Origin of the sequence: Acinetobacter sp. FL (genome assembly GCF_040744925.1) — a bacterium.
In the GTDB taxonomy this organism is placed as follows: domain Bacteria; phylum Pseudomonadota; class Gammaproteobacteria; order Pseudomonadales; family Moraxellaceae; genus Acinetobacter; species Acinetobacter radioresistens.
The window spans coordinates 1211100-1672472 of the sequence record NZ_CP160437.1 but is presented as its reverse complement, the minus strand read 5'-3'; the positions used below and the strand labels follow the sequence as shown (position 1 = coordinate 1672472).

At 40.1% G+C, this 461373-nt stretch carries 454 protein-coding genes, 3 tRNA genes, 3 rRNA genes, 1 other RNA gene and 7 pseudogenes (2 of these 468 running past the window's edge); 209 read left to right on the top strand and 259 right to left on the bottom strand.

Going from position 1 to position 461373, the window contains the following annotated elements:
- The 10 genes from ABZP31_RS07855 to ABZP31_RS07810 all read right to left on the bottom strand — a co-directional run.
- Positions 1–113 carry the 5' end (the start) of a 3-oxoacid CoA-transferase subunit B gene (locus ABZP31_RS07855; RefSeq protein ID WP_248134576.1) on the bottom strand. The gene continues 541 nt to the left of window position 1, outside the view, so the window shows 113 of its 654 coding nt (coding positions 1–113); its start codon is at positions 111–113; its stop codon lies beyond the left edge, outside the window.
- A gap of 18 nt (positions 114–131) precedes the next feature.
- Positions 132–818 (bottom strand): 3-oxoacid CoA-transferase subunit A, encoded by a 687-nt coding sequence (locus tag ABZP31_RS07850; RefSeq protein ID WP_248131926.1) that lies wholly within the window; start codon positions 816–818, stop codon positions 132–134.
- Positions 819–848: 30 nt separating this feature from the next.
- Complete coding sequence (benE, locus tag ABZP31_RS07845) at positions 849–2069, bottom strand: benzoate/H(+) symporter BenE (RefSeq protein ID WP_367156777.1); 1221 nt, start codon at positions 2067–2069, stop codon at positions 849–851.
- 65 nt (positions 2070–2134) lie between these two features.
- A complete protein-coding gene (gene benD / locus ABZP31_RS07840; RefSeq protein WP_248134578.1) occupies positions 2135–2917 on the bottom strand; it encodes a benzoate diol dehydrogenase BenD in 783 nt (260 codons plus the stop codon).
- A gap of 17 nt (positions 2918–2934) precedes the next feature.
- Positions 2935–3951, bottom strand: a complete 1017-nt coding sequence (gene benC, locus ABZP31_RS07835) for a benzoate 1,2-dioxygenase electron transfer component BenC (protein ID WP_248134580.1) — start codon at positions 3949–3951, stop codon at positions 2935–2937.
- Between the two features lie 73 nt (positions 3952–4024).
- On the bottom strand, positions 4025–4534 hold the full coding sequence (benB, locus tag ABZP31_RS07830) for a benzoate 1,2-dioxygenase small subunit (RefSeq protein WP_248134582.1): 510 nt from the start codon (positions 4532–4534) through the stop codon (positions 4025–4027).
- On the bottom strand, positions 4531–5913 hold the full coding sequence (gene benA, locus ABZP31_RS07825; RefSeq protein ID WP_248131916.1) for a benzoate 1,2-dioxygenase large subunit: 1383 nt from the start codon (positions 5911–5913) through the stop codon (positions 4531–4533). The genes benB and benA overlap by 4 nt, the downstream gene beginning before the upstream one ends.
- Before the next feature lie 79 nt (positions 5914–5992).
- Positions 5993–6913, bottom strand: coding sequence for a catechol 1,2-dioxygenase (gene catA, locus ABZP31_RS07820; protein WP_005026172.1), 921 nt, complete (start codon positions 6911–6913; stop codon positions 5993–5995).
- Positions 6914–7087: 174 nt separating this feature from the next.
- Positions 7088–7378, bottom strand: coding sequence for a muconolactone Delta-isomerase (catC, locus tag ABZP31_RS07815; RefSeq protein ID WP_119879244.1), 291 nt, complete (start codon positions 7376–7378; stop codon positions 7088–7090).
- A gap of 24 nt (positions 7379–7402) precedes the next feature.
- Entirely contained in the window at positions 7403–8509 is a 1107-nt protein-coding gene (locus ABZP31_RS07810) for a muconate/chloromuconate family cycloisomerase (protein WP_005406456.1), read from the bottom strand.
- 109 nt (positions 8510–8618) lie between these two features.
- Between ABZP31_RS07810 and ABZP31_RS07805 the strand changes: the two genes are divergently transcribed.
- Entirely contained in the window at positions 8619–9533 is a 915-nt protein-coding gene (locus ABZP31_RS07805; RefSeq protein WP_248135225.1) for a LysR family transcriptional regulator, read from the top strand.
- A gap of 18 nt (positions 9534–9551) precedes the next feature.
- On the opposite strand, the gene ABZP31_RS07800 is transcribed toward ABZP31_RS07805, so the two are convergent.
- Positions 9552–10466 (bottom strand): alpha/beta hydrolase, encoded by a 915-nt coding sequence (locus ABZP31_RS07800; protein ID WP_248135223.1) that lies wholly within the window; start codon positions 10464–10466, stop codon positions 9552–9554.
- A gap of 16 nt (positions 10467–10482) precedes the next feature.
- Positions 10483–11016 carry a PadR family transcriptional regulator gene (locus ABZP31_RS07795; protein WP_017400585.1) on the bottom strand — a complete coding sequence of 178 codons (534 nt, stop codon included), beginning with the start codon at positions 11014–11016 and terminating at the stop codon, positions 10483–10485.
- A 130-nt stretch (positions 11017–11146) separates the two neighbouring features.
- On the opposite strand from ABZP31_RS07795, the gene ABZP31_RS07790 reads away from it, so the two are divergent.
- The 4 genes from ABZP31_RS07790 to ABZP31_RS07775 all read left to right on the top strand — a co-directional run bounded on the left by ABZP31_RS07790 (position 11147) and on the right by ABZP31_RS07775 (position 15349).
- Positions 11147–13171 (top strand): NADPH-dependent 2,4-dienoyl-CoA reductase, encoded by a 2025-nt coding sequence (locus ABZP31_RS07790; RefSeq protein ID WP_248135221.1) that lies wholly within the window; start codon positions 11147–11149, stop codon positions 13169–13171.
- 84 nt (positions 13172–13255) lie between these two features.
- Positions 13256–13669, top strand: a complete 414-nt coding sequence (locus ABZP31_RS07785) for a nuclear transport factor 2 family protein (protein ID WP_248135219.1) — start codon at positions 13256–13258, stop codon at positions 13667–13669.
- Between the two features lie 54 nt (positions 13670–13723).
- A complete protein-coding gene (locus ABZP31_RS07780; protein ID WP_248135217.1) occupies positions 13724–14824 on the top strand; it encodes a YheT family hydrolase in 1101 nt (366 codons plus the stop codon).
- Between the two features lie 114 nt (positions 14825–14938).
- Positions 14939–15349 (top strand): GNAT family N-acetyltransferase, encoded by a 411-nt coding sequence (locus ABZP31_RS07775; RefSeq protein ID WP_106438719.1) that lies wholly within the window; start codon positions 14939–14941, stop codon positions 15347–15349.
- Positions 15350–15435: 86 nt separating this feature from the next.
- Here the strand turns inward: ABZP31_RS07775 and ABZP31_RS07770 are convergent, their stop codons facing one another.
- Positions 15436–15867, bottom strand: coding sequence for a hypothetical protein (locus ABZP31_RS07770; protein ID WP_005026148.1), 432 nt, complete (start codon positions 15865–15867; stop codon positions 15436–15438).
- Positions 15868–16093: 226 nt separating this feature from the next.
- Between ABZP31_RS07770 and ABZP31_RS07765 the strand changes: the two genes are divergently transcribed.
- The 6 genes from ABZP31_RS07765 (at position 16094) to ABZP31_RS07740 (ending at position 21615) form a co-directional block, all read left to right on the top strand.
- Entirely contained in the window at positions 16094–17734 is a 1641-nt protein-coding gene (locus ABZP31_RS07765; RefSeq protein WP_005020067.1) for a CTP synthase, read from the top strand.
- A gap of 31 nt (positions 17735–17765) precedes the next feature.
- Positions 17766–18623 carry a 3-deoxy-8-phosphooctulonate synthase gene (gene kdsA / locus ABZP31_RS07760; protein WP_248135214.1) on the top strand — a complete coding sequence of 286 codons (858 nt, stop codon included), beginning with the start codon at positions 17766–17768 and terminating at the stop codon, positions 18621–18623.
- A 45-nt stretch (positions 18624–18668) separates the two neighbouring features.
- Complete coding sequence (gene eno, locus ABZP31_RS07755) at positions 18669–19958, top strand: phosphopyruvate hydratase (protein WP_248135212.1); 1290 nt, start codon at positions 18669–18671, stop codon at positions 19956–19958.
- A 15-nt stretch (positions 19959–19973) separates the two neighbouring features.
- Positions 19974–20366 carry a cell division protein FtsB gene (gene ftsB, locus ABZP31_RS07750; RefSeq protein WP_005404503.1) on the top strand — a complete coding sequence of 131 codons (393 nt, stop codon included), beginning with the start codon at positions 19974–19976 and terminating at the stop codon, positions 20364–20366.
- Positions 20329–21060, top strand: a complete 732-nt coding sequence (ispD, locus tag ABZP31_RS07745; RefSeq protein ID WP_248135209.1) for a 2-C-methyl-D-erythritol 4-phosphate cytidylyltransferase — start codon at positions 20329–20331, stop codon at positions 21058–21060. Before ftsB ends, ispD begins: the two co-directional genes overlap by 38 nt.
- A gap of 207 nt (positions 21061–21267) precedes the next feature.
- Positions 21268–21615 carry a four-helix bundle copper-binding protein gene (locus tag ABZP31_RS07740; RefSeq protein WP_005404505.1) on the top strand — a complete coding sequence of 116 codons (348 nt, stop codon included), beginning with the start codon at positions 21268–21270 and terminating at the stop codon, positions 21613–21615.
- Between the two features lie 76 nt (positions 21616–21691).
- Here the strand turns inward: ABZP31_RS07740 and ABZP31_RS07735 are convergent, their stop codons facing one another.
- Complete coding sequence (locus tag ABZP31_RS07735) at positions 21692–22345, bottom strand: hypothetical protein (protein WP_248135207.1); 654 nt, start codon at positions 22343–22345, stop codon at positions 21692–21694.
- A gap of 98 nt (positions 22346–22443) precedes the next feature.
- Between ABZP31_RS07735 and ispF the strand changes: the two genes are divergently transcribed.
- Positions 22444–22938: a 2-C-methyl-D-erythritol 2,4-cyclodiphosphate synthase gene (gene ispF, locus ABZP31_RS07730; RefSeq protein WP_005020084.1), complete on the top strand. Its 495-nt coding sequence runs from the start codon at positions 22444–22446 to the stop codon at positions 22936–22938.
- Here ispF and ABZP31_RS07725 read toward each other — a convergent pair.
- From ABZP31_RS07725 to ABZP31_RS07705, 5 genes are all read right to left on the bottom strand, one after another.
- Positions 22926–23450, bottom strand: a complete 525-nt coding sequence (locus ABZP31_RS07725) for a hypothetical protein (RefSeq protein ID WP_005020085.1) — start codon at positions 23448–23450, stop codon at positions 22926–22928. The two genes, ispF and ABZP31_RS07725, sit on opposite strands and share 13 nt — an antisense overlap.
- 52 nt (positions 23451–23502) lie before the next feature.
- The gene (locus tag ABZP31_RS07720) at positions 23503–24594 is read right to left on the bottom strand and encodes a 3-deoxy-7-phosphoheptulonate synthase (protein ID WP_248135205.1); all 1092 of its coding nucleotides are present in this window, start codon (positions 24592–24594) and stop codon (positions 23503–23505) included.
- Positions 24595–24720: 126 nt separating this feature from the next.
- Positions 24721–25599, bottom strand: coding sequence for a sulfite exporter TauE/SafE family protein (locus tag ABZP31_RS07715; protein WP_005020087.1), 879 nt, complete (start codon positions 25597–25599; stop codon positions 24721–24723).
- A 436-nt stretch (positions 25600–26035) separates the two neighbouring features.
- A complete protein-coding gene (locus ABZP31_RS07710) occupies positions 26036–27592 on the bottom strand; it encodes a PepSY domain-containing protein (protein ID WP_248135203.1) in 1557 nt (518 codons plus the stop codon).
- A 360-nt stretch (positions 27593–27952) separates the two neighbouring features.
- On the bottom strand, positions 27953–30085 hold the full coding sequence (locus ABZP31_RS07705; RefSeq protein ID WP_367156776.1) for a TonB-dependent siderophore receptor: 2133 nt from the start codon (positions 30083–30085) through the stop codon (positions 27953–27955).
- Positions 30086–30307: 222 nt separating this feature from the next.
- Between ABZP31_RS07705 and lpxB the strand changes: the two genes are divergently transcribed.
- Complete coding sequence (gene lpxB, locus ABZP31_RS07700; RefSeq protein WP_367156774.1) at positions 30308–31483, top strand: lipid-A-disaccharide synthase; 1176 nt, start codon at positions 30308–30310, stop codon at positions 31481–31483.
- Between the two features lie 84 nt (positions 31484–31567).
- On the opposite strand, the gene ABZP31_RS07695 is transcribed toward lpxB, so the two are convergent.
- A complete protein-coding gene (locus ABZP31_RS07695) occupies positions 31568–32437 on the bottom strand; it encodes a DUF2797 domain-containing protein (RefSeq protein WP_005026117.1) in 870 nt (289 codons plus the stop codon).
- 33 nt (positions 32438–32470) lie between these two features.
- Here ABZP31_RS07695 and ABZP31_RS07690 point away from each other — a divergent pair, with 33 nt between their 5' ends.
- Both ABZP31_RS07690 and ABZP31_RS07685 read left to right on the top strand, forming a co-directional pair.
- Positions 32471–32947: a DUF6231 family protein gene (locus ABZP31_RS07690; RefSeq protein ID WP_111281372.1), complete on the top strand. Its 477-nt coding sequence runs from the start codon at positions 32471–32473 to the stop codon at positions 32945–32947.
- Positions 32948–33055: 108 nt separating this feature from the next.
- Positions 33056–33739 carry a YidB family protein gene (locus ABZP31_RS07685; RefSeq protein ID WP_119879258.1) on the top strand — a complete coding sequence of 228 codons (684 nt, stop codon included), beginning with the start codon at positions 33056–33058 and terminating at the stop codon, positions 33737–33739.
- Between the two features lie 41 nt (positions 33740–33780).
- Here the strand turns inward: ABZP31_RS07685 and ABZP31_RS07680 are convergent, their stop codons facing one another.
- From ABZP31_RS07680 to ABZP31_RS07670, 3 genes are all read right to left on the bottom strand, one after another.
- Complete coding sequence (locus tag ABZP31_RS07680) at positions 33781–34884, bottom strand: porin (protein ID WP_005020097.1); 1104 nt, start codon at positions 34882–34884, stop codon at positions 33781–33783.
- 263 nt (positions 34885–35147) lie between these two features.
- Positions 35148–35561 carry an HIT family protein gene (locus ABZP31_RS07675; RefSeq protein WP_005020100.1) on the bottom strand — a complete coding sequence of 138 codons (414 nt, stop codon included), beginning with the start codon at positions 35559–35561 and terminating at the stop codon, positions 35148–35150.
- A gap of 18 nt (positions 35562–35579) precedes the next feature.
- Positions 35580–35849: a YARHG domain-containing protein gene (locus ABZP31_RS07670; protein ID WP_005020103.1), complete on the bottom strand. Its 270-nt coding sequence runs from the start codon at positions 35847–35849 to the stop codon at positions 35580–35582.
- A gap of 740 nt (positions 35850–36589) precedes the next feature.
- On the opposite strand from ABZP31_RS07670, the gene ABZP31_RS07665 reads away from it, so the two are divergent.
- Positions 36590–36835, top strand: coding sequence for a hypothetical protein (locus ABZP31_RS07665; RefSeq protein ID WP_005020106.1), 246 nt, complete (start codon positions 36590–36592; stop codon positions 36833–36835).
- A 593-nt stretch (positions 36836–37428) separates the two neighbouring features.
- Positions 37429–38367: a lauroyl acyltransferase gene (locus ABZP31_RS07660; RefSeq protein ID WP_139880641.1), complete on the top strand. Its 939-nt coding sequence runs from the start codon at positions 37429–37431 to the stop codon at positions 38365–38367.
- 55 nt (positions 38368–38422) lie between these two features.
- On the opposite strand, the gene ABZP31_RS07655 is transcribed toward ABZP31_RS07660, so the two are convergent.
- The gene (locus ABZP31_RS07655; protein WP_005026108.1) at positions 38423–38632 is read right to left on the bottom strand and encodes a cold-shock protein; all 210 of its coding nucleotides are present in this window, start codon (positions 38630–38632) and stop codon (positions 38423–38425) included.
- A 706-nt stretch (positions 38633–39338) separates the two neighbouring features.
- Here ABZP31_RS07655 and ABZP31_RS07650 point away from each other — a divergent pair.
- The 3 genes from ABZP31_RS07650 (at position 39339) to ABZP31_RS07640 (ending at position 41493) form a co-directional block, all read left to right on the top strand.
- Positions 39339–39725 carry a hypothetical protein gene (locus tag ABZP31_RS07650; protein ID WP_005026105.1) on the top strand — a complete coding sequence of 129 codons (387 nt, stop codon included), beginning with the start codon at positions 39339–39341 and terminating at the stop codon, positions 39723–39725.
- 668 nt (positions 39726–40393) lie between these two features.
- Entirely contained in the window at positions 40394–40807 is a 414-nt protein-coding gene (locus ABZP31_RS07645) for a hypothetical protein (protein ID WP_005020112.1), read from the top strand.
- A gap of 287 nt (positions 40808–41094) precedes the next feature.
- Positions 41095–41493, top strand: coding sequence for a hypothetical protein (locus ABZP31_RS07640; RefSeq protein WP_005026101.1), 399 nt, complete (start codon positions 41095–41097; stop codon positions 41491–41493).
- Between the two features lie 142 nt (positions 41494–41635).
- Here ABZP31_RS07640 and ABZP31_RS07635 read toward each other — a convergent pair whose 3' ends face one another.
- The gene (locus ABZP31_RS07635; protein ID WP_005026099.1) at positions 41636–41782 is read right to left on the bottom strand and encodes a hypothetical protein; all 147 of its coding nucleotides are present in this window, start codon (positions 41780–41782) and stop codon (positions 41636–41638) included.
- Between the two features lie 286 nt (positions 41783–42068).
- Between ABZP31_RS07635 and ABZP31_RS07630 the strand changes: the two genes are divergently transcribed.
- Together ABZP31_RS07630 and ABZP31_RS07625 are read left to right on the top strand one after the other, a co-directional pair.
- A complete protein-coding gene (locus ABZP31_RS07630; RefSeq protein ID WP_111281356.1) occupies positions 42069–42392 on the top strand; it encodes a GrlR family regulatory protein in 324 nt (107 codons plus the stop codon).
- A 1158-nt stretch (positions 42393–43550) separates the two neighbouring features.
- Positions 43551–43778: a DUF2171 domain-containing protein gene (locus ABZP31_RS07625; protein WP_005020120.1), complete on the top strand. Its 228-nt coding sequence runs from the start codon at positions 43551–43553 to the stop codon at positions 43776–43778.
- Between the two features lie 1056 nt (positions 43779–44834).
- On the opposite strand, the gene arsC is transcribed toward ABZP31_RS07625, so the two are convergent.
- Positions 44835–45263: an arsenate reductase (glutaredoxin) gene (gene arsC / locus ABZP31_RS07620; protein WP_005026096.1), complete on the bottom strand. Its 429-nt coding sequence runs from the start codon at positions 45261–45263 to the stop codon at positions 44835–44837.
- A gap of 85 nt (positions 45264–45348) precedes the next feature.
- Here arsC and ABZP31_RS07615 point away from each other — a divergent pair, with 85 nt between their 5' ends.
- Positions 45349–45663, top strand: a complete 315-nt coding sequence (locus ABZP31_RS07615) for a metalloregulator ArsR/SmtB family transcription factor (RefSeq protein WP_005026093.1) — start codon at positions 45349–45351, stop codon at positions 45661–45663.
- Positions 45664–45724: 61 nt separating this feature from the next.
- Positions 45725–46705 carry an ACR3 family arsenite efflux transporter gene (gene arsB / locus ABZP31_RS07610; protein ID WP_248135232.1) on the top strand — a complete coding sequence of 327 codons (981 nt, stop codon included), beginning with the start codon at positions 45725–45727 and terminating at the stop codon, positions 46703–46705.
- Positions 46706–46976: 271 nt separating this feature from the next.
- On the opposite strand, the gene ABZP31_RS07605 is transcribed toward arsB, so the two are convergent.
- Complete coding sequence (locus ABZP31_RS07605) at positions 46977–47849, bottom strand: NAD(P)-dependent oxidoreductase (RefSeq protein ID WP_111281354.1); 873 nt, start codon at positions 47847–47849, stop codon at positions 46977–46979.
- Positions 47846–48943: an alpha/beta fold hydrolase gene (locus ABZP31_RS07600; protein WP_248135229.1), complete on the bottom strand. Its 1098-nt coding sequence runs from the start codon at positions 48941–48943 to the stop codon at positions 47846–47848. The genes ABZP31_RS07605 and ABZP31_RS07600 overlap by 4 nt, the downstream gene beginning before the upstream one ends.
- A 140-nt stretch (positions 48944–49083) precedes the next feature.
- On the opposite strand from ABZP31_RS07600, the gene ABZP31_RS07595 reads away from it, so the two are divergent.
- From ABZP31_RS07595 to trpB, 9 genes are all read left to right on the top strand, one after another.
- Entirely contained in the window at positions 49084–50271 is a 1188-nt protein-coding gene (locus ABZP31_RS07595) for an O-succinylhomoserine sulfhydrylase (RefSeq protein WP_248123500.1), read from the top strand.
- Between the two features lie 27 nt (positions 50272–50298).
- Entirely contained in the window at positions 50299–50628 is a 330-nt protein-coding gene (locus ABZP31_RS07590) for a YbaB/EbfC family nucleoid-associated protein (RefSeq protein WP_005020132.1), read from the top strand.
- A gap of 13 nt (positions 50629–50641) precedes the next feature.
- On the top strand, positions 50642–51238 hold the full coding sequence (recR, locus tag ABZP31_RS07585) for a recombination mediator RecR (RefSeq protein WP_005020133.1): 597 nt from the start codon (positions 50642–50644) through the stop codon (positions 51236–51238).
- A 312-nt stretch (positions 51239–51550) separates the two neighbouring features.
- Positions 51551–52693 carry an HRDC domain-containing protein gene (locus ABZP31_RS07580; protein ID WP_248135200.1) on the top strand — a complete coding sequence of 381 codons (1143 nt, stop codon included), beginning with the start codon at positions 51551–51553 and terminating at the stop codon, positions 52691–52693.
- 128 nt (positions 52694–52821) lie between these two features.
- Complete coding sequence (locus ABZP31_RS07575) at positions 52822–53133, top strand: YcgL domain-containing protein (protein WP_005020136.1); 312 nt, start codon at positions 52822–52824, stop codon at positions 53131–53133.
- Positions 53134–53167: 34 nt separating this feature from the next.
- On the top strand, positions 53168–53512 hold the full coding sequence (locus tag ABZP31_RS07570) for a hypothetical protein (protein ID WP_005405118.1): 345 nt from the start codon (positions 53168–53170) through the stop codon (positions 53510–53512).
- Between the two features lie 22 nt (positions 53513–53534).
- Positions 53535–54386 (top strand): MoxR family ATPase, encoded by an 852-nt coding sequence (locus ABZP31_RS07565; RefSeq protein WP_248135199.1) that lies wholly within the window; start codon positions 53535–53537, stop codon positions 54384–54386.
- Positions 54387–54398: 12 nt separating this feature from the next.
- On the top strand, positions 54399–55586 hold the full coding sequence (locus tag ABZP31_RS07560; RefSeq protein ID WP_005020139.1) for a VWA domain-containing protein: 1188 nt from the start codon (positions 54399–54401) through the stop codon (positions 55584–55586).
- Between the two features lie 38 nt (positions 55587–55624).
- Positions 55625–56830: a tryptophan synthase subunit beta gene (gene trpB, locus ABZP31_RS07555; RefSeq protein WP_248135197.1), complete on the top strand. Its 1206-nt coding sequence runs from the start codon at positions 55625–55627 to the stop codon at positions 56828–56830.
- Between the two features lie 76 nt (positions 56831–56906).
- Here the strand turns inward: trpB and ABZP31_RS07550 are convergent, their stop codons facing one another.
- The 3 genes from ABZP31_RS07550 to ABZP31_RS07540 form a co-directional block, all read right to left on the bottom strand.
- A complete protein-coding gene (locus ABZP31_RS07550; protein ID WP_005020147.1) occupies positions 56907–57338 on the bottom strand; it encodes a CBS domain-containing protein in 432 nt (143 codons plus the stop codon).
- A 151-nt stretch (positions 57339–57489) separates the two neighbouring features.
- Complete coding sequence (locus tag ABZP31_RS07545) at positions 57490–57864, bottom strand: DUF2750 domain-containing protein (RefSeq protein WP_005020148.1); 375 nt, start codon at positions 57862–57864, stop codon at positions 57490–57492.
- Between the two features lie 139 nt (positions 57865–58003).
- A complete protein-coding gene (locus tag ABZP31_RS07540; RefSeq protein WP_005020149.1) occupies positions 58004–58237 on the bottom strand; it encodes a hypothetical protein in 234 nt (77 codons plus the stop codon).
- Positions 58238–58458: 221 nt separating this feature from the next.
- Here ABZP31_RS07540 and ABZP31_RS07535 point away from each other — a divergent pair, with 221 nt between their 5' ends.
- Both ABZP31_RS07535 and ABZP31_RS07530 read left to right on the top strand, forming a co-directional pair.
- A complete protein-coding gene (locus ABZP31_RS07535) occupies positions 58459–58863 on the top strand; it encodes a hypothetical protein (RefSeq protein WP_005020150.1) in 405 nt (134 codons plus the stop codon).
- Positions 58864–58981: 118 nt separating this feature from the next.
- Positions 58982–59308 (top strand): hypothetical protein, encoded by a 327-nt coding sequence (locus ABZP31_RS07530; RefSeq protein ID WP_005026072.1) that lies wholly within the window; start codon positions 58982–58984, stop codon positions 59306–59308.
- On the opposite strand, the gene ABZP31_RS07525 is transcribed toward ABZP31_RS07530, so the two are convergent.
- On the bottom strand, positions 59229–60806 hold the full coding sequence (locus ABZP31_RS07525) for a pitrilysin family protein (protein ID WP_005020152.1): 1578 nt from the start codon (positions 60804–60806) through the stop codon (positions 59229–59231). The genes ABZP31_RS07530 and ABZP31_RS07525 overlap by 80 nt on opposite strands.
- Positions 60807–60819: 13 nt before the next feature.
- Entirely contained in the window at positions 60820–62148 is a 1329-nt protein-coding gene (locus ABZP31_RS07520; protein WP_016801307.1) for a pitrilysin family protein, read from the bottom strand.
- Positions 62149–62394: 246 nt separating this feature from the next.
- On the opposite strand from ABZP31_RS07520, the gene ftsY reads away from it, so the two are divergent.
- The 3 genes from ftsY to ABZP31_RS07505 all read left to right on the top strand — a co-directional run bounded on the left by ftsY (position 62395) and on the right by ABZP31_RS07505 (position 65197).
- Positions 62395–63495 carry a signal recognition particle-docking protein FtsY gene (gene ftsY / locus ABZP31_RS07515; RefSeq protein WP_005026067.1) on the top strand — a complete coding sequence of 367 codons (1101 nt, stop codon included), beginning with the start codon at positions 62395–62397 and terminating at the stop codon, positions 63493–63495.
- Between the two features lie 239 nt (positions 63496–63734).
- Positions 63735–64331: a nitroreductase family protein gene (locus ABZP31_RS07510; protein ID WP_248135226.1), complete on the top strand. Its 597-nt coding sequence runs from the start codon at positions 63735–63737 to the stop codon at positions 64329–64331.
- 203 nt (positions 64332–64534) lie between these two features.
- The gene (locus ABZP31_RS07505; protein ID WP_005020159.1) at positions 64535–65197 is read left to right on the top strand and encodes a DUF2057 family protein; all 663 of its coding nucleotides are present in this window, start codon (positions 64535–64537) and stop codon (positions 65195–65197) included.
- A gap of 40 nt (positions 65198–65237) precedes the next feature.
- Here ABZP31_RS07505 and ABZP31_RS07500 read toward each other — a convergent pair whose 3' ends face one another.
- The 5 genes from ABZP31_RS07500 to cydP are packed head-to-tail and all read right to left on the bottom strand — an operon-like array spanning position 65238 to position 68601.
- A complete protein-coding gene (locus ABZP31_RS07500) occupies positions 65238–65534 on the bottom strand; it encodes a cyd operon YbgE family protein (protein ID WP_005020161.1) in 297 nt (98 codons plus the stop codon).
- Between the two features lie 4 nt (positions 65535–65538).
- Positions 65539–65640, bottom strand: coding sequence for a cytochrome bd-I oxidase subunit CydX (gene cydX, locus ABZP31_RS07495; protein ID WP_000270276.1), 102 nt, complete (start codon positions 65638–65640; stop codon positions 65539–65541).
- Positions 65641–65660: 20 nt separating this feature from the next.
- Positions 65661–66806, bottom strand: a complete 1146-nt coding sequence (gene cydB, locus ABZP31_RS07490) for a cytochrome d ubiquinol oxidase subunit II (protein WP_005020162.1) — start codon at positions 66804–66806, stop codon at positions 65661–65663.
- The gene (locus ABZP31_RS07485) at positions 66803–68410 is read right to left on the bottom strand and encodes a cytochrome ubiquinol oxidase subunit I (RefSeq protein ID WP_005020163.1); all 1608 of its coding nucleotides are present in this window, start codon (positions 68408–68410) and stop codon (positions 66803–66805) included. The genes cydB (ABZP31_RS07490) and ABZP31_RS07485 overlap by 4 nt, the downstream gene beginning before the upstream one ends.
- The gene (gene cydP / locus ABZP31_RS07480) at positions 68410–68601 is read right to left on the bottom strand and encodes a cytochrome oxidase putative small subunit CydP (RefSeq protein WP_005020165.1); all 192 of its coding nucleotides are present in this window, start codon (positions 68599–68601) and stop codon (positions 68410–68412) included. The genes ABZP31_RS07485 and cydP overlap by 1 nt, the downstream gene beginning before the upstream one ends.
- 1074 nt (positions 68602–69675) lie before the next feature.
- On the opposite strand from cydP, the gene ABZP31_RS07475 reads away from it, so the two are divergent.
- From ABZP31_RS07475 to rrf, 5 genes are all read left to right on the top strand, one after another.
- Positions 69676–71212: ribosomal RNA gene (locus ABZP31_RS07475) — 16S ribosomal RNA — on the top strand.
- Between the two features lie 61 nt (positions 71213–71273).
- Positions 71274–71350: transfer RNA gene (locus tag ABZP31_RS07470), tRNA-Ile, on the top strand.
- A gap of 55 nt (positions 71351–71405) precedes the next feature.
- Positions 71406–71481 (top strand) — tRNA-Ala (locus ABZP31_RS07465).
- Positions 71482–71842: 361 nt separating this feature from the next.
- A 23S ribosomal RNA gene (locus ABZP31_RS07460) occupies positions 71843–74732 on the top strand.
- Positions 74733–74922: 190 nt separating this feature from the next.
- Positions 74923–75037: ribosomal RNA gene (gene rrf, locus ABZP31_RS07455) — 5S ribosomal RNA — on the top strand.
- Together the 16S, 23S and 5S rRNA genes with 2 tRNA genes alongside form the textbook arrangement of a ribosomal RNA operon.
- A gap of 358 nt (positions 75038–75395) precedes the next feature.
- Here the strand turns inward: rrf and ABZP31_RS07450 are convergent.
- Positions 75396–76064: a lytic transglycosylase domain-containing protein gene (locus tag ABZP31_RS07450; RefSeq protein ID WP_228156647.1), complete on the bottom strand. Its 669-nt coding sequence runs from the start codon at positions 76062–76064 to the stop codon at positions 75396–75398.
- An 87-nt stretch (positions 76065–76151) separates the two neighbouring features.
- Here ABZP31_RS07450 and ybaK point away from each other — a divergent pair, with 87 nt between their 5' ends.
- The 3 genes from ybaK (at position 76152) to ABZP31_RS07435 (ending at position 78433) form a co-directional block, all read left to right on the top strand.
- Positions 76152–76619 carry a Cys-tRNA(Pro) deacylase gene (gene ybaK, locus ABZP31_RS07445; RefSeq protein WP_005014130.1) on the top strand — a complete coding sequence of 156 codons (468 nt, stop codon included), beginning with the start codon at positions 76152–76154 and terminating at the stop codon, positions 76617–76619.
- A gap of 805 nt (positions 76620–77424) precedes the next feature.
- Positions 77425–77610 (top strand): hypothetical protein, encoded by a 186-nt coding sequence (locus ABZP31_RS07440; protein ID WP_111281330.1) that lies wholly within the window; start codon positions 77425–77427, stop codon positions 77608–77610.
- A 463-nt stretch (positions 77611–78073) separates the two neighbouring features.
- Positions 78074–78433 (top strand): hypothetical protein, encoded by a 360-nt coding sequence (locus ABZP31_RS07435; protein ID WP_111281328.1) that lies wholly within the window; start codon positions 78074–78076, stop codon positions 78431–78433.
- A gap of 1011 nt (positions 78434–79444) precedes the next feature.
- Here ABZP31_RS07435 and ABZP31_RS07430 read toward each other — a convergent pair.
- The gene (locus tag ABZP31_RS07430) at positions 79445–79678 is read right to left on the bottom strand and encodes a hypothetical protein (protein ID WP_111281324.1); all 234 of its coding nucleotides are present in this window, start codon (positions 79676–79678) and stop codon (positions 79445–79447) included.
- A 701-nt stretch (positions 79679–80379) separates the two neighbouring features.
- On the opposite strand from ABZP31_RS07430, the gene ABZP31_RS07425 reads away from it, so the two are divergent.
- From ABZP31_RS07425 to ABZP31_RS07405, 5 genes are read left to right on the top strand one after another with little or no spacing between them, the layout of a single operon-like run.
- Complete coding sequence (locus ABZP31_RS07425) at positions 80380–81027, top strand: 2'-5' RNA ligase family protein (protein WP_248135501.1); 648 nt, start codon at positions 80380–80382, stop codon at positions 81025–81027.
- Positions 81009–81527 (top strand): bifunctional adenosylcobinamide kinase/adenosylcobinamide-phosphate guanylyltransferase, encoded by a 519-nt coding sequence (gene cobU, locus ABZP31_RS07420; protein WP_248089111.1) that lies wholly within the window; start codon positions 81009–81011, stop codon positions 81525–81527. The genes ABZP31_RS07425 and cobU overlap by 19 nt, the downstream gene beginning before the upstream one ends.
- Positions 81527–82579, top strand: coding sequence for a nicotinate-nucleotide--dimethylbenzimidazole phosphoribosyltransferase (gene cobT / locus ABZP31_RS07415; protein WP_075041372.1), 1053 nt, complete (start codon positions 81527–81529; stop codon positions 82577–82579). The genes cobU and cobT overlap by 1 nt, the downstream gene beginning before the upstream one ends.
- Complete coding sequence (locus tag ABZP31_RS07410; protein WP_248135503.1) at positions 82580–83188, top strand: histidine phosphatase family protein; 609 nt, start codon at positions 82580–82582, stop codon at positions 83186–83188.
- Positions 83185–83937, top strand: a complete 753-nt coding sequence (locus tag ABZP31_RS07405) for an adenosylcobinamide-GDP ribazoletransferase (RefSeq protein ID WP_248135505.1) — start codon at positions 83185–83187, stop codon at positions 83935–83937. Before ABZP31_RS07410 ends, ABZP31_RS07405 begins: the two co-directional genes overlap by 4 nt.
- Here the strand turns inward: ABZP31_RS07405 and ABZP31_RS07400 are convergent.
- Together ABZP31_RS07400 and ABZP31_RS07395 are read right to left on the bottom strand one after the other, a co-directional pair.
- Positions 83934–84635: an LrgB family protein gene (locus ABZP31_RS07400; RefSeq protein WP_248135507.1), complete on the bottom strand. Its 702-nt coding sequence runs from the start codon at positions 84633–84635 to the stop codon at positions 83934–83936. The two genes, ABZP31_RS07405 and ABZP31_RS07400, sit on opposite strands and share 4 nt — an antisense overlap.
- Complete coding sequence (locus tag ABZP31_RS07395; RefSeq protein ID WP_248133012.1) at positions 84632–85054, bottom strand: CidA/LrgA family protein; 423 nt, start codon at positions 85052–85054, stop codon at positions 84632–84634. Before ABZP31_RS07395 ends, ABZP31_RS07400 begins: the two co-directional genes overlap by 4 nt.
- Before the next feature lie 115 nt (positions 85055–85169).
- Here ABZP31_RS07395 and ABZP31_RS07390 point away from each other — a divergent pair, with 115 nt between their 5' ends.
- The 3 genes from ABZP31_RS07390 to ABZP31_RS07380 all read left to right on the top strand — a co-directional run bounded on the left by ABZP31_RS07390 (position 85170) and on the right by ABZP31_RS07380 (position 87165).
- Entirely contained in the window at positions 85170–86069 is a 900-nt protein-coding gene (locus tag ABZP31_RS07390) for a LysR family transcriptional regulator (RefSeq protein ID WP_248135509.1), read from the top strand.
- A 98-nt stretch (positions 86070–86167) separates the two neighbouring features.
- On the top strand, positions 86168–86428 hold the full coding sequence (locus tag ABZP31_RS07385) for a hypothetical protein (RefSeq protein ID WP_248135511.1): 261 nt from the start codon (positions 86168–86170) through the stop codon (positions 86426–86428).
- 2 nt (positions 86429–86430) lie between these two features.
- Entirely contained in the window at positions 86431–87165 is a 735-nt protein-coding gene (locus ABZP31_RS07380; RefSeq protein ID WP_005014150.1) for a zeta toxin family protein, read from the top strand.
- Between the two features lie 177 nt (positions 87166–87342).
- Here ABZP31_RS07380 and ABZP31_RS07375 read toward each other — a convergent pair whose 3' ends face one another.
- Entirely contained in the window at positions 87343–88029 is a 687-nt protein-coding gene (locus ABZP31_RS07375) for a type 1 glutamine amidotransferase domain-containing protein (RefSeq protein ID WP_248135513.1), read from the bottom strand.
- Between the two features lie 829 nt (positions 88030–88858).
- On the opposite strand from ABZP31_RS07375, the gene ABZP31_RS07370 reads away from it, so the two are divergent.
- Entirely contained in the window at positions 88859–89407 is a 549-nt protein-coding gene (locus tag ABZP31_RS07370) for a cytochrome b (protein WP_005014152.1), read from the top strand.
- Between the two features lie 1173 nt (positions 89408–90580).
- Here ABZP31_RS07370 and ABZP31_RS07365 read toward each other — a convergent pair.
- From ABZP31_RS07365 to ABZP31_RS07355, 3 genes are all read right to left on the bottom strand, one after another.
- Positions 90581–92290: an electron transfer flavoprotein-ubiquinone oxidoreductase gene (locus ABZP31_RS07365; protein ID WP_262475732.1), complete on the bottom strand. Its 1710-nt coding sequence runs from the start codon at positions 92288–92290 to the stop codon at positions 90581–90583.
- A gap of 278 nt (positions 92291–92568) precedes the next feature.
- Entirely contained in the window at positions 92569–93813 is a 1245-nt protein-coding gene (locus tag ABZP31_RS07360) for an MFS transporter (protein WP_248134684.1), read from the bottom strand.
- Positions 93814–93867: 54 nt separating this feature from the next.
- Positions 93868–95022, bottom strand: coding sequence for an acyl-CoA dehydrogenase family protein (locus ABZP31_RS07355; RefSeq protein ID WP_248134682.1), 1155 nt, complete (start codon positions 95020–95022; stop codon positions 93868–93870).
- Positions 95023–95358: 336 nt separating this feature from the next.
- On the opposite strand from ABZP31_RS07355, the gene ABZP31_RS07350 reads away from it, so the two are divergent.
- Together ABZP31_RS07350 and ABZP31_RS07345 are read left to right on the top strand one after the other, a co-directional pair.
- Positions 95359–96576 (top strand): CaiB/BaiF CoA-transferase family protein, encoded by a 1218-nt coding sequence (locus ABZP31_RS07350; RefSeq protein WP_075039820.1) that lies wholly within the window; start codon positions 95359–95361, stop codon positions 96574–96576.
- Between the two features lie 103 nt (positions 96577–96679).
- Positions 96680–97525: an IclR family transcriptional regulator gene (locus tag ABZP31_RS07345; protein ID WP_005014160.1), complete on the top strand. Its 846-nt coding sequence runs from the start codon at positions 96680–96682 to the stop codon at positions 97523–97525.
- A 35-nt stretch (positions 97526–97560) separates the two neighbouring features.
- On the opposite strand, the gene ABZP31_RS07340 is transcribed toward ABZP31_RS07345, so the two are convergent.
- Genes ABZP31_RS07340 through ABZP31_RS07330 form a run of 3 tightly spaced genes read right to left on the bottom strand, consistent with a single transcriptional unit; the run spans position 97561 to position 101243 of the window.
- Positions 97561–98739, bottom strand: a complete 1179-nt coding sequence (locus ABZP31_RS07340; protein WP_367156959.1) for an MFS transporter — start codon at positions 98737–98739, stop codon at positions 97561–97563.
- A gap of 49 nt (positions 98740–98788) precedes the next feature.
- On the bottom strand, positions 98789–100066 hold the full coding sequence (locus tag ABZP31_RS07335) for an MFS transporter (protein ID WP_005407376.1): 1278 nt from the start codon (positions 100064–100066) through the stop codon (positions 98789–98791).
- A gap of 22 nt (positions 100067–100088) precedes the next feature.
- The gene (locus tag ABZP31_RS07330; protein ID WP_005025999.1) at positions 100089–101243 is read right to left on the bottom strand and encodes an acyl-CoA dehydrogenase family protein; all 1155 of its coding nucleotides are present in this window, start codon (positions 101241–101243) and stop codon (positions 100089–100091) included.
- A 245-nt stretch (positions 101244–101488) separates the two neighbouring features.
- Between ABZP31_RS07330 and ABZP31_RS07325 the strand changes: the two genes are divergently transcribed.
- Entirely contained in the window at positions 101489–102706 is a 1218-nt protein-coding gene (locus ABZP31_RS07325) for a CaiB/BaiF CoA-transferase family protein (protein WP_034429247.1), read from the top strand.
- Positions 102707–102749: 43 nt separating this feature from the next.
- Here ABZP31_RS07325 and ABZP31_RS07320 read toward each other — a convergent pair whose 3' ends face one another.
- Together ABZP31_RS07320 and ABZP31_RS07315 are read right to left on the bottom strand one after the other, a co-directional pair.
- The gene (locus ABZP31_RS07320; protein ID WP_005014172.1) at positions 102750–103601 is read right to left on the bottom strand and encodes an IclR family transcriptional regulator; all 852 of its coding nucleotides are present in this window, start codon (positions 103599–103601) and stop codon (positions 102750–102752) included.
- A gap of 108 nt (positions 103602–103709) precedes the next feature.
- The gene (locus ABZP31_RS07315; protein WP_005025990.1) at positions 103710–104915 is read right to left on the bottom strand and encodes a 3-oxoadipyl-CoA thiolase; all 1206 of its coding nucleotides are present in this window, start codon (positions 104913–104915) and stop codon (positions 103710–103712) included.
- Positions 104916–105524: 609 nt separating this feature from the next.
- Here ABZP31_RS07315 and ABZP31_RS07310 point away from each other — a divergent pair.
- From ABZP31_RS07310 to ABZP31_RS07285, 6 genes are all read left to right on the top strand, one after another.
- Positions 105525–106679: an acyl-CoA dehydrogenase family protein gene (locus ABZP31_RS07310; protein ID WP_262475729.1), complete on the top strand. Its 1155-nt coding sequence runs from the start codon at positions 105525–105527 to the stop codon at positions 106677–106679.
- A 61-nt stretch (positions 106680–106740) separates the two neighbouring features.
- Positions 106741–108012 (top strand): MFS transporter, encoded by a 1272-nt coding sequence (locus tag ABZP31_RS07305; RefSeq protein WP_005404933.1) that lies wholly within the window; start codon positions 106741–106743, stop codon positions 108010–108012.
- A 49-nt stretch (positions 108013–108061) separates the two neighbouring features.
- Entirely contained in the window at positions 108062–108736 is a 675-nt protein-coding gene (locus tag ABZP31_RS07300) for a 3-oxoacid CoA-transferase subunit A (RefSeq protein WP_046206206.1), read from the top strand.
- Entirely contained in the window at positions 108733–109383 is a 651-nt protein-coding gene (locus tag ABZP31_RS07295) for a 3-oxoacid CoA-transferase subunit B (protein WP_005014181.1), read from the top strand. The genes ABZP31_RS07300 and ABZP31_RS07295 overlap by 4 nt, the downstream gene beginning before the upstream one ends.
- A 41-nt stretch (positions 109384–109424) precedes the next feature.
- Positions 109425–110690, top strand: coding sequence for a DcaP family trimeric outer membrane transporter (locus tag ABZP31_RS07290; RefSeq protein ID WP_248134675.1), 1266 nt, complete (start codon positions 109425–109427; stop codon positions 110688–110690).
- Positions 110691–110714: 24 nt separating this feature from the next.
- Positions 110715–111917, top strand: coding sequence for an MFS transporter (locus ABZP31_RS07285; protein WP_034671047.1), 1203 nt, complete (start codon positions 110715–110717; stop codon positions 111915–111917).
- Positions 111918–112031: 114 nt separating this feature from the next.
- Here the strand turns inward: ABZP31_RS07285 and ABZP31_RS07280 are convergent, their stop codons facing one another.
- The 5 genes from ABZP31_RS07280 to xseA form a co-directional block, all read right to left on the bottom strand.
- On the bottom strand, positions 112032–112466 hold the full coding sequence (locus ABZP31_RS07280) for a PaaI family thioesterase (protein ID WP_005407350.1): 435 nt from the start codon (positions 112464–112466) through the stop codon (positions 112032–112034).
- A gap of 170 nt (positions 112467–112636) precedes the next feature.
- A complete protein-coding gene (locus ABZP31_RS07275) occupies positions 112637–113287 on the bottom strand; it encodes an SOS response-associated peptidase (RefSeq protein ID WP_248130689.1) in 651 nt (216 codons plus the stop codon).
- A gap of 310 nt (positions 113288–113597) precedes the next feature.
- Entirely contained in the window at positions 113598–113936 is a 339-nt protein-coding gene (locus ABZP31_RS07270; RefSeq protein ID WP_005025972.1) for a hypothetical protein, read from the bottom strand.
- A gap of 145 nt (positions 113937–114081) precedes the next feature.
- Positions 114082–114276: an exodeoxyribonuclease VII small subunit gene (gene xseB / locus ABZP31_RS07265; protein WP_005014193.1), complete on the bottom strand. Its 195-nt coding sequence runs from the start codon at positions 114274–114276 to the stop codon at positions 114082–114084.
- Positions 114269–115534 carry an exodeoxyribonuclease VII large subunit gene (xseA, locus tag ABZP31_RS07260; protein ID WP_111281284.1) on the bottom strand — a complete coding sequence of 422 codons (1266 nt, stop codon included), beginning with the start codon at positions 115532–115534 and terminating at the stop codon, positions 114269–114271. Before xseA ends, xseB begins: the two co-directional genes overlap by 8 nt.
- Positions 115535–115824: 290 nt before the next feature.
- Between xseA and ABZP31_RS07255 the strand changes: the two genes are divergently transcribed.
- Positions 115825–115947: a hypothetical protein gene (locus tag ABZP31_RS07255; RefSeq protein WP_005404932.1), complete on the top strand. Its 123-nt coding sequence runs from the start codon at positions 115825–115827 to the stop codon at positions 115945–115947.
- A 227-nt stretch (positions 115948–116174) separates the two neighbouring features.
- Here the strand turns inward: ABZP31_RS07255 and ABZP31_RS07250 are convergent, their stop codons facing one another.
- Both ABZP31_RS07250 and ABZP31_RS07245 read right to left on the bottom strand, forming a co-directional pair.
- Positions 116175–118568 (bottom strand): glucose/quinate/shikimate family membrane-bound PQQ-dependent dehydrogenase, encoded by a 2394-nt coding sequence (locus ABZP31_RS07250; RefSeq protein WP_250706188.1) that lies wholly within the window; start codon positions 118566–118568, stop codon positions 116175–116177.
- 102 nt (positions 118569–118670) lie between these two features.
- Positions 118671–119915 carry a carbohydrate porin gene (locus ABZP31_RS07245; protein ID WP_248130693.1) on the bottom strand — a complete coding sequence of 415 codons (1245 nt, stop codon included), beginning with the start codon at positions 119913–119915 and terminating at the stop codon, positions 118671–118673.
- Positions 119916–120279: 364 nt separating this feature from the next.
- Between ABZP31_RS07245 and ABZP31_RS07240 the strand changes: the two genes are divergently transcribed.
- Positions 120280–120729, top strand: coding sequence for a hypothetical protein (locus tag ABZP31_RS07240; protein ID WP_005404068.1), 450 nt, complete (start codon positions 120280–120282; stop codon positions 120727–120729).
- 122 nt (positions 120730–120851) lie between these two features.
- Here ABZP31_RS07240 and ABZP31_RS07235 read toward each other — a convergent pair.
- Positions 120852–121846: pseudogene (locus ABZP31_RS07235) on the bottom strand (ABC transporter substrate-binding protein).
- 3 nt (positions 121847–121849) lie between these two features.
- Positions 121850–122437, bottom strand: coding sequence for an ANTAR domain-containing response regulator (locus ABZP31_RS07230; RefSeq protein WP_248134672.1), 588 nt, complete (start codon positions 122435–122437; stop codon positions 121850–121852).
- A gap of 406 nt (positions 122438–122843) precedes the next feature.
- On the opposite strand from ABZP31_RS07230, the gene ABZP31_RS07225 reads away from it, so the two are divergent.
- From ABZP31_RS07225 to ABZP31_RS07165, 13 genes are all read left to right on the top strand, one after another.
- Entirely contained in the window at positions 122844–124184 is a 1341-nt protein-coding gene (locus ABZP31_RS07225) for an MFS transporter (RefSeq protein WP_075039832.1), read from the top strand.
- A 31-nt stretch (positions 124185–124215) separates the two neighbouring features.
- Positions 124216–126762, top strand: a complete 2547-nt coding sequence (gene nirB, locus ABZP31_RS07220) for a nitrite reductase large subunit NirB (RefSeq protein ID WP_248134670.1) — start codon at positions 124216–124218, stop codon at positions 126760–126762.
- Between the two features lie 24 nt (positions 126763–126786).
- A complete protein-coding gene (nirD, locus tag ABZP31_RS07215; protein ID WP_248134669.1) occupies positions 126787–128397 on the top strand; it encodes a nitrite reductase small subunit NirD in 1611 nt (536 codons plus the stop codon).
- Between the two features lie 280 nt (positions 128398–128677).
- On the top strand, positions 128678–131458 hold the full coding sequence (locus ABZP31_RS07210) for a molybdopterin-dependent oxidoreductase (protein ID WP_367156957.1): 2781 nt from the start codon (positions 128678–128680) through the stop codon (positions 131456–131458).
- Positions 131455–132093, top strand: coding sequence for a molybdenum cofactor guanylyltransferase (locus ABZP31_RS07205; protein WP_005014217.1), 639 nt, complete (start codon positions 131455–131457; stop codon positions 132091–132093). Before ABZP31_RS07210 ends, ABZP31_RS07205 begins: the two co-directional genes overlap by 4 nt.
- A gap of 133 nt (positions 132094–132226) precedes the next feature.
- Positions 132227–133279: a GTP 3',8-cyclase MoaA gene (gene moaA, locus ABZP31_RS07200; RefSeq protein ID WP_367156956.1), complete on the top strand. Its 1053-nt coding sequence runs from the start codon at positions 132227–132229 to the stop codon at positions 133277–133279.
- A 1-nt stretch (position 133280) separates the two neighbouring features.
- On the top strand, positions 133281–133532 hold the full coding sequence (locus ABZP31_RS07195) for a MoaD/ThiS family protein (RefSeq protein WP_248134662.1): 252 nt from the start codon (positions 133281–133283) through the stop codon (positions 133530–133532).
- A 1-nt stretch (position 133533) separates the two neighbouring features.
- Entirely contained in the window at positions 133534–134085 is a 552-nt protein-coding gene (locus ABZP31_RS07190; RefSeq protein WP_248134660.1) for a molybdenum cofactor biosynthesis protein MoaE, read from the top strand.
- 54 nt (positions 134086–134139) lie between these two features.
- On the top strand, positions 134140–135063 hold the full coding sequence (gene moaCB, locus ABZP31_RS07185; protein WP_248134658.1) for a bifunctional molybdenum cofactor biosynthesis protein MoaC/MoaB: 924 nt from the start codon (positions 134140–134142) through the stop codon (positions 135061–135063).
- Positions 135060–136301: a molybdopterin molybdotransferase MoeA gene (locus ABZP31_RS07180; protein ID WP_248134657.1), complete on the top strand. Its 1242-nt coding sequence runs from the start codon at positions 135060–135062 to the stop codon at positions 136299–136301. The genes moaCB and ABZP31_RS07180 overlap by 4 nt, the downstream gene beginning before the upstream one ends.
- Before the next feature lie 14 nt (positions 136302–136315).
- A complete protein-coding gene (gene modA, locus ABZP31_RS07175) occupies positions 136316–137077 on the top strand; it encodes a molybdate ABC transporter substrate-binding protein (RefSeq protein WP_248134655.1) in 762 nt (253 codons plus the stop codon).
- Positions 137078–137085: 8 nt separating this feature from the next.
- On the top strand, positions 137086–137769 hold the full coding sequence (gene modB, locus ABZP31_RS07170) for a molybdate ABC transporter permease subunit (RefSeq protein WP_248134653.1): 684 nt from the start codon (positions 137086–137088) through the stop codon (positions 137767–137769).
- Between the two features lies 1 nt (position 137770).
- A complete protein-coding gene (locus tag ABZP31_RS07165; protein ID WP_248134651.1) occupies positions 137771–138430 on the top strand; it encodes an ATP-binding cassette domain-containing protein in 660 nt (219 codons plus the stop codon).
- On the opposite strand, the gene ABZP31_RS07160 is transcribed toward ABZP31_RS07165, so the two are convergent.
- Together ABZP31_RS07160 and paaZ are read right to left on the bottom strand one after the other, a co-directional pair.
- The gene (locus tag ABZP31_RS07160) at positions 138413–139267 is read right to left on the bottom strand and encodes an MBL fold metallo-hydrolase (RefSeq protein ID WP_248134650.1); all 855 of its coding nucleotides are present in this window, start codon (positions 139265–139267) and stop codon (positions 138413–138415) included. The genes ABZP31_RS07165 and ABZP31_RS07160 overlap by 18 nt on opposite strands.
- A gap of 222 nt (positions 139268–139489) precedes the next feature.
- Positions 139490–141604, bottom strand: coding sequence for a phenylacetic acid degradation bifunctional protein PaaZ (gene paaZ, locus ABZP31_RS07155; protein ID WP_248134649.1), 2115 nt, complete (start codon positions 141602–141604; stop codon positions 139490–139492).
- 261 nt (positions 141605–141865) lie between these two features.
- Here paaZ and paaA point away from each other — a divergent pair, with 261 nt between their 5' ends.
- The 9 genes from paaA (at position 141866) to ABZP31_RS07110 (ending at position 149406) form a co-directional block, all read left to right on the top strand.
- Entirely contained in the window at positions 141866–142810 is a 945-nt protein-coding gene (gene paaA, locus ABZP31_RS07150; protein ID WP_248134648.1) for a 1,2-phenylacetyl-CoA epoxidase subunit PaaA, read from the top strand.
- Between the two features lie 42 nt (positions 142811–142852).
- Positions 142853–143143 (top strand): 1,2-phenylacetyl-CoA epoxidase subunit PaaB, encoded by a 291-nt coding sequence (paaB, locus tag ABZP31_RS07145; protein WP_005014243.1) that lies wholly within the window; start codon positions 142853–142855, stop codon positions 143141–143143.
- A gap of 12 nt (positions 143144–143155) precedes the next feature.
- Complete coding sequence (gene paaC, locus ABZP31_RS07140; RefSeq protein ID WP_005407311.1) at positions 143156–143911, top strand: 1,2-phenylacetyl-CoA epoxidase subunit PaaC; 756 nt, start codon at positions 143156–143158, stop codon at positions 143909–143911.
- A 24-nt stretch (positions 143912–143935) separates the two neighbouring features.
- Positions 143936–144436 (top strand): 1,2-phenylacetyl-CoA epoxidase subunit PaaD, encoded by a 501-nt coding sequence (gene paaD / locus ABZP31_RS07135; RefSeq protein ID WP_262475673.1) that lies wholly within the window; start codon positions 143936–143938, stop codon positions 144434–144436.
- Between the two features lie 35 nt (positions 144437–144471).
- Positions 144472–145527, top strand: a complete 1056-nt coding sequence (gene paaE, locus ABZP31_RS07130) for a 1,2-phenylacetyl-CoA epoxidase subunit PaaE (protein WP_262475671.1) — start codon at positions 144472–144474, stop codon at positions 145525–145527.
- A 45-nt stretch (positions 145528–145572) separates the two neighbouring features.
- Complete coding sequence (paaG, locus tag ABZP31_RS07125) at positions 145573–146364, top strand: 2-(1,2-epoxy-1,2-dihydrophenyl)acetyl-CoA isomerase PaaG (RefSeq protein WP_262475670.1); 792 nt, start codon at positions 145573–145575, stop codon at positions 146362–146364.
- 98 nt (positions 146365–146462) lie between these two features.
- Complete coding sequence (gene paaK, locus ABZP31_RS07120; RefSeq protein ID WP_262475669.1) at positions 146463–147755, top strand: phenylacetate--CoA ligase PaaK; 1293 nt, start codon at positions 146463–146465, stop codon at positions 147753–147755.
- Between the two features lie 61 nt (positions 147756–147816).
- Positions 147817–148755 carry a phenylacetic acid degradation operon negative regulatory protein PaaX gene (gene paaX, locus ABZP31_RS07115; RefSeq protein ID WP_262475690.1) on the top strand — a complete coding sequence of 313 codons (939 nt, stop codon included), beginning with the start codon at positions 147817–147819 and terminating at the stop codon, positions 148753–148755.
- Between the two features lie 36 nt (positions 148756–148791).
- The gene (locus ABZP31_RS07110; protein WP_262475667.1) at positions 148792–149406 is read left to right on the top strand and encodes a gamma carbonic anhydrase family protein; all 615 of its coding nucleotides are present in this window, start codon (positions 148792–148794) and stop codon (positions 149404–149406) included.
- 21 nt (positions 149407–149427) lie between these two features.
- On the opposite strand, the gene ABZP31_RS07105 is transcribed toward ABZP31_RS07110, so the two are convergent.
- On the bottom strand, positions 149428–150309 hold the full coding sequence (locus ABZP31_RS07105; protein ID WP_139880713.1) for a LysR family transcriptional regulator: 882 nt from the start codon (positions 150307–150309) through the stop codon (positions 149428–149430).
- Between the two features lie 164 nt (positions 150310–150473).
- Between ABZP31_RS07105 and ABZP31_RS07100 the strand changes: the two genes are divergently transcribed.
- The 7 genes from ABZP31_RS07100 to ABZP31_RS07070 all read left to right on the top strand — a co-directional run bounded on the left by ABZP31_RS07100 (position 150474) and on the right by ABZP31_RS07070 (position 159125).
- Positions 150474–151991, top strand: a complete 1518-nt coding sequence (locus ABZP31_RS07100; protein WP_262475666.1) for a CoA-acylating methylmalonate-semialdehyde dehydrogenase — start codon at positions 150474–150476, stop codon at positions 151989–151991.
- A gap of 15 nt (positions 151992–152006) precedes the next feature.
- Positions 152007–152897 carry a 3-hydroxyisobutyrate dehydrogenase gene (gene mmsB, locus ABZP31_RS07095; RefSeq protein ID WP_046206230.1) on the top strand — a complete coding sequence of 297 codons (891 nt, stop codon included), beginning with the start codon at positions 152007–152009 and terminating at the stop codon, positions 152895–152897.
- Between the two features lie 77 nt (positions 152898–152974).
- Positions 152975–154633 (top strand): AMP-binding protein, encoded by a 1659-nt coding sequence (locus ABZP31_RS07090; RefSeq protein WP_262475663.1) that lies wholly within the window; start codon positions 152975–152977, stop codon positions 154631–154633.
- A gap of 50 nt (positions 154634–154683) precedes the next feature.
- Entirely contained in the window at positions 154684–155811 is a 1128-nt protein-coding gene (locus ABZP31_RS07085; RefSeq protein WP_262475661.1) for an acyl-CoA dehydrogenase family protein, read from the top strand.
- 44 nt (positions 155812–155855) lie between these two features.
- The gene (locus tag ABZP31_RS07080) at positions 155856–156629 is read left to right on the top strand and encodes an enoyl-CoA hydratase (RefSeq protein ID WP_075039854.1); all 774 of its coding nucleotides are present in this window, start codon (positions 155856–155858) and stop codon (positions 156627–156629) included.
- 12 nt (positions 156630–156641) lie between these two features.
- On the top strand, positions 156642–157667 hold the full coding sequence (locus tag ABZP31_RS07075; RefSeq protein WP_262475660.1) for an enoyl-CoA hydratase/isomerase family protein: 1026 nt from the start codon (positions 156642–156644) through the stop codon (positions 157665–157667).
- Between the two features lie 120 nt (positions 157668–157787).
- Positions 157788–159125, top strand: coding sequence for an MFS transporter (locus tag ABZP31_RS07070; protein ID WP_262475658.1), 1338 nt, complete (start codon positions 157788–157790; stop codon positions 159123–159125).
- 335 nt (positions 159126–159460) lie between these two features.
- Here ABZP31_RS07070 and ABZP31_RS07065 read toward each other — a convergent pair whose 3' ends face one another.
- Positions 159461–159661, bottom strand: coding sequence for a hypothetical protein (locus ABZP31_RS07065; protein WP_005014276.1), 201 nt, complete (start codon positions 159659–159661; stop codon positions 159461–159463).
- A 119-nt stretch (positions 159662–159780) separates the two neighbouring features.
- Between ABZP31_RS07065 and ABZP31_RS07060 the strand changes: the two genes are divergently transcribed.
- From ABZP31_RS07060 to ABZP31_RS07020, 9 genes are all read left to right on the top strand, one after another.
- The gene (locus ABZP31_RS07060) at positions 159781–161001 is read left to right on the top strand and encodes a phage/plasmid replication protein, II/X family (protein ID WP_005014279.1); all 1221 of its coding nucleotides are present in this window, start codon (positions 159781–159783) and stop codon (positions 160999–161001) included.
- Positions 161002–161012: 11 nt separating this feature from the next.
- Positions 161013–161348, top strand: coding sequence for a hypothetical protein (locus ABZP31_RS07055; protein ID WP_005014282.1), 336 nt, complete (start codon positions 161013–161015; stop codon positions 161346–161348).
- 184 nt (positions 161349–161532) lie between these two features.
- A complete protein-coding gene (locus tag ABZP31_RS07050) occupies positions 161533–161709 on the top strand; it encodes a hypothetical protein (RefSeq protein WP_367156955.1) in 177 nt (58 codons plus the stop codon).
- 10 nt (positions 161710–161719) lie between these two features.
- Positions 161720–161977, top strand: a complete 258-nt coding sequence (locus tag ABZP31_RS07045) for a hypothetical protein (RefSeq protein ID WP_367156954.1) — start codon at positions 161720–161722, stop codon at positions 161975–161977.
- A 162-nt stretch (positions 161978–162139) separates the two neighbouring features.
- Positions 162140–163588 carry a virulence factor TspB C-terminal domain-related protein gene (locus tag ABZP31_RS07040; RefSeq protein WP_367156953.1) on the top strand — a complete coding sequence of 483 codons (1449 nt, stop codon included), beginning with the start codon at positions 162140–162142 and terminating at the stop codon, positions 163586–163588.
- Positions 163588–163863, top strand: a complete 276-nt coding sequence (locus ABZP31_RS07035) for a DUF2523 family protein (protein WP_367156952.1) — start codon at positions 163588–163590, stop codon at positions 163861–163863. The genes ABZP31_RS07040 and ABZP31_RS07035 overlap by 1 nt, the downstream gene beginning before the upstream one ends.
- 2 nt (positions 163864–163865) lie before the next feature.
- A complete protein-coding gene (locus tag ABZP31_RS07030) occupies positions 163866–165125 on the top strand; it encodes a zonular occludens toxin domain-containing protein (protein ID WP_367156951.1) in 1260 nt (419 codons plus the stop codon).
- Positions 165126–165216: 91 nt separating this feature from the next.
- On the top strand, positions 165217–165417 hold the full coding sequence (locus tag ABZP31_RS07025) for a hypothetical protein (RefSeq protein ID WP_367156950.1): 201 nt from the start codon (positions 165217–165219) through the stop codon (positions 165415–165417).
- Between the two features lie 214 nt (positions 165418–165631).
- A complete protein-coding gene (locus ABZP31_RS07020; protein ID WP_367156949.1) occupies positions 165632–165841 on the top strand; it encodes a hypothetical protein in 210 nt (69 codons plus the stop codon).
- Positions 165842–166156: 315 nt separating this feature from the next.
- Here ABZP31_RS07020 and ABZP31_RS07015 read toward each other — a convergent pair whose 3' ends face one another.
- Positions 166157–166357 (bottom strand): hypothetical protein, encoded by a 201-nt coding sequence (locus tag ABZP31_RS07015; protein WP_005014276.1) that lies wholly within the window; start codon positions 166355–166357, stop codon positions 166157–166159.
- A gap of 119 nt (positions 166358–166476) precedes the next feature.
- Here ABZP31_RS07015 and ABZP31_RS07010 point away from each other — a divergent pair, with 119 nt between their 5' ends.
- Together ABZP31_RS07010 and ABZP31_RS07005 are read left to right on the top strand one after the other, a co-directional pair.
- Positions 166477–167697 (top strand): phage/plasmid replication protein, II/X family, encoded by a 1221-nt coding sequence (locus ABZP31_RS07010; protein ID WP_005014279.1) that lies wholly within the window; start codon positions 166477–166479, stop codon positions 167695–167697.
- Positions 167698–167708: 11 nt separating this feature from the next.
- Positions 167709–168044, top strand: a complete 336-nt coding sequence (locus tag ABZP31_RS07005) for a hypothetical protein (protein WP_005014282.1) — start codon at positions 167709–167711, stop codon at positions 168042–168044.
- A 183-nt stretch (positions 168045–168227) separates the two neighbouring features.
- Here the strand turns inward: ABZP31_RS07005 and ABZP31_RS07000 are convergent, their stop codons facing one another.
- A complete protein-coding gene (locus ABZP31_RS07000) occupies positions 168228–169166 on the bottom strand; it encodes a LysR family transcriptional regulator (RefSeq protein ID WP_248134644.1) in 939 nt (312 codons plus the stop codon).
- A gap of 201 nt (positions 169167–169367) precedes the next feature.
- Here ABZP31_RS07000 and ABZP31_RS06995 point away from each other — a divergent pair, with 201 nt between their 5' ends.
- Positions 169368–172844 (top strand): indolepyruvate ferredoxin oxidoreductase family protein, encoded by a 3477-nt coding sequence (locus ABZP31_RS06995; protein WP_262476041.1) that lies wholly within the window; start codon positions 169368–169370, stop codon positions 172842–172844.
- Positions 172845–173180: 336 nt separating this feature from the next.
- On the opposite strand, the gene ABZP31_RS06990 is transcribed toward ABZP31_RS06995, so the two are convergent.
- The 5 genes and pseudogenes from ABZP31_RS06990 to ABZP31_RS06970 all read right to left on the bottom strand — a co-directional run bounded on the left by ABZP31_RS06990 (position 173181) and on the right by ABZP31_RS06970 (position 180779).
- Entirely contained in the window at positions 173181–176318 is a 3138-nt protein-coding gene (locus tag ABZP31_RS06990) for a CusA/CzcA family heavy metal efflux RND transporter (RefSeq protein ID WP_262476040.1), read from the bottom strand.
- Positions 176308–177546 (bottom strand): efflux RND transporter periplasmic adaptor subunit, encoded by a 1239-nt coding sequence (locus tag ABZP31_RS06985; protein ID WP_248134638.1) that lies wholly within the window; start codon positions 177544–177546, stop codon positions 176308–176310. The genes ABZP31_RS06990 and ABZP31_RS06985 overlap by 11 nt, the downstream gene beginning before the upstream one ends.
- On the bottom strand, positions 177547–178872 hold the full coding sequence (locus tag ABZP31_RS06980; protein WP_248134636.1) for a TolC family protein: 1326 nt from the start codon (positions 178870–178872) through the stop codon (positions 177547–177549). It lies immediately after the preceding gene.
- Positions 178873–178919: 47 nt separating this feature from the next.
- Positions 178920–179338: pseudogene (locus tag ABZP31_RS06975) on the bottom strand (cation efflux protein, CzcI-like).
- A gap of 172 nt (positions 179339–179510) precedes the next feature.
- A complete protein-coding gene (locus tag ABZP31_RS06970) occupies positions 179511–180779 on the bottom strand; it encodes a DUF4010 domain-containing protein (protein WP_034680052.1) in 1269 nt (422 codons plus the stop codon).
- A 612-nt stretch (positions 180780–181391) separates the two neighbouring features.
- On the opposite strand from ABZP31_RS06970, the gene aspT reads away from it, so the two are divergent.
- The gene (gene aspT / locus ABZP31_RS06965; RefSeq protein ID WP_005025873.1) at positions 181392–183077 is read left to right on the top strand and encodes an aspartate-alanine antiporter; all 1686 of its coding nucleotides are present in this window, start codon (positions 181392–181394) and stop codon (positions 183075–183077) included.
- A 48-nt stretch (positions 183078–183125) separates the two neighbouring features.
- A complete protein-coding gene (locus ABZP31_RS06960; RefSeq protein WP_034680051.1) occupies positions 183126–184727 on the top strand; it encodes a bifunctional aspartate transaminase/aspartate 4-decarboxylase in 1602 nt (533 codons plus the stop codon).
- Positions 184728–185001: 274 nt separating this feature from the next.
- Here ABZP31_RS06960 and ABZP31_RS06955 read toward each other — a convergent pair whose 3' ends face one another.
- A complete protein-coding gene (locus tag ABZP31_RS06955) occupies positions 185002–185913 on the bottom strand; it encodes a bestrophin family protein (protein WP_005014327.1) in 912 nt (303 codons plus the stop codon).
- A gap of 195 nt (positions 185914–186108) precedes the next feature.
- On the opposite strand from ABZP31_RS06955, the gene ABZP31_RS06950 reads away from it, so the two are divergent.
- Positions 186109–187413, top strand: a complete 1305-nt coding sequence (locus tag ABZP31_RS06950) for a HipA domain-containing protein (RefSeq protein WP_034680050.1) — start codon at positions 186109–186111, stop codon at positions 187411–187413.
- Complete coding sequence (locus tag ABZP31_RS06945) at positions 187406–187684, top strand: helix-turn-helix transcriptional regulator (RefSeq protein WP_005014332.1); 279 nt, start codon at positions 187406–187408, stop codon at positions 187682–187684. The genes ABZP31_RS06950 and ABZP31_RS06945 overlap by 8 nt, the downstream gene beginning before the upstream one ends.
- Positions 187685–187711: 27 nt before the next feature.
- Here the strand turns inward: ABZP31_RS06945 and ABZP31_RS06940 are convergent, their stop codons facing one another.
- The 6 genes from ABZP31_RS06940 to ABZP31_RS06915 all read right to left on the bottom strand — a co-directional run bounded on the left by ABZP31_RS06940 (position 187712) and on the right by ABZP31_RS06915 (position 194177).
- A complete protein-coding gene (locus ABZP31_RS06940) occupies positions 187712–188698 on the bottom strand; it encodes a nitronate monooxygenase family protein (RefSeq protein WP_248134634.1) in 987 nt (328 codons plus the stop codon).
- A gap of 18 nt (positions 188699–188716) precedes the next feature.
- On the bottom strand, positions 188717–189508 hold the full coding sequence (locus ABZP31_RS06935) for an enoyl-CoA hydratase-related protein (RefSeq protein WP_248134632.1): 792 nt from the start codon (positions 189506–189508) through the stop codon (positions 188717–188719).
- 20 nt (positions 189509–189528) lie between these two features.
- Positions 189529–190452 carry a glyoxylate/hydroxypyruvate reductase A gene (locus ABZP31_RS06930; RefSeq protein ID WP_105919080.1) on the bottom strand — a complete coding sequence of 308 codons (924 nt, stop codon included), beginning with the start codon at positions 190450–190452 and terminating at the stop codon, positions 189529–189531.
- Complete coding sequence (locus ABZP31_RS06925) at positions 190449–191204, bottom strand: class II aldolase/adducin family protein (RefSeq protein WP_367156947.1); 756 nt, start codon at positions 191202–191204, stop codon at positions 190449–190451. Before ABZP31_RS06925 ends, ABZP31_RS06930 begins: the two co-directional genes overlap by 4 nt.
- Before the next feature lie 674 nt (positions 191205–191878).
- Positions 191879–193174 (bottom strand): DcaP family trimeric outer membrane transporter, encoded by a 1296-nt coding sequence (locus tag ABZP31_RS06920; RefSeq protein WP_105919078.1) that lies wholly within the window; start codon positions 193172–193174, stop codon positions 191879–191881.
- 667 nt (positions 193175–193841) lie between these two features.
- Positions 193842–194177, bottom strand: coding sequence for a hypothetical protein (locus tag ABZP31_RS06915; protein ID WP_228155589.1), 336 nt, complete (start codon positions 194175–194177; stop codon positions 193842–193844).
- Positions 194178–194629: 452 nt separating this feature from the next.
- On the opposite strand from ABZP31_RS06915, the gene ABZP31_RS06910 reads away from it, so the two are divergent.
- Together ABZP31_RS06910 and ABZP31_RS06905 are read left to right on the top strand one after the other, a co-directional pair.
- Complete coding sequence (locus ABZP31_RS06910; RefSeq protein ID WP_105919076.1) at positions 194630–195178, top strand: hypothetical protein; 549 nt, start codon at positions 194630–194632, stop codon at positions 195176–195178.
- 241 nt (positions 195179–195419) lie between these two features.
- Entirely contained in the window at positions 195420–197282 is a 1863-nt protein-coding gene (locus ABZP31_RS06905; protein WP_105919075.1) for a phage capsid protein, read from the top strand.
- Positions 197283–197339: 57 nt separating this feature from the next.
- On the opposite strand, the gene ABZP31_RS06900 is transcribed toward ABZP31_RS06905, so the two are convergent.
- On the bottom strand, positions 197340–197831 hold the full coding sequence (locus tag ABZP31_RS06900) for a Dps family protein (protein ID WP_005014349.1): 492 nt from the start codon (positions 197829–197831) through the stop codon (positions 197340–197342).
- A 300-nt stretch (positions 197832–198131) separates the two neighbouring features.
- Here ABZP31_RS06900 and ABZP31_RS06895 point away from each other — a divergent pair, with 300 nt between their 5' ends.
- The 8 genes and pseudogenes from ABZP31_RS06895 to ABZP31_RS06860 all read left to right on the top strand — a co-directional run bounded on the left by ABZP31_RS06895 (position 198132) and on the right by ABZP31_RS06860 (position 207992).
- Positions 198132–198440, top strand: a complete 309-nt coding sequence (locus tag ABZP31_RS06895) for a metalloregulator ArsR/SmtB family transcription factor (protein ID WP_005025845.1) — start codon at positions 198132–198134, stop codon at positions 198438–198440.
- Between the two features lie 120 nt (positions 198441–198560).
- Positions 198561–200303 carry a SulP family inorganic anion transporter gene (locus tag ABZP31_RS06890; protein WP_111282771.1) on the top strand — a complete coding sequence of 581 codons (1743 nt, stop codon included), beginning with the start codon at positions 198561–198563 and terminating at the stop codon, positions 200301–200303.
- A gap of 191 nt (positions 200304–200494) precedes the next feature.
- Positions 200495–201688 (top strand): serine/threonine transporter SstT, encoded by a 1194-nt coding sequence (gene sstT / locus ABZP31_RS06885; protein WP_367156946.1) that lies wholly within the window; start codon positions 200495–200497, stop codon positions 201686–201688.
- 34 nt (positions 201689–201722) lie between these two features.
- Positions 201723–202409: a YoaK family protein gene (locus tag ABZP31_RS06880; RefSeq protein WP_367156945.1), complete on the top strand. Its 687-nt coding sequence runs from the start codon at positions 201723–201725 to the stop codon at positions 202407–202409.
- A gap of 6 nt (positions 202410–202415) precedes the next feature.
- The gene (locus tag ABZP31_RS06875) at positions 202416–202952 is read left to right on the top strand and encodes a DUF2058 domain-containing protein (RefSeq protein ID WP_346812630.1); all 537 of its coding nucleotides are present in this window, start codon (positions 202416–202418) and stop codon (positions 202950–202952) included.
- Between the two features lie 101 nt (positions 202953–203053).
- Complete coding sequence (locus tag ABZP31_RS06870) at positions 203054–204340, top strand: mechanosensitive ion channel domain-containing protein (protein ID WP_005025836.1); 1287 nt, start codon at positions 203054–203056, stop codon at positions 204338–204340.
- Between the two features lie 891 nt (positions 204341–205231).
- Positions 205232–206177, top strand: a pseudogene (locus tag ABZP31_RS06865) (diguanylate cyclase).
- 243 nt (positions 206178–206420) lie between these two features.
- Complete coding sequence (locus ABZP31_RS06860) at positions 206421–207992, top strand: sensor domain-containing diguanylate cyclase (protein ID WP_248134691.1); 1572 nt, start codon at positions 206421–206423, stop codon at positions 207990–207992.
- Positions 207993–208258: 266 nt separating this feature from the next.
- Here ABZP31_RS06860 and ABZP31_RS06855 read toward each other — a convergent pair whose 3' ends face one another.
- Positions 208259–208681: a DUF6438 domain-containing protein gene (locus tag ABZP31_RS06855; protein ID WP_248134623.1), complete on the bottom strand. Its 423-nt coding sequence runs from the start codon at positions 208679–208681 to the stop codon at positions 208259–208261.
- A gap of 451 nt (positions 208682–209132) precedes the next feature.
- Between ABZP31_RS06855 and ABZP31_RS06850 the strand changes: the two genes are divergently transcribed.
- From ABZP31_RS06850 to ABZP31_RS06820, 7 genes are all read left to right on the top strand, one after another.
- A complete protein-coding gene (locus tag ABZP31_RS06850; protein ID WP_248134621.1) occupies positions 209133–209384 on the top strand; it encodes an NADPH-dependent 7-cyano-7-deazaguanine reductase in 252 nt (83 codons plus the stop codon).
- 18 nt (positions 209385–209402) lie between these two features.
- Positions 209403–210338, top strand: a complete 936-nt coding sequence (locus ABZP31_RS06845) for a sensor domain-containing diguanylate cyclase (RefSeq protein ID WP_248134619.1) — start codon at positions 209403–209405, stop codon at positions 210336–210338.
- Positions 210339–210640: 302 nt separating this feature from the next.
- Positions 210641–212497 carry an ABC transporter ATP-binding protein gene (locus ABZP31_RS06840; RefSeq protein WP_248134617.1) on the top strand — a complete coding sequence of 619 codons (1857 nt, stop codon included), beginning with the start codon at positions 210641–210643 and terminating at the stop codon, positions 212495–212497.
- On the top strand, positions 212497–212946 hold the full coding sequence (locus ABZP31_RS06835) for a MaoC family dehydratase (protein ID WP_005405523.1): 450 nt from the start codon (positions 212497–212499) through the stop codon (positions 212944–212946). The genes ABZP31_RS06840 and ABZP31_RS06835 overlap by 1 nt, the downstream gene beginning before the upstream one ends.
- Positions 212947–213042: 96 nt before the next feature.
- Positions 213043–214071, top strand: a complete 1029-nt coding sequence (locus ABZP31_RS06830) for an AraC family transcriptional regulator (protein ID WP_005014389.1) — start codon at positions 213043–213045, stop codon at positions 214069–214071.
- 70 nt (positions 214072–214141) lie between these two features.
- Positions 214142–214516, top strand: a complete 375-nt coding sequence (gcvH, locus tag ABZP31_RS06825; RefSeq protein ID WP_005014391.1) for a glycine cleavage system protein GcvH — start codon at positions 214142–214144, stop codon at positions 214514–214516.
- Between the two features lie 283 nt (positions 214517–214799).
- Positions 214800–215984 carry an MFS transporter gene (locus ABZP31_RS06820; protein ID WP_248134615.1) on the top strand — a complete coding sequence of 395 codons (1185 nt, stop codon included), beginning with the start codon at positions 214800–214802 and terminating at the stop codon, positions 215982–215984.
- Between the two features lie 57 nt (positions 215985–216041).
- Here the strand turns inward: ABZP31_RS06820 and ABZP31_RS06815 are convergent, their stop codons facing one another.
- Positions 216042–217088 carry a 3-deoxy-7-phosphoheptulonate synthase gene (locus ABZP31_RS06815; RefSeq protein ID WP_005404100.1) on the bottom strand — a complete coding sequence of 349 codons (1047 nt, stop codon included), beginning with the start codon at positions 217086–217088 and terminating at the stop codon, positions 216042–216044.
- 821 nt (positions 217089–217909) lie between these two features.
- Here ABZP31_RS06815 and hppD point away from each other — a divergent pair.
- Complete coding sequence (gene hppD, locus ABZP31_RS06810; RefSeq protein ID WP_005014397.1) at positions 217910–218968, top strand: 4-hydroxyphenylpyruvate dioxygenase; 1059 nt, start codon at positions 217910–217912, stop codon at positions 218966–218968.
- 109 nt (positions 218969–219077) lie between these two features.
- Here hppD and ABZP31_RS06805 read toward each other — a convergent pair whose 3' ends face one another.
- Positions 219078–219857, bottom strand: coding sequence for an IclR family transcriptional regulator (locus tag ABZP31_RS06805; protein WP_005014399.1), 780 nt, complete (start codon positions 219855–219857; stop codon positions 219078–219080).
- A gap of 471 nt (positions 219858–220328) precedes the next feature.
- Between ABZP31_RS06805 and ABZP31_RS06800 the strand changes: the two genes are divergently transcribed.
- A complete protein-coding gene (locus tag ABZP31_RS06800) occupies positions 220329–221714 on the top strand; it encodes an amino acid permease (RefSeq protein ID WP_005014401.1) in 1386 nt (461 codons plus the stop codon).
- Between the two features lie 93 nt (positions 221715–221807).
- Complete coding sequence (locus tag ABZP31_RS06795; RefSeq protein ID WP_248134613.1) at positions 221808–223022, top strand: amino acid aminotransferase; 1215 nt, start codon at positions 221808–221810, stop codon at positions 223020–223022.
- 75 nt (positions 223023–223097) lie between these two features.
- On the opposite strand, the gene ABZP31_RS06790 is transcribed toward ABZP31_RS06795, so the two are convergent.
- Positions 223098–224207, bottom strand: a complete 1110-nt coding sequence (locus tag ABZP31_RS06790) for an S-(hydroxymethyl)glutathione dehydrogenase/class III alcohol dehydrogenase (protein WP_005014406.1) — start codon at positions 224205–224207, stop codon at positions 223098–223100.
- Between the two features lie 139 nt (positions 224208–224346).
- Between ABZP31_RS06790 and ABZP31_RS06785 the strand changes: the two genes are divergently transcribed.
- Together ABZP31_RS06785 and ABZP31_RS06780 are read left to right on the top strand one after the other, a co-directional pair.
- Entirely contained in the window at positions 224347–225900 is a 1554-nt protein-coding gene (locus tag ABZP31_RS06785; protein WP_248088926.1) for a phospholipase D family protein, read from the top strand.
- A gap of 97 nt (positions 225901–225997) precedes the next feature.
- Positions 225998–226438 carry a hypothetical protein gene (locus tag ABZP31_RS06780; protein WP_005025807.1) on the top strand — a complete coding sequence of 147 codons (441 nt, stop codon included), beginning with the start codon at positions 225998–226000 and terminating at the stop codon, positions 226436–226438.
- A gap of 74 nt (positions 226439–226512) precedes the next feature.
- On the opposite strand, the gene aspA is transcribed toward ABZP31_RS06780, so the two are convergent.
- Positions 226513–227967, bottom strand: a complete 1455-nt coding sequence (gene aspA / locus ABZP31_RS06775) for an aspartate ammonia-lyase (protein ID WP_248134609.1) — start codon at positions 227965–227967, stop codon at positions 226513–226515.
- A gap of 442 nt (positions 227968–228409) precedes the next feature.
- On the opposite strand from aspA, the gene putP reads away from it, so the two are divergent.
- On the top strand, positions 228410–229900 hold the full coding sequence (gene putP, locus ABZP31_RS06770; RefSeq protein WP_248134606.1) for a sodium/proline symporter PutP: 1491 nt from the start codon (positions 228410–228412) through the stop codon (positions 229898–229900).
- A gap of 32 nt (positions 229901–229932) precedes the next feature.
- Here the strand turns inward: putP and ABZP31_RS06765 are convergent, their stop codons facing one another.
- A complete protein-coding gene (locus tag ABZP31_RS06765) occupies positions 229933–230421 on the bottom strand; it encodes an Lrp/AsnC ligand binding domain-containing protein (RefSeq protein WP_005014418.1) in 489 nt (162 codons plus the stop codon).
- A 136-nt stretch (positions 230422–230557) separates the two neighbouring features.
- On the opposite strand from ABZP31_RS06765, the gene putA reads away from it, so the two are divergent.
- Positions 230558–234310, top strand: coding sequence for a trifunctional transcriptional regulator/proline dehydrogenase/L-glutamate gamma-semialdehyde dehydrogenase (putA, locus tag ABZP31_RS06760; protein ID WP_367156944.1), 3753 nt, complete (start codon positions 230558–230560; stop codon positions 234308–234310).
- A gap of 81 nt (positions 234311–234391) precedes the next feature.
- Here putA and ABZP31_RS06755 read toward each other — a convergent pair whose 3' ends face one another.
- The 5 genes from ABZP31_RS06755 to ABZP31_RS06735 form a co-directional block, all read right to left on the bottom strand.
- Positions 234392–234982: a uracil-DNA glycosylase family protein gene (locus tag ABZP31_RS06755; protein WP_005404106.1), complete on the bottom strand. Its 591-nt coding sequence runs from the start codon at positions 234980–234982 to the stop codon at positions 234392–234394.
- 185 nt (positions 234983–235167) lie between these two features.
- A complete protein-coding gene (locus ABZP31_RS06750) occupies positions 235168–235911 on the bottom strand; it encodes an SDR family oxidoreductase (protein ID WP_005404107.1) in 744 nt (247 codons plus the stop codon).
- A gap of 12 nt (positions 235912–235923) precedes the next feature.
- A complete protein-coding gene (locus ABZP31_RS06745; RefSeq protein ID WP_005404108.1) occupies positions 235924–236622 on the bottom strand; it encodes a histidine phosphatase family protein in 699 nt (232 codons plus the stop codon).
- Positions 236619–237740: a phosphotransferase family protein gene (locus ABZP31_RS06740; RefSeq protein WP_005405447.1), complete on the bottom strand. Its 1122-nt coding sequence runs from the start codon at positions 237738–237740 to the stop codon at positions 236619–236621. Before ABZP31_RS06740 ends, ABZP31_RS06745 begins: the two co-directional genes overlap by 4 nt.
- Before the next feature lie 20 nt (positions 237741–237760).
- Positions 237761–239002, bottom strand: coding sequence for an acyl-CoA dehydrogenase family protein (locus ABZP31_RS06735; RefSeq protein WP_262475402.1), 1242 nt, complete (start codon positions 239000–239002; stop codon positions 237761–237763).
- Positions 239003–239093: 91 nt separating this feature from the next.
- Between ABZP31_RS06735 and ABZP31_RS06730 the strand changes: the two genes are divergently transcribed.
- Complete coding sequence (locus ABZP31_RS06730; RefSeq protein ID WP_262475400.1) at positions 239094–240014, top strand: LysR family transcriptional regulator; 921 nt, start codon at positions 239094–239096, stop codon at positions 240012–240014.
- On the opposite strand, the gene ABZP31_RS06725 is transcribed toward ABZP31_RS06730, so the two are convergent.
- The 7 genes from ABZP31_RS06725 to ABZP31_RS06695 form a co-directional block, all read right to left on the bottom strand.
- Positions 240011–241483, bottom strand: a complete 1473-nt coding sequence (locus ABZP31_RS06725; RefSeq protein WP_262475399.1) for a PLP-dependent aminotransferase family protein — start codon at positions 241481–241483, stop codon at positions 240011–240013. The genes ABZP31_RS06730 and ABZP31_RS06725 overlap by 4 nt on opposite strands.
- 53 nt (positions 241484–241536) lie before the next feature.
- Positions 241537–241686 carry a hypothetical protein gene (locus tag ABZP31_RS06720; protein ID WP_005014443.1) on the bottom strand — a complete coding sequence of 50 codons (150 nt, stop codon included), beginning with the start codon at positions 241684–241686 and terminating at the stop codon, positions 241537–241539.
- A complete protein-coding gene (locus ABZP31_RS06715; RefSeq protein ID WP_005025792.1) occupies positions 241679–242491 on the bottom strand; it encodes a hypothetical protein in 813 nt (270 codons plus the stop codon). Before ABZP31_RS06715 ends, ABZP31_RS06720 begins: the two co-directional genes overlap by 8 nt.
- 138 nt (positions 242492–242629) lie before the next feature.
- The gene (locus ABZP31_RS06710) at positions 242630–242737 is read right to left on the bottom strand and encodes a hypothetical protein (RefSeq protein ID WP_005014449.1); all 108 of its coding nucleotides are present in this window, start codon (positions 242735–242737) and stop codon (positions 242630–242632) included.
- A 16-nt stretch (positions 242738–242753) separates the two neighbouring features.
- On the bottom strand, positions 242754–243758 hold the full coding sequence (gene cydB, locus ABZP31_RS06705; protein ID WP_005405641.1) for a cytochrome d ubiquinol oxidase subunit II: 1005 nt from the start codon (positions 243756–243758) through the stop codon (positions 242754–242756).
- Positions 243751–245196 carry a cytochrome ubiquinol oxidase subunit I gene (locus tag ABZP31_RS06700; RefSeq protein ID WP_262475397.1) on the bottom strand — a complete coding sequence of 482 codons (1446 nt, stop codon included), beginning with the start codon at positions 245194–245196 and terminating at the stop codon, positions 243751–243753. Before ABZP31_RS06700 ends, cydB (ABZP31_RS06705) begins: the two co-directional genes overlap by 8 nt.
- Positions 245197–245479: 283 nt before the next feature.
- Entirely contained in the window at positions 245480–245914 is a 435-nt protein-coding gene (locus tag ABZP31_RS06695) for a DUF2946 domain-containing protein (protein WP_248134598.1), read from the bottom strand.
- Positions 245915–246182: 268 nt separating this feature from the next.
- On the opposite strand from ABZP31_RS06695, the gene ABZP31_RS06690 reads away from it, so the two are divergent.
- Both ABZP31_RS06690 and ABZP31_RS06685 read left to right on the top strand, forming a co-directional pair.
- Complete coding sequence (locus ABZP31_RS06690; protein ID WP_248134596.1) at positions 246183–246620, top strand: winged helix DNA-binding protein; 438 nt, start codon at positions 246183–246185, stop codon at positions 246618–246620.
- Entirely contained in the window at positions 246617–247819 is a 1203-nt protein-coding gene (locus tag ABZP31_RS06685; RefSeq protein WP_248134594.1) for an MFS transporter, read from the top strand. The genes ABZP31_RS06690 and ABZP31_RS06685 overlap by 4 nt, the downstream gene beginning before the upstream one ends.
- Positions 247820–247906: 87 nt before the next feature.
- Here ABZP31_RS06685 and ABZP31_RS06680 read toward each other — a convergent pair whose 3' ends face one another.
- Complete coding sequence (locus tag ABZP31_RS06680) at positions 247907–248398, bottom strand: hypothetical protein (protein WP_248134592.1); 492 nt, start codon at positions 248396–248398, stop codon at positions 247907–247909.
- A gap of 551 nt (positions 248399–248949) precedes the next feature.
- Here ABZP31_RS06680 and ABZP31_RS06675 point away from each other — a divergent pair.
- Together ABZP31_RS06675 and ABZP31_RS06670 are read left to right on the top strand one after the other, a co-directional pair.
- The gene (locus ABZP31_RS06675) at positions 248950–249162 is read left to right on the top strand and encodes a hypothetical protein (RefSeq protein ID WP_005014460.1); all 213 of its coding nucleotides are present in this window, start codon (positions 248950–248952) and stop codon (positions 249160–249162) included.
- A 1083-nt stretch (positions 249163–250245) separates the two neighbouring features.
- Complete coding sequence (locus ABZP31_RS06670) at positions 250246–250602, top strand: hypothetical protein (protein ID WP_248134590.1); 357 nt, start codon at positions 250246–250248, stop codon at positions 250600–250602.
- A 182-nt stretch (positions 250603–250784) separates the two neighbouring features.
- Here the strand turns inward: ABZP31_RS06670 and ABZP31_RS06665 are convergent, their stop codons facing one another.
- Entirely contained in the window at positions 250785–251261 is a 477-nt protein-coding gene (locus ABZP31_RS06665) for a GNAT family N-acetyltransferase (protein ID WP_248134589.1), read from the bottom strand.
- Between the two features lie 392 nt (positions 251262–251653).
- On the opposite strand from ABZP31_RS06665, the pseudogene ABZP31_RS06660 reads away from it, so the two are divergent.
- Positions 251654–251856 (top strand): annotated as a pseudogene (locus ABZP31_RS06660) (multidrug efflux SMR transporter); the annotation flags it as partial.
- Between the two features lie 642 nt (positions 251857–252498).
- Here ABZP31_RS06660 and fumC read toward each other — a convergent pair.
- The 5 genes from fumC to ABZP31_RS06635 all read right to left on the bottom strand — a co-directional run bounded on the left by fumC (position 252499) and on the right by ABZP31_RS06635 (position 258213).
- The gene (gene fumC, locus ABZP31_RS06655) at positions 252499–253893 is read right to left on the bottom strand and encodes a class II fumarate hydratase (protein ID WP_248130801.1); all 1395 of its coding nucleotides are present in this window, start codon (positions 253891–253893) and stop codon (positions 252499–252501) included.
- A 124-nt stretch (positions 253894–254017) separates the two neighbouring features.
- Positions 254018–255025: an NAD-dependent epimerase/dehydratase family protein gene (locus ABZP31_RS06650; RefSeq protein WP_119879409.1), complete on the bottom strand. Its 1008-nt coding sequence runs from the start codon at positions 255023–255025 to the stop codon at positions 254018–254020.
- Between the two features lie 412 nt (positions 255026–255437).
- A complete protein-coding gene (locus ABZP31_RS06645) occupies positions 255438–256853 on the bottom strand; it encodes an ATP-binding protein (RefSeq protein WP_262476051.1) in 1416 nt (471 codons plus the stop codon).
- A gap of 20 nt (positions 256854–256873) precedes the next feature.
- Complete coding sequence (locus ABZP31_RS06640) at positions 256874–257392, bottom strand: PIN domain-containing protein (RefSeq protein WP_262476053.1); 519 nt, start codon at positions 257390–257392, stop codon at positions 256874–256876.
- The gene (locus tag ABZP31_RS06635) at positions 257368–258213 is read right to left on the bottom strand and encodes a hypothetical protein (RefSeq protein ID WP_262476055.1); all 846 of its coding nucleotides are present in this window, start codon (positions 258211–258213) and stop codon (positions 257368–257370) included. Before ABZP31_RS06635 ends, ABZP31_RS06640 begins: the two co-directional genes overlap by 25 nt.
- A 156-nt stretch (positions 258214–258369) precedes the next feature.
- Here ABZP31_RS06635 and ABZP31_RS06630 point away from each other — a divergent pair, with 156 nt between their 5' ends.
- The 3 genes from ABZP31_RS06630 to ABZP31_RS06620 all read left to right on the top strand — a co-directional run bounded on the left by ABZP31_RS06630 (position 258370) and on the right by ABZP31_RS06620 (position 260198).
- Positions 258370–258648, top strand: coding sequence for a hypothetical protein (locus ABZP31_RS06630; protein WP_262475494.1), 279 nt, complete (start codon positions 258370–258372; stop codon positions 258646–258648).
- Positions 258649–258714: 66 nt separating this feature from the next.
- Positions 258715–259557: a PAAR domain-containing protein gene (locus ABZP31_RS06625; RefSeq protein WP_262475495.1), complete on the top strand. Its 843-nt coding sequence runs from the start codon at positions 258715–258717 to the stop codon at positions 259555–259557.
- Entirely contained in the window at positions 259554–260198 is a 645-nt protein-coding gene (locus ABZP31_RS06620; protein ID WP_262475496.1) for a hypothetical protein, read from the top strand. Before ABZP31_RS06625 ends, ABZP31_RS06620 begins: the two co-directional genes overlap by 4 nt.
- Before the next feature lie 119 nt (positions 260199–260317).
- On the opposite strand, the gene ABZP31_RS06615 is transcribed toward ABZP31_RS06620, so the two are convergent.
- The 54 genes and pseudogenes from ABZP31_RS06615 to ABZP31_RS06350 form a co-directional block, all read right to left on the bottom strand.
- Positions 260318–261070, bottom strand: coding sequence for an N-acetylmuramoyl-L-alanine amidase (locus tag ABZP31_RS06615; protein ID WP_034688623.1), 753 nt, complete (start codon positions 261068–261070; stop codon positions 260318–260320).
- A gap of 13 nt (positions 261071–261083) precedes the next feature.
- The gene (locus ABZP31_RS06610) at positions 261084–261482 is read right to left on the bottom strand and encodes a hypothetical protein (protein WP_005404126.1); all 399 of its coding nucleotides are present in this window, start codon (positions 261480–261482) and stop codon (positions 261084–261086) included.
- Between the two features lie 66 nt (positions 261483–261548).
- Positions 261549–261779 carry a hypothetical protein gene (locus ABZP31_RS06605; protein WP_248135577.1) on the bottom strand — a complete coding sequence of 77 codons (231 nt, stop codon included), beginning with the start codon at positions 261777–261779 and terminating at the stop codon, positions 261549–261551.
- The gene (locus tag ABZP31_RS06600) at positions 261772–264096 is read right to left on the bottom strand and encodes a hypothetical protein (protein ID WP_367156943.1); all 2325 of its coding nucleotides are present in this window, start codon (positions 264094–264096) and stop codon (positions 261772–261774) included. The genes ABZP31_RS06605 and ABZP31_RS06600 overlap by 8 nt, the downstream gene beginning before the upstream one ends.
- A gap of 14 nt (positions 264097–264110) precedes the next feature.
- Complete coding sequence (locus ABZP31_RS06595; protein WP_248135594.1) at positions 264111–264497, bottom strand: hypothetical protein; 387 nt, start codon at positions 264495–264497, stop codon at positions 264111–264113.
- On the bottom strand, positions 264494–264805 hold the full coding sequence (locus ABZP31_RS06590; RefSeq protein ID WP_248135597.1) for a hypothetical protein: 312 nt from the start codon (positions 264803–264805) through the stop codon (positions 264494–264496). Before ABZP31_RS06590 ends, ABZP31_RS06595 begins: the two co-directional genes overlap by 4 nt.
- Positions 264802–266049: a hypothetical protein gene (locus tag ABZP31_RS06585; protein ID WP_262475501.1), complete on the bottom strand. Its 1248-nt coding sequence runs from the start codon at positions 266047–266049 to the stop codon at positions 264802–264804. Before ABZP31_RS06585 ends, ABZP31_RS06590 begins: the two co-directional genes overlap by 4 nt.
- Positions 266050–266169: 120 nt before the next feature.
- The gene (locus tag ABZP31_RS06580) at positions 266170–267786 is read right to left on the bottom strand and encodes a hypothetical protein (protein WP_367156942.1); all 1617 of its coding nucleotides are present in this window, start codon (positions 267784–267786) and stop codon (positions 266170–266172) included.
- Positions 267787–267788: 2 nt separating this feature from the next.
- Complete coding sequence (locus ABZP31_RS06575) at positions 267789–269753, bottom strand: hypothetical protein (protein WP_367156941.1); 1965 nt, start codon at positions 269751–269753, stop codon at positions 267789–267791.
- Positions 269743–270168, bottom strand: coding sequence for a hypothetical protein (locus ABZP31_RS06570; RefSeq protein WP_034670945.1), 426 nt, complete (start codon positions 270166–270168; stop codon positions 269743–269745). The genes ABZP31_RS06575 and ABZP31_RS06570 overlap by 11 nt, the downstream gene beginning before the upstream one ends.
- Positions 270168–274079, bottom strand: a complete 3912-nt coding sequence (locus tag ABZP31_RS06565) for a tape measure protein (protein WP_367156940.1) — start codon at positions 274077–274079, stop codon at positions 270168–270170. Before ABZP31_RS06565 ends, ABZP31_RS06570 begins: the two co-directional genes overlap by 1 nt.
- Positions 274080–274173: 94 nt before the next feature.
- Entirely contained in the window at positions 274174–274668 is a 495-nt protein-coding gene (locus tag ABZP31_RS06560) for a hypothetical protein (RefSeq protein WP_248135544.1), read from the bottom strand.
- Positions 274669–274801: 133 nt separating this feature from the next.
- Positions 274802–275383: a hypothetical protein gene (locus ABZP31_RS06555; RefSeq protein WP_248135543.1), complete on the bottom strand. Its 582-nt coding sequence runs from the start codon at positions 275381–275383 to the stop codon at positions 274802–274804.
- Between the two features lie 85 nt (positions 275384–275468).
- Positions 275469–275855 (bottom strand): hypothetical protein, encoded by a 387-nt coding sequence (locus ABZP31_RS06550; RefSeq protein ID WP_248135542.1) that lies wholly within the window; start codon positions 275853–275855, stop codon positions 275469–275471.
- Positions 275856–276229: 374 nt separating this feature from the next.
- Positions 276230–276466, bottom strand: coding sequence for a DUF2158 domain-containing protein (locus ABZP31_RS06545; protein WP_248135541.1), 237 nt, complete (start codon positions 276464–276466; stop codon positions 276230–276232).
- Positions 276467–276616: 150 nt separating this feature from the next.
- A complete protein-coding gene (locus ABZP31_RS06540) occupies positions 276617–277363 on the bottom strand; it encodes a hypothetical protein (RefSeq protein ID WP_119878795.1) in 747 nt (248 codons plus the stop codon).
- Positions 277353–277553, bottom strand: a complete 201-nt coding sequence (locus ABZP31_RS06535) for a hypothetical protein (RefSeq protein ID WP_248135540.1) — start codon at positions 277551–277553, stop codon at positions 277353–277355. The genes ABZP31_RS06540 and ABZP31_RS06535 overlap by 11 nt, the downstream gene beginning before the upstream one ends.
- Before the next feature lie 9 nt (positions 277554–277562).
- Positions 277563–277985 carry a hypothetical protein gene (locus tag ABZP31_RS06530; RefSeq protein WP_262475516.1) on the bottom strand — a complete coding sequence of 141 codons (423 nt, stop codon included), beginning with the start codon at positions 277983–277985 and terminating at the stop codon, positions 277563–277565.
- A complete protein-coding gene (locus ABZP31_RS06525; protein ID WP_248135522.1) occupies positions 277978–278460 on the bottom strand; it encodes a phage virion morphogenesis protein in 483 nt (160 codons plus the stop codon). Before ABZP31_RS06525 ends, ABZP31_RS06530 begins: the two co-directional genes overlap by 8 nt.
- Positions 278461–278469: 9 nt before the next feature.
- Complete coding sequence (locus tag ABZP31_RS06520) at positions 278470–278910, bottom strand: DUF1320 domain-containing protein (protein WP_005026825.1); 441 nt, start codon at positions 278908–278910, stop codon at positions 278470–278472.
- Between the two features lie 8 nt (positions 278911–278918).
- Entirely contained in the window at positions 278919–279269 is a 351-nt protein-coding gene (locus tag ABZP31_RS06515; RefSeq protein ID WP_248135524.1) for a hypothetical protein, read from the bottom strand.
- Positions 279270–279279: 10 nt separating this feature from the next.
- On the bottom strand, positions 279280–280353 hold the full coding sequence (locus tag ABZP31_RS06510; RefSeq protein WP_034675345.1) for a major capsid protein: 1074 nt from the start codon (positions 280351–280353) through the stop codon (positions 279280–279282).
- A gap of 3 nt (positions 280354–280356) precedes the next feature.
- A complete protein-coding gene (locus ABZP31_RS06505) occupies positions 280357–280740 on the bottom strand; it encodes a hypothetical protein (protein ID WP_248135526.1) in 384 nt (127 codons plus the stop codon).
- Complete coding sequence (locus ABZP31_RS06500) at positions 280740–281705, bottom strand: hypothetical protein (protein WP_151828953.1); 966 nt, start codon at positions 281703–281705, stop codon at positions 280740–280742. Before ABZP31_RS06500 ends, ABZP31_RS06505 begins: the two co-directional genes overlap by 1 nt.
- 59 nt (positions 281706–281764) lie before the next feature.
- Positions 281765–282756, bottom strand: a pseudogene (locus tag ABZP31_RS06495) (phage minor head protein); the annotation flags it as partial.
- A gap of 14 nt (positions 282757–282770) precedes the next feature.
- Positions 282771–285848 carry a tape measure protein gene (locus ABZP31_RS06490; RefSeq protein WP_367156939.1) on the bottom strand — a complete coding sequence of 1026 codons (3078 nt, stop codon included), beginning with the start codon at positions 285846–285848 and terminating at the stop codon, positions 282771–282773.
- 94 nt (positions 285849–285942) lie between these two features.
- The gene (locus tag ABZP31_RS06485; RefSeq protein WP_248135544.1) at positions 285943–286437 is read right to left on the bottom strand and encodes a hypothetical protein; all 495 of its coding nucleotides are present in this window, start codon (positions 286435–286437) and stop codon (positions 285943–285945) included.
- Between the two features lie 133 nt (positions 286438–286570).
- Positions 286571–287152, bottom strand: coding sequence for a hypothetical protein (locus ABZP31_RS06480; protein WP_248135543.1), 582 nt, complete (start codon positions 287150–287152; stop codon positions 286571–286573).
- Positions 287153–287237: 85 nt separating this feature from the next.
- Entirely contained in the window at positions 287238–287624 is a 387-nt protein-coding gene (locus ABZP31_RS06475) for a hypothetical protein (RefSeq protein ID WP_248135542.1), read from the bottom strand.
- A gap of 374 nt (positions 287625–287998) precedes the next feature.
- Positions 287999–288235, bottom strand: a complete 237-nt coding sequence (locus ABZP31_RS06470; RefSeq protein ID WP_248135541.1) for a DUF2158 domain-containing protein — start codon at positions 288233–288235, stop codon at positions 287999–288001.
- Positions 288236–288385: 150 nt separating this feature from the next.
- The gene (locus tag ABZP31_RS06465; RefSeq protein WP_119878795.1) at positions 288386–289132 is read right to left on the bottom strand and encodes a hypothetical protein; all 747 of its coding nucleotides are present in this window, start codon (positions 289130–289132) and stop codon (positions 288386–288388) included.
- Positions 289122–289322, bottom strand: coding sequence for a hypothetical protein (locus tag ABZP31_RS06460; protein ID WP_248135540.1), 201 nt, complete (start codon positions 289320–289322; stop codon positions 289122–289124). Before ABZP31_RS06460 ends, ABZP31_RS06465 begins: the two co-directional genes overlap by 11 nt.
- Positions 289323–289331: 9 nt before the next feature.
- Positions 289332–289754, bottom strand: coding sequence for a hypothetical protein (locus ABZP31_RS06455; RefSeq protein ID WP_262475516.1), 423 nt, complete (start codon positions 289752–289754; stop codon positions 289332–289334).
- Positions 289747–290229, bottom strand: coding sequence for a phage virion morphogenesis protein (locus ABZP31_RS06450; protein WP_248135522.1), 483 nt, complete (start codon positions 290227–290229; stop codon positions 289747–289749). The genes ABZP31_RS06455 and ABZP31_RS06450 overlap by 8 nt, the downstream gene beginning before the upstream one ends.
- Positions 290230–290238: 9 nt before the next feature.
- Positions 290239–290679, bottom strand: coding sequence for a DUF1320 domain-containing protein (locus tag ABZP31_RS06445; protein ID WP_005026825.1), 441 nt, complete (start codon positions 290677–290679; stop codon positions 290239–290241).
- A gap of 8 nt (positions 290680–290687) precedes the next feature.
- Positions 290688–291038, bottom strand: coding sequence for a hypothetical protein (locus tag ABZP31_RS06440; RefSeq protein WP_248135524.1), 351 nt, complete (start codon positions 291036–291038; stop codon positions 290688–290690).
- Positions 291039–291048: 10 nt separating this feature from the next.
- Entirely contained in the window at positions 291049–292122 is a 1074-nt protein-coding gene (locus ABZP31_RS06435) for a major capsid protein (RefSeq protein ID WP_034675345.1), read from the bottom strand.
- Between the two features lie 3 nt (positions 292123–292125).
- Positions 292126–292509 (bottom strand): hypothetical protein, encoded by a 384-nt coding sequence (locus ABZP31_RS06430; protein ID WP_248135526.1) that lies wholly within the window; start codon positions 292507–292509, stop codon positions 292126–292128.
- Positions 292509–293474, bottom strand: coding sequence for a hypothetical protein (locus ABZP31_RS06425; RefSeq protein ID WP_151828953.1), 966 nt, complete (start codon positions 293472–293474; stop codon positions 292509–292511). The genes ABZP31_RS06430 and ABZP31_RS06425 overlap by 1 nt, the downstream gene beginning before the upstream one ends.
- 59 nt (positions 293475–293533) lie before the next feature.
- On the bottom strand, positions 293534–294739 hold the full coding sequence (locus ABZP31_RS06420; RefSeq protein WP_248135528.1) for a phage minor head protein: 1206 nt from the start codon (positions 294737–294739) through the stop codon (positions 293534–293536).
- Between the two features lie 68 nt (positions 294740–294807).
- On the bottom strand, positions 294808–295254 hold the full coding sequence (locus ABZP31_RS06415; RefSeq protein WP_248122961.1) for an N-acetyltransferase: 447 nt from the start codon (positions 295252–295254) through the stop codon (positions 294808–294810).
- A 172-nt stretch (positions 295255–295426) separates the two neighbouring features.
- On the bottom strand, positions 295427–296887 hold the full coding sequence (locus ABZP31_RS06410; RefSeq protein WP_262475519.1) for a DUF935 domain-containing protein: 1461 nt from the start codon (positions 296885–296887) through the stop codon (positions 295427–295429).
- A gap of 9 nt (positions 296888–296896) precedes the next feature.
- Positions 296897–298168 (bottom strand): phage terminase large subunit, encoded by a 1272-nt coding sequence (locus ABZP31_RS06405; RefSeq protein WP_262475520.1) that lies wholly within the window; start codon positions 298166–298168, stop codon positions 296897–296899.
- Positions 298149–298598, bottom strand: a complete 450-nt coding sequence (locus ABZP31_RS06400; RefSeq protein WP_051590404.1) for a DUF2280 domain-containing protein — start codon at positions 298596–298598, stop codon at positions 298149–298151. The genes ABZP31_RS06405 and ABZP31_RS06400 overlap by 20 nt, the downstream gene beginning before the upstream one ends.
- A 58-nt stretch (positions 298599–298656) precedes the next feature.
- On the bottom strand, positions 298657–299298 hold the full coding sequence (locus tag ABZP31_RS06395; RefSeq protein WP_262475549.1) for a putative metallopeptidase: 642 nt from the start codon (positions 299296–299298) through the stop codon (positions 298657–298659).
- Complete coding sequence (locus ABZP31_RS06390) at positions 299258–299701, bottom strand: endonuclease domain-containing protein (RefSeq protein WP_262475521.1); 444 nt, start codon at positions 299699–299701, stop codon at positions 299258–299260. Before ABZP31_RS06390 ends, ABZP31_RS06395 begins: the two co-directional genes overlap by 41 nt.
- Positions 299702–300160: 459 nt before the next feature.
- A complete protein-coding gene (locus tag ABZP31_RS06385) occupies positions 300161–300376 on the bottom strand; it encodes a hypothetical protein (RefSeq protein WP_005019487.1) in 216 nt (71 codons plus the stop codon).
- 250 nt (positions 300377–300626) lie between these two features.
- Positions 300627–300869 carry a hypothetical protein gene (locus ABZP31_RS06380; RefSeq protein ID WP_005019484.1) on the bottom strand — a complete coding sequence of 81 codons (243 nt, stop codon included), beginning with the start codon at positions 300867–300869 and terminating at the stop codon, positions 300627–300629.
- Positions 300870–301626: 757 nt separating this feature from the next.
- Positions 301627–302067 (bottom strand): BLUF domain-containing protein, encoded by a 441-nt coding sequence (locus ABZP31_RS06375; RefSeq protein ID WP_005019483.1) that lies wholly within the window; start codon positions 302065–302067, stop codon positions 301627–301629.
- A gap of 358 nt (positions 302068–302425) precedes the next feature.
- Positions 302426–302746: an I78 family peptidase inhibitor gene (locus tag ABZP31_RS06370; RefSeq protein ID WP_034675365.1), complete on the bottom strand. Its 321-nt coding sequence runs from the start codon at positions 302744–302746 to the stop codon at positions 302426–302428.
- A gap of 42 nt (positions 302747–302788) precedes the next feature.
- Positions 302789–303244 carry a hypothetical protein gene (locus ABZP31_RS06365; protein WP_005019479.1) on the bottom strand — a complete coding sequence of 152 codons (456 nt, stop codon included), beginning with the start codon at positions 303242–303244 and terminating at the stop codon, positions 302789–302791.
- Positions 303245–303267: 23 nt separating this feature from the next.
- The gene (locus ABZP31_RS06360) at positions 303268–303534 is read right to left on the bottom strand and encodes a hypothetical protein (RefSeq protein ID WP_262475522.1); all 267 of its coding nucleotides are present in this window, start codon (positions 303532–303534) and stop codon (positions 303268–303270) included.
- A 354-nt stretch (positions 303535–303888) separates the two neighbouring features.
- A complete protein-coding gene (locus tag ABZP31_RS06355) occupies positions 303889–305043 on the bottom strand; it encodes an OmpW family outer membrane protein (protein ID WP_248130867.1) in 1155 nt (384 codons plus the stop codon).
- Between the two features lie 295 nt (positions 305044–305338).
- Positions 305339–305608, bottom strand: a complete 270-nt coding sequence (locus ABZP31_RS06350; RefSeq protein ID WP_248130868.1) for a hypothetical protein — start codon at positions 305606–305608, stop codon at positions 305339–305341.
- Between the two features lie 288 nt (positions 305609–305896).
- Here ABZP31_RS06350 and ABZP31_RS06345 point away from each other — a divergent pair, with 288 nt between their 5' ends.
- Positions 305897–306043 carry a hypothetical protein gene (locus ABZP31_RS06345; protein WP_248130869.1) on the top strand — a complete coding sequence of 49 codons (147 nt, stop codon included), beginning with the start codon at positions 305897–305899 and terminating at the stop codon, positions 306041–306043.
- A gap of 440 nt (positions 306044–306483) precedes the next feature.
- Here the strand turns inward: ABZP31_RS06345 and ABZP31_RS06340 are convergent, their stop codons facing one another.
- The 9 genes from ABZP31_RS06340 to ABZP31_RS06300 are packed head-to-tail and all read right to left on the bottom strand — an operon-like array spanning position 306484 to position 311502.
- Entirely contained in the window at positions 306484–306960 is a 477-nt protein-coding gene (locus ABZP31_RS06340; RefSeq protein ID WP_262475551.1) for a hypothetical protein, read from the bottom strand.
- Positions 306960–307997, bottom strand: coding sequence for a hypothetical protein (locus ABZP31_RS06335; protein WP_262475526.1), 1038 nt, complete (start codon positions 307995–307997; stop codon positions 306960–306962). Before ABZP31_RS06335 ends, ABZP31_RS06340 begins: the two co-directional genes overlap by 1 nt.
- A gap of 1 nt (position 307998) precedes the next feature.
- The gene (locus ABZP31_RS06330) at positions 307999–308409 is read right to left on the bottom strand and encodes a DUF1064 domain-containing protein (protein ID WP_034679942.1); all 411 of its coding nucleotides are present in this window, start codon (positions 308407–308409) and stop codon (positions 307999–308001) included.
- Positions 308406–308618: a hypothetical protein gene (locus ABZP31_RS06325; protein ID WP_146130063.1), complete on the bottom strand. Its 213-nt coding sequence runs from the start codon at positions 308616–308618 to the stop codon at positions 308406–308408. The genes ABZP31_RS06330 and ABZP31_RS06325 overlap by 4 nt, the downstream gene beginning before the upstream one ends.
- A gap of 44 nt (positions 308619–308662) precedes the next feature.
- Positions 308663–309619 carry a helix-turn-helix domain-containing protein gene (locus tag ABZP31_RS06320; RefSeq protein ID WP_262475527.1) on the bottom strand — a complete coding sequence of 319 codons (957 nt, stop codon included), beginning with the start codon at positions 309617–309619 and terminating at the stop codon, positions 308663–308665.
- Positions 309616–310449 (bottom strand): DNA adenine methylase, encoded by an 834-nt coding sequence (locus tag ABZP31_RS06315; protein WP_262475528.1) that lies wholly within the window; start codon positions 310447–310449, stop codon positions 309616–309618. The genes ABZP31_RS06320 and ABZP31_RS06315 overlap by 4 nt, the downstream gene beginning before the upstream one ends.
- Complete coding sequence (locus ABZP31_RS06310) at positions 310446–310718, bottom strand: hypothetical protein (RefSeq protein WP_262475529.1); 273 nt, start codon at positions 310716–310718, stop codon at positions 310446–310448. The genes ABZP31_RS06315 and ABZP31_RS06310 overlap by 4 nt, the downstream gene beginning before the upstream one ends.
- 49 nt (positions 310719–310767) lie before the next feature.
- Positions 310768–311226, bottom strand: coding sequence for a phage regulatory CII family protein (locus ABZP31_RS06305; RefSeq protein ID WP_262475530.1), 459 nt, complete (start codon positions 311224–311226; stop codon positions 310768–310770).
- 24 nt (positions 311227–311250) lie between these two features.
- Complete coding sequence (locus ABZP31_RS06300) at positions 311251–311502, bottom strand: hypothetical protein (RefSeq protein WP_262475531.1); 252 nt, start codon at positions 311500–311502, stop codon at positions 311251–311253.
- A 158-nt stretch (positions 311503–311660) separates the two neighbouring features.
- Here ABZP31_RS06300 and ABZP31_RS06295 point away from each other — a divergent pair, with 158 nt between their 5' ends.
- From ABZP31_RS06295 to ABZP31_RS06285, 3 genes are all read left to right on the top strand, one after another.
- Positions 311661–312332 (top strand): LexA family transcriptional regulator, encoded by a 672-nt coding sequence (locus ABZP31_RS06295; RefSeq protein ID WP_262475532.1) that lies wholly within the window; start codon positions 311661–311663, stop codon positions 312330–312332.
- Between the two features lie 104 nt (positions 312333–312436).
- On the top strand, positions 312437–313597 hold the full coding sequence (locus tag ABZP31_RS06290; protein ID WP_262475534.1) for a hypothetical protein: 1161 nt from the start codon (positions 312437–312439) through the stop codon (positions 313595–313597).
- 8 nt (positions 313598–313605) lie between these two features.
- Positions 313606–314586, top strand: a complete 981-nt coding sequence (locus ABZP31_RS06285) for a none (protein ID WP_262475535.1) — start codon at positions 313606–313608, stop codon at positions 314584–314586.
- Positions 314587–314632: 46 nt separating this feature from the next.
- Here the strand turns inward: ABZP31_RS06285 and ABZP31_RS06280 are convergent, their stop codons facing one another.
- A complete protein-coding gene (locus ABZP31_RS06280) occupies positions 314633–315568 on the bottom strand; it encodes a DNA cytosine methyltransferase (RefSeq protein ID WP_262475536.1) in 936 nt (311 codons plus the stop codon).
- A gap of 439 nt (positions 315569–316007) precedes the next feature.
- Between ABZP31_RS06280 and ABZP31_RS06275 the strand changes: the two genes are divergently transcribed.
- Genes ABZP31_RS06275 through ABZP31_RS06255 form a run of 5 tightly spaced genes read left to right on the top strand, consistent with a single transcriptional unit; the run spans position 316008 to position 319229 of the window.
- Complete coding sequence (locus ABZP31_RS06275) at positions 316008–316268, top strand: hypothetical protein (RefSeq protein ID WP_262475537.1); 261 nt, start codon at positions 316008–316010, stop codon at positions 316266–316268.
- Positions 316268–317086, top strand: a complete 819-nt coding sequence (locus tag ABZP31_RS06270; protein WP_367156938.1) for a RecB family exonuclease — start codon at positions 316268–316270, stop codon at positions 317084–317086. Before ABZP31_RS06275 ends, ABZP31_RS06270 begins: the two co-directional genes overlap by 1 nt.
- Before the next feature lie 20 nt (positions 317087–317106).
- The gene (locus ABZP31_RS06265) at positions 317107–318720 is read left to right on the top strand and encodes a recombinase RecT (protein WP_262475541.1); all 1614 of its coding nucleotides are present in this window, start codon (positions 317107–317109) and stop codon (positions 318718–318720) included.
- Positions 318721–318777: 57 nt separating this feature from the next.
- Complete coding sequence (locus ABZP31_RS06260; RefSeq protein ID WP_262475542.1) at positions 318778–318921, top strand: hypothetical protein; 144 nt, start codon at positions 318778–318780, stop codon at positions 318919–318921.
- A 29-nt stretch (positions 318922–318950) separates the two neighbouring features.
- The gene (locus ABZP31_RS06255; RefSeq protein WP_005404168.1) at positions 318951–319229 is read left to right on the top strand and encodes a hypothetical protein; all 279 of its coding nucleotides are present in this window, start codon (positions 318951–318953) and stop codon (positions 319227–319229) included.
- Here the strand turns inward: ABZP31_RS06255 and ABZP31_RS06250 are convergent.
- Complete coding sequence (locus ABZP31_RS06250) at positions 319226–320245, bottom strand: site-specific integrase (protein ID WP_005404169.1); 1020 nt, start codon at positions 320243–320245, stop codon at positions 319226–319228. The genes ABZP31_RS06255 and ABZP31_RS06250 overlap by 4 nt on opposite strands.
- A 297-nt stretch (positions 320246–320542) precedes the next feature.
- Between ABZP31_RS06250 and tusD the strand changes: the two genes are divergently transcribed.
- From tusD to accC, 7 genes are all read left to right on the top strand, one after another.
- Positions 320543–320911: a sulfurtransferase complex subunit TusD gene (gene tusD, locus ABZP31_RS06245; RefSeq protein WP_005014468.1), complete on the top strand. Its 369-nt coding sequence runs from the start codon at positions 320543–320545 to the stop codon at positions 320909–320911.
- Between the two features lie 43 nt (positions 320912–320954).
- Positions 320955–321305: a hypothetical protein gene (locus ABZP31_RS06240; RefSeq protein WP_005014469.1), complete on the top strand. Its 351-nt coding sequence runs from the start codon at positions 320955–320957 to the stop codon at positions 321303–321305.
- Between the two features lie 18 nt (positions 321306–321323).
- The gene (locus ABZP31_RS06235) at positions 321324–321608 is read left to right on the top strand and encodes a hypothetical protein (RefSeq protein ID WP_005014470.1); all 285 of its coding nucleotides are present in this window, start codon (positions 321324–321326) and stop codon (positions 321606–321608) included.
- Between the two features lie 16 nt (positions 321609–321624).
- Entirely contained in the window at positions 321625–321939 is a 315-nt protein-coding gene (locus ABZP31_RS06230) for a TusE/DsrC/DsvC family sulfur relay protein (RefSeq protein WP_005014471.1), read from the top strand.
- 915 nt (positions 321940–322854) lie between these two features.
- A complete protein-coding gene (aroQ, locus tag ABZP31_RS06225) occupies positions 322855–323313 on the top strand; it encodes a type II 3-dehydroquinate dehydratase (RefSeq protein WP_075039898.1) in 459 nt (152 codons plus the stop codon).
- A gap of 16 nt (positions 323314–323329) precedes the next feature.
- Positions 323330–323749 carry an acetyl-CoA carboxylase biotin carboxyl carrier protein gene (gene accB / locus ABZP31_RS06220; protein WP_005014474.1) on the top strand — a complete coding sequence of 140 codons (420 nt, stop codon included), beginning with the start codon at positions 323330–323332 and terminating at the stop codon, positions 323747–323749.
- Positions 323750–323764: 15 nt separating this feature from the next.
- The gene (gene accC / locus ABZP31_RS06215; protein WP_005025758.1) at positions 323765–325138 is read left to right on the top strand and encodes an acetyl-CoA carboxylase biotin carboxylase subunit; all 1374 of its coding nucleotides are present in this window, start codon (positions 323765–323767) and stop codon (positions 325136–325138) included.
- 98 nt (positions 325139–325236) lie between these two features.
- Here accC and ABZP31_RS06210 read toward each other — a convergent pair whose 3' ends face one another.
- A complete protein-coding gene (locus tag ABZP31_RS06210) occupies positions 325237–325725 on the bottom strand; it encodes a hypothetical protein (RefSeq protein ID WP_005025756.1) in 489 nt (162 codons plus the stop codon).
- A gap of 236 nt (positions 325726–325961) precedes the next feature.
- Between ABZP31_RS06210 and ABZP31_RS06205 the strand changes: the two genes are divergently transcribed.
- Complete coding sequence (locus tag ABZP31_RS06205) at positions 325962–327452, top strand: amidase (RefSeq protein ID WP_367156937.1); 1491 nt, start codon at positions 325962–325964, stop codon at positions 327450–327452.
- A 311-nt stretch (positions 327453–327763) separates the two neighbouring features.
- Here the strand turns inward: ABZP31_RS06205 and ABZP31_RS06200 are convergent, their stop codons facing one another.
- The 3 genes from ABZP31_RS06200 to ABZP31_RS06190 form a co-directional block, all read right to left on the bottom strand.
- Positions 327764–328000 (bottom strand): hypothetical protein, encoded by a 237-nt coding sequence (locus ABZP31_RS06200; protein WP_248135415.1) that lies wholly within the window; start codon positions 327998–328000, stop codon positions 327764–327766.
- 794 nt (positions 328001–328794) lie between these two features.
- Entirely contained in the window at positions 328795–329103 is a 309-nt protein-coding gene (locus ABZP31_RS06195) for an I78 family peptidase inhibitor (RefSeq protein WP_005025747.1), read from the bottom strand.
- 737 nt (positions 329104–329840) lie between these two features.
- Positions 329841–329969, bottom strand: a complete 129-nt coding sequence (locus ABZP31_RS06190) for a hypothetical protein (protein ID WP_005014493.1) — start codon at positions 329967–329969, stop codon at positions 329841–329843.
- A 299-nt stretch (positions 329970–330268) separates the two neighbouring features.
- Here ABZP31_RS06190 and ABZP31_RS06185 point away from each other — a divergent pair.
- Positions 330269–331842: pseudogene (locus ABZP31_RS06185) on the top strand (sensor domain-containing diguanylate cyclase).
- 390 nt (positions 331843–332232) lie between these two features.
- The gene (locus ABZP31_RS06180; RefSeq protein ID WP_005014499.1) at positions 332233–332673 is read left to right on the top strand and encodes a BLUF domain-containing protein; all 441 of its coding nucleotides are present in this window, start codon (positions 332233–332235) and stop codon (positions 332671–332673) included.
- 134 nt (positions 332674–332807) lie between these two features.
- On the opposite strand, the gene ABZP31_RS06175 is transcribed toward ABZP31_RS06180, so the two are convergent.
- The 7 genes and pseudogenes from ABZP31_RS06175 to ABZP31_RS06145 all read right to left on the bottom strand — a co-directional run bounded on the left by ABZP31_RS06175 (position 332808) and on the right by ABZP31_RS06145 (position 339165).
- Positions 332808–333116 carry a hypothetical protein gene (locus ABZP31_RS06175; protein WP_106439086.1) on the bottom strand — a complete coding sequence of 103 codons (309 nt, stop codon included), beginning with the start codon at positions 333114–333116 and terminating at the stop codon, positions 332808–332810.
- 207 nt (positions 333117–333323) lie between these two features.
- Positions 333324–334193 (bottom strand): annotated as a pseudogene (locus tag ABZP31_RS06170) (IS982 family transposase).
- Positions 334194–334302: 109 nt separating this feature from the next.
- Positions 334303–334746 carry a BLUF domain-containing protein gene (locus ABZP31_RS06165; RefSeq protein WP_248135413.1) on the bottom strand — a complete coding sequence of 148 codons (444 nt, stop codon included), beginning with the start codon at positions 334744–334746 and terminating at the stop codon, positions 334303–334305.
- Between the two features lie 992 nt (positions 334747–335738).
- A complete protein-coding gene (locus ABZP31_RS06160) occupies positions 335739–336251 on the bottom strand; it encodes a hypothetical protein (RefSeq protein WP_227548694.1) in 513 nt (170 codons plus the stop codon).
- Positions 336252–336570: 319 nt separating this feature from the next.
- Entirely contained in the window at positions 336571–336798 is a 228-nt protein-coding gene (locus ABZP31_RS06155) for a hypothetical protein (RefSeq protein ID WP_017401138.1), read from the bottom strand.
- 398 nt (positions 336799–337196) lie between these two features.
- Positions 337197–338399, bottom strand: a complete 1203-nt coding sequence (locus tag ABZP31_RS06150) for an alpha/beta fold hydrolase (protein WP_017401139.1) — start codon at positions 338397–338399, stop codon at positions 337197–337199.
- Complete coding sequence (locus ABZP31_RS06145; protein WP_017401140.1) at positions 338392–339165, bottom strand: glucose 1-dehydrogenase; 774 nt, start codon at positions 339163–339165, stop codon at positions 338392–338394. Before ABZP31_RS06145 ends, ABZP31_RS06150 begins: the two co-directional genes overlap by 8 nt.
- Positions 339166–339479: 314 nt before the next feature.
- On the opposite strand from ABZP31_RS06145, the gene ABZP31_RS06140 reads away from it, so the two are divergent.
- Complete coding sequence (locus ABZP31_RS06140; protein ID WP_017401141.1) at positions 339480–339845, top strand: NirD/YgiW/YdeI family stress tolerance protein; 366 nt, start codon at positions 339480–339482, stop codon at positions 339843–339845.
- A gap of 357 nt (positions 339846–340202) precedes the next feature.
- On the opposite strand, the gene ABZP31_RS06135 is transcribed toward ABZP31_RS06140, so the two are convergent.
- The 3 genes from ABZP31_RS06135 to ABZP31_RS06125 form a co-directional block, all read right to left on the bottom strand.
- On the bottom strand, positions 340203–341123 hold the full coding sequence (locus tag ABZP31_RS06135) for an alpha/beta hydrolase-fold protein (protein WP_034670005.1): 921 nt from the start codon (positions 341121–341123) through the stop codon (positions 340203–340205).
- 152 nt (positions 341124–341275) lie between these two features.
- Positions 341276–341752 (bottom strand): BLUF domain-containing protein, encoded by a 477-nt coding sequence (locus tag ABZP31_RS06130; protein ID WP_026056658.1) that lies wholly within the window; start codon positions 341750–341752, stop codon positions 341276–341278.
- A gap of 262 nt (positions 341753–342014) precedes the next feature.
- The gene (locus ABZP31_RS06125) at positions 342015–342611 is read right to left on the bottom strand and encodes a phosphatase PAP2 family protein (protein ID WP_005025717.1); all 597 of its coding nucleotides are present in this window, start codon (positions 342609–342611) and stop codon (positions 342015–342017) included.
- A gap of 235 nt (positions 342612–342846) precedes the next feature.
- Here ABZP31_RS06125 and ABZP31_RS06120 point away from each other — a divergent pair, with 235 nt between their 5' ends.
- The gene (locus ABZP31_RS06120) at positions 342847–343527 is read left to right on the top strand and encodes a DUF421 domain-containing protein (RefSeq protein WP_005025716.1); all 681 of its coding nucleotides are present in this window, start codon (positions 342847–342849) and stop codon (positions 343525–343527) included.
- Positions 343528–343602: 75 nt separating this feature from the next.
- Here ABZP31_RS06120 and ABZP31_RS06115 read toward each other — a convergent pair whose 3' ends face one another.
- The 6 genes from ABZP31_RS06115 to ABZP31_RS06090 form a co-directional block, all read right to left on the bottom strand.
- Positions 343603–343812 carry a cold-shock protein gene (locus ABZP31_RS06115; protein WP_005014527.1) on the bottom strand — a complete coding sequence of 70 codons (210 nt, stop codon included), beginning with the start codon at positions 343810–343812 and terminating at the stop codon, positions 343603–343605.
- A 249-nt stretch (positions 343813–344061) separates the two neighbouring features.
- A tRNA-Met gene (locus ABZP31_RS06110) sits at positions 344062–344138 on the bottom strand.
- Between the two features lie 86 nt (positions 344139–344224).
- On the bottom strand, positions 344225–344419 hold the full coding sequence (locus ABZP31_RS06105; RefSeq protein ID WP_005014529.1) for a hypothetical protein: 195 nt from the start codon (positions 344417–344419) through the stop codon (positions 344225–344227).
- Positions 344420–344517: 98 nt separating this feature from the next.
- The gene (locus tag ABZP31_RS06100; RefSeq protein ID WP_005014531.1) at positions 344518–345069 is read right to left on the bottom strand and encodes a M23 family metallopeptidase; all 552 of its coding nucleotides are present in this window, start codon (positions 345067–345069) and stop codon (positions 344518–344520) included.
- A 14-nt stretch (positions 345070–345083) separates the two neighbouring features.
- A complete protein-coding gene (locus ABZP31_RS06095) occupies positions 345084–345527 on the bottom strand; it encodes a hypothetical protein (protein WP_005025711.1) in 444 nt (147 codons plus the stop codon).
- 234 nt (positions 345528–345761) lie between these two features.
- Complete coding sequence (locus ABZP31_RS06090; protein ID WP_005014533.1) at positions 345762–345995, bottom strand: hypothetical protein; 234 nt, start codon at positions 345993–345995, stop codon at positions 345762–345764.
- A 264-nt stretch (positions 345996–346259) separates the two neighbouring features.
- On the opposite strand from ABZP31_RS06090, the gene ABZP31_RS06085 reads away from it, so the two are divergent.
- Positions 346260–346739, top strand: a complete 480-nt coding sequence (locus ABZP31_RS06085; RefSeq protein WP_005025709.1) for a CinA family protein — start codon at positions 346260–346262, stop codon at positions 346737–346739.
- A gap of 34 nt (positions 346740–346773) precedes the next feature.
- On the opposite strand, the gene aroC is transcribed toward ABZP31_RS06085, so the two are convergent.
- The 3 genes from aroC to ABZP31_RS06070 form a co-directional block, all read right to left on the bottom strand.
- A complete protein-coding gene (gene aroC, locus ABZP31_RS06080) occupies positions 346774–347865 on the bottom strand; it encodes a chorismate synthase (protein ID WP_005025706.1) in 1092 nt (363 codons plus the stop codon).
- 12 nt (positions 347866–347877) lie between these two features.
- Positions 347878–348888: a 50S ribosomal protein L3 N(5)-glutamine methyltransferase gene (gene prmB, locus ABZP31_RS06075; RefSeq protein ID WP_017401065.1), complete on the bottom strand. Its 1011-nt coding sequence runs from the start codon at positions 348886–348888 to the stop codon at positions 347878–347880.
- Positions 348889–349017: 129 nt separating this feature from the next.
- Positions 349018–349392, bottom strand: coding sequence for a hypothetical protein (locus ABZP31_RS06070; protein WP_016801264.1), 375 nt, complete (start codon positions 349390–349392; stop codon positions 349018–349020).
- A 187-nt stretch (positions 349393–349579) separates the two neighbouring features.
- Between ABZP31_RS06070 and ABZP31_RS06065 the strand changes: the two genes are divergently transcribed.
- The 5 genes from ABZP31_RS06065 (at position 349580) to ABZP31_RS06045 (ending at position 354802) form a co-directional block, all read left to right on the top strand.
- Positions 349580–349882: a hypothetical protein gene (locus tag ABZP31_RS06065; protein ID WP_005025703.1), complete on the top strand. Its 303-nt coding sequence runs from the start codon at positions 349580–349582 to the stop codon at positions 349880–349882.
- Between the two features lie 217 nt (positions 349883–350099).
- Complete coding sequence (locus ABZP31_RS06060) at positions 350100–351473, top strand: AarF/ABC1/UbiB kinase family protein (protein ID WP_005025702.1); 1374 nt, start codon at positions 350100–350102, stop codon at positions 351471–351473.
- Between the two features lie 222 nt (positions 351474–351695).
- The gene (locus ABZP31_RS06055; RefSeq protein ID WP_367156936.1) at positions 351696–352988 is read left to right on the top strand and encodes an acyl-CoA dehydrogenase family protein; all 1293 of its coding nucleotides are present in this window, start codon (positions 351696–351698) and stop codon (positions 352986–352988) included.
- Between the two features lie 31 nt (positions 352989–353019).
- A complete protein-coding gene (locus ABZP31_RS06050) occupies positions 353020–354219 on the top strand; it encodes an acyl-CoA dehydrogenase family protein (RefSeq protein ID WP_005025699.1) in 1200 nt (399 codons plus the stop codon).
- A gap of 91 nt (positions 354220–354310) precedes the next feature.
- On the top strand, positions 354311–354802 hold the full coding sequence (locus ABZP31_RS06045) for a GNAT family N-acetyltransferase (RefSeq protein WP_005025698.1): 492 nt from the start codon (positions 354311–354313) through the stop codon (positions 354800–354802).
- Between the two features lie 55 nt (positions 354803–354857).
- On the opposite strand, the gene ABZP31_RS06040 is transcribed toward ABZP31_RS06045, so the two are convergent.
- From ABZP31_RS06040 to ABZP31_RS06030, 3 genes are all read right to left on the bottom strand, one after another.
- A complete protein-coding gene (locus tag ABZP31_RS06040; protein ID WP_248134216.1) occupies positions 354858–356729 on the bottom strand; it encodes a SurA N-terminal domain-containing protein in 1872 nt (623 codons plus the stop codon).
- A 128-nt stretch (positions 356730–356857) separates the two neighbouring features.
- A complete protein-coding gene (locus ABZP31_RS06035; protein WP_005014561.1) occupies positions 356858–357130 on the bottom strand; it encodes an HU family DNA-binding protein in 273 nt (90 codons plus the stop codon).
- 157 nt (positions 357131–357287) lie between these two features.
- Positions 357288–357764: a phasin family protein gene (locus ABZP31_RS06030; protein WP_005405581.1), complete on the bottom strand. Its 477-nt coding sequence runs from the start codon at positions 357762–357764 to the stop codon at positions 357288–357290.
- 202 nt (positions 357765–357966) lie between these two features.
- Here ABZP31_RS06030 and ABZP31_RS06025 point away from each other — a divergent pair, with 202 nt between their 5' ends.
- The 8 genes from ABZP31_RS06025 to fdx all read left to right on the top strand — a co-directional run bounded on the left by ABZP31_RS06025 (position 357967) and on the right by fdx (position 364076).
- Complete coding sequence (locus tag ABZP31_RS06025) at positions 357967–358611, top strand: hypothetical protein (RefSeq protein WP_005025696.1); 645 nt, start codon at positions 357967–357969, stop codon at positions 358609–358611.
- 111 nt (positions 358612–358722) lie between these two features.
- The gene (locus tag ABZP31_RS06020; RefSeq protein WP_005014565.1) at positions 358723–359196 is read left to right on the top strand and encodes an Rrf2 family transcriptional regulator; all 474 of its coding nucleotides are present in this window, start codon (positions 358723–358725) and stop codon (positions 359194–359196) included.
- A 1-nt stretch (position 359197) separates the two neighbouring features.
- Positions 359198–360415 carry an IscS subfamily cysteine desulfurase gene (locus ABZP31_RS06015; protein ID WP_005014567.1) on the top strand — a complete coding sequence of 406 codons (1218 nt, stop codon included), beginning with the start codon at positions 359198–359200 and terminating at the stop codon, positions 360413–360415.
- 68 nt (positions 360416–360483) lie between these two features.
- On the top strand, positions 360484–360870 hold the full coding sequence (gene iscU, locus ABZP31_RS06010) for a Fe-S cluster assembly scaffold IscU (protein ID WP_005014568.1): 387 nt from the start codon (positions 360484–360486) through the stop codon (positions 360868–360870).
- A gap of 34 nt (positions 360871–360904) precedes the next feature.
- Complete coding sequence (gene iscA, locus ABZP31_RS06005) at positions 360905–361225, top strand: iron-sulfur cluster assembly protein IscA (protein WP_005014569.1); 321 nt, start codon at positions 360905–360907, stop codon at positions 361223–361225.
- A gap of 82 nt (positions 361226–361307) precedes the next feature.
- Positions 361308–361823: a Fe-S protein assembly co-chaperone HscB gene (hscB, locus tag ABZP31_RS06000; protein WP_005014570.1), complete on the top strand. Its 516-nt coding sequence runs from the start codon at positions 361308–361310 to the stop codon at positions 361821–361823.
- Between the two features lie 37 nt (positions 361824–361860).
- Positions 361861–363720, top strand: coding sequence for a Fe-S protein assembly chaperone HscA (gene hscA / locus ABZP31_RS05995; protein WP_174498896.1), 1860 nt, complete (start codon positions 361861–361863; stop codon positions 363718–363720).
- A 17-nt stretch (positions 363721–363737) separates the two neighbouring features.
- Entirely contained in the window at positions 363738–364076 is a 339-nt protein-coding gene (gene fdx, locus ABZP31_RS05990) for an ISC system 2Fe-2S type ferredoxin (protein ID WP_005405599.1), read from the top strand.
- Positions 364077–364131: 55 nt separating this feature from the next.
- Here fdx and ABZP31_RS05985 read toward each other — a convergent pair whose 3' ends face one another.
- The 7 genes from ABZP31_RS05985 to ABZP31_RS05955 all read right to left on the bottom strand — a co-directional run bounded on the left by ABZP31_RS05985 (position 364132) and on the right by ABZP31_RS05955 (position 372438).
- Positions 364132–365640 carry an adenylate/guanylate cyclase domain-containing protein gene (locus ABZP31_RS05985; RefSeq protein ID WP_005025692.1) on the bottom strand — a complete coding sequence of 503 codons (1509 nt, stop codon included), beginning with the start codon at positions 365638–365640 and terminating at the stop codon, positions 364132–364134.
- 64 nt (positions 365641–365704) lie between these two features.
- Positions 365705–366139, bottom strand: coding sequence for an HIT domain-containing protein (locus tag ABZP31_RS05980; protein ID WP_005014577.1), 435 nt, complete (start codon positions 366137–366139; stop codon positions 365705–365707).
- Between the two features lie 228 nt (positions 366140–366367).
- A complete protein-coding gene (gene mfd / locus ABZP31_RS05975) occupies positions 366368–369829 on the bottom strand; it encodes a transcription-repair coupling factor (protein WP_174498897.1) in 3462 nt (1153 codons plus the stop codon).
- 96 nt (positions 369830–369925) lie between these two features.
- Positions 369926–370285, bottom strand: a complete 360-nt coding sequence (locus tag ABZP31_RS05970) for a hypothetical protein (protein ID WP_174498898.1) — start codon at positions 370283–370285, stop codon at positions 369926–369928.
- A gap of 175 nt (positions 370286–370460) precedes the next feature.
- Positions 370461–371234, bottom strand: a complete 774-nt coding sequence (locus tag ABZP31_RS05965; protein ID WP_174498899.1) for a glutathione S-transferase N-terminal domain-containing protein — start codon at positions 371232–371234, stop codon at positions 370461–370463.
- Between the two features lie 15 nt (positions 371235–371249).
- Positions 371250–371759 (bottom strand): ribonuclease E activity regulator RraA, encoded by a 510-nt coding sequence (gene rraA / locus ABZP31_RS05960; protein ID WP_248134218.1) that lies wholly within the window; start codon positions 371757–371759, stop codon positions 371250–371252.
- 13 nt (positions 371760–371772) lie between these two features.
- Positions 371773–372438: an NAD(P)H-binding protein gene (locus tag ABZP31_RS05955; protein ID WP_005025688.1), complete on the bottom strand. Its 666-nt coding sequence runs from the start codon at positions 372436–372438 to the stop codon at positions 371773–371775.
- A gap of 213 nt (positions 372439–372651) precedes the next feature.
- Between ABZP31_RS05955 and rpsT the strand changes: the two genes are divergently transcribed.
- Positions 372652–372921 (top strand): 30S ribosomal protein S20, encoded by a 270-nt coding sequence (rpsT, locus tag ABZP31_RS05950; protein ID WP_005014584.1) that lies wholly within the window; start codon positions 372652–372654, stop codon positions 372919–372921.
- Positions 372922–373146: 225 nt separating this feature from the next.
- Here the strand turns inward: rpsT and ABZP31_RS05945 are convergent, their stop codons facing one another.
- Positions 373147–373893, bottom strand: coding sequence for a phosphoglycerate mutase family protein (locus ABZP31_RS05945; RefSeq protein WP_005014586.1), 747 nt, complete (start codon positions 373891–373893; stop codon positions 373147–373149).
- A gap of 61 nt (positions 373894–373954) precedes the next feature.
- The gene (locus ABZP31_RS05940; RefSeq protein ID WP_138000675.1) at positions 373955–374803 is read right to left on the bottom strand and encodes a 3'(2'),5'-bisphosphate nucleotidase CysQ; all 849 of its coding nucleotides are present in this window, start codon (positions 374801–374803) and stop codon (positions 373955–373957) included.
- 757 nt (positions 374804–375560) lie between these two features.
- Here ABZP31_RS05940 and ABZP31_RS05935 point away from each other — a divergent pair.
- The 4 genes from ABZP31_RS05935 to ABZP31_RS05920 all read left to right on the top strand — a co-directional run bounded on the left by ABZP31_RS05935 (position 375561) and on the right by ABZP31_RS05920 (position 378405).
- Positions 375561–376247 (top strand): HAD-IA family hydrolase, encoded by a 687-nt coding sequence (locus ABZP31_RS05935; RefSeq protein WP_248134220.1) that lies wholly within the window; start codon positions 375561–375563, stop codon positions 376245–376247.
- The gene (locus ABZP31_RS05930) at positions 376231–376671 is read left to right on the top strand and encodes a S4 domain-containing protein (protein WP_034679911.1); all 441 of its coding nucleotides are present in this window, start codon (positions 376231–376233) and stop codon (positions 376669–376671) included. Before ABZP31_RS05935 ends, ABZP31_RS05930 begins: the two co-directional genes overlap by 17 nt.
- Positions 376672–376819: 148 nt before the next feature.
- Entirely contained in the window at positions 376820–377866 is a 1047-nt protein-coding gene (gene recA, locus ABZP31_RS05925) for a recombinase RecA (protein ID WP_248134222.1), read from the top strand.
- A gap of 53 nt (positions 377867–377919) precedes the next feature.
- Complete coding sequence (locus ABZP31_RS05920) at positions 377920–378405, top strand: regulatory protein RecX (protein WP_005405657.1); 486 nt, start codon at positions 377920–377922, stop codon at positions 378403–378405.
- Between the two features lie 9 nt (positions 378406–378414).
- Here the strand turns inward: ABZP31_RS05920 and ffs are convergent.
- Positions 378415–378511, bottom strand: an RNA gene (ffs, locus tag ABZP31_RS05915) — signal recognition particle sRNA small type.
- Positions 378512–378846: 335 nt separating this feature from the next.
- Between ffs and ABZP31_RS05910 the strand changes: the two genes are divergently transcribed.
- Entirely contained in the window at positions 378847–379674 is an 828-nt protein-coding gene (locus ABZP31_RS05910) for a YbgF trimerization domain-containing protein (protein ID WP_227499279.1), read from the top strand.
- A gap of 71 nt (positions 379675–379745) precedes the next feature.
- Here the strand turns inward: ABZP31_RS05910 and lpxA are convergent, their stop codons facing one another.
- The 12 genes from lpxA to rimO all read right to left on the bottom strand — a co-directional run bounded on the left by lpxA (position 379746) and on the right by rimO (position 392070).
- Complete coding sequence (gene lpxA, locus ABZP31_RS05905) at positions 379746–380534, bottom strand: acyl-ACP--UDP-N-acetylglucosamine O-acyltransferase (RefSeq protein ID WP_005405550.1); 789 nt, start codon at positions 380532–380534, stop codon at positions 379746–379748.
- Between the two features lie 7 nt (positions 380535–380541).
- Complete coding sequence (gene fabZ, locus ABZP31_RS05900) at positions 380542–381018, bottom strand: 3-hydroxyacyl-ACP dehydratase FabZ (protein WP_005405310.1); 477 nt, start codon at positions 381016–381018, stop codon at positions 380542–380544.
- 6 nt (positions 381019–381024) lie between these two features.
- On the bottom strand, positions 381025–382095 hold the full coding sequence (gene lpxD, locus ABZP31_RS05895; protein WP_248134223.1) for a UDP-3-O-(3-hydroxymyristoyl)glucosamine N-acyltransferase: 1071 nt from the start codon (positions 382093–382095) through the stop codon (positions 381025–381027).
- Between the two features lie 3 nt (positions 382096–382098).
- Positions 382099–382596, bottom strand: a complete 498-nt coding sequence (locus ABZP31_RS05890) for an OmpH family outer membrane protein (protein WP_005025675.1) — start codon at positions 382594–382596, stop codon at positions 382099–382101.
- Between the two features lie 46 nt (positions 382597–382642).
- Positions 382643–385147, bottom strand: coding sequence for an outer membrane protein assembly factor BamA (gene bamA, locus ABZP31_RS05885; RefSeq protein ID WP_034428615.1), 2505 nt, complete (start codon positions 385145–385147; stop codon positions 382643–382645).
- 24 nt (positions 385148–385171) lie between these two features.
- Positions 385172–386527, bottom strand: a complete 1356-nt coding sequence (gene rseP / locus ABZP31_RS05880; RefSeq protein WP_248134326.1) for an RIP metalloprotease RseP — start codon at positions 386525–386527, stop codon at positions 385172–385174.
- Positions 386528–386529: 2 nt separating this feature from the next.
- Positions 386530–387726, bottom strand: coding sequence for a 1-deoxy-D-xylulose-5-phosphate reductoisomerase (gene ispC / locus ABZP31_RS05875; RefSeq protein WP_034679909.1), 1197 nt, complete (start codon positions 387724–387726; stop codon positions 386530–386532).
- Positions 387727–388551 (bottom strand): phosphatidate cytidylyltransferase, encoded by an 825-nt coding sequence (locus ABZP31_RS05870; RefSeq protein WP_248134225.1) that lies wholly within the window; start codon positions 388549–388551, stop codon positions 387727–387729.
- Between the two features lie 3 nt (positions 388552–388554).
- On the bottom strand, positions 388555–389304 hold the full coding sequence (uppS, locus tag ABZP31_RS05865) for a polyprenyl diphosphate synthase (protein ID WP_034686492.1): 750 nt from the start codon (positions 389302–389304) through the stop codon (positions 388555–388557).
- 3 nt (positions 389305–389307) lie between these two features.
- A complete protein-coding gene (gene frr / locus ABZP31_RS05860; protein ID WP_005014619.1) occupies positions 389308–389862 on the bottom strand; it encodes a ribosome recycling factor in 555 nt (184 codons plus the stop codon).
- Between the two features lie 77 nt (positions 389863–389939).
- Positions 389940–390668 carry a UMP kinase gene (gene pyrH, locus ABZP31_RS05855; RefSeq protein ID WP_005014620.1) on the bottom strand — a complete coding sequence of 243 codons (729 nt, stop codon included), beginning with the start codon at positions 390666–390668 and terminating at the stop codon, positions 389940–389942.
- A gap of 58 nt (positions 390669–390726) precedes the next feature.
- Positions 390727–392070, bottom strand: coding sequence for a 30S ribosomal protein S12 methylthiotransferase RimO (gene rimO, locus ABZP31_RS05850; protein ID WP_248134227.1), 1344 nt, complete (start codon positions 392068–392070; stop codon positions 390727–390729).
- Between the two features lie 366 nt (positions 392071–392436).
- On the opposite strand from rimO, the gene glnL reads away from it, so the two are divergent.
- The 3 genes from glnL (at position 392437) to ABZP31_RS05835 (ending at position 395843) form a co-directional block, all read left to right on the top strand.
- A complete protein-coding gene (glnL, locus tag ABZP31_RS05845) occupies positions 392437–393546 on the top strand; it encodes a nitrogen regulation protein NR(II) (RefSeq protein WP_005014623.1) in 1110 nt (369 codons plus the stop codon).
- Positions 393533–395008, top strand: a complete 1476-nt coding sequence (glnG, locus tag ABZP31_RS05840; protein WP_119878703.1) for a nitrogen regulation protein NR(I) — start codon at positions 393533–393535, stop codon at positions 395006–395008. Before glnL ends, glnG begins: the two co-directional genes overlap by 14 nt.
- 199 nt (positions 395009–395207) lie before the next feature.
- A complete protein-coding gene (locus ABZP31_RS05835; protein ID WP_005014625.1) occupies positions 395208–395843 on the top strand; it encodes a hypothetical protein in 636 nt (211 codons plus the stop codon).
- Positions 395844–395905: 62 nt separating this feature from the next.
- On the opposite strand, the gene prpC is transcribed toward ABZP31_RS05835, so the two are convergent.
- Entirely contained in the window at positions 395906–397048 is a 1143-nt protein-coding gene (gene prpC / locus ABZP31_RS05830; RefSeq protein ID WP_005405565.1) for a 2-methylcitrate synthase, read from the bottom strand.
- A 4-nt stretch (positions 397049–397052) separates the two neighbouring features.
- On the bottom strand, positions 397053–397937 hold the full coding sequence (gene prpB / locus ABZP31_RS05825; protein WP_367156935.1) for a methylisocitrate lyase: 885 nt from the start codon (positions 397935–397937) through the stop codon (positions 397053–397055).
- 266 nt (positions 397938–398203) lie between these two features.
- Here prpB and ABZP31_RS05820 point away from each other — a divergent pair, with 266 nt between their 5' ends.
- The 3 genes from ABZP31_RS05820 to ABZP31_RS05810 all read left to right on the top strand — a co-directional run bounded on the left by ABZP31_RS05820 (position 398204) and on the right by ABZP31_RS05810 (position 400432).
- On the top strand, positions 398204–398845 hold the full coding sequence (locus ABZP31_RS05820; protein ID WP_248136968.1) for a TetR/AcrR family transcriptional regulator: 642 nt from the start codon (positions 398204–398206) through the stop codon (positions 398843–398845).
- Between the two features lie 103 nt (positions 398846–398948).
- Positions 398949–399869: an ornithine carbamoyltransferase gene (gene argF, locus ABZP31_RS05815; protein WP_005025666.1), complete on the top strand. Its 921-nt coding sequence runs from the start codon at positions 398949–398951 to the stop codon at positions 399867–399869.
- Positions 399870–399964: 95 nt separating this feature from the next.
- Complete coding sequence (locus tag ABZP31_RS05810; RefSeq protein WP_034670024.1) at positions 399965–400432, top strand: hypothetical protein; 468 nt, start codon at positions 399965–399967, stop codon at positions 400430–400432.
- 35 nt (positions 400433–400467) lie between these two features.
- On the opposite strand, the gene ABZP31_RS05805 is transcribed toward ABZP31_RS05810, so the two are convergent.
- From ABZP31_RS05805 to rpiA, 7 genes are all read right to left on the bottom strand, one after another.
- A complete protein-coding gene (locus ABZP31_RS05805) occupies positions 400468–400821 on the bottom strand; it encodes a YnfA family protein (RefSeq protein WP_005014632.1) in 354 nt (117 codons plus the stop codon).
- 55 nt (positions 400822–400876) lie between these two features.
- Entirely contained in the window at positions 400877–403153 is a 2277-nt protein-coding gene (gene clpA, locus ABZP31_RS05800; protein WP_005025664.1) for an ATP-dependent Clp protease ATP-binding subunit ClpA, read from the bottom strand.
- Between the two features lie 9 nt (positions 403154–403162).
- Entirely contained in the window at positions 403163–403576 is a 414-nt protein-coding gene (clpS, locus tag ABZP31_RS05795) for an ATP-dependent Clp protease adapter ClpS (RefSeq protein WP_005014635.1), read from the bottom strand.
- 16 nt (positions 403577–403592) lie between these two features.
- Positions 403593–404342 (bottom strand): DUF6776 family protein, encoded by a 750-nt coding sequence (locus tag ABZP31_RS05790; RefSeq protein ID WP_119878701.1) that lies wholly within the window; start codon positions 404340–404342, stop codon positions 403593–403595.
- Positions 404343–404418: 76 nt separating this feature from the next.
- On the bottom strand, positions 404419–405474 hold the full coding sequence (gene argC, locus ABZP31_RS05785; RefSeq protein WP_171077260.1) for an N-acetyl-gamma-glutamyl-phosphate reductase: 1056 nt from the start codon (positions 405472–405474) through the stop codon (positions 404419–404421).
- 80 nt (positions 405475–405554) lie between these two features.
- Positions 405555–406229, bottom strand: coding sequence for a SprT family zinc-dependent metalloprotease (locus tag ABZP31_RS05780; protein ID WP_034688233.1), 675 nt, complete (start codon positions 406227–406229; stop codon positions 405555–405557).
- A complete protein-coding gene (gene rpiA, locus ABZP31_RS05775; RefSeq protein WP_005025657.1) occupies positions 406229–406900 on the bottom strand; it encodes a ribose-5-phosphate isomerase RpiA in 672 nt (223 codons plus the stop codon). The genes ABZP31_RS05780 and rpiA overlap by 1 nt, the downstream gene beginning before the upstream one ends.
- Positions 406901–407005: 105 nt before the next feature.
- Here rpiA and ilvA point away from each other — a divergent pair, with 105 nt between their 5' ends.
- The 3 genes from ilvA to ABZP31_RS05760 all read left to right on the top strand — a co-directional run bounded on the left by ilvA (position 407006) and on the right by ABZP31_RS05760 (position 410789).
- Positions 407006–408544, top strand: a complete 1539-nt coding sequence (ilvA, locus tag ABZP31_RS05770; protein ID WP_075039939.1) for a threonine ammonia-lyase, biosynthetic — start codon at positions 407006–407008, stop codon at positions 408542–408544.
- 246 nt (positions 408545–408790) lie between these two features.
- Positions 408791–409441: a TrkA family potassium uptake protein gene (locus tag ABZP31_RS05765; RefSeq protein ID WP_248134231.1), complete on the top strand. Its 651-nt coding sequence runs from the start codon at positions 408791–408793 to the stop codon at positions 409439–409441.
- Between the two features lies 1 nt (position 409442).
- Positions 409443–410789 (top strand): TrkH family potassium uptake protein, encoded by a 1347-nt coding sequence (locus tag ABZP31_RS05760; protein WP_248134233.1) that lies wholly within the window; start codon positions 409443–409445, stop codon positions 410787–410789.
- Between the two features lie 43 nt (positions 410790–410832).
- Here ABZP31_RS05760 and ABZP31_RS05755 read toward each other — a convergent pair whose 3' ends face one another.
- A complete protein-coding gene (locus tag ABZP31_RS05755; protein ID WP_005014644.1) occupies positions 410833–411906 on the bottom strand; it encodes a phospholipase A in 1074 nt (357 codons plus the stop codon).
- 25 nt (positions 411907–411931) lie between these two features.
- Positions 411932–414871 carry an insulinase family protein gene (locus tag ABZP31_RS05750; RefSeq protein ID WP_248134235.1) on the bottom strand — a complete coding sequence of 980 codons (2940 nt, stop codon included), beginning with the start codon at positions 414869–414871 and terminating at the stop codon, positions 411932–411934.
- A gap of 342 nt (positions 414872–415213) precedes the next feature.
- On the opposite strand from ABZP31_RS05750, the gene ABZP31_RS05745 reads away from it, so the two are divergent.
- From ABZP31_RS05745 to ABZP31_RS05735, 3 genes are read left to right on the top strand one after another with little or no spacing between them, the layout of a single operon-like run.
- Positions 415214–416218 (top strand): adenosine kinase, encoded by a 1005-nt coding sequence (locus ABZP31_RS05745; RefSeq protein WP_248134237.1) that lies wholly within the window; start codon positions 415214–415216, stop codon positions 416216–416218.
- 16 nt (positions 416219–416234) lie between these two features.
- A complete protein-coding gene (locus ABZP31_RS05740) occupies positions 416235–416543 on the top strand; it encodes a Rieske (2Fe-2S) protein (protein ID WP_005404182.1) in 309 nt (102 codons plus the stop codon).
- Positions 416544–416557: 14 nt separating this feature from the next.
- Complete coding sequence (locus ABZP31_RS05735; protein ID WP_005014650.1) at positions 416558–417169, top strand: OB-fold-containig protein; 612 nt, start codon at positions 416558–416560, stop codon at positions 417167–417169.
- 65 nt (positions 417170–417234) lie between these two features.
- On the opposite strand, the gene ABZP31_RS05730 is transcribed toward ABZP31_RS05735, so the two are convergent.
- The 3 genes from ABZP31_RS05730 to ABZP31_RS05720 all read right to left on the bottom strand — a co-directional run bounded on the left by ABZP31_RS05730 (position 417235) and on the right by ABZP31_RS05720 (position 421252).
- Positions 417235–418464, bottom strand: a complete 1230-nt coding sequence (locus ABZP31_RS05730; protein WP_262475165.1) for a CaiB/BaiF CoA-transferase family protein — start codon at positions 418462–418464, stop codon at positions 417235–417237.
- Between the two features lie 37 nt (positions 418465–418501).
- Positions 418502–419815, bottom strand: coding sequence for an MFS transporter (locus tag ABZP31_RS05725; RefSeq protein WP_005025647.1), 1314 nt, complete (start codon positions 419813–419815; stop codon positions 418502–418504).
- A 213-nt stretch (positions 419816–420028) separates the two neighbouring features.
- Complete coding sequence (locus ABZP31_RS05720; protein ID WP_262475166.1) at positions 420029–421252, bottom strand: acyl-CoA dehydrogenase; 1224 nt, start codon at positions 421250–421252, stop codon at positions 420029–420031.
- A 228-nt stretch (positions 421253–421480) separates the two neighbouring features.
- Here ABZP31_RS05720 and ABZP31_RS05715 point away from each other — a divergent pair, with 228 nt between their 5' ends.
- Positions 421481–422416: a LysR substrate-binding domain-containing protein gene (locus ABZP31_RS05715; RefSeq protein WP_262475168.1), complete on the top strand. Its 936-nt coding sequence runs from the start codon at positions 421481–421483 to the stop codon at positions 422414–422416.
- 14 nt (positions 422417–422430) lie between these two features.
- Here the strand turns inward: ABZP31_RS05715 and ABZP31_RS05710 are convergent, their stop codons facing one another.
- The gene (locus tag ABZP31_RS05710; RefSeq protein WP_262475169.1) at positions 422431–422757 is read right to left on the bottom strand and encodes a hypothetical protein; all 327 of its coding nucleotides are present in this window, start codon (positions 422755–422757) and stop codon (positions 422431–422433) included.
- A 209-nt stretch (positions 422758–422966) separates the two neighbouring features.
- Here ABZP31_RS05710 and ABZP31_RS05705 point away from each other — a divergent pair, with 209 nt between their 5' ends.
- The gene (locus tag ABZP31_RS05705) at positions 422967–423869 is read left to right on the top strand and encodes a LysR family transcriptional regulator (protein ID WP_005014656.1); all 903 of its coding nucleotides are present in this window, start codon (positions 422967–422969) and stop codon (positions 423867–423869) included.
- 385 nt (positions 423870–424254) lie between these two features.
- Here ABZP31_RS05705 and map read toward each other — a convergent pair whose 3' ends face one another.
- Positions 424255–425049: a type I methionyl aminopeptidase gene (map, locus tag ABZP31_RS05700; RefSeq protein WP_262475170.1), complete on the bottom strand. Its 795-nt coding sequence runs from the start codon at positions 425047–425049 to the stop codon at positions 424255–424257.
- Positions 425050–425438: 389 nt separating this feature from the next.
- Here map and brnQ point away from each other — a divergent pair, with 389 nt between their 5' ends.
- Positions 425439–426740 (top strand): branched-chain amino acid transport system II carrier protein, encoded by a 1302-nt coding sequence (brnQ, locus tag ABZP31_RS05695; protein ID WP_262475172.1) that lies wholly within the window; start codon positions 425439–425441, stop codon positions 426738–426740.
- 339 nt (positions 426741–427079) lie between these two features.
- Here the strand turns inward: brnQ and ABZP31_RS05690 are convergent, their stop codons facing one another.
- Positions 427080–427469, bottom strand: coding sequence for a hypothetical protein (locus tag ABZP31_RS05690; RefSeq protein ID WP_005405446.1), 390 nt, complete (start codon positions 427467–427469; stop codon positions 427080–427082).
- A 635-nt stretch (positions 427470–428104) separates the two neighbouring features.
- On the opposite strand from ABZP31_RS05690, the gene ABZP31_RS05685 reads away from it, so the two are divergent.
- A complete protein-coding gene (locus tag ABZP31_RS05685; protein WP_005014661.1) occupies positions 428105–428344 on the top strand; it encodes a hypothetical protein in 240 nt (79 codons plus the stop codon).
- A 65-nt stretch (positions 428345–428409) separates the two neighbouring features.
- Here the strand turns inward: ABZP31_RS05685 and ABZP31_RS05680 are convergent, their stop codons facing one another.
- A complete protein-coding gene (locus ABZP31_RS05680; protein ID WP_248134328.1) occupies positions 428410–428868 on the bottom strand; it encodes a hypothetical protein in 459 nt (152 codons plus the stop codon).
- A gap of 469 nt (positions 428869–429337) precedes the next feature.
- Between ABZP31_RS05680 and ABZP31_RS05675 the strand changes: the two genes are divergently transcribed.
- The gene (locus ABZP31_RS05675; protein WP_005014663.1) at positions 429338–429805 is read left to right on the top strand and encodes a MarR family winged helix-turn-helix transcriptional regulator; all 468 of its coding nucleotides are present in this window, start codon (positions 429338–429340) and stop codon (positions 429803–429805) included.
- Positions 429806–429811: 6 nt separating this feature from the next.
- Here ABZP31_RS05675 and ABZP31_RS05670 read toward each other — a convergent pair whose 3' ends face one another.
- From ABZP31_RS05670 to ABZP31_RS05640, 7 genes are all read right to left on the bottom strand, one after another.
- A complete protein-coding gene (locus ABZP31_RS05670; RefSeq protein WP_248114893.1) occupies positions 429812–430465 on the bottom strand; it encodes an SOS response-associated peptidase in 654 nt (217 codons plus the stop codon).
- A 256-nt stretch (positions 430466–430721) separates the two neighbouring features.
- Positions 430722–431507: an acetoin reductase gene (locus ABZP31_RS05665; protein WP_248114894.1), complete on the bottom strand. Its 786-nt coding sequence runs from the start codon at positions 431505–431507 to the stop codon at positions 430722–430724.
- 71 nt (positions 431508–431578) lie between these two features.
- The gene (locus tag ABZP31_RS05660; protein WP_248114895.1) at positions 431579–432637 is read right to left on the bottom strand and encodes a 2,3-butanediol dehydrogenase; all 1059 of its coding nucleotides are present in this window, start codon (positions 432635–432637) and stop codon (positions 431579–431581) included.
- Between the two features lie 76 nt (positions 432638–432713).
- Positions 432714–434114, bottom strand: a complete 1401-nt coding sequence (lpdA, locus tag ABZP31_RS05655; RefSeq protein ID WP_005014667.1) for a dihydrolipoyl dehydrogenase — start codon at positions 434112–434114, stop codon at positions 432714–432716.
- Positions 434115–434123: 9 nt separating this feature from the next.
- Positions 434124–435674 carry a 2-oxo acid dehydrogenase subunit E2 gene (locus ABZP31_RS05650; protein ID WP_248114896.1) on the bottom strand — a complete coding sequence of 517 codons (1551 nt, stop codon included), beginning with the start codon at positions 435672–435674 and terminating at the stop codon, positions 434124–434126.
- Position 435675: 1 nt separating this feature from the next.
- The gene (locus ABZP31_RS05645) at positions 435676–436695 is read right to left on the bottom strand and encodes an alpha-ketoacid dehydrogenase subunit beta (RefSeq protein ID WP_075039952.1); all 1020 of its coding nucleotides are present in this window, start codon (positions 436693–436695) and stop codon (positions 435676–435678) included.
- 16 nt (positions 436696–436711) lie between these two features.
- Positions 436712–437674, bottom strand: a complete 963-nt coding sequence (locus ABZP31_RS05640) for a thiamine pyrophosphate-dependent dehydrogenase E1 component subunit alpha (protein ID WP_248114897.1) — start codon at positions 437672–437674, stop codon at positions 436712–436714.
- A 337-nt stretch (positions 437675–438011) separates the two neighbouring features.
- Here ABZP31_RS05640 and lipA point away from each other — a divergent pair, with 337 nt between their 5' ends.
- On the top strand, positions 438012–438995 hold the full coding sequence (lipA, locus tag ABZP31_RS05635; RefSeq protein WP_248114898.1) for a lipoyl synthase: 984 nt from the start codon (positions 438012–438014) through the stop codon (positions 438993–438995).
- Positions 438996–439335: 340 nt separating this feature from the next.
- A complete protein-coding gene (locus ABZP31_RS05630; RefSeq protein WP_316250756.1) occupies positions 439336–440379 on the top strand; it encodes a transcriptional regulator in 1044 nt (347 codons plus the stop codon).
- A 52-nt stretch (positions 440380–440431) separates the two neighbouring features.
- Here the strand turns inward: ABZP31_RS05630 and ABZP31_RS05625 are convergent, their stop codons facing one another.
- Complete coding sequence (locus ABZP31_RS05625; protein WP_248114900.1) at positions 440432–441376, bottom strand: LysR family transcriptional regulator; 945 nt, start codon at positions 441374–441376, stop codon at positions 440432–440434.
- A gap of 253 nt (positions 441377–441629) precedes the next feature.
- Here ABZP31_RS05625 and ABZP31_RS05620 point away from each other — a divergent pair, with 253 nt between their 5' ends.
- Positions 441630–442910, top strand: a complete 1281-nt coding sequence (locus ABZP31_RS05620; RefSeq protein ID WP_248114901.1) for a D-amino acid dehydrogenase — start codon at positions 441630–441632, stop codon at positions 442908–442910.
- A gap of 70 nt (positions 442911–442980) precedes the next feature.
- On the opposite strand, the gene ABZP31_RS05615 is transcribed toward ABZP31_RS05620, so the two are convergent.
- From ABZP31_RS05615 to ABZP31_RS05605, 3 genes are all read right to left on the bottom strand, one after another.
- Complete coding sequence (locus ABZP31_RS05615) at positions 442981–445146, bottom strand: malate synthase G (RefSeq protein WP_367156934.1); 2166 nt, start codon at positions 445144–445146, stop codon at positions 442981–442983.
- Positions 445147–445506: 360 nt separating this feature from the next.
- Positions 445507–446643: a cell division protein ZapE gene (gene zapE / locus ABZP31_RS05610; RefSeq protein ID WP_248134248.1), complete on the bottom strand. Its 1137-nt coding sequence runs from the start codon at positions 446641–446643 to the stop codon at positions 445507–445509.
- Between the two features lie 87 nt (positions 446644–446730).
- Entirely contained in the window at positions 446731–447738 is a 1008-nt protein-coding gene (locus tag ABZP31_RS05605; protein ID WP_248134251.1) for an AraC family transcriptional regulator, read from the bottom strand.
- Between the two features lie 152 nt (positions 447739–447890).
- Here ABZP31_RS05605 and ABZP31_RS05600 point away from each other — a divergent pair, with 152 nt between their 5' ends.
- Together ABZP31_RS05600 and ABZP31_RS05595 are read left to right on the top strand one after the other, a co-directional pair.
- Positions 447891–449402 (top strand): NAD(P)/FAD-dependent oxidoreductase, encoded by a 1512-nt coding sequence (locus ABZP31_RS05600; RefSeq protein ID WP_248134253.1) that lies wholly within the window; start codon positions 447891–447893, stop codon positions 449400–449402.
- Between the two features lie 47 nt (positions 449403–449449).
- On the top strand, positions 449450–450358 hold the full coding sequence (locus ABZP31_RS05595; protein ID WP_248134255.1) for a lysine exporter LysO family protein: 909 nt from the start codon (positions 449450–449452) through the stop codon (positions 450356–450358).
- Positions 450359–450484: 126 nt separating this feature from the next.
- Here the strand turns inward: ABZP31_RS05595 and pyrF are convergent, their stop codons facing one another.
- Complete coding sequence (gene pyrF, locus ABZP31_RS05590) at positions 450485–451165, bottom strand: orotidine-5'-phosphate decarboxylase (protein ID WP_248122224.1); 681 nt, start codon at positions 451163–451165, stop codon at positions 450485–450487.
- A gap of 113 nt (positions 451166–451278) precedes the next feature.
- Positions 451279–451827 (bottom strand): XRE family transcriptional regulator, encoded by a 549-nt coding sequence (locus tag ABZP31_RS05585; RefSeq protein ID WP_248134257.1) that lies wholly within the window; start codon positions 451825–451827, stop codon positions 451279–451281.
- 90 nt (positions 451828–451917) lie between these two features.
- On the opposite strand from ABZP31_RS05585, the gene ABZP31_RS05580 reads away from it, so the two are divergent.
- Both ABZP31_RS05580 and ABZP31_RS05575 read left to right on the top strand, forming a co-directional pair.
- Complete coding sequence (locus ABZP31_RS05580; protein ID WP_005405474.1) at positions 451918–452574, top strand: AzlC family ABC transporter permease; 657 nt, start codon at positions 451918–451920, stop codon at positions 452572–452574.
- A complete protein-coding gene (locus tag ABZP31_RS05575; protein WP_005025594.1) occupies positions 452571–452897 on the top strand; it encodes an AzlD domain-containing protein in 327 nt (108 codons plus the stop codon). Before ABZP31_RS05580 ends, ABZP31_RS05575 begins: the two co-directional genes overlap by 4 nt.
- An 84-nt stretch (positions 452898–452981) precedes the next feature.
- On the opposite strand, the gene ABZP31_RS05570 is transcribed toward ABZP31_RS05575, so the two are convergent.
- The 11 genes from ABZP31_RS05570 to gspJ all read right to left on the bottom strand — a co-directional run.
- Entirely contained in the window at positions 452982–453347 is a 366-nt protein-coding gene (locus ABZP31_RS05570; RefSeq protein ID WP_248134259.1) for a lipopolysaccharide assembly protein LapA domain-containing protein, read from the bottom strand.
- Positions 453348–453368: 21 nt separating this feature from the next.
- Complete coding sequence (locus ABZP31_RS05565) at positions 453369–453674, bottom strand: integration host factor subunit beta (protein WP_005014686.1); 306 nt, start codon at positions 453672–453674, stop codon at positions 453369–453371.
- A gap of 156 nt (positions 453675–453830) precedes the next feature.
- Positions 453831–455504 carry a 30S ribosomal protein S1 gene (rpsA, locus tag ABZP31_RS05560; RefSeq protein ID WP_005014687.1) on the bottom strand — a complete coding sequence of 558 codons (1674 nt, stop codon included), beginning with the start codon at positions 455502–455504 and terminating at the stop codon, positions 453831–453833.
- 105 nt (positions 455505–455609) lie between these two features.
- Entirely contained in the window at positions 455610–456293 is a 684-nt protein-coding gene (cmk, locus tag ABZP31_RS05555) for a (d)CMP kinase (protein WP_005014688.1), read from the bottom strand.
- Between the two features lie 10 nt (positions 456294–456303).
- Positions 456304–456738, bottom strand: coding sequence for an SRPBCC family protein (locus tag ABZP31_RS05550; protein ID WP_248134261.1), 435 nt, complete (start codon positions 456736–456738; stop codon positions 456304–456306).
- Positions 456739–456820: 82 nt separating this feature from the next.
- Entirely contained in the window at positions 456821–457312 is a 492-nt protein-coding gene (tadA, locus tag ABZP31_RS05545) for a tRNA adenosine(34) deaminase TadA (RefSeq protein ID WP_248134263.1), read from the bottom strand.
- A 3-nt stretch (positions 457313–457315) separates the two neighbouring features.
- Positions 457316–458440, bottom strand: coding sequence for an enoyl-CoA hydratase/isomerase family protein (locus tag ABZP31_RS05540; protein WP_111280930.1), 1125 nt, complete (start codon positions 458438–458440; stop codon positions 457316–457318).
- Positions 458437–459150, bottom strand: a complete 714-nt coding sequence (gene ung / locus ABZP31_RS05535) for a uracil-DNA glycosylase (protein WP_101162151.1) — start codon at positions 459148–459150, stop codon at positions 458437–458439. The genes ABZP31_RS05540 and ung overlap by 4 nt, the downstream gene beginning before the upstream one ends.
- A 44-nt stretch (positions 459151–459194) precedes the next feature.
- Complete coding sequence (locus ABZP31_RS05530; protein WP_101162150.1) at positions 459195–459791, bottom strand: 6-carboxytetrahydropterin synthase; 597 nt, start codon at positions 459789–459791, stop codon at positions 459195–459197.
- Between the two features lie 96 nt (positions 459792–459887).
- Entirely contained in the window at positions 459888–460832 is a 945-nt protein-coding gene (gene gspK, locus ABZP31_RS05525; protein ID WP_248134266.1) for a type II secretion system minor pseudopilin GspK, read from the bottom strand.
- A gap of 33 nt (positions 460833–460865) precedes the next feature.
- On the bottom strand, positions 460866–461373 hold the 3' portion of the coding sequence (gene gspJ, locus ABZP31_RS05520) for a type II secretion system minor pseudopilin GspJ (RefSeq protein WP_248134268.1). 116 nt of this gene lie beyond the right edge of the window; the window shows 508 of its 624 coding nt (coding positions 117–624); the start codon falls outside the window, past its right edge — the gene reads right to left on this strand; the stop codon is at positions 460866–460868.

Genomic DNA, 461373 nt, shown 5'->3' with positions numbered 1-461373 from the left:
TAACTGGCAATCCTGGTCGGCAGGCCAATACCCAGGTTGACATAGGCACCATCCGGAATATCCTGGGCAACCCGGGCTGCAATCTGGTCACGGGTCAGTTTGATATAGCTCATCATATTCTCCTTGGCGGCTTATGCGTGGGTATTCGGGCTCGATGGCGTGACCGCCACAACATGTTGGACAAAGATTCCCGGGGTCACGATATGTTCCGGATCCAATGCACCCAGCTCTACCACCTCGGAGACCTGGGCAATGGTGACCTCGGCTGCCATGGCCATAATCGGACCGAAGTTGCGTGCAGATTTACGGTAGACCAGGTTGCCCCAGCGGTCACCCTGATGAGCCTTGATCAGGGCGAAGTCAGCCCTGATCGGGTTTTCCAGCACATAGTCCTTGCCTTCGTGGTGCAGGGTAGGCTTGCCTTCGGCCAGCAGGGTACCGAAGCCGGTAGGTGTATAGATGGGTCCAAGGCCCATACCGGCCGCCTGAATACGGCAGGCCAGATTACCCTGCGGAACCAGTTCCAGTTCGATCTTGCCGGCACGGTAGAGTTCATCGAAAACCCAGGAGTCGGACTGGCGCGGGAAGGAGCAGATGATTTTACGTACAGCGCCTGACTTGAGCAGTTTGGCCAGACCATAATCACCGTTACCGGCGTTGTTATTTACAATGACCAGATCCTGCACGCCAAGCTCGATCAGGCCATCGATGAGTTCAGCTGGCTGGCCGGCTGTACCGAAGCCGCCAATCATGATGGTAGAGCCGTCTTTAATCTGTGAAAGCACTTCGGCTAAGGAAGTCCTGCTTTTATCAATCATAATATGTCCTAGTCAAATAGATAACCTGTTTCAGCTTTTTGAGCTTTGCGTAGAAGCCACAGCAGCCGTAATTGGCTCATGTTTACTCAGTACCAGATGTGCAATTACACCAATACAGATACCCCAGAAAACCGAGCTGAGACCCAGAAAATGCATGCCAGAGGCAGTGGCTAAAAATGTAATCAGCGCTGCATCCCGCTGAGCATCATTTTTCATTGCCATACTAATATTGGTGGCAATCGCTCCTAATAATGCAAGTCCTGCCAATGCAGCTACCAGTTCCTTGGGTAACAAACTAAAAAGCATGACAATACTGCCAGCGAACAGACCGCCCAAAATGTAGAAAATACCGTTGGCGATCCCGGCAATATAACGCTTGTCTTTAAGTTCATGGGCATCTTTACCCATACATAATGCTGCCGTGATTGAAGCCAGTACAATAGTGATACCCCCTACACAGGCCACAGCAAGAGAGGCAATACTGGTAACACTGATAATCGGTTTGGCCGGCGTGTCATAGCCGCTCAGTTTCATAATTGCCATACCCGGTAAAAACTGTCCGGACAGGCTGACCAGAATCAGTGGAATAGTCAGGTTTAATGTGGAATTCCATGACCACTCAGGCATGATGAATTGTGGAATGGCAAGGGAAAAATTCATTTCAACTGGATTCATTTTTCCAAGAATAAGACTTAGACCGATGCCAGACACTAAAACCCAGATCATTGCATAGCGTGGACTTAAATGTTTTGCGACCAGATAAACCCCTAGCATGCCAAATACAATGATGGGCATGCTATCTGTAGCTTTAAACAGTCCCAGACCGAACTGGAATAAAATCCCCGCCATCATGCCAGCTGCTACATCCTGAGGAATCCATTTCAATAATTTATCAAAATAGCCGGTGGCACCGATGGCAAAAATTACTAATGCAGAAGTGATATAGGCGCCTACTGCCTCATTTAGGGAAATATGAGGGAATAACGTGACCAGCAGGGCAGTTCCCGGAGCAGACCAGGCAGTAATTACCGGAGTTTTATAACGTATGGACAGGTAAATTCCTGCAACTGCTGCGCCGATCGAAATTCCCCAGATCCATGAAATCATCATGGCACTAGAAACATTAGCCTGTTGTGCCGCCTGGAAAAAAATAATTAAAGGACCTGAATAAGAAATCAGCACTGCCAGAAATCCTGCGACAGTTGCTGAAATTGACCAGTCTGCTTTTAATGTCCTGAACAGGGTTGCCATTGCGCATTCGCCTCCATGCAATTAAATTCAATGATCCTGTTGAATCTTTTTATATAAGATCAGGTTTAACCCTGATCACCTCCACCTACCGGTATGACACTGCCGGTAATATACGATGACTCATCAGAAGCCAGAAAAACAATGGCATTTACTTGTTCCTGAATAGTTCCATAGCGGTGCATTAAAGACCGGTCAATCGTCTGGTCAACCACTTCCTGCATCCAGTGTTTTTCAGCGTCTGAAAGTGGGCTGTCATTCCGAGGCACTTTCCGTGGCGGTGCCTCAGTTCCGCCTGTCGCTACAGCATTGACCCGGATTCCATCTTTGGCATGTTCAAATGCTAAAGATGCCGTCATGGCATTTACACCACCTTTAGAAGCGGAGTAGGGAATACGATTAATACCACGGGTAGCGATAGAAGAGACATTAACAATAACACCGGACTGATTTTTAATCATTTCTGGTAAAACTGCACGACAGCACCATAAAGTCGGGAAAAGTGAACGGTTTACTTCCTTGATAATTTCCTCTTCAGAAAATTCCTGAAAAGGTTTCATCCAGATGGCACCACCCACATTATTGATCAGTACATCAACACGACCATAAGTTTCCACTGCCTTACTCACAACTGCCTGAGCACCGGCAAAAGTTTCCAGGTCTGCCTGAATGGTGATAACGTCACCACCCGCAGCCTTAATTTCGGCTGATACTTCTTCTACATAGTCAGAGCGGTCTGCCATCACTACCTGAGCACCTTCTGCCGCTACACGCAAAGCTACTCCACGACCAATGCCTTGAGCTGCACCAGTAACAATGACTACTTTATTATTAAATCTTTGCATATTCATAAGCTTCTCCACAGAGATTAATTTGCAGAGAATTTTTCAAACAGGAAGTTTGCAGGTTTGACACCTTCAGCGTCCAGCCAGCCGCGTACTGCCTCGACCATTGGCACCGGTCCGCAAAGATAAATATCTACATCACCGTTATTTAACCAGCCATGATCAATATGATTGGTCACATATCCCTTACGTTCATGCAGGCTTTCGGGGTTAGCCACAACTGTGCAGTATTCAAACCACGGAAATTTTTCCTGAAGCTCATCAAGTTTTTCAAGAGCCACCAGATCAAAGTCGTTGGTTACACCAAAAACCAGACGTACAGGCTGTTCACAGCCCTTTTCTTCCAGTACCTGTAGCATTGACATGAACGGTGCTATACCTGTACCACCTGCCAACATGAGGACCGGGCGGTTAATATTACGCAGGTAAAAACTGCCAAATGGACCGGTAAAACTCATCTTGTCGCCCGGTTTTACAGTTTTGCTTAGAAACTCACTCATTTTGCCATTGGGTACATTACGCACGACAAAACCAGTCAGGCGATTGCCCGGTTTTGAGCTAAAAGAATAGGAACGGGTTTCCGTAGTTCCCGGAATCTCAACATTAACATACTGCCCAGCCAGAAAATGAATATCCGGCTGGCCTTCATCAAGTTCAATATCAAATGTAATTGTCGAGTCAGACAGGTTTTCAACCCGTGATAGAGTACCCTGAAATTTATGGATTTCAGTTTTACATACATCTGAAGATGCCTGGATCTGGAATACGGCATCTGAAGTAGGGCGGCACTGACAGGCCAGAATATAACCTTCTTCAGCTTCTTCCGGTGTAAGTGCATCTTCAATATAGTTTTCTTCTGGCATGTCATAGCTGCCAGATTCACAGAACGCACGACATGTACCACAGGCGCCATCACGGCAATCCAGAGGAATATTGATTTTTTGGCGATAAGCTGCATCTGACAGAGTTTCACCCTGAGCAACACTGATGAATCGGGTAACGCCATCTTCAAATTGAAGTGCTACATTGTGGTTTGACATGGCTTGAATCCTGCAAAAATATTAAAACTGGAGCGCTCAGCCAACATTCCGTTTGGCTGAGATTTGATACATGTTAGATATGGTAGATATCAATGACTTGATTGATATAGTCGTTCTTAAGCACTACATATTTGCTCAGGATTTTTGCTTCATTACCTGAAAAATCAATCACATAACGTGACATACCAAAATAGCTGTAGCTGGTTTTATAACGGTAACTCAAAGTATTCCAGTTAAAACGTACTGTGACCTTGCTACCTTCACGTTCAACTATTTCAATATTTGAAATATTGTGACTGGTACGGGTGTCAGGCATGGTGGCACTTGAACGTTCTGTTTTAATTCGGAAAATCCGGTCTTCAAGCCCTTGACGGTCAGGATAGTAAATCAGGGAGATTTCAGACTGCGGGTTTTCAGTGAGTTTGTCATCATCATCCCAGGCAGGCATCCAGAAAGAAGCTTCCGGCGCATAGCAGGCCAGCCATTCATCCCACTGTTCATCATCCAGAAAACGGGCTTCTTTAAAAAGAAACTGGCTGACCTGTTCCAGTGTTACGGTTTCGAGGTTCGCTGTTGCATTCATGCGTTCTCTCCTTGATCAGCCAGTGCCTTTTCTGCTGCAATCGCTTTTTTCATCTCATGTAACCAGTGCTGATGCTGGGCCAGATACAACCCTTCATCTTCAGTTTTAATACCGGAAAGTTTCGGTTTTAAACCAATTTCATTAGCTGCATCATCTGGTCCTTGTACCCAGTGCTTAGATCCACGGCACATATCGTTCCATTCCAGTTCAATGCCGGCATATCCTGCCTGGCAGGCACGGAATTCTTCCAGGTCATCCGGAGTTGCCATGCCAGAAGCATTGAAGAAATCTTCATACTGGCGAATGCGGCGTGTACGGGCTTCAGGTGTTTCACCTTTAGGGGCGATACAGTAAATGGTTACTTCAGTTTTATTTACTGCCAGGGGACGTAATACCCGGATTTGTGAACCAAACTGATCCATCAGGTAGACATTTGGATACAGACATAAATTTCGTGAGCGTTCAATCATCCATTTGGACATCGCGGCGCCATAACGCTCGGTGTATTCTTCAGCCTTGCTGTAGTTGGGACGGTCTTCCGGATTGGCCCATTGGGTCCAGAGCAGCATATGGCCATTTTCAAAACCATAAGAACCCCCACCTTGCTTGCCCCATGCGCCTGCACTCATGGCCCGAACATTATCACCAGCCTGTTTTTCCTTGCGTTGCTGGGTTGTCGCGGCATAGTTCCAGTGCACGGCAGAAACGTGGTAGCCATCGGCTCCGTTTTCTGCAGTAAGCTTCCAGTTCCCTTCATAGGTGTAAGTCGATGCACCACGCAGAATTTCCAGTCCTTCATCAGACTGGCCAACAATCATATCAATAATTTTGGTAGCTTCACCCAGAAATTCTTCAAGAGGGGGTACATCAGCATTTAAACTGCCAAACAGGAAACCCTTATAGTTTTCGAAACGTGCCACTTTCTTTAGGTCATGTGAACCGTCTTTATTGAAACAGTCAGAATAACCTGCATCTGCCGGATCTTTTACTTTAAGCAGCTTACCAGAGTTATTAAAGGTCCAGCCGTGGAATGGACAGGTATAAGTGGCCTTGTTGCCGCGCTTGTAACGGCAAAGCTGTGCACCGCGGTGCGAACAGGCATTGATCATAGCATTCAGTTCACCGGTACGGTTACGTGCAATGATGATCGGCTGACGGCCAATATGGGTAGTGTAATAGTCGTTATTGTTCGGAATCTGGCTCTCATGTGCCAAGTATACCCAGTTGCCTTCAAAGATATATTTCATCTCCAGATCAAACAGCGCCTGATCTGTAAAGACTGAGCGGTGAAGTTTAAATTCACCAGTTTCAAAATTGTCTACAAGTAATTCATCAATACGGTCAAGGTGGCTGGTATTGATTACAGGAATACGTGGCATGTCCGTTCTCCGACTTTCCAAATTTGTGGAAGCCACCGGGTTTAGCTAAAAAGAGCTGAACCCGGTATCTCTATAACGCTTAAGCGCTTGCGCGGCGTCGTTCAACTTCGCTAGAAGGAGCAGCTTCTGCTTCTTTCACGAGCTCAACATTAAAAGTGATGTGCTTGAATGGCTTGTCCAGTTCACGACGGGCTATTTCAGCTTCATCAGTCACATCTGTTGCTGTCGCAACCAGTCCGTCACGGGTAGCAAAGGCAAAGTCATCCCACAGATACTCGTCACCTTCGATATTGAACTGGGTGGTGAGCTTGCGGTAACCCGGTGCCGATACAAAATAATGCACATGAGAAGGGCGGTTACCATGACGGCCGAGCTTGTTTAAAAGCGCCTGGGTGGTGCCTTCTGGCGGGCAGCCATAACCTACCGGCATGGTGGTCAGGGCAACATATTTACCATTCACATCTGTGAGGATGGTACGGCGCAGGTTAAAGTCGGACTGGGACTTGTCAAAGAATGAATAGTTCCCCAGGCTGTTGGCATGCCAGACTTCTACCTTGGCTCCTTCAATAATATTGCCCTCTGTATCAGTAACTGTTCCTTCAATGATCAGGGTGTCGACCTTGTCGGACTCGGAGCCGTCATCCATACGGGCAAAGCCGACAGACTCAGGGGCACCGGCCACATAGAGCGGGCCTTCGATGGTACGGGGAGTGCCGCCAGTGATACCGGCCTTGGCATCTGCCTCATCGGCACGCAGGTCGAGGTAGTGTTCAAGACCGAGCCCGGCAGCGAGCAGGCCGAGTTCATTGGCCTGACCTGCATCGGTCAGGTATTCGAGGCCTTTCCAGACTTCAGAGGGCTGGATGTCGAGGTCTTCGATGGCCTGGAACAGATCCCCGAGCAGGCGGACGACGACCTGCTGAATGCGCTCATCGACCGGGCCTTTGGCGGTATCGACATTCATTTGTTTTACGAGCGCATCAATTTGTTGACGGTTCATACTATCACTCCTTAAGTATGTATAAGACGCTAACGGGGCTGGCGACAAGCGAGAAAGGTTCCCTGATGTGCTGGCCATCACTGGCTGGCCTCGTTCCGTCTGTTGTTATTACCCTTCGTTTAAAGGAAAGTACGGATGCAACTGTAGAACTGCATCTTTTTTTCTGCATCAATTTTATGAATCGTTTTCACGTACAGAAGACGGATGGCGATTCAGAGCCATGATCTCAATATTCATATAAGGGTAAAGCGGTAGACCCTGCAAAATGTTGTGCAGTTCTTCATTGTTTTCCACATCGAAAATACTGATGTTGGAATACTGGCCGGTAATACGCCAGATATGACGCCATTTACCCAGGCGTTGCAGCTCTTGGGAGTAAGCTTTTTCAACAGCCTTAATTTCGTTCGCTTTCTCGCTTGGCATATCTAGTGGAATATGCACATCCATACGCACATGAAATAACATGTTAAAACTCCTTATCCGCTTGCCTTAACGACGTAATTGTTCAATCTTGTTTTCATCCACTTCAATTCCTAAACCTGGTGCATTGGGCACAACCAGTTCAAAGTTCTCGTATTGCAGTGGTGTTGTTAAAATTTCTTGAGTCAGAAGAAGTGGGCCAAAGAGTTCTGTGCCGAATGCCAGATTTTCAAAGGTAGAAAAGGCATGAGCAGAGGCAATGGTACCAACCGGGCCTTCAAGCATAGTGCCACCGTACAGGTCGATTCCTGCAAGACAGGCAATCTTGGCCACGTCACAAGCTTCAATTAGTCCACCAGACTGTTCGACTTTGACTGCGAATACATCGGCGCCATGCTTTTGTGCAATACGGAAAGCACTGTCCGGCCCGGTTAAGGCTTCATCAGCCATGATTGCTACTTCGAAACGCTGGGTCAGACGGGCAAGAGCATCGGTATTCTGGATGGCGCAAGGCTGTTCAATCAGGTCAATTCCACCGTCCTGTAGCTGCTGGATTCCGCGAATACATTCCAGTTCTGTCCAGGCACGGTTGATATCTACACGAATACTGACCTCAGGCCCCAGAGCTTTCTTGATGGCAATAACATGATCAACATCTTCCTGTAATGGACGTGCGCCAATTTTCAGTTTGAAAGTATTATGGCGCTTCAGCTCAATCATTTTTTTAGCTTCGGCAATATCTTTGTCTGTATCACCAGAAGCCAGTGTCCAGAGTACTGGCAAACGGTCACGTAAACGACCGCCCAGAATTTCACTTAATGGTAGGCCCAGACGTTTGGCCTGTATGTCCAGCAGTGCAGTCTGAATTGCACATTTGGCAAAACGGTTACCATTAATGGTCTTGCGGATCAGTTTTGAGATCTGTGCAATATTCTGGTTCTGAACGGAGGAGAGCAGAGGCGCGAAGTAAGTGTCAATGTTGGCTTTAACACTTTCTGGGCTTTCTTCACCATAGCTGAGTCCACCAATAGTAGTGGCTTCACCCCAACCTACAGTTCCATCTGTTGCAGTAATTTTCACCAGAACCAGGGTCTGAGTCTGCATGGTTGCCACAGAAAGTTTATGTGGACGTATGGTCGGAATATCGACGAGTAATGTTTCTACAGATTTATACATTATTGAAAATCTATGCTGACTTATCTCTTGTGCATACCTTAAAAGAATGATTAAAATGTGTCTAAGACTGAATTTGCATTTTAATATATCTTAAAGGTATGGAAGACTCATGGAACTGAGACATTTACGCTATTTTGTGGCAGTGGTAGAAGAACAGAGTTTTACCAAGGCTGCAGAAAAACTATTTATTGCCCAGCCTCCGCTGAGCCGGCAAATACAAAACCTTGAAAGTGAACTGGGTATCCAGTTGTTTGAACGGGGCAGTCGGCCATTACAGACTACCCCAGCCGGTCAATTTTTTTACCAGCATGCCGTTAAACTTTTGTCGAATGCTGAAGAAGTTAAATCGATGACCAAGCGTATAGGTCTGGTTGAGCGCAGTATTACCATGGGGTTTGTAGGCTCACTTTTATTCGGTTTATTACCGCGGATTATTTATTTATATCGTCAGCAGCATCCCCATTTAAATATTCAACTGGTAGAGATGAGCACCAGAGACCAGATCCAGGCACTAAAAGAAGGTCGGATTGATGTCGGCTTTGGACGGCTGAGAATCAGTGATCCGGCAGTTCACCGGATTTTACTGCGTGAAGAACGTCTAATGGTGGCTGCACATTCAAGCCATCCGATTGCACAGCATATTGAAGGTATATATCTGGCAGATATTGTTGATGAAGACCTGTTTTGCTATCCAAACACGGCTAAACCTAATTTTTCTACACAGATCACCACGTTATTTTCTGAGCATGGTCTGGAACCTGGAAACATTAAGGAAGTTCGTGAAATTCAGCTAGCTTTAGGACTGGTTGCTGCGGGTGAGGGCATTTGTATTATTCCTGAGAGTGCCAATACTATCCGTTTTCCACATTTAAATTATGTGCCTTTACTGGATGAGGCAGCAAAAAGCCCGATTTTTCTGACTATTCGAAATATGGACGAAACGGAAAACATCCGGTCACTCTTCGACTGTATCTATCAGGTTTACGATCTGGAAGCGATCAAATATGACCGTGCCTTATTTTAATTCTAAAAACCAAACAGGTTAAGGAACCTGAGCCAATAAAAATTGTCGCAGCTCATGAGTGAATTTAACCGGTTCACTTAAAAGCGGCGTATGGCCCGAATGCTCAAAATAAACAGGGTGAGCATTTTTCAGGCTTTTAGCAATGATCGTTTGTCCTTCTGCTGCATATAAGCTGGAATTCTGCCCAATAAAAAAAGTTACTGGACATTCAAGTTGTGATAGTGCTTCGCGATAATCTTCAGTATGGTACAAATAACTTTCCAGATACCAGCGCAGGTAGTCCAGTCGTTGAAGAGGTAACAGATATTTTTGCAGTTTCGGTTTTTTAAGTGCGGTATAAAAAAGCAGGGAAGAAAATCTGCTATTCCCCTGTAAAGATACAAACCTGTACCAAAGCTGAAACAGTTCAGTACGTGTATGTGTTTCCAGCTGACTGGTGCTGTGTATATTGGGTTGCCCAGAGAGAGTGTCAAGCAGCTGGCGCAATAACAGCTTACATTCTGTATGCTTTTCACCCAGCAGGCCATATTTCCAGTTCTCATCTGCCAGAATTTTTGGCGTCTGGTCAATATGTAAATAGGCCTTTAACTTGTCGCCCAGGTTTGCATAGTGCATACCATGCATCGCTGTAGTGGCACCCATTGAATAGGCAATCAGAATAAAATTATCCAGCTGCAACTGGTTAATCAGTCTGGAAACATCCTGCCAGTGACTGGAAATTGCATCTAAGGATTGAGGAATGGCGCAGTTTCGAGAACTCCCAAAACCGCGCCAGTCTGGAATAATAAACTCAAAGCGGTTCAGGCTGCGTGCAATAAAAGGTAACCATTGCCAGCTTTGCATTCCAAGACCAGATAATACCAGTACAGGCTGACCGCGACCAATCCGGCGCACATACAGGTTTTCTCCATCAGGCATGCGGTAAAGTGGCATGATTAACTCCTCAGTGCTAGAACTTTTCCAATGCAGGAATGACTTCTTCAAGCCATTTGATCCAGTGAATTTCCAGATCAATACCCAGCTGCAAAATCATTTTATGAATGTATAAAGTACGGTCAGTAGACTCACTTCCAGCAAAGTCCTTCGCATAAATATTCTGGTAGAGTTTTAGATTATTCTGGTGTAATTCCAGATGTCGCTGCAATTCGGGTAGTACAATATTTCCACCCAACTGGGCTTCTGCACGCAGACGTACCATCAACTCTTCCCGTAACTGGGCGGGCGGACTTTGTTCCATCATCCATTTGGCCAGTTCAATACGGCCTGCCTGTTCAACCTGATAGGTTTTCTTTCTGCTTTGGCTGGGTGCTTCTTCAACTGTAGAAATCCAGCCCTTTTTCAGCATACCGCTTAGTTCACGGTAAATCTGCTGGTGTGTTGCATTCCAGAAAAAGCCCATAGAACGGTCAAAACGGCGTGCCAGTTCAAACCCGGTACTCGGTCTTTCCAGTAAACTGGTCAATAATACATGGGCAAGAGACATCGGTGAATTCCGCAACTTTAAAAATGACGCTTCAGATATTATGCAACATGTTGCATAAAAAAAGAATATCTATTATAAGTTATGCAATAAGTTGCATAAGCTAGCAAAGATAGCGAGCCAAGGAGAAAAAATGTCGTACTATCCACACTTACTTGCCCCTTTAGACCTCGGGTTTACTACATTAAAAAACCGTGTATTGATGGGTTCAATGCACGTGGGCCTAGAAGAAGCTCCAAAAGGATACGAGCGGATGGCAGCATTTTATGCCGAACGCGCGCGTGGTGAGGTAGGGCTGATTGTGACTGGCGGTATTGCACCTAATGATGCAGGTGTAACCTTTGCTGGCGGTTCTAAACTTGACTCTATTGCTGAAGCAGAAAAGCACAAGATTATTACTCAGGCTGTTCATGATGCTGGCGGTAAGATAGCCATGCAGATTTTACATACCGGACGTTATTCCTATCAGGCTGATCCGGTTGCACCTTCTGCGATTCAGGCCCCGATTAATCCGAGTAAGCCCAAAGAATTAAGCTCGGCTGAAGTCTGGCAGACTGTCAGTGACTTTGTAAATTGTGCACAGATGGCACAATATGCCGGTTATGACGGTGTGGAAATCATGGGCTCAGAAGGCTATCTGATCAATGAATTTATTGCTGCCCGCACCAACCATCGTGATGATGAATGGGGCGGAAGTTATGAGCAGCGTATCCGTTTTCCGATTGAAATCGTCAAGCGTACCCGTGAAGCAGTCGGAGAGAATTTTATTATTATTTACCGTCTATCGATGCTGGATCTGGTAGAAGGCGGTTCTACACTGGACGAAGTTGTTTATCTGGCTAAAGAAATTGAAAAAGCCGGCGCGACAATTATTAATACCGGTATCGGCTGGCATGAGGCACGTATTCCAACCATCGCCACTAAGGTTCCACGTGCTGCATTTACCTGGGTGACTGAAAAGCTGAAAGGTGAAGTGAAGTTGCCACTGATCACATCTAACCGTATTAATACCCCGGAAATGGCAGAATATGTCCTGTCTTCCGGACAGGCAGATATGATTTCGATGGCACGTCCAATGCTGGCCGATGCCGAGTTTGTTTTAAAAGCCCGTGAAGGCCGCAGTGACGAGATTAATACCTGTATTGCGTGTAATCAGGCATGTCTTGACCATATTTTCTCAATGAAAATTGCATCCTGTCTGGTTAATCCGCGCGCATGCCATGAAACTGAACTGATTTTTAAAGAATCTGGATCACCGAAACAGATTGCTGTGATAGGTGCAGGGCCGGCAGGTTTAAGTTTTGCAATTTATGCAGCCAGCCGTGGTCATCAGGTCAAGATTTTTGAAAGCAGTAACCAGATTGGTGGACAATTCAATATTGCCAAGACTATTCCGGGCAAGGAAGAGTTTTATGAAACTATTCGCTACTTTCAGCGCCAGATTGAATTACAGCCAAATATCCAGCTACATTTGAATCATTTGGCGACTTATGAAGAGCTAAGCCAGGCCAATTTTGATGATATTGTGATTGCAACAGGTGTAACACCACGCCACTTGGAAATTGAAGGTGCGAATCATCCTAAAGCGTTAAGCTATCTGGAAGTGCTTAAAGAGCGCCTGCCTGTTGGAAAGCGGGTTGCAATTATCGGAGCAGGCGGTATTGGTTTTGATACAGCAGAGTACCTTACACATGAAGGGGAAAGTGCCAGCTTGAATCCTGAAAAATTTTATGATGAGTGGGGAATCGATACGACCTATCATCATACGGGGGGCTTGAAACAGCCTAAAATTGAACCTTCACTGCGTGAAGTCTACCTGTTACAGCGCAAGCAAAAGGCTGTAGGTGCAAATCTGGGTAAAACCACAGGCTGGATACATCGCACTGGCCTAAAACATAAGCATGTGCAAATGATGTCTGGTGTAAATTATGAAAAAATTGATGATCAGGGTTTGCATATTACGGTGGACGGCAAACCTATGCTACTGGAAGTGGATAACGTTGTAATCTGCGCCGGACAGGAATCTTATACTGCCATGTTCGAACAGCTGCAAGCTGACGGAAAACGTGTGCATCTAATAGGAGGCGCAAGAGAAGCCGGTGAGCTGGATGCTAAACGCGCCATCCGTCAGGGCGCTGAACTGGCAGCCATTATTTAGGTTTTTATATAGGGCAGGCGGCCTGTTAATGCTGTCTGTCCACTTTCAACTTTAAAACAATAAATAGTTAAAGAGATAAAACTGATGATCCCGACCACTACTCAACAAGCCATACAGGCTTGGCACCAAATGCTTTGCAGCCGTGATATGTCTGTTCTAGACGAACTTCTAGATGAACAGGTGATTTTTCGGTCACCTGTTGCGTTCAACCCATATGAAGGTAAAACAGTCGTTCGTTTTATATTAACTAATGTCATTGAAATATTTGAGGACTTTACTTATCACCGTGAGTTCTACACAGAAGACGGTCACAATGTAGTGTTAGAGTTTTCTGCTCATGTCGGAGAAAAACAGTTAAAAGGAATCGATATGATCCGTTTTAATGAGCAGGGTAAAATTGTTGATTTTGAAGTCATGATCCGGCCAAAAAGTGGTCTCGAAGCGTTAGCTGCACAAATGGGACAACGCATGGCAGCATTTATGCCTCCAGCCCATTAAGTCTACTTAAAGTTCATTCTTCATACTTTAGAAATATACCGAGAGTTAAATCAAATGATGGTAAAAAAGCTGACTGCCCTGACACGAGAACTATTGGATCAGGTTACAGGCGCTGAACAGCCTAAACTCTACTTTGACCCGAATGGTAAAGTCCAGCAGGTACTGGAGCACTTGCCACAGCTTAAGGAAAAATATCGGCCAACACCGTGGTTAGCGAACCAGCATGCACACTTGCTATATTTTGACCTGTTCAAGAAAAGACGTATTAAGCTCAAGTATGACAGAATTGAGCCATTAACCATGCAGGATGGTGGGACTACCGGTATTGCCTGGTATGGCGAACAACTTCCGGCTGATGTACCCACTATTGTATTAATGCATACGATTACCGGCTCACCACAAAGTATGAGCGAGCTGGTACGTGATTTACATCACTATACAGGCTGGCGTATTGCGCTATGTTTGCGCCGTGGCCATGCCAAATTGCCAATGACTGTACCGAAAATCTGTCTGTTTGGTTCAACTGATGACCTGCGTGAACAGCTCATTCATATACAGAGCAAATTTCCTGAATCTGTATTGTATGGCGTAGGCTCTTCTGCAGGAACTGGCCTGTTGGTACGCTATCTGGGAGAGGAGGGGCATCATACTCCATTTAAGGCTGCCTTCGCCTTTTGTCCGGGCTATAATACCGAAATTGGTTTTCAGAAGGTGCACCCGTTTTATAGTAAGGCCATGACAAAGAAACTGTTTAAATCATTCATTCATCCTTATCAGGAAGCCTGGAAAAATACAGGGTCATTGCCGAAAGTACTTGCTGTTAAAAGTCTGGCTGACTTTCAGAGCTGTTACTTTGAACTGGCAGGTTATAAGGACTTTGAAAGTTATAATCAGGCAACCAATCCTGTTTATGTCATGGACAATATCCAGATTCCTCTAATGATTTTAAATGCTGAAGATGATCCGGTTTGCCATATTGATAATTTTGAGCCATATAAAGAAATGATTATGCAGATGCCAAATATTATGGTGATTACAACCCGTAAAGGCAGCCACTGCGGATTTTATGAAGGCATTACCCGTACACGTTCATGGGCGGCACGTTTAATGGCAGACTATCTGATTGCACAACACAAACTGGCTTCAGTAAACTAAAAATAGTCTGCTTAAAACAGATAACATGATAAAAACCTGAAATAGCTGGCCTCTTCCATAACCATAAAACAGAAGGGGCTTTAAAATATAGGAATATAAAAGAGATAAAATATCATGTCTGAACCGATTCATTACCTGATAAATGAACCTGTTAGTACGCAGCAGTATATTGACCTTTTACAGAAAACTTCATTAGGTCCAAGACGACCCATCCAGAATGCAGACCTGATCACAGGCATGCTACAGCATTCAAATCTGGTCATCTCAGCATGGTATAAACAAGAATTAGTAGGTATAGCAAGATCGGTTACAGATTTTTATTTTTGCTGTTATCTCGCTGATCTGGCAGTGACAGTAAGATTTCAAAAAGAGGGTATTGGAAAAAAGCTCATTGAAATAACAGAACAGCAATTACAACCGGAATGTACATTGACTTTACTTGCAGCTCCACAGGCTGTTACTTACTACCCCAAAATTGGTTTCTCTCAGCATCCTAGTGCTTGGGTGAAAAAGCCATCTATTTAAGTCAAAGTCTTCAACTCATTATTCATAAAAAACCCGGTAAATATACCGGGTTTTTACTGTTCTGACTGAACAGAAGAACGGATTGTTTAGTTTTCAAGAGCAGGTGAAGCAGCCGCAATAGCAGCTGCAACGGCATCATCTTCGCTCTGTGAATCTGAACTGGATTTCTGCTGGCTGGCGGTACTGTCTGCTTTTGGTGCTGGAGCTGGCTTAGGCTCTGGCTTTTGTGGCTCAGGTTTAGGCTCGGGTCTCGGTTCAACTGGTGCAGGTTCACGATATTCGCGGCGAATTTCGGTTGTGGTATTTGGCGTTTCTTCACGAACAATTTCAACTGTCTCGGGAATTTCAGGTTCAGCTTCAACCGGTTCTAGAGGTTCAATTTGTGCAGGTGCTACAGATTGTTGTTCAACTACTTCAACCTGTTCTTGCTCCTCTTCCTTTGGCGCTTCTTTTTTTACACACGCGGTGAGGAACAAACCTGTTGCGATCGCACCACAAATCAAAAGTTTCTTATTCATAATTGCATAAATCAGGACTTAAAAGAGACCAAGCTATTATAACAGTAAAAGCTGTCAGAAAAATCATGCACATTACGCCTAATTTTTTATCGAAAATGCTGATAGAATAACCAGTTGTTTATTGTTCTATGAATTGATGCGGAATGACTTTGCTTTATAGGTGCCGAGTAAAGTAAAATTGCGCAACATTGCAGGCCGAATTCGGCTCGATTGTACGAGAAACTCAATGACCCATTTTATTTTCGTGACTGGTGGTGTGGTTTCATCACTAGGTAAAGGTATTTCAGCAGCTTCAGTAGCAGCACTTTTAGAGGCTCGTGGTTTAAAAGTCACCATGGTCAAAATGGATCCATACATCAATGTCGATCCAGGCACTATGAGCCCATTCCAGCATGGTGAAGTTTTTGTTACAGAGGATGGGGCTGAAACTGACCTTGATCTGGGCTATTACGAGCGTTTCCTGCGTCGTGCAAAAATGACCAAACTGAATAACTTCACTTCAGGACGTGTTTATCAGGATGTTCTAAATAAAGAACGCCGTGGTGACTACCTGGGTGGTACGGTTCAGGTAATTCCGCATATTACTGACAATATTAAAGAACGTGTACTCCGTGCAGGTGAAGGTTATGACGTAGCAATTGTTGAGATTGGCGGTACGGTGGGTGATATCGAATCACTACCATTTATGGAGTCAGTGCGTCAATTAATGGTCGAGCTTGGTCATAAGCGTACCATGCTCATGCATCTGACACTGCTGCCTTATATTAAGTCTGCAGCAGAGCTTAAAACCAAACCGACCCAGCATTCTGTAAAAGAATTGCTGTCTATCGGCATTCAGCCCGATATTCTGATCTGTCGTACCGAACATGATGTAGATGCTGACACCAAACGTAAAATTGCACTCTTCACTAACGTTGAAGCACGTGCAGTTGTAGTGTGCAAAGATGCACGTTCTATCTATCAGATTCCACGTAACTTCTATGAACAGAATGTAGATGACCTGATCTGTGAACGTTTCGGTTATAACGATCTTCCAGAAGCAGACCTGACTGACTGGGATAACGTAGTTGAAGCTTTACTGAATCCGGAATTTACTGTTCGTGTTGCCATGGTTGGTAAATATGTTGAACTTCCAGATGCCTATAAATCTGTGAATGAAGCATTACTTCATGCGGGTATCCAAAATCGCGTTAAAGTACAGATTGACTATGTAGATGCTGAAAAGCTTGAAGCTGAAGATGTGAATGAAGTGCTTGCCACCGCTGATGCCATTTTAGTTCCGGGCGGTTTTGGTGAGCGTGGTACTGAAGGAAAAATGAAAGCCATTCAGTATGCCCGTGAAAACCAGATTCCATTCTTCGGTATCTGCCTGGGGATGCAGCTTGCAGTGATCGAGTTTGCGCGTCACGTTGCCAATATTGCTGATGCAACTTCTACAGAATTTAACCGTTCAACTAAAGCCCCGCTTATTGGCCTGATTACTGAATGGTTAGATGAACGTGGTGAACTTCAGCAGCGTAGTCTTGAATCTGATCTTGGTGGCACCATGCGTTTAGGTGCTCAAAAGTCTGAACTGGTTGCAGGAACTAAAATCCGTGATATTTATGCTGCAGCTGAAATTAGCGAGCGTCATCGTCATCGCTATGAAGTGAACGATCACTTTATTGCTCAGATTGAAGCGGCGGGTATGAAAATCTCAGGCTATTCTGCACTACAGCATTTAGTAGAAACTGTTGAAATCCCTGAGCATCCTTGGTTTATTGCAGTACAATTCCATCCGGAATTTACAAGTTCACCACGTGATGGTCATCCATTATTTGCTAGCTTTATCGGGGCTGCGAAACAGCAGTATCAGAAGCGTAAATAAGACTGTTCAGGAAATAAACTAGGAAGTTTAAATGTCACTACTAAAACCACAAGAAATTGTACGTTTAGGCGATATACAAATGGCAAATCATTTGCCTTTTGTATTATTCGGCGGTATGAATGTACTTGAATCCAAAGATCTTGCTTTCGAAATTGCCGAAACCTATGTCGATATCTGTAAACGTCTGGATATCCCGTATGTCTTTAAAGCCAGTTTTGATAAGGCGAATCGTTCAAGCCTGAATTCTTTTCGTGGACCGGGCCTGGAAAAAGGAATCGAGTGGTTAGGTGAAATTAAAAAACACTTTAATGTTCCGATCATCACTGATGTGCATGAGCCGTATCAGGCGGCTCCTGTTGCAGAAGTTGCCGACATTATCCAGCTGCCGGCTTTCCTGAGCCGTCAGACGGATCTGGTTGAAGCTATGGCAAAAACCCAGGCTATTATCAATATTAAAAAAGCCCAGTTTCTTGCACCCCATGAAATGCATCATATTCTGCATAAATGTCTGGAAGCCGGCAATGACAAACTGATCTTGTGCGAACGTGGTTCAGCTTTTGGTTATAACAACCTTGTGGTTGATATGCTGGGCTTCGACATTATGAAAGAAATGAATGTTCCAGTATTTTTTGATGTAACCCATGCCTTGCAAACGCCAGGGGGCCGTGCCGATTCTGCGGGCGGCCGTCGTGCCCAGATTGCCACATTGGCACGTGCTGGTATGGCTACAGGACTTGCGGGTTTATTCCTGGAAGCACATCCTGACCCGGAACTGGCCAAATGTGATGGGCCATGTGCGTTGCGTCTGAACCAGCTAGAGCCATTTTTAGCACAATTAAAAGAATTGGATACTTTGGTTAAAGGATTCAAAAAATTAGATACCCATTGATGCTGCTGCTTGCATCTTGTTATTCATTCAACTGAGGAATTGTTCATGAGCCAAATCGTTGACATCCGTGCACGTGAAATTTTGGACTCTCGTGGTAACCCAACCATCGAAGCTGATGTAATCTTGGAATCCGGCGTAGTTGGCCGTGCATGTGCACCATCTGGTGCTTCAACTGGTTCTCGTGAAGCTTTAGAACTGCGTGATGGCGATAAAGCACGCTATTTGGGCAAAGGCGTTCAAACTGCGGTTAATAATGTTAATACTTTAATCCGTGATGCTTTATTGGGTAAATCAGTATTCGAACAAAAAGACATTGATAATACAATGATCGCTTTAGATGGTACTGAAAATAAAGAAAAACTAGGTGCTAACGCAACTTTGGCTGTATCTTTAGCCGCTGCCCGTGCTGCTGCTGATGAAAAGAAAATTCCTCTTTTCCAATACATTGCAGGCCTGCGTGGCCAGAAAACTTTGACTATGCCTGTTCCAATGATGAATATCTTAAATGGTGGCGCTCATGCAGATAACACTGTTGATATTCAGGAATTTATGATTGAACCTGTGGGCTTTACCTCATTCGCTGAGAGCCTGCGTGCTGGTGCAGAAATTTTTCATTCTTTAAAATCAGTTTTAAAGAAACAAGGCTTAAATACTGCAGTAGGTGATGAAGGTGGTTTTGCACCAAACCTTCGTTCAAATGAAGAAGCAATCACTGTAATTCTTTCAGCAATTGAGCAAACTGGCTATAAAGCTGGTTCTGATATTATGCTGGCGCTGGACTGCGCATCTTCAGAATTCTATAAAGATGGTCAATATATCCTTGCGGGTGAGGGCAATAAGGCATTCACCAGCAACCAGTTTGCTGACTATCTTGCAGGTCTGGTAAATCAGTATCCAATCATCTCGATTGAAGATGGCCTGGACGAGTCTGACTGGGAAGGCTGGTCTTACCTGACTTCTATTCTTGGTGACAAGATTCAGTTAGTAGGTGATGACCTGTTTGTAACCAATCCGAAGATACTACAGCGTGGTATTAATGAGAAGGTTGCTAACTCTATCCTTATCAAATATAACCAGATCGGTACTTTGACCGAAACACTCGACGCAATCTATCTTGCTAAAGCAAATGGTTACTCGACTGTAATTTCTCACCGTTCAGGTGAAACTGAAGATTCTACTATTGCAGATCTTGCCGTAGGTACAGCAGCGGGCCAGATTAAAACCGGTTCACTTTGCCGTTCTGACCGCGTAGCAAAATATAATCAATTACTACGTATTGAAGAAATTACTAAAGCAGTTTACCGCGGTAAAGCTGAATTTAAAGGATTGAACTAACTTTTCATGGCTTTTATGAAAGAAGTTTTCGGTTCAATTTCGAGCAAGGTATTGCTAGCACTGGCAATCATTATGATTGTCGTGCTGCAGTACCGCTTCTGGTTTGGTGAGGGGGGCTATTTCCCTCATCAGACTCTGACTCAGCAAATCCAACAACAAGCTGATATTAATCAAGAATTAAAAGAGCGAAATCGCATTTTAGCGGCGGAAGTGTATGACCTCAAACATGGTATTGAAGCCATTGAGGAACATGCACGTTTAGACCTCGGTCTGATCAAGCCCCATGAAACTTTTGTACAGATGAGTACAATCAGTACTCAATATAAACCCATTTATATTGATCCTAATGCCAAGGTTGATTTAAGAACCAATGAGTCAGAACCAGACCCTGTTACCGAAACACCCTAAACTCTGGGCGGTAATTCCTGCTGCTGGCTCAGGCAGCCGTTTTTCTAAACATGAACTTAAACAATATCAGTTAATTGGGCAGCAGACTGTACTCGAGCACACGGTTAGCCGGTTAAATCAGCTAGATCTAGCCGGATATGTACTTGCAGTTAGTGCACATGATGATGTTGCTCGAACTTTACCTTTAGTAAGGGCTGATAAAGCTCACTTTTGTCTGGGTGGGCAAGAAAGGGTGTATTCGGTACTCAATGCTCTCCATTATCTAAGTAGTATTGCTGATGAAGATGATCTGATACTGGTACATGATGCAGCGCGTCCCTGTGTCCAGTTCAGCAGCTTGCAAAATCTGGTTGAGAACGCTATCGAACAAAACTGTAGCGCTATTCTTGCTATAGCTGTACGGGATACTTTAAAACTGATATCTGATAAACAGCAAATTACCAAAACAGTAAGCCGTGAATGCTTGTGGCAAGCCCAGACTCCACAGCTTGCCAGACTGGGATTGCTTAAAGCTGCGATTGAAAAAGCATTGGCCGACCAGATCACAATTACTGACGAAGCTAGTGCAATTGAACATGCCGGATATCCTGTTCAAGTAGTAATGGGGCGTTCGGACAATATAAAAATTACTTATCCCGATGATCTTGAGCTGGCCAAGCTGATTATTGAATCTCAAAATACAACTTCTTCTTAGTATTATTATATTTATATTCAATGGATTAATTTTTATTCTTAAATTTTGATACTACAGCTGAATATTTCATAAGCTTACCCATTGTTTAAAAAAAGGCACAATTCATTACCTGTAGATGGTTCTACCTTTTCTGCATTCCTGAAATACTTAAAAGGCTCATAAATACAGTGAATGAGGTGGAAAGTGCCAATACAACAAGATGAAACAATGACTAATCCGGTTTATTCACAGGCCTCTGCTTCAATCCGGGCCTGTACTGAATGTATTATCGCTTGTCAAACCTGTGCAGCAGAATGCTTGCAGGAAGAAATGGTAGGCATGATGCGCGAATGTATCCGTCGCTGTTTAGATTGTGTGGAGCTATGCCGTCTTTGTATCAGCTATGAAATCAGAGGCTCGGCACTTTTAGACAATGTGATGGCGCTATGTGCTCAGGCATGTGAACGTTGTGCTGAAGAATGTGGTGCACATGAAGATCAGCATTGCCAGCATTGTGCTAAGGCCTGCGAGCAGTGTGCAGAAATCTGTCGCGCTTCAGAAATGCCTATTGATTAATAAGTTTTAGAAATATAAAGTCCGGTCTCAGCAGTCCGGGCTTTTTTATTTAAGTATTAATCTGAAATTACAAAATTTAGTCGTATAAACGGTAAATGCCGTTGAATCGCTCACAACCTTTCTGCTGTGAACTTACTGTAAGCAAGGCTTTCTGAAAGTTAAAACTATATTTACAGTCATGTTCATTATCGATAATTTCCTGCTTGTTCTCGGGGGGGGTGTAAGCGAGAAAAGCAATGTTTTGGGTCTCTTTACGATTATTCGGGTTGCGGTATGCAATTCCCTCAATCTTGATTCTGTCTTTAGAGAGTTGATGTACCTGTAAATGTACAGGCTGTTTCGCAATTAAGCCATTTTCATATTTTAAATAATGCTGGGTTAAACTCTGATTCATTGAAGTATAAATATCCAGATCATCCATACGCAGTTCGAACTGCTGTTTAAAACAGTCATTACTCTTACACTGTTGCATACGATTTAGCCAAGTCAGATGTGTATCTTGGAGTAAACGGACCGGAGCATCAGTAATCAGGTAAGCTGTAAGATATTTATTATTTAGCATTTGACGTTCGGTGTCGAACTTATCTGAGCAAATACGCTTTAAAGCAGGCGCAGTAATGTCAGATGTACACTGTAACGCTTGAGCTACGGCCATTGATGACCATAAACAGGTCGCTACAAATAATGATCCTATTATTTTAATGTGAGGAAACTCGGTATTCAATAACATGATCGCTTATACTTTTGCTATAGAGTTTGCTTACGTAATATAGCGAAATCACAAGCTAAAATACAACTGATCTAAGATTTATTTATAAGGAAACAGTCATGTTAAGACCGCAGTTCCGTATCGGCCAAGGCATTGATGTGCATGCATTTGAAGAGGGTGAATTTGTTCATCTGGCAGGTGTCAGGATTCCACATACTCATGGTTTAAAAGCTCATTCAGATGGCGATGTAGTTTTACATGCACTAGCTGATGCTCTACTGGGGGCACTGGCACTAGGAGATATTGGACAGCACTTTCCGGATACTGACGATGAATTCAAAGGTGCGGATAGCCGGATATTGCTCAAGCATGTATACGATTTAATTTTAAAAGAAGGTTATATGCTGGGTAATGCCGATATTACTGTAGCCTGTGAACGCCCGAAACTGGCCAAACATAATCTCGAAATGCGGCAGAGCATTGCTGAAGTACTCAATGCAGATATTTCACAAATTAGTGTAAAAGCTACAACTACTGAGAAGCTGGGGTTTACTGGCCGTCAGGAAGGCATTTTGGCGACTGCTACAGTTTTACTTGTACTTCACTCAAACTGACGAACCTGCATTAGTGACTGTTCCAGTTCGCGTGTTGCTTTGCGGCCTTGAAGTTGTAAGGCAACCGCATGAATCAGTCCGGTCCAGGTATCATCGGGTTCCCAGATTCTGTGCAAATACTCTTGTGCTGTAGGCATATCTATATTCATAAAGTATTGTCGATATAAGTACATCAGCACACTACATTGCCGGTTATCAGCACAGTGCAGCCACACTGTCTGCTCACAGACCAAGTGATTAATCAGCTCTAAAACCAGAATAGCCTGATTGGCTGAAGGGCGTTCATTATCTAAAGGAATGTGAATATAGTTGAGGTCAAGGTCCAGGCACAACTGATCTTCATTTCTAAGAGCCATTTCAGCTTTACTGGAGGCAAGATTAATAATGGTCGAGCAACCATAGGCCTTGATTTGTTCGAGATTTTCTGTAGTCAACTGCCCTGAGCAAAACAGGCGCTCATGAACATAATCAAAATATGGAATCTGGCTTAAAGCATATTCTAGTTCATTCATATGGTACAAATCCTATATAAAAAACGCCATCATGATGATGGCGTCTCAATGTTTAACGATTTGGTAAAACGTCTTTTAATGCTTCATGCATGGCAAGTAAGGTCTTTTCGGTAGTTTCCCAGTCTATACAGCCGTCTGTGACTGACTTGCCATATTCAAGGTCATCCAGTTTCGCAGGAATATCTTGGCGGCCACCCTTGAGATGACTCTCGACCATAACACCGACAATTGACTTGTTCCCATCAATAATCTGCTCAGTCACATTTTTTAAAACCAAGGGTTGCAAATACGGATCTTTGTTCGAGTTGGCATGACTGGCATCAATCATAATCTTGTTACTAACCTTGGCTTTAGCCAAAGTCATTTCCGCATCGGCCACAGCACCAGCATCATAGTTCGGCTTGCCATTACCACCTCGCAGTACTACATGTGCATAAGCATTACCTGCAGTACGGATAATAGAAACCTGGCCATTCTCATTTAGGCCCAGAAAGCTATGTCCATGTTTAACTGACTGCATGGCATTGGTAGCTACTGTCAGGCCGCCGTCGGTACCATTTTTAAAGCCTACAGGTGAAGACAAGCCGGAAGACATTTCACGATGGGTCTGGCTTTCTGTAGTACGTGCACCGATAGCAGACCACGAAATCAGGTCTTGATAGTATTGTGGTGAGTTCGGATCAAGAGCTTCTGTTGCACAAGGTAAACCTTTTTCATTGAGTTCAAGTAACAGCTGGCGGCCAATACGAAGACCCTTTTCAATATTAAAGGAGTCATCCATGTCCGGGTCATTAATCAGACCTTTCCAGCCTACAGTAGTACGTGGTTTCTCAAAATAAACACGCATAACGATATAAAGAGTATCCTGAACTTTTTCACTCAAGATTTTTAAGCGATCAGCATATTCATGTGCAGCTACCGTATCATGAATTGAACAAGGCCCAATCACGACAAACAGGCGTTTATCAATACCATCTAAAATATTACGTATAGTTTCACGGCCTTTCATGACGGTTTGATAAGCCGTTTCACTTAAAGGAAGTTCTTCTTTCAGTGTTGCAGGAGTTACAAGTGGTTGAATGCTTTTCACATTTACATCACTGATATCTGAAGGGGATACTGTTTTAAACTGTAGTGTATTCATTGCCGTCACTGGTGATTGTTCATACAGAAGTGGTTATAGTTACTTGAATATAACATGATTTAAGTGATGAATTGCTATACAAAAACTCTGTTAAAGTCTGAAAAAGCAATTCATTTTACGAATTAATTATATCTTGTGTGTTTTTTCAACAGTACTAATGACTGCGCTTTCTGAAGTAGTTACTGGTTTGGCTTTAACCGGATGCAACATAAAGTTGATACCTAAAGCAAACAGGGTAATTCCCAGAATCTTGCGAATAATACGTTCAGGTAACCGTGAGCTGATTAATGTACCAACGATAATGGCTGGAATGGAACCTACCAGTAACCACATTAATAGAGTGAAATCGACATTTCCCGAACTCATGTGGCCTAAGCCTGCAACCAGTGTTAGCAATACTGCATGAACTACATCGGAACCAATAATCCGGATCATTGGCAAATTAGGGAACATAAGAATCAATGCCATAATGCCAAAAGCACCGGCACCTACCGAAGAGAGGGTAACAAATATACCCAGTACGATACCCATAAATAAAATATAGAAGCGGCGGCGCGGATTAGCAAACAGCGCTTGTTCCTGATCAGAAACTTCAGGTTTACGAAAACGGCTAAAAAATTTTTCAATCTGCGCACGGAAAATAATTGAAATACCGGTCAGGGTCAGCATAAACCCTAAAACTGTGGTAAGAACAGCTTTATAGTGAGTGGACTGGCTCAGATAGTGCTCAAGCACCCAGTGGGTCGCAAAAGACGCTGGAATACTCCCCAATGCCAGCCAGAGAACTATGGGCCAGACAATATTTAATTTTCTGGCATGGACCAGTGAGCCGCAGAATTTTGAAATTGCTGCGTAGAGCAAGTCGGTACCAATCGCAATATGGGGTTCGATCCTGAACAAGCTGATTAAAATAGGTGTCATTAATGAACCACCACCTACACCTGTTATACCTACACAAAAACCAACCAGTACACCAGCCAAAATGAATTCTAGAGGACCAACCATTAACTCATGCCAATATAATAAAACATGTCTATGTTATGACTTTTTCATATAAGCAGTTGTGACGATTAATGATTTACTTATGCAAAAAAACGCTAAGCTCGGTGATGACTTTGTTGTATAGATACGCCAATAAAGCATTTTCATGATCTTCTTTGATATTTCCTATTCGGCTTTAATTCATTTATTGTCAAGATCATGAAAAATAAAATAGGGGTAGCGAAAATCCAGACACTAATAAATCCAATGGATAGATGATAGCTACGGGTAATGAAATAGGTTGCTGATATAAATAGAAGGCTGCAAAATAACCTGAGCAATAAGGGGTATTTTACAAGAAAAGCCTTATTAGAACTAAGAGTCTTGGCAAGCTGCTTTGAACTGCTAAGATAAAATCCATAAAAGCAGGCAAGTAGCATAAAAAAAGCTAATAACAATGTCATGAATTAACCTCTTGGGTATTCCTTATAATTTTGGCAGAAAGCTTCTGGCTGCTTTTAAGTTGTATCGGTTCAATATTGCGATAAATAAAGAAGGCTAAAAAAGCAAATAGCCATAGCATCAGGTCAATTCTGAGAAAGTTCCAATAGTGCGATAATCCTGAAATATAATTTTGCTGACTCAAGTAATAAAGATCATAAATTGGCAGACTAAAAGCGAGACATATGAAAATAGCAAGCTGTATTTTCCATAACCATTGTTTTTTAGTCATTATCGCTAAAATAAACAGGATCAGCCAGCTGATAAAGAAGCTATAAATTTCATAATTTGTGCCACCTGGCTGGACGCTTACAAGACGGTTGGCATAGAGATAACACAGCATAGCTGTAGGAAGACCTATAAAAGTAGCTACATTTAAACGGTCTACCAAATAAAAGCCCAAATGAAAGGCTTGAGTCTTGTTTTGTAGATGCCGCTTTAAACTCCATAACAATAAACCAGAGGCAATCATCAAACAGCCCAGTATGCCTGAAAAAAATAAAGCGAACCGTAGTAAAGGCTGGGCAAAAGTTGCCATATGCAAACCATAGACACCTGAGTTAAGTGTGGCTATTGCGCTACGGTTTTTTGTATCACTTATAATCTGGCCACTTATACCGTTTACTGTTAATTGTGGTGCATCACGGGTGATCGAATAATCAGTAGACTGAACCAGAGTTATTTTTGCAGAAGTAGTATTCGGGTTCTTAACCTCTAGTCGTGCATAATCTGTAATACCCCATTGCTGCTGGCTAATAGCCAGGACTTGTTGGATCGGAAGCATCGCAGCAGGTTTTGGGTGATCTTCCTTTGTTAAAATTTTCTGATTGATTTCTTCAAAGTACTGGTATTTGTTTTCAGGATAAAATTTTTCAAGGCTCCATGGCAGATATAAATAAAACAAAATAGCCAGACCAGTAAAAGTAATGGTTAAAAAAAAGGGGAGTGCAATGACTGAGCAGATATTATGAAAATCAAGCCAGGAACGCTGGCCTTTAAAAGTACGGAAAGTAAAGAAATCAGCCAGTATTTTTTTATGAGTGATAATACCGGAAATAAGGGCAATCAACATGATCAGGGCAGCAAAACACGCAATCAGACGTCCAATGAGTACCGGAATACCAAACAGCTGAAAATGAAAAAGATAGAAAAACTCACCGCCTTGGGTTCCGGAGAGTTTTAATTCCTGACCAGTGGCCGGATTTAATAAAGCACTGCCATAACTGCCATCCTGTTTCTGCCAGTACATTTTGTTAAACGGCTTTTCTTGAGTTGCTATTTCCAGATACCAGGTTTTAGCATCGGATGCTTCGTTCTGTAAATATTGATATGCAGTATTTAATGCTGTTTCCTGGTTTACCTGAATCTGAGCCAGTGCAGGCTGCATCCATAAATTTAAATTATGGCGGTAATAGGCGGTAGAACCCATCAGGAAAATAGCAAACAATAGCCAGCCTAGTAAAAGACCGGTCCAAGAATGCAAAGATGCCATCGATTGCCGGATAGATTTTTGCATAATTTAACCTGTATAAAGCGAAATAAAATAGAAAAAGCCGCAGCTGATGAGACTCAGCAGGGTTAACTTCCAAAGGCAATTAATGCAAAAACTCGAAATAACGAAGACCAAATACAGTAAAATCGCAGTGATTGCCGCCAAGTAAATTGATTCGGCTTTTGGAAAATAAAAACTTAATAAGTGAGCTAGATCATAAGCTAGATAGGCCATAAATATATAACCCGCTATAAAGGCTAGCAGGGTTCGATAAAAAGCTGCACAGTATGGATAAGTCTTCTGTAAAAAATTCAATCTGCTTCTCATCATTTTCTATATATAAAATAAACAGTTCAGCTCTTTAGAGAGCTGAACTGTCTACTATTAATATTTGAAGTTTACCGCGACTGTATAGTTAGCGGGCGCACCGTAATAAGTCTGGCCATATTCTAGAGAATTAAAATATTTTTCATTGGTAATATTTTTTGCATTGGCCTGAAAACTGACATGGTCATTTAAAGCATAGCTGGCCATTAGATCAAGTAAAGCATAACTGTCCTGTATCAGATTACTTTTATCTGTCTGGCTAATTTTATCTTGCCAGACCAGATTTGCGCCTACTTTTAATTGGGGAAATTGCGGAACCGTGTAACTGGTAAGTACATTAAAGGTGCGTTCAGGTACAAAAGTACGGGTTCTTGCTCCAGTATCACGATCTTTCATGTTCTGCTGTACATAACCGGCTGATATATTCAGCTGGTCGGTTAGCTGACCGGCAATATTAAATTCATAACCTTGTGATTTAATATTTTGTTGACTGTATAAGTTAGCCTGATCCCATTTTTCATAAACTGGAAACTTGTCATATTCGTTGCGGAACACAGCACTAGAGACAATGAGCTGATCATCGAACCATGAACCTTTAATACCAAGTTCATAGGAGCTTCCTTCTGTAGGTTTTAAAATCTGCTTGTCTAGGCCAAGTTTTGAAGTCGGTTTAAAAATCGTACTGTAACTTACGTATGCTGTATAAGTTGGGTCAATATCATAAGTGATCCCTGCATAAGGCAACACCTTCGAATCTCTATAATTGGTTGAGTCACCGTAATTTTGGCCTTTTGAAGTAGCATCAGTATAATTAGCACCCGCCAAGACTTTTAACTTATCTCCCAAATGTAAACGTGTCGCTGCATAAACACGTTTCTGTTCCTGCGTATAATCTGCCTGATTAGCCGGATTGTTTGTATCGTCAATAAAGTCTGGATAAGTATTGTTGTAATAATTGAACCAGTCAGGAATTGGTCTGCTACGGTTTGCAATATATCTTGAGTTCTGTTTTACATCATTTTTGGACCAGCTGCTGCCGGCCATCAGGTCATGAGTTTGACCAAATAACGAATATTTTCCTAATATACTGATATCAATATCATGATTCTGGTTTTTTTCTATGAAAGCTGAGGGATATTCACTGACCCCTTGTCCTGTTTCCCGATCTGGAACGCCGGTAAAATACAGCATGGCTCCATCTTCTTTTTGTTCGGCATAGTTATAAGTGGCTTTTATACTCCAGTTATCATTAAACTGATGTTTAAGTTCTATAAAAGCATTCTGTTTTTCCATATCCCAGTGTACCCAGTCCGGCATCGGATTATAATTACGGCTATAGTTTAATAATTTCCCCTCACTATCCAGCATAGGAAGAGCGCCCCAGTTGTTTCCATTAGGCCGGTCTTTCTGAAAGTTATACCCTGTGCTTAAGAGTGTCTGATCTGTCAGGTCAGCTTCAATAATTAGCCCGGCAACAGTTTTTTCCTGGCTGTAATGATCCAGATAGGAGTTTCCGGCTTCCTGTGCCAGCATTACTCGTCCGCGTATACGATCATCAGCAGTTAAACTGCCTGAGATATCTGCTTCACCCCGAACTGTGTCCCAAGATCCATAACTGATAGAGCCTTGTGTCCGGGTGTCTATAGTTGGCCGTTTGCGAATGTAATTTACAGTTGCAGAGGGATTACCCGTAGAAGAAGTTAAGCCATTTGAGCCTTTCACGACTTCAATCCGGTCATATAAAAATGTATCTATATCTCCATTCTGATAATCACTACCAGTTAACTGAAGGTTTGTTCCATCAATCTGGTAATTACTGATATCAAAGCCGCGTACTGTGTAAGTAGTACGGTTAGTTTCCTGACTGGACACGACTACACCTGGTACTGCTGCTAAAACATCACGTGCGTCGGTCAGATTGAAATCTTTAATTTGCTGATGGGTTACCACATTCACTGTTTGTGGAGTTTCTTTAATACTCAGATTCAACCCGGTAGCACTGTTTGAATCCTTGACTATATAGGCTTGCGTTTGTTCAGAAGATTGGCTACTCATAGTATTGGCTTGCAGCTGAATAACAGGAAGTGCCTGGGTATCTGAAGCCTCTGCTGCAAGAGCAGCTTGTACATTTAATAGTGCCAGAGTAAGGAGAGAAAGTTTAAAACAACTGGCAGGGAAATGAGAATTCATAATATTGGTTAATGAAAATTATTATCATTTATATTATTATTTGTTTTGGTAATTTACAATTGGTAAACAATAGATTATTTAGATAATTTTTGAATTTATAAAAGGAAGTTTAAATTTTTTAAAGAGTGTAATCGGATTAAATTAGATGCGGATACAGTGAGCCTGATTAAATCTAAAAGGGTTATGTTAAAATAGCTTGATCTTATAGTGGAGATAAAACTCTTGGAAAATCGGAAACTTAAAATTGGTATAGTGGTAGGTGAAGTTTCTGGTGATACTTTAGGTGCCAAGCTGATTCGTAGTTTTCGCGAGCAGAGGATAGAAGCTGAATTTGAAGGGATTGGTGGGCCACAAATGATGGCAGAAGGCTTTAAGAGCTATTATCCAATGGATATTCTGTCAGTTATGGGAATTGTTGAGGTCTTAAAAGATCTGAAAAAGCTGTTTGTTGTACGTGATGGACTTGTTGAACGCTGGAGCCAGAAACCTGTAGATATTTTTATTGGAATTGATGCTCCAGATTTCAATTTGCGGCTTTCTAAAAGTCTGAAACAGAAACAACTTAAAATAAAAACGGTACAGTATGTAAGCCCATCAGTGTGGGCATGGCGTCAGGGCCGTGTGCACGGAATCAAGCAGTCTATTGATTTGGTACTTTGCCTGTTCCCGTTCGAAAAAGCTTTTTATGAGCGTTATCAGGTTCCTGCTGCATTTGTAGGACATCCTTTGGCAAGTCAGTTACCTTTAGATAATCCTCTAGTTGCAGCCAAACAGCAGTTAGGACTCGACCCGGCCAGACAGCATATTGCACTATTACCCGGCAGCCGTCGTGGAGAAGTCGAGCGTCTAGGTCCTTTGGTGCTTGATGCTGCACAGATTATTTATCAGAAATATCCTGAAATTGAATTTTTATTACCTGCTATAAATGAAGCAAGAAAAGTTCAGATTGAAGAACAATTAAAAAATTATCCTGCTGAGTTTAAGGCACAGGTTAAGGTGCTAGAAAACACCGGCACTGACTCCAAAATTGGCCGTATGGTAATGAATGCCAGTGATATTTTGGCCTTGGCTTCAGGTACAGCAACACTAGAGGCCATGCTATTACATCGGCCAATGGTGACTTTTTATAAGCTGAACTGGCTCACTTATATTATTGCCAAGTTATTGGTCAAGATTCCCTATTATTCACTGCCAAATATTATTGCAGGTAAGAAAGTTATAGCCGAGCTAATCCAGACCGATGCCACTCCACAAAAGTTAGCTACAGAAATTGAAAATTTAATGAATAGAGAAGTCGCACAAACTCAGGTGATGCAACATATTGCGATGCATAAGCGACTACTTGCCGGTAACAGTGAAAATCCTGTAGAGGCCATTCTGAAAGTACTGTCTTATTAACTTTTATCCATCAACAGATCAGACGCTCTCTTGAATAAACAGTACCGTACTCAAATTATGGTACTGTTTATTTTTATGAAAGACTTACGCTCTCAGAATTAATTCATAACCCGTATATTTTCTGATATTAATAACACCCGTGTCTAAAATAAGATATTGGCCTTTTATACCCTGTAACACTCCTCGAATTTTCAGTGTTTTATCAAGGTTATGTGACTTGATCTTTTCAGGATATTGCTCAACCGGATAAATAAACTCACGTGGTAGTTCCTGATCAAGCAACTCTATTGACTCGTTAAAGTGTAAATTCTGACTGAACTCATCCTGAATCTGGGCAATTTTAGGTGCAAATTCTTCAATTAACTGATCACGTTTTTCAATTAGGTTAACGGGTTCCGCTTCGCCTTTAAGCAATTTGCGCCAGTCTGTTTTATCAGAAATCTGGCTACCAAACATTACCTCAATATGCCCAGACAAACGCCGTGAACCGACTCTAAAAATTGGTAAGGCCTGAGTCGCTCCCTGATCCAGCCATCGGGTAGGCATATGACCAGTACGGGTAATGCCGACTTTAAGACCACTTGAATTAGCCAGATATACAATGTGAGGCTGAAAACAGACTTCTTTGGCAAATGAGTCTTCCCGGCAGGTCCCTAAATGGTAATGACAGGTTTCTGGTTTTAAAACACACATGTCACAGGATGCTTTGGTTTTAAAACATTTAAAACAATGCCCTTGTGAAAATGATTTCTTGGTTTTTGCACCGCAAGATACGCAATAGATATTACCAGTCCATTCAATTTCAATTTCTTGCCCTAACGTAAAAGGAAGATCAATTTCTGAACGGTCCAGAGTAAATTTGTACTCAACATTTGCCTTTAACGTTTGTTGATCAGTTACACTTGGCTTGCTAAGACCGGCATGCATTTTATGGCAAATGCCTTGTAATTCCATATAATTCTCACTCACGTAATTCAGGATGCAGTTATGGCCAAGCTCAACGTCATCACTTCTATGCTAGACGATCTATTTGCCGAACAGCCCATCCATACTGCACTGGCGATTGGTCAGCAGCTTGAAACAGTTCAAGATACTTCACATCTGGCTATACAATGGCATTATTTTAACGCAACTGAGTTTTTAAATCTGCCCTTTACTGAACGTTATGATCTAGCAATGGTCATTTTAACCGGTCCAGAATTCACAGAATTAAAACTGCCTGATATTTCTAGACTTCTGGTGAAATTACGTGATCTTATGGCGAAGCGTATTATTGTGGTTGGCCGTCTTCAGGATGAGCAGTTACTTCGCTCTTTAGGTTTTACCCAACTGGTTGAGAGAACAGAAAACAGCAGTGATTTCGCATTATGGCAATTCAATATTCTAACCTATAAGCACGTACCGGACTGGTTTAACTCTAAATATTGGGCCAATCCGGAAAATTGGGACAAATATCGCTGGTAAGGGCCAATATACTTATAAAATCTTGCAAAAATATACAAATCAGACTTTGTTTCACCCGGTCGGGTACACTTATGCTTTAAGGAAGATAACACTTTCAAGGAGTAAGTGATGACCAACTTGACCAATATAGTGGAAATGCTGGCGAAGCAGGCATTAGGAAACCAGCAACCACAAAATAATCAGCAGCAGAACACGCAGCAGCCAAGTGGTCTCGGCGGAATTCTTGGAGCAGTTCTAGGTCAGCTCGGTGGCCAGAATACGCAGGCTAACCATCAGAATACCCAGAATCAGGGCCGTCAATCCGGTTTAGGTGGCGTTTTAGGTTCAGTACTTGAGCAATTTAGTCATGGTAACCAACGTCAACAGCAACCACGCCAGACTCAAAATGAAGTACCACATAACAGTGGAAATAACAGTACCAAAACTTTATTGATCGCCGTGTTGCCACTAGTTCTAGCCTGGATTCAGAAGCAGGGCGGTCTTCAAGGTGCATTAGACAAATTGCGTAATGCCGGTCTTGGGAATCAGGTACAGAACTGGGTCGACCCAAACCAGAGTAATAAAGAAAATGCGCCGCAGCAAAATATACAAAATTTATTTGATGATCAGGAAGTCGAGAAAGTTGCTGAACAGACACATGCACCTAAACAGGATGTATACAGTGCTATTTCTTCAGTACTACCACAAATCATTGATGCGCTGACTCCACAAGGTGAGAAGACCAACAAACAGGAAGCCAACAATGATATTCAAAATGTTTTAAATATGGTTTCCGGTTTTCTAAAACGTTAAATTAAAAAAGGGCATATAGCCCTTTTTTTAAATTGCCAGAATTAGAATTTTATTTCCATACCTAAACCGTATACGCTTTCATCAGCATTACCTTTAGCAGGAGAGTTATCCCATTCACGCTGAACAGCACTGGCAAAGAGCTTAGTCTGGCTATTGAGTTTGTAATCTGCGCCAATTCCCCACTGGTCAACTGAGCTGTCACCTGACGCACCTGCAAGAACTGCATAGTCAGTGTCTGCTGATTGATACTGTGCCTTGAATGTCCAAGGCGTGTTTGCAAGTTTATAAGTCGCAGAAATTAACCATGCTTTTTCTTCTACGTTGCTATAATCTCCAGCATAGGTAACAACACCATCAGTTACTACACGGGGCTTGATATTATTATAATCCGAAATTTCAGCAGTCTGCCACATTGCCCCTAAATACAGGCCTGGCACACCGATTTTACCCAAGTCAAAAGAGGCACCTAGGCGGAATGCATCAGCAGGAATATCCTTAAGACCAACCGCAGCAAAATCGCCAATTGATTTAAAGTTTCCAGCAATCACACCTTCAAAACCATAATCTTTATTAGCATAAGATAGTGAAGTTGAAAGGCCATCTCCTAGGCTGTCACGAGCACCGTCTGTATATTTGTTGGTTTCAGTATTTGACTCGCCTTGCTGAGCCTGTAGGGCAAATACTACACCGGCGAGTAATTTCGGATCTGTCTCAAGACTGATCACATTTTCAACCCGCTCTTCACCATACATCATTTCTTTAATATCAGCGTGTGCATAATCATTAAATACATCACGATAACCGCCTGCTGCATCTTTAAATGGTGTATCTATAATACCGGCTCTTAAAGTACCGATTTCTGCCCATTTTAAGCCGGCAAAAATGTTACGTTTCTTGAATACATCATCGCCACCATCTACATCAATTTCCCATTCAGCCTGATACACTGCAGATAACTGATCTGTCAGTTTTTCTTCGCCTTTAATCCCCAGACGAGAAGCATTCGAGTTAACTTCAATTTTGTCATCTTTGCCATTATCGTAACTGTCAACGCTGACATTTACTTTACCGTACAAAGTTGGCGCTGCTTGCGCTGCGTTTAAGCTTAAAGTTGCTACTGTAGCAGCGAGAAGCAATTTTTTCATTGAGATTTCTCCAAAAACAATTCTTTAAAATGGCTATTTGCCTTGCTAACTCTTTTTTATAGTTTGCCTGTGTACAAAAAATTACATAAGCTCACCAACTTGCTAAGCAGTATCTGCAAACTGTGTGACAGAGAAGTGAAAGAAAAATGACAGTTTAATGAAGGATAAAAAGAGGAAAGAAGAATTAGATTATTTTTTATACTTTTGAAATTTAAACAAAAATGGAGCCGAAGCTCCATTAGGTTTTAATTGAAAATAAGGCTTTAAAGAGCAGCACGGATTCTCTCTGCAATAGCCTTAATTTTCTCCTGATCTCCTATTTCAGCCGCATGGCGACCTAGCTGGTGCACTGAACTTGGAATCAGATGAAAATGAACGTGCGGAACAGTTTGTCCAGCAGCAGCGCCTGAAAGCTGCATTAAAACAATTCCCTCGGCATTCAATGCTTTCTCTATTGCTTTTGCAATTTTCTGTACTATCTGAATACTATAAGCAGCTGCTTCTGCTGGCAGGTCAAGTAATGTAACTGCCGGTGTTTTAGGAATGACCAATGTATGACCTTCGGCTTGCGGCATAATATCCATAAAAGCAAGAACCTGATCATCTTCATAAACTTTAATTGCAGGTAATTCACCACGAATAATTCTTGCAAAGATATTTTGGTCATCGTAAGCCATAGCTCTTCCTTTCAGTAGTTATTTACAGTTCAGCTCTTTCTGGCGCTCTTTAATTTCATCAAGACGTTGCTGCTCTTTTTCAGAGAATTTAGGTTTTGAAGTATAGCAGTTTTCATTACCGAACTTCTCTTTTGCATCTTTATCTTTAAAACAGAAGCCTTTAGAAGCATAAATAACATTATAGTCATTTTTGAGCTTTTGACACTCCTGTTCCGGAGTGGCAGCCTGTGCACTTATACCTGCCAAGCTAATCAGACCAGCAAATAATGCAACAGTAAAATTTTTCATAAGAGTTTCCTCTAGACCTGCAGTGTATATCAATATACTCACAATATCGGGTCTACTTGTGTTTATTCAATGACTAAAAATTACTCGAGTGTAATTCTAGTCCATAATTACTCCATATAGTATAAAAACTTCATATCCTAATAATTTTAAAAAAATATAAAAAACATTAACTTAAGTTGTTTTATATCCTTTTTTATTTTACTAGGTTTTGCTACTCGTCGCTTTTTGTGTGTTTATTTACTTGCTACTTTGCACCACTATTATCTGATGATGTTGAGGCGGACAAGCAAAAAGGTTTATATTTCTCTTTTCTTATCAGGCAATACAACCAAATCAATATAACGTTTAGAAAATAAATTTAATCAAATAGAGTAGAAGTATTGAGTTGAGCAAAAGGAAAGGTAATACCATATATCGCTGAAAACGGCTCGCCCTGCTTTTCATTGGCAGACTGAGCTGGCGAAGACTATTGGATTTACTCCAGCGGCCACTTTAAACAAGACACCGACATTGAATACAAGGCCATACTTAAGATAGCCAGAAAGATTAGTACTAAACGGGTTGAGGCCTAACATTTGAAGGGTATCAATAGACGAAAATATATACCAAAATATTTCTATTACAGAAAATCTGATATACAGATAAAAATTTTTGGCTTACAAAACTAATTTTTATCGCCAAGTAAGTTAGATAGAAAAGTGTTAATACTGGTTTATATCTTTAAGAATTGAGAATGAACCATGTTAATTAAACAATTGATCGCAAGATTACAGACCTTTGATCCGGATCTTAAAGTTCTAATCGCTAATGAGGAAGATGGAATTACTGCTGAAGGTGAAGCCCTTAGAATATTTGATATTAGTGGAATGAATATTGTAGAAACTGAAATGAGTAAGAAATATGAGGAAGAAATTAATTTTAAATTTGAAGGCCCCACTGAAAAATCTCAGAAAATTCTATTCATTAAAACCTTAGCTCAAGGTTAATATAAAGAACTTGATATATCTTTAAAAAGGCACTTTAGAGTGCTTTTTTCATTTAACTTTTCTAATTTACTTGTGTATTTTAGTGATGAATACACCCTAGATATAATTCTCGCCATTCGAGCCAGTAGGGCAATACAAAATACACTTTTACGATGGGATGAGTATCGAATTGGATAAGCTTAACTTCGATAGTTTGAATCTTTTGATCTAGCTTTGAAAAAGTTTATTTATATAGTTATCCGAATAATTTAAATAGATAATCAGGATCTTCTTCCATCGCCTTGTACAGGTAAAAAACCGCTATTAAAACCGCCAAAATTGCTAAAATTAATATCCAAGATAATTTATTCATTAAGACTGATATTATCACTAATAATTATAAGAGTACCCATCAATACAGGACTCATGTAATAAAGACAACCATTGTTCGGTAAGGTCTTAAACAAGTAGCTATATGTTAGGTTGAAGAGGGCTATTATGTTCATGCCTTGGCGAGCTTTGACCTATAAAACTTTACTAATCATGCACGGGATAGGTCTACTGTTAATCTGTTGAACAGGTATCATATGGTTCAGCTTTAATAATATATTTACATGAATATAAAAACGTCACATAAACCGACTGATTTTCAGTGGTCCTTTCTTCTTCCCAAGTATTGGGCAATTTGGTTAATAGTTTTTATATTTTCCTTTTTAGCTGTCTTGCCCTGGTGCATTCAATGGAGGATAGCTCGACTGCTCACTAATCCTGCATGGAGATTTTTATCTAGCCGTCGGCAAACGACTATCCGGAATCTGGAGATCTGTTTTCCTGAAAAGAGTCCAGACGAAGTCGAGCTGGCTGCAAAAGAAGTATTTTTTAATGCCTTGATTGGCCTGTTTGAGGCATTAAATGCTTGGTACGCTTCCAAATGGTTTAAATCTCGTGTATACATTCAGGGACTTGAACATATAGAAAATGCAAAGGGTCAGGGTATTCTGCTTTTAAGCTCTCACACTACTTTATTAGATGCAGGGGGATATATGTGCAGCTTGTTCTTTGAACTGGATGTTGTATATCGACCTCAAAATAATCCTTTATTAGACATGCTGATTTATCGGGGCAGAGCAAAGGTATACAAGAACCAGATTTCAAAAAATGATATGCGAGGTTTAATTAAGGAGTTAAAACAAGGCCGGGCAGTCTGGTATAGTCCTGATCAGGACTTTGGCCTCAAGCAGGGCGTAATGGCCCCTTTCTTTGGAGTTCAAGCCGCCACAGTAATTGCCCATAGGCGTATAATGCAAATATCAAATGCCTTAGCTATCCCTCTGTACTTTTACAGAACAGGAGATATTAGAAATCCTCAATATCATATTTTGCTGGAGCCACAGCTTGAGGACTTTCCGGGTAAGGATGAAATTACTGATGCCACTAGAGTAAACAAAATATTAGAACGTCAGATACGTATGGCGCCTACACAATATATGTGGTTTCACCGGCGCTTCAAAACCCGTCCTGATGGCTATGATAAGATTTATGGAAGTAAATAATCTCAAACAATAAAAAAAGCACTCTAGGGTGCTTTTTTTAATTACTTGCTATGTGTTATAGAGCAACAATATTTACAGCATTAGGGCCTTTTTGACCTTGAGCAACACTGAAAGATACCTGCTGACCTTCGAATAAAGTTTTAAAACCAGAGCTGGCAATTTCACTAAAGTGAGCAAAAACATCTGGTCCAGATTCTTGTTGAATAAAACCGAATCCTTTAGCTTCGTTAAACCACTTTACTGTACCATTGATAGTATTAGACATAATAAATCCTATTGAATTTTAATAATTTTTAGTCGTTTTTAATGACTGAGTATAACTTTGAAAATAATAAAGAATGGAACTTAAAATCTGAAAAAAACGAAGAATTATGACTAAAACTGCGATACTTAAGAAGATTTACCGGACAAGACTTTTTTCTAGTTAAGGCAATAATACATGAAAATAATTAATATTCAAGTTTTTTATATTATATATTTATTTTTTTGATAAATAGTGTTAATTAACAGCTACTTCTTAAGAAGTTAATTTTTATATCAGATTTAAACAATGAAAATGATATGTGGAAACTTATCACCTCCCTTGGTATGACAACTATAAATGCTAAGGCCTAAGTCTATGAATTTCAGGTATGGGGCTTTTCTCTGATCTTAAGGTATAGCATAAATATCTGTATTGAGGATGATCTGGGCAAGCAAGTTGTGTAACATTCAAGTCCAAGACTCAGAAACAATCGAAGATATGAATAAGATGAGTGACGTAAAATGCCATAAATAAAGTTTTATTATAGGAAGTGAGCATTACATGGTTTGAGCTATATTCTGTTTTGTGTACATGAGATGGGATTACAAATACAGGAAAGAATTACGCTTTATAAAACTGCTATTGGGTCTTATCATTACATATTTACCTCAATGAAGTTGATTAAACAGCTCATACTAAGTCTCTTATATAGATAGAAGTAAAAAAGATGGATACATGTTTACGTATAGCTGAAGAAATTTATAGAAAGATTGAAAATAGAAATGGTTTCTTGGGTAATAACTCTAAAGACATGAGCCTTTTCCTAATAGAGTTTAAAAGGGAAATCAGAAATACAGATATCAAATGTAAGTATGAATTTAATAGTTTAAAGGAACTCATTGAGCAAATTGAAAAACACAATGGTAAAACACTTGATTTAAGTCTTATCCCTAGTCGACATCAAAAAGATGAATTTATACTATGGTTAGCAGTAATATTTGAAAGCTTGACCGATAAAATTGTGGTGGATTCATTTCAAGAGAAGCCTACTTTAGAACCAAAATCTCTACTTTTAGATAATAGCGAAGCTACAACAACCTATCTTCGAATCTAGCAAAAATAAGCAAGCTAATTAATCAATATTATTGCAATCACTATAAATATCTTTCAAATGATGAAACAGGTACTTAACAAACGCATTTTTATCATCTATCTCTGACATTTCTACACTCCAAAACGTATATCGCCGTGAATTAAATTTAAAGATAACAGTTACTGCCTTTATCATAATAGAGCATTTCACCACTTCAATTTCAGAAAATAATTTTACAGCTTCAGCCAGAAAATTTAACTTATCCGTAGCACTATTTGCTCTGGAATGGTGTGTGCTCAATTTCTCTGTATAAAGACGATAACAGAGATCTTGAAGGACCTCACTATTATTAACCATGAGTGTTCATACATTCTTTTTAAAGAGATAGAGTAAAATAAAGGTAGGGTGCATATTTGCACTCCTGTAAGCTAAGCCGAGAATCAATAAACTTATAGAATTTTAGAAAATTCAGTTCATTAAAATTTTATAAATGTCTAGCCTCACTTACTTTAAATGAGAATAGTACAATTTAATATACATGCGTATAAAAAATTAATTTTTATTTTATAAGAACTTTTGACCTTAAAACGGTTTAGTAAGTTAGTGTTTACAATAAGTTTTCGGATTATTTGATTTTCATTAAGCATAAAAGGGTATCATATGGCCCATCTAAATAATGAGAGTGTGGTATGCAACAAAGCTTTTTTGGTGAGCTCTTTGGCGTAAAAATTCATTTACCTGTCTCACGCAATGAAGTAAAACAACTAATCTATGCTAAATCTGATTTCGCGGGATATCTGGTTCAAGAAAAGTCCATTCCACTCCATCGAGCCCAAACAGAACTTGATCAAGATATACATAAGTTTGTCCGGAATATGGAAAAATCGCAGGCAAATCGCTTTTATGAATATCTTATAGAAGAGAGTGCAGTTTCTGCTGAAGAGTTCAGAAACCAGATTCATAATCCGATGACCTTGAATTATCCAAAACTTAGAATCTCTGGTGACAATACAGTTAGAAGAAAACATTCTGTCTGGAGTTATATGAGTTGGTTCTTGCTGATAGGTTGTGTATTTTTAGGTACATATTGGTTCGACCTATAAGCAACTATTTTCTGCTAAAGTCTCATTTTTTATTTCCGTTAAAAGTCCCTCCTGTCCTTGATCAGGTAAATAGTGGTTCCCTGAGTAATGATTCCGGCGTAGGTCGAAAACACAATACGATTTTAAGAAGCTTTCCAAATGGTGAGCTTTTTTTAATTTTTTGAGCTCATTCCTTGTCATAAGGCTTAATTTTCCAAAAAAATTAAAAAAATAAACAATTTGATTATACCTTTCTTGATTTAGATTTAATATAAATGATACTCCACGTGCCATTAAAAGGTATAAGAATGAAGGAATGTATTCAAATAGCAGAAACGGTTTATGACCGAGTCTATAAAAAAAATGGATTTCAAGGCGACAGCTATAAGGATATTGATATTCTTTTAATAGAAATTAAAAAGGAAATTAAAGATAGTGGAATTGGATTTAAATACAATTTTAATAACTTTGATGAGCTATGTAAGGAGATAAATAAGAACAAAGGTAAAATGATTGATATGAGCCTGATGCCAAACCGCAATGTAAAAGATGAGTTTGTACTATGGCTAGCCACTGTATTTGCGACAATAACCGATAAAGTTATTGTTGAGATCCCAAAAGTTTCGCCTCTGAGCCCCAAGCTTGAAAATAATGGTGAAGCTATCTCTGCTTACTTACGGTCTAAAGAATTTAATCAGACCACTTAAGCAATACTTGTAATTCAATTTCGTAGTTCTAAAAATAATACAAAATTTTCATTAGAGCTTATTAAGTTAATAAAAATGGGACCTTGTTTAGTAACAGGTCCCAATAAAGTTTAGAAGTATTATTCAGCTTTTAGGATATCACTTAACTTTTATTTTGTGGTTCATGAGGGGTAGGAGACTTTTCATCTTGCTTTACTTCATCGGGAGTTTGTGTAGAGATCTCTGGAGTAGGCTCGGCTGATTCATTGTCTTTGGTAGCTTTTTCGGAAAAATCTTTAAAATTAGACATTTCAATCTTCTTTATTATGTGAAGGAAAGTCATCATGCTCTTTTATGTCTACTTACACTAAGATAGTTGTGAGAGTGATGTGTGAGCTATGTGTCTTTTACTACAAAATTTCTGATTGGCTAATTACTTAAAGACTTTTTACTTTGAGAATAGACTAATTGAAATTTGTGGTGCTTTATTATACGAATATACAATTGAATAATGAGATATTTATCACTATATTGTTAAGATATGATGACATAATTGGGATTTTTAATTTGCGTATTTTTATTGATAGGATTTCTTTATGAAGGATGGAATATTTTATGTTGTATTTAGAAATAGTGGCCATGGCTTTGGAGAGGGTACTGTCGTTATAAACAATAATAAGATTAATGGTGGAGATCCTAACCATACATATTCAGGCCACATCGAAGATAATCTTGTCAAGCTAACTGTCCATAAGCACAGAAAGTCGGCGCTATCTATCTTTGATCAAGAATCTAATTACAGAATTAACCTAACTTTTCAGGAGTCAGGATTTGGTTTCTCGCTTAAAGGCCATGTTGAAGATAACCAGAATATTACTATAGAAGCCGACGCCAAATTTATTGGTGAACTTGCAATCTGATTATTTAAAAAACCTATTTTTGTTTTCTTCTATTATCTTTTAAATTATATAACGGCCTTGTTCTTATCAAAGACAACTCTATAGCATAATTTCTTGCTCATCATTTTTATATCAATAACGTATTGTTAATACATGTTTTTGGATTAATGCGACTTTTAAATCGTTTAATAACTCTGTTGAATCTTCTTTTTACTCAATCTTCTAAAACTGAAAATAGTAATTAAATAAGTACTTAAACTATTTATTGAGCTACTTCTTTATCTTTATTGAATATAGAAATCAATTAGTCATAGTCTAGTCTTACAGTCTTTGCAGTTTATAACTGATGAGGTTTCTTCTATAGTCTTCATAACATGATAACTAACTACTAACAGTCAGTTTTTCCAAATATATACTTGCCTGGCAAACAAAACACAGAAGAATAGAGACTATATGTACTTCATAATGGAAGGTGATCAGAAAGTGGAAAACAGATTTATTAAGGTAATCACCCATTAAGAAGGAAATATTATTACTATATGTCATTTCTGGGAGAGTTAAGATGCAGATAATTTAAGCTTAATCTTCTTCAGTTTATAACCCTTAACTATGCAGCCTTCAAAAGCTACAAAGGTAGTCTTCAAGCTAAAAAATCTTTTAATAGTAAGTTTATTAATGTATAAGCTCACTATATTTTCCTAAAATTTTCTAAATATTTGAGTATTGTTTAGTGTACATGAGATTTCTGGTAACGACTTCTATAGTGTCGAGTGTATTATTCTTTTGTTTGTATTCTCATACTGCTCCTGCATTTACCCATCATAAAAATTTGGATAGTGCTGCTATTGCTTCTTTTTATCCACGTAAAAGGAATGCTTTCAAGAGTTTTAAATTTGCCAGAATTGATCATAAAAAAAGATTAGCGGTAAAAAATAGTGTTTAAAAACGACTAGGAGACTTAACGTAGCCGGTCAACACAAATTTTAAAACTGATATTAAGGTCCATAATCTATTTAAACCGGACCCCATATTTCATAGTTTGTAGCTTTTGTCCCTCTAAATTACCTAATTTAAAAATCTACTATATTTGATCAACATACAAACATTATTAATTTACACTTCAAATTTTGCCAGTTGCTATAGTGGTTTTTCCCTTGAATTAAATAATAAGGCTTAACAATGCAAAATATTAATGAACATGACGTAGTAATAGCTTCTTGTGGAACTCAAGTTGGAAAGGTAGATCATTTAGAAGGCCAAGATTCAATTAAATTGACTCGTAGTGATGATGAAAATAATGAGCACCATGTCATCCCGTTAAGCTGGGTTGCCAAAGCAGAAAATGGTGAAGTTCATCTCAATAAAAATGCTGAAGAGGTTCACCAGCAGTGGAAGACTCTTCAGTAAAGGGTTGATTCTTAGTAAGTCAAACATAGTATTGCATAGGCAATACTATGTTTTTTTAAATTTATTTATTCAAAATTTGTAGATCCAGCCCGAAATCTACTTTTCTACTTTGACGTGCGGTATTTACTATCTGGTAAATCTGTACTGACCATTTGCTGGCAGTTTACTGTATTACTTATAAGTATAGCTTCTGATTCTTCTGGTTTATTGCCCGGCGCAAAAATATTGATATAAGCTAAATCACTTGTACTCGAGATCCTAAATTTTAATCACTGACCAGCTTTGGCCCGGAAGGTATATTAACTATTATAGTATCTTGTAAAGCTACCTCTATCTAACAGTTGCGTTGTTAATATCTTTTTTGAACGATAAAGATAATCTGGTTTTCAGCAGCTTTGAAACTACAGGCAAACTGCAAAAAGAAATAAAAAAGCTAGGAAAGCAGAACCTAAGTATTTATTAATAAATATCGAAAGTCATTCTTATAGTGATGTATGTGAATATTATATCGCCAGAAAAATTACTGATCTTTATAGGTACATGGGCTATAACTGATAAATATGTATTTATAGTCCGGCACTAAAGTTAAGAATAAAGGGAAATATTATTTAAAAACCGATAAAGGAAATAGAAATTGTAAAACAGAATTATTTATATATCAGTGATATAAATTTCTTTTACTCTTTATATTTTTAACGTATAAGTATAAAAGCAAATTACTTAATAAAGTCACTGCGAATTACTACTATATAAGGCTCATTCGGATGCATATAAGGATTTTAATAACTTTATTTATAGGTATGAGCTGTTTTTTCTACTGGACATACAATACCCGGAATAATTTTTTCGGCAAAAACGATGATATAAAAAGAATTGCAAAAGCCTCTTTTTATCCTGATAAAATGAGCACAGGCAAGAATTTTACCTTTGTAAAAGTGGGACCGGATGACAAAATTATTCTTGAGAAAGTGGAATTCGCTCAATAACATTTTCCTCTGAAGAGCCCCTTGTGAAAAATTAAGTATTCACTTTGGTTTATTATATTGAACTTGAATTTTATCTCACTCTTTTGCCATTTTGATCAATTATTAATTCACCATCTTCTTTACTAAATGCCTTACGTTGAGGTGCGGACAGTATATCTAGCACTATTTCTGAAGGCCTACATAGTCTGGTTCCAAGTTCTGTGACGACAAAAGGCCGGTTAATTAAAATAGGATATTCAAGCATCAAGGTGATTAATTGCTCATCTGTCCAATGTAATTTATCTAAGTCTAGCTCTTTGTAGGGTGCTACATTCTTGCGTATGGCTTCACGTACAGTTAGCCCGGAATTCTTGATTAATTGAATTAACTCTGCTTTTAAAGGTGGAGTCTTTAAGTACTCAATAATTACAGGCTCTTGCCCTGTATTACGGATTAGGGCTAATGTATTTCTAGAAGTTCCACATTCCGGATTATGATAAATTTTGATTGATTGAGACATAGGTTACTCGATCTCTTTAGTATTGTTTGCCTTTATATATGGATATACGTATATTCGCAATAGTAAATATTTGAGATTTCAAAAGATGGAACAGACAGATTTTTTTAAATGCCTTGCTGATTCAACACGTTTAAATATTTTAAAATTAGTTATGAACAGAGAAAACGTATGTGTATGTGAATTTACGGCACAATTAAAATTAAGTCAGCCAAAAATCTCTCGTCATTTAGCCCTGCTTAGAAACTTGGGAATACTACTGGATCAGCGTAAAGGGCAGTGGGTATATTATCGCCTGAACCCTGATTTACCAAATTGGGCACATGATATTTTAAAAATAATAGCATTAAACCCGATACTTAATCCCTTAACTTCAAATATTCCGGACTATTGTGAAGAGTAATATTGTGCCTGCTAAAATATCATTTCTGGATCGTAATCTTACACTTTGGATTTTTATTGCTATGGCGCTAGGCATAGCTATAGGAGTGTTTTTTCCGCAAGTCTCTGTGAACTTAGATAAGTTAAGTATAGATTCAATCAATATTCCAATAGCTATTGGTTTAATTCTGATGATGTATCCACCTTTAGCCAAAGTCGATTATGCAGCTTTGCCAGAGGTATTTAAAGACAAGAAAACGCTAATTTTATCTCTAGTTCAGAACTGGGTTATTGCACCAGTTTTAATGTTTGCTTTAGCGGTTATCTTTTTACCTCACTATCCTGAATATATGACAGGATTGATTCTGATTGGTCTGGCACGATGTATTGCAATGGTTTTGGTGTGGAACGGACTAGCTTGTGGCGATAATCAATACGTTGCGGTCTTAGTCGCATTTAATAGCATCTTTCAAATCCTATTCTTCAGTACTTATGCCTGGTTGTTTTTGACTTTTTTGCCACCTTATTTTGGTGTTGCGGGGCAAGTGATCAATGTTGATTTTTGGACTATCACACATGCGGTACTCGTGTATTTAGGTATTCCATTTTTTCTTGGTTTTATAACTCGCTTTCTTCTGGTTCGGGCCAAAGGTTTAGCTTGGTATCGAAATATCTTTTTGCCAAAGATCAGCCCACTGAGCTTACTGGCTCTATTGTTCACAATTGTGGCAATGTTTAGTTTGAAAGGAAATGATGTAGTAAGCTTGCCGCTGGATGTTTTGCGGATTGCAATTCCTCTGATCATTTATTTTATATTGATGTTCTTTATCAGCTTCTTTATGAGCAAATGGATGGGAAATGATTATCCAAAAACCGCAGCCATTTCTTTTACAGCTGCGGGAAATAACTTCGAATTAGCATTAGCTGTTGCAATTGCAACTTTCGGCTTGGCGTCACCCGTGGCGTTTACTACCGTAATTGGTCCTCTGGTTGAAGTACCAGTGCTAATTATACTGGTGAGTGTTTCACTATGGCTGAAGAAAACCTGCTTTAAAGAAAAATAATTATTCTGAATTTCTTAATCTGAAATTAGCTTTACTTGATATTAAGTAAGTAAGGATTACTGTGAGATACAAAGTATTATTCTCGATTTGTGGAAAATAATGAAGAACCATTAGATATATAAATCTAAAAAATTTTTAAAAATGAACAAAAATTAAAGACAATAAAAAGCCCCGAAAAAGGGGCTTTTTATCACGTTATATTTATAAGTTATGCCTTATTTATACCAAAAGTTATATCAATTTTATGAAGCTTTGCTTTAGGAAAATAAAATTATTCTAAAATAATCTTAGTCCAGGCTTCATACATTTTTATAGCAGCGGAAAAATCACTATCGGGCTCTGCTGTCAGATTTGCTGCCTGAATCAGACTTTGTGTGAGCGCAAGAAGTGGGGCAGGTAACTTTGCTTCATTAACCAGATCTAGTGCTATTCCTGTATCCTTTGCAAGCAAAGGTAAAGCAAAGGTTAACGGGAAACTGCGGTTTAATATTCGTGCGGGCAGTGCCGTTTCAGTGACGCCACTTTTACCACTTGAGGCATTAATACATTCAAGGGCCTGATTCAGATTGACACCATGGGCTTTTAAAGTCGTAAAACCTTCAGCTACTGACCATAAGTTCACTGCAAGTAACATATTATTCACTGCTTTCACGGCAAACCCAGCTCCTGAGTCACCTACATGTTTAATGAGCTTGCCAAAGGTCTGCATAGCTGGCAGGGCACGTTCAAATACTGCAGCATCGCCTCCAACCATTATGGTTAAAGTGGCATTTTCGGCACCAACAGTTTGACCACTGACAGGTGCATCTAAAAATTCGATGTCCTTTTGTTTTAAACTCATTGCCAGCTCTTTTGCTGCTGCAGGAACACCACTTGTACAGTCTATCCATATAGCGCCAGCTTTAATATTTAATGAGTCAATAAGCTGCTTCACATCCTGGCTGGTAGGTAAACAGGAAAAGATAATATCTGCCTGTACTGCCTGATGTAGATCTACTGCCTGTGTACCGTACTCAGCTGCATGCTGTTCAGCCTTTTCAAAGCTGCGATTCCAGACATAAACAGTATCAAAATGTTTGGGTAGATGTGCAGCCATGCGGTAGCCCATTGCTCCAAGACCAATAAATGCCACAGTTTGAATCATAATGTATCCTTTATTCTTGATGAGCGTTGTACCAGCCATTCGGTCAATTTTGGCCAGAATTCATTGGCACTTGCCTGGCTTGACATTAAACCGATGTGCCCTCCAGGAATAGCAGTAAACGAAACATCTGCACTATTTGTCAATTGGCTAAGGGGTTGAATAGCTGCTTCTGTCACAATCTGATCTGTGGTGCCGGCACCTAATAGTAATGAGCATTCAATATTTTTTAAGTCAATTAACCGATCTTTTAAATGAATACTTCCTGTTTTTAGTGGATTTTTAAGCCAGACTTTAAAAACCATATCTTTATTAATTGCGCCAGGATAATCATTCATATGATTTAAAAACGTCTGCACCGTAGTGTGTTCTCGCAGAAATTTTTCATTGTCTATATATTTAAATAACTGAATACAGCTATTTAACCAGCCTGCCGGATCAATTATTTTAAACCCCAAGGCATTAATAAAACCTGGTGTATGGATCAGCCCTTCAGGAATATTTTCAATTGTGTGCCTGATTTTTGCATGTCTGGTAAGTAACTGATTTATTGTTTCAAATAGCCTGCCAATCCGACCCGAAGCGTAACTGTCAATTGGGCTACCTAAAATAATCAGATTTTTAACATGACTCTGTTTCGCCAAGGCACTGTAGAGTAAAGCAAAAATACCCCCCATACTCCAGCCATGCAGGGAAATTTTTTCACTCTGCGAATGTTCACAGACAGTTTTAATATAGTGCGGCAAGCAATCATCAATAAAAAATAGAAAATCGCGATATCGGTCCTGAAATGTGAAGCTTCCCCAATCAACCAGATAAACATCAAAACCTTGCAGCTGAAAATGCTGTACTAAAGAACGGTAAGGATATAGATCATAAATCGCCATATTGACTGCCAGCGGTGCTACAAAAACTAATGGCTCCTTGTAGCGTTTATGAGCGGCAGCATAATAACGCAGCTGGCTGCCATGATACTTGCTGATTACCTGAAAGAGTGTAGATTGGGAAAGAACCAATGACTCGGGGTTAAGTACACGGCGTGAAAGATGAAAAAATCTGGTCTTCTGCTGTCGAATTCTGGCTTTTAAGGTAAACATTTTTGGCATTCATTTCTCATTTCAAAAGATTTGTATGAAGACTAAGCGATAATTATGCATTTTACCTTGACCAGAAATACTCTGGACGCTCAAAATGTTGGCAATTTCTATCAAGGGCAGTCTTGCGGACTGAGTCAGACATGAACCAACCAGACGAACCAGATTATCAAATTGACACTTTAGCTATTCGCACTGGCCATACACGCAGTTTTGAAGGCGAACATGGCGAACCAATCTTCCTGACCTCTTCATTTGTTTATGCCAATGCTGAGGAAGCAGCAGCAAAATTCTCGGGTCAGATTCCAGGTAATATCTACTCGCGCTTCACTAACCCGACAGTTTCTATGTTTGAAAAACGTCTTGCTGCATTAGAGGGCGCAGAACGTGCCGTTGCTACTAGTTCGGGTATGGCGGCAATACTGGCTGTAGTCATGTCTTATCTAAAGGCAGGTGATCATGTCATCTGTTCACGTGCGGTATTTGGTTCTACTGTATCGCTGTTTGAAAAATATGTTGCCAAGTTTGGTGTAACGGTAGACTTCGTTGATTTAACAGATACAAGTGCCTGGAAAGCTGCATTACGTCCTGAAACACGACTGCTTTTTGTAGAATCACCTTCTAACCCACTGGCCGAGATCGCTGATATTCAGTCTCTGGCAGATATTGCGCATAGCAATGGTGCTCTACTGGCGATTGATAACAGTTTTTGTACTCCGGTTTTACAACAGCCTTTAAAATTCGGTGCTGACCTGGTGATTTATTCTGCTACCAAGTATCTTGATGGTCAGGGACGTGCTTTAGGTGGTGCAGTGGTTGGCGGTCATCAACTACTTGAAGACGTTTTCGGTATGGTGCGTACTTTAGGGCCATCAATGAGTCCTTTTAATGCCTGGATCTTTTTAAAGGGCCTTGAGACATTAAACCTGCGTATGAAAGCTCATACGGCCAGTGCTCAAAAACTGGCTGAATGGTTAAAACAGCATCCAAAAGTTGAAAAAGTCTATTATGCCGGCCTGCCTGAACATATAGGCCATGAACTGGCAGCCAAGCAGCAAAGTGGTTTTGGTGGGATTGTTTCTTTTGAGGTAAAAAAAGGACGAGAGGGGGCTTGGAAAGTTATTGATCAGACCCAATTTATTTCTATTACCGGTAATCTGGGCGATACCAAGTCTACTATTACTCATCCGGCGACTACCACGCATGGTAAATTGTCAGCAGAGGCGAAAGAAGCAGCAGGTATCCGCGAAGGCTTGATCCGGGTTTCTGTCGGCCTTGAAGACATTGATGATATTATTCGCGATTTATCGCGCGGTTTAGATTTAATTTAGCCATTTAAATTTTTTTGGAGAGTAATAATGAATATTAATATGTTGATGCAGCAAGCCCAGCGTATGCAGAAGGATGTAGAAAGTAATCTGAAAAAGGCCAAAGAAGAGCTAGCCCAGATGGAAGTACATGCAGAAGCGGGTGGTGGGCTGGTAAAAGTAACCATGACATGCCGTAATGTGGTAAAGCGTATTGAAATTAATCCGGACCTTTTACAGGATGAACCGGATATGATCGAAGACCTGATTGCTGCTGCGATTAATGACGCTGCCCGTCAGGCAGAAGCAATTTCTGAAGAAAAAATGAAGAGTGCCAATAGTGGTATGGGCTTGCCACCAGGCCTGGCCGGATTATTTTAAGGAATAATATTACGTGTTCAGTGAACGCTTTGATCAGCTTGTACAGGCATTGCGAATTTTACCTAGCGTTGGGCCGAAATCGGCTCAGCGTATGGCATTGCATCTGCTTATGAAAAATCGGGAAGGTGCATCAGGACTGGCTCATGCTCTAAATGAGGCAACTTCCTATATTCATGAATGTAAAGTCTGTCATTCACTGACAGAAAATGAAGTGTGTGATATATGTGCATCTTCTGAACGTGACGAGCAGCAGCTCTGTGTAGTGGAATCACCAGCCGATGTCATGGCAATAGAGCAAAGTGGCAGTTTTAAAGGTAAATATCATGTCCTTGGTGGTCACTTATCTCCACTTGATGGGATTGGTCCAGAAGAGATTGGTATACCTTATCTAGTCCGGCGTTTGAGTGAAGGTCATATTACAGAAGTTATTCTGGCGACCAACGCTACAGTAGAAGGCCAGGCGACAGCTCATTATTTGGCTGAAGCTACCAAACATTTGCCTTTGCATCTAACTCGAATTGCCCAAGGGGTACCTCAGGGTGGTGAGCTCGAATATGTAGATAGCCATACGTTAAGCCAAGCTTTACACAATCGGATGCGAATAAAATAAGCACTTATAAGTGCTTATTTTATTTGTAATGGTAAAAAAACTGCATTTTGTCGTACATTCTGTCACTGGAAAATAGATATAACTATGACAATATAAAAAAAACTCACTGCTAAATAAGGCTAATTCCAAAGTAAATATAAGAAATCATCTAAAATATAACCAATCAAATTGATTAGAAAATAGTTAATACGTATTAATTCTATTTAAAAACATTGAATTAATAAAGATTTAGACAAAAGACTAATAGTAGAAACCTATATATAAAATAACCCTAACTTGTTAATATGAACAAAAAATTACTGTTGAGCTCCCATGTTTCAGTTTATCGAACAGCAAACTGATCTAGAAAAAGTGCTCTACCTCATGGATCAACATCCGGTTTATGCACTTGATACTGAATTTATTAAAGTCGATACCTTTTGGCCTAAACTCGGTGTTTTCCAGATTAATATTGCAGAGCAGATATTTTTACTGGATGGTACAACTTTAGACCTTACAGCTTTCTGGAAAAAAGTTTATCGGGCCCAGCAAAATATTTTTCATGCCTGTAGTGAAGATATTGATCTGATTTATCATTATGCTGGCCCTTATAGCCTAAGCAATGTATTTGATACTCAAGTTGGCTTGTCTTTTTTAGGCCAAGGTTTACAGGTAAGTTATCAGAATGCTTTAAAACTTGTACTTGATATTGATATTGAAAAAGATCAAACCCGTTCTGACTGGCTGGCTCGACCACTGACAGATGAACAGCTACATTATGCAGCAAATGATGTGTTGTACTTGGGACAGTTAGCCGAACAGATTAAAACTGAACTTAAGCAGAAAAACCTATATGAGTGTGTACTTGAAGACTGTAAGCACCTGACCCAAGAAATTGCTGAGGAAACACCCCTACATTTACTGTATCAGGATGTGGGCAATTACCGGCATACACGTCGCCAGCTTATGCAGCTTCAACATTTAAGTGTGTGGCGTGAGCAAATGGTTAAGGCACTTAACCAGCCTCGTAGCTTTATTCTGCGCAACTCAACCATGATTGATCTGGTCGAGAAAAATCCACGTAATAATTTCCAGCTGGCAGGTATTAAAGATATTCGTGCCGGTGTAGTACGTGAATATGGAAAAGTTATTCTGGACTTGCTGAAATTTTTGCCTAAAGCAGAAGAGTGGCCATTACGTATGGCCCGTCCCATCAAACAGGCCTCAAAAACTACTGCCGAGCAGGTAGATAACCTGATTCAAACAGTTGTCGAAGAGACTAAAGTACCCAAAGAGGTTCTACTCCGTAAAAAATGGATGAATTCTTTATATCAACATGTGGTCTTTCATGGAGATGAGCAGGATTTGCCAGACTATCTGCTGGGTTGGCGCTATGAAATATTAACCAAGCCGCTTATCCAGATTTTACAACAGGATGAAAGTTATTTATCGACCCAGATGAAAGTAACAAATTAACTAAATATGAATTGACGAAGAGCGGCATATTTAAGTAAAAACACGACTGATGCGTTAATGATGGCTAATGTAACCGTCGTCTTTTTCATGTATGCTTTGATTTGAGTTTTATGAGTTCTGTTTCAAAAATGCATTGTGATATTTATAGATCTAGTAAGAAAGATGAGATGTATCTCTATATTGCACGTCCTGATTATTCAGCCGAGTCTGACTCTTCGGAACTTGATCCGCTTGAGATAGTGCCTGAAGTATTACGCCATGCTTTTGGGCGGGCTACTTTTGTAATGCATCTTGAACTATCTGAAACGCGCCGTCTGGCTCGGGTAAATGTATTACATGTACTCGATTCCCTACAAACCAAAGGCTTCTTTATTCAAATGCCTCCAGAAGGTTTAATTAACCCTAATGCAGTAGAACCAGAGGGCTTACGTGGTGCTTGATCAATTTTCAGGAGTTTGGAACAGTTTACTTTCGATGCTCGATTCAATTCCTGAAGATAGCATCGCTGTAACAGTTTATGGTCTTGGTACATTAATTATTTTATGGTGCTGGACTAATATCGCAAGACGTATTCCAGCGCCAGTTGGAGCAATTAGCTGGATTATTGTTTTTGCAATTCTGGTCACCCCGACTGTTTCAGAAGGGCCAAATGCTTCCATTGCGCCAGCAACCTTTGGGCTGATCTTTGGTGTACTCACTAAAGAGTACCCGCTTGTCTGGTCCAATCTGGCGGCTATTTTGTTTGTAATTGCGCTTGGCCTGCTAATCGGGTATCTGTGGACACGTTATACGGCACCCAAAAAGACTTCACCACTTTAAGTAATAAAAATAAGGTTTAATTATGTCTTTGGATTCTCAAAAATTTTCTGGTACAGAGCAATATATTGCCACTGAAAGCCTTAAACTTGCAGTAAATGCGGCCCGTATTCTGCAAAAGCCGTTACTGGTTAAAGGAGAGCCAGGAACAGGCAAAACCTTGCTTGCAGAGCAGGTAGCAGCGAGTCTGGGTTTAAAGTTGATCACCTGGCACATCAAGTCGACCACCAAAGCGCAGCAGGGATTATATGAATATGATGCGGTATCGCGTCTGCGTGACAGTCAGCTTGGTGATGACCGGGTATACGATATTGCAAATTATATTAAGCCTGGAAAACTGTGGGAAGCATTTACCAGTGAAGAACGCTGTGTACTGCTGATTGATGAGATTGATAAAGCAGATATCGAATTTCCAAATGACCTGTTGCATGAAATTGATAAAATGTCCTTTTTCGTATATGAAACGGGTGAGACAGTCACAGCAATTCAGCGTCCGATTGTGATTATTACTTCAAATAATGAAAAAGAATTACCAGATGCATTTTTGCGTCGATGCTTTTTTCACTATATTGAGTTCCCGGATGAAGCTATCATGCGGGCTATCATCAATGTCCATTTTCCAAATATTTCGGCCACTCTGGTCAGTGAAGCCTTGCAGATATTCTTTAAGCTACGCCAGATACCAAGCTTGAAAAAACCACCTTCAACTTCTGAGCTGATTGACTGGTTGAGCCTACTGATGGCTGATGAAATGCCAGAAGATATTTTGCGACATCATGATAAGTCTAAGGCAATTCCACCTTTATACGGTGCCCTGATCAAAAATGAACAGGATGTGCAGCTTCTTGAGCGTCTTGCTTTTATGTCACGACGTTAAGAGGCTCCTGCTATGTTCGTGCGGCTGTTTTATACATTACGCAAATATGGAATACCGGTGACTACCCGGGAGCTGATCGATTTAAATCAGGCGGTTGCACAAGGGTTAGTCTTTGCTGATGAAGAAGGTTTTTATCAGCTGGCACGGATGATCTTGGTCAAGGATGAACGATTCTTTGACAAGTTTGACCGTGCCATGAAGGACTATTTTGATGGGATCGAAAGTATTGATCTGGATGAGTTGTTAAAACAGGTTCATAAACTGCCAAAAGACTGGTTTGATCTGGAGCTGCTTGAAAAACATCTTACTCCTGAACAGCGCGAAGAACTCAAGAAAGCAGGCTCACTTGAGGAGCTGATGAAAATGCTTGAAGAGCGCTTGCGTGAACAGCATAAAAAACATCAGGGTGGCAACCGGATGATTGGTACAGGGGGTACTTCTCCGTTTGGTGCTTACGGTGATCATCCTGAGGGAGTCCGTATCGGAGGGCCGGGGCGAAAGCGCTCAGCAGTTAAAGTGTGGGAACAGCGCAAATACAAGAACCTTGATGATGAGCAGATCCTTGGTTCGCGGCAGATGCAGCTGGCATTACGTCGGTTACGTAAGTTCGCCCGTACCGGTGCTGCCGAAGAGTTGGATATTGATGGTACTATTCGTGAGACAGCCAAGCAGGGGATTCTGGATGTACAGATGGTGCCAGAGCGTCGTAACCGGGTTAAAGTATTGATGCTGTTCGACGTGGGTGGTTCTATGGATGCCCATATCAGTGAATGTGAAAAACTGTTCAGTGCTGCACGTACCGAATTTAAAACATTGGAATATTTTTATTTCCATAACTGCCTGTATGACTATGTCTGGAAAGATAACTATCGGCGTTCCTCAACCCGTATGGAAACGCAAGAGCTGTTTAATACGTATGCCAGAGATTATCGTGTAATTGTAGTTGGCGATGCCAGCATGGCACCCTACGAACTTAGATCGGTTGGCGGATCAGTTGAATACATGAATGATGAAGCGGGAGAAGTGTGGCTAAGACGCCTGCGTCAGCACTTCGATAAAACAGCTTGGCTGAACCCGGAGCAGGAAAGTTATTGGCATTATACTCAGACTATAGCCATGATTAAGGAAATTTTTGAAGATCACATGTATCCAATGACGCTTAAAGGAATTGAAGAGATGACCCGCTATCTGGCACGTTAATCTCCCTGTTTAAAAATGTATACAAGCTGGAACTTATTATGAATCATCAAATCAATGGCGTAGCTTTACCGGATGAACAGGGGTTCTTTGGTGAATATGGGGGCCAGTTTATTCCACCACATTTAAAACAGGCTATGGATCAGATTAATCTGGCTTATGAAGAAATACGCCATACTCCAGAGTTTCAGCAAGAGCTGGCTGATCTTTTTGCACATTATGTTGGCCGTCCAAGTCCATTATTTCATGCGAAGCGACTGTCTGATCAATTAGGCGGGGCACAAATCTATCTGAAACGTGAAGATCTGAACCATACTGGTGCCCATAAAATTAATCATTGTCTGGGTGAGGCATTACTGGCCAAATATATGGGTAAGACCAAAGTTATTGCCGAGACTGGAGCCGGGCAACATGGCGTGGCCTTGGCAACTGCCTGTGCATTGGTAGGTATTCCTTGTGAAATTCACATGGGGCAGGTGGATATTGAAAAAGAACATCCAAATGTTGTAAAAATGAAAATTCTGGGAGCAAAACTGGTCTCGGTAACGCGTGGTACTGCTACTCTTAAAGATGCAGTGGATAGTGCTTTTGAAGAATATTTAAAAGACCCTGATCATTTTATTTATGCGATTGGTTCTGTTGTCGGTCCCCATCCATTTCCTAAAATGGTCCGTGATTTTCAGTCTGTTATTGGAAAGGAAATTAAAGAGCAAACCCATGAGCGTTTTGGAAGTAATCCGGATTATATTGTTGCCTGTGTAGGCGGCGGCTCTAATGCAATTGGTGCATTTAGTGCATTCTTAAATGACCGGGATGTTAAATTAGTCGGAGTTGAGCCGGCTGGTCAAGGTTTAGATACTCCTATGCATTCAGCATCTCTAACACTTGGTAAACCCAGCAAGTTACATGGTATGGCCTGTTATGTGCTGGAAGATGAGCATGGTGAGCCACTACCTGTTCACTCTATAGCCTCAGGGCTGGATTATCCTGGAGTAGGGCCACAGCATAGTTACCTCAAGGATATTGGTCGAGTAGAGTACGCTACCGCCAGTGATGAGGAGTGTCTGGCTGCCTTTATGACGTTATCGCGCGTGGAAGGGATTGTACCTGCACTTGAAAGCTCTCATGCAGTTGCATGGGCAATTCGTGAGGCACCTAAAATGCCTAAAGAGATTCGGATTATTGTAAACCTTTCTGGCCGGGGTGATAAAGATTCAGATTATGTGGCAGCAAAACTGGGCCTCTGATCTTTACATTTTTAGATAATTAAACAGGTATCTTCATGTATACCTGTTTAATTAAGGGTTGTTAAAAGTTCTGAATTTAACCTGAAATGTATTGCTGTAACTGATCAATCATCAGGCGCTGGTCTTCCATTGCAGCTTTGACCAGATCACCGATTGAAATCAGTCCTACCAGCCGCTCGTCTTCAAGCACGGGTAAATGTCGCAAATGGCGGTCAGTCATCAGTTGAAGACAATCTTCTACAGTATTATTAAGACCCACGGTTAAAACCTTATTGGTCATAATTTCACTCACTGTGGTGTTATAGGAAGAGCGTTCCATTAATGCAACTTTACGGGTGTAATCGCGCTCAGACAAAATTCCAACGACACGCTGTTCATCAGTTACGATTAATGCACCGATTCCCTTGTTGGCCATAAGTGAAATCGCTTCAAGTACAGTAGCTTCTGGTGAAATAGTAAAAATGGCTTTTTCTGTTTTATTGTGAAGAACCTGAGAGACAGTAGTCATATAATGATTCCTTGGTATTACTTATCGTTTTAATTTAACTTAGCCTGATTTTTAGAAAATGCAAAGAGTTTAAAATAATCTTATTAAAAAATGCTGAAATGTATATCGAGATATACAGGTTTCAGCAAGCTTATCTTATGACTTCACTTTTTTAAAGTGCATCACAGTTTAATTCACTAAAGAAAAAATGACACATCTGATTGGCAGAAAGTTTAAACTTACGGTTAGATGAGTTAAATAGTGCTGGCGTAACATTCAGACGAGTTAATGTCGGTAATAGTGATTTCTGAAAGTCTTTCGGAGTAATACGGCGTGGCGTATAGTTTGGCCAATGTACCTGAGCATAACGGTGTGCCTGCACACCATTAAGCCAGAAAGGAAAGACATAGTCTTCCTGGTCTGATTTGATTGCCCAGCCATCATTATAAAGGCCCCAAACCACACCACAATACATCATTGTTTTTAAAATAGAGAGTTTAATTATAAGTTCTTTAGAAGCAGGTTGAAGTTGGCTATAAGTATTCATGATCATTCATGGCTATAAGAATTTCGAAGTCAGGCCTATTGTAAGGTTTAATTATGAAAGTACAGTTTAAGCTTTAGGTATATTCGGTAAGAAATTATTATTTTAAGGTATTAAAAAACGCCACCTAGGTGACGTTTTGTTAAGCCTGCATCGTGGCCATCTTTTGCCAGTACTGAGCTTTTAAGGAATCCCGTTCTACACGGAAACCCTGGTAATAAAGCTCGGCAAGGAAAAGGGCCGCTTTACCATGACCTGCACGAGCAACTTCTTCTAGCTGCTGTACAGCCTCGCTAAAATTCATTTGAGACTGTATTGTATTTACAGCATTAGCGTACACATGTTCTAAGTCATGATGAGAGATATTTTGAATCATAGTAAACTCCTTATTGTAATTATGATTGCGAATATAAAAGACAAATTGTCTTAATATTAAAATAACAAATCTATGTGAAACTAATATTACATTAGTCTTAACTTGTCAATGTACATATTGGGTAAAGATTCTGTTTTTCAAGCTTACATGTTTAAACATTAAACAAAAAATGTTTTTATTAGAATGAAAAAGAAAATTAGATAAATAAGAGGACAATAATTATGGCTTCCACAATAATAGCGGATACTTCAACTGTCAGTAATGAAAGATATAATACCCTTGATGGTTTGCATTTTGACTATCCTCCAACTGAGCAGCAAATTGTCGCACTGGCACATGCTCATCGGCGTAATCTGGATGCGGCATCATTAGATCAGAACGTACATTTGGGGAATTTTTGTTTGAAACAGCGCAAGCATGTTTATGATTTTACTCGGCAGTATGAATATGATGACCGTGTACGCTTTTACTCAATTTATAATGGAGAACTTTTACGTATTGCAGATGAAGACGACCTGCATCCGGCAGATTCAGAACGTGGAGTCGGTATTTTTGCAATATTTGTAGTAATGGCGATTGTTGCTGCTGTGCTCTACTACACGGTAATCCGGGTAGTCTTTTACTGAGCATTGATATGCAAATAGTGAACCGGTCTAATAATATACAGCTTGCGCTATTATTAGACCACTTTACTTGTACTTTTACCTGCGAGCACTTTAAACTACCTGTTATTCGAGGTAGGTTATGCTCATATTCCCACATAGTTTCCAGAAAATTAAAGCAGTTCTAACACTAGATCGTATCTATGATATTTTTGTACTGCTTGTTATGGGCCTAATTTTTTTAATGGTTTGTATTGGTCTATCTCGACCTGTTGCCACCAACCAATATCAAAATATTTTAATACTTTCAAAACAGGCTGTTCATCCCAAAACTCAGAAAATGGCTCTTGAACTATTACAAACTAAAAAGATTCAGCGCATCTATTATCTTAAATTGATGCGGGCGTATCAGTTTGAACAGACACAGGTGAAGCATTATCCGGCACAGGCGGCAGAGGATTTGCGCTAGGTATAGGTTTAGAAGCCGCAGGCGATGTTATCTGTGAATTCAGGTTTTGCTCTAAAATGCTCTGTATAGCCTGTTTGTCCAAGGTTTCACTCACAATAACTAAAGTCAGATTTTCAGGATTTAAATGTAATTTTACGGCCTTTTCTACATCCTTGGTGGTCAGATTAGCCAGCTGTTTGGAATATTGAGTCAGATAATTGGCAGGTAGACCATAAAACCCGATAGCACCTAACTGTGCATTCATGCTGGCATTACTGCTGAAATTCATTGGAAATGCGCGTAATATGCCTGCTTTAGTTTCTTCTAGCTGTTTCTGGTCAAGTGGCTGTTGAACAAAATCAAGCAGCGTTTTGTGCGCAACCCGGATACTGTCTAGCAGCTGGTCTTGACGGGTGGAGTAGCTAATATTAAAGACACCACGGGCTTGAGTTGAGTTTATTGTGCTATAAGCGCCATAGGTATAACCACGTTTTACCCTTAACTCACGCATCAGTAGCGAGTTAAAGCCGCTTCCTCCCAGCATCTGGTTAGCAACTTCTAGGGCGAGTCTGTCTGGATCAAAACGGGTAATGCCCAGTTGGCCCATGCTGACATGAGCCTGTGATGAATTAAATGGAATATGTTGAATATTAAAACCGTTGTGCTCTTCCGGAACAGGAAGTGTTGGAGCTCTTTGACCTTGTGGTAAATTTCCTGCAATACGTTCAGAAAGTTTAAGCGCTTCCCGCTGATTGAGTTTACCCGTAATAGCAATATTCATATTCTGTGCTACTAAAAAAGTGTCTCTAAAAGCTCTCAGGTGTTTAGTGGTGATTTTACTAATACTACGCTGGGTACCTGGAGTGGGTTCTGCATAAGGATGAGTCCCATACAAACTCCGATAGAAACGTACATCCCGCATTCTGCCTGGATTCTCTTGAACCTGTTTCTGACCTGCCTGGGTATTGTTTAAAATCAGCTTAATGCCTGAATTATTAAAACTGGAGTGATTCAATAGATGAATCATCATTGCTAAAGCTGGTTCAAGCTTTTTTGGATCTGATAAAACCCGCAAGCGTACAATAAACATATCGCGATAGGCATTTATACTGAACTGCGCACCAAGACGCTCAAAAGTATTTGCAACCTCTTGCGCAGTATAAAACTCTGTGCCTTCATCTAGCAGATTAGCTGTCATATTTGCTAATCCGTATAATCCTTTTTCTATACTTTCATCTCTTGCCGAACCTGCATTAAAGGTGAGTTGTATATCTATGATAGGTAAATCTTGTGATTCGACGAACAGACTACGGACCTTATAGCGATTTGTCAGATCATGTACATAAGGTGCCTGATATTCCTGCTTCTTAGAAATGCTGCGTAAGCTTTGTAAGGTAGAAAGAGAATATAGTTTACTATTATCCTGCTCAAAGTCAGCTTCCTGTAAATTGACTTCAGCAATTGCCGACAAACTTAGAGAAAGGCTGGCCATTAATAAAGGCATACGTAGATGAATCATAGCAATCCTTTCTTTATTTTGAATCTTGAGGAAGCGGAGATAAATAAAGCGTACTCAGATTTTCACGGACAAAATAGGCATTTGCAACTCGCTGTATATCTTGTGGCGTCACTGTTTCATAGTGCTGTGGCAGTTTATCCAGTAAGCGATAACTTAAGCCATTAATCTCCAGATTCCCGATCATTTTAGCTTGCCCAGCGATATCATCTTGACTGTAAATTAAACTAGATACGAATTGTGTAATTACACGTTCCAGTTCATTGGAATTCACCGCCTCAGTTTTGAGCTGATCCAGTTCTTTCTGTATGGCTTCTTGTGCCTCTTGGAAACTGACTCCATCTGCAGGTAAGGCTGTAATATTAAAAAGAGTATCTCCGCGGTTATAAGGATCATAACTTGCACTGACAGCAGTCAGTATTTTTTTATCCCTTACCAGCCGGTTCTGTAAACGTGAAGAAATACTGCCATCAAGTAGGGACTGAATAATGGTAAGGGCATAGGCATCCTGAGGATTTTTGGCAGTTTTTAATGAACGGACATTCCAAGCCATATACAGGTTATTAATTTGGACCGGAAGAGAAAGCTCCATATGTCGATAACCTGGGCGGTCAAATTCGATGACATCATTACGTTCTGGTGTTTTACGTGCAGGAATTGACCCAAAATATTTTTCTACCTGCTTTAAAGTTGCTTCCACATTTACATCGCCCACTATAATTAAAATAGCATTGTTAGGGGTATACCAGTTGTGATACCAGTTCTTCAGGTCATTTAACTGAATATTCTGCAGATTTTTCATATAGCCAATTACGGGCTGGCGATAATGACTTGTAGGATAGGTAATCCATTTAAATCGTTCAAAAGCCAAAGTTCGTGGATTATCATCAGTACGTAACCGGCGCTCTTCCATGATGACTTTAATTTCTGGCTCAAAGTCTTCCTGTTTAAGCACCAGGTTAGTCATACGGTCAGCTTCAAGTTCCAGTGCGAGTGGTAAATAGCTTTTCGGATAAAGCTGATAATAGTTGGTATAATTGGTAAAGGTTGAGGCATTAACACTACCGCCATAAATGCGGCTTAAACGGGTAAACTCATTATGAGGTACTTTGGTTGTTCCCTTAAACATCATATGTTCTAAAGCATGTGATATACCTAGCAGATTACCAGACTCATCACTACTGCCGACCCCATACCAGATTTGGGTCATTACTACAGGTGAACGATGGTCCTCTCGAATAATAACTTTTAAACCGTTGCTTAATGAGGTTTCTACAGTTGTTCTGGAAAGTTCAGTCGTGGTTTGAGCCTGTAGGGTTGTAGATATCACCACTGTACCAGCCATAATGCTTAAAGATATAAAAAGAAAAGGAGAGATAGATTTAAGATGTTTTTTGAACTGTCGTGTAACTTGAGACACTATTATTTCCGGTCAAGTATGTATAATTTTGTTCTATTGTTCAAAAAACAGGGCTTTAACGCAAGCCATAGTTGTTGAGTTTTGGTTGAGACTTAGCCTAAGCATCATGCGCGGTCAGGAATCTATGCTAAACTCTTTCTTTTTTAACGCGATGCTTTTCAAGGAATCGGCATGCAACAGCAATCTAATGTGCAAAATAAATTCTTGATTGATTCTGATATCGGGGATGACGATGTCACTTTACCTAGCTTACCTGCTGTTGACGTTCCCATTATTGATACTCCAAAACAAGAACAACCTGTCACTGCCAGTATTCAGAGTGTAGAGGCAGATGAAGAGAAATCTAAAGGCAGTTTTTTTAGCCGGATGAAACAGGGGCTGACTAAAACCCGTAAGAACTTGGCAGATGGAATGGTCAATATCCTGATCGGGGGTAAGGAAATTGATGATGAGTTGCTTGAAGAGGTTGAAGAGCAATTACTGGTTGCCGATATTGGTGTAGAAGCAACCAAGACAATTATTAATAATTTGACTGAGCGGACTGCTCGGGGTGATTTGATTTACTCACATTCACTTTATAAAGCTTTACAAGAAGAACTGGTTGCCTTGCTTGCGCCGCGTGTTAAACCCTTACATATTGACCCGAATAAAAATCCTTATGTGATTTTAGTGGTAGGTGTAAATGGTGTAGGTAAAACCACCACGATTGGTAAGCTGGCTAAGCGCTTACAGGGAGAAGGCAAGAAAGTTATGCTGGCTGCGGGCGATACTTTCCGTGCGGCTGCAACTGAACAGTTGCAAATCTGGGGGGAGCGTAATGATGTTCAGGTGGTTGCGCAGGGACACGGTGCCGATAGTGCATCAGTTATTTTTGATGCTTTCGAAAGTGCTCGTGCTAAAGGAATTGATGTGCTAATCGCCGATACTGCAGGACGTTTGCACAATAAAAGTAATTTGATGGAAGAGCTTAAAAAAGTTAAGCGTGTTATGCAGAAAATTGATGCGACAGCTCCACATGAAATTATGCTGGTTGTTGATGCTGGTACAGGCCAGAATGCTATTAATCAGGTGCAAATGTTTGATGAAGCTGTTGGTTTAACCGGTTTAACTATTACCAAACTTGATGGTACTGCTAAAGGTGGTGTGCTGTTTAATATTGCAAGTCGTACTCATGTACCAATCCGATTTATCGGGGTAGGCGAAAAAATTGATGACTTGCGTCCATTCTCTGCCAAAGCTTTTGTTGCTGCTTTATTTGAAACTGATAAGTGATCTGGCTTATATCTTAAAGAACTCCGCTAAATGCGGAGTTCTTCATTTTTTAAAGTATAAAATAATAAATCTGCTTTATTTTAGAGTCAGAAATAAAGAAATTTAAGAAATTTTTAAAGTATTGTTCCAAAAATAAAACACTATGTTATTGATTTAAGGCTGACGTTATTCCTAGATTCTTATAAACTGATTTTAACAAACAACAGATTATCTGTCTTTAAAGTACAGAAAGGACTAAAATTATGTCATTTATGAATCACGTTAAAAATCGTCGTACAATTTATGCAATTGGTAATAATGTCAACGTAAACCAGGCAAAAATCGAAGAAACAATTCGTGAGGCAATCAAGCACAGTCCATCTTCATTCAACTCACAGTCTTCCCGTGCTGCGATTCTGTTTGGCGAATCTCATACCAAATTCTGGGAAATTGTACGCGAGACTTTACGTAAAATCGTACCGGCTGAAGCATTTGCAGCAACTGATGGGAAAATCAGCAGTTTTGCAGCAGGTTATGGCACAGTTTTATTTTATGAAGATCAGGATGTAGTTAAAGGCTTGCAGGAACAATTTGCCGCCTATGCAGATAATTTTCCAGTGTGGTCAGAACATTCTACTGCAATTGCGCAGTTTGCTGTCTGGACGGCTTTATCTGAACAGGGTATTGGAGCTTCACTACAGCATTATAATCCAATTGTAGATGAAGAAGTCGCCCAAACTTTTGGTATTCCGGCAAGCTGGAAATTACGCGCTCAACTGGTATTTGGTTCAATTGAGGCTCCGGCAGGTGAAAAAACTTTTATGGATGACACAGCACGCTTTAAGACATTTAACTAAACTTTCTAAAATTGAAAAAGAGTACTTGTAGGTACTCTTTTTTTATTTTAAACATATAGATCATTCTTAATAAATTAAAAGAAAAACTTAGCATTTAATAATTTAATCAAAATTAAAATCTAAGGTTCAAGATGTCATAAAATAGTCATAAATGCATAGCATAGTGCAGCTAGAATTTAGATATAACATGTAGAGTACCTATTATGCTTTCAAGGTTGTCCATTGCAGCTTTAATATTTTCACTAGGAAATGTCGCATATGCTGCAGTAACTATTGCAGCGCCAGAAGTTATTGATGTATTGGCAGTAAATGATCAGGAAGTAAAAAATAACTTTCTACGTTCACAAGAAAGTACGTATAAAATTGATGCAGGCAAGGCAAGTTTAAGTATACGCTATAGGCAGTTCTTTCAACATTTAAATGGCGAACATGACATACTGAAATCAGGTGTGGTAACCGTTCAGACACCAGATCTAAAAGATAGTGAAACTTATACTTTGGCACTGGTAAATCCACCTCAGTCTTTTGAAGCAGCAAAAATATATGCAGCTCAGCCAACAGTGGCTTTATATAACAGCAAAAATGAACTGGTTGTGCAACAGACCGGTGCAAATACTGAAGCTAAACCTTGGTTAGGTAGCGGTTTGCTAGGGCGCAGTTTTGATTTGACCCAAAAGCAGATAAAGCCATCAGTTCATCAGCCTGAGCCTACTTATACCGCTTCAAGTTCAACAGCAAGTACAGCAAAAACTGCTATGACCAGTAGAAACATTCAAACAGATCAGCAGTTAATTGAACTCTGGAAAAAAGCTTCTAAAGCAGAGCGGCAAAGTTTTATGAATTGGATAGCCGAACAGGCGCAATAAAAAAGACCTCAAGATGAGGCCTTTTTAAAATAAGAATTTACTACTGAAGCAGCCAGATATAATAGCCTAGTAGCATAAGGGGCCAAGCGATAACTGGGCTAAACAACCATTTCCATAACCAGAAACGAGGCACAAACCCTACGCCATAAATAAACCCCCCTGAAATTCCTAGCATAATCAGCATGATCATACGATGGTTATACTGACCATGCTGATCCAGCATAAGTGCAGGATGGATCAGCATAATGGCTGCAAGTGGCAATGCCAACAGGAAAGAAACAGCCATAATCAAACGATGAACGGTAAGCCTCATTGATGTTGTCATTACTACAGCCATGCTATTACTCCTCATCCAGATTTTGATGATGTTCGATATAGAGCGCGCTGAGCACACCTGCAAAACAGGCCATCAAGATTCCTAAAATCCACGCGAAATACCACATAAGCATTCTCCTGATAAAACTTAGTACAAGCTGTGTGAATTGGCTTTGATGTGTTTGTTGGTAATCACGCCCCACATTTTGTAATAACACCAGGTGGTGTAACACAAAATAATTGGAACAAAAATACAGGCTGCAACAGTCATTACAGTGAGTGTATTTTTACTTGATACGGCATCCCACATGGTCAAGCTAGCGACAGGGTTGATGCTTGAAGGCATAAGGAATGGGAACAACGCAAAACCAGCTGTTAAAATTGCACCAATCACCATCAAAGATGTGCCCAGGAAGCTTAAACCGGCTTTGGCTTTCGCAGCAGCTGCAATCACAATCAGGCTTCCCAGAATTGCCATGATCGGTGCCATCATGGTGATTGGATAAGTTGAGTAGTTATTCATCCAGCCATGGTTGCTATTGGTAATTACTTCTTTGGCAAGAGGATTTGCTACAGCGTTAGTGTTAAATGGTTGAGCTAAAGTATAGCCTTCAATATTACCGAAATATAACCATGCTCCAGCGCCCAAGAAGCAGACTAAGAATACCACGCCCATCAATTGAGTTGCTTTAGCAGAGCGTGCATGCAAGTCGCCATCGGTACGAAGCATTAACCAGGCACCGCCATGCGCACTTAGCATAGATAAGCTGACGATACCGCAAACCAGTGCAAATGGGTTAAGTAGTGCAAAGAAGCTACCAGTATAAGTTGAACGTACGGTTTCATCTAAAGTAAATGGTACGCCCAGAAACATATTACCGAAGGCAACACCGAAAACTAAAGCAGGAACTGCACCACCAACAGCCAAACCCCAGTCCCAAGAGTTACGCCATTTTTTATTCTCAAGTTTAGAGCGATAGTCAAAACCAACAGGTCTTAAGAAAAGAGCGAACAGTACGAGTAATAATGCCCAGTACATGCCGGAGAAGGCTGTTGCATATACCATTGGCCATGCAGCAAAGAGTGCACCGCCAGCTGTAATGAACCAGACCTGATTGCCGTCCCAGTGAGGAGCAATGGTATTGATTGCTGCACGACGTTCTTCATCATTTTTGCCTACAAATGGCATAATTGCCATGGAGCCCATATCAAAGCCATCGGTGAGGGCAAAGCCAATCAGCAGCACACCAACCAAAACCCACCAGATTATTTTGAGGAGTTCGTATTCAATCATGATTGGACCTCTCCAGATGCGTGTTGTGGAAGAACAATATCATCTTGCTCGGCATTTGATTTTTCAAAATAGTATTTGCCAGTATGTAAAGAACTTGGGCCTAAGCGAGCAAATTTAATCATCAAGTACATTTCGATAATTAAAAGTACGGTATAGAATGCTGCAAGTGCCAGGATTGAACCCCATATGTCTCCAGTGCTTAAGCTTGAAGCAGAGAGGTGTGTAGGTAGAACTTCACCAATTGTCCATGGTTGACGGCCACCTTCAGCCACATACCAGCCAGTTTGTGTAGCAATCCAAGGCAATGGCAGGCCGTAAAGAGCAAATTTAAGCAACCAAGGTTTGTTTTCTGCATTGCGTTTAGCCACTGCATAAGTTGCAAGAATAAATAGAAGTAGCATGAGGAAACCTGATGCAACCATGGCACGGAACGAGAAGAACAGGGCAGTAACGTTGGGAATGGTATCCTTGGTTGCTGCTTTGATGTGCTCTTCAGAAGCATCTACAATATTGGGTGAATATTTTTTCAGAAGCAGTCCATAACCCAAGTCTTTCTGGTTTTCTGTGAATGAAGCCATAAGTTCTGGAGAACGGTCACCTGCACGAAGTTTTTCAAGTTCGGCATATGCAGTCATACCATTACGGATACGAAGCTCATGTTGAACCATAAGATCCTTCAGACCTGTTACTTCTTTATCAAGAGAACGTGTTGCAATAATACCCATCACATATGGAATTTTGATGGCATAGTCAGTACGCTCTTCTTCCTGATTTGGAATACCAAATAGTGTAAATGGAGCAGGTGCCGGATGAGTTTCCCATTCTGCTTCAATTGCAGCTAATTTGGTTTTTTGTACATCGCCAAGTTCATAACCTGACTCATCGCCAAGCAGAATCACTGAAAGTGTTGAGGCAAGACCAAAGATTGCAGCGATGGCGAAAGAGCGCCGTGCAAAAGGCAGATCACGTTTTTTGAGCAAGTAGTAGCTTGAAATGGCTAAAACGAAAACGGCACCAGTCACATAACCTGACGATACGGTATGAACAAACTTAACCTGGGCTACGGGGTTGAAAATTAGTGCGCCGAAATCAACCAGCTCCATACGCATGGTTTCAAAGTTGAACGCTGCGCCTACCGGGTTCTGCATCCAGCCATTGGCGACTAAAATCCAAAGTGCCGACATGTTGGAACCGAGCGCCACCAGCCAGGTCACGCTCAAATGCTGAACTTTGGAAAGTCGGTCCCAGCCGAAGAAAAACAGACCGATAAACGTCGATTCAAGAAAAAACGCCATCAGACCTTCAATAGCAAGTGGCGCACCAAAAATATCACCGACATAATGTGAATAGTACGCCCAGTTTGTACCAAACTGGAACTCCATGGTTAAGCCTGTCGTTACACCTAAGGCAAAGTTAATACCAAAAAGTTTTCCCCAGAATTTGGTCATATCCTTATAAATTTCTTTGCCAGAAATCACATAGGTGGTTTCCATAATGGCAAGAATAAAAGCTAAACCAAGAGTAAGAGGTACAAATATAAAGTGATACAACGCGGTCATGGCAAACTGAAACCGCGAGAGATCGACCACGCTTTCTGAAATCATCAACGTGTCTCCTTAAATTGAGAGGGAGTACCGGCAATATGCTCGGCAACTTGAGTGTCAAAGTTCTTGGGAATTGTTGGAGAATCGAACCAGATATTCTTAATAGTAATTAAAATTACAACCTTGATTATTAAAATGAGTGTAATTTCTCTAACTATACGCTGGTTAAAATTTTTGGGAGTTAAGCTCATAGAAATAAGCCTATTTAAATACCTGTTTATATTATTAACCAAATAAAAACAAAAAATAAATACTTAAAACAATTAAAATAAAAATATATTATTAAATAATTATAAATCAATAACTTGAAAATAAAAAATAATTTTTTTTTAATAGAAATAAAGTTTACTAAAATGGTTAGATTAAGAATTTTATAATTCCGACTAATTTGGTTTAATCAATAATTAAATCAGATTAAAACAGTTGTATTTATAAATTAAAGTAGATTAAAAAACTTGGGATTAAAAATAAAATTTATTAATTATTTAGTTTGGGTTAACAGTATCCTGTAAGTAAGGAAGTCAAAACTAATAAATAACCAATATACTAGATATGTGTAAGTCAACACTTATACAAAAGCTACTGGTATATCCATAGAATAAAACTCAGGCGATAAAGGAGATAAAAAATTAAATACTCATAACAATTAAAAGATCCTATATAAAAGCATAAGGCGGCTACATACTTTCATGTATATTGGCGAGAGAGAAATGTAAAACTATGACAAAAATCAGCTGTAAAAAGCTATTTCCTAATGACTATTAGCTATAATTAAGTAAGAAATTAAGAAAATAGTTTTTTAATAATAAGGAAACGGTCACTACTCACTAAATTGATTGCTACTTTATTTTGAGTTGAAAGAAATCTGGTTAAGAGCTATTTAAGGTGAGTTAGATTTAAAAGTTTAAAATTACTTTTTAGTTTAAAAAATAGACACTCGTTAAGAGGGTGATGAAATAGGGGTTGCAAGGTTTTAAAAACTGTATAGAATACGCTGCATCCCGACGCGATTAAGACAAAGATCTTCACTAAAGGGTGAAGGTGGTGGTTCTTATTTGCGTTAATTCTGCCTCTGACGAAGAGCAGAAAGATCATTAAGAGAATATGAAGAACAACTTGTGTGGATTTTTACTGGTTGATCGATCGAAATAATTTTCATTGATTGAATGGTAGAAATTTCTCGAAGTTTATTTGAGTAAATTTTTAGTCAGAAGATTAATGAGCCAGAATTGGTACCTTGTCTATAAATAAGGTACAAATGATTTTAACTGAAGAGTTTGATCATGGCTCAGATTGAACGCTGGCGGCAGGCTTAACACATGCAAGTCGAGCGGATGAAGGTAGCTTGCTACCGGATTCAGCGGCGGACGGGTGAGTAATGCTTAGGAATCTGCCTATTAGTGGGGGACAACGTTCCGAAAGGAGCGCTAATACCGCATACGTCCTACGGGAGAAAGCAGGGGACCTTCGGGCCTTGCGCTAATAGATGAGCCTAAGTCGGATTAGCTAGTTGGTAGGGTAAAGGCCTACCAAGGCGACGATCTGTAGCGGGTCTGAGAGGATGATCCGCCACACTGGGACTGAGACACGGCCCAGACTCCTACGGGAGGCAGCAGTGGGGAATATTGGACAATGGGGGGAACCCTGATCCAGCCATGCCGCGTGTGTGAAGAAGGCCTTTTGGTTGTAAAGCACTTTAAGCGAGGAGGAGGCTACCTGGATTAATACTTTAGGATAGTGGACGTTACTCGCAGAATAAGCACCGGCTAACTCTGTGCCAGCAGCCGCGGTAATACAGAGGGTGCGAGCGTTAATCGGATTTACTGGGCGTAAAGCGTGCGTAGGCGGCCAATTAAGTCAAATGTGAAATCCCCGAGCTTAACTTGGGAATTGCATTCGATACTGGTTGGCTAGAGTATGGGAGAGGATGGTAGAATTCCAGGTGTAGCGGTGAAATGCGTAGAGATCTGGAGGAATACCGATGGCGAAGGCAGCCATCTGGCCTAATACTGACGCTGAGGTACGAAAGCATGGGGAGCAAACAGGATTAGATACCCTGGTAGTCCATGCCGTAAACGATGTCTACTAGCCGTTGGGGCCCTTGAGGCTTTAGTGGCGCAGCTAACGCGATAAGTAGACCGCCTGGGGAGTACGGTCGCAAGACTAAAACTCAAATGAATTGACGGGGGCCCGCACAAGCGGTGGAGCATGTGGTTTAATTCGATGCAACGCGAAGAACCTTACCTGGCCTTGACATACAGAGAACTTTCCAGAGATGGATTGGTGCCTTCGGGAACTCTGATACAGGTGCTGCATGGCTGTCGTCAGCTCGTGTCGTGAGATGTTGGGTTAAGTCCCGCAACGAGCGCAACCCTTTTCCTTATTTGCCAGCACTTCGGGTGGGAACTTTAAGGATACTGCCAGTGACAAACTGGAGGAAGGCGGGGACGACGTCAAGTCATCATGGCCCTTACGGCCAGGGCTACACACGTGCTACAATGGTCGGTACAAAGGGTTGCTACACAGCGATGTGATGCTAATCTCAAAAAGCCGATCGTAGTCCGGATTGGAGTCTGCAACTCGACTCCATGAAGTCGGAATCGCTAGTAATCGCGGATCAGAATGCCGCGGTGAATACGTTCCCGGGCCTTGTACACACCGCCCGTCACACCATGGGAGTTTGTTGCACCAGAAGTAGGTAGTCTAACCGCAAGGAGGACGCTTACCACGGTGTGGCCGATGACTGGGGTGAAGTCGTAACAAGGTAGCCGTAGGGGAACCTGCGGCTGGATCACCTCCTTAACGAAAGATTGACGATTGGTAAGAATCCACAACAAGTTGTTCTTCATGACGATGTATCTGAGGGTCTGTAGCTCAGTTGGTTAGAGCACACGCTTGATAAGCGTGGGGTCACAAGTTCAAGTCTTGTCAGACCCACCACTACTGACGAAAGCAGTAATGCAGAAAAACAGATATGTTGACTTATTGATAAGCTGGGGACTTAGCTTAGTTGGTAGAGCGCCTGCTTTGCACGCAGGAGGTCAGGAGTTCGACTCTCCTAGTCTCCACCACGAATCAAACATGATTTGATTCGAAGCTAGAGATTACAGAATTTAATGAGAACTTAGCGTAAAGCACATCTTATTAACTTCTGTGATTTATCACAGTTGACTGCAATCCGACGAGGATGCAGTGAATCATTAACAGATTGGCAAATTTGAGTCTGAAATAAATTGTTCAACTCATTCAATAGACGTTACAGGGCAACCTGTTGACTAACGTAGATTGAACTGAGAACTAGCAAATTAACTGAATCAAGCGTTTTGGTATATGAATTTAGATTGAAGCTGTACAGTGCTTAAATGCACAGTGCTCTAAACTGTAATGTTGAAGTTGCTCCTTGTAGGTAACGTCGACTGTTTGGGGTTGTATAGTCAAGTAATTAAGTGCATGTGGTGGATGCCTTGGCAGTCAGAGGCGATGAAAGACGTGATAGCCTGCGAAAAGCTTCGGGGAGGCGGCAAATATCCTGTGATCCGGAGATGTCTGAATGGGGAAACCCACTTACCATAAGGTAGGTATTGCATGATGAATACATAGTCATGCAAGGCGAACGAGGGGAAGTGAAACATCTCAGTACCCTCAGGAAAAGAAATCAATTGAGATTCCCTCAGTAGCGGCGAGCGAACGGGGATCAGCCCATTAAGTTATGTGTGTTTTAGAGGAATGCTCTGGGAAGTGCAACCGTAGAGGGTGATAGTCCCGTACACGAAAGGGCACACATAATGATGACGAGTAGGGCGAGGCACGTGAAACCTTGTCTGAATATGGGGGGACCATCCTCCAAGGCTAAATACTCCTGACTGACCGATAGTGAACCAGTACCGTGAGGGAAAGGCGAAAAGAACCCCTGTGAGGGGAGTGAAATAGATCCTGAAACCGCATGCATACAAGCAGTGGGAGCACCTTCGTGGTGTGACTGCGTACCTTTTGTATAATGGGTCAGCGACTTATATTCAGTGGCGAGGTTAACCGAATAGGGGAGCCGTAGAGAAATCGAGTCTTAATAGGGCGTCTAGTCGCTGGGTATAGACCCGAAACCGGGTGATCTATCCATGAGCAGGTTGAAGGTTGGGTAACACTAACTGGAGGACCGAACCCACCGTCGTTGAAAAGCCGGGGGATGACTTGTGGATAGGGGTGAAAGGCTAATCAAACTCGGTGATAGCTGGTTCTCCCCGAAAGCTATTTAGGTAGCGCCTCGGACGAATACCATTGGGGGTAGAGCACTGTTTCGGCTAGGGGGTCATCCCGACTTACCAAACCGATGCAAACTCCGAATACCAATGAGTACTATCCGGGAGACAGACTGCGGGTGCTAACGTCCGTAGTCAAGAGGAAAACAATCCAGACCGCCAGCTAAGGCCCCAAAATCATAGTTAAGTGGGAAACGATGTGGGAAGGCATAGACAGCTAGGAGGTTGGCTTAGAAGCAGCCACCCTTTAAAGAAAGCGTAATAGCTCACTAGTCGAGTCGGCCTGCGCGGAAGATGTAACGGGGCTAAAACTATGTGCCGAAGCTGCGGATGCACATTTATGTGCGTGGTAGGGGAGCGTTCTGTAAGCCGATGAAGGTGGATTGAGAAGTCTGCTGGAGGTATCAGAAGTGCGAATGCTGACGTGAGTAACGACAAAACGGGTGAAAAACCCGTTCGCCGAAAGACCAAGGGTTCCAGTCCAACGTTAATCGGGGCTGGGTGAGTCGACCCCTAAGGCGAGGCCGAAAGGCGTAGTCGATGGGAAATTGGTTAATATTCCAATACTTCTGTGTAATGCGATGAGAGGACGGAGAAGGTTAGGTCAGCCTGGCGTTGGTTGTCCAGGTGGAAGACAGTAGGCATGCATCTTAGGCAAATCCGGGGTGCTCTATGCTGAGAGTCGATAGCAAGCCAGTTTACTGGCGAAGTGGCCGATACCATACTTCCAAGAAAAGTCTCTAAGCTTCAGTTACACAGGAATCGTACCCGAAACCGACACAGGTGGTCAGGTCGAGTAGACCAAGGCGCTTGAGAGAACTCTGCTGAAGGAACTAGGCAAAATGGTACCGTAACTTCGGGAGAAGGTACGCTGCTGATGGTGATAGGACTTGCTCCTTGAGCTGTCGGCAGCCGCAGAAACCAGGCCGCTGCAACTGTTTATTAAAAACATAGCACTCTGCAAACACGAAAGTGGACGTATAGGGTGTGATGCCTGCCCGGTGCTGGAAGGTTAATTGATGGGGTTAGCGTAAGCGAAGCTCTTGATCGAAGCCCCAGTAAACGGCGGCCGTAACTATAACGGTCCTAAGGTAGCGAAATTCCTTGTCGGGTAAGTTCCGACCTGCACGAATGGCATAATGATGGCGGCGCTGTCTCCAGCAGAGGCTCAGTGAAATCGAAATCGCTGTGAAGATGCAGTGTACCCGCGGCTAGACGGAAAGACCCCGTGAACCTTTACTGCAGCTTGACACTGAACTTTGACCTTACTTGTGTAGGATAGGTGGGAGGCTTTGAAGTAGGGACGCCAGTTCCTATGGAGCCATCCTTGAAATACCACCCTGGTAATGTTGAGGTTCTAACTCTGACCCATAATCTGGGTCGAGGACCGTGTCTGGTGGGTAGTTTGACTGGGGCGGTCTCCTCCTAAAGAGTAACGGAGGAGTACGAAGGTGCGCTCAGCGTGGTCGGAAATCACGCGTAGAGTATAAAGGCAAAAGCGCGCTTAACTGCGAGACCCACAAGTCGAGCAGGTACGAAAGTAGGTCTTAGTGATCCGGTGGTTCTGTATGGAAGGGCCATCGCTCAACGGATAAAAGGTACTCTGGGGATAACAGGCTGATACCGCCCAAGAGTTCATATCGACGGCGGTGTTTGGCACCTCGATGTCGGCTCATCTCATCCTGGGGCTGAAGCAGGTCCCAAGGGTATGGCTGTTCGCCATTTAAAGAGGTACGCGAGCTGGGTTTAGAACGTCGTGAGACAGTTCGGTCCCTATCTACCGTGGGCGCTGGAAATTTGAGAGGATCTGCTCCTAGTACGAGAGGACCAGAGTGGACGAACCTCTGGTGTACCGGTTGTGACGCCAGTCGCATCGCCGGGTAGCTATGTTCGGAAGGGATAACCGCTGAAAGCATCTAAGCGGGAAGCCTACCTCAAGATAAGATTTCCCCGTGACTTTATGTCACCTAAAGAGCCGTTCAAGACCAGGACGTTGATAGGTTGGATGTGGAAGCATAGTGATATGTGAAGCTGACCAATACTAATTGCTCGTGAGGCTTGACTATACAACACCCAAACAGTTGTATACAAAGCATCAATCGATTCATAAATATGCAATATCCCTTGATTCAGCCTGATGCTGGAACATACAATTCAGACCCAGATCTGCCCTCTGTTAATAACTCATTTGGACCAAAGTACGGCATATACTGCACCGCAGTTAAATCAGACCCGAACAAGTCCATCAACAGTTGTGCTGGCGACCATAGCAAGAGTGAACCACCTGATCCCTTCCCGAACTCAGAAGTGAAACCTCTTAGCGCTGATGGTAGTGTGGGGTTACCCATGTGAGAGTAAGTCATCGCCAGCTCATTATTCTAAAAAGCCCCCTCATATGAGGGGGCTTTTTTTATGCTTTGATTCTGGAATAGAGGGGAAGTTAGCCATCGCGATGCTGCTAGATGTTGATTTGTATATATGATGAAATGCAAGAGCCTTAATAAGGCTTAAAAAGAATTCAAATTTTTGTATTATCGAAGTTGATATTTTTTCTATAGATAAGCAATAACACGATTATTCGGAATAACATAATTTATATAAATAAGAGTATGCAGCTAATATTCGCTTTATCAATTTTCTTAATCCCCTAAAAAGCATCTATACTTTTCAAATATATAATTATTATCAAAACTGTTTAAGTGATTACTTAAATATAGATTAAGCTTCTCTTATAGAGCCTGCTTCAGATTTTTCTGATGTTGCTTTACTTGTTTCGCATACTTTTTTCCTTGACGGCGCGTTTTCCAACTGGAGTTATAACCTGTTGGGCCTACGTTATAATAAGCAAGTGCCTTTTTCCAGCTTCCAGCTGCCTGATTGTAGTTTGCTAGAACATAGCTACCGCAATTGATATTATTATATTCTTCAAAAAGGTCACCAGGGCAACTTTGTTGCCAGTATCTTGGAATAACCTGTGTCAAACCAATTGCACCAGCTGGTGAGATTGCATAATTACGATAGCTTGACTCTTGACGGATCATCGCTGCTAAAAGTAAAGGATCAATTGCATACTTATCTGCACTTTCTACAATAATAGGCGATAACCGGTTGGCTGTTTCAGCTTCAACCGTATAAGCTTTTTGTATGCCCACAGCTAACTTGGCTGAACGTTTAGCAACTGAGCCACCTCCCAAGGAGGAACAGCCACTAATAATTACAATGCTCGTAATTATAATTGAGTTTTTTATAAGAAATTTTTTTTTATTAAAAGATTGCGCATTTGAAGAATTGATCAAAATCAAAATGTATAACCGACTATAGAAAAACTTATAGAAAAATATATTAGGATGCAGTATAAAGACAGTCAAGCATCCTATACTTTTTACTACATTTTTCATATATTATTAGATATTAAAAATAGCCTAAGCTAATCTGGATTTTTAAATATAAAAATATAAAATATACTGATTTAAAGGTAATAAAAAATGACTCCTGCATGTAGACTATTAAAAGTAAATAAAATTGATTTTAGTATTCATGAATATGAGCATGATCCTCATACTAAAAATTTTGGATTAGAAGCAGCACAAAAACTGGGCTTGAAAGTTAAAGAAGTATTTAAAACATTATTAGTCACCGATGATAAAAATTATTATGTCGCAGTTTTACCAGTTGCCCATCAATTAAGCTTAAAGAAAATAGCTACAGCAGTAGGAGCTAAAAAACTACATATGGCAGACCCTAAAGATGCCGAACGCCTAACTGGTTATTTAGTAGGTGGGATTAGTCCCGTTGGTCAGAAAAAAAGATTAAAAACAGTTATTTCTATTAGTGCTACAGAACTTGAATGTATGTATGTAAGTGGTGGGAAAAGAGGGCTGGATATAGGGATTAAACCTAATGACCTAGCGCAGGTTTTGGGTGCTAAATTTGCTGATATTATTGATGAATAATCACATTATTTCAGCTTATTAATTCGAGGATATATTGAAGTGTAACTCACATTGTTACTCACTTATGCAGATCATATAAAAAAGACAAAAGCCGCATTAAGCGGCTTTATGATTTGATTCTACATCAAGAATCACAGATTGAACATAAGAGTAGAGCCAGAACTTTTTCCTTCCATCTTTATAAGGGTTTTTATATCTTCTTGCTCTGATTCGTGCATTTAGTATTTCGGGCCCTATATTTAATAATTTAGAGAACTCTGCACGACCAATATGTCTTTTACTTTGATGCTTGATTGCTTTTTTAAATTCTTGCATCTCATTAAAGATGGCTTGAAGCCAACTATTTTGAGATTCAGTTCACATTATGAGACCTCTTTTATTTTAGTTTGACTTGATTTCCCCATATGGCCTCCTTAAATTTTGCGTTAGTCAGCAGTGCTTCAATTTCAAACAGACTCACATTGGTAAAGATGTGATCCATCTTGCAGCTAAAGACAGCCAGGGGGCGGAGTTGATGTTAGTTCAATCCCCTTGCTATCCTCAAATAGCTGCTTACGTGCTGCATCATCCTGATTTTTAAGTATACATATGCTTACATGAGCAATCAGTTCATTTTTGGCCATAACAGCTTCTTTGGCCTCCAGACCAGTTGCAGCTTCTATAAGTCCGATGAGCTTTTTAGGGCTATAAGGGCCAGTCGCTTTATATATCGGATAGACTTATTGGTCTATTCCATTTGTAGGGTTTTTGATGTAAATATGCTACTTCAAATTTGCAGAAAGCAAATTTTCTCCTGGTGAAGCAAATGAAAGAAAAATTAGGCGTAGTTATTTTTTATGCACTGTCCATTTTTGGAATTATCCTTGAATTGGTGGGGTTATTGAATATTGATGTAATGTTTCTAATTGTTGGGGCTGCATTTTTCATTAGTGCATTATTAATAAAATCTGAGTTCAAGCTATATGTCACTTTCTGGAAAAAAGTTGAATAGCGCTATTTAAGTTGGTAAGAATCAAAATCCGCATTGACTAAAGTTAGTGCGGTTGTTTATAAAATGTGAGAGTGCTTAGTGCTTCTTGAATCAATGGGAGCGTAATACCTTGAAAAGAAAATCAGACGAACCTGTACTAATTGCGAAAAGTATAATTATAAAAAGATATGCACAGTACTCAACAATTCCATTGGTTGGATTATTGAGGAAATAACGATAAATAATATATGCAATAATCATCAAAATAATTGAAACTAAACTAGACATTTTAAACTCTATTTTTTGGGAAATATAACACGGCCTGTAATTGTAAGAATAGCTAAAGACCTCGTTTAGGAGGTTTTGAAATGAGTAAATATAGTGCACTGATAATTTTTTTCTGCTATATCATTATTATTACTAATCTTGAAAAAACTATCTATTGATAAATGAAATCTGAAGAACTTTTTGAACTTCTCTAGAAATGATCGCTGAGCTGCAACATGAAATTATAAAAAGCGATGTATTGAATTGTGGGCCGCGCTTAGAACTTGTTGAGCAGTGTATTTATATCTCTTTCGAGCATGGAGTCGGTGTGAATCGCCTTTTGTCGATGGGGTTGCCTATCCAAGCGATGGTGCTTTTAAGGGCGCAGTATGAAGCGGTAGTGAGAGCTTATTGGTTATTATTTATTGCATCTAATTATCAGATCTCTAAATTAAAGTTTAGCTGGACGTTTGAAGAGCAGTTTGAAAATGATACCTGCCCGATGCTTAGTGAAATGTTGGAAAAGCTCATTAAGGCTGACCTGCTGGCTAAATTAGTTATTCAGCATCTTAGGTGATTTTAAAAAGTATCATCTTAAGCAGCTTAACTCTTTTGTTCATACAGGAAAACAATCCTTTACCCGGGATACACAAATAATGTTAAAACATACAGTACCGGATAAGCAAAAAGTTATTCATTACCTTATTGAAAAATATAGGCAATGCTTCTATCTGGATGTTGATGTGGATCTAGCAGTAAGAGCGCGAGTTGAAAAATATTTCGAGTGATTAGTTTTTTTAAAGAAGAGCTGCTATAGGGCGACTTCTTTAATAAATAAAATATTAAAAAAGCTAATAAATTAACTTGTATGTCTTAAAGCACGATAAATAATTGTGAGTATAGTTGCGATCAGAATATATAAAATATAGTGACCAATACCATCAGAAGGATGATTTCTAAAGTAGAAGGATAAGCCTAATACAATAATAAATATTACTAACACTTCCATATTAATAAAATCATAAGTTTAACTAAATTTTATTGCACCGGTAATAAGTATACAAGTTTAAAGAAAATTCGAAACTATGAGAAAAACTATATTTAGAAGATCACTTCCTCCGAAGGGTTTTTTTAATAGGTGAGAGTTATGAATATAGACCAGTAAAAAGTTCTAACTAAAAAGAAGCCATTAAAAAGGGTATCAAGTGCAAAGTCTTTACCTAAGGTAACTGAAAAATATCTTGAATACCAAGAAAAACTGAGCGGATTCTGAATATTTTAGAAATCAAATTTGAAAATTTTTCACTTTAAATCTATCAAACACTGGCGTTTTGACTTTCATTTGAACGAACACAGTATCTTGATTAAAATAACAGGGAGGCCCTTGATCGATGCCATTGAGGATGTAGTTTTAATGTTGAATTATAGCCCACCGGATTCATAGATTTTATTATGGTTAAAGTAAAAAAGGTGAATCTCAAACAGCTTGAGAGTTAAAAGCCGGTTTCAGTAGGTATGTACTCTCATGAAGCTGAACTTGCTCTCATCAACTAAAAATTAAAAAGCTTTGAGAAATCAGAGCTCTTTTTTACTGAACAACTTCGTTGTCATATACAATTTGCAACTGTGACTTTAATTCTTGGTCTTGAGTATCAGCAATCAGTTTTTGTATTTTCTCTTTGTATTCTGGATACCCACTTCTATATTTTACGAGAAAGTATGAAAATTCAGCTTGTTTATAGTACGGATCCTTCTTGTTCTCAGGCTTATCTAATTCAAATTTTGAAGCTTCAGCCGCTGTATCGTAACACTTACTAATCACGTCGCTGCTTTTATTTTGCAAAGTAAGTAACTAACATCTAAATTTAAGTCTTGCAAGATTGTTTGGCTTTTCGGCTGACTGTTTTTCGTTTAGAGTTTTCTTTTTTTAATTTTATGGGATACCTTAAAAGAACAAGCATCAGAAAGTGCTTGCACAACAATGCCGAATAGATTTGACTTGTCTTGATTGTATGGAGGTAACAAATTCTTGAACTCAACAATTTCAGTCTTTGAATCTTCAATGTAGTAGTTCTCAGATTCATCGTTAACAAAACTATCTGTTGTTGATTGCTGCTGTGACCTTGTAGATGTTGATGATTTAGCAGCAGAAGATGCGGATCCACTACCATTTCCTGAACAACCAAATTTTGTTTAGTTAGTAGTTTCAACTATATAACAAAAAATCATTAAGTCGTGCGGCAGCTTTACTAAAGATTTGTATGTGTGGATCACCAGAGATAATCGTATTCCTTTTTATAGACATAAGTTGATCAAATAATAGCAGACAGAACGGAGGAATCTTTTTGAATTAAGATTCACATGCACAGCCTGAGCTAACTTGAACATTATGGTGACTTTCTTATTTTATATTTAAAAACTGTTGAAATAGTGAGTGAGAAAAGCTTATTTCATAAATTTCACCCAAGCAAAATTGATTATTAAATGCTTTAATAGCAGGGTTGTAATAGATGTGTAACTAACGTGTTTTTGAAGTCTGGTTTATATACGGTTCCTACCATTACACGGGATTATCCCGAGTGGCATCATGGCCGCCAAGAATACGGACTCTGGTATATCGAGATTACTGATCCAGAAGTAGTAGCCAATTTAAAAAATATTCGTGAATCTTTTCGGGATTTGCTGCTTGAGCCTAACCAACGCCAGTTTCATATTACACTGTTTATATGCGGCTTTAAAATGAATGATTCAGTAGCACTTTATGATGATGATTTTAGTGGAGTGCAATTTCGACAACAATTACGACAGTTACAAAGACTTTCACCTCCTGTATTCAGTTTAAAAACAGGTCTATTAAATAGTTTTGAAACAGCTTTATTTATTGATATAGAAGATTCTGGAAAATGGCTTAGCCGGTTAAGACAAACTTTAAATTTAAATTGTCCAGAAATTGCTTCTTTAGAATATTATCCACATATTACATTAGGTTTATATCGTGATGCCTTTCCAGCAAAACAAGTATGGGATCGAATTAGGAAGTTTAAAGTAGATCAGTTTAATTTAAATATATCTAAATTAATATTTGGAGCTTATCAGGCAAAAGTTCTGCAAGGCCCTTTACATCCTCATACTACTTTTAAGTTAGGTCATATATGTTACAGCTCATTTTAGGAGGCGCCCGTTCAGGTAAAAGCAGGCTGGCAGAAAAAATAGCTCTAGAGAGCGGGTTAAATGTTATTTATATTGCTACTGCACAGCCACTTGATGAAGAAATGCAAGAGAGAATCTTGCACCATCAGGAATCACGGCCACGAGAATGGCAAGTAATTGAAGAGCCTTTATATCTTTCAGAAAAATTACAAGAGATTGATGCTCAAAATCAACTTATTCTGATTGACTGCGTGACTCTGTGGATGAGTAATCTGTTGTTACAGGATGCTTCAGAACTGCAGATGAGTCAGTGTCAAAAGCTGTTAACTATTTTACCAAATCTGAAGTCCGAGATTATTTTGGTCAGTAATGAAACAGGTCTTGGTGTGGTGCCGATGGGGAACATCAGCCGTAAATTTATAGATGAATCTGGACGTTTGCACCAGCAGATTGGACAAATCGCACAAAAAGTAGTGTTCTGTGTAGCTGGATTCCCCATAATACTCAAAGAGGAAAAATAATGAACTGGTGGTTAAAACCTTGTAAGCAGCCAAATACAGAAATAAAAATACTGGCTGAACTACGCCAGTCGCAACTGACTAAACCGTCTGGTTCTCTTGGAGAGCTAGAGCAGGTTGCTGTCCGTTTAGCAGCCCTGCAGGGGAATGAACGTCCAGAGATTAACTACCCATGGATTACAATTTTTGCTGGTGATCATGGAGTGATGGAAGAGAATATTTCTGCTTATCCTCAAGCTGTTACCCGCCAAATGCTGCAAAATTTTATGACAGGTGGGGCGTGTATCAGCGTTATTGCCAAAGAATACAATGCCAAGTTGAAAGTAATTGACTGCGGTTCAGTTGGGGAGCCTTATCATTATCCTGGCGTTGAACGTCACCGTATTGCGCCAGGAACTGCTAACTTTACCACACAAACTGCCATGACCGAAGAGCAGTGTAAACAGGCAATGGAACTTGGTGCAAAAAGTGTAGAGAAGGCTGTGGCAGAGCAAGCTTCACTCTTTGTTGCCGGGGAAATGGGGATTGGAAATACTTGTTCTGCTTCAGCTGTAGCATGTCTATTATTGAATGAACCGGCAGAGAAATTAACAGGTGTAGGGACCGGTATTCGGCAAGAGCAGTTATCTCATAAAAAGCAGGTTATTGATCAGGCTATTGAGCTACATAAAAGTTATGCAGGATCAGACGCTTTTAAAATTCTTAGTGCTGTAGGTGGTTTAGAGCTTGCAGCGATGACAGGAGCTTATATACGCTGTGCACAACTTGGCTTACCTATAATAGTTGATGGTTTTATCAGCTCAGTATCTGCATTATGTGCTGTACGTTTGAATTCAGCAGTGCGGCATTGGATGCTATTTGGACATCAGTCTGCCGAGTATGGCCACCAGCGTATACTTGCTGAACTTCAAGCCCAGCCACTTTTAAAATTGAACTTGCGGTTGGGGGAAGCCAGCGGTGCTGGTGCTGCCTTAGGTATAATTAAATTAGCTTGCGCTTTACATAATCAAATGGCGACTTTTGCCGAAGCAGCAGTAATTGGTGAAAAAGTTTAGATGTTACAGCTAGACCTTTTGCGCCATGGTCAGACTGAGTTGGGACATACTTTACGTGGCTATACTGACGATGCACTTACACCTGAAGGTTGGCAACAGATGCAGCTTGCAGTTCTAGAAAAATTACAACAACCGGTTCAGTGGCAGGCTATTTATAGCTCTACACTTATACGTTGTTCACACTTTGCCAGACAGCTCTCACAACAGCTGAAATTACCCTTAATTCTCAATTCTGACCTTAAAGAAATGAATTTTGGACAATGGGAGGGATGCAGTACTGAAGAGATTTATCAACGTGAACCTGAACTCTTAACCAGTTTCTGGGAGAAACCTTCATTTTATACACCGCCTGAAGCCGAGCCATTACATGAATTTCAATATCGTATTCAACGGGCTTTCCAGCTTATTCATCAGCAAATGTTAGAAAATAACTGGCGACAGGTACTGGTTATTTGTCATGGAGGCGTAATTAAATTGATAAAATGTATGGCTTCAGATCAGTCACCAGATCATCTTTTAAAAATACCGGCTGAATTAGGGCAGCTCCATACTTTGTACTTAAACCCGCATAATCCCCAATCATATGCACTGGAAGCATCTGAAAAATGATTCGTTTAATGATTGCTTTACAGTTTTTGACGGTCTTTCCAATTAAATTAAAACAGATGCCCAGCCTAAAGCAGAATGCGGAATCCTTACTGTTTTATCCACTGGTTGGGTTAATGATCGGTGGCCTGCTTTTTACCTTGACTTTGCTTTTACAGGCCTTACCCAGTTTAGTGCTAGCTACTTTTATTCTGGTTATATGGATTTGGCTCACAGGTGGTTTACATCTGGATGGACTCGCAGATACTGCTGATGCCTGGGTTGGTGGTTTTGGTGATCCAGAACGAACTTTAAACATTATGAAAGACCCAAATTGTGGTCCAATTGGAGTGTTAAGCCTGATATTAATCAGTTTATTAAAGCTAGCTGCTTTATATTTGCTGATTGAAATGTATCAATATGATTTGATTATTTTAATCCCACTCTTGGGCCGTTTAGCGCCATTGTTTCTGTTCTTGACAACTCCATATGTGCGTAAGTCCGGTTTGGGTTCAGCTATAACTGAATATTTACCCCGCACTATAGCTTTTAGTATATTGATTATCACTACTTTTCTTTCATGTTATTTAAGTCTTGCCGGATCAATTGGTCTTGCAAGCGGAATCGTCACTCTGCTTTATTTAAGATTTAAATTTATTCAGCGTATCGGGGGTATTACTGGAGATACTGTAGGAGCAGCTATCGAAATAAGTGAAACTACAATTTTATTAACATGTGCATTGTCTGTATTTTATCTGCCAGCTTTGGTTTAACCTGTTAAGCGCAAAATAAGCCGAATTAGAAAGGGTCCGGCGAGCACCATAAATACGCCAGCTAAAACCATAGTCAGACTGGCAACTACACCTTCTTCACGGTGACGCATATAAGCCTTGGTAGTACCAAAACCATGTGCAGCATTACCTAAAGCCGCGCCATGTGCAAAATGGGACTTGAGTTTTAATGCGATCAAAACTAGATCACCGCACAGCATTCCTGCAACGCCTGTCATCATGGTAAATAAAATGACCAGTTCTACTGAACCGCCTACGTGTTCAGTAAGTTCCATGGCAAACGGAGTAGAAATAGAACGTGACATTAAGCTATAAGTGGTAGCATCATCAAACTTGAATAATCTTGCCAGATAGAAAGCACTTAAAATACCAGCTAACATTCCTGCAAATACCCCTAAACTGATTGAAAATAAATGTTCGCGTATAATGTTACGGTATTCATAAATCGGTATGGCAAAAGCAACAGTGGCCGGGCCTAGCATCCATACCAGCCAGTGACTCTCCTGCATATAGGTTGCATAAGGAATATGAAAATAAACCATTCCAGTGACCAGTACGATTGGTACAAAAAAAGCTGGAGATAATAGTAAATAAGGAAACTGCTGATACAGTCTTTTAGCAAAGTAATAACTGACTAAGGTCAGCAATAATAGTAAATAAGCCAGAACTGTAGTACTCATGCTTTTTCTCCAGCATGATCAGTTGGTACCTGTCTTTTAGCTTTTAAATAATGTTCAAATTTAAAGCCTAGGTAAATACTATAGGCGGTAACTATCATAACGCAAATAGTACCTAATATGACGCTTACAATTAACTGCCATCCCTGATTAAGCAAGAGTGTCTTATAATTCATCACACCAATAACACAGGGAATAAAGAACAGGACCAGTTCATTTAAAATAAAATCCGAACCTTTTTTAATCCATTCAAGTTTAAATACTCCACTTGCTAGAGCTAGCAGAGTAATTATCAGCCCGAGCACCGCTGCAGAGATTGGTAAATTTAATAACTTTTGCAGCAAGTATCCTATACCCCAAAATACAAATAACAGTCCAACCTGGATGAGTAATTTTAAGGAATAGAAAAACCGTAACGGCATGATGGTATCCATAATTTAAATAAAAAATAAAAGCCCTACGCTATTTTAAATATAATTTTTATATTAAATTATGAATAATATAAAAATGATTATATCTATTTGGAATAATTTATTTATGGAGTTTAAAGCTTTAAAAATCTTTGTTGAAATTGTGCGTTCTCAAGGGTTTAGTCAGGCAGCTGAACGGCTTTTTCTTACTCAGCCTGCGGTAAGTAAAGCGATTGGCCAACTTGAAAGCGAATTAGGCTGCGAGCTATTCAAGAAGGGTAAAGCCGGCCGCAAACGTGACATCAGACTAACGTATCTTGGAGAGCAGATTTATCAGCATGCTTTAATTATTTTGGATGAACAGAAAAAAATAACTGATACTATTCAGCAGATCCAATCTTTACAGAAAGGTAAACTGACTCTTGGCTTGCCGCCTTTAGGGTCTGTATTGTTCAGCTCACTTATTGCATTATTTCATCAAAAATATCCAGAAATTGAGCTGAATTTTCTAGAAGTAGGTGCAAATGGTATAGAACAGGCAATTTTAGCTAAAACAGTTGATGTCGGTATATTGTTAGGTGAATTGAAACCGGTATTTAATTCAATCCCGGTGGTTAATTCTTCCTTATGCTTACTCTCCGTGAGCAACTCGATATGGAAGGGCAGGACTACAGTCAGTCTTGCAGAGCTTAAAACCGAAGATTTCCTTTTTTACGATGACAGTTTTAGTTTAAATAATATGATTACTGAAGCTGCACATCAGGCAGGTTTCGTACCTCATGTAATCTGTAAAAGTAGCCAGTGGGATTTTATTGCGAAGATGGTCGAGTCAGGTATGGGTGTCGCGTTATTACCTGAGCTTTATTGTAATAAGCTTGATCCTGCTAAATTTAATATATCTATTTTACAAGAGCCTTCTTTAAACTGGACTTTAAGCATGGCTTGGGACTCTACTGTCAGTATGTCAGCTGCCACTCGAGCATGGTTAAATATTATTGGGGATAACCGACAGCTGATTCATCTATAAATAGATAGGATTTAAAATGGTGAGCTGTAAAAATAGACAAAATTCAGCTTTGTGATAAGATGAACTAAATGCGTACAGATTGGCGCAGAGGTGAATCAATGTCAGCACTTACAATGATGAATATGTCCATGCATGAGGAAGCAATGATTCCTAAACTTGCAGTACAGGCATTTCGAAATGCATTTGAACAGGCATGTGCTTCTTCTGAAGTCGTCTATACAGAGCAGCATAAACTGGTTAAACACTTGCCAGATGGTGAAAAAGTTTTTCTAAAAGATACTGGACATGCATATCAGTCTATACAGCCGCAGCAGCGTCAGGTAATGAAACGTCGTAAAAAACAGGAAACGGCTATTTAAATATGCCTCAACCTAGAATCAGAATGTTTGCCGGTCCAAATGGTTCCGGTAAAAGTACGATTAAAGAATATTTATTGCCCCATTATATTGGGGCTTATTTAAATGCAGATGAACTGGAAAAAGAGCTCAAAGAAACCTGTCGATGTAATCTCAAAAGCTATCATCAAGCTTTAAAAGCAGTAGAGCTTATTGAGTTTTTACAGACCAAGAAGCGTAAAAACGGGCCCTTACTTAGTACCTCTCCAATTATAGAGCCAGATGAAAATATTATCTTCCAGCCAGATGAGGTGGACTCTTACTTGGCTGCCCGTATTATCGACTTCATACGTTTAAAGTTTATTGAACTCAAAGTAAGCTTTACTTTTGAAACAGTCATGTCACATATCAGTAAGATCGAGTTCTTGCGTGAAGCTCAAAAACAGGGTTTTCGCACTTATCTTTATTATGTCTCAACAATTGACCCTGATATTAATATTGCCAGAGTTGAATATCGCGTAAGCCAAGGTGGGCATCCAGTGCCTGAAATTAAAATCCGTGAGCGTTACTACCGGAGTATGGATCTGCTGATGCAGGCTATAGAAGCTTCAGACCGCACCTATATTTTTGATAATTCTTCAAATGGACAAAAAGCTGCATTTATTGCAGAAGTAGAAAATGCGGAAAAACTTCGTGTTAACCCAGAATTACTGGAAGTCCCACGGTGGTTTGCAGAAAAAGTTTTAAGTGAATTTGAATAATAATATTATTTATATATAGAATTGCTCAGTTTCTTTCAAGCTTAGCCTGCTTATTAATAAAGCTAATCTAAGAAAATAGCTATGACAACTTTTTTGATTTCGATACTAAATAATATAAATTCTAGCTGATACTTGAACAGCTAGAATTATTTTGATATCTAAATAGCCTAAGTTGTTTTAAGCTTTTTCTAGTTTTAACAACTCTAGTAATTTTACAGCGGCTTCTTCAGAACTACCCGGATTTTGTCCAGTAATGAGTTGCCCCTCAACCAGCACAAAAGATTGCCAGTCTGGACCTTTTTCATATAACGCACCCTGAGCTTTAAACTCATCTTCTATAAGGAAGGGTACGACCTCAGTTAAGCCTACAGCATCTTCTTCACTATTTGAAAACCCTGTCACTTTTTTACCTTTTACAAAGCTTTGACCATTTGAAGTCAAATTTTTAAGCACAGCTGGAGCATGACAGACTAAAGCCATTGGTTTTTGTGCCTCATCAAAATACTGCAGAATATTTAAGGAATTCTGATCATTGCTCAGGTCCCAGAGTGGGCCATGACCACCTGGATAAAAGATTGCATCAAACTGGTCAGGTTGTACTTCCGCCAAAATATGTGAATTTGCCAGAGCCTGTTGTGCTTCCTGATCTGCTTTAAAACGCTGAGTGGCCTCAGTTTGTGCATCTGGCTCGTCACTTTTTGGGTCTAAAGGAGGTTGACCGCCTGCTGGTGAAGCAAGCGTAATGTCTGCTCCAGCATCTTTAAAGACATAATAAGGAGCTGCAAATTCTTCTAACCAGAAACCAGTTTTTTTACCTGTATTACCTAAAGCACTATGAGATGTCAAAACCATAAGAATTTTCATAAATTTATCCTGAGTAAACGCTAGTATTAATTTAAATAGAAAGTTCAGAATTAGCTTGTAAGTGAAAGAGTTAATGTTCAAGTAAGCTTATGCATCTTTTCACATTAAAAGTGTAAGTCAGGTGAATTGATATTTTTATTGTTTTTGATAAGGAACACTAAACTTTATAAAAATAAAATGATCAATTTAGATGAGTTTATAAAAAGTTTAAAATTTTCATTTTAGACCTCTCAATTAAAAAATATCTGATCAGCCCTCTGCATTTGATCCTGCTTTTCTTATTACTTCTTTACTCATAGCTTATTTTTTGTTCAGAGCTGGGAAATTACTGGTTAACTAATTATAGTGAATTTTATAGGTTTTCTAAATGAATAAACAATCTATTACTTTTGATTATTCTCATATACTCAGTTGAACACTGGGCTAAGATTTTTTCTAGAAATGTTTACTGTATAGGTTTAAAGATATTCATTTTATGAAGTGCTGGGTTATTTCATGCATTTCCATATGAGTCGCTAGACTTATAGAAACACTTTCAATGGCTGGTAATTTTGAGTTGGATAATTATAGGAGCAGGTATTCTTAGCTTGTACTATTTAATTTTAATTAAATAAAGATAATTATTTAGAATAATAAATAATATCTCACCATTGGTCATTTTAACTTCATGTAGAGGATAAGCATTTCAATTTCGAAACGATGTGTTTTATTTGCTCTCGTTTAATCCAGCCAAGAATATAATTAAAATTCAATAAAACAGGCTATAGGCAGAAAAAATGCTTCTCTGTCTATTTTTTTATAAGAGCTTAAAATAACTTTAGGAATATTTATGGCGAATTCGTCAGTTTATTATACCCGTACAGCACAAATCCTGCATTGGGTGATGGCATTTATTTTTCTTACAGCTTGGCTTATAGGTTTTTATAGTGGAAATTTTTTAACTTATGAAATTAATGGAGGTTTTAAGGGCGATATTATTACTCTTCATAAAAATATAGCGACCATACTTATTTTCCTTTTAGTAATGCGTATATTATGGCGCTATACGCATCCCGTACCTGAACTTCCAGCAAGTATGTCTCCCATGATGAAAAAAGCGGCTCATGCTGGACATTTAGGTTTATATCTTGTCTTGATTGCTTTGCCTGTTACAGGCTGTTTATTTAGCTGGTCCGCTGGACATCCTGCTCCTGTATTGTATTTATTCAATTTACCGACGCTTATTCAGCCAAATCAGGAGGTACTTGCAGTAGTAAAGTCTTTACATATCTATTTATCTTGGGGAGCAGGTCTATTAGTCGCCGGGCACATACTTGCAGCTTTAAAACATCATTTTATTGATAAAGATCATATTCTGAAAAGTATGATAGGCCATTGAAGTCTTGAGATGAGTTATATCTAAGCTAACAGGCTAAATCTAATAAGCTTTTTTAATATTAAATATATATTTAAATGATTTAAAAGGTAAATAGATTCAAATCTGTTATTTATTTTTAGGTATATAAATAAAACATTATCTATCTTATTATAGAAATGTCTGTTAAATAGGCAAATCTTGTGTAATCAGCGCAATTGAATACACGCCCGCTCAAATGAGCGGGTTTTTAATTTTAAAGATCAAATTTTATCAGGCCACTAAATTAATTTAAAGTTTTCCCTAAAAAGCGTATAATAATCAGTTACTAATCATAAAATTTAATAGTGAAAGCACTGTGCCAAAATAGTTATTTTTATTAGGTCAAGTAGAGCTTCTGCTAACAGAAATTAAAAGCACAATTTGATACCGAATTTATAAACCAAACTAAAACTATCGATTTTTTTGAGAAAAAGCGGCTATAGTAAAGTCTTATTACCTTTATAAATTGAATGATTGTAGTAACTATGCTGCTTGTAGTTTTAAAATTTATCCAGACTATAGAAAGTAAATAAAAGAAAAAAGTAAAAAACGATATAAAATACTGGCTAAACGCTTGTTTACATCTTATGAACTTATAACTTAGCTGCCATTACACATTGCATAGTGCAATTAATACTTATTGTTTAGGTAAGCAGTAAATAGAGAAAGGAAGATAACTGAACCCTGACATTTTTCTTTTATAGATGATAGAAAATAGAATAAGTAAATATCAATCAGAATGACAGTATAAATAACTTTTAATACTACTCGTGGCGATATAGAGTTAAAGCATAATAAATCAGAAAAATTTGTTCTATTCGCATCCCTTGTGCGCTGTATTTAAATAAAATAGTTTTTAGTAAATCAAGTATATGAATTTATTTAATTTAAAAGATAACTTAAATCTTATTTTTCTGCACGGGTACAGCATATAACTCAGAATGAGAAAACTGTAGAGAATCTAAAAGCTGGTTGGTAATTTTAAATTAAGCATTAAACATAAATTAAAGAGCTACAAAGTATAAAGATTGAAAATCTGATATAGCTGGTTAAGCAGAGCTCTGTAAGTAGGCCCTTGCAGATGCTTTAATTTAAATAAGCCCTCTAGAGGGCTTATTTACCTAAAAAATAATAAATGAAGAGCTAAAATAGCTACTACATATTTGGGTAGTTAGGACCACCACCACCTTCCGGTGTTACCCATGTGATGTTTTGTGAAGGGTCCTTGATATCACAGGTCTTGCAGTGCACACAGTTCGCTGCATTGATCTGGAACCGCGGTCCAGTCTCTTCCTGAACAATCTCGTAAACCCCGGCCGGACAGTAACGCTGTGCCGGCTCGTCATATTTCGGCAGGTTGACCTCAACCGGAATAGACGCATCAGCCAGCTTGAGGTGAGACGGCTGGTTTTCCTCATGTACCGTATTGGATACAAAGACAGAAGACAGACGGTCAAAGGTCAGCTTGCCATCCGGTTTTGGATAGTTGGGCTTGAAGCTTTCTGCCTCTACAGTTTGCAGGGCCTTGAAGTCGGGCAGCAGGTCATGCAGGGTAAACGGAACCTTAAACACATTCTGGTCAATAAAGTTAAATGCACCGCCAAGCCACTGGCCAAACTTGTGCATGGCCGGGCCAAAGTTACGGGAGCTGTACAGCTCTTCTTTCAGCCAGCTATGGTTGAACTTGTCGGTATAGGCGGTCAGTTCCTTTTCAAAGAAGTCTTCGCCTTCAGCCGCACGGGCATAGCCCACTTCACCACCTTTTTCTACACCGCGGGCAATCGCTTCAAATACCGCTTCACCGCAGAGCATGCCGGACTTCATGGCAGTGTGTGAACCCTTGATCTTGGCAAAGTTCAGGAAACCGGCATCATCACCGATGAGGCAGCCGCCCGGGAAGGTCAGCTTTGGCAACGAGTTCAGGCCACCTTTGGTGACTGCGCGCGCGCCATAAGAAATCCGCTTGCCGCCTTCGAGGTATTGTCTGATCAGGGGATGAGTCTTCCAGCGCTGCATTTCAGCAAACGGGAACATATGCGGATTCTTGTACGACAGGTCGACAATCATGCCCAGCGTCACCTGGTTATTTTCGGCATGGTATAGCCACCAGCCCCCAGACGAACCGGTCTCTGACAACGGCCAGCCGGCACCGTGCATCACCAGACCCGGCTTGTGCTTGGCAGGATCAATTTCCCATAGCTCTTTAATACCGATGCCGTAGTGCTGCGGATCGGCATCTTTATCCAGGTTAAATTTCTGGATCAGGCGCTTGCCTAAATGGCCACGGCAGCCTTCGGCAAACAGGGTATATTTGGCCAGCAACTCGTAGCCCGGCATAAAGTTATGGGTTGGCTGTCCATCTTTGCCAATGCCCATGTCACCGGTCTGGATTCCGCGGACCGAACCATCTTCATGGTAGAGGATTTCTGATGCAGCAAAGCCCGGGAAGATCGAGACTTCCAGCTCCTCTGCCTTGGCACCCAGCCAGCGTACGACATTGCCCAGCGAGATGACGTAGTTGCCATCATTATGCATGGTTTTTGGCACCATCCAGTGCGGTGCTTCTTTGGAGGTGGTGTCAGAGAGCAGGAAAAAGGTTCTGTCTTCAGTCACCGGGACATTAAGCGGAGCACCGAGCTCTTTCCAGTCGGGGAAGAGTTCATTCATGGCCCGGGGTTCAAGTACAGCACCTGAAAGAATATGCGCACCAACTTCGGAACCTTTTTCGACGACACAAACGGAAAGATCGGGTAGGTTGTTTTCAATCGCCAGTTGACGGATGCGGATCGCAGCTGAAAGACCTGCAGGTCCTGCACCAACGATCACTACGTCAAACTCCATTGATTCTCTTTCTATATTTTCCATAATTAGAAACACCATTTCGCTTAGCGATATATTAATTTGTTATTTGTAAAAAGGCAACTCTCTATTAAATAGCACGTATACTGAGATGCTAAAATAAATTATCTTTTCACTATAAAGGTGAACAGGAAAAATAAATGCAGAGAACTGTATCTAAAACTCTTTTAAAAGGCTGAGTTGAATATATTTAGAAACTATTAAATCTATATATGTTTTAGATTTGGATTTTTATATAAAAAATTCCAATAACTGGTTTTTGGCCAGTTATTGGGGAAAAGAACTCAAGAGTTCTGGGGGTCATATTGTTTCTCTTTGATAAAGAGGGCTGGAATAACTCCACAGATAAAGTAGGCTGCTCCCATGACTACAAAGCCTAAGCCAATTGAACCACCAGAAGCCAGATAACCAATAGTTGCAGGAGCAATCGCTGCGCCCAGACGCCCGACATTATATGCTCCTCCAATTGCTGTACCACGAATTGCAGTTGCAAAACTTTCAGTCATGTAGGTTGCATTTACACCATATGGTACGCCATACAGAAAACCGAAAATTATCAATAAGTACAGGATATTCTCTGGTGAATTATAAAATACAATTAATGGTAGAAATACAGCAGTTCCTATAGCACCAAAAGCATAGGTAAAGCGGCGACCCAGTTTATCCGCCATATAACCTGCAAGAACTTTACCTAGAATCATTGCAGTATAAGTTCCTACCATATAAGCAGTCATTTCTTTGAACTTCATTCCAAGTTCACTTTCCAGATAAGAAGGCATCCAGTTATTTACGCCATAGTAGCCAAACTGAAGGAAGCCGGCAGTAAGTGCCCAGAGTATAAACATATTGCGGTTACATTTATCCTGGAAAATAAGTTTAAAGGCTGACTCTTTTTTCTGGTGATGATTATTTATCGCTTTATTCAAGCGAGATTGTTGCCATGCTTCCGGTTCTGGAACCAGAATGTGCATAAAGATAGCGATAGCAATTGGAATAATTGCAACATAAAACAGCATGCGCCATCCATGATCAGGAATAATCCAGCCGGCTAGCAAAGTTGCTACAATATAGCCCACTGTCCAGCCAGCTTGTAGGGTACCTAATACAGTAGTGCGGTATCGGGTAGGAACATATTCTGCCATTAAAGTATTACAGGCGATGTAAAGAGAACCTAGACCTAATGAAGCAAAAAAACGTAGAATACCAAACTGCATAAAGCTTTGCGTAAAGCCCAAGCCACAGGTCAAAATTGAAAAGGTTAAAATTGAAATTACAACTATTCTGACCCTGCCAAAGCGGTCGCAGGCCCAGCCCCCAAAGATACCGCCAATTGCCATACCAGCTAAAGTAAAACTACCCAGCATGCCAGCTTCAACAGTACTCAGTCCGAAATCTGCCTTAATACTGTTGAGGCTATAAGAAAGCAGCATTAAATCAGCGCCATCGACCAGTAAAGCTAAAAATGCAAATAAGAATGCAATTTTCCAGGTATTCGGGCCAATGCTTGAAGTTATTGTGTTTATAGACATAATCCATTACCTACTATTAAGGGCGCTTTAATTTTCCTTAAAGCGCTTGAGGTTTTATTGAGTCATTTCACGAATCATATTGCGTGCAATAATAATTTGCTGAATCTGTGTGGTTCCTTCATAAAGACGAAACAGGCGTACATCCCGATAGAAACGTTCAATACTGTATTCACTGATATAGCCAGCTCCTCCATGAATCTGTACACAGCGATCTGCAACACGGCCACACATTTCCGTTGCGAACATTTTTGAGCATGAAGCTTCCGTACTGATATTTTCACCCTGGTCACGACGACGTGCAGCATCGAGTACCATACATTTGGCTGCATAGATTTCAGCCTTGGAATCTGCCAGCATGGCCTGGATTAACTGGAAACTGGCAATTGGCTGACCGAACTGTTTACGTTCAACGGCATACCGCAGTGCATCATCCAGCATGCGTACCGCAGCACCTACACTTAAAGCAGCAATATGCAGACGTCCTTTATCGAGGACTTTCATGGCTGTTTTAAAACCGACCCCTTCTACTCCTCCAATCAGGGCAGAGGCAGGTACACGACAGTTTTCAAAGATGACGTCACAGGTATGAGCACCTTTTTGTCCCATTTTTTGGTCACGTTTACCTAGAGATATTCCGGGTGTCTTGCTATCAATAATGAATGCAGAAATGCCCCCTGCACCTTTAATTTCAGAGTTAGTACGTGCCATGACTGTAAATGCACCCGCATGTGGAGCATTAGTAATAAAACGCTTGGTACCATTCAGGATATAAAAATCGTCATCTTTTAATGCAGTCGTTCGTAAAGATGCGGCATCAGAACCAGATTCCGGTTCAGTCAGGCAAAACGAGCCAATAATTTCCCCTTTAGCAAAACGCGGGAGATAATACTGTTTTTGCTCCTCCGTGCCATCAATAATTAAACCGCTAGCTCCAATACCATTATTTGTTCCAATAAGTGAGCGAAAAGCAGGTGAAGTGCGACCTAGTTCAAAGGCAACTCGTACTTCTTCTTCCATGGTTAAACCCAGACCTTCATATTCTTCAGGAATAGTGAGTCCAAATAATCCGAGTTCACGCATTTGCTGAACAATATCTGCTGGAATTTCATCTGTTTCTGCTACTTCATTTTCCCTCGGAATAAGTACGCCTTCAACAAACTGACGTAACATATTAAGTAGTTGATCCAGGGTTTCCTGATCACGAACCATTTCATCTCCTTGGTCGTTATTTTCACCACAGAAGTGGTATAAGCGGACGAGCCGGTATATTTCTTTTTGGGCATACTAAAGAAAATGATTTCACATGACAATATATTTTGGTAATTTATTTTGCAATGCGATATTAATTTCTATTAAAACTAACTTGTTAAACTTTTGATTTTGCTTAAACAGTTCTTATATTCCAGAAAATATCTTATCTCTAGAGTTTTGTTTTACTTAAATTGAGAGTATATTAAATAGATAATATCGCTAGGCGAAACTTAATCTTGAGTAAATAAAGATTAAGATTTGTTATAGCAAACTAAACAGGATAGTGAGATAAAAATGGGAGCACTAACAGGAATTCGTGTACTTGATCTGAGTCGTGTATTGGCAGGCCCTTGGTGTGGGCAAATACTGGCAGATCTGGGGGCTGAAGTAATTAAGGTAGAGCGACCTCAGCATGGTGATGATACCCGTAGCTGGGGGCCACCCTGGATGAAGAATGATGCAGGTGATGACACACGTGAAGCTGCTTATTATCAATCTGCGAACCGTAATAAACTCTCTGTAGCAATTGATATTGCCAGTTTAGAAGGGCAGGAGCTGATCAAAGCTTTAATTCAAGATACCGATGTAGTGATCGAAAACTATAAGACAGGTTCACTGAAAAAATATGGTCTGGACTACCACAGTTTAGCTGCAATCAATCCGAAACTGGTTTACTGTTCTATTACCGGGTTCGGTCAGGATGGGCCACGTGCTGAAGAACCTGGTTATGACTTTATCATCCAGGGGATGGGCGGGTTAATGTCTGTTACCGGGGAAAAAGATGATTTGCCAGGAGGCGGTCCACAAAAGGTTGGTGTAGCATTTTCTGATTTGGCTACAGGCCTTTATTCTACAATTGCCATTCAGGCAGCACTGCTGAACCGGCATGAAACCGGCTTGGGCCAATATATTGATATGGCTTTACTGGATGTACAAATTGCCACGCTGGCAAATCAGGGAATGAACTATCTGGCTTCAGGAAAAGTACCGGGCCGTTATGGCAATGCACATGCTAATATTGTTCCGTACCAGGTATTCAAAGCAGCCGACCGGGATTTTATTATTGCTTGTGGGAATGATAAACAGTTTATCCAGTTGTGTCAGAGTATTGGATTAGCAGAATTACCAAATGACCCACGCTTTAGCCGTAATGCTGACCGAATCAAACATCGTAATGAAATTATTGATATTTTATCAAAGCATTTCTTGCAGAAAACTGCAGATGAATGGGTAACAGCTATTCATGCAGTTAAAGTACCTGTGGGAGTAATTAATAACCTGGAACAGGCTTTTCAGGAACCACAAGTAGTAGCCCGAAAAATGCTGGTTGAGATGCCACATCCATATAACCAAAAACTGACAGTTATTGGTTCGCCAATAAAAATGTCGCGTACACCAGTAGAATACCGTCGGGCACCTCCAACGCTAGGAGAACATACTGAGCAGATTTTAAGTCGCGTTGCCTCTCAGGAACACTTAAAAAAATTAAAAGCCGAAGGTATTATTGAGTAAACTGATAAAAAAGAAGCAATCGGTCAGTTTGCTTCTTTGCTATTTAATATAATTATAGATTATAATTTCGCAATGCGAAACATTAGTAGGTTGAGAAAGAGTCATGGATAATACCAATGATATAGAACAAACAGAAAAAATTTTGGCTCCTTTAAGACATGAGTTACTACATCCAATTGAAGATATGCAGGATGAGAATGACCGGCAGTTTATTACTGCCTTGGCCCGTGGTCTGGAACTGCTACGTTGTTTTACACCTAAGCACCAGCATTTAGGAAATCAGGAACTAGCTCAATTAACCGGTTTACCTAAACCCACTATTACCCGTCTGACTCATACGTTGTCTCGTCTGGGTTATATTAAGCAGGTTCCCAATTCGAGCAAGTTTCAGTTGTCTGTTGGGGTGCTGGCATTCGGTTACTCCATGCTGGCTAATGTATCGATTCGTTCAATTGCCAACCCTTATATGAAAGAACTCGCTGACTATGCAGGTGCAGCAGTAGCCATGGCAACCCGAGACCGGTTAAACATGATTTATCTGGATGTCGTGCAGGGGAAAGGCAATATCACCATGCGAAGACAGGTAGGAACTTATTTACCTATTCATTTAAGTTCTATGGGTCGGGCTTGTCTGGCAGCTATGCCAGAAGATGAACGTGATTTTCTGCTTGATGCTATCCGTTTAAAATATAAGGAAGACTGGTTCAAGATTAACCGTGATCTTGACCGTGCCTTTAAGGATTATCAGGATTTTGGCTACTGTTTCTCGATTGGAGAATGGCATAAGGATGTGAACTCGGTCGCGGTGCCTTTAATTCATGAACAGCATGGTTTACTGGTTTTTAACTGCGGTGGACCAAGTTTCATTATGAAACGTGAAAAACTTGAAGAAGATATTGCACCGCGCCTGCTACATATGGTGAATAATATCCGTACTGAAATCAGTTAAAATATGATGCATTGGTCAGGAAGATCAATGCATTGTTATGATTGAAGCGGTAAAGCAGTTCGTTCTTCCAGAATACAAATCACTAGACAGGTAATTGCAAATATCATGCCTAACGTGCAGGTGCCTGTCCAGCCAAAATGAGTCCAAGCATAGGCTCCGGCGGTAGTCCCTAATGCTCCTCCTGCAAAATAACCTGTCATATAAATAGCATTAAAACGAGATCTGAGGTTTTCACTTAATTTAAATACTATGCTTTGATTGGTTACATGAATTGCAGAGAGTGATGCGTAAAGGATAAGCGTTGCCATCATATAAAACGCTAATTGATAAGGTGTAAGTAAAAATAATAGCCAGCAAATGATAAGACCCAGACTACATAAAATAGAAATCTGGTGAATATACCCCCGGTCAATAAACTTACCCGTGAAATTAGCTATAAATACACCAACGATGCCAACCAGACCAAATAATCCAATACTAAAATCGCTCATATGATGAGGAGCTGGTGCAAGTAGTAGTGACATAGTAGTAAATGTCATACTTACCCCAGCAAAGGTTAATCCGCCAATATAGCTACGCCGGCGTAAGCGTTGATTTGTCACAAAAATAGAGGCTAACGAGCGTAGAGTATAACCATAGCTTTCAGTGCTGGTAGGTGGGAAAACCCCGATATTTCGATGTAATATAAAAGCAATACAGAAAAGTAAGATACCACTGGCCAGATAAATAAAATTCCATGCAAATAAACTTGAGGCCAAACCTGAAAGGGAACGGGCAAGAAGAACCCCCATCATTAAACCGCTAAGCAGGAAACCCACCACTCGACCACTCTGTTGCGCTGGAACCAGACTGGCTGCTAAAGGTAATAATAGCTGCGCAGCTACAGAAAATAGACCGGTAATGAGTGTACCCAGTATAAGCAGAGTTATATGCTCTGAAATACCGCTGATGATCAGACCAAGTGCAGCAAATAGCATGAAACAGAAGAGTAGGCGGCGTTTTTCGAGAATATCCCCAAGAGGCATCAGCAGGAACAGGCCACAGGCATAAGCAATTTGTGCCAAAGTAGGTACCCAGGAAACCATAGTTTCTGGTAATTGCAAATTTTGACTCATAGAATGAATGAGTGGCTGACTAAAATAATTACTACCGGTACAGATACCGGCAGCTATTGCCATTAATATAATTGTTGGAGTATAAAGCGTATTTTTCATATTCTTTTAGTATTAAAAGCCTCTGTAGAGGCTTTACCAAGTTAAGCCTTCAAGCTGTTTTCTGGGGGTCATATTGACGGTCTTTAATAAAGAGACCTGATACTGCACCGCATAAGAAATAAGCTCCGCCCATGATCAAAAAACCAAGACCGATAGAGCCACCACTTGCAGCCGCACCAATAATTGCCGGAGCAAACATGGCACCAATACGGCCAGCATTATAAGCACCACCCACAGCTGTTCCGCGAATATTGGTAGCAAAACTTTCAGTCATGTAAGTGGCATTGATGGCGTAAGGAATTCCATAAAGGAAACCGAAGAAAATCAGCAAATAGGCAATATTATCTGGCGAGTTAAATATTACAATCACAGGTAAAAATATAGCTGTACCAATAGCCCCAAAAGCAAATACAAAGCGTCGGCCCAATCGGTCAGCTGCATAACCGGCAATAATCTTGCCAAAGATCATGGCAATATAGGTTCCAATCATGTAGCCAGTCATGGCTTTAAAATTCATCCCCAGTTCAGATTCGAGATAAGCTGGCATCCAGTTGTTTACACCATAATAGCCAAACTGTAAAAAGCCGGCAGTTAAAATCCACAGCATGAACATTCTGCGATTACGCTTATCTGCGAAAATTATTTTGACTGTACTTTGCTGTTTTACCGGCTGTGCCTGTACAGTAACCCGTGAAGCGGATAGACGCTCCAGACGGGCTCGCTGCCAGGATTCTGGTTCGGGAACCAGTTTCTGAATAAATAATGCCAATACCGAAGGAATAATGGCTATAAAAAATAATACCCGCCAGCCATGTTCAGGAATAATCCAACCCGCTAGCAAAGTTGCTACAATATAGCCGACTGTCCAGCCAGCCTGTAGAGTCCCCAATATTGTAGTTCGATATTCAGTAGGTACGTACTCAGCCATTAACGTATTGGCTGCAATATATAAGGAACCAATGCCGAAAGCTGAAAGAAAGCGGATGATAGCAAACTGCTCAAAACTTTGTGTAAAGCCGAGTGCTGCGGTTAATAATGAAAATACCAGAATCGAAATCACGACTGTCCGAACCCGTCCAAGATAATCACAGGCCCAGCCACCCATGAAACCTCCTAGTGCCATCCCTGCCAGGGTAAAACTGCCTAAAGCACCCGCCTGTAAATTGGTCAGTCCAAATTCGGCTTTTAAACTGGTTAAGCTAAAAGACAGTAGCAGCATATCGGCACCATCAATTAATAATGCCAAGAATGCAAAAACAAAAGCGATTCGCTGTGTAGTTTTAGAAATTGGCCGGATAAGGGTTTCCGGCATCAGTGGTGTGGTCATAATTCATCCTGAAACTCAAAGGTTAATCCTTAACCTGATTAATCATATTTTTAGCAATAATGATCTGCTGGATTTGTGAAGTTCCCTCATAAAGACGGAACAGGCGTACGTCCCGATAAAAACGTTCAATACTGTATTCACTGATATAGCCAGCCCCTCCATGAATCTGTACACAGCGGTCTGCAACACGGCCACACATTTCTGTTGCAAACAGCTTGGCACAAGATGACTCAGTAGAAACATTCAGTCCTTGGTCACGACGCCGGGCAGCATCGAGTACCATACATTTGGCTGCATAGATTTCAGCCTTGGAATCTGCCAGCATGGCCTGGATTAACTGGAAACTGGCAATTGGCTGACCGAACTGTTTACGTTCAACGGCATAACGCAGTGCGTCATCCAGCATACGTTCGGCTGCACCAACACTGACTGCTGAAATATGTAAACGTCCTTTATCGAGGACTTTCATGGCTGTTTTAAAGCCAATACCTTCCACTCCTCCAATTAAGGCAGAGGCAGGTACACGACAGTTTTCAAAGATGACATCACAGGTATAAGTACCTTGCTGCCCCATCTTTTTATCTTTTTTACCTAAGCTAATGCCTGAAGTATTCCGGTCAACTACAAAAGCGGAAATACCGCCTGCGCCTTTAATATCAGGATTGGTTCTGGCCATTACGGTATAGGTGCTTGCTAGCGGCGCATTGGTAATATAGCGTTTAGTACCATTCAGGATATAAAAATCACCATCTTTCACTGCTGTAGTCTTTAAAGATGCAGCATCAGAACCTGATTCCGGTTCAGTCAGGCAAAATGAACCGATGATTTCACCACTGGCATAGCGTGGTAAATACTTCTGTTTTTGCTCCTCAGTCCCGTCAATAATAATACCGCTTGAACCAATTCCATTATTAGTTCCAAAAATAGAGCGGAAAGCAGGTGAGGTACGACCAATTTCAAAGGCTACATAAAGTTCTTCTTCCATGGTCAGTCCTAAACCGCCATATTCCTCAGGAATAGTGAGACCAAACAAGCCTAATGCTTTCATCTGGTCAATAATGTCCTGAGGCATTTCATCTTTTTCGGCCACCTCATGTTCACGTGGCATTAATTCATTTTTAACAAATTGCTGAATCATATGAAGTAACTGATCCAGTGTTTCCTGATTACGAATCATCCTGACTCCTTGGAGTTATATTCTTTACAAAGGAAAAGACTAAAAATCTATATAAATAATTTTTGGTACTAAAATTAATTAATAATAAAAATTAATTTTACTCTGCAAAATTAATTTATCTAAATATAGCTTCATATTTTATTTAAAGTCTATAGTTTTGTGTTATAAATAAAATATTATTTCGTTTGATGAAATAAATATACTTTATTTCTAGGGAAATTAGAACAAGAGTAAGGAGTAGAATGATGGGTGCTTTGACAGGTTTTAGAGTGCTGGATCTAAGCCGTATTCTGGCAGGCCCTTGGTGCAGTCAGATTCTGGCTGACTTGGGTGCTGAAGTCATCAAAATTGAAAAACCCTATAGTGGTGACGATACCCGTCGTTGGGGACCACCCTGGTTAAAAGATGATTCAGGACAAGACACTCAGGAGTCTGCTTACTATCTTTCTGCAAATCGGGGTAAGCATTCAGTCGCTATTGATCTTGCAACTCTGGAAGGGCAGCAGCTTATCCGGACACTTGTACTTGAATCTGATGTATTAATTGAAAATTATAAAGCGGGTTCACTTCAAAAATATGGTCTTGATTATGAAACGTTAGCAGCAATCAATCCGCGACTCGTTTATTGTTCTATTACAGGGTTCGGACAGAAAGGACCTCGTGCAAATGAACCTGGATATGATTTTATTATTCAGGGTATGGGCGGTATGATGAGTGTTACCGGCGAACGGGATGACCTGCCGGGTGGTGGTCCCCAGAAGGCTGGCTTGGCTTTTGCAGATTTAACCACCGGGCTCTATTCAGCTATTGCTATTCAGGCAGCACTGCTTTCCAGAGAAAAAACGGGCGAGGGTCAACATATTGACATGGCCTTGCTAGATACACAGGTTGCTTCCTTATCTGTTCTTGCCATGAATTATTTAACCTCGGGAAAAGTCCCGGGCCGTTTCGGCAATGCTCATGCTAATATTGTACCTTATCAGGTATTTAAAGCTAAAAAAGGCGAGTTTATTATTGCCTGTGGTAATGATAGCCAGTTTAAAATACTGTGTGAAAGTATTGGTCTGGCTGAATTAGCTCTTCATCCACATTACAGGCAAAATTCCGGGCGTGTCACTTATCGGGAAGAATTGACTGCTTTATTACAGCAACACTTTATGACACGACCAGCCGAGGAATGGGTAAAAATCATCCATCAGGTTAAAGTCCCGGTCGGCATGATTAACAATTTAAAGCAGACTTTAGAAGAAGAGCAGGTGATTGCCCGGGAGATGGTAGTTAACATGCCTCATTCTTTGCAGCAGAACTATACATCTATTGGTTCACCTATTAAACTTTCAAAAACACCGGTAGAGTATCAAAAGGCGCCGCCGTGTTTAGCACAAGATACTGAAAATATTCTAAGCCGGTATTTATCAGAAACAGAAATTATAGAACTGAAAGAAAAGAAAATTATTCAGTAAATTTAAAAGTCCCCGTTCTTACAAGTCGGGGACTTTTTATATTTTACATAATTTCATTTAATGAGTCCTGAATATTGTGCACCATATGAATCAGGCGCGGACCGATTTCATCTTCGAGGCGCTCGGGACTGAGTTGAAAGCTGGGTGCTCCACAGTTAAAGACATATAAACCATGCTGACTGCTTACCAAGGGTACCGCCACAGAATTTACTTCCTTATGCCATTCTCCTAAAGATAAACAATAGCCATAGTCCTGATAATCACGAAAAGCACGTTCAAGTGAACGTTTGATTGAAGGCCAGTTCTCCGGATTTTTCTTGGCTAGTGCATCCATCAAGAAATTGCGCTCATGTTCTGGTGTAGCTGCCAGACAGGCCCGTCCCATAGAGCTGCTATAAATGGGTAAAGTCGAACCAATAGGGCGACGCATATTCAGTGAGCTTTCTACTTGTACTACATCAATATAAATCATATTCAACCGGTCACGGGTTGCCATAGCGACCGGTGCCTGAGCATATTTACTCATCTCTTCCATAAGCGGATGAGCAGTATTGCGAATAGAGATATTAGACAAGGCTGAATAGCCTAAGGAAAGTACACCTATATCAAGCATGTACTTTGTAGAATTTGGCAACTGTTTTAAATAGCCTAAGCTTACCAATGTATTAGTAATACGGGCAATTGTCGGCTTCGGTAAACCTGTCATCTTAGCCAGTTCCTGATTACCCAAGACCTGCTTATGAGCAGAAAAGCAGCGCAGTAACTCTAATCCACGTGCCAAAGAGGCAATAAATTGCGGATTATTTTCACGGTGTATATGAGAGATAGGGTCGAGACGAATTTCATCCAGATTGGTTATTTTTTCAGTTTTTTCTACTCTGGTACTTTCAGACATTCAAGCCTCAAATATAATGAAAAATAAATATGTTATTCATTATATTTCGTTAAACAAAATTAATCCATTCACCACTTTTATAGTGAATGGATCTTTAAACTCAAAAAATCAAGAAACGTTTTCAATGACCATAGCCAGACCTTGACCTACACCAATACAAAGACTAACCACTGCATATTTTTTCTGGCGGCGCTGTAATTCACGTGCAACCGTTAGTGTAAGACGGGCGCCAGAAGCACCAAGAGGGTGGCCTACTGCAATTGCTCCTCCATTTGGATTAACACGCGGATCATTAAAATCTACATCTAAACCTTTCAAACAGGACAATACCTGTGAAGCAAAAGCTTCATTGATTTCAATAATGTCCATATCATCAAGAGTCAGACCAGCACGGCTGACTGCTTTTTTAATTGCCTCAATAGGACCTGCACCCATAATACGTGGTTCAATACCTGCCGCTGCCGCTGACAAAATTTTTGCCATTGGCTTTAAGCCGTATTTTTCCTGAACTGTTTCTGAACCAATCAGTAGAGCTGCTGCGCCGTCATTAATACCAGAAGCATTTCCAGCAGTAACTACACCACCTTCAAACAAGGGTTTTAATTTAGATAGGGCTTCAAAGTTAGAAGATGGACGTGGATGTTCATCTTCACTAACCAGTTTAGGCGGTAACTTTTTACCTTGAGAAACTTCAATAGGAGTAATTTCTCCTTCAAAGAAGCCTTCAGTCTTTGCCTGCTGATATTTCGCCTGTGACTGTGCAGCAAAGGTATCCGCCTGTTCACGGGTAATTCCAAATTCGACAGCTACATTATCGCCTGTTTCAGGCATTGAATGGCCACCATACTGCGCAGTAATTTTCTTATTAGGAAAACGTGAACCAATAGTAGTATCAAAGATTTTTGCCTCACGACTAAATGCAGTTTCTGCTTTGCCCATAACAAATGGTGCACGGGTCATGCTTTCTACACCACCAGCAATATACAGTTCACCTTCACCACAGGTAATGGCACGAGCCGAATCGATAACAGCCCCTAAACCACTTGCACATAACCGGTTTACTGTCTGTCCGGGTACAGTAACTGGCAAACCGGCCAATAACACAGCCATACGTGCTACATTACGGCTGTCTTCGCCAGCCTGATTCGTATCACCCAGAATAACATCTTCAATATCTGTCCCTGGTACACCTGTTTTTTCAATGAGCTTTTTAATAACTTCTGCTGCCAGATCATCAGGACGTATAGACGCGAGTACACCCCCATGACGGCCAATCGGACTACGTAAACCATCGTAAATATAGGCATTTAGCATTTGAAAACTCCATTTCAGAGATAGTAAGAGAGTAATTTTTGATTACTCAAAAAATATTTTGGTATCACTACGGCTTAAGGCTTATAAGTCATTCATCATGCTACATTTATTTATCAGTTCAATCTGTGAAGAGCTTAGCAGTCAATGATGAGTACATATAAGGCCTATAAATTTGGGATTTCTTACATTCCATCTTCTTAATTAAGATTCTAGAAAAGCACTGGGTTTTTATGTTTTAGCTTAAAATTTCAGTGCAATGAAAAAGACAAGTATTGCCTTTAACTCTTGATTCCTAGGTCTTAATTATATTGATTACTTTGTTTCGTATAGCAAAACTATATTCTTTTTATCCTGTTATGTCTAAATTTTTTTGCAATTAATTTCGAAGTAGAATTAAAAACATTTTTATTATTTTATTAATTATTTGATTTATATTAATTAAAAAAATTAATTTCGCTCGACGAAATTAATTTTCAAAAAAGCTTGAATTTTGTGCATTTTATCTTTTACTATTCAGAACAGCATAAGTAAAACCAGATTTTTCATTGTGAAATTTAAATGAAGTGAAAAATCTATAGCGTTTAAAATAAATAGGTAGGGAGATCTCTGATGATCCGTGATGAAGGAATGCTTGAACAGCTGCTTTCAACGATTCGAAATTTTGTTAAAAATGAACTTATTCCACGTGAACACGAAGTTGCCGAAGCAGATAAAATTCCTGAAGACCTCATCCAGAAAATGCGTGAACTCGGTTTATTTGGACTCACTATCCCTGAAGAGTATGGCGGTTTAGGAATTACTATGGAGGAAGAGGTACGAGTTGCCTTTGAACTGGGCCAGACTTCACCAGCCTTCCGTTCACTTATTGGAACAAATAATGGTATTGGTTCTAGCGCAATCTTGATTGATGGCACTGAAGAGCAAAAACAGAAGTATTTACCACGCTATGCCAGTGGTGAAATCATTGGTTCGTTTTGCCTGACTGAACCGGAATCAGGTTCTGATGCTGCATCTTTACGCACGACTGCAGTCAAAAATGGCGATTTTTATATCCTGAATGGCACTAAACGCTATATCACCAATGCTCCACATGCTGCAACCTTTACCGTAATGGCCAGAACCAATCCTGAAATTAAAGGCTCAGGCGGTATTTCTGCCTTTCTAGTTGAAGCCGATAATCCAAGTATTACTCTTGGAAAAATTGATCAGAAAATGGGGCAGAAGGGTTCACATACCTGTGACGTCATCTTTGAAAACTGTCGTGTACCCGCCTCTGCCCTGATTGGAGGAGTGGAAGGGGTCGGTTTTAAAACAGCCATGAAAGTCCTTGATAAAGGACGTCTGCATATTGGAGCCTATAGTGTAGGGGTAGCAGAACGTATGCTGGATGACGCACTGCGGTATGCCGTTGAACGTAAACAGTTCGGTCAGCCAATTGCCAGTTTCCAGTTAATCCAGGCCATGCTGGCAGACTCCAAAGCTGAAATCTATGCAGCCAAATGTATGGTGCTCGATGCTGCACGTCGTCGTGACCAGGGTGAAAATATCAGTACGGAAGCTTCATGCTCAAAAATGTTCGCAACGGAAATGTGTGGCCGTGTTGCAGACCGCTGTGTACAGATTCATGGAGGGGCTGGCTATATCAGTGAATACAGTATTGAACGTTTCTATCGGGATGTACGCCTGTTCCGTCTTTATGAGGGAACCACACAGATTCAGCAAATTATTATTGCACGCAACATGATTAAAGAAGTGTCTTCGTAATGAGGACATGATGGGGATAAGGCATCAGAGCTAAGATGCCTTTTATTACAAGGAAATGGACATGATGGATCAGGCTGTTCAAAAAACAGATAACACAACAAATGCAAAAGTCTGGAAATTTGCTTTTATTTTTTCCTTCCTGGCTTTATTGGTTGATGGCGCTGATATTGCTTTTTTATCTTATAGTCTAACCAGTCTGAAAACTGAATTTGGTTTAAGCAGTATACAGGCAGGCGCACTCGGAAGCTGGACACTGGCAGGCATGGCAATTGGTGGCTTCTTTGGTGGCTGGGCCTGTGACCGTTTTGGACGGGTGCGGGTTATTGTTATTGCAATTACCTTATTCTCGTTGCTGACCTGCTGGCTGGGCTTTGCACAAAGTTACCAGCAATTTGTGACACTACGTTTTATTTCAGCGATTGGTTTAGGGGCACTCTACATCGCCTGTAACACCTTAATGGCAGAATATGTTCCTACAAAATATCGCTCGACTGTATTAGCTGCCCTTATGACTGGCTGGACCTTGGGTTCAATTGTGGCTACGGTACTTGCAGGCTGGCTTATTCCTGAATTTGGCTGGCGCATGCTGTTTTATATTTCAATTATTCCTATTGTTCTGGCAGTAGCCATGCACTTTCTGGTGCCTGAACCACAGTCATGGAAAGATGCACGTGCCCAGCGCCTCACCACTACCACTTCAGTAGATCAGAGCCAACCTAAACCTAAAGGTGCTTTCAAGACAATTTTTGCAGATGTTATGAACCGCCGCATGTTCATCCTGTGGTCATTCAGTACTGCTTTTCTACAGTTCGGCTATTATGGGGTAAGTAACTGGTTGCCAGCCTATTTAGAATCCGATCTTGGTATCAAGTTTAAAGAAATGACCATGTATATGATCGGTACATTCTTTATCATGATCTGTACAAAAATTATTGCAGGCTATATTGCAGACCGGATTGGACGCCGTGCTGTATTTGCCTTCGGTACAATGGGCACAGCAATCTTTATTCCCATCATTGTATTTGGTAATACGCCTGACAATATTTTATGGCTAATGCTGTTATTCGGTTTTCTGTACGGTATTCCATACGGAATCAATGCAACTTATATGACAGAGAGCTTTCCAACCAAGGTTCGAGGTACAGCTGTAGGCGGTGCATATAATATTGGCCGTCTGGGTGCAGTACTTGCGCCGGTTACTATTGGCTACTTTGCACAAGGCGGTTCCATCGGTACAGGTCTGTTGATTATGGGTGTAGCCTATTTTCTTTGCGGTTTAATTCCAGCCTTGTTTATTAAAGACCGTTTATATAATCCTCAAAAAGCAGAGTAATGGTATTTACCATTGCTCTTTTTTTATATTTGAGAAGGTAAAAGTTCAGATGATCAATAAAATCACTCCGGATATTGAAACGATTTTAAAGGGTATTCCAGACGGGGCCAGTATCATGACCAGCGGCTTTGGACTAGCTGGACAACCAGTTGAACTCATTGAGGCCCTGATTGACTTTGGCCCACGCGACCTGACCATTATCAATAATAATGCAGCCTCAGGTGACCGTGGTCTGACCAAGCTATTAATGGCTGGACTGGTCAAAAAAATGATCTGTTCTTTCCCAAAAGCTAATAATACCAAAGTATTTGATGAACTTTATAAAGCAGGAAAAATAGAGCTGGAGCTAGTACCACAGGGCAATCTGGCCTGCCGGATTCAGGCAGCTGGTGCTGGACTGGGAGCAGTATTTACTCCGACCGGTTATGGAACCAAGATTGCTGAAGGTAAGGAAACTCGTATTATCAAAGGCAAAGCTTATGTACTTGAATATCCGATTGAAGCTGACTATGCACTGATCTATGCAGACAAAGCAGACCGTTGGGGTAATCTGACTTATCGAAAAGCTGCGCGAAACTTTGGCCCCCTTATGGCTAAAGCTGCAGAGATCACAATTGCTCAGGTTCATGAAATTGTTGAGCTGGGTACATTAAATCCTGAGTGTGTCGTCACACCAGGAATTTTCGTTCAGCATGTATTTCAGTTGCCAGGAGGTGGCGCATGAGTATCCAGAAGCGTACACGTGAGCAAATTGTACAGTTAATTGCACAAGATATCCCCGATGGTTCTTATGTGAATCTAGGTATAGGTCTGCCAACAAAAGTTTCTAAATACCTGCCAACAGACCGGGAAATTATTCTGCATTCAGAAAACGGTATATTGGCTTTTGGTGCACCACCAGAGCCAGGGCAAGAAGACCCTGATCTCATTAATGCAGGAAAAGAATTTGTCACTTTACTGGATGGTGGCTGTTTTATGCATCATGGTGACTCATTTGACATCATGCGCGGCGGGCATCTGGATATTTGTGTGCTTGGGGCTTTTCAGGTTGCAGTAAATGGTGACCTGGCCAACTGGCATACTGGTGAAGCAGATGCAGTACCAGCTGTAGGTGGTGCAATGGATCTTGCAGTCGGCGCAAAAACTATTTTCGTATGTATGGAACATGTGACTAAGCATGGTGAGCCTAAAGTGGTTAATGCGCTGACTTACCCGGTAACAGGGGAGCAATGTGTGAACCGGATTTATACTGATCTCTGCATTATTGAACTCAGCAATGGCAAAGCATTAGTTAAGGAAATAGTTGAAGGCTTAAGTTTTGAAGAATTGCAGTCTATGACTGGATGTGCACTTGCCGACGCCAGAACTTAAAAAGCTTTTTATACGGATTTAATATCTTTAAGGATTAAAGAATGAAAAAAATGATTTTAGCTGCAGCCTGTGCTGCGGCCTCAGGGAGTATTTTCGCCGATTCTACCGAGCAGCGTATTTTACTGTTGGAAAATGAATTACAGCGCTTAAAGACCGAGCTTAAAGAGCAAAAACAGCAACAAAATGTTCTGCAAGCACAGCAGCAGGAAGATCGCGCTTTAACACAGAAAATTAATACTTCCTCATGGAAAGACAATGTCGATTTTTATGGCATCTTGCGTATGGATGGTGCTGTAGACTTTAAAAATACAACAGGCCGTTCAAGCGGAGGGCGTACCAGTAATAAGATTAATAGTGTCCCTTTTGATGGAATTGAGGGAAACCGTTCAGATTTTACCGTAGCCGCCAGCCGCTTTGGAGTAGACATTAATCATCTGGGGGGACGTAAAGATGTTAAAGCCAAGCTGGAAGCTGACTTTTGGGTGGACAGTGGTAAAGGTGACGGTAAACTCAGAATACGTCATGCTTATGTCAGTTTTGATGACTGGTTATTTGGCCAGACATGGTCGCTTATGTCGAATATGGAAACAATTACTGAGTCAGTTGATTTTACCCAGTTACTCGGTGCTTCAATCCTGCGTGATCCGCAAGTCCGCTATCAGTGGCAGTTTAGCCCCGCACATACATTGCAGATGGCTCTTGAGTATTCAGGTGAAAGAACTTCAGAATTTCCAAGCCTGACTAGTAAATACACTTACAAGAATGGACCATTGCATTTGATGGGGCAGGGCTTCATCAACGAGAAGCAGGCACAAGCTACCACTGGTGATATTGAGAAAGTCAGTTGGGGTGTAGGAGCGGGTGCCAAATATAAATTTAATGCTCAGCAATCAGTTCAGGCGAACTATTACCATGTAAAAGGTGACCAGAAGTTTGTATTTTATACCAATCAGGGTTCAACCTCGGATAACGCAAACTGGGGCGGCGACTTCTCTGTAAATACAGATAATAATGAGATACTGTTAAATGAATTTGATAGCCTGAGTATTGGTTACTCTCATAAATTTAATGACCAGTGGCGAGCAAATATTGCAACTTCATTACTGCAATATGATGATAATAGTGCATATGCCAAAGCCAATCCAGAAAGTAATAAACGCCTGACTGACCATGTAGTTAATGCATTTTATACCCCAGTGGAGCACGTAGATCTGGGTGTAGAATATCATCATGGTAAACGTGAAAACTTTGCAGGAAAAGAAGCAGATATTTCACGTGTTAATATGTCAGCACGTTATAAGTTTTAATTTAACCAGACAAGGATGTCATTTATGCAAAATAGCCAGCCAGAACATTATGACCTGTCACGAGGTCTGATTCTGATGCTGGCAATTACCTGCGGTTTATGCGCCGGCTCAAATTATTTTAATCAGCCATTAATATATTCAATTTCAGAAAGCCTTTCAGTGAGTGCAGAACAGGCAGCCTTTACAATTGTGATTAGTCAGCTTTCATATGCTGCCGGTTTATTTGTATTGGTTCCCTTAGGAGACCTTTTTGAGAAACGGGGTTTTATCTGCCTGCTCATGTGTTTAACCGGAATTGCCCAGATTGGGCTTTCCATGAGTCATTCAGTTTCTGTACTTTATGGTTTTACATTTTTAGCCACATTCTTTTCTATAGCAGCTCAGGTACTTATTCCCTTCATTTCCAATCTGGTATGTCCGCGTAAAAGTGCTGAACTTGTCGGTATACTGATGAGTGGTTTACTGATGGGAATACTTTCCGCCCGAACAATAGCCGGGTTAGTCTCTACCATGTGGTCTTGGCACTATATTTATCTGGGTAGTGGTATAACCATACTTTTATTTGCACTGGTGATGTGGAAACGCTTGCCTCAGTCCAATAAAGTATCTGGCTTAACAATATGGAAAATTTACCAGTCTTTATTCAGCTTTGCTGTTCATGAACCCCATCTGATCCGTAGGGGTATTGTAGGAGGACTCGGCTTTGGGATGCTTACTCTTATCTTTACAACGATGACCTTTCTTTTAGCAAATGCTCCTTACCATTTTAACGATTTTCAGATTGGCCTTTTTGGAATTGTAGGTTTAGCAGGGGTTTTTGCTACACCTTGGGCAGGTAAACTCATCAGCCGTGGTCAAGATGACCATGTAGCACGCATATGCATCTGTTTATTAATCATATCTTGGTTACCACTCTATTTTGCTCAGCAATCATTATGGATGTATGGAGTAGGGGTGATTTTAGCCTATTTCGGGCTTTCTGCCTTGCATGTATTAAATCAGAATCTGGTTTACCGGATTTCAGCTACAGCACGTTCAAGGATTAATTCAATTTATATGACGATGTACTTTGGTGGCGCAGCTATAGGTTCATTTTTGGCGGTCTTTTTCTGGAAACATGGAGGCTGGCCAGTATGTGTAATATTAGGAGTCTGCATCGCATTACTCATTTTTTTATTTGATCGCTATGATTACCGAGCAGTGAAGCAATCTACGATCCCTCAGTAAGATTTATCGCTCTACTAAAGTAATAGCCTAAGTAAATTAATTCTCAATTAAATAGCCTAAGTATAGTTTTAAATTTTTAAAGCAAACCTCTCAACATAAACCTCACAAAAAAATTCAAGAACGATTAGTAATCATAAGAGTAGCTGAACCAAAAGCATAAACTTTATCACTCTCATCAACTATACGAGCTTCAGACGTTAAAATATTACGTCCCGTATTAATTACATCCCCAATGGCAATATATGTTTTATCTTTCTGTAAAGGCCGAATCATTTTGACATTCAAATCCAGTGTTGCAAAACTTACTCCATTCTCAACAGTTGTATGAACTGCACCTCCAGTTGCTGTATCTAGTACTGTGGCACAGAAGCCACCATGAATTAAACCCTGTAAATTAAGATGACGCTCATCTGGTGTAACTGCATATTTAATATGACCAGGCTGCACATCAATAATACGCATAGGAATAGTTTGAGCCATAGCAGCAGGACTCTGGATTTTCCCATCCTTTATGGCCATCAGAAATTCAAATCCATTTTTAAATTCCATATATTCTCCAAAATAGTTTATTTAAGTCTTTATTACATTTTGCTAAATAGAAATTAATTTCGCAATAAGAAATTTTTATATTTTATTAATAATAGTTGAGAAAGCTAACTGTTAGAGCCTAAACCAGCTGATCAAGAATATTTTCATGATCTAAGATAGAGCTACTGCGTTTAGAATGAATTGATATTAAAATCGTACTGTGCTGAATAGGGCATATGTTCAGCTATAAAGTCTTCAGCAGGAAAGCTGGTTAAAAAATTTTGAGCTTCTTGATGGGGAGCTTGTAACCAAGCTAGACGTAGCTCGGGTGGAATCACTACAACAGAGCGTTTTTCTTTTCCTGGCTTATGAAACTGTGACATTAATGGATGCTTCTCAGCATTTATAGTGAGCATAGACATAGAATGTATAAACTCTTTTTCAAGTTTCGTGCGCTCATAAATTGCTGCTATCGTAAAAGGTTGCCCATCTTTACGATAAATTCCCCAGCGTTGTGCTTTTCCCTCGATATAGCGAGGCTCAAAAAATACTTCAACTGGAATGAGTGCAAACTGGTCTGATTTCCACGCATGTCTGAAACTTGGTTTCTCGCTTACAGTTTCACTCCGGGCATTAAAAGTTTTTTGTACTATTTTTAAATCCTTTGCCCAAACCGGAACCAGACCAAATATGGCACGGCGCCATTCAGGCTGTTGTTCTGGAGCAATAATGATTGGACTCCGATCACTAGGATAGACTTCAGCCTGATAGTCGAATGTCATTTGTGGTAAATCTAGTAAATGTGCATGTTCAGGTCGGATAGGTAAATAATTAGCACACATAATGCTCTACTATATTCATAATTTCTTATCTACTTTAAAATTACTCGAAATAGAAGAACAGCTAGCTATATAAAAAGTTGCAGTATAGATATATAAAATAAAATTTTTGCTAACCAAGACAGGTTGAGAGAAAATTATTTTTTAAAATAATAGCGAACCAGCAGAAGAAGGATAATAGTAACTATTAGCATGATAGCTGTAGTAGAATCAAAAAATTGCATAGATATTTTCACCTGATGATTATTTTTAAAGAATACCAGATGTCAGAAACTGTCTGGTATTCTACAATATAATAAATTAATTCCAAAAGTTAGCGATGATATTCCTGCTCAATGGCTGCAAGTTCTTGCGCATAATGTTCCAGTTTGTCCGATAAAATTTTTAATTCGTTATCACTGTAGTCATTATCAATAAGAGTGCGATAAATTACTTCCAGATTATCTCTCACAGATTCATTTTTATTAGAAAGTTTGGCATACCATGCTGAATCGACCCCATAGTCCATCCTTTCATCATTGCCTGTGGAATGAATAAACAGGTTGCTCTGATATTCTTTATTCCCTGCATTATTCAATTTTTCCGAAATATTATAGGCACGAACCTGTAAATCTTTAATGCGGTCATGTAGTTGATTTTTAGTTATGCTCATAATTTTATTTCCTGTCATTACTCTATTCTTATTAGTGACTATGAAGACAGCTTTAGACTATTTCAATTATAAGTTGTTAAGTTTTAACAGGTCGTTAACATATCCAAGCTAAGCATATTATACTTTTAATCTCGCTAAACCATCTTCATTCTTTAAAAGTTTCTGTTAATGCTTGCTGAACTGCTTCTACACGACTTTTACAAGCCTTATAGGCTCGCATAGATTCTTCTACAATCTCCATCAGATTATCAATGTCTGGTTCTTCCTGAGTTTCCAGAAACTCGGCATTCTTTTTCAAGATCTCATAACCCTGTTTAAAGCTGAGTTCTTCATTATTCATTTTGACTTCCTTTTACAATTTCTGCCTGAATCGTACCATCCTGCAGCTCGAGCTGTATATTTTGTATAACATTTAATTGCTGCACAGAACGAATGGCCCTACCATTATGCCGGACAATTGCGTAGCCCTTATTCAAAATATGTCGTGGATTTTGTAGTAAGGTCTCTTTTAATAGGCTGTCAATATGTTGTTTAGTCTGACGAACTTGCTGCTGGGCACAGTAATGGACCACATCCTTTAAAACGTCTAGGGTTTTGGCTGACTCAGAAAGCTGGCTATGAGACAAAGTTCGGATTAAACGCATATATTGATCATTTTGGCTCTGATAAACCGTAAGCTGATATTGAGATAAAGTCTTAATACGCTGAAAGGTATTTTGAACCTGCTGTACGTTTTCACTGATAGTATTTCGAATTCCTGCAATAACCTTACTTGGGGTATCAAAAGAGCGATGGGCAATTTCATCCAGAATAGTCCTGTCTTTTTCATGGCCGATACCTACCCATACGGGAACCGAACGTTTGCATAAAAGGGCAGCCAGTTCATAATCATTTAAATAGGCCAAATCATTTACAGCACCGCCACCGCGAATAATTACAATCAGGTCAGGAGGGTAGTTAAAATCATTAGCCCAGTGTTTCATAGCACTACGTAGAGCCTCTATAATACTTTTTGGAGCTGTTTGGCCCTGAAATGTAGCTGTTTGATAGATGAAATTGCAGACACCATATTTTTGTAGTACATCAGCATCTTTTTTAAAGTCACCTAAACCGGCAGCCTGTTGCGGGGCAATAACCAGTACATGCTGGATATCAAACGGCGTAACAAGCTGACGGTTTCGTTCGATCAGTCCTTCCTGAGTTAACCGTTCAACCAGTTGCTGATATTGTCTGGCGATATCACCTAGGGTAAAGCTCGAATCTATATCTTCAATATTGACTGAAAACCCATATTGCGGATCAAAACGAGCCTTGACCTTAATAAGCACATTTAAGTCTTTAGACAGTTCTATTCCACTTTCACGCTCGAATTTAAGCACAATGTTTGCCGCACTAAATTTCCAGATGGTTGCCCGGCAACTAGCAATGACCTTATCGCTCTGCTGTTCTTTTTCAGCAAGCTCCAGATAATAGTGACCACCTTTAATATTTAAATTACGTATTTCTGCCCTGACCCAAACGGACTCATCAAAAGTCAGCTGAATAATTTCCTGTACGCCAGATAAATATTCACTTAAAGAAAGTTGTGGATCAGCCATAGGTCTCTGGTTAGAGTAAAACGTAATTAAAAAATATCAGGAATATTATAAATCGTCTGTTGAATAGTCGTGAGAATGGCTAAAAAATTTAAGCTTAACTATAAAAGGGACTTATATGAACATCACTCTAGTAAAACTTCTCAGATGTAACAATTAAAAGGTTATGTTATCTATGCACAAATATTTTGTTACTTTTTATAGGACAAGAATTCTGTTTCTTTAAGAAAGCTTATAACGCTCTTTGAAAAGAGTATATTGAATTTCATCATTACTGTTTAGGAGTTAAGGACATGCTTAAACAAGTATTGAAATGCTGGTTATGCTTTCATGTCTGGTCATTTACTAAACAAGATGGACATAAGCTCAAGCAATGTCATAAATGCGGAACCATTAAAGACCAGTTCGAATTCTAACTTAATGCTGTCTTTTAAAAATAAAAGCTGAAGTAACTGATAAGGATTACTTCAGCTTTTATTTTTCATATCTATTTAGAGAAAGATTTTTATTTAGGTATTTAATACCTAAAATGCAATTTCTAATTGCAAAAATCTTTTCTATTAATAAGCTGATTTTTTATACAGATGAAAAATTAATAGACCTCCAGGGAGGCCTATTAACTCATTATACTCTAGTGTTAATATCAGTCTGGCAAGGCATAAGCGATTAAATAATCACCCATTTTGGTTCCAAAGGAACCATGCCCACCTGCCATAATAACTACATACTGTTTGCCATTTATTGAGTAGGTCATAGGTGTAGCCTGACCACCTGCCGGTAAACGGGCTTTCCATAGCTCATCACCATTGGAAACATTAAAGGCACGGATATAGTTATCCTGAGTACCTGCAAGGAACATCACATTACCAGCAGTTGAAATTGGCCCACCTAGCATTGGTACACCTAACTTAAATGGCGGTAATGGAATACCTGGCAGACTGTCACGGATCGTACCCACACGTTTCTTCCATGCTATTTGATGGTTATCCAGATCTACACCGGCAATATAACCCCATGCTGGCTGCTTACAAGGTAAACCTAAAGGAGAAAGGAATGCATTAATTTCTACGCCATACGGAACACCGTATTGTGGTTGAATGCCTGACTCTGTGCCTGTACCTTTTACTCCACCTTCAGGCCAGATCGGATTACCCGGACCACGTGGAATGAGTTTAGATACGAATGGCAATGCCATCGGATTCATTACAGCCACCTGACGGTCCGGATTCACAGAGATACCACCCCATTCAAACATACCAAGATTACCTGGGAATACGATGGTTCCATTTTCAGAAGGAGGTGTATAAGGGCCCTTATAGTCCAGGCTATGGAACATTACACGACACATTAGCTGGTCAAACATGGTCGCGCCCCACATATCTTTATCTGTCAGATGATTTTTAGGGCGGAAGGTAAACTCGGAAATCGGTTGAGTCTTAGATACCCAATCACCTTTAGCTGCACCTTGTGGAACCGGTTCTTCATGAACAGGAACTACCGGCTGGCCAGTACGGCGATCCAGTACAAAGATATGACCGGTTTTTGTCGGTGCATAAATTGCAGGCACTATTTGACCATTTTTAGCCTTTACATCAACAAGAGTAGGCTGTGAAGGTACATCCATATCCCACAGGTCATGATGTGTAGTCTGGAATGACCAGACCAGTTTACCTGTACTTGCATTGAGAGCTACTACGGCATTTGCATAGCGTTCCATTTGTGGTGTGCGGTGACCACCCCAAATATCTGGGGTAGAAACACCAGTTGGAATATAAACGATATCCAGTTGAGAGTCATATGCAAGCGGTGCCCAGGCATTTGGCGAGTTATGTACATATGTACCACCAGTCGTTGGCATGGCATTTGGATCGGCTGCGCCTGTATCAAATACCCAGAGCAGTTTACCTGTATTTACGTCATAGCCGCGAATAACTCCTGAAGGCTCTTTAATTGACAGGTTGTCGGTTACAGAACCTGCAATAATGATCGTACTGCCAGTTACAATAGGAGGCGAGGTTGGGTTATAGCCGCCCGGATAAGCATTTGGCATATAGAGCTGAAGGTTAACTTCACCATTTTCACCAAAATCTGTACAGCGCTGACCATTATCTGCATTAATAGCAACAAGGCGCCCATCATTAACAGGCAAGATCACCTTACGTGGACATATCGCAGAGGTAGAGGTACGGCCCTGCAGGCTTGTAGCAAACTCGGCAGTATTGTTCTGATCATAGTAAGAAACACCCCGACAGGTTAGATGCTGAAAACTTGGATCTGTTTTGAGTTTTGGATCAAAACGCCATTTTTCCTTACCTGTAGCGGGATCAAGAGCCACCAGAAACTGGTGGGTAGTACAAATATACATGTTATTGCCAACTTTAATTGGCGTCACCTGATTTGTAGTTTCTCCAGAGTCCTTGTCAGTTTTAAAGTCACGGGTCCGATAGGTCCATGCAACTTTAAGATCTTTAACATTGTCAGCATTAATCTGAGCTAGGGGAGAATAGCGCAAACCTGACTGGGTACGGCCATATGCCGGCCAGTCTTCAGGGGGTATACCAGGAAGCGCTTGCGCTTGAGCTGGCTGCTGTGCTTTTAACTCACCATGAATCTCTTGCGGATCATTAAATATTGAATAAATCATGACTAAAATTGTCAAGGCCAGTACTGCACCCAAAGCCATGATTGCCGGCTTGCGATTTATAAAGTTGTAGGTAACCGCTGGAATTAACAACCAGAGACCAAGCAAGCCTAGAATATCCAGACGTGGTGCAAGGGCCCAAAAGTCGGTTCCAACTTCCCAGATAGCCCAGATTACAGTTCCAAGCACTAAAGCGGCATATACCAGTAATGCTGAAATTCTGCCTTTATATAGCAAGAAGGCAGTAAGTAACATAAGAACGGCAGCAATAATATAATATATCGAGCCGCCAATTGCAGCGAGCCATATACCGCCGATGAGCAATCCGATTCCGATAATTGTAAAAATGAACACGGTAATCAGATTCATTTTTGACCTTGAAGATGCACGATTCATTTTCTGTGATCTCCTCCTAGTTTTAAGTTTTTTAGTGAGTTAAGCATTTTCATCAAGATAGAACAGGGTTCATCAAATCCTTTAATCAGAATCAACATATAATTAAAAAGCAGCCTGTAGTTTTAAACCACCGACCCAGACATTTTCGCCATTCTTATAACCGCCGACGTGACGGATGTACTGAATATTCGGGCGAAGAGTCAGCCAATTTGTAGCGTGAATACCGTAGTAAAGCTCGGCATCATATTCTTCATGTTGACCGGTTTGGACCTTGTCATTCACAGAAATCCGGCCAAATGCTATAGCGAGCTGATCATCTGGGCGTTGTAAGCTAAGACCGGTATAGACCAGACCAATATTTTGCATGTTATCTATAGTATTGGTTGCATCATCATGCAGGGTAAGATTAATAAACCCTTTCAGACCACGATTCGAATCAGGTTCAGGCTGGGTAAGTTTCTGCTGAATTACTGCCCACATTCCCTGTTTATGGCTATTTTTTATAGGGTTTTCAATTTCTTCTACATCTGCGGTACTATAATAATAACCAAGGCGGTATTCACCTGGTAACTGTTGTAAAAACGCTCTAGGCTGCCAGACCAGCTCTACAGGAATAATTGCACCTTTGGAACCATCTGTACTCAAATTAAATCCTTTACTACGTTTCAGATTTTCAGGGTTATATTCATATACTCCTACTTGGCCATAAAGTTCTGGCTGTACCTGGTATTTAACTCGCATGGCCCATTGACTCACAGGCCAGTTATACCACTGGTCACCCACCCAGTTACCTACCTGTGAACCACAAAAAGTAAGATTCTGAAAATCACAGTCAAAACTGTTAAAATCTTCCCCTTCACCGAACCGGCCAACTTTAATATCTAACTTCTGGTCTAAAAACTGTTTTTTTATCCATAAATCAGTCAGACGCCAAGTTTGCCCACGTCCCCAGACTTCCTGTACCGAACTCAAATGTCCCTGTAGGGCCTCATGTGTCTGCGAAAGTGAACGGCCATTCCGGTGAGTAACAGTAATCTGGGCTTCTGTATCCTCCCAACCCATAATTTTTTCCAGATCAAAATGTGCGCCTAGAGCAAACTGGTCGGTGTATTCAGTTTTATGTTTATCATTATTCTTTGCATCTATAAGGCTTGCCATTTCACCTGTATAACCCAAACTAAATTGATAGCCTTGCTGTTCAAGCTGAGTTCTGTTGCTATTCCAGTCGCCCAACATCCAGGGAGATTGCGTAGAAAATGCAGGTACAGCTGCGTAGAGACCGCTTGAAGTTAGCAGACCACCCAATAAGCCAAAAAGACTTACAAAGTATTTACTTTCAGTAGGCATTATGAATATCCTGAACAATATTTGTAATTGTTAATAAAGAGAAGTATGAAACTTTCAAAAAATAAAATGTAGGTATAAGATTTTTCTATGTATTCTTTTTATATATTTAAGTTAATAAATATTAACAATTCTTAAATATTCTATAGTTGTGAGATAATAAAAAGTTTTTTATAAAAAATAAGTAGATAGACGATTTTCTATAAGCATTTTATTTTAAGTAAAAACTCTAATTTAAAATACGAAATTACAGTAAATAATGCTTAATATTCTATACAGAAGCGATATAAATTTAAAAAAAAGCCCGTATAAAATTACTTTACATTTCTTTCAGATTTATGCAAGTTTAAAAACAACTGATTAAAATATGAAGAACAATATGCAAGATATTAATGAGCCGAAAATTAATCTTCCTGAAGAGATAAAATTAGAAGACGGAACAGTTATCCCAGTTGGTGACATCAGCTATGAGGCTTCCTATCTGGATGGAACCCATGATCCGGAAAGTTTTAATGGCTATATTCTTACATTTGAAGTATCAGGAAAGGGAATGGCCGCAATTCGGATTATCCCAAGTATGACTGATCCAGATGACGCCGAGCACGGAGTCAACTATACCGAATTCACTGAAGATGATGAAGCCGGTATCGACCTTTCACCTGAAACCGCCAGCCAGATTCGAATTACACCAGCAGAAGAAGATGATCTGGTTAATGAAGATGACTACGGCGACGGAAATGAACACGATGGGGGTGTAGTACCAGAGGACTATAATAATGAGGATATTGAAGATATAAATGATATTATAGACCGCTAGGTTACTGAATTATAAAATTAATCTTAGTATCTTTAAAAACGTTTCATGAGATAAAAAGTTTTGCTATAAGAACTTTTTATCTCATTTTTAATAGTAATCCAAATAACTTCCCGGAGCCAATATCAGCATTGAAGTTTGTATATACAACTTTGACCAAGTTGGTGGAAATCCGAAGAATAAGAATCAAGCTGTTCCCATTTCAGCATTTTTTCAGTTAACCATATAAAATCGGCTAGTTGGGGCTGAGCAGACTCACCAATAAAGTTCTGTATAATATTTTTTATAAAATAAAATTTGTCTACGTGTATCTCAGCAGAACATTGAAACCGGATAATATTGTAATGAATAAGTAGCTGCCAGATTTGCTGATAATCTTGCATCTGTTTTAATTCATATTGTGCCTTTTGAATAGCCTCGACTAAAGCGGTTAATGTATTTGGATGCTGGCTAGCCCATTCGGCCGTTACTGCCAATACTTTATCGGCGACTTTAGGAATAATGGTTTGGCTTGAAGTAATTATTTTTGAATAACCTTGTAATTCTCCTTGGGTATTCCAAGGTTCACCTGCACAAAAACCATCAATTAAGTGATTAGAAACAGCCTCAACCATATACGGCGGTGGCAGAGTTTTTAATTCAAACTGCTGGGCGACTTGTTCATCGGCCAGAGCCAGCCATTCTCTTAAACAATAATGATGAAGCGAGTATTTAAAAACCTGCGCTAATTGAATTGGACGTCCTGTAAGTAAGCTTGCACTACTTTTTGTGCAGATTGTTGTGCTGTATCACTAGAGTTAATATCCAGTTCAAAACACAGTTTCTGGCTTAAACTGATATAAGCCTGATTGGTACTTAATATTAATGGTGTTTGAAAAGGTATCCCTGACTGATCAAGACCTATTGCAGCAGCAGGTAACATTGCAGAAAGACAATGTGCAGCATCGAGAAAACCAAAAGCTAGCCGATCACGCAGACTGGCCCAGGATGGTTCTTTAACCAGCTGGACATTTAAACCAGTTTCTGTAAAAAAGCCACGATATTTGGCCCATAAAATAGCAATACAGTCCAGTAATGGTATGTAGCCTAGCTGAATATCTGTTTTTTCAAGCTGTTTCATAGCCTAATCCTTTAATCTGGTCTGTAATAATTGCGGTGCGTCAAGAAGCCTTCTGGCCATTTTACCCATGGTCATACGATGGCTCATGGCATTTTTTCTTAACAGGCGAAATGCATCTTCTTCACTGAGATGATGCATTTGCATGAGTAGCACTTTGGCTTTTTCAATATCCTTACGGTCAGCCAGTTTTCCTTCGGTTTCTTTTAAGGCATTAAGCAATTTTCGGTGTTTTTTAAACTGTTCAATAGAGATCTGTAAAATACTGTCAAGTTTGGCCGGATCAATCCCATCAACGATATAGGCGGTTACTCCAGCATCGATAGCACTTTTAATCGTATCCTTGTGGCTATTTTTGGTGAAAAGAACAGTAGGCAAATCAAAATGGCTGACACAGTTTTCAATAATATCTCGATGCGGATTTTGTATATCAAGCAGAATTACATCTGCGTGCAACTGCTGTAAATAAGACATATTAGAGTGGTCAATGACAAGACAGGCCACCACATCAAAATGATGTTCCAGCAGAGAAACTCTAATATATTCTGCTCGCTCCAGGTCATCATCGATTAAAACTATTTTAAGCTTTGACATGCAACACTCGGGTTGTGTCTCTAACAATTGTTAAAGATCTAAAGCAATTAGAATGCCAATCTGATATAAAAATTTAAGACACGATGATTAAAATTCAATAAAGAAATACAGTCTAAATGCTCTTTGCTTTAACTCTCTGCACCTTAATAATGCAATTCTTAGATTCTAACCGGTAAACTTATATAAAATTAAAACTATTAAAATTAGTTTATTGATAAAAATTAAATAAAATCAATAAACTATAAAATAATTTTTAAAATTGGCATATTAACTGCATACTACTGAATGGGTCAAAGAAGACTCTCAAAATTTGTAAGACGGCCAACGACGTCCGCTCTGTTCGAATCTGTAAGGTGGCAACACTAACAGACCAGTCCATGCGTTCAGTTCAGGTAGGAGATGGCTTATGTCTTCAAATTTAAATGCTAAAAAAGCAACAAAAATAAGTCTATTTAACTTTAGTACTGCAGCGATGCGGGCCTTCCATATGAGTTGGCTCGCATTTTTTGTCTGCTTCTTTGCCTGGTTTGCCTGTGCACCGCTAATGCCAGTTATTGCAGGAGAGTTTCATCTGACCAAAGACCAGATAGCCAATATTAATATTGCTGCAGTTGCAATCACCATTCTCGTAAGACTCATCGTTGGTCCTTTATGTGATAAATACGGCCCGCGCAAAACTTATACCGCATTACTCATTATTGGCAGTCTTCCAGTCTTTGGAGTAGCCTCTGCCAACAGTTATGAATCCTTTCTGTTCTTTCGTTTACTGATTGGCGCTATTGGTGCCAGTTTTGTGATTACTCAATATCACACCAGCATCATGTTTGCACCCAATGTAGTAGGTACCGCCAATGCTGCCACAGCTGGCTGGGGAAATGCCGGTGGTGGAGCCACTCAGGCGCTCATGCCGCTGCTTCTTGCTGCATTGGTAATGTTTGGAGTTGAACAGACCTTAGGCTGGAGAATTGCGTTAATTGTTCCAGGGATAATGATGATAATTGTTGGGGCATTGTACTGGAAATTTACCCAGGACTGTCCACAAGGTAATTTCAAGGAACTGCGGGCAGCAGGTGTACAGGTCGGAAGCGAGAAAAAAGGTGGCATGGCGATTCTTCTGCATGCGGCACGTAACTATCGGGTCTGGATTTTATTTGGGGCCTATGCAGCCTGTTTCGGAATTGAAATCTTCATACATAACATCGTGGCGATGTATTACGTCGAACACTTCAGCTTCGGCCTTAAAGAAGCCGGTATGGCAGCAGGCATATTTGGCTTGTTGGCATTATTTGCGCGTGCTTTGGGCGGCATTGTATCTGATAAGGTGGCAATTAAAAAGGGACTGGATGGACGTACTAAAGTGCTGTTCGCCATGATTCTGATGGAAGGCCTGTTTTTAATTTTATTCTCGCAAATGAATAGCGCCATGCTTGCCATTCTGGTTATGACCATTTTTGCACTCTTTACCCATATGGCTTGTGGTGCGACTTATGCACTGGTGCCATTTATTGACCGTGATGCTTTAGGAGGCGTGGCAGGCATTATCGGAGCAGGGGGTAATGTTGGTGCAGTCGCAGCAGGCTTCTTGCTTAAAGGTATGCTGGATATACAAACCTGTTTAATGATGCTGGGCGGACTGGTTGTGATTGCCGCAAGCTTTGTACTGATGATTCGTTTTTCGGTCGAACATAAGGCCAAAGAGCAGAAGCTGTTTGAAGATGCTGTTCTTGAGCGCAACAAAACAGCTTGAATCATACAAAAAAGAATAAAGGAGAAAGAATATGAAACTGGTAATGATTGGCCACGGTATGGTCGGACATAAATTTATTGAATCCATGCTTGAGCAGATAGATGACGAAGTTGAAATTACGATTCTGGCAGAAGAGCCGCATCTGGCGTATGACCGTGTTCATTTAACTGAATATTTTAGCGGTAAATCAGCCAAGGATTTAGCCCTTTGCCGTACAGACTTCGCCGATGCTTATGGAATTGATCTACGTTTAAGCACTAAAGCCACTGCGATTGATACAATTAGTAAAACAGTGATTACCAATCATGGCGATGTGATTGCGTATGACAAACTGGTTTTAGCCACTGGCTCTTATGCTTTTGTTCCACCAATTCCGGGTAATGACCGTGAAAAGTGTTTTGTTTACCGTACGATTGAAGATTTGGACGCGATTCGTGCAGCTAGCCTGAACGCCAAAACGGGTGTGGTGATTGGTGGTGGCCTTTTAGGTCTAGAAGCTGCCAAAGCTCTGCGTGACCTGAACCTAGAAACACATGTTGTAGAGTTTGCACCACGTTTGATGGCAGTTCAAATTGATGATCTGGGCGGCAAAGTTTTACGCTCAAAAATCGAAAATCTGGGTGTTCAAGTTCATACCCAAAAAGCGACTTCAGCCATTGAAGAGGGTGTGAATGCCAAGCATGTAATGAAGTTCGGTGATGGTGCAGAACTGGAAACTGACATTATCCTGTTCTCTGCAGGCATCCGTCCACGTGATGAATTGGCACGTCAAAGCGGGCTGGCCATTGGTGAGCGCGGCGGGATCATGATTAATGATTATTGTCAGACCTCCAATCCAGATATTTACGCGATTGGTGAATGTGCGCTGTGGAATAACAAGATTTTTGGTTTGGTCGCTCCGGGCTATGATATGGCGCGTATCGCGGCAAAACATGTACTGGGCCAAGAAAGCCATGCATTTGCTGGCGCAGACATGAGTACCAAGCTGAAACTGATGGGTGTCGATGTCGCATCTGTAGGTGATGCACATGCCATGACTCCAAATGCACTCAGCTATTTCTATGCTGATGAAGCTGCGATGGTTTATAAAAAAATCGTGGTCAATGCAGAAAAAACCAAGTTGCTTGGTGCGGTACTGGTCGGTTGTGCCAAAGAATATAACGACCTGCTGCAAATGATGCTGAATGGTCTAGACATACCGGAAAATCCAGAAAGTCTGATCATGCCAAGCTTTAATCAAGCCACTGCCAAAGCAGGAGGTAGCGGTGTTGATCTACTCCCAGACAGCGCAACCATCTGTTCATGTAATAACGTGTCTAAAGCGGATATCTGTTCTGCAATTGCTGATGGTTCCACTTCACTCAGTGCGCTAAAAAAATGCACCAAAGCGGCAACGGCATGTGGTGGTTGTGCACCGCTGGTAACACAAGTATTAAAATCTGAGTTACAACGTCAAGGCGTAACCGTGAATAACCATTTGTGTGAACACTTCGCTTATTCACGTCAGGAGCTGTATCACCTGGTGCGTGTCAATGAGATCAAAACTTTTGATGATCTGATCCAGCAACACGGTCACGGTCTGGGCTGTGACATCTGTAAGCCAACAGTAGCAAATATTCTGGCTTCTTGCTGGAATGACTTTGTGCTGAAACCAAACCATGCAGGTCTGCAAGACAGTAATGACTACTACCTCGGTAACATTCAAAAAGATGGTACTTACTCCGTGGTACCGCGTATGGCTGGCGGTGAAGTCACACCGGATGGTCTGATCGTGATTGGCCAGATTGCCAAAGAATATGGTCTGTATACCAAACTGACGGGTGGTCAGCGTGTCGATATGTTTGGTGCACAAGTCCATCAATTGCCTGAAATATGGGAAAAACTGATTAATGCTGGTTTTGAATCGGGTCATGCTTATGGCAAGTCATTGCGTACCGTGAAATCTTGTGTCGGTAGTACCTGGTGCCGTTATGGTGTAGATGATTCTGTCGGCTTGGCTATTTTCCTGGAAAACCGTTACAAGGGCCTACGTTCACCACATAAAACCAAAATGGCAGTATCTGGCTGTACTCGTGAATGTGCAGAAGCACAGAGCAAGGATGTGGGCGTCATTGCGACTGAAAAAGGCTGGAACCTATATGTATGCGGCAATGGCGGCATGAAACCGCGCCATGCTGAACTGCTCGCCTCAGATCTGGATACTTCCACACTGATCAAATATATCGACCGTTTCTTCATGTTTTATATTCAGACAGCCGATCGTCTGCAACGTACTTCAGTATGGCGCGATAATCTGGAAGGTGGTCTGGATTATCTGAAAGATGTCATCGTAAATGATTCACTCGGTTTGGCAGCAGAATTAGAGCGCCGTATGCAGCATGTGGTCGGTACCTATCAGGATGAATGGCGTACTGCAATTGAAGATCCTGAAGTTCGTAAACGTTTCAAAACCTTTATTAATGCCAAAGCTGAACAGCAAAACGACTCACATATCCAGTTTACAGAAGTTCGCGGCCAGATTCGTCCAAAAACAAAAGCTGAACGTGATGCAAACCGTATTGCAGTAGTGGAAGCCTGATTCAAATAACAAAGGAGCAAGAAGATGACTATTTTTAAAGACATGAATGAACTAAATTGGGTAGAAGTGTGTGCACTGGACGACATCACCCCAAATACTGGTGTAGCAGCATTAGTAGAAGATCAATCAATTGCGATCTTCCGTGTAGGATCAGAAAAACGAGTATATGCGCTGAGTAACCAGGACCCATTTAGTAAGGCTTTTGTGATGTCACGCGGCATCATTGGTGATTTACAAGGTGAGCGCGTCGTCGCTTCACCCATTTATAAGCAGCATTTCAGCCTGGCGACGGGCCGCTGTCTGGAAGATAAAGACCAGAAGCTCCTGGTATTTCCAAGCAAAATTGAAAATGGCAAGATATCCATTAGCCCTGTGCCACAAAAAACCTATATTACCAATAACGGTGTTTCACCTGAAAAAATGAAGCTGGTACTGGTCGGTAACGGTCTGGCGGGCATGCGTTGTCTGGAAGACGTGCTGGATATGGCGCCAGACCGTTATGAAGTTACCGTGATTGGCGAAGAACCGTGGGGCAACTACAACCGTATTATGCTATCACCTGTACTTTCGGGTGAGAAAACCATTGATGACATCATGCTGCATCCGCATGCCTGGTATGCCGACAAAGGTATTCGCCTGATTGCCGGTGATCCGGCAGTCCGCATTGACCGTCCGCGTAAGCATGTGTATACCGAAAAAGGTGAAGTAATCAGTTATGACCGCCTGATTCTTGCCACCGGTTCTAAACCATTCGTTCCACCAATTCCAGGTAGTGATTTAAAAGGCGTACTCAGTTTCCGTAATATTTATGACGTCAACCAGATGCTGGCCTATTGCAAGACTAAAAAAAATGCGGTGGTCATAGGCGGTGGTTTGCTTGGTCTAGAAGCAGCATATGGACTTAAACAGCAGGGCATGCATGTTACTGTGCTGCACCTGATGGACCGTATCATGGACCGTCAGTTGGACATCAAAGCCAGCCAAATGCTGAAAACAACGATTGAACGAAAAGGCATTCGTATTCTGACTGAAGCCAATACTGAATGTCTGATCGGTGAAGAGGGTCACGTGACTCAAGTCAAACTCAAAGATGGCACTGTGCTGGATGCTGATCTGGTGGTATTCGCTGTGGGGATTCGTCCAAACATGAGCTTGGCGCAAAGTGCAGGTCTGCGGTGCAACCACGGTGTATTGGTGAATGACACCATGCAGACTTTTGATCCGAGTATTTATGCTGTAGGCGAATGCATCGAGCACCGTGGTCAAACCTTTGGTCTGGTTGAACCATTATGGGGCCAGGCATTTATTTGTGCATCGCATCTGGCCGAGCATGGCAGCCTAATCTTCAAAGCTCCCACTGTTCCGACTCAGCTCAAAGTCAGTGGTTGTGATGTATTCTCGGCAGGTGACTTTGAGCCGAAAGATGATTTTGAAGATATCATATTAAATGATGAAAAACGTCAGATCTACAAGCGCATTATTATTCAAAAGGATAAAGTGATTGGTGCAGTGTTGTTTGGCGACACTGAAGACGGCGCATGGTATGCGGAACTAATTGCAGATCAAACCCCAATTACAAATATTCGCAACAAGCTGCTTTTTGGTCGGGATTTTGCATTAAAGAAAGCAGGTTAAAAAATCAATTTGTCATGGAAAAACAGGATATGCGAAATGTTATCCGCAACTGTTTAAGCCAAGACAACATAAGAAAATGAATGTTTCTGCAAGCTTTTTGATAAATGATGGATTAAGGCGATTTTTACGGATGACAATAGTTTTGCCTATTTCTCCCGAAAGAAAAGTAGGTGGAACCAAAGGTTCATCCAGGAAAATGAGTCGAATTGAAAAGACACCGTTGTAATGAACCCCCTTTTAAAAGAATTAAATAGCCCGTTACAAAACTTAAGGAGCATCCATGAACAGTATTCCCATTGTGGAACTTGAAAGCTCTACAGACTTAAAAACAATAACTACGCAAACGACCTGTCCATACTGCGGCGTGGGCTGTGGAGTAACGGCACATGTGACGCCAACACCATCAGGACTGAAAGTAGCGATAGAAGGCGATGTCAATCATCCTGCTAATTATGGCAAGCTCTGCATTAAAGGCAGTAATCTGGCAGATACTTTGGGACTGGAAACCCGTGTCCTAGAACCGATAATCGGGCGTAAAGATCAGCAAGAAATCACTAGCTGGGATACTGCGACTTCTATTATTTCCAAAAAATTCCAGCAATGTATTGATCAATATGGTCGTGACAGTATTGCCTTCTATGTATCGGGCCAATTACTAACTGAAGACTATTATGTCGTCAATAAATTTGTTAAAGGCTATCTCGGTACAGCCAATATCGATACCAACTCACGACTTTGCATGTCATCGGCAGTTGCCGCACATAAACGCGTTTTTGGTGAGGATATTGTCCCTGCGAGTTATGAGGATTTTGAACATACCGATATGGTAGTACTAGTGGGTTCCAATACTGCATGGTGCCATCCGGTGCTGTACCAGCGCATTATGAAAGCCAAAGAACAGCGTAACCTGTTTGTAGTCGTAGTTGATCCCCGCTTTACCAGCACCTGTGAAGCTGCGGACTTGCATTTGCCGATTTTACCCGGACAAGATGTGGCACTGTTTAATGGTTTATTGCAGTATCTCTGGAAAAATGGTCACACAGACCAGAAATTTATTGCTCAATATACACAAGGCCTAGAACAGACTTTAGTACAGAGTGAAACTGAATCTTCCATTGAAGCAGTGGCTCAGCGTACTGGCATTACTGCTGATAAACTGCGAAACTTTTATGAGAAATTTGCCCAAACTGAAAAAGTTATGACCTTATTTTCAATGGGAGTTAATCAGTCTTCTCAAGGAGTAAACAAGGCTAATAGTATTAGCAACTGCCATTTATTGACGGGGAAAATTGGCAAACTGGGTGCCGCACCATTTTCTATGACCGGACAGCCGAATGCGATGGGCGGGCGTGAAGTGGGTGGACTGGCCAACATGCTGGCAGCCCATCTGGAGCTGGAAAATGAAAGCCATCAGCAACTGGTGCAAAATTTCTGGCAAAGCCCCTATATTGCCAAGCAGGCAGGGCTAAAAGCCGTTGATTTATTTCAGGCAGTTGAAAGCGGCAAGATTAAAGCAATCTGGATCATGGCGACCAATCCAGTTGTGAGCATGCCGGATGCCGATCAGGTCAAACGAGCTCTGGAAAAATGTGACTTTGTGGTGGTGTCGGATATTTGCCAAAATACGGATACCACTCAATATGCCGATGTCTTGTTACCTGCACTTGGTTGGGGAGAAAAAGATGGCACCGTAACCAATTCGGAACGTCGTATTTCCAGACAGCGTGCTTTTTTAGATATACCAGGACAAGCCAAAGCTGACTGGTGGACCATCAGTCAGGTGGCTCAAAAAATGGGATTTAATGGTTTTGATTTTAATAATAGCCATGACATTTTTCTGGAACATGCCCGATTATCTGCCGAACAAAATTCTCATTTAAGTCAGCGATCTGAAACACCATATTTCCGTTATTTCAATTTAAAGGGTTTAACCGATTTAAGCTTGGCTGAGTACAATGAGCTAAAACCAGTGCAGTGGCCAGTGTGGAGCAAAGATCAGGCAGATGATTTAGTCACTCGACTATATAGCCAAGGTCAGTTTAGCCATGCCGATGGCAAAGCTAAATTTATTGCGGTCTCTGCAGTAGATCCATTTTATCCAATCTGTAGTGAATTTCCTTTAATTTTAAATACTGGCCGGATCCGAGATCAATGGCATACCATGAGCCGTACCGGACTCTCTGCCAATTTAAGTACACACCGTGCTGAACCGTATTGTGAAATCCATCCGCATGATGCCTTGAAATACGGGATTAAAGATGACGAGCTGGTAGAAGTTAAATCCAGATGGGGAAATTGTGTTTTACGTGCAATGGTCAGTGACAATATTCGCGGTGGACAGGTCTTTGCACCGATTCACTGGAATGACCAGGTGGCCTCTGACGCCAGGATCGGCAAGATCGTGAATCCGGTAGTCGATGCTATTTCCGGTGAGCCAGAATTTAAACACACACCAGTGCTCATACAACCCTTTCATATTCAGTGGCAAGGCGTATTTTATGTACGTCAGGGTTTTGAAAAAACTGTGCAATCGTCTATTGAAAATATGGTTTGGTGGGTAAAGATCACCACCACCAAAGCTCTCCGTTATGAACTGGCAGATCGTCAAAAATTCGCTCATACTACTGAGCATTTAAAAGAATTATTCCCATTTCAGGATGAAAGTTTTGAATGGCTAAATCTTGAAGATCAAACTGCTCACATCAGCCATACTGTAGTACTGAAAGAAGGTCACTTAATTGCCAGCCTGTATATTGCACCGAAGGCTTTATTACCAGACCGGGACTGGATAGCCAACCTGTTTAAACGTGAACGTTTAAGTGCCATGCATCGTAAAGCCTTACTCGCCGGGCAGCCAATGTCCATGGTGAATAATGAAGGTCCCTTGGTGTGTAGCTGTTTTAAAGTCGGTAAAAACCGCATTATTGAAACCATTAAAACTAAAAATATTATGGATGAAAAACAGATAACTGCATGTTTAAAAGCTGGAGGAAATTGCGGTTCATGTCTGCCTGAAATCCGTGGTCTGATTAAAGCATGCCAAATGGAGGCGGTAGAATGAAAAAAGGGAGCAAGAGAGAAAATAATAAAACAGTTTATCCGCGTACTGATCTGGTGATACTAGCCGGTGGACAGGCCAGACGGATGAATGGCATCAACAAACTGTTGCAGAAATTTGATGAACAGATTCAGCTGATTAAAATTTATCAACAACTGAAACCAAATATTGCACAGGTCTGGATCAATAGTCATCGTGACTATTCCATTTATCAAAAAATTATTCCAAATATTTATTATTATCAGGATGATGAGACCGGTTTTCAGGGGCCATTAATGGGCATGAAAAGTGCCTGGTCGCATGTGCAATCAGACTATGTGCTATTTGTACCCTGCGATGTAACCTATATCCCATCCAAAGTACTGCTCAAGCTACATGTGGCTCTAGCTAAAAATAATCTGGCAGAAGTCGCTTATGTCGAAATCAATGGTAAGCCACTTTATCCATTTTGTCTGGTCAAGCGCAGCAGCTTGGTAACCCTGAATTTACATATTGAACAAGAACAGCGCAGTCTTAAACACTGTTTTAGTGATTTGCACGCTCAAGTCGCATGTTTTAAAAATCATGCCCTATTTTTTCACAGTATTAATTCGCTGGATGAGCTGCAACAGTATCAGCAGCTCAAATTTCTGCACTAAAACTGAATATTTTTCTTTTAGCGCAAAGTTGGAACACTTATTGCAAACCTGATTATTACAAGATTGAGCAATGCAGGTATCAAGCATTGCAGATGCGCATAACCAGCCCGCAGTCTGAAGATGGATATTCAACATGAAGACGATGACACAGCTTGAAAACGTTGCATTATTTATCGACCAGTTTGGCCGCAGCAAGCGCAAGCTACGTATTTCAGTGACTGATCGCTGCAATTTTAAGTGTGTCTACTGTATGCCAGAACATCCTGAATGGCTGAAAAAACAAGACCTGCTCAGTTTTGAAGAGTTATATCAATTCTGTGATTTTATGGTTCGTCATGGTATAGAAGCTATCCGCATTACTGGTGGTGAACCCTTAATGCGGCAGGGAGTAGTGCATTTCGTTGAACAGCTTCAAGCTCTAAGAAAGCTGGGCCTAAAGCGTATTTCGATGACCACTAATGGACACTACCTCAAGCAATATGCAGATAGCTTAAAACAGGCCGGACTGGATGATTTGAATATCAGTCTGGATAGCTTGACTAACAAGCAGTTCAAGCAGCTGACCCAAAAAGATTTAACACCCGTTTTGGAAGGAATTCAGGCAGTCAAAGCTGCTGGCTTACCGATCAAGATCAATTGTGTATTGATGAACGGAATCAATAACCATCAAATTCTGCCTTTGGCACGCTGGTCGGTTCAGCAAAAAATTATGCTGCGTTTTATTGAATTTATGCCCCTGGATGGGGATAGAAAATGGTCTACGGAATATGTGGTCAGTGAAAAATACATTTTAGAAACCTTGGCGACTGAATTTACTCTCACTGAGAAAAACAATGACTCTGCACAGTCAGGTTCGGAACCTGCAAGACAGTATTTGATTGATGGCCATCCGATCGGAATTATCTCGACCATTACCAATTCATTTTGTGGCAGCTGTGACCGGTTACGGTTAACAGCACAAGGTGAATTTTATAACTGCCTGTTTGCACCACAAGGTTTAAATATTAAAAATGAAATCCGCTCTCTGGGCTCTTCTTTACCTTTGGGTGAAGTGAATTTATACAGCATTTTATCTCCATACATCTGGAACAAAGAACAAGGCTTTTACGCTATAGCACAGCGTTTAAAAAGTCAGAATATGAACCAAAACAGCCGCAAGATTAGTATGCATATGATAGGAGGCTAAGATGTCACAGATCAAAATCAGAATTGAAGCCTTCGGTGCGGTAGAACGGCAGTTACCGCAAAATTTCGAAATTATCTGTAAATCTCAAAGTACAGTTTCTCAGGTCTTGGATCAGGTGGGACATAACTATCCTGAAGCCCTTGCCATAATGGAACGCTGTGCCTGTGCAATTGGTGAAGATATTATTTCACGTCAGACTCCACTTACTGCTGACAGCACGCTGGTACTACTTTCACCTGTAGCAGGAGGTTGAAATGGACGAATACAAACAGTTTCCCCGGATTCAGAAGGCTGCTTTAAAGCTGGAATTTTTTGATCTGATTCAGTCTTTTCCTGAATGTGGTGGGATTGGAGTATTTATCGGTACGGTTCGGAATCATCATGAAGGTAAAGCAGTAAAAGCACTAAAATATACTGCCTATACACCCGTTGCAGAAAAAATGATTCGTCAGATTGAACAGGAAATTCAGGTTAAATACGGCGTATCTTATGTACGTGTAATACACCGGATTGGGACACTGGAGATTGGTGAAAAAGCCATTATTGCCATTGCTTATGCAGCACATCGCCGGGAAGCCTTCGCAGCCTGCGAAGAAGCAGTAGAACGGGTCAAACATGAGGTACCGGTCTGGAAAGAAGAGTTCTATATAGATGGCAGTAGCCAATATGTTGAGGGTTGCTGTATCCGTAAAGATGAAACAGACCTTAGTCATGCACATCATCATCCAGAACATTCAGCCGAAAAGCATCAGCATTGCCGTCACACCAAAGAGAACACTCCATTGATTTATCAATGGCCGCTATAAGCTAGAACTGAAAATACGCTTGTTTAAAGAAAGAATGAACCACAGGAATAGGCAATGAAAAATGTCGGGATGAAAGCAGAAAGTTACCGTACTGCAGTGGCCACAGGAATTCTGTATGCTCCGCCACATTGTATTGAATTATTACGCAATGGTAATACTGAAAAAGGTGATGCTCTCAAGACGGCTCGCATTGCAGGAATTCTGGCAGCTAAACGTACCGATGAGCTCATTCCACTATGTCATCCATTACCCATTTACCGGGCTGACGTAGAATATAAACTGTTTGATACGCATGTTGAAATTATTGCGATAGTTGAAACCATAGGCCCAACGGGTGTGGAAATGGAAGCTTTAACGGCAGTCAGTCTGGCCGGTTTAACACTGTATGATATGTTAAAGCCTCATTGTGAACCAGAAGATTTATCACTGGATCAATGCAAGTTACAAAAGAAAAAAGGGGGGAAATCACATTTTACCCGCGTTTTAAAAAACAGCTTGCCTGCTTCTATCATTGTATTGTCAGACACGGTTGCTGCCGGTAAAAAGCCGGATACAGCAGGGCAAAATGTCCTGGAAATATTACAGGAAGCTAATTTCGTAAATATTGCCTATCAGATCATTCCGGACAATCCTGAACAGTTACTGGCACTGGTTGAACAACAGAAAAATGATTATCCACTCATTTTAACGGTAGGCGGAACAGGACTCGGCCCTAAAGATTTAACTGTTGAAACCTTACAGCCTTTATTAAAGCGGGAAATACCCGGCTTGATGGAAGCTTCACGCAATTTTGGTCAGAAACGTACGCCCTATGCTGCTTTAAGTCGTGGTGTCGCTGGTTATATCGAGAATAGTCTGATCATGACTTTACCAGGCAGCCGTCAAGGTGCCAAAGAATCTTTGATTGCAGTTTTACCCGCTTTGATCCATCTGTTTGATGTGCAAAAAAATATTCCACATCAGGGAGGGTATCAATGAATACTATCAGCTCAAGGTGTGGTGCTGAACATGGCCTGATCAGTGTAGATCAGGCATTGGATCGCATTTTGCAACATGTGCAGCCCTTAGATACTGAGAAACTTGAATTACAGAACGCCTTAAATCGCTATCTGGCTGAAAATATCTATTCTTCAATCAATTTACCCTTATTTTCACAAAGTGCAGTCGATGGGTATGCCATCTGTGCCAAAAAAGCGATTGAACCGGAAAGTGAATTCCAGCTCATCGGTGAAATTCGGGCCGGTCAGCAGGTCGAAGTACAACTCCAGGCAGAGCAGGCAGTCCGAATTTTTACTGGGGCCAAAATTCCATCTGGAACTACTACAGTGGCGCGTCAGGAAATAGTTGAGCTAATCAATTCATCCAGAATTAAAATCATCGAAAACCTAAAAGCTAATATTGATATCCGGGATGTAGGCGAAGAAATTGTAGCAGGGCAATTATTGGCAAATGAAGGTCAGCAATTGTCTGTCGGAGTAATTGCTTCCTTAAGCATGGCAGGGATCAATACCGTTGAAGTCTTTCAATATCCTAAAGTTGCCATAGTTATTTCAGGAGATGAAGTTGCTGAAAGTGTAGAGGACTTTGCAGCAGGAAAAATTTTTGATGCCAATGGACCCTTGATTAAGGCATGGTTTCAGCAGGCAGGGCAGCAAGTAGAAATCTTTCATATTGCTGATACCAAAGAGGCTGTACAGGCACTCATCCAGAAATTATCGTCAAGTTATGACCTGATTTTAACCACTGGCGGTGTATCGGTGGGAGATTATGATTTTATTCGTCCCGTTGCTTTAGAGTCAGGTTTTGAACAGATTTTCTGGAAAGTAAAACAGAAGCCGGGTAAACCCATATTCTTTGCGTACTTACAGCGTAATGACAAATCACCTTGTTATCTGCTAGGGCTGCCGGGCAATCCTGCAGCGGTTTATGTAGGTATGCAAGTCTATACTTCCACCTTATTAAACGTTTTACAAGGTCAAAAAAATCAGCCGAGCTGGTTTAATGCGGTACTGAGCCATGATCTGAAAATGGATGCCAGAGAACGTTTTTTAAGAATGTACGCAAGCTTTGATGATTCGGTTTTAACAGTTAAGAGTCTGTCCAGGCAGCAATCACATATGTTGAGTAATTTAATGCAGGCTAATTGTCTGGTACGGGTTCCGGCAGAACGAAACCTGAGTCAAGGCGATATGGTTCAAGGCTTATTTATTCAGTAATAAGGAAAATGTACATGAAAAAAATCCTGTTTTCTTATATGTGCCTGACACTGACATTTTCCTCTACACAGGCCGGTACGGTTAAGATCTATGCAGCGGCCAGCCTAAACAATGCCATGACTGAAATCGCTAAAATTTATCAGGCTCAATATCCACAAACTAAAATTGTCACAGTATTTGGTGGCTCTTCAACTCTGGCTAAACAGATTGAAGCCGGAGCCAGTAGTGATCTATTTTTTTCAGCAGATCAGGAGTGGATGGCTTATCTGGTCAGAAAAAATAAAATTCATGCGGATCAAGTGAGGTCTTTATTGGGTAATCAGCTGGTTATGATTAGCCCCAAATACCTACATATTCCATTCAAGCCGCAACCGGACTTTAAAATAGCTAAAGTTTTTAATGGATATTTGTGTACAGCACAGATGGAGACTGTTCCCGCAGGCAAATACGCTAAACAGGCCTTGACCAGATTACGCTGGCTGAATGATTTGAAAGGGCGCATTGTAGGTACAGATGATGTACGTTCTACGCTGACCTTTGTAGAACGGGGAGAATGTAAACTGGGAATCGTGTACAAGACAGATGCTTTGATCAGTCAAAAGGTAAAAATTCTGGGAGTCTTTCCTGAGCATTTGCATAATCCTGTTATCTATCCGCTTGCCTTGACCAAGGCAGGAAGTAACTGTCCTGAAGCAGTACGATTTCAAAAGTTTATTGTAGAGTCAGTACAGTCAAAAACTATATTTCATCACTACGGCTTTTCGCTTAAACCTTAAGGATAATCATGTTCGGACCAGAAGAGCTGAGTGCACTTTATTTATCAGCCAAAGTTGGCCTGTTTGCAACGCTGGTCTGTTTACCGTTTGCTATTACATTGGCTTGGTACTTGGCTCGTTATGAATTTCGTCTAAAATTTATGGTTGAGGCCTTATTACAGCTCCCGATGGTCTTGCCGCCTGTCGTATTAGGTTATCTGTTACTTATACTATTTGGTCAGCAAGGGCTGATCGGTCAGTACCTGCATATTCTTGGACTGGAACTGGCCTTTAACTGGAAAGGTGCCGTGCTGGCTTCAGTGGTAGTGGCATTTCCATTAATGGTACAGCCAATCCGCCTGTCTTTTCAGTTAATGAACCGGCAGTTAGAACATGTAGCAGGTACACTTGGCGCTACACCTGTCCAGGTCTTTTACAGTATTAGTCTACCTTTGGCCTTACCCGGCATGATCATTGGCAGTATTTTATGTTTTAGCCGGAGTCTCGGAGAGTTTGGCGCGACCATTACTTTTGTAGGCAATATTCCTGGTGAGACCCGTACTGTGCCTATTGCTATATATTCTTTTTTACAGCAGCCCAATGGTGAAGAAATGGCTCTGCGGCTGGTGATGTTATCTCTGGTACTGGCTTTTTCAGCCCTCATCGCCAATTACTTCATTTTACAGAAATACCAGAAAAAACTGGAGGGGTGATATGCTCAAATGCAAATTTCACTATCAACAACCAGGGTTCAGATTAGATGTAAACCTGACCATGCAACAGCAGGTATTGGGGATTGTGGGAGCATCAGGAAGCGGGAAAACAACATTCTTAAAAAACATTATAGGTTTATTATCTCCGGTAGAAGGCCAGATTGTCTTTAAAGAAACTACTTTGCTCGATACAGTAGAGAATGTGAATCTTCCTACTCATCAGAGACATATTGCCCTGATATTTCAACATGCCCTATTATTTCCCCATATGAATGTATTACAAAATCTGCATTACGCGAAAAAATTCTCAAAAACAGTCCATCAAAAATTTAGCCTTGAACATATAGTTGACTTACTTGAATTAAAAAAATTACTCCAGCGTAAATCTCACCAACTTTCGGGCGGTGAAGCACAGCGGGTATCAATAGGTAGGGCTCTGCTTTCATCTCCAGACTTGCTGCTTCTTGATGAACCACTCAGCGGCTTAGATCAGCAGCTAAAACAGCAGGTTTTACCCTTTCTTAAACAATTGCAAAGCCATATTGAACTCCCAATGATCTATGTTACTCATCATCCGGCAGAACTGGATTTTTTAGAGGCAGATACCATAATGCTACAGCAGTACAAACCGAACTGTTCCATGTTAAAAGAACGCAGGTAACTCTGCCGAACGGCCACTCAGGCGTTCAAAATCATGACTATCATGCGAGCAAAATATATCAATTTCATGTGCATGGTGCTTATAAAGCTGGCGTAAACGGGCCTGATTAGAGAGACGCGCTTTACGGTCTTTTTCCAGCATGGTCTGGTAAAAACGCAGGCCAGGGGTACAGCATGGGCTGACGGGATCTATTTCTTTATGATAAAAATAGGCATCAGCAGCATTAAGTAGCCATTTATCTCCAGCCTGAATGGCAATGCCGGCATGACCATGTGTATGACCTGAAAGAGGAACAAATAAAATCTCAGGTGGTAACCCATCCAGATCTCTTACTGAATTAAAACCATACCAGCCTTCTCCTGCATCAGGGTTATATACTTTCCATTTCTCGCGATAAGACCACTGCTGTGGACGAAAACGCTGCCGGTCCAGCCAGGTCTTCTGCGAAAGGGCATAATCCCGTTCTGTTTGCATCATATGAACAGTAGCATGGGGAAAATCATCCAGTCCGCCAGCGTGGTCAAAATCCAGATGCGATAAAATGATATGTCTTACATCACGCGAGTCATAGCCTAAACGTTCAATCTGCCGGATTGCTGTCATTTCTTCACGCCACTCTGGACTGACCAGAAAACGGAAAAACCAGCCGAGGCGGGTACGTGGAGAAGCAATGTCACGTAATCCAAAACCAGTATCAACCAGTACCAGACTATCAGCTGTTTCAATCAGCACACAGGTACAGGTTAAACGCCCCCGCAACTTGGCATAAGAAAAGCCATCCATCAAGGCACCACCTAAAGGACAGGTTGAAATACTGTTCAGGAAATGGATACGCATCAGATCATCTCTTTATCAGCTTATATATTTCACTTCTAACATGGTATAGAGTGAAGTACAGTATCCTAATTTTATGTTTTGTTATAAGTAAATGATTTAGGTAAACTATGATTATTTTCACTTGCTGTATCAAATATTTAGTTTTTTAGACTTGTTCTATAAATAACTATATTTCAGGATAAAAGTCCTTCAATAGCCTTTTATCCCGAACTTTATCTGCATTTATGCAGCGCGTTCGACCAATGTCAGAATGTCATAGGTTGCTACCAGTTCATTACGCTGGTTTTTAACCTTGATATCCCAGACAACCACACCATGTGGTTTCTGCTCTGGCTCACGTTGAGGTTTTGGCGTTTTTTGCTTACAGGTTAATTCAACCTGAATAGTATCACCTATTTTTACCGGCTCAACAAAACGCAGGTTATCCATACCATAATTGGCAATAACCGGTCCTGGTGCTGCCTCAACAAACAGGCCCGCTGCGGCAGATACAACAAAATACCCATGAGCCACGCGTTCACCAAACAATGAATCTGCCGCGGCAATCTTGTCCATATGGGCATAGAAGTGGTCACCACTCAAGCAGGCAAAATTTACGATATCCGCTTCGGTAACTGTCCGACGTGCCGTAAGGAGGCGTTCACCAATTTGCAGCTCGTCAAAGCTTTTCTTAAATGGATGTACACGATCTTCAAACACCCTTGAACCTGCTGTCCAGCTATGTCCAATCTGTGTCATGACGTCAGGTGAACCCTGAATGGCTGTACGCTGCATATAATGTTTTACTGCTCGCAGGCCTCCGAGCTCTTCTCCACCACCTGCACGGCCTGGCCCACCATGAACCAGATGCGGTAAGGGTGAGCCGTGACCGGTACTCTCTTTTGCATTTTCTGTATCCAGAATATGAATACGACCATGCCACGGCGCAATTTTTGCAATCAGACTTTCAATATTTTGCTCTGTATTGCGAACAATTGAAGCAACGAGACTACCTTCACCACGGGCAACCAGCTCAGTCAGCTCAGTTTGGTTTTGATAAGGCATCAAAGTTACAACTGGACCAAAAGCCTCAATCTCGTGCACATATCTTGCAGTGACCGGATTTGAACAGCACAGTAAGGTAGGGGGATAAAATGCACCTTTTTCAGGAGAGTTTGAGTGAAACTGAAAAGTTTGATCATTATGTCCACCAAAGACAATCTTCGCTTCCTGGCTCAGCAGTTCGACTTTTTCAGCGACATCATATTTTTGTTTGAGACTGGCAAGCGCACCCATCGTCACATTTTCATGTTCTGGATCACCGACTACAACTTTTTCCAGTCGAGCCAGCAGTTTTTGTTGCACTGTATCCAGCAGGAAAGCCGGCACGAAAGCCCGACGAATGGCAGTACATTTCTGCCCGGCTTTTGACGTCATCTCCCGATAAACCTCACGGACGAACAGTTCAATAGTTTCTTCGCCGGCTCCTTCGGTTAAAATGGCACTGTTTACTGAGTCTGCTTCCATGCTGAACGGAATCGAGTAGCGGTTAAGATGAGGGTGGGCGCGTAATTTCTGTCCGGTTGTTGCAGAGCCAGTGAAGGTTACGATATCTTGTGGACCTAACTGTTCCAGCAGATCATAAGTTTGACCACATATTAACTGTAAAGTGCCTTCAGGCAGAAAACCGCTGGCATAAATAGCCTGAACCACAGCATGTGTAAGTTCTGCGCCTTCTGTCGCAGGTTTAACAATACAAGGGACACCGGCAAGCAGCGCTGGCGCAATTTTCTCTAGCATCCCCCAAACCGGAAAATTAAAGGCATTAATATGTACGGCAACACCAGCCTTAGGGGTAAGTAGATGCTTTGCCCCGAAGGTGCCCTGTTTGGAAAGTGGAATCCAGTTATCTTCAATCAATACTGTTTCATCACTGAGTTCACGGCGTACCAGACTGGAGTAGGCAAACAGTGTACCTATACCACCTTCAATATCGACCCAAGCATCCTTACGGGTACAGCCGGTTACTTTCGCCAGTTCATAATAGGCCTCCTTACGTTCTAGCAAATATTGTGCTACCTGCTTGAGCGCATGTGCGCGCTGATGAAAACTCCATGTCGCAATAAGTGAACCTTGAGTTTTGGCATAGTTAACCACTGCCTGCATATCAATACCATAACTGCTGACCTGATAAACAGCTTTACCAGTAATGGCGTGATAGACAGTACGTAAATCCTGCGGGGCAATATATTCCTGTCCACAGACAAGCGAGCTTAAGATTTTTACAGGACTTCTTGGATTGCCTGCTTGGGTATGATCATTTTCCGTATAAGGTGTACCTGTTTCCAGTTCGAGCATTACAAACTCCCTTTTATGATACTTATTTAAATAAATTTTAATTATCCTGTTATATAATTTGATTTCTAAAAATGAAATTGTCAATTAAAACTGAGTCAAAAGATAAGTAACAAAAACCAGTTAAATTAAGAATTATATAAAAATCAATTCATTAAAAGTTATAAATAAATTATTTTAAATGATACCTAAAAATTTATATTGATTTAAATTTAGTATCGCTTTAATTTTAAATTATAGCCACTTGGGACAAGTGAGGAAATAATGAAAAATCATGCTGAAGATTTTGAACAAGCCATACAACAAGATATTACCATTGAGCCAAAGAACTGGATGCCAGAAGCGTACCGAAAAACGCTCATTCGCCAGATTGGACAGCATGGCCATTCGGAAATTATAGGTATGCTGCCGGAAGGGAACTGGATTACCCGAGCACCCACCCTGAAACGTAAAGCAGTACTGCTGGCAAAAGTTCAGGACGAAGCAGGTCATGGATTGTATTTATATAGCGCAGCCGAAACACTCGGTGCTGACCGGGACGATATGATGGACAAGCTTATTGCGGGACGCATGAAGTATTCATCTATTTTTAACTATCCAACTTTAAGCTGGGCAGATGTCGCCGCAATTGGCTGGCTGGTCGATGGCGCCGCGATCGTTAATCAGGTAGCCTTGTGCCGTACATCTTACGGGCCATATGCGCGGGCAATGGTACGAATTTGCAAGGAAGAAAGTTTCCATCAGCGGCAGGGATTTGAAGCCATGATGCAGCTTGCAAATGGTACACCTGAACAGAAACAGATGGCACAGGATGCGGTCAACCGTTACTGGTGGCCAGCACTGATGATGTTTGGCCCAAATGATGATAATTCCCCTAACAGTGCACAGAGTATGGCCTGGAAAATTAAACGCTTCAGTAACGACGAGCTGCGCCAGAAATTTGTCGATAACACTGTACCGCAAGTACTACAACTTGGCCTGACTGTACCTGATGAGAAACTGCATTTTAATGAAGAAACTGGCCACTACGAATTTGGCGAGATTAACTGGGATGAATTTTTTGCTGTGATTGCCGGGAAAGGCCCATGTAACCAGGAACGCATTGATGCCCGCCGTAAAGCATGGGAAGGCGGAAAATGGGTCCGTGAATCTGCTGCTGTATATGCCCAAAAACAGCAGGCACAGCAACAATCTAAAAAGGTTGCCTGAAATCTGGTTTTAGCTACTCAATAAAAACAGGAACAAAACGACATGGAACATAAAAATAACTGGTCATTATATGAAGTCTTCATACGAAGCAAGCAGGGTTTAAGCCACCGCCATGTAGGTAGCCTGCGTGCACCTGATGCTGAAATTGCCTTGCAAAATGCCCGTGATGTTTATACCCGCCGTAATGAAGGCATCAGCATTTGGGTGGTGAAGTCAGAGCTGATTACTTCTTCGCAGCCAGATGAGAAACCGGAATTTTTTGATCCCTCTCTGGACAAGGTGTACCGCCATCCAACTTTTTACCATATACCAGATGGCATCGAGCATATGTAAGGAAGGTATTGTATGAATCATCCACTTTTAGCACAGTTTCTTTTACATATTGGCGATAGCCAGCTGATTTTATCGCACCGGCTCTCTGAATGGTGTGGTCATGCACCTGAACTGGAAATTGATATTGCCCTAGCCAATATTGGCCTGGACCTGTTGGGCCAGGCACGGACTGCCTTAAGTCTGGCTGGTGAACTCGAAGGGCTAGGCCGTGATGAAGACAAACTGGCTTATTTTCGTACTGAACGTGAATACCGTAACCTGCTGCTGTGTGAACAGCCAAATGGTGATTTTGCCCAGACGATTGTCCGCCAGTGGCTGATGGATCATTATCATGTACTCCTTTTTACGGCTCTAGCGAAAAGTTCTCAAGCCGAGCTGGCAGCTTTCGCAGCAAAATCATTAAAAGAAGTGAAGTATCACCTGCGGTTTTCTACTGCCTGGATGGAACGCTTGAGTCTGGGAACAGATGAGGCACATGAAAAAACCCAGACAGGATTAAATCAGCTATGGCGCTTTAGCGATGAACTATTTGTTTTAAATGCTGATGAACAGATACTGGTTGAACAACAGGTTCTCATGGACCTTGAACCATTAAAAGCTGAATGGCTTGAACAGACGACTGCTGAAATTGAACGTTTTAAGCTGACTCTTCCGGAAACCGGTGCTTACCGTAGTGGTGGCAGACAGGGTCTACATACTGAACATCTGGGTTATGTACTGGCTGAAATGCAGTATTTGCAGCGTTCATATCCAAATATGAACTGGTAAGCAGGGAACACAGGAGTAACGGGTATGGAGCTAATCAAACACTGTCTGGATGAATGCTGGGAAACTCTGAAACAGGTGGCTGATCCTGAAATTCCGGTTCTTTCAGTCGTTGACCTGGGTATGGTCCGTGGAGTGGAACTAAATGAAGAAGATCAAATTATCGTTCGTTTAACTCCAACCTATAGCGGCTGTCCGGCTACAGATCTGCTTAAGGCAGAAATTACCCAGGCATTTACTGTTCAGGGTTTGGTTCCGGTACAGGTAGTAGTGGATCTGTCCGAAGTCTGGACTACTGACTGGATGAGTGAAAGCGGTAAACAGAAATTACAGCAATATGGTATTGCTCCGCCACAGGGTGAAGCACATAGCTGTGGTACCCATGTTGCTCTGTCCGATGGAATTGAGTGCCCACGCTGTCATAGCCAGCATACTAAACTGTTAAGTGAATTCAGTTCTACTGCCTGTAAAGCACTGTACCGATGCCAGCAATGCCTGGAACCTTTTGACTATTTTAAATGTATTTAAATAACCGAATGGTCAAGATAAAGAAGGATTTTTATATGAACCAATTTATTCCGCTAAAAATTAAATCAGTCAGCCCACAAACTGAACAGGCGATCTGTATTGCTTTTGAAATTGAACCTGAACAGCAACAGCAATTTCAATATCAGCCAGGTCAGCATCTGACTATCCGGCATATAAGTGAAACCGGTGAAATCCGTCGCTGCTATTCAATCTGTAGCGATACTCAGGAAGACATGAGTATCGCAATCAAAAAGATTGAACGGGGACAATTTTCAAACTGGGCCAATAATCGCTTAAAAGCTGGTGATGTGCTGGAGGTCATGCCACCCCAAGGTGTTTTTTTTCAGAAGGCTGCAAAAACTGGTGGCAAGAATTATCTGGCATTCGCAGCAGGTAGCGGTATTACACCTATTCTTTCTATTATTAAATCAGTCTTGTACCGGCAGAAAAATGCAAATTTTACTTTGATTTATGGTAACCGTTCATGGAAACAAACCATGTTTTCAGAACAGATTATGGACTTAAAAGATCGCTTTAAAGAACGCTTTCAGCTTATCAATATCTTTTCACGGGAAATGAACGATAGCCAGCTGCTTAATGGTCATATCGATACTGAAAAACTGCAACAGCTTTATAGTGCCGGTTTGATTAATCAGGACATTGACCACTGTTTTGCCTGTGGACCGCAGGCCATGATGGATGCCGTCGAGCAGACATTACCGCAGTTCGGTATTGAGCACAGTAAAATTCATACCGAGCGTTTTAATACCGGCACCACAAAAGTAACAACGAGAGAAATTGAAGGCCGTAATGAAGAAAAAGTTCAGATTATTCTGGATGGACGTGAGCTGGTGGTAGAGGTTTCCAGACAGGATGACAGCATTCTGGATGCTGCACTGCGCGCCGGAGCCGATTTACCCTATGCTTGCAAGGGTGGAGTCTGTGCAACCTGTAAATGCAAGATAATAGAAGGTAAGGTTGATATGGCTGTTAATTATAGTCTGGAAGAGGATGAAATCGCTCAAGGTTATGTCCTGAGCTGTCAGGCACGACCGGTAACAGCCAATGTACGCTTAAGTTTCGATGAATAATTAATCTATTTTAAAATAAAAATCAGGTTTAAAGGGAAATACTGAATGGACTACCAGACAATTCTTGTTGAAGAAAAAAATGCTGTGGGCTATTTAAAGTTTAATCGTCCAGAGCAGCTCAACAGCTTTAATGAAGTTATGCATAAGGAAGTTGCTCAGGTCCTCAACAAATGGGCTGTGCAGCCCGATATTCGTGCTGTAGTTATTTCAGCACAAGGTCGAGGTTTTTGTGCCGGGCAGGACCTAAATGACCGGGTAGTCGATCCTGATTCAGCAGTACCAGACCTGGGCCTTTCAATTGAAAAATACTATAACCCGCTCATTAAACTGATTACCGAGATGCCAAAACCGGTTATTTGTGCGGTTAATGGTGTTGCGGCTGGAGCAGGGGCCAATATTGCATTGGCTTGTGATCTGGTTCTGGCAGCGAAGTCAGCCTCATTTATCCAGGTTTTCTGCCGTTTGGGGCTAGTTCCAGACTCTGGAGGTACCTGGTTCTTGCCGCGCCTGGTTGGTCGGGCACAAGCCATGGGACTGGCATTACTGGGAGATAAGATACCTGCTGAGCAGGCATTACAGCTCGGTATGATCTGGCGGGTAGTTGAGGATGAGCAGTTACAGGTTGAAGCTGAAAAAATGGCTGAACATCTGGCCAGGCAACCAACTTATGGATTGGCATTAATTAAAAAAGCAATCCATGCTGCTGCGCATAATACTCTGGATGAGCAGTTGCTTCTTGAACGTGACTTACAGCGTCTGGCAGGCCGCTCAGAGGATTACCGTGAAGGTGTACAGGCTTTTATGCAAAAGCGTACACCTGAATACAAAGGCTGCTAGAACAGGCAGGGCTATACAATTCTTAAAGAATATGGATGAAAAGAGCATCGTCTTTTCAGAATCATACAGGCAGGATGACTGTACATGGAGTATAGAATATGAATAATAATACGATGGAATATATTGAAACGGTTTCAACCGATGAGCTGCGCAAGGTACAACTGGAACGCATAAAGAAAACTTTGGTGCATGCCTATCAGAATAGTCCGGTTTACCGGAAAAAGTTTGATGATGCAGGCGCGCATCCCGAGGACTTTCAACATCTGGAAGATCTGGCAAAATTTCCTTTTACCACAAAACAGGATCTGCGTGATAATTATCCGTTCGGCATGTTTGCCGTGCCTCAGGAAAAAATTGTAAGGGTACATGCATCCTCAGGTACAACCGGACAGCCAACGGTAGTAGGTTATACGCAAAATGATATTCATACCTGGGCTGATCTGGTTGCCCGCTCGCTAAGAGCTGCTGGCTTAAGTAATCAGGATATTATTCAGGTCTCGTATGGTTATGGGCTATTTACAGGAGGTCTGGGTGCACACTATGGAGTGGAACGTCTGGGAGCAACCGTTATTCCCATGTCGGGCGGACAGACAGAGCGTCAGGCACAACTGATTCATGACTTTAAACCAACTGCATTAATGGTTACGCCGTCTTACTGCCTCAATATTATCGAATGTCTGGAAAAGAAATTTAATACTGCAAAAAATACCTCAATTAAAACTGGAATTTTTGGTGCAGAGCCGTGGACTAATGAGATGCGCCGTGAAATTGAAGAGCGTCTGAATATTGATGCTCTAGATATCTATGGACTTTCTGAAGTTATGGGTCCCGGCGTAGCAATGGAATGTCTAGAAAGTAAAGATGGCCCTACCATTTGGGAGGACCATTTTTATCCGGAAATTATTGATCCTGAAACTGGTGAGGTATTGCCAGATGGTGAGCTGGGAGAACTGGTATTTACCACAATTACCAAAGAAGGTATGCCAGTCATCCGTTACCGTACCCGGGATTTGACGCGTCTATTACCCGGCACTGTACGACCAATGCGCCGTATGGACAAAATCGTCGGACGTAGCGATGATATGATGATTATCCGAGGAGTCAATGTTTTTCCTTCACAGATTGAAGAGCAGATTCTGCATATCCCGCAGCTCATTCCCAATTACCAGATTCATATCTGTAAACATGGACATTTAGACAGCCTGCACATACGTGCAGAAATGCGTAAAGAAATTAATGATATGATGGCACATCAACTATCCCAGCAGCTTATCAGTCAGATTAAAATAATGGTGGGTATTACGGTGAGTGTAGAGATAGTGACTGAAGGCACCCTCCCGCGTTCAGAAGGTAAGGCTCAACGGGTGTTTGACATACGGCAATCGGCATAAATCGGTCTAGGTGGTTTATCCTGTGATAAATCACTTCGTTTCAAAGGTGAATTTAAACGTGATGAACCCAAAACTCAAACAAGTCATCGATGATTTTATCAGTAATGAGCCTTTAAGCGGCACTTCGCTCATTATGACTGTATTTGGTGACTGTATTTTCCATCGTGGTGGAATCATCAGTCTCGCCAGCCTGATTCAGCTGATGGATGTATTCGGATTCAATGAACGTTCGGTACGTACAGCCGTGTTCCGGCTGGCACAAAACGGCTGGCTGATTTCTGAAAAAATAGGCAGAACCAGTTATTATCGCGTTACAGAAAGCAGTCGCCAGCGCTTTGTGAATGCTGACCAGAAAATTTATAATCTGAGCCATAAAGAATGGGACCAGAAATGGGACCTGGTGCTACTCAGTTCAGTTGAGCTTGAAAACAAGATTATTTTAAAAAAAGAACTGGAATGGCTCGGTTTCGCCAATATTGCGACCAATGTTATGGCATATCCGGGTTGTGATCATCTTAAACTGCAAAGTCTGCTACTTAACCTGAAAATGAGTGATCAGGTGGTTCTTTTCAAGGCGGAGGCTCTGGAACTCTGGCAAGAGTCTTATCCAACTGTAAAACGTATGGTCGAGACTAACTGGCCGGTGCAGGAATTACATCAGCGTTATGAAAAGTTTATTGGTGATTTTAGAGAAGTCCTGAATCTGATTGAAAGTATAGATGACCTGGACCCAATACAAGCCTTCCAGATCCGTATTTTACTGATTCATCAGTACCGCCGTATTTTACTTAAAGATCCAAATCTGCCTTTTGAATTACTGCCTTCTAGCTGGCTTTCACTGACTGCCCGCAATCTTAGCAGTAATGTATATCAAATGGTTTTTCATCCGGCAGAAGATTTTTTTCTGGAGCTGGCCAGAACTGCAGAAGGCTCTATGCTACCAGCACATCCACAGTTTTACAAACGTTTTGGCGGTTTAAAACAGGAAGTTACCATATAGCTTTAGGTAAATAGAATAAATTAAAAGGAAGTAAAAATGCCATGTTATGAGATTGATGGAGTTATTCCGGTAGTAAGCCCCGGAGCCTATATTCACCCAACAGCCGTATTGATTGGTGATGTTATCATTGAAGAGGGAGTATATATTGGTCCATTTGCCAGTCTGCGGGCAGATTTTGGCCGTATACATGTTCGGAAAAATGCGAATATTCAGGACTCATGTACTGTGCATGGCTTCCCGGCCAGTATCACTTTAATTGAAGAGTATGGACATATCGGTCATGGCGCCATTTTACATGGCTGTAAAATTCGTAAAAATGTGCTGGTAGGTATGAATAGTGTCATACTGGATGACGCAGAAATTGGTGAAAATACTATTATTGGTGCTAATAGCACGGTCAAGGCAAAAGCAGTCATTCCTGAAAATGTGCTGGCTTTAGGTAGCCCGGCTAAGGTTATTAGAGTATTAGAAGCCCAAGAAATTGAATGGAAGCGGAAAGGAACTGAAGAGTATATACGTTTGGCTGAGCGTAGCCGGCTTACTTTAAAAGAAGTACAACCTCTGGCTCATGAATATTCTAAACGCAAGACCTATCATGACTTTGAGTCAGAACATGTCATTAAAGCCGCACTGGATAAAGCTCAGATCTAGTCAATACTTCACTTAAAAATTTTAATCCATAAGTAGATGCTGGTATTTATCAGCCTGTGTTCTTAAAAAATCCCATACCAGCTTAATGCGTGGCTCATGCTGTAAATCTACCAGTGTCAGCATCCAGAAAGTATGAATAAAACGGACTTCTTTGTGCAATACCTGTTCAAGTTCTGGTTGTTCATCTGCCAAGAATTTGGGCAGAATCGCCAGACCTGCTCCGGCACTAACAGCGATTTGCTGAGCTAAAATACTGCTACTCCTGAAGCTGGCACTCAGTTGTAGGGGCAAACGTTCCAGACAGTACAGTTCAGGACTATATATCAGGTCATCGATATAGTTGACAAAGCGATGCTGTTTTAAATCTTCAAGCTGGTGGATAGGTGAACTGGCCGCCAGATACTCTTTGCTGCCATATATTTTTAAACAGTAATCACTAAGACGGGTAATGATATAAGGCCCGGATTTTGGACGGTCAATCGAAATGACAATATCGGCTTCGCGGTGAGAAAGCTTGATCATTTTAGGTACAGGGATTAAATCAATGGTAAGCAGAGGATACTGTTTGGATAATTCTGCCAGTAATTTTGCTAAAAATGCAGTACCAAAGCCTTCTGGTGTGCCAATTCGCACACGACCTTGTAAAGGCTGATGAGGCTTTTCTATCTGCAAAAATGCCTGTTCCATCTGTTCCACTCGCGGAACCAGAGCCAGCCCTTCAAGCGTCAATTCATAACCCGTGGCTTCCCGTTTAAATAACGGCGTTCCTAATGCCAGCTCCAGTGCCTGAATCCGTCTAGATACCGTACTATGTTCTACTCCAATAATACGTGCTGTATTGGTCAGGGTTTTGGCTCGTGCCAATACCAGAAAAAACTGTAGATGATCCCAATCCACTTTCATTTTTATTTTATCCCTTGTGCATATTTGCACAGTAATCGTGCGCGAATTTGTATTGGTAGTCAAAACCTTCTTTGTTAGTCTCAAGTGAAACCAAAAAGATGAAAATACGGCTTTAGGATATTTTCTGATTACAGCACAACAAGAATATCGCCCATGGAGAGGCTATGAACACAATGACAAATATTCAGACCACAACAGCCAAATTATTAATTAATGGGCAGTTTGTAGAATCCACTACTTCAGAATGGCAAGATATTGTTAATCCGGCCACACAAGAAGTTGTGGGTCGTGTGCCGATGGCGACGCCAGATGAAGTAGAAGCTGCAATTAATGCTGCACAAGACGCTTTTAAAAGCTGGCGTTTAACCCCGATCCAGGCACGTATGCGTATTATGCTCAAGCTGCAAGATTTAATCCGTGACAACATGAAAGAGATTGCCCATGTGCTGACTACTGAGCAGGGTAAAACCCTGGCAGATGCTGAGGGCGATATTCAGCGTGGTCTGGAAGTAGTCGAACATGCCTGTTCAATTGGCACATTACAAATGGGGGAATATGCCGAAGGGGTAGCACGCGGGGTAGATACTTATACCTTACAACAACCGCTAGGAGTCTGTGCCGGTATTACACCTTTTAACTTTCCAGCCATGATTCCCCTCTGGATGTTCCCGATGGCGATTGTATGTGGTAATACATTTGTTCTCAAGCCATCTGAGCAGGACCCGTTATCTACCATGATGCTGGTTGAGCTTGCGGTTCAGGCCGGTATTCCGGCAGGCATCTTAAATGTTGTGCATGGTGGCAAAGACGTGGTCGACCGCTTGTGTACACATCAATATATCAAGGCAGTTTCTTTCGTAGGGTCAACCGCTGTTGGAACTCATGTCTATAACCTTGCAGGTCAGCATGGTAAGCGTGTTCAGTCGATGATGGGTGCGAAAAATCATGTGGCTGTCATGCCCGATGCCAATAAAGAGCAAACTCTTAATGCTTTAGTAGGCGCCGCATTTGGAGCTGCCGGGCAACGTTGTATGGCACTGTCTGTAGCTGTTATGGTAGGTGAAAGTAAGAACTGGATTCATGATCTGGTAGAAAAAGCCAAAATGCTGAGTGTAAATGCCGGTCATGAGCCAAATACAGATATTGGACCAGTGATTTCAAAACGTGCTAAAGCCCGAGTGGTAGAGCTCATTAATAGCGGTGTAGAAGAGGGCGCCGAACTTTTACTAGATGGCCGTGATGTTGAGGTTAAAGGCTACGAAAATGGCAACTTTGTTGGCGCTACGATTTTCAACCATGTCAGCACAGACATGCGTATTTATAAAGAAGAAATCTTTGGGCCTGTGCTTTCGATTATCTGTGTGGATACTCTTGAAGAAGCAATCGAACTGATCAATGCCAATCCATTTGGTAATGGCGTTGGTTTGTTTACCCAAAGTGGTGCAACAGCACGTACTTTCCAGAACATGATTGATATTGGCCAGGTTGGTATCAATATTCCGATTCCAGTACCAGTACCGTTCTTCAGTTTTACAGGCTCACGTGGCTCAAAACTTGGAGATCTCGGGCCTTATGGGAAACAGGCTGTCCAGTTCTATACACAGACCAAGACCATTACCAGCCGCTGGTTTGAAGATACGCAGGAAGCAGGCGAAGTAAACACAACCATCAGCTTACGCTAATTCAGGAGTTCAAGGATGAATATTGCTTTTATTGGTCTGGGAAATATGGGCGGGAAAATGGCCCAAAATCTCCTCAAAGCAGGTTTAAATGTCTACGGTTTTGATTTAAGTGAAACTGCAGTTACCCACTTTACAGAGGCTGGAGGGATTGCCTGTGACAGCCCTCAGGTCGCGGCGCGAACGGCAGATGTCGTTATTACCATGTTACCTGCGGCAAAGCATGTAAAGGATGTATATCTGGGGGAAAATGGTGTCTTGGCAGTACTTAAGGCGGGTAGTTTATGTATCGACAGTAGCACCATTGACCCACAAACTATTAAAGATATTGCAGCAAGTGCAGCAGAAAGAGAGATTACTATCTGTGATGCACCAGTTTCTGGTGGAACCATAGGTGCACAGGCAGGAACATTGACCTTTATGGTCGGCACAGATGAGGCTACTTTTATACGGGTTAAAACGGTGTTAAGTCCGATGGGCAAAAACATGGTGCACTGTGGTGATGTAGGTGCAGGACAAATTGCTAAAATCTGTAATAACCTGATTTTAGGCATATCTATGGCCGCCGTCGCTGAAGGTATGGCACTTGGAGTCAAGCTAGGGATTGATCCACAGGCACTTGCTGGTGTTATTAACAGCTCAAGTGGCCGCTGCTGGAGCTCTGAGGTCTGCAACCCTTGGCCAGATATCTGTGAAAATGCGCCAGCTTCCAAAGGCTATAAGGATGGTTTTGCCACACAATTAATGCTGAAAGATCTTGGTCTTGCGGTTGAAGCAGCGGGGCAGGTCAAACAGCCCGTAGTATTGGGTGGACTGGTACAGCAGCTTTATCAACAGCTATGCATGCAGGGTAATGCCAACCTCGATTTTTCAAGTATTATTCAGCAGTATCTTCCAAAACAAGCATAATCATTTAGCCAGTGGATGGCATAAAATCAAAACACCCGTGTCATGAATAACAATAAAACCAGACTGAGGTAACAATCATGTTGGATTATCAGGATGCAGTAAAAGAATTTGATTTAAATACGGCGGTAAGAAACCTGTTAGCAGGGTCACCAGAACAACTTAATGCATGCCATGAATGTTGTGATCGCCATGCTGATGTAGATAGCGACCAGATTGCGTTGTATTGGCAGGGCAAGGATGGGAAAAAGGAACAGTATACGTTTGGCCAGTTAAAGCAATGGTCAAGTCAGTTTGCTAATTTTTTAAAATCTCAAGGGGTAAAGCCCGGTGACCGGGTATCCGGTTTATTACCCCGAACGCCTGAATTACTGGTAACCATTTTAGGCGCTTGGCGTATTGGCGCAGTATATCAGCCCCTGTTTACGGCTTTTGGACCTAAAGCTATAGAACATCGCTTACAGCTGGCGAAAAGCAAACTGGTCATTACCGATATTGGCAACCGCAGTAAGCTCGAAGAAGTCGAACAGTGTCCGAAAATTGTGACCGTGGCAGACCGGGAGGGCAATGTACCACAGGGTGATCTAAACTTCTGGAATATGGTTAATGCGCAATCTGACCAATGTGAAATGGTTATGCAAACCGTTCAGGACCCGTTCTTGCTCATGTTTACTTCCGGCACAACTGGTCCTGCAAAACCACTGGAAGTACCATTGAAAGCCTTAATCGCTTTTGGCAACTATATGAAGGATGCTATTGGACTGAAAGCTGAAGATGCCTTCTGGAATATTGCCGATCCGGGCTGGGCGTATGGTTTGTACTATGGAATAACCGGACCATTACTTTTAGGTCATGCCACCTTGTTTTATGAAGGGGGCTTCAGTATCGAAAGCTTATGCCAGATTGTAAATGATTATCAAATTACCAATTTGGCAGGCGCACCTACCGCTTACCGTATGATGATGGCTGCTGACCCTGCACAGATGGGCCAGCTTAAAGGAAAGTTCCGTGTGGTTAGCAGTGCAGGTGAACCCTTAAATCCAGAAGTATTTCGCTGGTTCAGACAGGTTCTGGATGCACCAATTTTTGACCATTATGGCCAGACCGAGGTAGGTATGGTGGTATGTAACCACCATGGACTAAATCATGAGATCCGTGCAGGTGCAGCCGGCTTCGCAAGCCCGGGTTACCGTATTGCTGTCGTAGATGAGCAGGGAAATGAACTTCCTGCAGGTACTCCAGGTATTTTGGCAGTAGACATTAATCAGTCTCCCATGATGTGGTTTGGCGGTTATAAAGAGAGCCGTAAATCTCCTTTCGTAAAGCATTATTACCTTACAGGTGACACTGCCGAACTCCATGAACATGGCAGTATGAGTTTTGTAGGCAGAAGTGATGATGTCATTACAACTTCGGGTTACCGTATTGGACCTTTCGATGTAGAAAGTGCACTTCTCGAGCATGATGCCGTAATTGAAGCAGCTGTGGTTGGAGTACCTGACCCGGAGCGCACTGAAATTGTAAAAGCTTTTGTCGTTCTGGCAGAAGGCAGAGCTCCCTCAGATGAGCTGTCAGAGCAGCTTGGACAATTTGTAAAAAAACGTCTATCTGCCCATGCCTACCCAAGACAGGTTGAATTCGTGACCGAACTCCCTAAAACGCCAAGCGGAAAGATACAGCGCTTTTTGCTACGTAATCAGGAAATCGCAAAACAGCAGGCAAACAGCAAGGCTGTCTGATGAGGCAATACCTCATTCATAAAGAGGATAACTTACTCAAGGATCATGAGATGCAATTTACGGAAGAACAGTTATTAATTCAGGATATGACAAGAAGTTTTGCGCAGGAACAAATCAAGCCCAAAGCAGCCGAGTGGGATAAACACAGTATTTTTCCTAAAGAAGTCTTATCGCAAATGGGCAAGCTGGGTCTTATGGGTATGCTTATTCCAGAGCAGTGGGGTGGTTCAGACACCGGGAATCTGGCCTATGTGTTGGCCCTTGAAGAAATTGCGGCTGCAGATGGTGCGACCTCGACCATTATGAGTGTCCATAATTCTGTTGGGTGTGTACCTATAGCTAAATTTGGCACAGCCGAGCAAAAACAGAAATATCTGATGCCATTGGCTCAAGGCGAGATGATTGGCGCATTTGCACTGACTGAACCTCATACCGGTTCAGATGCAGCTGCTATCAAAACCCGTGCGGTAAAAAATGGAGATGACTGGATTATTAATGGTGCCAAACAGTTCATTACTTCTGGAAATAATGCAGGAGTTATTATTGTGTTTGCCATAACTGATCCGGAAGCAGGTAAAAAAGGAATCAGTGCATTTATTGTGCCTCGTGAAACACAAGGCTATGAAGTCGTTCGTACCGAGGAAAAGCTTGGCTTACATGCTTCAGATACCTGCCAGATTGCCTTAACTGATGTACGTGTACCTAATACTTTAATGTTGGGACAACAAGGTGAAGGGCTGAAAATTGCACTTTCCAATCTGGAGGGTGGCCGTATTGGAATTGCCGCACAAGCTGTTGGACTGGCACGTGCTGCACTTGAAGAAGCGACCCGGTATGCTAAAGAACGCATTACCTTTGGCCAGCCTATTTTTGAACATCAGGCTATTGCATTTCGTTTAGCCAGTATGGCGACAGAAATTGAAGCAGCCCGTCAACTGGTTCATCATGCAGCCCGTCTTAAAGAAGCAGGTAAACCCTGTCTGAATGAAGCGTCTATGGCGAAATTATTTTCTTCGGAAATGGCAGAGCGGGTATGTTCGTCAGCTTTACAAATTTTTGGCGGCTATGGCTATTTAAAAGACTTTCCTATTGAGCGGATTTATCGTGATGCTCGTATTTGTCAGATCTATGAAGGTACAAGCGATATTCAGCGTCTGGTGATTGCGCGTAGCCTATAAGGTTCTAATAGTTTGGAAGGATTATAAAAATATAAGGATGAAGTATGCAGTTTGAAACAATCTTACTAGAAAAACGTAACAGGGTAGGCCTCATTACCTTGAACCGGCCTAAAGCCTTGAATGCATTAAATTCCGAGTTGATCGGTGAAATAAATCTAGCACTTGATGATCTGGAAAAAGATCAAGAAATTGGCTGCATGGTTTTGGCAGGTTCAGAAAAAGCTTTTGCTGCGGGCGCAGATATCAAGGAAATGGCTGAGCTTACCTTTCCCAGAATTTATCTTGATGATTTTTTTAACCTTGCCGACCGAATTGCCCAGCGCCGTAAACCTTTAATTGCAGCAGTAAGCGGTTATGCGCTGGGGGGTGGCTGTGAATTAGCATTAATGTGCGATTTTATTTACTGTGCAGATAATGCCAAGTTTGGCTTGCCAGAATTAACTTTAGGTGTGATACCCGGTATAGGGGGCACACAACGCCTGACACTGGCAGTAGGTAAAGCCAAGGCAATGGAAATGTGCCTGACCGCACGCCAGATGGAGGCTGTTGAAGCAGAGCAGTGCGGTCTGGTTGCCCGCATTTTCAGTAAAGAGCAACTGCTAGAACAGACCATGCAGGCAGCTGAAAAAATTGCATCCAAATCTTTAACTGCAAGCATGATGATTAAAGAGTCGATTAATCGTGCCTTTGAAGTAAATCTGGCTGAAGGTTTACGCTTTGAACGCCGTGCTTTTCATTCTGTATTTGCAACGCTAGATCAGAAAGAGGGTATGCAGGCATTTATTGAAAAGCGCCAAGCTCACTTTAAAAATCAATAGGAGAATGATGAGATGGATATGGAAAAGCATTTAATCATTGAACAGCAGGGCGTTCTGGGAATAATCAGTCTAAACCGTGTCGCAAATCTTAATGCACTTTCAATTGAGATGATTCATCAGATTCATATGCAATTTGAGACATGGCAACAGGATCATTCTATTCAGGCTATATTGATTAAATCAAACAGTCAAAAAGCTTTTTGCGCAGGTGGCGATATTCGTTATCTATATGATAATTATAAAAACCAAACTGAAGCGCATAAAGCATATTTTAGTGCTGAATACGACATGCTTAACAGGATTCGTGATTATCAGAAACCGGTTATAGTCATACTGGATGGCTATGTGCTGGGTGGAGGTTTCGGTCTGGCACAGGCCTGTCATATTATTGTGAGTAGTGAAAAGTCCCGTTTTGCCATGCCGGAAACAGCAATCGGCTTTTTCCCTGATGTTGCAGCAACACACTTTCTATCTCGTCTTGATGATATCGGCGTCTATATGGCGATTACTGGCGAGCAAATCAGCAGTAGTGATGCACTTTATCTTGATCTGATTGACTACCATGTGCCTGGAGAAAAACTTCAGGCTTTACAGAATGAGCTGGCTAATTCATCCAGTTTAAATAAAGAAAAAATACAACAGATGGTTGGAAAGTATATTACCCGTCCTGCTGAGAGTGATCTAAGTTCACGGTCTGAAAATATTCGAAAACATTTTGGTTTTAAAAATTTGCAGGATATCGAACAGAGTCTCGAAAATGAACAAGACGAGCAGTACAAGGCATGGACAAATAAAATACTGATTACCTTGCAGCAGCGTTCCCTGATTGCGAAACAGACCAGCCTGAAACTACAGCACTTAGGACGAAGTTTGTCATTACAACAGTGCATGCAGATTGAGCGTGATTTACAGGATATCTGGTTTGAACATGGTGATTTTATTGAAGGTGTCCGTGCACTTATTGTTGATAAAGACAAACAGCCGCAATGGAAAAAGGAGAATCCAGAACTTGAGCAAATTCTAGAGCGACTCGGCTGAGTCATTCATACATAAGTTAATACATTCAAGGAGACTAGAGAGAAACTGAAAATACTTATGGTCAGGGCTGATTATACGTATAAAAACTCAAAACAAGAAAATCTAAAAAGGAATATGACAATGCAAACAATACATGGAAACGGTTCGCATTCTAAAAAGTCTTCTCACCGCCTGGCAGGTATCTCAAGTATGGTAGGGACGACTATTGAATGGTATGACTTTTTTATTTATGGTGCTGCTGCTGCACTCATTTTTAATAAATTATTTTTTCCAAACCTTGATCCGCTCACCGGTGTACTCGCAGCTTTTGCAACCTACGCTGTCGGATTTATTGGTCGACCATTAGGCGGTATTGTATTTGGCCATTTTGGTGACAAGGTTGGCCGAAAATCCATGTTATTAGTGACTTTAATGTTAATGGGTATCCCGACAGTCATGATCGGACTGTTACCTACATTTGAGTCGATTGGTTACTGGGCTACGGTTTGTCTGATTATTTTAAGATTTATTCAGGGTATGGCGATGGGCGGCGAATGGGGCGGGGCAGTTCTCATGGCTGTTGAACATGCTCCAGAAGGTGGAAAGGGTTTTTGGGGAAGTTTACCACAGGCCAGTACTGGAGGCGGTTTAATGCTGGCTTCGGTGGCTTTGGGTCTAGTGTCTTTACTACCCGAGGAAGCATTGTTTAGCTGGGGCTGGCGCTTACCATTTTTAGCCAGTATAGTGCTGCTGGCGGTAGGTTGGTATATCCGGGTGAAAGTTCCTGAGTCGCCAGACTTTGAAAAAATTAAAGAAAAAGCGAAAGAAGTTAAAGTTCCTGCATTACAGGTGTTTAAAAATCATCCAAAACAGTTAATTACAATTATTCTATCACGCGCTGCTGAAAATGCCTGGTTCTACTTGGCTTCCACCTTTGCTTTAGCCTATACCACCACGCAGTTAAATATTCCTAGACAAGATATTCTATTTGCAACAATTTGTGGCGCTGCTGTCATTATGGTAATGACTCCATTATGCGGACATTTATCCGATAAAGTCGGCCAGCGTAATATGTTCAGATTTGGTCTTTGTATGCTTGCACTATATAGCTATCCATTCTTTGCGATGTTAAATACAAAAGATCCTGTTTTAGTATGGACAGCAATCGTATTGGCAATTGGTGTAATTTTTCCAATTATGTATGCACCGCAGTCACAATTATTTGCTCGGCAATTTCCTGCTGAAATTCGCTATAGCGGTATTTCAATTTCGGTACAATTTGCAGGTGTGTTAGGTGGCGGTTTGGCGCCGTTGATTGCTACAAAGCTATTGAGTATTGGTGAAGGAAGTCCGCACTTAATTATTATATATATTATAAGTTTTGCTATATTAGCAATTATTGCTTCTTCATTCTTAAAGCCTGACCAGAAGCTCAAGCCTACAGAAACGTTTACACAGAAAGAAATTAAAACTTTATAAAAATTTTATAGAGCTTTCTAAAAGCTTTTAACGAGTTTTACTGAAGCTGGACTTTTAAATACCGCTATACAAAGTGTATGGCGGTATTTTTTTATAGGATTTAAATTTACCACAGCATTTCGCATAATGTGTGCAGGATTATGTTACTTACGTCACACTTTCGACAAATACAAATAAAGCTATGTATATCAATTACATAGCTTTTTTGTTTTGTCAAAGTCGCGATAATCGCTAGATGCGCCATGACGTATTTAACATCAATCTGCATTATGCGAAATCGGCGGCTAGGGGAGTCCACGTCTTCTAATGGTGGACTCTAGTCCGGAATTCCGGAATTATTTAATAATTTTCACTTTACCACTGCTGCCTACTTCTAATAATTCTAGGCCTTCATCGATTAGAATATGAACAATTTCACTATCTCTAAGTGGCTGTTGACCTTTTTGAATTAAGACTTTATTTAATTCAACAGCTTTTTTTCTTAATTGCTCTTGTTCCTCATCATTTATCCTGACGCTTTTAACCATCGTTTTCATACCTAATTTCCTAAATGTGGAAAATCATACATGTATTTTTGCATGCATGTATTGTATATGCATGCATACTTGTGTTAATTTCCGCCTATTGCATTCCTGCATGCATGTGGACACATTTAATGAACGATCATATTTGCATAAACATTCCATTCGCTGATCAATACGTTGTATGTGATCAGGAAGGTCGTTATGCATTTATTAATTTTGATCCTTTATGTATGGATATTCCGCTTGCATCACGTTCAGTACATATGAATGTAGATGGTACGCTCAATGCTTCAGCTTTATTTCATCCTTATGAGTCATTGCCAACACATTACACAGGCATGGCTTGTAAGGTTTTTTTTGACTCTGCATATTTTCCTTATGTTCAGATTAAGGCTAGTCCTGCGAAGTTGCTCCAGGGACATAATGTATTCGCTGACATTTCGTTAGAGCAGGGTGCTGCTGAAATGCTAGGCTATTTGCATATGGCTTATCCTGAAATTTGTAAGAAGTTAGATATATCTAAAGCTTGGGTTTCATACATAGATGTTACTTATTCAGCACGTGTCAAAGATCAACATACTGCTAAGCAAGTTCTTGAGTTTTTGAGCCGTGTATCAAATGGCCAAACAAGAATTAGTAATAAACGTTATGACAGTACAACTTACTGGGGCGGGGAGACTTCGCGATTAATTAATCATAAATGCTATCTCAAGCATGATGAATATATTGTCCAGTTTGAGCATCAGAAACAGCTTGCAAAAAAGAACGATAAAGCAGCGATGCGAGTCGTAGAAGTTATGTCTGATATTCGTTTATACAATTGGACTGTCGGTTTATTACGTTTTGAATCACGTATGAAGAAACGTTGGTTAGAACGTAATGGTATACCTACCAACTTGATCGAATTAATTAAATTCGAGCGAGATAATCCTAATCTTTTGCAAACACTTTGGATAAAAGCCACAAGTAGTATTTTTGATGCTCTGAGAGGTCAAACTATGAAATTAACTGATGATTCTAGTGTTTATCGTGCAATTGAAACTTCTCAAGTAGTTTTAACTAAAAACGGTAAACCATCTCCAACACGTATACGCAATTTATTTGCTGCTTTCTGTCTGATCCGAGAGAAAGGTTTAGAAGAAATTAAAACGACTTACGGTAAAACTCAATTTTATAAATTAGTTGCCGACTTATGTGAGTGTGGCTTTTCAAAAGCTTATCTCCAGAACCTTCATGATGAGAAGGCTAAAAACATCATTCCGTTCGTGAAGCTCGTTGAGATCGACTTCAATCAACAACTGCCTGATTGGTATGAAAAGCCACAGAGTAAGTTTAATTATCTAATTGCTTAGGAGCATATAGCATGAGCGCAATTGACCAACCAGTTTTAACAGTTACAGGCATTCGTAAATCCGAAGGTAACTTTAGTTCTGAAGGTAAAAATATTGATTTCAGTAATACGGTGGTAACTGTATTGCAGCCATTTACAGAAGAAGAAATTGCTTCTGGAGCAATTGGTATGAAGTCTACTGAGTACAAGATTAAAGGTGCACAGTTTTATCATGATTATCAGGGACAAAAACTTCCTGCCGATGCTCAATTAATTTTCCGACTTGATGTTAGTCGTAAAGTTCCAGTGGCTCAGTTAGTGGCTCTGGACTTTATAGATTCAAAAAAGGTATTAGAAACAAAGCTTTAACTATATAGTATTTCGCATAATGTATAATATGTTAAAAAACAATAACTTAGGTGAATTTTAATGAGAAATATAACAGCTATAACGGGGGATAATCAAGTCGAATGTCCTAAATGTTTTTCATATTTTCACCGCCAGTTTTTGTACTTTCACATGACTAAATGTCGTGCTTAAGGAATTTTAAAGAATGGCTTATCTGTGCAAAACAGTCGATGAAACCACTAAGGCATGTCTGGAATGGGTTCAATTTGACTTAAGCGGATTGGCTATAACAGGTTGGCAGTCGTCACTGATTATCATGGCAATTACCAGCTATTACCTCGTAATGTGGTTATTAAGACAATCACGTTATTCAATTAAATAGGGTGAATTCAATGAATGAATTACAAGTAATCGAAAAAAATGGTTCCCAGAAACTTATCAATACACGTACTGGACGTGCTGGGGTAGTAGCTGGGCTTTTAACAGTTTTGGCGATGTCTAATGCCAATGCTGCATTAGAACTGGATACACAAGGTTTTATTACTGACATCGGTACAGCAGAGACTTTTGGTATTGCGATTGGTATTGCAATTCTTGGTTTTGTAGCTGTTCTTGCGTTGGTCAAGAAATCTCGTGGTGCGGTGAAATAAAACTGATTGCGGGCGCGCTGAGAGCTCGTTGGAGCGATTGGCGCGCATGCAGGAAGTTTAGGTAAATGCTATGGACGAACCTTCAATTTTCAACTGGATAATAGTTTTTATAGCCATTGTTGGCATACGTATATTGTTAAAATAATCAAAGGAATAAAAATAATGATTCATCGTTTAAATATATTTTTATTGTCTTTGCTTATTTGCTTTTCACAAGTCTACTTAATGTCTAAAGCATTTGCAGCAACTCCAAAGTGGGTTCTTGAATATATAAAAGTTGAAAAACAAGTTGCTGAAAAAAAACGCTTGCAGGCTTTACTTGTTAAACAGATTAATGAATCTGGTTCACTTCTAAAAACAACTGCTGTTGTTGAAACCGTACCAACTGCATCTAAAGTAGGTTCATCAATGATGAAGCGTATAGCGGCTTATGGAAAAGTCCCTGGGGTACAGATGATCGGTGTTGCTCTTGTAACTCAGTTGATTGAAGGCATTGGTTGGGTAATGGAGGACGGTGTTTATGTAAAATATAAAGAGCCTGATCCGAGCAAGTGCGAAGAAACACCCGAGCTTTGCGGTCAATATGTCTGGTTTCGTTCTTCTGATGACGATTTAGGTACTTTTTCTTCCCAAGAAGGTATTTGTTCAGCCGTTGCTTCGAAATACGGACAGACTTTCATTTCTGCTTCTCAAAGATCAGATGGCCAGTATATGTGTAATACAAAAAAATCAAATGGCGAGGCTGATTGGTGGCATGTTGATAAAAAGTTAAATCCGAATCCCTCTCAAGAACCGCAAAAGCCGACAAAAGTTACTTTAACTGCTGCAATGCTTGGTGCTGCAATGCTCGGTAAGGGTTATAAAGACCCTGATCCTAATTTTAACAATGATTCGGTTAATACTGGCAATTGGACTGGTGTTCCAGAAGCTTATACTCCCGATTCTTCAGGCGTTGGTAATGAATTGTATGAATCTTTAGAAGCTAAAGCAGATAAAGCTCCGCCTACACCAGATAACAAACCTGCACCGATCGGCGATAGCAGATATAACAATGATCTTTCAACAAATGATGATGCGAATGACAGATCGTGGGGTGATGAAGGCACGAAAGGCGATTCGACAGGTTCAACGACTACAAACCCCGAAACCGGTGAACAGACAACAAACACTGAATTTCATTTACCGCCTTTTTGCTCGTGGGCCTTTACAGTTTGCGAATGGTATGAAAAATGGCAAAAAACAGATACGAAAGTTAATGAGCATTTAGACAGAACTAGAGAACATCAGGAAGAAGAAAAAGGTTTTTGGCAAGCAGTAAAAGACTGGTTTGACTGGTCTAAAGACGATTCGGATCTGCCTGATCGTGATGATTCTGACTTAGATACTTCTGTTGAATTTGAAGAAAAAAAGGTAAGCCTTAACGTTTCTGCTCAATGTCCTGCGCCTACCTATGAAACAGTCTCATTGCATGGTGTTACTGCTCAGGTAAAGACTTCTGATTACTCATATATTTGTAATCTTGACTGGCTCATTAAGCCATTTGTTTTAGGCTTTTCTATGGTTTCCGCCTGTTTCATTTTATTTGGTTTTCAGCGCGGGGGCGATGATTAATGGGTGGCTTAATTTATAAGGTACTCGATTTATTTTCGAACAATTTTATACGTCAAATACTAACTAGTTTAGGCATTGGGATAGTCACTGGCTTACCGTTCTATCTCATGCTTTCAACCTATATCTATAAAGCTGCTTCACATATTGAATCTACGCCTTACATCGGTCTTATGGCTGTATTCGGCATACCTGAAGGTTTTGGAATTATTTTTACAGCAATTATGACGCGAGCTTATTGGGAATCAATGCGGCCACGTCTAGCTAAGAGGTCTTAACAATGCCTGTTTTACTTGTTACTGGAAAGATGGGCCAAGGAAAGACCCACTTTGTAATGAAAAAATATGTGACTGAAGCTGTAAAAGCTGGTCGTCCTGTTTATACAAATATTGATGGCTGCACATTAGACGTTCAGCCCATTCCTGAAAATGAAAAAGGCGAATTAGATTGGCTTTTAACGCCTGAATCTGATGTAGCCACCGGTCAGAAAGGTGCATTAATTGTTTACGATGAAGCACAACGCCAAGTAGATAAAAAAGGTATTAGATATTTTGCTTGGGCTGCACGTGAGAAAATTTCAAATCGTGATGTTATCCGAGAGCTTGAATATCATCGGCATTCAGGCCGTGACATTATCTTTATTACTCAATCACCTAAACTTTTGCACCTTCATTTGCTTGAGCTGGTCAATGAGCATTACCACTGTACACGGTTAAGAAATGAGAAACGATCACAGATTTCATTGTGGCGATCATGGCAGGAAAAACCTGACTCATTGGCAGCTACAGAACGTGCAGAAGATGTTTTTTTTCAGCCATTCGATGAAGAAACATTTACTAAGTATAAATCTACTGAAGAAGTGACAGACGGTAAGGCTCGTATACCGGGCTATATGTATAAACTTGCTGCAATAGCAATCGTTTGTTTTCTTATAGCAGGTGGACTATTAATAAATCTTTTTGGTCACTTCTCAAACGGTCATAGGATTGGACAGGATTCTATTGATAAGCAGCTTGCTAAAGTTAAAGAAAATGACAAAGTGAATGCAGCGCTCTCTCCAGGGCAAAAAGATTTACCTGATGAACTTCAGAAAAAAATTAATCTTTGTATGAAAGATTTTGGTTGGAATGCTGAACAGTGCAGAGAAGCATATGACAAACCTTACCTTGAAGCTAAGCAGCAACGTTCTGAACAGACTAGCTCAAATACAATGGACAAGATTGTAGCTAATTATAGTCCAAGCAAGCCGTTTGAACCTGTTAATGTACAGTACGAAGTTACTGCAAAACCTGTCTTTAGTGGTTGTATGAAGAAAGGTAATAAGTACGTTGCTTATACGCAGCAAGGCACAATTTTGCATGATGTCTCAAGTGAAGACTGTAGACGTGTCATAGAAGACGGTGAAAGACCCTTTAATTACTTTCAGCAGCCGCAGCAACAACTTCAAGCACAACAACAACCAACACAAGAAAGACTCACATCACTAGATGCAGAGTTTCTTGCAAAATACCAACAAGCCAAAGCAGAGGGTTTAATATGATTTCAACATTAATTGGTCTTTTAGTTTTCGTAATTTCTTGGGGAATGTATTTTGTTTTAGTTCAGCTTATCTTTAAAAGGAGAGAAAGACGATGATTAATTTTACAGTTCAAGAACTAGAAGACATTTATATATTTGCTCTGGAATATGGTGGCGATTCAGGTAATGCAATCTGTTCAAAAATCGCTGAAAAATATACTTTTTGTGGTATGTGCAATAGCTTAATTCAGAATGAGCACTGGCAAGAACATTATGAAAAGGAATTTGAAAGAGAATATCCGTCGAGCCTCTAAGAGGCTCATAAGCTTTTTAACAAAAAAAGCTTATCGATCTGCTACGCAATGAAGAACACTAGAAGAAAAATATTAAGTGAGTGTCTACGAACTGACACAATGACAATATGAATATTTTCCTCTCTGAATTACTAAAATTAAAATATATGTCTATGAGCGATATAATCAGAAGTGCCGGAGTATTCCGGCGCTGAACTAAGGATTATTATTTCTGATGACAAAAACAGCTCTAGAGATTCTTGAAGAACTTGCCGAAAAGGTTATAACTAATCATTTTCACGATATGGGTGGGGCTTATTACGTTGCTTTTTCTGAGGTTCTCAAAGCCTTAGTTTATACAGGTGCTTTTAAAACTACTGAAGAACTTGATAAAGCCTATGAAATGAAAGATCAATTATCACAATTGTTATTAGATGATGCTTAATTCCCCCACTGGAGAGAACAAACTGTATGGATTTTTGAATACTGTTATACAAAGTGTATGGCGGTATTTTTTTATAGGATTTAAATTTACCACAGCATTTCGCATAATGTGTGCAGGATTATGTTACTTACGTCACACTTTCGACAAATACAAATAAAGCTATGTATATCAATTACATAGCTTTTTTGTTTTGTCAAAGTCGCGATAATCGCTAGATGCGCCATGACGTATTTAACATCAATCTGCATTATGCGAAATCGGCGGCTAGGGGAGTCCACGTCTTCTAATGGTGGACTCTAGTCCGGAATTCCGGAATTATTTAATAATTTTCACTTTACCACTGCTGCCTACTTCTAATAATTCTAGGCCTTCATCGATTAGAATATGAACAATTTCACTATCTCTAAGTGGCTGTTGACCTTTTTGAATTAAGACTTTATTTAATTCAACAGCTTTTTTTCTTAATTGCTCTTGTTCCTCATCATTTATCCTGACGCTTTTAACCATCGTTTTCATACCTAATTTCCTAAATGTGGAAAATCATACATGTATTTTTGCATGCATGTATTGTATATGCATGCATACTTGTGTTAATTTCCGCCTATTGCATTCCTGCATGCATGTGGACACATTTAATGAACGATCATATTTGCATAAACATTCCATTCGCTGATCAATACGTTGTATGTGATCAGGAAGGTCGTTATGCATTTATTAATTTTGATCCTTTATGTATGGATATTCCGCTTGCATCACGTTCAGTACATATGAATGTAGATGGTACGCTCAATGCTTCAGCTTTATTTCATCCTTATGAGTCATTGCCAACACATTACACAGGCATGGCTTGTAAGGTTTTTTTTGACTCTGCATATTTTCCTTATGTTCAGATTAAGGCTAGTCCTGCGAAGTTGCTCCAGGGACATAATGTATTCGCTGACATTTCGTTAGAGCAGGGTGCTGCTGAAATGCTAGGCTATTTGCATATGGCTTATCCTGAAATTTGTAAGAAGTTAGATATATCTAAAGCTTGGGTTTCATACATAGATGTTACTTATTCAGCACGTGTCAAAGATCAACATACTGCTAAGCAAGTTCTTGAGTTTTTGAGCCGTGTATCAAATGGCCAAACAAGAATTAGTAATAAACGTTATGACAGTACAACTTACTGGGGCGGGGAGACTTCGCGATTAATTAATCATAAATGCTATCTCAAGCATGATGAATATATTGTCCAGTTTGAGCATCAGAAACAGCTTGCAAAAAAGAACGATAAAGCAGCGATGCGAGTCGTAGAAGTTATGTCTGATATTCGTTTATACAATTGGACTGTCGGTTTATTACGTTTTGAATCACGTATGAAGAAACGTTGGTTAGAACGTAATGGTATACCTACCAACTTGATCGAATTAATTAAATTCGAGCGAGATAATCCTAATCTTTTGCAAACACTTTGGATAAAAGCCACAAGTAGTATTTTTGATGCTCTGAGAGGTCAAACTATGAAATTAACTGATGATTCTAGTGTTTATCGTGCAATTGAAACTTCTCAAGTAGTTTTAACTAAAAACGGTAAACCATCTCCAACACGTATACGCAATTTATTTGCTGCTTTCTGTCTGATCCGAGAGAAAGGTTTAGAAGAAATTAAAACGACTTACGGTAAAACTCAATTTTATAAATTAGTTGCCGACTTATGTGAGTGTGGCTTTTCAAAAGCTTATCTCCAGAACCTTCATGATGAGAAGGCTAAAAACATCATTCCGTTCGTGAAGCTCGTTGAGATCGACTTCAATCAACAACTGCCTGATTGGTATGAAAAGCCACAGAGTAAGTTTAATTATCTAATTGCTTAGGAGCATATAGCATGAGCGCAATTGACCAACCAGTTTTAACAGTTACAGGCATTCGTAAATCCGAAGGTAACTTTAGTTCTGAAGGTAAAAATATTGATTTCAGTAATACGGTGGTAACTGTATTGCAGCCATTTACAGAAGAAGAAATTGCTTCTGGAGCAATTGGTATGAAGTCTACTGAGTACAAGATTAAAGGTGCACAGTTTTATCATGATTATCAGGGACAAAAACTTCCTGCCGATGCTCAATTAATTTTCCGACTTGATGTTAGTCGTAAAGTTCCAGTGGCTCAGTTAGTGGCTCTGGACTTTATAGATTCAAAAAAGGTATTAGAAACAAAGCTTTAACTATATAGTATTTCGCATAATGTATATTATGTTAAATAGAATGTCTGAGACTGTAGCCTGCACATGTTATAGCATGGTCCATAGTATTTCGTACATTTATAAAGATAGCTGACTGTTTTATAAATTGTTTATCACAGAACCCTTCTGATTTTATATCTTAATAATTTTTACAGTGAATCAGAGTTATAAAAAATATTCTGTATCATTTTGAATCTTAGGCGAAATATGCTGATCGACCCACCTTAACCATGCTCTTGTTTTAGCATCAATAAAATGACGTGATGGTAATAAGGTATAAACACCAATATCAGGTGATCTCCAGTCTGCTAAAACGCGACATAATCGTCTAGTACGTACAGCTTCGATAACAGTAAAAGTTGGAAGCAAAGCAATACCCATGTCTTGCTGTACCATATCCAGTAATAATTCTGGCGTGTCTGCAATTAATGGTCCTGTAATATCGACTTGGTACGAACAACTATTTTTACTGATGAGATGCCATTGCGGTGTAATAGATGGGTTCACCAATCTTAAGCAGGCATGCTTTTGCAGGTCATCTAATGATTCTGGTTCACCGTATTTTTTTAAATAGGCTGGTGATGCACAAAGTAATGAAAATATTGTCCCAATTTGACGAGCAACAAATCTTGAGTCAGTCAATGATTCCGTAAGATATAAACTTACATCAATTCCTTTACCTAGCAGGTCTGGCACATTCTGTGAAGTACGGTACTCAACCGTAAGCTTTGGATGGTTTTGACAGAACTCCGCCATTACTGGTGATACATAATGATGTCCGAAGCTTCCCATGCTCAAAACACGTAACCTCCCCTGCGGTTCGGTTGCCATTCCCATTGCCTGAGTTTCAGCTTCTTCTACCATCGCAAGTACTTGCCGGCACTGTTCTGCATAACTTGCACCAATATCGGTTAATGCGTGTTGCCTCGTAGATCTCTGTAGTAATTTTGTGCCTAAACGCCCTTCTAACTCGCTAATAAGTCGGGACACTTGCGCTGTTGTAAGCTCCATCTGCTCTGCAGCAGCCGTAAAACTCCCACTATCAATGACTTTTAGAAAAGCATGCATTGCATGTAGCAATCCACCATCAAGATTTTTGCGCATAACGTAAATATCTTTTTCTTAATTACGCATTGTTGCACCAGTATGGATCAACCACAATGACATTAATGTACATACATTAATCAGTTCCATTGTTTTAATTGAACTGATCAATCCTTTTTTAAGTATGTCATTTACTCCAAATATTCAACCGGATGTTGAACATAAAGTAGCTTGAACTACAAGATTCTAAGGAGACATAAAATGAATATATCTACAAAATTTACTCCAAATAAGATTTTAACTAAGGACGTATCACTTGAAGACAAATATCTAAGTGATAACGGTACTGCTTACATGACAGGTATTCAGGCATTGGTGCGTTTACCACTCGCGCAAACACGGCGGGATACTTTAAACGGTTATCATACTGCTGGTTTTATATCTGGTTATCGTGGTTCCCCTTTAGGGAATTATGACAATTTTCTCTGGCAGGCTGAAAATATACTTAAAGACCATCATGTTGTTTTTCAGCCTGGTGTAAATGAAGATCTAGCTGCTACTGCAATTTGGGGTACGCAACAAGCCAATCTCGCAGGTCAAGGTAAATATGACGGGGTAACCGCCTGGTGGTATGGCAAAGGCCCCGGGGTAGATCGTTCTGGAGATGTACTCCGTCATGCCAATCTTGCAGGAACATCAGAGCAAGGTGGCGTGGTTGCCTTCTTTGGAGATGATCACTCTTGTAAATCTTCTAGTATTCCACACCAGTCAGAACATGTCATGATTGGTTGTGGCATTCCAATTTTTTATCCTACTTCAATACAACATATTCTTGATTTAGGTGCTCATGCGGTAGCAATGTCACGCTTTGCAGGTGTATGGACTTCGATGAAATTAGTCAGTGAAATCGTCGAAACCTCTGCTTCTGTTCATGTTAATTTAGATCGGGTCATTCCTGTATTACCCAAAAATGTTCAGCCTGAAGATGGCGTAAATATTCGTTGGCCAGATCACGGCATTCAGCAAGAAGAACGTCTTTATAAATATCGCTTACCCGCTGTGTTGGCTTATGCGCGTGAAAATGAACTGAATCAGGTGACATGGCATTGTCCTGATGCCCGTATTGGTATTGTAGCAAGTGGTAAAGGTTATTTAGATACAATTGAAGCATTACGTATTCTAGGAATTGAAGGTCAGACAGCCCAACAGCTCGGACTGAGAGTATACCAAGTTGCGCTGATTTGGCCCCTGGAGCCCCAAGGTCTTCGTGAATTTGCCGAAGGTTTAGAGGAACTTATCGTTGTAGAAGAAAAACGCCCTATTCTGGAAGCACAAATTAAAGACGAGCTATATGCACTTTCAGATGCCAAACGCCCTCGTGTCATCGGTAAAGCCTGTGATGGAAAGGGTGAATGGAGTACATCTATTGATGAAGCGCCTTTGATTGGTCATTATGAATTTCAGCCTGAACCTATTGCTAAAATGCTGGCAGCTCGATTCTTGAAACTGGAGATTCCAGAAAGCTTAAAAATACAAATCCAAAACAGAGTTGAGCTGTTAAAAAAAGCAGAACAGGAATCACGCCGTGTTCTTGATATTGCAGAACGCAAACCTTTCTTCTGTAGTGGCTGCCCTCATAATTCATCAACTGCATTACCAGAAGGTAGCCGTGCATTAGGGGGAATTGGTTGTCATTTTATTGCTGTTTCACTGGATCGTGGTACAGAGACCTTCTCGCAGATGGGTGGTGAAGGTGTGAGTTGGGCTGGTGCCTCTCATTTCACCAACGAAAAGCATATTTTTGCTAATCTGGGAGATGGAACTTATTTCCATTCAGGTTATCTTGCAATACGTCAAGCAATTGCTGCAAAACTCAATATTACCTACAAGATTCTCTATAACGATGCAGTAGCAATGACTGGCGGGCAGCATGTCGATGGTCATCTTAGCGTGGCGCAGTTAACACGACAACTTGATGCTGAGGGAATCAAAAAACAAGTGATTGTTACAAATGAACCTGAGCTGATTCATACAGAAGAAGGTATTGCGCCTTACGTAGAGATTTACCACAGAAATGAGTTGGATGATGTTCAACGCAAATTACGTGAAATTTCAGGCGTTACGGCGCTAATTTATGTTCAAACTTGTGCCAGTGAAAAACGCCGCCGCCGTAAACGCAACGCTTATCCGGATATTGCAGAGCGAGTCTTTATCAACACTGATATTTGCGAAGGCTGTGGTGACTGTTCCAGAAAATCTAACTGTTTATCTATTGAACCCGTTGAAACAGCGTTAGGAACGAAACGACAAATCAATCAGAGTAGCTGTAATAAAGACTTCTCCTGTGTAGAAGGTTTCTGTCCAAGTTTTGTGACAGTCCATACTCGCGATATGAAACGCCCGGAAATATTCAAGGGTATAGAAGCTGGCTGGCCCGAAAAGCCAATTCTTCCTGAACTCGATCAACAACCAGTACGTATAATGGTCGGTGGTGTTGGTGGTACAGGTGTGGTTACAGCAGGCGCTTTACTTGGAATGGCTGCTCATTTGGAGAGTAAAGCTGCACGTATTATGGATATGGCTGGACTGGCTCAGAAAGGTGGTACGGTTTATTCTTACGTACAGCTCGCTACAGAAGATGATCAAATCTCTGCTACCAAGATCCCTGCTGGTCAATGTGATCTTTTAATCGGTGCAGATCCTATTGTCGCAGGTAGCAATGCAGCACTTTCTCGCTTAAAGGCCGAGGCTATGGTAATAGTCAATGAAGATGGTTCCCCTACGTCTGATTTCCTTGAGTCTCGTGACTGGTATGCTCCTATTACTGACTTGATTAATCGGCTGCGTAATCGCACTACACAAGGAAAACTCTTATCTTTGCCCGTAACACGTATTGCCACACTAGTGCTGGGTGATGCAATCTTTGCAAATCAGATACTACTTGGAATGGCCTGGCAATCAGGTCAGATCCCGTTAAATCGTGAAAGTATTGAAAAGGCCATCCATCTTAATGCCACTGCAGCTGAAAAAAATCTTGAAGCTTTCCGCATCGGTTGTCATCTAATGAGTGACCCTGACTTAGCAAAACGCATTATTGCAACAATAAAAGTAACGAATAAACCAGCTACATTGGCCGAATTAATTGAAAACCGCTCTTCTCGCCTTGTCGAGTACTGGAATCAGGATTATGCAGCCCAGTATCGAGCACTTGTGGAACAGGCTGCCAAAGTCTTACCAGAAGACCTGGCTGAAACAATAGCGACTCAGCTATATAGAGTCATGGCATATAAAGATGAATACGAAGTTGCGCGCTTACTCACAGGAAAAAGTTTTAAACAGTCTATTGAAGCGCAGTTTGGTCAAGGTCTACGTTTAACTTATCATTTAGCACCTCCAGCTTTGGGGGCTCATGGTACTATACGCAAACGTGCTTTCGGATATTGGATGCGCATTCCAATGATGATTCTTGGACGACTGCAGTGGCTTCGGGAAACGTTCCTTGATCCCTTTGCGTTACAGCAAGAACGACAAAAAGAACAGGCTTGGCGTGATCGTTATATCACATTTGTGAAATCCATTACTTCTGCACCTGAAAATTATGATTTATCTGTTGCTCAGCAAATCGCTAATTTACCTGCAGATGTACGGGGTTTTGGCCCTGTCAAAATGCAAGCAATGGAAACAGCAATACAACGTTGGGATGAGCTTTCATTAAGTCTTCATAGAGCTGATCAATAAATAGGATCAGTGTATATAGTAGCTGAAACAGGATTAAACTCAGACTTGAATCTTGCTGTACCTGTCCAGCTACTTAATTAAGCTATACAGAAATAAATCTCATGGCTTATTTAATACATAGCCCCTATTTCACCATTCAGCATTTTTTTATATATAAGTCTTTTCATGTGAATTCGTTCTACTCTCTGAGGATTATTATTCTGAATAGTAATTAAAGCTTAGACCTACTTCTCCTGAAGTCACTTATTATATATTTACACTTTTGAAATTTTTCTACTATAAAATTACCTTTAAAAGAAAGCCTTTGAACAGTCAAAGGCTTTCATAAGACTCACTTTACCTCTGAGGACTATTCACCCACCTATAGAGAATAGGCAACAGTACAAGTGTGAGCAAGGTAGACGATATAATTCCACCGATGACTACAGTTGCAAGGGGCCTTTGTACTTCAGCACCTGTACCTGTAGCAAGCGCCATAGGAACAAAGCCCAGTGATGCCACGCAAGCCGTCATTAATACAGGACGCAATCGTAAAATCGCCCCCTGCCATACTGCTTCATGCAAGTTGTACTTCAAGCGTAACTCTTTAATAAACGTCAGCATTACCAGACCATTCAGTACAGCCACACCAGATAAAGCAATAAATCCAATCCCTGCTGACATGGATAATGGAATATCTCTCAGCCAGAGAAATAGAACTCCTCCCGTCAATGCAAAAGGAACTCCTGTAAATACCAGAAGACTGTCTTTCATATTATGAAAAACTGCCATCAATAAAATAAAAATCGTAATTAGAGCCAATGGAATAACAATTTGCATACGGGTTTTAGCTGAAGCCAGATTTTCAAACTGGCCACCATATTCTATCCAGTAGCCACTTGGTAAATCATAGGTTTTAAGCTGTGTCTGCAAGTCACTAATAAATGAGCCCAAGTCTCGCCCTTCAACGTTGGCAGTGATAACTATACGGCGTTTACCGTTCTCACGACTTACCTGATTGATACCTTCAATACTGGCAACTTTTGCGACATCAGACAATATAATACTGCCGCCATTTGGGAGTCGTATTGGCAATTGGGACACATCAGCCACATTTCTGTCCTGATCTCTTAAACGAATAACGAAATCAAAACGGCGGTCTCCTTCCAGAATTTCTCCAACCTGCTGTCCGCCAATGGCTGTAGCTACCACATCTTGAATAGATTTAACACTTAAGCCATATTGCGAAGCTAAAAACTTATCAACCTCAACATTGAGTAAAGGCAAACCTGAGGTTTGTTCAACCTTTACCGCACTGCTTCCTGTGACCTGCTGAATAATTTTGGCAATTTTAGCAGCCTCGCCATTAAGAACTTGCATATCATCACCAAAAATCTTGACTCCTACATCGCTACGTACCCCTGAAATTAACTCATTAAAACGCAGCTCAATCGGTTGAGAAAATTCACTGTTATTCCCCGGAATTGTTGCAAGGTAACTTTCCATCCGGGATCGGAGCTCATCAATGCTCTCTTTAGGGTTAGGCCATTTTTCATGTGGTTTAAGCATGATATAGCCATCAGAAATATTAGGTGGCATGACATCTGTTGCGACTTCAGCGGTGCCGGTACGTGCAAATACTGCTTTAATTTCAGGGAAATTCTTTAATAAAAGCTTCTCTGCGTTTTCCTGCATACGTAAAGATTCTTCTAATCCTGTACTAGGAGAACGTAATTGTTGTACGGCGAAATCACCTTCACCAAGCTGTGGCGCAAACTCGCTCCCAAGTTTAGTAGTCAAAATACCTGTAACCACCAGAAGACAAATAGCAAATGTTAAGACTACTGCTTTATATTCATAAGCAACATTTAAAGTCTTTTCATAAGACTTCTTGAGCGAAGTCATCCAGACACTTTCAGTTTCGCGAATATCTCCTTTAACCCATAAAGCGACTGCAGCAGGGACAAAAGTTATAGACAGAATCATTGCAGCAATCAGTGCCAGAACTACAGTCAAAGCCATCGGATGAAACATTTTCGCTTCTATACCACTTAAAGCAAAAATTGGTAAATACACCACTAAAATAATAAGCTGCCCGAAAATCAGGGGACGTCGTGCCTGTCGAGCAGCTAAAAACACCTCTTTAAATCGCTCACTTTGTGTTAATGGACGTTTAAGTAAATGCTGTGCATGGGCCAGACGGCGTATACAGTTTTCAACAATTACTACTGCACCATCAACAATAATTCCAAAATCCAGTGCCCCCAGACTCATCAAATTAGCACTAATATTTTTTTGTGCCATTCCTGTTAAGGTAAATAGCATGGAGAGCGGAATAACGCAGGCGGTAATCAGAGCTGCCCGTATGTTTCCCAAAAATAAGAATAGTATAACGATAACAAGTACCGCTCCCTCAACCAGATTTTTCTGTACAGTTTTAATCGCTTTTTCAACCAGGGTCGTACGGTCATAGACCGTTTCTATAAATACTCCCTTGGGTAAACTGTTTTGAATATCCCGGATTTTGGCATCTACCGCTTTAGAAACAGTCCGGCTATTTTCTCCCATTGCCATCATGGCAATTCCCAGAACAGTTTCTTCACCATTATAGGTTGCACCACCTGTTCTTAAATCATGTCCTATGGAAACTTGCGCAATATCACTGACCCGAATGGCACGACCACTGGAACTGGTGACTAAAGTATTCTCAATATCTGAAATATTGTTGAGTGTGCCAGGAATACGGACTGTAAGTTGCTGTCCATTATCTTCAATAAATCCTGCTCCTCTATTTTCATTATTTTGGTTTAGAGCCTGCTGTAGCTGTTCTAAAGAGATATTAAGCTGTTGCATGTAGTTGAAGTCAGGTGATACCACATAGTTTTTTTCAAAACCACCAATACTGTTCACTTCAGCCACACCTTGTACACGCTGCAACTGAGGCCGAACTACCCAATCCTGAATTTCACGTAAATCCATACCGGTATAAGCAGTTCCATCAGATTTTTTCGCCTTTGGCTCTGCTCTTAGTACCCATTGATAAATTTCTCCAAGCCCTGTAGAAACAGGTGACATGATTGGGCTGGTTTGTGCCGGTAACTCTGCCTGAATCTCTTGTAACCGCTGGTTAATCTGCTGACGTGCCCAATAAATATCGGTACCATCTTCAAATACAATAGTAACTTGAGACAGTCCATAGCGGGAAATAGAACGGGTTAATTCCAGATCAGGAATTCCGGCCATTGCATTTTCAATGGGATAAGTAATACGTTGTTCTACTTCAAGTGCAGTAAACCCATTTGCCTGGGTATTAATCTGTACTTGGGTGTTCGTAATATCTGGTACTGCATCAATAGGTAACTTTTGATAACTGTAAATTCCAACTGCAATCCAGATACAGGCAAACAGCATGACCCATATAGCATGTTGAATAGAGAACTGGATAATACGTTCAAATAGGCCTTCTGCTCTTGGCAGTTCAGAGTTAGTGTTCATGACCGGCCTCATCTTTTTCCAGTTCAGACTTCAGCAGAAAACTACCTTCACTAATATACTTCTTGCCGTTAGCAAGCCCGGAAATTACCTCAAGCCATTCCCCGTTACCTGAGGCTTGGCCCAATTTCACCTGTTGAGCCTTTAGATGAACCTGTCCTTTTTCTTCAGATTGCAAAATAAAAACGGTATCTTCGCCTTCAATACGTTGTACGGCTGCTTTTTTTACCCGAAGAGACGTTTTAGCAGCAGGCTTGGCCATCAAAACACTCACTAATACATTAGGACGTAAACTGGCAGACTGCGTATCAAGCTTGGCACGGACTATTAGCCGCCCTGTCTGACTGTCTGCCTGCGAGGTTAAACTTTGTATTCGTGCGGTATGGGTCTGCTCTGTACCCATTAGTTTAAATAAAACTTTCTGTCCGGCCTGTAGTGGTCCTGCGTATTGAGCGGGTAAAGTAAACTCAAGCCATAAATTATTGAGCTGTTCAATGACAAAAATTTGATCAGCCAATTGCACATTTTCACCTACTACAATATCTTTCTGACTGATGACACCAGAAATCGGTGCCCGAATAACAAAGCGCCCATGAGTATTACTACTTGCCCCCAAGGCATTTAAGCGTGCCTGTGAGGCTTGTACACTAAGCTGTGCCTGACGGTATGCATTTTCAGCACGCTGATAATCCTGTTTGGCTGAAATACCCTGTGTCCAGAGCTGCTGTTCACGTTGATAGTCTTGTTTGGCAAGCTGAAGATTTGCCTGTGCCATACGTAAATTTGCTTGCTGATCAATCAGTTCAGGAACCAAAAGCACTGCTAGAGTTTGTCCTTTTTGAACACTTTGCCCTAAAGACACCTTTACTTGCTCAACATGACCACTGAAACTCGGCGATACATGGGCCTGCTGGTCAGTATTTACGACCAGTTTACCTGGCAACAGAGTAACCTCTTCCACTGGGCCTGTAGTTACTATGGCGACTTTTAGACCCTGTTCAGCCATTTGACGGGCTGTCAGTTTTATCTCGCCTTCCTTTTCCTTAACATGCTCTTCTGTCGCATGAGCCTCATCCTCGCCGTCTCCGGTATGTTCATCCTCATGTCCATGTTCAGCAGTTCTCGTTTCCTGCTTATTTAACCCGATGATCAGGCTGACCAGTGCGGTTAATGCAATCAGAATCGCAATCATGAGAGGCTGGGATAATTTTCCATATTGTTTCAAGTTCATTTATCGTGTCCCCTCATTGATTAAATTCTGTAATGTTTCAGCCGCATTTTGATTTAGTTGTATGTAGGCATCAGAACGGCTGATTTCTTCATAGCTTGTTCCAATACTTAGGGCTTCAGCACCAAGTGCGCTCTGCCAGGCTTGCCGTAATGTCTGTAACATCGCCAAACGTAGACTGTGCAGCTGTGAAGTCGCCTGCTGGACATCTGTAATTGACAATTTACCTGCCTTAAAGCCCTGTAAGGTCCTGCTCTGGACTTTTTCAGCCAAGTCAATTTGACTTGTGATCAGTTCATATTGATTCCGTAAAGCCTTGAGCTGATGCATGCTATTTGCAATATCAAGTATTTGCTGTTTTAGTTCACGCTGCTGCTGTTGATTCAGCAAGATCTGCTGCTGCTGCGCAATAGGAATGGCATATTGCTGACGATTGAAAAGATTAAGGGGAAGATCAACCCCCAGTGTTAACGCCGTCTCATTATTTTCATCAGGAGACCTTGTACGGTTCATCCCTACATTTAAGGCGGGTTGTGGGCGAGCTTGAACTTTTAAACGTTCAATCCGGTAATTGGACTGCCGGATATTTAAAGTATAAAGTTTTTCTAGCCATCCTTCAGAAATATAATGCTGTACTGTCTGATTACTCTGATCTGGCCAAGGAATAGAAGTTTTAGTTAAATCAATTTGTGCATGGGTTTCACCCCATAAATTTGAGAGTTGACGTCCTGCCGACTGCTGATTTAATACAGCCTGCTGATAAAGCCGCTCCATTTCTAGCGCTTCAATCTGAGCTCGCTCATAATCAACTAGGGCAATGCTTCCTGCCTGATAGCGCTTCTGTGCACTCTCTAAATTAGCTTTACTTACTCTAAGCTGCGATGCATAAACAGTACGTTCCGTTTCTGCAATTGTTAACTGTGACCATGCATATCTGACAATTAATTGGCTTTGCGCATTCCATAACTGTTGTTGCAATTGCAACTGCTGACCTGATGTATTGGCTATGGCCTGGCTAAGCTTGCGCTGACCAAAAATATCTAAGGGCTGGCGAATACCGAGGCTGAATTCCTGCTCGTGATCTGAACCGAATCCTGACTGTTCAACCGTTAGGCTCGGATTTTGCCATAATTGGCTTTGGCGAATATTTAAATCAGAAATTTGTGCATAATGCCGAGCTATTTCAGCTTGTACCTGATAGCTCTGTACTTTGGCATACGCAGATTCAAAATTGCTAATATTTTCAGCATAACTATATGATGGCACAACAACTGTAAATAGACAGGCCATCAGAGCATGACGTAATAACGTCCTTGACTGTAAAGACATGATTTTTCCCACTTAATTAAATTTAGAAGTGGTGAGAATGTTTTAGGCTACCCCACCATAAGCGGGGAAAATTCGGGAGGTGGACTTTGCTGAAACAGGTCAGGTGCCTGATAGCTGTTCTTCCAGTGAAACTCTGGAATGACATGAGTTTCAAAAACTGGAATTAAAACCGAGATTTTTTCATTTTGCACAATCAGATGCGTCATGGAAGGCAGATGATCCTGATGATCTTCACCAAGCTTTAAATTATTATTCTTTATGTCTTTATGTCTTTATGATCTGATTGGGTATCATGCTTATGCTGGCGGTCATTACTGATACATAGGGTATTTTGATGATGGCCAAAATGATAACTCTGCTGTACTAAAGTTTGCTCTTCATGGACGCAAAAGGCCGCTGCCACGTTCCAAAGACTTTGGAACATGAATAATCCAACCAAGACTGTAATCCATGTGGTAGACCGCATACGGTACTTTAACGAATTAAATTGCTTGTTATTATAGAGAGTATGTGTTGGCTAGCAAGTTCTATGTAGTTCTTATTGAGAATCGGCTCATTTGAACGATATTTTTAATAAATTTAGCTGTTTTGGTAAAATTGCAAAAATACTTTAGAGATCTGGATTTTGAATTATGCTTTCAGATTAAGATTTGATGAAAGTAAATAATCAGCATTATAACGACCGCCATATGAACAACTTGCACAGGTGCAAAATATAAAAAAAACTTCCAGCCACCGGTTAGAAAGGCATTAATACTTTTTGAAAGTGCATGTGCAGCCAAACCAATGACAACTGCATAAATCAGAGTCAGATTAGCTGGGTTTCCTTGTACTACCACCCCGGCCATAGCAGCATGAACTTCAAATAGTGAAGCTAAAAAAGTGCTCAAGATTAAGCCTTTATCTCCTAATATAAGATTTGCTCCATAAATTCCGGCCTGAATGAGAGTGAGGCTAACTGCAATAATGACGGCTTCCTTGAGACTAAACATGCGGTCATCTGCTTGATCAACTTGATTTACTAAACGGATATCTGAATGATTTGACCGGTACATGAATAAGCCTGTAGCAGCACATAATATGCCTATCCCAGCCAGACTTGGGATAAAAAGCAATTTGAACCACATTAAACTTACACCTGAGACAATCAGCAGTAATTGCAGTAAAGTCGCTACACATGACATCAGAGCAGCACCGGCATTCACTTTGGCAATGGCTTCTCCGGAGCGGACTTGCATGCCAAGACTGGCAATAGTGGCAGTACTAGAGACAAAACCTGAAGCTAGAGCAGATAAAATCAGTGCTTTGTCATTTGATAAAATACGTTTTGCCACATGTGCCATAGATTGCACAATAAGGATTAAAACCAGTAATTTTAAAATGACATATGGGTTTAGCACTGAACCCCATAGGGGTTTATTTGGCATGATCGGTAAAGCGATCAAAATGAGGGCCAGTAAAAGGAGTCCATCCCGGAGTTCATAATCTCGAATGGTTTTTCCAGCAAAGCGATGAAGGCTGGTTTTCCCCATTAAAATAAGGGTAAGCAATACTGCCATACTGGCTGCTAATGGGATATTCCAGACACACGCCGCCCCAATAAGGTAGGTCATTAAAAAAGCCAGTTCAGTGGTGGAACCAATATCTTCTTTTTGTTGAGATAAACTATACAGGCAGAACAGGCTTACGGCTATTGCCCCCACTACTCCAACATACGGGTGTATAACAAAACACAAAGCCCCCAATAAGGCGCTGATCGTAAAAGACCTTAATCCCGCGAAACTTTGTTCATTGCGGGTATTTTTATTACGTTCCCGCTCTAGCCCGATTAAAAGACCACATCCTAATGCAGACAATATAATTGTGAGAAGTTCTTGAAAAGTTAGACTTTGCAAAAGAATATTCAAATGCCTTTCCTTTTACCAGTTCATATTTATCTTTATAAGATATTATTATTAAAAAGCAACCAGTTTAAAATACATAACTAATTTAACCAATAAAAGTATAATATTATCGAATGAAAAAAAATCAGAATCCCCAATAAATAATTAATTTCATTATTCTCGTCTTTATAAAAATTTCAGTTTTTAGTAAAAAGACCAAGTAACTATAAAATATTTTTGGATTATTAAAGATATATTACATTTACCTATTAATTATTTAAGTCTAGCATGAATATTAAATAATCTAATTAAAGTAACTTTAATCAATTAATTATGTTTAATTTTCCCCAAAATTTTATTTAAAATCCAACATAAAATTTTACAATTTATTATTAAATAAAAGTTATTTTAAAAATTTTATAAATTAGAAATAATTAATTATTATCAATATCTTAGTTTTAATTATATAAATTATCTTTATATTATATGATAATTAAACCATTGAAATTAAGATATATTTATACTCAAGTAAAGTAAATTTGTTTTCTCACAATTAGAATAGTAGCTTAATTAAATAGTTTAAAAAACCATGATTCTTTACCTAAAAATATATTAATAATGAAGTGAGAATATAAGATGATTGAATGGTTACAACATGAATTAAGTCATAGTCCAGAAATTTTATTATTTTTATCACTTGCAATTGGTTTCTGGATTGGTCAGTTTCAATTTGGCAGATTCCAGTTTGGTGGCGTTGCTGGTTCGCTTCTTGTTGCAGTGGTTTTAAGCCTGATTGGTGTCTCTGTAGATAATGGTGTAAAAGCGATTCTTTTTGCGTTATTTATTTATGCTGTAGGTTTTGAAAGTGGACCGCAATTTTTTAAATCATTAGGACCACACTCTATTAAAGAGATTCTGCTTGCAGTATTTATGGCAGTGAGTGGCTTAATTACGGTACTGCTCATGGCCAAGCTTTTCCATCTGGACAAAGGGCTGGCAGCAGGACTAGCGGCAGGTGGCATGACGCAGTCAGCTATTATTGGTACTGCTGGAGATGCAATATCACGACTGGATTTACCTCTTGCTGAAATACAAAAGCTACAGGCAAATGTCGCAATTGGCTATGCAGTAACTTATATTTTTGGGTCACTTGGCGCAATTATTATCTGTGTCAATATTCTTCCTAAATTTATGGGAAGAGAAATCCATGATGATGCCCTGAAAGCACAATCTGAACGTTTGAAAGGTGCTTTTGAGCTGGCCCCGGGTCAAGAGCTGGCTATTCCGGAAATAGTCGGACGTATTTATCAAGTCAAACAGGGTAATGGTCTGAAAATAGAAGAACTTGAGGCCAAACAATCTAGCACTACCATCGAACGCTTAAAACGTGATGACCAGTTTATCGATGTATCTCCAGATATCATTTTGCAGACAGATGATATTGTACTGATTGTAGGGCGACGAGCTAGTGTGGTTGCAATTTCTGAGTATATTGGTCCAGAGCTACAGTCTTCTCCTGGTATGGAAATGGTGATGCAGACCACGGATGTAGTACTCAGAAATTCTAAATACCTTAATCACAGCTTGGGCGAGGTAAAGGCCAATACGCCTGCCTATTTGAAACACGGTATATATGTACTTGGTATCAAACGAAATAATGAAACACAGGTTCTAAATGATGATCTGGTTTTGAAACCTGGTGATGTAGTCACAGTATATGGAACAAAAACCGATCTTGAGCGGTTAGTGAAAGAAGCCGGAAAAGCTTTACCTGAGAGTTTAAAAACAGACTGGATGTTTCATGGAGCAGGTCTTGTAGTCGGTTTGGTTATTGGCCTTTTTGTTATTCGTATTGGAGGGGTGCCCCTTACTTTAGGTGCAGGTGGAGGTGCGCTACTTTCTGGCCTGTTATTTGGATGGTTACGTAGCCGTAATCAAGTGCATGGCAATATGCCTTTAGCAGCATCACAGCTACTTAAGGATTTGGGACTTGCAGGATTTGTCGCTGCTGTCGGCCTGCAATCAGGTTTACAGGCGATTCAGACCATCAAGCAAAGTGGTCTATCACTATTTATGATCGGTGTGGTGGTTACAGTTGTTCCTCTCATCCTTTCAATGTTCTTCGCCCGTTACATTCTTCGTTATGACAATGTCGCCATTATGGCAGGTGCATTATCAGGTGCACGCAGTGCCAACCCCGCTTTTGGTGGTGTATTGGATAAAGCCGGTAACTCTATACCTACCGTACCCTTTGCTATTACCTACGCCCTAGCAAACGTTTTTTTAACCTTACTCGGTCCAATTATTGTCGGATTAGCCTAAAAGTTGTTTCAAGCATTTTAAGATCACTATTCACTAAGGAGATTTCCCATGGGGAATGTAGATTATTCTAAATATTCAAAACTTAGCCCATTTGAGTTAAAAGATAGCCTGATTGCTTTGGCACAGAGTAAGCGGGACCGCTTAATGCTCAATGCTGGACGAGGAAACCCTAATTTTCTGGCTACCCTGCCACGTAGGGCTTTTTTTCAATTAGGTTTATTTTCTGCCACAGAATCAGAATTTTCATTTTCTTACATGCCAGAAGGCTTAGGTGGGTTCCCCCGTCCTGTCGGTTTGCAATCACGTTTTGATAATTTTCTCATGCAGAACCGGGATAAACCTGGAGTTTTATTTCTGGGAAAAGCAGTGTCTTATGTGAGAGACCAATTGGGTTTAGATCCAGATATGTTTCTGCTTGAAATGGTCGAAGGGATTCTAGGATGTAACTACCCTGTACCTGATCGCATGCTCCGTGTCAGTGAAACAATTATTAAAGAGTATCTGTTACAGGAAATGGGCGTAAAAAGTATGCCCAAGGAAGGCTTGGACCTGTTTGCGGTTGAAGGCGGAACCGCAGCCATGGCTTATATATTTAACTCCTTAAAAGAAAACAAGATTATTAATACTGGCGACCGAATTGCAATCGGCAGACCGATTTTTACGCCGTATCTGGAAATTCCCAAACTGAATGACTATCAGCTTGAAGAAATTTTTATTGAGGCTGATCCCAATCTGGGCTGGCAATATCCTGAGTCTGAATTAAGAAAGTTAGAAGACCCTTCAATCAAGGCATTCTTTTTAGTCAATCCGAGCAACCCGCCTTCTGTCAAAATAAGTGATGAAGGATTGCTAATACTGGCAGATATTGTAAGAAAACGTCCTGACCTGATTATTTTGACAGATGATGTATATGGAACTTTTGCAGATGACTTTAAGTCACTTTTTGCAATTTGCCCAAATAATACTATTTTAGTTTATTCATTCTCAAAGTACTTTGGGGCTACAGGCTGGAGACTTGGCATTATTGCGCTGTCGAATAACAATATCATTGATCAGAAGATTGCAGCGCTTTCAGATCAGGAAAAGCAGGAACTTGAAGAACGTTATTCATCATTAACTACTGAACCAGAAAAAATCAAGTTTATTGACCGTTTGGTAGCAGATAGCCGTAATGTTGCACTGAATCACACCGCAGGTCTGTCAACACCGCAGCAGGTACAGATGGTTCTTTTTGCCCTGTTTAATATGATGGATTCTCGTCAGGCTTATAAAAAAGCTGTCAAGTCTGTAGTCCGGGAACGCGATGCTGCACTTTATAGACAGCTTGGTGTTGAAGTCCCTGAAGATCTTAACGCTGTTGACTATTACACCTTGGTAGATCTGGAAAGAACAGCCCGCATATTATATGGTGACGATTTTGCCAACTGGGTCATGGTCAATAAAAACCCGACAGAATTATTATTTCGGGTAGCAGATGAAACCGGTGTCGTTCTGTTGCCAGGTTCTGGCTTTGGGGTATCCCATCCATCGGCACGTGCTTCATTAGCCAATCTGAATGCTTACCAATATGCTGCAATCGGTGATTCTCTACGACGCTTTGCCGAAGATGCCTATCAGGAATATCTGGGAACTAAAAAAGATGAGTCCTGAAGTTTCTAAGGAAAAATAGTTTTATATCATCATAGGGGTAATCGGGTATTAAAACTCTATAATTTTAATACCCATTTTTATGATTAATTCAAAATTAACCATATGAATAATAATATTATTTCATGATGTAGAAATAACCATCTGATCATTTTAGATGAATTTTATTCTAAAACGAATAAATGCTAGTGAGGAGATTGAAGATTTTGAGTTAAAGAGTTCAGCCCTATATAAATAGCTTTTTTAATTTGCGAAATATCTGTAGCGCAGCACTTGATTAACTTAAATTGCCCCTAATAGGCAAAATAGTATCGGGCAATTCCTCTCCAAGCGAACTCAACATCTCCCGTTCGACCAAACGTACAATCGAATCAAGTGGCAGATCATTTTCTTCAAGCCCAAAGGGTTCTTCAAGCTGGGCACTTAAAGCATCCAGCCCTAAAAACAGATAAGCAATTAATCCAACTACAATAGGTGTCCATATACCTAAGTCAGCTTCTAGACTAAAAGGTAAAATAAAACAGAAACAATAAACAGTACGGTGTAATAAAACTGAATACGAAAATGGTAAAGGTGTACTTAATATACGGTCACAGCCAGCCTGAATATTACCCAATTCAACAATATGCCGGTTCAATGTACTATAAATGATATCGCTGATCAGGCCCTGTCTCAGGAGTTGAACCAGGTCTTTCTGAATGCATTCAAGCACAAACTGTGCAGCATTAATATGCTGATCCAAATGATTCAGTGCGTGTTGCTCCAGCGCCAGATGATGAGTATCTAACTTGAATGGAGTATTGGTTTTTCTCAGGCGATTTCTTAAAAGATGAGTAAAAAACATTACCCTGTACATGAGAATCCGGCGCTCTCGATCAGGTAATACATGAGAATCACGGGCAATATGCCTGGAATTCGCAATAAGGGCTCCCCATAATTTACGCCCTTCCCACCAGCGGTCATAGCAGGCGTTATTTCGAAAACTTAAAAAAATAGAAAGAATAATGCCGAAAATGGTAAACCCTATAGCAGGCACTTCCGGCACATTCAGCATATGATGAGAGGTCAAATAACCAATTACCGCAGAGATTAAAACAACAAAGGTGAGCGCAGGTAAAACTGTAGGCAGTATTGTTCCTTGCCACGCAAAAAGTAAAGCCAGATTACTAGTTTTATCACGAATAATCATAAGATTTAATTGAAAACATTACTTATGTTGAGTGGACTATCTTAAACCATTCTCTATGATTTTTATAATCTATTATCTCACACGCCTGAGTATCTTTTAATCCGGTTAATTTCTTGGCTCATAAATTCATAATATTTTATTCTAATAAATAACTACCCTCTATTCTACTTATTATTTTTATATTATAATAAAAGAATGAATAATTTTTGCACTATACAGATTTATCAGGACCATCAGTGGCTCGATTGTGCTCTAGTAGAATTACTCAATGCTACACACTTGGGGTGGGAGGCAGGAACCCGTACATCTTATCTGTTTGAATATGCTATTTCTTATATGGACTGCCGTGATGCACGAGCAGTGTCTTTTAATTTGCCCGTAAATGTGCAAAGTAATTATACAGAGACTTGGCCCGCTTTTCTGATGGACCTGTTACCCCAAGGATATGGACGTAAAGAGCTGCTCAAACAGCTGGACTATAATGAAACAGCACAACAAACAGCTGACTGGGCTTTATTAAAGGCCGGTGCCGGTAATCCCATTGGTCATCTTCGTATTAAAGAGGCTCATGAGTGGTTAAATGCAAAGTTTCCTGATCCTGACCTGAAGGGTTTTACCCTACATGAAATTGCTGAACGCCGTGAATATTTTATTGAATCATTAGCATCTTATGGACTGTTTGTGGGCGGTTCCTCCGGAGTGCAGGGAGAATGGCCTAAACTATTGCTGACTCAAGCGAATGATGGACTGTTTTATCTGGATCATACCTTGCCAGATGAGCATGCAGCCAAACACTGGCTGGTCAAGTTTAGCCGGGGTGATCATCCCCGTCTGGAAAAAATCCTGGCTCAAGAAGCCTTATATATGCAATTAGCAGAATATCTTGGCCTGCGAGTGCATGAAAAGCTAGAACTTCATGATCGTACTCTTTTTATTCCCCGCTTTGACCGCCAGACAGTCAATGGGAAGGTCAAACGTATTGCCCAGGAAAGTATTGCGTCACTGAGCAATCAGGCCGGGTTTGGAGTACGCCTTTCTCACAACCAGATCTGTATGCTCATCCTCCAAAGCTGTACGTATGCAGAAACTGAAATAGTTGAATATTTAAAAAGAGACATTGCCAATGTAGCTCTAGGAAATAAAGACAATCATACCCGTAATACAGCGATCCAACGCCATGAAAATGGCTTGATCCAGCTTACGCCACTTTTTGACTTTGCGCCAATGTGGTTACATCCTGATGGAATAGCCAGAACCACCCGCTGGGAAAGAAATGATCAGGGCGGCGCTCCATGCTGGGCATCAGTCATTGAGCAGATTCAAACCATTATGCCTATTGCGCAGGATACTCTTCGCTCAGCACTGGCTGAACAGTTCCTAAAATATCAAGGCCTGCTCAGTTATATGCAACATATCGGTATTGATCCGGAAATTATCGAAAACAGCCAGCCAAGAATAGAAAATATCTGTCAGCAACTTCAGGAGCTGAGTCATGGATAAACGTTTTAAGTCGATGACGCCGATTGAACAGATGCAACGGCGCCAGCAGGTACTTGATACTATAGAACAGCATCCAGAGTGGGAAATTCATCAGGTTGCCAGGTATCTGCGGACTGAATTGCGCCTGACCCTAGAGGATATGGCAAAAATTACAAAAATTGCTCCGCAAACACTACAAAAGCTGGAACAGCCGCATAGTAATCCGACCCTGCATTCTATTTTAAAACTATTTAATGCTTTTGGACTGACTTTAGTCATTAAAAAGTGTTAATACCAACCAAAACCAGAATTACTTTTTTTATTCATTGGCTCGAATAAATTTTGCCAGTCTGCTGTCAATAATCTGGTTTGCTTCCTGAATAATACGCTCTATCAGCTCTTTACAGGTTGGAATATCATGGATCAGGCCCTGCACTTGCCCCGCTGTAATTAGCCCGGCATCGATATCTCCACTTTCTAAAGCCAGTTTACCCTTTAAGCCAGAGACATAAGGCTGAATATCTTCAAATTTCAGGTCAGGCTTTTGACTGATCTCCAGCACACGGTCTGATATACTATTTTTTGCTACGCGTGAAGTATTTCGAAAAGGTCTAAGCAACAGATTAGTATCACGTTCGTCATTGTCTAGATAGAAGTGCTTGATCCGTTCATGTACGGGCGCTTCTTGAGTTGCACAAAAGCGGGTCCCCATATTTATACCTTCAGCCCCCAATGCCAGCGCAGCTACCAGCCCACGCCCATCGGCAAACCCTCCACTGGCGATGATTGGAATGTCAATCTGGTCAGCAGTAGCAGGAATCAAGATAAGTCCAGGAATATCATCTTCACCAGGGTGGCCAGCGCATTCAAAACCATCAATTGAAATTATATCTGCTCCGATTTTCTGGGCAGAGAGTGCATGACGGACTGCCGTACACTTATGAATAATTTTTATACCGTGCTGTTTAAAATGCTGAATATGGTCATGTGGTTTATTTCCCGCCGTCTCTACAATTTTGACTCCACTTTCAATAATGGCCTGACGGTATTCAGCATACGGTGGTGGTTTCACAGCAGGCAATAAAGTGAGATTTACTGCAAAAGGCCTGTCGGTCAGGTTACGGCAACGTGCAATTTCTTTATATAAAGCTTCTGGTGTAGGTTGGGTCAGTGCAGTAATTGTCCCTAAACCACCAGCATTAGAAACTGCACTGGCCAGTTCGGCAGTTCCTACCCACATCATTCCACCCTGAACAATAGGATACTGAATGCCTAAGAGTTCTGTTACACGCGTATTTAAATTCATTTTTGAATTCTCACCTGATTATTTACCCATGAATAGTGGTGTTCTCTTTTCAGTAAATGCTTTTACTCCTTCTTTATAGTCTTGGCTGTTACTCGCTAGATATTGCAAGTTTTTCTCCAGCTCAAGCTGTTCAGTTAAAGTATGATGAGTAGACTGTTGAATAGCCTGTTTAATGAGAGACAAAGCATAGGTTGGCTGTTGTGCCAATCTTTGGGACAGTTGCTGTACTTCAGAATCAAACTGTTCATCTGGTACAACCTGCCAGATCAGTCCCAGTTTTTCCGCCTGTTCAGCGGAAATTTTATCGCCTAGTAAGGCCAGTCCCATTGCTTTAGCATGTCCGGCCAGTCGTGGTAAAAGCCAGGTTCCACCGGCATCTGGAATTAGACCAATTTTGCAGAAGGCCTGAATAAAAGATGCGCTCTGTTTAGCAACGACCAGATCACAGGCCAAGGCAATATTGGCACCCGCGCCAGCAGCCACCCCATTAACTGCTGCAATCACCGGTTTAGGGGCGTGGGTAATCGTTTCAATTAGAGGATTATAATATTTAGCCAGTGTACCTTCATTAGGCAATGCAATCTGGTCAAGCTGACCGGCACGCTCTTTCAAGTCTTGGCCAGCACAAAATGCCCTGCCTGAACCGGTTATAATAATGACCCGGACCTTCTCCAAATCGACCAGTTGGCGTATGGCAATTTGAACTTCCTGATGCATTTTTTCATTAAAACTGTTCATAGCTTCAGGCCGGTCTAGCTGTAGTCTACCAATCTGAGCATCTATACTGACTTTAATCGTCTCAAAATCCATTTTTTACTCCTAAGGTTATTTTAATATCCTCTGGCAGGGTCAATCTGATGGTTTAATGGCTCATATTCTTTATAACGACGGTCATTTTCCAGAATCTGCTCGACGACAATTGACATTGGCGCATGCGAAGCCACATGAGGCGTAATCAGAACTTTTTCATGAGTCCATAACGGATCGGCTTGCTCAAGGGGTTCCCGTTCAAAGACATCAAGAATTGCACCCCTTAAATGACCAGAATCAAGCGCTGCAACAAGATCTGGCAGAACCAGATGTTGACCGCGGCCACAATTAATGACACAGGCCTGTTCTGGCAGCTTTTTTAAAACCTGCGATGATAAAATAGAATGATTCTGTGCAGTTAACGGCAAAAGATTGATCAGGATTTGACTCTTGGCTAAAAAGCCATCTAGCTCTTCATTTCCTGCAAATGATTGAACTCTGTGCAAGTTTTTCTTGGAACGTGCCCAGCCTGAAACCTGATAGCCCATCTGTGCGAAATGGGTTGCTACATATCCCCCCATATGCCCAAGACCCATCACTCCAATCTGGATATCCTGACTGGAAAATTGCCGGTACTGTTTCCATAATTGCTGTTTCTGCTGGTTAACAGCCCGGTCAAACTGACGCTGATAATACAGGACAGCCCATAATAGATATTCAAACATTCCCTTCTGGTGCTGCTCATCAATAACCCGACACACTAGATATGAAGGGTCAATAAGATTTAGATCCAGATGTTCAATTCCTGCCGCAATGGAATGAATGACTTTCAGTTGGGGAAGCTGTTTTAGCTGTTCAATATCCGGAAACCAGCAAGCCGCCGTAGTAGCCTGTTGTGCCTGTTCACTTTCTGGCAGACAATAGGTTCCTTCGGGTGCATATTTTTGAAAGACCTTGAGTAGAATTTTCTCGATTTCAGGTATTTTGCAGGAAATTACTATCATGAACAGTACTCTGCTTTCTGATTTTCAATCAGACTGAGTGCAGCATTCCATGCGTTCAAGATAATTGGCTCTACCGCGGGGCTGTTAAACTGTCTTGCAGTACGTTCACATACTTCGGGCGTAGGATAATGTAACTCAGATCCTCCCGCCAATGCCTTAATCTGTGCCTGACAGGCTCTTTCCAGAAAGTAAATTTCATGGAAGGCACGCTGGATGGTTTCGCCTGCAGATAGTAAGCCGTGATTCCTTAAAATCATGACCCGGTTTTGTCCTAAATCATGAACCAAACGTTCTCGCTCATCGGTAGAGAGTGCCACTCCTTCATATTCATGATAGCTCATCAGGTTATAAAATTTTAAAGCATGCTGGGAAATTGGTAAAAGACCGTGTTTCTGCGCTGAAACGGCAATACCATCGGCTGTATGAGTATGAATTACGCAGTTTATATGTGTATGTGCAGTATGCAAGGCTGAATGAATTACAAAACCTGCCACATTAACTGGTTTTCCCTGATCATAATCAGAAACAATATTTCCATCATGATCGATTTTGACCAGCTGAGAAGCTGTCATTTTATCAAATGTTACGCCGTACTGATTAATCAGAAAGTATTCAGATTGGTCTGGTACTCTCAGGCTGATATGCGTATCAATCAAATCAGTCATGCGATAATAAGCAATCAAGCGATATAGTGCAGCCAGTTGGCAACGTGCTTCCCACTCCGAAGCTGACATCTTGTCTTGTAAACTCATAATCTTGGTCCTTATGACAGAGTTAATTTTATTATTGAGCGAATTAGAACAATTTTTTCTATAATATAGAATTTAATTTCGTTAAGCAAAATCAAATTCTATTATTCAATTAAATCTATATGCATGCCTAATAGTATTAACTATCTAATGTATATTGACTCGCTAGTTTTAATACTATAAGTCTTTGTTTTTTATTTTCTTTCTGCTTTTTCTAACTTATAGCTTTAGTACGAGACATTATTATCTTTACTGCCAGATAATTATTTGTACTGGATTACTGAAGTTAGCCTGCTACAGATGCTTTTCTAGATTCAATCTCTGTTATTGGTTTATTAAGGTATTGGTGCCTTTTTTAGTTTAGTGTTATGAGTATGCTTTCTAGATTTACTTTTTTTAATAAGGTTTCGGTCTATAAAATTAATTTTTTATTTTTTATCTGATTTATATTATTGGGATAGTGCTTTCATTATTTGTGAATTTTTTTAGAAATACTTAGGCTATTTTACTAAAATATAAAAATAATTTTTCTAACTATGAGTAAAATAATTACATTTGATAGAAGTGATCATTTAAATTTTATATCTATATGTTTTTTATAGGTAAAAAAGCCCATAAGATTGATGGGCTTTTTTAAATAAACTAATGCAAACAGCTTTTAAATTGGTTTTATCTATTTAAAAGTCATAAATAGCCATCATATTGAAACGATTATCTACACCGGTCCGATTATTGAAAGTTTCACGCTCTCCATAAACATATTCCACTCCAAAAGTTACCGGCTTATAAGGGTTATACATGGCATTAATCCATCCCTGCCAGAGTTGCTTGTTCTGAGATGCATCGTCATATTTCAAGCGTGAAAATTCATTATCATCTTGAGCTTTCATATAGCCATAGCCCAAAGTTGATCTGATTTTAGGTGTAAAACGATGGGTAATACCGGCAGCAATTACATCGAACTCATTACTATGCATATTATTATTTTCATCAATTGCATATCCACTGTTACTCCATAGTACGAAGCGTCCATCCCCTTTTACATGATAATAATCTGCCTTTAATAGAGTCTCTGGGGTGATCTGGTATTTCCCGCCTAAGCCAATACCCCAAGCCAGCTGTTCATCTTCACCGGTTTTTTTCTCTGCAATAAAGCTACGGCCGGAAATCGTTGAGCCATCAGCAAACTTATGGTTCAAACGTCCGACAAGGGCTGGCATACGCATTCTGTTAGCTGGATCAGTCGCTTCAGTATATTTCGGGTCTTCTATGCTGATGGCATAATTAGTATTTTCAGAAAGCTGATCACTATAACGGATTAATGGAGAACGCTGTAAGGCTCCTCCCACAAATGTTGCTGCATCTACAGTATCTGGTATGTATTCTGGTGCAACAAAGGTCGACCAAGTCTGACCAACTAGCCATTTATCATAAGTTAAGTACGCATGACGTATACGGAACTGGTCTCGGGTTGAACCTCCGAAAAAGTCCATTTCGAGTTTACCGCCAATATCACCAATAGAGGTGGGTGTCTTAAAGTTCAGGCCTAGGCGTGTCACATTAACGGTAGTTCTCAAGCGATCTTTTTGATTAGTTGCTTCTACTGTATCTTTAAGAGGTACTCCACTAATATTGTTATACATGGTTGCCGCGCCTTCCATCTGGTAAGAAGCGTCAGCACGAATATAACCATAAAGATTTACTTCAGCTCCGGAAGGCAATATATTTGTTTTAACAAATTGGGATGTATTTAAAGGGGTAGTTTTGACCTGAGGTGTCACATCACTCTGGGGCTTAAGAGTTACAGCAGGCTGTTGTAGTGAGGCATTTAGTAAAGTTCGCAGCTCTTTTACTTCCTGACGTAATTGTTCTATTTCTGTTGTGTTCTCTCCTGCATGTGGTAGCGACATGACTGCCATGCTACTTACAGCAAGTACCAAATGTTTTGACCGTAAATTAATAAGTTTATCCATAACTTTAATATCCATATTACTAAAGATTTGCTGAGTATTCAGATCTAATTGTTATTGTTCAGCTTTCTAGATAAAATTTTTAAATAACTCTAATAAGATATTTAGAAATTTAAAAAGCTGAAATATAAAAACTATTTTTAATTTTCTACTAAAGCTTGTTTAAATTTTTGGCTGGCATCACTTTGTAGAGCCAAACACTACTCTTCACCTTCATCCTTTTCATGCTATTGTCCCCTTTTCTATTAAATTTTATAAATTATTTGCTTACAGAACTTAACGAAAAAGGAAATTCATTTCAATCTGTATTAGAGAACTGTTTATTCTATATATTTCTTAATGCACCCAAAAATAGAATATATAGTTAATTTTAAATATATTTTTCAATTTTAAAGAAATAAAAATAAAATATTTTGTTACATTTATAGTGGTTTCTAAGATGGAATTTATGAATCTTAATTCATTTTATGCTTGAATTTTAAAATTATTTTTGTTTGTCTGCTATTAAATTTAAATATTGTCTGATGTAGATGATTTAATTTTACTTAGGCTAAATTGTTTAGAAATAAGTTCTATAATATAAAGTGCCTGCTATTTTTCAGCACGTAAATGAAGAAGTACTCCAAATACATCTCTGTAACAAAAGTCATTTTATACAGTTTCAAATTAGTCAGTGCTTCAGCAGGTTTAAATCCTGAAAGCCAAAAGTTTGGGTCTGCTGTATTTTATTAGCAGGAATTTTAAATACTACAATTTTACCGTCTGATGCACCGCAGAGAGAAATCCGTATCTGACCGTCATCAGTAATATAAGAAGAGAGGACTTTAATCTGGTTTTGAACTAACTGCTGCTTCATCGCTACGATATTCTTCGTCCTGTCAATTTGTTCACATTGTCTGGAACCTAAAGATTTATATACTTCAGCTGTTTGGTACTCTGATTCTGGTATTGTTGAGCATGCTCCCAAACTTAACCCAATCCAAATTATGCTTGTCATTCTCTTCATGATTGAATATTCCTTTATTTGATATGTTTCAAAATAACGCAAGTGACTTGATCTATCGTGAAAATCAGTATTAGACTAAATTCAAATCAACAAGTTTTAAAAATCAAAGTTAACTTTGATAAACAGTTAATTATATAAAACATATATATTTAATTTTTAGAACTAGTCATAGATATATCACTTTATTTCTTTATATGCTTATTGTTTTAATTTATAAATGAAAATGAATCCTTGTCCTTAACTTTCTGTATAAGCTCCCTGCCCCTTCTTGTAACAAGTATTAATCTCTGTGAAAAAATAATGACTTAATATTTTTAGCCTTATTATCAAAATGTTAAAAATTTTTATGTATTAGATACACAAAAATTATTCAATTCTCGTGCAAAAAGTATCTTTTTTTACCATAATACAACAGTTTTTTTAATCTGATTTATTTCTAAAGATATATCGCCATGATCCGGACTTATTTTTTACGCTGGGAAAAACATCTCTCAAGTACTGTTACAGGTAACATTACCCGTATTGGTTTGCTGTCTATCGCTTATAGTCTTATGCCAGTTACGCTGGTCAGCATGGGAATGTCTGGAGAAAAAGGTAACCTGACTTATGAGCTTGCATTCTTTTTACTTATGAATGTATGGTTTATTTTTGCTTTAATTACTCTTTTCGATACGCTTTGCCGCTTAAAAGCAAAAGTAAAAGTAAATATGAGCAGCTGGTTCGATTTAGCTTATATGACTTTAACGCCTATAGGTATGTGGCTATTCCTTTTTATATTCAGGGCAGATCAAGTTCCACACATTTATCTGGCCAATACATTTGCTATTTTTGCTATTGCATCATTTTTCATGGATAAATATGCAAAGTATTTTATTAATATAGAAAGACGCGACAGTTTTGTTCCTAAACCGGAAGTGGTTCAAAATATAAGGCATAAGTTTACGGGACTAGCTGTCTTATTTATGATTATTTCTTTGATTATTCAATTTTTTCTAATTTGATATACCTATTGAATTTATTTTAAAGCCCATAATTTAAAAAATTATGGGCTTTTATTATAATTACATGATATATATTCTGATTTATGCTCAATTATGAGTATCAATTACATTCTTATCTTACAAAATCAAAGAATTAAAACGGGTTTTTTTATTATACCTCTTTAGTATCTAAATACGACTTCCAAAAATCTGAAAAATATACTCTGGAAAACCGTCTTAATTTATTAAAAGGCTGCCGGTTATGCAAAATGCTTTTCCCTATCAGAAAATACCCCCTCAACTTTCATGGGCAACTCTAACCCTGCCACGTTTTCATCCTCATTATTGGCGGGTAGAAGGCCCAGATACAGCATCGTTTAGTCTTACCAATTACAGAAACGGTTTTGAAGTACTATTCAAACCCCGCCTCAGTAGTGATCTTATAGGTATTATCTGGGAGTCTGAGGATCATAAAGATCATCAGTTTTTAAGTTATGAAACACTATATGACTACAGTGGTATGGTCTGGGATTTTGATATAGAAATTTCTACACACATGCCTATGATCAATAATGAACAGATGGCACTTACGCTAGCAGTATATTATCTGGAAAATGAAATTGAACAAATAGCATATATTCCGCTTTTCAATTATGCAGATCAGCCTGTGTCCAGACAGGCTCATATCCAGATTGACTGGGATACTGTAAAAGCAGGTTTTAATGCGACTATTCCTTTTCCAGTCAATCATATCCAGCGTATTGTATTGAATGTGGTAGCAAGCAGTTATAATCCTGCGACTTTGCCTTATCCACTGCCTGATCCTGAACTTTGTTATGTCAGAATCACCAACTCTACAGTTCAAGGAACTAACACAGAATTAGAACTTAAACAGATAGTAGTATCTGCACATCATAAAGGTATATGTACCAGTTATGATGATCATTATGATTTAAATCCTCAACGTATAGTCGATAATATTGTGGCGCTTGGTTATCGGGGATTACTTAATCATTATTGCGGAATGTCACGTTATCCAGACATGTACTGGGACACACAAGTAAATAGATGGCAGATTCCTGATACACTTACTACACGTGTAAATGTAGTTAATCCATGTGCGTTAAAATGGCATCAGGTTTATGCTAAAGCATTGCATGAAGCAGCCTTTGCTCCTGTTTTCAGCTTAAGCTTTGAAATGTACTCTCTTGCTGCCAACGAATATTGGGCACAAAGAGACATTCATGACAATCTGGGTAAAACGGCTTATGAGCCACCCAGCTATTTTTTCAGTCCTAGCAATATAAATGCTATGGCATATTTGCAAAAAGGTTTTCTGGAATTCGCTGAAACTATGCAGATAGGTGGCTGCCAAGTCAATATGCAGATTGGAGAACCTTGGTGGTGGTATAATCCTGCAACCAACTTACCCTGCATATATGATTACTCTACCCGATTAGCCTTTAACCAAGATACAGGACTATATGCACCAGATTTAGGAGACATTTTTCAATCAGTCTACCAGACTGGTACACCTTATGAAGAATTCAGACAGTGGCTACGAACAAAGCTAGGCCAGACATGTCAGGATATCCGCACTGTTCTCAAAAAGAATTATCCAGATGCGCAGTTTTGTCCCTTATTATTCTTACCTGCTATACGTACTCAGCAGCCCACTCTGTTAACCGGTATCAACTATCCACAGGAATACTATAGGTATCCTAATTTTGACTACATTATAGTCGAAGCTTATGACTGGATTTTAGAAAATAACCTGGAACAAGCCCACCGTACAATTATGGAAGTTGCCTTAGATGAATTAGCATATCCTAGTGACAAAACAGCTTATCTGGCAGGTTTTGTACCACCAGAGAATTTGGCATATCTTTATGGTTTCAATAATAAGGAACCTTACCATAGGGCTATCTGGCAAAGGATTTTAGGAGATATGCAGAACAATGAAACTTTTGGGTTAATGAAACAGTTAATCTGGGCATATCCACAAGTTATGGCTCATTCCCTTACAATTGATATCAAGAATGCACCAGATGGCTTTTTTTTGGCAGAACAATATTATTCTGCAATAAATGATAATACGCCCTACCCGCCTGAAATTTACTTATAAGTTAAAGCCAGAACCAAACCTGCTCAAATAGAGCAGGTTTGGTTCTAAAAAGCTTTTTTACTGTAGCAGGCTACGCAGCATCCAGGCAGTTTTTTCATGCACATCAATACGCTGGGTTAATACATCAGCAGTTGGCTGGTCATTTACTTCGTCTACGACAGGAAAAAGTTCACGTGCAGTGCGTGCAGTTGCCTCTTGAGCATTGACCAGATAACGGATCATTTCCTCAGCAGTAGGCACACCCTCTACTTCTTTAATTGTAGCCAGGTCATTAAACTGTTTATAGGTGCCGGGCGCAGGAAATCCAAGGGCACGAATACGTTCAGCAATAATATCAAGTGCATTCCACTGTTCTGTATACTGCTCCATAAACATTGCGTGCAGACTACTGAACATTGGGCCCGTAACATTCCAATGAAAGTTGTGCGTCATCAGATATAGAGTATAGCTATCTGCTAAAAGACGGGATAATCCCTCAACAATTTTCTTGCGGCCCTCAGTGGAAATCCCGATATTAATTTCAATTTCATTAGTCTGGTTCTTAGCCATTTTTTACTCCAGATTATAGCTTTTTGAATGGTTTACCATATTTGTTATACCTGAGCAGCTTATGAGGTAGTAGCATTCTTAAGTAAAAAGATTTATTAATATGTTTATTTTTACACGCTGAATTGATTTTAAAAAAGAAAAAGTATATTTTTCAAATTAAAAACTTGAATTTATATATACCATGTATCAGTTTTACTGATTAACTTCTTCATCAAAAGCCATGAATTATTCTTCTTAATTAATCTTTATTTTCTCTTAGTACATTTATACTATGGCGCACTCAATTTAACGGATTTGATTATGCAACCTGCTCTCCAAATCGATGTCATGCGCGATTCTGCTGACACCGTCGTGAGTATACTAAAATCGCTGGCTAATACAGATCGCCTATTAATCTTGTGCCATTTAGCTCAAGAAGAATTAAACGTTTCTGAAATTGAGGAAAAAACTCAAATTACTCAGCCTACCTTATCTCAACAGCTGATGATGTTACGTAAGAGTGATGTAGTTATCACACGGCGTCAGGGAAAGCAGATTTTTTATTCAATTAAAGATCAGAAACTAACCCAAGTTTTACATACACTTTATGACCTCTATTGTCCAAAATAATAATAAAATTCTATATATTTAGTAAATTAATAGCAGTTTATTAAGTAGTACTTTTAAAGGAAGCGACTTTTTATCACTTTTTATGCATAATATATGAAAAAATGTGATTTAGGCTATTATATGGCTATGCGTCGTTTATCTATACCCTCTCTTTTTCCGGCATGGCAATGGCTGAGTAGATATAACGGACCAAAATTTAGATCAGATTTACTGGCAGCATTAATCGTTATTGCAATGCTGGTACCACAAGGTATGGCCTATGCTATGGTCGCCGGTCTGCCTCCTGTAATGGGGTTATACGCCAGTATCCTGCCCATGATTATTTATGCCATGGTCGGTGGCAGTCCAACCCTTTCAATTGGTCCAGTTGCTATTATCTCCATGATGGTCTTTGGCACCCTTGCCCCGCTATACGAAGTAGGTTCGCCAGTTTATGTTGAAGCAGCTTGTCTGCTAGCGCTACTCACCGGCTTTATTTCTTTACTTTTAGGTATATTCCGTTTTGGTTTTCTCATTCAGCTGATTAGTCATCCGGTTATAAAAAGTTTTATTATTGCTTCAGCTCTGCTTATTGCCTTAAGCCAATTTAAATTTCTGTTTGATATCCCCTTACAAACCAATAATGTTCCAGAATTCTTGGTATCTTTTTGGCAGTATGTACGTTATAGCAACTTTGCTACTCTGGCGCTTGGAATCACTGCTATATTATTTCTGGTATATATTCCTGCCTTTTTAAATTCAGCCTTTATAAAGACCAGAGCAGGTTCACTGATTTTTCTGATTCGTGCCTTACCCCTCATTCTGGTTATAGTTTCGATTGGACTGATGTATTTTCTGAACTTGCAGCAGGCAGGCATTAAAACTGTAGGAGAAATTCCTTCAAGTTTCCCCCCTATTGCTCTACCACACTGGAACATGCAAATGGTAATTGATTTGCTTCCTGGTGCTGCTCTTATTGCAATGATCAGCTTTGTAGAGTCTCTTTCAATTGCACAGGCCACTGCATTGCAGCAGCGTAGTAACCTGAACAGTAATCAGGAACTTATTGCACTTGGCTTGGCGAATATTAGTGCTGGAGTCACCTCTGCCTTTCCCGTAACAGGAAGTTTGTCACGTACAGTTGTAAATGCCGATGCTGGTGCACGCACTCCAATGGCTGGCGTACTCTCTTCACTGTTTATTATTGTGGTTAGTATGTATTTTACCGGGTTCCTGCGAGATTTACCGCTGGCTATCCTGGCTGCAACCATTATTGTTTCTATCTGGAAGCTGGTTGAATTTAAACCATTTCTCGAAACTTGGCGTTATTCTAAGGCAGATGGCATCGCAATGTGGATTACATTTTTCAGTGTTATTTGCATTGATATCTCTACCGGTCTGATAATCGGAATTATCTCTACATTTATTTTAATGCTTTGGCGAATTAGCCGTCCTCATATTGCAGTGATTGGGTTGGTTAAAGGAACACAACATTTCCGTAATATTTCACGGCATCAGGTTATAACCAGCCCCAAAATCTTTTCGATCCGTATTGATGAAAACTTGAGCTTTTTAAATGCGAATACCTTAAAAGGCTATATCATTACTGAAGTAAGTAAAAATGCCCAGCTTGAGCATGTCATTATTAACTGCTCAAGCATTAGCGCTATCGACTTAAGTGCACTGGAAATGCTTGAGGAAATAAATGCAGAGCTCGCTAAACTTCATATTCAGCTCCATTTTTCAGAAATCAAAGGCCCTGTTATGGATAAGCTTAAAGCCTCCCCCTTATTGCAGCATTTAAATGGTCAGGTTTTTTTCTCTCACTTTCAGGCAATGCAGAACTTGGCACCAGAGCTTTTTCAGCCTGAAATGCCCCATTAAAATTTAAATATTAACAATGCAAGTGATCTATGGATATTCAAATGTGATAAAAGTATTTAGCTTTTATTATATTTATATCATTCGAAAGACCATGGACGGGTCAGTAAAAATTAATTTCAAGCTTTATGTATTTTATGTATAAAATAGCCGGCTTGTACTTTTGGCCCTTATAGGTCTCATAAGGCTTTCCTATGTTCTCATACTTATTTCGCTTAAGCCTGGTTACTCAAATTGTCATTGCCATTATTCTGGGCATGCTGGTAACCTGGCTTTTTCCTCAAGCAGCTCCCTATCTCAGCTTACTGGGTGATCTTTTTATTAAGGCACTTAAGTCAGTTGCCCCGATTCTGGTTTTTGTTTTAGTTATGGCTTCCATTGCCAATTTCAAACTGGGTCAGACTGCATATATCAAACCTATTTTAATGATGTATATGGTTGGTATGCTTCTAGCTGCATTTAGTGCTGTCTTTGCCAGTCTAATGTTTCCAAGTACATTGTTCCTGGATGTGCCAAGTCAGCTCGAAGTACAAGCTCCAGGGGGGTTGGGAGAAATACTGAAAAACCTGTTATTGAGCTTTATTGCCAATCCAGTTGTGGCGCTGAGTGAAGCGAACTTTATTGGAATTTTAGCGTGGTCTGTCATATTGGGGCTAGCGTTTCGCCACGCGTCTGAGACTTCACGTGTGGTACTGACTGATGTTTCCAATGCCATTAGTAAAGTGATCGCAATTGTAATCCGCTTTGCTCCATTGGGTATATTCGGTTTGGTTGCTGCAACTTTCGCTGATGCTGGCTTAAAAACGCTGGAAAGTTATGCACAGCTTTTAGCAGTGCTGCTTGGCACTATGCTTTTTGTTGCCCTTATCATTAATCCTTTGCTGGTTGCAGTTGTTACCCGCAGTAACCCTTATCCGCTAGTCTTAACATGCTTACGCGAAAGTGCCATTACTGCTTTCTTTACCCGTAGTTCCGCTGCTAATATTCCGGTTAACCTCGACCTGGCACGACGTTTGGGTGTAAATGAAGCAACTGCCAGTGTATCTATTCCCTTGGGTGCTACTATCAATATGGCAGGTGCGGCGGTCACTATTACTGTGCTAACACTCGCGACTGTACATACTTTAGGCATACCGGTCAGCATTTCAACCATGTTAATCCTTTCCGTGGTTGCTACAGTATCGGCCTGTGGAGCTTCTGGGGTTGCTGGCGGTTCATTGCTACTGATTCCTGTGGCCTGCGGCCTGTTCGGTATTTCATCTGAAATTGCTATGCAGGTGGTTGCAATCGGAATGGTGATCAGTGTGCTTCAGGACTCGACTGAAACTGCATTAAATTCATCAACTGATGTACTATTTACTGCTGCTGCTGACCGTGGAATGCGTTAATCTATTGAAAGGACAATAATTCGCGAGTGTAGCGATGCCTTTTCAAAAACTGCCTGCATGGATTCAAATAGGTGCTTTTTTACTGGCAATCAATGCGGGCATGATTAATGTACTTGGACTGGTGACTGTCTTGCATCAGTCTGTCTCACATATGACCGGTAATATTAGTATGCTGGCCATGAGCCTGATTAATTGGGAACCCTCTAGTGTTCTGTACCTGATACTGGTGGTCCTTTGCTATGTTACCGGTTCATTTTATAGTGGCCTGATTCTTGGAAATAGTCACTTTCAGCTTGGACGCCGTTATGGTTTGCCACTTAGTCTGGTTGCGCTATTCATTTTCCTGTGCTGGATATTGTTACCCTATTTCCCACGATATGCTTTATTGTGGGCCTGTGTTGCAATGGGCGTGCAAAATGCAATGGTTAGCCATTATAAAGGTACAATCATTCGCACTACCCACTTATCAGGGGTATTAACTGATCTTGGGTTGGCGCTAGGTTATCGCTTACGTGGCCTGAGCGTTGGAAAGCGTCGTATTATTCTTCATTTACTTATTCTCTTCGGCTTTTTAATCGGTGGTATTGTTGCCAGTCTGATTTATCCTTATCTAAAATTACAGTCATTTCTCGTACCGGCAGTTTTGAGTTTATCGCTCAGCATCATCTACTGGTCTATATACTTTCGTCATAGGTCTACACAGCATTCAAGCTGGGAGTAATCAAATATGGTTAAAAATGCACTACAGGCACAACTTTTAAAAGCTGGCTTGGTAGATAATAAAAAAGCAAAAAAGCTGAGCAAACAGGCACAGCATGAACAGCGTACCGGTCAAAGTGACGAGGCTGCACTCAAGGCAAAAATTGAGCATGAAAAACGGGAAAAGTTAGCTAAAGATCAGGCCCTAAATCAGGAAAAACAGCGTCAGCTTGAAGAAAAAACTTTAAAAGCCAATATTGTCCAAATGATCTCTCATCATAAGATCAAGGAAACTGACGGCGATATAACTTATCAGTTTATCGATGAAGGCAAAATCAAAAAAGTCTATATCTCACAACAGGTTTATAATGCACTGGTTTCAGGCAGTTTAATGATTGCACGAGATAATGGCAGCTATGCCTATTTACCAAAAGCCTTGGCAGAAAAAATTGATGCGCGCATGGAAGGGTTTATTTTACATAATAGTACGCAGGCCAATGATCAATCAACTGATGAAGAAGATCCATATGCAGCATATGTTATTCCTGATGATTTAATGTGGTAAAACACCTCTTCTTGAGGTAATACTATAAAGTTTCAATTTGCTAATAAAACGTATATAAAAAGTTGTTTATAGCCTGTTTCAAGCAATAAACTTTTACAATCATGCAATTAATCATAATTGTAGGGGTAAATGGCTTGGAACAGCTGGCTTTTATACAAAATATTCAGGACTGGTCAGATCAGTTTCCTTGGTTAGAGATGTTGACATCATTAGGCATTCTTATTCTGCTAGCCGCTCTGGCTAACTTTATTGCCAAACAGGTCGTAGTAAGAGGCCTACGTAAACTCATCAGCAAGATGAAGTTTGCCAATAGCAGTATTTTCGCTGAACATAGTGTAATTCGTCGCATAGCTAATATTGTTCCGGCTATCGTCATTATGAATGGCATCACTACGGTTCCACATCTTTCACTCAAGCTTGTAACTTTTGTACAAATGGGAGCACAGGCTTTTATTTTCCTTACATTAGCGCTGGCTTTGAGCGAACTTCTTAATATTTTTAACCTGATTTATCAGCGCAATCCAAAATCAAAAAATAAGCCTATTAAAGGATACTTGCAGCTGGTTAAATTAATGCTGTATATCGTCTGTGCTTTAATGATTTTAGGTACTTTCCTGAAGAAAGATGTGTTTACCCTGCTAGCAGGCTTTGGTGCTATGGCGACTGTGCTGATGCTGGTTTTTCAAAATACTATTCTTTCGCTGGTGGCCAGTGTACAAATTTCTTCTTATGATATGGTACGTATCGGAGACTGGATTGAGATGCCATCATTAAATGCGGATGGCGATGTCATTGATATGTCATTACATACGGTCACAGTACAAAATTTTGACAAGACCTTTACGACTATTCCCACCAATAAACTGATTACTGATACTTTTAAAAACTGGCGTGGTATGAGCAATGCCGGTGTAAGACGTATCAAACGTGCTATTTACATTGACCAAAGCACAGTGCATTTTATGACGAATGAAGAGCAGCAAAAGCTAAAGGACTTTTTGCTTCTTGACCAGTATTTGAATATTAAAGAAAGTGAAATTCAAAAATTTAACCAGCAGCTTGGCAATCAGGCTATTTATAATCAGCGCCGCTTGACCAACCTGGGGACATTCCGTGCTTATATAGAGTTTTATTTAAAACAGCATCCAGGTATTGCTCAGCATCAGACAATTATGGTGCGTCAATTACAACCTACCAGTGAAGGACTTCCCCTTGAGATTTATGCATTTAGTAATACAACTTCATGGGTAGATTATGAAGCCATTCAGTCAGATATTTTTGACCACCTGATTGCCATTATTGGAGAATTTGGACTACAGGTTTATCAAGCCCCTTCTGGGCAAGACTGGAAAGTCTTGTCTAATGCAGAAGTTATTGAACATTCCTGATTTTTTACACACTGTATAACAGGCTTTTACAACGAAGCCTGTTATATAAGTACTTATTTTTTAAATTATAGTATTGTGAGAAGTTCATTCTATTTTACTATCTCAGGCGTTGGCTTATGCATTATTTAAACGGCACTTATTAATATTAAAAATTTAAACACCAGATGAAATACTAAAGAAAATTTTATAATACTAATATTTATAAAGCTCAATTAATATACAGCCCTATTTTACCTATATAAAATTATAGAGTTAATTCAGAAAATACAATGATTAAAATACATACCGCCATTGAGCTCATTCTTCTTTTCTCTTAAAAATGATCTGTCCATTTTGATCAATTTTAGTAAATTTAAAGTTTTTTCCTGAATAAATACGGTCTGGAGAAGTATGGAAAGGTGCTGTAGACATAATATTCGCTCTTCTTTTAAGTACATGTTCATGCTGAGATTTATAAGCATAATAGAATAATCCACCAACAAATAATAAGAAAAGTGCAACTAATCTTATCCTCACAATTTTTACCTTCTCTTTAATAAATTCTGACTAATTTTGTATGATTTAATTTAATATGTATACAAAATAATAAAATATTTTTTTATTTAAATGGATTTTAAACACAATTAACCTCTTGTATTCTTATAAATTTTATATTTCATGATCATCTATTTAATATAATTAATCCTTCTCTTAAAATTAAAAATGAATTTTTACTGAAAAGCTTCTTGTATGATAAGGGCTGATAGCATAATTTTCTCTTAAGGATATAAGCTTTTAAAAGACTAAAGTTTAAGAAAAATAGTTTTCTGCAAGAATAAGTTCAACTTTGAAAGTAAGTAAGCTCTAGCTATTCATTTTGAACAGAAGCTATTAATCAGGTAAATAAAATATATGATAAATGGATTTAATTACAAAAGTTTTGAAGAGGCTGGGCAAGCTGTCTTGCACTACTTGCATGCCCATCTTGGTTTTAACCTGTGGATGATTACCCGAGTAGAAGGTAAAAACTGGATCATCTTACAGTGTGAAGATCATGGATATAATGTCAAACAAGGCCAAGTTCTGAACTGGACCGATACGCTATGCTCCCAGATGGTGACGGAAACAGTACCCAGAATTGTACCTCGCTCTAGAGATATTCCTCTGTATGCTAATGCACCTATAAACAAGCAGGTCAACATAGAAGCTTATTATTGGTCAGCCCCTGCTTAATGAAGATGGCAGCCTGTTCGGTACATTATGCGCAGTTGACCCACAACCACAACCAGAATCAATTTTACAATATGCTGAAATGATTGAGCTTTTTGCACAGTTATTAAGTTATATCTTACAAACTGAGCTACGTGAAAACGAGAAAATTCGACAACATGAAAGACTTGAAGCTGAAGCATTAAGAGATAGCTTAACTGAGCTATATAATCGTAGAGCTTAGAATAATTTGGTCACTGCCGAAGAAGACCGTTGTAAACGGCATGGACACCCTGCTTCAATTCTTATTGTTGATCTCAATAATTTAAAAACTGTTAATGACAGTCTGGGGCATACTTCCGGCGATGAATTAATTCAGAAAACAGCTTCTGTACTTCGTGCCAGTGTAAGGCGTAAAGATATTGTGGCTCGCTTGGGTGGAGACGAATTTGGTATTTTAAGTATAGAAAATGATCAAGAAGGTGCTTTAGCTTTATTTCACCGTATTCAGGAGGCTTTTAAAGAAGCCGGAATAGATGCCGCTATTGGAGTTGCTTCGCGGCGACCTCATCATGGTCTTAACAAAGCAGCAATCGCAGCAGATAAAAATATGTTTGAGCATAAACGGTCAGGTAAAACTAAAACTTAAAAATATAAGTATCTGGTTTAATTAAAAAATTTATAGCCAGATTTCATTTAATAACTTAACTATACTACAGCCTAACTAAATAAATTATGCTCTTATATATGTGTTGGCAATATAATAAAATTTATGAGAACTGTTTTGATCCTGCCTGCCTATGGTCTAACTTATAGAAACAAAGAATAAATATTTAGTAATATTAAATACAGTAGTATGAGAGATGTACTCTACCTTAATGTCAGCTCATCTATGCTCACTTATAATTTAAAAAATTACTTTAAGCTTAATTTAAGGAAATTAATTTTAATTTTAACTATTTTAGCGGTTTCCGCCTTATTTGTTATTTCTCTCCTTATAAGCTATAGCATTCTCAAGCAGGAATTAATAGAAAACTCACTTTCAATTAATTATGAATATGCTTCTAAAATTGCTTTAAACACAGATGGGCAATTTCAGACAGCTTTGGATGAGCTCAAATATAGTGCTGAAGTTATAGGAAAGTCTTTTAACAACGAAACTATAAGAGCATCAGAAGTTGATCGTCTTAGGAGACAATCACATCACTTCAATACTGTAGTTATATGTAACTCTAAAGGAATTATCGTTGAATATACTCCTGATTATCTGAACCTGAGCAAACAACAGGTTCAAATGTCACTAGGAACACAAGAATCTTTAAAAAGTAAGCAACCCTATGTTTCTCCTCCATATTACTCAGTTAAAAATAATTTAATTGTTTTTATCTCTCAGCCTATCTTTGACCATAACCATGTCTACAAAGGCTATGTAGGTGCAGCAATTTATCTGAAAGAAAAAAATATCATCAATGAGCTACTGACCATTCAATACAGTTATAGAAATAGTTATATGTATGTATTAGACCAGAATAATAAAATTATATTTCACCCTGATATGAAAAGAATAGGTCAAACTGTAACCGGGAATACAGGGTTGACTTATATGAATAAAAAGAAGAACGGTAAAATTCAATTAGTAAACAGTATGGGAGTAAAGAATCTGGTCGGTTTCGCGCATATTCCCACCACTAACTGGATTGTAGTCTCACAACAGCCTACAGATGAATTACTTGAACGCGCGAAATCAATTATTTCCAGAGTGTCTGCAGGAATTTTTCTTTTTTATCTCCTAATTTTTTATCTAGTATGGAAGGCCTCTACCTTTATAGCCTCTCCTCTTCATGACCTCGCCAAAATTGCCAGCTCTTTAAACCAGCCAGAAACTGAAGTGAAAATTAAGGCGATCAAACCATGGTACTACGAAGTGCAAAAATTCAAATTTTCCCTACTTTCCAGTGTAGAGAAGTTTACTCATAAAATTGATGAAATGAATTTTCACATTAATTCTGACCCACTTACTGGCCTTTTTAATCGCAGAGGACTAGAAATCTTTATTGAGGAAATGACTCGTACCCAGACTCACTTTGCAGTTTTACTGATAGATATTGATTATTTTAAAAAGATTAATGATTCTTATGGTCATGCTCAAGGTGACAGAATTTTAAAGCAAGTGGCTCAACATATTTTAAATAACTTTAGGAAAAATGATTTATGCTGTCGTTATGGTGGTGAAGAATTTGTTGTGCTTATGCCTCAAGCTGATATAGAAAACGCATATAAAAGTGCTGAACGTTTAAGAAAGAAAATGGAAAATACCTTAACCGATGGTATCGGCCCGATAACAATTTCTATCGGTATCGCATTCTGGCCAGAAACTTCGAGAGAAGTAGCAAGAGTTTTTGAAATAGCTGATGCAAAACTTTATCAGGCTAAAATTGCAGGCCGCAATCAGGTTCATTATTAGAAATAATGCTTAGGCTATTTTTTTATAAAAAGCTTTTTTAAGTCCAAGGTTTCATAACCAAATAAGATTTTTCTATGTACAGTTTTACTGCCCTATAAAACTTGAAAATAAAAATTTTTTTTATTTTAGAGATATCGTTAATATTAAAGTGTATAAACCTAAAATTCATAAAACACTACTTATAGAAATATATATTTATTAATCTTTTATATAAATGGGACCTATATAAAAGATTAATTTTTTATAAATTTAGATTTTTTTTATTTTTAGCGTATTAAATTATTAATTCCAAGCATTTCAGGTAATTGTTCGATAAATTGATTAAAACTTTTATCAGATGAATTCATACACCCCATATAATGGTCTAACTTTGTTTCTACTCCACTTTTATCCGTCCATACAAAACTAACCGTTTGATGATCAGTAGCTTTATTTACACATTTATAATTATTTTCTACTTTTCCTGGTGCGGGCTTATATCTGCTTAATTGACTAGAAAGCTTTTTATAGATCCCGGGGGAAACTATGATATTTTGCTCTCCGATAACTTTTGTAAACCGGTCCCCGTTAAAATGTACAGCTCCACTAGGCTGAATTGTTACAGAATACACCGGACAGACACCAAAACAACGTGACGTAGAATAATTAATTGTTTCTTCTACAATACTATTCTGATCTGGATAAGACACAGAAGCGCACCCTGTTAAGCAGAAAAATACAGTAGACAGAAGAAAGAATTTATTCATCATTTTATTTTTTAAAATATAAAAATATTATTATATACATATTTATATTTTATTCTGTATTTTTTTATTATCTAACATAAAAAAGGAATAAATATCTTTAGATTAATAGTTTTTATTTAAAGTTTAATAATGCTTCATTATATATTTTGTTGAAATCTGTTTACCAAAAAAGTAGTCTTCATAGACAAATATTAAATTTTATGCTTTTTAGTATTTAGAATTTTTGTATATCTTTTATTAAATTTTATATTATTGAGAGAATAAAAGCATGAGATATATAAATGTTATTATAGCATTACTTTTATTAAGTTATATATGGAGTAGATCCTATGCTGTTCAAATCTCTCCAAATCAAATAGTAGCTACCCAGATGACATCTAAGCAGGTTATAAATATGAATGAAGAAGAACAGGTACTCAAATTCATAGATCCTGATAATATAGTAATCATTCTCAAAACCACAAATAATTTCGAAACTGCGGAACTTACTGATCAGAGAGGCATTGTTTATTATCTTAAGCGGGTTAAAACAAAAAATGGTATACGACTGGAAAATGGAAGCACATCAATTCATTTTAACAGTGGCAGTGGAATCTTGAAAATTGGTCAAGGTCACCCTATTAAGGTTATAGAAGTTAAATCTTGAGATATAAAGGCTGGTTATATGGGTATTTCATATTCGAAAAACTTTGAGGAAGCAGGCCAGGCTGGTTTACGTTATCTTCATGACCGGTTCGGTTTTAATCTATGGATGATTACACGGGTTGAAGGCGATGACTGGATCGTGCTGCAGAGTGAAGATCATGGCTATAATGTTCAACCTGGACAAGTTTTTCGCTGGGCAGATTCTTTCTGTTCACATATGGTCACAGGTAATGCACCAAGAATTGCACCACGTTCTGATGATATATCCTTATATCTAAACGCTCCTATCAGGAAACAGGTAGAGATTCAGGCTTATATTGGACAGCCCTTAGTAAGTGAAGATGGTCATTTATTTGGCACACTCTGTGCGATTGACCCTCACCCGCAAGCGCCTGAACTGGTTCAAGAAGCAAAACTGATCGAAGTCTTTGGAGAGCTTTTAAGCCGGATTCTACAGGCTGAACTGCGTGAAATTGAACAGGTTAGACAACGTGAGCGTCTTGAAGTAGAAGCAATGAGTGATGGTTTGACTGGTTTATATAACCGGCGGGCTTGGGATAAATTAATAAATGCAGAAGAAGAACGTTGCAAGCAGTTAGGTCACCCTGCTGCTGTGGTTATGATAGACCTCAACAATCTTAAAACTGTTAATGATCATCTGGGTCATGAGGCTGGTGATGAGTTAATTCGCAAGACAGCTGTCGTATTGCGTGATAATGTACGTAATAATGATATTCTAGCCCGCTTAGGAGGTGACGAGTTCACCATACTAAGTATTGAAAATGATCATTCAGGTGCTGAATCATTGGTTAATCGCATTACACAGGCCTTTGAAAAGGCAAAGATTAGTGCTTCAATCGGGCTGGCTATGCGTCATCCGACTTTTGGTCTATCAGCTGCTATCAGAGAAGCAGATCAACAGATGTATACACATAAGCGGCTCAGCAAGTCCTAATTTTATTAATCCGGTAAAGTTACAAGCAGATTTTTTTATCCTTCAAAATCGCACCAGCTTTTCAAGTCTACCGCTAGCTAATAATTTTTTCATATCTGTTTTTCCTGTTGAATTCACAATTTACGCCATTATCTTTTCTCTTATATGGCGTAAAATTAAGTGTAGTACGGCTAAAAAACTCATATTTTGAATATTATTATATGGCGGAATATGGCTAAATTAATGATTGATCAATCTCTATCTCTCCTATAAATTGAATTAAATTTATATTAGTTAATATATTGTATTCAGAGGAAAAAATAATGTTGAAGTGGTTCGAAAAGCGTGTCGATGCCTATCCCACTGAAGGTCTTTACGAACCATTACCAAGAAGGTTTTTTCCATTTATCTGGCAGGCGACCAAAGGCTTGCGTCCTTATATTTTTTTATTAGTCCTTGTAACTGCGGGCGCCGCAAGCTTTGAGGCTTTACTCTATTCGAAAATAGGACAACTGGTTGACTGGCTAGGTACAAGCCAACCTGATACTTTTTATGTAAATCATGAAACCAATCTGCTGATTCTGGCCAGCTTTCTGTTTGCCAACATCTTCTTTGCCAGTATGCAGTCTATTGTTAAGCATCAGATTTTATATAGCAATTTCCCAATGCGTCTGCGCTGGCGTTTTCACAATTTTCTTTTACAGCAAAGTCTCGATTTTTTCCATAATGATTTTGCCGGGCGCTTATCTGCCAAGGTCATGCAGACAGCGTTAGCAGTACGAGAATTCTGGGTTATTTTAGGCGACATGATGGCCTACGTAGTGGTCTATTTCACTACGATCAGTATTGTGTTTATAGGTATTTCACCTGTTCTAATGATACCCCTACTCGTCTGGTTACTTCTGTTCATGATCGCAGCTTACTACTTTATTCCACGCTTGGGTAAAGTGTCAAAACAGCAAGCTGATGCCCGTGCTGTCATGACTGGACGTGTTACAGATGCCTATACCAATATTCAGACTGTCAAGCTATTTGCACACGCCGGCCGTGAAAGTCGTTATGCCAAAGAGTCCATGATGGAATTTATGGTGACAGTATATCGGCAAATGCGTCTTGGAGCTAAATTTGAAATCAGTGTAAATATGCTGAGTGCTGTACTTTTTCTAGGTGTATTGGGAACAGCCATTCATCTATGGGTAGAAGGTAAAGCCGGTCTTGGAGTGGTTGCCGCAACCACAGCCATGATTATGAAGCTTAACAGTATGGCATTCTTTATCATGTGGCAAATTTCTGCCCTTTTTGAGAATATCGGAACAATTCAGGATGGAATGGGAACTTTAAGCAGACCGGTAGAAATACAGGATAAAAAAGATGCCAAGCCATTAAAAGTAACTGCGGGTGAAATTCGTTTTGATAATGTATCTTTCGCTTATAATGAAAAAAATGTAATTGATCAGTTGAATCTTACCATTCGACCAGGTGAAAAAATCGGGATTGTTGGCCGTTCTGGCGCAGGTAAGTCAACCCTTATTCAATTGTTGCTGCGGTTTTATACCATTCAAAATGGCCGTATTTTAATAGATGGCCAAGATATCCAGAATGTAACTCAGGACAGCCTGCGCGCTAATATTGCTTTGGTTACTCAGGATACTTCTCTGCTACACCGTAGCGTATCAGAAAATATTAAATATGGCCGGCCAGATGCAACTGATGAGGAAATGTATGAAGCTGTACGTAAAGCTCAGGCAGAAACCTTTATTCCTCAGTTAACTGATCTGGGGGGGCGTCGGGGCTATGATGCGCAGGTGGGTGAACGTGGTGTCAAGCTCTCAGGTGGACAGCGTCAACGTATTGCAATTGCCCGCGTATTCTTAAAAGATGCACCTATTCTGATTTTAGATGAAGCTACCAGTGCACTGGATTCTGAAGTCGAAGCTGCCATTCAGTCAAGTCTAGACGCTCTTATGACTGGAAAAACAGTCATTGCAATTGCTCACAGGCTTTCGACCATCGCTCAGATGGACCGTTTAATTGTACTGGATCAAGGCCTGATCGCTGAACAGGGTACTCATGAGCAACTGATTCAGCAAAATGGTATTTATGCTCAACTATGGCAACGTCAAACTGGTGGCTTTTTAGTTGAACAGCAAATACCAAAGAAAGTTGAGGACACAGAATAATGCTTTATCTGGAAGATTTGCACATTGGTGATCGTTTTGTCAGCCGTGAATATGAAATGACTGCTGAAGAGATCAAAAAATTTGCCACTCAATATGATCCACAGGTTTTTCATCTGGATGAAGAGCAAGCAAGCCGGCATCCTGTTTTTCAAGGTCTGGCCGCAAGTGGCTGGCACACCTCTGCAATTACCATGCGTTTATGGACAGAGTGCTTTCCGGTAGCAGGCGGTTTAATTGGTACCGAAACCAGTTTACGTTGGCCCAAGCCTACCAGACCGGGAGATCTCATTCATGTTGAAGTCGAAATTACAGCAATCATTCCATCCAGAACTAAAAATGATCGGGGTATTGTTACTTATGTCACTCAGGCTTATAACCAATTTCAGGATCTCCTATTAATCTCTACTACAAAAATAGTAGTATTTAAAAAAGCAGCAATTGAAAATTAAGCAACTGATTTGTCCAACAATTCTTCTAGTTTAAAGTTTAATTTCATGCCAAGATGTAAACAGTAAGTTGAAAAGCATGAGAGCAATGGATAGCGCATGGAGATAATTTCATCCCGGCAAGATGTGGGTATTCCAGGGGTATATGGCCTGTTATTGCTAGATGTGGTATCACGCTGGGGCTATAGCGCAGAGACTTTATTTGCCCCCTTTCATTTTAGTAGTGAACAGCTCGCACACCCGGATTACCGTATTCCAACTCCTCTTGCCAACGAACTAATAAAACATGCCTTAAAAATTACAGGCGAGCAATCTTTAGGCTACCATCTTGGTACCCAAATGCGAATTTCAATTCATGGCTTTATTGGCTATGCAATCATGACAGCCAGTAATATATCTGAAGCCCTGGTTCTTGCTGCACGTTTTATTCAACTTCGTATGCCCTTTCTACAGCTTTATTTTTCTACTTTTGGTGATAAGGCAACCCTGCAATTACAGTGTGACATACAACTTGAACCTTTAAGGACCGAAATTATTCTTGCCCTGACTATTGGTATTATCAGTATGGCCAAGGCTATTACTGGCATTAATAACCTTGAAGGAGAAATTGATTTTGATTTTGCCAAACCTGAAGGATTTGACCGCTATTTAGCCAAAATGCCTTCACATCATTTCCGTTTTAATCAGCCACACATACTTTCCAGCTTTGATAAAAAGTTTCTGGGTTTACAGATGGTTAATGCTGACCCGATTGCCAGTCAAATCGCAATTAACCAGTGTGAAGCTGAACTTTCTGCTTTGGGTGAACGCCGACGTCTGGCCATGCGGGTGCGTGATATCCTCACTCATTCAGAACAGCACTATCTTAGTATAGAAAGCGTGGCCGATCGGTTGCATATGTCAGACCGTACCTTAAAACGCCAACTGGCTGCTGAAGGCACCTCTTTTTCTAGTCTGGTTGATGAAGTGCGCTACCGGCATGCTACATCACTTCTCTCACGGACTGATTATACCCTTGAACAGATTGCCGACGAGCTGGGCTATTCTGACGTTGCCAATTTTAGCCGTGCCTTTAAGCGCTGGAGCGGCCGCAGTCCTAGTAATTGGCGTAAAGATCCGTATTTATAGACTTTAGTTTTTAAACAAAAACCTGTATAACACAAAGCAAAAATGCTTTAAAACTTTTTGAGGAATCGGCATGAATCATCCTTCGGAACTGAAGTATGCAAGTACACATGAATGGGTAAAAATTGTAGGTGATCTTGTGGTCACTGGTATTTCCGACCACGCTCAAGATGCTTTAGGTGACCTGGTCTATGTAGAAATGCCAGAGGTTGGCAGTCAGATTACAGCAGGTGCACAGGCTGGTGTGGTCGAATCCGTAAAAACTGCTTCTGATATTCATGCACCAGTTTCAGGCACAGTTGTAGAAATCAATTCTGCACTTGAAGATGATCCAGACTTTATCAATGAAGATCCGTATGGTAAGGGATGGATCTATAAAATTCGTCCAGATAATATGCAAGATGTAGACACATTACTTTCTAATACAGCTTATGAAGCTGGACTTTAAAAATTAATTTCATCAGCTTCTTTTACATAACTTGAGATTCACTCATACACTGTAGAAGAAGCTGTTTTTGTATTTATATATCATATATAGCTTAATCGCTATTTCTCATAATCTTGCTTTAGTTCATCGTCTCTATACAATTTACATACTTTCACTTATAATTTACAGGTTATATGACTTTATGACGTATTTACTTTTTATTTATCTCCCTCTTTTCCTATTATAAAAAATATCAATTTCTCTACGTCTCAAGTCATGCTCTCCCGGTTATTATAGGTTTATCATGGCATCCATAGACTCCTCTCGGTTATGGAATAAGTTCTTTATTTTTTGCTTATTCAATAACATGTTTTTGTTCATATTTTATTTCGCACAAACTGCAGTACTACCCGTTTATATTATAAGTGACCTGAATGGTACTGTAGCTCAGGCTGGTTTAGCCATGACTCTATTTATGGTCTCTTCTATTGTAGTGCGACCATTTAGTGGCTTAATCATTGAAAAATTTGGCAAGAAAAAGACCTTTTTAGTCTCTGAGCTGATTTTTTGTCTTTTTTCATTCGCTTATCTTCTGGCAGACAATCTTAGTGTTCTGCTGGTTATCCGTTTTCTGCATGGTATCTGGTTTAGTATTCTTACTACGGTTTGTGTACCGATTGCCAATGACTTCATTCCAGAAAAACGTAAAGGCGAAGGCATGGGCTATTTTATTATGTCAATAAACTTGGGGCTGGTGCTGGGTCCACTTTTAGGGCTTAGCTTGATTCAACCATTAGGCTACACTACCGTCGCGCTGATTTTAGCAACCATTATTTGTCTAGGCTTTGCTTTCTGCCTGCTTATCCCCATTCGCGAAATTAAAAAATTACCTGAAGTTACTGAGAAAAAGAAAATCAGCTTACAGGATTTTGTTGAAAAACGTGCCTTACCTGCTTCCCTGATGGTTATGCTCCTGGCATTTGGTTACTCTAGTATCATGTCTTATATTTCAACTTTTGCTAAAACTAAAGGCTTACTTAGCTCTGCTGGATTGTTTTTTGTAGTATTTGCTGTGGCTATGATGAGTATTCGTCCATTTACTGGCCGACTGTATGACATTAAAGGCCCAAATATCATTATTTATCCATCTATTATTCTTTTTATTATCGGTTTGATACTTCTTAGCCAGATTGAAACTTTAACCGGTCTAATGATCAGTGCAATCTTTATCGGTATGGGTTTCGGCTCACTCCAGCCCTGTTTACAAACTTTGGCAATCCAGCGTTCGCCTAGACATCGTATTGGCCATACGACTTCAACCTTCTTTACTTTATATGATACAGGGATAGCATTAGGGGCTGTATTACTGGGCTATGTAGTTGCATTGTACAGCTATACTGTGATGTACCTGCTTTGTGCTTTTATTATCGCTTTAAGCTTGATATTTTATAAGTTTGTTGTAGACAGACAGAAACCCCTACAACCCTAAATTTACAGATATAGCCCGTATTCTTGAAGTATACGGGCCCCTGCTCTTATTTATATTTTATACTACACATTCATAGCGCATCTGCTCTGCAACAGAAAGCAACAAGGCAGATGTCTTATCCCATCCCAAGCAACCGTCTGTGACTGACTGACCATATATCATATTACAGGAGATTGCTTGGTTTCCATCTACAAGATGGCTTTCCAGCATTACTCCCCGTACATCAGTTTCACTACGCTCAGCAATAATCTGCTGGAGTACTGAGGTCTGTAATAAAGGATTTTTAGAACTGTTGCCATGACTGCAATCAATAACTAGAGGTGGAAGCACAGCTTTGTGACGGGCACGTATCCGTTCAATTGATGCAAGGTCATAATTAGGGCCTGAATTTGCACCACGTAATATCAAATGCGGTAACTTGTTACCCAGACTGTTTAACATACAAGGTAAGCCATTTTGGCTCATACCCATGAACTGATGGGAGTTTCTGGCTGACTGTATCGCATCTAGTGCGATTTGAATTGAACCATCGGTACCATTTTTAAAACCGATGCTGTACGGCATATGGCTGGATATTTCTCGGTGAATTTGTGATTCGCTGGTTCGTGCGCCAATGGCTCCCCAGGCCAACAGGTCATCAAAATAGGGGGTTGCCATCGGGTTTAAAATTTCGCTTGCAATAGGCAAACCCATACTGATGAGTTGCAGATATAAAGCTCTGGATTGCTCCAGGCCTGACTGCAAATCTGAAGAACCATTTAAATGTGGATCATATAAAAACCCTTTCCAGCCGACCGTAGTACGAGGTTTCTCAATATAAGCACGCATGACCAGAAAAATCTGGTCTGAAATTTTAGTTTGGAGCTGTTTTAATTTTTGGGCATATTCGAGTGCAGCAACCGGATCATGAATAGAACAAGGTCCTGTAATTACCATAAGACGAGAGTCTTCGCCTGAAAGAATATTTTGTATAGTTGTACGATGCTCAGCAACTTGCCGGGCTAATGCAGGAGATAAAGAATATTGTGCTTTTAATTGATGAGGCAGGCTTAAAGTTTTTTCTATTGTAGCCGATTGGTTTAAAGCAGTATTGAGAGCATTCATTGGTTATTCCTCTGGACTGTTTATTTCAGTCCGATGATTTATTTGAGCGTAAGGGATCTAAGCGATTGCATGTGCTGGCCAAAATAAAACCAATAAAAATTGCCAAAATAAGTAAAGTTAAATGTATACATGAGGGAAGCTCCATAATTATCAATCTATAAGACATAAAAAAACCTGATCAGGTTTGCCGATCAGGTTTTAATTTTGATGGGCAACCTTTATTTGCCCGAACGCATTCAGGCAATCATTTAAACTGCCAGAAATAATAATATGCGTTCATAAGTTCAGGTTGCTTTAACATCTTGTACCAATGTTTGAGAAAATATCTATTTTCTAAAATACGCGTACATTGTTTCTTTGACAAGAACTTAAACTAAAAAAATTATTTATTATTAAATAAACTTCTATTTATGATTAAGATTTAATGAATAAAACCTAGATAAAACAATTGTTAAACTCTATAAGGAAAAATTTTTAGCCTGTTTTGCCTCAACATAAACTTATATAATTATTGCCAAAATTACAAACTACATAATTCAATTATGTATTGCATAACTTTTTGTTTTGAGTATCATTGAACCAAATGGGATGTAGTCTGTAATTTATCTAGGGCATGGAAATAAGCAATAGAATTAATTATGGGACATTCTGAAAATTTCACTAAAAATTTTAACTCTGTAACAGGCTCGGATGCTTAAGAGTAGAAAAACATATTTGAGTATTTCTATATTTCCAATCCGGATTCATGTTCAGAATTAAAAATAATTTCAGGTAGAAGGCAAAAGCTGAACAGGCTTTTGAACACAACAAGAGGAAGTTGTATGAACGTTTTAGAAAATCCTTTAGAACTCTGCGGATTTGCTTTCATTGAATTCGTATCGAAGGATGGTGAACTAGATCAGGTATTTCAAACGATTGGCTTTACTAAAGTAGCCCGCCACAAGTCTAAGAATGTTTATTTATGGCGCCAAGGCAATATCAATATTATTTTAAACTATCAGCCAGAATCATACGCATCTTATTTCTTTAATGAGCATGGCCCTTCTGCCTGTGCTATGGGTTTTAAAACTAAAGATGCTGCAAAGGCTTATAAAAAGGCGCTTGAGCTGGGCGCTGAACCAATGCTAAACAAGGTAGGTCCAATGGAACTGAATATCCCGGCGATTAAAGGGATTGGTGGTATGCCAATTTTCCTGATTGATCGGGATATTTATCAAAGTGACTTTGAGTTCCTGGAAGGTGTAGATGCAAATCCGGTTGGAACTGGTCTAAATGAAATTGATCATTTGACCCATAATGTTTATAAAGGCCGTATGGAATACTGGGCTAATTTCTATGAAAAGATTTTCAACTTCCAGGAAATCCGCTATTTCGATATTAAAGGCGAATACACCGGCTTGACATCAAAAGCCCTGACTGCTCCAGATGGCATGATTCGTATTCCATTAAATGAAGACAGTGATAAAGGAAATGGCCAGATTGCCGAATTCCTGGCTGACTTTAATGGTGAAGGTATCCAGCATATTGCATTCATCACAGATGATCTGGTTTCGACTTGGGATAAGCTACATGACTTAGGAGCCAAGTTCATGACGGCGCCACCAGAAACCTATTATGAAATGCTGCCTGAGCGTTTACCAAATCATGGTGAACCAACAGAAGAGCTGAAAAAACGCGGCATTTTACTGGATGGTAATACTAAAGACGGCGAAAAACGCCTTCTACTTCAGATCTTTTCTGAGAATATGATCGGACCAGTCTTCTTTGAATTTATTCAGCGTAAAGATGACGACGGTTTTGGTGAAGGCAACTTCAAAGCCCTGTTTGAATCAATTGAACGCGATCAGATTAAACGTGGTGTACTCAGTGTAACTGATTAATTTATAATCCCTATATTTAGAGAATGCAGGAGTTTTCCCCTGCATTTTTTGATATTTTTATAAAATAAAAAGGCGCTCTAATAGCGCCTTCTTGTTTTTAACCAGTTAGTTATCTTTCACGGATGTACTGGTTAATTGATTCGGCCATCTGCTTTAAAAATATAATTTTTTCATGGTTCGCTTGAATGGGCAGCATATCTTCACTATCAATTACCACAATACAAAACTCGATAGCATTGTAAGTATTAAAAATAGGTAAACCAACTGCGTTGATCCCGGTCAGAAGATCACCTTGTGCCACCGACATTTTTTGTGCCTGTATCTGATTCTTTAATATTAAGAACTCTTCCCAATTTTTAGGGGAAAGTGTTTTATTTGATGAGGTATGTTTTTTCCACTCTTCTTCCATAAGTGGCCGCACCAGATGTTCAGGCAAGTAAGACGCATAGATCCGGCCCGCAGCAGAGTTGACTAATGGCATGATTGAGCCTACACGCGTCACGATCGATACCGGATGCAACGATTCAATTGACTGGACAACCAGAGGGCCCCGCGGCGACCATTTACTAATCTGAATACTTGAACCGATTTTGCCCTGCATTTCATAAATCTGGCTTTGAACCAGTTGCAAGGTGTCCGTATGCTGGATACAACGTAAACCTAGACGCCATGCTTGTTCACCAAGGCCATACTGGCCATCTTCAAGCTGTCTGGCATAATTCATGCGTATCAGACTGGCCAGATAACGGTGGACTTTAGCAGGATGCATGCCGAGTTTGTGTGAAAGGTCTTTCAGCATGATGGGGTTATTATGTTCTACCAGTGAATTGAATACGTGTAGCCCTATTTCTAGAGACTGAACACCACCAGAGACCTTTTCTTCACTCATGTTTTAACCCTTTTCATCCTTTTTAAATATCCGTCTTCGCTCGTCTATTCCGGTTTTTCATGCTGAGACTTTAGCAAGTTTCAGCCTGCCTGATCATAGAGAGTTCATTATTTTTTAGCAATCACCAAGCCCGACAAAGCTGGAAAAAACTGAAAAATATAGTTTTCTTCTTTAAAGCTGAATGTTTTAGCTCATTACAGACTGGGCCAAAAGAAAAAATTTAGCGTTGAGTAACTTTTCTCATGCCATATAAAGATACAGGCTCAACGGCAATTAGAATAAAATTTATGAATAATTTTTATTTATTAAAACAATAACTTATTTTTATATAATGGCTAACCCAACAATATAACTAGACTTTTCAGTCAAAAATTTAAAAAATCGGCTATGTTCTCAAGGTTTAAATTATGTTATACGTAATTAAGTATAAAATTATTACGAATACGAAAAACACAAGGAAGAAAGGATCATATGGATAATCCTCAACAAGGTGATTTAAACGCAGGTTTAAAGAATCGTCATATTCAGCTGATTGCTCTTGGAGGAGCAATCGGCACCGGTCTATTTCTGGGAATTTCTCAAACAATTAAAATGGCCGGCCCCTCAGTTATTCTGGGCTATGCAATAGCAGGACTGATTGCTTTCCTGATGATGCGCCAGTTAGGTGAAATGATTGTAGAAGAACCGGTAAGCGGTTCATTTAGTCATTTTGCTTACAAGTACTGGGGAAAATTCGCAGGATTTATGTCTGGGTGGAATTACTGGGTACTGAACGTACTGGTGTGTATGGCAGAACTCAGTGCAATTGGTCTTTATATCCACTACTGGTGGCCTGAAATTCCAACCTGGATGACCGCCTTAGGCTTTTTTATTCTGATCAACGGTATTAACCTGCTTCATGTCAAATTTTTTGGTGAAATGGAATTCTGGCTCGCTATTATCAAGGTGGTGGCGATCATTTGTATGATCGGCTTCGGTAGCTATCTGCTCACTACCGGTAGCGCAGGACCACAATCGACCATCAGCAATCTTTGGGCACTAGGTGGGTTTTTTCCAAATGGCATCAGTGGTCTGGTTATGGCTATGGCTGTAATCATGTTTGCTTTTGGTGGTATTGAACTTGTCGGTATTGCTGCAGCAGAAACGCACGAACCCGGGAAAACCTTGCCTAAAGCTATTAACCAGATTGTCTACCGTATCCTGATTTTTTATATCGGTACTCTCGTAGTAATTTTATCGCTATTTCCATGGAACAAAATGGCCGAAGGCGGCAGTCCGTTTGTGCTGATTTTTGATTCTCTTAACAGTCAGGGAGTTGCGACTGTACTGAATTTTGTAGTACTGACAGCAGCAGTTTCTGTTTATAACAGTACCAGTTACTGTACCAGTCGCATGCTGCTCGGTCTCGCTAAACAGGGTAATGCACCTGAGTTTTTGAGTAAAATTAACAAAAATGGTATTCCGGTGCCGGCCGTACTAATCTCTGCTTTTGTTACCCTGCTCTGTGTACTGCTCAATTACATGTTTCCAGAGAAAGCGTTTAGTCTGCTGATGATGCTGGTTGTTGCTGCGATCGTTATTAACTGGATGGTCATTTTTATCACTCACTTAAAATTCCGCAAACAGATGATACGTGAAAACAAAACCACGCAATTTCCAAGTTTGGCTTATCCATTCACAAACTATCTTTGTATAGTCTTTATGATTGGTATTTTAGGCATTATGATAATGACGCCAGATATGCGTATTGCAGTTATGATGATCCCAGGATGGCTGTTGTGCCTGCTGATCGCCTATCAGATTAAAAAGCGCAAGGCACTTCAACGTCATAATATGGTTCTGGAAACTGACACCTGAGCCAGTAAATCCCCTCCAGAACATGGATGATGGACTGGAGCAGTTTTTAACAGAGTACAGTTAGAAGGCTGTACGACTTAAGGAAGTAATTGAATGTTTGAGCATGTAAATCCTTATCCGGGTGATCCGATTCTGTCTCTAATGGAAGAGTTCAATACGGATGCCCGTACAGACAAGGTAAACCTGAGTATTGGACTTTATTATAATGAAGACAGTATTGTGCCACAGCTCGAAGCCGTTAAAACAGCGTACAAGCATATTGCCAAGCTGAACGATACGACCAAACTGTACCTGCCAATGGAAGGCTTCAAACCTTACCGTGAAGCCATTCAAAACTTGCTGTTTACTGAAAACAGTCCGGCTCGAGCTCAGGGACGTGTTGCTACAATTCAAACATTAGGCGGATCAGGTGCTCTTAAAGTAGGTGCAGATTTCCTTAAGAAATACTTTCCTGAGTCTGAAATCTGGGTAAGTAATCCAACTTGGGATAATCATGTAGCTATCTTCAATGGTGCAGGTATCAATACACATTACTATCCATATTTTGAGGCTGAAACCCATGGTGTGGACTTTGCGGGTATGCTAGATACCTTAAAGCAACTGCCAGAACAAAGTATCGTATTATTGCATCCATGCTGTCATAATCCGACTGGCGCCGATCTTGTTCCTGCACAGTGGGATCAGGTGATTGAAGTATTGAAAACAGGAAACCTGATTCCGTTTTTGGACATCGCTTATCAGGGCTTTGGCCACGGCATGCAAGAAGATGCTTATCTGATCCGTGCACTGGATCAGGCAGGAATGAACTTTATTGTCAGCAATTCATTTTCCAAGATTTTCTCGCTATATGGTGAACGTGTTGGCGGACTTTCCTTTGTCTGTGACGACCAAGAAACAGCTCAGCGCGTTCTGGGCCAGCTAAAAGCTACTGTTCGCCGTATTTACTCTAGCCCCCCTACAACGGGTGCATTACTGGTTGAAAATGTGCTCAATGATGAAGAACTGCACTCCCTTTGGCTGACTGAAGTTGAAGGTATGCGTACCCGTATCCAGAAAATGCGTCAGATTCTAAAAGATGAATTAAGTCGTGCATTACCAGATCAAGACTTTAGCTACCTGGTAAACCAGAACGGTATGTTTAGTTATACCGGGTTGACTGCTGAACAAGTCGATCTGCTTAAGGAAAAATACGGTATTTATCTGGTTCGAAGCGGACGTATGTGTGTTGCAGGTCTAAACCAGAAAAATATTTATTATGTGGCTGAAGCAATGGCTGCTGTTTTGAAAAAGAGTTTAGCCACTGTTTAATTTCAAATAAATAAAAAACCGGGAAAGTTCCCGGTTTTTTATTTTTTAAATTATAAAGTTTAGATTTGCCTAGAACTAAAAATGAATCACTGTACGGATAGATTTACCCTCATGCAGTAAATCAAAAGCTTCATTAATTTTACTCAAAGGTAAATTATGCGTGATGAATGGATCAATTTTAATTTCACCACGCATTGCCTGCTGTACCATACCTGGTAGCTGGGTACGACCCTTGACGCCACCAAAAGCCGAACCACGCCATACCCGGCCTGTTACCAGCTGGAATGGACGGGTGCGTATTTCCTGACCGGCGCCGGCAACACCAATAATGACTGACTCGCCCCAGCCTTTATGGCAGCATTCCAGTGCAGCACGCATGATGTCTACGTTACCAATACATTCAAAGCTATAGTCAACTCCTCCATCAGTCATCTCAACAATGACTTCCTGGATAGGCTTGCTATAGTCTTTCGGATTGACAACATCAGTCGCGCCCATTTCCTGAGCCAATGCAAACTTGTCCGGATTAATATCAATTGCAATAATACGGCCAGCTTTGGCTTGCACTGCACCCTGAATAGCTGCCAGTCCAATTGCACCTAAACCGAAAATCGCGACAGTCGCACCTTCTTCAACTTTTGCCGTATTATGTACTGCACCGATTCCTGTCGTTACACCACATCCGAGCAGGCACATTTTTTCAAGTGGGGCTTCCGGATCAATTTTAGCAAGAGAGATTTCTGCTACTACAGTGTATTCACTGAATGTAGACGTACCCATATAATGATAAATAGGCTCACCATTATAAGAAAAGCGGGTCGTACCATCCGGCATTAAGCCTTTACCTTGAGTTGCACGAACTGCCTGGCACAGGTTAGTTTTGCCTGAAGTACAGAATTTGCACTTGCCACATTCTGCAGTATAGAGCGGAATAACATGATCACCGGGCTTCACCGAAGTAACACCTTCTCCGACTTCAACCACAATACCGCCACCTTCATGTCCTAGAACCGCCGGAAAAACGCCTTCCGGATCTTCACCTGATAAAGTAAAAGCATCAGTATGGCATACACCAGTGTGTGTAATTTTAACCAGTACTTCACCAGCTTTTGGCGGAGCAACATCTATTTCAACAATTTCCAGGGGCTGACCTGGCCCAAATGCGACTGCTGCACGTGATTTCATTACATTTTCATCCTGTAATCTGTAAGGCTGACTGAAAAATTAATACCTAACAGTAACTCTAATACGCTAAAACATTCAAGTATTTACTCAGGCATGATGTTATCTTAAATGTGAAAGAGATACGTGACACATAATTAAAATGCAATTAGATAATCATCTGAAAGGTATAATTATTGGTATGACATTGACGGGTTTAACTGGCTGTGAGCTCCCTCCCAATATCTCGGAATATACGGAGCATAAACATACGCCTTCTCGCCCCTGGATTAATGATGATGCTAAAGACGAAAAAATCCGACAGGGACTCACTGCCTATTTGGCCATGGAAGATGCATTTAGTAGTATTGCATCACGTATCCACCTGATTCGTAATGCAAAAAATACTTTAGAATTACAGTATTATATCTGGAATAATGATTTTATTGGACACCTGATGTTTGCTGAACTCCTAAGAGCAGCTGATCGTGGTGTAAAAATAAAGCTTTTAATTGATGATCAGAATGGTACACAGCTCGACCCGACCTTAAAAGTACTCAGTCTGCATCCAAATTTTGAAATTAAAATATTTAATCCTTACAAATACCGGCATTTGCGGGTATTGGACTATTTTTTTCGCATGAAATATGTCAATCAGCGTATGCATAATAAACTTATTATTGCTGATGGAGTCATGGCCGTAACAGGTGGACGGAATATTAGCCGCGAATACTTTGATGCGAGTCAGGAATTCCAGTTTACCGACATGGACATTCTGTTTTCTGGTAAAGCTGTTGGGCAGGCTAACCAAGTATTTGCAGAATTTTGGCTGCATGAATTGAGCTACTCATCACAACAGCTGCTCGGTTTCGGTACGGTTGACCAGTTAATTGCATTACGTAAAGAATATGACCTGATTGAAAATTCTCGCAACCCGACGGAAGAACGGATTTCTCAGGCTCAGGAACTAATTAACCAATATTTGCAGGAACGCCCGATCAATTGGGCCAAGGCATATTTTGTAGCAGACTCTCCCAAAAAAATTAAAGGACTAGCAACTGGCAATGAACTGATTTATAACCAGATGATTTCTATATTGGGTGAGCCTAAAAACCATCTTGAACTGGTTTCAGCTTATTTTGTACCTACAGAAATCGGCCAGAAGTACCTTTCTAATATTTCTAAAAATGGAATTAATGTCAGAATTCTAACCAATTCTCTGCCAGCCAATGATGTTGCTTTGGTCCATGCCTTTTACGGAAAGTACCGTAAAAGTCTGCTTGAACATGGTGTACAGCTTTATGAATTTAAGCCTTATCAGGAGCGAAAGCGTCGTACCTGGTATGAAGTCGCTACCGGTAACGTAATACCGTCTAAGGGCAAGAACAGTTCCAGTTTGCATGCTAAATTTTTTGATGTAGACGGCAAGGTTTTTATTGGCTCATTCAATTTTGATCCACGTTCAGTTAATCTGAATACAGAAGTAGGCTTGGTGATTGAATCTGAAGCTTTACAAAAACAGATTACATTAAATCTCGACAAGCACCTTCCCCAGATTGCTTATAAGCTCAAATTAGATCAAAAAGGTAACATTGTCTGGTTAGAACAGAAAAAGGACGGCAAAGTGATAGAACATCAGAATGAACCCGGGACTAGCCGTTTCCAGCGCTTTATGATGGATACAGTCTCAAGACTGCCTATTGAATGGATGATGTAAGTCTGATTTTCAAAGTTTGCATTTATATACTGTAAAAGTTGTGCCTGACGACCTGATCTTTTAAGATGGCCACTTTTACAGTTCACATCTCCCCGTAATGCAATTTTTTGATTTAAGCCGGCAATTTAATTTAAATGATATTTTGACGCCCAAGAAAACTCTGGATGACTTAGGTGGACAGGAATGGTTCCTGAGCAAAATCCGTGTGGAATATGACTGCCTGGCTTCCGACAGTAATATTCTTGAAGGTCAGGCTATTTTAAAATCCAGTGAAAATATCCAGATTGAGCTAGAGTGGGTAATTGTCGATACAGGTTATGAGCTGCAAATACTTTTTAAAGGTATTGAAGACTATCGCAATGAACACGTTATAGTGACAGTTAAAGGCGCCCAGCTTGTAGAACTTTCTGGAGAACCATTAACCAGCCAGGCTTTGGCATTATGGATTGAGGGGACTTTACTGATAAAGCTCCCTCATATTCGCCGTGAAATTAAAAGCCGGTTAAATCTATGGGACTATATAGAATATCAGGATTAACCTGATTAATATAAAAGGATAGCTGCATGGGCTATCCTTTTGAATTTTAAAAATATTACTTTTACCTAAATTATTTAGCTTACCTGGTCTAATGTTTGTGAAACACTTCCGGACAATACTTCACTCACCAGATTTTCAAATGAGAAAATTTCTTCCAGCTGTTTTTCGGTCAGCAGTTTTTTCTCTAAAACTACGTCCTGAATTGTACGATTCTCAGCAATACACTGCTTACCGATTTCATCACACGCACCATGACCAAGAATCGGTTCAAGCAAGGTAATTATTCCAACACTGCGCATTACTGCTTCGTAGCAGGTCTTTTCATTGGCATGAATGCCCTGTATACATTTTTCATCCAGTGTTTTTATGCCTTGGGTGAGTAGCCCGATTGATTCATTTAAGGCTTGCGCGATGACAGGCTCCATGACATTAAGCTGTAACTGGCCTGCTTCAGCAGCAAAGGTAATGGTTAAATCATTACCTATAACCTTAAAAGCAATCTGGTTAACTACTTCAGGAATCACAGGATTTACTTTAGCCGGCATAATAGATGAACCTGCCTGCATTTCAGGTAAACTGATTTCAGCTAGCCCGGTACGTGGTCCCGAACTTAATAAACGCAGGTCATTACAAATTTTTGATAGTTTGCACGCTAGACGTTTTAAGCTGCTCGACAGAATAATAAATACACCACAGTCACTGGTTGCTTCTACATAGTCTTCTGCTCCCGAAAGCGGCAGACCAGTAATTTCCTTTAAGCATTCTACCACTTTAGCCGCATAACCCTGTGGCGTATTTACACCGGTACCAATCGCTGTTGCACCCAGGTTAATTTCCAATAATAGCTGGCGCATCTTTTGAATTAAACGTACATCTTCTTTGAGCAGAGTAGCAAAAGCACGAAATTCCTGTCCTAAGGTCATAGGTACTGCATCTTGCAGTTGGGTACGCCCCATCTTTAAGACAAAACGAAATTCAGTTGCCTTATATTCAAGTGAAGTAATTAATTTTTCGACCTGCATAAACAGTTGGTCTAAAGCATAGTAAGTCGCAACTCTTAAAGCAGTCGGATAGACATCATTCGTTGACTGTGATTTATTCACATGGTCATTGGGATGAATAATATAGTATGAGCCCTTGTCATGACCGGTCATTTCTAGCACCAGATTGGCAATTACCTCATTGGTATTCATATTAATAGAAGTACCAGCGCCGCCCTGATAGACATCTAGCGGGAAATGTTTTTCCCAATTCTCTGGAGTATCAATTAGTTTTTGACATGCTGCCTGAATGGCCTGACTCTGCTGTTCGGTAAGTTTTCCAAAAAACTGGTTAGCTTGTGCTGAAGCTTTTTTTACCTGAGCCAAAGCACGGATGAAATGATGCTGTTCACCTATTTTCTGCTGAGAGATCTGAAAGTTTTCTAAGGCTCTTAAAGTATGAATGCCATAGTAACTTGAAGAAAGCACCTCTTTGGTGCCTAATAAGTCCTTTTCGGTGCGAAACCTGTTGTTTTGTCCAATATTCATTCCGTTAACTCTTAAATTATGCACAATTATAGTGCAATAGAAGTATAATAGGACTTGTTATAATTTTCACTACTTACAATATGAAACATTTGGAAAGTTTTTACTAATTTTTATCAAGTTCTGCAACTAACGTAACTTTATGTAAATTTTGGCAGAAATTTGAACTTTCCTATTTGAAGCACTATATAAAAGTTAAATTTTTTCACTATTTTACGTTAATGCAAAAATATAGTTATAAGTTTAAAAATTAATCTTTATGAATCATTGCAATAAATTTATTGTAACTAAAGTTACACAAAGTAACATTTTGCATGTAAAATTGTATTACAAATGTAACAGTACAAAAAATCACTTTTGTGCTTGAATCACAGCCTTTCCAGGTGAATCAGATATAATGCGCTATTTGCTGGAATGCACATATACAGCATAAGGACAGGCAGGCATGGAACAGTTTAACCCTACCCTCATCACATTTATATTTTATATCATCGCTATGGTAGGTATAGGTTTGTATGCCTATAAAGCCACAAGCGATTTTTCAGATTATATTCTCGGTGGTCGAAGCCTCGGCAGCTTCGTCACCGCTCTTTCAGCCGGTGCTTCAGATATGAGTGGCTGGCTGCTCATGGGTCTTCCAGGTGCAATCTACCTGTCTGGACTTTCTGAGGCATGGATTGCCATCGGCCTAATTATTGGTGCTTGGCTAAACTGGCTACTGGTTGCAGGCCGTCTGCGGGTACATACCGAAGTCCAGCATAACGCTTTAACTCTTCCAGATTATTTCACTAGCCGTTTTGCAGACCACAAGAAAATCCTGCGGATTACATCAGCAATGATTATTCTGATTTTCTTCGCGATCTACTGTGCTTCAGGTATGGTTGCAGGCGCACGTCTATTTGAAAGTATTTTCGGAATGTCTTACCAGACTGCTCTATGGATCAGTGCTATTGCAACTATCAGTTATGTATGTATTGGCGGATTTCTGGCTATTAGCTGGACTGATACATTCCAGGCTGGCCTGATGATTTTTGCTTTACTACTAACACCCGTAATTACATTTTTAAGTATTGGCGACACTACTCAAGTTATGACACTGCTGGAAACTGCTCGCCCTGCTGCATTCGACATGTTCTCCAATTTGAGCATAGTGGCTATTTTATCTCTCATGGCTTGGGGTCTGGGTTATTTTGGCCAGCCGCATATCCTTGTACGTTTTATGGCAGCAGATTCAGTCAAGTCAATTCCAGCTGCACGTCGTATCGGCATGACCTGGATGATTCTATGTTTAGGTGGTGCAGTTGGAGCAGGTTTCTTTGGTATTCCCTACTTTGCACAGCATCCTGAACTTGCAGGTGCAGTGACTCAGAATCCAGAAACTGTATTTATGGAATTAACCAAGATCCTTTTTAATCCTTGGGTAGCAGGTATTATTCTTGCTGCGATTTTAGCAGCTGTGATGAGTACATTAAGCTGCCAGTTACTGGTATGTTCAAGTACTTTAACTGAAGACTTTTATAAGACTTTCCTACGCAAAAATGCTTCCCAGAAGGAACTGGTTTGGGTAGGCCGCCTTATGGTTCTGGCAATTGCAGTGTTGGCGATTATTCTTGCAGGTAATCCAGAGAGTAAGGTTTTAGGTTTAGTTTCTTATGCATGGGCAGGTTTTGGTGCTGCATTTGGTCCACTCATTATTCTGTCCCTGTTCTGGAAGCGCATGACCCTAAATGGTGCTTTAGCCGGAATGATCACAGGTGCAGTGATAGTAATTTTATGGAAAAACCTGTTTGCTGAAACTGGTATCTATGAAATTATTCCTGGTTTCATTTTGGCATGGGCAGTGATCATGCTGGTCAGCCTGATGGGTAAAGTGCCAAGTCGCGAGGTAACTGATCGTTTTGAAGAAGCTGACCGTCTGTATCATGAGCAGAAATAAACCGGATATCCATATCTAAAACAAAGGGGCTTTTAAGCCCCTTTATTTTTAACTGCTGTTTTACTTTTAAGCTTTAATCGGGTTGTGGTTTTGAGCTCTTCCATCACTGGATAACTGCGTGTTTCCTTTACGCCTGGCAGTTGCCAGAGCACCTGTCCTGCCATTTTACGAAATTCTTCCATATTGGCACTGCGCACCTTAAGCAGAAAGTCGAATCCTCCACTCATTAAATGGCATTCAGAAATTTCCGGATAGTCCAGAATTGCCTCTTCAAACTCTTCAAGAGCATTTGGGGTTGTCTTGTCCAGCATTACCTCGACAAAAACAACAAAGCCGGCATCCAGCTTGTTTGGGTTAAGTTTAGCTTCATAACCAAGTATATATCCTTCCTTGGTAAGCTTTTGTACCCGTGAAATTACAGCTGTGGGAGAGAGGTTAACTAACTCAGCCAGTTTACTGTTGGCAATACGTCCATCACACTGTAATAGTTCAAGTATTTTGAAATCTGTACGATCCAGCATAATTTCCTGTCTTCCATGAATAATTCACTAAATTATGAACTATTTTTAGTGAGTTATTCGCTATTTATTTTGTAATTATAAAATTATCTAAAGTGACTGATCATCACAGTTTTTAATATTGTCATCGGATACTGACATGAATGTAATGGATACATACAGCGCTCGGGAAAATGCCCAGCCACACTTCGGCTACATCACTGCTTTCAAGGAAAAAAGCAATTTTGAAGAACAGATTAATACCGCCTGGCGCCGTGCGGAGCCTGAAGCGGTAGAAGAGCTATTACAGGCAGCTGAGCTTTCTGCAGAGCTGGACCAGAAAATTCATGAACTCGCTTTTAATCTGGCACACAGTTTACGTGACCGTAAATCAGGTTCGGGTAAGGCTGGAATTGTACAGGGACTTTTACAGGAATTTTCTTTATCTTCGCAAGAAGGTATTGCACTGATGTGTCTGGCTGAAGCTCTTCTTCGTATTCCAGATACAGCTACCCGGGATCTGCTCATCCGTGACAAGATTAATCAGGGCAACTGGAAAGAACATTTGGGCCAAAGCAACCTGATGTTTGTAAATGCGGCAGCTTGGGGGCTAATGCTGACCGGTAAACTGATGGAAACACCAACCCGTACCAGCCTGTCAAGCATCCTGACAGGTATTCTGGCACGTAGCGGGCGTGGCATTATTCGTAAAGCTGTTGATGTTGCCATGCGTATGATGGGCGAGCAGTTTGTAACGGGTGAAACTATTGGTGAAGCACTGAATAATGCGAAATCACTTGAAGATAAAGGTTTCCGCTATTCTTATGACATGCTGGGCGAGGCTGCCCTCACAGCTGAAGATGCTGAACGCTATTATGATGATTACAGCCAGGCCATTCATGCAATCGGTCAGGCTTCTAAAGACAAAGATGTATATGATGGCCCGGGTATCTCAATCAAGCTTTCTGCCCTGCATCCGCGTTATCAACGTGCTCAGGTTACCCGAGTACATGAAGAGCTTTATCCTAAGATTCTCAAATTAGCCGAGCTGGCCAAAGGCTATAATATTGGCCTGAATATCGATGCTGAAGAAACTGAACGTCTGGAACTGTCTCTGGAACTATTAGAACGTCTATGTTTCGAGCCATCTCTGGCCCAGTGGAAAGGTATTGGCTTTGTGATTCAGGCTTACCAGAAACGCTGCTTCAATCTGGTCGATTATCTGGTTGATCTGGCAAAACGCTCTGAAAAACGTTTGATGATCCGTCTGGTTAAAGGTGCTTACTGGGATAGTGAGATTAAAAAAGCCCAGATTGAAGGTATGTCGGACTATCCGGTATTTACTCAAAAAGTCCATACTGACCTGTCTTATATTGCATGTGCGAAGAAACTTCTCGCTGCACCTGAACAGATTTATCCGCAGTTTGCCACACACAATGCGCAAACACTGGCAACGATTTACCAACTGGCTAAACCGGAACAATATTATCCGGGTCAGTATGAATTCCAGTGTCTGCATGGTATGGGTGAGCCGTTATATGAGCAGGTAGTAGGTTCACGTCAGGACAAAAAACTGGGCATTCCATGCCGTATTTATGCGCCTGTCGGCAGCCATGAAACTCTTTTAGCCTATCTGGTACGTCGCCTGCTCGAAAATGGCGCCAACACTTCATTTGTAAACCGTATTGCTGACAAGAATCTGAGCATCGAAAGCCTGATCCGCAATCCTGTTCAGGAAATTAGAGAGACTGCAGCCTTTACCGGAAAACTGGGACAGAAACATCCTTCTATTCCTTTCCCTCAAGATTTGTATGGCAATCTGCGTCACAACTCTAAAGGTCTGGATCTGGCAAATGACCATGTATTGAAAGCTCTAAATGATGCAGCAACCCGTTTTCATGATCAAACCTGGTCTAGCCAGCCTATGCTGGGACAGGAAATTGATTCCAGCCTGGAACGTAGTCTGGTCACGGTATTAAATCCATCTTCTCATCAGGATATTGTGGGTTATGTACATGAAGCGGAAGCTCAAGATGTAGAACTGGCGCTGACTCTGGCACAAAAAGCTGAATCAGACTGGGCAAATACCACACCGGTCCAGCGAGCAGGTATGCTGAAAAAAGCAGCTGACCTGATGGAAGAACGTATTCAGGAGTTACTGGTTCTTCTTTCTCGTGAAAGCGGTAAAACCTATGCAAATGGCCTTGCTGAAGTTCGTGAAGCGGTAGATTTCCTGCGTTATTATGCTACTCAAATGGAATCAATTACGGCTCAGAGTGTAGTCACACCGCTGGGTACCGTTTTATGTATCAGTCCATGGAACTTCCCGCTGGCAATTTTCAGTGGACAAATCGCTGCGGCACTGGTGGCCGGTAATTGTGTAGTTGCAAAACCGGCAGAGCAAACTCCTCTCATTGCTGCTCTTGCCGTTGAACTGCTATGGGAAGCTGGTGTTCCTCATAGCGTGCTGCAGCTTATGCCAGGCCGTGGTGAAACTGTAGGGGCATTACTTAGCCAGGATGCACGTATCCAGGGCATCATGTTCACCGGCTCAACTGAAGTTGCCAAGATTCTGCAAAAAACTGTATCAGGTCGTGTAACCCGTCATGGTCAGCCAGTGGTATTCATTGCTGAAACAGGCGGTCAGAATGCGATGATTGTGGACTCCTCTGCCCTAACTGAACAAGTGGTGCTCGATGTTTTGAGCTCAGCCTTTGACAGTGCCGGCCAACGCTGTTCCGCACTACGTATTTTATGTGTGCAGGAAGATAATGCAAAACCGCTTTTACATATGCTAAAAGGTGGCATGCAGCAGTTACGGGTTGGCAATCCGGTTTATCTGAATACAGATATCGGACCGGTAATTGATCAGGAAGCAAAAACCAATATAGAAAATCACATCCAGAAAATGCAGAAACAAGGTTACCCGGTATACCAGTTTGCGCATAATCCGGAGCAAAACCAGTTCAAAGATGGGACTTTTATTCTTCCAACACTTATTGAGTTACCAAACCTTAATGAACTCAAACGTGAAGTCTTTGGACCGGTATTGCATGTAATTACCTACAAACAGGGCCAGCTTGCACAGTTACTTGATGCCATTCATGCTAAAGGCTATGGCTTGACTATGGGTTTACATACACGCATTGATGAAACAGTTCAAACGGTTATTCAACATGCAGAAGTAGGCAACCTTTACATTAACCGTAATATTGTAGGTGCCGTGGTAGGTGTACAGCCTTTTGGCGGAGAAGGTTTATCTGGTACAGGGCCAAAAGCGGGCGGTCCGCTCTATTTATACCGCTTGATGCAAGATTGCCAGCCTAAAAAACTGGAACAGCCGTTTGCAGTACAGACAGTGAACCATACAAGTGCTAATCCGTTATATGTCGATTTTCTGGCTTGGGTAAAACAAAATCTGCCACAATATACTTTGGGCCAAGAGCACAGCTTCTTTGCAGGGAAAGTATTTGAATTGCAGGGACCAACCGGGGAATCAAACCAGTATGCTGTGTTACCACGTAAAAGAACTTTAAGTCTGGCAGAGAGTGAGCAGGAACAGATTGCTCAACTTATTGCAATTTTCTCGGTAGGTAGTCAACCAGTTTTACTTAAAGGTAATGACTTCTATCAAAAACATGCAGCCAGGTTACCTGAAGTTATACGTCAGCAATTCCACATCATTGAAAATATTCAAACTGGTGATTTTGATGCCGTGTTACATCATGGTAGTCAGAACCAACTCATGAATCTGCAGAAACAGATCGCACAGCGCGAAGGTGCAATTGTTGGAATTACTCACTTAGAGCCGCAACAGTTACAGATTCCGGTTGAGCGTTTAGTCATTGAACGTGCAATCAGTATTAATACTGCTGCTGCAGGTGGTAATGCCAGCCTGATGACACTGGTATAAGCTGACTATAAAAGTCTAACAAAAAGGCGGTCTATATAGGCCGCTTTTTTAATATGGATCCTTTTGAAATGATCAGATTCATTAAATCAGGCCAATTTCCTGAAAAAAGTTCCCATATAATTCTGCTTTTTTTTCAAGTGCTAATGGATATGCGCGTGATGAAGATGGCATACGGTATAGATTCAGGTCTCTGCCCATAAAATGGGTATGACTCGGCATGGTAATAGTGGGTTTTTCAGTTCCTTCAGGTAAAAGGGAAATTAGTGTTTCTGTTGCTTTATCTCCTGTGGTCATTAGAGTATGACATTCAGGAATCGGCATAAGTAGCTCTTCAAGCTTGACTGTAGTCACGATTTGCAAGAATTTATCTGAAGCATTGCCCTTTAGACGAATTACTTTTTCCGCAACATCATAAATGGCTATACCTTTATCTACCAGAAACTCGCAAATTAAAGTTTCATTAAAACTTTTTTTATCAATATCAAGAAAATAGTTTTTATTTTCAAAAAAAATAAGACCGAAGATTCGCCACATATCATTTTGAAAGTTCGGATAGTAAAACTCCATTTTCCAGCGCTCACGCGATGGTGGAAAACTTCCTAACATCAACAGCTTTGCATTTTCTGGTAAAAAAGGTGTAAAAGGATGAGTTTCAATCTGGTTCTCAAGCATACTGACTAATTTCCTGAATCACGTGTGCACTTTGATTTTTTGGTCTTCAAAATCTAATCTTTATAAAAATTACTTTAGTTTCAGATATAGTTCCATGCGTACTTTGTTCAGGCTGTTAATTTCGGTAAACAGTATCTATATTTCTTTTCAATTCTGTTCAAAAAAGACTCCGGAGAGTCTTGGTACTAGCTAAGTTTATTCACCAGTTTTAAAGGCAATATCTTCATTGCAATACCCATGGGTAACCATGGCCATTTTGGTACATAAGCTTTAACGGGCTCTCTTTCAATGGCTTCCACGAGTGCCTTGCTACCGGTTTTCTCATCCACTTCAAATGGAAGTTTTTTAGCCCCTTCATTCAGTTCGGTTCGAATATAACCAGGGAAAATTGTTGAAACCTTGATGGGAGTATTTAAAAGTTCAGCACGGATTCCTTCTGCCAGATGCGCTACAGCCGCTTTACTGGCGGCGTAGGTAGACAGGTGCTTTGGCAAGCCACGCATGGCACTCATGGATGAGATTACGACAAGATGACCGGCATTTTGTGCACGGAAAATTTCCACAGCTGCTTCACACTGGGCTAAAGCAGAAATAAAGTTAGTTTCTGCTGTAGCACGGTTAACTTCAAAATTTCCCTTACCAATACGGCGACCTTCACCCACTCCTGCATTTACAATAATTCGATCAATTTTCCCGAACTCTTGCTTAAACGCCTTAAACACTTCAAAAACTTCATTGTAATGTGTTACATCCAGAGTTTTTGCAATAACGCTAATACCGTATTGACCCTCCAGCTCCTGCTTCAGCTGCTCCAAGCGCTCCATCCGTCGCGCACAAATTGCGAGATTATAGCCTTTTTGTGCAAATTCGCGTGCCATACCCGCGCCCAGCCCAGAACTGGCGCCAGTAATTAAGATTGTTTTAGCCATGGTTTATTCCTTTTATATCCATGTAAGTAATTCAGGGTGAGTAGCCTTGATAAAATGATGTTCATTTAGGCTGAGCAATTGTGGCTCATTACCTACCAGACGCATAGTAGTTAGACTGGTATTAGCAATTGCCCAGTTAAGCGCAAAAGTCCGGTCAGGATTAAGCTCCAGAAGTTTGCCGACTGCTACCGATATAACCCCTCCTGAAGTGAAAACAATTGCATAACGTGGTTTAGATTTTTCTAGCTCATTACACAGATTTATGAGTGCTGTTTCTACACGTTGCTTGAAGTGAGGCCATGATTCATCATATTCATGATGATAATCACCTCCTGTCCAACGCTGAATAGCACCTTCGAAGATTTTAGCCAGATAAGCGCGTGGATTGCTTTCTTTGGCAACATCCTGCTTGAGCAGTGCAGGCTCATTAAAACGGGGTTCGTAGCGAGAGAAAACCTGCTGATGGTTAAACTCATTCCATTCGCTCAATGTCTGGACCGGAACTTCAGGAAAGTATTCTGCAAGTGCCAGTTGAGCGGTCTGCTGATGACGCCGCATGCTTCCTGCTACTACATAAGGTTCATCTTTTAGAATCTTATTGAAGTACTGACCTAGAAGTTTAGCCTGCAATTCTCCATTAGGAGATAGCTGGTCATAACTAGTGGCGCCAAAAGAAGCCTGACCATGTCTAACCAGATATATTGTAGTCATTTTTTCAGGATCTCCTGCAACTTATGTACATATTTCTGGGCCAGCGGGTTTTCATGAATTTTCTGCTGAGCAATCAGTTTCAATGCACGTACATGCAAGGCCTGAATTACGATCCAGAAATTTTTAAAGGCTGGATTTCGGGTTTGCCTATGAAAATAACGATAATAAATCTGTTGGGCAATGACCGCTAAACGAAAAATACCGAATACCTCATAAAAGGTCCAGTTATCAGGTTTCAGGCCAGTTTTGTCCAGATAATATTCAACCACTTGTTTGCGGCTAAACATACCAGGTAAATGAGTTGGTTGACGTCGGGTAGAACGGAAAATCATATTATCAGTTGGTTCTACCCAGTAAGCCAAGGCGCTGCCCAGATCCATTAATGGATCACCCAAGGTGGCCATTTCCCAGTCCAGAACACCAATAACTTGTGTGGGCTGCTGCGGACTTAACACTACATTGTCAAAACGCCAGTCGTTATGAATTAAGCAGGTCTCTGAATCTTCCGGTATGTTATCCAGCAGCCATTTTCGGACATACTTAAAAGAAGGTACATTGATGGTTCTGGCCTTTTCATAGCGTTTGTCCCAACCTTCTACCTGACGCCGGCAATAGCCTTCGCCTTTACCAAGTTTTTCCAGCTCAGTTCCCTGATAAGGTACTTGATGTAATTCAATGAGCTTATCAATGACATTAATACATAGCTCATGTACTTGTGGTTCACCCAACTGAAGCTCTGGCGGCAGTTTAGCACGTGGAATAATACCCTCTATACGCTTCATCACGTAAAAGTCGCAACCGATGACAGACTCATCCTCACAAAGAGCAACCATTTCTGGTACTACCGGATAATAAGGTGCCAGATTTTTCTGTACTGTATATTCACGAACCATATCATGTGCAGATTTGGCTTTAGTCCCTTTAGGTGGACGACGTAGTATCAGATCCAGATTTTCATACTTCAAACGGTAAGTCCAATTTGAAGCCCCTCCCGAATACTGAGTTACTTCAACCTTACCCTGTAGATCAATACCCTGCTGTTTTAGCCATTGTTCTACAGCTTCAATATCTAGTTCTTCACCTTTTTTGATCTGTCCACCAACATCAATTACCGTCATTTATTCTATTCCTGGAATTTTTAAGCTTTTCTTCGGGTACTATAACCACGTTTTGCCAGTTCTAGTTTGGCAATCATACCCTTATGTACTTCATCAGGGCCATCTGCCAGACGCAGACTGCGCGCCTGTGCAAAGAAACCAGTTAATACCGTATCACGTGACATACCGGCACCACCGTGAATTTGGATAGCCATATCTACAACTTTCTCAAGTACGCTAGGCGCCACCACTTTAATTGCAGAAATCTCTGTTAAAGCTGCCATATTTCCTAAAGTATCCATTTTGTAGGCAGCATACAAGGTTAAAAGTCGGGCCTGATCAATGGCTACACGTGCTTCTGCAACCCGCTCCAGATTGCCTCCCAGTTTTAGAATTTCCTTACCAAATGCAGTTCTTGACATACCACGCTCAATCATTAAATCTAATGATTTTTCCGCAGCTCCAATACATCGCATGCAATGATGTATACGGCCTGGTCCCAAACGTCCTTGGGCAATTTCAAACCCTTGACCTGCCCCGCCAATAAAATGACTGAATGGTACTCGTACATTATTAAAGCTGATTTCACCATGTCCATGCGGAGCATCATAATCACCAAAAACAGGTAACATACGCTCAATAGTCACGCCTGCTGTATCAATGGGTACTAAAACCATAGAATGCTGGTGATGCCGGTCTTTACTCTCATCTGGCGTATGGGCCATAAAAATAATAACTTTAGCATTTGGATCCCCTAAACCTGATGACCACCATTTACGGCCATTAAGTACAATCTTATCACCTTCAATGACTGCTGTTGCCTGCATATTGGTAGCATCACTAGAAGCCACAGCAGGTTCAGTCATACAAAATACTGACCGGATTTCGCCTGCCAGCAATGGACTGAGCCACTGCTGCTTTTGCTCTTCACTACCATAACGCCAGAGTAGCTCCATGTTGCCACTATCTGGCGCATTACAGTTAAATACAGTAGGCGCCAGCAGACTACGGCCGGTCAGTTCAGCTATATGAGCATACTCCTGTACAGAAAGCCCTGCACCAAGCTCAGCATCTGGTAAAAACATATTCCACAGGCCAGCAGCCTTAGCTTTTTCTTTTAATACCGTCAACTGTTCAGGCCATTGCCAGCTCTTCCAGTTTCCATCGGGATTAAGTTGATGTACTTCTTCCCAGAACACTTTTTCTACAGGTTCAATTTCTGTTTCTATAAATTTACGGGTACGTTGAACAAAATCTTGTGCACGTGAAGAGAGCTCAAACATTTTTTATCCTTAGAAATCATCTTATTTTCTATTTACATTACCATAGCCCAAACCTTAATATGAACCAAATGATTTTATTCAATACTTAAATATGCATGAAATTCATAAAGAAAACTATCTCGACATTGCCATTTTTCATCATATTGATATCAACTTATATCCTCTTTTCATTGCAGTTTATGAGCAAAAAAGTATCTCCAAGGCAGCCCAAGTTCTATGCATCAGCCAGTCTGCAGCAAGCCATGCCTTGCAACGGTTACGATTACATTTAAAAAATGAACTGTTTATACGTAGCGGAGCGAGGATGCGGCCTACTCCTTTTGCCGAACAAATCTATTTACCTGTCAAACATGCCTTACTGGCGCTTCAGGGAATTTCAGTCCTTCAGCATCAAAATTTTGATGTCGGCATGGTTCACAATTTAAAGATCGCTATTCACGATGAAATCGAGCCATTAATTTTCCCCAAACTGATTCATCATTTTCAGAAGCTGAACAGTGATATTGAATTTTTGAGCAGTAAACTTGACCGAAAAATGATTATTAGTGATCTTGCTACACAACAAACTGATTTTGTCATTGATCTCGAACAGGATTTTGGACAAAAACTTTGCAATAAAAGGCTGGTTGAAGACCGCTTTGTAGTGTGTACACAGCTACCTGAAATGTCTAAAGAGTTATACTTTTCGGCCCAGCATATTGGTGTGTCATCACGGCGTAGTGGTGTATTGCTGGAAGATATTTATTTAAACCGTCAGGAACTGGTCCGTAAAATTTTTCTGCGCTGTCAGAATTATTCTACTGCCCTACAGGTTTTGGAACAGAGTGATCAGTTCATATTAACTATTCCAAAAAATATATTAGACAATCTTCACTACTCAAAACAGGTGCAGGTATATGAGTTACCCTTCGAACTGCCAACCTTAAATCTGGCAATGTATTGGCATAAAGATCTAGATAAAAATATGAGACATCAGTTTTTAAGGAATGAAATTTTTAATCTGTTTTCCTAGGGAACAATAATATTATTCACTCGCTTCAGTTCTGTCATAATCAGGCCATACAGTTGCAGCATACATGACTTAATTTCTGTCGGGTTCAGTGAGCTGAACCCCAGTACAAACCCATTGCTCGGATGCTGTGCATAAAACTGACTTAAACGAGTCAAATTAATATTCTTGAGTGCTGCCGCCTGGACAAGACTTTCCTCAAGTTCATCAGGTAAATTTTCTTTAAAGTAACAGGCAACCTGCATTGCAGGCGAATGCTCATGGATAAAACAAAATTCACTTAAATACTGATGAAAATAAAAAATAAAGGCTTCATAACGCTCGTGATAGATCCACTGCATTTGAGTAAGGTATTCAGCGTAATAACCCCGCTGCATAAATTTCCCAAGAATGGTTTGAAAATACTGGGAAGGTGCACTGCCATCTATATAGTTCCGATAACGAGTAAAGGCATCTACGAGTGCATTAGGCAAAATCAGGTAAGACATACGCAGGCTTGGTAATATATATTTGCTAAAAGACCCGATATAAATAGTGCGCTGACTGGAATCCAGACCCAGTATTGCATCATTTTCTGATCTATTTAAAAGTAGCGCATCATAATCATCTTCAATAATAAAACTATTCTGCTGCCGGGCGTATGCCACAATTTCTTTTTTACGCTGCATACTCATTTGTATTCCAGTTGGATACTGGCTTGCCGGTGTCACATAAATAGCTTTAATATCAGTAAAATGATGGCAGTGCTCAATCATTAAACCTTGGGCATCAATATCACAATAGTGTATATTTAGTCCCATCATTTTAAAAAGATGACTGGCATTGGAATAGTAAGGATTTTCCATGATTACCCGGTCATTAGGGTGAAATAATACTCGTCCGCATAAATATAATGCCTGCTGTGTACTATTTACGATCAGTATATTTTCTGGTTGTACCCGGCTATGACGCTGTGTATTAACCAGATTGGCGATTTCCTGTCTGAGTAATGGAAGACCTTGAGTATTATCTTTTAAAAAGATATTTAATCCGTTCTGCTCTAAAGCCAGTTTTTCGGTGTCATACCATTTTTTAAACGGAAAATTTCGTACCTCTGGCATACCATCTGCGAAAAAATCCAGATTTTGGTCGAAAAATAGAGTCTCCAGTTGAATCAATTGTTCAGGCAAGCTGAAACTGCCTTCTTCCTCAATAGTACGTGGAATTTGAGAAGGAATACTAAAAGTCCCTTTACCCTTGACCCGATATACCAGCTTTTCGTTTTCTAAAAGTTCGTACGCTTTTTCAATAGTATCCCGTGAAATCCCCAAACTTTCAGAAAGGAAGCGGCTAGAGGGAAACTTAAATTCCTGAATATAATCTGATTTTTGTAAAAAATTCTTAATGACCTGAAAGACTTTAAGAGTAAGCCGCCTTTCGGAGCTATGTTTGAGCCCATTTTTAACGCGCTGGAGAAACTCATTATTATTCATTAGTCACCTGAAACAAGCCCCAGATTTACTGAGGCTACTATTTTATAATGCTATCACTGATTCGCCATTTTTTTCTGATATGAAGGCATATATTCCGGTTCCTGAGTAACGGCCAGATAAAAGAACCCTAAAAACATACAGCCAAGTAAAATACTGATCAGTACTGTAATAATAGGAAACTTGGAGGAGGATTTTTTAGACATAAGAGGCTCTCTTGGTTAATTCGGTTTTATGTTTAAAAATAGTGTCTATAAATTCTTCATAAACAGATATTTTTTCCAGAATATGTTCGCTATATAGTAGATCTTGAATAAGCTTTAAATTATTATTAATACTTAGGCTATTATTTAAGGTACTAAGTAATTCTGCATTGGTCTCAGCAATGAGCTCACATATTTCTGCCGCCGACTGAGTTTTTTTCTTGCCTAATAAGCCAGCTAAGCTTGACCTGGTTATTTGCAGTTTACTGCTAGAAAACGGCAGATAGATAATCTTCGCATGCAGAGATTGCTCTAACATTTTCAGATTTTTATCATCGTAATTTTGAAGGTCAATAAAAATCAGCTGTCTAAGTTTCGGATCAAGAAAAGCTCTTAATAGGCTGTATAGCTTGGTTTGCACACTGTTTAACTGCTGTGGTGCTATCTGAATAAAAAGTCCCATTTCATCCAGAGATTTTTCTTGTTTTATAAAATGAAGATTATCTATATTTAAATAATGACCTAACCATAACTCGGAGCTTACAGGTAAATAACAACTTGTCTTGTACTGGAGAACAGCAAGAATAAATGGAGAAAAAAGATAAGCTATATTTTCCTGCTTATTTTCAATTTGGGCTATATGTACATATTCACAAGATTCAGGAAAATTCTGGCGCTGATAGATAGCATAGCCTAAACTCTGCTCCATCATCTGGCCAGAAGTGGTATTAAAAAAAGGAAGTACAGTATCAAGATCGGAAGCTGTAGCTTGAAACGTCTGAAGAATTCGGTCAAGCAAAGGAGTCATACTTATTCCAAAAATATCGGCCTTAAATATTACTGCTTCACTATAGAGAAGACTGCTGGGAAAGTGGTCTGAAGCACTAAATGGAAGTGGTCTGTTTTAAACAGACCACTTTTTAATACTATACTGCCAACTGTACAATTAATAGGCAAGCTGTATTAAGACACGAAATAGACCGGCCACTAAAACCAGACTGAAAAATCCCGCCAGCCATAACACTGCAAACCACTGCTTTTCTGAAAGCTTCATTATAACCTCCTTCTAGTTAGTGGTAGCCTTCATCTCCTACCCGAACTTTATGGCGGAATACCCAATATGCCAAGCCGGTATAAACCAGAATAATCGGAATAAGAATTACAGCGCCCACCAATGTAAACAGCTGGCTGCTATGTGGGGCTGCTGCCTGCCAGATCGTTACGTCATAAGGAATAATGTAAGGCCATAGACTGATCAGGAAGCCAGTGAAAGCCAGAAAAACCAGCGCTAGAGTAAAAATAAATGGCTTATGTTCATTTTGTTTCTTGACAGCACGTAAAGCAAGAACTGTGAAGATTACTACAAGAATTGGTACCGGACTGAAGTAGGTTAAATACGGCTGAGTAAACCAGCGCTCTGCTATAAGTGGCTGAGCAAAAGGTGTATATAAACTAATAGCTGCAAAAATAACCAGTAAAGCGATTAGCATTTTTGGCATTAAATGAAACATTTTCTGCTGTAGATCATGATCAGTTTTCATAATCAGCCAACCGCAGCCCAGAGTTGCGTACATTACGACCACACCTACTCCAGTGAACAGAGAAAATGGCGTTAGCCAGTCTAATGCACCACCTATATATCGGCCATCTGCAATTTTAATTCCCTGAATATACGCACCTAAGATCACACCCTGGAAAAAACTTGACAGCAAAGAGCCTAAAATGAATGATTTGTCCCAAAAATGTTTTGTCCGGTTAGCTTTAAAGCGAAACTCGAATGCCACTCCGCGAAAAACCAAAAACACAACCATCAAAATTATGGGCATATATAATGCAGACAGCACGGCGGAATAGACAATTGGAAATGCTGCGAATAACCCGGCACCACCGAGTACCATCCAGGTTTCATTACCATCCCAAACGGGAGCTACGGTATTCATCATTACATCGCGTTCCTGTTCCCCTTGAATAAAGGGAAACATGATACCAATGCCCAGATCGAATCCGTCCATTACTACATACATCAATACACCCAAGCCAATAATGGCTACCCAGATCAGAGATAAATCAATCATGATGTTTCTCCTTTGTATCTTGATCGGTTGTGTCTGTTTTTTCAGTAGCCGCACTAAGTGGGCGCATTGGTGTTTTAAAATGACCCGGTCCGCCATGATCGACAGGATCTGCATGAACAAATTCCGGACCTTTATGCATCAGACGCAGCATATAATAAATGCCGATTCCAAATACCACCGTATAAACCACCACAAAAATGATTAGTGTCAGGCCAACTTGACTTGCCGGTACAGGCGACAAGCCATCTGCAGTCCGCATAACGCCATATACTACCCAAGGCTGACGCCCTACTTCTGTTGTAAACCAGCCAGCAAGCAGCGCTACAAATCCCGCCGGTCCCATTACTAAAGCAAAATATTGTAGCCCTCTATTTTCATATAAACGACCACCTTTACGTAGCAGTAATCCTCCTAAAGCCAGTAACAGCATTAATATGCCCAGACCGACCATAATCCGGAAACTCCAAAATACAACCAGAGAATTTGGACGATCTTCTGGAGCAAAATCCTTGAGGCCTTTTACGGTACCATCCATACTGTGAGTCAGGATTAAGCTACCCAGGTTGGGAATACCGACCGCATATTTGGTTTCTTCTGCTGCCATGTCTGGAATACCGAACAGGTAAAGTGGCATGCCTTCATTATGATTGGTTTTCCAATGTCCTTCCATTGCGGCAATCTTTGCTGGCTGATGCTTCAAAGTATTCAGACCGTGCATATCGCCAATGAAAATCTGTAATGGGGCAAGCACCAGCAACATCCAGAGTGCCATAGAGAAAGAAGTTTTTACCATAGCATCGCGACGGCCCTTTAACAGATGCCATGCTGCAGTTGCACAGACCAGTAAAGCCGAGACCAGAAAAGCTGCCATTCCCATATGGAATAAACGGTATGGAAATGAGGGGTTAAATATAATCGCTAGCCAGTCTTGCGGTACAATGATGCCATTTTCAATAGCATATCCCGCAGGTGTCTGCATCCAGCTATTGGAAGACAGAATCCAGAACATTGAGATACAGGTACCTAGAGCGACCATAAGAGTGGCAAAGAAATGGGCTTTAGGACCAACCCTGCCCCAGCCAAACAACATAATACCCAAGAAACCAGCTTCAAGGAAAAATGCGGTTAACACTTCATAGGTCAGCAATGGCCCGGTGACACCACCTGCAAAACGTGAGAATTCACTCCAGTTGGTACCAAATTGATAACTCATTACGATACCGGACACTACGCCCATACCGAATGCTACAGCAAAAATCTTAATCCAGAACTTGTAAAGATCTTGAAAAATTGGATTTCGGGTTCTCAACCATCTCCATTCGAGTACAGCAAGAAAGCTTGCCAGCCCAATGGTAATTGAGGGGAAAATGATATGAAAAGAAACCGTAAAGGCAAACTGTATTCGTGCAAGCTCAAGCGCTGTTAAACCTAAGTCCATTACTTCACCTATATTATTCTACAGAGCACTGTATTGTTATTGTTAAGTACAAGTTGAGGTTGGAGCTTAAAGAAGCTTATCAATTCACAGTACTGAGATTGTTCAAAAGAAGCATGTGGCTTTATGTTTTGTTTTGTACGCAAGATATTGGTAATAATCCATGCGATAGATTTAACTTGCCGTACTGTAGCGTCTGAAGATAGTAATAACATACCTATTCTCTTTCTAAATTTAGATAAAACTGGTCTAGAGTAATGATTACCCTAAAGTTTAAGTTAATGATTTAGACAGGAATATATAAAGGAGGCGCTCGTCCCTGCGGAAGCAGGAACAGTCTTTGCAGACTAAAATAGATATGCCGAAATACTTGTTCAAGTGTAATGAGACGAATCTGTATACGAATCAGGATTTCTTTAAAATCTAAATAAGGGGGAAGAACTAGATTTCCATAGACTGTACAGTACTGGCATTGATGATTAGGATCATGGTGACTGCTGTCATGATCATGAACTGAGGAATCAGAGAGAAACCGGTGCTGTGATATGTCATCCAAAGAAAAATACAGCTCATGCTGGTGCGGAGGCGCAAGTAATACATGAGTAATTTTCTCACAGACTGGCGCAACCTGATATCGCTGCGGTAATAATGGCTGCAAGAATACTGCAATCTGTAAACATACTGTTGCCAAGGCCAGCAACAATCCAGCACGTAATAGCAAAGCTTAATCTCGACCTGAACGGATTTCCGATTGATAAGCTAAAGCATGAAAAACATTGAAAAATAATTCCAACTTTTTGTGTATGCTTTCACTCTTTCCTTACTATAGTTTATAAAAACATATTTTGAAAGTGGCCTGAGTTAAAAACTTAATGTGGTCTGTTTTTAATACCTTTCCAAACACAACTTATAACAGATATGTAGTAGGACCTTGATTCTTACTGAACTCGGAACTATATTATCAGATTTTAGTTACCCTAGTTAACTATATGTCTAATCTTCCTACTTTTCGTTCTGCACTTCTGGTTTCGGCTAGATTGATGAGTGATCAGATTAATACCATTCTTGAACCTTACAGCCTGAATTATTCATTATGGCAGGTACTACATACCATTCACTTTAAACATTCATGTACCTCAATTGATATTGCTGAATATTTAAATATCTCCAAGCCTGCTGTTGCAAAGCGAATACATATATTGATAGAGCTTGAGCTTCTGGAGCAAATTGATACAGAAGATAAACGGCAAAAAATGCTAACTTTATCTTCAAAAGGCTTGTCCCTGTATGAACAATGCAGCAGTTGTATTGATCAATTTGAATATTCATTAATTCGGCACATTGAACCAGAACAACTGGCACTTGTAAAAGCCACGCTGGAATTAGTGTTGAAGCAACTTCAAGACTCCAAAAGAGGTGCAATATGAAAGACAGTGCTCCCTTATGGACCCGAAATTTTATTCTGGCCAGTGCTATTAACTTTCAGCTTATTCTGGTTTTCTATCTTCTAATAGTGGTTATTGTAGGTTATGCAGTCGCTGAACTAGGTGCTTCCACCGCACAGGCAGGTCTGATTTCTGGTCTTTATATTGTAGGAACCTTATTTGGGCGCCTGCTGATTGGAAAATTTTTATCTCGATTTGGACACAGGCTTACTTTGCTTACTGGCCTGAGTGGATTTTTCCTGTTTTCTGGCCTTTATTTTATAGAATATGGTATTGGCTTTTTACTATTTGTACGTGCTATTCATGGTTTCACAATGGGTGTAGCTTCTACTGTTCTAGGAACCCTGATTGCACAGATTTTACCAGTGTCTCGCCGTGGTGAAGGTATTGGTTATTATAGTATGAGCAGCACCTTGGGCACTGCTATCGGACCATTTCTAGGAATCTGGCTTAGTTTAAATTTTGATTATAATGTAATTTTTATATTCTCAAGCATAATTGCATTCTGCTGCCTGTTTACTGCTCTAGGTATAAAAATGCCCAACTTAGTAAGCAGACAGGAAACAGCAACAGCTTCACCTCCAAAATCTAGCTGGATTACACAGTTTATTGAGCCGCGTGCTGTGCCGATCGCCATCATCATACTATTAACATCAGTCTGCTATTCAGGTGTGCTTTCCTTTATTAATTTCTATGCAAAAACTTTAGATCTGGCTAAGGCGGCTTCTATTTTTTTCCTGATGTATGCATTAGCGATACTATTTTCTCGCCCTTTTACCGGCCCTTTGGTGGACCGAAGAGGTGAAAATATCATCATGTATCCGGCTATTTTAATTTTAGCATTCGGCTTGTTCTTGCTGAGCCAAGTTCAAACTGCAAGTATGCTGCTAATTTGTGCGGGTTTATTAGGATTAGGTTTTGGAAATATTCAGTCAGTGTGTCAGACCATTGCCGTTAAAAGTACCAGTTTAGAGCGCATGGGACTCGCTACCTCAACCTTCTTTATTTTTCTGGATGCGGGGTTGGGATTTGGGCCTTATATACTCGGAAAATTACTGGAATATATAAACTACTCGCAGTTATATTTTATAAGCAGTCTTCTGGCTCTTATTTGCATTGTCTTATATTATCTGCTGCATGGTCGCAAGGTACGCGCACCATTTAAAACAGTAAACTTATAGAATATTTTTCTATTCTGATTTTAAGAATAAATTATCTTTAAATAAGAAGGATAGCTGTTGCTATCCTTTTTCTCAAACATTTTTAAATTAAAGCTTTGCCATTAAAACCCGGTCTGATACCAGTGATTCCCAGGTATCACGTAAAACAGGTAAATAAAATTTTTCACCCACTTCTACCAGTTCGGCATCAATCAAAGCATGGATTTCATGCATAAATAGATAATCTAAATCTATATCTGATAACTCAGGATACTCTAATGATAAAGCTTTACGTTTTGCTTGGGCCTTTTTAACTAACTGATCTGCAAATTTTTTATCTTTAAACTTGGCAATAGCACCTAAACGCAGCTCAATGATTCCCCAGCCATTCAAAAGTTTCTTGAATAGTTCAAAATCCTGGGTTGTTGATTCCCAAGTCATTTTTTCCAGATCTTCATCATTCGGTAAAACGGGTAAAATCAGCTCCATCACGCTAGGAAAGATCTTTTTAAAATTTAGAATAAATTTAACTGGATGTTCACCTGGATAATCCTTAAATTGCACTTGTTTCTGAACATCTGTTAAATAAATATCGAGCATTAAAAATTTCCATAAATAAGTTACTGTTTTATAATGGCTTAAATTTTACCCAGCAAAACTTTAGCAAAATAATTGCAAAACAGTGTTAAAAAGCAGTTTGCATTTTAGCAATTATGCCAACTAATTCAATGTTATTTGGCCAATGATTGAACTTATAAAAAGCCCTCAGTTGGGGGGTTACTCTTGCATGTATTACGCTCTAGTGTTTATTAATTAGCTAGACATCTCACATCATTCTCTTTTTATGATCAATGTGCGCAAATTTAGTCATGTTGGGCTTTACAACCTCTGCCGATGAGTGCAGTCAGGATTGTTTCGGATACTATTACGAAGTACTGGAAGTTTTATTAACTGCTGAGGAAATATAAGAACAACAATTCAAGGTGATTGTCGGGGTTTGGCAAATCTCATCTATAAAGATGGTAGTTAAATTTGGGGTGTTAAATGTTCAAATATTCGGCATAATAAAATTATAATCGACATATAAATAGTCAATAAAACCTGTTAATTGTGAAGCCATACTATTTCAATATTTATGGAGAATAAAAAGAATGACCACCAAATCTGAAATTTGCCATACGGCAAAAGAACAAGTGGCTTTTGAGCTTATGAAGTACATAGCCGAGGTCGAAGCCTCAGAAGACCAGGAAAAGTACCATAAGCCTACTGTACGCGAATATTATTTACGTCTATATGGTAAGTGCCTACATGTGATTGAGTTTCCGGACTCAGACTTTAGAAAGCTGATGGATGATAGAGAATGACGAATATTAGGATAGAAAATAACTAAATAAGAGAGTGTGTTAGACACAGTACTCTAGTAATGCTGCTTAGATTCTCTTAAAAAAGAAATATAAGTCAGTTTTTTATAAGAGTTAAGTATTGATATTTATGAATTAGCAGAGAATTTGATAAATGGCAAAATTGGCTTCAACTTTTTGCTAAAAATATCAATTTGTAAACCAGGTCAAATGGTCTAATAGAACCGCTTACGGGAGGAGTTGCGACTTTACTTTGCCTCTAATTTTTTCCTCTTTGAAGAATCTTTATATGTTGATAATTTTGATGCTATAGACAAGATTAAACATTTCTGTAAATCACACAAATTTACATTTATTGAAAATGGTTATCTAATAGCAGGATTCTCTCTTAAACAACTCGACTTCACAATTATTAAATATACTGAACTTCTTAGTAAACTAATTAATTACCAATATAGGTCTAGAAGCCTTGAAGATATAGAGGATATTTTAACTTCTATAAGAGTAGTTCTTGAAAGAAAGTTTTCATCTATTGAAGTCAGTCCTAAACTTATAGAACATTCAGTAAAAAATATAATTTCAACTTTGCCCACTATGCGACATTTATTGATTATATTAAAGCGGATAAAAATAAGAAAAATGCTCAACTCCAGAAAATGATTGAGACTAAAAACCTTAATAGTAATATTTCATTCAATAAGATTATTGATGATTTAGAGAATAATAAGTACAAATTAGAGCAGAGAATTTTTTCTAGTTATGCTAAAGTTCAGCCTCTATCTAAATTTCTAGCAAGTTGAATATTCTTAATACTTTCCACCTTCAACGGTAGGTTTTTCTTTTAAATAGTATCCTGAAAAATTAGATAAAAAGATACTTAGCAACATACTCAAAAAACCCGCACCTCTTGCTCCATATGATTTCTGATTTTATTATGCAGGATATGAGATCCAAAATCATCTCAGTAAAAGCTTATTATATTGAATTCTATATTTTTATTTTAAATCAAAGAATTAATCTTTTTAAAGTTTCTTTTTTACAAACTAAAATTTATAATTAGCAAGCTTTAATTAAAGGCAAACTTCGATGAAAACAGAAGTAGTACTTATCCTTCTTTTCACTTTAACCATTACTGCATGTCAAAAACAACCAGAACAGCCTATGGCTGCTGAGCCTTCGAATGAACCTACAGTAACAACAGAATTTGATCAGGCAGATAAAAAAATCACAGACTTTCTGGACCAGCTTGATCATCCTAATACATCACAGGAACAGCGCACCCAGATCATCTGTAAAGACTACCCTGCTGTTTATAAAAATGAGTATATACCGGCTTTACTAAAGCTCTCACCAAATGAGTATACTGAGCCTAAACTCCTTCAAGATATGAAGATTGCCTTAAACTATTATGTTCAGAAAGATAAGGTAATCTGTAACGAGTAATACCAGACTCGCTTATTCGTTAATTAGCTGATCTTCTAGCTAGAGTTGAACCAAATCTATTTTATTTACACTTATAAGCACTATTTTAAGGATTATAGAATAAACTGTAATTTATGAGGATGCCACCTCAGCTTTACAAATACAGGTAACTAAGAGCTAATAAACAGTTAATAATTAATCTATTATTTATTAACGAGGGTCAAGCTATAGCGAAGCCTTGGAGCGGTATGAGTCACACTAAGTCCTAGTGATTTCCAGAAAAAATTTGCGGGTTTAAGCTCATCGGTTTCAAGTTCGACAAGAACGGCGCCAAGACTCTGCCCCCAACTTATTACATTCCGCCATAGCGCTTTTCCAAAACCATGCCGATGGTATTCATCACGGACATAAAACTCTGCAACATTCAGGATAATATCATCATCTTTGCTAAGCCAGGCATTAGCAATGGCAACAGGTTCATCGTTGAGATACATAATAAAAAACCCTCGATCTCCCTGCCTAAATCGTTGCTTTAAATCGGATGAGATCAGCTCTTGAATTTTGGCTTCACTATTATTAGTGTAGACATTCGGCCAGTGACGCTGAAAATATTCACAGCACAATACAACAAAATCCTGCCACGCTTTCGATTGGGGATCAATACGTTCTATTCTTAGCATTATAAGTATCCAATGGTGGCATGAATAATCTCAACAACCCAGATTGTACATAGCCATTTGACATAGTGTCTATCCAGTTTTAATTAAAGGTAAATTTAGATGAAAAAATAACCCTCACCTTTCTTTTCGTTAAGAGGATAGATAACAGTAAAATTAGGGCTAACTAAACTCAATTATCTTGTTATTATATCCATACTAGTCCTGTGTTTTTATTATTTTTATTCAAGCATATATTGAGTAAGCAATACCCCTTTTACTATTCTCTTATTAGTTTTACTTTAAGGTCCACTTATTATATTCAAAGTAGACGACTTCTACTGGTGCATTTTAAACTAAGCTGCACCAGTTTACACTTGTCGGGACGAGCTGATCACTATTTAAAGTTAGCGATTATGGCATGGGTTATTCTGATTCTTGCAGGTATCTCTGAGATGTCTGGGTGTATTCAATGAAGCTATCAGCAGTTTTTATTAAACTCACTCCTAGCATTATTACGCTTTTCTTTATGGTTCTTAGTTTTGGTGTGCTTGCCTATTCAATGCGCACACTTTCCCTTGGTACGGCTTACACCATCTGGACAGGCATTGGTGCAATGATCTGAGTGTAGAAATTGCTGGTAACATTGACCAGAGTTATTAAGCTTCGAACATAAGTTGGGGATTTTAAGCCTTAAATCTGGCAAGAATGCTGCTTCACACGACACAATATCTATCAAGAACATTTTTAACAGCGATTAAGCAAGTCATTGTCAATCTTGGATTAAGTAGTCGGCACTTACCAAGCTTTCATGAAATACCTACACTTCTATTCACTTGTATAAGAAAGCTGGAAAATCAGCCTAAACCCTCGCAGACCATACAACCAAAAGAATGACAGAAATATATACTTCAAGGCATAAACTTATCTGAAATGATGCAGATATTGGGATTGATCTTCCCTTTGATATGAATAAAAAATAAGCCACTTCTTGTGGCTTATTTATTGGATAAAATAACAGGAAAGTAGCCAGCAAAGCCAGATCATAAACCTTTATTTTACATAGTTTCCCAAGTAGCGATTTGGGCATATTTTTAAGTAAAACTAATCATATAAATATTATGAAAAATAGCTGTTATATCTTTCCTGAAAATTAATATATATCCAACCAAATCATCAGCAGTTAATACCTATTGGACGAATTTATCCGCCTGATAAAAACTGCCGATATTTAATTGGCTAGAAAATAATCCTGTCTAGATTACTTAGTATTTGGTGAAACCATTTTTTCCGGTCTGACTACTTCATCAAATTGCTGTTCAGTGACCAGATTAAGTTCTACAGCGACCTGCTTTAGTGTCTTTCCTTGTTTATAAGCTGTTTTAGCTACCTTGGCTGCATTTTCATATCCAATTACTGGATTTAAAGCCGTCACAAGCATAAGCGAGTTATGCAAGAAATAATCTATTTTTTCACGATTTGGCTCTATACCTAGTGCACAGTTATCATTAAAACTATTACATGCATCACCTAGAAGCTGGATTGATTGTAATAAATTGAATGCAATCACTGGCATAAAAACATTTAACTCAAAGTTCCCTGAAGCTCCAGCAATATTAATTGTGGTGTCATTGCCCAATACCTGAGCAACCACCATAGTCATGGCTTCACTTTGGGTCGGGTTCACTTTTCCAGGCATAATACTTGAGCCCGGTTCATTTTCAGGAATATATAACTCTCCCAAGCCACAACGTGGCCCACTTGCCAGCCAGCGAATATCATTAGCAATCTTGTTTAGGCTTGTAGCAAGCGTCTTTAAAGCACCTGATGCAAATACAGCTGCATCACGGCCTGCCAAAGCCTCAAATTTGTTAGGGGCTGTGATAAAAGGCAAGCCGGTGAACTGTGACAGTCGCGTTGCAGCTTTTTCAGCATATTGGGGATGAGCATTTAAACCTGTGCCTACTGCCGTACCCCCTAGTGGCAATTCGTACAATCCTTCAAGAGCCTGATTCAGACGTTTTAATCCATGATCTAACTGTGATACATAGCCACTAAATTCTTGACCTAACGTTAAGGGGGTTGCATCCTGCAAATGGGTACGACCAATCTTAACAATATCTTTAAATTCTTCAGATTTTCGTTCTAAAGTATCTTTTAATCTGGTGACCGCCGGTATAAGAAGTTCATTAATTTGCAAACTGGCTGCTACATGAATTGCAGTTGGAAATGAATCATTAGTAGATTGGGCCCGATTTACATGATCGTTTGGATGAACCGGCTTTTGTGAACCTAAAGCATTTCCCAATTTCTGGTTGGCAATATTGGCAATTACCTCATTACAGTTCATATTGCTCTGGGTGCCTGAGCCAGTTTGCCATACGACTAGCGGAAACTGGGCATCCCATTTACCTTCAATTACCTCTTCAGCAGCACCAACAATATAACCGGAAATTTCATCTGTGATCTGGCCAAGTTCAGCATTGGTCATTGCTGCCGCCTTTTTAACCAGCCCCATTGCACGAATCATAGGACGCGGCAGACGTTCCTGTCCAATTTTAAAGTTCTGCAAACTGCGCTGTGTTTGAGCTCCCCATAAAGCTTCATTCGGGACTTCAACTTCACCCATAGTGTCATGTTCGATTCGAGTTTGCATAAACGTCCTCTATCTTTGTACTGGATTATGAATATATGGTTTCAATCATTTAAAACTGCTCGTAATCTATTATGCTAAGCAATAATCACCTTTATGTAAATAATAATCATTTTTATTAAAGTGATTATTGCCCTTGTAGTGTATTCTGATAAAAACGCCACTCATCCTCAATCATCTGTTTCAAGGTGCGTTTAGGCCCCCACTGAAGCTGAATTCTAGCTTTATTCAAATTAGCACCTAAGTGCTCAAGCTCATCGAGTTTATAGGTTGCATCGATGGTACGAATGTCTGATTGAGTATGAGTCGCTACCTGATCTAATAGGGCCTGTATAGAAACTACTTTCTCTCCGGCAATATTAAATGCTTCACAACAATGATATTGATTTTGCAGCCAGAGCAAACTAGAAATTATTGCATCACATGCATCAAGTACATGTAAAAAACTTCGCTCTACAGTCTGATCCTCTGTATTTGCATGACGCTGTAATTCAATATATTCCCGTTGCATTGCTGCGGCCTGCATAGCCATCGGCATAATGTTTTTTGGTAAAGGTGTCACATATTCACCTAAAACTCCGTGTTCAAAAGCTCCCGCCACATTACCCAGCCTTAAAATAGCTATTTTCCATTCATTATCTGTTTTATAAGTATCATAAATAATCTCTTCAACCATCTGTTGAGATTTAACATAAGGATTTGGATAGGTATAGTTAAATGGCTCATCTTCTGTGAGATCCAAACCGGATTTACCATATACGGCCAAAGAAGATAAATGTACTAGAGAGCGGACACCTGTGCGCTGCATTGAACGTAACAGACTCATAATACAACTGACATTATCATTGTAATATTCAAGTGGTTTTAATCTAGATTCTTCAAGAGACTTGAATGCAGCAGCATGAATCACAGCATCAACTGAATACTGTTCAAAAACTTTATTCAGGGCAGGCGTATTACGTACATCAATTTTTACAAATGGCACATACATTCCAGAAATATATTCAAGTCTTTCCAGAGTTTGCAAATTAGCATTGGCCAGATTATCAACAATAATGACCTCTTGCCCTTGAGCTAGCAAGTTTAAAACTACATGCGAGCCGATAAAGCCTAAACCACCAGTCACTAAAATCATTGTTTATCAACTCCATATACAAATCAAATATTTATAATTTATTGGCGTAGATTTGGTGCTCTCAGTGACTTATCCACAGACTTTAAAAACATAAAAACCGACTCAAAATTCATTTTGAGCCGGCCAATCTGCTCAATAAGTATAATTCATATTACAGAGTGGAAAAACTGTGATTGTTGCTCTTGTGAATAATTAATGTATCCCTAAGTCTATATTTGATTATGTCGATTACTTGAGTGCCCTCACTTGGAAGGCTTTTTAAAAGAAAACAAGTAAAAAATGGAAAACTGTCGTATCTCCCTCTACTGGAGAGCCAATAACAGTAAATCCAAATGTCAGGATTACAGAGTTAATTCATAGCTGTTTACCTGAATAAAAAAGCACCTTATAGTGCTTTTTTATTGTAATTAGCTTAAGCAGATACAGTTTCTTTCAAATACCATGATTTATTGTTATTGTCATAATCTATTAAACCTTTCTTCTTTAGACCAGATAAAATCTGGCTAGCATCTGCTGATAAAATTCCTAGAAGATCTCTAAGTTGCTGATTGGTTATTGATCCAAATTTTTTAATAAATTTTGGTACTACTAATTCCGGAGCTTCTCTTGAGCCATGTGTCAATGTTACTACGAAGATATTTTCCTCATAGTTAAATTGAGGATCTTGTAACTTAGCATCTTGTAATCTGTTCGAAACAGTATTAAGCCCTTCACCCATTTCTTGAACATATTTTTTATTTGAACCAGGTCTGTTAGCTTTAGAAATATATCTCATTATTTTGGGATTTCTTGGACTACGTGCTTGCAATAAATTTTCAAAGTTGATTCCGTTTGGTAATCTACCAGGACTTTTAAAAATAATCCTATTATTAAAAATCATAACACGAATAGTATCTGTTAATGAGTAATCCCTATGCACTAAACAGTTTACTAAAACTTCAAAAATTGCATCTTCATGGAATTGCAATTGTTCCTGTCCATTTATTGTCCAAACTTTCATTTCATTAAGTTTTGTCATAATTATCGAGAAACAATATTCAATCAAATAAAAAATACTACCTTCATATCTCTCATTGAAGATTAAATCATCTCTTAGCTCATCAATACCACTAGTGGCATAACAAGAAATTCTTATAGCTGCTTGTGGAATTAATATGCAGGGATTTTTGTGAAATAATAAAACACTTGCTGTATTAGGAATCCAATTTTCATTTATTAAATTTTCTTGCAAAAGAAAGTCAAGGGGTTCTTCTTGTTGTAAATTTAAATTTCTAATATATGATTTTAACTCTGAACTTTCATCTAAAATATTAATACTACACTCTGGCTGTTCTACATCTTCATAAGATTCACTGCCCTTAGCATACCCTAACCCCCTAATTTGCATCAGATCTCTTATCTGTTGGCTAGAAGCTCCATGACGGCGAAAACATTCTTTCTTAGTTGTAAAAACAACTTTGTCACCTGATATTACTTGGATACCAAGAAAAAATTCATATGGTCGATTACTTATCTTATAATACCACCAATCATATTTTAGATATTGAATAGAATCTAATACGGATAAATATGGATCAAATTCTTCTAACGAAGATACTCCTATCCATCGATCTAACCCTATTTTTCCTGTTTTTTTATCTTCTATTCCAACAATAAAGCTACCACCATCTGCATTACTAAATGCCACAGCAGGTTTTTGTATATCTGCTGGAGAAATTCTCTTACTTTTAAAATCTAAATAATGATCTTCTTGTAATTCAGAAATCCTTATCGCTTCTGTTTCAGATATTCTATTAGTTTTCTTATAGTCGACAATTCCAAGTTCCAATTAAATTTTCTCCAATTACATTACTGACGTTTACTACTTTCTGTCACCACAATATTAGCCATTTGTTCAAAGTAATGATTATCTATATAGTCGTAAACAGCCAATGATAAACCAAGCTCATTTACAACTGTTTTGAGGCCCTGATCATGAGTAATAATAGCTATAGCATTATTAGCGAGTGCGATCCCAATAATTTGAATATCAACCTTTACTTTTTGACGTGGATCTTGAGACTTTCTATTTTTCGGCAAATTGCGATATTCTCGATAAACTTTGGCAGCACTTAACGCTGCTTTTGCATCAAAATCCAAATTTTTAAATTTAGAGGTTGGTTTAAGCAAACTTAAAGAACGTGCTTCATTGTCATCACCCGCGATAAATTCAGAGATTACTGGCATCGGCAAAGCTATAGATAAATTCTTGCTTTGATTAAGGAAGGCAACAAGATTCTTATATTCAGCCTGATCTTTGTCTTTCATCAATAATGTGATTAAGGCATTTGTATCTAAGATAATCAATCTTGTCGCTCCTTCAGCCACTCAGCTATCGGGTCATCATGTTTAGACCAATTTGATGCACCTTTTGCTCTAAAGTCATCAATCCACTCTTCTAAGCTGACCTCCTCAATAACATGAAACTTATTGATGATGTACTTCTTAAGAGACAATTGATAAGAATTAGATTTCGATAAGTAAGTAGCTACCCCTTCAAATCTTAAACTTTTATCTGTATTAAAGTATGGATGTAATTCTTGTAATAATTTCTTAGAACACTGCGCAGCAACTTCTACGCCATTATTTAAAATAATAGTGATATGATCTGATTTATCCCGACCTTTTTGAAGGCGAGTTAAACGTCCATCTAGAGACTCTTCTTGAGTGAAAGTTGCTTCAGTTTCTAATTCTGGTACTACACATAGAATTTCTTTAGGTTCGTAAAGTTCATCTTCTTTTAAAGTACCATATGAAATTTCAGCATGATGAAAACCATACTTCCCCAGTTCTTTTTGTATACGAGCAATTTGTCTGTGCTTTGCCGCTGTATCCTTCATTACATTGGACATAGCCAATGATTTACAGTCATTTGGGACTGTAACTGCAATAGTCGTAGAGCCTTCTTTAATTGTATTGAAGCTAGCTTGTTTAACTCCAACAATTTGACCTAGTGCAGATAGTAAATTTGCAACACTGGAGATTTCTAGGTCATGTAAGTGCCCATCATGGATTTTTAAAACAAAATCGAGATCCCCAGCTTGTTCTTGCTGAACAGCCGGATCTAATAGATCAAGACTTTGTTGGGCAGCTTTGCCCTTTTTATCCACTTTTGACATTTCAAAAACTATAAAATGCTTTACTGCCATTATGTTCAATTCATTGAACAAATAAAAGATCTTTGAGAAATAAACTTTTCTGTTATATAGCAATATTATTAATCAATTTAAAAATTACTAACCTAATATCTCTTCAAAAACGTGTGATAGATTCGAGAAACAAAGGAACAATTTCATAGGGACAATATGAATAGTTGTAAAGAAGCATTTACCGTCTCACTTGCAGCTCTTACCCTGCTTGTATCTGATTATAGTGTTGCGAAAGAAGAAATCAGACAGCCAAAGCAGAATGAGGAACGCTCTCAAGTTGTGCCTAGAAGCTTTAGTGATCTGATTACACCAAACAGTATGCGTTTCTCGGCAAGCTGCTGTAAACACTGTAGTAAGGGCAAGGCTTGTGGAAACTCATGCATCTCCCGTTCTAAAGACTGCCATAAGCCACCTGGCTGCGCATGTGATTCTTAATTCAACAAGATTCCTCCGTTCTGTCTGCTATCATTTGATCATGTTATGTCTATAAAAAGGAATAAGATGGCAACACCATATATTGTTATTGGCTGTCCCACGACTGGTGGCGGTCAGGTAATTTCTGGGAATAGTATGTTCCTAATTGATGGTTTTGCAATCGCGTGCGTTGGCGACAAGGCTACATGCCCGAAACATAAAACGGTTGCAACGATCATCTCAGGCGATCCTCACATGCAAATCTTCGGAAAAGCTGCAGCTCGTGTAAATGATTCACTATCTTGCGGTTGCAAACTTTTACCTAAGCAAAACTTGGTAGTTCAAGATAACGGTGGTGGAGCTGCATCTTCTGCAGCTAAATCTTCATCTGTCCAAATGCCTAAACAACAACCACCTACAGATAGTTTTGTTAATGATGAATATGAAAATTACTACATAGAAAATACCAAAACTGAAATTGTTAAATTCAAGAATCTTTTATTTCCCTATGATCAGGATAAAGCTAATTTATTTGGATCTGCAGTACAAGCTTTGTCTGGTGCATGCTCTTTTGAGATTTCACATAAAATTCAGAAGAGAAAGCTATTTATAACTGTGACATTATTACCACCTACCTTGCGGGCAGATGCAACAATTTATACATTTGGCACAATACGTTTATTTAAAAACAAACAGCCAATCGGCGGGCCTTTTGCTCTCAAAGTTGGAAAAGGTTTTTGGAATACTGAGAAAGATAGACAGCCAGTAGGAAGCTGTGAAATCACATTACCTGCCCCAGACCTACAAGCAATAACAGTGTCACTAGAATTGGGCTTCGAGGGTAAATTTGATAATGGTAAAGTTGTACCAAACCCACCATATAAAACACACACTTTCACAATAACCTCAGCATCACGACGTAAAGCATGAAGAAATATTTAACCCCTATTATTCTTTGTACTGTTGGGCTAATCAGTGCCTGCAGTAATGCTACAAACTCATCAAAGGATGTAGAAAAAGCCCCAAAAGAATCCGTTATTAAAACAGTCTCAGCCGAAGATCAAAAGATCATTGATAAGTATGAAAGTTACTTCAAATACTATCGCGAGGGTAACTTTGAAGAATTTCAAAATAAAATGAAAGAGATATTGCCTGAGGTCAGTATTATTTCTGATAAAAAGAAACGTGAATTTATGCAAATGAATATCTACATGACTTTGCAAAATTATAATGATGCGTATGCTTTAAATGAAAAACAACTGAAGGAGAAACCTAACGATACGGCAAGGCTTACATTTAGATGTCAGTTATTAACCTTGCAAAAGAAAGAAGCTACTTTGATTAATAAATGCTATGACAATTTAGCAGACGTTTTAAAATTAGAGTTAGACAAACCAGAGAACAAGAGTAATCCTGATTATAAGATAGGCGAGTTCTCATACTTGTTTGCAAAATATAAAGCTGGTCACACTGAATACAAGCAGAAAATGCAAGAGTACATTGCAGAAACTAAGGATGAAAAATTAAAGGCATCTTTAACATCGCTTTACGATGTGGAATTTGAAAACTAAAAAAAACCTGATTTCTCAGGGCTTAATCTTGCCTACACTGCACACAGATACTAACTTTTATTTGTGTATTGATTGAATGAGCTGTGCAACCTGATAAAAGGAGGCACAGCGTTAAAGTATTAATTGCGCTTTTCATAATCGATCAGCACATCAGCAACTGCTTTTGCAGCTAACCAGTAACGAGCATTAAAACGGGATATCTCATCCTCATTGCTAATAAAGCCTAACTCTACAATTAAGCCCCCATTACTAATAAAACCTAGCTTCCCACGCGCTGACTGACTTTGATCAATCCAGCCTTCATTACCTCGCAAACGTGACCCTAAAGCAGCAGCTACAGCCTTTGATAAATCTTGAGCAAGTTTCTTGTCTTTCGGTAGTGCAATAGTTTCAATGCCATTTGCCTGACTAGATCCAGCTGCATTTAAGTGAAATTCAACTGCAACAGAAGAACCTTTAATTAATTTGATGGCTGAAGCTAATGGATTGTTAGTCGTACCCACACCATCCGTTTTAATACTAATACCGGAGCTCTTTAAGTAATAAGCTACTGCATTACGGAAATTAGTCACCAGTTCAGCTTCTTTAAATTTGCCACTGACTGCACCAGGATCAACATTGGAATGGCCGGCTGTCACAGTGACAAAACCTAAAGGCTGGTTCTGGTTTAAATTCGGCTGGGCTTTTTTTCGGCCAATCAAAACAGCCAAGAACATCAAGCCCAAAGATGCAATCGTTTGATATGGTTCAGGCAATATATTGGCGTTATATACCTCTTGTATAACCAGTTGCAGACAAGATAAAAAAAGCGCCATATAGGCGCCATATTTTACTGAGTCAAATTTCCAGACACTTTCGTTTATTAATTTCATGGTTGATTCTCGTTCAATAGGTTAATTTTTTCTGTTGATCAATTTGATTCCGCATTGCAGCCAGATCTGTATCCATACGGATCTGTTTAGATTCAGCGATTGCCATTTTTTGATTCAATAGCGCGTTATCTCTTTCAAGCGATCTATTGCCTTGAAAGACATATCCTCCAAAAGCAACAAGAGCAGCAAGAGCGGTACCTCCAAGTCCTTTTGCAAAGGTAAGACCACCCTTGGCCTGGTTCATATCTGCCTGAAGCAAATCAATATCACGTCGGTTTGCTACTGCTTGTGACCGATAATATTCATCGCGTTCTGACAATCGAATCACGTTGTTATTCAGCTCGCCCATTTCTTGCCGGAGTTGATCGAGCTTTTTCTCGACTCTTACTCCATAAGTCTCACTATCAGGCATATAGCCTCCTCATTTCTTAGATATAAAAAAAGCACCCCGTAGGGTGCTTAAACTGTTTTACCTTTCTTAAATTTCTATCTGTATGACCCTGCCTTCAGGCGCTGGGCGCTTGATTTCGTTGTTAGATACAAATACCCGGGTACCGGTGGCGTATTTGGTACTGCTGGTGCACAGGACCAATCCGCTACCATCGACCACTAACACTTTATAATTAGGATGATCTGCAGAGGTAATCTGTCCAATAAACTCCGGGGCCTTGGGTAATAAGTCGATTAAACGTTGTAATGCATTACTCACGATTGATGCTCTCCACTTTAATACTCTGGTTAATCACTGCATGATTAAATGACACGTTCACCTCATCAATGATGCCCCACCACTCAGCATTAAATGCGACTAGCTCACCAGGTGCACATTCGCTCACATCCGGGCCAATCGGCATCACCAGATTGTGGGTTTCGACCATACCGGCTTTAGCAAGTGCTGTTTTGCCATATGCTCCCATGCTCTCAACAGTAAATAACGGACTGTTGGCAGTCTCAAGTAACGTATCACCTGCAGTGCCGGTACGCTTGATCTGGCCACTTAAGCCAGAGCGGTCATTGGTCAAAGTAATCCCGTTATAGTCCGGATACGGCTCATAATCGGTAGACTGCTCTGTGACCAGACTTTCAGGGATCAGCCGGTCATATTCTTCAACCGTGATTGAATCCCAGAATGTTTTTTTGTACTTGGGCTTTATAGTGATGGTATCGCTACCCTTCTCGCTGTAGACAAAGCCACCTGCACTTTCAGCAATCATTTTGATTACAGCAATGGGGGTCATGTTGGAATAGCTCAAGCTGCCCGCTGGAACAATCCAGCTCAGCTCGTCGATCAGCTCCCACTGCAGTGTTGTTGAGCTATTCACTCGATCCAGTTCAGCCTGACAGAGCTGCCGTGCGGTCCTTTCATTCTCCTGGGTAAATGACCGGGTTGGAGAATATGGCGCATCAAGTAAAGCGGACTGGCTACGGCCATTCAGGGTATAAGTGGTTTCGGCAAAGCGACGTGAGCGGCTACGGTTTTCAAGCAGCATGTGATGTTCGGTACCATTCACCATAACTCTTAAAATCACAGGCTGACCATTTATAGGCTCTAGTTTCGGTATTTCAGACACGGGTACGCTCAGGCTATATGACCAGCACCAGCGGCTGCGATCTGTACTATAACTGCCATCATAGACCAGGATATTCTGGCCATTGTCCAGACGGCTTACTGATAATTCATTCACGATATACCACCAGCTTTTTGGCGGCAGACCTGGAATACAGTCATCTGCCCCGAAATTTAAAATAAGGTTGTGTGGATCCGATCCGGTACACAGACAGTTAAAGTTCAGGTCAGTACTGCCAATATATTCAGGAAGCTCAGGTTGTGGCCAGGGTTGAACCGGATGCTTTCGGTAATGAATGGCTTTAGCTTTATCCCATGCAATGCTACTGGTCGTGATCAGTTCAAGACCTTTATCCCATTCAAATATAAAACGCTTCTCAAAGACGTGGGCTACTTGATGCGAATAGGTAAAGTTTCGGCGCTTCCGTACCAGCTCCTCCCAATCTGTAATACGGTTAATCCTGAGCTTGTTGCCCTCTTCAAATACCAAGGTTCGAGTTTTAGTTAATCGCTTATTCTCTTGCCAGACGAAATCAGCAGAGCTGACCAGCCCGGTACTTTCTTCATGCTGTAGCTGAACTGAACGATACAGCAAGGCAGCCTTTTCAAAGCCAAGTAATGCCTGGTTGCTTAACCCTAAACTGTGCTCAAAATAAAAGGCGCTGTAATGCGCCCGTAAAACTGGTTTAGCCCAAGGAATTTCAATCACATTTAAACAAGGCAAAGCTCCCTGATAGCCAGCTATGAGATAAGCCTCAATGCCACGAATAAAGTTGATATCGAAAATTGTTTCAATCCCAGTTTTGAAACTGGTATCCACTACTGAATCAATAACACATCGATTTTCGCTATAGCTGGCCTGCAGCTCAAAACTAAAACCTGTATCCAGAGCAGTATTGAGCTCTGCATCAAGATCAAGATTTTCTTTAAACTCGGCAGCAAGTTCGAATGTAAATTGTGTTTCCAGCCGGGTATCAATACTGATTGCGACAACATCACTGTCCCAGCCGAAATTTAATTCAGTTGAACCGGTCCATGGCTGGGTGAAGTCCAGCACAATGCCAGGATCGACAGGCTGTTCCGGCTCCTGATCAGCAAAGAGAGCTGTTGCTTCAACGATAAAATCAGTTTCTAAAACTAAATCTACTTTCCCAACCAGATCTGCTTCAGATAAGGCTAGAGCCATTAGCTCAACATTAACTTCCGTGTCTAGCAATATTTCAATGCTTGCAGTATCGGTACCCGTGTCCGTATGGACTGCAATGAGTTCAAATGAGGACTCAGTAACTAGAACCGTGTCGATAACTGCTGATATATCGTCCCCAAAATTAAGACCGGTGCTCCCATCGGCCTGATGTTTAAAGTCAAGAACAATGTGATGGCTGTCAGTATTGTCTGCTTTAAATTCCAGATTTAAATTATGGGCATCCGTGGTCCCCAGCTTGTTTTTAAAATCCACATGAGCACCTCAGATTATGGTTTAAGCTTGATAGATTGAATCGTTAAGGTGCCACCCACAACCAGATTGGTATTGGCCAGGCTGATATCTGTCCCTATAGTCAGATCTGCTGCAGCTTCCCCTGCACCGTTATAGATCCGCGCCCAGCTTGCCGTACCTGTTTTAATGACCGTTGTTGTATCAGAGGGCTGTAATTCAATATAAGCTGCCGTAGTTTCTTTAATACAGGGCTCTGGCAGAGTCACCGTGACCAGCATCTTGGATGTATCGGCAGCAACAGCCGGACTTTCTGGCTGCTCGCCCTCATAAAAAATAACGGTAGCACTCTGGCTACCGTTATCTAAAAAGCTGGCAAAGGCTTGAATCATGGCAAGCTTTGCCTTAACTGATGTTTTACTCATTTTGGCACCACGTTATCTTGAATGACTGCGTTAAATTGCTGGTTATTATCGAATGCGGCAATAAAACAGCGCATATCTCTATTCAAACCTAAAAAGTGATAACTGCCATCGGTATTGGGCTTTTTAACTAAAATCGGCAATAAGCTAGCTTTGTCATATATCACTATTTTGGCATTCTCATATCCGCTACCTAATCTTTTAACAGAGCCTCTGATTTTACCAACCGTGTTTGACTTGCCAAGGTTTTGGTAATAATCACCGTGGAGAAAGTTTGTACTAGGCATAACTTTACGTGATATTGGTCTCATTCTAACTCCCCCAAGTAAAAGTAAAATCCACCCGTACTCGATTGGTTAACCGCCTGAATGCGTACATTATCTTTAATATACATTGATTTACCTGCGATCACAGGAGTCACCCCTTGGCTTTCGATTGGTCTACCCATGTATTTAATATGCTTTAAAGTCCCCAACAGGTATTTGTCCTCATCAAAAATGGGGATATCTAATGCTGCTATCTGGTTATTATAGTTGGTATTTCCACCTGAAAGAGAATCTGGCATAACACCATAAGACTTAACGTGATTGCTAATAATTATGCTGTTCTTGACAGTTAAAAAACTTCCTGCGTATTGATTAATGGTTAGAGGTGCACCTCCTGGTAATGCGCCAAATTGCCTTGACTGATAAGCTGGTGAGCTATCCATTGTTGCAAATAAAAACCAGTTGGTGATATCAAGGGCAGATTCATAAATACCCGCCGCAAAAACCTGCTTTTGGTATTGATTCATTGCAGATAGCATTAAGTAAAACACATCTTTATCGCCACACAGCGTAAACGTCCTATGCGCAGACCCAGGAACATTGCTTTCATAGAAATAATCATTGTAGTTTAAATCTGTAGCCCAGTACCATTTAGCCCAGCCTCGAACTACGCTATCGCCTGTGCCAGTAATCTTCCAATTCTTTTTAAAGTCACTGGTATCTAATGGCAACTGCAACTTATCAGGGTCGGTATAATCATCAATATGAGTCATATGTTCGATTAAGCCGACCATGGCATATTTGGCATACGCTGAGTTATAGCTATTCACCCCATCAGAGATGGTTTCATCTACCCGGATAAATGGATGTTGAGCACTTGGGTCTTTCGCACGATAAACTCGCTTCACATCATTTGGATCTCGAAAAATAATCTCATAACCCAGTGGTGCAAGCTTTGCAGTACCTGTAGTGGTAATTGACTTTCCAGTATGAGTTGCCTTTAAAATTAACTGATTAGCACTTGGTATACCTTTGATTCGATATTTTCCATTCAGTTCATTTGGGGCAAAGCCAGTCAATTCAATAATCTGGAATAAAAGGCATTTGTGGTCAGCATATAGATTAAGTGTAATGTCACCCTGTGCATCGATTGTAGCTGAAGTAATCGCAGTTAGAGGCAGACCATTGACCAGACAGGTATCCAGTAACCGGATCAGATCTCCCCAGTTATTATCCAATACCAGACCGTTTAAATGACTAAAAAACTGAACATCGACATCTGTCGCCATATAATTGATTCCATAAAAAAAGACCACACGAGGCGGTCTATAGAAGAGAGATACTTAATTACTCGGCATGCTTAACTCGTAGCAGGAAGAATACATAAGCCTTATTACTTCCGATCAAGGCTAAACATCACGATCTATATCACCACGCATCATGATCTGGAACTGATCTGACATCACACTCGGTTCGGACTGCTTTACGGTGCGAATCACCCAAACCGGGAAGGTTGCAGCCACTGTATTAAAGCGCAGCACGTTACCACTCACCCAGCCCTGCCCCCAGCCTTCTTTTTTAATAATGAAGTACGGCACACCGGTCACTGGATTAATTGGGGCATAGTCTGTGTTGATAGTTCCTGTACCAATCTGACCCGAATATTCACCCACACAGCGGAACGATTGATCTCCAGTAAAAACCAAGGCCCAGCGTTCCTGAATTGCACCATTATTCGTGACTGCAATTGGATATAAGGCATCATTGTAATTGGCTGAAATCGCCCCACCAGTGGCCTCATCTGACCAGACACTATTCCATGACTGCTGTACAAATTTGCCGGTAGAGCGGGCCTGCATATCGCCAATGATCAACGCTGAACCGACAATGGTATTTTCAGCATCATAATTGTGGGTCAGTGGCTTGGTGAAGGTTAGCTGGCCGTTGATCTGTACATCACGGATCAGCAGCATGTCCTGATAGCGATATTTCATTGTCAATGGTGCGGTCAGTGCATTTAAAGCAAAATCACCACCTAGCGTAAACTTGCCATAGTCATAATCCATGCTGTACATATCAAACGGTACTTTTACCCCGTCGGCATCTTCCAGCTCGGCCCATGAAATACGCTGATCTGGCAACTCATAAGTCTGGCCAGCCACATGATCCGGCAGTTCAAAGGCTTTACTGGAACTGACAATAGCAATATCACCAACCCGATAAATCGGTACCCGGCCATCGAGTGGCAGACGGGTAGCGGATAGTCCCAAGATCTCAGCATCCAGTGGAATATAAGTATAAGCCACCGCGTTATAACGTACAGTCTCCGGCGCAACCCAGACCGGTATATTGATGTAAGTTTCAGTGCCTTCCTGATACTCCAGTAATGGGTCATACCAGGGTTCACTCTCCAGCCCAGGACGGTTAGCCTCAGTAATCTTGGTTTTAGTATAAAAAAACAGATCCACAAAACCGGTATCATAATTAATCTGGCCATGTGCACGGCTGGTTTCAATGATGCCATCTTCATCAGCCTGCAATGTCAGCTGCCCAAAGTCCAGTGTGGCTACGACGACTGTTAATGAACCGGGACGCAGCGGACTGACCGGTGTTCTAAAGCTGATACGGTTGACCGGCGGCATATCTGTGGTGGTGGTTAAAGACTGCAGTGTCAGACGGTTATCGGTATTTGGTGTCCAGCTGTCGATTTCGATCTTACCAGTACCATACTGAATGCTACCGGAACTGGTGCCACTGTTATTGGCTGGATTTACATTGCGTACCAAGGTACCGGTACGGTCTAGATAAGTATCCGTACCCAGCATAAAACGCACCGCGCCGGAGAGAATCTGCTCATCAAAGCCCTGGGTCAGATCAAAGCGCAACTTGTCACCGGTAACCTGTTTAACTCCAGCACTTACGCCTGAAGTATCCCGGTATTTCACGCTGATACTGGTCGCCCGGTATGCCCCGAGCTGCACTACTTCTTCCTTAATTTGAGAAGTGGCGGGTAAATAAAATGACATATTTATGCTGCTCCATAAACCGCAGTTGGTATATAGGATTTGGTGAAAACCGAGCTGGTCGCTTCAGGAATAATTTCTACCGCACCTGTTGCATAGGTAATGGTGCCCTGTACCTTGCTCTGACTATTGACCAGATTGCCAAACTCTGCATTCACCGGAATATCAGTTAAAACTACTGTACCGATTACTGAGCCGATTTGATCAGTAACCGGCACGCTTAACTCAACACTATTGGGTTGTATTGCAGCACCGGAACCAATGGTAAATTTCAGCTTTTGATCAGCTGGCATGATATTTTCAACAGTCTGATCAAGCGGTACGCCATAGCTATAGTTGATGGTGAAGACCGTATTTTTCTGCGGCAGTTTATTTGGGACCAGGCGGCCTTGACCGGTAGCATAGTTAAAGGTACCCGTGGCATCGCCACTAAACTGGCCCAGCGTATTTGTAGTTGCAGTTTTCTGTTCGCCTTCCAGCAGCCATTTTACAGTCACGCTGCCTGAGGCTATTCCTGCCTGCTGTAAATCAAACTCGAATGCTGCCGGTTCAACCGCAAGACCTGAGCGTATAAACGTAGCCAGTGGTGTACCCCATAACAGTAAAATCGGTGTATTCACATCCGGTAAAGCCCCCGTCGTAATAGACCAGGAACCGGTCTCATAGTTGACCGCACCAGAGCCGAATGATGTACTTGCACCTTTTAATTGCCCCGATCCATCATCTTTCAGTTCATAAAACTTGCCCTGTGACATATAAGAAACTGAAAGGCTGCCCGGGGCGGGTGGTGGTACCAGCACACCAGTCCAGTTGGCACTCTGGTTCTGCTGGGTCACTGGCCGGGTTTCAGACTGGAAGTACTGGTTGGGTGCTGAAGCCGGCTTAAAGGTCATGCTTAAGTTTGCAGATCCTGCACCTGCAGCTTGTGTCCACTGGATCAGCCCGCGCTGGTAATCAATTGTTCCAACCTGGGTACCAGAAGTATTTTTAAGCAGTCCGCCCTGATCAGTGATCTGCTGTCCAAACAGGTTAAACGAGACACTCGATGGCATGACAGATGAGCCGACATACAGATTCTGAGCGGTACCAATGGTGGTCGAGTAATTTGCAGTAATAGCAGCAGTGTTACCCGGTACCAGCACCATACTTTCCCCGGCTGCGTTTACATCCACAATTGGTGTTTCAGTCTGGGCAGATGGAACCAGCTGGGCAAAGATACTTTCTGCATTTACAGTAAACTCACCGACTTTTGCAGCAGACTTGAGATTGCTGGATGCATAATACTTGCCGGTATCGGCTACGATGGTATCCCGTAAAATCGTTTCGGACTTTTCGCCGCTATACCATTGTCTTGCAGAGAGTCCGACATAATCCTGATCGAGTGGATCATTGATACTGTAGGTGGTAATTTTATATTCAACTTCCTTTCCATCGATGACCATCTTGGCAATACGGGTCTCGACTTTAGTGACGCGGACATATTGTTCATGCTGTAGTGCCTGGCCTTCTTTTGAGACCAGTACCAGCGTGCTGCCCACCGAGCTTTCGACTTCACTCAAAAACATCGCCACCTGCAGGGTTTTCATACCGGCATAATGTGTATCCAGTGGACTCCCTGCTGCCTGTCCACCCTTGGCCAGATAGTTTTCAATCCGGTTCTGGGCAGACTTGCGCTCATCAATCCACGACTTTGTACTAAACAGCAAAGCTGAGACATTGGGGTCTTTCGGGTTTTCCGAGATAAAGACCGTAGCGCCCATAAGCAGGTCTGTATCATTCGTTGTTACGGCGGGGAACAGTTTACGCAGTGACACATCACCCATGGTGCGGTCCAGCTCACTCACATCATTAAACAGGTTATTGCTCTGGCCATCTTCAATAATCTGGCCAGAGTACTTGCCGCCACCATCTTCTGTATCGCTCAGGCGCTCGGACTTATAGAGCACCAGATTTTTAGTTTCAATTGCCACTGTATAGTTCCCCCACTTCAATAAAACGTAAAGTCACGTTGTAATAGTCATCGTCAGATACAGATGGAATTCCCTTCACTGGAGCAGCTTCCAAAGCCCCGGTTTCATGGTTAAAAATCACATGAAATTCACGTCTGTCGTGCTGATACTCAAAAGCCAGAATGAATTGTTCAGATAAAGCAGACCAGGCTTGAACCGTGCGTAAATCACGGCGTTTGATCCAGCCCATCGTGTTATCTGCCGGTTCCAGCACAATTGAACGACCTGCCTTTTTACGGCCCTCCTGGATAATTAGAGAACCATCAATAGCCCGACTCTGTTTCTGCTCAATGGGCTTCCATTCAAATTCATCAGACCATAAAAAACCGTCCTCAAGCGGGACGGTTTCTGATGTAGACACTCGTATTAATTTCATTAGCTACTCTTTTTTATCCTTTCCAGTTCAGTCAGGAAATCATTAAAACTGCCCTGATTAGCCTCATCCACAGGGACATTAATTGTGCGGCCATTAATCGAGATCTGGTTGATGACAGTACGTGAAGGCTCAGCAGTTGGAGTGCTGGTTTTAGGATAGCTCACGTCCGGGGCCAGATTGTTTACATTGACTCTGGAACCAGTACTGCCCGACTTGCCTGCATACTCTTCCAGCTTTTCCAGCTGCTCGGCAATGAACATGTAGTTGCCGGTCTGTTTCTGGTTGTCGTATGCAGAGACACCATAACGCGCAGCATATTCATGAGAAGCTGAACGGTAATAACCACCTGGACCCTGTTGAGCCGTCTCGAATAGCTCTTTAGCCTTTTGCCTGGCATTACCGCTATATCCCATTTCAGTCAGCTGCTGCTCAATCTCATCAACTGAATAACCGTTTTTAGCCATGACTCCAGTTTTAGAGGCTTTAAGCTTGCCCTGCATGGCAGTAAGCGCTTCTGACCAGGCTTCAGTAGAGGATTTGGCCTCCTCTCTTGCCACCCGTCCAGCTTCACGGTAGCCATCCTTAATACCTCGTGCAGAATTTTCAATCTGGATATTCGCCTTGACCCATTCCGAAGCCGTCTGAACCACTGCTTTACCAGTATCATCAATCTGCACCTGTAACCCATGACTTGCTGCTTTTGCCTGAACAGCTGCAATCTGGGCCTTATCTCCTGTTGCCAGTGCGGCATTTAACATCTGAATATAAGCCTGCTTAATAGCTTCAGCAGTTGCCTGCCCGCTTTTACTGATAACTTCAAAACTTTTCTGGGCACTCACTGCAGCGCCATTTAATTGCTCTTTAGTTTGAATACCTAAAGCGGCAAATGCGGCTTGTACAGGATTAAGTACAGCAGGGAGCTGCCGGGCCTTTTCCTCAATTTTACTCAAGCCCAAAGCTACCTGATCACCTGCTACCAATCCCTGTTTGCCAAAAGCAATTAGAGAGCTCTTGGCATAGTCCAGTTCGGCACGAGTCTGGGCGGTATCAATTGCTTTATTTAAATTAGCTGAAAGTGCCAGTCCGGTATCAATACCCTGAGCTTTATAAGCTTCAAGATTACTAACGACCAGCTGTACATCATTGCTGGCAGATTGAAATGCAGCTGAGAAACGACCTTGAAGCTGTTCTGTACTTAGACCGGTACGATCTAATGCCGCCTTCATTACAGCTTCAGTTATCTGAGCATTCTTTTCAGCTTCCTTTGACGTTCCTGCAAAAGCAGCTCTGGCATTCGCTTCAAAAACAACCAGGTCCTTACCGTCTAGGGCTTTGCCTAAACTCCCTTGCAATTCTTCGCCCGTAATTTCCCCTTGGTTTTGCAGGAGAATTAAAGCGGTAATTGCGTCATTAATACCTTTGGTCGAATCAAACTTCATAGCCTGAGAAACTTTCTCCAAGGCTTCTTTAGCAGGTTCGCCCTTTGCAATTAATCCATCAAACTCTGTAATAAGCTTTTTGGATTGTTCGGTCAGCTGATAGGTTTTATCTTTACTCTTCTCGGCAGCTGCAGCATGTTTTTCCTTGGCCGCAGTACTTGCTTCCTGTTTCTTTCGTGATTCCTCCTCTGCTGCTGCCAGATCGCGTTCCTGCTCGGCCAACGACTTTGTACCTGTTGCCCTCGCTACAGCCCAGTCAATAAAATTAGAACCCTGTCGTAGTAGCCATTCATCAGTTGCCTTAAAACCGTCAATCATCAAATTGCTAGCGATTACGACACCGGCTGCTGCAGCACCATATGCTCCAAACCTGGATAAAACAGAAACCAATCCTGCCTTAAGGCCATTTGTTGCAGCAGTAACCCGCCCAAATACTCCTGCAGCTGCTGTATTTGCGGTTGTGCTTGCATTGGTTGCAGCAGCCAGTTCGGTTTTAGCTACTGCCGTAAGATGGGTAGCACGTGTATTGGCTGTATTTGCACCGGTATTTGCAGTCAGTGCTACGGTTTCTGTAGCGATAGCAACTTGTGCAGCCTTCGCTGCATTGGCTTTTTCCAGAAATACTGCTGCCATTCCAATAGCTTTATAAGCGATGAATGCCTGAGCTGCAGCAGTAAGGGTTGTAATAAGTGCATCAAGGTTTTGAGAAACAAATTTTAAGGCTTGGGCTACCTTGGCACTTGCTCCACTCGCTGCATCTGCTTCACCGATATAAATTGTCCAGGCTGTTTTCAGGTTCTCAATAGAAGCGCCAATCGTAGCTGGGAATTTATTAAACTCGGCAATGATCACTTCACTCTGGCTTAAAATGGCTTTGGTCACTACGGCGGTGGTCAACTGTCCCTGATTAGCCATCTCACGTAATTGGCCAGTAGTCACACCCAATCCGTCAGCCATTGCCTGTGTCAGTCGCGGTGATTGTTCAACCATGGAGTTAAACTCATCACCTCGTAGTACACCTGAACCTAACGCCTGATTAAGCTGGGTAATTGCAGCTTCATTCGCTTCTGCACTACCACCACCCACCTGAATGGCGCGGTTAATAGTTTCAGTCAGTGCTAAAGCCTGCTCTTGCGGCCACTTCATCTCCTGACCAATTTTAGTCAGCCGTGCAAACAGATCACCGGTAGCCACAAGATTAGAATTGGTTTTTATGGCTACATTTGCAACATCATCCATTGCCTGTTTTAAGTTGGCATTATCACCAATCGCAATCTGAATACGGCCAGATAGTGTTTTATACTGATCAGATACCTGTGCAATTTCCATTGCACTTGTACCAATACCCACTGCAGCCAAAACACCGGTTAAAGCATTGAAGCTATTTCTTAGGCCTTCAACCTCACTTGCCGCCCGTTGCCCAAAAGTTTCTGTATCCTTAAGCTCATGGTTTGTCTTTTCCAGAGACTGATCCAGATGATCCACCACTGGTGCTGCTTGCTGGGTCGCCCTCTTAAACTCATTCATTGAGTTTTCAGTCAGGTCCAGAGCCTGCTCCAAGCGTTCAACTTTTTGTTTAGCCTGATTCAGTTCTTCCAGGGAAATATCATGGCTGGCATTTGATAGGGCCTGCCAAGCTAATTTAGCCTCGTTCAGTTCTCTTTCTAAGGCATTAATCGCATTAGAGCCTAATTCACCAATACGCTGAACTTCACGCGTAGATACTGTTGCACCGCTTCCCATTGACTCGATAGCACGAGTTACAGTCTGCGCTTCACCTATTACGCCTGATAGATCTACTGCACTGAACTGCTGTAACTGATTAATGGTCGATTGGGTGGCATTGTCCACGCCACGCATGGCATTTACAGCAACGTCCTGATAGTAATTAAATGCACTGGATGTTTCTTTAATAGCATCTTCAATACTTAGAACACGCTGCTTGGCGATTTCAATATCTTTTAAGGTACCATCCGTACTTTGCAAACGAACCAATTCAGCCTGAGCGGCTTTTAGTGCTGAGTTAAGCTCATTAAGACCTTGCTCACCAATACTCGACATTGAGCGTAGTTCACTAGCACTGATAACCGATTTGTCACCAAGAGCTTCAATTTCCTTGGCCGCTGTAAAGAATTTAGTACCTAATATTTCCGCCAGCTGAATTGTATCACCTGGAATGGCTTCACCGATTTCAAAGCCTGCCTTATTTGCCTTGATTGCAGTATCCTGAAGTTCACTTCCTAGATTATTGATTTTGCTAGCAGCCTGATCTGCTTTCTTCTGCAAATCATCCGGAACTATTTTTCCAACATCTTTTGCAGCTTCAGTAGAAGCAGCTTTTAACTTATCAGCTTCACTTTTAATTACGGCAACAACGGCCTTTGTAATGCTTTCAGATTGTTCAACATTAGACACATAATTCTTTGTGTCAGCTTCCATTACAAGTTTAAAGGTTAATTCTTTACCGGCCATGTTCTTACTCGCAATAAAAAACCCACCGAATGGTGGGTTAGATGAAGATATTAAAAGCTCTAAAAAATGAACCGACTTAATTAGAGATTAAGTTTTATTCACACTTTATTTTCCATAAAGCATCCATTAACACTGAAGAAGTACCTGATTGTGTATCACTCTCAATTCTTACTAGTCCATCTTCAGGCATATATATGTATCGGCTGAATCCAACATATCCTCCCATTCGATTTTTAGAATTAACTTCTCCGCAATACCCTTTCTGATTCCTAAATTTTGCAGAATCAGGATCAAGCAAGCTATCTTTTACCTTAGAGACTGCAAGCTCTATCTGAGCTTTTTGCTTGTCTTGCTGAGCCTTCTGACTTGCTTCATTTTCTTTAATTCTCTGTAACTCATTACGAGCTTTTAATTCTGCAGCATCTTTTTTAGCTTGAATAGCCGCAGCTTCTTCAAGTCTGATTTTCTGTTCATGAGCTACTTTTGCTTGTTCAAGTCTTTCTGCATCAGCCTTATTACTTTGATGCATAAAATAAAAAAGACCACCTACCACCAGAATAACTGCAATAAGTACATATTTTAGATTCACAGAGTAATGCTCCTAAATCCCCCAACTACCACAGATAAAAAAGTCTGTTTCATTTTCTTACCTTATTTTGAGATATTTTTGAGCATCTTAACCGACTGGTCTAAATTATCGCAATGTGAAAAAACTTCTTTGCTCACGATGAGTCTTTTAAATCATCCAAGAATTTCTTCAAGTCTTTAGCAGATGCATGCTGAGCGGATCTCACTACACCGGTCAGTGCCGCCAGCTTGTTCCGGTAATCTTTTTGGGCTGATTTTAGATATTCACTGTAAGCGCCATAAGTCATATTCATGATTTCGGTGTGAGTATGACCAGCACTGATCAGCAACTGGAATGAGTCAAACCAGGTTGAATCATTATCTTTTGTTGCCTGCTTTTTATTACGGCGTTTAGGCTGATCTTCTTTAAAGTAAGCGCCGTTGACCTGTAGTACTGCTGATAAAACTTCTTTAAATTGCTGTTCCGATGTTGTGGCCAGATCGATCAAACTGGTTGCTGGAAGCTTAGTGGCCAACCTGCACATACCCAGCACTTCAATTGAATGAGTCTTAAAAAGTTGAGTTAAAATTTCATCTGAATAATCTTTTCCCTTTAAGAAGCCTTTTACCTTTTCGGCATGTACCGCCCATTGGTCAAAATCTTTTATATGGATCTGGTGTACTTCAACATCATTCACTGTGATAGAGCGATTAGCTGCTAGAAAAAAATCATTCATGATGGAATCTCAAAATAAAGTTCAGGAAATAAAAAAGCACCCGAAGGTGCTTTTATTCATTTAATACTATGTTTATCTCTCAGGTTTAAGGCTTAACTTCAGTAACATTGATAGGCTGATCCTTAATTAGTTCTAGAATACCCTCACCATTTTTAAAATGGATTGATACCCCTTGGCTATTTGCTAAGCGGAGCCCACTTGCTGATACGGCTCGTTTAAGTCGATAAGTTTTACCTGACTGATCACTTAGTTCTGCCGTTTCAAAGTTATCTGTAGTTCTAAGCATATATGTTTGATTATTTGGTCCAATAAACTTCAGTAGTTGCTTTTCTTCAGTAACATTGATGATCTGTTTGGGCTTTAAATTTTCTGAGGATTCGTCTGTAGTAGTATTTTTAGAAGCCTTAACCATATTAGAATTACACCCCATTAGAAATACACCTGCTGCTAGTGCCAAGAAGAGATATTTCATACTTATGTTCTCCATTTTTAATTTTTGAATTCAACATAGATGCCTAATGGTGCCCATCTTAAAAGTAAAACATCAAAACATCTGTTAATTTTTGATAATTATTCTCATTATCAGAAAAATATAGAGCAGATAAAATTAATATTTCACCCTATCCTTATGAATGTAGTAGCCAAATGTAATCTTCATATCCTGAAGTAATTTTGACTCCGTATATCCAGGGAATTTGCTTCTGTTCTCTTTGGCATGCAACTATTGTCAAAGCCAAGCTTAATATGAGAAGTATTTTATTTTGATGTTGCATTAGTAGTGGGTTTGACTGAGTCATTAAATGCTTTACTAAACAAAAGAAAAAACACCCGAAGGTGCTTTATCTGTTAGAGATTAAATGTGGGCATACCGCCACTATTTAATGAACTTCCACTATTTGGCCTATTACTCATTCTAGGATTAATTTTAGTTAATGTACTATTTTTAAAAGAACCACGCTTTAATTCATCGTGTTGGACAAACCATTCACAGCAGGAGTTCCAGACATCTCTAATTTCTGTAATAGTCATTTTAGGACCACCGGATTTTAAATAAACTACATCACCTTCCTCAAAATCACTCATAACATTGTCGCTCAATTAATGAACAATGTTTAAATATGCCAGTTTTTTTTATATTTACAAGTAATAGTAATTTATTTAATACAGGCACAAAAAAAGACGCTTATGCGCCCCTGTGCCTGTATCCTGGATTTAGTTACTCAGCTTTAAGTATCAAGCTGCTACATTAAAACGATCAATGTGGCCAAACATGCTAAGTTCAGCATCATTTACCTTGGTAATGTCAGCCAGACATTCACCTTCAATATCGTAACTAGAGAAATCTTCATTGATCAGATCAAATTCTGTTTCCGGTGAAAACTCCACACGCCATAAGGTTACGGCAACCTTATCCCCTTTATAGGTATCAACACCTTTAAAGAAGAAACGGTATTCATTGCCGATATCGTTTGCAATCGCAGTACGTGTTAATTTTCCGGCTTTACCTGACCACTTAACATCACCAGTCGGTGCAATATTAAAAATCACTGTACCGAATGCCGAATCGAGTACATAGGTACTGGCATCAATATCTGTATCAGCGCCATCTTTAAACTTAACTTCTGATAGATTACGCTCACCCAGATCAATCATAGTCCCAGCTTCAACAGTACCTAGTGAGCGATCAGCGATAGTGCTTGCAGATACTTCAGTAACTTTACCACTCATCACCATGGCAAGATTTTGCTTGGTTACCTCTTCCAGGGTGCCGCTTACAGATACTCCTGTCTGCTTTCGTAGTACTGCATCTTTCGTACGAAAACCTGTTTTTGACTCATAGTGATCGGTTGAATCCGAAGTAATTTGAAGCTGCAGGGCCGGCATACTTCCTACTGGAAACATACCTGATACTGCACCATTAATAATTTTAGCCAGGAACAGTTCACCCTGTAACGAAATAACATCTGGTTTATTTCCCATCTGCTTTTACCTCTTTTGTAGTTTTTGCTGCAGCTGGTTTCGACTCTTCAGAGGGCTTTTCTATTTCTACCTCCTTGATCGTACCTGCATCTAATTGCTGTCGGATTTCAGCATTGGTGAGTCCACCCACGAAATCCCCTTTTTTGAAACGCCCTAATGGTTGTTGGGCTACATATTGCTTTGCTGCCATGATTGGCTCCTAGATAAATCGTTCTGATTCAAATACTGCGGTGAGATATGCAAAACCTGTACTGAAGGCTTCTTTCACATCAACCAGCATCAATTCCCCACGTGCCGAGGCTGGCTTCCAGCCTGAGAGCAACTGAATAACATCTTCAAGAAGATTACCCGCCTGATCTGTTACCGCTGAACCATCTATAGACTGTGAACGGGCATTCTTACAGGCTACGGTGACCGCCCACTGCTGGCTGATCATGTTCATTTTTCCCTTGCCCGCACTATCCTTAGAGCGAATCCGCACAAAGTTGACGTGAGCTGATGGGGTTACCTGAGCCATTTCAGTCACCAGTACAGAGTTCAACGGCGTATAGATCTGCTTGAAATCCGGAATCTCCTTGAGCTTCTCGGCAATTTCTCCACGTACTGCAAAAAAGTCAGACACCTATATGCCTCCCGATAATATTAAGGATCTCTTCATCATCATCCTGATTGATGCCCAGGAAGGTACGAGAAGGGATATTGACCTGTTTCACTTTCCTGAACTGGCCACCCACTGCAAAGGTTAAGTACTCCGCCGTTTTAGGCAGAATGGTGGCACCAAAATGAAAGACATGGGCGTACATTTTGTTTGAGCCCCACTCAACACCATCAGGGCGCAGGTTGTAGTGCAATTCATTCATTAATTCACCCGTATCACGGCCTGTTTGACCATTTTGCATCTGGGCCCGCCATGACTGTTTCCATGGATTTCCATCTACATCATGCTGACCGATAAACCGGTCTTGAGTGGAATAAACTCCATAACTACCAATCTCGACAAACATATCCTCCTTTCTGCTGTCGAAATCGGCCATATGCTGCAGTACTGCCATTACGGCAGATTCATTGTCAGGACGAATTGTTATAGCAAAAGCCATACCTCCTCCTTATTTAAATGAAGGCATCTTGTCTAGCGTTTCATCACCAAACACGCCTCCTACATAACTGGTTCCGATGGGCATTGTGGTAGGCCGGCCCTTGGGCTGATCATCTACAATTTCATTGGTTGCGGTCTGAATCTGTAGATGTGCTTTCTCGTCTTGTACCCGTTCAAGAAATTTAATCGCATCCTTATAACGGTTACGTACTTCTTCAGTGGGTTGCTGGTAATAAAGCCGGTAACGGGCAATATCACAGGCCATGCGGTTCAGATTACTGGGCACATTGGGAAGAGGCAGAGGATAACGGCCACCGATATAACCGTTAATCTCTTCTGCCGCATCCTGAAGTGCTTCATTGATAGAAGCTGCTGCATCTGCATGCATCAGCTTTAGTTCTTCAATGTCATCAGCAAACCGCTTCACCATGTCTGCTTCTGTTGCGTACATAGATCACCTTACTTGGCTGCATCAGCACCCTGTTCAGCTGGCTTGTCACTGGTCTTAGACTTAGACGCTGACTTGGCCTTTTCAGGCTCAGCCACCTTTGCTTTAAGCTCAGCAATTTCCTGCTCAGCTTTAGCTTTGTCATCTGCTAAGGTTTTATTAGCCGTTGTCAGATCAGCATTAGCCTTTTCAAGCTCAGCCAGACGTGCTGCGGTACCATCTGCTTTAGGCTCTTCCGGCTCCTGATATTCTTCAATAGCCCCAGATGCTAAAAGGGCCTGAAGTTGTTTAGCTTCAAGCCCTTCTATTTCCTGACCTGGACGGAAATGTCCGATCGACTGTCTTGCAATATACTTTGGCATTGAGTTCTCCTTATACGAATCCACGACCACCCACTAAACCGTTCTTGTTGTTTGGAACAGCCAGTGGAGAGGATTCAGCGAGTAATTGAATGCTTGAAGGATTCTTTTCTTGCCATTGGCTTAAATAGAACTCTAGAGCCTGACCGAATGCTTCAACGTTTTGCAATGCACAATGTGCGATCCAGCCATTGGCATCGGCAACCAGACCAAAGAAGTCTTCAGGGATAAAGCGTTCGGTACTCCCTCCCATACTATGCTTAGCGTCATAGGTCCAGATTTCGATATTGTCCACTGTGCCTCGGAATTGTGGCTTATCAGATTGATCAAAGGTTGGAGTGAGCGGCACACTGATCCCTTTATACGGCGTAATGAATTTCTCATTAAACTCAGGATCTTTAGTTAATGTGTTGTACACCTTAGAAGTGGTTAATGCCATGATTGGTGATGTACCTGAATGTTCAACAGCCAAGTCAATCATCGCCTGAATATCCTTAACCGGTGTGGCTCCTGCTTGTCCCCATTTAATTAGAGGTGTGAAGTTACAGGCCGGGTTCCGCTCATAATCCACTTCGTACATCGGGAAATCTGCTGAGGCAAAAGTAGTCTTACCATATAGCAGTACATCACGGGCAATCAGCAGCTTCCGGTTTTCAATAGATTGACGCAGGTACAGAGCCTTTTGTGCCTGGTCGATTAACAGCAAGTCTGCATCAGACAATCGATTTGAGCCTGTAGCAATCACACCATAACGGCGTAGTTGTGAAATCAGCGCCGTATTTTGTACTTCGCTTGGCATCACCGTCATCATCGGCTTTAAATAAGCTGGTTTCACGAATTTAACGTTACCAGACTCACCTACCTTGATCTGTCGGCCAGCTGCTGTCGGAGTGACAAAAGGTGCAAGTGGGGTTGCGGTGTTCAGCTCACCTACAGGGACTTCCTTCTTGGTATAAGAAACACGCTGAGGAAAAAACCGGTCCATCAACCAGGTATCCACCTTTTGAGTAGTATCAGTCAGCAGCACCAGCTGTGGTACATCCAGCAACTCAATGGGTGCATTTTGAAATGTAAAAGTTTGACTCATGTCTTAGTTCCCCACCACTTTACGAAGTTCAATTTTATTTTTTAATCCCTGTGCCCGCACAGCATCCATCTGGCCTGTTACAAGCGCCTCACCTTTGACTGTAACAACAGCCACATCAAAGGCACCTTGTACATAGATCGGCATTTCGAGATTATGATTGGCATGGTAAGTCGACTGCTCTGCACTCATGTCTGCCAGTGCAATCGCATTCCACTCACCTACTACGTTTTCAGTTACCGTCGGGTGATCTGCTACATTGTTGGCATCGACGTATAATAAATCCCCACGTAAATAGATGACTCCTGTTTTAGGTTTGGCATTTTCGGTGCGAATACCATCGCCTACCACCAATTGATTGGTCGTAATGGTTTGAGTAATTGTTCCCATTATTTAGACTCCTGAGCTGCCGCAAATTTAGCGAATGCCTGATCCAAAGCTGATCCTTGTGGTGCTTGCCCACCCTGTCCACCAGTAGCTTGATGGCTAAACAAATGGGCAAATTTAGGATTTACACCTGGTGTTTGATGTTGCTGTCCAGCTGGTGGTGTTTGATTACCTGTCGAGAACTGTTTAAGTGTGCTGGCCATCAGCTCAAATGCATCGTCTGGCATAGCAGCGAACTTAGACTTCTCTTCGGTACTAAACTCTTTGCCCAGGTCTTTAGCCAAAGCATCGATTTCGGCATTACGTTTATCAGCGGCAAACTTTTTAATCTGTTCCTGCAAACCTGTAATGGTCTGCTCCTGCTCTTGGAGTTTTGCTTTTGCTTGTTCTAGGTCCACATCTGTGTCCTCTGGTTGGTTGAAGTTTTTGGGTGAGTGACTAGCTGCCACGGCGTTGGTATTGTCATCTGCACCTAAAGCACAAAATGACACTTCACGGATACGACCACCCCGAAAGATGGCAACAGGTGCCTGGAATGTCCTGCCATTCACAATGACTGAACCTTCTTTAACCTCTTCCACTGTGGTGGGATAAATCCGTACTGACATTTGCCATGGAAAGTCATCATCAGAGTCCTGGGCGACTTGAGTTCCGAATTCATTTGAAAGTAGATTTCCCTCAATTTTGAGGCCTTCCGTATGACTCACAGAATATGAGTTGATTGCTCCAGCTCTTTGATTGGTTCGATGCTCTAGCAATGCGGGGATACGGCCTTTGATCTGGATCGAATCAAGGTCAAACACTACCTTGTCCCAGTACCAGTGGTCAGTAATTGCTTCACCGCTATAGGCAATACCTGAGAAGGTGCGCTTCTTTTTCCCTTCCTCTGGCTTGTCTACACTGACTTGGCCAAGCTGAAAGCAATACTGATCTTGCTCCTGCTTAGCTTTTTCATTTGGATCTGGCATTTTTCATGCTCCATAAAAAAACCACCCCTAATGGAGTGGCTCAAATTAATTTCTTAAGTTTAGTTAGTTAAGGCTTTCAGTGTATAAATCATCTGGCCATTTACTATTTCACTTGAAACTACCTGAAAAGATATGCCTAAAGGAAACAGTACGCCTTGCCCTGCATTTAACTTTTCCAGATCAATACCTAAACCTTTAGCATTTTCAATCTGAATCACAATATTTGAAGCAGAACCTGCAAGCAGTAACGGCGCATCCAAGGTAATGACCTTACCTACCTCCAATAATGCAGCGTAGGCTAGTGAAGCTGATCCAGCCACTGTAGTTGCACTATTCGATGCCCACTGCCTGTAGCCTGCCTAAATCCTCCTTCAACCAGCGTTTAAGCACTTCCTCAGCCAGAGTAATAGGGGGCTGCTTTAACTGCGCCGTAAGAACTGAATCATTGCCCTGTACATAATCCAAGAAAGTACGGATCGCACTAGGTCGAATGCTTGGATCAAGTGGAATCACTGTATTGGCCACCACATCAAATAAGTCCCGGGTACTATCATCCATTGGAGCAAATAAGCTGGCCAGCTTTTTACTTGCTGTCCACTCGGCTTTGATAACTTCCTTCTGCTCCAGCAAAAACGCTTTATTCAGGTCAGAATCCAGAATCTTCTGATCTACCAGACCAGATAGATCGCCATAGGTCATTGGACTGGTACTCCACCCCATTTCCTCAGCCACTTCCGGTAGCTGATCATCTGGGGTAATACCGTATTTTTCCGCCTGCTTTTCAGTTAATGCAATCACTGTACAGCGACACATGAAGCCCCACGGCGGGTAATACATGAGCCAGAACGGATCATCGATATGACGGATAATCCGGTTTAATGCCAGGTGACTTGGACGGACCCGGCTATCATCGATAGCTGAATACATCAGGTATGGTCGTTTATCTCTATTGCGTTGCTGCTGTTGCCAGCGTCCCATGACTATACGCCGTCTGAATATTGGTCCTAAAAACATTCTTGAGATAAGGCTCACTTAGCTTAATCTCATGTTCAGGCGACCAGTTTCTTAAACTGCAGCGCCATTTAATTGCTCTTTAGTTTGAATACCTAAAGCGGCAAATGCGGCTTGTACAGGATTAAGTACAGCAGGGAGCTGCCGGGCCTTTTCCTCAATTTTACTCAAGCCCAAAGCTACCTGATCACCTGCTACCAATCCCTGTTTGCCAAAAGCAATTAGAGAGCTCTTGGCATAGTCCAGTTCGGCACGAGTCTGGGCGGTATCAATTGCTTTATTTAAATTAGCTGAAAGTGCCAGTCCGGTATCAATACCCTGAGCTTTATAAGCTTCAAGATTACTAACGACCAGCTGTACATCATTGCTGGCAGATTGAAATGCAGCTGAGAAACGACCTTGAAGCTGTTCTGTACTTAGACCGGTACGATCTAATGCCGCCTTCATTACAGCTTCAGTTATCTGAGCATTCTTTTCAGCTTCCTTTGACGTTCCTGCAAAAGCAGCTCTGGCATTCGCTTCAAAAACAACCAGGTCCTTACCGTCTAGGGCTTTGCCTAAACTCCCTTGCAATTCTTCGCCCGTAATTTCCCCTTGGTTTTGCAGGAGAATTAAAGCGGTAATTGCGTCATTAATACCTTTGGTCGAATCAAACTTCATAGCCTGAGAAACTTTCTCCAAGGCTTCTTTAGCAGGTTCGCCCTTTGCAATTAATCCATCAAACTCTGTAATAAGCTTTTTGGATTGTTCGGTCAGCTGATAGGTTTTATCTTTACTCTTCTCGGCAGCTGCAGCATGTTTTTCCTTGGCCGCAGTACTTGCTTCCTGTTTCTTTCGTGATTCCTCCTCTGCTGCTGCCAGATCGCGTTCCTGCTCGGCCAACGACTTTGTACCTGTTGCCCTCGCTACAGCCCAGTCAATAAAATTAGAACCCTGTCGTAGTAGCCATTCATCAGTTGCCTTAAAACCGTCAATCATCAAATTGCTAGCGATTACGACACCGGCTGCTGCAGCACCATATGCTCCAAACCTGGATAAAACAGAAACCAATCCTGCCTTAAGGCCATTTGTTGCAGCAGTAACCCGCCCAAATACTCCTGCAGCTGCTGTATTTGCGGTTGTGCTTGCATTGGTTGCAGCAGCCAGTTCGGTTTTAGCTACTGCCGTAAGATGGGTAGCACGTGTATTGGCTGTATTTGCACCGGTATTTGCAGTCAGTGCTACGGTTTCTGTAGCGATAGCAACTTGTGCAGCCTTCGCTGCATTGGCTTTTTCCAGAAATACTGCTGCCATTCCAATAGCTTTATAAGCGATGAATGCCTGAGCTGCAGCAGTAAGGGTTGTAATAAGTGCATCAAGGTTTTGAGAAACAAATTTTAAGGCTTGGGCTACCTTGGCACTTGCTCCACTCGCTGCATCTGCTTCACCGATATAAATTGTCCAGGCTGTTTTCAGGTTCTCAATAGAAGCGCCAATCGTAGCTGGGAATTTATTAAACTCGGCAATGATCACTTCACTCTGGCTTAAAATGGCTTTGGTCACTACGGCGGTGGTCAACTGTCCCTGATTAGCCATCTCACGTAATTGGCCAGTAGTCACACCCAATCCGTCAGCCATTGCCTGTGTCAGTCGCGGTGATTGTTCAACCATGGAGTTAAACTCATCACCTCGTAGTACACCTGAACCTAACGCCTGATTAAGCTGGGTAATTGCAGCTTCATTCGCTTCTGCACTACCACCACCCACCTGAATGGCGCGGTTAATAGTTTCAGTCAGTGCTAAAGCCTGCTCTTGCGGCCACTTCATCTCCTGACCAATTTTAGTCAGCCGTGCAAACAGATCACCGGTAGCCACAAGATTAGAATTGGTTTTTATGGCTACATTTGCAACATCATCCATTGCCTGTTTTAAGTTGGCATTATCACCAATCGCAATCTGAATACGGCCAGATAGTGTTTTATACTGATCAGATACCTGTGCAATTTCCATTGCACTTGTACCAATACCCACTGCAGCCAAAACACCGGTTAAAGCATTGAAGCTATTTCTTAGGCCTTCAACCTCACTTGCCGCCCGTTGCCCAAAAGTTTCTGTATCCTTAAGCTCATGGTTTGTCTTTTCCAGAGACTGATCCAGATGATCCACCACTGGTGCTGCTTGCTGGGTCGCCCTCTTAAACTCATTCATTGAGTTTTCAGTCAGGTCCAGAGCCTGCTCCAAGCGTTCAACTTTTTGTTTAGCCTGATTCAGTTCTTCCAGGGAAATATCATGGCTGGCATTTGATAGGGCCTGCCAAGCTAATTTAGCCTCGTTCAGTTCTCTTTCTAAGGCATTAATCGCATTAGAGCCTAATTCACCAATACGCTGAACTTCACGCGTAGATACTGTTGCACCGCTTCCCATTGACTCGATAGCACGAGTTACAGTCTGCGCTTCACCTATTACGCCTGATAGATCTACTGCACTGAACTGCTGTAACTGATTAATGGTCGATTGGGTGGCATTGTCCACGCCACGCATGGCATTTACAGCAACGTCCTGATAGTAATTAAATGCACTGGATGTTTCTTTAATAGCATCTTCAATACTTAGAACACGCTGCTTGGCGATTTCAATATCTTTTAAGGTACCATCCGTACTTTGCAAACGAACCAATTCAGCCTGAGCGGCTTTTAGTGCTGAGTTAAGCTCATTAAGACCTTGCTCACCAATACTCGACATTGAGCGTAGTTCACTAGCACTGATAACCGATTTGTCACCAAGAGCTTCAATTTCCTTGGCCGCTGTAAAGAATTTAGTACCTAATATTTCCGCCAGCTGAATTGTATCACCTGGAATGGCTTCACCGATTTCAAAGCCTGCCTTATTTGCCTTGATTGCAGTATCCTGAAGTTCACTTCCTAGATTATTGATTTTGCTAGCAGCCTGATCTGCTTTCTTCTGCAAATCATCCGGAACTATTTTTCCAACATCTTTTGCAGCTTCAGTAGAAGCAGCTTTTAACTTATCAGCTTCACTTTTAATTACGGCAACAACGGCCTTTGTAATGCTTTCAGATTGTTCAACATTAGACACATAATTCTTTGTGTCAGCTTCCATTACAAGTTTAAAGGTTAATTCTTTACCGGCCATGTTCTTACTCGCAATAAAAAACCCACCGAATGGTGGGTTAGATGAAGATATTAAAAGCTCTAAAAAATGAACCGACTTAATTAGAGATTAAGTTTTATTCACACTTTATTTTCCATAAAGCATCCATTAACACTGAAGAAGTACCTGATTGTGTATCACTCTCAATTCTTACTAGTCCATCTTCAGGCATATATATGTATCGGCTGAATCCAACATATCCTCCCATTCGATTTTTAGAATTAACTTCTCCGCAATACCCTTTCTGATTCCTAAATTTTGCAGAATCAGGATCAAGCAAGCTATCTTTTACCTTAGAGACTGCAAGCTCTATCTGAGCTTTTTGCTTGTCTTGCTGAGCCTTCTGACTTGCTTCATTTTCTTTAATTCTCTGTAACTCATTACGAGCTTTTAATTCTGCAGCATCTTTTTTAGCTTGAATAGCCGCAGCTTCTTCAAGTCTGATTTTCTGTTCATGAGCTACTTTTGCTTGTTCAAGTCTTTCTGCATCAGCCTTATTACTTTGATGCATAAAATAAAAAAGACCACCTACCACCAGAATAACTGCAATAAGTACATATTTTAGATTCACAGAGTAATGCTCCTAAATCCCCCAACTACCACAGATAAAAAAGTCTGTTTCATTTTCTTACCTTATTTTGAGATATTTTTGAGCATCTTAACCGACTGGTCTAAATTATCGCAATGTGAAAAAACTTCTTTGCTCACGATGAGTCTTTTAAATCATCCAAGAATTTCTTCAAGTCTTTAGCAGATGCATGCTGAGCGGATCTCACTACACCGGTCAGTGCCGCCAGCTTGTTCCGGTAATCTTTTTGGGCTGATTTTAGATATTCACTGTAAGCGCCATAAGTCATATTCATGATTTCGGTGTGAGTATGACCAGCACTGATCAGCAACTGGAATGAGTCAAACCAGGTTGAATCATTATCTTTTGTTGCCTGCTTTTTATTACGGCGTTTAGGCTGATCTTCTTTAAAGTAAGCGCCGTTGACCTGTAGTACTGCTGATAAAACTTCTTTAAATTGCTGTTCCGATGTTGTGGCCAGATCGATCAAACTGGTTGCTGGAAGCTTAGTGGCCAACCTGCACATACCCAGCACTTCAATTGAATGAGTCTTAAAAAGTTGAGTTAAAATTTCATCTGAATAATCTTTTCCCTTTAAGAAGCCTTTTACCTTTTCGGCATGTACCGCCCATTGGTCAAAATCTTTTATATGGATCTGGTGTACTTCAACATCATTCACTGTGATAGAGCGATTAGCTGCTAGAAAAAAATCATTCATGATGGAATCTCAAAATAAAGTTCAGGAAATAAAAAAGCACCCGAAGGTGCTTTTATTCATTTAATACTATGTTTATCTCTCAGGTTTAAGGCTTAACTTCAGTAACATTGATAGGCTGATCCTTAATTAGTTCTAGAATACCCTCACCATTTTTAAAATGGATTGATACCCCTTGGCTATTTGCTAAGCGGAGCCCACTTGCTGATACGGCTCGTTTAAGTCGATAAGTTTTACCTGACTGATCACTTAGTTCTGCCGTTTCAAAGTTATCTGTAGTTCTAAGCATATATGTTTGATTATTTGGTCCAATAAACTTCAGTAGTTGCTTTTCTTCAGTAACATTGATGATCTGTTTGGGCTTTAAATTTTCTGAGGATTCGTCTGTAGTAGTATTTTTAGAAGCCTTAACCATATTAGAATTACACCCCATTAGAAATACACCTGCTGCTAGTGCCAAGAAGAGATATTTCATACTTATGTTCTCCATTTTTAATTTTTGAATTCAACATAGATGCCTAATGGTGCCCATCTTAAAAGTAAAACATCAAAACATCTGTTAATTTTTGATAATTATTCTCATTATCAGAAAAATATAGAGCAGATAAAATTAATATTTCACCCTATCCTTATGAATGTAGTAGCCAAATGTAATCTTCATATCCTGAAGTAATTTTGACTCCGTATATCCAGGGAATTTGCTTCTGTTCTCTTTGGCATGCAACTATTGTCAAAGCCAAGCTTAATATGAGAAGTATTTTATTTTGATGTTGCATTAGTAGTGGGTTTGACTGAGTCATTAAATGCTTTACTAAACAAAAGAAAAAACACCCGAAGGTGCTTTATCTGTTAGAGATTAAATGTGGGCATACCGCCACTATTTAATGAACTTCCACTATTTGGCCTATTACTCATTCTAGGATTAATTTTAGTTAATGTACTATTTTTAAAAGAACCACGCTTTAATTCATCGTGTTGGACAAACCATTCACAGCAGGAGTTCCAGACATCTCTAATTTCTGTAATAGTCATTTTAGGACCACCGGATTTTAAATAAACTACATCACCTTCCTCAAAATCACTCATAACATTGTCGCTCAATTAATGAACAATGTTTAAATATGCCAGTTTTTTTTATATTTACAAGTAATAGTAATTTATTTAATACAGGCACAAAAAAAGACGCTTATGCGCCCCTGTGCCTGTATCCTGGATTTAGTTACTCAGCTTTAAGTATCAAGCTGCTACATTAAAACGATCAATGTGGCCAAACATGCTAAGTTCAGCATCATTTACCTTGGTAATGTCAGCCAGACATTCACCTTCAATATCGTAACTAGAGAAATCTTCATTGATCAGATCAAATTCTGTTTCCGGTGAAAACTCCACACGCCATAAGGTTACGGCAACCTTATCCCCTTTATAGGTATCAACACCTTTAAAGAAGAAACGGTATTCATTGCCGATATCGTTTGCAATCGCAGTACGTGTTAATTTTCCGGCTTTACCTGACCACTTAACATCACCAGTCGGTGCAATATTAAAAATCACTGTACCGAATGCCGAATCGAGTACATAGGTACTGGCATCAATATCTGTATCAGCGCCATCTTTAAACTTAACTTCTGATAGATTACGCTCACCCAGATCAATCATAGTCCCAGCTTCAACAGTACCTAGTGAGCGATCAGCGATAGTGCTTGCAGATACTTCAGTAACTTTACCACTCATCACCATGGCAAGATTTTGCTTGGTTACCTCTTCCAGGGTGCCGCTTACAGATACTCCTGTCTGCTTTCGTAGTACTGCATCTTTCGTACGAAAACCTGTTTTTGACTCATAGTGATCGGTTGAATCCGAAGTAATTTGAAGCTGCAGGGCCGGCATACTTCCTACTGGAAACATACCTGATACTGCACCATTAATAATTTTAGCCAGGAACAGTTCACCCTGTAACGAAATAACATCTGGTTTATTTCCCATCTGCTTTTACCTCTTTTGTAGTTTTTGCTGCAGCTGGTTTCGACTCTTCAGAGGGCTTTTCTATTTCTACCTCCTTGATCGTACCTGCATCTAATTGCTGTCGGATTTCAGCATTGGTGAGTCCACCCACGAAATCCCCTTTTTTGAAACGCCCTAATGGTTGTTGGGCTACATATTGCTTTGCTGCCATGATTGGCTCCTAGATAAATCGTTCTGATTCAAATACTGCGGTGAGATATGCAAAACCTGTACTGAAGGCTTCTTTCACATCAACCAGCATCAATTCCCCACGTGCCGAGGCTGGCTTCCAGCCTGAGAGCAACTGAATAACATCTTCAAGAAGATTACCCGCCTGATCTGTTACCGCTGAACCATCTATAGACTGTGAACGGGCATTCTTACAGGCTACGGTGACCGCCCACTGCTGGCTGATCATGTTCATTTTTCCCTTGCCCGCACTATCCTTAGAGCGAATCCGCACAAAGTTGACGTGAGCTGATGGGGTTACCTGAGCCATTTCAGTCACCAGTACAGAGTTCAACGGCGTATAGATCTGCTTGAAATCCGGAATCTCCTTGAGCTTCTCGGCAATTTCTCCACGTACTGCAAAAAAGTCAGACACCTATATGCCTCCCGATAATATTAAGGATCTCTTCATCATCATCCTGATTGATGCCCAGGAAGGTACGAGAAGGGATATTGACCTGTTTCACTTTCCTGAACTGGCCACCCACTGCAAAGGTTAAGTACTCCGCCGTTTTAGGCAGAATGGTGGCACCAAAATGAAAGACATGGGCGTACATTTTGTTTGAGCCCCACTCAACACCATCAGGGCGCAGGTTGTAGTGCAATTCATTCATTAATTCACCCGTATCACGGCCTGTTTGACCATTTTGCATCTGGGCCCGCCATGACTGTTTCCATGGATTTCCATCTACATCATGCTGACCGATAAACCGGTCTTGAGTGGAATAAACTCCATAACTACCAATCTCGACAAACATATCCTCCTTTCTGCTGTCGAAATCGGCCATATGCTGCAGTACTGCCATTACGGCAGATTCATTGTCAGGACGAATTGTTATAGCAAAAGCCATACCTCCTCCTTATTTAAATGAAGGCATCTTGTCTAGCGTTTCATCACCAAACACGCCTCCTACATAACTGGTTCCGATGGGCATTGTGGTAGGCCGGCCCTTGGGCTGATCATCTACAATTTCATTGGTTGCGGTCTGAATCTGTAGATGTGCTTTCTCGTCTTGTACCCGTTCAAGAAATTTAATCGCATCCTTATAACGGTTACGTACTTCTTCAGTGGGTTGCTGGTAATAAAGCCGGTAACGGGCAATATCACAGGCCATGCGGTTCAGATTACTGGGCACATTGGGAAGAGGCAGAGGATAACGGCCACCGATATAACCGTTAATCTCTTCTGCCGCATCCTGAAGTGCTTCATTGATAGAAGCTGCTGCATCTGCATGCATCAGCTTTAGTTCTTCAATGTCATCAGCAAACCGCTTCACCATGTCTGCTTCTGTTGCGTACATAGATCACCTTACTTGGCTGCATCAGCACCCTGTTCAGCTGGCTTGTCACTGGTCTTAGACTTAGACGCTGACTTGGCCTTTTCAGGCTCAGCCACCTTTGCTTTAAGCTCAGCAATTTCCTGCTCAGCTTTAGCTTTGTCATCTGCTAAGGTTTTATTAGCCGTTGTCAGATCAGCATTAGCCTTTTCAAGCTCAGCCAGACGTGCTGCGGTACCATCTGCTTTAGGCTCTTCCGGCTCCTGATATTCTTCAATAGCCCCAGATGCTAAAAGGGCCTGAAGTTGTTTAGCTTCAAGCCCTTCTATTTCCTGACCTGGACGGAAATGTCCGATCGACTGTCTTGCAATATACTTTGGCATTGAGTTCTCCTTATACGAATCCACGACCACCCACTAAACCGTTCTTGTTGTTTGGAACAGCCAGTGGAGAGGATTCAGCGAGTAATTGAATGCTTGAAGGATTCTTTTCTTGCCATTGGCTTAAATAGAACTCTAGAGCCTGACCGAATGCTTCAACGTTTTGCAATGCACAATGTGCGATCCAGCCATTGGCATCGGCAACCAGACCAAAGAAGTCTTCAGGGATAAAGCGTTCGGTACTCCCTCCCATACTATGCTTAGCGTCATAGGTCCAGATTTCGATATTGTCCACTGTGCCTCGGAATTGTGGCTTATCAGATTGATCAAAGGTTGGAGTGAGCGGCACACTGATCCCTTTATACGGCGTAATGAATTTCTCATTAAACTCAGGATCTTTAGTTAATGTGTTGTACACCTTAGAAGTGGTTAATGCCATGATTGGTGATGTACCTGAATGTTCAACAGCCAAGTCAATCATCGCCTGAATATCCTTAACCGGTGTGGCTCCTGCTTGTCCCCATTTAATTAGAGGTGTGAAGTTACAGGCCGGGTTCCGCTCATAATCCACTTCGTACATCGGGAAATCTGCTGAGGCAAAAGTAGTCTTACCATATAGCAGTACATCACGGGCAATCAGCAGCTTCCGGTTTTCAATAGATTGACGCAGGTACAGAGCCTTTTGTGCCTGGTCGATTAACAGCAAGTCTGCATCAGACAATCGATTTGAGCCTGTAGCAATCACACCATAACGGCGTAGTTGTGAAATCAGCGCCGTATTTTGTACTTCGCTTGGCATCACCGTCATCATCGGCTTTAAATAAGCTGGTTTCACGAATTTAACGTTACCAGACTCACCTACCTTGATCTGTCGGCCAGCTGCTGTCGGAGTGACAAAAGGTGCAAGTGGGGTTGCGGTGTTCAGCTCACCTACAGGGACTTCCTTCTTGGTATAAGAAACACGCTGAGGAAAAAACCGGTCCATCAACCAGGTATCCACCTTTTGAGTAGTATCAGTCAGCAGCACCAGCTGTGGTACATCCAGCAACTCAATGGGTGCATTTTGAAATGTAAAAGTTTGACTCATGTCTTAGTTCCCCACCACTTTACGAAGTTCAATTTTATTTTTTAATCCCTGTGCCCGCACAGCATCCATCTGGCCTGTTACAAGCGCCTCACCTTTGACTGTAACAACAGCCACATCAAAGGCACCTTGTACATAGATCGGCATTTCGAGATTATGATTGGCATGGTAAGTCGACTGCTCTGCACTCATGTCTGCCAGTGCAATCGCATTCCACTCACCTACTACGTTTTCAGTTACCGTCGGGTGATCTGCTACATTGTTGGCATCGACGTATAATAAATCCCCACGTAAATAGATGACTCCTGTTTTAGGTTTGGCATTTTCGGTGCGAATACCATCGCCTACCACCAATTGATTGGTCGTAATGGTTTGAGTAATTGTTCCCATTATTTAGACTCCTGAGCTGCCGCAAATTTAGCGAATGCCTGATCCAAAGCTGATCCTTGTGGTGCTTGCCCACCCTGTCCACCAGTAGCTTGATGGCTAAACAAATGGGCAAATTTAGGATTTACACCTGGTGTTTGATGTTGCTGTCCAGCTGGTGGTGTTTGATTACCTGTCGAGAACTGTTTAAGTGTGCTGGCCATCAGCTCAAATGCATCGTCTGGCATAGCAGCGAACTTAGACTTCTCTTCGGTACTAAACTCTTTGCCCAGGTCTTTAGCCAAAGCATCGATTTCGGCATTACGTTTATCAGCGGCAAACTTTTTAATCTGTTCCTGCAAACCTGTAATGGTCTGCTCCTGCTCTTGGAGTTTTGCTTTTGCTTGTTCTAGGTCCACATCTGTGTCCTCTGGTTGGTTGAAGTTTTTGGGTGAGTGACTAGCTGCCACGGCGTTGGTATTGTCATCTGCACCTAAAGCACAAAATGACACTTCACGGATACGACCACCCCGAAAGATGGCAACAGGTGCCTGGAATGTCCTGCCATTCACAATGACTGAACCTTCTTTAACCTCTTCCACTGTGGTGGGATAAATCCGTACTGACATTTGCCATGGAAAGTCATCATCAGAGTCCTGGGCGACTTGAGTTCCGAATTCATTTGAAAGTAGATTTCCCTCAATTTTGAGGCCTTCCGTATGACTCACAGAATATGAGTTGATTGCTCCAGCTCTTTGATTGGTTCGATGCTCTAGCAATGCGGGGATACGGCCTTTGATCTGGATCGAATCAAGGTCAAACACTACCTTGTCCCAGTACCAGTGGTCAGTAATTGCTTCACCGCTATAGGCAATACCTGAGAAGGTGCGCTTCTTTTTCCCTTCCTCTGGCTTGTCTACACTGACTTGGCCAAGCTGAAAGCAATACTGATCTTGCTCCTGCTTAGCTTTTTCATTTGGATCTGGCATTTTTCATGCTCCATAAAAAAACCACCCCTAATGGAGTGGCTCAAATTAATTTCTTAAGTTTAGTTAGTTAAGGCTTTCAGTGTATAAATCATCTGGCCATTTACTATTTCACTTGAAACTACCTGAAAAGATATGCCTAAAGGAAACAGTACGCCTTGCCCTGCATTTAACTTTTCCAGATCAATACCTAAACCTTTAGCATTTTCAATCTGAATCACAATATTTGAAGCAGAACCTGCAAGCAGTAACGGCGCATCCAAGGTAATGACCTTACCTACCTCCAATAATGCAGCGTAGGCTAGTGAAGCTGATCCAGCCACTGTAGTTGCACTATTCGATGCCACTGCCTGTAGCCTGCCTAAATCCTCCTTCAACCAGCGTTTAAGCACTTCCTCAGCCAGAGTAATAGGGGGCTGCTTTAACTGCGCCGTAAGAACTGAATCATTGCCCTGTACATAATCCAAGAAAGTACGGATCGCACTAGGTCGAATGCTTGGATCAAGTGGAATCACTGTATTGGCCACCACATCAAATAAGTCCCGGGTACTATCATCCATTGGAGCAAATAAGCTGGCCAGCTTTTTACTTGCTGTCCACTCGGCTTTGATAACTTCCTTCTGCTCCAGCAAAAACGCTTTATTCAGGTCAGAATCCAGAATCTTCTGATCTACCAGACCAGATAGATCGCCATAGGTCATTGGACTGGTACTCCACCCCATTTCCTCAGCCACTTCCGGTAGCTGATCATCTGGGGTAATACCGTATTTTTCCGCCTGCTTTTCAGTTAATGCAATCACTGTACAGCGACACATGAAGCCCCACGGCGGGTAATACATGAGCCAGAACGGATCATCGATATGACGGATAATCCGGTTTAATGCCAGGTGACTTGGACGGACCCGGCTATCATCGATAGCTGAATACATCAGGTATGGTCGTTTATCTCTATTGCGTTGCTGCTGTTGCCAGCGTCCATGACTATACGCCGTCTGAATATTGGTCCTAAAAACATTCTTGAGATAAGGCTCACTTAGCTTAATCTCATGTTCAGCGACCAGTTTCTTAAAGTCCTCAAATGTCGAGCCATCTGCAATAGCTTTGTTTACGGCGGCTATCACAGTCTGGATCTGTTCTATGCTCGATAAAAAACTGACCGTGGTGGCCAGTTGTCGTGTCTTGAGATCCAGAGAGTAAAACTCATCAGGCAATACGATTTTACGAGACCGGGCAAACTGTAAGGCCTCTAAGAATGTGACTGGTTGCAATTTTCGGCTCCAATAAAAAAGCAGCTTAGAAGCTGCTTTTAACTCTATCCAGACTCATCATCTCTAAACTACTTAATCCAAGACATCACAAATACTTTAGACTGCGTTTCGGTTTCAAAAGACTCTTGTACCACCTCAAAACCTTCGGACTTATAAAAAGCAATACTGTTCTTATTATCCTGATATACATTTAATACCAGTTGAGGCCTCAAGTTTTTAGCATGGGATATAAGTAATTTTCCAATACCTTTACCTTGCTGGTCTGGTGCAACAAAAATAGCTGCAATTTCGTTTTCTACCAGCGCGATAAAACCATATATTTGCTGTTCATCTTCTGCCAGATAAACCTCAGACCTCGGTAAATAGTTATTCTGCATTTCAACCTTGTTTTCTTCCCAGTAAGATTCAGGAATGAAATGATGTGCACGAATAGAGGCCTCGAACCATATGTCTACCAATTTTTCAAAATCGTCAGAACTAGCCGGTCTGATATTTATCCAAGAATTTAAAGTCATAATCTTACACTCTTAAATTATTGCTATTACTTATTACGCATTGTAAGAACCTTATGAAAAAACCGCTTATTTGAGGTATTTCACTAGTTACATTTTACAGATGAATGCAGCTTCTTTCATAACCATTATGAGAAACCTCTAATTCTATAAATATGTAACGGATTTTAATTAATCATCTTTCTTTTTCTGCTGTGACATACCCTAGTACATCACCTGCATATAAAGCTCGTTCCAGATTAGCCGTGAACTGAGACTGACTGGCCTCAGGCATAAGCTGTATTAGATGAAAGGCCAGTTCTTCTGGTGTTTCACTCTTCTGCAGGAGCTTGTTTACCTGATCATTGCTTAAGAGTTCAATATTGCGCTGTGCATCAGTCAACTCTTCTACTTCCTGCTGTTCAGGTGATAGCTTTCTGGCATTTGCTGCAAAACTAAAGGCTTTATGGGGTAAAGCCTTAAACTGCAGATCGGGTTGGTTCAAGTCAGTTACAGACTTTAAATCACCCTCTTGCAAGCCATACTCACGAATAAAGTAGTCATCCGATAAGTTTGCACCTGCATTTTTCAGGTGAACATCCCGTTCGGCCTGCTCTTTGTTAAGAGGTTTAGCTTCCTCACCCAAGCTCACCTTATGTTCATCCCATCCATTGAGCATGCATAAGGCATCAACTACTGCCTGGATCGTTGGAGTCACTAACCGCATATCAGATTTCAGTTTATCCTGTCGCACATTTTCATGTACCTGACCAAGAGCGCGACTGCCAGTTCCATCTGTACCACTGGTGAGTGTCTGTCCCAATACAACCTTTTGAATTTGCCGAATTAGAACGCTATTAAACATATCGAATGATGAGCCGGCTGTTCCATTTGCTCCGGCAGTCAGAACACTTACATCATCGTCCTTATCAATTGCGAGAACACTTTGAGCATGAGCATTGAGCAAAGCTTTAGCCATATCTTCTGTGCCAGTTGTATCCACCTTGCCGAGAAGTATGGGTGTACCAAAACGCTCCAGGAACTTGGCCCAGAATTTAAAGCCATTCTGTTTAAAGAAATAAAGCCAATATAGTGTGGCTAACAATGCTTTTCCGTAGGGTTGCTCATAAGTGGCTTTACGGCGTGTCAGAAAGAACTTTATCTTTTGATCAATTTCTTCTTCTCGACCGTAACCGTCTTGCCGATAGATTAATCGTCCATCATTTTTTGGTTCAAACCATTGCATGGGCTTTTCACCAATCCATTGCAGTCCCACATACCCTTCAGGCTTAAGCTCATATACGGCTTCCTGTACGGAGTAACCAAATAACAAGGCGTTTAGTGCAGCAGATGCAATTTCAAAATACCATTCTTTTAGTTCGATATTCAGTAGCGCTGCAACAGGAGTATCACTTGGTTCAATCCGAAATGGTGTAGCAAGCAATGCATCAATACGCGTCTCTATTGCTTGGGCAATTTCGTCATCATCCAGCATAATTTTCAGTCTATGCCGGGCTATACCCGCTTTACGTAAAACCTCATCCGTATCTGGCTGTCGGCCAAAGTTAGAGAGAAATTGCGTAACTGCTTCTTGTGTATATAAGTTGCCATAAGACAAAGCCTTTTTAGCTGCTTTGCCTTTTTTAGACTTTGCCATAGGTTTTCCTTACGAGAATGTTCGACTTCCTGCTGTAGCAGGTTTAGCTTTACGCCTACCCTTAGATATTTTCTCCAGGGCATAACGGATTGAATCGATGTAGTGGTTATAGGCATCAATGATGATTGGTAACACCTCATCCGTTAACCGGTCTTTTTTATAAGAGTAGTTTCTAAACTCATTTAGGGTTTCCTTACACCGAGGGTGAATATAGACCCGCTTGAATGACTGGATAAAGGCAATACCATCCTCGACTGAACCCTTTCCTTTTTCACATGCCTTGATACGACTTAATCCGTTTCGTTTTAGATGGCTAATAGACTCGGGTCGTGCGTTATCGGCATAGATTGCATAATCTTCAAGATCAGGGATGAGTTTTGACAAGAACTCTACCGTATCATCCAGTTCTAGCCCTACAGCGCCTGCCTCATACTCAATCCAGAGGCAATCGTCATGAATCCATGAACGTGTCGCAGCCAGCGGATCATGAGCAAAGCCAAAATCCAGACCCTGATATGGTCCATCCCAGCTATAGGGATCAGGCTCAAATTCCTGAATTTCAAACTTGTTTCGAAAGATCTGTGCTTCAGATAATTCCAGATACTCTCCCTCCCAGATCCAGCGATAGGTCGCATCATCCAGAGTGGCCTGATCACGGCGGCGCTCGATTTCAAGGACTTCAGGAAACCATGGGTTATCGATATAGTTCATCTCCACACCGAGACCGATCAGTTCACCGGTCAGGTCATCATAAATTTCTTCATGTCTGAAACGTGTACTGGTTGCACTATCACGTCGTTCAGGGTTCCATGTAATCCACACCTCAGAGTTATCTTCACGTACTGTAGGTAGTAACTTGCGCCATGCCATCTCAGAAACAGTTTCAGCCTCATCTACCCAGCACAGCAGAATACGCGCTTTAGACTTGATGCTGTCCAGGTTGTGGCGTAGACCAGCGAATCCATAGCTCACTCTTTTATTTTTAGTACGAATAAAGTTTTCACCCATCTCGTAATAGTTTTTTAAAAAAGGAACTGAGCGAATCGCCTGTTTTATTTCTTCCATAGATGAATCAGCTAATGAGTTCATAAACTCACGCGCACCTAAGATCAACCCGCTCACACCAGCCTCGGCATATATATAACCCTTGATCGCCGTCATCAGTGCAAAGCTTCTAGTCTTACCTGAACCACGGCCACCCCATGAAGACCTGTAACGGATATTGCTGGTGCTAAATAGCGGGATAAGTTTAGGCGGTAATTCAATCTGTACCTTTGACATTAGGAGCCACCAGTTCGATTACAGTAGGTTTCGCCGCATTAAGAGATTCGCCGTTTGTGGTTATATCTGTCTTTGTGATACGACCATCTGTTTCTTGAAATGCTTGCTTTAACAGGTTCTGCTTTACGCGCTTATTCCGTCCAGAATCCTCATACATCTTTTGAAGTTCCCTTAAACGAAATGCTTTATTAGCAATCGCTATATCTTCGATATTTTCTCGAAAATCCTTGCGGGTACGCTCAAATAGTTCTGTCAGTTTCTTGCTTAGGTTTCTGCCTGAAAACTTTGTAGGGTCATAACCCTCACATTGTCTACGATCAATCTCTATACCAAATCTTTGTTGGACAGCATCAGCTACCTGTTGAGGTGTTTCAAAGCAAGCAAGAGACTGAACTATAAAGATTTTTACAGGCTCTTTAAGTGCCGCCATAAATACCCCTTTGTCATGCTACGTCCAACAAGACAGGCAAAAAAAGAGCCTTTCAGCTCTAACCAATCACACAGTTTCCACAACACGCAGCCATACTCTTTTCAGACACAAACGGCGCGTTCTTCGCGATTTCCAGTAAACGCTTAACTGACTCATCAGCTCCCCAGCGTTTGGTTTCACCAAAGAACACTTCTACATCGTGGCCAGCAAGATAATGCTTTGGTAAGCCGGTCATATCGCTATAACTGATTTCGCCGTCCTCATCACGTTCAACACCAATATGATAAAGTTCATGCTCAATCAAACGACAGAACTCACGATCATTAGAGTTTTCGCAAAAGCTTGCGTCTACTGTAATGAGATAAACAGGCACATAGCCGAACCAGTCCCGCATCTGTTGTTCCTGTCTAGCCTTCTTCCAACCGCCCTGGTTAAACATCACCTTTTCACATTGGCCCAGTACCATACGTTTTTTCGCTACTGCCGCAGATGAAGCCCAAGCAAATGCCAGGAAGGTTTCATCATCATGAAGCAGCTCAGCGATATGATCATGGTCCGGATTGTGCAGCTGGCCACCCAAGGTTAAAAAGTTTTTAAGCACCCATTCTTTTAATTCAACGGCGGGTGCTAACCGGATTGCTTCCTCTTCCTCTGCCTGATCAATCAGATCCGGCGGTGGGAATGGTCTGAACTGTTCTATCATTCATTCGCTCCAGTTCTTTTTTAATCCAGTTAATGACATAGCCTGAAAGTATTGAATCAGGATGAAAACGTTCGAACGTATAACCCAGTTCTTCTGCATGGTCATAACGATCCATGCTCCATGCTTTATTGGCCAGCTTACCCCTGCGTCCACCAGACCAAGGACCGCCTTCAATCTCAATTAGCAGTCGCAGCTTTACAATATGAAAATCAAATCGCCAGTGCTTAGTGTTTTTAAACTGAAACTTTCGCTCATACCCAATTGAGTGTTCTTCTAGTTCTTGAAAAAGGGTTTCTTCAGCTTCGAGATATTTTTGAGTTGCCTTAGGTAATGGCTTTGCTCTTGGTACCTTTTTTAATGGCTTCTTTTTGGTTAGAGCTTTGTACTGGTTGGCATCCATAACTTACACCCATTAAAAAACCGCACTAACTTTAGTCAATGCGGCTTCTTATTCTTACCAAACTTAAATAACGCTATTCGATTTCTTTCCAGAAAGAGACATATAGTTTGAATTCTGACTTTATGAGAAATGCACTAATTAAAAATGCAGCCCCAATTACCAGAAACATTATGTCTATATTCATAAACCCCACCAATTCAAGGATAATTCCAAGAATGCACAGTGCATAAAAAACAACTACGCCTAAATTTTCTTTCATTTACTTCACCAGGAGAAAATTTGCTTTCTGCAAATTTGAACTGGCATATTTACATCAAAACTTCTTTAAATGGAAGAGACTGAGAAGTCTATCCGATAAATATAATTTTTGGTTATCTGGTTAATATTTTGCAAACCTCTTACTTTCTTTTTCTCCATGAGAGAAGAACCACTCAAAACTAGCTTAAGACTATTGTTCAGTTATTTAGGTGTTATAAGCACCACCAATAAGTTATCTTCTTCTAGCCAGTCAAACTCATACCCTTTAGCATCATAGTAAATTTCCAGTTTCTCTACTACTCCAGGCTCAATATCAGAATATTTCTCTTCAAAACTTATAGCCGTATTTTTATTTACTTCCAGCTTATTATTGATACTAGAGATTAATCTTTCATAAGTAATTCTATAATTAGACATGATAAAAACTTCTTAATTTTTCGGCAAACACCTAGCTATATCAGAGCCCTAGCAAAATAAATATAGTATAAATGTCTAAGTAATTTTAATTAATTTAATCAAATAGATTGCATAAGTTATTTTAAAAAATCTAGGATTTGATCTGTAGTTATGAGAATAAATTTTAAAAGATCTCATAAGGTGTTTAGAGCTTATGAGATCTTCAATAATAAAGTTAATTCCTTTCATACTTTCAGTTTACCCATTATCCTTAAGCCACTTGGGCTTCATCCAGAATAAGCTGAACCGCACTCTTTAACTTTATTTCCAAATCAGGATCTGCCTTATTCATGCGCCACTCATGCCTGGGAGTAGGATTATTTCCGGCATATCCTATATCTGAAAACAAATATACGCATTCATCAGAGAGATGAGCGCTATAAACAACCTCTTTTGAATTACCATGTGTTTTCTCTAACACCTGTAATGTTTTCAGTATATCTGAATCACTCATATTTAAAATCTCTCTCATTAAATAGAAAAGCTCATACTGGGAGTGATATGAGCTTTCGGTAGATGGATATTTAAAGCTAATAAACTAATAATGAAAGGTTAAAAAAACCTGCTTTCATAGAGGTAAAAGCAGGTTAAGGGGTACTACTACACACACTCTTCTATCGGAAGGAAAGTGATAGAATTAATATTAATATAATTTAAAATTCAAATATATGTAGTTGTTTTAATAGCAATAACGGTGTGCTTAATGTATCTCATGTTGTTTATTTATTAAACATAGCTTGAAATTAAATTAGAGATTTTTAAATAAACAATATAAATAAATTTCTAAAAATCTGTCTCCAACTAAAATCTTATGAATAAAAAAAACCTATCCTCTTAAGGATAGGCTAATGAGGATTTGTATAGAACTAAGTGTATACAAATTCATTAAAACTTTAAGAGCCTTTCTTTCAGGGAGAAAAGATAATTAAAGTAGGTTACCAAAGTACCCTTAAGTAAAAAGGGTCATTTGAATATAGACAAAATATCGAGTTTCTTGAGTAATTTTTTTGGATAATAGAGTTAATAGTATGTATCGTATTCACTCACTAATATTCTTTTATTTGCTAGTTCTTCAAGCATGTTCTTATTCTCTGATCCAATATATAAAAATAAAACCTGCGGGGACAGGCTTTATTTTATATATCTTCAAGATTAATTGAATAACTTTTTAAAAAATTAAATAAGCTAACTTAATATTGAAACAGAATAAATCAACTATGGCTTAAGGTATAAAAACTGTCGGGCTGTCGAGATAATAAATCTACAAAGTCAGGAATAGTTTCATTAGTCAACAAATAGGGATTAAAGCTCTCTTTATGCTTATCCATAAAGAAATTTATAACATCTTTATGATAGCTCGCATATTTCATATGCCATTTGGAGAACATTCGTTCATCAATATTTTCTAAGAACAGCACTTCACATTCTTCATGACGTGGATCTTTAAGAATCTTCTGAAAATAAAGATGTTCAACTTTTTCCCTCTCCCCTTCAAGGCATTGGACAAAGTAGCCATTGCCGTAATAGAGAGCACCATAAATCTTATGAGGCGTATTAAAGTTTAATGCTTCAGTAAGAATGTTGAACAGCTCATTCATAGGGTTGGCACAATCTTTTAGCTTACTTACATACAACAGTCTTACATCTTCCACATTAACCTCCTGACCTAACTAAATAGTAACCACGTAAAAACCGTAAAAAAACATTTTAAAATTTTTGTAAGTAATTACTTATAGCTGCAAGGTGTTTAGTTTGTGATGTAAGGTCCCTAAAGATAAAATTTTCACTTATCCAAGTCAGCTTTGTTGACAATGCAATAGGTAACGCAATTGAGTTAAACCAAAGAATGATTTAAGACTCAAAGAAGATATATCCCCGGAATTTAAGCGCAATATTAGTTCAAACAATTAGTTAAAGATACTAGTGATAAAGGCTAATTTGTAATCAATGCAAATAGAACTCATTTTAATCAAGATCAATACAGATAAACAGTATTCGCCCCCTTTCTTTCTAACCACATGAAGCGTCAATGATCTTGTTGGTATTTGAAGCCTTAATAACTGTAATCCGGTTTGGTCGATAATCTTCTGTAACAGCCTCACCTACTCTTGCATAGCGAAGTATCTCTGAATTGGTCATCTTTTTGATTTCCTGATCACTTAAATCAGTTCTCCCTACAAGCTCTTTGGCCCGAAGTGGCAAACACTCATGGAGTGTATCTTCTGCTTGTTTATCTGTTTTTTGTTCAGATACGTGATCAATATCTGACTGGTAATTTGAACATGCACAGAGAACCGTCAGTAAAAATCCTGAAGCAATAAATTTTTTCATATTTTGGAACTTCACGGTGGGTATTTAGTAAATAGTGAATCATCAATCTGCTTTTAGCTGTTGTGTTCTCTTATGCACTTTTTTATAAAAGTTATCAGATCTAGCTTTTACTGAAGAGTTCTTTCTTTTAAAGTAGTTCACAATATCTTGATAGCCTTCCTCTTTTTCATCCGCTAGAGGAAAGGTTTTTTCTTTTTGTGTAAATATAGTTTCAATCAAGTTTACATACCAATTAATAAAACTTTGGGTAAGCTCCCGATCAGGTATTACACTGAAATCTATCCGTGCTTCTATACCCCATCTTTCTATAGGTTTTAACGTTTTTAAATAGCTTCGAGTAAGAGGAATCTTAATTTCTTTACTTTTAGTTTTAAATTTCAATTCGGTGAGTAAAAGATTTAAGTCCTTTAAACCATTAGTACTAAACCCGTATTCTCTATATACCTTCACATAGGTTTCTTGAGCAAGGCGCTGATAATTTTTGATAATAGTTTTCAATGTCTAATCCATTTGCATTGATTTTAGATACCATACACATCTACTGGCACATCTGACCAGATATTAAAAATTAACTCTTTATATTCTGAGGGCTCTGCGCCTTCCAGCAAGTAAAAAGACTTAATAGTGCCATCTTTATTGATTTGAACCCTTTTATACAACAGTGTTTCTTTGTCTTGCGCCGTAAACTCTTCAATAAATTTGAGGATCTCTTCCGAGCCTAAATGTGATGGCTCTACCATCTGACCGTTATACATACCGCCGATATAATAAGTTGACTGGGCTGACATAAGAACCTCTCTTAGACTTTGTTGACAGAAGCAAGTCTTAATAAAGGAATACCTGCTTGTTTTAAAAGCATATAAACCTCTTAATAATTTAGCCCAATTAGAGGAAGTGAAAGTATCTTTTGTAATGCCTGAATGTTAAGTTTTTTTAAAATAAAAAAAGCCCACTATTTAGTGAGCTTTTAGAATTTTGCTGTGGTTTTCATTTATACTTCCACCACTATAAAACAAAAATAGCATTTGCCCTGATCAAGGTCAATATAGGCAAAAATAAAACCTCGCCAATAATCTCATATAGCAAGGTTTATTCACCGAAAAAAGGCCGGTTAAATACATATCTTTCAGGTTAACAATTTTTTAAAAACGATAGCCTACCCCGAGATAAGTAATAAGAGGATCAATATCTATCTTGGTTCTTGAATGAATTAACTGTCGTCCTGTATTTGAGTCAAATACATCAATATCTGCATGATTACTTAATTTTGCATAGGATACTGAAGCGACTCCATACCAATTTGAATTTAAGTCATATGTTGCCCCCAAAGTTACTATTGGAGCAATCGCTTGAGTAGTTTCTACTTTTACATATGGATCAGCGCTTGAAAGTTTTCCATCTAACGCTGCTCCAGCTCTATTATCAATAATATTTTGAATCATATGACCCGCATTAATTAAATCAGTTTCTATCTCGGGATTTAATTTAATATCGTTGAAATAGGCATACATTATTCCGGCTCCAATATATGGACGGAATTTGTTTACTCCAGTCTTCCCAAACTGATATTGGACTTCAATCGCCGGTGTCCATGCCCGTACAGATGAAGCTTTATTTTTATTACCCAAATTAGTAATAGGAATATCTTGTTGGAGATCTAATTTTCCCCCTGGAAAAAGTCCGGCTATAATCTCATTTGGACTGGCTTGTCCAGTCATATTCGCGACAATCTCCCCTTTACCTTTGATATCTACCTTAGGTGGTATACCGCCAATTACCTGCAAAGAGACATTGTCGTTCACGTAATAGCTAAATGTCAGGCCTAATGTATCAACATCCTCAGCTTCTAAACCAGTTCCATCGTTCCTCCACTGATCTATGCCTTCAAGTTGTACTGTCCCTGTCGTATTAGCCGATAAGTTTGATCCAGCACTATTAGGGCTTAATGGATCATTATCTTCCAATAGACCTAATATTTGAGCAACGCTAGGTACTCCAGGCATAACCACTTCAAATGTTTGTCCCAGAAATTCTTGCGTAGGCGTGACTCCATCACTCATTACTGCATTAGGATTAATTGCATCAAGAAAAGACTGTTGAGATATACTGCCGACCCCATAATCAGTCCTTGGTTTTACAGCTGTATTAATATTAAAAGGATTAGCCTTACCCTGAGGCATTACATGCAACCAACCAGCCGATACTGAAAAACGTTTAAATTCTGCATGACTGGCTTGTGAGCTAGCTATAAGAATACCCATCAGAACAGGATTGATCCAACTTTTTGAAACTTTCATATTTATACCTAATTATCTTATTATGAGACATTCCCTATGTCTTAAGCCCTGTTATACGCTTATTTTTTAAAAATTAAACAAAAAACAGATAAAAAGTATTTATATTTCATTTTGTTATTTTTAATATGTAATAGATATTGTCTAACAATAAAATTATTTATATGAATTTAAACAGTAAATTTACATTTATTTATTCTGTTTATTATATAAAATAGCTATAAAAACTTGAGTAACACTTACTATTAATAGTAATAAAAAAGCCCACGTTTCAGTGAGCTTTTCTCATGATTAGATATTAGGAGTTGATTTGAGTATCCACCCAATTAACAAACTTATTTTTATTAGTAAAGTTTGGCATCACCCCTAAGTTAATTATTTCTTTATTGCCAAATTTACCTCTAACGGTACTAGGTGCCTGGACTCTGAATTCTTCAGGAGCCTCTTCATGTAAAGTTCTAAAATACTCTACAGCTTTTGTAAAATCACTTTCATTCCTAAAACCAGGGCGCTCTTGTAAAAAGTCATAAACCTGCTCCAGCGCTGGTAAAAAGTTGTTTCTAGGCATTGTTTTTCTCTAAAGACACAGCTTTTCAAAGGGAGGCTTATTTTGGGTTAATTAAAATAAAAATACTCAATAGTTTCTTAAGCTTTCTGTAAAAATTTTCCCACTTATTTTTAAAATATACTGTAAAAACCAATTTTATACTTCATATAAAGCTCAGCAATCATTAAGCCAGTAATACGTTTCGTATGTAAAAGACACATACCTCACACACCACTCTCACAACTACCTTAGTGTAAGTGGATATAAAAGAGCATGATGAATTTCCTTCACATAATAAAGAAGATTAAAATGTCTAATTTTAAAGATTTTTCCGAAAAAGCTACAAAAGACAATGATACAACTGAGCCTACTCCGGAAATCTCACCGCAGACCCCTGATGAAGTGAAGCAAGATGAAAAGTCTCCTACCCCGAATGAACCACAAAATAAAAATTAAGTAAGATCTTAAACAAAGTTATATAGTAATTCTAAAGTTTATTGGGGTCTGTTGCTAAACGCGGACTCCATTTTTTTTATTCAAAATCACTCTAAATTTACAATAAATTTATAGTGCCAGCTAGTTTCTCAATTAAATTCTTGGCGTTAGTCTAACTCTTGAAATCAATATTTCTATACCCTTTAGCTTCATAGCTAGTTAAAGTCAGCTTTAGATGAACTGTAAAGACACCTGCCTTATGTTCTATAATTTCTACTGAAACCACATGAGCTCGGTTTATATAAAAAACCCACCCCAATCAACATTCAATACTCCCTGTTTTTATATTACATTTTATTTTAAGCGTAAAAAAACTCGCATTAGCGAGCTTTATTTAGTGGCGGTTATATACAAATTCGCCAAGTTATCACAAATATGCCATAACCTGTGTACACATGCAATTACTTTTGAAGTAATTCAGATTTTAAATTGGGGTAACGTCCTTGTATAAATGCTAAGGCACATTTTATATCTTGGCGGATCTGGATAGTTGAGGTATCAAACATGGTAGCGACCTCTCTCAGCTTTTTATTTTCTATATATATTTGCCATACAACATCTATCCACTCTTGTAATGGTTCACTCTCAATCTGCCGTATATCTAAAATAATCCGTTGAAATGCTCTTGCCTCATTGTCGGTTATTTGACAGGTCACTCCACGGCGTACAACCGGTTCTCTAAAGCTTTCATCATTCATATATTTTGCAATGAGCTGCTCACGTTGTTTCTGATTCAACTTGCGTGTGGGCAATGTTTTATAGACCAGACGCTTAACTTCAGTATTGCCATTCATCCAGGCACCAAATTGACGGAACCAGTCCTCAGTACTAAAACGTGTCCAATCCGTTGTTTGCATAATTGTTACTGCTGCATTCATCACTTAAAGCCCCCTAATAACCTTTCAATCTGTCGAACCGCCAAACCGCTTTTCACTTGCTCTGTACTAAACCGAAATAATCGCTTAATAACATCTAACGCATAACCTGAACGAACCTGGTCTGCGGTAAAATGTAAAATTCTCCACCCATCAATTACCGCCTCATTCCTTTTTTCGCAGTCATTATCAAATCCCTTTTTGGATGTATGCCCTCCTGATTTACCGAGCCAAATCCCACCCTGAATTTCAACTGCAACCATTTCCTTAAGCCATGCAAAATCAAAACGCCATTTTCTATCTGGGCGAAAAACAAACTCTCTTTGCATCCCGTTAATGAGGTTGTTTTCTGTTAACTGATTCAGAAACATCTCTTCCAAGTAAGACGTAACCACACCATCTATTCGTTTGGCTTTTCTACTTCCCGTCATACACTCAACAGAGCAATAAGTCCCTATCCCTCTACCCCTTTTAAGTTCCGATGGTTTTGTGTAAAAAGGTTTTTCACATGTCCTACAAGTACAATTCAGCTTTGTGCTTTTAGGGGCTAGTCTCGGATTATTTAAAACTGCTTTTTTTGAACACTCGGTTCCACAATATTTTTGCTTATCCACTTTGGATGCTTGAACTTCAAATTCAGAGTTACACCACCCGCACTTGACCAAACTCCTAGTATCCAGAGATCTGCACTCTTTCGAGCAATAAGCCCGCCCCTTGCCTGATTTCTGCTGGCTTGGTTTGACGTGGAAAGGTATTCCACATCTTTTACAATTAACATCATTTACTATGTATCTTGGATTCTGACTTCCTGAGCTTTTGCAGAAGTCTGAGCAGTATTTCCCATAGCCATTTGAAATTCGTTTTGGTGATGCATAAAACCCCGTACCACAAACGATACATGTACAGTTTTTCTTCAAACTTTTTTGCACACATTCTTTGCAACTACCAATATGCCCATCTTTGCATTGCGCGTTTTGAGCAAAATTTTCGAGCAATTTTTCCTGTCCGCATTTCTTGCATATCTTAGATAGCGAAGTCACTCTAAACCTCCTTGAGGTCAATATTGTGTACAGTCTTCATCAAATGTTTTTTGTTACGATAACTTGCCAATTTCCGCGTGATAGCCGATTTCACATCCTCGACTACCAAAACTCCGTTTTCTAAATAAGTAAAATCAGCAAAGTACCGCAATGCAGGCTTGGCTTTCTTTTCACCTGCGATTTTCACTTTAGGTGCCAGTTCAAATTTGACCTGACATTTTAAATCTTGAATTTCACCCCTTTGCATTCGCGCCTTAAGCTCGATATAGCGACGATGTTCCTTAACACTATCAAATGTCATCCCATCCAATTCAATGCGCGTATTGTTGAATTTGGAGCGTTTCTGCTTAGGTTTATCTACCTGCTGTGGTGCAAATTGCTTTTTATATTCAGCGATTGAATAAGCTTTCAATGCTCAATTCCCTTTGCTAAATCCAAGAAGAGTAATTTTGCTGTTTCGGTTAACGTAGACCCCTGTGGTATTTCTCCGTCTTTGGCCACTAATCCCCATTCAACCAATCCGTTTAGATAACGCTGCAGGCTTCGGATTGAAATTTCCATATTGGGTTCAATCGCAGTATGAATTTGTTTGATAGAGATACGGCCTTTGTGTGAAGACATGATTTTAAAGATCATCAAATGCATGTAGGTTCGATCTGCTTCAGTCAAGCTGCATCTCCTCTTAGTACACCGTTAAATCCTACCTGTTTCAGGTAAGGCTCCCATTTCTTCGCCTGTACCGGATCTGCCAGTTTCACGGCGATGCGTGCGGCCAGTTTTTCGTATGACTCACCCGGTTCGCTAAAACGCCCTGAGAATTCGGGATGCTGTGAGAGCTTCTGGGCGAAGGTGTGGATCTGTTTTTCAGAAAGCTGATTCGACTGACTTCCCGTACCTGCCGGTTTAACAGATGCAGCTTGCTGCGGATTTGAATACTTGGTCCGGTAGGCGTTAATCAGCCAGTCAGCAAAGTGATAGATCATCAGATCACAGCTCATGCTCTTGCCAGCGTTGTAGGTTTCAAAGGCCCGCTTTTCCCGCTCAGACCACTTCGAGTTCATGAGGGTGTCAAAATTGATGCTGTCATCGGCCAGAAAAATTTCTTCACGAAGTTTTTTAAAGCAAAGCCAGTCTTTTTTATTTTTAGATTCTTCTGAAAGATTCATTGGGAGATTCTGTGTCCCGTTAACGGCACTATTCAAAGTCCCGTTATTGGCACTATTCAACATGCCGTTAACGGAATGATTCCGTTTTTGGGACTGTTCCGTTTCCGGTACTGTTTCAGATAAATTTTTTTCCTGTAATGGTGCCGTTTTTGGCATGGTTTCGCGTCCATTGACCCCATTTAACCGGTAGACTTTTACCCGTCTTGTACTGCCCTTGCGCTCACCGGTATCGATAATCAGCCGGTCTTCTAGCAGCTCGGCAATAATCTTGAGTACAGTCTTGCGTTCAAGACCGGTGTCTTTTTCAAGACGCTGCATGCTGGGGTAACAGCAATGGTCTTCACCGGCACGGTCTGCCAGCGAGAGCAGGATGAGCCGTTTCAGCGGTATGCGACTACCACCTTTCTTCTCGGTCAGTCCGACTCTCCAAGCCCAGTTGGTTGCATCTAGACTCATAAGCCTACTCCAAATAAATCAGTTTGTTGAGCATTTGGAGAAATCCAAAGACATTCTTGGCGACTCACACCACCTCTATTTCCTGAGGCTTGTACAGCTTTAGTTTTCTTTACCCAGTGTGTTAAGCGTGAGTTGTAAATCTCATGGTCATAACCCGATAAAATGACTTTACCTTTGACCTGATTTAATAAATCTAATAAATCGATATGGTCCTGATCACTCATTTCATATCGATAAGCTGTCATGTTTGATGTTCGAGTACTTCTTACATACGGTGGGTCCACAAAAAATAATGTGTTTTCATCGTCATACTGATTAATCACTTTTGCAGCTGGTTGGTTTTCGATAAGGACCTGTTTTAAACGCTCAGCAAACTGCAATAATCGATTTGGATAACGTTCCCATAATGCAATTTCATAATTCTTTTGTCGGCCTCCCGCCATTCTAAAACCAGTTTTTCCTTTAGTTGCTCCAGCTGAACCAAAACCCATCTGTGCTCGAATAATCATCCTTCTTGCTTTTTCTACAGGGTCTTCAGTTTCATTGTAGGCATCATAGAATTCAGTACGAGAAAATGGTGTTAAATACAGTTTCTCTTCTAAATATCTTCGTTGCTCTGGTTCTCTAAGTACTTTGAATAAATTCACAACTTCATTATCTAAATCGTTATAGATCTCAATAGCGCTAGGTTCTTTAGTAAATAGCACGGATGCTCCTCCACCAAATGGCTCAACATAAGTTTTGTGGACGGGAAAATGTGAGATAACCCAATCCGCAATCCGGAACTTGCCACCGTGATAACGGATAAGCGGGTGTTTTAAACTGCTCATGACACCTCCGCCCGTGCTAATTCTTCTGTAGTTAACCGGCGTTTGGCTTTGAGTTCAGCGAGTGTGGCCGGACGTATATCCTGCTCATGCACAATCTGCTCACCTTCCAGCAGGTAGTAATGGCTGCTCTGTTGGGCTTTGACGGTTTGTAGCCCGTCCATCGCAATGCGGTTTGCAAACACCACCACATCACCTGCAATGAAATTGCCCTGCACTGCTTTAAGCCCTGATTTGCCATGAAGGATATGTTCTGCTAAATTGGTATTCATATTCATTTCCTCAGAATTGAATTTTTGGAACAAAGCCTGACCTCGACCGTCAGGCTTTTTCTTTTTGTTCTACGCATAAGTGAACCTGGCGATCTAACTCAGCCAAGAACAGATGTAGTTGATGAATGACTTTGGACATATCCGTTGCTTCGCCCTGAGTAATGCGCCCGTCTGCCATCATTTCTCTAAAAATAGCGCATACGTCACCGCCACTCATTCCAATACTTAGAACCAGATCAGTGAGTGCGGTATCTCTACATTCAGGAATTGTGGGTAAATCAAGAGAAACCTTTCCATGCTCGAAATTCAGGCTTTGTAAGATGCGGTAATCACCAGTTAATGCCATAAGTTTCGAAGCTTCTAGCAAAGATAAATGGTGAGTATCTGTATTGGGATTGACCTTACTATTGAGTACAGCCGGACTTTTAATTCCCATGCGTGATGCAAGGCTGTTTGCTCCGCCTTTGTAGTCATGAACTGTGTTATAAGCTGCATCTGTTATGTTCATTCAACCTTCCTAAAAACGTATTTCTTAAATTGTATTTTCATTACCATTTAGATTGTTCGATACAGAGCATGGATATAACCCAAAATGCTGTAATATTTCAGACTCACAAACCTTACCTTTACTGGCTTCTGCTAAAGCCTTACGAAGCTTTTTTCGGGGTTCTTTGTATCCATAGTAAAGATGAGTTTTTATGTAACTCACTGTAGTTCCAGCAGCTTTAGCATATTGCTCCAGCTCGTCAGGACTAAGCCGATAAATAAACTCTCTAAAGGTCATACATGCTTCCTCATATACCAAATTAAATATTACCTTTTAGGTATTATAAATACAACCTTTTTTCTTGTTTACCTTTCTGGTGATAATCGTAGAATTTATAAATATGAAAAAATCACCTTTAAGGTGATTTATTACTTAATTGATAGGCCTTCTATACCATGGATAGCAGAACAATCCGTTATCAGAACACTCGCTACTTAGTTGATCAGATTGGTGGTGTTTCTAATTTTGCTGAGAAAATAGGTAAGAGTCAGTCTCAAGCGAGTCAATTTGCTGGCACCAATCCAATTAAGGGTATTGGGAATAAAGTCGCTCGCGAAATTGAAGATGCTTTTGGAAAGCCTCATGGATGGTTAGATATTCTGCACAATTATAATGAAGAGACTCATAGTTTATATTCCAATGTCTCTGCTCCTATTCCGCTGACTGACCGCCTAGTTCCTGTGATCTCTTGGGTACAAGCTGGATCTTGGACCTCTGTCGAGTCTGTGCCGGTTGAAACTCAATTTGATGAATGGCTACCACCTAACCCAAAATGCGGAAAGAATGGGTATGGATTAGAAGTCGTTGGTGAATCAATGCTTCCCGACTTTAGACCTAGCGATAAGATTTATGTAAATCCAGACTTTCAACCAGACGAATTAAAGACTGGGGATCTAGTGATAGTGGCCTATGAAGGCGATGCAGAAGCAACATTTAAAAAATTGATCTTAGAAAGCGGCAATATATATTTGCAGCCGTTAAACCCTGACTGGCCAGAAAAGACAATGCCATTGGTAGATGGCTGTAAGCTGGTTGGGAAAGTGGTTGGATTGTATCGAGATGTTTAAAAATCCTGCATAGAACCTTTGAGGCAGTCCAGTGATGCGTGGATTTTGATTTCCAGCAAATGAAATTAAACAATTACTCAATATTTAATTAAACGGGAGCTTATATGAAAATGGACGAAAAAAAAATTACTCGCATACCTGTTTCAGAACTTTTCTTAGATCCATTAAATCCAAGATTGGGTGAGTCAGCTGAAAATACCATTACACAAGATAAAATTATTTCTCTCATTATTGAACAATTTGGGATTGATGACCTTCTTAGCTCGATAGCATTTAATGGATACTTTGATGCAGAACCATTAGTTTGCCAAAAGCGAAATGGTCAACTTTTTGTCATTGAGGGTAATAGGCGTCTTGCAACTTGTTTAATACTAACCAACGACCCACGAGCCAAAGAGCATGCAAAAAACTTTAAATATTATATCGACTTGCATAAAGAACAAGGCTCTCCGAATGTTTCGAAACTACCAGTAGTAGTTTTTGATGAAAATGAGGATTCTAAAAAAATTAGTGCCTATTTGGGTATTAGGCATATCGTTTCGACTAAAGATTGGGACTCATTTGCTAAAGCACGATGGATTTACGAAACCATTACCAATCAAGGAATTTCAATTAAAGATATTTCCACAATGACGGGAGATAAAAGCGGAACTATCAAGAGTCTGTTATCTGGTTATAATTTTATGACTCAATTAGAGCAAGAAAATAAGTTTAATCGCAACAATACATTAAGAAAAGGGCGTGGCAGTAATGTTAGCTATCCTTTTTCATGGGTTTATACTTTATTCAATTATAATACAGCCAAGAGTTATCTTGAGTTAGATTTTTTTAATGAAGATGATAAACCAAACCCTAACCCTATACCTGAAAACAAATTAGATGATGCTGTTTTTGTTATTGATGCAATGTTTGGTAATAGCTCAAAAGGAAAAGATGCTTTATTAAATGACTCACGTGAATTATCAAAATTTGCAGAAGCTTTAGGTAGTCCTGAAAAAGTTAGATATCTAAAACAATGGAAATCTCTAGAAGAAGTAAATAACTTAACCACTGATATTAATACTCGTCTTGAAAATATCTTATTTGATAGTATTGAGCTTCTTTCAGAAGGGTTTCTTCGAATCACGGCTGAGCCAGAAAAAATAACAACAGATACAATAAAGATTAGTGAACCAAGGCTAGTACATATCAACAATATTTTAAAAAATATTAAAAAACAATTTACTGAAATTCAAACAAAAAGTTCTAGTGATTTTGATTTATAAGGTAATTTATGTTGAATCCTAAAACTATTGAAGATGCAGACCAAACTGAACTTGAGGCTGTATTTAATTCCTATGCTCCCGTAGATGCCGGGATTGTTGATGATAAACATGCATCTGCCTTAGACTCCATCGACCTTATAGATGATATTGCTTCATCTTGGACTGTTAGGGATGCTGAGCTAGACAGCATGAGCTCAGATGTATCTACTGAAATTAATAACCGTTTAAATTTATTAAATGATGCTTATCCATTCACACTAGAAAGTTCTAGTCTTAAAATAAAAATAGATTCTAAAAATATATTTTATATATTTTGTCTAATTTTATCTAACTCAAAACTTAAAGCAAGAAAGGGAGAAGAAGCTCACAATCAAAAAATGGCTAGGTTTTTCGAAAGAATAACTTTAAAAATTATAAAAAATTCTTTGGGTGAGTTTTCTAATTTTTACCATTTTGGATTCCCTCGAGATGATAATTCAAATATTGAAACCGCGATGCAAGCTCTTAAATCTCAATTGAAATTAACCCATGAAATGAATGTTAATTTACTTGAGTATAATGTAGATGACTTAAAATACCAAAAAGATTTAGGAATAGATCAAATCATTTGGATTAAACGTCCGGATAATAGATCACATTCTCATTTATTTCTATTGGGACAATGTGCTTGTGGTCAGGATTATAAACAAAAATATAATGATATAGATATCCGAAAACTAGAGAGCTACTTTAGACCGTTTACCTTTGTATCCCCAATTAAAATGATGAGTATTCCTTTTATATTAACTGATGGGGAAATGCATAAAATTTCAACCAGTGCTGGGTGGATATTTGATCGTATTAGTTTATCTAGTCTCTACAATAAGTTTGATAACCTTCAGCAAGAATTCAACTCAGAATTAATTGAGCTAATTTCAAACTCAACACCTCATGGAGAAAAATTCAAGGCGTCCTTTTTTTATGAGGCTCTAAGAAATGAAGTTCAATAAGCAAATACTCAAGCCCGCTCTAAATTAACTCCAGCAACGGAGGGTATTATAGAAAAGACTTGAGTCTTTTAGCAATAACTTCAAATAGTGGTGGTGGTACAGCATTCCCCACCACCTTATATTTATTTTCAATACTTACTTCTTGTTCTCTCGGAAAAATTAAATCTCCGAAGCCTTGAAGTCGTGCAGCTTCTTTATATGTGAAACGACGCGCAGGGGCTTTTGACACGAACTCCCAATGATCATCAGCTACTTTTATCATATCAGGACTAATAGGATGCAAAAGCATATGCCTTGCGCTACTTACCATAGTTCTTGATGTTTCATCCCAATTTCTTTTTCGATTACGAGACATGTAATACCAATGAAAATCTACATTATAGTATTCGTTTTCATCTGGCCATAAAGGTAATCCATGTAATGCCTCTCGAATCGTAATCTTCGACTGACCATCTATACCATGAGATGGTAATGGAAAATCAAAGTTAATCTCTAAATCATTACGAGTACCTACAATGAATATTCTTTTCCGTTCTTGTGCAGCTCCATAATCAGATGCATTCAAAACTTGATATTTAACTTTATAACCTGCTTCAGAAAATATTTTAATTTGGTCTTGTAATAGATGTTGAAAAGTTTTAGTTGTCATACCTGAAACATTTTCAACAATAAATCCTTTAGGTTTAATAATGTTAAGGGCGCGAGCGAATTCTTTGTACAAATGATTAAGTTTATTATCCGCTTGACGCGTCCCTCCTTGACTAAAGCCTTGACAAGGGTAACAACCTGCAAGAATATCTGCTTGAGGAAATTTTTCAATGAGCTTAATATTTTTTAAAATATAGTCTGTTTCAGGATGGTTGGCCTCATAAACCTCTTTAGCATAGGGCAATATATCATTTGCCATGACAATTTCGAAACCGGCCTTAACAAGACCAGCATCCGACCCACCACAACCAGAAAAAAGTGAAACAGCTTTCATTATCATCCTTAGCTTGCCATAACACGGCATTTTACACGTTAGAATAGTACAATATGAATTAACTCAACTCTAGTTCTAGCTAGAATTTATAACCTATTAAACTAGTTTTCGTATAAATATAAATCATTACTTACTGCCTATAAAAAATTAATAATTATTATGAGAAAAATTTGCTTCTATTACTTTACTGTCTATCTTAAATTTCTACAAAGTAAAAAATCGAATGAGTTGTTAATCTCAATCTTCAAAGAAGCCTGTCCTATGGGTATTTTCTTCTACTATAAAAATTAAAAAACCTTTTTTGGTAATAATAAAGGTAATTTAGCTCTTGCATTATATTACCTTTTAGGTAATATACATCTCACAGATAATAAAAAACCCCAGCGTTGTTCCACCAACCTGAGGCATGACCCACACTACTACTGTGAGTAAGTGAATTATGAAACAACATCACCCAAAGAGTCAAACCACTCAAATTCTTTTTCAAGAACCGACGGCTGAAGAAATGCAAAGCAAGCCCGGTTCGGTCTTCTCTAACATCTGCGCCATTTTACTCATTGCCAGTTCAGTCTTTGCACTGGTATGCATGCTGCGTAGCTGTGCGAATGAAGCTGAAACTCAGGCAGTCCAAGCCCATACCTATAACGCGAAGTTCTCTAAAACTGATTCTGCTTTAGTTCAGGTTGTGGAGGCGCGTTAATGAATGCAGCCATAAATCCAGACAAAGTTATTCCAATCCGGGCCAGCTCCCTGTCCGACCTGTTCGACTGTCCGGCACGCTGGGAAGCCAGGAATCTTTTAAACAAACGCACTCCAGCCGGTGCACGTACGCGCTTAGGTACAGCAGTTCATGAAGCAGTGACCCAGTGGGACTATCTGAACCTGATCGGAGAAGACGTCACCCTGGAAGAATGCCGCGAGATCCTGCATCACCAGATCTGGCAGCCAGGTGAAGAGGTAGATTGGTCTGACCTGGACCAAAATGCTGCTGAGGCAATTGGTCATTCATTAATGCAAAAGTACATCACTCATATTGCGCCAACCCAAAAATTTATAGGTGTGGAAGTGCGCTGTGAATCTCTCATCCTTGCTGATCTGGGCATTGAGCTTACAGGCACCATTGACCGCATCTATGAAAATAATGAGGGTGAACTGGGTATTGGTGACCTTAAATCTGGCAAGAATGCTGTGGCTTCAGACGGTACAGTCAAAACCGTAGGCCATGCACCACAAATGGGGATTTATACCGTATTGGCCAGTCATGCACTGCAAGAACCGGTGCTGGCCCCTGCCCGTATCTACGGCCTGACTACCGGAAAAACAGATAAAGGTCAGCACGTCGGTATCGGTGAAATCGACTCACCTGCAGAGGTACTTCTAGGTACCGAAGAAGAACCTGGACTACTGCACCACGCAGCAAAACTCATTAAGCACGGCGTATTTTACGGCAACTCAAAATCAATGATGTGCCACGACAAATACTGCCCTGTTTATCACACCTGCAAATTTCGAAAATAATTTTTATAAGGATTAAAACAATGACTTCTCAAGTAATGACTGCTGAACAGATCCGTACCTCACGTCAGACTGCTGTAGCAGCACCTAGACCCGTAGAAGTCAGCTTGACTTCACTAGAAGGTTTTGAACTGGCACAACGTATTGCCAAAATGCTTGCCGCCTCAACCATGGTACCGGAAGTTTACCGCGATACGCTAAAGATCAAAGACGGTAAAGACCAGAATGGAAACTGGCTGTACCGTAGTGAACCTAACCCGAATGGTCTGGTCAACTGTGTCATTGCCCTGAATATGGCAAACCGCATGGGTGCCGATCCGCTGATGATTATGCAGAACCTTTATATTGTCGAAGGTCGTCCAGCCTGGTCATCACAATTCGTGATCGGGGCAATTAATACCTCTGGCAAGTACTCACCGCTGCGCTTTGAAATGCAAGACCGTGGTGAAGTGGAAGTGACCTACACCACCAAGGAATGGAAGTGGAATGAGCGCGCCCGCAAGAGTCTGCCAGAAGAAAAAGTCCATACTGTCAAGCTACGCAATATCACCTGTAAAGCATGGGCCATTGAAACAGCTACAGGTGAGCGCCTTGAATCTGCTGAAATCTCAATGGAAATGGCAGTAAAAGAAGGCTGGTATCAAAAGAACGGATCTAAATGGCAAACCATGCCTGAACAGATGCTGCGTTATCGTGCTGCCTCATTCTTTGGCCGGATCTACGCACCAGAAGTGTTAATGGGTATCCGGACTCAGGAAGAAGAACAGGACGCTATTATTGATGTGACACCAGAACCAGTACAGCAGACCTCACCGGTGACTACCTCTGACCTTAAGGCCAATGTCGTTAAAGAAGCACCTGTACAACAGCAAGTCGAGCAACAGCCAGTTCAGGAAGAAAAGAAACCACGTGCACGTAAACAGCCAAAAGTTGTTGAAGCTGAAAATGTCCAGAATTCTACAGAGAATGAGGTCGTAGAGGCAGAGTTGACTGTGGAAGATCTTAAACAGCTACAGCAAGAAGCTGAGAACTTAATCCAGCAAAATAAAACATCAGAAACTGCTCAGGTCGATGTAAACAAATCTGCTGAAATTAAAAAGAGCTATATGAAGACGCTCACCAGTACCGTTCAAGCTAGCTCTATTAATGGTTTAAAAAGTCAGATCGAGAAGGAGACCAAATTAACTGAGGTCGATAGAAATTACTTATTGGCTTACGTCAAACAGCGTCTTGATGAGGAAGGTGTTTATCAGCAAGGACAGGCACCATTAGACAAGATCAAGAGCACTTCTACCCGGGCAGGACTGGAACGAATGATTGCAGATACTCAGGATGTGCATCAGCTAGAGACTGAAACAGCTCAGAGTATTAAAAACCATAAGGCCAAAATGACAGTGGAAGATTATAACGACCTGTTGAGTCTCTACGCACAGCGCAAAGAAGTGCTGTCACAGCAGGATATTTTCGCTGATGCGGTAAGTCTGGTGGATTCCTATATAGCCCATATTGATGCTGCCCAAAGTGTAGACCGTCTGAATGACATCATGAGTGATCCGGCAATTAATAGCCTTCCAGACGATGATACGGCGCGGATCAATGAAGCTTATGACCGTCGCTACGCAGAGATCAGTGAATAAGGGCCATGTCGCCCTTCGGGGTGGCAAATTCCATAATAGATATACGGCGGTATCACTATGAAATACACATACTCATCTATCACCCGCACCCTGACTGTCATTGGCTGCAAGATGGATCATATCTTTACCAATGTAGGCCTGTTTGAAATTGAAGCACTGCTGACTAATGCAAAATTTAAGGAGGCCACATGGAGAAGTTAAGTCAAGCTAAGGTAAAGGAGGTGACTTAAATGGCTCGCTATACCATCATTGTTGAAGCTGAGCGACCTCCGCAAATCATGCTGGGCCAGCAAATCGGCGGTGCAATAGTGAAGGAGTTAAAAGAAGTCGAAGTGGAGTTGGTTTCTGCTTCGTACCTGGCTCAAAAATACAACTTATCTGTGACAACTATCAGGGACAAGCTTGTATCGATCAACCAGGGCACACAAGGCAAGGCTTTATACCATCCGCGTCTTGCACACGATATGCTCACCACAAAAGTAAAAAGAGGCAGGCCGAGAGCTAATTAGCTCTCACTGTCATTAAACATTTCTACCAAGTCTTGAGCGTCAGGATTATAGTAAGTGTTCACCAGCATCGAGATAGTTTTATGGCCAGTGATCTTGGCTAATACTTCAACTGGCAATTTCCGAACCTTTACCATTCTTGTAATTGCTTCATGTCTTGAATCATGGAAATTAATATGCGGTAGCCCTGCTCTTTTCTTGGCTCGCATCCATGTTGCACAGAATCTGTCCTTATCGAGTGGTACAAGCTGCTTATTGGTTTTCGGGAGTAATGCTAAGAGCCGCTTCGCTTCTTTAGATAACGGTACGTTTCGGGAGTCACCGTTTTTCGTTACGGGTAAATGCACAAAACCTTCTTTAATGTCTTGTCTTTTCATGGCAAGGATTTCACCCTGACGCATTGCTGTTTCCAAAGCGAATAGAAAGGCCCATGCAACATAGTGGCGTGATATTTCAGGTGTCGTGGTTCCATCCCAGCTTAATGATTTAAGCATCAAAGCTTGATCTTCTTCTGTGATCCGCTGACTTCTTGATTTTTCCTTACCTGGCATCGTAACCGAATGCCATACATTAGATTCAATCAAAAATAGTTCTTTCATGGCATATGTGAACACGGCTGAATAAATTGCGTGTTCATTTCTAAGCGTTGCCACCTTAACTTCTTTTTTTCTGTTGTTCCGCCACTCTGCAATATCAGCAGGTTTAAAATCATAAATAGACTTGTCTGCCAAGTTTGGCGCAATACGATCAAGGTTTTTAATCTTGAAATTGATGGTTCGTGCAGATCGCATATGCCGACCATGTTCTTGATAATATTTTGCGCATAAATCTCTAAAAAGATATTTAGGCTTTTCACCCTGTTCGATTGCTTTTTTACCGGACCGGAGCTCGGACAATTTATCCATCGCCCAAATCTCACATTCTTTTGCAGAGTCTCTAGTGACTGAATAGCGTTTTTTTTGGAAAGTCACAGTAATGCGCCAACTTGACCCGCGTTGGATGGGTTTTGGTAGTTTCATTTCTTGGTGCAGATTTGGTGCAGATTACTTTTTATTCTAGCGATAAAGTTAAAAAATGAAAGGAAATAGAGGGGATTTTGTGCAGATAAATCTTGGATTTAGTTATTCTATTGCTTGACCACTTTGCCTTAATACATTGTTTTTTATGATTTAAGTTTTAATTAATTTTTAATTTCTGTCTAAAATTGGAAGTATGTCACCTAAAATCATTGTATACTACCCTTAAATGATGATGCGTATTGCTCCGTCATAACCCTGATCGAAACAAATCACTGATCTAAACCGAATGAATATTTAATGAGTACCCTACTACTAATTACCTCTGCTCCGACTTCAATATATGCCTGGCATGCACTTGGTCTTGCTCAGGCCTTAAAAACTAAAGATGAAAACTTTCGTGTATTTTTTTACCAAGATGGTGTAATGGTAGCCAATAGCTTGCAATGGTTACCAGATGATCAGCGCAGTTTGACTCACGAGTGGCAAAAACTAAATATTCGCTTACCGGTATGTGTCAGTGCAGCACTAGCACGTGGCATTACTGATGAGCAGAATGCACAGCGTCATCAGATCAGTCAATACAACCTTGCTCAGGGATTTGAACTGGTTGGATTAGGTGAACTGGCAGATGCCGTACAGTCTGCTCAACGTTTAATTCAATTCTAAGTTGTTATTTTCAATAGATTGTTGCTTTTAAAAGGTGAATTGTGTGAGAACTGTACTTGTTATATTAACCCAGCCTAACCTTGGTAGTTTACAGATACATGAAAGCCTTTCAGCCACAATGGTTTTGGCGACTTTTGGCTGTCAAGTCAAAGTGTTACTGCAAGATGCAGCTCTCACTCTATTACGCTCCAAATTAGAATTTGACCAGTTACGCTATGCCTTCAAGATTGCATCAAATCTGTTAGATAGTTTTGAATTTTATGATTTAACACCTGTACTTATAGAGGAAGAAGACCAAAACTCTTCTTTTGTAAAAAATACTCAGCAGGAAATTCAAATTGTAAAGTTTGATGCCGAATTAATTCGCTCTTTTGATCATGTTCTGTATTGGTAATTTTCACGAGTAATATATATGACAGATAAAACCCTTTTTCTTGTACAGTCAGATTACTCCTCCACTCCTCAGGCATTAAGCAAATTAGAGAAAATTTATAGTCCTGAAGATACCATAGTCCTTATGGGTGAAGCAGTGCTGTATTTTTCTGTCGAGTGGTTAAAAGAGTGTACCTCCCTTTTCATATTAAGAACTGATACAGAACTTTTAATAGAAGAACTCCCTGATTTTATTGATCAAATTGATTATTTAAAATTTGCAGATATTATTTTGCAATTCAATCGTTGTATTCGCTTGAAATAATACTTAGGCTATTTTTATGAATCTTAAACTGGATCAGGACGGCCATCTGGTCGATTATACGTTGTGGAATGAAAAGGTTGCTCAGCAACTGGCAAAATCACTGGAGCTTGAATTAACTCCTTGGCACTTCAGAGTCTTACAAGCCGTACGTCAGTTTTACCATCAGTATGGGCATTCTCCTGCCACCCGCCCGCTAATTAAGTATCTGATCAAGACTCTGGATGATCCATTAATTGATAATGCCCTTTTACAGGAAAAATTTAATACCGGTCTAGTTGCTCGGCACTTGAGCCGTCTTGCTGGTATTCCTAAACCTGCTAACTGCCTTTAAAAGTATTTTAAATAGGAAATGAGCAAGATGAAGCCAATTAAAATAGAATAACTTCTTGTTTCCTCTTCTTTTGCTCAAGATATAAACAGGAAAACTTACTGGTAATTAAGATTTTGCCAATATGACTTGCTGAATACTCAGACTGGGATGAGATCAAGTTCCAGCTAGTATGAACAAAAAGGTCAACTTGCTGTATGATATTTATACTATATATTTTTACTGAAAATTTATTTAGATTAAGTAAATCTCCTATTTATTTCCTTTAGATCTATTGGCTACTTAATAACTATAAATTCACCTTTAGTAAATTTTTCAATTAAAAATTTTTAAGTAGATTCATGAGTAAATGAAGAAAAACCCAACTTTATGTATGCAAACCTTCTTTAATAGGACTCTCGTTAAAATCCTCTTCTTTTTAAAAATATTTATTTAATTTCAATAGTTTAATCATATATTATTAAAAATAAATTTTTTATTTATCATTCAGTTAAGATATTAAATTAAAAAATAGAATCCTCGAATTTCCGTATAAATCAAACATTTAATTATATTTAAAAATTTATGTAATAATTTTTAAATCTATAAAAAAATATTTACAGAAAACTTAATGATAAAATTTGTAAATAAAAATATTTTATAAGAGTAAATAAGTAAACTTTTAACTCATTACTGAAAATTTTAATACATCTAGCCAGTTCATGAGATCTGTTAAAATTTAAAAAAATTCTAAATTTGTCATTTTTTAACATTGCCAATTCCCTGCAAAGTTTTCAATATATAGCTTAATTTTGGCATTGATCTTCTGTTTCAATTAATACAAATTATAAAGAATTTGCAGAATAATATGCCATAATACGCAAACTTTGCTGACATCTTGCAAAGAATGCATATATTTTTGATATTGGAGCAGGCTGGATGAGTTCAACCATTTTGGTTATTCATGGACCGAATTTAAATTTGCTAGGTAAACGTGAACCGGAAGTATATGGTCGTCTTAGCCTTCAGGATATCAATCAAAGTCTGATTTCACATGCTCAAAAAGCAGAATTTTCTCTAAATACTTTTCAAAGCAATTGGGAAGGTGCAATTGTTGACCGGATTCATCAGGCTCAAGATGATGGTACACAGTTTATTATTATCAACCCTGCTGCACTGACGCACACTTCAGTAGCTTTACGCGATGCCTTGCTTGGCGTTGCGCTTCCTTATATTGAAGTCCATCTTTCTAATGTGCATGCCCGCGAAACTTTTCGTCATCATTCTTATTTATCCGACAAAGCAGTCGGTGTGATCTGTGGTTTAGGAGCAAAAGGCTATCATTTTGCTCTGGACTATGCGATCGAAAAAATTAAACCCTCTTCTCACCAATCATAATTAGGAAGACTCATCCATGGATATCCGCAAAATCAAGAAACTCATCGACTTGATGATTGAATCCGACCTGCAGGCGATTGAAGTCAAAGAAGGCGATCAGTCTATCGCCCTGACACGCCGTATGCCGGTCGTTGCAGCGGCGGCTACTCCTGCGATGCCAACTCCTGCTGCATCAGCCCCTGCAGCTAAAGCACCACGTGGTGCAGTAGAAACGTCTCCAATGGTCGGCGTGTTCTATGCCGCACCAAGCCCAGGTGAAGCGCCATTTGTTAAAATTGGCCAGACTGTTTCTGCCGGTGATACGTTAGGTATTATTGAAGCAATGAAAATCATGAATCCGATTGAAGCCACTCAAAGCGGTGTAATTGAAGAAATTCTGGTCAAAAATGGTGAAGTCATCCAGTTTGGTCAACCATTATTCCGCTATCGCGCTTAATACCCGGGGATTCATATGTTGCAGAAAGTTTTAATTGCAAACCGAGGTGAGATTGCCTTGCGCATCACCCGGGCTTGTAAAACTTTAGGAATTAAAACCGTTGGTATTTATTCCGATGCCGACAAGGATCTGATGCATCTACGCTTTTGTGATGAAGCAGTATGTATAGGGCCTGGTACCAGCAGTGAAAGCTATCTAAATATTCCGGCTATTATTACAGCAGCAGAGATTACCGGTGCAGATGCAATTCATCCGGGTTATGGTTTTTTATCTGAAAATGCTGAATTTGCAGAAATCGTAGAAAGTTCAGGATTCATCTTTATTGGTCCACGTCCTGAACATATTCGCCTGATGGGTAATAAAGTTTCAGCAATCATGGCGATGAAAAAATCTGGTGTACCGACCGTACCTGGTTCAGCTCATGCTGTAACGACCAATAATGCTCTTGCTGAAGCAAAAGAAATCGGTTTTCCGCTGATTGTTAAAGCTGCCTCAGGCGGTGGTGGCCGTGGTATGCGTATTGTCGAGCGTGTAGACACTCTGCTTGAATCTGTCCAAGCTGCCCAGCGTGATGCTGAAATGTGGTTTGGTGATGACACGGTTTATATGGAGCGTTTTCTGCAAAAACCTCGTCATGTAGAAGTTCAGATTTTGGGTGATGGCAATGGTCATGCCATTCATCTTTATGACCGTGACTGCTCTTTACAGCGCCGTCATCAGAAAGTTCTAGAAGAAGCACCTGCACCATTTCTGCCAGAACAGGCACGTGCAGATATTCTTGAAGCATGTGTGAATGCTTGCAAATTAATGCAATACCGTGGCGCAGGAACATTCGAGTTTTTATTTGAAGATGGTGAGTTCTTCTTTATTGAAATGAATACGCGAGTTCAGGTTGAACATCCGGTGACTGAAATGGTAACGGGTGTAGATATTATTGAACAGCAGTTGCGTATTGCAGCAGGTATCGGGCTTGATCTTCAACAGGAAGATATTAAAGTACGCGGCCATGCAATCGAATGTCGAATCAATGCAGAAGATCCTTCAACCTTTATGCCGTCACCAGGTAAAATCGAGCAATTTTATGCTCCAGGTGGCGCAGGTATCCGCTTAGATTCACACATATATCCAGGCTACAGTATTCCACCTTATTATGACTCTATGATTGCCAAGCTGATTTCACACGGTAAAGATCGTGAAACTGCAATTGCCCGGATGAAACAGGCACTAGATGAAATGATTCTTTCTGGAATTAAAACCAATATTCCATTGCATAAAGATCTTATTTTACAAGATAAGAATTTCTGTAGCCAAGCTATGGATATTCACTATCTGGAAAAGCATTTACTTAAACAGCTTGAAGGTCAGCAAGAGGCCACCAAAGCCAGCTAGTGATGTATCATGATAAAAAAGCTTCTTGATTCAAGAGGCTTTTTATTACCTGATTTTTTATGGTTTATGAAAACTAAAGTTAAATAGTACAAAGAAGTTTAAGGCAAAATTCGCTTTAATGTAGCAAAACACTCCTGCCCTTTTTCTGTAGCACAAAAATTGATCGTATGAGTATTTTTCCATTGGACAAAGTACTGAGAAATCTCACCCGTCTGGTCTTCTCGTCGACCAGAGCAATCCGTCTGATTATTATCGTATCTTACCTGCATGATTAACGCAGGCAACTTGTCTTTTAAGTCATCTGAAGGTTGATAATCATAAAGTGCATACGACCACTCTTGACCACTTTTAATCATTACTTCATTGTCATTTCGAAAATTATAATATTCTACACATTTTTTATTGTTAGGAATTTCCATGCCCCATAGACCCATAATTTCAGGACGAGTAAAAATACGGATCGTATTAGCAGATAATTTTTCTGACTGGGCTTCAGTTTGCGCAGAAGATGTTGATACTGGTTGCTGTTCTGCCCATACCCAACCTGAACAAAGTGTAATAAGAGCTGTAAGATATAGTTTTTTCATGAATTTTTTAACCTTGTCCCCATAAAATTTAAGTTAGCATAAATTTGTAAAAAAACTTGTTTGAATAACGTTATAAAACAATATTTATCTTCACTCTTGATTTATTGCAGAGGGGTTTTACAATTAGGTAATATTATAAAAATCAGCTAAGCTAAATTGCTCCGTATCATAATATACGTGTACATCCCAGAAATAAAAGATCAAAGATATAAAAATACATAGGAAATATTTAAATAATGAAAATTCAAGAATATATGCAATATGATGGCTTGGGACTAGCTCATCTTGTTAAGAATAAACAGGTACAGGCTTCCGAACTTTTAGAACTTGCTATACAACGCGTAGAAATTGCAAACCCTGAGCTCAATGCAATTATTATTCCTATGTATGAGTATGCTCAAAAGCGGACAAAACTGGATTTAAATGGTCCATTTGCCGGTGTACCTTTTTTAGTAAAAGACCTGTTTCAAGAATACAAAGGCATACCGACCAGTTATGGCTGTCAGGCATTAAAAAAGCTCCCCTACATTCCCGAGTTTAATGCGGAGATTGTAAATCGCTGGGAGAATACAGGTATTATTACATTAGGCCGCACCAATACACCTGAATTTGGTATCAAAGGAATTACTGAACCAGATGCATGGGGGAGCTGTGCTAACCCATGGCATTTAAAACACAACAGTGGCGGTTCTTCTGGTGGTTCTGCCTCAGCTGTAGCAGCAGGTATTGTACCGGTAGCAGGTGCAGGAGATGGTGGAGGTTCTATCCGGATTCCTGCATCCTATTGTGGTTTGTTCGGACTTAAACCTAGTCGTGGTCGTACGCCATGGGGCCCTGGTATGAGTGAGGCCATGCACGGCGCAGCTATGCAGCATGTTCTGACACGAACAGTACGAGATAGTGCAGCTATGCTTGATGCAACACAAGGATTTGAATCTAGCTCGCTCTTTAAAATTGAGGCTCCTTTACAGCCTTATAGTGAAGTTATTCAGCAGCCACCCAAGCAATTAAAAATAGCTTTTTCTACTGTTTCACCTATTGGTACACCAGTTTCTAAAGATGCTGTTAATGCAATTCAGCATACTGCTAAAATTTTAGAGTCTTTAGGGCATATTGTTATAGAAGACCAGCCCGCAATCGATGGTATGGCCTTAGCCAAAGATTTTATTACGACATGGTTTAGCCAGTTCTCTTATATGTTGGCACAGATCAAGCAGCAGACTCATGCTAAAGATCAGGATTTTGAACTGGATTCTCTAGCCTTGGCTGCCTTCGGAGCACAAACTAGTGCTAATGAGTATATTCATAATCTCAATAACTGGGGCGGTTATGTCAGACAAATGAATTATTTTTTTAATCAGTATGATCTTTATTTAATACCAGCTACTGCTTCAGTAGCCCCTAGAAATGGAGAGGTTACCACACCAAGCTGGCAAAAACCGATCCTGAAAATGTTAATTAAGTTAGGTAAAGCACATTATCTTGCACGCGGAAAACTGGTCGAACAAATTATTCGTGAAAATCTGAAATGGGTACCCTTTACCCAGCTGGCAAATATTACCGGACTTCCAGCAATGTCAGTTCCACTATATTGGAACAAGGAAAATCTCCCACTAGGTTCTCAATTTATTGCACCGTTTGCCCGTGAAGACCTCCTCTTCCAATTGGCTACTCAGTTAGAACAGGCTCAACCATGGATAAGCAAGTATCAAGAAATTAAGGTCTAGCTCTATAAAAGCCTGTTATCACACAGGCTTCATTTCAGTTTGTCTGAAAACCTCAGCGATTTTATATATAAAATTAAAAATTAAAGCTAATGTTTTTTCAGAATGATTTGTTGAGTTCCATACAAAGATTAATATTCGCTTGACCTTGACGCGCTTGGAAACATAAAAACAGTCTGCCCCCCAAGATCTGCCAGTAATAGCCTTCCAGTGCATTGTCTGATGCTATACCTCATCCCCATATAAGTACTATCTAATGCCTGATCCCGACTTTGCTTGCTGCCTGGGTGTGAAGTTATCCCAAATAAGTCGCTTTAGTTCTTACACTTTACTTCAATCTGATACTCATCTTGAGTAACTTTAATTTTAATCTTTTTATATCTTCTTTTATTAGGGTCTATAGCAGAGCCTGCTACTTCTTCAAAAAAGGCTCTATCATTCATTAATTCCCCATAAGCCTTATAACCAATCAATATTTTTTCTGGCGACTGATTTTCTTCCTTAATTCTAGCAAGCATATTGTCTAGATTTTTAACATGGATATTTGGCATAATTGAGCTACTCAAAAAGTTAAGACTCAATTTTCTTCTATTTTTATGACTAAAAGATGAATTTACTCTTTATTAGATTCAAATATATATTGAAAGTTCATTGTTTTAACTAGAATTAATTAAAAATTTTATGGTTTTTTAATACATCTTGATTTAACTTTATACAGCCTAATTTCTGGATTGAAAAAAACTAAAAGTGACTTTAATTACTCAATGGATATTAAACTATTTTCAACTAAGAAACAGGTCCCAAGTCCCTTGAATTAAAAAATGAATAATAAGCTATAAATTTAGATGTCTTTTTTAGCATTATCATATTAATATATTATAGATAATTAAAAAGCTCATCTTTCAATGAGCTTTTTAAATTGTATTCATATATGAGTTTTATTAGTTACTTTAACTATGAAAATCCCTTAATATAAACTGTTTAATAGTTTCATCAAAATTAGCTTGTGAAAAGTTTAGCTTATTATGTTTTAAATTTTTATAGCAATAGCTAACTGCCATACTCATACCAAATAAAGTCAACAATTTCATTGCTCACCTCAAATTATTTAACTGACTGAATATAAAACTATCATCTTAATATGTAGCCTTCCAACCCATTTTCTCTTACTTTCTGTACCTCATGTAAAAGGATGTATATAAAAAAAGCTTGTCAAATGACAAGCTTTTTTTGCATATTCATAGAGTAAACTTAATAAATCTTCATCTCTGTAGTAGACTCTTTTTTAATCAAAAAACATACTACCCACAAGATGTAACTATATTGTAATTATGATTTAAACTCTTTAACCACATGAAGCATCTTTAATCTGGTTAGTTACAGGATCTATAATTACTGTAATGCGCTCAATACGATAGTCCATCGTAGCTGGCTGATTAGGAGTGAGAGTGCGAACAATTTTAGAACCAGTTTTCTGTTTAATTTGCTCATCACTTAAACCAGTATGTCCAACCAGTTTTTTAGCTTCTGCCGGAAGACACTGAGCCTGACCCATATTAGTATTATTGGATACTCCATTTTCTGGAGAGTTTGCACAAGCAGTTAATCCTGTAGCTACCAGCGTTAAAGCTAAATAAGTAATTTTTTTCATCATCTCTACTACCCTTCTTCAAAAAAACAACCCTAACAAAAAAGTATTCTTATAATCAATAAACATATATAGTTCATTTGTAGAATTAACTAGTCATTCGAGCTACTACCATCAGAGCTTGAAGATGTATCGTTATTAGTATTATCCCAAGAGCCAGTAGCTCCACCTCCACTAAATGAACCATTATTCCCTGTATATTCTATATGCTTTGATGAGGAATCCTGCTCTAGGGTGCTTATATAATGATGACTACAAGTAATTTCATGAAATGAGTTTTTAATTGGTCCGCAGTAGCGTAAACTTTTGTTTCTTCGATACTTAAATTTTTTATAGCCTATAAAAATTAAGAGTAATATAATTAAACCAGAGACTACATAAAGCATAATAATTACTCTGTTGTTGACGTATAACTTACTTTTAAAACTTAGAGGTTAATATATTAAATATTTAGTTATTTGTAGTAGGTTGAATCATTATCTGACGCAGAATTACTCTCTTTTGGATATCTATTGCTATGAGATTCATTTTTGCTCTTCTTTCTAAAAAGCTCTATATTGATTAAAACATACAGAACACCTAATAAAATTAGACCCAAAATCATGAAAAATAAATTCATTTAGCAAGAGCCTACATATAAATTAAGTAATCTATTTTTTAAATAAACTCTAATATTTAATAAATGAGCTACCATTAACTAAAATAGATATTTTGATAATTTACTTAACTTCATAAATAAATTTTTATGAATCCTGCTCTAATGTATGAGGAGACTCAGGTTGGTTTTTATCACTTTCTTCTTTCTTGTTCGCACAAGCAGTTAGACTAAGAGTTACAGCTAAAATAACACCAGTTATAGTTAAATTTTTCATATTTTTCCTATCTTTTCATTACCTAGTTCATTATTATAGAAGATATAAATTACCAATTCTCTCTACTTATATAGTACAAATGTTATAAATACGTATAAAAACTTGTCTTTGAAAATATATAAAATTTATCTTTTCTCCTATAAACTACATATATATTTAAGTAAAAAATGATTCCTTTTAATTATCTATTTATATAATTTTTTTACTCTTGTGATAGAATTTACAAAAACAAATTACTACGTGGATACTCATATCGTAGTGTATATTTAATAGAATTAATAGCTGGCTAACTTTCTGGCATGCCAAATACTTACCAAAGAAAAATTTTTAAACTTAATTTAAGAAAATTAATTCTAATTTTAACTGCTTTAGCAGTCTCATTTTTATTTGTTATCTCCTTAGTAGCAAGTTATATCCTTTTTAAGAAAGAATTAGTCAAGAAATCACTTTTTCTCAACTATGAATATGCTTCTAAAATTGCTTCGAATACTGACAGGAAACTTCAAGTTACTTTAAACGAACTGAAATACAGCGCAGATATAATAGGTCAGGGCTTTGATCAGCGTACATTTAAAGAACATGAAGTTGAGCGACTTAAAATCTTTCTCATCACTTTGACACTTTAATTATAGGTAATAGCCAAGGATCGGTTACTGAATACACATTAAAGCAGCTTAATCTTGATCAAAGACAAGTGTCTACCTCACTGGGAGTTCAGGGATCTTTACGAAGTAAGCATGCTTATATCTCACCGCCCTATTATTCAGTCAGAAATAATTTGGTAATCTTTATCTCACAGCCAATCTTTGATAATAAACATATCTATAAGGGGTATGTAGGCACTTTAATTCATTTAAAAGAAACTAACATGATTAATGAATTACTGCCACTGGAATATAACTATAAAAATAACAATATCTATATCATTGATAGAAATGGAAAAATTGTATTTGATCCGAATAGGAAAAAAATCGGGGGTCTCGTAGCCCAGAATAGTAGTATGGCGTCTATAGAGTATAGAAAAAGTGGGAAAACTGAATTAATCAATGATATAGGAACAAAATACGTAGCTGGTTTTGCCTACATACCTACAACCGGATGGATTGTTGTTTCACAAGAACCATTGGCCGATTTAATTGATGAAACCAAATCAATTATTTTTAGATTAAGTGGTGTGATCTTTATATTTTATCTATTAATTTTCTATATTGTCTGGAGAGCATCTGCATTTATATCCTCACCTCTCCATGAGCTTGCCAAGATGGCGAGTGCTTTGAACCAACCTGAGACTAAAACAAAAATTAAGAAAATCAAGCCATGGTATTACGAAGTACAAAAATTCAAATTTTCATTACTTTCTAGTATTGAAAAATTTAGTAGTAAAATTGATGAAATGAACTTTCATATTAATTCTGACCCCCTTACTCAACTCTTTAACCGTAGAGGCATGGAAATTTTTGTTAAAGAAATGATAGATTCTGATATACATTTTTCTATATTACTTATAGATATAGACCGTTTCAAACGCGTTAATGATACTTATGGCCATGATATAGGAGATGAGGTATTAAAAATACTAGCGAAACTTATACAGGAAAATTTTCGTAAAGAAGATCTGTGCTGTCGTTACGGAGGTGAAGAGTTTATTGTGGTTATTCCAAATAATAATAAGCAGGAAATTTATGAAAGTGCAGAGAGATTTCGACGTATTGTAGAAGCATTTGAAATTAATAATGTAGGTAGAATTACCATTTCTATAGGTATCGCATCGTGGCCAGACAGTGCAGAAGAATTTACACAAGTTTTAAAGATTGCTGATAATAATCTTTACTATGCAAAGAACAATGGCCGTAATCAGATTAAATATAGCTAGTTATAATAAAAATAAAACGACAGAAATAATCTGTATAATAAGTATTTAATAAAATTATATAATATTTAAATTTAAAATAAAATGCTGACCTTATATCAATATAAGAGACTAATATTTTGTTTTTATCTAAATATATTGTACCACCCTCTTAAAACTATAAAATAAAAATCATTGTATAAAATTAAAAATATTATAGGGTTATCACATTTCTCATACAAAAAAACAGGTTATTTAAAACCTAATCTAAAAATTAAACCTTTGTTTTTTATAAATTTAATTTTTAAAAACTGATTTTTGGATTTTATGTAACTTATTGAAATAACTATTTTTTTATTAAAAATTCTATAAAATAAACCAAGGAACTAAAATCATTACTTTGAGCAAATATATATGAATCTGGTGAGGCTGCTATACGTAAGTAAGCTTAAAAAAAATAAAAATGCCGTTAAAGATTTAATGGATATTCTTACAGAAGCTATAACATATAATAGTCCCCATGAGATTTATGGAGCATTATATTTTGGAAATGGATACTTCGTACAATGTCTTGAAGGCGAAAGAGATAAGCTTGAGCATCTTTTTTATAAAAAAATCATTAGAGATCCTCGACATGAGCAATGTGAAGTTATTTATCTTGAACCGATCAAAAGTCGCCTATTTGCAAATTGGCATATGAAATATGCAGCTTTTAACAAGGAAGTTATGCACTTTTTTAAAGATCACCATCTAGAAGCTTTTAATCCTTATTTATTAACGAACCATACTATCTCTCCTTTTATTAATTTACTGGCTAAACAAAAAGACGGTATTAGTACTCTAAGGTTAAAATAGTAACCTCAAAAAATTAATTTTTATAAATTCATTTAGTTTAATAATCAGTTGATCTAAAATAAATTTTTATGTTAATGTTTGTTAATTTAACAGGGAATAGTGATGTTATATAATTAAATATAAAAACTCATTATTTAAGTTTTTAAAAAAATATTTTCCAGTTGAGAGCTAAGGTATTTTACAAATTGTGTTTTATTTTCAATCCTCGGCATCTCTACACTCCAAAAGGTATAGAACTTAAGATTAATTTCTAATGTTATACTAATAGCTCCAATTTCTAAATCATATTCTATCGCTTCTAGGTTTGAAAAAACTTCTATGACTTTAGCTAAGAATAAAATCTTATTTCGTTCTTTCGACTTTACAGGTTTGTACGCCTTTAAAGTCTGACTATAAAGGTAATCATATAAATCTGGACAGAAATTTTCTTGATGCTTTATCAAAAACTTTAGAACCTTATATCATTAGAAGAATTTATTTATAACATTATCTTATTCAAAATCTGGTAAGCATATTGTAAGTTTTAATATTATTTTTATCGACATAAATATATTTAATATAATCTTCTAATTATAAATATTTTATAGCTTATTTTTTAATACGAGTTATTAGACTATATAACTTCTAAAGCTATATAACCCGAATCCTGCTTAAGCCGATGATTCCTTAATTTGAATTGTTGGCTTATTTTGATGAGTGAGTTGATATGCACATAGTGAGGCGTAAATTCCACTCAGAAATCCATGAAGACTACGTGCTTTACTCGTCACTAAATTGTATTGCCCCTTCAATAAACTGAATAATGTTTCTATCTTATTGCGTTGTCTTAGGTGATATTCATCTGATGCACAAAGTTGAATAGCCTGCATATTCTTTCGATGATAAGTAATTAAATCAATACCTTGATATTTCAATCTAATTTTTAATTCTTGGCTGATGTAACCTCGATCCCCGTAAAGTTTTGCTTCTATACCAGCAACCAATTGCTCAACCATTTTTATGTCAGCAACATGTCCATTCGATAAAGCAGAACAGGCAATTTCACCAAATTGATTCATCGCAATATGTAATTTACAGCCATAAAACCAGCCCATTGAGCTTCTACCACGTGATGCAATTTGGACTAATGATTTATGATGCTGAATACGTTGAGTTTTACAAACTGGCAGAGTTGTTGAATCAATCCATAAATATTGTGTACCTTGGCCTTTCATCAGTGCCACATGTAAAGCGTGTAGGGCTAATTCATGCATATTGATCAGATGAATCATCCTTTGATAGCAAGGCAAGTACTTAAATAAATGGATTTTATCTTCTTTTAACTAGGTGAAAAAGGCTTTGAAATTATTGAAATGAGAGCATTTGTACCAAATGGCAATAAAGCAGATTTCTGAAATTGTAAGTTGAGCAGTTCTGATTCTTAAGGAACCACGGTTTTGTTTGAGAAACTCCCAATAAGTTGCTTCAAATTTAAGAAAAAAATCATCAATTATGCAGAATAATTCGGTACTATCGAACATCAGGACTAGAGTTGTGAGTTTGGTGTGGTAACTTAACTGATGGCTCTAGTCCTCTTATTTTTCAAGTCAATTTCTTATCCGCGATTCGGGTTATATAGTCTATTTGCTGCTAGCAGTTTTGCTTTAGGCTATAGTAGCTATCTGGCTGTTTAGCTAGAAGATCTATAAAATTAGGTATAGTTCCAGTATTAAGTAAATACGGATTAAACTCATCAAGGTGATGTTCACAAAAAAAGCTTAATATATCCTTATGGAAAATTGCATATTTCATATGCCAATTTGAAAATAAACGTTCGTTTATATTCTCAAAAGACATAATTTCACATTGTTCATGACGTATGTCTCTTAAAATTTTATTATAAAATAAATGTTCTACTTTTTCTTTGTCTCCTTCAAGACACTGAACAAAATAATTATTACCGTAGTAAAGGGCTCCATAAATTTGATTAGGATTATTAAAATCTAATGCTTCTGTAAGAATGTTGAATAATTCATTCATAGGATTAGCACAGTCTTTTAACTTGCTTACATACAACAATCTTACATCACTCACGTTCACCTCCAAACCAGACATATAAAAACCCACATAAAAAACTTTAAAAACCGACCTTATATAAATTATCTTTTTCCTGTATGAATAAATGATGAACCACAACTCTATTAACATCAGTGATGCTACTTATCTTTCTTATGAAGATTAAGATGAAGACATACCTATTGGCCTGTTATATCGTTGGTCATTTTTTCATGATGCATTTAAAAGCGGAACGGCTTATCCGGCAACCCATAGTTTTTTTACACTTAGCTATGACTGTCATGATCATTCTTCCCGATTTTGGGAAAGTCGTAATATGAATCAATACGCTAAGGATCTTGCAAGCTTTATGCAAAGTTAAACCATAAAGAATAATACTCATTAGCTCTCTACAACAGCAATGTCATAGCACACTATTTGAAGAACTATGGAACCAAATTAACAAAAAACTATTTTTACTTTCAACAGTTAACCTTTTTAATGAAGCCTGATGATAATCCAAAAAATGTATCATAAGAAATATTTACTACTATATATGAACAAATATTGAGTAATTGAGTGGCTTTTTATCTTTGATTCGCTAAAGACTCTATGGTTTTAATGAACTACTTCTTCTAAAGATATTCGAAGTCTCATATAAAATTTTCTTATATAAACCTTAACAGGCTTAATTAAAACACCCGCTGTTTGAACTACCGCGTTTTCTGAAAGAGACCACGAAGATGACTTAAAATTTATGTATCTAATCTGGTATTTTACTAAAATAATAACGAAATCATTTCTTCGAATGCCTCTGGTACAGAAGTACTTAAAGTTACTTGCTAATGTTGAGAGTTTAGAGATATGAGGTGCTCCATATGGATAATGCAATACCTACGTAAAGATAATTATTTTATTCTTACTCTATTTTTATATTTTACGAGTACTAAATAATAATATACTTTTAGTTAGAGTCTATAAGATAAAATATATCAGGACCATCTGCAAATTTTATTAGCCTATCTTGTAATCTATAAACTTATATATTTTTCAGCTTGACGATTATTTATAGATATCAAACTACATTTACAGCCTTTTTTTGGTTTACTCCAGTGTTCTGTAGCTGATCTTTGAAATTCTATATCAGTAATTTTAAAAATTTTATTATTGAAGTCATAACATTGTTGAGGAGTAGCACTATCAATCACAGGAGACCATAAAATATGACTATAGTTCTCACCTTTACTTAAATCGAAATTACTTTTTGCAATAAGATAGTTAAATACAAACATTTGCCGATTAATTAGCCAAGCCCGATAATCAGAGTCTGCTTCTAAAGATTCCCTATCAATATAAGAATGGATATTTTTTGGAATAAGTGCAAGAAATCTATTAATAAATTTATTGAATAATAGTCTATTCTCTTTTAACTTGGGATTATTTAAGTGACTATGAATATCTAAAATTTCCTGTTTAAAAAATTGAGCATCGGCTCTGCATTGTATACCTATTGCACTTAATTCTTCTCTTTCCTCATCAGACATAGAGTTAAACCATAATTTATAAGATTTCCTGCTACTCTCTATTAACTTCTTTTTCATTATAATCATCTTTTCAATAAAAATTTTTAATTATTTTAAATACTAGTATTTTTAAAAAAGATGTAAAAACGTAACATTAGTTAATAGATTTGTTTTTATAAAACTAAAGTTTTAATTATTTCAGGCTAAAACATTAAGAAGTTTAAGTTAAGATTGTTTTAGTAATTATAGTTAAATAATTTTTTATATTAAAATAAAAAAGCCCAGACTTTAAGAGAGGGCTTTTTTAACAGGCAAGAGTTCAGCTTGCCGATATTTACTATTACATATGCTGATCATTCTGATTTTGATCATTCTGTTGACGCTGCTGATCAGTTTGCTGATTCTGCTGGTCATTCTGATTGGTCTGCTGACCCTGCTGGCGTTGTTGATCATTTTGCTGATTCTGCTGGCCTTGTTGACTGCTCTGCTGACCTTGTTGACCACTTTGCTGATTCTGTTGGCCCTGTTGATGTTGTTGATCATTTTGCTGATTTTGTTGATTTGACATTTTAAAATTCCTCATAATCTTAATAGAGTGGCTAGATTCCTATCTAGTTCTATTAACATACACCTTTCTTTTAAATATATATTCCAAGAATGTATCAAATAATATAAATGTAATTTAAAATTATACTCCTTAAAAATAAGGCCTTATATTTATTATATTTATAAAGTTGCTTATTTACATAAATTACTTAAAATTATTTTTATAGGTTAGAGATTCCATACTCAAGCTCGGGAATTTAAATCCTCTTAATTTAATAAAATATATTCTATTAGAATATATTTATAATTCCCAATTATTATAAAGACACTGAAATAATCTTAATTTCAGTGTCTCATCACTAATACAATTATACTATTTCAAACTATCTCTCTCGAAATAATTTTTTATTAAGTTAACTATTATTTTGCCGAACAAGAAGTTGGTGTTTTTCCATTATTGAGAGTCTTTAAAAACTCTGCTGAAAAATTTGGACTTTGACGTACTGCATCTCGGTGGTCACCTCCATTAATAGAATGGTATACAACTGGTTTATGAGCTTTACAAACTTGCTGATAATAAGCATAGGTTCCGCGTGGATCTACCAGCTGATCATTCGTGCCTTGTACAAGCATGAGAGGTACAGTAGGAGTCATACGCTCAATAGACTGCAATTTAAGGTAATCAAGCAATGGTTTTAAATTGGCTTCTGGCTTAAATATACGATCTGGCGACTGCTTTAGCTCTGTTTGCATTTCACTCAGACAGCGTTTACGTCCTTGATCAAGTAAAAGCTGCATTTCTGGACTTACCAGATTATCAGGATTTATAGCAGGGTCAGCAGCTTGAGCGCCGAGTAGAACTATTGGAAAAAAAGCAGCAACGTTGGTGTCAGGTTTAGGATGAGTTTGGGCATACTCAGCAATACCCTCATACTGATATCCGCCTGGTGCAAGAGCCAGTGCCGCCTTCAGATTAAGCTCAGGTGCATCTTTTTGTCCATATGCAGCTACCGCTAATGCAGCTGCTCCTCCCTGACTATGACCCATTACTAACCATTGCTTGTTAATCTGGCCTGGCATTAAAACATGTAGTGCACGCACTGCATCAACTACTGTATGTAATTGGCTAGTAGCATTCATATAAGGATGCCCGCCTGGAGTGCCTAAACCTTGATAATCAGGTGCAACTATCGCATAACCGCGTGCTAACCAAGTATCTAAGGCAGCATCAGCGACTTGTTGATAACTATGGACTGGTCCGCCTGCATAATCTTCTGAAGGTGCACATGTGTCTGCAACTCCTGTAGTACCATGTGCCCAGGCAAGTACTGGCCAGCCCTGTCTTGGTGCTTTGCCTTTAGGGAGAATAATAAAGCCTGAGGCAACAATAGGCTCCCCATATACTCCCCGACTACGATAATTAATCAGAAACCGTTGTCCGGCATGTGCATAGCCCGCTCCCGGCTGCTGTGCCTGAGCGGATAAAATTGTGCCAGGTTTAGTACTGGAAATATGATAATTTTTAGAAGCTACAGTAGTGTTAGTTTGGCTAACAGCTAAAGTTGTACAGCCAAAGGTAAGGGCTGCGATTAGAAATTTTAAAGGATGAGATAATTTAATCAAGGGTTTGTACTCCGCCGCCATTTACAAATAAGGTTTGACCACTGATCCATGAAGATATAGGAGCAGCAAAGAATAAGACTGCTTTAGCAATATCTTCCGGTTCACCTAAACGCTGCAATGGGGTATGAGCCAGCATGCGTTTTTCAATTTCAGGAGTGAGAACTTTTGCCAGTGCAGCTGTACGAATAGCCCCTGGTCCTACAGCATTAATGCGTACTATAGGCCCAAAGTCATGTGCTAAATTAGCACCCATATGATTTAACGCAGCCTTAGAAGCAGCATAGCCGCTCATAGCAGGGCTCTTATTAACAGAACTCATAGAAGTAATATTAACTATTGAACCGTAGCCTGCTATATTCATATGCGGAACTACAAGTTGACAGAGACGCCAGGCAGCGAATACGTTCAGCTGAAAGTCACGAACAAAATCATCTACACTAATCCGATCAGGCGCTTCATGACCGCCTCCGCCTCCGCCAGCATTATTGACCAGTATATGGATATGCCCAAATGCTTCTAATGTACTTTCAACAGCTCCTACTAGCTCACTATCCTTGAGAATATTACATGCGATACTGCGTATATCACCTCCTGTCTGTTCTTTAATGTACTCAGCAGTCTGTTGAGCAGCCTCTAAATTCAGATCAGCTATCATCACATTAGCTCCTGCTTCAGCTAATAATGAAGCACAGGCCCGGCCTATGCCTGCGGCTCCGCCTGTAATTAATGCCGTTTTGCCGGATAAATCTAATAGGGACTGATACATTTTCTTGTTCTTCTCCTGTAGATAAAAATATATGAAAGATTTAAAGTCTTAGCTTAAGATTATTCTTTTCAAGATATCTCCTGAATTTATTTAAAATTATTAATACTTACAATAAACAAATTAATCTTATAAATTTAAAAGTAAATTAAAAATTACTAAAAGTATCAAAAATTATAATCTTAATATTTTTATAAAAATTTAAATTTTATTTAACTTCAACTACCTATAAATTAAATAACAATTTAATAATATAGATATTTTAAAATTAAGCTAAATTTTTTATAAATTTATTTTAATAATGAAAGGAATAATTCATGATAAAACTTGGCAAAATTATGGTAACAGGTTTAATCTCCGTATTATCTACTCAAATATTTGCAGATACTAATGACCAAAAACTTATAAATGCAGCTATTAAAAATAAGGTAACCGTGGCTCAGGCAATTAAAGCAAAAGATGAAACAGCTGTTACATTGACTGGAAAAATAACTCGCCATATTAAGAGTGATCATTATGAGTTTAAAGATTCAACCGGTACCATAAATATTGAAATTGATGATGATCTGGCGACTCCTTCTCAACTTAAACCAGGCACAAAAGTACGCATAATGGGTGAAGTAGATACCCACCGCTATAAACCTACTGATATCGACGTAGCAAAAATAGAGATACTTCGTTGATTGAACCTATTTTTTGGGAATTTCTTATTTTTCAGCAATAATTAAGCTTAATTGAGGCTTAAATCTCTAGAGGGCTGGCATTTCAATAAACTGATATATTTTGCCATGCCCATCTAGATAATTTTTAGGGTGCTAGTAGACCTTTCATATAGATAGAATGCCGTATAATGTATTTAAAATTAGGGGTATCAATATTTTCTCCTTAGAAATTTTGAGCGAACACTTCAAATTTTCCTTTTATATTTTGCCAGCCTACCTTTTAGTAAAAATTTTTAAATTTTATTAATTACTTTTAAGTAAAATTAACTATTTCACCAAATCTTAATCAGTTCTATTAGATTGATTAAGTCATATAAATTAAAAAAGCTTATTCATTAATATATCCTTTAATGATGCCCCAAATACCTCACCGTGGCTTAATTCCGGATAAATTATTAATTTGGCACTTACTCCTTGACTATGTACATAGGAAAGTAGCTCACGATTATTCACAATCATATCTTTGTTAAAATTTGGACTAACTTTTTGATTTTTTTGAGGAGTAATATCTCCTTCCATAAGTATAAGTTGTTTAGACTCAGCAAAAGGTTCTTTTGTACTCCTTAATTTTTTCATTATACGTTGATCTGCCCATGATAACGAAGGACTTGCCGCAAAGTAATGACTGAAATACTGTCCAGCTATTAAACTGTCCAATACAAATAATCCGCCGTATGAATGTCCCCAGAGTATTTTTCTTTTAGGGTCTAATTTGACCTGCTGTTCTACCCACGGTGCTATTTCTTGTATAATAATTTTTCGAAATGCCTTACTTCCACCACTCAATCGTTCAGGGTTTCGAGGGTCAGCTGCCAGCTCACCTGTTTCATCTGCAGGTGTATAGTCTAGTGAACGCGCCTTAGAATCAAAAGGCAGATTAGTCTCATAACCAATCGCAACTAAAACTGGTGCATCCTGCTCGGCCATACCTTGAAGTAGATGTTCATTCAGGCGGGACATTACGGAATTACCATCCAGCATAAAAATAGCAGTACTTCCAGTTAATAGATTCTTTTTTTGCTTAGGAATACCTAACCAAACCTTGTAAATTCGCTTTTGATCTTTAGAGATGAATTTTTTAGTTTGAAAGTTATAAACTTGTGAACCTGTATCTGCAATGTTTTTACCTAAGGGTTTAAGATCAGGTTTAGCATGAACAGTTATTGCAACCGTACTAGCCATGCCTAAAATAAGAAATATTTCTAAGATTTTTTTGCCCAAAAAAAAGATTTTAGCCATATTTGATAAAAAGCAGATTAAAAATTATTATCCACCCTACTTTAATTAATAATCATTATCAATAAAAATCGTTAAATATTTTGTGCATTAAACCTTTAAAAAATTAAACTATGAGTTTGAGAAAAGATATATTCTCTCAAAGAAGGGATGAGTTATAGAAACCGGTTTACTCCACGATATTTAAGTCCTTGTCTTGTTCGCTTAGGCAATTCTGACTCTATAGAATCAATCAATACCTCTAATAAGGAAGCGATATCCTCTTGTAAAAGCTCTAAAGGCTGAAAATTTTTTTTACCACGCTTATGAAAGAAGCGTTCTATACAAGTATTTTTTTCAACATATTTCATAGACCAACTTTTAAAATTTATCTCATCTATAATAACAGTTCTATATAACTTAATTTTATGATGTCGCTTATCATCTTGTATTTTTACAAAAAGAGCCTCTACTTGAGATTTCTCTCCTTCAAGACACTGAAAGAAAAAACCATTAGCATAATAAAGAACTCCAAAGATCTGCTGTTCCTGATTAAACAGGTTTGATTTAGTTAAAATATTACTTAAATCCTCCAAAAGATCACTATTTAAGTGTTCTACTCTTTCACTTGCATAGCAAAGTTGAATAAGCATTCTATTTCCTCTACCACAATTAGTCAGATATAAACTTGATATTAAAAAATTAATCTCCCATAACCTTCCGTAGTATTTTATTAATTTAATTAAAATATAATAAAACTATATTATGTCTTGATTTATATATTATCATACTACTTTAATATCATATTAAAAATTAAATATATAAGTTATATATTTATCAAAAATTCATTCTATTTCACTAGATTCAGAACATTAAATTTCTATATAATTTAATCTTAAGATAATAAAAATTAATCTATCGTATATAGCCCTTATCTATTATTTTCTTAAATAAAAAATAATATATTTTTAATATAAATTGCATTAATATATTACTATAGTTTTTCCATAAGGTTAAACCTAGTATATTGATTGCCAAGGCAATAAAAAATGCTCCTAACATATCCAAAGGAAAATGTACTCCAAGATATATTCTAGACCAAGCAACCAGCCAAGCTAATCCAATCAGTCCTAGACCAATAATACGTTGTTTAGAGAAAAAGTATGAAAAGGCAATTGTACTAAAAATGAGCATATGATCGCTTGGAAATGAGCCATTAGGCACATGAAAGATAATTGTTCTTCCCACTTCCATTACAAAGGGGCGCGGATGATAAAAAAGCTGAGAAATAATCTGGCTGATTGCAATGGCAATACTGGTGAAAATAAAAGCTTTAAATATTTGTTTTTTATTAGCAAAATTTCCTTTAAACCATAAAACCAGAAATATTACTAGCATAATATAGAGCAAGTCATTAGCAATAAAGATGGCCACATTAATACTCAAATCAGTTGCATTCTCAGACGCATTAATTAATTTGAATAAATTTAAGTTAAAGGTTTCCAAAGACATAAGCTGGGCATATATAAAATTATTACGGTCATGATACTGACATATTTAATAAATAAAGAAAGGAGCACTAACTAGATTTATGTATAAAAATTTAAACCTCATCAGCTTGCAAGATTTAAACTAATCTAACCAAATGTGTCTCAAAACCATACATTCTCGTGCTCTAATTTAGTTATTGTTCAATTAACTCATTATTTATTAAGATTTTTTATCATATAGGTAGGCAAAAATTAAAATGGATTTTGCAGATATCTTTATACGAGATACGTCTTGGAAATTTATTTTAGAAATCATCATTCGCTGCGTAGTGATGTATCTAATTATTATTATATTCCTGCGGTTATCAGGCAAACGTGGCATACGGCAACTCTCAATCTTTGAAGTTGCAATAATCTTGTGTTTGGGTTCGGCAGCTGGTGATCCGATGTTTATGGAGGAACTGCCGATTATACAAACGTTTACAGTAGTCGTTACTATTCTACTGCTATATCGGATTACGACTTGGAGTATGGTAAAAAATAAAAAAATAGAAGCATTGCTAGAAGGCTTACCCCTTTGTGTAGTAGAAGATGGCAAACTAGTTTTTAAGGATTTGGAAAAAGAGACTTTCTCTCATGATGAATTTTTTGCCGAAATGCGCCAGCAGAATGTAGAACATTTAGGTCAGATCAGAACTGCCCTATTAGAATCAGATGGAGCATTAAGCTTACTTTTCTTTGAGAAGAAGGATATAAAATGGGGACTTCCAATTTTTCCAAAGGCTTATCAAAAAGCTACACTTCTTAAAGAAAATACTTTTTACTCTTGCATGAAATGCGGAGAAACCAGAATGTTGACCAAGATAGATCAGAGTTGTCCACGTTGTCACCATAGTGACTGGGCGGAATCTTTAAGAACGAGTCGCACGTCAGTTTAATATTTTAAAGTAAAGTTGGTTGTATAAAAAAACCCATCAAAAGATGGGTTTTTATTATTTAAGGCAGACGAGCTATTACACTAAAGTAATGTTGCTTGCTTGAGGGCCTTTTTTACCGTCAACTACAGTAAATTGCACTTGCTGGCCTTCATATAAAGTTTTGAAACCCTGGTTAGTGATTTCGCTATAGTGAGCAAATACATCTGGACCTGATTCTTGTTGAATAAAGCCAAAACCTTTAGTCTCGTTGAACCACTTCACTGTACCTTTTACGACATTAGACATAATATAATCCTGAATTTTTAAATAAATAGAGTCTTTAACTCTTAGGATAACTTGAAAATAATATATGAGACTAAAATCTGATAAAGACGAAGGATTTAATAAAAAACTGCGAGCTGAGAGATTATTGAAACAAAACTATATTTCTAGTTATGCGGCAATTATACAGGTTTCCTTTAGATTAGCAACCCATATTTTAAAAATAAAAAAACCCAATCATAGAAGACTGGGCTATAAACCTTAAATTTTTATTGGTAGCGGGAGCTGGATTTGAACCAACGACCTTCGGGTTATGAGCCCGACGAGCTACCAGACTGCTCCATCCCGCATCAATGAGTTAGCTTTATACGCCTTAAATTGGTATAGGTCAATTTATATTTTAATTATTATAAAATATCGTAGGTTTATTTGACTTTTATACTTTTTTCCACACCTTGTCTTCTTGACTCGCTGCAAGTGTAAAAGTAAAGCCATCGTCTGTACTGACTAGATAAATATCAGAAGTACGATAGACTACTTTCAGGACAGTGCCCAGCTCTAACAGTATAGGCTCGCACCCTTCCTTTTCAAGTTTTAAAGAATCCACAAGCTGAACTAATCCACTTTCCATTTTATCATCTCTTTTCAATGAAAAATCACTTAATAAGTGTATCTATAGACACCATTTTAAGCGAATTAATTTTAAATTTCTCTGTTTGACTTCATTTTTCAGTTTGGTTCTAAATAAGGATAAGGGTTAATTGCTCCCTGCCCATTTATATAAATTCCATAATGTAAATGTGGCGGTGTTCCGCGCGCATTCCCTGTATTTCCCACATAGCCAATCACTTCACCTGCTTCGATCCAATCCCCCGCAGTGATATTTTCAGCATAATTCTCTAAATGGGCATAATAATGATGAGTTAAATCAGGACCAGTTACCCAGACTACCTGTCCACCAAGATTGTTAGTACCCACCTGCCTAACTATACCTTCAGTTGTACTAAGCACAGGTGTCCCCCGTTTAGCGAATATATCGATTCCTTCATGTTTTCTACCTTCACTTCGAGCAGCTCCCCAAGTATCTTGCAGTTGTTTCCTTGTTACCCCTTCTACAGGCACAGGAAGTTGGCCAGATAACTTTTTGTTCATGAGCTGACTATAAAGAAAAGGATAACGAAAACCAGCGGACTCTCCAGAGGCAGGTGGCTGGCATCCGGAAATCAGCCCTAAACTAGCGATTAATATAAGTATACTTAAACAGGGTATATATTTTCTCATATATCTACAAAAAGTTAGTTTGTACAAGCTTTTTTTGGATGAAAATCAATATGATTCAAGATATATTTCCTTATTTTTTTATCTGTATTTAAGAGTTCTATTAAAGCTTTTTTAAACTCAATAGGCGCCTGCTCAGTGTCAAGATCAGGAATAATCGCTTGCTGTCCTCCTACGCCATCAAAACAAAAAATATTAAGCTTAGAGAGTATTCTATGATCATATTCCAAGTCTGCTTCAAAAGTGTAAATAATCTTTAGCTTGAAGCCTGTTTTTTCAAAATGACAATAACATTCTCTTACTCCATGAGGTACCAGACTCATATCAATAATGGCTTTATCACCGATATGAATACCTAAATAGATATTTTCATATTTAAAAAATTTATTGGTTTTTTTTACGCCTATCCATCCAGTACGTTCCGGATCGATCAGCAGATCAAGTATTTCTTTAAATTTCATGATATTCCCTATAAGCAGAGAAGGGATATATATTTTTGATGTTTTTATATCAACTAAGTACTCTTGTTTGGTCTACTAATCTTTAATATGAGTATAATTTGTTCTTTTCATGTTTCAGTTACTACAAATTTAAAGATTGCAGCGATGAAAATTTATATTTACCTTCTTAAAACTATTAATAATTTTTTCAGTAATAGAAGTTAAAAGGCAACATTACTGTTGCCTTATACAATTTCAATTTAATGCAATTACTTTAACAATAATAACTTGTGATTCTTCAAAATCATCAAAAATTTGTTTACGGCTGAGCTCTTTAGACTTTACACAAAAGTCATGATTCTGATAGTTAATAATTTTTGGAATCTGGTCAAAATACTGGCTCCCCACATCTAGTTCTTCTTCAAATAACGGCGTGCCTAATTGATACTCCTTACTTTTTAACACAATGTACTTTACTATTGTTTTCATAAAAGGCCTGTCTTCTTTACACACTTTATTTTTAGTTTTAACAGGTTTTCTTCCTTTAAGAAATGCATCTTTAGTAGTTAGTGCCTGTTAAAGCAACAACTAAGCTATAAAACCCAACAGAATCCTTTAAAGGTCATTAAAAAGACTTTATGATTCAAGTTCTACGACCTAAATTACTCAATTAAAGCCAGTTTCCTTTAATGTGGAATCAGGTGGTTTTTCAGATATAGTAATTAAGAATAAATAAGAACTAGAGCTATAAGCATGGTCATAATTCAAAAATGTTGCGCATTACTTGAAACACAGGCATTAAAAATCGCATTTATTGAAAGTGCCAGCTCTGGCTATCTGGCCAGTCAGTTTTCTATTTTTAAAAATAGCGGCGCAGATATCCTGTTAGGAGGATTAGTCAGTTATGACCCAAGTATCAAGATTGAAGTTTTAAAAGTTGATTCTATGCTTATTGAACAATACACAGCTGAATCGGCAGAAGTTACAGCTGCCATGGCAATCCAAGGTCATAAATTATTTAAAGGCGCCAATATAATTATTGCTTGTACAGGACTTCTAAAACCAGGCGGTAGTGCTTCATCTGAAAAACCGGTGGGTACATTTTTTATTGCAATTTCTGATCACAATCATCTTTATGAGTTTAAATACTTTCTGGAAGGTACGCCAACAGCAAAATTGAACCAACTTACCCAGCTGGTTGCTCAAGAGATCATACAAATCATTCAACGATAAAAAAGCCCCGTAATTGGGGCTCTTTATTTAAAGTTTATGGGGCAATTGGTTTAAAGGGAGGGATCACATCTGCATTTTGTGCACGATGTCTGAGATAGTGATCCATTAGCACAATAGCTAGCATTGCTTCTGCAATTGGTGTTGCACGTACGCCCACACATGGGTCATGGCGACCCTTGGTCAGCACATCGGTATCTTCACGGTTCAGATTGATCGTTTTACCTGGCGTCGTAATACTGGCGGTAGGTTTTAGTGCGATTGCTACCCGGATATGCTGGCCGCTAGAAATCCCGCCTAAAATTCCGCCTGCATGGTTTGCCAGAAATCCTTCTGTAGTCAGTTCATCACGAGTCTCGTGCCCAAACTGTCCAGCTACGGCAAAACCATCACCAATTTCAACACCTTTTACAGCATTAATACTCATCATGGCATGGGCAATATCTGCATCTAAACGGTCAAATACTGGTTCCCCCCAGCCTACCGGAACGTTCTCAGCAATAATTTCCAATTTCGCCCCACAACTGGTTCCCTGTTCACGTAAAGAGGTTACCAGCGCCTCGAAACGTGGAACTGCTTCTATGTCACCACAAAAAAACGGATTATTAGCAACTTCATTCCAGTCCAGTTTTTCAGCTTTTTCATGCCCAATCTGGGTTACATGGCCACGGATCACAATACCAAATTTTTCTGCCAAGTATTTTTTGGCAATTGCACCGGCAGCCACACGCATTGCTGTTTCGCGTGCGCTAGAACGCCCACCGCCCCGATAATCTCGAAAACCATACTTATGAGTATAAGTATAATCGGCATGACCAGGACGAAAAGTTTGAGCAATGTTGCCATAGTCTTTAGACTTCTGGTCAGTGTTACGGATCAGCAAACCAATCGATGTACCTGTTGTTTTACCCTCAAAGACGCCCGAAACAATTTCAACCTGATCAGGCTCTTTACGTTGGGTGGCAAACTTTGAAGTTCCTGGCTTACGGCGGTCGAGATCTTTTTGCAAATCTGCTTCACATAGCTCAATACCTGGAGGCACACCATCTATAATTGCCATGAGGCCAACTCCATGGGACTCACCACAGGTGGTTACACGAAAGAGTTGCCCAATACTATTACCCGCCATGCTTCATATTCCTTATACTTCAACAGATTCTTGAAACAGTTGCTGATAGCGACGGCACTGCTCGGCAGTCAGTGCAAAAATACCTGAGCCGCCTTTTTTAAACTCGAGCCAGTGGAAATCTACCGTATTAAAATTCTGCTTCATTGCCCATTCTGAGTTCCCCACTTCAATCACAATCAGACCATCTTCAGTCAGATAATCTGCAGCCTGAGACAGCATCTTACGGACCAGGTCCAAGCCGTCCTGACCGGCAGCCAAGGCAAGCTCAGGTTCATGCAGAAACTCTTCAGGCAGGTCAGCCATGTCCTCAGCATCAACATATGGCGGATTAGAAACAATCAGGTCATATTGATTTTCTGCTGGAATTTTTGAGAAAAGATCCGATTCCATCAAGGCAACCTGATATTGCATATTATGGTGCTCAGTGTTAATGGCAGCCACTTCAAGTGCTTCTTTGGAAATATCGGTTGCATCAACCTCTGCTTCAGAGAACGCATAAGCCAGTGCGATGGCAATGCAACCAGAACCTGTGCACATATCTAAAATACGCCGCGGCGTTTGCGGATCTGAATTTACTGGAAGATTATTATGAGCTTCCCGTAACTGGCCGTGTTCATCAAGACAATATGGAGCAAAGCGGTTCTCAATCAATTCTGCAATCGGTGAACGTGGAATTAAGACCCGTTCATCAACATAAAAAGGTTTATTAAAAAAATAAGCCAGATTTAACAAGTATGAAGTAGGAATACGCTCATTAACACGACGCGCCAGCAGATTTAAAAACTCTTCTTTTTCACTTGGTAAAAGTTTTGCATCCAGGATTTCAGGATTGGCTGCCCATTCTAGAGAGAGCGTTTGTAATACCAATGCTGAACTTTCTGCAAAATAATCTTCAGTCCCCTGTCCCAGATGTGCATCATATTGACGCAGGGCAGAGACACCAAAACGAATGAAATCACGAATTGTTGTTAAATTTTCGGCAGCTTCCTGTAAATGTTCAGGGCTAATGGTCGATCGCTCCACTCAGGGCTCTCCAAGTTCAACTTTTCAAAAATGGCCTTATGATACCGTTTTTTGCAGGCTTTTATAATGCTTGTCTCAGTAAAAGCGGTATTTTTGGGAGGCTATTTTTATCTGTTATAGAAGTATAGCTTAAGGAATATATCTGGTCCCATAGTAGTTAGCCTGCTCAATCACCTGCGCCAATATACAACGTGATTGTTGTAGACGACCAAACTGATTATCCATAGCTGTATAACATTGGCTTTGAACACGGCGCTCCCAAAGCTCATATTGCTGGATCACATTTGCCTGGTGCTGACCACTTACCTTGTAATAGTCACGATAACTTTTCTTTAATCGTTTTTTATGTTGCTTTAACTCCTGATCGACGCACTTCTGCAATACTTCAGTTTGTCCATACGCATGGTTTATACAGCGCGTATAAGTTTCAGAGTAACCTTGCTGAGCAATGGCAGCTGCCTGAGCTGAAATCAAGATAAGTCCTGACCCTAATATTAATCGCATCTTTGTTCCCCAAACTAAATACCAGTTGCAACGCTTAGTTTTGATTTTTCATAAAATTCTTTAAGTTCGATATAAAAATTTAAAAATATATCGGGAAATTCTGCTTTTGCAATTTATCACTCTCCATATTGAATCTTAAAGAACTGTCCTCATATTTTATTATACGTTCTTCTGTTATATTTCTACCATGAGTTACAAGCATAATAATTTACTGGCTATGCGTCAGTCCTACTGGAATGACGAGCAGTCGGTCAAAGTCCAACATGAAAAACTGTTCTTTCAGCAAGTTTTGGCTGAATATCATGTATTTACAGAGCCCAATTTAGAAGATGCACGTTATTTTTTCTTTACTTTACCCAGTATAATCATTGTAAAAGGTTATGCTTTAGGGTTTATGCATGAGAGTGTAAAAGCTTTGATCATACAGCATTTGATACGTAATAAAACTTTACTGAACCAGCGCCATCCCCTAAAAGTTCAATATCGATAATTGCTCTACTTTTGAAATAGAGTGCCAGATTTACTTTTTCATTGAATATCATTATATAAGTATATGCTTAGGCTATTTAGTGACTTAAGTATGTTTTGTTCCGCTATTAGCATTTTTTAACTCTCCGTTCCTTAAGTCCAACTGTTTTAATACGCGGATAACGGTTAATATTGGTTAAAATTGCTCATCAGGCCGACTCCTAAAGGATTTTACTTTCATGACACATCAAAACGATAAGCTTAAGAATTTAAAAACTTCCTCTATGGACCGACGCTTATCGATTGCGAAAGCCTCATTACTTGCTGGTACCCGCTGGGCAACAGCTAATGCCGGCTCCTTCTTTGCCAGTGATGAAGAAAAAGAAAAGAAACGTAAAAAAGCCATGACAGATCAGGCGAACTATCTGGTTTCTGAAATTGGCAAGCTAAAGGGATCAATTGTTAAAATTGGCCAAATGATGGCACTTTATGGTGAACACTTTTTGCCTGAAGAGATTACACAGGCTTTAAATACCTTAAATAACCAGACTGTTGCTTTAGCTTGGCCTGCTATTAAAGCCCATCTTCAAGACCAATTAGGCTCTAAATTGGATCAGCTTACGATTGACCATGAGCCTATAGGTACAGCCTCATTAGCTCAGGTGCATCGGGCAATAAGAAAATCTGATGGTCAAGAGCTGGTATTAAAAATTCAGTATCCCGGAGTGGCTGACGCGATTGACTCGGATATGAGCCTTTTTAAAAACATGCTTAAACTGACCCGGATGGTACCGCAAACCCGTGAATTTGATCAGTGGTTTGATGAAGTCCGGGACATGATGCATCGCGAAGTAAATTACAGTATAGAAGCGGCTACCACTCAGCGCTTTGCTGAGCGGCTTAAAGATGATCCACGTTATATTGTTCCTCAAATTGTAGATGAGTTTTGTGCTCCCCAAGTCCTTTGCATGACATTTGAACGTGGTGTACCCATTAACAGCCCAGTTATGCTGTCATTACCCCAAGAGCGTCGTAACAGACTGGGTGAAGCTTCGCTAGAAATTGCAGTACGTGAAATTTTTGAATGGGGCGAGATGCAGACTGATCCAAATTTTGGAAACTATCTGGTCCGTCTCGGCAATGGCGCAGATATTGCAGACAAGATTATTTTACTCGATTTTGGGGCAATTCGGCAGTTTGATGAGCACCTGCTAAGTGTAGCGCGCAATCTGATCCAGGCAGGTTATAACCATGACTCGACAGCTATGGTAGAGGCGATGACAGGTTATGAGTTTTTTGACTCTATTCCACAAAGTATCAAACCTGATATGGCAAAAGTTTTTCTGCTGGCTACAGAAGCCTTCAGCAGTACAGAAAATAATCCTGACTTACCACCAGATGTTATGGATGAGCAGGAACGTTATGACTGGAAGAAAAGCCAGCTTCATGCACGCGTAATGCAACAGGCATCAAGATCAATGGCATCACGCTATTTTAGCGTACCGCCAAAAGAGTTTATGTTTATCAGCCGTAAATTTATCGGGGCCTATACCTTTATGACTGTGATTAATGCTAAAACCAATGTGCGCAAAATGATTCGTGACCACCTTTAAATACAGCCGGCCGGATGACTTCATGTCAATCCGGTCAATTCTTTGCTTTTTTCACCATAAAATCTATAAAAATAAATAATAAATTTCAAATATTTAATTTTTAAATACTATAATCATTATACTCTAATAGAGCCAATCAACTTCTGTCATATCTGACATGGTGTTTTATCATAAGCTATGTCAGCATATCCCGCATAACGATAAAAAACTGCTGGAAAATATATGACAAAAATGATGAATAAAGCACAAGGGCTAGGCCTATCACTGATTACCCGAATTGCAGGTAGTGAAGTAATTGATCAGTTTAACTTGAGAAAGCTCATTGAAAAGACACTTTACCAAGGCTCTAAAGCTGGTTTTAAAAGTTTAAGCCAATCACAAAAGTTTTTTAAAAGTCAGTCACTAAAAAAACAGCGCTTATCACCTCAAGGAAAAAACCTGTTTGATTTAAACTTGAGTGAAGAACAACAGATGCTCGTTGAAAGTATGCACCAATTTGCACAGGAGATACTTTACCCTCTGGCAGCCCGCGCTGATCATAATGAGACTTTTCCTCAAGAAATCTGGCAACACGCGAAAGACCTAGGACTTAATGAATATGCTTTGCCTGAAGCACTTGGAGGAGTAGCAGACCATTTAAATATTGTTAGCAATATTCTGATTACAGAACAGCTTGGTCGAGGAGATTTCAGTCTGGCTGCTGGGCTACTTTCTGGTTTTAGTGCAATTAATGCCTTGAGTCGCTGGGGTTCTGAACAGGTTCAGGCTAAATACCTGACCGCTTTTAACCACCTCAATGATCTTAAGGCTACTTTTGCAACTCAAGAAAACTCTTCGGCGTTTAACCCTTTTCAGCTAGATACTCAGGCTGTTTTTAAAGATCAGCAGTTTTATATTACTGGAGAAAAAACCTTGGTCCTCTTAGGTGAAACCGCTGATCTGCTCCTTGTGAGTGCTGACTATAATGGACAAGCTGATGTATTCGTAGCAATACGCGATAGTACGGTAAGTTATAAAAAATGTCCTGCCATGGGACTTAAAGCCTGTGAAACTGTCACATTAAAGTTTAATCAAACTCCTGCTGAGCGGCTGGGAGATGAAGACTTTGACTATAGCGCTTTTCTAGATTTAGGCCAGCTGATGTGGTGCGCACTGGCTATCGGCACTTGTGAGGCTGTAAAAAATTACTGTGTTCGTTATGCAAATGAGCGTATGGCATTTGGTGAGCCTATTTCGCATCGTCAGAGTATCGCTTTTATAATTGCAGATATGGCCATTGAGATTGAGGCAATGCGCATGATGCTCTGGAATGCCGCCAGCCTTGCAGAAGCAGGAGAACCCTTTCACCGGGAGGCTTATCTGGCAAAGCTTTTATGTGCAGAAAAATCCATGAAAATTGGTACTGATGGTGTACAGATTTTAGGAGGCCACGGTTTTACCAAGGAATATCCGGTAGAGCGCTGGTATCGGGACTTGCGAGCCACAGCGATTTTGTATTCTGGCTTACACGCTTAAATCAGCCCATTATTATAAAAAAGGTTAAAAAATGAATTTGCAGAATCCAAAAAAGTATAAGCTGATGGTACAGCAAGCTCGAGAGGTTGCTTTACATGTATTACGTCCTATTTCTCGTAAGTATGACAAAGCTGAACACAGCTACCCTAAAGAACTGGATATGATTGCCTCTCTCATCGATGGAATGAATGAAGGGGGCGAAGGACTGAATGCAGGTGCAGCAGTCGGAAAACGTGGCGCCGACATACAGGGTAATAAAAATGGTGTAAATATGTCCACAGCTCTGGGCATTATGGAAATGTGTTACGGCGATACAGGACTATTGCTCAGTATGCCTCGTCAGGGTTTGGGAAATTCTGCCATCGCAGCAGTGGCCAATGACTCACAGTTAGAACGCTTTAAAGGGATGTGGGCTGCAATGGCCATTACCGAACCGGATTGTGGTTCTGACTCTGCAGCAATCCGAACTACAGCAATTAAAGACGGAACAGATTATATACTGAACGGTGAAAAAATCTTTGTAACATCAGGCCAGCGTGCTGATTCAATTGTAGTTTGGGCTACGCTTGACCCTAAGCTCGGCCGTGCAGCAATCAAATCTTTTGTGGTACCGAAAGGTACAGCGGGTATGAAAGTAGAACGACTAGAGCATAAATTAGGAATAAAAGCTTCAGATACAGCGGCTTTCAGTTTTATTAATTGCCGTGTACCAGCTGAAAACTTACTTGGAAATCCGGATATTGATATAGCGAAAGGTTTTGCTGGAGTGATGGAAACTTTTGACAATACACGTCCGCTGGTGGCTGCTATGGCAGTAGGTTGTGCCCGGGCTTCTCTGGAACGTATCAAGGAAATTTTTAAAGAACAGCTTGACCAGAACTATGCTACACCTTATTTACAAACTTCATATCTCGCTGCACAGATTTATAGAATGGAGGCGGAGTGGGAAGCAGCACGTTTACTCACATTAAAAGCTGCCTGGATGGCAGACAACAAGAAACCGAATTCAAAAGAAGCATCAATTGCCAAAGCTAAAGCAGGTCGAATTGGTAATGAAATTACACTAAAATGTGTAGAGCTTGCAGGTAGCGTAGGTTATGGGGAAGACGAACTGTTAGAAAAATGGGCACGTGACTCAAAGATTCTGGATATTTTTGAAGGTACTCAGCAGATTCAACAGCTGATTATTGCCCGGCGCGAGTTAGGAAAAACTTCCAGCGAACTTAAATAGCAAAGATCCGCTTATAGAGAGACAGACTTACAACTAACTGATTTTTTGTTATAACAGTCTGTCTTCTTTTTAAGTTCTGACTAATTCCAATATGTTTAATTTAAGACTTATTCAATCTAAAGATAATCCATCTATTGCCCAAATTATCCGTACTGTCTCTCAGGAATTCGGCCTTGCCAGTGATGCAGGTTTTGCAGTCTCCGATCCCATCTTGGATGATCTATATCAGATTTATCAAGAACCCAACAGTCGCTATTGGATAGTAGAGAGCACACAGGGAAAAATAGTAGGAGGTGGCGGTATTGCACCGCTACAGGGAGATATTTCAATTCTGGAAATCCAGAAAATGTATTTTCTTCCTGAAACTCGAGGATACGGTTTGGCCAAACAGCTTTTACAACAATGTTTTGAATTTGCACAACAGCAAAACTTCCAGAAAATATATCTGGAAACAACTGCCACCTTATATCAAGCTGTCAAACTTTATGAACGACTAGGATTCGAACGTCTTGATCAGCCTTTAGGTAATACAGGACATAGTAATGCTTGTGAAATATGGATGGCGAAAAAACTGGCTTATTAATATAAAAAGCTGATCAATAAAAAAAAGCACCGAAGTGCTTTTTTTATTTTAAAGGCTATTTAATTTTAGCTTTAGATTTTAGATATTGGGTGTAATCTTCCAGCTCCTGCTGCCCACGTAACTGCTGATAGAGCTTACTTAGCTCCTGAAGCTGTTCCGGTGTTAAAGCATTAGAAGTGGTTTTATTAACATTTGCCACAGCAACCAATACCAGCTCATTAGGCAAGGCTGCTGTAGTTACAGACCACATGCCTGCTTTTGGGGCTGCTACACTAAAAGCAGCACGTTCGACTTCGCGCTTTAAGCCTTGAGAACGGGTAAATGTACCAGCGCTCTGGAAAGCTACTTTATGTTTAGCTAAAACCTGTTGAGCTGGTTGGGTTTTAAATTCATCAAGCATGGTTTTAAGCTTCGCGGCAGCTAAACCGGCAGCCTTTTCCTCAATTATTTTAGTTTTAATTGCAGGAGTAGCTTGAGCTAGCGACTGAACTCCTTCAGGCTGATAGTCACGTACTTTAACCCAAACTGCTTCCCCTGTAGCAAGTTGCAGATTGCTAGTTACATTACGATCGCCATTTTTAACATCTTCATTAAAAATACGGGTTTTCACACTTGGGTCATTTAAAACTGGATGACGAGTATTTAAACCAACATTTTTAACTGTTTCTATGCGTGTACCTTTGATTTCTTGAGGCACCACATCAAGTGAATCACTACTAACAACCATTTCATTTAAACTGTTTACCGTATCAGTAAACAAATTTGCAACTTTAGACTTTTGAATTTCAGCAGCCAGACGGCTCTTTTCAGCTTCAAACGAAGGAATATTCTGCGCAAGTGTTTGTGCCTGAATAATATGATAACCATATTGAGTCTTTACGGGTTGAGATATCTGATTTGCTTTTAAACCCAGAACAGCTTTATCAAAAGCTTCAGAATAAATTCCTGTCTGGTAACTCTCAATCAGGCCGCCTTTCGTTTTAGAGTCCGTATCATCTGAATATTGTACAGCTGCCTGTGCGAAATTCATCCCCCCTTGAATCTTTGCATAAACCTCGTTAGCGAGTTTCTGCGCTTGGGTTTCATTTCGGGTATCAGAAGTTGCAATAAGAATATGCTTAACTTCACGCTTTGCATTCTTATTTTGAGCTTCGACAAAATTTGCATAAGCCTGCTGCAACTCAGCATCCGTAACAGGTGCTGCTTTAGCATTTACCTGTTCGGGTGACAACACAATATAATCCACATCTAAATGAGCCGTCTGCTTAAAACTGTTTTTATGCTTCTGATAATAGTTAGCAATGTCCTGCTGGCTAACCTGAATATTCTTTTTATATTCATCTAGCGGAATGCTGGACAGGAATAATGTACGTTGCTCAGTCTGCAAGTTAGCAATCTGATTCATGTCAACTTTGCTGACCAGCGTATAATCTACAAATGTACTATTTAACATTTTTAAAGCATGGTCTTGTCGCAAGTTTGCAATCAGGCCCTGACTGGTTAGCCCGACAGAACGCAAGTAGTTCTCATATAATGTCTGAGAAAATTGTCCATTTTGCTGGAAGCTTGGCTGTTGGGCCAGCATCTGCTCAATTTGTGCATCACTTAAAGAAATACCCAGTTTTTCAGTCTGCTGTAAAATCAGATTCTGTGCAATCAGATGATCCAGTGCCGTTTGCTGAATAAAAGGCTGATTCAGCAAGGTCTCATCGCCATTTACAAAGTTTAAATATTGTTCTTTATAAGATTTAGTCAGTGACTCTAGTTCTTTTTTGGAGATCTCTTGCCCGTTTACTGTAGCAGCGACATTTTCTTTATTACCCCCGCTAAAATATCCTTCAATACCTACAAATGCTAAAGGGGTCAAAAACAAAATTAGCAGGACGATACCAAGCCAACCCTTTATGACTTTACGAAAAGATTCCATAAGTATTCCAATATTTTATTTCGAAGGGATTTTAACTGAAAAACACAAGTGAATGAATGTATAAAGCCAGGCTTTTCTTCATTTTAATAAAAAACGCGCCTTCTGGCGCGTTCTTGAGCCACAAAAGATTAAGCTACAGAATCTTTTAAGCCTTTACCTGCTTTAAAGCTAGGCACTTTGCTTGCTTTAATTTGTAATTCTTCACCAGTTTTAGGGTTACGACCAGTACGAGCCGCGCGTTCTTTCACGCCAAAAGTACCGAAACCCACTAGAGTTACAGTATCACCCTGTTTAAGCGCTTCTGTAATTGAAGCAATAGTCGCATCCAATGCCTTACCAGCATCAGTTTTAGACAATCCCCCTTTTTCTGCAATCGCATCAATTAATTCTGATTTATTCATGAAGATAACGTCCTCTTGATATCGTTTGTTTAAGAACCAAGGCTGTAGTTTAAAAGGCCATGACGCCTTTATAGCAATGCTTAAGGGGAAAACGCAATACTGAAAAATAAGATTTCGCAAAAATTAATGCTAAAAAAATGTTGAAAAATTAGGAAAGTTAAGATTCAGACTGCTTTTTCAACTCTTGTTCTTTCAATATCTGGTTTTCTTTTACTAAAACATCAACCTTATGATGTAATTGTAATATTAACTGTTCCAGATGTTGAATATCTTTAGTAGTAGCCAGTCCAATCCTGCTTAATGAATTCTGAATACTGTGATCTATAGATTTTTCTACGCCATCCTTTATTTCATGAACCGGATTTCGAGAGGGTTCAGTTATTTTACTACCAGCTTCAGCAGAATCTGATGTCTTAGATTCCAGCTCTTCTCCAACCTTGACCAGTGAGTCAAATAATTTATTTCCTTCTTCCTCAGCACGAGAAAATGCACCCAAGCCAGCTAGCCAAATCTGTTTAGTATATTTTCTGAAATCCAGAGCAGACTTTCGGCCGCTTCTTGTACTGTTCTTGGTTCCAGGAATTTTTCTATCTAATGTTGTTTCTTCAACCAGATCCGTTTTGGTATTATCCATTTAAACAATCTCCTGAATATTTTATAAACATTATACTGCATTTAGCTACAAAAATAGCCCTATAATAACAACGCCCGGGCTTGATCGTTTGATTAAACTGTTCTACAAAGCACATTAAATCAGTAAATTATTAAGAGTATGCAGCAGTCTCAGTTCGGGTTAGAGACGGGACGCTCTATTAAATACTAAAGGATAAAGATATATGAGCGAGTCGCAACAAAGAACAAATCATCATTTGTTGCTCACCATTGTGATGATCGTACTGGAAACGGTTTTTTCTTTTGTGTTGAAGCATGATCGGGTCGTTCGCGTACACGCCAAAAAATTTGTTGAAAAGCAAATCGTACTTAAAATTAATAGTTATCTACCCTATTTTGATTTTTATGTACAGTTTAGTCCTCATGGTCTGCTTTTTGACAGCCGTGCTCCTGTAAAGCCGGTTGATTTAGAGATTAACTCTACCCTGCTAGATTTATTACGCATCATTATTTTCGGTAATCGTCGTAGTATTAAAGCCATGCGTATTGCAGGAGATCCTTTATTACGTGACGAGTTTCGTGATCTTATTTTACACTTTAGTGTACCAAAACTATTTGCTGACTGGCGTCAGTGGTTAAAAGAAGCCCCTCAAGAAGATGAAGTCATTGCATCAAGAAAACGTATTGCACCTCTACTTGAAAAAATTGACCAGCAGCGAGTACAAATTAACTCACTTTTGGTGGAAGTAAAATTGCATAAAAGCCGTATTCGGCGCATTGAGCAAAAAAACAAATATTTAAAGCTATCTTTATTGGTTATAAGCCTGCTTTTTATTACTTTATTGATATATACTTTATGGCCAAAATAAAAATATTTTTACTTAGGTTTTAAAACATTACAATTAACCGTAAAAAAACTTGACTATTTTAGTCGGGATTCTTAAAATCTATATATCTAGTCTCAACATGTGTATCGAGTCATGCGCTTAACCACTCGCGGTCGCTACGCAGTGACTGCTCTACTTGATTTAGCTTTGCAGCCAACTGAACAAACGATCACGCTAGCAGAAATTGCTGCCCGCCAAACTATTTCAGTCGCTTACCTTGAGCAGTTATTTGCTAAATTGAAGCGTCATGGTTTAGTTTCCAGTGTTCGCGGTGCTAATGGCGGTTATCACCTTGCACGAACTGCAGATGAAATTACTGTGTTAGAAATTATTGAAGCTGTAAATGAAACTGTTGATGCAACACGCTGCGACCATAAGGGTAACTGTCAAAATGGTGCAATGTGCTTGACTCACGATTTATGGCAAGAACTCTCCCATCACATTGCCGATTATCTTGCGAAAATCACTCTGGCTGATCTTGTAGCCCGTGACAACGTACAGACCGTTGCTATTCGCCAAAACGCACCAGGTTTTGATTCAGCTCTTTTATCGGTTACAGGTATTTGACATGAAACGTCCAATTTATCTTGATTATGCAGCAACTACGCCAGTTGACCCACAGGTTGCTGAACGTATGATGGAATGCTTAACCTTTGATGGTACTTTTGGTAATGCAGCTTCTCGCTCACATGCATATGGCTGGCAGGCAGAAGAAAAAGTTGAATACGCTCGCGAGCAGGTGGCCAATCTGGTTAAAGCTGATCCACGTGAAATTGTCTGGACTTCGGGTGCAACAGAATCTGACAACCTTGCGCTCAAAGGTGTAGCTCAGTTCTATGCTTCCAAAGGCAAACACATTATTACCAGCAAAATTGAACATAAAGCTGTACTTGATACCTGCCGTGAGCTGGAAGAGCAAGGTTTTGAAGTTACTTATCTGGAACCACAGCCACAAACAGGTTTAATTACGCCTGAAATGGTTCAGGCAGCTCTTCGTCCGGATACTATTCTTGTATCTTTAATGATGGTTAACAACGAAATCGGCACCATTACTGATGTTGCTGCTATTGGTGAATTGACCCGTGCCAATAAAACCTTCTTCCATGTAGATGCTGCACAGGCAGCTGGTAAGGTTGAAATTGATCTTTCTACCATGAAAATTGATTTGATGAGTTTTTCAGCTCATAAAATCTATGGTCCTAAAGGTATGGGCGCACTTTATGTACGCCGTACTCCACGTGTACGTCTAAAGGCTCAGATGCATGGTGGTGGTCATGAGCGTGGTATGCGTTCTGGTACTCTGCCAACACATCAAATTGTTGGTATGGGTGAAGCATTCGAACTGGCAGGTAAAAACCTCCAAGCTGAACAGCAACGTCTACGTGTATTACGTGACAAGCTTTGGAATGGTCTGCAAGATCTTGAACAAGTTTTCTTAAATGGTCACCCGACTCAGAACGTTGCCAACTATTTAAATGTCAGCTTCAATTTCGTTGAGGGTGAATCCTTAATGATGGCACTTAAAGATGCTGCAGTTTCAAGTGGTTCGGCTTGTACTTCTGCAACCCTCGAACCATCATATGTACTGCGTGCACTAGGTTTGTCAGACGAACTCGCACATAGCTCTATCCGCTTCAGTTTCGGCAAATATACAACTGAAGAAGATATTGATCACGTATTGGAAATTACCAAAGCTGCTGTTGAGAAATTACGTGAACTTTCTCCGCTTTGGGATATGTATAAAGAAGGCATCGACCTTTCTTCAGTTGAATGGGCTGAACACTGATTTATTGAAATAAGTGTTTTTACCCTCATATTAATATTAAGGCTGACCCCGAGGTTTGGAGAAGCATCATGGCTTATAGCGAAAAAGTAATTGATCATTACGAAAATCCCCGTAATGTGGGCGTGTTAGATAAAAACGCAGAAAATGTAGGTACTGGCATGGTGGGTGCACCAGCATGTGGTGACGTTATGCGTCTTCAGATTCAAGTGAACGATAGCGGTGTAATTGAAGAAGCACGTTTTAAAACTTATGGTTGTGGTTCTGCTATTGCTTCAAGCTCCTTAGTTACCGAATGGTTAAAAGGCAAGACTCTTGATCAGGCGCAAGCGATCAAGAATATTGATATTGCGACTGAACTCGCATTACCGCCGGTTAAAGTTCACTGCTCTGTATTGGCAGAAGATGCGATTAAAGCAGCTATTGAAGATTATCGTAGCAAGAAATCTCAAGCCTGATTAGACGTATCCTAGATAAATTAATGGAGTTTTCATGATCCACTTAACTGAAACTGCTGCAACTCATATTCGAAATTACCTGCAGAACCGTGGTAAGGGTGAAGGCATTCGTATTGGTGTGAAAACTTCTGGTTGTTCCGGTTTGGCTTATGTTCTTGAATTTGTTGATGATATTAATGAACATGATCAAGTTTTTGACCAGGCCGGTGTAAAAGTCTTCGTAGATCCTAAAAGCCTGGTTTACCTGAATGGTCTAGAAATGGACTATGTAAAAAATGGTTTAAATGAAGGCTTTGAGTTCAACAACCCGAACCAGAAAGGTGAATGTGGTTGTGGCGAATCTTTCACAGTCTAAATTACCTTTCTCATGTATCGAAGTTAAAACAGTGCTTCTAGCACTGTTTTAACTGCATTTACCAGCCTGGAAATCATCTTTCATGAATCACTTTGAGTTGTTCAATCTTCCTGTAGCACTCGATATTGATTTGGCAATTTTAAAAAATCAGTTTTTAAAATTGCAGCAACAGTATCATCCAGATAAAGCCACAGATAAAGATCAGGCACTGATCAAATCAAGTGAAATCAATCAGGCATACAAAGTTTTATCACAGGTTGATAGCCGTGCAGCTTATTTGCTGGCCTTAAAAAAGCAGGACTATCATCTTGACCAATCTATTAATGATTTTGAATTCTTGCAGTCAGCTCTGGAAATTCGGGAACAGCTAGATGAAGCTACCGATACTGAGCAGCTTCAAACACTCAAAGAAGAAGTCAGACAATGGATAGATGGACTGGTCCGTGAATTCAAGATTGATTATCAGGAAGAAGACTGGGCTGAAGCACGTGATACTGTGCGTAAACTGCGTTTCTTTCAGAAAGTTCTGCATGACATTGATAAAGCTGAAGACCAGTTGTTAGATGATGACAGCTTTGATTTAGATGATGACTATTAATTTTATTTTTATTACTTGTTTACAAGGGATTTAATACATGGCTCTCTTGCAAATTGCTGAACCGGGTCAATCAAGTGCGCCACATGAACACCGTATTGCAATCGGAATTGACTTAGGAACCACGCACTCGCTTGTCGCGACCGTATTATCAGGAAAAACTAAAGTACTGAATGACGAACAAGGTCGTGTATTACTTCCATCTATTGTGCATTACGGCTTAGATTCGACTCACTATGGCGAAGAGGCCAAGCCTTTTGTTACTAGTGACTCCAAAAATACCATTATTTCTGTTAAGCGCTTCATGGGACGCTCACAGACAGATATTAAATTTCAGCACCCATACACATTGGTGGGTGAAGCCAGTCAGATGCCTGCCTTTGAAACTGTACAAGGCCGTAAAACTCCTGTTGAGATTTCTGCTGATATTTTAAAGCAATTAAAGAGCCGTGCCGAAGTAAGCTTACAAAATCCGGTAAATGGTGCAGTCATTACCGTACCGGCCTATTTCGATGAAGCTCAACGTCAGGCTACCCGTGATGCAGCTCAGCTTGCCGGACTCAATGTCTTACGTTTATTAAATGAGCCTACAGCAGCAGCTGTAGCTTATGGTTTAGATCAGGCAACCAATCTTGCAACTGATCGTAACTATGTGATTTATGACCTAGGTGGCGGCACTTTTGACGTTTCAATTTTACGTTTCAGTCAAGGTGTATTTGAAGTTCTGGCTACTGGAGGCCATACAGCCTTAGGTGGTGATGATCTGGATCGGTTAATTGTAAAGTGGGCAAAAAAAGAACTTAATATTGAAACATTCAATAATCAGGAATATGCACAGGTATTATTTGCTGCACGTCGGGCAAAAGAAGCGTTAACAGATGCTGATTCGACGATGTTGACGATATTAGACCATGCTTTACAGCTTGACCGCCCAACCTTTGAAAGCATTATTAAAGTTGCACTGGATAAAACGATTAGCGTCTGTAAACGTGTTTTGCGTGATGCTAAACTTGAATTATCGGATATTCAGAATGTTGTATTGGTTGGGGGATCTACTCGCTCTTATGCAGTCCAGCGTGCTGTTGCAGAAGTATTCAATCAGGAACCGCTTTGTACTATTAATCCGGATGAAGTTGTGGCAATTGGTGCAGCTATTACTGCGAACCAACTGATTGGTAATACTCAAGAAGGTTCATTATTGTTAGATGTTACACCATTATCGCTTGGTCTTGAAACCATGGGTGGACTGGTAGAACGTCTGATTGGACGTAATACCCCTATTCCGGTAGCTCGCCGTCAAGAATTTACGACTTATCAAGATGGTCAGACTGCTATGCTGATTCATGTCGTGCAAGGTGAACGTGATCTAGTAGAACACTGCCGCAGTTTGGGACGTTTTGTATTACATGGTATTCCGCCTATGACTGCCGGACAGGCCCGTATCGAAGTTACCTTTCAGGTGGATGCGGATGGTTTGCTAACAGTAAGTGCCAAAGAAACTACGTCTGGTGTAAATGCCAAAATTGATATTAAACCTTCTTATGGCCTTTCAGAAGCAGATACTGAACGTTTACTCCTTGAGGGTTTCAAATATGCTGAAGAAGATAAAGATTTACGGCACTTACAAGAAACCAAAGTAGAAGCACAACGTGAACTGGAAGCACTGGAGCAAGCATTAAAGGTTGATGCCGAGCTTTTATCCAAAGACCAGTTAACCGAACTTCAGGCTGCAAAAAATGCTTTAAAAGGCCAATTGGAGCAAAATGATATTCATTCAATTGAGCAGGCAGTTAAACAGCTCAAAGTCCATAGTGATACTTTCGCAGCCTTACGTATGAATCAGCATATTGATCATGCATTAAAAGGTACTAAACTTGATGATTGGTCAAACTCAAACTAGAAAACAGGTAATGACTTATGCCACGTATTAAAGTTCTTCCGCATGCGCAAATTTGCCCAGAAGGTGCCGAGTTTGAAGTTGAACACAATGCCAATCTCTGTGAAAGCCTATTGAAAAATGGCATCAAAATTGAACATGCCTGCGATATGTCCTGTGCCTGTACGACTTGCCATGTCATTGTACGGCAGGGGTTCGACAGCCTTGAAGAAATGAATGATGTAGAAGCAGATCTACTAGACCGTGCTTGGGGACTAGAGCCTGACTCTCGACTTTCCTGTCAGGTAAAAGTGGTAGAGGAAGATCTGGAAATTGAGATACCTAAATACACTATTAACCACGCTTCTGAAAATCACTAAAAAAAAGCCCCTTGCATAAGGGGCTTTTTTAATATGAACAATTAATAACAAGAGCTTAAAACTGATCAACCTTCATATCATTAAAATTTTTACGATTTGAGGTATTCACATGTTCTTGCTCGACCGGCTTGATTTCATCAGCCAGATTAAGCTTAGCTACGCCATGAGAATTCGTTAATTTTTGCTGGGTACGGATGCGCTCAATCATTTGCTCCAGTACTTCCACCAGCTCACTATATTCAAAGTTTTCTACTTCTTCCAGATTAAGAATCAGATGAAATCCTTTATATTCATAATCAAACCATTGCTGATGCTCAAGCCGATGTACCGAGAATTTTTCCATAACTTGCCAAGTACGGACAGGTTCCTGAAATCCCTTTAAATAAATAGGTGTTTTAGGAATACACAGAAATTCACTTCTGATCAGTTTATAAGTTTCATCCGCAATCAGGATCTCATCAATCTCGGCGGCATATTGTAGACGTGCAGCCAGATTAGCATCTCGACCCACAATCGTATAAGCCATACGATGAGCAGCACCATAATTACCCACATGGCAATATCCTGTACTGATCCCCATACGGATATGTAAGGCCGGATATCCCATTTTTTTCCAACGTTCACGTAATAACTTCATCTGCTGACGCATAGCAATTGCCATTTCGATACAAGTTTTCGCGTCCTGCTCTACGCCTTGACTATCTGGATCACCAAAGAAAATCAGTATGGCATCACCCATAAATTTATCAACGGTAGCGCCATATTGCTTGGCGATATCTGTCATATGGCTCAGATATTCATTTAATAAAAATGCCAGATCATCAGGAATTAGAGTTTCAGAAAGTTCAGTAAATCCTTGAATATCTGAAAAAAAGATTGTCATTTTTTTTCGTTTGTATTCAATTTTAGCCTCTACTTCACCATTCATAATCTGCTGACAGAGCTGTAAAGGTGCATAGCGGCTTAACTGATTTGCAAACTCAATATAACGGTTCATTTGTTCAAAATAGTAAAGACGCTGCTGATCGAGCTTTTGAATATGCTGATTCTGATAATAATTACCTAAATTAATAAAAATGATGAGACATAATAAACCGATGACTGTCAGTTCTGGTGAAGTAACTTCAAAGTACTGGAGAGTGCCAAAGACAAACAGGCTATGAAAATAAAAAATAATTATGCTCAGTAAGGCAGCAACCGAAGCCATCAAAAAAGAAATTTTATTATTGATTGATGTGTAAACCAGACCAAAGATAGCCAGAAAAGTAAGGGTCAAGCTCAGGTGTACAGCAGCCAATGTAGTGGCCACAACAATCACATCTAGTAAGAATAATATATTTCTTTTTATTTTATAGTCAAAGCGGTACTTCAACCAACGCTCTAGGCGCCGGCTTACTAGTAAAATCCCCAAAAAAGCAAATGGAAGATAAATTTGATAATTGGTCTCTGGAGCGGTGAAATAATAGATCACCACTGTCAAAGACAGCATGAGATAACCAATTAATCGATGTATAAACTCGAAATGTAAAGGATGCTGCTTTCCTGTTACACGGTTTAGCGACACTCCCGCTCTCCAGTGACTGCGTGAAGACCATACCGGTAGCATGGTCTTGAACAGGCGTCTACTACTAGTCCATACGCCAATCAAACGGCATATCACCCTGACCACGCAAGGCCAGCATTAATGTCTGACGCATATGTGCCAGAACATCATTGGTATAAGGTACAGCAGGTGTACCCCATACAGGTTTAGGCCATGCAACATCATTCTGATAGCGAACAACATGATGGAAATGCAATTGTGGAACCATATTGCCCAAAGCAGCTACATTCATTTTATCTGCACGGAACACACGGGCAAGCTGACTTGATAGCCAGCTTGATTCGCGTAAGAATTGTTCTTGGTCAGCTTGGCTAAGTTCGTATAATTCAGTAATGCCAGGTACACGTGGCACAAGGATAAGCCACGGGAATTGCATATCATTCATCAGACGACATGTTGAAAGCGGAAAATCGCCAACAAAAAAAGTATCTTGAGCAAGTTGTGGATGCAAACTAAACATATCTTTATAAATGATGCAATAACAATGATAGCTAATACTATCACATCCAATATGGTGTGAATATTCTGAGAACTGCCTTTCCTTACAAATAATTATTAATTTATCTCAAATTTTATAAGTCCAAGATAAATGAATAAAGGTACCTGTTGCTTTAAGTTTTTTTTATTACTTACTGATACTTAACCCGTCAAAAAGGTTTGCGAAGACTTGTTCAGTCCTCGCCTTATTTTAGCGATTTAAGTCTGCAGTTAACTGGTCAAGAAGTTTCAAAATAAACTCAATTCTTTGTTCATACTCTTCTAGCATGACCAGCACCTTTAAGCGTTGCCCACCCTCCATGCGAAAGTGAGTCGGCTGTTTTTGCATAAGCTGGATAATACTGATCGCCTGAACAGCTGTATCAGGTGAAAATTCGATACTTCCCCCGTGACTCCCAATATCCACCTTGGTAATTCCAAGTTGTTCCGCTTTCAGGCGAATCTGATGCACACTGAATAACTGTTTGACTGGTTGCGGTGCAAGACCGAAACGGTCAACTAGCTCCATACGAATATTATCGAGCTTATCTTGTGTATCGGCATTACTGATACGCTTGTAAAACAAGAGCCGCTGGTGTACATCCCCTAAATATTCATCTGGAATGAGTGCTGGCATGTGCAGGTTAATCTCTGCAGTTAAGGAAAGCGGAGCATCAAAATTTGGGGTCTTGCCCTGCTGAATTGCTTTGGTCGCTTTTTCAAGCATTTCCATATATAGACTATAGCCAATAGCCTGCATAGAACCACTTTGCTGCTCACCTAACAGTTCACCCGCCCCACGGATTTCAAGATCTTCTGTAGCAAGCATAAAACCGGCGCCCAGATTAGAAGCACGTTGAATGGCATCTAAACGTTTCTCTGCATCACCTTTTAAAGCTTTAATCGAAGGTACCAGCAAGTAGGCATAAGCCTGATGATGGGAGCGCCCAACACGCCCACGTAATTGATGTAATTGTGCCAAACCTAATTTATCTGCCCGTTCAATAATAATAGTATTTGCATTAGGGACATCAATACCAGTTTCAATAATGGTCGAGCAAACCAGCACATTATACTGTTTGTGATAAAACTGTTGCATTACCTGCTCGAGTTCACGTTCACGCATTTGTCCATGTGCAACGGCAACTCGTGCTTCAGGAACAAGTGCACGGATATTCTCTGCAGTACGTTCAATACTGTCGACTTCATTATGAAGGAAATATACCTGACCACCGCGAAGTAATTCCCGCAAAATAGCCTCTTTGATAGAAGCATCAGTATGCTCCTGCACAAATGTCTTTACAGCCAGACGGCGTGCTGGTGGAGTGGCAATAATCGACAGGTCACGCATGCCTGAAAATGCCATATTTAGTGTACGTGGAATCGGCGTTGCTGTCAGAGTAAGCATATCGACATCTGCACGCATTGCTTTAATACGCTCTTTATCTCGTACCCCGAAACGGTGTTCTTCATCAACAATCATTAGTCCCAGATCTTTAAACTGTACATTTTCCTGTAAAAGTTTATGAGTCCCAATTACAATATCGACTTTACCGTCTGCAAGATCCTGAATATTTTTTACATGGGCCTTGTTTGAACCAAAACGGGATAGCACTTCAATACGAACCGGCCAGTCTGCAAAACGGTCTTTGAATGATTCATAGTGTTGCTGGGCTAACAGAGTTGTCGGTACCAGTACCGCGACCTGTTTATTATTCTGTACTGCTACAAAAGCGGCACGCATTGCCACTTCGGTTTTACCAAAGCCTACATCACCACAGACCAGACGGTCCATAGGCTCAGCTTTTTGCATATCATATAATGTCGCTTCAATAGCATTTGCCTGATCCAGGGTTTCTTCATAAGCAAAACCGCTGGCAAACTGCATATACAGACTCTGATCTATTTCAAAAGCAAATCCGGGCTTGGCATGACGGCGGGCCTGAATATGCAGGAGTTCTGCAGCCACATCATGAATTTGCTCAAGTGCTTTCCGTTTAGCCTTGTTCCAGGCATCACTACCAATCTTATGTAGCGGAGCCAAATCCGGGTCACCGCCACTATAACGGCTAATAAGATGCAAGTTAGTAACGGGCACATATACTTTTGCATCTTCTGCATAATCCAGCTGCAGAAACTCATACTCCTGATCATCAATACTTAAGGTAACCAGCCCTGCATAACGTCCTACACCATGGTCAATATGTACAACAGGTGCACCAATGCTCAGTTCAGTCAGACTACGAATTAAAAATTCTTCAGAAACTTCCTGTTGACGCTTACGACGTCGCTGAACTACCCGGTGCTCATACAACTGATTTTCAGAAATAACGGTCAGCTGATCATTAATGATTAATCCACGCTCAAGTGGAGCAGTAGTAATTGCAATTTTATACTGATCATTCTGAAAAATATTGAAATTTGCAACAGTAGGAATATCACCCAGAGTCGAGCGTAAGGCATCACGTAAACTTTCGCGACGTCCTGCACTTTCAGTTACCAGTAAAACTGGATGCTGAGCGTTATCGATATATTCTTTAACCTGATGAAATGGTTTTTCATGTTTAGGATTAACCGGAAGCCGGGGCGGCTCTGAAACCGCCATATTTATCACACCCGCCTTTTCTTCAAATTGTTCAGATGATGCAATAATTCGGGGAAAATGATTGAGTAACTCAAGTAAAGCATTCGGTTTTAAGAATAAATCTTCTGGTGGCAGAATAGGCTGGTCTGCATTATGACGTCGATCTTCATAACGACGATTAACATCCTTCCAGAAGGTGATCAAACATTCATCTAAATCCCTATCTGTAATGACAATGGAATGCTGAGGTAAGTATGCCGATAGCATACCTTGAGTTTGAATTGACTGTTTACTAAAGAATAATGGCAGATAGAAATCAATACCCGGTGATGCAATACCTTCCATGACATCCTGATAAATAGGATTCTTTTTTGGATTGGCAGTCGGAAAGCTCTCAGCATAACGGTCACGGAAGGTAGAACGTCCGTCCTTTAACGGAAACTCTTTTGCTGGTAGAACCTTGAATTGAGTTAAATTACTTGTTGTTCTCTGAGTTTCTGGATCAAAAAATTTAAGGCTATCAATTTCATCATCAAACAGATCTATACGGATGGGTGCCTCCTGACCCGAAGCATAGATATCCATAATACTACCGCGTACCGCGAACTCTCCATGATCGTAAACTGTATCTACTAAAAGATAACCAGCCTGTACCAGACGTAGTTTCTGCTGTTCAAGATCAAATTTTTGACCGACACGTATATCGAAATGCTCGCCTAATATCCAGGAAGTTGGAGCAACTCGCTGTGCCAATGTAGAGGCTGAAAGTAGTAATATGCCCTGCTGAGGCATATTAGAAAGTATAGCCAGGCGCTCCGAGACAATATCCTGATGGGGAGATAACCGGTCATAAGGCAGGATTTCCCAATCCGGGAAAATAATCGGTTTTATACCGTAGAACTCCAGCTCACTCTCGAGCTGGGCTACATGCTGGTTATTTTTAGCCACCAAGACTAATAATTGCCGTGATTGTTCAGCAATTTCTTTAAGCAATAGTGCGGCTGAAGAACCAAGTAAAGAGCCTACCCAGCGCTTTTCACCTGCTTTCAATTGTTTTAAATTAAGTTGAGAGATTTCTTTCTGGAACATGTAGATAGATTTAGGCCTAAATGTCATTGCCCATAATATCATGATGTTTTTTGGCTTTTGGTTATTTTTAATAAAGACCTTGAAGAATAAAACTATCTATACCCTATCTCGCAGAAATTTTTTATAGTAGCTATTCAGCTTTTCAATAACTTTTTTCAGTTCTTTTAAATTTTGCTCATTATTTCCCAAGCGCTCAACATAACGGCCTGTGGCAATTTCCAGATCTATTTTTTCATTAATCTGCAAACTGATTTCAAATAATTTTTTTAAATCTTGAAAATTTTCAAGCTTACGATTTGAAAAATATTCAAGACGATTATTTAAATCACTTAGCACAATCCCATCAACGATAGGCCCTTGGTCTTGATCAAAGTAAATATTTTGTTCACTTAAATAGGATTGTTCTTCGGTCTCTTTAGCTGTAGTTTTGAAGAGTCGGACAAGTTTGTTAAACATATTTCTAAATCACAGATTAAAATATAAATTTTGAGTCTAAATATAGATTATCAAAATAAACAGATTGAATAGGAAGATAATAGCTTAAAAAGCTTAGGCTATTCAGATCAAAATAAAAAGCACTTTTATGCAAGTGCTTTTTACTGGTATTCAATGCAGTTTTTTTGCGCTTTAGTTAGCTACCGTACTGCTCTTGAAGATAACGAACAATTTTTGCTGACTCAAACATCTTAGTATTAGTATTTGGATCTATCAGATAAGGGACCTGAATATCTCGCCCCATCACCTGCATGACTTGCTCACGTTTCCCACCAGAAACAGGCACATACTTGCCTGGCTTAAGTCTTAATTTTGCTGGCCCCATATCTTGCCAGCGTTCCTTGGCAACATTATGCAAAATATATGGAATTTCCAGCTCACTCAGTACGCTACGAACTACGCGTGAATAAGGGCTGCCTTCAAAACTCCATAATTCTAGTAATTGCTCAGGCGCATCACCTGTATTGACCTTAGAAAAAGCACCTCTTAACCCATTAACAAGAGTTCCCACAATAGCAACATAAGGTATTTTCGGATAATTCTGATAGGCTTTAGGTACTCGCCCATTCCTGCCATAGTACTTGAATAAGTGAGCAATAATCTGTTCCGATTCATACAGTTTGTCGCCGGTGTTTTCATCAATCAGAAAAGGAAATTGCAGTTTACCGCCCTCTTTTTGGACTATGGGCCTGAAACGGGTACCATTACGTGGACAAGGGTAGATTTCCACATCCAGATTTAAAAGTGTCAATACTTCCCGTACACGACGGCAAAATGGTGAAGCTTCAAACTCATAAAGCTTGAGTGGTTTTTCGGGTTGATGAGGATGGGGCGTTCCCGATACACCTCTTCCACCTTCTGTAAAACTAGAAACCAGCGCCTGAATTACTTTAGTTTGATGATTCACCATATTTTTTCCTTATAATTATGCTTCTACAAGCTTTTCTTTCGATATGACAATACCATTATTATCGGCATAAATATAATCACCGGCATGAATAGTCACTCCACCAAAATACAAAGTTATATCAACTTCGCCAATGCCTTTACGGTTACTTTTTTGTGGAATGGCAGCCAATGCATGTACCCCCAGATCCAGCTCTGCAATTGCATCAACATCACGTATACAGCCATAAATAATTACGCCATTCCAGTGATTCTTTACAGCTGATTCAGCAATCATGTCACCCATAAGTGCACATCGCATGGAAGCACCGCCATCTACTACCAGTACTTTACCCGTTCCATCTGTAGCAAGAAGCTCTTTCACCCTTGAGTTGTCTTCGAAACATTTTACTGTAACCACTTGTCCACCAAAGGTTTTACGCAACCCGTAACTTTTAAAGTATTTACCATCAATTGATGGACACATTACTTGTAGTTCTTTATCAGGATTATTATCTAGCAGGTCACAGGTTACGAATTCTGTATTCATGTCTTATCTCCAATTACGGCATATTCTGTATAGCTAAATTATCATAAACTTTATATTTTTCAGTCTGATTTTGCGCTGCCTTGACCATAGTATGAGCTACTTGCCGAGCTGTCACAGGTTTGTATTTAAAATTACCAGGAATATATTTTTCAACTGTACGAAACAGGTTCTGGCTTAAATCCTCCAGAATACGGCTTTCCTGACGCTCTCCGAGCAATAGCGAAGGCCTTATAAATGATATCCGGTTCATATCCATGCTTTGGATATAATCTTCAAGCTCACCTTTAACCCGGTTATAAAAAAATATAGATTCAGATGCTGCACCCATTGCACTTACCAAGAGGAAATGTAGCACATCATCCTGAACCAGCTCAGCAAAATGCGCATTAATGCCGAAATCAGTATTATAAAATGCCTGTTTAGAACCTGCTTTTTTGATGGTAGTGCCAAGACAGCTAAATGCATGAGTATGGCCACTTACATCCTCATCATTTAACATAAAAAAGTCAGATACGACCAACTGCTCTACTTTAGACATTTGCTTATATTCGGCATCTTCTTGCCGCACTGCTACAGTAATGCGTTCACATTCAGCCAGTTGATGTAATTCTCGAACTAGCTCTCGTCCAACTAGCCCTGTTGCTCCAATTACGATGGCACTTTTGATATTTTCAGTCATTTTTTAGCCTATCTTCTTAAATTTCTTATAATCTAACGTTTTCTTTCATTTTTATCTTCAAGTAAAATGTTGTGAAAGCGTCGCGACACTTGACTTCGGCGTGCCATTTCATCAAAATATGGCACTTGTTTACGGGCTGGTTATGGTGTCTTCTGGTGAAGGTCAGTTTCAACTACAGCCCGCCCAGACCAATCTATTTCAAGGAGTGCAAGAGTGGCAAACTCTGCTCAGGCAAAAAAACGTGCGCGTCAAAACGTTACAGCGCGCAAACACAACGCGAGCTTGCGTTCTATGGTTCGTACCTACATCAAGCGTACTTTAAGTGCAATTGCTGCTGGTGATTATGCAGTAGCTACAGAAGCTTATAAAAAAGCTGTTCCTGTAATCGACCGTATGGCTGATAAAGGCATCATCCATAAAAATAAAGCAGCTCGTCATAAGAGCCGCTTAAACACTCAAGTTAAAGCTCTAGCTTCTAACTAAGTGATATATGTAAAAAAGCCCTATAATGGGCTTTTTTTCTGGCTAAAATTTCTCTAGCTCAATTTTTTTTGCTATTTAGAGTAGTAGATATTATTAAAAATAAGAATACTGATATTATTCTGTATGAAATTTAAAGGATTATTACTTATATCCTCTGACTTACTGAATATTTTTTTATCTATCAATTATTATAGAATTTTCTACGGAACCTGTCAGTTGTTATCCTCAGGAAATGTTTGCTTGCTGGGCCTGAAACTGCTGAATAGACAGTTCTTTTAACTCACCTCGCCAAATCCACTTCAGTTTACTATGGTCAAAATCTTCACCTTCAAACCATACAAATAATCCCTCCATCATTTGTGGCCAGTCGGCTTGGCTAATTTGAGTGTGTCCTGAAATTATGGCGACAATAGCAGCAATAATGGTGTCATGACTTACTGCCAGACTTAGACCTCGACAGTTCTGCGGATGAGTGCTGTAAATCAGCTCAAGTACATCCATTACGCCCATAATAGGGTTCTTCATACCAGGTAATGTGTTATTGACAAAACTGTTGATAAAGCCCAATGCACCCTGCTGTTTAAAATAAGGTGCAGCCTGCTGGATATCCAGTACAAAGCTTCCAGGTTCCACCAGTAGACCCTGCTCAACAATTTCAATCGAATGTGTATTTAAAGCAGGAGTTACCTGATCTGCCCCTTCAATCATCAAAGCAGCTGTATCAATACAGCGCTGAATAGGGCTCGAAATACAGTGCTGAATCAAGCGATCCGTATTTTTAATGAGATAAGCACCCCATTCATGGGCTAAATCACGGCCTTGTTCTGTTAACTGCAGGTCGTACCCAGCCAATCCCTGCCCTGCTACAATTTCTCTTAAAGAATGCCGCGTAAACAAGGTTACAGGCACTGAGGCTTCAGGTAACAGTTCCAAGGCTTTATGCATACTGGGCGGCAGTAACTTCAGCGACATAGAATTTCTTAATAACTCAATTTATCTATTACTATAGCATGAGAGTAAGCTGATGTTCAGGTTAAAGCTTTACTTGCGCCAAAGCCTCAAGCGAGAGAGTCCGGGTTACCTGATTAGTAAATGCTATGAACCCGTTATTTAATACACTGCTACGCGCATTATAGGTAAAAGGTTCTTTCTGTAAACTCAACAGGCCACCACCGATACTTTCCAAAAGCCCCTGCCCGGCGCTTGTATCCCATTCAGAAGTCGGGTGAAAGCGCGGGTAAATATCGATCACGCCTTCTAGCATCATACAAAATTTATAAGCACTCCCCGCTTCACGTCGTACCACGGAGTACTGCTGCGCAATATGATCCATAAATTGCTGATAGCGCACATCTTTACTGCCGTGGCTTAACCCTACCTGGATTTGCTTATAATCTGCTAGATTTTGCTGATACTGATACCATTGCCGCTGACTGAATTGATAGCGAAATGGTAAATCTTGAAGATAGCCCATGTACATGCGCTTTTCACAAGGTACAACAATGACTGAAAATATAGTTTTATGGTGCCTGATTAAGCTGAGATTAATCGTAAACTCATCACGTTCATGAATGAATTCTTTAGTGCCGTCAAGAGGATCCAGCAGCCAGCAAAGCGGCCATTGATGACGTTTCGAATAATCACTTTCTTCTGATAGAACTGGTATTTCAGGTGTAAGATATGCCAACTGTTCCAATATATAATGATTAATCTTTAAGTCAGCTTGAGTTACAGGTGACTGGTCTATTTTTTTATTAATATTAAAATCATTTCCTGCACAATAACCTTCATACTCTTCTAAAAGAGTTTGGCCAGCTTGCTCAAGCATAGGTAAAAGCTTAAGCATAAGTTCATCTGTAGGTGCTTGAGATTGAATAAACATAAATACAGAGTCCGGACTTGGAGGTGTTAAGGCTACCACTAACTTTCATCATTTGCTTGTATACGAAAGTGAAATATATTTTTATCTTCCCTCAGTTTTAGTTATTAAAACATTATATTTTAATAATAGAGCTCCTATTATAAATCAAGAACGTGATACATATCACACTTATTAAGTAGAAAATTTTTATTTAAAATCCTATAGATCTATTTTTAAAGATTAAGTAAACTAAAAAATCCTATTAGAAATTCCTTTATTTTCCAATATAACTTGACGATTATCCTTCTGCATTTTTTCATAAACTTCATTTTTAGCTATAAACCCAAGTAAAATAATAAGACTTATAAGACTAATGATGAGTAACTTATTATTCATTTGTTTTTCCTTATTACTTAACCCTTATAATTCTAAAGAAATCTAAAAATTTTCATATGACCAAAAATATTAAAACAAAAATAGTAAGTTGAATAGAATACTATTTTACCCTTTATCTAAAAAATATTTAAATAATATCAATTTCAAAAACTTATATTTTAATATTAATAAAATAACCTAGATGTACTTTAATAATACTTATAATTTTAATTAGCATAAGCTTATTTATATTTTAACTTATCTATATTTAATATTTTTTATTAGAAGATAAATTCAAAAATTATATATTTTAAAAATCTTAGCTAATTAAGTCAGCTTAAATAAAACTTATTTGTATTTGAGTTATAATTTTAAAGAAAAAATAACTTTGTTCAGGACAACTATGCTTAAACTAATAATGTTTGATATGGACGGCACACTGTTGGATCTGGCTTTTGACGACTATATCTGGAATCAATGCTTGCCTGAGCACTATGCCCAGTTTCACGGCTACTCCTTAGAGAAAAGCCATCAATATCTACAGCAGCTTTATCTAGATCATAAACACACTTTGAACTGGTATTCTTCTGCATTCTGGAGCCTACAAACTGGTATCAATATACTAAAAATGCAGCAAAACCATGAAAGTAAAATTTGTCTCAGACCTGGGAGTTTAGAGCTTTTAGAGCAGCTAAAGGCTGCTGGTCATGTTTGCTGGCTAGTCACCAATGCTGACTGTAAAAGCCTAGAATTAAAGCTTGAAAATATACTACTGCGCCCTCATTTTGATTTAATCATCAGCAGTGAACAGATTGGCTATCCTAAAGAAACTCTAGCATTCTGGCAGTACCTGCAGCAACAGCATTCTTTCAATCCGGAACAGGCCGTATTGATTGATGATACAGCTCAGGTCTTACACAGTGCCAAGCAATTTGGAATTAAAAACCTGTTCACTATTCTTCAACCTTCAAGTTTGCAAGCACCTCGCCTGCAAGAACAACTAGATTATCCTGCCATAGATAATTTAATTGAACTCTTTCCTTTTATTTCAGAAACTGCTTACAAGGAAATCAATGTTAAAACAGCATGAAGATGTTGCCGTTGAAAGCATGCGCGTAGACAAATGGCTATGGGCAGCGCGTTTTTTTAAAACCCGCTCAGTTGCGAAAGCAGCCATTGAAGGTGGTAAAGTCCACCATGAGGGTGAACGGGTAAAAGTCTCCAAGGAAATACGTATAGGAATGGAGTTAACCATTCAGCAAGGATTTGACCGTAAAACCGTAACTATTAAAGCCCTGTCAAACACTCGTGGTCCTGCACCAGTTGCCCAGATGCTTTATGAAGAAACACCCGTAAGTATCGCTCGTCGTGAATTGATTGCATCGCAACGAAAATTGCATAATCTAGCACGACCAGATCATCGTCCGAGCAAAAAAGATCGTCGCGATATCAACAAGTTTAAACATGGAAATGATCATCAGAATGACCACTCTTGGTCATATAATGATGGTTAAAATTACACGTCATATTGTGTCGCCCAGACCGGAAAACACATAGAAACGTCATTATAAATCTGTCACTATAATCTGGTGGAAACAAGTTTTTACTTTGATACATCCACTTGAGTGAATAGTGATATTACGAAAGTTTTGAGGTTGTGAGATGGATGAGAACAAAAGCAAAGCGCTCAATGCCGCGTTAAGCCAAATTGAGAAACAGTTTGGTAAAAATACGGTAATGCGCTTGGGTGATAATACCGTGCAGGCAGTAGAAGCTGTATCAACCGGTTCTTTAACATTAGATATTGCGCTGGGTATTGGCGGTTTGCCTAAGGGCCGTATTGTTGAAATTTACGGTCCTGAGTCCTCAGGTAAAACCACTATGACATTGCAGGCAATTGCGCAGTGTCAGAAGGCTGGTGGTACTTGTGCGTTTATTGATGCAGAGCATGCACTTGACCCGCAGTATGCACGTAAACTTGGCGTAGATATTGATAACCTGCTGGTTTCCCAGCCAGATAATGGTGAACAGGCATTAGAAATTGCAGACATGCTGGTACGCTCGGGAGCAATTGACCTGATCGTAGTCGACTCCGTTGCTGCCTTGACCCCACGTGCCGAGATTGAAGGCGAAATGGGTGATTCACATATGGGGCTGCAAGCTCGACTGATGAGCCAGGCACTGCGTAAGATTACCGGTAATGCTAAGCGTTCTAACTGTATGGTAATCTTCATTAACCAGATTCGTATGAAAATCGGTGTAATGTTTGGTAGTCCTGAGACTACAACTGGTGGTAATGCATTAAAATTCTATGCATCAGTCCGTCTGGATATTCGCCGTATCGGTCAGGTAAAAGAAGGCGATGAAATTATTGGCTCTGAAACCAAAGTTAAAGTCGTCAAGAATAAAATGGCGCCTCCATTTAAAGAAGCACTATTTCAGATTCTTTATGGCAAAGGGGTTAACCATCTCGGCGAGTTGATTGATTTAGCTGTTCAGCAAGAAATCATCCAGAAAGCTGGTGCATGGTACTCTTACCAAGGTAATAAAATTGGCCAAGGCAAGAATAATGTGATTCGTCATCTGGAAGAAAATTCGGAGCTGGCAGTAGAAGTTGAGCGTCTTATTCGTGAGCAGCTCTTAACTACTAATAATGCGCCGGTGGCAGAAGATGAAGCAGAAGAAGTCCCGGACTTCCTAGAAAGTTAATTGAACTGAAAGAAACGCCCCACGGGGCGTTTTTCCATTTAAGGAAGGATTGCATGTTTAAGCAAAGAAATCAGCAAACTCAACGAAAACCTTTAACCGGAACTCGTTTACGCTCTTATGCTTTTGCCCTACTAACTAAACGCGAATATTCAAAAGGCGAACTGATTGAAAAACTTTGTCTCTATGCAGAGAATCCAGATGAAGTAAGAACATTAGTTGAAGAACTGAGTGAAAACTCTTATCAAAGTGATCAGCGGGTAGCTGAAGCGATGCTATCAAGTCAATTACGCAAAGGCAAAGGCCCGAATCGAATTAAACTGGCTCTTAAAACCAAGCAGCTGGATACTGAATTAATTCAAGATGATTTATCTGATATAGACTGGGCGGAGCAAGCTTATCGTCTGAAAGTGAAAAAATTTGGTTTTGAGGTTGAAAAGGAACCAAAACTCAAAGCAAAACAGATCCGCTTTTTGCAGTATCGTGGTTTTGAAATGGAAGCAATTATGAAAGCAGTCAACCGAATGGCTGATGAAGAATAGTGGTGGCAACCCCACTAGCAAAACTTCGGCACATCATAGATCTGCTACCGTTGCTACCTTCCGGTCCTGGCGGGGTTCACAGAGTACAATTGCGAGGCTACCAGCGGGGCTACCATTGCAAAACCAAGTATAGAGTTTTTTAACCAAGTTGCAAGTCTCTGCTCCTTATTTTCGCACCTTGAGCGTTCAATTGATTATTTCCTCAACGATCTTAAAGATTTAAACAATGAAAATCATTTACAGGTATAACTATTAATATTATAGGTTAGCCGGAAAAGCTCATGCTCGCCAAATATGCCTGAACATTGTAAAGAGTTATTGCAATTCTTGAGCCAGCCGTTTTTAATGACTGCATACTGTAGAACTTCAGCTAGATATTTTTAGATCCTAGCTGGACAAGACAATAAAGTGATGACCAATCACTCGATATGATGGACCAAAATTATGCTCAATAAGCATTCCCTTCTTTTCATTGCCCTGCTTTGTACAACTCAACTGTACGCAGCCGTTCCAATTGAATCGAGAGGCCTCTCGCAATCCTCTAGCTATAACAATACTTCTTCTACTGCCACACCAACTGTCAACAGTAATCCGACTTGGGATTTGGTACAGAAAAACCAGAATCTGGAAAATGATATACGTACTTTACGTGGTCAGCTTGAAGAACAAGCAAATGAAATTGACCAGCTCAAAAAAGAGTTAACAAATCGTTATACAGATCTTGATCAGCGTATTGAACTATTACTTCAAAAAATTGACCCTGAAAGCGCTAATGCAAATGAAGAGGCAAGTAGTGAAGAAACACAGGCTCAACCAGCAACTGCTACTCCAGTAAGCCCTATCGCATCTAATAGTACTTCTAGCAATTTGCCTCAAGGCAATAGTTCTACTCAGGCACCGAGCGACTTAGAAAAAGCAGCTTATACAGTCGCTCTGGATGCATACAAACAGGGCGGTGCCAAGAAAGCTATAGCCCCAATGCAGAATTTTATCAAGAACCATCCAAACAGTATTTATACGGGAAATGCTTACTTCTGGCTGGCTGAGTTTAATCTGGCAGTAGAGCCGCCAAATTATAAAGAAGCCAAGAAAAACTATGCCATAGTAGCAGACCAATACCCGACCTCAGCCAAAGCCTCACGAGCGTTGTATCAACTCTACAGCATTGCCAAGGATGTCGATAAAGATACTGCTTCTGCTAACCGATTTAAAAACAAACTCATTAGTACCTATCCAAAGTCTGAAGAAGCAGGCTATTTTAAATCATAGAAAATTATTTTAGCTAAATTAGCTTATAAAAAAAGACACCACTTGGTGTCTTTTTTTATAACAGCTCATGCTTAGCGCACAATACCACGCTTTGACTGTTCCAGTGAATCAATCAATAATTGTACTTCACTAATTTCAGGAAGAATTTCTGCACGAATTTTCTCAATAGCCTGCTCTGTCGTCAGACTGGCTTTATAGATCAGCTTAAAAGCTTCTCTAAGCCCTTGAATTACACTCTTTGACCAGCCTTTACGTCGCATACCTTCAACATTCATACCGAATGCATGTGCAGGATTACCTGATACCATTACATATGCAGGCACATCTTTTAAAATAAGCGATGCGCCGCCAATCATGCTATAAGAATCAATTTTGCAGAACTGATGGATACCAGAGTTTCCACCAACAATTACAAAGTCACCGATATGAACATGACCTGCTACTCCTACATTATTTGCAAAAATATTATGATCACCAATAATACAGTCGTGAGCAACATGGGTGTTCACCATCAACAGATTATGATCACCGATTTTAGTCAAACTTTTATCTTGAACAGTTCCTCGATGTAAACTGCAATGTTCACGAATCGAGTTATGATTCCCAATCTCAAGCCAAGTTTCTTCACCTGCATACTTCAGGTCCTGACATATTTCTCCGACACTGGCAAACTGAAATATTTCATTCTGCTCGCCAATTCGGGTAAAGCCCCCCACTACAACATGTGAGTGGAGTTTTGTACCAGCTCCAATAGTCACATTTGGACCAACAATACAATAAGGTCCAATCTGTACATCTGGAGCAATTACTGCAGATGAGTCAATAATAGCGGTAGAATGAATGAAGTCGTTATTGCTCATGCCTGCTCTATACTTGCTGATGCGAAACCATAATTTCCGCTGTAGTTGCTACTATACCATCGACGCTGGCAGTACATTGATATTTATAAATGCCGCGTCTTTGCATTACCAGCTCTGATTTTAATACGAGTTGGTCACCCGCAACCACCTGTTTTTTAAATCTTACTTTCTCAGCCCCTGCAAAAAGAAACAGAGAACCTTCTGATGGCTTTTGTTCATTCATGATAAAGCCAAGAATACCAGATACTTGAGCGAGTGCCTCTACAATCAGTACCCCCGGCATAAGTGGATAGTTAGGAAAATGTCCCTGGAGAAATTCTTCATTAATCGATACATTTTTATATCCGACAATTCCATTTTCTGTCACCTCAGTAATCCGGTCTACTAGCAGAAAAGGATAACGGTGTGGAAGATATTCGCGGATGGTTTGAATGTGCATTGGTAATTCAGGCACAGCAAATGCTGGGATTTTAGACTCGGTCATCATATTCTATTTACGCAATTTAAAAGTTGATTCAAGAGACTCAATTTGAGATTGCATATGATCAAGTCGTTTGGTCAGTTGGGTCAATGGCACATCTGCTAATTGTCTTAGCCGTACAACTGTACGTTTCCAATGATTATTTTCAAAAATACCTGTACCTGAAGAATACGTTCCAGGCTCAGAAATATTTTTTGTGACCATTGACATTCCCGTCAGAGTCACATTATCAGTAATAGTCAGGTGTCCTACTACCCCACATGCTCCAGCCAGTATACAGTTTTTGCCAATTCGGGTACTTCCTGCAATACCACATTTAGCCGCAATTGCAGTATGTGCACCAATATGAACGTTATGTGCGATTTGCACAAGGTTATCAATAACTACGCCTTCCTCTATAACAGTATCGTCAAGTGCGCCCCGATCGATACTGCAATTTGAACCGATCCGCACATCATTCCCTATATGAACTGAGCCTAGCTGCACAATTCGGTGCCATTTTCCCTGATAAGGTGCAAAACCGAAACCTTCACTGCCAATAACAGTATTAGCATGAATTCTGACACGGTCAGCAATTTTAGATTCACCGGTAATGGTCACATGAGAGTCAATAAAACATTGCTTGCCAATTTCCACACCATCATCAATCTTTGCATGTGACTGTATAACTGTATGATCACCTATTACACAGTCCTCACCAATAACCACATAATGACCTATATAAGCTGTATCAGATATAATGGCGGAAGAGTGAATCTGAGCCGTATTTTCAATACCTACTGCTTTTGTTTTTCTCTCAAAAGCATGAGTTAAGATGGCAAAAGCCAGATAGGGATTAGGCACAATCAAGAAATTCTGATGCTCTGGAAGCTGTGCCTGTAACTCTGCAGTGGTAATCAGCACGCCCGCCTTGGAAGAACGCGCCTGCTCAAGATATTTATGCCCGTTTACAAAAGCAATCTGATTATTCTGGGCATTTTCCAGACTGGCAAGCCCTTGCAATTCGAATTGCGGTTGTCCGACCAGCTGTCCCTTTACCAGATGAGCCAGCTCTTCCAGACGATAACGTTGTTGTTTCATTGATTATTTAATTGCATTGACCTTTTGAATCATTTTATCAGTTAAATCCTGTTTAGGGTCATAGGCAAGTGCCGAGTTTTTATTCAAAACAAGATCAAGGTTATTTTCTTGGCGCAATTGTTCAGCAGCCTGTTTGACACGAGCCTCAAAGGTTCTATTCATAGTTTGAAGTGTATTCTGCACTTGTGTCTGTAAAGATTGCTGCAGTGTATTAAATTCGCCCATTTTAGCTTGATACTGCGCACTTAGTTTCTGTGCTTCAGTCTCGCTGATTTTATTATTATTTTGTGCTTTCTGGCGTAAAGCTTCAATCTCTTTACCAATCTGTTCCAGACGGGTGCTAGAAGGTTTGACTGACTGGCTCAAGCTGGCATTTTGCTGCTTCAGATAGGTACTGTTTTCAACAATACGCTCCAGATCAATCACCCCATATCCTGCCGCATGAGTAAGACCAGCCAGACTCAGGCCTAAACTTACCACCAGTGGTCTTATTATTTTCATGTAGTACATCCCTGTCATATTTAATGTAGTTAGTATCAAACCGTACTTAGAAAGTACGGCCAATTTCAAATTGTACAGCTTGGGTCTCGTCACCCTCTTTATCATTTAGAGGATATGCATAGCTGAGCGAAATAGGACCAATCATGGTAATCCAAGTAAAGCCTACACCCACACTATAACGCATTTCGCCCAAATCAAAGCCAAAGTTATCTTCACAGTATTTTTTGCTGTCTAAACTTTGCCCTTTATAGAAAATGGTTGAGTTTGAAACGTCACATTGTGTATCAAATACCTGTGCGCCTTCAGCAAAGATTACAGGCCGCACCTGGCGGGTCCAGTCGCCTTTAAATGGAAGTGGCAATGCCAGTTCAGTACCAAACTGTACTAAAGCATTACCCCCGACTTCTTCAGGAGACGGATCTTCTACTTTAGTTTCAGAATAGGTTACACCCGGATATTTAGGACCCAAAGTACTTACGTCATAACCACGGACCGAACCATAACCACCCGCATAGAAGTTTTTATAAAATGGTAAGTCATTACCATAGCCAAGCTTACCATAGGTACGTAAAGTAAAATCCTTACCTAACGGGAAGAATGCCTGGGCATCATAAGTCAATTTCTGATATTCCACATCACTGCCTGGAAGTGCAATTTCAGCATTAATACGATGCGACATACCATTGGTTGGGAATACAGGACGGTTCAAAGTATTATAAGACCAGCCTAAATTTAGGTTATAGGTCAGGAATTCACCCCCAAACTTATTTCCATAAGGATCTGAAAGTTGACCCTCAGGACAATTATAAGCCCCAGTGGCTTCATCTTTTACACGATCAACAAGACAATATTGGGTGGTACCTAGAGTTTTACCCCCATTGGCAAGCAGATAATCACGAACATAAGTAGAAACGTATGGTCCTGTAGTTACTTCTGTATTATCAATATTTAAAGAAGCACTCAGGTTCTGGTTTTCATCAATCGGATATCCAAAACTCAGGCTTCCACCATAACTATCAGTTACATAGTTATTGACGTTATAGTCATCATCAAGTTTGGTTTTACGATAATACAGGTTATAACCGCGGCTGACGCCATCAATGGTAAAGTATGGATCAGTTACGCTCAGATTATAGTAATCTTGAGTTTCCGAACGGGACAGGTCGATAGATACACGGTTACCCGTACCTAAAAAGTTAGTTTGGCTTAAACCGGCCTGGAACGTAATACCGCCACTTTGTGAATAGCCAACTGCTAGTGTACTAGTACCAGAGTGCTGTTCTTTTACATCGACATTTAAGTCAATCTGATCCGGTGCACCCGGTATACGTGCCGGCTTAATCGTAACATTCTCGAAGAATCCGGTACGTTCAAGGCGTACTTTAGAAAGATCAATTTTTTCATTACTTGCTAATGCGCCTTCCATCTGACGCATCTCGCGACGCAGTACTTCATCTGCTGTTTTACTGTTACCGGAGAAGTTAATACGCCGTACAGTAACCTGCTGGCCTGGATTAATATAGTAGTTTAAATCTACGATACCAGTTTCATTATTAATTTGCGGTGCAACATTCACTTCGGCAAAGTAGTAACCAGCATTACCATACTTACGAAGTAATAGTTGTTTGACTGCATCTACTTTTTCTTGTGAATATGTATCGCCATCTTTATAGATTTTTAGTGCTTTGAGTTCATCAGGACTATAAAGCGCATCGCCCAAGAACTTGGTCTGGCCAAATTTAAACTGCTCGCCTTCATCTACAGAAACTTCAATAAAGATATGTTTTTTATCTTCACTCAAGTTCAGGTTAGAGTTATTGATTTTAAAATTGATATAACCACGATTCAGATATAGAGCGCGTAAAGCTTCCAGGCTTGCAGCCATTTTCTCACGTGCATAACGGTCATTACGTGTAACAATTGAGCTCCAGCTGCTTTCACGTACTGCAAAAACCTGTTTGATCTCGTCTTCTTTAAAAACGGTATTACCAATGATATTGATATCAACCACTTTTGCTGCAGTGCCTTCAACGAACTCAAGTTTCAGGTCTACACGGTTATTTGGACGGGCAATAGTCTGTACACGTACATCTGCATCATAACGGCCTTGCTGGGTGTACTGCTGCTCGAGTTCAGTTTCAATTGTCTGAATTGCAGACTTCTTAAATACTTCTCCTTCAGCCACGCCCATTCTTTTTAAGCCATCTTCCAGTGCTTCTTTTGGAATCAGCTTATTACCCTGAAACTCTACTTTAGAAATAATTGGTCTCTCGACCACATTAAATACCAGTATGTCATTTTCTTTGGAAGCTTTAATATCGTCAAACAGGCCGGTAGCATAAAGTGCCCGTACAGCATTTGAAATCGCTGCATCATCTACCCGATCACCACTGTTAATGGGTAACATGGTAGAGACACTTGCAGGCGACAGACGTACAAGTCCCTGTATTTTTATATCACGAGCAATGAACTCGTCTGCTGCATATACTTGTTGTACTGCTGCCATAGCGCTAACAAGAGCTAGAGGCATAAATAGATGTGTGTGCCGCATAGTTAGTTTATTCCATCATCTACGTCATAAACGCATAAAATCATTAAATAATGCCAGGAGCATCATACTACCGAGCAGTACCATACCAATTTTCAAACCAAATATTTGTATTTGTTCAGAAACGGGCTTACCACGAATCGCTTCAATAAAATAATAGACTAAATGTCCGCCATCAAGCATTGGTATTGGAAGCAGATTTAAAATTCCCAAGCTTATACTCATTAAAGCCATAAAAGAAATAAAAGTTTGCCATCCCATCTCGGCACTTTGGCCTGCCACCTTGGCAATCGTAATTGGACCAGACAAATTATCCAGACCGATCAGCCCTCGAACCATTTTAGCCATCGAGTTCAAAATCATCCCGGAGATTTGACCAGTTTTATCTACTGCCATCATTAAAGCTTGTGCAGGATTATATTGAATTGTTTGTTTATATTCGTCAGGAATTGTAACTTTACCTGGCGTACTTTGTACTCCCAGCATGCCAATGACATTTCCCATATTGTCTCGTTGACCTTGTGGCATCACATCAAGCTGCTTGATTTCGCCATTACGCAATACATCTATCTTTAGAAGCTTCTCTGGTGATGCCTGCACGATTTCAACTACATCGAACCAGTCCTTCATTTTTACGCCATCAATTGCAACAATCTTGTCACCTTCCTTTATTCCCTGACGTATCGCTGCACCATCTTCGCTCAGCTTGGTCACCACTGCCGGAATCTGTGGACGATAAGGAATAAAACCCAAAGTTTCCAAAGGAGATTTACTTTGATCTTTTAGGAAATTTTGTATTGGTAGATTAAACTGCTGTAATTGTCCCTGCCGTTCAACCTGAACCTGAATCACTCCAGTTTCACCAGCACGATCTACTATAGCGTAATTTAATTTTTCCCAAGTGCTCACTGGCGTGCCGTCTATAGCAGTAATTTTGTCACCGGTCTGCATTTGCACAGCTGCAGCGGGGGTTCCGGGAAAAATCTTGCCTACACGTGTATTTAACTGCTCTTGCGAAGGCAGGAATAAAATCCAGAAAAGTACAATCGCAAATACCAGATTAATGAGCGGCCCCGCCGCAACAATAGCAATACGCTTCCAGGGAGACTGGCGGTTAAATGCCTGCGGCAAGTCTTCTTCAGCAACATTTCCTTCACGCTCATCCAGCATTTTGACGTAGCCACCAAAAGGCAAGGCTGAAAGCTGATACTGAATACCTGATTTTTTTGATTTCCACTTAATCAGGGTTGGCCCAAAGCCAATTGAATAAACCTGAACTTTTACACCCAGTTTACGTGCCACAAAATAATGTCCAAACTCATGAATTGCAATCAGCGGTCCGAGTAAAAGTATGGCTGCGACAATCATAAACAAAGCATTCATCATCAGCTTCTCATTTTTCCAATAGAGTCAAATGCAGCTTCACGCGCTTGCGTATCAGCCTCAAGTATGGTCTCAAGCTGTTCTGCAGACCTATTGTGAACGGTATTTAAGGTCTGCTCAACTATTTCAGCAATATGAGTAAAACGGATTTGTTCTTTTAAAAAAGCTGCGACTGCCACTTCATTCGCTGCATTTAAAATTGCAGGGGCTACGCCTCCCGCTTTCATTGCTTCTCTTGCGAGCTTTAACGCAGGGAAACGTACGATATCCGGTTCCTGAAAATTCAATTGCTGCTGTGCAAACAAGTCAAGTGCAGGTACATGAGTCTGTATACGCTCAGGCCAAGCTAATGCATGAGCAATCGGTGTGCACATATCCGGATTCCCCATTTGTGCCAAAGTTGAACCATCTACATATTGCACCATGGAATGAATAATACTTTCTGGATGAACCACAACTGTCACAAAGTGCTCAGCAATTGAAAATAGATGACAGGCTTCAATTAATTCCAGCCCCTTATTCATTAGGGTAGCTGAATCAACTGAAATTTTTTGTCCCATTGACCAGTTTGGATGCTTACATGCCTGCTGTGGAGTGACTTCATGCAACTGTTGAAGACTATGCTGACGGAATGGGCCACCTGATGCAGTAAGCAAAATACGCGACACCCCTTTTACAGGTTTGCCATGCGCATCAGCATTCATATAGTCATGAGGCAAACATTGAAAAATGGCATTATGCTCAGAGTCTACCGGCAAAAGTAAAGCCTGATGATCTCGCGCTGCACGCATCATAATGTCACCAGACATAACGAGTGCTTCTTTATTGGCTAGCAGTACTCGCTTACCTGCTTTAACAGCGGATAAAGTCGGTAAAAGCCCGGCTGCTCCGACAATTGCTGCCATCACCACATCAACTTCCGGATGTTCAGCTACGGCTATCAGGCCTGCCTCACCACTCAAGATTTGAATATGGCTGAGCTGCAAATCCTTTAAATGCCGGCTAAGCTGATCCACACGGTCAGCGGGCACTACAGCTATTTTAGGCTGATATTGTCTGCATATCTGGGCAAGCTCATCTATACGGCTATAAGCACTTACTGCAAACACCGAATATTGATCTGGATGCTGCTCCAATATTTTTAAAGTACTCTGACCAATAGAGCCTGTAACACCCAATATACAAACAGATTGTGACATCTATAAATCTACACCAATAAGTTTTAACAGATACATACCCGCTGCAAATATAGGTGCAGCGGCCAGTAGAGAGTCAATACGATCGAGTACACCGCCATGTCCTGGAAGAACACGACCGGAATCTTTAATGCCTGCGCGGCGTTTAATCATGGACTCAAAAAGATCACCCAGTACTGAACCTAGTACCGTAACTACAGAAAGTATAATGAAGAGCAGATATTGAATCAGTGTAAGATCGAGATAGATCCATGCCACCACAACGATAATAATAGCGGCTACGCTTACTCCGCCGTATAGGCCTTCTACCGATTTATTTGGGCTAACCGAGGGGGCCAGTTTTTTTCGTCCAAACTTACGACCAACAAAGTAAGCACCACTGTCTGCACCCCAGACCAGCAGAAACAGATACATCAGCCACCAAGGTGAACTATGCCAGACTGCAAAAATTGCTGTAACAGCCGCACAAATAAGAATAATACCAATACCCTTAAGTGTAGCATTGTACCAGTTATCATATTCAGGGTATGACTTTACCCAGTAAATACTAAAAACCCAGGTTAAAATAGAGGCAGCCCACAGTAACAGGGCAATATCATTTAAATAGAGAACCAGAGCCGAGATGGCGGCACTGAGAACACCATAGGACCAAGCAATCGGTTTTATCACATATTTTGTAGTTCTGGGCATGAGCTTAAACCACTCATATCCTGCGACCCCCGCTGCCAACACCATAAGCCCTAACATTGGATAATCTGACTGGGTAGCAAACATGCAGCTCAGTACTACTGCTACCAACACCAATGCGGTAATTATCCGCTCTAACATTTATTAATTCTCAAGTTTCTTTTGTTGGATTTGCTCTGAAGTTTTGCCAAAGCGCCGTTCACGGCTATTAAAAATGTTGAGCGCGTGGTTGAACTCATTTACGGTAAATTCAGGCCATAGCGTCGGGGTGAAATATAGCTCGGCATAAGCAGCCTGCCAAAGCAGGAAATTCGAAAGCCGATAATCTCCGCCGGTACGAATCAGCAGATCAACAGGAGGTAAATCTCCAAGCGAAGCGTACTGTCCGAATAAATCAACATTAATATCTTCAATCTGGATTTTCTGGTTTATTGCATCTTGAGCAATCTGCTTTGCAGCTTCTGCAATATCCCACATACCACCATAACTGACAGCAATGACAAGCGTCATTGTGCTGAAATTAGCAGTCCTTTGTTCAGCTTGCAACATTAATTCACGCAAATGTGCAGGTAACCGTGAGCGATCTCCGATAAAACGCAGACAGATATCGAACTTTTCCATCCGTGGCATCTGGTCATGAATTGTCTCTTCAAGAAGAGACATGAGCAGCTCGACCTCAAATTGCGGGCGATTCCAGTTTTCACTTGAAAACGCAAAAACAGTTAAAGCTTTTACACCCTGTTCTACACAGCACTCAACAATAGGATCGAGGACATTTTTACCTTCACGGTGTCCTTCACCTTTTTGCATCTGATTCTTTTTAGCAAAGCGGTTGTTGCCATCCATAATGATGGCAACATGCTCAGGAAGATGTTTCTCTTCGGATGCGGTCATGAATTAGACCTTCATCAATTCAGCTTCTTTGGCGGCCAAACGTTTATCAACTTCAGCAACATATTTGTCAGTAATTTTCTGGATCTCTTCACCAGCACGGCGCTCATCATCTTCAGAAATTTCTTTTTCTTTCAATAATGCCTTGATATCACCTAGAACGTCACGTCGAATATTACGGATAGCAACTTTAGCATTTTCAGCTTCTGTACGCGCAACCTTCTGCATATCACGACGGGTTTCTTCAGTCAGTGCAGGCATTGGAACACGAATAGCATCTGCAGTAATCGGGTTCAGACCCAAATCACTTTCACGAATTGCCTTATCAATTGCAGAGACCATCGTACGTTCAAAAGGCTGAACCACCAGAGTACGGGAATCTTCAACACCAACGTTTGCAACCTGGTTTAATGGTACATCAGAACCATAGTAAGGAACCATAACGCCATTTAAGATAGACGGATGGGCACGGCCAGTACGGACTTTAGCAAAACCCTGTTCCAAAGACTCCAGGGACTTTTGCATACGCTGTTCGCTGTCTTTTTTAAGGTCGTTAATCATATGTGATTTTCCTTACTTTAATAGAATCAAAGGAGTATAAATAGCAATAGTATAAAGAGCTTTAGGTCACACGTACATTAGTTCGTAACGTGCGTACCCTCTTTTTCACCCATTACTACTGAAAGTAAAGCACCTGACTTATTCATATCAAATACTTGTAACGGTACATTGTGGTCACGGCATAGACAGATTGCTGTTAAATCCATCACACCTAGCTTCTCATCCAATACCTGATCAAAAGTTAAATGATCGTAACGGACCGCATCATCATATTTGCTTGGGTCTTTATTATAGACACCATCAACTTTAGTAGCTTTTAGAATCAGGTTAGCCTCAATTTCAATACCACGCAGGCAAGCCGCTGTATCAGTTGTAAAGAATGGGTTACCTGTACCTGCTACAAATACACATACTTCGTTCTGGCCCAGATGACGAATCGCATCACGACTAGAATAAGACTCAACCACTGTACCAATCGGTAATGCTGACATTAACCGGGTTTTGATGTTACGGCGCACCAGAGCATCACGTAGGGCCAGGCCATTCATCACTGTAGCCAGCATGCCCATTTGGTCCCCTGTTACACGACCTACCAAACCATCTTTTTGCAGCTGACTTCCACGATAAAGATTACCGCCACCTACCACAATACCTACCTGTACGCCCAGACCTACCAAGTGCGCAATAGATAAAGACATTTGATCAAGTACATTCGCATCGATACCCATGTCTTTATTACCTGACAGGGCTTCACCTGACAATTTAAGCAGGATGCGTGAATAACGCGGGCTATTACTATCTGCCATAATTTCACTCCAAATCGGTTTAAAATTAAATTCTTTTTTGTATATTAAGCTACGGTGTTTAAACCGACTTGATACGGATCAGCTTTGCAAACAGGTCATATTCATCTGCATCTGTAATTTTCACCTCAAGCAGATCGCCGGACTTGATCTGGCTCTTATCAATATCTTCTACAAATACATTACCATCAATTTCTGGCGCATCAGCATAAGAGCGGGCAACAGCAACTGGAAATTCGTCTTCCAGATTATCAACCAGCACCGTCATAGTTTGACCAATACGCTTTTGTAGTTTTGCAGCTGAAATTTCCTGCTGTACCTGCATAAAACGCTCGTAGCGCTCTTGCTTTACTTCTTCTGGCACATGATCTGGCAGATCATTTGCAGTTGCACCTTCTACAGGTGAATAGGTAAAGCAGCCTACACGGTCAAGCTGAGCTTCTTTGAGCCATTCCAGCAAAATTTGAAAATCTTCTTCAGTTTCACCGGGGAAACCTACTACAAATGTCGAACGAATCACGAGATCAGGACATTTTTCTCGCCATACTTTTAAGCGTTCTAGCGTATTTTCACTATGCGCGGGACGTTTCATCAACTTCAGAATACGCGGACTGGCATGTTGGAATGGGATATCCAGATAAGGTAAGATCTTACCTTGCGCCATTAAGTCAATAACAGCATCTACATGTGGGTAAGGGTAGACATAATGCAGACGCACCCAAATTCCCAGTTGCCCTAGTGCTTCACACATGTCGAAGAATTTGGTTTTTACCGGCTGTCCATTCCAGAAATCAAGCTTATACTTGGTATCGACACCATAGGCTGAAGTATCCTGAGAAATGACCAGAATTTCTCTTACACCGGCACGCTTAAGTGCAGCAGCTTCTTCAAGCACAGAACCAACCGGACGTGAAACCAGATCACCGCGCATACTTGGAATAATGCAGAATGTACAGCGATGATTACACCCTTCTGATATTTTTAAATATGCATAATGTTTAGGGGTCAGACGAACGCCCTGTTCAGGAACCAGATCAATAAAAGGATTATGCTTGGGTGGTGCCGGTACATACTGATGTACTGCAGACATAACATCTTCATACGCTGCTGCACCAGTCACTTTCAGGACATTCGGGTGCATTTGGCGAATCTTGTCTTCATCTTTTCCAAGACAACCGGTTACAATGACCCGGCCATTTTCACTCATGGCTTCGCCAATCGCATCCAAGGATTCTTGTACTGCCGATTCGATAAAACCACAGGTATTTACAACAACTAAATCAGCACCATCGTAATCTGATGCTACTTGATAACCTTCAGTTTTCAACTGAGTTAAGATTCGTTCAGAATCTACCAATGCCTTAGGACAACCTAAAGAAACAAAACCGACTTTGGGGGACTTCATGAATCCTGCGCTCCACTAGAATGCGCGTATTGTATGTCTTTTCTTGTTCCAAGCATAGGTTAAATCCCGACTCTTTATGCAATGCACCAATATACATCCAACATTATATATAAATGTTATAGTTGCACCAATTTGGTTCATAATATTTTTTACTTAAATAAGTAGACATTTTATAATTTAAGTATTTTTTGTGTTTTTAAATTTAAAAATTTAATTATATATTTCAAATTATTAGCCCTCATAAACTAAAAAATTTTTAAATCTTTTAGAGTTGGCTTATATTTTGCTTAATCTTACTTAAATGAAGTCATGAAAGAGTTTTATGAAGAAAGCATTGCGCTATTTTAATACAGGAATGATCAAATAATGGAGCAATATACAGAAATTGACTATCGTTTACTTGTAGACCACTTGACTACAGCAATTTTACTTGTCGATAGCAATCTCGATATTTTCTACCTGAATTCTTCTTGTGAAGCACTGTTTGATATTAGCCTGTTACGTGCAAGTGGCCTTCCTGTTATTAATTTACTGCAAACACCGGATGATACTTTTAATACAGAAGAAGCACTGCTGAACACTTTTAAAACAGGCCAGCCTTATACCCGCCGTGAGGCAATTGTTAGCGTCAATTTTAAGGATATTCATGTAGATTATACCGTTTCAGAGCTAAATTCGGGTAAATCCTATCACCCCCTGCTCATAATCGAGATTAATCCGATTGACCGCATGCTCAAAATTTCCAAAGAAGAGAACTTTATTCAGCAGCACCAGGTCGCACGGCAATTGATCCGTGGTGTAGCACATGAAATTAAAAATCCGCTGGCAGGTATCAGAGGGGCCACCCAGCTACTGGCACGCAGCCTGAATGACCCGCAATATGCAGAATTTACCGATATTATTATCAATGAAGTAGACCGGCTTAGAAATCTGGCAGATATCATGCTGGGTTCGCGTCAGTTACCAAGCTATGAAAATGTCAATATTCATGAGCCATTAGAACGTGTACGCTCACTAATTGCCAATCAGACTAAAAATAAAATCAAGATTGTGCGGGATTATGATTTGTCCTTACCTGAAGTTCATGCTGACCGCGATCAATTAATTCAGGTTATGCTCAATATTGGTGCAAATGCAGTACAGGCAATATCAGAAAACAGGGATTTTTTTGTGCATCACCGGCCTGAACTTATTTTTAGAACACGTATACAGCGACTGGTGACAATTAATGGATTATTACATCGCTCTGCTATACGTATAGACATTGAAGATAATGGACCGGGTGTTCCAGAAGAAATACAGGAATCCGTTTTTTATCCACTTGTTACCGGACGTGCCAAAGGCACTGGACTAGGTTTAAGCATTGCACAGAACATTATGCACCAGCATAACGGCATGATTGAATGCCAGTCTGTTCCAGGACAAACCATATTCAGCTTATATTTACCTTGGGAGTTAAACCATGCCGCAAAATAAAATCTGGGTTATTGATGATGACCGCACCATGCGCTGGGTACTGGAAAAAACTTTCAAAGAAGAAGGTTTCGAGGTAACAAGCTTTGAAGAGGCTCAATCTGCCCTGGATCAGCTTATGCTGGCACCACCAGATGTTATTTTAACCGACATACGCATGCCTGGTATTGACGGGCTCACCTTTCTAAGCAAAGTCAAACAGAGTAACCCCGATTTACCAGTCATTATTATGACTGCACATTCTGACCTTGAATCTGCAGTATCAAGTTACCAGACAGGTGCTTTTGAATATTTACCCAAACCTTTCGATATCGATGAAGCCTTGGCTCTGGTACAGCGTGCAATTTTGCATATCAGTAAATTGCAGCAACAGGAATCCCGAGTTACTGCTCCTATCCAGTCAACCGAAATAATAGGTGAATCGCCGGCGATGCAGGAAGTATTCCGTGCAATTGGCCGTTTAACACAGTCTCATATTACTGTCTTAATCAATGGTGAATCCGGTACAGGCAAAGAGCTGGTAGCACATGCTTTACACAAGCATTCACCACGGAAAAACAAACCATTTATTGCCCTGAATATGGCGGCTATTCCAAAAGATCTGATTGAAACTGAACTGTTCGGTCATGAAAAGGGTGCTTTTACCGGTGCAAACAGTCAGCGTCAGGGACGTTTTGAACAGGCCAATGGCGGAACTCTTTTTCTTGATGAAATTGGAGATATGCCTTTTGAAACACAAACCCGCCTTTTACGTGTATTGGCCGATGGTGAATTTTATCGGGTGGGTGGACATATATCAGTAAAAGTTGATGTCCGTATTGTGACTGCAACTCATCAGGATTTGGAAAAACTGGTTCACGATGGCCGTTTCCGTGAAGACTTATTTCACCGTTTAAATGTTATTCGGATTCATATTCCTAAACTTGCGCACCGTAGTGAAGATATTCCAATGCTGGCTCAGCATTTCTTGGCGCGTGCAGGTAAAGAACTGGGAGTTAGCCCAAAAATACTGCGACAGGAAACCGTACAGTATATGCAGCAACTTCCTTGGCCGGGTAATGTACGTCAACTTGAAAATACCTGCCGCTGGCTAACGGTCATGATTACTGGCCGAGAAATTTATCCAGAAGATCTTCCTCCAGAACTTAAACAGATACCCATCCAGAGGGCTGAAGACGCCTCCATTTCATCTCCTAGCATACAGCGTGCCTCCAGCCAGCAGTGGGATGAACTGTTAGGTCAGTGGGCGATTCAGAAACTGCAAAATGGTGAAATGAAAATTCTGGATATTGCCACACCCCTGTTTGAACGTACTTTGATTCAGGCAGCACTGCAACAAACTCGTGGACGTAAACGTCATGCTGCCGAGCTTTTAGGCTGGGGTCGTAACACGCTGACTCGTAAACTTAAAGAACTGGGTATGAGTACAGCCGACGATGAGATCGAAGAAGAAGTTGAAGATTAACTTCTTCCTGTTATCAATAGCACTTTTTTAAAGTGCTATTGAAATTATTTACTTTTTATTGCTCATAACCAGCTTGGAATAATTAAAATAATAAGTAAAAATCTGTTTTATTGCTGATAGTCCCCATGTAAAAGTCTTCTTTAAAAATTTACCAGTTTATGGCATTTATAGCTTATGACTATCTGGTAGGACAAAAGCTATGTTAAAGCCTATTTTATTTACTATACCTTTATGTATAGCTATACCTATGATCAGTCATGCTACAGTTGGTGGTGGGCAGTATATTGAATTTTTAGGGTATGAACCTACCGACAAAAAAGTTTATTTGTTACGCCATTATGAAGACGGACGTGGCCGCCTGCCGCAACTTTATTACTATCAGTTTTATAAAGCTAATCAACCACCCAAGCTGTTTAAAGTAAATTCTTTATACATTAATCAACGCACCCGGAAGATTGATTATGACCAGTCAATCGATGTACTTCAGCCTGAGCTCAATAAAATAAAACAACGACTTCAACCTTTACAGCTTATTACTCCCAAAATTTTTAATATTCATATTTTAAAAAAACAGCAAACGAATGTGCCAGCAATTTGGATAGATAAAACTCTCAAAGTACCTCAATACACTTATCAATATAAAGTGAGTTCTATATGGTTCAACAGTCAGCTACAGCAGGCTGTCAGCTATAAACCTTCACTTTCAGTCAAACAAGCATATTATATTCCCGCACAAAACCAAGTCTTGGTAACAGTACGTTATCTGGCATTTCCTGAAGAAACGGGCTATACCACTGAAGACCCGATTTCTTTAACAGTAAAAAGTAAAATATAACGCTAAATTTATACTTCATAAAAAAGTAGAGGCATTATGCCTCTGCTTTTTATATTTCAGTATTAAGCAGACTGCTTGCTACGCTCAGCAATAGGTATAACTTTACGCAGTTCATGACCGATATAATCAGCGCTTGGGCGAATAATACGGTTATCTGCACGCTGCTCCATCACATGAGCAGCCCAGCCAGTAACACGGCTCATTACAAAAATCGGTGTAAACAGCTTTGTTGGAATACCCATAAAATGATAAGCAGAGGCATGGAAGAAATCCGCATTACAGAATAGCTTTTTCTCGCGCCACATGACTTCTTCACAACGTACCGATACCGGATATAGAACAGTATCTCCGACATCTTTCGCAAGACGCTCAGACCAGACTTTAATAATCCCATTACGCGGATCGTTGTCTTTATAGATGGCATGACCAAAGCCCATGATTTTTTCTTTACGTTCCAGCATGCCCAGCATCTCACGCTCAGCTTCTTCTGGAGACTGCCAGTTTTCAATCATATCCATAGCGGCTTCATTGGCGCCACCATGCAACGGACCACGTAATGAACCAATTGCGCCAGTAATGCACGAGTGCATATCAGATAAAGTAGAAGCGCAGACACGTGCAGTAAAAGTTGAAGCATTGAATTCATGCTCTGCATACAAAATGAGCGATACATTCATCACCTGTTCATGCAGTTCATTAGGTTTTTTACCGTGTAACAAATGCAGGAACTGTGCACCAATAGAATCATCATCAGTACTTTCTTCAATACGTACACCATCATGACTATAACGATACCAATAGCAGATAATTGCTGGTAAAGTCGCCAGGATACGGTCTGCGATATCCTGCTGCTGGTCAAATGATTTTTCTGTTTCCAGATTTCCCAGCATTGAAACACCAGTACGCATAACATCCATCGGATGTGAATCAGCCGGGATACGTTCCAGTACTTCTTTTAAAGCTTGGGGCAGTTGGCGCAAAGACTTTAACTTCGCCTTGTAAGAAGCCAGCTGCTCAGCAGTCGGCAACTCACCAAAGAAAATCAGATAAGCTACTTCTTCAAACTGACAGTTTTCTGCCAGATCCTGTACGTCATAACCACGATAAGTCAGGCCTGCTCCACTTTTTCCTACAGTTGAAAGTGCAGTTTTACCAGCAACCTGTCCGCGCAGTCCAGCGCCTGTCAGTACTTTTCCTTCAGCCATTGTTTTAATTCTCCTGCTTGAAGAGTTTGTCTAAGGTATTTTCAAAAGAGTGATAATCTAAAAATTCGTAAAGTTCTTTTCGTGGCTGCATTTTATCCAGCACATTTACCTGTGTACCTTGTTCACGAACGGAGCGCATTACTTCAAGCGCTGCTTTTTGCATGGCGCGTGTTGCAGAAAGCGGATACAGCACCATACGAATGCCCTGCTCAGCCAGCTCTTCCGTTGTATAATACGGCGTATCACCAAATTCAGTGATATTGGCCAGTACTGGTACACCCACAGCATCACAAACTGTTTTATACATGGTAATATCGGTCATGGCTTCGGCAAAAATTGCATCTGCACCTGCTTCAACACAAGCACAGGCACGGTCAATTACTGCCTGCAGGCCTTCTTTTTGCAGCGCATCGGTTCGTGCCATCAAGACAAAATTGGGGTCAATTTTTGCATCGGCTGCAGCTTTAATACGGTCAACCATTTCCTGCTGTGACACAATTTCTTTATTTGGACGGTGTCCACAACGTTTTTGGGCAACCTGATCCTCAATATGAACTGCCGCCGCACCTGCACGGATCATCTGTTTAATACTGCGGGCAATATTAAAAGCGCCGCCCCAGCCTGTATCGATATCAACCAGTAAAGGAGTATCTACACGTTCAGTAATACGGCGTACATCTTCTAGAACATTATCTAGACTGGTCATGCCCAGATCAGGTAAACCGTATGAATAGTTCGCCACACCTGCACCTGATAAATATATTGCTTTATAGCCTACCTGGGTTGCCAGCATGGCTGCATAGGCATTCACTGTGCCCATGATCTGTAGCGGTTTTTCTGCTTCCAATGCTTGTCTAAATCTTAAACCTGCAGACATTTGTTGTGTCATGATCTCTTCCACAGTTCTTTCTATCGTTATTGAATTTTCAGTATAAGGTTTAATCTTTTAAACCGGTATGGCCTTTTAGAATACAGACTCTAAAACTTTAGTCAAAGAAAAATGAATCCATTTTCATTTTTTTGTTTATTAAATTATGACTGACAATAAGCTTTTGAGACCACACAGCGTTACAGAAATTAGCGCATAGTTTTGCTATACTCTTTCAAACTTATTGTTATCTTCCTTTCTTACTGTTTCTTTGTAGGTATCATTCATTGGTCCATCTTGCATCTACTGATTGCGAAAAACCGCAAACCCGTCGAGGACAGGAACGCCGAATGGCTTTATTGCTTAGTGCGAATGAGCTGTTTCTTGATAAGGGTTATGATGCGGTATCGCTTGATGATATTGTCCAACATGCCGGTGGTTCAAAAGCATCAATTTATAAATATTTTGGCAATAAGGAAGGTTTGTTTACAGCAATTTGTGACTATCGCCGGGAATTATTTTTTAAAGATATTTGTATTCCTTTTGACTTTCATATTAGCGAGTTACGTCACTATCTTGCGCATACACTCATCAATTTCTATCAACACTTGATACAGCCTGAAAATATGGCATTCATGCGTCTGGTGATTGAACAGGCTCAGCGTAACCCTGAGCTGGCACTCTATTTATACACTCAAGGTCCACAACATATCCAGCAGTGTATTGCGGTCGCTTTAGATAAAGGCCATCAGCAAGGTAAACTGGTTTGTCCTAATCCTAATTATTCTGCGATGATGTTTTTTGGAATTTTGAGAAATTTTGAATGGCGGATCCTGATGGGCCTTGCACCTGCTGAAGATCATCAGGAAATGATGGAATATATTCATTACTGTGTAGATTTATTCTTAAAAGGCCATCAAAAGGCTTAGTTCTTTTGCATTTTGATTCTCTTATAGTATATTAATTCGTTTCCTTTCCACTAACAGCAAGCAACTAATTGTTGTTTTATACAGCAATTATTGTGGAGCAAACATGACTCTACGGCATTTTCTTACTTTACGCGACTTATCAAGTCTGGAACTCAACCGCATCCTGGAACGCGCCAGCGAACTCAAGCGCATGCAGCACAACAATGAAGTCTATCAACCCTTTGTTGGTAAAGTATTGGGAATGATCTTTGAAAAATCAAGCACCCGTACCCGTATCTCTTTTGAAGCCGGTATGAGCCAGTTTGGTGGCGATGCAATTTTTCTGTCTTCACGTGATACCCAGCTTGGCCGAGGTGAGCCTATTGAAGACTCGGCCCGTGTAATCTCAAGTATGCTCGATATTGTCATGATCCGTACTTTTGGTCATGACATTGTCGAACGGTTTGCCTCTTACTCTAAAGTTCCAGTAATTAATGGTTTAACCGATGATCATCATCCTTGCCAGTTACTAGCAGACCTGCAAACCTATATCGAGCATCGTGGTTCGATTGAAGGCAAAACTGTAGCCTGGATCGGTGATGGCAATAATATGTGTAACTCCTATATTGAAGCTGCACATATGATGGGCTTTAAACTCAAGATTGCATCTCCAGCAGGTTATGAACCTAAAGAAGAATTTCTTACCGAATTTGCACATTGTGTTGAAGTCTTTAACAATGCAGAAGATGCTGCCGTCAATGCCGATTTGATCGTAACAGATGTCTGGGCCAGCATGGGGCAGGAAGAAGAACAGAAACTCCGTGAACAGGCATTTGCACAGTTTCAAGTAAATGAAAAATTGATGGGACTTGCACATCCGGACTGCCTGTTTATGCACTGTTTACCTGCTCACCGTGGTGAAGAGATATCAGAGAACATGCTGGATCATAAAAATGCAGTAGTATGGGATGAAGCCGAAAATCGTCTGCATGCTCAAAAAGCATTGGTAGAGTTCTTGCTCAATGAAAATATGAAACAGTCTTAATAAGTATCTTTTTGTATTAAAAGCATCCTCGGATGCTTTTTTTAAGCCTTGATCTTTATATAATAAAAACCATAATATTTATATGTGATTTTATAATGCTGATTAAAACGACTCTTTTCCTTTCTACCCTTCTATCTAGTTTTAGTCTATACGCACAGCCCACCAGCCTGGATCGGTACTTAATACAAGAGCGTATTATAAGCTCCGATTATAAGATTACTGATAAAAACCGTCTGAATGATGTGCTACAGGCTTTGAGTGAAGAAAATTCACGTGTTCTACCTTATCAGGTCGATGAAAATACTGTACTTGAACAGGTCATGAGCTCTGCAGATCATATAGAGGTACAGGGACTAATTGTTACACCTGATTTTAGGCAGTTTGCCCAGTCTGTAGGACAAAATAAAGTAGAACAATTATTTAGAAAAGGAGTCATCAACAACTGTTCGCACTTTTTTGAACATGAGTTTCAGCGCGTTAACCCATATGAATTAAACATGATACTTAATTCTGACTATGGACGATATCAGATTAAAATGAAAAATACCCAATGCAAGTTTTAATATAAAGACTCAAGGGGCAAATTACTATATGTGCTTTAACGTAGCCACCCTTGAGGCTGTAAAATGATAATACTTGCACCCAAAAGCACAATTGCCCCGCCTAACAGATCCCAGCGCGTCAATATGACCTGGTCAACCCAGCGTAACCATAAGAGCGCTGTGAATATGTAAATTCCGCCATAGGCTGCATAAATTCGTCCTGAGGCTGCCGGATGTAAAGTCAGCAACCATACAAAAATTGCCAGACTGATTATTGCAGGTAACCACAACCAGGCTGACTTACCGTCTTTTAATATCAGATAGGGAAAATAACAGCCAAGAATTTCAGCCAACGCTGTCATAAAGAATAAAAAGAAAGTTGTTAAAATCTTGGTAAATTGTAAGTCCATAAAATTTCCAAAAAATAACCCGTGTCGAAACACGGGTTATATCTTTAAATAGAGCTTAAGCAGGTTCAGCTGTCTGGTCTTCAAAGACTTCCAGTTTCAGCCCAACAGCCTGTCCATTTTCTTTTTTCACTGATACCGCAACGTTACCGCCATGTTCAGCCAGCTCACCAAACAGAATCATTTCTGCAAGCGGTTTTTTCAGATGTTCCTGAATCAAGCGCTGCATTGGACGTGCACCCATCAGACGGTCATAACCCTGTTCTGTTAACCATTCGCGCGCACTCTGATCCACTTCCAGCACAACTTTTTTCTCATCCAATTGTGCTTGCAGTTCTGTCAGGAACTTGTCTACTACAGATTCGATAATCGTAGTTGGTAATGGCTTAAATTGAATTACGCCATCCAGACGATTACGGAACTCTGGTGAGAACGCTTTCTTCATTGCTTCCTGATTATCATTACTGTTGTCCTGCTCTACGAAACCAATACTAGTACGCGAGATACTTTCTGCACCGATATTTGTAGTCATGACCAGGATCACATTGCGAAAATCTGATTTACGGCCATTATTGTCTGTCAGTGACCCATGATCCATCACTTGTAATAACAGGTTAAATACATCCGGATGAGCTTTTTCAATTTCATCCAGAAGCAATACACAGTGCGGATTTTTATGGATTGCATCAGTCAGCAGACCACCCTGATCATAACCAACATAACCAGGAGGAGCACCTATCAGACGTGAAACCGTATGACGCTCCATATATTCGGACATATCAAAGCGTACCAGCTCAAGCCCTAAAATTTTTGCCAGCTGTTTGGTCACTTCAGTTTTACCAACACCTGTTGGTCCTGCGAATACAAAACTGCCAACCGGCTTATCTGGCGACTTAAGGCCGGCCCGCGATAGCTTGATTGCTGAAGCCAGTGCAGTAATTGCTTCATCCTGTCCAAAAACAACACGTTTTAGATCACGCTCTAAATGACTCAGTACTGTTTTATCATCTTTAGAGACAGTTTTGGGTGGAATACGGGCAATTTTTGAAATAATATCTTCAATATTTTCAACTGTAATCAGGGTATTGTCTGCATCAGCTTTTAATCTCCGCTGTGCCCCCGCTTCATCAATTACGTCAATTGCCTTGTCTGGCAGAAAGCGGTCATTAATAAATTTGGATGATAGCTCTACCGCAGCAACCAAGGCACTATCTTCATACTCTACATGATGAAAGTCTTCGAATTTAGGTTTTAAGCCACGTAGAATATCTATACTTTCTGAAAGTGTCGGTTCGTTTACATCAATTTTCTGGAATCGACGTGATAAGGCATGATCTTTTTCAAATACTTGACGGTATTCTTGGAACGTGGTTGAACCAATACAACGTAAAGTACCATTTGCCAGCGCTGGCTTAATCAGGTTTGATGCATCCATCGTGCTGCCCATACTAGAGCCTGCACCAATAATCATATGAATTTCATCAATAAATAACACAGCTTCCGGTTTTTTCTTCAGGGCATTTAACAGCTGTTTTAAACGCTTTTCAAAGTCTCCACGGTATTTGGTGCCTGCGACTAGCGCACCAATATCCAGACTGTAAATTTCAGCATTCGCCAGTGGCTTAGGCGCCTTGTTATTGACGATCAGCCATGCAAGACCTTCAGCAATTGAAGTTTTTCCCACACCTGGATCACCCACCAGAAGCGGGTTATTTTTACGGCGACGACATAAAATTTGTGCGGCACGCTCGATTTCTTTTTCACGACCAATCAGTGGATCAGTTTTACCTTTTTGAGCTTCAATATTCAGATTTGTAGTATAGAGTTCCAGCGGCCCTGCATTGGCAGAACTGGTAGCCTCGCCTTCAATATCTTCAGCTTCTTCTTCCATATGTACTTCGTCTTTTCGAGTACCATGCGAAAGATATTGAGTCAGGGTCAAACGGTTAATCTGATGACGCTTGAGCAAATAGACTGCAAAGGAATCCCGCTCAGAGTACATTGCAACCAAAACATCGGCACCTTCTACAGTACGGTCACCGCCACTGGACTGTACATGAAAAATAGCACGTTGCAGAATCCGGTCAAAGCTTTCTGTCGGATGTGGTGCCTGGTCACTGTTTTCACCAAGTTTAGGGGTATGTTGTTCTACATATTCTTCTAGCTCTTTACGCAGTAAAACGATATCTGCACCGCATGCTTTTAACGCATTGACTGCAGAATCATTGTCCAGCAAAGCCAGCAATAGGTGTTCAACCGTTAGGAACTCATGTCTCTTTTGTCGAGCCATGCTTACAGCCAAACGTAAGGATACTTCGAGTTGACGACTGAGCATGCGACCCCCTTAATCTTTTGGCTCAATTTGGCAAAGTAATGGATGACCTTGCGACCGAGCATAATTGTTTACTTGGTTTGCCTTGGTCTCCGCAATATCTCGCGGATAGATGCCAGCAACCCCTTTTCCTTCATAATGTACTGTTAGCATTACTTGAGTTGCCTGGTCAAGATTTAATGCAAAGTATTGTTGTAAAATTTCAATTACAAAGTCCATTGGGGTGTAGTCATCATTTAGTAAAACAACGGCATACAGGGGTGGTTTTTTTAACTGCGGAGGTGCAGGTTTAACTGCAATTTCTCCATCAGCTTCATCATTTTGCGAATCGCTTAAGCGTGGATTAAGATGCCAATCAACTAGGCCGGTCTGACAAAAAGAGGCTTTCACTTCGTTTAAGGTTATTTTACGCTTAGTAGCTCGCATACAATCTTTATTTCACTTACTGTGCATTTGCTTCTGCTTGAGGAATTTCAGAAATAAATGCTGATGAATTTTCAACAGGTTTTCCACGTTGCCAGCTGAAACGCTTGATGACTGGCGTGCCTGCTCCAGTTAAACGGACCTCAATAAATTGAGGTGTAAAGCCTTTTGGCATAGTCCAGCGCCCGGTCAGACGCTCAAAGTCTTCGAAATTAAATTTATTGTCTTCAAGAGGTACAACCAGCACCTCTGTGCCCTGAATCAGGCGCAGCTCAACCGAACCTGAAGCACGACGTTTATTGGGGCTGACCTGTACCAGATCAAGCTGGTATTCATAAGCATTTTCAGGAAGCGGTTTAATTCCCAAATTTTGTATAGTCAGACTCAGGCCACCACGCTCACGTAGTACTTCACGATAGATCAGGCTCATACCCTCAACCTGAGACTGCTTGGCACGGGCTTCATTTAATGCAGTATACAAATCGTTAGAATTGCTTACCGCCACATCACGCTCCTGAATTGCTGCATTCAAGCTCTTGTTCAAGGCATTTAAAGCAGTTTTCTGCTTCTGGACCACTTCAACCAGTTGCTCGGCATCTGCATCATAACCGACCACTGACAAGCCTTGACGATGGCCAACTGAATATCCTAATGCCAGACTTCCTAATGTCAGAAGTGCTCCTCCCATAACCAATGGCATATTGGTTTGCAAAAATGGCTTCTTCACTTTATGTGACGTGGTATTAGGTTCTGTGTTTTGCATCGTCATCTCTAAAATACAAAAATTTTTTCAAAGCACACATTTAAATCTAAAAATAAATATGTGTGAAGTTCAAAAGCGTTTTTTATGGTAATAAGCCAATACCGGTCAGACCAGCATTTTCAGCACAACCAAACATTAGGTTCATATTTTGTACAGCTTGACCCGCTGCACCTTTAACAAGATTGTCCTGAACGACTAAAATAACCAGTTTTGTTGGCTGTGGCTTATACAGGGCAATACGCAATTGATTGGCACCACGTACACTACGAGTTTCAGGTGAGCTATTGGATGGCATTACATCAACGAACTGTTCATCGGCATAAAAAATTTCATAAAGTGACTGTAAATCAGTATTTTGTCCCTGTTCAGTTAAATCAACATAAATAGTACTGAACATACCGCGAATCATCGGTACCAGATGTGGAATAAACAGAATCTGATCAAATACACCGCTCTGGCCAGAAATGTTCTCTAGCGCCTCTACTATCTCTGGATGATGACGGTGACCGGCAACACTATAAGCTTTAAAATTATCGGCATTTTCGCTGTAAATCATGCCAAGACTGGCTTTACGACCCGCCCCTGAAACGCCAGACTTAGCATCAATAATAATACTGGCCGGTTTAACCAGCTCTTGTTCAGATTTAAATAGTGGCGCCAGACCAAGTTGAACCGTAGTTGGATAACAGCCCGGATTTCCTACTACCTTAGCCTGCTTGATTTTTTCACGGTTAAGTTCGGTTAAACCGTAAACTGATTCAGTCAATATATCCGGACAGCTATGTTCCAGACCATACCATTTCTCGAACTGCTGCAAGTTCTGTAAACGGAAGTCAGCTGCCAGATCAATCACTTTGGTATTAGCAGCAACCAGCTCGGCAGCGTGCTTCATGGCAACACCGTGCGGTGTAGCAAAAAACACCACATCACAATTTTTCAGGACATTCATATCTAGGTCTGAAAACTGGAGATCGGTATGGCCGCGCAAACTTGGGAACATGTCATCTACACGCTTGCCTGCTTCTGTACGTGAGGTGAGTACACTGACCTGAACATCGGGATGCCGTAATAAAAGACGTAGCAATTCAACGCCTGTATAACCTGTACCACCCACAATTCCGACAGAAATCACTCTTATTTCCTCAAGGTTTACCTAAACCCGGCTAGTATGGCAGTTCGTCTCATTTTCTACAATGTGCAACTGCATCGGATCACAGTCTATACATACCACCAGCCAGGTAACTTATAACTCTTAAGCTGCTGGCGGTGCACCAGATAATCTGGATCATGCCGCGCCACTTCTGCCCAAAACAGAGGACTATGATTAAAATGCCGGGTATGTGCCAGTTCATGAATACACAGGTAGCACACCAGTTGCTCTGGCATTAATATCGCGCCTGCATGCAGCATAATATCATGTACGCTGCTGCAACTCCCCCAACGGGTCTTGGGCTGGCGAATACTGCATGTTTTATACGGCAACCCAATTTCCTGACTTATGGATTCGAGATAATCAGGTAGCAGCTGCTTTGCCTGATCTATTACACAGGCTTTTAAGCTATGTTCAGGGTGATTCTGATTAATAAGAATCTGCTGCTCTATATTTAAAATAAAAGAGTTTTTTTGCGCACATTGCTTTATTGCAAGCTCAGCAGGGCAATTAAAAAATTTTATAGACTCTGGAATAGAAAACAGATCTGGTATCTGGCTCTGCTGTTTATGCCATGTCTCTAACAACCAGTTCTCTGCCTGAGATAAAAACTGTTCTATCTGTTTCTTAGTACAACGCAGAGGTACAGTGAGCCGCACCCCTTGTGGTTCGACACGCAAGCGCAAACGCTTTGCTGTTGCATGCCGAACAATTCTGATTTCAGGTAATTCAGCCTGCTGCATTAAATGGCTGTACGCTCTTCAATGCCATTATTGGTGGCCACAATTGCAATATCAGCTTTGTTGATCGCAAATATACCGTTGGTTACCACTCCAGGAATATTATTGATGGTTTTTTCAAGTTCGAGTGCGTTCAAGATATTCAGATTATAGATATCCAGAATCACATTACCATTATCTGTAATCACCCCTTCACGATATACCGGATCGCCACCCAGACTTACCAGTTTACGCGCTACTGCAGAACGTGCCATAGGAATGACTTCTACAGGCAAAGGAAAATCACGGCCCAGCTGTTCTACCCACTTCGAGTCATCTACAATACAAACAAATTTCTTGGCAATTGAAGCAACAATCTTTTCACGAGTTAGTGCTGCACCGCCCCCTTTAATCATATGCATATGACGGTCGATTTCATCTGCACCATCGACGTAGGCATCCAGACCGCCAACATGGTTCATGTCAACCACTTCAATGCCCAGTTTTTTCAGTCGCTCTGCTGTTGCATTAGAACTGGCCACTGCTGCTTCAAGTTGCAGCTCTGGCAATAACTCGATCAGGAAATTAACCGTGCTCCCTGTGCCTACGCCCAAAATACCGCCTCGAGGCAAATGTTTTAGCGCCGCTTTGGCAGCTGCCTGTTTTTTTTCATCTTGGGTGGTATACAGACTCATGACTTCACTCAACTATTTTTAGCAAATTGGCCAATTAAACGGCGCAAATGTACAGGGGTTTGTTACAATAAGCCCCTATTTTAAACTGTTAGATGGAAGATTAACATGCTGTCTCGTTTGGTTCGACAAATTTTACAAGCAACGGTTTATGATGTTGCAATCGAAACCCCACTCGAAGCAGCGCCACGAATTAGTGAAAAACTAAATAACAATATTCGCTTTAAACGTGAAGACTTACAGCCAGTTTTTTCATTTAAGCTGCGCGGTGCTTATAACCGCATTAGCCAATTACCCAAAACTCAGCTAGAACGTGGCGTAATTACAGCTTCAGCAGGTAACCATGCCCAAGGTGTTGCCCTGTCTGGAAAGAAACTGGGAATTCGCGCCATTATTGTTATGCCAAAAACTACACCAGATATTAAAATTCAGGCTGTAAAACGGCTTGGTGGTGAAGTGGTTCTGCACGGCGATTCTTTTGATATTGCCAACAAATATGCAATTCAACGTGCGTCAGAAGAAGGTATGACTTTTATCCCGCCTTATGACGATGAACTGGTTATGGCCGGACAAGGGACCATCGCCAATGAAATTTTGCGCCAGTGGCGTGATGTAGAATATGTATTTGTTGCAGTAGGTGGCGGTGGCCTGATAGCAGGTATTGCTGCCTATTTAGGTGATGTTGCGCCACATGTAAAAGTGATTCCTGTCGAATATGATGAATCAGCCTGTTTAAAGGCAGCCCTGGAATCTGGTAAGCGTGTAATTTTGCCATCGGTAGGCCTGTTTGCAGATGGTACAGCCGTAGCACAGATTGGTGAAAAGCCTTTTGAAGTAATCCGCTTGCAGAAATCTGATAATTCGGGCCCGATTGTTGAGCCTGAGGTTGTTCTGGTAAATACAGACGAAATTTGTGCAGCAATTAAAGAAACATTTGATGAAAACCGCAGTATTGTCGAACCTTCTGGTGCAATGGCATTGGCAGGTATTAAAAAGTATGTTGAACAGCATAAACTGACTGGTAAAAATATTGTGTCTATTGTTTGCGGTGCAAACATGAACTTTGACCGATTACGCTATATCGCCGAACGTACAGAACTAGGGGAACGTCGTGAAGCAATCTATGCTGTAACCATTCCTGAGCAGAAAGGTGCCTTTTTACAATTTTGCCGGACCCTGCAAGGTCGTAATATTACTGAATTTAACTACCGCGCCAGTGAAAGTGATTCGGCGCAGGTTTTTGTGGGCATCAGTTTAAAAGGTGGTGAAGCAGAACGCCATGAAATCCATAACCTGCTAAAAGAAAGTTACGAGGTGGATGACCTGTCCGATGATGAAGTTGCCAAGCTGCACATCCGCTATTTGATTGGTGGCCATGCCAATATTGAAAATGAGCGCCTGTTCCGGGTAGAGTTTCCGGAACGTCCAGGTGCCCTGCTGACGTTCCTTGAACGCCTTGGCCCGACTCATAATATTACCCTGTTCCACTACCGCAACCATGGCGCAGCTGAAGGACGGGTCCTGGTGGGTATGGAAGCGACAGATGCCAAGCAGAATCCGGACGGAATAATTGAAACCTTGAAAACAATCACTTATCCGTATGAAGAAATAACTCATAATATTGGCTATAAGCGTTTTCTTAAATAGTTTTTGGTAAATAGAAGCCGGCCTAGAGCCGGTTTTTTATTTTATATCATTTTATTTAAGCCTACCCGTTTGGGGTTTTAATACACTTTAAAATTTTCTTTTTTATTAAGGTACTACTCTGTATTTTTTGTAACACAGCAACCTCAAAACAATTAAAACTAAAGTGATATTATCACGCTGTATAATAGATTAAGCTTTGTACTCTTTACAGTGCAGACTTTAGAAGAAAGATAGCAGGTTTTCTGAATGGCTTTATTTACCGTAATTGGTCTGGGTAGCTTTGGAGCTACTGTCGCTACCGAACTTACCCGTCTCAAGCATGACGTGATTGGTATAGATCTGGTTAAACGTCACGTTGAAAATATTGGTGACCAGTTATCACATGCAGTGATTGCCGATGCGACTGATGAACATGTGCTCGAAGAGCTTAATATTCAGGATTGTGATGCTGTCGTAGTGGCAATTGGTGAGGATATTGAAGCCAGTATTTTATGTGTTCTACACCTGAAAAACATGGGGGTAAACAAGATCTGGGTGAAAGCCAAGACCAAGGCACATCATATGATTCTGAGTCATTTAGGCATCGACAAGATCATTCACCCTGAAGAAGATATGGGGGTCAGGGTCGCCCAAGCTTTAAATTATCCTATGGTCAGCCGTTACATGGCACTTGAGGATGATCATTTTATAGTTCGGATCAATATTGAAAATAAACTTGAAGGTGTGCATCTGTTTGGCCTGATTAACCAGGTCGTAAAAGTTCATCTGCTGCTTTTAAAGCGCGGCAAAGAAATTTTTTATGAGCCTGCTCCAGATTTCACTTTAAAGTATGGAGATATTTTAATCATAGAGGGGTCTCTGGAGCAGCTCCAAAGACTTTCAATGCGTTTTCTCTAACATGCATTTTCCTAATTTTAGACATCTCACACAACGAACTATTAACCTGAGCCCTCCTACACTCCTGGCTTTAGGATTTTTAAGTTTCATTCTGGTTGGAACCCTGTTGTTGCGCCTGCCTATCTCTCACCACGGCCATTTGAGCTGGATGGATGCATTATTTACTGCTACATCGGCAGTTACAATTACTGGTTTATCCACCATCAGTGTTCATAACTCTCTAACAGGTTTTGGCCAGACAGTACTCTTGCTCCTTATTCAGAGCGGGGGCCTAGGTTTTATGACCTTTGCCATTCTGGCAGCACTGAGCCTTTCTCCTAAAGTACGTCTCAGACAGCAGATGATGGCACAAACTGCTACCGGACAAACCAATCTGTCTAAAGTCACTTTTGTAGCCAAAGGCGTTTTTTTCTATACTTTATTTTTTGAGCTCATCGGCACAGTCATATTAACGGTATTATTTACGCCTGAATACGGCTTTCCAACTAGCCTGCATTATGCAATTTTTTACAGTATTTCTTCATTTAACAATGCCGGTTTTTCTATTTTTGGCGATAGCCTGATGAACTTTGAAGGGCAATATCTGGTTTACTTGGTTATTAGCCTGCTCTATATCATTGGGGGAATCGGTTTTATTGTACTCATGGATATAAAACGCTCTAAAAGCTGGAGCAAACTTAGCGCCAACAGTAAGTTGATATTGAGTTCAATTGCAATCATCAATCTGTTGGCTTTTATAGTGATCTGGATGTTAGAAGCAACCAATTATCAGACGCTCGGTCAGCTAAATCTGGGTGAACAGGCTGTACATGCCTGGTTTCAGGCCACTGCGCCACGTTCCTCTGGCCTAAATACCATTGATACAGGTTCAATGACCAGTACTTCGACGTTAGTGGTGATGCTATTGATGTTTATTGGAGGCGGCTCTCTCAGCACGGCGGGTGGTATTAAAGTAGGTACATTTGTAGTCTTACTACTCAGCGTAATTTCTTTCTTGCGCCGTAATGAGGAAGTGCGTGCTTTTAATCATTCAATCTCACAGGAAATCACAGTGAAGGCACTGGCAGTCGCCATGATTACCTGCATTTTAATCTTTGGAGGATTTTTCCTGATTCTTCTGCTGGAACCCCGGCAAAACTTTTTGGATCTGCTATTCGAAATTGTCTCTGCTGCATGTACTGTAGGTTTATCGCGCGGGATTACCGGTGAACTGAGTTCTGGCAGCTTAATGATCCTTATTTTCCTGATGTATGCCGGCCGGCTTGGTCCTTTAACATTGGCATATCTGATTGCAACTCCAAAGAAGAGCCGGCTTAAGCACCCGCCAACCGATATCCAGATCGGTTAAATTAAAAAAACCACTCTTGAGAGTGGTTTTTTACAGTAGGGCTCTAGTACCAGTTCATGAGTGAAACACCCAGACCCACATAGGTAGCACGGTGATTATAATCAATCAAGCTCTCGCCATAACCATCAAACAATTGAAAATGTCCACGCAATTTGCCGCTAATCGGGAATGCCCAGTCAAATTGGGCAGCACCATGTGAGTCATCGCCTCCTTTTAAAGAGTGCCGCAACATCAAAGAGAAATCATGATCTTTCCAGCGATAGAAGGCCGTTAAATCTCCACGGCCGATATAGTCATCAATATCTGCATTGTTGTCATCACTTGCATTTTCCTCAATACGGTACCAAGGTCGCAGCATAAGAGCAAAATTTTCATGCTCAAGCCCGACATTCATAATGATACGGTTCCAGCTACGCGATAAAGGATCTGCACGGCCGTTAGACTGGTGATTAAAAGTCAAACCCAGTAACCGGCCGTTTAAACCTAGCAAATTATAATTCGTGCGGAACATCAGGCTGACTTCAGGCTCATAATTAGTTTCCCGAAACGGACGGGATTCATCTTCGTTATATACCTGCCAGCGTGACGACTGGGTATAACCTAACCATAGGTCGCCATTATCACCAAATATATTTTCTGCCGCTTTAGTTTTAAAGGAAATCTGGAACTTGGCTTCAATTGACTTAAGGTCCTGTGCATCTTCTGCAGAGACTGTATTTTCAGGATTTGGACTCGAAGGTGTTTCATTTTTATCGCTGGTCCAATAAGCTGGAAGCAAATAGACTGGCTGGTGCGCACGAATATTCCATGTACCGAGCTTGCTTTCTGGAGAAAGCTCCCAACGGCGGTCCAGCAATGAAACATTCGGATCAATTTTTGGATCTTCTACTGCTTTGCGTTGAGCCACCACTAAAGGTTTTTCTGCTTCGGGTACCACAAACAATGCATCATAACAGGCCAGACGATCTGCATTGGAAGCAAGTCCTACACATGCTTGTGCACTCGCAGGTTTAGCCGCCGCAGGATCTTCCGCATGGCTTGTAGACACCACCACCACGCCAAGTATCGCAAGGATACCCAGCTGAAGTGAGGGCCGTTCAAAGGCTTTGAACGACATTTTATTCTCCAGTTTTCAGTTTTATTTATTTGACTTGTTTAATTTCAAAACCGAGTTGTACTAATTCATCACGCTTTGCAAATGGTGCAACCACCGCTCTAACCGGTTTCTGACCGGTCAGATAAATATTTACAACCCGTTTCAGATCATCAAAAGTAGTCTGTAATATACGCTGACGCAAGATTTTTCTAAAGGCTGGCGTACGTTCATGCAGTAATGCATAACATGCTGTAATAGCTTCACCCGCTGGAGAACCCGGCTTATCCATACTGGCAACCAAACCAAGAATAGCCTCTTCTAACTGGTGTGGTTTTTGTTCAGCATGAAATAACCAGTTCAAGCTTGAATCAAAGTCATTGAAAGTTTCTGCAAGACGTGGATCGCGATAACTATAGAAACGGAAACTGCAAGCATTACCATCATAGCTGGCTCCTCCACCATAAGCCCCACCTTTTTCACGAATAGCGCTATGCAGAAAGCCATTACGCAAGTATGCAGCCAATACCATTAACGGTGCAGCATCTGGGTGGGAGACTTCAACAGCCTGATAAGCTGAGGCACAGAACTGAACATTAGACTGGATTAACCAGGCTTCATCCGCGTTATTATCTTCGAATTTAACCTGAGTCAGCTCAGCTTGAGTTTGATCTACAGCCAGTTTATTCCATACTTCCTGGATTTCTTCCAACAAGCGTTCAGTCTGGTGTTCTTCACACACCAGCAAAAACTGTTTAGGAGCCTGTAACAGTTTGCGATGAATTAACTTCAACTCATCAATAAGGCGATGATACTCTGCCTCATCTTTTTCAATGTTGCTGACCAGATCTGTCATCCAGTTGAGCGCACCCAGTCCTGTCGTATGGTAATCACGACGAGCCAGCGCACTCATGTTACGTGACGCTGTTTGCATCGCATAACTATGTCCTGAGCCGGAAATCCGTGAATGCCAACGGGTTTTACGCTGTTGCAGAAGTTCTATGATACGGCTCTTTTCATCAAAACGAAGCTGCTCAAAAGCCAGCTTGAGTAGATGGATCGCATCAAATTTATTAACCAGTGACTTGGTGGTTAATGTGAGCCAGGCACTTATACGACCTTTATCATTAACTTTGCTGCGTAATGAAGCACCCATGCCTAACCCACCACTCACTGCAGTTTGCAGCTGTTGCAGTTCAAGATAGTCATACTCTCCTGCACCCACCTCACCCATCAGGATTGACAGCAAGTTAAAGTAAGGTGAATTTATTATCTCGTCAGGAATCTGGATCAGCACCTGCTGATAATAAATACCATTTGTTCCCGCATGGTAAAGATTTAAAGGGGTATCCAGATTATTACAGATAATTTCACGCAGCTGACCCTGTACAATATGCAGCTCTTCAGGCACATCCTCCAAACCTACTTTAGGCAACAGGTCCAGATCATCTTCCATATTCTGACGTTGCTTCAATGCTTCTGTATTTTCCAGAATCTGTTTACGGTCTGCTTCAGACAATGTCTCAGCGAGTTTAGCCAGACGAGCTTTTTCAGCCTGCTCATCCTTTAGAGACTTTTCAGCATCAGGAACCAGAGTCAGTTGCACACGATGCGGGTTATCAAGCAGATAAGTCTGGATCAGGCTAGACAGCCACATTGGATCTTTTAGTTCTTCTCTTACCTGTTCAATCGCGCTATCGACATCCCATACATGAATCGGGTCATTGTGATGAATAGCACTACTCAAACCATTCAGGATCAGACTGAGGCCATAAGGTGTACCATCACCACCAATTTCACGTTGATGCAGTTCGATCTGATGCAAAATTGCTTCAATCAGTTTTGACTCTACAGGTTTTGATGCCACTTCCTGCAAGATATTAAGTACGCCTTCCTTAAATGTCTGTGCATGCTCCGGATTAGAACCTTGCACTGCACAATAAAAAGTCATCTCAAAGTTGCTGTCATCTACTCCCATAAACGGGCCTGTAGACTGTGCATATCCACAGGTTTCCAGATAATGCCGTAAGGGTGAAGCCGAGTCTTCCAGTAATATGCCTTCAACCAGACGCATACCTAAACGCAATTTGATGTCACTAGCCTGAGGTAACAACCAGCCCAATACGTGATAAGTTTTATCTGTTAGCTCATCGCCATCTACTGCATAAGTTTCAGTAACCTCTATAGGGGCTGACAGGCGTTTTTCCGGAGTAGAATAGAGTGTTTTTCCAGGTTTAAACTTGTTTAAAGCCAGTGTTTCAAACTGTTCCTGCAACTCATACGCCGAAAGATTACCAAAAGTCATAAAGACTGCATTACTTGGATGATAATGCGACTTATAAAAATCGACTAGCTGCTCATAAGTCAGATCAGGAATGTCTTTAGGATCACCACCTGAATTATAATGATAAGTGGTTTGTGGGAATAAATGTTCTGCCAGCTGATGATAGAGCTGATCTGAAGGTGAACTCATCGCCCCCTTCATTTCATTAAAAACCACGCCTTTATAGACAGGTTGGTCATCTTCGAGCTCTACCCGAATACCTTCCTGAGCAAAATCCAGAGGATTCAGGTTTGCAGCAAAGGCTGCATCGAGATAAACAGATAACAGGTTCTGAAAATCTTTCTTGTTTTGGGTCGCAAACGGATAGGCTGTCCAGTCTGCCGCTGTAAAAGCATTCATGAAAGTATTTAATGAACGGCGAATCATTAAAAAGAATGGATCACGGACCGGAAATTTTTCTGAGCCACATAAAGCAGTATGCTCCAAAATATGAGCAGTACCTTTTGAATCCATGGGCTGGGTACGAAAAGCTACCAAGAATACGTTTTCATCATAGTCAGTGGCTAGATGGTAATGCACCGCCCCTGTAACCTTGTGTTTATATTCAGACACTAAAATGTCTAGGGCCTCGACATGGTGTTGACGTATCAACTGAAACGCAGGATGAACAGTTTGATTAATGGTTTCAGTGACATCGACAGTCATGTGATCTCCTCATACTTTTAAATTCAATAAATTGCATTATACCTATAGTTTTAGTCACAATTCACGTTTTAAACCTGACTAAAACAATAGATTTTTAATGATGGCATGATCGGTTTTTTCAACCTTGTCTCAAATAAACAGTAGGTTTCAAGATGGCTAGATTCAGTATGGTCTTAATTCCGGTTCAGCTAAAGTAAAATGGTTGCTAACCCTCTATTTCAATAGGAAGGAATTAAAAACGTACCCCTCTTTTAATAAACGTATTGAATTTTATTCATTAATCTATAAGAAACATAAGCATTAAGGTAAACTTGTTTTTTTATATGATAAATGGCGAGAAACATGGCGACTGTTGACCTTTTTGCAATTGGCAATGCATTAATTGACCAAGAATTTAGAGTTACTGATGAATTCCTCACTCAGCAGAATCTGCAAAAAGGTACCATGCAACTGGCCGAAGGTGATGTTCAGTCAGCCTTATATGAAAGTCTGAAAGCAACCCAAGTTTATAAAGGTCAGGCAAGCGGTGGCTCAGCAGCCAATACAACGGTGGCATTTAGCGCCCTAGGCGGTAAAGCATTTTATGCCTGTCGTGTAGGTAATGATGAGCTTGGCCTAGTTTATCTTAACGGTTTAAATGCAGTCGATGTAAAAACCAGTGCCAAGTCAATTAGTGATGGTGTAACCGGTACTTGCATGGTACTCATCAGTGAAGATTCTGAACGTACTATGCAAACCTATCTTGGGATTACTGCTGAACTCTCGGAAACCCAGATTGATTTCTCGCCTCTTCAAACTGCAAAGTGGTTATATATTGAAGGTTATCTGTCAACTAGCCCCACTGCACGTGCCGCTGTACGTGAAGCACGTCGTATTGCCCGTACACACGGGGTAAAAATTGCGCTGACTTTATCTGATCCGGCTATGGTGCAGTATGCACGTGAAGGACTGGACGAAATGATTGATGACGGTGTAGACCTGCTATTCTGTAATGAACATGAAGCCATGATGTATACCGGCGCCTCAACTGCAGAGCAGGCCTTAGAAAAATTGAAATTTAAAAGTCGGTATGTTGTTATTACCCGCAGCGCACAGGGTGCAATACTTGCTACAGCCGAACAGCATTTGCAGGTACCAGGTCGTAGCGTAATCGCTGTAGATGCCAATGGCGCAGGTGATGCATTTGCTGGGGCTCTACTTTATGCTATGAATGCAAGTATGGATATAAAAACTGCGGCAGAACTGGCTATTTTAATTTCTAGTGAAGTGGTTGCAAGTTTTGGCCCCCGGTTAACTCTGGAGCAATACCGTCAGCTCTTGCAAAAATTTAAACAGGAAACTGCATAATATGGAAAGAATATGCTTGACTGAAGATATACCAGAACGTGAAGCCCGCAGCTATGAAACGGCTAATGGTGATAATATTTTTATCACCCAGCGCGACGGATGTTTTTATGCTTACCAGAATCTTTGTCCGCATCTGCAAACCGAGCTTGAATTTTTAGAGAACCAGTTTCTCGACCGTGATCAGGAATTTATAGAATGCTCGACTCATGGTGCATTGTTCCTGGTCGAGACAGGTGAGTGTATTTCTGGTCCTTGTCAAGGTCAGTCGCTTGAGAAAGTTGCCATTAAGGTCCATTCTGACGGCGGCATTTATCTAGAAGATTAATTAAAGGTTCTGTCATGGCTGCGCTGCTGCTTAATTATTATTTGATGCCATTTAATGTCAGTTTATTGGCTTTAGTGTTGCTCAGCATGGCAGAAACTATCGGGATGCAGTTCGGTTTTCGGCCCAGCGATTTACTCAAACGCTTTATACCGGTCTGGATCTCGAACTCCCCCCTCTTCGATGTAAAGTTTTCCAAGGTTCTGATCTTTGTATTTTTGCTCATGAACTTTAGCTTTGCAGGGTATTTTTTGCAGTTCGTTTACTTCGCCAATCAACAGCAGCTGATTTCACCTTTTTATATTATTTTACCTGCTCTGATTATTGCAATTTTCTTTACCATGTTCATGATCCATTGCTTGGATCAGGTGATTAAACCCAAGCTGAACCAAAAAAATACCAGCCTGCTGGGACGACTGGCAACGATCTCTAGTGGTAGCGCAAGACCAGGGTTCTCAGCCCAAGCCAGAGTCAGAGATGAGTTTGGACAGCTACATTATGTACAGGTTGAGCCAGAATTTGGTGAATTGGAATTTCAGTCACAGGTAATCTTGATTCGGTTTAAAAAATCACATTATATGGCCAAGAAAATTTCCGAATCAAACCGCCTGTTCAATCCGGAATTATAGAGTCCTGATAAACCATTTAAAAAGTAAAATATATATAATTTTTCTACCACTGCATGGTAATAAAATTACAAGTCCAGTCCATCAATGACCTTATTCTCACGCAAAAGCTGTAATTGCTCTTCGGTTTTAAACTCTCGGAGAATCTGGCCAGTATGCTCACCCAGTCGTGGTGGTGCTTGCCGGTATTCTACTGGTGTATCTGATAATTTGATTGGCGAGCCTATAACTCTGAATGCAGGATTAAGTACATGGGGCAGCTTGACCAGCATCTGTCTTGCCTGTACTTGCGGCTCTGCAAATGCCTCTTCTATCGAATTTATCATACCGACTGGTACTTTCACTGCATGGATTCGCTCTACCCAATACTGGGCATTTTCTTGCAGAAAATAATCTGACAGTATACCCACCAGCTCATGCCGGTGTTTTACCCGGCTCTGGTTGGTTAAAAACTCAGAGCGCCCTAATAAATCCTTCCGGTCAATAGCAATACATAGTTCCCTGAATTGCCTATCATTTCCACAGGCCACAATAAACTCCTTATCTTTCGCTCTGAAAGTCTGATAGGGAACAATATTTGGATGTGTATTTCCCATACGCTGGGGCGCTTTACCTGAACTCAGGTAATTCATCCCCTGATTCGCCAGACCGGCAATCTGCACATCCAGTAAAGACATATCAATGTATTGTCCCCGTCCAGTGTGCTGACGCGCCAGTAAAGCAGCCTGAATCGCAATTGTGGCATATAACCCGGTTTGAAGATCTACCACTGCAACGCCTACCTTCTGTGCACCACCACCTGGTATACTGTCTGGTTCCCCAGTAATACTCATCAGGCCGGCCATACCCTGTATAATAAAATCATAGCCAGGTTCAGCAGCTTGTGGTCCATCCTGACCAAAACCAGTGATTGAACAATATACAAGTTGAGGATTTAAAACCTTAAGGCTGTCATAATCCAGTCCATAACGTACCAGTGAACCTGCCTTATAATTTTCAATTACTACATCGGCTGTTTTAGCCATCTCCCGGATCAGCTCCTGGCCTTCATGAGTGGCCATATCAATAGCGACTGAGTGTTTATTACGGTTGGTACACTGGAAATATCCCGATTCACGAGTTTGTTCTCCGTTTTGATCAGGCATCCAGGGTGGCCCCCACATACGGGTATCATCACCTGTACCTGGTCGTTCAACCTTAATTACTTCTGCTCCCAGATCTGCCAAAATCTGTCCACACCATGGTCCGGCCAGTACACGGCTCAGGTCCAGAACCCTTATTCCCTGCAATGCACCCATGTTTGTCTCCTTATAACAAAGAATTTATGCTTGCATTTTATTGTTGCTGTGGATCATATTGCCGGTCACGAATAAACAGTCCCGGTAATACGCCTGCAATAAAATAAGCCGCTCCCATGACAATAAATGCCATCGTAAAAGTACCGCCCGAGGCTAAGAAACCAATCGTTGCAGGTGCAATTGCTGCCCCAACACGTCCAATGTTATAGGCACCACCAATGGCTGTACCACGTACATCCGTTGAGAACGACTCCGCCATATAGGTCGCATTGACTCCATACGGAATGCCATAAAGAAAGCCAAAGGTAATAAGCAGATATAAAATATTATCTGGAGTATTAAAGAAAATAATGACCGGCAGGAAGATTGCACTGGCAATAGTACCGAATACGAAAACTGCCCGACGGTTAAACTTGTCAGCCAAGAAGCCCGCCAGAATTTTCCCAAGAATCATTGCAGTGTACGAACCCACCATATAGCTGGTCAGGTTTTTAAAATTCATATGAACTTCAGTTTCCAGATAGCTAGGCATCCAGTTATTAATACCGTAATAGCCAAATTGCAGAAAAAATGCTGTCGTCATCCACAGTAAAAACATTTTTCGATGTTTAAAATTTCTAAAAATCTGTTTATAGATACTGCCGCCTTTTGGTGCTGCTTCTTGATCCTGAACTTGAGCAGTTCCCTGTAGCACCGCAATTTTATTGAGTTGCCATGATTTAGGTTCAGGCACGAAACGCTGCAAGAAAATATTGATAAATGCCGGAATAACGGTAATAAAAAATAAAACCCGCCAGCCATGTTCAGGAATAATAGAGCCGGCCAATAAAGTGGCTACGATATAGCCCACGGTTTGCCCGGTCTGTAATGTTCCGAGTACGGTGGTACGGTAAGTTGTTGGCACATACTCAGCCATCAGGGTATTGCAGGCCATATATAATGCCCCTATCCCGAGAGCACCGATAAAACGCAATGCCATAAACTGTTCAAAGGTCTGAGTAAATCCGAGCAAACAGGTAGCAACTGAAAAGAAGGTCACTGAATGAGCAATGGTACGTACCCGACCAAATTTATCACAAGCCCATCCACCTAACACACCACCAACACCCATACCGGCGAGTGATGCACTACCTAAGGCCCCTGCCTGAAAAGCGCTCAGACCAAAATCAGCTCTCAGACTGGTCAAACTGTAAGAAAGCAACATAATATCGATACCATCGACCACCATGGCAAAATAAGTAAATAACAGTGCAAATTTCCAGGTATGCGGTCCTATTTTTTCATAAGTCCCCAGATTAGACGGTAGATTTCCTTTTATAGGCTTGATCGCTACTTGTACTTCATTATTCATTTAATATTCCTCATTTTCTCAAATGAGTCATCGATGTCTTATCTTGTGTTCCATTGAAGACTTTTATTATTTTTCTTTAAGTACTATCCGTGTATGGAATCCTTGCCAAGAGAAGCTCATGATGAATCCTTAAGTCCGTGTCAGGTTCATTTTCAGGCAAAGCTTCGCCATGAAGATGCACTCAGGCATCTTCAGCAAATTTTTTGGAATGGTTTAGTTTGAAAAAGCAGCTATACCAGTTTGGGCACGACCCAAAATCAAGGCATGTACATCATGAGTACCTTCATAGGTGTTTACAACTTCCAGGTTAACCAGATGACGCGCTACCCCAAACTCATCACTGATACCGTTACCACCCAGCATATCACGTGCCAAACGGGCAATATCAAGCGCCTTACCGCAGTTATTACGTTTAATCAATGATGTACCTTCAACTGAAGCAATACCCTCATCTTTCATACGACCAAAACGTAAAGCTACCTGTAAACCAAGGGCAATCTCAGTTTGCATATCTGCCAGTTTTTTCTGGATCAGCTGGTTAGCCGCAAGCGGGCGGCCAAATTGTTTACGGTCCATCGTATACTGATGCGCCGTATGCCAGCAAAATTCAGCAGCTCCCATGGCACCCCAGGCAATGCCGTAACGGGCACTATTCAGGCAGGTAAATGGGCCGCGTAGTCCCTGTACTTCTGGAAATGCATTTTCTTCTGGTACGAACACATTATCCATAACAATTTCGCCAGTAATCGATGCACGCAAGCCTACCTTGCCATGTATCGCCGGTGCAGATAACCCTTCCCAACCTTTTTCCAGAATAAAACCGCGAATTGGGCCAACATTTCCTTCAGTAGAAACTTCTTTTGCCCACACAACAAATACATCAGCAATCGGGCTATTGGTAATCCACATTTTTGCGCCTGAAAGTCGATATCCACCTTCTACCTTTTTAGCGCGAGTTGACATGCTGCCCGGGTCAGAACCATGGTCCGGTTCAGTCAGACCAAAACAGCCAATGAATTCACCTGTAGCCAGTTTTGGTAAGTACTTCTGTTTTTGTTCTTCACTGCCAAATTCATTAATTGGCACCATCACCAATGAACTTTGTACACTGGCCATAGAACGATAGCCTGAATCCACTCGCTCAATCTCACGTGCAATCAGACCGTAACTGACATAATTTAAACCGGCACCACCGTACTGTTCAGGAATAGTTGGCCCGAGTAGTCCTAGCTCACCCATTTCACGAAAAATAGTAGGATCGGTTTTTTCATGACGAAACTGTTCCAAAACACGTGGCATAAGCTTATCTTGGCAATATGCAGCAGCTGTATCGCGAACCATACGTTCTTCTTCATTCAGTTGCTGTTCCAATAAAAACGGATCCTGCCAGTTAAAATGAACTTTAGCTTTTTTTTCAGTGTTGATCATCTGATTCATTGCGTCCTTTGCCTTGCTGAATGTCTTTTATTGATTTCATGCTATTCCTGTTCAGAACACGCTTCAAACGATAATTTTTCATTCAGATATTCCTTTTATGCATATCTTATATCGTGTTATAAGTTTTTTTACAGATAAGAAGAGTAATTACCCTGATAGCTCAAGTCTTGGCAAAAATTAAAGACTGACTAGAAATTTTTATTTTATCTCGCTCTTCGGGAGAATTTTATGCGCAGAATGATTCCTTCATTACAGGCACTCATCTGCTTTGAAGCAGCAGCCAAACATCGTAGTTATACTCATGCTGCACAAGAACTTTCTGTCACACAGAGTGCGGTTTCACGTCAGATCCAGCAACTTGAAGAATATCTGGATCTTCCATTATTTAACCGGACAAGACATGGGGTTGCGTTAACGCATGCAGGTGAACAGTACTATAAAGATATCCGCACTCATCTACTCAGTCTGGAACAAAGTACTCTGGACCTGATGTCGCATAAAGGCTTAGGCGGAACACTCAAACTAGGGGTTGTACCAACATTTGCTACACGTTGGCTGGTACCTCGCCTACATCGCTTTAATACTCTTTATCCTGAAATTAATGTACATCTGGAAACCAGCACCAAACCATTTTTATTTAGTGACCATATTTTTGATGCTGCTATTTATGCAGGAACCGAAACACAGGTACAAAACTGGCCAGGTACACAAGCGCATTACCTGATGCATGAAGATGTAGTTGCAGTATGTTCACCAGACCTGATTTACCGGAATTTCCCAGAACTCAAACCTGTATCCGGCCCATTTCAAGGCACACTTTCCGTCAAGCAAATCGCCAGCCTGCCCCTGTTGCAACAGACAACCCGGCCATACATCTGGAAAGAATGGTTTGAAGTTGCTGGAGCAGATTATCCTTATGCTATGGAAGGTCAGCGGCATGAACTGTTTTCAATGCTGGCTGTAGCGGCGTCTCATCATATGGGCGTTGCGTTAATTCCACAGATGCTACTAGAAAAAGAATTCGGTTCGGGTGAGCTGGTTATTGCTTCTGATATTAAACTCAGAGGTGCCCGATCCTATTATTTTGTATATTCCCAGCAGCAGCCTAACCCATTAATTCATAAATTTATTCAATGGCTTGAACAGGAAGCCCTATCAGGTTAAACCTTTAGCTTTATTTAAACCACTTGAGATAAACCAATATAACGGTAAAGCCCCTCTATACCAAGATCAGCTTTATAAACGATTAAATCAGGCCAGTCCGTAGCAGTAATTTCCTGAAAGATATTCATTTCTGGGTCTTCATGAATTATATCTACTGTTCGAGACATTTTGGCTTCAAAATGATCAGCAATAAACTCAAAGCCCAAATCCATCGCTATAAATAAAGTGTGTTGACAAGGCTGTATATATTGTTCCTGCTGCCAGTCAATAATATGCTGCTGGCAATAAGGGCAGCTAACATTCTGCATCGGGTCATCAAGTTGAATTAATTGATAGGTCATTGCGTTCATCAGGTGTGTGTTTTAACTATTGTAAAAGATTTTAAAGAACAATATATAGAGGGCATCATCAGCTTCTTTAAATTAACTATTTAGATATAACTTAAAATGGCAGTGAACCTGCAATTTAAAATAGAACTCTTGAAGTAAATCCGCTATAAAATACAGCTGGCTACAACGATATCTTTTCATAATCTTTAACGGAAATCTGCATGCTGACTGATCTGGATGATTTTTACTGCTTTGCCTTAGTTGTCGAGCATGGAGGTTTTAGTGCAGCTGAGCGCGCAACTGATATTCCCAAATCCAAACTCAGCCGGCGGGTATATAATCTGGAAGAACGTCTTGGCGTGCGCCTTATTCAACGAAGCTCGCGACATTTTGCTGTCACTGATATTGGTATGGATATCTATCAGCATGCACAGGACATGATGAATGCAGCACAGGCTGCCCATGACCTGATAGATCATTTAAGCAGTAAACCGCGTGGAGTGATTAAAGTCAGTTTACCGGTCAGTATAGCCCAAAATGAAATTGCGAAGATTCTGCCCGACTTTCTAAAACAGTATCCAGAGATCAAGGTTCAGCTTAGTGTCACCAACCGCCGCATTGATGTGATTAATGAAGGGATTGATGTTGCTCTAAGGGTACGTTTTAATCTGGACAATGACCCTAATCTGATTATTCGCCAGTTTCAACGCATTGAACAGCATTTGGTTGCCAGTCAGGCTTACCTCAACGAATATGGCAATTTAACCCATCCTGACCAGTTAGCAGAACATAGAATACTGAGCATGATTGATGATCACCTGGACCAGCAGCTCACCCTGCATGACCGGGAAAATAAATCGCGAAAATTTAAAATTAATCCTGTCGTCATGGGTTCAGACCTGATGATGCTGGCACAACTGGCACGTCAGGGCTGCGGTATCGCTTTACTCCCCGACAGTGTAACTGCTGATCTGGTTAGACACGGAGAACTTGTTCGCGTTCTTCCTGACTGGAACACACCCCATGGAGTTTTCCATGCTGTTTACCCATCACGTCGTGGTCAGCTTCCTTCAGTCAGGGTTTTTATTGAGTATTTGGTTGAGCATTTATACAAAGCCCATTAACTAACTATTTGTGAGTTCAATAAACTCAAGAAACAAAATTTTTGTTATGCGTCGTCCAGCTGAATATTGAAATAAATTTTATGGATAAAAAAAAGCTTACCCTGTAGAAAGGTAAGCTTATAAAAACGAACAACTAAAAAGAAACTACAGCGATAGAATCTAAAAACAATAATATACAAATAACCAATTAAAAACAAATACATAAAACATCTTAAAAGTTACTTATTTTCTATCAATTGTTATATTTATGTTGTTGTATATATAATATATTTTTAAAAAATTACAAATAGATACAATACCAATTCAAATAAATAGATAAAAATTTATGGAAATTTTTATCTAAATTTCCATAAAATTAAACTGTTTGATTACTTTTTAAACAAAATTAAATTTTGGGATATGAACCTGTCCCTTCTGGCCATGGTGTTAAGAGTTCAAATCCATTATCAGTTACCGCCACCATATGTTCCCACTGCGCAGAAAGCGACCTATCACTTGTAATCACAGTCCAGCCATCATTCAATTCTTTGACACGTGCCTTACCTGCATTCACCATGGGCTCAATGGTAAACACCATACCTTTACGCAGTATCAACCCTTGTCCAAGTTGACCATAGTGCAGTACATTAGGTTGCTCATGATAAGTTTTTCCAATTCCATGACCGCAATACTCACGTACGATGGTATAGCCCTCGCGCTGGGCAACTTTTTGAATCGCATAGCCAATATCACCCAATGTGGCACCGGGTCTGACTGTATGAATTCCTGCTACCATTGCTTCATAGGTTGTTTCTACCAAATGTTTAGCTTGAGGGCTGACTTGCCCTACATAATACATTCGGCTGGTATCTCCATAGTAGCCATCTTTAATTACTGCTACATCAATATTGATAATATCGCCATCTTTTAAAATAGTCCGCGCTGAAGGAATACCATGACAGACCACTTCATTTGGTGAAATACAGGTGGTCTTAGTAAAACCATGATAGCCCACATTTGCAGGAATGACTTTTAGAGTATTTACGATATAGTCATAGCAAATATCATCGAGATATTCGGTCGAAACGCCTGGCTTGACATACTGCCCTATCATTTCCAAAACTTGTGCAGCCAAACGCCCGGATATACGTAATTTTTCAATATCCTGTTCTGTCTTGATAGTTACAGCTGAAGCTCTCATTGACCTATCCTCTCTGGTTAGTGACTCAAGTATAGCGTTTTTTATATAAAATTTCCTGATTAAGACTGGCATTTCAAGTCATCAGAAACGATATCAATTGATTATTCTGTTTATAAAATTTTTAGACCGGATATTTTTTAGCCATAAAAATTACTCTTTTAATTATTTTTTTCCGATATAAAAAATTTGTACCCTTAGAAATTTTTATCTGGTTATTTTATATAAGACAATTGTTTTCAAATAATTAATTATAACATTGGAAATAAACTATATTTTGAAAAATTTTTATCATCAGCTTTCTTCATAATTTATATTAGAGAAATTACACAAAATTTATTTTTTAAATTAGAATCGCTGCTTCTTTTACAGCCCCTCTCCCTTTATATGATATGAATAATCTTCGTACTCGGGATATTATTGCTCTAGGTTTTATGACCTTCGCGCTTTTTATTGGCGCCGGTAATATCATTTTTCCACCTATTGTTGCACAGCAGGCAGGTGAACATGTCTGGTGGGCAGCCCTTGGGTTTCTCATTACAGCAGTCGGTTTGCCTGTAATTACCATTATTGCACTATCGCGTGTGCAAGGGTCAATTGAAATATTGAGTTCACCGCTTGGCCGTATAGCCAGTTTGGTTTTAACTGTGGTGTGCTATTTGTCAGTAGGACCTCTGTTTGCTACACCACGTACAGCCACAGTGTCTTATGAAATTGGCTTTTCATCTTATTTCGGCACTTCAAGTAGCAGTTTACTGATCTACAGTCTAGTTTATTTTGCGATAGTAGGACTGGTCTCGCTATATCCAAATAAATTACTCGATACGATAGGTCATGTTCTTGCTCCTATGAAAATTGCTGCGTTAGCAGTTCTTGGAATTGCTGCGTTCTGTATACCGGCAGGATTTATTCCAGCTCCTATTAACCATTATATCAATAGCCCAGTGTCTGAAGGCTTTGTTAATGGCTATCTGACCATGGATACGCTGGGTGCTTTAGTTTTTGGTATTGTGATTATTCAGGCGATCCACTCACGTGGTGTAACCGATAGTAAACTCGTGACCAAATATGCAGTGATTGCAAGTCTGATCTCTGGTGTAGGTCTGACTCTAGTTTATCTCAGCCTGTTCAAACTGGGGTTAGGAAGTCATGAAGCAGCACCTAACGCAGCCAATGGGGCACAGATTCTACACGCTTATGTACAGCATGCTTTTGGTGATTTAGGTTCACTCTTTCTGAGTCTGCTCATTTTTCTAGCTTGTATAGTTACAGCGATTGGTTTGACCTGTGCCTGTGCAGAATACTTTACTCAACTTACCAAGATTCCTTATAAGATTCTGGTGTTTATTTTAGTTCTATTTTCGGTTTTAATTTCAAACCTTGGACTAACTAAGCTAATTGCTGTTTCTGTTCCTGTTTTGAGTGCTATTTATCCACCTGCAATTGTAGTGATCATGCTGAGCTTTTTCTGGAAATTCTGGAAAAAACCGGGCTATGTAATTACACCTGTAGCAGCAATGGCTTTCATTTTTGGAATAATCGATGGAATCAAGGTAGCTGGATTCTCTGATCTGTTACCAGATGCTGTTCAACATTTACCACTCAATGAACAAAATCTTGCATGGCTTATCCCGTCATTAATTGTTCTAGTCATTTCTATTATTGTCGACCGGGTTAAACATTCAAACAGTTAACTTAAGAGTCGTTAAAATCAATTCTTACCCAGAGCTGATTTTACTGGTGATCAGAAATGCCGAGTTTACCCAACTGGCATTTTTTGTTTACGCCTCTTACTAGAATTCGATGCTTATAGTTTTATTTTTATATACAGAAACTTGGCTTATGCTATTTTAACCTTTAAGAATTATCATAAAGTCTGTTATTTTTTATTTCTACCTTTCTTTATCTATTTAATTTTAATAAAAATTTTCTCTATCTCTGATCTTTCACCTGTCTCATAAACTCTGAGTATTCTGCAATTTTAAAAATATAAAAAAGCCAGACAGTGCTGGCTTTTGCATAGCAAAAAAATTTTAGTTACGGGCATCTGCTTCCACACGTGAAGCTGTCTTTTCTACAGAGTCAGCAGCATCTGCTGTGGCTTTACGGGCATCTGCTTCCACCTCTGAAGCTTTCTGTTCCGCTCGGTCTGCAGCTTCTGCGGTTGCTTCACGAGCATCTGCGGTTGCCTCACGAGCTTCAACTTCAGCTTTTTCTGCCGCCGCATCCATCTTGACTGCTGCATCGTCAGCAGCTTCTTTTGCTTCAGCGCCTGCTGCTAAAGTTGCATCTTTAATATCTGAACCCGCCTGCTCGGCCGCTTTACCTAAATGTTCTCCAGCAGTCGCTCCTGTTTCACGGTTATCACATCCTGTGATTCCAAATACGGCAATTAAGCCCATAGCTGCCATTAACTTATTCATATTATTTATCCTTTTCTCTTGTCTTCAGATACTTTTGATCTAAGCATATTTTTTTCAGGAAAAAAATTATTAATTGTTAAAAACTTGTAATAAAATCAGCTATTAAGAACGCTATATAATAGTCCTTAAATAACGCAGCTAATTGTAGTAGCTACAATAGAAACTAAAATTTTACCTCATGACTTGAAATATTTTATTACTTAAAGTATATAAAATATACAATCTTAAGAATCGTTTAAACATTTTAAATTAAAAAGTCAGATTTATATTCAGATTTTACTTAAGATCAGTTGAGCTAAATTAATTTTCAAAATGCCAATTTAAAATTATTTTTCTTATAGTACATTAGAAATTGAATTTATTATAACTTTTTGTTTTATCTAAATTTTAATTAAAAAAAATGAGATTTATCATATAAAATTAGTTAATAATGTGATCAAAAAAATTTACACAAAAACTATTCTTATATTTATTTATTAAATACATTAATTACCTTATATGTTATAAAGAAAAATAATGATAAAAAAATAATGCTATCACCTATTGAAATACTCGAAAATAAGCAGTAAAACATTAAAAACTAGATTTCTGATTAAAACAATTAGGTTTTGTCGCGCACGACAGGAGGACCGAAGATGCACTCTTTACCCCTAAACAAGCGTTCTTTCGCCAAAGTTTTTAAGAACGATAAAAATTTTGTCAATTATGTTGTTACTACAGTAGCCCTCATGTTAACTCTGCTTTTTCATGGGGTGATTAATGGCAATTTGAAGCTAGAACATTTTCTCTATGCTTTAATAGTCTCTGCCCTGTTCTCGATCTGGGCGCTTATTGACCACAAGTGTCGTAAATATTTTAAGTATAAAAACAATTAAGAGATGGATGAGCAATCATCCATCTTTAAATAATAAAAAATTATTTTTTTAGCGTCTAGGCTTGTTTAGATAAATCCAAAATAATACGCAGTCCCTATTACTAGAAAACCACTTGCTACTAATTCTCCAATTACCAGTAAAAACATAAATATTGTCATCAAAATTTTGGGTAAATACCATTTACCAAGTTGATGCGGCACCTGGAACTGATTAACAGTATCTTTTAAAACTCCATGTAAAATATAACTCAATATAGAAAGGCTGAAAAATAATATATTGATCCTAATACAGGTGAGAACTGCATAGTCAGACCAGATGGTAAAATGCCCTAGTGTAGCCAGAATGAGAGTTGCTGGAGCATAGAGCAAACTACTTCGGTGAGCTATATCCACATATGGATGAGCACGTGCATGCGCAGATTTCCTGATCTGATAATATTTCCAGAGTCCTGTTAGCATACCAATCCATAAATAGATACCGCTAAACAAAATGGCAAGTTTAGTTGCGAAAGTAAGTTGATCCATGTTCATTGAATGTTCTAATAAATTGTTTTTCTAGAGCTTCTCTTTATAGACATAAAATTCAATGAAGTCACTCATTTTGTTAAGAATCACATTACTTGTAATTCTCAAACCTAATACAAAATTTTATTTTAAAGTAAAACTGATCAATGAGGCAGAAATTACAAAATAGCTGAGCTACTTTATTTGCTATTTAAATCTTAATGAAAAATCTCAAAGAATACATTTGGGTTAAAATCATTCCTTACAGCTTTTAAAGCAGTTTTGCCATTTTTCTTATAAATCTCATCAAACTACTGCTCAAATGCTACACTTTGTCGTTCTAACAACGGCCAATCTAAAAATATCAAACTCATTGAAGGGCTCATAAAAGTTTTTATACTAAAATAAACTTAGCCACTCTCTTGTATAAAACAATTGTTTTACAATAAACTTACTTTGTAAAAATAATTAAAATTAGGGTTATTCTCGTATGAATAAAAAATATGCTCGGTTTTTGCCTTCAAACACTGGGGATTTTAATCTTGAAGACTTTCCATTCTATTGGATTACTCAAGTACATGCACAATATGTGCAAAATATGGATAATGTCTTAAAGCGTTATGGATTGGATAACTCACGGCGACGTATTCTACTGGCACTTGAGTCTAAACCACATGCCAGTGTTTCTGATCTTTCAGAGATGATCATTTCAAAAATGTCGACTACAACCAAAATTGTTTACCGCCTGAAAGCTGAAGGCTATGTCGATACCTATTCCTGTGAAGAGGATGGCCGTATTACACGGGTAAATCTCACTGAGTATGGCAAAGAAATGACCGCTAAAATTAATGATCTTACTGGAGTAGTACTCGAACAGTCTTTTGAAGGGCTTACTCCATTACAGATTGAAAAACTAATTGAAAGCCTTAAACACTTATTTAAAAATCTTTCAAATTAACTTTCATCAGTCAAAAAAGTTTAACTGGGGCGTTTCCACTTTAGGCTTGGGTACATGAGAACACTCAAACTCTTCAACAGAAAAACCTTCAATAAATGATTTGAAGTTAGCAGGCCCTACACTCAGCCATTCATCCAGACGTTCATGTGGAATTACAATCACTGAACGTTTGATATTTCCTGGTTCATGAAACTCCTTCATCATCGGATGGTCTATTGCATCCATCGTGATCATGCTGGCTGAGCGAATCACTTCATCATTGATTTTACAGATTTCATAAATGGCAGCAATAAAAAAGCCTTGGCCATCTTTGCGACGTACTCCCCAACGCTGAGCCTTACCATCAATATATTTTGCTTCATAAAATTCGGTCACCGGAATAACTCCAAACTTACCTTTAAATGCAGCCTCCTGGAAACTTGGCTTTTCAAATAAAGTTTCATTTCGGGCATTATAGGTCCGTTTAGCCGAACTTTTATCCTGAGCCCACTTTGGCACCAGTCCGAACATTACGCTACGCCATTCCAAGCCATATTCTGACTTAAATAGTAAAGGCAAATCATAGGCTGGATACACTTCTTCGAGATAATCGAAAGGAACATCCGGTAACTGAAGTTTATCCACCTGAACACGCGTAACAGGTTTAAAATTGGCACACATAGGCGAAAATTTAAAAAACTATAGGTCATATATAGTGATAAATTTTAGTATTTCAATGGACTAGTGGCTGGATAATATTATGTATAAACAGCAGAATTTGACAAAAATATCTTAAAAAAACTTAAGGAAATACAGACCTGAGTACAAATAAGATAGTGTTATATTCTATGTACTCAGGCCTTTTATTATTTAATGTGTTTAAGTAGAAACCTGATTATATTTATACATTTTTAAAAATTAGACAGTGTATATTGTACTAGCGGTAGACCATACCTCCATCTGTTAAAATTGCCTGCCCGGTAATATAATCGGCATCTTCACTCGATAAAAAAGCAACCAGCGCAGCCACGTCTTCAGGTGTTTGTGCACGCCCTAGTGCAATACCACTCACATATTTTTTGTATGTTTCACCAATTGGGGTATGGGTAATTTCAGAAAATCTTTTATCAATTTCTACCCACATATCTGTGCCCACTACTCCCGGACAATATGCATTTACCGTAATGCCATGTGAAGCATATTCCTTGGCTGCGGCCTGAGTTAAAGCACGGACTGCAAATTTTGTTGCCGAATATACTCCTAACATGGCAAAACCTTCATGCCCTGCAATAGAAGCTGCATTAATGATTTTACCTTTTTGCTGGCGCGCTTTAAATTTTCGAGCTGCGGCCTGAATACCCCACAGAACTCCACCAATATTAATATCGCTAATTTTTTGCAGTTCTTTAGGTGTCACTGCATCAAGAGACTGAACCTGAGCAATTCCAGCATTATTGATCATAATATCAAAACCACCTAAAGACTGCTCGGCATGTTCAATACTGGCATACACCTGATCACGCTGACTGATATCAGCAACAAAAATACTGGCGTTTACCTTTAAATTTTCAATTTCCTGTTTTACTCCATTAAGTCGTTGTTCATTCAGATCTACCAAGACTACATGTACACCTTCCTGAGCCAGTCTTAGAGCAATACCACGTCCTATACCTTGCGCTGCGCCTGTTACAACGGCGACTTTATTCATTAATCCTTTATTCATTATTTTTCCTTATGTATTGTTGTTAAATTATTGATAAGCAATTAAAACGTCTGCTTGTTTTTTCTGAGTATTTAGGGATGGACAATAATTTTAACAGCTGACTCATTGTTATGGATCAGGGTTTCAAATCCCTGCGAAACCAAGTCATCGAGTTGAATGCGCTGTGTAATAAAAGGTTCCAAATTAATTTTACCATCTTCCACCAATTTGATTGTTGCCTGATGGTCGTTGACATAAGCAATGGTGCCACGAATATCAAGTTCTTTCATAACAACACTGTGAACATTTACTGTGGCTGGATGACTCCAGATTGATACAATGACCAGTACACCAGCTGGCTTCATCGCAGCTACGAGAGTATCTAGTACTTTATTTACACTACTACATTCAAAAGCAACATCTGCACCCCGCCCTTGAGTAATTTTCATGACTTCCGTAACCACATCAACTTCTGAAGGGTCCAGAATATAATCTGCAACACCAGCCTCTCTTGCTTTTTCTTTACGTTTAGCACTTAATTCACTAATAATAACGGTAAGTCCTTTAGCCTTTAAAATAGCTGATAACAACAAACCTATCGGCCCTGTACCCCCAATCAGTGCAATGTCTCCGGCTTGTGCGCCACTACGAATATAGGCATGATGACCTACCGACAAAGGCTCAATCAGTGCAGCCTGATCCAATGGTATTTTATTGGAAATTGGGTGAACCCAACGACGCTGCACGGCTATTTTTTCCGATAGACCACCGCCTCGCCCTCCTAATCCAATAAAATTCATATTCTTCGACAGATGATAAGCATCATTAGGTCCAGTCGGCACATCGTCAGCGATGATATAAGGTTCAACCACCACATGCTGACCAATCTGAATATCATTAACCCCTTCACCCACAGCGTATACAACTCCGGAAAACTCATGTCCCATCGTTACTGGAGCAGATTCGCCCGAGATTGGATGCGGATGGCCACAAGGCGGAATAAAAATTGGACCATCCATAAACTCATGCAGATCAGTTCCACAAATACCACACCAGGCAACCTGAATACCGACTGTACCTGGTGTAACTTGTGGCTCCGGAATATCTTCAATGCGAATATCGCTTTTATCATAAAAACGAGCTGCTTTCATTACCGCTCCTGATTAATCAGTTTTCTGTAAGAAGAATGAGCTTATCAAGCTAAACCAGATAAGCTCTTCCATATTTTCAAATATGTATTGCCTGCTGTAGGGAAGCTAATACCGATTCATGCATTGCTTCTGATAACGTAGGATGAGGAAAAATGACCTGTGCCAAGCTTTCGTCGGTAGCTTCCAGATATTTGGCAATTGCGAAACCCTGAATATGTTCAGTAACTTCATGACCGACCATATGCGCTCCGAGCAGCTCGCCAGTCTCTTTATCAAATACAGTTTTTACAAAACCGGCTGTTTGTTTTAAAGCCAGTGCCTTACCATTTGCCTGAAAAGGAAATTTCCCAGTCTGGATATGATGTCCTTGTGCTTTGGCCTGCGCTTCAGTCAAACCAATACTGGCAACCTGAGGATGAGTAAAAATACAGCCAGGAATTTGGGTACGGTCTAGAGAGTGCAGATTTGTGAGTCCTGCAATTTTTTCTACACAAAGAATAGCTTCATGACTGGCTTTATGAGCCAGACATGGTGCACCCGCCACATCACCAATTGCATAGAGCCCTACGACATTTGTGCGGCAGAATTCATCCACCTGAATAAAACCCTGCTTAAACTCTACTTCTAACTGTTCCAGTCCCAGATTTTCTACATTCGGTTGTACACCTATTGCAGACAGAACCCGATCAAACACCTGGTTTTGCTTGCCCTGTGAGCTATGAAGTTCACACTGTACCTGACCTCCGGTAACTTGGACATTTTGTAATGAACAGCCAGTAATCACTTTCATACCGCGCTGCTCAAACTGCTTACGCATATATTCTGCAACTTCTGCATCTTCAGTGGGCAAAATCTGCTGAGCAACATCAATAAGAGTAACCTCACAGCCTAGATCATGATATAAACTGGCAAATTCACTGCCTATAGCGCCGGAACCGACTACCAGTAAAGATTCAGGCAATTGTTCCGGGACTAGCGCTTCCCGGTAACTCCAGATCTCGGTGCCATTGACAGGCAGACCAGGCAGAGTTCGAGCTCTGGCACCTGTTGCTAAAATGATATGAGGTGCTTTTAAAGTGCGTGCTTTACCGCTCTCATCGATTACTTCAAGCGTTTCTTTCGCCTGTAGCTTGGCCCGTCCAAATATAACCTCTACACCATTTTTCTTGAGAAGGTGCTCGATTCCCTGTACCAGTTGCTGCGAGACTTGGCGGCTATGTTTAACCAGTTGACTCAGATCGAAATCAATTTGTGGAAGAGTGAAACCAAAGTTTCCAGCATGCTTAAGCTGATAGGCCAAGTCAGCTCCACTCAATAAAGCTTTGGTCGGGATACAGCCCCAGTTTAGGCAGATCCCCCCCAGATGTTTTTCTTCGATAATTGCTGTATTAAGACCAAGCTGGGCTGCACGTATTGCAGCCACATATCCACCCGGACCTGCACCCACAACAATTAAATCATACTGATTTCCTGTCATGTCCAGCTCCTATACCAGTATTAATGCTGGATTCTCGACAAACTTTTTAAAGCTGGCCAAGAATTTCGCCCCAACTGCTCCATCAATCACTCGGTGGTCACAGGATAGAGTTGCTGTCACCATCTGCCGAATAATAATCTGATCATGCTCTACCACTGCTCGAGCCTCTGAAGCACCCAAAGCCAGAATAGCACCTTGAGGCGGATTGATAATGGCGTCAAAGTGTTTTATACCCAGCATTCCCAGGTTAGAAATACTGAAACTTCCTCCCTGAAATTCATCCGGAGTTAACTTTCCAGTTTTTGCCCGGGTGGCCAAATCCCGCATATTGCCAGAAATCTCAGCAAGCGATTTCTGATTCGCAGCTTTAATAATTGGAGTAATAAGACCATTAGGAATAGCCACAGCCACAGAAATATCGGCCTGATCAAACTGTAAAATTGATTGTGACTCTTCGTCAAACTGTACATTTACTTCAGGTACTTTAATCAACGCCGCAGCTGCTGCCTTGATGAGCATATCATTGATAGACAATTTGACCTGAGGCACGGACTCATTAATCTGTGCACGTAATGTCTGTATCGCCTCAACATTCAAGTCAACAGTTAAACGAAAATGTGGCGCATTACGTTTTGCTGCCTGTAAACGTGAAGCAATCGCTTTACGCATGGCATTCATTGGAATACTGGTTACTTTTGCCTGTTCGGGCTGAGTTGCATTCAATGAAGTTTCTGTATGAGCAGACTTGTGTTCACGGTTATACACTGCTTCAACATCTTCTTTGCAGACCCGGCCTCTTGTTCCCGAAGCGCGACAGTCATGCAGATTAATGCCCCATTGCTTGGCCAGACGCCGAGCTACAGGTGTAGCAGCAACTTGACTGTCATCAGCGTTAGATTTTGCAGCTTTTGTACTGGCCTGATGCTTAACATCTGGCCATCGTCCACCTGCGCCCTGTACTGCTGTCTGAAGATCAGCGACACTAATACGCCCTTCGCGTCCCGAACCTGTAACCTTGGTTAAATCCAAATTATATTTTTCTGCCAGTTTCTGGGCATGTGGTGTAATAAACAGGTCATCTGGTGGCTGATAGCCTTGTAAAGACGCAGGAATAATATAGTCACCGGCACTATGAGAAGTTTTCCGGGTAGCAGATGATGTTTCAGCTTTCACAGTTGATGAACTCAGTTGCTCTACTGGTGTAGTCTGGTCAGTTTTATCTTCAGCTGGAGTACTGTCCGGTGCAGAGCTTGCCGAAGCTGCTGTCCCTTGACCAAGTGACTGTACAAATGCCTGTATATCATCATCTGTGACATCATTATTGGCACAAACTGCAATCAAGCCACCGACTGGCAGGGTTTCACCATCTTTCGCCAGTATTTTTCTCAATGTTCCGTCAAAAGGTGCCTCCAGGACGTTTACAATTTTTGTGGTTTCAATTTCACAAATTTCTTGTCCTTTACTGAACTGGCTTCCTTCTTGAATTAACCATTGGGCAATGGTTCCTTCTTCCATAGATAATCCCCATTTTGGGATTTCTAGTGTTTTAATTTCGCTCATCCTAAGCCTCCAAAGTTTTTCGTACAGCCTGTTCAATACGCTCTACACTCGGAATCCACTCTTTTTCCAATACAGGTGAGAACGGTACAGGCGTATGAGGAGGAGTCACCAGTTCAATTGGGGCTTTCAGATAATGAAATCCTTTCTGGGCAATCAGGGCAGCAACATCATGACCAAAACCACAACGTGCCGCAGACTCATCAACAATTACTACACGGCCAGTCGAGGCTACAGATTCAAGGATACCTTCTTCATCTAGAGGCGAAATAGTTCTTGGATCTACCACTTCTACCGAAATTCCCTCTTTTACCAGTTTATCTGCAACCTCATTGGCACGGTGTACCATTAAACTTAAAGCAATAATGGTGACATCAGTTCCTTCACGGGTGTAATTGGCCACGCCAAAAGGAATGGTATAGGCATCATCCGGAACCTCGCCTTTAATGTCATACAGCAGTTTGTGTTCACAAAATACTACCGGGTCATCATCACGAATTGCCTGAATCAACAGACCTTTTACATCGTAAGGACTAGAAGGTACGACCACCTTCAAACCGGGTACTGCAGCAAAGACATTATAAGGTGACTGTGAATGCTGGGCTGCTGCGGAGAAACCGGCGCCGATCATGCCACGTACTACCATAGGTGCTTTGGCTTTACCTCCAAACATATAGCGGAACTTCGCAGCCTGGTTATAAAGCATGTCATGGCATACCCCATAGAAATCCATAAACATCAGGTCAGCTACGGGCCGTAAACCGGTTGCTGCTGCACCTGCAGCCATACCGATAATCGCTGACTCTGTAATTGGGGTATCGATCACACGTTCAGAACCGAACTCAGACCATAAACCCTTGGTCACACCCAGTACGCCACCAAAGCCTTCAAGCGCATTATCTTCAGTATTTTTACCACCATGACCACCACGTACGTCTTCACCCACTACAAATACAGTCGGGTCACGGCGCATCTCTAATTCAATTGCTTCTTTAATCGCATTACGGTAACTTTTATTTGGCATTTGCTTTACTATTCCTTTAGTAAGAGACATAAACATCGGTCAGAAGCTGGGAAACTTCTGGGTATTTGGCAGCACGGGCTTTTGCTACAGCGTCGTCTACATTAGCTTCAGACTCAGCATCAATTGCATCGAGCTTTGCCAGATCAATCTGGTCTTTCACTTTTTCACGGAAAATTTTTAATGGATCGCGATGTTCTTTTACATAATCCACTTCATCTTTAGAACGGATTAACCCAGGGTCACCTTCGAAATGACCATAGAAGCGGTTGGTAATTGTTTCAATTACACTTGGTCCACCACCATTTCTGGCTCGCTCAATTGCCTGCTGGGCAGCTTCATAGACTGCAAAGAAATCTGTACCGTCAACCTTGACTGCAGGTAAACCAAAACCTGCTGCCCGACCAGCAATATCTTTACTTCCTACTGCATAGTCATGACCGGTACCTTCACCAAAGCCATTGTTTTCAAATACAAATATGACTGGAAGTTGCAATACTACAGCCATATTCATCGCTTCAAAAGTGAGACCCTGATTTGACCCCCCATCACCCGTAAATGACAGACCTATACCACCGGTTTTCAAAGTTTTAGCAGTTAAAGCTGCTCCAATTGCTAAAGGAGGTCCACCTCCTACAATACCGTTTGCACCCAGCATGCCCTTGTCGAGGTCTGCAATATGCATTGAACCACCTTTACCACGACACAGGCCGGCATCTTTACCGAAAATCTCAAGCATCATGGCATGGATATCACATCCTTTAGCAATACAGTGCCCATGGCCCCGGTGGGTGGAGGTAATGTAATCCTTATCGGTCAGATTTTCACAAATACCGACTGCAACTGCTTCCTCACCACTATAAAGGTGAATAAATCCAGGAATATCACCCATGGTATTTTCTTCGTGAAGCCGGTCCTCAAACTCACGAATATCGCGCATACTCTTATATGCAGCCAGTAATTTTTCTTCCGTTAATTGCATATCCTTTTCCTTTTTATCTTGATCAAAATCAAGGGAACAGTGAATAACTCACACCTCCAATTAAATATATTTATTCTAAAATTAATATTAGACTAAAATTATTTATTAAAATAAAATTTACTTATTATTTTCAAAAACAATAATTTATTTATTAAAAAATAAATGTAATTTTTTATTATTTTAAACAATAACTTAAAAACAAACCTTTAACCAACCTCATATATTTTATAATTCTAATTTTATTTAAAAGCTAGATTTTTATTTTAAAAATATTTTTTTAAATATTAATCTCTTTTTATTTATTTTAAGACTTATTATTAAATCAGGATATATTTAAATGGATTTACAACAGAATTTTAAGCATGAAAAAAAACTTCGGGGTGCAGATAAACTGGCACGTATACCTGTTAAGGTTATTGCAACAGATGTTATGCCGACAAAACCCGAATGGATACGGGCAAAAATCAGTCAGCCTGAAGAGATTGGCCGTATTAAACGGCTGTTGCGTCAGCAGAAACTACATACGGTATGTGAAGAAGCGGCGTGTCCAAACTTGCCAGAATGTTTTGGTAGCGGTACTGCAACTTTTATGATAATGGGTGATATCTGTACCAGACGGTGTCCTTTTTGTGATGTAGCCCACGGCCGTCCAAACAGCTTAGATCCGGCTGAGCCTCGGCATCTTGCCGAGACCGTCGCAAACCTGAATTTAAGTTATGTGGTCATTACTTCTGTAGACCGGGATGACCTGAAAGATGGAGGCGCCCAGCATTTTGTAGATTGTATTCAAGAGATACGTAAATGCTGTCCGAATACCCGGATCGAAATATTGGTTCCGGACTTTAGAGGGCGGCTTGATCTTGCCTTGTCTATTCTTAGCCAGTCTCCACCAGATGTATTTAACCACAATATAGAGACAGTACCCCGCTTGTACCGGGCCTTGCGGCCTGGATCAGATTATCAGCATTCTCTTAATCTGTTAAAAAAATTTAAAACTTTATGTCCTGAGACTCCTACCAAATGTGGCTTGATGGTAGGTATTGGAGAGATTGAGGCAGAAGTTATTGCGCTGTTAAATGATTTAAAAGATCATTATGTGGATTTGGTCACCATCGGACAGTACCTACAGCCTTCTAAAGCTCATGCTCCTATCCATCGTTTTGTGAGCTTAAAAGAATTTGAGCATTATCAGCGTCATGGCGAGTTTTTAGGATTTAAAAATATTTGGAGTGCGCCTATGGTACGTTCCAGTTATTTTGCCGATCAGCAATATTTAGGGAAGCCTGTACCGCAACCTTTTAGCAGAAAGCAGTTACCTTAAATACAAACAGACAGGTTGATCTTATGCAGGAATATTCTGTAACTATTTTAAACAGATCAGTCTGAATCGGCCATTTCTTTTAAAAACAGTCTGACTATATTGGTACATATACCAGACTGATGTTTAAAGATGTGTATGCTGGCGTCAGCCTTTTGTCGGATAGCAGATTAGAGCATCAAGGTTTAAGGTAGGGGAAAATAACAACAGTAACCAGCTCAGGTAGCTGCATTTTTGCCTCATCATGAAGGACCATGATATGCATATGATTAAAAAATTACCCGTGTTAAATCCTGTTTCTCGTTATTCATCAGCTTTTTTAAAGAATGCTGTAGCACATCATGTGCCTCCCGTTTCAGTAGATGCGGCCCCAGTATTAAATCTGGATCATGGTTGGCGTGAAACACTCTTCGGTCGCTCATTAGATCAGTGTCATTCTGAACTCTTGAGAATTGCAGAAGATGCCAGTATGGCAATCGGAATTACAGACCAGCATGGCACTCTGCTCTGGACCTGGAGCAGTCACTCTATGCGCTCTTCTGCAGAACAGGTGCATTTTTTCGAAGGTGGCCAGTGGTCTACCCAGTCCGTAGGCAACAATGCCATTGGCCTTGCGTTAAATACTCATGCTGCCAGTTGCGTGTACTCACATGAAAATCAGATGAATAGCGTGCGTGACTGGGTATGCTACGCAGCGCCCATCATCGACCCGCAAAGCGGCCAGTTCCATGGCATTATTAACCTTTCAACCAAGTATGAGAAGCATAATTCTTTAGGCGTACTCGCCGTAGAGCGCTGTGCAGATCTGGTGCAACGCGCCATCCGGCTTGAACAGCAAAATGTGCTTTATCTTAAAGTGCTGGGTGGGTCAAAAGTTCAGTTTAATCATCATATTTTACAGCTGACGCACCGGCAAATTGAAATACTGTGTATTCTGGCATTGTGTCCAGATGGGATCAGTTTGGACGAATTACACTATGCCCTTTATGGAGACAGGCAGGTTAGCCAGAAAACGCTAAAAGCAGAATTATCCCAGATGCGCAGTCTGTTACACGACTGTATCCAATCACGCCCTTACAAACTGAACTGTGAGGTTCAGGCAGATTTTCTTATGGCTGAACAGGCATTGAATCTGGGCTTTACTGTTACAGTATTGGCCTTGTACAAGGGCAATTTCCTGAGTAAGACAGAAAGTCCTTTCCTGTGTGCCTGGCGTGACTGCTTTGATGCGCGCTTAAGTCATATGATTCATAACTTGCAAGACATTGACCAGTTATTTCGCCTGATTAGTCGTGTTCCTGAACGTACTGATGCAATTGAGCGTCTGCTTGAACTTTTACCAGAAGACAGTCCCCATGCAGTTAAATTAAAACAACTTCTAGAATAGTCAATGAAATAGCAAATCCTGTTTGCTATTTAAGCTGATATGTGGGTTCCATCTAGTTCGTTACCGTTAACGCGGAATTATTCTGCTCATTAATATTATTTTTCAGCTTTTCGAGAAAGGATTCCAGAATCATATTATGTCGCCTGCCCTTTCTGGTAATCATGCAGATCGGTGTACTATAATGCATGCGCTGCTCGAGCACAGGTTTCATCTGACCGCTTTCTACCCATTTTCTTGCATAATGATCAGGTAAAAAACCCATAAAATTTCCGGTTAAAATTAAAAAAGCAATTCCCTCTCGGTCACTTGCAGTTGCAGAACAATGCAGCAGCTGGTACAGCTGCAACGCTTGTGAATTAATACTGTAGTTAGGCATTACGGCATTCCACTGGCTTAAACCTTGTTCTTTTAATCGTTCGGTAGAAGAAAATAGTGGATGCCGATCTCCACAATAAAGATAGGAACTTTCTTCATAAAGATTTAAATAGTCCAGCCCCGATAATGGAGTAACCATCGGGACTGCCCCTACATGTAAGCGACCATCCATCACCTTGCATTCAATATCTGCTAGGGTACTCATACTGATGTTAATCTGCACATCAGGGCTTTCACTGGTAAGTTGCTCTAGCGTATTAGTGATATAAGGCTTTGGTAAATTAATTAAATTGTTAATAATTCCAATATTAAACTCGCCTTTTAACTTTTTATGAATCTGGTTAACCTTAAGCTTAAACTCCTCAATAGAAGCGATTAGCGTTTCACTATAGTTCAAGATTTCCTTACCTTCATCGGTAAGAGAAAATCCGGCACGGCCACGCTGGCATAACCTGAGCCCCAGACGATTTTCCAAATCACTCATATGCAGACTAATGGCTGAGCGGCTAATTCCAAGAACACTCTCTGCTGAAGTAAAGCTCCCGCATTCGCATACTGTCTTGAAAATTCTCAATAACTTGATATCAAAATCAGTAATCTGGTTCAGATTTTTAATTTTCATTTACGTAAGTAATTTTATATCTAAAGATAAGTTTATTTGAATTTATCAGAACTAAACCCCCGATGTAAACTGAGAGCATAACTGGAAAAAGGGATTTTTTTAGTGGCCCTTTCACATTTTAAATGATTACCCTGAAACTCAGTTATACCGTTACTACCCACGGACTGCTTGCTTTAAAAATCAGTCATATATACCGCGTTTGGTAGAGCTCCATGTACAGGCCAGATTCAGGCTGCAATGAGTAGAGAAGATCATGAAAGTCGTCATTTTAGGAAGTGGTGTAATTGGTGTCACAACTGCATGGTATCTAACCCAGGCAGGACATGAAGTGACCGTAATTGACCGACAGCCTGGAGCAGCGCTGGAGACCAGTGCTGCAAATGCCGGACAGGTCTCTCCTGGCTATGCTACACCTTGGGCAGCGCCAGGGGTGCCGCTTAAAGCCATTAAATGGATGTTTCAAAAACATGCTCCTCTGTCTATTCGTCCAGATGGAACCAGTTTCCAGATTGCCTGGATGTGGCAAATGCTAAAGAACTGCAATATTCAGCATTATCAGGAAAATAAGAGCCGTATGGTCCGTATTGCCGAATATAGCCGTGACTGTCTGAAAGAATTACGGAAGACTACAGGTATTGCTTATGAAAGTCGTCAGCAAGGAACCTTACAGCTTTTCCGTAGTGAACAGCAATATGCCAATGCTGCCAAAGATATTGAAGTATTAAAAGAAGCTGGTGTGCCATTTGAGTTGCTCGAAGCGAAAGATTTAATGAAAGTTGAACCTGCTTTAAAATATTCCAGTCATAAACTGACAGGCGGGTTACGCTTACCAAATGATGAAACTGGTGACTGCCAGTTATTTACACAGCGTCTTGCAGAAATGGCAAAAGCTGCTGGCGTAATTTTTAAATTTGGTGTTTCTATTGAAAAACTGGTAGTTGAAGCAGATAAAGTCACAGCAGTCCAAACCAGTGAAGGTCTGGTTAAAGCAGACCAATATGTAATTGCAATGGGGTCTTTCTCTACTCCGCTATTACGTGGGTTAATTCATATTCCAGTCTATCCATTAAAAGGCTACTCACTGACCATTCCAATTCAAGATGCTACGCGTGCACCAGTTTCTACAGTACTGGACGAGACCTACAAAGTCGCTGTAACACGCTTTGATGATCGTATTCGTGTAGGGGGTATGGCAGAAATTGTAGGCTTTAATTATCAATTGCTTCCAGAACGCAGAAAAACACTGGAAATGGTGGTGAATGATCTTTATCCGTCTGCCGGACGTTTAAAAGAAGCAACTTTCTGGACTGGGCTTCGTCCCATGACACCAGATGGTACGCCTATTGTAGGTAAAACTGCCTTGAGTAACCTGTTCTTAAATACTGGGCATGGTACATTAGGCTGGACCATGGCATGTGGTTCAGGTAAATTGCTTTCAGACCTCATGAGCCATAAACGACCAGCGATTTATGCAGACGACTTATCGGTTGCTCGCTATGCTGAGCGTCCAGGTTTTCAGGTCGCTACTGCCTGAATATAAGAAAAATCTTTATTTAAAAGTTAAATAAAAAAGCCTCCGAAGAGGCTTTTTTTAATGGCTCAGATTAGTCACCTGTATAGCCTTTAAGTTTTAAGCGCGCAGCGTGTAGTAAAGGTTCGGTATAACCAGATGGTTGCTCACCGCCTTTAAAGATCAGGTCAGATGCAGCTTTAAAAGCAATGCTATTTTCAAAGTCAGCAGACATTGCAGTATAAAGTGGATCATTGGCATTTTGTTCGTCTACAATTTTAGCCATACGCTTTAATACTTCTTCAACCTGTTCACGACTCACAATACCATGACGTAGCCAGTTCGCAACGTGCTGTGAAGAGATACGTAATGTTGCGCGGTCTTCCATCAGGCCTACATCATTAATATCTGGAACCTTTGAACAGCCTACTCCCAAGTCAACCCAGCGCACAACATAACCCAGAATACCCTGACAGTTATTTTCAAGTTCGTTCTTTTTCTCTTCTTCAGTCCAGTCTGTATTTGCTGCTAGCGGAGGAGTCAACAGATCATCCAGAGCTAAAGGCTCAGTCTGTAATAATTCTTGCTGACGCTCAGATACATTGCACTGATGATAATGAATTGCATGAATTACTGCTCCTGTTGGAGAAGGAACCCATGCACAGCTTGCACCTGCTTCCGGATGCTCGATCTTAGTACGATACATGTCAAGCAGCATATCTGGTTTTGGCCACATACCTTTACCGATCTGTGCCTTACCGCGTAATCCTGCTTTCAGACCGATCATTACATTACGGTTTTCATAAGCAGGGAACCATTTTTGTCCTTTGATTTCGCCTTTACGAACAAATGGACCTGCTTCCATAAAGGTATGAATCTCATCACCTGTACGGTCCATAAAACCAGTATTAATAAAGATGGTACGGTCTTTGGCCTGAGCAATACAGTTCTTCAGGTTTACAGAAGTACGGCGTTCTTCATCCATAATCCCGATTTTAAGAGTTTTTGCTGGCAGCCCCAAAGCCTGCTCAGCACGTTCAAAAAGTTCTACCGCAAATGCGACCTCTTCCGGACCATGCATTTTTGGTTTTACGATATACATTGAACCCTGACGTGAGTTCTTGATTTCATTTTCGCCACGAATATCAGCAATGCTTAGTAACGGCGTTACCAGTGCATCCATGATGCCTTCATAGATTTCTGCACCATCTACCAAAATAGCAGGGTTCGTCATCAGGTGGCCAACATTACGCAGTAACATCAATGATCGGCCATGAATTTTACCCGTATTCCCTTCAAGGTCTGTATAAGTACGGTCTTTGTTCATAGCACGGGTAACAGTTTTGTCACCTTTCTGGAAAGATTCCTGAAGTGTACCCTTCATGAGCCCAAGCCAGTTACGGTAGCCTTCTACTTTTTCCTCTGCATCTACTGCAGCAATCGAGTCTTCCAGATCCTGAATTGTCGTTACAGCTGCTTCAAGTACCAGGTCTTTTATACCAGCTGCATCAGTCTGGCCAATCGGACTGGTCGTATCAATCTGGATAATGACATGTAATCCATTATTTTTTAGAATAATTTCAGTTGGGTTACTTTTCTCGCCATTATAACCTACAAACTGAACCGGTTCAGCCAAGGTAGTTTTAGTGTCATCTTTTAAAGTAATAACCAGCTGATTATCTTCAACTTCATAGCGTGTAGCATCTTGATGTGAGCCTGCCTCAAGCGGGAAAGTATCACTCAGAAAGCTTTTAGCAAATTCGATAACCTTGGCGCCACGGGCCGGATTATACCCCTTACCCTTTTCTGCGCCATTCTCTTCAGAAATCACATCAAAGCCATAAAGTGCATCATATAAAGAACCCCAGCGGGCATTTGCAGCATTAAGGCAGTAACGGGCATTTCGTACAGGTACAACCAACTGTGGTCCTGCCAATACTGCAATTTCTTCATCCACATTTTCAGTGGTAATCTGGAAATCTTCTACTTCTGGTAATAAGTAGCCAATCTCTTTCAGGAAAGCTTTGTAAGCTTCAAGTTCAAATTCGTTATTGCGATGCCATTCGTCAATTTTAGCCTGAATTTCATCACGCTTTGCAAGAAGCGCTTTATTTTTCGGACTAAGATCAACAACGACTTGCTCAAAATTTTTCCAGTATGTTTCACTGTCCAGACCGGAACCCGGTAAAGCTTCATTTTCGATGAAATCATAGAGTTCTTTAGCAATCGCTAACTTGCCTTTTTGAATACGTGCAGTCATTGTCTTTCCTGATATTGCTACTTTTTATCACAAGAGATTCTAGTATACTGGTTTATATTTAGCTGAATACCACTATCACGTTCCTAAATAGTAAGCATTTTCTGTTTAAAAAATATTGACATCAATAGTTTTTATATATGCCAGTTTAAAATACGTTTATATTCAGCCGCTTTAAATTTACTTATAGTGGATAAAGAGAGAGGTTTCGAAAATTAGACTTAAGTACCAGCTTTTCTACCTATCTTTTATAACTTTTACAATAACTGATCACACGTATTAAAGCAAAACCATGCCGATACTGCGCGGTTTTATTTAATATAAATAATAAAAAAGCGTTCCGTAGAACGCTTGATTAAAATTTTACTGGGCGCCGTGAATTTGCTTGTGCTCTGAATGCAGATACTCATCTGACTGCATTTCCAGCAATCTTGAACGGGTACGCTCAATTTCAAACACCAACTTCTCTCCCTGGTAGATATTAATAATATCGTCTTGAGAGGTAAGTAAAAGTTTTACTCCCCGATCATAGAACTCATCAACCAGATAAATAAAACGTCGGGTTGCATCATTAATCTGATCAGTTAAATGCGGAACATTACTGACCAGTACCGTATTATAAATATTGGCTATTTCAATGAAATCTGACGGGCTGCGAGGCTTAAGGCAAAGTTCTGAAAATTCACACCACAACACATCTTCAGTATGACCGATAGTCTCTACAATACGGTTATTGATAATAATTGATTCTTGAGACTGCACCTGAGTCTGGGTCAATGCAGAAAACCTTTGGGCAATCCACTGCTGTGCTTCGTGGCTGAGCGGTGCCTTGAAAAGCTGCGCCTGTTTTAACACCCGTAACCGATAATCTACTCCAGCATCTACATTTAACACAACACAGTTTTTTTTGACCATTTCAATGGTAGGTAAAAAACGGTCTCGATGAATACCATTTTTATATAAACCATCTGGTGCAATATTTGAGGTCGCTACCAGTGTAATACCGCGCTGGAATAATTTTTGAAACAGATCGCTCAAAATCATGGCATCAGTGACATTTGATACAAAAAATTCGTCGAAGCAAATAATAACTGCATCTTTGTAAATCTGGTCAGCCACCAGATCTAGGGGATTACGCTGGCCAGACAGCTTATTTAACTCACGGTGTACATGTTGCATAAAGTGATGAAAATGCATACGTAACTTACGGCGAAATGGAATAGACTCAAAGAATTGATCCATTAGCCATGTTTTTCCACGGCCAACCCCACCCCACATGTATACACCACGCGGTGCAGTTTGCCGGCGAAAACGGCGAAATGCTTTCTTAGAAGCCTTATATCGGTGAATCAATTCATGCCAGACCCGGTCCAGCTCCTGCACAGCTTGTGCCTGTGCTTCATCAGGTAAAAATTGTCCAGAAGATAAAGCTTGAGAATAACGCTCGGCTGGAGAGACGGGTGAAAAAGCTGTACTGTGTGATGATTTAAGCTCTAGCATATAATTCTGATACGTTTTATGGGCTAATGGGAAGTATAACGAAGAATATAGTGAAACATATAAAACTTTGGCATAACCCAACTTAGGCTATTTACCATATTGTCTTGGGCTTTGTCCGAACCAGCGCTTAAAGGCATGATTAAATGCGGCTGGTTCTGAATAGCCCAGTAACTCAGCAATAACCTCAATTGAGTACTCTTTATATTCAATCAGTTTTAATGCTTTGTTTTTAATCAACTGTTCTCTAATTTCTTTATAACTGGTATTGAACTGTTGTAGCTGATGGCGCAAGGTACGTTCTGGAATACCAAGTGCTTGTGCAGTCTCTGCCATAGTAGGAATTACCCCCTTTTGCAGCTCTAAATAGTCATGTACACGCTGAATAAGTGAAGGTACTGCATCATCATGATTTAAACGTTGTAGCTCACTAATACATTTAGCTTCATAAACCCGATGGGTAATTGGATCTGCAGAAGGAATTTTTATTTCAAGTACTTGCGAATTTAATCCAAATTTCGCCTGCTTAAAACCGAAGTGCAGATCTGCACCATAATAATTCTGATACAGCTGTAATTGCTCTTTATCTTCAGGTACTTTAAAAGGCAACTCAACTCTTAAAGTAGGTGCAACCAGTCCCATCATTTTATAAATATCTTGAATAAATTTATAAGTTCCCGAAATTTCGCACTGGGCACGTAGCAATCCCATATCCGAGTTCAGGTCTACTGGCAAATATGTCAATGCAACCTGATGAGCCATGACTTCAAGGCCTAAAGTTCCAAATAGGTGAGTAAGACCCTGGTATTGGATCCCCTTTTCAAGAGCAGTCTGGATATTATTACTGGTTACAAGGAGCATCAGCAAAGGGCCATAACCGGCAAGCGCGTAATGCTGCCCAATAAATAGTCCTGTTTCAGATTTTACCCCTTCACCCACAACTTTTTGTATATCCCATTCCAAGCTGGGATGAATAATAGAAGTCGGATCTAAAGCATCCGGCTTGATACCAATTGTTGCGAGCCGTGAATCAACATCAATTCCAGCGTTACGCATGCCTTGTATTAAATACATCAAACCGAGAATAGAACGCTTCATGAATAATTCAATTTACCCTGACCTGTCTGTTTTACTATAAAAATCTCATCTTTTTAATTGCCGAATCTATCAATATTTATGTCGCTGCTATCATGGGCCAATATAAGCAAGGCTGTATAATCTGTATAAAAATAGAACGGACCTAGCAGAAAATGCAGAAAAATAATATAGAACCTGTAACTGGACGCAGAGTAAAAGTTGCAATTATTGGTGCGGGATTTGGTGGTTTAGCCGCCGCAATTCGGTTATTACAGCAAAACATTGATGACTTTATTATTATTGAAAAAACAGGAGATGTAGGGGGCACATGGCGCGAAAACCGCTATCCGGGAGCTGCCTGTGATGTACAGTCACACATGTATTCTCTGTCTTTTGCGCCAAAAACAGACTGGTCAAAGCGTTACGCCGAGGCACCAGAAATTTTTGAATATATACAAAATCTTACTGAAAACTATCAACTGCGCCAATATATTCAATTCAATACAGAAGTCACTGGAACTTTTTATAATGAACAGTCAAATACGTGGCGTATTGAAATTGATAGGCAGGAGAATATAGAAGCCCAATTTGTGATTTTTGCTTCCGGGCCGCTTCATGTACCGCAGATTCCCAAAATAAAAGGTATTGAAAAATTTAATGGGAAAATTTTCCATTCATCACAATGGGATCATCAATATGATCTGACAGGTAAAACAGTTGCATCGATTGGTACAGGTGGCAGCGCCATTCAATATATTCCAGAAATAGCTTCACAGGTGAAACAGCTCTATGTAATGCAGCGTAGTGCAGCTTGGGTCATTCCACGCGACGAACGCAAATATGGCCAGTTGGAGAAAAACCTTTTTGCTCAGCAGGAATGGTTCAGGAAATTACATCGGATCCGGCTGTACTGGTCAAATGAATCACGGGTTATTCCAATTGTGCAGCCATTTGCTATGCGCTATGTAGAAAAACTAGGCCGCGCTTTTATACGATTCCAGGTTAAAGATAAAACTATCGCCAAGAAACTTACACCTGATTATATTATGGGCTGTAAACGCATCTTGGTATCAAATAAATATTATCCCACCTTCAACCGGAGCAATGTTGAACTTGTAACTGATAAGATTCGGGAGATTACTGAAGACAGCATTATTACTCAGGATGGTCAGACCCGAAGAATTGACTGCCTGATCTATGGTACAGGTTTTATCACTGATCCCCGTGTTTACCTAAAGAATTTTCCATGCATTGGCCAGCATAATCAATCATTAGCAAAGGCTTGGGAAGATGGCGCTGAAAGCTATTATGGAGTAAGTACCAAAGGTTTCCCAAATCTGTTTCAGTTATTAGGTCCAAATACTGTTTTGGCGCATAATTCCGTTTTGTTTATGATTGAATCTCAAATCGAGCATATCTTGCAATTGATTCAGCTGGTTGAAAAAACTCATACTCAGGCAGTCGTCGTTAAAGCCGAAGTACAGGATCAATTTAATCATCGAGTCCAAGACATGCTTAGAGGTACAGTCTGGCAGTCTGGCTGCACCAGCTGGTATCAGCAAAATGGCGGCAAAAACTTTTCCCTATGGCCTACTTACACCTGGCGATACTGGCTAGAAACCCGAAAGGTAAATCCGTCGGATTATCATTTTTTGGGAAATAGCACCATAAGCCGTGCAGCTTGAATTTTTCCCTGACATAATAAGCAGGTGTTGATTGCATCTGCTTATTCATGACTTCTCTTATTCTGGTTTTACAAATTTTTTTAGCCTTGATTTTAGGCTTTTTATCTGCAAAAAAATTACCTGTTCCTGTACAAAAATTTATTTTCAAAATTTTGCCATATTTTTCTTATCTGCTATTAATAAGTGTATCACTTGAACTTTTTCAAGCTCTACAACAGTTACAGCATCCTTTATATATTTTAAAACCTGCCTTATTAATTGCTCTACTGACCTCATTAGGATCTTTCTTTGTCTGTTTATTTGCTTATCAATGGCTAGACCGTAGCAGTGTCAAAGGTTCAATTTCCTTACACCTGTTTTTAAAGGCAATTAAGAATATCAGTTATGCTCTGCTGGCTCTAATGGCGGGTGCAGGCATTGGCTGGCTGATTAAATTATCTGGAAACGAATATTCTTTTAACAGCTGGTATCTATTACTGGTTTTTATTTTACTAATTGGTGTGGAGCTGGCTCATACCCATTTTGACCGTGCCTGGTTAAGCTGGAAAATTTTGGTTGTTCCATTAGCGGCTTTTATTGGTTCTGGCTTGGCTGCATTATTATGTATTCCTTTATTACAGAGTTACACAGCGAATGAAATTCTGGCCTTAGCTCAAGGTTATGGCTGGTACTCAATGTCTGGCATCCTGCTGAGTCAGATTCACTCTCCACAGTTTGGTAGTATTGCCCTGCTCACTGATCTTTTCAGGGAAGTTTTTGCAATTTTACTGATGTATTGTATCGGTTGGCGTTTTCCGCGTTCGGCAATTTCTAGTGCAGGAGCAACTTCCATGGATGTAACACTTGCCATGGTCAAACAGTCTTGCGGGACTCATTATGTTCCTCATGCCATGATGAGTGGCCTAATCTTGACTTTACTGGCACCTCTACTTATAAGCTTTTTTATATTTTTATAAAATAAAAAATATAAGTTTGAATTTATTTGTACTTGATCTAAATCCTCAGAAGGTTATGCCCAAAAAACAAAGCTAATAAACTAGTGATCAGCTTTGTCTGCAGTAGTTAAACTTAGGATTACTCAATTATAAGCTGGCTAGAATTTCTTTTAAGGCTCCGGCAGGATCAGTCGATTGTGTAATTGGACGCCCAATTACTAAATGGGTTGAACCATCAAGCATAGCCTGTTTTGGAGTCACGATACGTTTTTGGTCATCCGCACTTGAACCGGCAGGACGGATACCGGGAGTAACCAGTGCAAAATCTTGTCCTAGTTCCTTACGTAATAGTGGAGCTTCCTGGGCAGAACAGACGACACCATCCAGACCACTTTCCTGAGTAAGTTTTGCCAAGCGTTTAACCTGCTCAAAAGGCTCAATATCTAAACCAATATCACGCAAATCATCACGTGTCTGTGAGGTTAGTACTGTTACTGCAATCAGTTGGGTAGGATACTGTCCTGCTTTTAATCGCTCTACACAGGTTTCCATCATTTTACGGCCACCTGAAGCATGAACATTTACCATCCAGACCCCAAGATCAGCGGCGGCACACACTGCTTGAGCTGTAGTATTCGGGATATCATGAAATTTTAAATCAAGAAAAACTTCAAAACCTTTATTTTGTAAGTTTTTAATAATTGATGGACCCTCATGAGTAAAAAGCTCTTTGCCCACCTTGACACGACACAGTGATGGATCAAGTTGATCTGCAATTTTCAGGGCGTCATATTGGCTTTTTGCGTCTAAGGCAACAATAATACTCACAAGTTTAATTCCATCTTATAAAAATCGGCCAATTATAAAGTGATTCATGCCATGCTCAAAGCAGGAATATATTGATAATGCAAAAAAGCCTGGTTATCTTTTCTAAAACATATTTATCTCTGTTCAGAGATCAGAATAGCTCTCGTATCATGTTCTAAGGCCTCAAAAATATGAGCCTGATCGGCAGGATAACAAATGTAATCCCCTTCATTAAGCACAATCGGTTCTGAAACCAAGCCTACTTTAGCCTTACCTTTCATAATAATAATATGTTCTATACTTCCGATTGGATGTGGCTGACTGCAACGCGGTTCGCCTAGATGTGTGGTAAGGATATAAACGTCTCGTCTGGCACCTGTGGGACAGTTTGCCAGTAATATTGCCTGATAATGAGCAATTTCAGAACTGACGGATGGGCCTTCGCCAAAACGAATAACCTGTGTTTGTGCAGTATTAGCCTCCATTAATTTTGCAAATGGAATATCTAGAGCCACACATAGAGCCCATAATGTTTCCAAGCTTGGATTTCCTTGCGCAGCTTCCAGTTGAGATAAGGTTGATTTGGCAATACCTGCGCGGCGGGCTACCTCTGTCAATGACAATCCCGCTTTTTGTCTTTCTCTTTGTAGTCCTTTAGCCACTATCTCAATAGGTAATGTCATAATTCACCATAAAAAACAAATGTTCGTTTTGACGAACAATATAAAATTAAACTATTATATCGTACGATCGTTTGATATAGAAAACAAAAGATGTGCAATGAAGAGCGAAACAAATTAATTAAAACTATCACACTTATCTCGGTGGCAACCGGTATTGTAGGCATTTCTTTAGGGTCGATTGCAGCCAGTTTCCATATACCTTTATGGATTCCTCTAGCTTTATCTATATTTGTATTGGCAGGCGCTGCAGAGTTTACCTTCATTGGTTTGATTGCATCAGGTGCCAATCCAATCTTTGCTGCATTGACCGGTATATTAATTAATTTAAGGCATTTCCCTTTTGGCCTATCAGTTGCTACTTTTATTGAAAAAAATACTTATCAATTTTTTGCCTGCCATATTATGAATGATGAGAGTGTCATGTTCGGCCTCAGCCAAGAAAATACTCATTCAAAAAAGTGGGCCTACTGGATGTGTGGTTTAGGCATCAGCATGCTTTGGCCGCTTGGTGTATTTATCGGTTATCTGCTTAGCAAAAATATTCCAGATATCTATATTTTTGGTATTGATGCAGCATTCCCAGCCATTCTTTTTGCCTTAATCCTACCAATGCTCAAGAATAAAACCACACGAAATCGAGTATTTCTGGGTACATCACTTTCCTTGGCCTCTATTCCCTTACTTCCAACAGGTCTTCCTGTTTTGGTGTCTATGTTTGGTTTAATAATAGGACGAAAAACAAAATGAAATATAGTGAAAGTTATATATTTATAGCGATTATAATTCTTGCATTAGGTACCTATCTGATTCGTTATTCTGGGTTCTATTTAGCCAGTCGCATTACATTTAAAGAATCTCATCAACAGCTCTTTGCAGACTCTGCTTGTGTGCTTCTGTTTAGCTTAGCGTTATTCAATACACTATTTACTGAAGATCATTTTAGTGGCATGAGTAAATTAGTCGGAGTTTTAGTTGCAGTCGTATTTGCATGGAAAAAGTATTCTTTTATCATAGTCATTATGATTGCAATGACCGTTACAGGTATGTTGAGGTATATAGGCTTTGCATAAACAAAAAAAGCTCTTTATTCCAATAAAGAGCTTTTAAGGTTCTTATAAAATCAGCTGGATTTTATAAGAGTTAAACTAGAAAAATTATAATGGTGTATGATTCTGGCTTTCCGAATTAATATCTAAAACTGTTTTTTCATGTCGGGCACTTGCTGCGGCTTCGGCAGCTGCTAGCTGAGCAGTATGAATCTGTTCTTTACGTAAATGCTCAATGTCTTGGCGAAGGCGTTTAATCTCCCAATTGCGTTGAAATACGCGGAATACTTGCACACCAAGAAGCAAACCTGCAATGATTCCCAAGCATAGGGTCAATAATAGCAAAAGTCCCAAACGCATAGCCGGTACTTGTGTAAATAACAAGTCAACTGAAAGTTCGGTTCCATTTTGCAGTACGAGTGCAAGTGCATAACCAAATACAATAATTAATAAGGCGACTAAGAGATAACGCATAAACACCCCACATGATTAAGTTTATTTATTGGCAGATTCGTTTACTGCGTCACGGAGTGCTTTACCCGGTTTAAAATGTGGTACGGCTTTCGCTGCAACTTCTACCGCTTTACCAGTTTTAGGATTACGGCCAACACGTGGTTCACGATGGTGCAATGCGAAACTACCAAATCCGCGTATTTCAATACGATTGTCTGTAGACAGCGCTTCAATCATCTGATCAATCATGATTTTTACGGCCTCTTCAACAAGAGGTTCAGCCAAATGCGGGTTTTTCAGTGCAATTCGCTCTATTAAATCGGATTTATTAAGTGCTTCAGTAGTCATCTATGACCTCTTAAGTTATCAAGCTACTCTAACTCTTGCAGATAATAACCTGTTTAAATACAAAACGGTAGCGCAGTACACTAATACTACGCTACCGTTTACAGTATTTGTATAAAAAGTACTAAGTAGTTACACTACTATGTCCTTTTTTACATATTACTTCATTTGAGCCTTGATCAAGTCACCAATCGTCTTAGGACCATTGTCTTGATTAGTTGAAGTCTGACGCAGGTTAGCTACAGCTTCTTTCTCTTCAGCTTCATCTTTCGCTTTGATAGACAGGTTGATAGAGCGAGATTTACGATCAACATTGATGATCTTCGCTTCAACTTCCTGACCAACTTCAAGGAATTTAGTTGCATCTTCAACGCGATCACGGTTGATTTCAGAAGCTTTCAGAGTAGCTTCAACTTCGTCAGCCAACTTCACAGTTGCGCCACGAGCATCAACAGCAGTTACAGTACCTTTAACCAAAGCACCACGTTCGTTAGCAGCAAGGAAATCATTGAACGGATCGCTGTTTAATTGCTTGATACCTAGGCTGATACGATTGCCTTCAGCATCTACAGACAGGATAACGGCTTCAACAGTATCACCTTTCTTGTAACGACGGATTGCTTCTTCGCCCTGTTCGTTCCAAGAGATGTCAGATAGGTGAACCAGACCATCAATACCACCTGGCAAACCGATAAAGATACCAAAGTCAGTAATTGACTTGATTGTACCTGAAACCTTTTCACCTTTGTCGTGGTTCTTAGCAAACTCTTCCCATGGATTAGCACGAGTTTGTTTAATACCCAGAGAGATACGACGACGTTCTTCGTCCACTTCAAGAACCATAACGTCAACTTCGTCACCGATCTGAACAACTTTAGATGGGTGGATGTTCTTGTTAGTATGGTCCATTTCTGAAACGTGTACCAAACCTTCAACGCCTTCAGCAATCTCAGCGAAACAGCCGTAGTCAGTCAGGTTAGTTACACGAGCTTTAACGATAGAACCTTTAGGATAACGGTTCATGATCGCCATCCATGGATCTTCACCAAGCTGTTTAAGGCCTAGAGATACACGGTTACGCTCACGGTCAAACTTAAGCACTTTAACAGTAACTTCTTGACCTACTTCAACCACTTCTGATGGGTGCTTGATGCGTTTCCAAGCCATATCAGTGATGTGTAGAAGACCATCAATACCGCCCAGGTCAACGAATGCGCCGTAGTCAGTAAGATTTTTGATCGTACCAGTAACTGTTTGACCTTCTTCAAGCTGAGCAAGAAGAGCTTCACGGTCAGCTGAAGATTCAGCTTCCATTACTGCACGACGAGATACCACAACATTATTGCGTTTAGCATCAAGTTTGATTACTTTAAATTCTAACTCTTTGCCTTCAAGGTGAGTTGTATCACGGATCGGACGAGTGTCTACCAGAGAACCCGGCAGGAACGCACGAACTGGACCGATATCAACTGTGAAACCGCCTTTAACTTTACCAGAGATAACACCAGTAACGATTTCGCCGTCTTCAAAGATTTTTTCAAGTTTAGTCCAAGTTTCAGCACGTTTTGCTTTTTCACGTGATAAAACTGTTTGGCCCATACCGTTGTCAAGAGCTTCAACAACAACGTCTACAGTATCACCAACTTGAACTTCAAGTTCACGCTGGTCATTTAAAAATTCAGCACGGTCAACAACGCCTTCAGATTTAAGGCCAGTGTCAACAGTAATCCAGTCAGCATCGATGCTTACTACAACACCTTGGATGACTGCACCCTTTTCAACGTTAAGGTTTAATTCGCTTTCTTCAAAGAGGGCTGCAAAAGATTCGGTCATGATATACCTGATAAAGTCAACGGTCTTGGATCAGACAAGGCCGGTTTAGTTAAACATCCACATAGTCCATAAGAACTGATCAAGCTATGCTTCTGTTGATATTCTTTAATGCGCTAATCGGGCATCGACATAGTCGACCATCAACTTAAACACTTGATCTATGCTCAAATTTGAGCTATCAATAATATAAGCATCTGGTGCAGGCTTAAGAGGAGCAACTTCACGTTCCATATCTCTTTTGTCGCGCGCCTGTATATTAGCTAAAATGTCGCTTATTTTAACATCCAGCCCCATACCCTGCAACTGTTTTACGCGGCGCTCTGCACGCGACTCGGCAGATGCAGTCAGATAGATTTTCGCCTGCGCTTCAGGAAAGATAGTTGTAGCCATATCCCTACCATCTGCAACTAGGCCAGGCTGCTGTGCAAAATCACGCTGCCGTGTAAACAGGGCTGCGCGCAGTTCTGGCACAGCAGCTACTTTTGAGGCATATTCTCCAACCCGTTCAGTACGAATAGTCTGAGTAACATCTTCATCATCCAAATAGATTTTCGTGCCCTGATCAGTGCTTTTAAAGCGTATATTCAACTGTGCAGCAATATCTGCACAGACAGCCAGGTTGCTTTCCAATTCTTCAAACAGGTCACGTTTATGTAATGACAGCCCTAAAAGGCGATATAAGGCTCCCGAATCAAGTAAATGATAACCATAATATTCGGCGAGCTTCGCTGCTAATGTCCCCTTTCCTGAACCACTTGGACCATCGATAGTAATAATTTGAACTGTCATTAATTTTCCATCAAGAAACTGATTTTGCTAACTTTGAGAGACCTAGTGTAATCGCACCTTTAAGCTGTGCAAGTATTAATTTACTGACAAACGGTGCCTTTGCCTGCAATTCAATCCGGTAGCGCACTAAAGTTTTATCTCCTGCCAGCTCTTCAAACTCAATTCGGCCTAAATGATGTCGGATTAAAGGATTTTTAATAATCTTATATTCAATACGCTTATTTTCTTCAAGCAGTATAATCTCTTCTTGCAGAGGTTTGACTGGTCCATATCCCATACGGCGAACTGATCCGACCCCGTCCGGACGCTGCGGATCAGCTGAGTCTTTACTACGCACGACCTGTATAGGTGCAAATGCTGTATTATATGTTGAATGCTTGGAGAGCAATTCAAAGACTTCGGATACAGGCGCATTAAACTGTTTTTTTACTTCAATATAATCCATTTTCTTTCCTGTGTTTTTTATTGAAAATTGATAATTTGGAGAGTTCTGAAACCATGATAGTATCTATTTTATGGAGATTAGTTCAGGGTCTACTCTGCTGACGCTTCTGTTCACGTCGCATTCTAAAGAAATCACTTAGCTGTTGTGAACACTGTTCTTGTAAACAGCCTGATTCAAATTGAAATAGATGATTATAATAACCACTCTCTAATAAGCGGCGCGCACTGACGAGCGACCCGGCTTTAGGCTCAGTAGCTCCAAAAACCACTCTCTGCACCCGTGCGTGGATTAATGCTCCTACACACATTGTACAAGGCTCAAGAGTGACATATAAAGTAGTATCATCTGGCAGTCGATAATTTTGTGTTAATTGACAAGCCTCTCGAAGGGCCTGTATTTCTGCATGAGCTGTTGGGTCATGCTTGAAAATTGGCTGATTATGTCCTACACCAATAATCTGGTTATTACTTACAATTACCGCACCTACCGGAACTTCCCCTTTTGACGCTGCAAGTGCAGCCTGCTCATAGGCAAGCTGCATCCAGTAATGATCATCGAATTCATGTTGCTGCATATATCAGTCAATCACCTGATATTGTTTAAGTAGTCTGTTCCAGCTTTCATTTGTGGTTACTGGTGGTTGATCACCCAAGATACTGCGCAGACTTAAATCGGCACTTTGTTTCCACTCAGGTGACAAATCTTTATCCACCAGTCGTGCACGTACTCCTTCAACAAAATCAGGATGGCGGATTTTCCAGTTGGAAATTTGAAGTTCAAGCTCAAATACTTCGTTCCAAGAATGAACCTGACGCCCCCATTGCCATAACAGCCAAGTAAGTGCCGCTGTGGCAGGCGAGCCCTTTTGCAGATTTTCGCTTGCCTGACGCAACCAGTCACTACGAGCATCACTTAAACCAATAATAGCCTGATAGTCCTGTTCAAAATTTATACCCCGGCAGACACTATGAATCACATCAAGTGAATTCTGTAATGGGCCTGGGGCCACCGGTCGGTGCAGGCTGTTTAAGGTATCATCAATCGCACGGAAACTTCCTGCAGGATAATGATTCCAATCAATACTGATGACTTTTTGTAATACTACATCACGCTGTGCATCACAGATATGGGTTGCCCAACCGATGCCATAAGCGCCAGCAGAGGTCATAATTGAACCCGTCAGACCGGTAAATAAACCTATCGGACCCCGATCTGCCAAGAAACGGCTTGCACCGACATCAGGGTATAAACCAATATTAATCTCAGGCATAGCTAACCGCGAATAGGGAGTGACCAGCCGGAACGGTGCTGCCATAAACAAGCCCAGCCCACCTCCCATAACATAACCTTCTCCCCAGACCAGAATTGGTTTGGCATAATTATGAATGAGTAAATCCAGTGCGTATTCCTGTTCAAAAAACCGGTTCGCTGTATCTACTTCATGATTAATGACTAATTGACGTAGTTTACGAACATCTCCACCTGCACAAAAGGCTTTTGGTGTTGTTGAATCTAACCAGATAGCCTTGACCTGATCATCATGCTGAAAATCTTCAAAAGCCTTCAGTAATGCAGAAACGATAGATTCATCCAGAGCATGCAAGGATTTCGGACGATTTAAACGTACTATACGCCAGCCATTATCCGCGGCTTCAACGACCAAGTCAGGATGATAAGAATTTAGTGAGGGAGAATTTGTCATGCGTCCAGCTGCCAGTCTATAGGCTCAATGCCATGTTGTGTTAAATAATTATTTGTTTTGGAGAATACTTTACAACCGAAGAAACCACCACGGTTGGCTGCCAAAGGAGAAGGGTGAGCAGCTTTCAAGACCAAATGTCTGTCTTGATTAATTCGCTGTCCTTTACGCTGTGCATATGCACCCCATAAAATAAAGACAACATGTTCCCGCTGTTCATTTACCACATCAATCACATAATCGGTAAAATCTTCCCAGCCCTGCTTTTGATGAGAAGTTGGCTGGCCTGCCTCAACAGTCAATACGCTATTTAGCAGTAATACACCTTGCTTTGCCCATTTGGTCAGATCACCATGGTGAGGCTCAGGCACACCCAGATCAGTATGCAGTTCATGAAAAATATTACGTAATGATGGCGGTAAACCTACACCACGATGTACAGAAAAGCTCAACCCGTTGGCCTGATTAGGCCCATGATAAGGATCCTGCCCCAAAATTACGACCTTAACCTGGTCAAGTGGAGTCATATTTAATGCCTTAAATATTTCCGGGTTTGGGGGATAAATTGTTTTTTGAGCTTTCTTTTCTTCTCGCAAGAAGTTACGCAAGTGTTCCATCTTGGCACCCAGCAAAAAATCTGCCAAGGCATATTTCCAACTTTCGTCTAACTGAACCTTATTCAATTTTTCATCTTGCTGCTCAGTTAACTGCATGCCTTTTTCCTTAAAGTCTTATCCAAAATAAAATATCCGAAGTTTTAAAGCTTGACCTGCAGCTCAACTCCAGGATTTTCAAATTTTAAACCCTGTTTCAATCTTTCATACATGGTCGGATCGGCCCATTCTTGCTGAACCTGTTCAGAAAATTCGATGTGTTCAAGCTGTAATAAACCCATTTGCTTATTTTCTATATCTTCCTGAAAACTCTGTGCATAGCCTGTATCTGTTTCATGCACAATTACCGAGTAAACCTCAACATCACCTTCCCCGTTCTGGGTAACGGTTGAATTTAGAACCTGCTGGGCTAGAAAGAAGAAAACACGCGAAAACTGTTCAGCAGAGGGTGAAACAGGCAGAGCTATCCAGCGCGCACTAAATTTTTTGCACGCTGCAATATATTCCTGGTCATCATTTTGCCAAAAACAGATGGCATGGTCAAAACTGTCGAAAAGATCTTTAATCACCCCTTTTAACAGGCCGAAGTCATAGACCATCTGTCCATGATCCAACCGGTTAGCCTTGAGTAACAATTCAACCTTGTAGCTATGGCCATGAATCGAACGCTTACAGCGATCCGAGGTGCAATTTCGCACGATATGGGCGTTTTCAAACTTAAATAACTTACGAATTAACATGCGCCGAATAGGTAATTGACTGCAAATATTTTTAATTATAAAGCAAAAGTAAAGTAGTTCGCAGCTATTTTTATAACTGCTCACAATTCATGCAGTCTAAAATGGGGCAAGACTTCGAAAATATACATAGATCCGGTTTTCATCGCGTTTAAAGTATGTTGTGAACTGCCGTTTACGTTCTGAGAGCCGTACTTCAATTTCAGCTTTAAAAAAAGCTGACTTTATATCCAGCAATGGATTTACTTGTGCTTTGTTCGTAGCACTTATCTGATCGAATGGCTCAAGTACCCACAAATCGCCTATAGCATTAAAGTATTCCATATTACTTTGCTTACGCTGCAAAGCATCTGTGACAGCATTCAGATCAAGCTTCTCATCCATACTGGCAAGAACCAAAGCAGGTGCTGTATTGATATTAATTTTGGTCTCTGCTGGTAATGCACTTACATAAGGCGCTATCAATTGGTATTTTTTTCCTTCGAACCCTCTTACCTGCTTCAGCTCTTCAATACTAAAAAACCGGGTATTGGGAGTAAGATGAGGTTGATTCAAACCTTGATAATAACTGCTTTCTGCGCCCATAGCACCTATAGTCAGATCGTCTGGGTCCTGCCAGTCAATCACTGCCTGGCTTAGTTCGGCAGGCAGACCAACACGGATCAGCAAGCGCTCAAACCAGGCCTGAGCATCCGGATTAACCGTACCATCTGCCTTAACCAAATTATTTAAATTAAACTTTCCGCTTTCATCTTTTAAACGACCTGAAATATAACCGTCTTCTACGGGAAAGGCGGGCATAGGCTGTGCCCAAATTTCCTGTAAATGATCAATATCTCCAGCATTTTCTTTGTCTTGTTGCAGGATTTCAGAGAAAAATGCTTCAGCACTTTTTGCATAGAGTAAAGATTGGTCCTGTCGCATCAGGTAAGCGGTATTATCTGCTGTCTGACTTTGCCGCTTGGCAATAGTGGCAGCCACAATGGTTGCCAAGGCAACCATCATCAGAATAGTAATAAGTGCTATACCCTGTTGCTGCCGCATAGTAATCCCCAGTTTTTTACTTTTAAGATGGATTTATTGTTTTTCTTTTAAATCACCTGTATTTAAAAGGCTGTAAATCCATTCGTATTCAGTTCCATTTATAGTCAGATTGATTTTAAAACCGCGCGGTAGAATTTTAAGCTGTTCTGATTGGGAAGCAGGGTCTAATACGCCTTCAGGCCATCTGTTTAGTTCAGCAGGATTTAAGACGCTAATCCGGTATTGCTCGACCTGATCAAGAAGCACACTTGACTGGGGCTGAATAGCGGTTGGAGTATTCAGGTTTTGATATTTTAACCGGTACAGTTTCTGGTCTGCACTACTGTATTGATATTCGATCCGCTCATAAGGCCCCAGCCCCTGGCCCAAAGGATCAGTTACACCAGCTTTACTAAAAATAAAATGCTGATCGTTTAATTCAAGTGCAGGACGCAACTCTCCTCCATTATTTGCAGTTAATGGAATCAGCTGCAGGCTGTCACGTAAGATTTGCTGATAAGCTTCCTGTAACCGGGCAAGATTTTGCTCATGTATACTATTT

Excerpts from the sequence above, each read along its gene's own strand:
- ABZP31_RS07850 (WP_248131926.1), bottom strand. The coding sequence starts at position 818 with ATGATTGATAAAAGCAGGACTTCCTTAGCCGAAGTGCTTTCACAGATT.
- benE (WP_367156777.1), bottom strand. The coding sequence starts at position 2,069 with ATGGCAACCCTGTTCAGGACATTAAAAGCAGACTGGTCAATTTCAGCA.
- benD (WP_248134578.1), bottom strand. The coding sequence starts at position 2,917 with ATGAATATGCAAAGATTTAATAATAAAGTAGTCATTGTTACTGGTGCA.
- benC (WP_248134580.1), bottom strand. The coding sequence starts at position 3,951 with ATGTCAAACCACAATGTAGCACTTCAATTTGAAGATGGCGTTACCCGA.
- benB (WP_248134582.1), bottom strand. The coding sequence starts at position 4,534 with ATGAATGCAACAGCGAACCTCGAAACCGTAACACTGGAACAGGTCAGC.
- benA (WP_248131916.1), bottom strand. The coding sequence starts at position 5,913 with ATGCCACGTATTCCTGTAATCAATACCAGCCACCTTGACCGTATTGAT.
- catA (WP_005026172.1), bottom strand. The coding sequence starts at position 6,913 with ATGAACCGTCAACAAATTGATGCGCTCGTAAAACAAATGAATGTCGAT.
- catC (WP_119879244.1), bottom strand. The coding sequence starts at position 7,378 with ATGTTATTTCATGTGCGTATGGATGTGCATATTCCACTAGATATGCCA.
- ABZP31_RS07810 (WP_005406456.1), bottom strand. The coding sequence starts at position 8,509 with ATGTATAAATCTGTAGAAACATTACTCGTCGATATTCCGACCATACGT.
- ABZP31_RS07805 (WP_248135225.1), top strand. The coding sequence starts at position 8,619 with ATGGAACTGAGACATTTACGCTATTTTGTGGCAGTGGTAGAAGAACAG.
- ABZP31_RS07800 (WP_248135223.1), bottom strand. The coding sequence starts at position 10,466 with ATGCCACTTTACCGCATGCCTGATGGAGAAAACCTGTATGTGCGCCGG.
- ABZP31_RS07795 (WP_017400585.1), bottom strand. The coding sequence starts at position 11,016 with ATGTCTCTTGCCCATGTATTATTGACCAGTTTACTGGAAAGACCGAGT.
- ABZP31_RS07790 (WP_248135221.1), top strand. The coding sequence starts at position 11,147 with ATGTCGTACTATCCACACTTACTTGCCCCTTTAGACCTCGGGTTTACT.
- ABZP31_RS07785 (WP_248135219.1), top strand. The coding sequence starts at position 13,256 with ATGATCCCGACCACTACTCAACAAGCCATACAGGCTTGGCACCAAATG.
- ABZP31_RS07780 (WP_248135217.1), top strand. The coding sequence starts at position 13,724 with ATGATGGTAAAAAAGCTGACTGCCCTGACACGAGAACTATTGGATCAG.
- ABZP31_RS07775 (WP_106438719.1), top strand. The coding sequence starts at position 14,939 with ATGTCTGAACCGATTCATTACCTGATAAATGAACCTGTTAGTACGCAG.
- ABZP31_RS07770 (WP_005026148.1), bottom strand. The coding sequence starts at position 15,867 with ATGAATAAGAAACTTTTGATTTGTGGTGCGATCGCAACAGGTTTGTTC.
- ABZP31_RS07765 (WP_005020067.1), top strand. The coding sequence starts at position 16,094 with ATGACCCATTTTATTTTCGTGACTGGTGGTGTGGTTTCATCACTAGGT.
- kdsA (WP_248135214.1), top strand. The coding sequence starts at position 17,766 with ATGTCACTACTAAAACCACAAGAAATTGTACGTTTAGGCGATATACAA.
- eno (WP_248135212.1), top strand. The coding sequence starts at position 18,669 with ATGAGCCAAATCGTTGACATCCGTGCACGTGAAATTTTGGACTCTCGT.
- ftsB (WP_005404503.1), top strand. The coding sequence starts at position 19,974 with ATGAAAGAAGTTTTCGGTTCAATTTCGAGCAAGGTATTGCTAGCACTG.
- ispD (WP_248135209.1), top strand. The coding sequence starts at position 20,329 with ATGAGTCAGAACCAGACCCTGTTACCGAAACACCCTAAACTCTGGGCG.
- ABZP31_RS07740 (WP_005404505.1), top strand. The coding sequence starts at position 21,268 with ATGACTAATCCGGTTTATTCACAGGCCTCTGCTTCAATCCGGGCCTGT.
- ABZP31_RS07735 (WP_248135207.1), bottom strand. The coding sequence starts at position 22,345 with ATGTTATTGAATACCGAGTTTCCTCACATTAAAATAATAGGATCATTA.
- ispF (WP_005020084.1), top strand. The coding sequence starts at position 22,444 with ATGTTAAGACCGCAGTTCCGTATCGGCCAAGGCATTGATGTGCATGCA.
- ABZP31_RS07725 (WP_005020085.1), bottom strand. The coding sequence starts at position 23,450 with ATGAATGAACTAGAATATGCTTTAAGCCAGATTCCATATTTTGATTAT.
- ABZP31_RS07720 (WP_248135205.1), bottom strand. The coding sequence starts at position 24,594 with ATGAATACACTACAGTTTAAAACAGTATCCCCTTCAGATATCAGTGAT.
- ABZP31_RS07715 (WP_005020087.1), bottom strand. The coding sequence starts at position 25,599 with ATGGTTGGTCCTCTAGAATTCATTTTGGCTGGTGTACTGGTTGGTTTT.
- ABZP31_RS07710 (WP_248135203.1), bottom strand. The coding sequence starts at position 27,592 with ATGCAAAAATCTATCCGGCAATCGATGGCATCTTTGCATTCTTGGACC.
- ABZP31_RS07705 (WP_367156776.1), bottom strand. The coding sequence starts at position 30,085 with ATGAATTCTCATTTCCCTGCCAGTTGTTTTAAACTTTCTCTCCTTACT.
- ABZP31_RS07695 (WP_005026117.1), bottom strand. The coding sequence starts at position 32,437 with ATGGAATTACAAGGCATTTGCCATAAAATGCATGCCGGTCTTAGCAAG.
- ABZP31_RS07690 (WP_111281372.1), top strand. The coding sequence starts at position 32,471 with ATGGCCAAGCTCAACGTCATCACTTCTATGCTAGACGATCTATTTGCC.
- ABZP31_RS07685 (WP_119879258.1), top strand. The coding sequence starts at position 33,056 with ATGACCAACTTGACCAATATAGTGGAAATGCTGGCGAAGCAGGCATTA.
- ABZP31_RS07680 (WP_005020097.1), bottom strand. The coding sequence starts at position 34,884 with ATGAAAAAATTGCTTCTCGCTGCTACAGTAGCAACTTTAAGCTTAAAC.
- ABZP31_RS07675 (WP_005020100.1), bottom strand. The coding sequence starts at position 35,561 with ATGGCTTACGATGACCAAAATATCTTTGCAAGAATTATTCGTGGTGAA.
- ABZP31_RS07670 (WP_005020103.1), bottom strand. The coding sequence starts at position 35,849 with ATGAAAAATTTTACTGTTGCATTATTTGCTGGTCTGATTAGCTTGGCA.
- ABZP31_RS07665 (WP_005020106.1), top strand. The coding sequence starts at position 36,590 with ATGTTAATTAAACAATTGATCGCAAGATTACAGACCTTTGATCCGGAT.
- ABZP31_RS07660 (WP_139880641.1), top strand. The coding sequence starts at position 37,429 with ATGAATATAAAAACGTCACATAAACCGACTGATTTTCAGTGGTCCTTT.
- ABZP31_RS07655 (WP_005026108.1), bottom strand. The coding sequence starts at position 38,632 with ATGTCTAATACTATCAATGGTACAGTAAAGTGGTTTAACGAAGCTAAA.
- ABZP31_RS07650 (WP_005026105.1), top strand. The coding sequence starts at position 39,339 with ATGGATACATGTTTACGTATAGCTGAAGAAATTTATAGAAAGATTGAA.
- ABZP31_RS07645 (WP_005020112.1), top strand. The coding sequence starts at position 40,394 with ATGCAACAAAGCTTTTTTGGTGAGCTCTTTGGCGTAAAAATTCATTTA.
- ABZP31_RS07640 (WP_005026101.1), top strand. The coding sequence starts at position 41,095 with ATGAAGGAATGTATTCAAATAGCAGAAACGGTTTATGACCGAGTCTAT.
- ABZP31_RS07635 (WP_005026099.1), bottom strand. The coding sequence starts at position 41,782 with ATGTCTAATTTTAAAGATTTTTCCGAAAAAGCTACCAAAGACAATGAA.
- ABZP31_RS07630 (WP_111281356.1), top strand. The coding sequence starts at position 42,069 with ATGAAGGATGGAATATTTTATGTTGTATTTAGAAATAGTGGCCATGGC.
- ABZP31_RS07625 (WP_005020120.1), top strand. The coding sequence starts at position 43,551 with ATGCAAAATATTAATGAACATGACGTAGTAATAGCTTCTTGTGGAACT.
- arsC (WP_005026096.1), bottom strand. The coding sequence starts at position 45,263 with ATGTCTCAATCAATCAAAATTTATCATAATCCGGAATGTGGAACTTCT.
- ABZP31_RS07615 (WP_005026093.1), top strand. The coding sequence starts at position 45,349 with ATGGAACAGACAGATTTTTTTAAATGCCTTGCTGATTCAACACGTTTA.
- arsB (WP_248135232.1), top strand. The coding sequence starts at position 45,725 with ATGGCGCTAGGCATAGCTATAGGAGTGTTTTTTCCGCAAGTCTCTGTG.
- ABZP31_RS07605 (WP_111281354.1), bottom strand. The coding sequence starts at position 47,849 with ATGATTCAAACTGTGGCATTTATTGGTCTTGGAGCAATGGGCTACCGC.
- ABZP31_RS07600 (WP_248135229.1), bottom strand. The coding sequence starts at position 48,943 with ATGTTTACCTTAAAAGCCAGAATTCGACAGCAGAAGACCAGATTTTTT.
- ABZP31_RS07595 (WP_248123500.1), top strand. The coding sequence starts at position 49,084 with ATGAACCAACCAGACGAACCAGATTATCAAATTGACACTTTAGCTATT.
- ABZP31_RS07590 (WP_005020132.1), top strand. The coding sequence starts at position 50,299 with ATGAATATTAATATGTTGATGCAGCAAGCCCAGCGTATGCAGAAGGAT.
- ABZP31_RS07580 (WP_248135200.1), top strand. The coding sequence starts at position 51,551 with ATGTTTCAGTTTATCGAACAGCAAACTGATCTAGAAAAAGTGCTCTAC.
- ABZP31_RS07575 (WP_005020136.1), top strand. The coding sequence starts at position 52,822 with ATGCATTGTGATATTTATAGATCTAGTAAGAAAGATGAGATGTATCTC.
- ABZP31_RS07570 (WP_005405118.1), top strand. The coding sequence starts at position 53,168 with ATGCTCGATTCAATTCCTGAAGATAGCATCGCTGTAACAGTTTATGGT.
- ABZP31_RS07565 (WP_248135199.1), top strand. The coding sequence starts at position 53,535 with ATGTCTTTGGATTCTCAAAAATTTTCTGGTACAGAGCAATATATTGCC.
- ABZP31_RS07560 (WP_005020139.1), top strand. The coding sequence starts at position 54,399 with ATGTTCGTGCGGCTGTTTTATACATTACGCAAATATGGAATACCGGTG.
- trpB (WP_248135197.1), top strand. The coding sequence starts at position 55,625 with ATGAATCATCAAATCAATGGCGTAGCTTTACCGGATGAACAGGGGTTC.
- ABZP31_RS07550 (WP_005020147.1), bottom strand. The coding sequence starts at position 57,338 with ATGACTACTGTCTCTCAGGTTCTTCACAATAAAACAGAAAAAGCCATT.
- ABZP31_RS07545 (WP_005020148.1), bottom strand. The coding sequence starts at position 57,864 with ATGAATACTTATAGCCAACTTCAACCTGCTTCTAAAGAACTTATAATT.
- ABZP31_RS07540 (WP_005020149.1), bottom strand. The coding sequence starts at position 58,237 with ATGATTCAAAATATCTCTCATCATGACTTAGAACATGTGTACGCTAAT.
- ABZP31_RS07535 (WP_005020150.1), top strand. The coding sequence starts at position 58,459 with ATGGCTTCCACAATAATAGCGGATACTTCAACTGTCAGTAATGAAAGA.
- ABZP31_RS07530 (WP_005026072.1), top strand. The coding sequence starts at position 58,982 with ATGCTCATATTCCCACATAGTTTCCAGAAAATTAAAGCAGTTCTAACA.
- ABZP31_RS07525 (WP_005020152.1), bottom strand. The coding sequence starts at position 60,806 with ATGATTCATCTACGTATGCCTTTATTAATGGCCAGCCTTTCTCTAAGT.
- ABZP31_RS07520 (WP_016801307.1), bottom strand. The coding sequence starts at position 62,148 with ATGGCTGGTACAGTGGTGATATCTACAACCCTACAGGCTCAAACCACG.
- ftsY (WP_005026067.1), top strand. The coding sequence starts at position 62,395 with ATGCAACAGCAATCTAATGTGCAAAATAAATTCTTGATTGATTCTGAT.
- ABZP31_RS07505 (WP_005020159.1), top strand. The coding sequence starts at position 64,535 with ATGCTTTCAAGGTTGTCCATTGCAGCTTTAATATTTTCACTAGGAAAT.
- ABZP31_RS07500 (WP_005020161.1), bottom strand. The coding sequence starts at position 65,534 with ATGGCTGTAGTAATGACAACATCAATGAGGCTTACCGTTCATCGTTTG.
- cydX (WP_000270276.1), bottom strand. The coding sequence starts at position 65,640 with ATGTGGTATTTCGCGTGGATTTTAGGAATCTTGATGGCCTGTTTTGCA.
- cydB (WP_005020162.1), bottom strand. The coding sequence starts at position 66,806 with ATGATTGAATACGAACTCCTCAAAATAATCTGGTGGGTTTTGGTTGGT.
- ABZP31_RS07485 (WP_005020163.1), bottom strand. The coding sequence starts at position 68,410 with ATGATTTCAGAAAGCGTGGTCGATCTCTCGCGGTTTCAGTTTGCCATG.
- cydP (WP_005020165.1), bottom strand. The coding sequence starts at position 68,601 with ATGAGCTTAACTCCCAAAAATTTTAACCAGCGTATAGTTAGAGAAATT.
- ABZP31_RS07450 (WP_228156647.1), bottom strand. The coding sequence starts at position 76,064 with ATGAAAAATGTAGTAAAAAGTATAGGATGCTTGACTGTCTTTATACTG.
- ybaK (WP_005014130.1), top strand. The coding sequence starts at position 76,152 with ATGACTCCTGCATGTAGACTATTAAAAGTAAATAAAATTGATTTTAGT.
- ABZP31_RS07440 (WP_111281330.1), top strand. The coding sequence starts at position 77,425 with ATGAAAGAAAAATTAGGCGTAGTTATTTTTTATGCACTGTCCATTTTT.
- ABZP31_RS07435 (WP_111281328.1), top strand. The coding sequence starts at position 78,074 with ATGATCGCTGAGCTGCAACATGAAATTATAAAAAGCGATGTATTGAAT.
- cobU (WP_248089111.1), top strand. The coding sequence starts at position 81,009 with ATGTTACAGCTCATTTTAGGAGGCGCCCGTTCAGGTAAAAGCAGGCTG.
- cobT (WP_075041372.1), top strand. The coding sequence starts at position 81,527 with ATGAACTGGTGGTTAAAACCTTGTAAGCAGCCAAATACAGAAATAAAA.
- ABZP31_RS07410 (WP_248135503.1), top strand. The coding sequence starts at position 82,580 with ATGTTACAGCTAGACCTTTTGCGCCATGGTCAGACTGAGTTGGGACAT.
- ABZP31_RS07405 (WP_248135505.1), top strand. The coding sequence starts at position 83,185 with ATGATTCGTTTAATGATTGCTTTACAGTTTTTGACGGTCTTTCCAATT.
- ABZP31_RS07400 (WP_248135507.1), bottom strand. The coding sequence starts at position 84,635 with ATGAGTACTACAGTTCTGGCTTATTTACTATTATTGCTGACCTTAGTC.
- ABZP31_RS07395 (WP_248133012.1), bottom strand. The coding sequence starts at position 85,054 with ATGCCGTTACGGTTTTTCTATTCCTTAAAATTACTCATCCAGGTTGGA.
- ABZP31_RS07390 (WP_248135509.1), top strand. The coding sequence starts at position 85,170 with ATGGAGTTTAAAGCTTTAAAAATCTTTGTTGAAATTGTGCGTTCTCAA.
- ABZP31_RS07385 (WP_248135511.1), top strand. The coding sequence starts at position 86,168 with ATGTCAGCACTTACAATGATGAATATGTCCATGCATGAGGAAGCAATG.
- ABZP31_RS07380 (WP_005014150.1), top strand. The coding sequence starts at position 86,431 with ATGCCTCAACCTAGAATCAGAATGTTTGCCGGTCCAAATGGTTCCGGT.
- ABZP31_RS07375 (WP_248135513.1), bottom strand. The coding sequence starts at position 88,029 with ATGAAAATTCTTATGGTTTTGACATCTCATAGTGCTTTAGGTAATACA.
- ABZP31_RS07370 (WP_005014152.1), top strand. The coding sequence starts at position 88,859 with ATGGCGAATTCGTCAGTTTATTATACCCGTACAGCACAAATCCTGCAT.
- ABZP31_RS07365 (WP_262475732.1), bottom strand. The coding sequence starts at position 92,290 with ATGGAAAATATAGAAAGAGAATCAATGGAGTTTGACGTAGTGATCGTT.
- ABZP31_RS07360 (WP_248134684.1), bottom strand. The coding sequence starts at position 93,813 with ATGTCTATAAACACAATAACTTCAAGCATTGGCCCGAATACCTGGAAA.
- ABZP31_RS07355 (WP_248134682.1), bottom strand. The coding sequence starts at position 95,022 with ATGGTTCGTGATCAGGAAACCCTGGATCAACTACTTAATATGTTACGT.
- ABZP31_RS07350 (WP_075039820.1), top strand. The coding sequence starts at position 95,359 with ATGGGAGCACTAACAGGAATTCGTGTACTTGATCTGAGTCGTGTATTG.
- ABZP31_RS07345 (WP_005014160.1), top strand. The coding sequence starts at position 96,680 with ATGGATAATACCAATGATATAGAACAAACAGAAAAAATTTTGGCTCCT.
- ABZP31_RS07340 (WP_367156959.1), bottom strand. The coding sequence starts at position 98,739 with ATGAAAAATACGCTTTATACTCCAACAATTATATTAATGGCAATAGCT.
- ABZP31_RS07335 (WP_005407376.1), bottom strand. The coding sequence starts at position 100,066 with ATGACCACACCACTGATGCCGGAAACCCTTATCCGGCCAATTTCTAAA.
- ABZP31_RS07330 (WP_005025999.1), bottom strand. The coding sequence starts at position 101,243 with ATGATTCGTAATCAGGAAACACTGGATCAGTTACTTCATATGATTCAG.
- ABZP31_RS07325 (WP_034429247.1), top strand. The coding sequence starts at position 101,489 with ATGGGTGCTTTGACAGGTTTTAGAGTGCTGGATCTAAGCCGTATTCTG.
- ABZP31_RS07320 (WP_005014172.1), bottom strand. The coding sequence starts at position 103,601 with ATGTCTGAAAGTACCAGAGTAGAAAAAACTGAAAAAATAACCAATCTG.
- ABZP31_RS07315 (WP_005025990.1), bottom strand. The coding sequence starts at position 104,915 with ATGCTAAATGCCTATATTTACGATGGTTTACGTAGTCCGATTGGCCGT.
- ABZP31_RS07310 (WP_262475729.1), top strand. The coding sequence starts at position 105,525 with ATGATCCGTGATGAAGGAATGCTTGAACAGCTGCTTTCAACGATTCGA.
- ABZP31_RS07305 (WP_005404933.1), top strand. The coding sequence starts at position 106,741 with ATGATGGATCAGGCTGTTCAAAAAACAGATAACACAACAAATGCAAAA.
- ABZP31_RS07300 (WP_046206206.1), top strand. The coding sequence starts at position 108,062 with ATGATCAATAAAATCACTCCGGATATTGAAACGATTTTAAAGGGTATT.
- ABZP31_RS07295 (WP_005014181.1), top strand. The coding sequence starts at position 108,733 with ATGAGTATCCAGAAGCGTACACGTGAGCAAATTGTACAGTTAATTGCA.
- ABZP31_RS07290 (WP_248134675.1), top strand. The coding sequence starts at position 109,425 with ATGAAAAAAATGATTTTAGCTGCAGCCTGTGCTGCGGCCTCAGGGAGT.
- ABZP31_RS07285 (WP_034671047.1), top strand. The coding sequence starts at position 110,715 with ATGCAAAATAGCCAGCCAGAACATTATGACCTGTCACGAGGTCTGATT.
- ABZP31_RS07280 (WP_005407350.1), bottom strand. The coding sequence starts at position 112,466 with ATGGAATTTAAAAATGGATTTGAATTTCTGATGGCCATAAAGGATGGG.
- ABZP31_RS07275 (WP_248130689.1), bottom strand. The coding sequence starts at position 113,287 with ATGTGTGCTAATTATTTACCTATCCGACCTGAACATGCACATTTACTA.
- ABZP31_RS07270 (WP_005025972.1), bottom strand. The coding sequence starts at position 113,936 with ATGAGCATAACTAAAAATCAACTACATGACCGCATTAAAGATTTACAG.
- xseB (WP_005014193.1), bottom strand. The coding sequence starts at position 114,276 with ATGAATAATGAAGAACTCAGCTTTAAACAGGGTTATGAGATCTTGAAA.
- xseA (WP_111281284.1), bottom strand. The coding sequence starts at position 115,534 with ATGGCTGATCCACAACTTTCTTTAAGTGAATATTTATCTGGCGTACAG.
- ABZP31_RS07255 (WP_005404932.1), top strand. The coding sequence starts at position 115,825 with ATGCTTAAACAAGTATTGAAATGCTGGTTATGCTTTCATGTCTGGTCA.
- ABZP31_RS07250 (WP_250706188.1), bottom strand. The coding sequence starts at position 118,568 with ATGAATCGTGCATCTTCAAGGTCAAAAATGAATCTGATTACCGTGTTC.
- ABZP31_RS07245 (WP_248130693.1), bottom strand. The coding sequence starts at position 119,915 with ATGCCTACTGAAAGTAAATACTTTGTAAGTCTTTTTGGCTTATTGGGT.
- ABZP31_RS07240 (WP_005404068.1), top strand. The coding sequence starts at position 120,280 with ATGAAGAACAATATGCAAGATATTAATGAGCCGAAAATTAATCTTCCT.
- ABZP31_RS07230 (WP_248134672.1), bottom strand. The coding sequence starts at position 122,437 with ATGTCAAAGCTTAAAATAGTTTTAATCGATGATGACCTGGAGCGAGCA.
- ABZP31_RS07225 (WP_075039832.1), top strand. The coding sequence starts at position 122,844 with ATGTCTTCAAATTTAAATGCTAAAAAAGCAACAAAAATAAGTCTATTT.
- nirB (WP_248134670.1), top strand. The coding sequence starts at position 124,216 with ATGAAACTGGTAATGATTGGCCACGGTATGGTCGGACATAAATTTATT.
- nirD (WP_248134669.1), top strand. The coding sequence starts at position 126,787 with ATGACTATTTTTAAAGACATGAATGAACTAAATTGGGTAGAAGTGTGT.
- ABZP31_RS07210 (WP_367156957.1), top strand. The coding sequence starts at position 128,678 with ATGAACAGTATTCCCATTGTGGAACTTGAAAGCTCTACAGACTTAAAA.
- ABZP31_RS07205 (WP_005014217.1), top strand. The coding sequence starts at position 131,455 with ATGAAAAAAGGGAGCAAGAGAGAAAATAATAAAACAGTTTATCCGCGT.
- moaA (WP_367156956.1), top strand. The coding sequence starts at position 132,227 with ATGAAGACGATGACACAGCTTGAAAACGTTGCATTATTTATCGACCAG.
- ABZP31_RS07195 (WP_248134662.1), top strand. The coding sequence starts at position 133,281 with ATGTCACAGATCAAAATCAGAATTGAAGCCTTCGGTGCGGTAGAACGG.
- ABZP31_RS07190 (WP_248134660.1), top strand. The coding sequence starts at position 133,534 with ATGGACGAATACAAACAGTTTCCCCGGATTCAGAAGGCTGCTTTAAAG.
- moaCB (WP_248134658.1), top strand. The coding sequence starts at position 134,140 with ATGAAAAATGTCGGGATGAAAGCAGAAAGTTACCGTACTGCAGTGGCC.
- ABZP31_RS07180 (WP_248134657.1), top strand. The coding sequence starts at position 135,060 with ATGAATACTATCAGCTCAAGGTGTGGTGCTGAACATGGCCTGATCAGT.
- modA (WP_248134655.1), top strand. The coding sequence starts at position 136,316 with ATGAAAAAAATCCTGTTTTCTTATATGTGCCTGACACTGACATTTTCC.
- modB (WP_248134653.1), top strand. The coding sequence starts at position 137,086 with ATGTTCGGACCAGAAGAGCTGAGTGCACTTTATTTATCAGCCAAAGTT.
- ABZP31_RS07165 (WP_248134651.1), top strand. The coding sequence starts at position 137,771 with ATGCTCAAATGCAAATTTCACTATCAACAACCAGGGTTCAGATTAGAT.
- ABZP31_RS07160 (WP_248134650.1), bottom strand. The coding sequence starts at position 139,267 with ATGCGTATCCATTTCCTGAACAGTATTTCAACCTGTCCTTTAGGTGGT.
- paaZ (WP_248134649.1), bottom strand. The coding sequence starts at position 141,604 with ATGCTCGAACTGGAAACAGGTACACCTTATACGGAAAATGATCATACC.
- paaA (WP_248134648.1), top strand. The coding sequence starts at position 141,866 with ATGAAAAATCATGCTGAAGATTTTGAACAAGCCATACAACAAGATATT.
- paaB (WP_005014243.1), top strand. The coding sequence starts at position 142,853 with ATGGAACATAAAAATAACTGGTCATTATATGAAGTCTTCATACGAAGC.
- paaC (WP_005407311.1), top strand. The coding sequence starts at position 143,156 with ATGAATCATCCACTTTTAGCACAGTTTCTTTTACATATTGGCGATAGC.
- paaD (WP_262475673.1), top strand. The coding sequence starts at position 143,936 with ATGGAGCTAATCAAACACTGTCTGGATGAATGCTGGGAAACTCTGAAA.
- paaE (WP_262475671.1), top strand. The coding sequence starts at position 144,472 with ATGAACCAATTTATTCCGCTAAAAATTAAATCAGTCAGCCCACAAACT.
- paaG (WP_262475670.1), top strand. The coding sequence starts at position 145,573 with ATGGACTACCAGACAATTCTTGTTGAAGAAAAAAATGCTGTGGGCTAT.
- paaK (WP_262475669.1), top strand. The coding sequence starts at position 146,463 with ATGAATAATAATACGATGGAATATATTGAAACGGTTTCAACCGATGAG.
- paaX (WP_262475690.1), top strand. The coding sequence starts at position 147,817 with ATGAACCCAAAACTCAAACAAGTCATCGATGATTTTATCAGTAATGAG.
- ABZP31_RS07110 (WP_262475667.1), top strand. The coding sequence starts at position 148,792 with ATGCCATGTTATGAGATTGATGGAGTTATTCCGGTAGTAAGCCCCGGA.
- ABZP31_RS07105 (WP_139880713.1), bottom strand. The coding sequence starts at position 150,309 with ATGAAAGTGGATTGGGATCATCTACAGTTTTTTCTGGTATTGGCACGA.
- ABZP31_RS07100 (WP_262475666.1), top strand. The coding sequence starts at position 150,474 with ATGAACACAATGACAAATATTCAGACCACAACAGCCAAATTATTAATT.
- mmsB (WP_046206230.1), top strand. The coding sequence starts at position 152,007 with ATGAATATTGCTTTTATTGGTCTGGGAAATATGGGCGGGAAAATGGCC.
- ABZP31_RS07090 (WP_262475663.1), top strand. The coding sequence starts at position 152,975 with ATGTTGGATTATCAGGATGCAGTAAAAGAATTTGATTTAAATACGGCG.
- ABZP31_RS07085 (WP_262475661.1), top strand. The coding sequence starts at position 154,684 with ATGCAATTTACGGAAGAACAGTTATTAATTCAGGATATGACAAGAAGT.
- ABZP31_RS07080 (WP_075039854.1), top strand. The coding sequence starts at position 155,856 with ATGCAGTTTGAAACAATCTTACTAGAAAAACGTAACAGGGTAGGCCTC.
- ABZP31_RS07075 (WP_262475660.1), top strand. The coding sequence starts at position 156,642 with ATGGATATGGAAAAGCATTTAATCATTGAACAGCAGGGCGTTCTGGGA.
- ABZP31_RS07070 (WP_262475658.1), top strand. The coding sequence starts at position 157,788 with ATGCAAACAATACATGGAAACGGTTCGCATTCTAAAAAGTCTTCTCAC.
- ABZP31_RS07065 (WP_005014276.1), bottom strand. The coding sequence starts at position 159,661 with ATGAAAACGATGGTTAAAAGCGTCAGGATAAATGATGAGGAACAAGAG.
- ABZP31_RS07060 (WP_005014279.1), top strand. The coding sequence starts at position 159,781 with ATGAACGATCATATTTGCATAAACATTCCATTCGCTGATCAATACGTT.
- ABZP31_RS07055 (WP_005014282.1), top strand. The coding sequence starts at position 161,013 with ATGAGCGCAATTGACCAACCAGTTTTAACAGTTACAGGCATTCGTAAA.
- ABZP31_RS07050 (WP_367156955.1), top strand. The coding sequence starts at position 161,533 with ATGGCTTATCTGTGCAAAACAGTCGATGAAACCACTAAGGCATGTCTG.
- ABZP31_RS07045 (WP_367156954.1), top strand. The coding sequence starts at position 161,720 with ATGAATGAATTACAAGTAATCGAAAAAAATGGTTCCCAGAAACTTATC.
- ABZP31_RS07040 (WP_367156953.1), top strand. The coding sequence starts at position 162,140 with ATGATTCATCGTTTAAATATATTTTTATTGTCTTTGCTTATTTGCTTT.
- ABZP31_RS07035 (WP_367156952.1), top strand. The coding sequence starts at position 163,588 with ATGGGTGGCTTAATTTATAAGGTACTCGATTTATTTTCGAACAATTTT.
- ABZP31_RS07030 (WP_367156951.1), top strand. The coding sequence starts at position 163,866 with ATGCCTGTTTTACTTGTTACTGGAAAGATGGGCCAAGGAAAGACCCAC.
- ABZP31_RS07025 (WP_367156950.1), top strand. The coding sequence starts at position 165,217 with ATGATTAATTTTACAGTTCAAGAACTAGAAGACATTTATATATTTGCT.
- ABZP31_RS07020 (WP_367156949.1), top strand. The coding sequence starts at position 165,632 with ATGACAAAAACAGCTCTAGAGATTCTTGAAGAACTTGCCGAAAAGGTT.
- ABZP31_RS07015 (WP_005014276.1), bottom strand. The coding sequence starts at position 166,357 with ATGAAAACGATGGTTAAAAGCGTCAGGATAAATGATGAGGAACAAGAG.
- ABZP31_RS07010 (WP_005014279.1), top strand. The coding sequence starts at position 166,477 with ATGAACGATCATATTTGCATAAACATTCCATTCGCTGATCAATACGTT.
- ABZP31_RS07005 (WP_005014282.1), top strand. The coding sequence starts at position 167,709 with ATGAGCGCAATTGACCAACCAGTTTTAACAGTTACAGGCATTCGTAAA.
- ABZP31_RS07000 (WP_248134644.1), bottom strand. The coding sequence starts at position 169,166 with ATGCGCAAAAATCTTGATGGTGGATTGCTACATGCAATGCATGCTTTT.
- ABZP31_RS06995 (WP_262476041.1), top strand. The coding sequence starts at position 169,368 with ATGAATATATCTACAAAATTTACTCCAAATAAGATTTTAACTAAGGAC.
- ABZP31_RS06990 (WP_262476040.1), bottom strand. The coding sequence starts at position 176,318 with ATGAACACTAACTCTGAACTGCCAAGAGCAGAAGGCCTATTTGAACGT.
- ABZP31_RS06985 (WP_248134638.1), bottom strand. The coding sequence starts at position 177,546 with ATGAACTTGAAACAATATGGAAAATTATCCCAGCCTCTCATGATTGCG.
- ABZP31_RS06980 (WP_248134636.1), bottom strand. The coding sequence starts at position 178,872 with ATGTCTTTACAGTCAAGGACGTTATTACGTCATGCTCTGATGGCCTGT.
- aspT (WP_005025873.1), top strand. The coding sequence starts at position 181,392 with ATGATTGAATGGTTACAACATGAATTAAGTCATAGTCCAGAAATTTTA.
- ABZP31_RS06960 (WP_034680051.1), top strand. The coding sequence starts at position 183,126 with ATGGGGAATGTAGATTATTCTAAATATTCAAAACTTAGCCCATTTGAG.
- ABZP31_RS06955 (WP_005014327.1), bottom strand. The coding sequence starts at position 185,913 with ATGATTATTCGTGATAAAACTAGTAATCTGGCTTTACTTTTTGCGTGG.
- ABZP31_RS06950 (WP_034680050.1), top strand. The coding sequence starts at position 186,109 with ATGAATAATTTTTGCACTATACAGATTTATCAGGACCATCAGTGGCTC.
- ABZP31_RS06945 (WP_005014332.1), top strand. The coding sequence starts at position 187,406 with ATGGATAAACGTTTTAAGTCGATGACGCCGATTGAACAGATGCAACGG.
- ABZP31_RS06940 (WP_248134634.1), bottom strand. The coding sequence starts at position 188,698 with ATGAATTTAAATACGCGTGTAACAGAACTCTTAGGCATTCAGTATCCT.
- ABZP31_RS06935 (WP_248134632.1), bottom strand. The coding sequence starts at position 189,508 with ATGGATTTTGAGACGATTAAAGTCAGTATAGATGCTCAGATTGGTAGA.
- ABZP31_RS06930 (WP_105919080.1), bottom strand. The coding sequence starts at position 190,452 with ATGATAGTAATTTCCTGCAAAATACCTGAAATCGAGAAAATTCTACTC.
- ABZP31_RS06925 (WP_367156947.1), bottom strand. The coding sequence starts at position 191,204 with ATGAGTTTACAAGACAAGATGTCAGCTTCGGAGTGGGAAGCACGTTGC.
- ABZP31_RS06920 (WP_105919078.1), bottom strand. The coding sequence starts at position 193,174 with ATGGATAAACTTATTAATTTACGGTCAAAACATTTGGTACTTGCTGTA.
- ABZP31_RS06915 (WP_228155589.1), bottom strand. The coding sequence starts at position 194,177 with ATGAAGAGAATGACAAGCATAATTTGGATTGGGTTAAGTTTGGGAGCA.
- ABZP31_RS06910 (WP_105919076.1), top strand. The coding sequence starts at position 194,630 with ATGATCCGGACTTATTTTTTACGCTGGGAAAAACATCTCTCAAGTACT.
- ABZP31_RS06905 (WP_105919075.1), top strand. The coding sequence starts at position 195,420 with ATGCAAAATGCTTTTCCCTATCAGAAAATACCCCCTCAACTTTCATGG.
- ABZP31_RS06900 (WP_005014349.1), bottom strand. The coding sequence starts at position 197,831 with ATGGCTAAGAACCAGACTAATGAAATTGAAATTAATATCGGGATTTCC.
- ABZP31_RS06895 (WP_005025845.1), top strand. The coding sequence starts at position 198,132 with ATGCAACCTGCTCTCCAAATCGATGTCATGCGCGATTCTGCTGACACC.
- ABZP31_RS06890 (WP_111282771.1), top strand. The coding sequence starts at position 198,561 with ATGGCTATGCGTCGTTTATCTATACCCTCTCTTTTTCCGGCATGGCAA.
- sstT (WP_367156946.1), top strand. The coding sequence starts at position 200,495 with ATGTTCTCATACTTATTTCGCTTAAGCCTGGTTACTCAAATTGTCATT.
- ABZP31_RS06880 (WP_367156945.1), top strand. The coding sequence starts at position 201,723 with ATGCCTTTTCAAAAACTGCCTGCATGGATTCAAATAGGTGCTTTTTTA.
- ABZP31_RS06875 (WP_346812630.1), top strand. The coding sequence starts at position 202,416 with ATGGTTAAAAATGCACTACAGGCACAACTTTTAAAAGCTGGCTTGGTA.
- ABZP31_RS06870 (WP_005025836.1), top strand. The coding sequence starts at position 203,054 with ATGCAATTAATCATAATTGTAGGGGTAAATGGCTTGGAACAGCTGGCT.
- ABZP31_RS06860 (WP_248134691.1), top strand. The coding sequence starts at position 206,421 with ATGCTCACTTATAATTTAAAAAATTACTTTAAGCTTAATTTAAGGAAA.
- ABZP31_RS06850 (WP_248134621.1), top strand. The coding sequence starts at position 209,133 with ATGAATGAAGAAGAACAGGTACTCAAATTCATAGATCCTGATAATATA.
- ABZP31_RS06845 (WP_248134619.1), top strand. The coding sequence starts at position 209,403 with ATGGGTATTTCATATTCGAAAAACTTTGAGGAAGCAGGCCAGGCTGGT.
- ABZP31_RS06840 (WP_248134617.1), top strand. The coding sequence starts at position 210,641 with ATGTTGAAGTGGTTCGAAAAGCGTGTCGATGCCTATCCCACTGAAGGT.
- ABZP31_RS06835 (WP_005405523.1), top strand. The coding sequence starts at position 212,497 with ATGCTTTATCTGGAAGATTTGCACATTGGTGATCGTTTTGTCAGCCGT.
- ABZP31_RS06830 (WP_005014389.1), top strand. The coding sequence starts at position 213,043 with ATGGAGATAATTTCATCCCGGCAAGATGTGGGTATTCCAGGGGTATAT.
- gcvH (WP_005014391.1), top strand. The coding sequence starts at position 214,142 with ATGAATCATCCTTCGGAACTGAAGTATGCAAGTACACATGAATGGGTA.
- ABZP31_RS06820 (WP_248134615.1), top strand. The coding sequence starts at position 214,800 with ATGGCATCCATAGACTCCTCTCGGTTATGGAATAAGTTCTTTATTTTT.
- ABZP31_RS06815 (WP_005404100.1), bottom strand. The coding sequence starts at position 217,088 with ATGAATGCTCTCAATACTGCTTTAAACCAATCGGCTACAATAGAAAAA.
- hppD (WP_005014397.1), top strand. The coding sequence starts at position 217,910 with ATGAACGTTTTAGAAAATCCTTTAGAACTCTGCGGATTTGCTTTCATT.
- ABZP31_RS06805 (WP_005014399.1), bottom strand. The coding sequence starts at position 219,857 with ATGAGTGAAGAAAAGGTCTCTGGTGGTGTTCAGTCTCTAGAAATAGGG.
- ABZP31_RS06800 (WP_005014401.1), top strand. The coding sequence starts at position 220,329 with ATGGATAATCCTCAACAAGGTGATTTAAACGCAGGTTTAAAGAATCGT.
- ABZP31_RS06795 (WP_248134613.1), top strand. The coding sequence starts at position 221,808 with ATGTTTGAGCATGTAAATCCTTATCCGGGTGATCCGATTCTGTCTCTA.
- ABZP31_RS06790 (WP_005014406.1), bottom strand. The coding sequence starts at position 224,207 with ATGAAATCACGTGCAGCAGTCGCATTTGGGCCAGGTCAGCCCCTGGAA.
- ABZP31_RS06785 (WP_248088926.1), top strand. The coding sequence starts at position 224,347 with ATGCAATTAGATAATCATCTGAAAGGTATAATTATTGGTATGACATTG.
- ABZP31_RS06780 (WP_005025807.1), top strand. The coding sequence starts at position 225,998 with ATGCAATTTTTTGATTTAAGCCGGCAATTTAATTTAAATGATATTTTG.
- aspA (WP_248134609.1), bottom strand. The coding sequence starts at position 227,967 with ATGAATATTGGACAAAACAACAGGTTTCGCACCGAAAAGGACTTATTA.
- putP (WP_248134606.1), top strand. The coding sequence starts at position 228,410 with ATGGAACAGTTTAACCCTACCCTCATCACATTTATATTTTATATCATC.
- ABZP31_RS06765 (WP_005014418.1), bottom strand. The coding sequence starts at position 230,421 with ATGCTGGATCGTACAGATTTCAAAATACTTGAACTATTACAGTGTGAT.
- putA (WP_367156944.1), top strand. The coding sequence starts at position 230,558 with ATGAATGTAATGGATACATACAGCGCTCGGGAAAATGCCCAGCCACAC.
- ABZP31_RS06755 (WP_005404106.1), bottom strand. The coding sequence starts at position 234,982 with ATGCTTGAGAACCAGATTGAAACTCATCCTTTTACACCTTTTTTACCA.
- ABZP31_RS06750 (WP_005404107.1), bottom strand. The coding sequence starts at position 235,911 with ATGGCTAAAACAATCTTAATTACTGGCGCCAGTTCTGGGCTGGGCGCG.
- ABZP31_RS06745 (WP_005404108.1), bottom strand. The coding sequence starts at position 236,622 with ATGACTACAATATATCTGGTTAGACATGGTCAGGCTTCTTTTGGCGCC.
- ABZP31_RS06740 (WP_005405447.1), bottom strand. The coding sequence starts at position 237,740 with ATGACGGTAATTGATGTTGGTGGACAGATCAAAAAAGGTGAAGAACTA.
- ABZP31_RS06735 (WP_262475402.1), bottom strand. The coding sequence starts at position 239,002 with ATGTTTGAGCTCTCTTCACGTGCACAAGATTTTGTTCAACGTACCCGT.
- ABZP31_RS06730 (WP_262475400.1), top strand. The coding sequence starts at position 239,094 with ATGCATGAAATTCATAAAGAAAACTATCTCGACATTGCCATTTTTCAT.
- ABZP31_RS06725 (WP_262475399.1), bottom strand. The coding sequence starts at position 241,483 with ATGAATAATAATGAGTTTCTCCAGCGCGTTAAAAATGGGCTCAAACAT.
- ABZP31_RS06720 (WP_005014443.1), bottom strand. The coding sequence starts at position 241,686 with ATGTCTAAAAAATCCTCCTCCAAGTTTCCTATTATTACAGTACTGATC.
- ABZP31_RS06715 (WP_005025792.1), bottom strand. The coding sequence starts at position 242,491 with ATGACTCCTTTGCTTGACCGAATTCTTCAGACGTTTCAAGCTACAGCT.
- ABZP31_RS06710 (WP_005014449.1), bottom strand. The coding sequence starts at position 242,737 with ATGAAGCTTTCAGAAAAGCAGTGGTTTGCAGTGTTATGGCTGGCGGGA.
- cydB (WP_005405641.1), bottom strand. The coding sequence starts at position 243,758 with ATGATTGATTTATCTCTGATCTGGGTAGCCATTATTGGCTTGGGTGTA.
- ABZP31_RS06700 (WP_262475397.1), bottom strand. The coding sequence starts at position 245,196 with ATGGACTTAGGTTTAACAGCGCTTGAGCTTGCACGAATACAGTTTGCC.
- ABZP31_RS06690 (WP_248134596.1), top strand. The coding sequence starts at position 246,183 with ATGTCTAATCTTCCTACTTTTCGTTCTGCACTTCTGGTTTCGGCTAGA.
- ABZP31_RS06685 (WP_248134594.1), top strand. The coding sequence starts at position 246,617 with ATGAAAGACAGTGCTCCCTTATGGACCCGAAATTTTATTCTGGCCAGT.
- ABZP31_RS06680 (WP_248134592.1), bottom strand. The coding sequence starts at position 248,398 with ATGCTCGATATTTATTTAACAGATGTTCAGAAACAAGTGCAATTTAAG.
- ABZP31_RS06675 (WP_005014460.1), top strand. The coding sequence starts at position 248,950 with ATGACCACCAAATCTGAAATTTGCCATACGGCAAAAGAACAAGTGGCT.
- ABZP31_RS06670 (WP_248134590.1), top strand. The coding sequence starts at position 250,246 with ATGAAAACAGAAGTAGTACTTATCCTTCTTTTCACTTTAACCATTACT.
- ABZP31_RS06665 (WP_248134589.1), bottom strand. The coding sequence starts at position 251,261 with ATGCTAAGAATAGAACGTATTGATCCCCAATCGAAAGCGTGGCAGGAT.
- fumC (WP_248130801.1), bottom strand. The coding sequence starts at position 253,893 with ATGCAAACTCGAATCGAACATGACACTATGGGTGAAGTTGAAGTCCCG.
- ABZP31_RS06650 (WP_119879409.1), bottom strand. The coding sequence starts at position 255,025 with ATGATTTTAGTGACTGGTGGTTTAGGCTTTATCGGCTCGCATGTAGTT.
- ABZP31_RS06635 (WP_262476055.1), bottom strand. The coding sequence starts at position 258,213 with ATGGCAGTAAAGCATTTTATAGTTTTTGAAATGTCAAAAGTGGATAAA.
- ABZP31_RS06630 (WP_262475494.1), top strand. The coding sequence starts at position 258,370 with ATGAATAGTTGTAAAGAAGCATTTACCGTCTCACTTGCAGCTCTTACC.
- ABZP31_RS06625 (WP_262475495.1), top strand. The coding sequence starts at position 258,715 with ATGGCAACACCATATATTGTTATTGGCTGTCCCACGACTGGTGGCGGT.
- ABZP31_RS06620 (WP_262475496.1), top strand. The coding sequence starts at position 259,554 with ATGAAGAAATATTTAACCCCTATTATTCTTTGTACTGTTGGGCTAATC.
- ABZP31_RS06615 (WP_034688623.1), bottom strand. The coding sequence starts at position 261,070 with ATGAAATTAATAAACGAAAGTGTCTGGAAATTTGACTCAGTAAAATAT.
- ABZP31_RS06610 (WP_005404126.1), bottom strand. The coding sequence starts at position 261,482 with ATGCCTGATAGTGAGACTTATGGAGTAAGAGTCGAGAAAAAGCTCGAT.
- ABZP31_RS06595 (WP_248135594.1), bottom strand. The coding sequence starts at position 264,497 with ATGAGTAAAACATCAGTTAAGGCAAAGCTTGCCATGATTCAAGCCTTT.
- ABZP31_RS06590 (WP_248135597.1), bottom strand. The coding sequence starts at position 264,805 with ATGAGACCAATATCACGTAAAGTTATGCCTAGTACAAACTTTCTCCAC.
- ABZP31_RS06585 (WP_262475501.1), bottom strand. The coding sequence starts at position 266,049 with ATGGCGACAGATGTCGATGTTCAGTTTTTTAGTCATTTAAACGGTCTG.
- ABZP31_RS06580 (WP_367156942.1), bottom strand. The coding sequence starts at position 267,786 with ATGTCATTTTATTTACCCGCCACTTCTCAAATTAAGGAAGAAGTAGTG.
- ABZP31_RS06570 (WP_034670945.1), bottom strand. The coding sequence starts at position 270,168 with ATGAAATTAATACGAGTGTCTACATCAGAAACCGTCCCGCTTGAGGAC.
- ABZP31_RS06565 (WP_367156940.1), bottom strand. The coding sequence starts at position 274,079 with ATGGCCGGTAAAGAATTAACCTTTAAACTTGTAATGGAAGCTGACACA.
- ABZP31_RS06555 (WP_248135543.1), bottom strand. The coding sequence starts at position 275,383 with ATGAATGATTTTTTTCTAGCAGCTAATCGCTCTATCACAGTGAATGAT.
- ABZP31_RS06550 (WP_248135542.1), bottom strand. The coding sequence starts at position 275,855 with ATGAAATATCTCTTCTTGGCACTAGCAGCAGGTGTATTTCTAATGGGG.
- ABZP31_RS06545 (WP_248135541.1), bottom strand. The coding sequence starts at position 276,466 with ATGAGTGATTTTGAGGAAGGTGATGTAGTTTATTTAAAATCCGGTGGT.
- ABZP31_RS06540 (WP_119878795.1), bottom strand. The coding sequence starts at position 277,363 with ATGGGAAATAAACCAGATGTTATTTCGTTACAGGGTGAACTGTTCCTG.
- ABZP31_RS06535 (WP_248135540.1), bottom strand. The coding sequence starts at position 277,553 with ATGGCAGCAAAGCAATATGTAGCCCAACAACCATTAGGGCGTTTCAAA.
- ABZP31_RS06525 (WP_248135522.1), bottom strand. The coding sequence starts at position 278,460 with ATGGCTTTTGCTATAACAATTCGTCCTGACAATGAATCTGCCGTAATG.
- ABZP31_RS06520 (WP_005026825.1), bottom strand. The coding sequence starts at position 278,910 with ATGTACGCAACAGAAGCAGACATGGTGAAGCGGTTTGCTGATGACATT.
- ABZP31_RS06515 (WP_248135524.1), bottom strand. The coding sequence starts at position 279,269 with ATGCCAAAGTATATTGCAAGACAGTCGATCGGACATTTCCGTCCAGGT.
- ABZP31_RS06510 (WP_034675345.1), bottom strand. The coding sequence starts at position 280,353 with ATGAGTCAAACTTTTACATTTCAAAATGCACCCATTGAGTTGCTGGAT.
- ABZP31_RS06505 (WP_248135526.1), bottom strand. The coding sequence starts at position 280,740 with ATGGGAACAATTACTCAAACCATTACGACCAATCAATTGGTGGTAGGC.
- ABZP31_RS06500 (WP_151828953.1), bottom strand. The coding sequence starts at position 281,705 with ATGCCAGATCCAAATGAAAAAGCTAAGCAGGAGCAAGATCAGTATTGC.
- ABZP31_RS06490 (WP_367156939.1), bottom strand. The coding sequence starts at position 285,848 with ATGGCCGGTAAAGAATTAACCTTTAAACTTGTAATGGAAGCTGACACA.
- ABZP31_RS06480 (WP_248135543.1), bottom strand. The coding sequence starts at position 287,152 with ATGAATGATTTTTTTCTAGCAGCTAATCGCTCTATCACAGTGAATGAT.
- ABZP31_RS06475 (WP_248135542.1), bottom strand. The coding sequence starts at position 287,624 with ATGAAATATCTCTTCTTGGCACTAGCAGCAGGTGTATTTCTAATGGGG.
- ABZP31_RS06470 (WP_248135541.1), bottom strand. The coding sequence starts at position 288,235 with ATGAGTGATTTTGAGGAAGGTGATGTAGTTTATTTAAAATCCGGTGGT.
- ABZP31_RS06465 (WP_119878795.1), bottom strand. The coding sequence starts at position 289,132 with ATGGGAAATAAACCAGATGTTATTTCGTTACAGGGTGAACTGTTCCTG.
- ABZP31_RS06460 (WP_248135540.1), bottom strand. The coding sequence starts at position 289,322 with ATGGCAGCAAAGCAATATGTAGCCCAACAACCATTAGGGCGTTTCAAA.
- ABZP31_RS06450 (WP_248135522.1), bottom strand. The coding sequence starts at position 290,229 with ATGGCTTTTGCTATAACAATTCGTCCTGACAATGAATCTGCCGTAATG.
- ABZP31_RS06445 (WP_005026825.1), bottom strand. The coding sequence starts at position 290,679 with ATGTACGCAACAGAAGCAGACATGGTGAAGCGGTTTGCTGATGACATT.
- ABZP31_RS06440 (WP_248135524.1), bottom strand. The coding sequence starts at position 291,038 with ATGCCAAAGTATATTGCAAGACAGTCGATCGGACATTTCCGTCCAGGT.
- ABZP31_RS06435 (WP_034675345.1), bottom strand. The coding sequence starts at position 292,122 with ATGAGTCAAACTTTTACATTTCAAAATGCACCCATTGAGTTGCTGGAT.
- ABZP31_RS06430 (WP_248135526.1), bottom strand. The coding sequence starts at position 292,509 with ATGGGAACAATTACTCAAACCATTACGACCAATCAATTGGTGGTAGGC.
- ABZP31_RS06425 (WP_151828953.1), bottom strand. The coding sequence starts at position 293,474 with ATGCCAGATCCAAATGAAAAAGCTAAGCAGGAGCAAGATCAGTATTGC.
- ABZP31_RS06415 (WP_248122961.1), bottom strand. The coding sequence starts at position 295,254 with ATGACTTTAAATTCTTGGATAAATATCAGACCGGCTAGTTCTGACGAT.
- ABZP31_RS06410 (WP_262475519.1), bottom strand. The coding sequence starts at position 296,887 with ATGGCAAAGTCTAAAAAAGGCAAAGCAGCTAAAAAGGCTTTGTCTTAT.
- ABZP31_RS06405 (WP_262475520.1), bottom strand. The coding sequence starts at position 298,168 with ATGTCAAAGGTACAGATTGAATTACCGCCTAAACTTATCCCGCTATTT.
- ABZP31_RS06400 (WP_051590404.1), bottom strand. The coding sequence starts at position 298,598 with ATGGCGGCACTTAAAGAGCCTGTAAAAATCTTTATAGTTCAGTCTCTT.
- ABZP31_RS06390 (WP_262475521.1), bottom strand. The coding sequence starts at position 299,701 with ATGGATGCCAACCAGTACAAAGCTCTAACCAAAAAGAAGCCATTAAAA.
- ABZP31_RS06385 (WP_005019487.1), bottom strand. The coding sequence starts at position 300,376 with ATGTCTAATTATAGAATTACTTATGAAAGATTAATCTCTAGTATCAAT.
- ABZP31_RS06380 (WP_005019484.1), bottom strand. The coding sequence starts at position 300,869 with ATGAGTGATTCAGATATACTGAAAACATTACAGGTGTTAGAGAAAACA.
- ABZP31_RS06370 (WP_034675365.1), bottom strand. The coding sequence starts at position 302,746 with ATGAAAAAATTTATTGCTTCAGGATTTTTACTGACGGTTCTCTGTGCA.
- ABZP31_RS06360 (WP_262475522.1), bottom strand. The coding sequence starts at position 303,534 with ATGTCAGCCCAGTCAACTTATTATATCGGCGGTATGTATAACGGTCAG.
- ABZP31_RS06355 (WP_248130867.1), bottom strand. The coding sequence starts at position 305,043 with ATGAAAGTTTCAAAAAGTTGGATCAATCCTGTTCTGATGGGTATTCTT.
- ABZP31_RS06350 (WP_248130868.1), bottom strand. The coding sequence starts at position 305,608 with ATGCCTAGAAACAACTTTTTACCAGCGCTGGAGCAGGTTTATGACTTT.
- ABZP31_RS06345 (WP_248130869.1), top strand. The coding sequence starts at position 305,897 with ATGTCTAATTTTAAAGATTTTTCCGAAAAAGCTACAAAAGACAATGAT.
- ABZP31_RS06340 (WP_262475551.1), bottom strand. The coding sequence starts at position 306,960 with ATGAATGCAGCAGTAACAATTATGCAAACAACGGATTGGACACGTTTT.
- ABZP31_RS06325 (WP_146130063.1), bottom strand. The coding sequence starts at position 308,618 with ATGTCTTCACACAAAGGCCGTATCTCTATCAAACAAATTCATACTGCG.
- ABZP31_RS06320 (WP_262475527.1), bottom strand. The coding sequence starts at position 309,619 with ATGAGTCTAGATGCAACCAACTGGGCTTGGAGAGTCGGACTGACCGAG.
- ABZP31_RS06315 (WP_262475528.1), bottom strand. The coding sequence starts at position 310,449 with ATGAGCAGTTTAAAACACCCGCTTATCCGTTATCACGGTGGCAAGTTC.
- ABZP31_RS06310 (WP_262475529.1), bottom strand. The coding sequence starts at position 310,718 with ATGAATACCAATTTAGCAGAACATATCCTTCATGGCAAATCAGGGCTT.
- ABZP31_RS06305 (WP_262475530.1), bottom strand. The coding sequence starts at position 311,226 with ATGAACATAACAGATGCAGCTTATAACACAGTTCATGACTACAAAGGC.
- ABZP31_RS06300 (WP_262475531.1), bottom strand. The coding sequence starts at position 311,502 with ATGACCTTTAGAGAGTTTATTTATCGGCTTAGTCCTGACGAGCTGGAG.
- ABZP31_RS06295 (WP_262475532.1), top strand. The coding sequence starts at position 311,661 with ATGGATAGCAGAACAATCCGTTATCAGAACACTCGCTACTTAGTTGAT.
- ABZP31_RS06290 (WP_262475534.1), top strand. The coding sequence starts at position 312,437 with ATGAAAATGGACGAAAAAAAAATTACTCGCATACCTGTTTCAGAACTT.
- ABZP31_RS06285 (WP_262475535.1), top strand. The coding sequence starts at position 313,606 with ATGTTGAATCCTAAAACTATTGAAGATGCAGACCAAACTGAACTTGAG.
- ABZP31_RS06280 (WP_262475536.1), bottom strand. The coding sequence starts at position 315,568 with ATGAAAGCTGTTTCACTTTTTTCTGGTTGTGGTGGGTCGGATGCTGGT.
- ABZP31_RS06275 (WP_262475537.1), top strand. The coding sequence starts at position 316,008 with ATGAAACAACATCACCCAAAGAGTCAAACCACTCAAATTCTTTTTCAA.
- ABZP31_RS06270 (WP_367156938.1), top strand. The coding sequence starts at position 316,268 with ATGAATGCAGCCATAAATCCAGACAAAGTTATTCCAATCCGGGCCAGC.
- ABZP31_RS06265 (WP_262475541.1), top strand. The coding sequence starts at position 317,107 with ATGACTTCTCAAGTAATGACTGCTGAACAGATCCGTACCTCACGTCAG.
- ABZP31_RS06260 (WP_262475542.1), top strand. The coding sequence starts at position 318,778 with ATGAAATACACATACTCATCTATCACCCGCACCCTGACTGTCATTGGC.
- ABZP31_RS06255 (WP_005404168.1), top strand. The coding sequence starts at position 318,951 with ATGGCTCGCTATACCATCATTGTTGAAGCTGAGCGACCTCCGCAAATC.
- ABZP31_RS06250 (WP_005404169.1), bottom strand. The coding sequence starts at position 320,245 with ATGAAACTACCAAAACCCATCCAACGCGGGTCAAGTTGGCGCATTACT.
- tusD (WP_005014468.1), top strand. The coding sequence starts at position 320,543 with ATGAGTACCCTACTACTAATTACCTCTGCTCCGACTTCAATATATGCC.
- ABZP31_RS06235 (WP_005014470.1), top strand. The coding sequence starts at position 321,324 with ATGACAGATAAAACCCTTTTTCTTGTACAGTCAGATTACTCCTCCACT.
- ABZP31_RS06230 (WP_005014471.1), top strand. The coding sequence starts at position 321,625 with ATGAATCTTAAACTGGATCAGGACGGCCATCTGGTCGATTATACGTTG.
- aroQ (WP_075039898.1), top strand. The coding sequence starts at position 322,855 with ATGAGTTCAACCATTTTGGTTATTCATGGACCGAATTTAAATTTGCTA.
- accB (WP_005014474.1), top strand. The coding sequence starts at position 323,330 with ATGGATATCCGCAAAATCAAGAAACTCATCGACTTGATGATTGAATCC.
- accC (WP_005025758.1), top strand. The coding sequence starts at position 323,765 with ATGTTGCAGAAAGTTTTAATTGCAAACCGAGGTGAGATTGCCTTGCGC.
- ABZP31_RS06210 (WP_005025756.1), bottom strand. The coding sequence starts at position 325,725 with ATGAAAAAACTATATCTTACAGCTCTTATTACACTTTGTTCAGGTTGG.
- ABZP31_RS06205 (WP_367156937.1), top strand. The coding sequence starts at position 325,962 with ATGAAAATTCAAGAATATATGCAATATGATGGCTTGGGACTAGCTCAT.
- ABZP31_RS06200 (WP_248135415.1), bottom strand. The coding sequence starts at position 328,000 with ATGCCAAATATCCATGTTAAAAATCTAGACAATATGCTTGCTAGAATT.
- ABZP31_RS06195 (WP_005025747.1), bottom strand. The coding sequence starts at position 329,103 with ATGATGAAAAAAATTACTTATTTAGCTTTAACGCTGGTAGCTACAGGA.
- ABZP31_RS06190 (WP_005014493.1), bottom strand. The coding sequence starts at position 329,969 with ATGAAAAATTTAACTATAACTGGTGTTATTTTAGCTGTAACTCTTAGT.
- ABZP31_RS06180 (WP_005014499.1), top strand. The coding sequence starts at position 332,233 with ATGAATCTGGTGAGGCTGCTATACGTAAGTAAGCTTAAAAAAAATAAA.
- ABZP31_RS06160 (WP_227548694.1), bottom strand. The coding sequence starts at position 336,251 with ATGTCTGATGAGGAAAGAGAAGAATTAAGTGCAATAGGTATACAATGC.
- ABZP31_RS06155 (WP_017401138.1), bottom strand. The coding sequence starts at position 336,798 with ATGTCAAATCAACAAAATCAGCAAAATGATCAACAACATCAACAGGGC.
- ABZP31_RS06145 (WP_017401140.1), bottom strand. The coding sequence starts at position 339,165 with ATGTATCAGTCCCTATTAGATTTATCCGGCAAAACGGCATTAATTACA.
- ABZP31_RS06140 (WP_017401141.1), top strand. The coding sequence starts at position 339,480 with ATGATAAAACTTGGCAAAATTATGGTAACAGGTTTAATCTCCGTATTA.
- ABZP31_RS06135 (WP_034670005.1), bottom strand. The coding sequence starts at position 341,123 with ATGGCTAAAATCTTTTTTTTGGGCAAAAAAATCTTAGAAATATTTCTT.
- ABZP31_RS06130 (WP_026056658.1), bottom strand. The coding sequence starts at position 341,752 with ATGCTTATTCAACTTTGCTATGCAAGTGAAAGAGTAGAACACTTAAAT.
- ABZP31_RS06125 (WP_005025717.1), bottom strand. The coding sequence starts at position 342,611 with ATGTCTTTGGAAACCTTTAACTTAAATTTATTCAAATTAATTAATGCG.
- ABZP31_RS06120 (WP_005025716.1), top strand. The coding sequence starts at position 342,847 with ATGGATTTTGCAGATATCTTTATACGAGATACGTCTTGGAAATTTATT.
- ABZP31_RS06115 (WP_005014527.1), bottom strand. The coding sequence starts at position 343,812 with ATGTCTAATGTCGTAAAAGGTACAGTGAAGTGGTTCAACGAGACTAAA.
- ABZP31_RS06105 (WP_005014529.1), bottom strand. The coding sequence starts at position 344,419 with ATGGAAAGTGGATTAGTTCAGCTTGTGGATTCTTTAAAACTTGAAAAG.
- ABZP31_RS06100 (WP_005014531.1), bottom strand. The coding sequence starts at position 345,069 with ATGAGAAAATATATACCCTGTTTAAGTATACTTATATTAATCGCTAGT.
- ABZP31_RS06095 (WP_005025711.1), bottom strand. The coding sequence starts at position 345,527 with ATGAAATTTAAAGAAATACTTGATCTGCTGATCGATCCGGAACGTACT.
- ABZP31_RS06090 (WP_005014533.1), bottom strand. The coding sequence starts at position 345,995 with ATGAAAACAATAGTAAAGTACATTGTGTTAAAAAGTAAGGAGTATCAA.
- ABZP31_RS06085 (WP_005025709.1), top strand. The coding sequence starts at position 346,260 with ATGGTCATAATTCAAAAATGTTGCGCATTACTTGAAACACAGGCATTA.
- aroC (WP_005025706.1), bottom strand. The coding sequence starts at position 347,865 with ATGGCGGGTAATAGTATTGGGCAACTCTTTCGTGTAACCACCTGTGGT.
- ABZP31_RS06070 (WP_016801264.1), bottom strand. The coding sequence starts at position 349,392 with ATGCGATTAATATTAGGGTCAGGACTTATCTTGATTTCAGCTCAGGCA.
- ABZP31_RS06065 (WP_005025703.1), top strand. The coding sequence starts at position 349,580 with ATGAGTTACAAGCATAATAATTTACTGGCTATGCGTCAGTCCTACTGG.
- ABZP31_RS06060 (WP_005025702.1), top strand. The coding sequence starts at position 350,100 with ATGACACATCAAAACGATAAGCTTAAGAATTTAAAAACTTCCTCTATG.
- ABZP31_RS06055 (WP_367156936.1), top strand. The coding sequence starts at position 351,696 with ATGACAAAAATGATGAATAAAGCACAAGGGCTAGGCCTATCACTGATT.
- ABZP31_RS06050 (WP_005025699.1), top strand. The coding sequence starts at position 353,020 with ATGAATTTGCAGAATCCAAAAAAGTATAAGCTGATGGTACAGCAAGCT.
- ABZP31_RS06045 (WP_005025698.1), top strand. The coding sequence starts at position 354,311 with ATGTTTAATTTAAGACTTATTCAATCTAAAGATAATCCATCTATTGCC.
- ABZP31_RS06040 (WP_248134216.1), bottom strand. The coding sequence starts at position 356,729 with ATGGAATCTTTTCGTAAAGTCATAAAGGGTTGGCTTGGTATCGTCCTG.
- ABZP31_RS06035 (WP_005014561.1), bottom strand. The coding sequence starts at position 357,130 with ATGAATAAATCAGAATTAATTGATGCGATTGCAGAAAAAGGGGGATTG.
- ABZP31_RS06030 (WP_005405581.1), bottom strand. The coding sequence starts at position 357,764 with ATGGATAATACCAAAACGGATCTGGTTGAAGAAACAACATTAGATAGA.
- ABZP31_RS06025 (WP_005025696.1), top strand. The coding sequence starts at position 357,967 with ATGAGCGAGTCGCAACAAAGAACAAATCATCATTTGTTGCTCACCATT.
- ABZP31_RS06020 (WP_005014565.1), top strand. The coding sequence starts at position 358,723 with ATGCGCTTAACCACTCGCGGTCGCTACGCAGTGACTGCTCTACTTGAT.
- ABZP31_RS06015 (WP_005014567.1), top strand. The coding sequence starts at position 359,198 with ATGAAACGTCCAATTTATCTTGATTATGCAGCAACTACGCCAGTTGAC.
- iscU (WP_005014568.1), top strand. The coding sequence starts at position 360,484 with ATGGCTTATAGCGAAAAAGTAATTGATCATTACGAAAATCCCCGTAAT.
- iscA (WP_005014569.1), top strand. The coding sequence starts at position 360,905 with ATGATCCACTTAACTGAAACTGCTGCAACTCATATTCGAAATTACCTG.
- hscB (WP_005014570.1), top strand. The coding sequence starts at position 361,308 with ATGAATCACTTTGAGTTGTTCAATCTTCCTGTAGCACTCGATATTGAT.
- hscA (WP_174498896.1), top strand. The coding sequence starts at position 361,861 with ATGGCTCTCTTGCAAATTGCTGAACCGGGTCAATCAAGTGCGCCACAT.
- fdx (WP_005405599.1), top strand. The coding sequence starts at position 363,738 with ATGCCACGTATTAAAGTTCTTCCGCATGCGCAAATTTGCCCAGAAGGT.
- ABZP31_RS05980 (WP_005014577.1), bottom strand. The coding sequence starts at position 366,139 with ATGTTTAGTTTGCATCCACAACTTGCTCAAGATACTTTTTTTGTTGGC.
- mfd (WP_174498897.1), bottom strand. The coding sequence starts at position 369,829 with ATGTTCCAGAAAGAAATCTCTCAACTTAATTTAAAACAATTGAAAGCA.
- ABZP31_RS05970 (WP_174498898.1), bottom strand. The coding sequence starts at position 370,285 with ATGTTTAACAAACTTGTCCGACTCTTCAAAACTACAGCTAAAGAGACC.
- ABZP31_RS05965 (WP_174498899.1), bottom strand. The coding sequence starts at position 371,234 with ATGGTGAATCATCAAACTAAAGTAATTCAGGCGCTGGTTTCTAGTTTT.
- rraA (WP_248134218.1), bottom strand. The coding sequence starts at position 371,759 with ATGAATACAGAATTCGTAACCTGTGACCTGCTAGATAATAATCCTGAT.
- ABZP31_RS05955 (WP_005025688.1), bottom strand. The coding sequence starts at position 372,438 with ATGACTGAAAATATCAAAAGTGCCATCGTAATTGGAGCAACAGGGCTA.
- ABZP31_RS05945 (WP_005014586.1), bottom strand. The coding sequence starts at position 373,893 with ATGTCGCTGAAGTTACTGCCGCCCAGTATGCATAAAGCCTTGGAACTG.
- ABZP31_RS05940 (WP_138000675.1), bottom strand. The coding sequence starts at position 374,803 with ATGTTTATTCAATCTCAAGCACCTACAGATGAACTTATGCTTAAGCTT.
- ABZP31_RS05935 (WP_248134220.1), top strand. The coding sequence starts at position 375,561 with ATGCTTAAACTAATAATGTTTGATATGGACGGCACACTGTTGGATCTG.
- ABZP31_RS05930 (WP_034679911.1), top strand. The coding sequence starts at position 376,231 with ATGTTAAAACAGCATGAAGATGTTGCCGTTGAAAGCATGCGCGTAGAC.
- recA (WP_248134222.1), top strand. The coding sequence starts at position 376,820 with ATGGATGAGAACAAAAGCAAAGCGCTCAATGCCGCGTTAAGCCAAATT.
- ABZP31_RS05920 (WP_005405657.1), top strand. The coding sequence starts at position 377,920 with ATGTTTAAGCAAAGAAATCAGCAAACTCAACGAAAACCTTTAACCGGA.
- lpxA (WP_005405550.1), bottom strand. The coding sequence starts at position 380,534 with ATGAGCAATAACGACTTCATTCATTCTACCGCTATTATTGACTCATCT.
- fabZ (WP_005405310.1), bottom strand. The coding sequence starts at position 381,018 with ATGACCGAGTCTAAAATCCCAGCATTTGCTGTGCCTGAATTACCAATG.
- lpxD (WP_248134223.1), bottom strand. The coding sequence starts at position 382,095 with ATGAAACAACAACGTTATCGTCTGGAAGAGCTGGCTCATCTGGTAAAG.
- ABZP31_RS05890 (WP_005025675.1), bottom strand. The coding sequence starts at position 382,596 with ATGAAAATAATAAGACCACTGGTGGTAAGTTTAGGCCTGAGTCTGGCT.
- bamA (WP_034428615.1), bottom strand. The coding sequence starts at position 385,147 with ATGCGGCACACACATCTATTTATGCCTCTAGCTCTTGTTAGCGCTATG.
- rseP (WP_248134326.1), bottom strand. The coding sequence starts at position 386,527 with ATGAATGCTTTGTTTATGATTGTCGCAGCCATACTTTTACTCGGACCG.
- ispC (WP_034679909.1), bottom strand. The coding sequence starts at position 387,726 with ATGTCACAATCTGTTTGTATATTGGGTGTTACAGGCTCTATTGGTCAG.
- ABZP31_RS05870 (WP_248134225.1), bottom strand. The coding sequence starts at position 388,551 with ATGTTAGAGCGGATAATTACCGCATTGGTGTTGGTAGCAGTAGTACTG.
- uppS (WP_034686492.1), bottom strand. The coding sequence starts at position 389,304 with ATGACCGCATCCGAAGAGAAACATCTTCCTGAGCATGTTGCCATCATT.
- frr (WP_005014619.1), bottom strand. The coding sequence starts at position 389,862 with ATGATTAACGACCTTAAAAAAGACAGCGAACAGCGTATGCAAAAGTCC.
- pyrH (WP_005014620.1), bottom strand. The coding sequence starts at position 390,668 with ATGGCAGATAGTAATAGCCCGCGTTATTCACGCATCCTGCTTAAATTG.
- rimO (WP_248134227.1), bottom strand. The coding sequence starts at position 392,070 with ATGAAGTCCCCCAAAGTCGGTTTTGTTTCTTTAGGTTGTCCTAAGGCA.
- glnL (WP_005014623.1), top strand. The coding sequence starts at position 392,437 with ATGGAGCAATATACAGAAATTGACTATCGTTTACTTGTAGACCACTTG.
- glnG (WP_119878703.1), top strand. The coding sequence starts at position 393,533 with ATGCCGCAAAATAAAATCTGGGTTATTGATGATGACCGCACCATGCGC.
- ABZP31_RS05835 (WP_005014625.1), top strand. The coding sequence starts at position 395,208 with ATGTTAAAGCCTATTTTATTTACTATACCTTTATGTATAGCTATACCT.
- prpC (WP_005405565.1), bottom strand. The coding sequence starts at position 397,048 with ATGGCTGAAGGAAAAGTACTGACAGGCGCTGGACTGCGCGGACAGGTT.
- prpB (WP_367156935.1), bottom strand. The coding sequence starts at position 397,937 with ATGACACAACAAATGTCTGCAGGTTTAAGATTTAGACAAGCATTGGAA.
- argF (WP_005025666.1), top strand. The coding sequence starts at position 398,949 with ATGACTCTACGGCATTTTCTTACTTTACGCGACTTATCAAGTCTGGAA.
- ABZP31_RS05810 (WP_034670024.1), top strand. The coding sequence starts at position 399,965 with ATGCTGATTAAAACGACTCTTTTCCTTTCTACCCTTCTATCTAGTTTT.
- ABZP31_RS05805 (WP_005014632.1), bottom strand. The coding sequence starts at position 400,821 with ATGGACTTACAATTTACCAAGATTTTAACAACTTTCTTTTTATTCTTT.
- clpA (WP_005025664.1), bottom strand. The coding sequence starts at position 403,153 with ATGCTCAGTCGTCAACTCGAAGTATCCTTACGTTTGGCTGTAAGCATG.
- clpS (WP_005014635.1), bottom strand. The coding sequence starts at position 403,576 with ATGCGAGCTACTAAGCGTAAAATAACCTTAAACGAAGTGAAAGCCTCT.
- ABZP31_RS05790 (WP_119878701.1), bottom strand. The coding sequence starts at position 404,342 with ATGACGATGCAAAACACAGAACCTAATACCACGTCACATAAAGTGAAG.
- ABZP31_RS05780 (WP_034688233.1), bottom strand. The coding sequence starts at position 406,229 with ATGCAGCAGGCTGAATTACCTGAAATCAGAATTGTTCGGCATGCAACA.
- rpiA (WP_005025657.1), bottom strand. The coding sequence starts at position 406,900 with ATGAGTCTGTATACCACCCAAGATGAAAAAAAACAGGCAGCTGCCAAA.
- ilvA (WP_075039939.1), top strand. The coding sequence starts at position 407,006 with ATGCTGTCTCGTTTGGTTCGACAAATTTTACAAGCAACGGTTTATGAT.
- ABZP31_RS05765 (WP_248134231.1), top strand. The coding sequence starts at position 408,791 with ATGGCTTTATTTACCGTAATTGGTCTGGGTAGCTTTGGAGCTACTGTC.
- ABZP31_RS05760 (WP_248134233.1), top strand. The coding sequence starts at position 409,443 with ATGCATTTTCCTAATTTTAGACATCTCACACAACGAACTATTAACCTG.
- ABZP31_RS05755 (WP_005014644.1), bottom strand. The coding sequence starts at position 411,906 with ATGTCGTTCAAAGCCTTTGAACGGCCCTCACTTCAGCTGGGTATCCTT.
- ABZP31_RS05750 (WP_248134235.1), bottom strand. The coding sequence starts at position 414,871 with ATGACTGTCGATGTCACTGAAACCATTAATCAAACTGTTCATCCTGCG.
- ABZP31_RS05745 (WP_248134237.1), top strand. The coding sequence starts at position 415,214 with ATGGCGACTGTTGACCTTTTTGCAATTGGCAATGCATTAATTGACCAA.
- ABZP31_RS05735 (WP_005014650.1), top strand. The coding sequence starts at position 416,558 with ATGGCTGCGCTGCTGCTTAATTATTATTTGATGCCATTTAATGTCAGT.
- ABZP31_RS05730 (WP_262475165.1), bottom strand. The coding sequence starts at position 418,464 with ATGGGTGCATTGCAGGGAATAAGGGTTCTGGACCTGAGCCGTGTACTG.
- ABZP31_RS05725 (WP_005025647.1), bottom strand. The coding sequence starts at position 419,815 with ATGAATAATGAAGTACAAGTAGCGATCAAGCCTATAAAAGGAAATCTA.
- ABZP31_RS05720 (WP_262475166.1), bottom strand. The coding sequence starts at position 421,252 with ATGAATCAGATGATCAACACTGAAAAAAAAGCTAAAGTTCATTTTAAC.
- ABZP31_RS05715 (WP_262475168.1), top strand. The coding sequence starts at position 421,481 with ATGCGCAGAATGATTCCTTCATTACAGGCACTCATCTGCTTTGAAGCA.
- ABZP31_RS05710 (WP_262475169.1), bottom strand. The coding sequence starts at position 422,757 with ATGACCTATCAATTAATTCAACTTGATGACCCGATGCAGAATGTTAGC.
- ABZP31_RS05705 (WP_005014656.1), top strand. The coding sequence starts at position 422,967 with ATGCTGACTGATCTGGATGATTTTTACTGCTTTGCCTTAGTTGTCGAG.
- map (WP_262475170.1), bottom strand. The coding sequence starts at position 425,049 with ATGAGAGCTTCAGCTGTAACTATCAAGACAGAACAGGATATTGAAAAA.
- brnQ (WP_262475172.1), top strand. The coding sequence starts at position 425,439 with ATGAATAATCTTCGTACTCGGGATATTATTGCTCTAGGTTTTATGACC.
- ABZP31_RS05690 (WP_005405446.1), bottom strand. The coding sequence starts at position 427,469 with ATGAATAAGTTAATGGCAGCTATGGGCTTAATTGCCGTATTTGGAATC.
- ABZP31_RS05685 (WP_005014661.1), top strand. The coding sequence starts at position 428,105 with ATGCACTCTTTACCCCTAAACAAGCGTTCTTTCGCCAAAGTTTTTAAG.
- ABZP31_RS05680 (WP_248134328.1), bottom strand. The coding sequence starts at position 428,868 with ATGGATCAACTTACTTTCGCAACTAAACTTGCCATTTTGTTTAGCGGT.
- ABZP31_RS05675 (WP_005014663.1), top strand. The coding sequence starts at position 429,338 with ATGAATAAAAAATATGCTCGGTTTTTGCCTTCAAACACTGGGGATTTT.
- ABZP31_RS05670 (WP_248114893.1), bottom strand. The coding sequence starts at position 430,465 with ATGTGTGCCAATTTTAAACCTGTTACGCGTGTTCAGGTGGATAAACTT.
- ABZP31_RS05665 (WP_248114894.1), bottom strand. The coding sequence starts at position 431,507 with ATGAATAAAGGATTAATGAATAAAGTCGCCGTTGTAACAGGCGCAGCG.
- ABZP31_RS05660 (WP_248114895.1), bottom strand. The coding sequence starts at position 432,637 with ATGAAAGCAGCTCGTTTTTATGATAAAAGCGATATTCGCATTGAAGAT.
- lpdA (WP_005014667.1), bottom strand. The coding sequence starts at position 434,114 with ATGACAGGAAATCAGTATGATTTAATTGTTGTGGGTGCAGGTCCGGGT.
- ABZP31_RS05650 (WP_248114896.1), bottom strand. The coding sequence starts at position 435,674 with ATGAGCGAAATTAAAACACTAGAAATCCCAAAATGGGGATTATCTATG.
- ABZP31_RS05645 (WP_075039952.1), bottom strand. The coding sequence starts at position 436,695 with ATGCCAAATAAAAGTTACCGTAATGCGATTAAAGAAGCAATTGAATTA.
- ABZP31_RS05640 (WP_248114897.1), bottom strand. The coding sequence starts at position 437,674 with ATGCAATTAACGGAAGAAAAATTACTGGCTGCATATAAGAGTATGCGC.
- lipA (WP_248114898.1), top strand. The coding sequence starts at position 438,012 with ATGGATTTACAACAGAATTTTAAGCATGAAAAAAAACTTCGGGGTGCA.
- ABZP31_RS05625 (WP_248114900.1), bottom strand. The coding sequence starts at position 441,376 with ATGAAAATTAAAAATCTGAACCAGATTACTGATTTTGATATCAAGTTA.
- ABZP31_RS05620 (WP_248114901.1), top strand. The coding sequence starts at position 441,630 with ATGAAAGTCGTCATTTTAGGAAGTGGTGTAATTGGTGTCACAACTGCA.
- ABZP31_RS05615 (WP_367156934.1), bottom strand. The coding sequence starts at position 445,146 with ATGACTGCACGTATTCAAAAAGGCAAGTTAGCGATTGCTAAAGAACTC.
- zapE (WP_248134248.1), bottom strand. The coding sequence starts at position 446,643 with ATGCTAGAGCTTAAATCATCACACAGTACAGCTTTTTCACCCGTCTCT.
- ABZP31_RS05605 (WP_248134251.1), bottom strand. The coding sequence starts at position 447,738 with ATGAAGCGTTCTATTCTCGGTTTGATGTATTTAATACAAGGCATGCGT.
- ABZP31_RS05600 (WP_248134253.1), top strand. The coding sequence starts at position 447,891 with ATGCAGAAAAATAATATAGAACCTGTAACTGGACGCAGAGTAAAAGTT.
- ABZP31_RS05595 (WP_248134255.1), top strand. The coding sequence starts at position 449,450 with ATGACTTCTCTTATTCTGGTTTTACAAATTTTTTTAGCCTTGATTTTA.
- ABZP31_RS05585 (WP_248134257.1), bottom strand. The coding sequence starts at position 451,827 with ATGACATTACCTATTGAGATAGTGGCTAAAGGACTACAAAGAGAAAGA.
- ABZP31_RS05580 (WP_005405474.1), top strand. The coding sequence starts at position 451,918 with ATGTGCAATGAAGAGCGAAACAAATTAATTAAAACTATCACACTTATC.
- ABZP31_RS05575 (WP_005025594.1), top strand. The coding sequence starts at position 452,571 with ATGAAATATAGTGAAAGTTATATATTTATAGCGATTATAATTCTTGCA.
- ABZP31_RS05570 (WP_248134259.1), bottom strand. The coding sequence starts at position 453,347 with ATGCGTTATCTCTTAGTCGCCTTATTAATTATTGTATTTGGTTATGCA.
- ABZP31_RS05565 (WP_005014686.1), bottom strand. The coding sequence starts at position 453,674 with ATGACTACTGAAGCACTTAATAAATCCGATTTAATAGAGCGAATTGCA.
- rpsA (WP_005014687.1), bottom strand. The coding sequence starts at position 455,504 with ATGACCGAATCTTTTGCAGCCCTCTTTGAAGAAAGCGAATTAAACCTT.
- cmk (WP_005014688.1), bottom strand. The coding sequence starts at position 456,293 with ATGACAGTTCAAATTATTACTATCGATGGTCCAAGTGGTTCAGGAAAG.
- ABZP31_RS05550 (WP_248134261.1), bottom strand. The coding sequence starts at position 456,738 with ATGGATTATATTGAAGTAAAAAAACAGTTTAATGCGCCTGTATCCGAA.
- tadA (WP_248134263.1), bottom strand. The coding sequence starts at position 457,312 with ATGCAGCAACATGAATTCGATGATCATTACTGGATGCAGCTTGCCTAT.
- ABZP31_RS05540 (WP_111280930.1), bottom strand. The coding sequence starts at position 458,440 with ATGACAAATTCTCCCTCACTAAATTCTTATCATCCTGACTTGGTCGTT.
- ung (WP_101162151.1), bottom strand. The coding sequence starts at position 459,150 with ATGCAGTTAACTGAGCAGCAAGATGAAAAATTGAATAAGGTTCAGTTA.
- ABZP31_RS05530 (WP_101162150.1), bottom strand. The coding sequence starts at position 459,791 with ATGTTAATTCGTAAGTTATTTAAGTTTGAAAACGCCCATATCGTGCGA.
- gspK (WP_248134266.1), bottom strand. The coding sequence starts at position 460,832 with ATGCGGCAGCAACAGGGTATAGCACTTATTACTATTCTGATGATGGTT.